Genomic DNA, 461,373 nt, shown 5'->3' on the forward strand with positions numbered 1-461,373 from the left:
AATTAAATGACTGCCTGCCGATCCTTACAGGCAAAAGAATAGCGGTGCTGGGACTGGCATTCAAACCGAATACTGACGACATGCGGGAATCAGCATCCATTCGGGTTACTGAAGAATTGATCAAACAAGGTGCGCATGTAATTGCTTATGATCCGATTGCCATGGGAAATGCGAAGTCCATCCTGAACCCACTTGTTGAATATGCTGATTCAATTGAAGAAGCGATTGCCGATAGTGAAGCTGCACTGATATTGACCGATTGGGATGAAATCAAAAATATTGAGCTGGCTCTATTCAAGACCATGAAAAAGCCACTCGTTATTGATGGAAGAAATTGTTTCTCATTGGAAGCTGTGGAGAGCAATGGAATCGAATATCATTCAATCGGCAGACCTGTTGCTACAAAGGTGATTGAAGCAGCGCCCATCTGATTGATAAGGTGAATTTAAGATGAAAGTGGTGATTCAAATGTCAGTGTCCGCTCCTGAAAAAGAAGAAATGGATATGAATACTAGATACAGTGACATGGTGTTTGAGAGCGTCAAAACAAATACCAGCAATGGCTATTTATATACAAAACGCTTTTTGGATATCGCTGGTTCGCTGATGGGGCTGATTATCCTGATTCCCCTATTCCTGATCGTGAGCTTGATGATTAAAATAGAGGACCCTAAAGGCCCTGTATTCTTCAAGCAGAAACGAGTCGGAAAACATGGCAAGACCTTCAATATGTACAAATTCCGTTCGATGGTCTGCAATGCAGAAGATTTGAAAGCCTCGTTGCTCAAGCAAAATGAGGCGTCAGGACCGGTATTTAAAATCAAAAGCGATCCGAGAATCACTAAAATTGGAAAGTTCATCAGAAAGACCAGCATCGATGAATTGCCGCAATTGGTTAACGTATTGAATGGAGATATGACCATCGTCGGCCCAAGACCCGCTCTCCCTGATGAAGTAGCACAATACACAAACTACGAAAAACAGCGCATCAGCGTGACACCTGGATTGACTTGTTTTTGGCAAGTGAATGGAAGAAGCAATATCAGCTTCCAGGAGTGGGTTGAGATGGATCTGGATTATATCCGAAACCGCAATACGGTGATGGACATCAAGTTGATTTTAAAGACCATTCTCGTATTGTTCGGTTCGAAAGATGCATATTGACGGAGCGAGCGATGATTGCATAAACCATGGGCTATCCGGCACATGGGCATTACATATTTTGATTGTCGTTACCCATTCACAATAAGCCGGTCCTGGGACATCAAACATTCAAATTGATGTCCCATAGCTGGGTAATCAGCGAAAAACCGATTCGCCATTTAAATGGCCCGGTTTGGTATATAAACAGCGACAATAGATCCCTTGTCCCCGTGATTAAGATTTCTCTTCATTGAAAGGAGGGGTGGCGAAATGATGGAAACCATCAGTCTGCGTGAAATTTACGGAATTTTGAAGAATCGAATTCGATTGATCCTGACCATCATGATTGCATTTATGGTCTTAACCGCATTAGTGTCTTATTACATGATCACCCCTATTTACCAAACATCTACACAACTCCTGATCAGCCAGCAGCAAGCTGGAGCAGCCCTGGACAATCTGAGCATCGAGACTGATCTTCAATTGATGGGTACATACAGTGAAATCATTGAAAGTCCGGTCATACTCGAACAGGTCATCAGCCAATTGGGGCTGAATATGTCTTATGAAGAGTTAGCAGAAAAAGTGACAGTGGAAATTGCGGAAAGCTCCCAGCTCCTTAATATACAGGTGCACGATGCTGATTTGGCTGCAGCAGTAGAAATAGCGAATCGGACGGCTGAAATATTTGAAGTGGAAGTTACTGAATTAATGGGTGTAGACAATGTTTTTATTTTGTCGCAGGCCGTCGTGATGGATAATCAGACACCAGTGTCTCCGAATCCGCCATTGAATATTTTATTGGCAGCAGTTGTAGGGCTTCTCGTTGGAGCAGCTGTCGCCTTTATTCTCCAATATTTGGATACAACTCTCCGAGGTGAACAAGACATTCATGATGTATTGGGCATCCCGGTTTTGGGGGCCATCTCACCGATGAATGAAGAAGAAGACATCCCGGCAAACGAGCCGATAGCTTTTAAACGCAGGGAGGCTTAACTGAATGGTGAAAAAGAAGAGCAAGCCTGAAGTAGAAAATAGAAAGCTGATTGCATTCACCAATCCTCGGTCGCGCGTATCTGAACAATTTAGAACGCTGCGGACGAATATCCATTTCACTTCACCTGATGGAGACATCCGTTCGTTGGTCATTACGTCGGCTTCCCATTCAGAAGGCAAGTCGACCACAGCTTCAAATTTAGCGATTGTCTTTGCACAGGAAGGCAAACGCGTGTTGTTTATTGATGCCGACATGAGGAAGCCGACTATGCACTACACATTCAAAATCAATAATTCCAGAGGGCTGTCGAATGTGCTGGCACGTCAAATTGCATTAAAAGTGGCAATCCAGCCAGCTGAAATTGAAAACTTGGATCTTTTGCCGTGTGGTCCGATTCCGCCGAACCCGGCAGAGTTGCTGAGCTCCCAAAATATGGACCTGCTGTTCGAACAGGCATTGGACGTCTATGATTTGTTGATTTTTGATACGCCTCCTGTCTTATCCGTCACAGACAGCGTCATCCTCGCGAATAAATGCGAAGGCACCATTCTGGTGATCAATTCAGGAAAGACTGAGAGAGACCACGCCATCAAAGCAAAAGAAGCCATTACGGCTTCCACGAAAACCCGGTTGCTTGGAGCGGTCATCAATAACGTGAAGGTCCAGAAAGATACTGCTTATGCACAGTATTATGGAGCAGACGGATAAAGAAGATTTGAAAGCAAAAAAAGTTCAATCAGAAGGCTGATTGAACTTTTTTCATGCATTTATTCTGTGCGTTCCCGCAAGTCGATGGGGCGGATGGTTCCCCAACTGGAGACGTCGATGGTCACTTGCAAGTCACGGGCCGATTCGAGACCCGGACCGGTACCTTGTTCTACATAGAACTGTTCCAATTGTGGGGCGGTGACGCTGCCATCATAGACAGATCCGGTGATGGCTCCGAAGAAGGGCTCGTTTTCGATGCGGTCTATGACGGCGTATCCATCCTCCGCTCTTTTCAGTGTGAAATAGATGGAACTGTCGTTTGTGATTTCGCTCGATTTAAGATCTGGATATTGCAGCATGACGTATTCGCCGTAAAATGGATCAAACGGGTCAAACGGTTCGGCCCGCAGAACATATTGTTCGCCAAACCAGGATGCGGCGTAATAACTCACGAGCAGCAAGACGACGATGAGTGTTTGGGCAATCGGGAATATCCAGGATTTCATCGCTCTACACCTTCTTTCCGGCGATTGATCCACCAGGCGATAGCTGATAATAAGAACAACAGCAGGGCTCCAATCAAGAAGAACAGCGACATATCGAGCCGTTCCCAAGCGTAAATAATGTAGATGACAAACTGTACAACGATAAAGTATACAAAGCCGAGTCCGAGTGGTTCATTTTGCCGCTGGGCGATAATCAGGTATCCAAGAGCGGACAATTCAGCAACTACTGCGAGGCCGATCGCGGTTTCGTCGAACAGCAACAGGCCGATGAGACCAGGGACGGCAATCCATAAGAGTGAGCGGAATTTGAAAAAACTCAATACCAACACACCGAAAGCAGCAGCTGCTAAAGCGATAGCTTCTGCCATATGGCTTTTATCCACCAAACTGATGAACGTCTGTCCGCGAACAGCCAAATAAACGACTAGCAACATGCCAGCTGTCAACAGATAAAATGGACGAATCTGTCGTTGTTTGTTCTCTGGGACGATCAATAGCAGGAGCACGAGTGCAAACAAAGTCCAAATTGGCCATAACAGGCTGTCGTATTCCACTAGCCCCCACAACATGAATCCCGATGCGAACAGCAGAAGCCAACTGAAGGCTACTGGGGCGAAAGTTTTACTGAAGTAAAACCAGGTGACGGCCACGGCGATGAAGAGGACCCATTCGACCCAGCCGATATCGGGAAGAAATGACAGCAAAACGGTTGCGCCGAAGAAAAATCCAATGACGGAATAGATGAGATTCCGCCAATAAAAATAATGGGCAAGCGCAGCCAAGAACATGATCCATGGAAGCAAGGAATTTGCCAGCGGAAAGTGGAATGTCTGAGCAGCTACGAGTAATGTAGCTCCGAACATCGCAAGGCCGATCACCCTAAAGAGAAGCGGAGAGCCAAACGCTTTCTTTTCAGAGAAATAAGCGATGGTATAGAAAAGCCACATCAATGCAAGCATCACCAGCACTTTTGCCAAATCCGGTATGGCCTGCCAGTTGGCAGCGATAAAACTGAAAATCGCCAGGGAAAAGAAAATCAAGCCGATCATCAAAAGAAGCGGCAGCTTTTTAGGGACAGGCTGGCGTTTTTCAAATACTGAAATTCGTTCGGCAGTTTCGGAATCAAGTAATCCCGCTTCCTGCCATTGTTTCAGTTTTTGTTCGGTGTCCACGTTAATCCCCCCATTCTATTTGCTTCTATTATAGCCCTAAATAATCAGGCTAGATAGGTAAATGATACGAGATTGAAAAAACCGAACGACGGATGATTCTACCCGTGTTCGGCTCGTGTCATTATTGAAGCTTTACGACAACCACGTCGTCAATTACGCGGACTGCATTCGGAGATGGCCATGCCTCCATCTCTGCAAACCATTGCGAAGCAGCAATTTCCTGGCGTTCCTGTTCAGAAATAAATTTGTACGTGACGCCGAAATGGCCTTTCATCATGGCGTTGTAATGGTAAGGGAGCGGAAGGATGCTGTCTCCTAAAGAACCCATTACTCTTGGGATACTTTTGGGAATAATCTCTTTGCTCAGAGGGGATCCCAATTGCACTCTGCCGATCAACGCCAGTTTCGATTCCGGCGTCACTCCTTCGGTTTGTTCAACTCTGCTGATCAGCCGGTTTACAAATGCAGTGGACTTTTCATATCTTAATTCCATGTTGAGGTAGGAAATGTTCGAGATGACGGCAAAATTGAATACGACAACGAATGCACTCACTACAGCTAGCCAAGAGAACCCTTTGGCGGCTACGGTCGGAATGGTGAGATGTTCATAAAAAAGCACAGGCAGCAGATAGAAACCGACAAGCGGCAGCACCATCAGCATATGGTACACCACGTCAGGAGAAACAAAATACAGGATATAAGAGCTTAACGGCATCAACAGCAGCAACCCCAATGAAATTATGGCCATGGGAACATTGGTGAATATGCGATTTTGAATGAGCAGCAGGACAAATCCGATAGCAATCAGCAAGAAGACGGCGGCGTTCAACCATTCAAACAGCTGGACCGGGAAGTCTGTCATGAATCCGCGGAAAAAGAAAAACGTGAAAGCCTCATGGATCTGTTCAAAACCGTCAAAAAAGGAGCCGCTGCTTTCGCCGACCGAATCCAACCCTTGATAACTGGTGATCGTTCCAGCAAATAGACTCGAATAGAGTTTGAAGTTGGTGGCATATAAAGCCATGCCGAGGGCTCCCATTCCAAAGATGCGAAGGATGTAGCTTTTGAATTGCTGGAATGAGATGTTTTTTCCCAGGATTTCACTGATCAAAAAGACAATCACAATCGTTAACAAAAACGGCAGGTTGGCTTGGTAAACGCCTACGGCTATGTAAAAAACGATGGAACCTGCAATGAATCCGTAGGTGTATTTGATGGTGATGAGCAAAGCCAGCACGGTCAGCAACGAAGCGAGCATATAGCCGTCTGCCGTAAACATATACGAGAAGGTGGAAGCGATGGTCGGAAATGTAACGATCAGACCGCTGACTGCCACAATGGAAAAGGTCTTTTTCAATTGGAACAACTCAGCTAAAACCACGGCGGTCAATGCCAAATAAAAAACAGAAAGTGTCCCGTTGATCCAAGGCAAATCGAAATAAGAGCTGATGCCACTGACAGGCGACAGGAAAAAGCGTCCAGACTCTCCTTTTAGTTGAGGGCTGTGCATATTGACCAAGCTATCATGGTTTGGAAGGGTATTTGTGAACACAAACATATGGCACAAAAAGCCGATGATGGCCGCAGATAGAAAGGCGGTTTTCCATTGCGGTTTGATTGCAGATTTCCACTTCGACATGAATTCTTCAGGCATTTCAATCGGCTCCTAATCTCTTACAAATTTCTACGTGCATTTGGTTAATAAATTCCATTTCCAATCATAGCAAACTTTGTATGTGTAAAACAGAGTATTTCTTAATTCCGGAAGAGTGCGCCAGTGAAATCAAGAGATCTAGAAAAATTGAAAGGCAAATACCTTTTGAAATGGTAAATAGACTAATCTTGTAAATAACAAGTTGAAAACCTGAAACGACGGGGGTTTCTGCCTTTTTATTTTCCATATTTCCAAAACTAGACAGGGATACAATCAGCTAGTATCGAATAAACGAAAGACAGCTGATTGGTGGGATGTGAAAGGTGATTTTCGCATTGAAAGCAGGTTCGGCATGGTCCGAAAAGGGAAAAGAATAACAATAGAGATTGTTAAAGGGGGAAACGGCAATGATCATCGATCCGCTGAATATGACGGCCAAGCAAAACTATAAATTATTGATCGGCAGTGTGGTGCCTCGGCCGATTGCCTGGGTGTCGACATTGTCCCCAGAAGGCATTGCCAATTTAGCGCCTTTCAGCTTCTTTACAGTGGTATCGCGAAATCCGCCGATGCTGGCATTTTCTGTAGGGGAAGGGGTGGAGGAACGCGCGGGCACGGTCAAAGATACTTTGCAGAACATCCGGGACAACCAGGAGTTTGTCATCAATATTGTCACAGCATCGCTGGCCAACGAAATGGCCAAAAGCGGGGAACATGTACCGAGTGAAGTCGATGAATTTGCGTACGCGGGATTGACGGCGACGGAATCGCTTGCTGTATCGGTACCGCGCGTATTGGAAGCGCCCATCAATATGGAATGCAAACTGCATGACATCATCCAGTTGGGGGACGACCATCTCGTGATTGGCCGACTGGTCAAGTTCCATGTGAAAGACGAGCTGTATCAAAATGGCCGCATCAATTTGGAGAAACTTGCGCCGATTGGCCGGTTAGCCGGAAATTATGCGCCGGTGGAAACCATTTTTTCATTGCCGACTGAAAATCTGGAAGACATCTTGAAGACGCCTGTGGACAAATCAATGAAACCGTGAGTTTTTGTTTGTAGCATAGAATAAAGCACAGCAGTTTTTCTTTCTAGAAAAACAGAAAGGGGTGTTGGGATGGGCTTGGATATACGGAAAGTCAGTTTTCGTCGATTGCGGCGTGAACATTTGCCGCAGCTCTATGATTGGATTACTAAAGAACCACCAACAAATCGCTTCTGGGGTTATGTACAAGGCCATACGTATGGCCAATTTCTGCAGGAATTCACAGCCAGCATCAAGGGCAAGGATTCGACCAAGCCCTATATCATCTATTACGAAGAGACGCCCATCGGCTATATTCAGACATATCACTGGAGTGATTATCCAGGCAATGAAAAATACGAGGAATTGCAAAAAGCTGCCGGTCTGGATATATTGATCGGCGCAAAAAGCTATCGGAACAAAGGGCTCGGTTCCAAAGTACTTCAAAAATTCCTGAAAGAAATCATTTTTACAGATCCAAAAATCCAGTTCTGCGTCACTGATCCGGACATCCGGAATACAGTTGCCATCCGTGCTTACGAAAAAACAGGATTTGAAAAGACGCGGCAAGTTGATGAAGTACTGGATGAACCAAGGCCCGTGATGCTGATGCGTGTGAGCCGCAAAAAGTCATTTGACTAAAACCGTTTGCCCGGAGAATTGCCGGGCAAACGGTTTTAGTTTGTGTAAATAGCTGTTGTGCATCAGCAACTAGGATTGCAGGCTTTTCTCGCTTTCCATGATGGCTAAATCGATGGCATCAAGCGGTTTGTCGATCATCTTGCCATGTCCTACAGCCAATAGCTGTGGATTTAATTGCCGGATTTTCTTGGCACTTTCCAATGCGGTTTGTTTGTTCCATGTGGCAAAGGCCGGAAACGGAAACAACGGTTTAAATGTACCGGAAACAGCTATGCCGCCGCGTGTTTGGAAAGCGTCTCCAGCGATCAGGAAATGAGAGCGTGTGTGCAGCAACGAAATGGAACCCGGCGTGTGGCCAGGTGTATTGACCACTTGCAGGGAGCCGGCGGAATCTCCTTCTTCAAGCAAGCGGTCGGGCTGTGTTTTGACGTTTCTGGGAACGCCGCCTTTGATCGGCGAATCAGGTTCGCCAGGCAGCAAGCTCATGTCGCCTGCAAGCAGACGCGCATCACGTGGCGACATGAAGACGACGGCATCGGGCCATTCACGTTTAATGGCATCAAGTGCGCCGATATGGTCGCTGTGGGCATGGGTGATGATGATGCGGGTCAACGGCTTTTCCATAACCTTGATGGACAATAAAATCTGTTTTGCGTTGAATCCCAGCGCAGCATCCACAAGCGTCAATTCCGTTTCTTCGTCGACGATATAGCAATTAACCGGGAAAAATCGGGGCATGAATGTCAATTGATAGACAGGTCCTTTTTTCGTCATCTGCACAGCCAACCAGCTCCTTAACGATTAATGTATAGTAGTTCCAGTTTACCCGTTTTGTGAGTTTGAAATCGGTGTTCATCCGATGTTTAGGCTGTTGGAATGAGTTTTATTCGTCGTGGACAGTATTTTTTGAGTTTGGACAGTGTGGTAATGGAATTGGACGGTATTTCATCAATCTGGATTGTATTTGAATGAAGCCGGACTGTATATCCAATTAACTGGAATTCCACGCGGATTTCCATAGAAATGATGGCAATGAAAGACTTTTTCGGGCGTGCTCCTTATAATAGGAGAAAGGGGGCATGATCATGAAATATTTCGCCGTGTTATTGCCGATGAAAGAGGCAGACAAGAGCCGGGATTTTCGGCCGCAGCATCTGGCGTTTCTCGAGAAAATGCGCAATAGCGGACACGTGGCAGCCAATGGCAAGTTTGCAGACGGTTCGGGCGGATTGGTCATCTACAAAGCTCCATCGTTTGAAGCCTGTGAAGCGCTGGTCATTACAGATCCGTATATTGTGGAAGGCGCCAGGCGATATGAAATTTTTGAATGGGAAGCCGTTTGGGCGGAGGAAGCTCCGTAAGGATTCTGTAATTTGATTGAGGGGGAAACTCGGTGCATGAGTTAAAAGGCGTTTTGCCGGTTTTGCGTAATATGAAAGAATTTGAACGCTTGTTGAAGAGCGATCACGAATACATCATCTTTTTGGAAATCCGCTTGGCGCAGCTTAAGCAATTGGTGCAAGTCGCGAAAAAAGCCAAAAAGAAAGTCATCCTTCATGTCGATTTGATTCAGGGACTGAAGACAGATTCTTATGGCTTTGAATACCTTGTGAGGGAAGTCAAACCGGATGGCATCGTTTCGACACGCAGCAATGTCATCGCATTGGCCAAGAAAAATAACTTGATGACAATTCAGCGGCTATTCTTGCTGGACAGCCAGGCGCTGGAACACAATATCAACTTGATCAATCAAGTGAAGCCGGACTATATTGAAATCTTGCCTGGAATCATTCCATCCGTTATCAAGGAAGTTTTCGATAAAACCGGCATTCCGGTAATTGCCGGCGGGTTGATCCGCACAAAAGAAGATATTTTATTGGCTTATGATGGTGGAGCCAAAGCAATTTCAACTTCTCAGCCCGAACTTTGGGAGTTATAAAACGTTGACAGCGTTTTCATGAACTGGTAACTTAGTATTTACAAGTTAAGAACTGTGTAGGAGAAATGGAGACCCACACTGGAACGAGCGCTTCTTATGGAGAAGTCGCTTGGTTCAGCGTGGGTCTTTTTATGTTTTCCTGATAATGGTTCAAAAAATACAAAGGGGTTTGTGACAATGACGGAATTTTTAGCAGAATTGATCGGCACGATGATTTTAATTATTTTCGGTGCGGGTGTGGTAGCAGGCGTGGCATTAAAAGATTCCAAAGCTGAAAATGGCGGCTGGATCGTCGTTACGATTGCTTGGGGATTGGCAGTAACGATGGGCGTTTATGCAGTCGGCAGTTTTTCAGGAGCACACTTAAATCCGGCCGTAACGCTTGGATTTGCAGCTGTAGGCGATTTTCCTTGGTCGCAAGTGCCCGTTTACATAGCCGCACAGATTTTGGGGGCGATCATCGGGGCAACGATTGTCTTTTTAAACTACTTGCCGCATTGGGAACGCACCAAAGATGCAGAAACGAAGCTTGGGGTATTCGCGACAATTCCAGCGGTCCGCCGGCCATTTTCAAATATGGTCAGCGAAATCATCGGCACAGCCGTATTGGTCATGGGCTTGCTGTTTATCGGTGCCAATGAATTCACGGAAGGCTTGAATCCGTTGATTGTTGGTGCATTGATTCTAGCAATCGGGCTGTCGCTCGGCGGAACGACGGGTTATGCCATCAACCCGGCACGTGACCTCGGACCGCGTATCGCGCACGCATTGCTGCCGATTCCTGGCAAAGGAAAATCGGACTGGTCATACGCTTGGGTACCGGTTATCGGACCCATCTTCGGCGGCGTTTACGGAGCGTTGTTCTATAAAGCATTGTTCACTGGTGCATACGGGTTGCCGTTTTGGATCATGAGCGCAATCTTGTTCCTGGTTTTATTCGGTGCAGCAAGTGTAGAATTGAAAAAAGAGCGGACCACCGCTGATAAATTAGAAGAGAAAATTGTTTCATAACCATTGGAGGAGATCGTTTTGAGTAAAGATTATATTTTATCCATAGACCAGGGCACAACCAGTTCGCGTGCCGTATTACTGAACCACAAAGGTGAAATTTTTGAAACGGCCCAACAGGAATTTCAACAGTTTTTTCCGAAACCGGGCTGGGTAGAGCACGATGCCAATGAAATCTGGACGTCTGTTTTAGCTTGTATTGCAGAAGTATTGCGCAAATCGGACATCGACCCGAGCCAAATTGCCGGCATCGGAATTACGAATCAGCGCGAAACGACAGTCGTCTGGGACCGCAACACAGGCAAACCGATCTACAAAGCAATCGTCTGGCAGTCACGCCAAACAGACGGCATCTGCAACGACTTGAAAGAGCAGGGCTTAAACGAATTGTTCCGCAAAAAGACAGGCTTGCTGATTGATGCCTATTTCTCCGGGACGAAAGTGAAATGGATTCTGGACAATGTGGAAGGCGCACGCGAAAAAGCGGACAACGGCGATTTGATGTTCGGAACGATCGATTCGTGGCTTGTCTATAAACTGTCAGGCGGAAAAGCGCACGTCACGGATTACAGCAATGCATCCCGTACATTGATGTACAATATCTACGACTTGGAATGGGACCAGGAGCTTTTGGATATCCTGACAGTGCCGAAGAGCATGCTGCCGGAAGTCCGCCAGTCTTCTGAGGTCTATGCCAACACTGTTGATTATCATTTCTTCGGCCACCAAGTGCCGATCGCCGGCATCGCCGGTGACCAGCAGGCTGCACTTTTCGGCCAGGCATGCTTTGAAAAAGGCATGGCAAAAAACACATACGGTACAGGATGCTTTATGCTGATGAACACCGGTGAAGAAGGCGTCGTATCGGAGCACGGTTTATTGACGACATTGGCATGGGGTGTTGACGGCAAAGTGGAATACGCATTGGAAGGCAGTATTTTTGTTGCCGGTTCAGCGATTCAATGGCTGCGTGACGGATTGCAGGTCATCGAAAATGCGCCGGAAAGCGAAGACTACGCCATGCAAGTCGATTCAACAGAAGGTGTCTATATGGTTCCAGCCTTTGTGGGCCTTGGAACACCCTACTGGGATACCGATGCACGCGGCGCCGTTTTTGGCTTGACACGCGGCACGACGAAAGCACATTTCATCCGTGCGACGCTTGAAGCACTCGCATACCAGACAAAAGACGTCGTAGATGTTATGATAGAAGATGCAGGGATCGAATTGAAGACCTTGCGCGTTGATGGCGGAGCGGTCGGCAATGATTTGCTGATGCAATTCCAAAGTGATATTCTGGATGTTCCAGTAGAACGTCCGGTGATCCAGGAAACGACAGCACTGGGTGCAGCTTACCTGGCAGGACTCGCAGTCGGATTCTGGAAAGACAAAGAAGAAATCGCCCAGCAATGGCAGATCGATAAGACCTTTACACGCGACATGCCGACTGAACAAAGCGGAACGCTTTACGAAGGCTGGAAAAACGCGGTAACTGCAACACGTACTTTTAAACCAGTGAACTAACCTACAAGTTAATAAATGAGAGATATACGGCCGGAGACTATGAGAGACCAAGCCAGTTTTGCAGAAGAAATTCTGCAGCTGTGCCTTGATCTCTCTTTTTATATGGGGAAATGGTGGTTCAAGCCGAGTGAGAACTTATTTTTCGCACCGCTTTGAGTCACGCGAATCAGCTTAGCACTTTACAAAATAGGGTAGTGATGCAGTATCAGAAAGAATGAGATTTCACTATCAAGCATCAACATATTTTCTTTAACCTACACACAAAAAAGGAGCAGATCAACTTATGAAATTTTCAAGCTTGAATAGAAACGAACGTTATGAACAAATGAAACAAGCACAATTGGACGTCCTGGTTATTGGCGGCGGAATCACGGGTGCGGGCATCGCGCTTGATGCGGCTGTACGCGGCATGGACGTAGCGGTTGTGGAGATGCAGGATTTTGCAGCAGGAACAAGCAGCCGGTCCACTAAATTGGTTCACGGGGGCTTGCGTTACTTGAAGCAATTCGAAGTGAAGATGGTTGCTGAAGTCGGCAAAGAACGTGAAATCGTTTATGAAAATGGACCACACGTGACGACTCCAGAATGGATGCTGTTGCCGTTCTATAAAGGCGGGACATTTGGGCCTTTGAGCACCAACGTCGGCCTGCGCGTCTATGACTTTTTGGCAGGCGTGAAAAAAGGCGAACGCCGCAAAATGTTGAGCAAGGAAGAAACCTTGCGCCGCGAGCCTTTATTGAAGAAAAAAGGCATTAAAGGCGGCGGCTATTACGTAGAATACAAAACCGACGATGCACGCCTGACAATGGAAGTCATGAAGAAGGCTGTTGAAAAAGGCGCGTTGGCGATGAACTATGCGAAAGTGAAAAGCTTCATCTACGATAATGGCAAAACAGTCGGCATCCAAGTGGAAGACCAAATTGATGGCACTATCCACGAATTGTACGCGAAGAAAATTGTCAATGCAGCAGGGCCATGGGTTGATACGCTGCGCGACAAAGACCATTCGAAATTCGGTAAAACACTTCAACTGACGAAAGGGATTCATTTGGTCTTTGACGGCCGTCGCTTCCCATTGAAACAGGCGATTTATTTTGACATGCCGGATGGCCGTATGGCGTTTGCGATTCCTCGCCAAGGCAAAGTCTATGTAGGGACAACAGATACGGTCTACAAACAGGATATTGCGCATCCAACGATGACGTTGGAAGACCGCAATTATGTTTTGAAAGCAATCGACTTCATGTTCCCGGAAGTGAATATTACAGAAACGGATATTGAATCCAGCTGGGCTGGATTGCGTCCGTTGATCCACGAAGAAGGCAAAGATCCTTCCGAGATTTCACGGAAGGATGAAATTTTCGTATCGGATTCAGGGTTGATTTCGATTGCAGGCGGCAAATTGACCGGCTACCGCAAAATGGGGGAAAGCATCGTCGACCTGGTTGCCGAACAATTGAAAAAAGAAGAAGGATCGAAGTATCCGAAGAGCTCGACTAAACACCTGCCGATTTCCGGCGGTGAAGTAGGCGGCTCAAAAGGATTTGAAACCTTTATGGCGGATCGTGTCCATCAAGCTGCAGACATGGGATTGACTCCTGACGCGATGCGGATGCTCGTAAACCGCTATGGTGCAAATGTCGATAAAGTACTGCGTTTCTATACGACTGGATTAGACGAGGCGGCACATGCTGGACTTGATCCGCTGGTCTACGCAATGCTGCGCTATTCCATGGAATACGAAGCCGCCTACAAGCCAATCGATTTCTTTATTCGCCGTACAGGTGCCTTGTACTTTAACATCCACTGGGTGCATGCGCATAAAGAAGCCGTTATCGCTTATATGGGCAAGACACTTGCCTGGACCGACGAACAAACGGCGGATTACCGCGCTGAATTGGAAGGCTTGCTTTACGAAGCCGTCCATCCGGTTGAAGTATCTTCTCAAAGCTTAAGCTAATGTTTATAAAATCCCATCTGCCCTCATTAAATTGAGAGCAGATGGGATTTTTTTCATATAAGCTTGGAAAATAAATCTTTAGGGTTTATAATTAATAAAAATATCTTATTATACATAATATTCAGACTATAAAACAATGGGATGGGGAATAGTCATGAAAAAAATTATCTGCCTTTTTACAATTTTGCTGTTGATGTTCACCGCGTCCATAGGTAATAGCACTAAAGCTTTTGCAGAAGCAGATCCGCAGCGGGTGATTGTAAAGTTTAAAGAAGGTGCGCAAACAGGAATCGCAGCGGCGAATGTGGCAGCTAGTGATGAAAATGGAGAAGTGGAGACCGCAGCATTTGAAGTGCCGGAAGGTGAATCCATGGAGAACTACATGGAAGAACTGGAAGAACGGGACGACGTCGAATTTGTCGAGCCGGATTACCAGATTGAACTTGCCTATAAACGGAAGGACCCGGAACTGGCTACCCGGCAATACCATCATACACAAATTCAGACAGCTGCTGCATGGAAGCAAACCAAAGGCTCAAAAAAAGTGGTCGTAGCGGTGATCGATGACGGCATGGATGTGGCGCATCCGGAACTGAAAAAACAATTTGTCGCTCCTTACGATGCACTCAATAAGAAAAAAGGAACCGTCACTGCTGGGAAGCATGGCACACACGTAGCGGGCTTGATTGCCGCTTCAGCAGGCAATGGAATGTGGGGAGCGGGAGTAGCGCCTTCGACGAAGATCATGCCGATTGATGTTATTGACCAAAATGGCTATGGCTATACTTCCACCTTGATTCATGGCATCGAACATGCCATCAAAGCGAATGTCGACATCATCAATATGAGCTTGGGCTCGTATTATTACAGTGAAGCTTTGGATCAAGTAATCCAAAAAGCACATAAACGGGGCATCGTCATTGTGGCCGCCGCAGGAAATGAAGGAACGCGTAACGCCCATTATCCTTCTTCTTTAAATAATGTTATCTCAGTCGGTGCAGTGACCCGTACAGACGTCAGCGCTTTGTTTTCCAATAAAGGGCCGACCATCGATCTAACGGCGCCAGGAGTGGATGTCTATTCCACATTGCCTTCCAATCAATTCGGTCCATTAAGCGGAACTTCCATGGCAACGCCGATTGTTTCGGGTGTGGCAGCATTGATCAAAGCCAATCAACCATCCCTCAGCAATAAGGAAATCGAAAAGCGGTTGTTTTCTTCTTCGGATGATTTAGGGAAGGCAGGCAGAGATGATGTTTACGGGCATGGACGCGTCAATGCCAATAAAGCGTTAAAGAAATAAAATGCAGCTGCATGAGTCTTTCTTGAGGAAAGCCCCATGCAGCTTTTTTCTGTCAAACTTTAAAATGATGCTTTGGAAATGGGAAAGTCTGTTCCAAAAAGTGTATAATGATAGAATATTCAGAAATAAATTTGGCGGTGAAAATATGAAATTCGGAACACAAAAAAACTACTGGCAATTCATTGCTTTAAGCGGCGCAATTGCTGCGCTCGTTTATATTTCCCACGTGGTCATGGGCGGCGTATTATGGGTTGGCTATAGCCATGTAAAACAGACAATCAGCGAACTGACAGGAAACGGTGCACCCGATGCAGAAATGTTAAGGATCTTTACACTGGGCTATGGCATTCTGGCAGTTCTTTTCTCAATTGCGCTTTATGTGCTTTTCCGTAAATACAAAGTGGACGCAATCGCCCGATTTGGCGCCCTTCTGCTGCTGACTATGCATACGGCTTCGCTGGTGGGTTATGGTTTATTTCCGTTGGAGCAAGGAGGGGAAGTACTGACCTTCGGGAATTTTATGCATTTGGCCATTACAGCCATCGTTGTGATTGCGACGGTGGGTGCATTGTTTGCCATCGGCTACGGCCTCTGGCTCACTAAGAATTTCAAGGGGATCGGGGTATTTACACTGGTCTGTGCCGTCGTAATTGTTTTAGCGGGAATTGCGACTCCGATTGTGTTGAACTATGATCTGCCCTATGCCGGGCTGGTCGAGCGTGTGACCGTGTTTACACTTCAGCTATGGACTTTCGTGCTGTCGCTTTATCTTTACAGGCTGCCGAAGATCATCGATATGGAAGTGAAGAGGATGGGGCTCGTGGAAGTTTACAAAGAGCCATAAAAATGCCGGATCAGGAAATATCCTGTCCGGCATTTTGAGGCTTATTGAACTTTTTCCGCTGCTGGAGCTGAACGGTCTTTAAAGATGAATTTCTTGCTGAAGATGTAATTCGCGACCAATACAATCACATTGGCCAGGATTTTTGATATGGTGCCATTGATGCTCAACAACCCGACTAAAACCATCATGGTGCCCAGATCCATAAAAAACGACAAGACACGGAACCCGAAAAACGAACCCATTTCAGCAAAGCGGTCGCGCCAAGTGTTAGTGACGCTTTTGAAGACAAAACGCTTGTTGACGACGTAAGCGAAAACGACGGCGAATACCCAGGCAATCGTTGTTGAAATGCGGTAATCGAGGTGGAACAGCTCTTCACAAATCCAATAGACGACGATATTGACGACAGTGGTCCAGCCACCCATGATGAGGTACATAAGGATGCTGCGCCAATCTTTGGTTAAAATTTTTTTCATTGAAATCTCCGTTCTTTCTACTGATGTGATGAAGGTTCAACAACCCACGGAAGTTTTTATTAGCTGAATCTTAGTTTGCGGATCTGCAGGAAAACGGCTCCGAGAAAACTGATGATGGAAATGAATAAACCAGCCGTGAATCCTTCCGGTTTATATCTTAACGCAATTGCGTGCTCACCGGAAGGGGCAAGTATGCCGGTATAGGCTGAATGGACAGGGAACGTATCGACCGGTTGCCCATCGATGGAAGCTTTCCAGCCTGGTGAATAGGGAATGGATAAAAATAAAACCGCATCCAGCTCTGCCGAATAACGGCCATTGACGTAATTATTGCCGTAATCGATGTCCTGCAAGCTGCTGTTCTGATAATCCCGTATGATTTCTTCATAAGTTTCATAATCGGCAGCAGTCACCTGGATATCCTTGATTAAAAATTCGCCAGGTTGGATGGTCAATGAAATGGCTTCCGTTTCCGAGTCCATTCCGAAACGGAACAGCACTTGATTTTTTGCATCTGTATACGTGTATTGGTCAACTTCGTAGCGGTTGTTCCGCATATTCTTTTGGAGAACATAACTGGCGCCAAGGTTGCTGGCAGCCCTGATTGTTAATCCTTCATTTTCTGTATAAGGAAGGACATCCGCATAAACAGTCAGTTCGGAAAGCGTGTGGTCTTGGATAGGGATGGTTAGTTCAATGGGGGTGTCAGACTCCACCCAGACGCCATCGGCCCGGGTCTCCACCTGCGTCTCATCGTCAAAAACAGCGTCTGCCAAAGATCCGATAGTCTGAGAAGCGGTAGAGTCGTCTGAGTCCAGTTCCGAGGCATTGAAAACATCATCCGGCAGTACGCCATTTCTCAGCAGCCGTTCATCGAGCAGGGGATCCCTTGTGTCATCCACTGCAGAAATCGGCATAGCTGTTTTGTATAAAAAACCGATAGGCAAGGAGAACCGGTTTTCCTCGATGACAATATTTTCATTTTCGTAAATGGTTTCGTAGCCGTAAAGATTATAGGGTTCAGCAAAAGAAATCGTGTATTTATTAGTTAGCAGGGTGTTCAGGAACGTGTTGGTTGGAAAGCCGTTGACCACATTCAATCTTCGCGTTCCTGCAGCTGCCAAATAGTCCATCTCGAACTTCTGCAAGTTCCATTTGGCTAGGGATTGATAGGTAAGGTATGACCTGTACCCATAGCTCATGGAGGCGTTATAGCCGGATACGCCGGGATAATTGATGTTGATTCGATAAAAGTCTTTGTCCTGTTCAAGTTGTGCAAGCCCCTCTTTGATGGCTTCGTTATCAAAATGAGTTTTGTAATCGTCTTTGCTCATGAGCGACAACACGCCCCAAACCCCTTTATGTGTTTCTTCAAGTTCCTCACCTTCGGATTTCATGATCAGATCGTTCACCAAACTGAAGGGCAGCAACAAACTATAGAGCAGGATCGCCAGCGCTGAAAATGAAAAAACGGGTGCTTTTAGCCGTCTATTCGAAACGAATTGCCCTGCTATAAATAGGATTGCGAAAGCTAAGGGCATGAATTTGATGACATTACCGTAATGGGTAAACGGATTTTTATCAAGCCAAAGGTAGATTAATAGTGAAAAAAAAATGAGCACGATGCTGTTTTTAGCTTGTTTAAAGTTCATTTCATTTAAAGCGACGGCTGAAAGCATGATGAAAAAAAGGTTGAAGACAAACAATGCCCTGAATTCGTCCGGTGTACTGAAACCGCCCAGCAGCGAATTGAGTTGCTGGACCATCAACATGAAAATGAGCAGAACCCCTGCAAATCCCAAAATCAGAAAACGTTTTTTGAAGCCGTTGATGAAAAAAAGAGGGAGTGCCAGAAGAACGACAAAATTGATGCCGCCTTGCCACAGTAGTTTTTGGATCACTTCATTGAAAGTCAATAAAGCATCTTCGATTGGCTGTCCTGCCCGGTAGAAGGCGTTGGACTGAAATAAGCTGTATACAGATGGCAACAGAATGACCATAGCGGTTCCGAGTGCCAGTAAATAGAGCGTAGCTAATCGAAAGTGGAAAAAAAGAAATGCCTTTACGGTCTTTTCGGAATGGCTGGCAACAAAATAACGGACCCCGCTGTAGAAAAAAAGGCCAAGCGTAATCATGAAGAGAAAATAGAAATTGCTGATGCTCGCCAAGAACAAAGCAACAAAGAGCACTGCCGGTTTGTTGGCGGATAAAAATCGCTCGAATCCCAAAAGAATGAACGGAAAGTAAACCGTCGCATTCAAGAAAAAATAATGGGTATAGAAGTGATCGAAGTTGAACAATGCAAAACTATTCGCAATCCCTCCTATCAAAGCGATGTTTTTATTGACGCCCAATTTCTTCAGTAAAAGATAGGTTCCTAAACTGATGAGGAAAATTTTGAAGATAGCCATAGGAATAAAGGATAAGGGGAACCAGGCTTTAGGAAGCAACAGGAGGGGCCAGATGAAAATATCGCCCAGCATGTAATAGCCGAAGTCATTCCAAAAGCTGCCGCCCGGACCGTAATTCCAGGACCAAAAAGGCATTTCTCCGCTTCTGGCAAGGTCGTGGAACAAGTTGAAGAAGTGGATATATTGATTGAAAGGGTCGCCGCCTAATGAAATATAGAGAAAGCCATTGACAGGAATCCGAAAAAAAATAAGGGTGCCCATGAACAGGACCAGGAGTGTTAAAATAATCACTTGATAGTCAATTTTTTTTGCCATTCTTAGAACACCTCGATTAAAAATATAGCGGGTACAAAGTGCCATCAGGCATTTCTTCCAATATACAGGAGTCTGATTAATTTATCGATAAAGTTTATTGAAAATTCAATATATTTATCCAGAAAGAGTGAATTTATGGTATTGGACAGGCTTAAGAAATAAACTTGAAATTATATAGGCCTCTCTTTACATATTCTGCTGCGATAATGGGTAAAGAAGTATATTGAACGGCAACTGTGTGGTTGCCAAGCTGAAACTGGAGGATGAGCAGATGAGAAAAATGAACCGGGGAATGATAACCTCATTAGGAGCAATCGGAGTGGCGCAGGCTTTAAAGATCGTCACGCATAAATCGGTGACAGGACAATGGGATTGGAAGCAGGCCTTTACAACAGGCGGCATGCCAAGTTCCCACTCAGCCGGTGTATCGGCACTGGCTTCGTACGTAGCTGCCAATAAAGGAGCGCGTCATACAGAAACGGCATTGGCCATCGTATTCGGCGTTATCGTCATGTACGATGCACAAGGCATCCGCCGCCATACCGGCGAGATTGCGCGTTTGGTCAATGACTTGGAAGACAGCTTCGTGAAATTTTCTGGAGAGTTCCCAAGCTTTGAGTTTGTGGAACGTGAAAAGGAATTGAAGGAATTGCTTGGCCATCAGCCAGTTGAAGTATTAGCAGGCGCTGCTTTTGGGACCGTCCTGGGACTGGTTTCCGCAGCGATTGAAAACCGTGAACGTGAAATCGAAGAACAAGAAGAACGTTCCAAAAAACGTCTGCCCCACAACGGACGCAGCCGCCGATTGACACGATCCCATTAAAAAATGCAGCCATTCCTTTGGGAAATGGCTGTTTTTTTGTTTATTCGAGCAGAAAAATCGACAAGCGCACCTCAAACGCCCAACACCTTTCCTCGTCAACGAACGCCACAATTGTTAAGCACAGATTAAGAGTTTCTAAAGACTCTGGATAAAGGATTGCGCTGCGTGGCATATGGTATAAGCTAAGTGTAGCGCCTAATCATTTTGAAGGAGGAAGATCATTTGAAAACTTCGTTTTTGAAAATGTCTGTTCCTGTATTCGCCCTTGGATTTGTTTTGACGACGCAAGTGGACACGCAAGCATACGTGGCAACAAACGCGCCAGCATCTGAAAAACAAAAACTGGCCTACGAACCGGGTGCAGGAGTTTTGGAAAGGTTAGGCCCCTACGAACAACAGCTAGCAGAATTGGAAGCAGACCTTCAGTCATTGATTGAAGAACTGGATGGCGAAGAAACCATCAGCTTCGAACAATATCAAGACTACCAGTCCACATTGGACGGGCTGATCCATCAATTAAACACGGTGTCTCATGAAATTGAGGAAATGTCTCCGGCTGTAAACGCTAACTTCAAAGAACTATTGCTGATTCAAGAGCAGATTCACGGAATTGATGTGCAGTAGCAGATGAATCAATAAACTAGAAAAAGCGCAATTGTCATGACGGCAATTGCGCTTTCTTTTCGATTCTAATTTCCTGAAAATAGTATTTTGCTAATTCAATTATACTGTTTGGAAAAACTTAAGTGTACTCTCTATTTAAGAATATTTTACATTTCGATGGTTTTAGTGGGTGTAAATCTGCTATCTATGATAATATTACCTTCTGAATAGATAGATTTATTACAAATACGAAGACTTTATTACATCTTGCAACCCTGAGTAGTTGTTTGACGTTATAAGGTTTATAATGGAAGAAATTAAGGGGATTTTTGCTAGTCCATCAGGAGGTACAATTCATGCAAAGAAGAAACAGAAAGCAAAAAAAACGCAGCTTCATTTATGCAACCGTATTGATATTGACATTACTTGGCGTCGGAATCGGTTCAGCACAGTTCTTGGGGGATGAGCCAGAACAATCAGAGCCGCCGAAACAAGAGCAACCTGAAAAAGAGACACAACAAGCGGCACCTGAGGTAAAAGAAGAACCTAAGGAAGAACCGAAAGAAGAAGCCAAAGAAGAACCGAAAATCGAACCCGGTACAGTGGAAAAGGTAGAAGAACCTGAAGAAACCGTGCCAGCAGAAGAACCGGTTGAAGGCAAAGTCACCAAGGTGGAAAATGTTGTTCCGCCTTCTGAGCAACCTGAAAAAGTAGAACCGAAGAAAAAAGAAAAGACAGCGATCATCAAAGAATCTCAGCAAAAAGTCTATACGGTTTTGACTGAAGGCGGACAAGGATCCGGATTCTTGTTTTCAAACACAGGTATGGTTGTCACGAATGCCCATGCTGTTGCAGGATTCACTGATGTAGTGGTCCGCAATATCAATGGACAGGATCACCCGGGTACGGTTGTCGGCATTTCTGGTGAATCCGATATCGCATTGATCCACGTGGAAGCATTCGAAGGCATTGCGCCCTTGGAAGTGGAAATGGGAGCAACTGATGTGGGAACTGAAGTCATAGCACTTGGAAGCCCGGCAGGTTTAGAAAATACGGCATCCATCGGTTATTTGACTGGAGTGGACCGTGACTTCTATCAGGAATTCACTTACGAAGATATCTATCAAATTGATGCTAAAATTGCGCCTGGCAGCAGCGGCGGCCCATTAGTCGATGCGACAACAGGAAAAGTGATCGGCATCAACTCGTTGGTGATTGAAGAAGGCGACTCGATCGGTTTCTCTATTCCGATGTATTCAATGTACGACCAATTATCGCAATGGGTTGCGTCGCCAATGGCTGTAGAAGATGTTGCGGCAATGTTTAAGGCGTATGACGACTTCAGCGGCTACGAAGACGAAGATTATGAATACGATGTTGACTTGGAAATGAAATTCGATGAAACCAACTTAAGCGAGTTCATCGGCGATTTCCGTTATTATTACGAAACGGCATTGAAAGAAGAAGATTTCTTCTATGTGCAGAACCTTCTTGTCTATCAAAGTGATATCTACAATGGCATTGCCGAATACATCACCGATATTTCTGGACAGGGTAGAGAGTTCAACTTTACGAAGCTGGACATTTCAGGCATAGAAATCTTTGAAGATCATGCCCTTGTGCATACGGAAGAAGCATTCGACTTTAAAGATACAGCTGGTGTCTGGTCTGTTCAGGAACGCAGCAAAACCTACACTATTGTAATGGATGAGTTCGGATTCTATTATGTATCGGATATTGTCAACAAAGAGTAAAGCGTTATAGCCTACTCGAAAGATTTAGCCGTTTCCCTCAAAAGAATTTTGGGAAAACGGCTTTTTTTGACAAACTGACTCTTTTTTAATGAAAACTTCCGAGGCATGTAAAATCATTGATCTTATCGTATAATAGACAATGGACTTTAAAGTATAAATAACAAATGTAGCTAACAGCAAAAAATATAAATGGGTGAGGGATAACTTATATGACTATACTTATTACTGGTGGAGCAGGATTTATCGGGAGTCACGCTGCTGTCGAATTACTTGAAAGTGGTTACGAGATCGTGATTGTTGATAATTTATCAAACAGCCAGATTGAATCAATTTCCCGCGTCAAAGATTTGACCGGAAAAACGTTCCTTTTTTATCAAACAGACCTGTTGGATGATGAAGGTATGGAAAAAGTGTTCGCCGAAAATGAGATTACAGCAGTCATGCACTTTGCAGGCTTAAAAGCAGTTGGAGAATCTGTAGAGAAGCCGTTGATGTACTACCATAACAATATTACGGGAACATTAAATCTTTGTAGCATCATGGAAAAATACGGGGTAAAGAACCTCGTCTTCAGTTCTTCTGCCACTGTTTACGGAGATCCGGAGCAAGTTCCGATTGATGAGTCGTCTCCATTGTCCGCAACTAATCCATATGGCCGTACCAAGTTAATGATAGAAGAAATTTTGCAAGATCTTTATGTAGCTGATTCATCATGGCGAATCGCTATTCTGCGTTACTTCAATCCAATTGGGGCCCATATCAGCGGCAGAATCGGAGAGAATCCAACAGGTATTCCAAATAATCTGATGCCGTATATTACACAAGTAGCGATAGGCAAAAGAGAAGAACTGCAAGTCTTCGGAAACGATTATGATACTCCAGATGGTACAGGGGTTCGCGATTATATCCACGTGGTTGATTTGGTGAAAGGGCATATTAAAGCTCTTGAATATTTGGAGGAAAATGACGGGATTGAAACATTTAATCTTGGAACTGGCAAAGGCTACAGTGTGCTGGACTTGATCAACAACTTCAGCTCTGCCACAAAAAAAGAAATCCCTTATAAAGTAGTAGACAGACGCCCAGGCGACATCGGAATTTGCTATGCTAACCCAGAGAAAGCAAAAGCGAAGTTAGGTTGGACAGCAGAAAAAGATTTGCAGGAAATGTGCCAGGACTCATGGAAATGGCAAGTAGAAAATCCAAATGGATTTCAATGATTTTTTATTTCGAGGCAATTTAAAGGAGAAAACCTATGTTTGATATATATAAGGAGATGTGGAGTAGGCGGCAAATGATTTACTCGCTTTCCTTACAGGAAATGAAAAGAGAATACGCCGGTACACTTTTTGGATTTATATGGGGCCTGATCAATCCTTTAATGCGCATTGCAGTTTTTTGGTTTGTTTTCAGTATAGGTGCCCGTGCTGGGGGGCCGGTTGATGGTGCCCCTTATTTTGCTTGGCTGGCGATTGGAATGGTGGCCTGGTTCTTGCTCAATGACGGATTCCGTCTTACGCAAAAATCATTTAGGAGCAAAAGATCAATCATTAAGAATACGCCTTTTCCCATAGCCATCTTACCAGCCGTCCAAATACTGTTTTCCTACTACATCCATATCATTTTGTTGGCTGTCATATTCATTATCATGGCGGTATCATTGCAATCTGTATCAATTTACAATTTCCAATTGATTTATTACGACTTTGCTGCAATTATGCTGTTGCTGGGAATCGGTTCGGTAACAGCACCTCTAGTGGCAGTGAGCAAGGATTTCGGCCGCTTTTTAGATACAATCTTGGTGTTCCTGTTCTGGATGACTCCGATTTTTTGGTCAGCGGATAATTTAGGCATATTGGAAAAAGTCATTAAACTGAATCCCTTCCACTATATTGTCCAAGGGTACCGGGATTCATTTTTCTATGATGTCGGATTTTGGGAACAACCGGTTTACACTTTATACTTCTGGGTCTTGGTATTAGTCTTCTTCCTATTGGGTAATTACTTACACAAACGGATGAAACCGATATTCCTTGATACTTTATAACTTTCACTCGTGGAAGGCGGATTGAAATGAGCATTGCAGTAAGCGTAAAAGACATAACAAAAAAATACAGTTTATATAAAGACCCATGGGGCCCCATAAAAGAAGTGTTTATGAAAAAGAAACTCCATAAAGAATTCTATGCTCTTCGAGGAGTCACCCTCGATTTTCCAAAAGGGGAATCAATCGGAATTCTGGGTAAAAATGGATCAGGCAAGTCCACTTTGCTGAAAATCATTACAGGCATTACGGAGCCGACAACTGGAGAAGTAAACGTCAATGGTTCCATCGTCTTTTTGGATGTCAGTTCTGGAATAGATTCGGAACTAAGCGGTTATGACAATATTTTTATGAAAGGCACTTTGCTTGGATACACCAAGGAAGAGATGCTTGAAAAAGTGGATGACATCATCGAATTTTCAGAGCTGGGTGAATTTATCGGCCAGCCGGTTAAAAATTATTCTTCAGGCATGAAATCCAAGCTTGGATTTGCAATTTCTGTGAATGTTAACCCGGACATATTGATTGTTGATGAAGCATTAGCTGTTGGCGATTCCGTGTTCAGAAAAAAATGTATGAATAAAATGAATGAATTCAAGCTTCAAGGGAAGACGATTATCTTTGTAAGCCACGATAATAATGCTGTTGAATCGTTTTGTTCAAAAGCAGCATGGATTCACCAGGGAGAATTGGTGACATACGGGGATTCCAAATTTGTAGGCTCCTTGTATGATGATTTTATGAGTGGCAGAAAATCAATAGAGTCGATCCACGCTCAAATCGAGTTTAAACATGCGATTGAACAACTCACCTACCACACCTCAGAAAATGGGTTTACACTGCAGTTGGCTGGCTTTATCCGGGATCAATCCGGTGAAAATATACATGAGCAATTCGAATTATTGATTAAAGACAAACGTACCGGCGAAATAGCCGCAAAACCGATGGCATTTGGAGAAGCAGGATTTACTGTTGAAATCAATGAAAAAGAGTTTCCGCTGTTTTTCAAACCAGGCAACTTCAGTTTTGCTGCACGCTATTTGACAGCTGAAGGCCAACCTGTAGAATTTACAATATGGGCAGGCCAGACAACTATCACCGAACAGGATTCAGTGAGCAAAAATCAATTTCATTACAACTTTATCCACAAGCAGAATGCGTTGGAATTAGAGATTAAAAACATTGAAAAAGCAGAGCAGCAAGTGAATAAAATCTGGGTCAAAGAGGCATCTGCGTATATCGAAGGTGTTGCTTTTGTACGCGGATACGAAACGAAGACGGCTGATGCCGTGTCCATGACGTTTCATTTGACCAATCTGGATAATTTCGAACGCTTGGCGATTCCGGCGGTTATCAGTGAAACTGAAGAAATCACGGAGAATCCTGCTTATAACCCTCAAGGAAAAGTTTATAACTTTTCAAAATTCACTGTTATAGTGGATCTCGAGAATCTGCCGGTGGGCCGTTACGAAAGCCATCTAAGTTATCGGATGAACAATGCTCCAGGCCATGAGCTGCTTAATCTGGTGTGGGCTTCCAAAGCCAACGAATATCCCGATAAGCCGGTTTCAGTGAACGCTGGAACAGTGGAAATCAAAACTGTGAATAAATATCTCCAACTGGAAAAACAAAATCATCAAGGGCACTCACTGAAATAAACGTCCAATATGCGCAAGGAGTAATTATATGGAAAGCAAGAACATCGTTTTTGTTATCAATGAATACAATAATCACGGAGGCGCCCAAAGGGTGGCTTCTATTTTGACGGACCAATTTAGAGCAGATGGCCACAATGTCGCTATCCTGAGTATCAATGAACAAAAAAATGTACCCAGCTATTTTGATTCGGAGACACCTGTCAAAGTCCTGCATCGAGATAATTATCGACCGCCGAAGGATATTGAACTTTCATCGAACCTGAAACAAATGAAATTCATGAAAGTGTCAAAAGAACTCAAGCGTCGTCGCCGATTAGTGCAACAGCGTAAGGAAGTAAAAGAGTTTTTCGAAGCCTATGGAGATGAGGAAGTTTTTGTCATTGTGATTCAAGTGTATGGCATGCAATGGCTGTTGCCGATTCTTTATAAGCCGAACATTAAAATTATCGGGCAAAGCCATGAAAGCGTGAAAGCAGCTCAAAGTTCCAGACGCTATAAACGGATTTTGAGCCAGTATCGCCAAGTGTCCAAGTTTTTGCTGCTCACACATAACGATGCAGAGCATTTCGAACAACAAGGTTTCATGAATACGGGAGTGATGTATAATCCTTCGCCTTTCCGTCAATTGCCGAACTCTGTTGATCTGTATCGCAAGAAAAAGATCATTTCCTCAGGAAGGTTGATTCCAGACAAAGGGTTTGACGTCTTAATTGAAGCCTTTGCCAAAGCAGCTGCAGACGTGCCTGATTGGACATTGCATATTTATGGTGACGGACCTGCCCAAGACGATTTGGAAAACCTCATCCGCATTTTTGAATTGGAAGACCGCGTGTTTCTGGAAGGGCAAACAGAAAACATGGAAGCTGCCTTGAAAGATTCCAGTTTTTTTGTGCTGTCTTCCAAAGCCGAAGGGTTGCCGATGTCATTGATTGAAGCTCAATCCTGCGGACTGCCTTGCATTTCTACTGATTGCGCACCAGGCATACGCGAAATTGTAGAAGAATACCAAAACGGCTTGATTGCTCCAGTCGGAGACGTTCATTTATTGGCTCGGCATATTAAAAAACTTGCCAAAGATCAGGACTTGTTTATGGCCTACAGCGAAAATGCTTATGAAAGCAGTATGAAATTTAATAAACACGTAATTACGCAAGAATGGTACGAACTTTTTGAAGAACTGGGAGGTCGTTCAATTGAGCAGTGACAAAAATTTAACCAAGCGGCCGAAACTCTCAGTAGTTGTTATCGCGTTCAATAATGAATTGTATATTGAAGAAACCTTGGAATCTTTATACGAACAAACTTTTAAGGATATGGAAGTTGTGGTCGTCAATGATTTTTCTTCTGACCGCACGGGTGAATTGATTGATCAGTATGTCAGTGATAAGCCGAATTTCAAGGCGATTCATCTTCCTGAAAACAGTGGAGGATGCAGTACACCGCGTAATACAGGAATCGCGAATACAACGGGCCAATATGTCATGTTCGTAGATGGCGATGACTGGTACACGGTCACTGCCTGCGAGAAGATGGTGGAAGCCATTGAGCGGACTCAGTCGGATTTCGTGGCGGGTCAGGTAATCCGGACAAATAACTACGAAATCTGGTACCATAAGCAACTCTATTCACGAGAACGCACTAATCTGAATATCCGTGAAATTACGGGCATGCTGTTTGACAGCCTCTCTGTCAATAAAATTTACCAACGCTCTTTTCTGGATAAACATCAATTACGTTTCCCGGAAGGCATCCATTACGAGGATATTGTGTTTACCGGAAAAGCTTACTTTTTGGCTGAATCATTCAGCATCATCCCGGAACCGGTCTATTATTGGCGAGTGGTAGAAAATGCGGATGCAAAATCCATTACGAATCGGCGGTATGAGTTCGAGAACTTTGAGAACCGGATTATCGCCCACCGGTATTTCGATCAATTCCTGAAAGAAAATAGCGGAGCTCTTTATCAAAAAGAAAAGAATAATAAGTTCTTGCGGCATGATTTGAAATTGTACACCAATGATTATCTGCTGTTCGATGAAGAATACAAAACGAAGTTTCACGTTTTGATTCATGAATACCTCCATGAAGTGATGGATGAGTATTCGTTCATCAATTTGGCGGAAAGAGACCGGATTCTCTATTACCTGTTGTATCTTGGTGACCGCGAAGCCTTTGATGACTATATCGCTTATATCAATGGCTTGCCGACTGCTGCGAATAGAGTCTATAACACGGGCAGCCAATATTACTTCAGGCCTTCCAAAGCTGGAAAGAACCATGAAAAATTCATGAAAATGGCGCGTCCAGAGATCGGTTTCACCATTTCAGATATTCACTTGGATGCCGACCGGTTTTCGTTCAAGGCAGACGTAGAAGTGAATTCCATTGATAATGCCAACGTCACTTACTTTTGGTCGTTGCGGAACCGACAGACCGGTGCAGTTCTCGTGTCCGAGAAAGCAGAAAACCAAACCATTGAGTTTCATGCGGGCAATATGACGGAAGGCAATTACTATCTGTCGTTAAACGTCAACCACATGGGCAATCTCCATAAGCTATTAGTGAAAATGTCTAATATAACGGATTTGCAGAATATCCAAGTACAGCAAGGGAAATTGACGAAAAGTATTGCGGTTAACCAAAAAAACTCGTTTTCTATCCGTGTACAGCCGACTACATTTTCAAAGCAGGTCAAATGGAAACTGCAGCAACGGAAACTTGCGCAAGCAGGGCAGAAGAAGCAGAAGACATCCAATTCTTCTTTCGAGAACTTCATTAAGCGCTGGATTCCAAAATTGCCGGTACAGCAAAACTGGGTCTTATTCGAAAGTCATATGGGCAAACAATACAGTGACAGTCCGAAATATATCTACGAAGAATTGCTAGAAGGCAATAATAAATTCAAGTATATTTGGTCTTTCCAAAACCCTGATACTGTAGAGATGCCTGGATCAGCTATCAAAGTAAAACGAAACAGCCTAAAGCATTTCTATTACTTGAATCGTGCTAAGTATTGGATTGATAACCAAGGAATGGCCAATTTAGCTGAGAAAAAAGAAAAGCAGGTCTATATTCAAACATGGCATGGAACACCATTGAAGAGAATGGGGTATGACCAGAAGACATTGCCGAGCACCCGAGAACTTGAGAATTTGAAAAAACAGACGGATGCCTGGGATTACCTGATTTCCCCGAATCCTTATACCAGCAAAATTCTGAAAAGAGGATTCCGTTATGCGGGAGAGGTTCTGGAAACCGGTTATCCACGAAATGATATTTTGATTCAGCAACCAATTGCCATTAAGCAAAAAGCGCAGATGGAGCTTGGCATTCCTTCAGACAAACGGGTCATCCTTTTTGCTCCGACTTTCAGGGATTGGGATCCGAATTCGTTCCAGAAAGTATTGGATGAAGTTCAATTGTTGAGTAAGGAAATCGATGAAGGTTCCGTTATTTTATTGCGGCTTCACTATCTGTTGTCAGATAAAATCTCTCAATTTGAACTACCGGCGAATATCGTGAATGCTTCTAATTATCAGGATATCCAAGAGCTGTATTTATTGGCAGACCTCCTGATTACGGATTACTCTTCAGTCATGTTCGATTACGCTTTGCTGAAGCGTCCGATTATTTTGTATTGCTACGATTTGGAAGAGTACACTACAAGAAGAGGCATGTATTTCAACTTTACTGAAAAAGCGCCAGGCCCTGTTTGCAAAACAATCGATGAAGTTATGTATTTCTTAAATACTCCCGACAAGCTCAACGAGTATAACGAATCCCTCGGCCGATTTGTTGAAGAATTCGGCAGTTTGGCGGATGGAAGAGCATCTTCAAAAGTGATTCAAAAAATTCTTAACAAAAAATAGAGTAAAGAGAGCTGCTGTTTTCAGCAGCTCTTTTAACTCTATCCATGAAGGAGGGAAAGTGATTGGCAGAACTTGTTTCAATTATCATCCCCGTTTATAACGCCGAGCAGTATCTGGAAGAATGCTTGGATTCCGTTGTTTCGCAGACCTATGCGAATTTGGAAGTGATCGTTGTCAATGATGGGTCAGAGGACAATTGCGAAGCTATTGCCAAGCGATATGCAGCATCTTTTGCAGCTATTCAGTATTATAGCCACGAAAACCGCGGGTTGGGCTTTACACGCAACAAAGGAATAAGCCTAAGCAAAGGGAAGTATCTCTTTTTCTTAGATGCTGATGATACCATCCCGCAAAACGCAATTAACTTATTAGTGAAAGCAGCAGTAAAGAACGAAGCGGATTATGCTGTGGGGAAAGTGGTTCGTTTCAATGAAGAGCGGAAATACATTCCGATTCGTCATGTGGATTTTAATTTGTATAAAGAAAAGAAAATAACTTCGCTTAAAGAAAATCCAGAATTGCTGCAAGACAGTATCGCATGCAACAAGTTATGGCTGAAAAACTTTTTGATCAGCAATCAGCTTTTCTTCAAAGAAGGGAAAAATTACGAGGATTTATCTTTCACTATGAAAGCGGCTGTATTGGCTAAAAAAATACTGGTCGTGGATCAAGTCGTTTATCATTGGCGTGTGAGAGATGATGAAGATAAACCATCCATTACTCAACAACAGATGAAATTAGCTAATACTGTAGACCGTTTGGAAGCATTGAATGAAAACAGGCAGTGGTTAGAGGATCAGAACAAAAATGCCCGTATCATTGAGGAACATGACGTTAAAAGTTTATTGGATGTCTTGCGTCTGCATGTCTTAAAGTATGCACTGACTAGCGAACAGGACAGAGCGCAATGGGAGAGTGCCATTTTCTCATTCCTAGATAGAATACCTTCATCCGCCGTAGAAAGGTTGCCAGCAAAGGAAAGATTGTTGTATAAGGTAGCAATAGACAAGAACTTTGAGGATTTGCTGCTATTGTCTCAAGTTTTGACTCATACGGAGCTACAGCCGCTAGTAAGACAAGAAGAAAAACGCTTGGTTCTTCAAGGGGAAAATCAGCTGTATGATGTGACGCTCTTCTATAAGCCAGTATTAGTGTTTGATAACATCGAGAAACTACAAGACGGACGATGTAAATTGACGGGGCAGCTATGGATTCCTAAGGCTTCTCAACCCAGCAAAGGCCGAGTTTATGCTGAAAATCGAGTAACAAAAGAGAAACTTACAGTTGCGGAATTGCAATTGGATCAGCTAAATAAAGAAAAGAATTATCCATATGAGTACCAAAATGTTCAAGTCTTTCTAGTTTTAAAAGCTATCATAGACAAAACTAAAGAAGCTATCTATGATTTTTATTTTGAATCGAGCATTTATCCAGGCTCTCGTCCGACTAGAGCAAGGCTCTCTCCAACTGCGGATAACTCCGGTCATATCTCAACCCAAAAATATAATCTATCTTTTTACTCCACCAATTACAGTAACTTAAGCTTAAAAGTGGAGCAGTCAGGCAAACTAAAGCCATTGCTGAAGAACGTATTGCGCCGGTTAAAGAAATGAGCGAAAAAGCACTTCCTCATGAATTGCGCTATCCAGTAATGAAAGTGCAGTTCAGTTTAGGAAGTGCTTTTTACTCACTGGAAATCAAATCAGCAACTAAGATATAGCGTTCCGGTGCATATCCCACATAATCGAATGGGTAACAGGTCGAAACCGTCAAAACGGCTTTAGGCTTCGGCACAATGACGGTCCGGTCGTCTTCGTCTACAATCCGGACTTGGCGTACTTTGTAAGTAAAAGTTCCGGAGAAAGTTTTGACAATCAGTAGATCTCCTTTGCCGACTTCACCAAGTTCGCGGAATACCGTGTCCCGGTGGCCAGATAGGACCGAATTATCATTTTCCCCAGGCAGGACGCTTTCGGCAAAATGGCCAACGCCTTTTTCCAATTCGTCTTCATTTGTGCCGTGGATAATCGGCAAGGAAGCTTCCAATTTCGGAATGATCAGTTCACCCATAAGGTCGCCGATTTCAGGAGTTTCCGGATAAATGGAGTCCCTTACTGGTTCTTCAACAGGTTCTTCATTTTCATCTTCTTTTTCAATCGGAGCTTCTGCCATTTCGAGTGGCTGCGGTTTGTTGCTGAAGTTTTTCGCTTCAAGATTCCCCGTTTTATAAAGCATATAGCCTTTGGCGAAAGTAGCGGCATTTGTGGTGCTGAACCACAAACCGAGAACAATCAGAATGATGGATAGAGAAAGAAGAAGCGGTTTCTTGCTTCTTCTTTTTTCAGTTCTGCCTTTCATAATTAAACCCCTTCAGTTCTAAAGCGGCGGAATAAAACAATCCCTGCGAAAATTAAAGCCAGGCCAACCAATGCATTGACTGCAAAATCAGTGGATGTAGCAGGCAGTTTGCCGCCTTTTACCGTTTGAGTAGTTGTGGGCGCCACAACAGCCGGTTTTTGAACCGCGGGCGGTGTTGAAATGATTGTTTCCACTATGCCCAGTTCTGTTCCTGTCTCCACGATTATTTCAGAGCCGAACATTTCAGCTGTCAATAAAATATCGGCTAAAAATACATCTTTCAAATTATAGATTTCGATTAACAGGTCCGCGCCTTCAGTTGATTCAAGCGTCATAAGCGTTGATAAAGATACTGAAGTTTTCTGTCCATCTTTCACAAAAAAGTAAGCTGTTTTCAATTCGAAAAGCTCGATCAAGTCATTATAAATGTCCATAAGCTCAGCGATTTGTTCTGCGGTTAATTCATCCGCAGTTTCAAATTCACCAATTGCCATCATGCGATCACTTAATTGAGTCAACTTTTCCTCGAAAGCTGGATTCTGATAATCCAATGTTTCCAAGTGAGCGATTAATCTTTCCAGTTCTTCTTCAGTCAATCCAAGCTCAGTGAAAAGCCCGTCAAGTTCCAAGTCGTATTCATCCAGTTCTTGATAGTAAAAAAGCGACTCCTCCAGATCTTCAATAAACTCGTAGTTTTCAATGGAATCGGAATAACCTTCCAAGTAATCTTCAAGTGCTTTTTCTGATGTGAATCCGTGTTCTGTCATCAATTCCTGAAGATTAGTAGGAGTGATGGGCGTTCCCAAATTATCCTCCAAATAAAATTCAACATAGTATTCAAGATCTTCGATGAAAATCAAAAGAGTTCCGTCAAGTACATCTTCACCATACTCAATGTCTCCAAATTCATAAAGCACTTCGTTCAGCTCGGTGCGAGTCAATTCAAGCTTTGACAATAACGCCTGAATGCCCTGTTCAGTCATCGGCGTTCCTAATTCATCTACTGTATCGTATTCGTCCAATGACCAGCCTTTACCCTCAAGGTACTCAAGATAGGCTTTCTTTTCCCAGTTGATTTCGATTAAAAACTGATCAAACTTGGTATCATCCGCCTTGATTGCAAAGACTGATAAAGGCATGCTGCTAAAAAGAAACCCTAAAACTACTAAAAACACTGCTAAACGCTTCATTTTCTTCCCCCTGTGTATAATAAATGGAATATCTAGAATATTATAGTCACAGTTCGGAATGATTAATATAGGTATATTGAATTATAAGTATGGAATTTAAAAAAGAAAAGATGTTGTTAGAGAACATTTAATTTTTATAGCGGTCCAAAGAGAATACTGAATGTAAACTATTGGGTTCTGAAAATTCCGATTATGTTATGATAGAAAGAAATAGAACCCATGGGAAACAGGAGGTCTTTCCGATGTCCATCAGAAAAGCCATCATTCCAGCCGCCGGTCTTGGAACACGTTTCTTACCCGCTACAAAAGCCATGCCGAAAGAAATGCTGCCCATTGTCGACAAACCGACCATTCAATATATCGTAGAAGAAGCCGTGGCTTCAGGAATCGACAGCATCATTATCGTCACTGGGAAAGGAAAGCGGGCGATTGAAGACCATTTTGATCACGCCTTTGAACTGGAAGCCAATTTACTGGAAAAAGGGAAATTGGATATGCTGGATGCGATTCTTCAAACATCGAAATTGGAAATCCACTACATCCGTCAAAAACAGCCACTTGGATTGGGGCATGCCATTTGGTCAGCCCGTAATTTTATTGGGGATGAAGCATTCGCCGTGTTATTAGGGGATGATATTGTAGAAAATGAAGAGCCGTGCCTGGCTCAACTGATGAAACAGTTCGAAAAGACCGGAAACTCGATCATTGGTGTACAACAGGTTCCGCTGGAAGAGACTTATCGTTATGGAATAATCGATCCGATTTCAATGGATGGCCCATTGATGAAAGTCAGAAGCTTTGTGGAAAAACCGGTACTTGGAACAGCACCATCCAATTACGCAATTATGGGCCGCTATATTCTGACTCCTGAAATTTTCGGGTTTTTGGGCGAGCATCAATTAGGAGCAGGAGGCGAGATACAGCTCACGGACTCCATCCAAAAGTTAAATAAAATCCAAAATGTCTATGCTTATGAGTTTGAAGGGCGAAGATATGACGTCGGCGAGAAGTTTGGTTTTATTGAGACCACGATTGATTTTGCGTTAAAACGGGAAGAGTTGAAAGAACCTTTACTGAAGTTGTTCAAGAAAATCTTAAGTGAGGAAAAAGAACGCCAAAACCCTTGAAGAGTGCAAGGGGGGATGAGAATCGGTATCCCTTTGCTTTATCCATTCGGTATCGGAGAGCCTCAAGCTCCTGTATAGTGAAAAGAAAATGAAGACGATGGAGGTCACGGTCATGGAAACCATTCTTGCAATATGCATCGGGTTGGCATTAAGTGCAACTGTGGGGTTTAGAATCTTTACTCCTTTGTTGATCACAGGTATATTCGTGCATGTAGATTGGCTGACACTTTCAGAAGGGTTCAGCTGGATCGGCAGCACTCCCGCAATTATCGCTTTTGGGGTAGCGACCCTTTTTGAAGTGGCCGTCAATTATATTCCGGCTGTGGGCTCGTTTATGAAAATGATTTCCACACCGATCGCTGCATTGGCGGGCATTCTGCTGACGGCGTCGTTTATTGGAGACATGAGCCCCTTTTTGGAATGGAGCATCGCAATCATCGGCGGTGGGGGCGCAGCCACTGCCTCCCATGCAACCATTACAGCCGTTAAAGGAGTCAGTGAAACGGCTTTGATGAGTCCGGCTGTTTCCTTGGCAGAAGATGCTACGGCTACGCTGGCACCGATTCTGATATTCATAGCGCCAATTCTGGCGGTTTTTTTCCTGATTGTCATGGCGTTCATGATTTATAAATTATATCGCCGGTTTCTCTACAAACCGAAGACCATATGAAAAGGAGCTGGAATTTACTTTTCCAGCTCCTTTTCTATCAAGCTTTTCTGCTATCTCGGAATTACCAGCACCTGTCCTACACGGATCGCATTGACATTGGTTATTTTATTGGCTGCTGCAATCTTGGCAACGGTCGTTTTATAGGTGCGCGCGATGCTGTAAAGGGTATCACCGGACTTAACCGTGTATTTTACTGAAGTGGCAGGGGGCGGAGTGGCTTTTCCAGAAATCGTTAATACCTGGCCCACGCGGATCAAATTATAATTGGTGATGTTATTGGCTTTAGCTAGCGCTGCAACAGTTACGTTGTATTTTTTCGCAATGCTATAGAGAGTATCACCGGCTTTGACTGTGTATTTGGTTCCACTTACTGGAGCAGAAGGCAATTTCAATAATTCAGAGACGGTCACAAATTTATAGCCCTGGGCTTTCAGTTTGCTGATCATGCCCGGTAAAGCACCCGGAGTCCCAGAGGCACCTGCACCGGTATGCATCAAAATGATTGATCCCGGTACAATATTGTTCATGACCTTATTGGTAATCTGTGTGGATGAAACGCCTTTCCAGTCGACGGTATCGATATTCCACTGAATCGTGTGGGTATATCCAGCTTCACCTACCGTTTTAAGGATAGTTGAATTGGATGCACCAAAAGGGGCTCTGAAAATCGGTTTAGTCGATTTTCCTGTTATCCCTTTAATGGTCGTTTCGGTGGTGGCCAACTCACTTTTTATCTTAGCGGCGGTGAGTTTCGTGAAATCAGGATGTGAATAAGAGTGGTTGCCGAGCTGATGGCCTTTGGCTGAGATATTCTTAATCCAAGTCGGATGATTTTTTGCTCCGGATCCTGTCAAAAAGAACGTGGCTTTGACGTTATTGGCAGATAGTACATCCAGAATTTTGTTGATGTTTGTGCCATCTGAACCGTCATCGAAAGTAAGAGCGACAACTTTGCTGGTAGTGCTGCCTTTTGAGACATAAGTGGAGCTTGCTGCTTGTGGCTGGCTGGAGAAGGAGAACACAGTAAACAGGATCAGTAACATGGCTGCTGCAACTTTAATCCATTTAGAAAGCACCTTTCTCACCCCTTTATTTAGTGCGCTGAGCCGAGCCAGCATATGTATAGGAGAGATTAGGCCGGTAACTATGGTGAAAGATTGAGGAGGGATTTTTGCAGATTCTCTAATCATATTATACCACATGGATAAGCAATAGGGGCTAATTAAAACTGAATATTTAGAAAATTAATTGGTGTATCCGAAAAGAAAAAATCCAGTTGTCCGCAGATTGGGCAGCTGGATTTTTCTTTATAAATCTTTTGTATCGTAAATGGCGGTAATGAGCTGACAAGTGCTGTGGCCAGTCGAATATGTATTCCAATGGTTGCGGAACAAATCAATTTTTTCATGGTCCACAGAAGAATCTTGAATATGCGCAAGCACTTCTGTAGTGGTCTTAGCGATCGGACCAGGGAAATAAAGATTGCTTTCCGCCCATATTCCTTGTGTCTTGCCGTAATCTTCCAAGTCATACGCATAGAAAATCATCTTTTTCCCGAGCAGCGAGAACTCCACTGGGATAGACGAATAATCGGTGATCAAGATGTCGCTGACGATCAGCAGATCGCTGAGGTGGGGATAGTCAGTGGCCAACAGGACCCGTGGATGATCCACTATGTTGGTTACTTCTTGGACAGATGGATGCAGCCGGATCATGAGCACATAATCCCCATCCATTTTTTCCAGAAACTCTGATACCTCTAATTGAACTTTCATGCTGTGCAACGAATTTTTCCGGAAAGTAGGGGCATACAATACCACTTTTTTTCCTGCAATGATTGGATATCTCTCGATTAATTTGGCGTAAGCACTTTCTTTTGCAGCTTTATCGAAATAGAAATCAGTCTGAGGAACCCCCGTATAGATAAAATGGCTTTGATCCACATGGAAGGATTCAGAAAAGATATCCGCCATTTGCTGGGAGCCGACAGGAATGTATTGAAACCGGTCGTATACTTGCTGAAAGCGCTGCTTGGCCCGTTCGCTTCTGGCGGATGTTTCAGGATCGCTCCAACCAAATTTCTTGATGGCTCCAGCCGCATGCCACAATTGAATGCATTTTACTTCTTGGCGGAAGCGAATAACAGAGAGGACACCCGCATAATTATCGACAAAAACGTATTTTGCAGTTGCTAAATGATAGATTGATAAGAACGTGTCCAAAATATTGGACGTTTCAAAGCTGTATATCTTTTTATTGGTTGTAGGGACAGTGGTAAAGTCGATTTTGCATCTGGATTGGTTAATAAAGATAATTTGATGCTTTTCCGACTTCGCTAATTCTTTTGCAATGAAAAAAGCATTATCACCAAAAGAAGAAAGAAAGACCGTTTTATTTTTCATGGGGAAAAGATTGAACAGGGAAAAGAAAACTTTAAAGAAAAATAGATAGATGGAAATTCCAAACTCTTTAATCATTGGTTGTTCAGAAGGTCTGCTTTAATTTTTGAAGTGGAAATTCCTTCAGTTCTTGGCAAATACAGAACTTCGCAATATTCCTTGAGTTCATCGAATTTGCCTTCCCAGTCAGATCCCATAACAAATAAGTTTACGTTGTTTTTTTGAATGTCTTGGATTTTTTGTCCCCAATTGTGTTCGGGAATGACTTCGTCCACATATTTAATCGCTTCCAGGATAAGTTTGCGTTCCTCATAAGAATGATAGGCAGCTTTGCCTTTGATTTCATTAAATTCGTCAGAAGAAAGGCCGACAATTAAGTAGTCGCCATTCGCTTTAGCACGTTTCAATATGTTTATATGGCCGTGATGAATCAAATCAAAGGTGCCATAGGTAATTACTTTCTTCATATATGCTCACTCCATAAATGCTTATTTTCGGTATATTTAACAATATGCTATGATACCATCTTATATGTTATCATGTGTAATAGCTATTGAAAATATTGGTTGAATACAAGGTATTAGACGCTTTTGTTGCGCTAAAGATGCACCGAATACTGTTTATAATTGTACCTCCTGCAAAACAGTTCTCAAAGAAAGAAATAAGGTGAAAAAATTGAGTTTCGTTCAAAAAATCAAGAATCTTAAAAATAGCAGCTATACGAGAAGAATGTTCCGAGCTGTGTTCGTGGTATTAGGAACTCTTCCAAAGAAAAAAAAGTTAATGGTATTCGAAAGCTTTCATGCCAAGCAATTCAGTGACAGCCCGCGCGCCATCTATGAATACATGAAAGAACATCACTCCGAATACAAACTCCTTTGGAGTGTGGATAAGAGTGCGGTCAGTTTATTCGAAGATTTTAAAGTGCCTTATATTCGCAGATTCACTATTCCTTGGTTCTGGACATTTCCAAGAGCTGAGTATTGGGTAAACAATGTCAGATTGCCTCGATGGATGCCAAAACCGAAAGGGACAGTTTACCTTCAAACATGGCACGGAACTCCCTTAAAAAAATTAGGGCTGGATATCGAAGAGATTCACATGCCGAATACGGATACATCGGAATACAAAAAGAATTTTGCTTTGGAATCTGAAAAATGGGATTATCTGGTTTCTCCGAATTCTTATTCAACAGAAATCTTTAAACGCGCCTTCCATTATAAAGGGAAAGTGATTGAATCCGGATATCCCCGTAATGATGTACTGAGCAGCCATTCAGATACTTTAATCAGCAACCTGAAGAAGGATTTAGGTATTGCTGAAGACAAGAAAGTCATGCTATATGCCCCAACCTGGAGAGATAATGAATTTTATCAAAAAGGGAAATACAAGTTCGAGTTCCAATTTGCTTTGGAAAACTGGATAAAGGAATTCGGGGACGAATGGGTGCTGCTGTCCCGCATGCACTATTTAGTTGCTGAAAACTTTGATTTCTCAGCCTATGAAGGCGTAGTTTATGATGTGTCGCTATATCCGGACATCCGCGATCTTTATCTCGCTTCTGATTTGCTGATTACGGATTACTCATCAGTCTTTTTCGACTATGCTATCTTAAATCGACCGATTATTTTCTTTATGTATGACTTGGAAAACTATCGCGACCAGCTTCGTGGTTTCTACATCGATATCGAAAAAGATGCGCCGGGACCGATTGTCCAGACCGAAAAAGAACTGTTTCAGGCAATCCATGCGATGTCTGATAGCAATGTCCAATTGAGTTCGACATTCAGCGAGTTTAAAAATCGTTTTTCTTCCCTGGAAGATGGGAAGGCAACGGAGCGGGTTGTTCAAACTATTCTAAAGTGATCGTATAAGGGGTATAGTATATTCCGCAACCAAGAATCAATACAGAATCTGCAGAAGTCCTTTAAGGATTGCTGCAGTTTTTTTTGTGCTCAGAATTGCTAAGAGAGGAAATTTTTTCTTAATTATTCTACAGTAGAGAAAAGGGGTGAGACAACATGAAGAATATGGTAAACAAAGAACAGTTGGTGGCGACATTTTCAATTGTCGCAGCAGATCCGGAAACCGGAGAAGTGGGCGTCGCTGTCCAATCGAAGTTTTTGGCAGTCGGCTCGGTGGTTCCATGGGCAAAAGCCAATGTAGGCGCAGTGGCAACACAGTCCTGGGCGAATACCGCTTTTGGACCTGAAGGATTAACGTTGTTGGAAAAAGGCTTATCGCCAGAAGAAGTCATTGACAAGCTCGTTGCGGACGATCCGGGCAGAAGTTTGCGCCAAGTTGCTGTCATTAATGCCGATGGTGAGGCCAGTGCCTTCACTGGCCATGAGTGCTATGACTGGGCGGGACACATAATAGGGAAGAACCATTCCTGCCAAGGCAATATTCTGGTCAGTGAAGAAACGGTCAGTGAAATGAGCCGGACATTTGAAGCGTCGGAAGGCCCATTGGCTGAACGCATGCTGAAGGCCGTCGCAGCTGCTCAACACGCAGGAGGCGACAGCAGAGGGAAACAGTCGGCTGCTGTTTATGTTGTGCAGGAAGGCGCTGGGTACGGCGGCTATAACGATGTCAAAGTGGATCTGCGGGTGGATGACCATCCGGAGCCAATCGAAGAATTGCAGCGGCTGTATGAGCTGCATAAAATGTATGCCGCCCCGTCAGAAGACAAACTGGCCATCGAAGAGGATGTGCTGAAAACGGTTGTAGAACAATTGGTGAAGCTTAGTTTATTGGAGATGGGCGACTACAACAGCTATAACGCGGAAGTGAAAGAGGCATTGAAGGCATTTGTGCTGCGGGAGAACTTCGACGATCATTGGTCAGAAGAAGCGCTTATCGATGAATCGGTATTGGCATATTTGAAAAAGCAATGAGTTTAGAGCCTGTTTAGGATAGCTGAGCAGGCTTTTTATTTGGTGAGGTGCGCTTGTGATGCTGCGAGGTGCGGTGTTGGCCGTTTGAGGTGCGCTTGTAAAGCTGCGAGGTGCGGTGTTGGACAGTTGAGGTGCGCTCACCAAAAATAAGCATGGAAAAAGGCAGCTCATGAGTGAGCTGCCTTTATTTAAAAGCTTAATCTATTTGTTTCTTACGGAACTTCGACACGACTTCATAGACGATCGGCACAATAACCAATGTCAGTAAAGTCGAGCTGATCAATCCGCCGATAACCGTGATGCCGAGGCCTTGGGAAATTAATCCGCCGCCTCCGCCTTCCACGCCAATAGCAAGCGGAATTAAAGCTCCGATAGTTGCTAAAGCAGTCATCAGGATAGGGCGTAGACGTGTCACGCCGCCTTCAAGAAGGGCTTCGCGTGTTGTCAACCCGGCTTTTTCCATGTGGATGACGCGGTCAATCAAAACGATGGCATTTGTCACAACGATGCCGATCAGCATTAAAACACCAATCAATGCGTTGACACTCAATGCTTCTCCAGTAATCCATAACGCCACAAGTACGCCGATAACCGTGAATGGCAACGAGAACAGGATAGAGAATGGAGCGAGTGCGCCTCCGAATGTAACAACCAATACAAAGTAAACGATCGCGATGGCTGCCAGCATTGCTAAGCCAAGCTGAGTGAACGATTCGTTGATCTGTTCAGTTACGCCGCCGTGGTCAGTAGTGACACCGGAAGGAAGGTCAAGCTCTGCTACCTGCTCATCGATTTCCGCAGTGATTTCCGCAGCATTGTTGCCAATAACGTCTGCAGTCAGAGATGCATACATTTGGCCATCTCTGCGGTTGATGGTATCCGGCGATTTGCCTTCTTCCACTTCCATGACTTCACCGACTGTCACAGTCGAACCAAGGGCAGTTGGAATTTCGATGGCTGTTACGTCATCAATTCCCGCGTATTCGGTTTCTTCTGTTTCGATATATACGTTCAGTTCTTTATCTTCGTTCGTAACGGTGGTCAATACAGGAGCTTCGCCAACGCTGCTTAACGCCATACCGATTTGGGCAGCAGTTAAGCCGTTTTCGCTCAAGCTTTCCTGATTAGCTACCAAAGTAAACTGATCATAAGCTTCAGTCAAGCTGGACTCTGTGTTTTCTAAACCATCGTTGTCTTCCATGAACGGCTGGATTTCATTGATGGCTGTTTGAATGTCTTCCACGCTGTCACCGTAAACGAACATTTCCAGACCGCTTGCTCCCATTGCAGCAAAGTCCAGGCTTGCCCATTCACCGGTTTCAGTAGAGCCGTTCAATTCTTCAATCAGTTTTTTGCTTTCATTTTCGAATTCGGCAAAGTTATCATCATATTCAATATAGAACAATGCGGAATTATCTCCGCCTCCGCCCATAGCTGACAACGGATTTCCGCCGCCAAGCGAGTATTGGTATGAAGTGACGCCTTCACGTCCATCAATGGAAGCTTCTGCATCAAGTGCAATGGCTTCCACGTCTTCACGTGTCTGGCCGGGTTCGGGGCTGTAAGTAGCCATGACCATTTTTTGTTCTTCTTCAGGAAGGAAACTGACGCCGATTACGGGAATCAGGAATAGGCTGGCGACAAGGACTACGGTAGCTCCTCCGAATGTGATGATTTTGTGGTTCAATGACCATTCCAAAATGCGTTTGTAGCTGGCTGCCATTTTTCCTGGCTTGTGTTCTTTTTTATTGGATTGAGGAGTATCCAGATTCTGCAATTGCTTGCGGTACATCAAATGCGCCATCATCGGAACGATGGTTACAGCAACCAGTAAAGAAGCTGATAAGGCAAAGACCACTGCGAGGGCAAATGGCAAGAACAATTCGCCAATCTGTCCGCTGACAAGGGCAAGCGGAAGGAATACCGCGATGGTGACGACGGTTGATGAGAAAATCGGAAGGAACATTTCGCTTGTTGCTTCACGAATCAATTCTTTGCCGCGCAATTTCTCACCAGGCAAGGCCATACGGCGGTAGATGTTTTCGATAACGACGATCGAGTCATCGATGACGCGGCCGATAGCTACAGTCAATGCGCCGAGTGTCATGATGTTCAAGGTAATATCCAATTGATTCAATAAGAAAATTGCCATCAATAAGGATAACGGGATCGAGATGATTGAAATCAATGTTGTCTTGAAGCTGCGAAGGAACAGCAAAATGATGACGACGGCAAATAAAATACCGAATAACGCTTTGCTGAGCATCGTTTCGACCGATTTCTCGATTGGTTCGCCTTGGTCGAATGTTGAAGAGATCGTTAATCCATATTCGTCTTCAGCATCTGCAACGATGTCTTTGACAGCATTAACCACTTCAACGGTGTTGGCATCTGGTGATTTGATGATTGAAATACCGATCGATTCTTCACCGTTCGTACGGGAAATCGATTCCGCTTCACTCACCACTTCAATGTCAGCCAATTCGCTTAAAGCGACTGTCGGAATTGTAGTTGGAGCAGCTGGAGCTTGAGCGGCAGGATCCTGTGCGCCTGCAGCGGCACCAGGAGCGGCCGGGGCTTGTGCGCCTGCAGGGGCATCAGGGCCAGTTGGTGTTTGTGCGCCGGCAGCAGCATCAGGAGCTGGGGCTGTCGGAGCAGCAGCTGCCGCTTGAGGGATAGCTGGAATCTGCAGGTTTTTCAAGTCGTCGACAGTTGTAATATCGCCATCGATGACCAAGTTTTTAAGTTCTCCGTCAAAGTCCGTCAATCCTAATGGGAAAGTCAGTTTTGAACCTTGGATCAATTGCTGGATTGTTTCTTCAGTCAAGCCGTATTGTGCCAGAGCTTCCTGGTCAAAAGCCATCGTGACTTTCTGCACACGCTGACCCGATACTTGTGCATCGGATAAACCGTCTACGCCTTCAAGAGCAGGCAGGACATTGTCTTCAACGTTTGCTGTCAGTTCTTCCAGTGAGCTTCCGGAATTGCTGATGCTCAATGTCAGAATCGGGAAGGCATCCAGGCTAAGGCGGGAAACCTCTGGTTCATTGGCTGCTTCGGGAATTGAAACTTGCGACAACGCATCTTCCAATTCGCGGGTGGCCTCGTCCATATCGACATCAAAGTCGTACTGGACTTGGATAGTGGAAGCGTTGGCTAATGATGTGGATGTCATCAGTTCGACGCCATTCATATTTTGAATCCGCTGTTCCATTGGAATCGTAACTTCTTCCATAATTTCGTCAGGCGCAGCGCCCGGGTATGTAGTGACTACAGTAACTGCAGGCAGTGTAATACTCGGAATGGATTCTTGCTTCATCGTCAAGCCTGCATAAAGGCCGGCAACGACAACCATAATGGTCAAAATCCATATCGCAAATTTGTTGTTTAAGGAAAAATCAATGATTTTTTTCAAGTTCTTAGCTCCTATTCGTTAAATGAAATATTCCAGATAGATGACTTCATTCTTAATGGAAGGATGCTGTTTCAAATAAAGCAGCAGGGCTTCAATCAAAAAATCCTGTGGTTCTGTTTGGCCGATTTGTTCTTTCAGCAAATCCAGTGAAGCCAGCAACTTATCGGGATTCGTTTCAGATGCCTTAATCTTCTCTGAGATTTGCATCAGGAGTTGCTCGATTGTTTCTGCAGGGGAATGTGCTTCAGCCAATACAGGTTCCATCGCCGCTAAATTATTTACAACGGCGTCGATAGCAGCTGTGATGAAATTGGCGAGCCTGGAGATTTGCACTTGTTTCTTGTCCATCAACAAGGTGATGATGTATTGCTGCATCAGACCTTCAAGCACCGTCACCAAATCGGGAAGGAACGGCTCGATCTCCATGCCGTATGTATCCAACAAAATGGTTTTATGCAATGTGATGGTCGACTGCCGCAATTCCCCGAATAAGGCACTCAGCTTGTCACTGTCGCTGAGCGGCATGTCCTTGAACACCATCATGAAAAATTCCTGATTGGAGAGAGTGCGTTCAATTTCAATGGCCAGTTTCTTCTTGAAGACATCCTTGGAATCTGAACCAGGTACTTGCTCGTAATTGGCGATTTCCGTCGAGATTTCTTCGTGGTGCTGTTTTAGGATTTCGATGAACATGTTTTCCTTCGAATCGAAATGTTTATAAAAAGCTCCTTTGGAAATTCCAGCGGCTTGTGCCACTTCCTGAACAGAAGTTTGATGAAAGCCTTTTGAAGAAAACAGGTGCACAGCCTGTTTCATAATCTCAGTTCTTTTGTCCATTCAAGCCCTCCTAAACCAATCGGTCACATATAGTGACCGGTCAGTCACCTGTTTCAGATTATAGTTTCCACCTATTAATGTCAATTTGAAGAGCTTCGAATGATGTGACAATTTCTTGTCTGGTGATGATGTAAATGACGACTTTATTGCGAATGAAGGTTTAAAAATTTTAGAACGTTTTTATATTGAAATTTCTGTACTGAATTAAAGGACTGTCAGGACGAATAGAGAATAATACAGTTATTGGCTCGATTCGTTCAAAGAGGAGAGGGTTGGATGGGGCAGAAGTATATCAGTGAACCATTTGTGGAAGAACGTGCAGAGCAGCCATATGTCGGAATTCCAATTGTGGCGGGGCTATCGGAATGGGACGAAGTCAACGGCCTGGTTGGTGAACTATTCGACTGGTTGAAGAAGAGAGGCATCAAACCGGCAGGAGCTCCATTTTTTCGATATTGGTGTATGGGAGATTCTGAGGGCAAGTACAAGATGGAAGTTGGAGTGCCGGTCAAGCGCATGGTGTCGGTAGATGAACGTGTAGTGGCAAGTTATATTCCGGGCGGTTCCTATGTAAGAGCTTTGCATAAAGGGCATCCCGATGAGTTGGAAAAATCTCTTGATGCCCTAGAACAATGGGCACTACTTGAAGGGTTGGACATCGATAAACGTTGGGAAGGCGAAGATGAAATATGGAACGGCCGTTTCGAATTTTACGTAACCGATCCCGAAACGGAACCCGACTTGAACAAATGGGCAATTGAAATCGCATTTCTGCTCATGCGCGACGACGCTGCATAGGCGAAATGAAAAGTACTTCTCTTTAGATTGGCATTTTTAGCCGGAATAATGAGAAGTGCTTTTTTCGATAGAGTAAAATTAGCTCATTGCAAATATACAGTAAAAGCATTTTTCCAATGTATGTAAAACAGCCTTTTTTTGGAGTAAGATAGAAAAGGAAGGTTCATTTAAAAAAGGAGAGATAAGATGTTTGTATCCTTTGGAATTATTGTTGCAATCGTAGGAGCCGTTGCTTTCGGAAGTTATTCGCAGAATCGAAAGAAGTTTAACGCGAAAAATGGAAATCGGGAATTGTTTTTGCTGACGAAAGTCGAATTGGTCAAAAAACAACAGACTTTAGAATTGGATTTTGTAAAAGAGACGGATTCTGCTGCTCGAAATCATGCGCAACAGTTGGAAGATGCTTTGCCGCTGGACTATCAAGTGAATATCTACAATCGAATGGTTCAGGAGACTAAGTATAGCCAGGAAACTATCCTGGAATTGATGTTTGAGCAGAAACGTTTTCTTCTTATGGCCTCTATTCTGAAAAAAGTGCCGATGTTCTCAAAAGCCGTAGACGAAGTGTGGCATCAGCAATTGATGTTCACCAATCAATATAAGCATTTCACAGAAAAATTTGCTGGACAATTTATTCATCATGCCCCAAACGTGGATGGTGTAGATGGAGCCGATGATAAGTTCTTGTTTGATATGATGTACAAAAAACTATTCCTTGAGAAACCTTCTTCGGTCAAATCATGGGGCACTCCATTTTATGCAAACATGCCAAGCGAAGAGTTTATTGCTGAATGGAGAGACACAGACATCGATCAACTCAAAGGGAGGTACTTTTTTGCCAGGCCTGAAACTCGGCGACTGGTTCAAGGATTGGTTCGGAGCATAAAGGAGGATATCCAGGCTGCAGGCAACAAAGGGAAATTCAAGCAGTTTCTCCAAAAGCAGACTCGCATCTCCGCAAACTCCTATCCCACACCGGGAACTGCAAATGAGCTGACGCTTCCTTACGTATTTTGGGCGGCGAATAGTGATGGCACAACGTATGCTGAATCCCTGGGGATAGCAAAAACACAAAGAAAGATCAAGCTGGATGCCGATGCGGAAAACCCAGGTTTTCTCAGCAATCTTTTGGACAGCCCTAAAAACTCAAGAGATCCTTGGTGTGCTGCTGAATCAACTGATTCTGGCGGCTCCGACAGCGGCCATTCCTGCGGAAGCAGCTGCGGCGGATCTGATTGAAAGGGATAATGTTTTCTGGAAGAAAGACACCTCTCTCTGCATTGGCATATCCCAATGCAGAGAGAAGTGTCTTGTTTCTTTCAGCGCTTGTTTCTTTCACGGACGTTTGAATAATAGTAAATCATCTCGTACATACGGCTGCGCTGTTTTTGCAGGATGCCGATGGAGACATTGACTTCTGTTGAAACATTGAATTCATCGAAAATGATGCGGGTTCTGGTTGGGGCTATAGTTTCAAGGCGGTAATGGTGGTTGAAAATCCAAACGCAGTCAGGGTGATCCGGAGACTTTGTGGGATAGGCGGCCAAACCATCTTCTGAGATGAGAAGTGTTGTTTTTTTATGCTGTTTAAGATTATGCCGTGTGGCTTTTACGCGGCCTTCGTATGTAGAAGCAAACATCATACAGGCCTGATCAATCAAGGTCAAAACAGAATCGCGGGAATAAAAAATGCCGTCTTTAGTGACGATTTTAGACTTTCTTTCTGTTTCGAAATAACTTTCCACAAACAACACTGATCGATCAATTAAGTTCTCATCATATTTCTTCACTGGCACAAGCTCCCCTTTCTCAACACATGAAAATTCTACCATTCGCTACTTTATCAGGCAATCTATTTTTTGAAAATAAAAACTCTTTTGATAATTGTTGCGCACAAACGGTTTGTTTCCTCGAGACAAACCGTATTTTTGAACGCCAAAAGATAGGAAACAGCGATTGGCTGCTTCGTTTAATCTGGACTATTCTGGATTCACCCGGGAATCGACGAACGTTCAGAAGGATAAGACGATGAAAGATTTTGAAGAAGTAGCGGTACAATATGCTCCAATGATTTCTGCTTTGATCCGAAAGCTCCATATTTACCGCGATTACGACACTTTTCGCCAAATCGGCAATATCGCCTTATGGCAGGCATGGCAGCGTTTCGAAGATTCAAAAGGAAACTTCACTCCTTTTGCTTATCGCAGCATTCAAGGAGCGATGCTGGATGAACTGAAACGGGAGGCCAAAAGAAACGATCGCGGAAGCTGTACAGACAATGGTGTTAGAGAAAAAGCAGAAGAAACAGTGATAGAGGAATTACCGGAATGGCTGGAAGTAAATCAATTGACTGCACATGAAAAGTGGCTCCTCGATGCTCTTTTCGTAAAAGGGTTCAGCCTTCCGGAATTGGCCGAACTTGAAAAGATTTCGCTGGCCGGAATGAAAAAGAGGCGCGAGCGGCTATTGAAAAAACTGAAGGTTACAACGCCACATCCGTTCAAAAAATAGAAGACATCAGCCGGCTTCCGGATTCATGCAGAAAGGGGTGGTAGGGAGGAACGGCGAATTGTATAATGAAGGACGCAGCAAAAAAGAAAAGGAGATGACATACATGGAAGAAATGATGACGGGCATGATCAATAACATCTTTTTCATCATCTTTCCGATTGTCGTCTATCAGATGTTCGCTACAGCAGGCCAGCGAAACTTTTTCGTCAGCCACCGTGTGACCATGACCATTCTTTTCTCGATTTCCATCATATTATGCATGGTGTTCCCTTATCAGTTTCTGACAGACCAATACATTTTTGATTTAAGGCAAGTACCTATGATCGTAGGAGCTTTGTATGGTGGACCTGTAGTTTCGGGCATCTTGTTTTTGGTTTCTTCAATTGGCCGGATAATCATTGGTGGAGATGGGATGTACATTGCCATCCTGAATCAATTCGTTATTGCGGCTGGAGTGCCGTTTCTGCGTCCTCTGTATATGCGGATAAGTCGCCTCGGCAAAATTGCATTAGTGTTCTGCATTTCAATTGCTTCGCTCTTGTTCAATATGTTTGCGGGCGCGTTCTTTTTTGGGGATCCGCTAGATGACATTATTGGAATTTGGGTGATGCTGATGCTCAATCAAGGAACCATCATTGTCTTGACGGCTTTGTTGATTGAGCATATGCAACGGCAGGAATACATGTACAATGCTATGCTGAAACATGAAAAAATGGAGACAGTCAGCCATTTTGCCGCGGCCGTATCCCATGAATTGCGAAACCCTTTGCAGAGCATCAAAGGCTTTATCCAGTTGATGCATGAATATGAATACAGCCGTGAAAAACAACTGGAGTTTCATCAGACCATATTAGAAGAAATCATTACGGCAGAAGATTTGATCGATGATTATTTGGTCTATGCGAAACCAACCTACGGACAACTAGAGCCGATTACGGTTTCTCCAGAAGTCCATCATGTACTGAAAATCATGGCGCCTTATGCTAATGGAAAAGATGTCATCATGCAGATGATAGAGATGGATGAACATGCAAGGATACTGGTCGATCGGCAGAAATTCCAGCAGGCTTTGGTTAATATCATCCGAAACGGCATTGAGGCGATGCCTGAAGGAGGAACCTTGGCCGTATCCGTCAAATCGTCTCCTGCCAAAGTGTGGATCGAAGTGGCTGACGAGGGCGTCGGTATGACAAAAGAAGAAGTGAAACGCTTAGGAGAACCTTATTTTTCGAATAAAATCAAAGGAACAGGACTTGGAATGATGGTTACCTACAGCATTGTCAGCCAAATGAATGGAGAAGTTCTGGTGGATTCCGAAAAAGGAAAAGGCACTGAATTCACGCTGGAGTTTCCGAATATAGCATCGGTGAGCAAATAAAAAGGAGCTGTCTGGAAAGTAAGTTTTAGGTAGTGATCCTTTAAAGTTAGAGTTTTACTTATGCAGCTAATTTTTGTTTAATACGTTCGTTGTTGCAGTAGGTTATGTATTGTTCGATCTGCTGTTTTAATTCTTCGTATGATGCCAATGCTTCTCCATAATACATTTCCTGCTTCAGGAGGCCGAAGAGGTTTTCCGTGGCCGCGTTATGGGCACAGGTCTCTTTTCGGGACATGCTTTGGAAAGCAGTGAATCGAATGAAACACATGGAATCTTTTAAAAAAAGCTGCCCTTTTGTCATGAAAAAATGACTTTTGGGACAGCCTTTTTTATTTATTCATTAACTGCCGGACAAAAGGCAGGACGGATTGTTCTTTCAGTTTGGCTTCGAACATGATGTCCGCATCGGTTCCGCGGAGCAATGCCATTAATTCATTAAAGTCCGTCTCGGAAACGAGATCATGATGGCGCAGATCCGTGAATCCTTCTTTTCCTGTGCTGATATGGATTTTAGGCGTACCGTAACCTTTCCAGGTCTCAAGGATTTCAGCATAGTCAACGGGATTCCCGTCATTATTGCAGTTATGGTGATGAATATCAAAGCAAATCGGTACTCCGCATATCTTATTGACATCCAGGACGTCTCTCACTGTAAAAGTTTTATCGTCATTTTCTAGACGTAAACGCTGGCGGATGCTTGGAGACAGCGCCAGATAGGCTTCCGCGAATCGTTGTTTTGCCGCTTCTTTGTCTCCATAAGCTCCTCCGGTATGGAGAATGATGTCGGAGCCCCCGAGCAATTGAATCAGTTTATCATGGTATTCGAGATCCTCGATTGATTTCCGGACCACTTCGGGCTTCGGCGAATTGAGAACCGTGTATTGTCCGGGATGAACCGATACCCTCATGGTATTTTCTTCTACAATTGTACGGATTTCATCTGTGATCGCCAGAACATCCGAATCTTCCCACCAAATCCAATCGTTTATCGGATGGGTAGAGAGTGGAACGATTGAACTGGAAGCCCGGTAAAAGAAAATATCGTGCTCCAGATTCCACCGGAGGATTTCTAAGGTAGTCTCCAGATTTTTCATGGTCAATTCTTTTATTTTTCCTGTCCCTTCCGCTTCCGCAGTTGCGACACGCAAAGTTCTGAAGATGGTTTTCAATTCAGTGTTCATACAGGCATAACCTAATCTCATTTAAATTCAACTCCTTGCTTTTCTATACCCTTCCAGCACCGATTGCATTCCTTCCTTTCGGGTATATTAATAGAAATGATCCAATAGGAGGAATTGAAATGACTGCAGAAATCACCCGCACAGAAAAAGGTTATCTTGCCACATTTGACAGGAAGCTGTCGCATGACATCGAAAAAGTTTGGCAGATGCTGACGGATAATGAAAAGATTCATCAATGGTTCGCCGGATTGCAGATAGAAGAGCCGGGAAAAGGGGGACACCTCTCGTTTGATATGGGAAACGGTCATTTTGAAAAAATGTCGATTACGGATTTTGAGGCGGAAAGCCAATTGGGTTTTGAGTGGGGTGAAGACCATGTCCGGTTTGAGCTTACGCCGGCAGATGGGGAAACCCACCTGCGTATGTTGGAGAGCATTCCAGCTTTAACAGACCATACACCAAGGGATTTGGCTGGCTGGCATGTTTGTTTGGATGTTCTCGAGGCACTGCTTAACAAAGAAAGTATTGAACGGACTTTGGAGTGGGAGCATTGGTATCCCGAATACAAGCGATTGATTGACAGCATGAGTATTTAACGAAGATTGATCGCAGCTTCTAAAGATAATATATGATGCATGAGGCAGATAGCTTTCTAAAAGCCAGCTATCTGTCTTTTATCTTTGGAATTATTGATAACCTACCAGTTTAACAAAAATATTCTTGTTAAAATAGATAAATTCTTACTGAATTATTCCTGTACTCTACCAGTTATCCTTGTTGTTTTTACTCATTGCCGCTTGTATATTTTGTTGAAGCAGTTTCATATTCCGGTGGCGGTCAATTAAAAATCCGAAGACAATGAGTTCAGTAAAATGAGGAGGTATTCAGCACATGAAAAAAAGAGGATGGGCAATTATGGCATTGCTTGTGGTTTTCCTGGTAGCAGCCGGTTTTGCAGGCACAAAAGCAGCCGACGACAAGAAGTCTGTACCAAAAGGGGAACGACATGACATTTCTGAGATCATTCCATCTAAAGCTAAATGGGAAAAGGTGGTTACAGGAGATGGCGGGTTTATGGAAGGCATCAACTTTGACCGTGACGGCAAGATTTGGATGGTCAGCCCCATGTCAGGAGAACTTTTGGCAGTGGAAAATGGAGAAGTCGAATTCGTTAAAGAATATCCAGGTCCGGTAGGAGCGAAGTTCCATAAAGACGGCCGCCTGTTCATTACCGATATCAGTGGAGTGATCCACGCATACGATCCGGAAACAGGAGACAGTAAAGTGGTCATCAGCACATATCAAGGAGAACCGTTAAACGGCTTGAATGACTTGGTATTTGATCAAGATGGTGGCTTGTATTTTACGGAACCCATGGGCTCAAGTGCCACCCATCCAGTCGGACGCGTCTTTTATGTTCCAGCGGACAGTAAAGAACCTGAATTATTCGCTGAAAAAATCGCCTATCCGAATGGCGTCGCAATTTCAGCGGATGGATTGCGTGTCTACATATCAGAATTCGCCAAAAATAGAGTACTTGCTATTCCGGCCAAAAATGCACCACCATCACCTGAAACTCCGTTTATTTTCGGACAGTACGAAGGAGGAATCGGTCCCGATGGTTTAGCGGTTGATGACAAAGGGAATTTGTATATCGCACATTTCCAGGCTGGTGAAATTGTCGTTCAAGATGCAAGCGGATTTAGTTATGGCACAATTCGTCTTCCGGAAGGCGCAGGAACCTTCACAACGAATCTGACATTCCAGGACGGTTATCTGTATGTCACTGAATCCTCCAAAAATGAAGTATGGCGAATTCAAGTGAAAGAAAACGGATTGCCATTGTACGGAGCGCAATAAAGAATTTCAACCAACGGTGAGTTGCTAATTCTTATCAAAACCGATCAGTAGCTGATTCAGAAATGCGTATAACGTAAAGCCGAATAGAAACTGCTGAACAAATTTACGAACCAGAAAAGTAAAAGAAACCCGGCATCCTTTCAAAATAAGGTTGCCGGGTTTCTGTATATTTCAACCGAAATCTGTTACTGGGTTTTCTGCTCAATTTTGAATTCAAAAAAACTGTCTTCCTGAAATTTGCCTTTTTCGTAATTTCGTTCTGCAAAGGTAAGCGTGCCATCATGCGAAAACAAGACTACAGTTGCAGCGCGTGTTCCGTAATCAGGTGTTTGAATGAACATAGGAGACAGCATACGTTCCAAATCCAAACCAACTCCAGTGTCTGGAAGATGCGTATCGGGTGCATGTTCCGTATCAGATAGAATGGCGAAAAGCTCTTCCAAATCCGCTTCTTTGGATTGTGCCATATAAGAAGACAGCTTTTCCTTTCCTTTTGTCACTTTTGGCCAAGGCGTATTAAGAAAATGGTTGCTGAGTCCATGAGTTCCAGGAGGAATTTCGTAAGACTCATGCTGAATATTGTTGTAATAAAGCAATCGGTCAGAATCGCCCAAAATAATATTGAACCCAGCGTATTGTGTTGGATCGATGGACGTTACATAATCTTTAGGAGAATCGGTACTGGCTAAAAAGTTTTTGACTACTGCGCCTCTCGATATGGCGCCTGCTTCGAGATTGGTTGGATCCCGAAAATTTGTCAAAGCTGCAAAACGTCCATGTTTGGTAACTCCCAGCCATGTGCCCATTCCAGTCAAGTCGCGGCCAGCTAAAATATGGGGCTCGTCATCCCAGAACCGGGCAGATGCAGCGGGACGGCCGTAAAACTCGTCTCGATTTGCAGCAACAATCAGTTTGTATTTTGGATGGTTCCGAAACTGTAGGTTGATCAGGCACATAACTTATCCCCTTTGTTATTTTTATCCGTTAGTAAAGCTTCCGCTGTCCAAAAAGTTCACCAGCCTTAAAAGTCCGATTGGAACAACTTTACTCAATGGCCAGTGACTGCTGTGTAAAGTTTCTCTCATTATATACAATGAACGGTTGCGTTAACAGAAAGAGGTACCGGCATTTAAAATTATTCTATCAAGAAAATGGGATGGGTAGAAATTGAAATGAACATTCATCATCTGCAAAATCTATAACGCAGAATGACCTATTTTTTAAGAATGAAATTAGTTCTAAAGTTTTAAATGGAAGTATTTTCTGCTACACTGTTAAAAGAGTTTTTACTATAGTTGGAGAGCTTAAAGAGGATCAGGAGGATGGACATAATGAACGAAGCGGCTTCATTGTCTTTTGCACAGGTATTGATGGAAGGCATTAAAGAAATGGTGTTTGTCATAAAAGTGATTGAGCAGGATTCTTTCATTTACGAATTTTTTAATACGGCAGTGATGGAAAAAACCTCTTTGACTTCTCTTTCGATTGGCAGGACATTTCATGAAGTCCATTCTTCAAAGCTGGCGAGTTTTTTACAGGAAAAGTATAGGGGAGCAGTCCAAAACAGACAATGTGTGGTCTATGAAGATTCTTTCTATTCTGCTGGGAAGCAACTATTTTATTCAAAAACCCACCTGACTCCGCTTTTCGATGAGACAGGAAAATGTACTCATGTTGTAAGTTTAGTAAAAGATGTAACAGATGAAAAAGCAACTGAATTGAAAAACAATGGAATACGTGAACGCTTGGAAGAAAATAGTGCCCGATACAGGGCTTTATACGAAAGCAATGCAGGTGCAATTTTTACAGTGGATTTAAAAGGCGATATTACCGGTGGGAATCCGACAGCCCAACAGTTAAGTGGCTACTTGATGAAGGAGATAGTTGGAAGAAACTTTGTTGATTTTGTTTTTTCAGAAGACCGACTACTTGCAGAACAGCATTTTCTGGCTGCTGTCGAGGGTAAATTTAAAGACGCGCGCCTGAACTTCACTTCGAAATCTTCGGAAATTATGGGTTGTTTGATTAAATTTATTCCAATTAGTCCGAAAGGTAAAATTACTGGCTTTTATATGGTTGTCAAAGATATGACAGAATTGGATAAAGTGGCAAGCCTTTATGAAGCTGGGGAAAAGAACTTTCAGATCATTGCGGAAAACGTTCATGATGTCATTGTATTGATGGATCATCAAAAAGCTTATCTATATTTGTCTCCTTCTATTGAAAGCATATATGGCTATCAGGCAAGCCACATTATCGGCCAAAAGCCATTTTATAATGTCCATCCGGAAGATGTGCCGGCCATAACACTGGCCTTTGATGAAGCCGCAAAGAGCGGTACTACTTATCTGCTGCAGCTTCGCCTTTTGCATAAAGACAGAGGATGGGTGTGGTCGGAACTAAACGGTACTCCTGTATATGATGAGAAAAAGAGGTTCAAGCACATGGTAATGGTTGCGCGGGATATCTCCCTGCAAAAAGAATATGAGAATCAACTGATGCATTTTGCTTATTTCGATTCTTTGACTGAACTGCCCAATCGCCGTTTTTTTCAGGAATATGCAGCAGAGCAAATGGAAATCCATGATAAAACGCAAAAAAGTTTAGCAGTGATGATTCTGGACATTGATGATTTTAAAGAAATCAACGATCAATGGGGCCATGAAATTGGTGATGCAGTTATCCAGGAATTTGGTTATCGGTTGAGCACCTGCATCCATAGAGCGAATATGGCTGCCCGTCTGGGTGGGGATGAGTTTGTGGTTTTAGTAGCAAATGCAGAAGGACAGGAACAAGTGGCTAATGTGGCTGCCAGCATTTATCAAACAATGGAAAAACCTTTTAATGTGAAGGATTTATCCTTACAGGTTTCCATCAGTATGGGAATCGCCTTTTCATTGGATGAAAAAATAACAATTTCAGCCATGATGAAACGGGCGGACATGGCCATGTATAAAGCTAAAAACCAGGAAAAAAATTCATTTCAAGTAAGCCCAACATGAGCAGCCTTTGCTCATGTTTTTTTATGATGAAATAATAAAGTAAATTAAGTAAAATTATTGGTAAAATTAGTAGATGATAGACAATGTTTGAATTTTCGGAATTAAAATGAGTTTTCTTTTTCTAAGGAAAATGTTATGATTCTGTTAAATCATACATCCTATTAAAAATCCATAAATTGGTTTCTATACTAATTAAATTTACCTTAAGAGATGATACAAACGTGCATAATTAACTATAGATTTGCTGGAGTCGGCAATGGTCAAGGAATTTATTGATTTATCTCTCTTCTCTGTCCACTGGCCGTAAAAGCCCGATTGGATGGACTAACACTCAATGGGGAAAAAACTTCCACTGAGTGAAGTTTCTCTTTACCCCGCATTAACGGTCAGTAAGACTTCCGCTTCGCGAAAGGTCTACTGGCCGTAAAAGCCCGATTGGATGGACTAACACTCAGTGGGGAAAAACTTCCACTGAGTGAAGTTTCTCTTTACTGAATAACTGAGGTGAAAAAGATGAAAGAGTCCTTAATGAAAATTTTTATGGTCATCAGCCTGATCTGCATATTGGGAATCTCTTTCTTTTTTTACAGCAGTCAATATACAATCGCAGTTGACAGTGAAACAGAAACGATCTATTTGAGTTCTGATGTGGATGAACTTTTATTGACGGATGAACTTCGGATTTTAAAAGACTTGGAAGGCGATTTGCGGATTGATGATCTAGTGGTGCCCCCTTACAGTTGGAAGTTTATTTCAAATGAAGAAGAAGTGCCGAATGGCGGGTTGGCTAAAGATGTGTATTGGTTGAGCTTTACGGTGAAAAGCCAGTCAGAGGATCGGGACTGGTTGCTGGAATTGGCAAATCCATCTATTGATGAAGCCATTCTTTACTCGCCGGTTCCGACGGGTGAATACACTAGTGAAAAAATTGAAAAAGGCATTTCAAGATCAACAGAAACACATCCTCATCATCATTTAATTTTCGACTTGAATTTGTCGGAGGCGGAAGCAAGTACATACTTTTTGCGTGTGGAGTCAAAAGGTGCTAAGTATATGCCATTGACGATTTGGGAACACGGTGCATTTGAAGAGCATTCCCGACAAATCACTGCCTGGATCGGGCTATTCAGCGGAGTAAGCCTCATCTTTTTTTGGTGCTGCATCCAGTGGTTTCTCAAATATAGACAAAAAAACTTTCTGTATCTCCTGTTGTTGTCTGTGTCATTTATTTTAGTATCTTCAACCTGGTCCAATTTCAGTTTTGCCTACATATGGTCAAACTTGGAATGGTGGAACAGACAAACTGTCTCCGTATTGATTGGAGCAGCCAGTATTCTGTTATTGGTTGTTACGCGTGAACTGTTTGCAGAAAGGCTCAAAGCCTCTCGCTATTTCACTATTATTAAAGCAATGATAGTTTTAGCCTTGTCTTCAATAGTGCTTTCATTCTTTTTCTATCCCATCGCTGCATTGCTGCTGTATGTAGTGGCTCTTCTGTCTGCCGGTGTTTCTTTTTCAATCGCTTTTTATGCTTGGAACGAAGGGGAACGATATGCCGGCCAGTATGCGGTTGCTCAATCTTTTTTGGCAGTGGCTGTTTCAACGGCCTTTTTAACTGCCGCTGCGATTATTCCTTATTTGAATATCCTCCATTATGCAATTTATTTCTTTAGTGGAATGGGTCTCTTATATGCAGCTAAGGCATTGCTCGAGAAAGAACATATTGGTTTTAAAAATTTAGGGGAACTGGAGCGCCAGAAAAATGATCGGCAACAGTTAGAAGCGGAAACGCTGAAACATGCTAATAAGCAAAAAGATGAGCCGTTGGCATATACATCGGCAGGCCTGAAAATACCTCTTGAGGACAGGGATGGAATTGCACGATCCCTTCAAGAAACGACGGAAGGGACAAAGTCTTTTGCAACGGCGAGTCAATTGAATGAATGGGTGACAAGTGGAGAAAATATGGCACATTTGGTCAATAGCGTTGAGGATCTTTCCAAAAAGAAGAGAGATTCTGAAACGGGGCAAGTTGAAGCAGGTATTAGAGAGCTTTCTGTTTCCAAATTGGCGGCTTCCATATTGAAACAGCAAGAAACAAAACAGACGTTGAATATCCTTGTTATTGATTCGAAAGAGACCAACCGGTTGGCACTTTTGCAGCAATTGGGTTCAGGTGGTTACCGAGGAATTGGCGCAGAAGATGGCCAAACTGCTTTGCGCATATTGGCAGAAAGTGCAGTCGATCTGATTGTAATGGATGGCAATCTGGACGATGTAACAAGTGACGAGTTATGCCGACAGATCCGCAGCGACTTTACATTGACGGAGTTGCCGATTTTGATGTTATCGGATGAAGATGGACTAGGTAAGAAAAAGGATGCTTTCAAAGCGGGTGCCAACGATTTTCTGGTGAAGCCTTGTGACAAAGAAGAGTTTATGCTGCGTGTTGAGACATTGGCGAATATGCGCAGACTGACACAGGAAATGGCCAACTTGAATCATTTTCTGGAACGCAATGTCCAGGAAAGGTCAATGGCATTGGAAGTCACCAATAAAAATTTACTGACAGTCAATGATGAAATTCAGGAAATTGAGAAATCCAGAAACGAAATGCTGTCTGCAATTTCACATGAACTGGGTACACCCATTACACTGATCCACAGTTATATCCAAGCGGTTAAGGAAAGTTTGATTGAAGAAAACAATCCGCGCTATTTGGATATGATCCATAAAAAACTATTGCTTCTGGAACGCCTGACAGAAGATCTTGTAGAGCTGACGAAATACAAGTCTGGCAATATGACCTTGCGATTCGAGCAACATGAACTGCAGCCATGGACAGAACGGCTCGTCGATTCGTTGGAATCTGATGTCATTCAAAGCGGACGGGAATTCAAATTCCGCGGCACAGAAAATCCGGATGGAATTAATCAAGCTTATCTTGCGATCGACTTGGACCGGATTGATCAGGTCATTTCCAATATTCTCTGGAATGCCGTTAAGCATACGTCTTCAGAAGAAGGGCGGATTGAGCTGTCTCTGGAGCTGCTTGCCCAAAACAATAATCATGCTTTATTGGCTGAAGAGGATTTTGATGGAGAACTTGTTATTCGGATTTCTGATAACGGTCGGGGCATCAAGAAAGAGGCATTGCCGCATATATTTGACCGGTTTTACAAAATCGATAGTTCCACGAGCTATAAGGGGAGCGGGCTTGGGCTCGCAATTGCTAAAGAAATCATTTTGGCCCATAAAGGGCAGATATGGGCGGACAGCAAAGAAGGCAAAGGGAGTGTTCTGATTATTGTATTGCCGCTGGTTCTGCATTAACGAACAGGAGGAAAACAGATGACTGCTGCTACAGTGTTGATTGTCGAGGATGATGAAGGAATACGCGAATTGATGCGATTGTTCTTGCTGAAGAAAGGGTATGGCGTCATTCAGGCTGAAAATGGTCTACAGGCTTTGGATATGCTGGAAAGCGAGAGGCCGGACCTGATTTTACTGGACGTGGAAATGCCGGGCATGAATGGTTTGGAAGTATGTGAGAAAATCCGCTTGAAAACGACTTTGCCGATTTTGTTCGTCAGCTATCGTAAAGAGCTGGTCTATAAAATTCAGGGATTGGAAGCGGGCGGCGACGATTACATCACCAAGCCGTTTGATTTCAACGAACTGGAAGCCCGTATACGTGCCATTCTGCGAAGAAACGGCTGGAAGAACGATGAGGAAGACGGGCTGACAATCCTGAAATATAAAGATCTGCATATTCATGTGGATGCGCGCGAATTGTATATAGAAGGGGCTCAGGTAAAGCTCTACCATAAAGAATTTCAATTGCTGCTGCTATTGGCCCAAACGCCAAACCGTGTATGGACGGCAGAGCAGTTATATGACCAGGTATGGGGCTATTATTCAGAAGGTGATGTGCAGACAGTCAAAGTCCATATCAGCAACTTGAGGAGAAAGATTGAGAAAGATCCTGCTAACCCGGTTTATATCCAGACGGTTAGAGGGTTCGGCTACAAATTCATATGGGAATGAAAAGCATTCGGCTGTTACTGGCTGAATGCTTTTTATTTTGCCGTTTAAGTGGCAGGGGCAAAGAGCGTTAATTTGTTGGCTGCAACAGTACAATGGCTTTTAAGTTATTTTATAGTCTTTTAAGCCTTATTTAAAATAGTGCCCTGTGATTAATAACCTGGTTTATTCCCTTATTTATTATTTTACTGATTATTGATTATCTGAATTGGTTCTTAATGCCTTTATTTTTTAAAGTTTTCTCTTTTATTAGAATTTTTAGATTACTTAACTTGTTTTTAACCTTCGAGTTTTACGATGAAAATAACAAAGGATAAACCTTAGGAGGATTTGATTATGGAAAGCACATTCAATTTGAATAAATTCCTGAAAGCAATGGCAAAAAGAAAAATGTTGATCATCCTAGTAACACTGGCTTTTATTGTTATTAGTGCGGTTGCCAGTTATACCGTGATGAAACCGGTCTATCAGGCGACAACGCAGATTTTAATCAACCAAAACACAGCAAGCAGCCAGGATTTCGATAGTCTGGATATCGACACCAATCTTCAATTGATCGGAACCTATAATGTCATTATCAAAAGCCCGGCGATTCTAGCCAATGTCATCGAGGAGTTACAGTTGAAAGATACGATTTCCTCCTTAACGGAACGCATTACGGTCAATAACATCGAAAGCTCACAAGTCGTTACCTTATCAGTGGAAGATTCTTCGATGGAACAGGCTGTGTTGATTGCGAATACAACAGCACAGGTCTTCCAAAAGGAAATCCAAACGATGATGAATGTGGACAACGTCAGTGTTCTTGCTGCAGCAGAAGCTGCTGCAAACCCAAAACCGATTCGCCCGGACCCTGTTTTTAACATGGCAATCGGAGCGGTGGCCGGACTGGTTTTCGGTATGGCCATCACGCTGATCCTGGATCAATTGAATACAACGGTCCGAACAGAAGAAGATATTGAAGAAATCCAGGGGCTTCAAGTTTTGGGGATTGTCAGTCCTGTAGACAGCAATTTGAAAATGGAAAAACCATTAAATCTATCAGAGAGATTGGAGAAGGATATACATGCGGGCAATGAACAAGACAAAAAGGTTAATGCCGCGAAAATTGGTGGCTCGTACTAATCCACAATCGATTACTGCTGAACAATACCGAACGATTCGGACCAATATCAATTTCTCGACACCTGGTTTGGATTCGAAAGTCATCTTGTTCACGTCTGCTTCAAAAGAAGAAGGGAAATCGACGACAGCGGCAAATATGGCAATTGTATTTGCCGAAACCGGCAAAAGAGTTTTGTTGATCGATGCCGATATGCGGCGGCCGACTTTGTACCGGACGTTCCAATTAGGGAACAACACCGGCCTGTCTAACCTCTTGCTGAGAAAAGGGCAGTTGAAACATTCGGTAAAAGCGAGTGGGGTTCCAAACTTGGATTTGCTGATGAGCGGACAAATACCCCCAAACCCGGCGGAATTGCTGGAGTCCGATGCTTTGGAGGAATTGCTGGAAGAAATGCGCGGTCAGTACGATTACATCCTTTTTGATTCACCGCCGATCCTATCAGTAACCGACTCCAAGATTTTAGCGAATAAATGCGATGGCACAGTTTTGGTAGTGAATACAGGGAAATCAGAGAAAGTCAGCGTTGAAAAAGCACGTGACTCTTTGGCTACAGCGAAAGCATTCATTCTCGGAGTTGTCCTGAACAATTATCCGCTCAACAAGGAAAACTATTATTACCATAATTACAACGACTAAGCTGTTGATCCGAAAAGAAAGGGCGAGCGTAAATGGAGATGTACAAACACCGTGCACTTGAAATTCTTCATCGTTCACTGATCCCTTTCCTTGTTGTTTTTCGCCAATTTCGTATCTTTGTTTCGAATGGATTTGAAAGTATAGAAGAAAAGCTGGAACTGGTAGCTTTGCCGACAGCTCCACATCTGACTGGAAAAAACGTTTTGGTTACTGGAGCAGGGGGGTTTGTCGGTTCCCAAATTGCCCGTCAGCTGATTCAATATCAGCCTTCCTGCATTCTGCTGCTCGGACATGGACCGCAATCCATCTATTCAGTTGAATATGAGCTAAGAAAGCTGATGGTAGGGAATACTGAAATCATACCGATTGTTCTGGATGTTCAAGATAAAAAAAAGATCTATTCCATTATTGGGCGCTACAAGCCGGACATCATCTACCATACAGATGGGCACCGGCAACTAGATATAACAGAAGAAGATTCATCTATCACTCTACATGGGGCTGTCTTTGCTGCCAGTAACATTGCGGAAGCTGCCAACCGTTACCAAATTAAGCGTTTTGTATTGATTTCTACTGAGTTGGCTGAAAAGCCGCGAAATCTCATGGAAGCTGAAAAACGCTTGTCTGAAATGGTTGTTGAGAGTATTTCATTGACCAGTTTGACTCGGTACATCATTGTGCGTTTGCCGGAAGCTGGAATGTCTGCTAAGTCGAAGAAGCTTTATAGTCCGAGTGACACAAAAATAGCAGATGCTCAGCTGGTGCAGCGTATTCTGCAAACGGACAGCCAAGCGCCAGCATCTGATTTATACGGCTTGAAGAAGGCCGATTCAAGCCCATCTAGAGGGCTTAGCCAAATTGAAATGGCCAGACTCCTGAAACAGTTGAAAACAGCCACGGAGAATGAAGCGCGTCAGTTGGTCATATCTTTTCTGAAGCGTTAAACACGAAAGGGTGGAATTAATGGAGCCAGAAAAACATCACAATGAATTTCATTTTGAAGAAGAGTTGCGTGAATTAGGTAGGGATCTGACGTTTCAAAATGACGATATGATCAAGCAGCATCCTTTTTTGAATAAGATTTATCCGTATGCACTGAATACCATCCACTTGGTCACGTATTGTGAAAACAATACAATTTCATTGTTGTCGGCCAGTCTGGAAATCGGCACGGTTGAAAGCGTCAGTGGATTTGCCGATGAAATTGGCGGCATTTCATGCGGAGTGGACCATCAGGGGAATTTAAAGCCATATGCTTATAATCTGAATACATTGGAGAAGATTTATAAGCATCCACAAACACGTTTTGTGTTTGCGGGCAGCCAAATCCCTCATTTTGACAGGCTAAAGTCTTTTGCCATCAATTTGCATATCGACAACAAAGCCGATGACGTAATTTCTTGGAAGCTGGCCTTAAATGCTAAAGGTCATCCAATTTTAATCACTTCTCTAAAAGAAAAAGAAAACTTGCTCTAACTGCCTAATAAACAGAACTGATTTCAGTCAGGAATAAGAAGCGAGTGAAGGGGGATAGTCGTCAGCATGTTACATAATCTGAAAATAGCTGTAGTCGGATTGGGGTATGTCGGCTTGCCTGTAGCAGCCGCCTTTAACCGGAAATATCCTGTCACTGGTTATGACATCGATGAAAAAAGAATTCAAGCACTGACCATCGGATTGGATAAAACGAATGAAATAAGCCGTGAGGAGTTTCTGGACTCCACTCTTGTTTTTACAGCCGATCCAGCGGATTTGAAAGATGCCGGGTTTATTATCATCGCTGTGCCCACTTCTTTCGACAGGCACAAGCTGCCCGATTTAACGGCTTTGCAGGAAGCCAGCAAATGTGTCGGGCAGCATATGAAAAAAGGAGCGGTTGTGGTTTATGAATCGACTGTGCCGCCGGGAGTGACAGAGGAAGTCTGCATTCCGATACTGGAGAAATACTCGGGCTACGAAAGCGGTAAAGAATTTTTTGTCGGTTATTCTCCGGCACGGGTTCTGGCTGGGAATAAAAAGTATAGTTTTACAAAAATGAAAAAAGTAGTGGCGGGACAAAACGAGGAAGTAACGGAATTTTTGGCGCAAGTTTATGGCAGTGTGGTTACAGGCGGTATTTATCAGGCACCCTCAATCCGTGTGGCTGAAACTGCCAAGTTAATTGAAAATATCCAGCTTGATGTCAATGTGGCATTGATGAACGAACTTGCTTTGATTTGCGGTCGCTTAAATATTGATACGCAAGAAGTGCTTGAAACTGCGGGCAGCAGAATTGGTTTTGTGAAAGCTGCTCCGGATTTGGTCGGAGGACAGGGAATCGAGTTGGCTTCTTTATACTTGGCGAACAAAGCAGAATCTGTCGGCCACAGTTCCGAAGTCATTTTATCCGGCCGCAATATCAACGAAGGCATGGGGCGGTACATTGCCCAAACATTGATCAAAAAAATGATTCAGGACAATATCAGCATAGCTGATGGCCGCGTGACAATACTGGGGCTTTCATCTAAAGAAGATGTGCCCGATCTCCGCAATTCCAAAGTTGCTGATATCGTAGAGGAACTCAGGGAATACGGCATTGAAATACAAGTGGCTGACCCCTACGCTTCCACTGAAGATACAGCAAGCCATTATCAACTGGAACTCCTCACCCACCGGCAGTTGAAGCCCGCCCACGCAGTTATTTTGGCAGTTCCGCATAAACCCTATAAAGAAGCTGGTTGGAAACAGTTTGAAGGATTATTGATTGGTCAGCAAGGCATTGTCTTCGATGTCAAAAGTATACTTGATCCTAAAAGGAAACCGGAAAAAGTCCAGCTATGGCGTTTATGAAGTTTTAAGAAAGAATTCTAGTTTGTCCGAATGGATATAGCAACCACCTGTAGCGTGCAGGTGGTTTTTTGCATGGAAATATACATGATGTCAATAATGCATTTTATGATTTGGGATTAGCTGAAACGGCGGGGATGAAAAGTAAAAAAATCCATTAAATACTCAGTAGATTTTAATAAACGTCTCATGATGTTCACAGAAACAAACCGTACACTTAGTTTGTGGAGTTATTATTAGAATATTAAGGAAAAAAGGAGGTGAAAGTTTTGGCTATCGAGATATTTTGCAGAAAAGAACAGAAATACCTCATCAGCAGGCTACAGTACAAGCGGCTAATTGAAGAATTGAGTGATTGCATGCGAAATGACAGAAATGGAGATGATGGAAAATACTCAGTCAACAGCCTGTACTTTGAGAACAAGGAAAAACAGATTTACTTTGAAACGAAGAATAAATTACAGTATCGCCAAAAACTTCGTTTGCGTGTGTACGGAGAAACAGATTCTGCCGGAACAGCCTTTTTTGAAGTAAAACAAAAACATAAGAATGTTGTCAACAAACGCAGATTGACGTTGCCTCTTGCAGAAGCTTATCGTTATTTGGAAAAAAACGGCGAACAAGAATTAGATCAATTCAACGTATCCAATCCACAGGTGCTGAAAGAAATCGACTACTTCCGGAAATATTATCAGTTGCAGCCAGAAATGATTGTCAGCTACGATCGCCATGCCTTGCATGGAATTGATGATCCTGATTTGCGTCTCACCTTCGATTTTAATCTCAGATGCCGCAATGAGGATCTGCGGCTGGAGAATGGGGGATATGGGGATTATTTTATCGATCCGAACCTGGTGGTGCTTGAAGTAAAGGTGGACCACAGTGTGCCCTTATGGTTGGCTCGAATTCTGCAGCGGCTTGATTGTGAGCAGCGCAGCGCTTCAAAGTTTTGCACAAGTACAGAATTGCTGGGGGATGAGAAATTTTCCTTGGAAACCGAATTCAAAATGTAAATAGGAGGAGATCAATATGGCAACTATTACAGAACTTTTTCAATTCAACCCCGAAACCGGTGAGTCCACCATTTGGATGAGCTTTGCAGCAATGGCGATTGCATTGATTCTGAGCTTGATCATCACGACAGTCTATCAGCACACGTTTAATGGAGAAAGTTATTCACAGGATTTTGTACACACAATTATTATGATGAGTGTGGTCGTTTCAGTAGTCATGAACGTAGTGAGCGGCAATGCAGGCGTTGCATTCGGATTATTTGCAGTCTTCTCCCTTATCCGTTTCCGCAGTGCTGTTACGAACGCCAAGGACATCGCATATATCTTCTTCGGCCTTTGTGTGGGAATGACATGCGGGCTGTTTCAATTCCAACTGGCTATTCTCTTGACGTTATTTGCTTCAGCGGTCTTTTATTTCCTATTTAAAACCAATTACGCAAAAGGGCGCGATACACAAATTTTGAAAGTTACAGTTCCTGAAAACTTGAATCATGAAAAGCTGCTCGATGATATTCTGAAAGACAAGACGGTCGATCATCAATTGCGCCAGGTGGAAACAACCAACTTGGGCACAATGATTCTGTATACGTTTTCCATCCGCAGCAAGCCCGATACCAAAGACCATGAACTGCTCGATCTGATTCGGGAGCGCAATGCCAACTTGAAAGTTTCCTTGTCTTATCTGCAGCCGAAGGAAATGTAGGGTCTATTCCGGGGATACTTCTCCGGACTGTTTTTATGGAGCGGGGGAAGGGTATGGAACAGTATAGAACTGAAGGAGGGCGTAGCTATGGAAATTGTGGCGAAAAGAGACTTGCTGAAGGACCGTTATGGGAATTATTATATGGTGTCTTATGCTTCCAAAAAGTCGTTGACAATTGTCAATGCCGCTATGTACCATGCGTTCAATCAAATGCTGAACGAAGAACTGGTTGCCAAGGTGAAAGCGAAGTATCCGAATGATGTGGCTTGTGGGAAATATTTTGCCGACCTTGTCCATGAGCAAGTAGAAGAGATGAACCGTCCTGGGAACCCTGGAAACATTTACGACATTGAAGATGTAAAAAAAGAATATGATCTGCATATGAAACCGCTCTATGACGATTCATTTCATTTATCGTAAAGCTTCATATTTTTGACTGCCTGCCCTGAGAAAGGGCAGGCTTTTTTTGCGCAAAAACGGGTAGGTTAAAGTTGAGGATTGAAAAGGCCCTGCAAATGATGTATTTGTCTCCTGATTGGGACAGGGTTGGAGAAAATCATCAAAAAGGCTAAGTACTTTTCTGCTATAGGGTATTGGAAATCCGAGCAGTTGCTGCTACTGGAGTGTTAGCGCTTACAGAGAGATAAGAATACTATTGAAAAAGGAAATAGGGCTTTATTGCTTTATCCGCCTAAAGTCTGAAAAATATACGAATTGTCCGAAAACTCTTTCAATTATTCAAATACTCTTTATAATAAACAATTATGAACAAAGGGAGATGAGGCATATGTCTAAACTGAAAAACGACTCGTTGCAATTGCATCGGACGCATCAAGGGAAATTGGAGATTCGGTCGAAAGTGGCAGTGGAAAACGAAAGGGACCTGAGCCTCGCTTATTCTCCAGGAGTTGCTGAACCTTGTCGGGAGATCGCGGCAGATCCAGCAAAAGTTCATGACTATACCATGAAAAGCAATATGGTCGCAGTGGTTACAGACGGCACAGCAGTTCTGGGACTTGGCAATATAGGGCCGCTTGCAGCATTGCCTGTCATGGAAGGGAAAGCTATATTGTTCAAAGAGTTTGCCGGTGTGGACGCATTTCCGATCTGTCTGGATACAACAGATGCAGAAACCATCATCCAGACAGTGAAGTTGCTTGAACCAGGTTTCGGCGGCGTCAATCTTGAAGATATTTCAGCCCCTACTTGTTTTGTAGTGGAAGAGCGCTTGAAAAAGGAAATGGGCATTCCTGTGTTTCATGATGATCAGCACGGTACCGCGATCGTCACCTTGGCTGGCTTGATCAATGCATTGAAATTGGTCGGCAAAGACGTTCCGGAAACCCGAATTGTGGTGAACGGTGCAGGAGCGGCTGGAATTGCGATCGTGAAATTGCTGAGCAAATTCGGTTTCGGGCATGTGATCATGTGCGACACAAAAGGTGCCATTTTTAAAGGGCGCAAAAACGGCATGAATCCATTTAAAGAAGAAGTGGCTGAAATGAGCAATTACGAGCGCAAAGAAGGCTTATTGGCAGATGTCATTCACGGAGCAGACGTCTTTATCGGCGTTTCAGCAGAAGGCGCATTGACTGAAGAGATGGTCAAAACCATGAACAGCGAGGCCATCATCTTTGCAATGGCCAATCCGAATCCTGAAATCCTTCCGCACTTAGCGAAGCAGGCGGGAGCGAGAGTTGTTGGAACAGGGCGTTCCGACTTCCCGAACCAGGTCAATAACGTATTAGCCTTCCCAGGGCTCTTTAGAGGGGCGTTGGATGTTTTGGCTACGGATATCAACGATGCAATGAAAATCGCTGCTGTAGAAGCAATAGCCGGCTTGTTGGAGACGCACGAGCTGCATGAAGAGTATGTCATACCGAAACCATTTGATTTGCGTGTGGCTTCAGCGGTTGCAGCCGCGGTTGCTAAAGCGGCAATCGAAACAGGCGTTGCCCGGAAAACAATTGAAACGGATGATCTGCAGCAAAAGACAGCAAGCTTATCGGCAGCCGGAGAATAATGCACTATATAATAGAAGAAACTCATTCGCTTTTATTCCAGCGAATGAGTTTTTTTGTGCAGAATTTGGATGAACGACTACAAATTCATTTGAACGTTCACAACCCGTAACGCGTTTATTAGAAGACAGAAAAAAGCCCTTTGCAGCGCGGCAAAGGGCTGCTTCATAAGATCTTATCCGAAAATCTCTTCAGATACTTCCACGATGTATTTCAATTTGTCCCATTGCTGTTGTTCTGTCAATTCGTTGCCGTGGTGTGTAGAAGCGAAACCGCATTGCGGGCTGATGCACAATTGCTCAAGCGGCACAAACTCGGCAGCCTCTGCAACACGGGCTTTGATGGATTCTTTGTCTTCCAGTTCGCCGTTTTTTGAGGTAAAGACGCCCAGAACGACTTTTGCGCCACCGGCAGGAATGTGTTCAAGCGGCTTAAAGGAGCCGGAACGGTCATCGTCGTATTCGAGGAAGAATCCGTCCACATTTTCATTTGCGAAAATTGTCGGAGCAATCAAAGCATAGCTGCCTTCAAAAGCCCACTTCGATTTGTAATTTCCGCGGCATAGATGAGTCGTCACTGTCAGATCTTCAGGTTTTCCTTCCAACGCTCCATTGGTTACGCGCAATGCCAGATCGATCAAGTAATCGCGGGAGTGGTCACCTTCACTGAAAGGGATTTCCGGTGAAGAAAGGCCGGCAATATAAACGTCGTCAATTTGCAGGTAACGGACACCTGCTTTGTAGAAGGCCTGAAACGCATCGCGGTAAACTTGAATAATGGCTTGTGCGTATTCTTCAATGTCCGGATAAATTGCAGCATTGCGAATTCCCGCATTAAAGAATTGGTTGGGGCTCGGAATCGTTAATTTTGGAACAGCTCTGCCGTCAACAATGTCTTTCAATTCAAGGAAATCCTGGATGAACGGGTGATCAGGATCAAATGAAATCTCCCCGATATTCCGGACATCATAGCGCTCTGTTTCTTCACCGGCAAACTGGTAACCTGATTCCGGCACATAGCCTTCAAAGCCATTGATATGTTCCATGAAATCCAGATGCCACCAAGTACGTCTAAACTCGCCGTCTGTAACGGCTTTTAATCCGACCTCGATTTGTTTCTCGACAATATGTTGGATTTCTTTCGTTTCGATTTCTCGAAGCTCTTGTGCCGAAATCGTCCCGGCTTTGAAATCTTCTCTTGCTTTATGTAAGGAAGCCGGACGCAGCAGGCTTCCTACGTGATCGGCCTTGAATGGGGCAGTAATCGTTTGAGTCGTTGTCATGTCTGTATTCCTTCTTTCTCTAATAGTATTTTTTCAGTTAGCAATGCTTAACCCGTTGCGGCGTGCTACTTGAGCCAATGCTTGGCTAAGATCCTGTACCAAATCATCCGGATGTTCCAAGCCGACGGAATAGCGCAGCAAGCCGTCAGTGATTCCGCGTTTTTCACGTTCCTCTGCAGGCATAGAGCCGTGTGACATCGTTGCAGGGTACGATAAAATCGACTCGACAGCGCCAAGGCTGACGGCAAACACTGGAATACGCAGATGCTCCACAAAGACGCGTGCTGACTTTTTATCAGCTAGGCGGAAAGAGAGCACAGCTCCCGCGCTTTTTGCCTGGCGTTCGTGAATCGGATTGCCCGGATGGAATGAAAACCCTGGATAGTATACTTCTTCGATCAATGGATGGTTGTGCAGGTATTCGGCAATTGTCCGTGCTGATTCCGATGACTGGCCAAGGCGTGCTCCTAAAGTTTTGATTCCTTGGATCAACAGGTAAGAATCCTGTGCCCCCAAGACCGAACCGAAGGTATTTTGAATAAAACCTAGGCGATTGCCGAGTTCTTCATCTTTTGTAACCGCAAGGCCCGCAACCACATCGCTGTGCCCGGAAAGGAATTTTGTTGCGCTGTGAAGAACGATGTCTGCGCCAAGTTCCAACGGATTTTGATAGAGCGGCGTCATGAAGGTATTGTCGACGAATGTCAGACAGCCATTGGCTTTCGCCAGTTTTGCTGCGATTTCGATATCCGTAATATTCATAGTCGGATTGGATGGTGTTTCCAAGTAGACGACTTTTGTATTCGGCTGAATGGCATTAGCCATTTCATTCAAATCGGTCATGTTGACGAATGTGTATTCGATATTGAATTTATCCAGCACTTCTGTGATGAAGCGGTAAGTTCCGCCGTAGACATCTTCTGATACCAGGACATGGTCGCCAGAAGACAAGAGCATAAATGCGGAAGAGATAGCAGCCATCCCGGAAGAAAAGGCAAAGCCGCGCTTGCCGCCTTCCAATTTTGCGATGGTTTCCTCTAATGCCAGACGTGTCGGATTCCCGGAACGGCTGTAATCAAATGGGCCAAATGAATCCAGGCTTTTCTGATGGAATGTGGAAGATAAATAAATCGGTACGTTGACAGCTCCGGTTAATGGGTCAACTCCGGTAGAATGAATAAACTTGGTTTCGATGCGATCAGTCATATTCAACAACCTCCTTCTTCAATTTCGAAAATGCCTGTGTCAAATCGGCAATTAAATCTTCAGCGAGTTCGACGCCAACTGAGAAGCGCAATAGCCGGTTGCAAACGCCGCGCCGGGTACGTTCTTCAAATGGAATATCTGCATGGGTTTGGGTAGCCGGATAAGTGATGAAGCTTTCGACGCCGCCTAAACTCTCGGCAAATGTAATGAGTTTAATGTTTTCAAGAAAAGGGCCAACCCCTTCTTCGTCCTGCAGGCGGAAGGATAACATGCCGCCTTTTCCCGGGTAGAGCACATCAGAAACAACTGATTGCTGCAACAGGAATTCCGCAATGGTTTTGGCATTGGCTTCATGTTGGCGCATGCGTAATGGCAAAGTCTTCAATCCGCGTATCAACAACCAGGAATCGAAAGGCGACAGTACGGCGCCGACCGAGTTATGGAATGTTGAAAGCCTTTCACAAATGCTTTCGCCTTTTGCGACAACCAAACCAGCGAGTACATCGTTGTGGCCGCCGATGTACTTTGTGGCGCTGTGGATGACTATATCCGCTCCGAGTGCAATCGGCTGCTGGAGATAGGGGGTCAAGAACGTGTTGTCGACAATCAGCAGCAGGTCATGCTTTTTCGCTAAAGCTGCATAGGCAACAAGATCAATTTCCTGCATGAGTGGATTGGTCGGCGTTTCAATGAACAATGCCCGTGTATTCGATGTTATTTTTTCTTCTGTATCTTCAACGTTCTTAAATTCGGCATAGGTGGGATGAATGTTATAGGCGGAAGCAAAGTGGTCAAGCAGGCGGTATGTTCCACCATATATATCTTCCGGAACCAACAATTCGTCGCCAGGACGGAAGAGGGACAAGACCAATTGGATAGCCGCCATTCCCGAGCTGCAGGCAAATCCGGCATCGGCGCCTTCGAGTTCCGCAAAGCCTTCTTCAAGGACAGCGCGTGTCGGGTTTTTGGTTCGTGTGTAATCATAGCCCGTCGATTTGCCAAGTCCTTCATGTTCATAAGCCGTCGATAAATATATGGGCGGATTCACAGCTCCTGTAGTTGAATCGCTGCGATTGCCTAATTGAACCAATAAAGTTTCCAAGCTGTTTTTTGTCATTCCACTCATCCTCCCAACAATAAAACAGGGGCTTTTCTTCAATGAAAGAAGAAAGCCCCTGTCTAGAAACGCATTCTTCTCATCTTTTAGGCGCAGCCTATTGGAATTAGCACCGTGTCTTCGTCAGACTGGTTGCTGAGACTTCACAGGGCCAAATCCCTCCGTCTCTCTAGATAAGAAATATCTTATTAAGTTTATGTTGTATCTATTACGATGTTTCTAATCTTAAATCATTTAGCCATGGAAAGCAAGGGCGAATTTTAAATAGTTAAAATAGAAAGAAAACAGTAAGCGGAAATTGTAGATAGAGCCTTGTACATCCATGTCAGATCGGATGTCGCATCAGTAAGTAGAATAATTTGCTATCAGTTAAAGAATCAGGGCTCATCACTACAGAACCGCGGTATTCTTTTAATTCGTATATCGAAGTGTTATAATTTATGGAGGAAATTTTGTGTATAAAGGAGAAAGCAAATGTATATTGTCACTTCGACGGTAGTTGTTCCGCCTGAAAAAACCGAGGAAGTTATCGGGATTTACCAAAAGCGTTCACGCCGCGTCGATCGGGCGGAAGGCTTTCATTTATTTAGATTGATCCAAAACACCAAAAAGAAAAATGAATTGACGGTCCATATGGAATGGCATACGAAAGCATCTTATATGGCGTGGGTGAGAAGCCAGGAATTCAAGGAGATTCATGATCTTGAGAAAAATTACCCGGACCAGGAATTAGCGGGAATTATCCCCGTTGTTCGGCAGTACGAAGTGGTGGCAGAATGAAGAACGACGTAAAAAATAAAATTGCTTCTGAAACGGCAAAAAGCATATATGCTGCATACCCGACACTTTGGGAGCGTTTTGGAGAGCGCGGTTTTGAGCATACAGAAAAAGATAACCATCACCACCTGGATCATTTGGAGACTGCGTTTTCCCTCAAGGATGAACAGGTATTTATTGATTACGCCATTTGGCTGGAAACTGTTTTGACAAGCCGGAATGTTGAAAGAGCCTTGATCATCGATAATTTTGACCGCTTACTGCAGATCCTTCCGGGGAATACAGAACAAGAGGAAGAAGTCTTTATGTCAGGTTGTTTGCAAAGTGCCATTGCGGTGTTGAAACCTTCATAGAGTAAAGGAGGCTGACATGAATAATCAATCTAAAGAGTTGGCCGAGTTATTTTTGGCCGGCAATGAAAAGCAGGCTTTGCATACAGTTCAAGCCTATTTGCAAAACCATACAAAAAATGAGCTTTACCAGCATATATTGACGCCTGCCATGTATTGGATAGGGGAATTATGGGAAAAGAATATCATTACAGTGGCTGATGAGCATTTAGCAACGGCCATTTGCGATTATGTGGTGTCAGTGACAGAAATGCGTAAAGGGGAACAAACTCCTGAGCAAAAGAAAGTGATGGTCCTCGGACCTGAAGGGGAAGACCATTATATCGGCTTGAAAATGGTGGCTTCGTTATTCAAAGAAAACGGTTGGGAAGTTCGATACCTCGGACCGAATTTGCCGCTCGGTGCCGCCATCGAAACAGCTAACCGCTGGAAACCGGATGCCATCGCATTGTCAGCGGCTTTGGTATACCGTCTGCCTGTATTGAAGAAATACACAGAAGCTTTCAGAGCGCTTGATTTCAAACCATCAGTCATCCTTGGAGGACGGGCGGTGGCCATGGCGAATTGGCCAGCTTCAGAATCTGAAGGCGTCTTGATTGTAAAAGAGTTGGATCAGCTGAAAAATTGGATCCAAACCGGAAAGGAACCTGACAATGAATTCGATATCTCATTTGGATGAATGGCCGCTGCCTGCTTTTAAATTGAATAATAAACTGGCAATCGTGGAGTCATCTGAAGAGGCAGAGAAATTAGTCGGCAGCTGTTCCGATTTTCTAGATTTTGTCGATGAAGGAAGCCGGCAAAAAGCATTAAGTTTTTTGCTGAGTAGTGAATCGGCGAGACCACTTGAGTTGAATTTCATTTCAAAAACCGGCGAACTGTTCCTTGGAGATGTCTACAGCAAATGGATCAGTGATTTTAGTTTGAACATCGTCCTTGTGCCGAAAGATAACCGGCTCATGGAGATCACCAACCAGTTGTTGAGCCTTCGCCGGCGCCTGCAGGAAACCGACTATGACCTGCTTCTTGAAAAGGAACGGACGGAGGAGCTGCTTCAACAGGTTCGGGAGTTGTCTGCCCCTTGTATCGACCTCGGCAAAAAGCACGTGCTGATTCCGCTATTCGGCGATTTGGATCCCCACAAGATTGAAGTGATCCGTTTTCATATCCTGAATCAAGTTTATGAAAATGGCGCCGAAACCGTCATCATGGATTTGACTGCTATGGAGAAGTTGGAACAGGATGGCGCCGATTATTTGAAGTCGTTAATGCAGACCTTTAAAGTGATGGGCATTGAGGGCATCATCACCGGAATCAACCCACAGCATGCCCAACAGCTCCATCATCTCCAAACGGGGCTGGACCTGCATTTTGTTTCTTCTTTGCAGATGGTCTTGGCTTCACGGAATTTACTTATATAGAATATGTTGTGAAAAGCGAAGCGGATAGCTTCGCTTTTTTGTTTTTTAAAATTAACGCTTCCGCTTTTCTAGTGTCCAGCTTCAGCGCCCAGCTCTTTGGGTCATAAGCCAGCCCAACTGCGTGGCAAAGAGCGCCACACTGCCGGTCTGTCTTATGCCCGGCAGAGCTACACGGGCGCTTTAGCTTTTCTTCGTGTCCAGACTCCAACGGCCAACTCCTCGGGTCATAAGCCACTCTGGCTGTGCGGCCGTTTCCGCTTTTCTTCTTGTTCAGCTTCAGCAGCCAGCCCCTCGAGTCGCTTCAGCCTTACCAGCAATGGCAAGAACGCCATTACCAGTAAGGCTTCCAGCGCTTGTCAGGGCTTAGCGGCTGCTTCCGCTTTTCTAGTGTCCAGCTTCAGCGCCCAGGTCCTAGGGTCATAAGCCCATCTGACTATGCGGCAAAAACACGCCGCTTCGCCAGCTTGTCTTATGCCCGTCGGAGGCCCGCAGGAAGCGGGTCAGCTAACCGTTGCGACAGGAAGTCGCGCACTTAGCTTAGCTTCATCTTTTGATCGCTTGCGCTTTTCTCTCCTGAGCAGGAAAAAGGAAGTTTTTGTGAAACATCGATACAATAGAATGGATAGGAGTGGAGATAGAATGGGAATTAAGAAATTCGAAAATATACCGTTGGCTGTGCTTGATTTGGCACCGATCAACGAAGGTGCTGAAACTGCACAAGCGTTCAAGAACAGTGTGGAATTGGCGCAGCATGTGGAGAAGTTGGGATTCAATCGTTATTGGCTGGCGGAGCACCATAATATGCCAGGCATCGGAAGTTCTGCGACGTCGGTTCTTATTGGCCACATCGCTGGGGCAACGGAATCCATTCGAGTGGGCTCAGGCGGCATCATGCTGCCAAACCATGCGCCACTTGTTATTGCAGAACAGTTTGGTACATTGGAAACTCTTTATCCAGGGCGCATTGACTTGGGTCTGGGCCGTGCACCGGGGAGTGACCAGGCGACTGCCTATGCGCTGCGACGTACTTTGCAGAGCAGCGGGGATGATTTTCCTCAACAGGTTGCGGAGTTGGAAAATTACTTCTCGGAAAATCCGGTTGGCCGTGTTCGGGCTTATCCGGGCACCAATTTGAAAATACCGCTTTGGCTATTGGGATCGAGCGGATTCAGTGCACAACTTGCAGCACTTAAAGGCTTGCCGTTTTCTTTCGCCAGCCATTTTGCGCCGGACTATATGATGCAGGCTTTGCAGTTGTATCATCAAAATTTCAAGCCTTCTCCTGCTTTGGCATCGCCTTATGCAATGCTGGGCGTCAATGTTATTGCTGCAGAGACACAGGAGCGCGCTGAATGGCTCGCAACTTCTTCCCAGCAGCAAATGTTCTCACTGATGAGAGGGGAACCGACGACGTTCCAGGCACCGATTGATGATTTGGAAGAAGTTTGGACAGATCGGGAAATTGCTATTTTCCGTGAGAAATTGGATTCTGAATCGATGATTGTCGGTACACCGGATGTCGTCAAACAAAAACTGAAAAATTTCATCCAAAAAACAAGAGCTAACGAAGTGATCGTCAACTCACCGATTTTCCATCAGGAAGATCGCCTGCGTTCTTACGATTACTTGGCAGAAATGATGAACTAAAGAAAATCCCGTTCCTATGAACGGGATTTTTTGCATGAAAAAGCATCTCTCCAGATTGGAGAGATGCTGAGCCGGCGTCAGTGAAGTTCTTTCGCCTTGTCTTCTTCACGCTGCCGTTCTTTTGGAAACTCCTCTTCATCATAGGCTGCATAATCAGGTGCACCTTCGCCAATCATATTCAGAACCGCATTGAAATCCTCATCTAACCGAAGTTCAACTTCTCGTGGATCAAGTACTTTGCGTTCCATTATGATCAACCTCCTTCTTTACTATTCAGCAGCCTTATCGTCATGAAGGTGGATTCCTATCTCACTTCTATTATACAGACTATTCCGTTTAATTGGAAGGGAACTGTTTGCAAGCCTTAGCAAAAAGGGTCCGGAAAATAAAAACCGTTAAAGCAAGGGCTTTAACGGTTTTTGGCTATTATTGTTGATTGATTTCTGCATTTAAGATCAATGATTCAAAGAACAGGGAAGGTGCAGTTTCATTCCACTCAAGAGAAGTCAAATCGGCTGTGCGTTTAGGCAGATTGCCATATGCGAGTTCTGTTCGCGGATCATCCGTCAATTCGAGTTTGACGTAAGGGCCTTCCGGCGTCAGCCAATTCAACTGGGACAGGCGGTTCTCCAGAGAAAACTCGATCCATTCGTCTTCTGCTTCATCCGTTTCGAATAACGGTTCCTGAGCAGCCATCAGCCATGTTTGGCTTGAATGCTGAGGCGGCAACCAGAGATTTTTTGACAGTTTGCCTTCTTCAACTGTAAACTCTGCAATTTCGTGGCGCAGTTCCTGTACCCAGTCGCCGTTGCCTAATTGCAGTCTGCGGGAAACATAGACATTGCCGATTAGAATTTCGCTGCTTCCGTTTGTGAAGACGCCATAAGGATTGGACGTTGGATCTGGACCATATATTGTTTCGTCAAGCCGTGTAGTGGATTTGGGATTCCAAGATTTAAAATCGGCATCCTCCAAATTATTGACATTCATCGATACTGTATAAGGGACCCACCCGGTATTTTTGATTTCTTCGAAAATGATGGAAGAGCCATTATTAAGCGACCGGTCGACCAATGTATACGTGCCGACGTTCAGGCCGAGCAAGGTCATCTGGTAGACCTGTGTAAGGTCAGTGCCGCTTTCAGTTACTTCGGGTTCGCTCAGCGTAATAAAAGTCGGTTTTTCAATAGTGACCGATACATTGTTTTCAGAATGAATTTCGACTTCATTTTTTAAGAACATGACGGCTGTAAAGACGATCAGCGACATGAAAAATACTACACCCATTAAAATAATGATCTTTCTAAACACAATCTTCACCTCGGTTTTCTGCAAGTTTGCCAGTTTTGATTATAACATGTGGCAACAGCAAGAAAACCGGTGATATTTGAGCATCGCATGAACAAACAAGGATACTCAGATGTATGGGAATCAAAAAAAGACGCCCCAGGGGACGCCTCTTACAATACCTTATCGAGGAAATCTTTGGCACGTTCCGTTTTTGGATGGCTGAAGAACTCATTAGGCTGGCCTTCTTCAACCAGTACGCCATGATCCAAAAACAGGACACGGTCTGCCACTTCACGTGCAAAACCCATTTCATGTGTCACGACGACCATCGTCATGCCGGATTTCGCTAAATCTTTCATAACATCCAAAACTTCTTTGACCATTTCCGGATCAAGTGCTGAAGTCGGTTCATCAAACAGCATCAGTTCAGGTTCCATTGCCAAAGCCCGCGCAATCGCAACACGCTGTTTCTGCCCCCCTGATAAGCTGTTCGGATAGGCTGTCTCTTTTTCCGATAGTCCAACACGTTCCAATAGAAGACGGGCTTTCATTTCAGCTTCTGCTTTTTTAATGCCTTTGGCTTTCATCGGTGCGTACGTCAGGTTTTCAAGAACCGTCAAATGAGGGAATAAATGAAAGTGCTGAAACACCATGCCGATTTGCTGGCGGATTTTATGGATGTTCTTTTTAGAAGATGTCAGGTTCTTGCCATTGATGTCGATGGACCCGGAAGTGGGAACTTCAAGCAGGTTCAGACAGCGCAGGAACGTCGACTTTCCTGAACCGGAAGGGCCGATGATCGATACGACTTCACCTTTGCTTATAGTAGTGGAAATATCGCTTAGCACTTCATTGGTGCCAAATTTCTTATACAGATTCTGGACGTTAATCACTTTGTTTCAGCCTCCGTTCGAAAACTCTGCCGATCATCGTCAAGCCCATGACCATACACCAGTAAATGAGGCCGACGAATAACAGCGGTTCAAAGTTGCGAAACAAATCAGATCCAACAACTTGTGCGCGTCTCATGAGATCGAGATAACCGATGGTCGAGACGATAGCGGATTCTTTTGTTAAAGTAATGAATTCGTTCATCAGAGCCGGCAGAATATTTTTGAGTGCCTGCGGCAAAATGATGTCTTTCATCATGGCCCGGTAGGGAACGCCTAACGCTTGTGCTGCTTCCATCTGACCTTTGTCGACCGCCTGGATTCCAGCACGAATGATTTCGGAAATGTAAGCAGATGAATTTAGTCCGAACGCCAGTATGGCGGACAGGAATGCGGAAATATCATAGCCCGTCAACTGGGGAGTGGAATAATAGATGATCATCAATTGCAGAATCAGCGGTGTCCCGCGAAATATAGATGTATAAGCATCAGCAAACCATCTTAAGGGGATGATGCTGCCAATTTTGAACAATGCCAATATGGTTCCGAGGATTGACCCCAGAATGATGGCGAAAAATACGAATTTTAAGGTAGCCCATATCCCTTCCAGCATAAACGGGATATAAGGAACTATTTGTGAGAAATCCAGGTTCATCTATTACAACTCATTTCTAAAGGAAAGTTTACTCTTCGTCAGTCAGCCATTCTTTCTTCAGTTCATCCAACTCGCCGCTTTCTTCCATTTCAGCAAGAACACTATTCACTTCTTCAACCAGGTCACTGCCTTTCGGAAAAGCAACAGCCATACCCGGTGAAGCTGTTGTCGGGTCGTCGAAAGCCCCTAAATCCTGTGCTTCGATATAGCCGAGTGCAACTTGTTTGTCCATGTATGCAGCGTCAATTCGGCCAGATAGAATTTCTTGGATCAATGCGCCAGAATCATCAAGTGCTTTTAATTCGAAATTGATGTCTTCGTCTGCGATGATGCTTTTCGCACCTTCTTCTTGGATCGTTCCAAGCTGGACGCCTACATTTTTGCCTTCCAAAGATTCAAGTGTGGTCAATTCTGAACCTTTGAGCGTGACGAACATTTCGCCCGAATGATTATATTCTGTAGAGAAATCAACATTTTCTCTGCGTGATTCTGTTGCGGACATGCCGGCAATCACCATGTCGACGCGGTCGTTCTGCAAAGCACCGATAAGGCCATCGAATTTCATGTCCGTAATTTTAAGTTCATAGCCAAGTTCATCAGCGATGTGGTTAGCCAGGTCAATATCAAATCCGACAATCTCACCTTCCGGATTGCGTGATTCAAAAGGTGCAAATTCAGCGGATGTGCCCATTTCCAATACTTTTTTTTCTTCTGATGCGCCTTCGCTCGAACTATCACTGCCACATGCTCCTAGCAATAATGCGGACGTTGCAAATAAAGCAATCAATGGTTTTTTCTTAATCATGTATGTTTCCCCCTAAGTAATGTATGTTTATTCATTAAAATGAATTTTAACACACCTTTCTGTTTTTGAGAAGTTTTTTTATGAGAGTGGAAAAAGTTTATTTTTTCAGAAATTTAAAAGGGCGAAAGACTGGCTCACTAGAATTCTTCAGTGGGCACTCGTGGGAAAAGGGAAATGGGTTGCGTATAATAACAGGGAGGAGGCGATAAAATGAGGAAATTGCTTTTGACCGGGTTCGAACCATTTCTGGATTTTACGGTCAATCCAACGATGAAAATAGTAGAAGAGCTGGACGGTGAGTTAATTGGGGGCTATGAAATTATCGGGAAGATCATGCCGGTGGACTTCAGTGCGTCTGGAGAAATGCTGCTTGATTTCATTGCGGAGGAAAATCCGGATGCGGTAATTTCTCTTGGTCTTGCAGCGGGGCGCTATAAGATTACGCCGGAACGGATTGCGATCAACGTCAAAGACGGGGCTGCTGATAACGAAGGCAATAAACCTGTCGATGAACCGATTCGCGAAGAAGGGGAGCCGGCATATCTATCCGCTTTGCCTATCCGGAAAATGGTCGACAGCCTGCTTGCTAATGGTTTGCCTGCAACGATCTCCAATACGGCGGGTGCATATCTATGCAATAATGTCATGTATGAAGGATTGCATTATGCGAAAACTACTAAACCAGAGATGAAAACAGGATTTATCCATATACCGGCTTCGCATGAATTGGCAATTCAGCATGGCCGCATTCCGAGCTGGTCACATGAGGATTTATTGAGAGGCGTTCGGATTTGTATCGAAGCGTTGGAAGAAGCATAAAAAGGGGCTGTCCCAAAAGACCCGGCTGATGTCCAGTGCGGCGGACGCGTTCCGAGGGCACGGCTTCTGCCGCTTCCCTCGCTGCGCTCAGTCCAGTGGCTCCAGCTCGCGCTGTTCCCGCTGGAGTCGCCGCCTTCATTCCCATCAGCCAGCTGTTCTCAGAAAACGTATTCCCTCATCAAAAAACAGCCGGAGAAAAAGGCTTTCTTTCTCTCCGGCTGTTTTATTTTAGAGACTTATGGAACAGCCCCTTCTTCTGATTAGATGATTTCCCAATTGCGCTTGGCAGCAACTGTCCGCAGTCTTTCTTCGGGTTGGACGGCTACCGGATGGCCGACCAGTTCAAGCACGGGCAAGTCTGAATGACTGTCGCCGTATGCGTAGCTATTGGCCCAATCAATGTCCTGGCCTTCGAGTGCTTCTTTGATTTTGGCTGTCTTTAGAGGGCCCTGGATATGTGAAATGGGTGTCCGGTGATCCAGGACGTTGTCTTTATAAAGGATTTCTGTTCCAATGATGGTCTTGATCGGCAATTGTTTTGTGACCGCATGCAGAAGCGGTGTAAAGGCTCCCGATACCAGCATGACGTAATCGTTGTTGGCTACATGGTTTTTCAAACGCTCAACGACGTTCGGATTCATATCGCCGTGCATTCGGTCTGCAATTTCGCCGAAATACTGTTCCAGCTCAACTTTCGTGAAAGTTTCGAGCGCAGACAGATAGGCCTGGACAGAGCGTTCGCGCATTTTCCGTTCGGGATAGATTTTCAGTTTATGGCCGATATAGGGAGGCATGATGGCCCGGTAAAATTGGCGGTAGCGTTTGCTGTGCTCAGGATGATTTTTCAAATGGTCCATCATCAGCTGGAAAGTTTCCTTCGAATACAAAGTTCCGTCAAAATCAAATATGGCTACACGCAAGGTGATCAACTCCGGTTTCTCAATTTTTTTCTATTGCTATTATCATAGCGGAAAAACAGAGCCTCTTCCAGCGGATGGCTGCTGCAGGTTTAGGCATTTTCTTCTTAAGGGTATGGAAGGTTAAACGAATAATTACGCCACAGGAGGTTTTACGATGGAAAAGCAGCGCATCACAGTCGGTTACGTCGAATTGACTCAGGAAGAGTCGGACCGGCTGTTTCAAGAAGTGAAAAAAGATAAAGATATCGAAAACTATAGCGAACTTCAAGGATTGATGGAAGATTTTGATTCTGTCATCATCGAACCCGATGCACGGCCCCTCGCTGATATTCTTGATGGGGATGAAGCGCCCACAGAAACAGAACAGGGCGGCACCCGCTATATTGAAGTCTTTAATAAACTCGAAGAAGATACCCGTTATCGTTTCGAATCGTCAGATCAAAACTAAAACCAGCCGCCCATTTTCTGTGTTGGGCGGTTTTGTTATGGCAGATTCATTGGCAGAAGGCTTTCGTAAACGGAAAAAACAATTTTAGAGGAATTCACGGGAGTCTTGGCCTGATTATTCCTGATTGTCCTCACTTTAAAAAAGGATGACCCATTTTTGGGTCATCCTCTTTTTTAAGTTTCTTCTATTCTTCTATTTTTCCGATGCAGCGTTCACATTCGTAGATGATCGATTCACGTTGTTCCTTGATTTCGCATCCACATTCCCGGCATTCCTTTTTCGAGCGAGTTTCATAAGTCTGTGTGTTTTTCATCATGATCTCCTCCAATGGTTTAGTTTAGTATGTCGTACCCAGGCAGTGTCAGGAATTCAGCAAAATCACTTTGCAGCGTGAGGCTTGTAAACAATTCGCGGGCTTCCGCGTAGTTTCCAGTTGAATATTTCGCTTCGCCGACGGCTTGTTTGATTTTGGCGGCTTCTTCTTCGGTAACTTCATGGAATAACGAAACATCGATAGTACGGCCGTCTTCCAAAATCCCTTTCGGGTGGCGAATCCATTGCCATACTTGAGAGCGTGAAATTTCAGCTGTTGCGGCATCTTCCATCAAGTTATTGATAGGTGCTGCGCCGTTTCCTGACAACCAGGAAGCGATGTATTGGATACCGACTGAAATATTGGAGCGAAGGCCATCTTCTGTAATCGTGCCCTCGGGAACTTCAACTAGTTGCGCAGCCGTCACTTGGACATCTTCCCGTTTCTTATCGATCTGGTTAGGAGTGGGCATGTGTTCGTTGAATTGTTCCATCGCGATTGCGACCATCCCGGGATGGGCAACCCATGTGCCGTCGTGGCCGTCCACCGCTTCACGGCGTTTGTCTTCTGCTACTTTTTGGAATGCAGCTGCGTTGGCTTCATCATTTCCTTTAACAGGAATCTGAGCGGCCATCCCGCCGAGTGCCGGTGCATTGCGTTTATGGCAAGTCTTGATGCAAAGCTGTGTATAGGCTCGCATGAACGGGACGGTCATCGTCACTTGTGAACGATCCGGGAAAATGTATTCCGGAAGGTTGCGCATCCGTTTGATGACGCTGAAGATGTAATCCCAGCGCCCGCAGTTTAAGCCAGCAGAGTGATCGCGTAATTCGTAGAGGATTTCATCCATTTCAAATGCAGCCAAAATGGTTTCAATCAATACAGTTGCTCGAATGGTGCCTTGCGGAATCCCCAGTTCATCTTGTGCGAAAACGAAAACGTCGTTCCACAGGCGAGCTTCTAAATGGCTTTCCATTTTTGGAAGATAGAAATAAGGGCCGCTTCCACGCTCAATTAATTCTTTAGCGTTGTGGAAAAAGTATAATCCGAAATCGACCAGGCTGCCGGAAATCGGCTGTCCGTTAATATGGATATTTTTCTCCATTAAATGCCAGCCGCGAGGACGAACCATCAACACTGCTGTTTGTTCATTCAAAGCATACTTCTTTCCGGTTTCAGGAGCTTTAAAATCAATTTGGCGTCGAACCGCATCACGTAAATTTATTTGTCCATCAATGACGTTGAACCAATTTGGTGCAGTAGCGTCTTCCAAATCCGCCATGAACATCTTGGCGCCGGAGTTCAATGCGTTGATCAGCATTTTCCGGTTGGTCGGACCTGTGATTTCGACACGTCGGTCCTTCATGTCTTCTGGGAGTGGGGCAATGGTCCAATTATTATTTCGGATATGTTTGGTTTCAGGAAGAAAGTCGAGTTTCTTGCCGGCATCAATTTCTTTTTGGCGAACTTGTCGTTTTTCGAGAAGTTTAACTCGCTGTTTATCAAAATTTGTATGAAGCTTTTCAATAAATTCTAAAGCTTCAGGTGTTAAAATTGTCTCCATTCCCGGAACTTTTTCACCTTTTATAGTCACAGTCGATTTAGTCAACAAACAAATCATCCCTTTCTGAGAAAAAATTTAGAACATCTGTATTAATACAGTTTGTTTTGATGTATATTAATATATAACAGAAAATTCTAACTGTCTTGCAAACAGGACGAAAAGGAGTATTCAGCGATAAAAGCAGTTATAAGGGGATAAACACATTTGGAAGGGGAGTCAGGGGATGGAAAACAGTATGTTGGAACAAATGGGGTTTATTATGGGAGACTGGATTCCGAAAGAAGCATCGATTGCGATTGCGGTAGAGGATAGCTACATCTACTATAAAGCAGGTATTCATGACTTGAAGATCCGGGAAGGCGAACCCGTACTGCCAGGCAGTATTGCTGCACGTGCAAAAACCGATGGGAAGCGGATTGAGATGTATGTAGAGGAATCGATTTTGGGAACAGCTTATTATGGCATCGGTTACCCAATCAGGTTTGGCGGCATTGAAGGTGTGTTGGTGATCATCCTGCCGCCTGATTACTTAGTCCGCAAAAAACAGCCGATCCGATTTTTAACTGGGAAAATCGACGAAACGTGGAAGCCGGTTCCAATCGATCAAGTTTCCCATATTGAAAGCAGCCAAAAGAAAACCTGGTTTTACACGGAGCAGGAAACCTATTGTTCTATCCATACCCTGAAAAACTTGAAGCATCAATTGCCGGATACCTTCTTGCCGATTCACCGCTCTTATATCGTGAATATCAATTATATAGAAGAAATCTCCCGGGATATTGCATCAAATTATCAATTGACCCTTAGAAACGGCTCAGTTTTGCCGGTAAGCCAAAATTACACTGCAAGTGTAAGGGAACGGCTGGGGTTTTAATCGAATACAGAGAAACTTCACTCGGCAGGGTTCTTCATGGCAACTGACCCTTAAAGCAGGGAAAACGAAAAGCCAGCTGAGGATTTTTACTCCTCAGCTGGCTTTTATGCAAACATTTTTCCTGGGTTCAGTAGATTATCAGGATCCAGCATGCGCTTCATATTCTTCATGACAGCAATAGCTGCTCCGTGTTCGGCATCCTGATATTTCATTTTGCCAAGCCCGACACCATGTTCACCTGTGCACGTGCCTTCCAATTCAATGGCACGGAAGGCGAGCTTTTCGTTGATTTTTTCAGCTTCCAGTTTTTGAAAAGGATCTTTGGCATCGTATGAAATCGTCGTATGGAAATTCCCGTCGCCGATATGTCCCAAGGCTCCGCCTTCCAATCCGCTTTCTGCAATGAGTTCCAGAGCGTAATCGATGAGTTCCGGAAGTTTGGAAATCGGTACGCAGACATCACCGCCCGTGACAGTCATTCCGGACTGATGCCTGAAGGCGTAAGCCATTTCATGGCGGGCTTTCCAAATCATCGCCCGTTCTTCTGAATCTGCCGCAACACGCCAATTTTCAGCGTTCATGTCATGCATCAGTTCTTGTGCCAAAGCCGCTTCTTCTTCAACAGCATTTTTCATGCCGGCAAACTCAAAAAAGAGGGAATGCTTTTCAGGCAGTCCATAGTTTCCGTAAGCATTCACTTTTCCAATGCTATAGGCGTCGACGAATTCCATGCGCTGGACAGGAATGCCGCTCAGCAAAATCATATGTGCGGCTTCTGCACATTGGTGGGGAGTTTCGAAAGTACAACTGGCAGCAATGGTGTGCTCAGGAATTCCGTGTAGCTTTAATGTGATTTCCGTAATGATGCCAAGCGTGCCTTCTGAACCGGTGAACAGCCCGGTCAAATGGTAGCCGGAAGATGATTTTTTGGCTTTTGTGCCGGTATGGAGCAATGTGCCGTCTGCCAATACCACTTCCAAATCGACAATTTGATCACGCATGACGCCATAGCGCACTGCTGTGGTTCCGCTGGCGTTGTTGGCCGCCATGCCGCCGATGGATGCATCTGCACCAGGGTCCACCGGAAACTGCAGGCCATGCCGATTGATGATGTTGTTCAATTGCAGGCGCGTGATGCCGGGCTGAACGGTGACCAATAAGTCTTCGGGTGAAAATTTCACGATTTGGTTCATGCGTTCGAAATTAAGCGAAATCCCGCCATTCAAAGGAATGGCTTGTCCTTCCAAGCCTGAACCGATGCCGAATGGAGTAATAGGAATGGAAGCATCACGGGCAATTTTCATGATGGCGATCACATCCTCTGTGGATTCCGGGAAGCAGACAAGTTCAGGTTCGACAGGTGGATGCTCGGATTCATCATGGCTATGCCTGTATAATTCGCTGATGCTTTTTGAATATTGATCTGTTTTTAAGATGCTTTCTATTTGCGTGATCCAATGATTTGTCATGCGGGTGACTCTCCTTTTATTTTATTAATAATTGATGAATGACAAAGGTTTAGTACAAATTCAAATCAGGGTAAAGAGTCTAAAAATCACTGAGGAGGAGCTATGAAAAAACTCATCGGATTTGCACTGATTTTACTGGTGTTGCTTGCTGCTTGCGGACGGCCTGCTGATCAATCCACTTCAACAGAACAAGAAGGAGAACAAGAAACCTATACAATCCGAATAGCTTATCTGGTGCCCGAAGAACATTCTGCCCATATCCAATCTTTGAAATTCAAAGAAAAACTGGAAGAAGAGTCTGATGGGCGGCTTATTGTAGAATTGTATCCGAATGGCCAATTATATGGATCGGACCGTGAAGCGATTGAAGCGGTACAGCTGGGCAATCTGGAAATGACCATTCCGGCGGTAGCCCCATTAGCTTCATTCAATGAGAAGTTTCTGGTTTTCGATTTGCCGTTTCTTTTTAATGATTACGATGCCGCCTATACAGCATTGGACGGAGAGCTGGGCCAGGAACTGCTGGACAGTCTGGAGCAAAACGATTTAAAGGGACTGGTATTCGGTGAAAATGGCTTCCGGCATGTTTCCAATAACGACAAGCCGATCCAATCCCCTGAAGACATGGAAGGGCTGAAACTGCGGACCCTGGAGAATCCATTGCATACAGATACTTTTAAGGCGTTCGGAGCCAATGCCTCTCCATTTGCGTTTGGAGAACTTTATACGGCCTTGCAGCAAGGAACGTATGATGCGATGGAGTGCCCGATTTCCCTGTACTACACGAATAAATTCTATGAAGTCCAGGATTATTTAACTTTGACGGGACATGTCTATGCAGCTGCCATTCTTCTGGCCAACAACGATTTCTACACTAGCTTGCCTGAAGATCTGCAGCAACTGGTCATGGAAGCGTCTGAGGAATTCAAGGATGAACAGCGTGCACTCGCCCAGCAGCAGGATGTTGAATTCCTGGAACAACTGAAAGCGGAAGGCATGCAAGTCAACGATTTGATAGCTGAACAACGCGATGAATTTCGTCAAGCAGCGCAGTCTGTCTATGAGAAATACGAAAGCCAAATCGGCAAAGATCTGATCGATCGGGCATTGGCGGCGAATGAATAGAAAAGAGTGGCAACCAGGGAGCGTTCCCTGGTTTTTTTGATTTCAAGCAAACCGGTAAAGAGAGAAAGTTATTAGAAAATTGTAATTCTTACTATACAAACGAATCTGTCTATTCTATACTTTCTGTATACAGTATACACTGTACAAGATTTTTATGTAGAGGGGAGGAATTATGGAGAAAATCGTGAAACAAGCCACATTGGCGGATCAAGCATACGAGTATATCAAGAAAATGATCATTACTGGAAAGTTGAAACCGGGCCAGGAATTGCCGGAAGAAAAACTGGCATTGGAACTCGGCATCAGCCGGACGCCTTTAAGAGAAGCTCTAAAAAGACTGGCTGTTGATGCGCTTATCGAGTTAAGAAAAACACGGCCTGCCATAGTAGCAGCCTTTACATTCCAGGATGTCCAGGAAATCATGGAGCTGCGCAGGCTATTGGAAATCTATGGTCTTGAAAATCTTTCGAAGGCAGATCAACAGCCTGTCATGAATGAACTGAGAAAAAATGTGGAACGCCAATTTCAGGCCGTGCAAGCTGAGAGGGTGGTGGAATTTATGGATTTGGACCAGGAGTTCCACTCCTTCCTCTACCAGAATCATGCCAACAATCGCTTGAAGGAAATGATAAAAGGCATTAACAGTGGCGGCAGCCGGGCATTTTTGCTGCTGTCAGACACTGCAGCCGATAGTTCCAAAAAGGCATATGGGGAACACTTGTCCATCCTCAAGGCAATTGAAGATGGTGATATCGACAAAGCCAAACAGCAGTTGGCCATCCATTTGGACAATATCGAAAGCCGGCTGCTGAAATACATTTCACAGGAGGAACTATGAAAAAACTACTTGGACTATTTCTTATTGCACTATTTATCTTATCAGCCTGCGGAAGACCGGATAGCGGTACGACGTCGACAGAAGACGGCGGGGCCGGGGAAGACACGTATACAATTCGTTTGGCTCACTTAGTGCCGGAAGAACAATCTTCGCATGTGGCAGCAGTGGCATTCAAAGAAAAATTGGAAGCGGAATCAGATGGCCGTCTGACAGTGGAATTGTATCCGAATGGCCAACTTTACGGTTCAGACCGTGAAGCGATTGAAGCAGTTCAGCTCGGCAATGTTGAAATGACGATTCCGGCTGTCGCAGCAATGGCTTCATTCAACGAGAAATTCCAGGTATTTGACCTGCCGTTCCTGTTTAATAATAACGAAGCGGCTTACCGCGCATTGGACGGCGAGCTTGGCCAGGAACTATTGGCTGATCTGGAAAACAACGGCATGAAAGGCTTGGTCTTCGGTGAGAACGGATTCCGCCATGTTTCCAATAACGATGCGCCGATTGAAGCGCCGGAAGATATGGAAGGCCTGAAAATGCGGACGTTGGAAAGCCCATTGCATACGGATACCTTTAATGCTTTTGGAGCAAACGCTTCTCCATTTGCTTTTGGAGAGCTTTATACAGCACTTCAGCAAGGCACATACGATGCCATGGATTGCCCAATTTCCCTTTACTATACAAATAAATTCTACGAGGTACAGGATTACCTGACATTGACTGGCCACGTGTATGCAGCAACGGCCTTGTTGGTGAACAATGATTTCTACAATACCCTTCCAGCGGATCTGCAGGATCTGATCACGGAAGCGTCGGAAGAATTCCGGACGGAACAGCGTGAACTGGCACAGCAGCAGGATGGAGAATTCCTGGAGCAGCTGGAAGCGGAAGGCATGCAGATCAACGATTTGACAGATGAACAGCGCAACCAATTCCGTGAAGCGGCAGAATCCGTTTACACGAAATACGAAGATCAGATCGGCAAAGATGTCATAGATCGCGCGTTGGCAGCAAATGAAGGATAAGTGAAAAGGACAGTTGAAGAATCAAGGAAGAAATTCCTTGATTTTTCATTTTTTCTGCACTAATGGACGCTGTTCTGCCGGTTGAAGGTTTTTAAGAAAGGAAGTGTAAAAATGATTAAAAAATTTGAGAAGGCAGAAGAGGCCTTTCTGGTTTTTACATTAGTCGTTATGGTGGCTTTAATCTTTGGGCAAGTCGTTGGACGCTACGTTTTTTCCAATGCACCCAGTTGGACAGAAGAGATGGCTCGCTATATACATATTTTTCAAGTATGGATAGGAGCGAGTTATGCAGTGAAATTGCGTGAACATATACGGGTGGAAGCCTTCATTACACGCTTTAAAGGCCTGCCAAGAAAGATTCTGGAAACGATCTCATTGATCATTTGGTTCGCGATGGCTTTATTCCTGGCTTATTTTGGAACCGATCTTGTGTTGAGCAGCATCGCCAATGGACAGGTCACGCCAGCGATGCAATTGCCGATGTGGATTCCATTTTTGGCTATCCCACTGGGCGGCATCGGAATGTGTATCCGATTGATCCAGCAATTGATCAAAATTTGGCAGGGCGATTACGAGATGCATAAAGGAGGGGACCTTCCGGCATGACAATAGCTCTGTTATTCGGCACCTTATTCATTTGTTTGCTGATCGGCGTACCGATTGCGATTGCGTTGGGCGTTTCAGCGTTGACAGCGATTTATTTCGGCACAACTTTACCGCTCAGCATCATCACTCAAAAAGCATTCACTTCACTCGACTCGTTTCCTTTGCTGGCGATTCCGTTCTTTATGCTGGCAGGAATTCTTATGGGAAAAGGCGGCGTTTCCAAGAGGCTATTGGCGTTTGCGTCAGCTTTGGTCGGCTGGATGACAGGCGGATTGAGCATGGTGACCATCGTGGCCTGTATGTTTTTTGCGGCTATTTCCGGATCAGGTCCAGCAACAGTTGCAGCAATCGGCGGCTTTATGATCCCGGCAATGATTGCGCGTAAATACGACGGGGGCTTTGCTTCAGCTGTTGCAGCTTCTGCAGGATCTATCGGTGTCATCATTCCGCCGAGTATTCCATTTGTCTTGTATGGGGTTATCGGGGGAGTTTCAGTCGGCAGCATGTTCCTGGCAGGCATTATTCCAGGGTTGATCATCGGTGCTGGCCTGCTGTTGACTGCATATCTTATTTCCAAGAAGCGTGGCTATAAGCCGGAACCTGGCGAAGCATCGTCCTTTGAATTTAAGGACGTGCTGAAAACCTTCTGGGACGCCAAATGGGCTTTGTTGATTCCTGTCATTATCCTGGGCGGAATATACGGCGGTATCTTTTCTCCAACTGAAGCGGCCGTAGTTGCTGTAGTATATGCTATAATAATCGGCAAATTCGTTTATAAAGAATTATCCTGGCACGGACTTTATGAAAGCTTCAGAGAAGCCATTGTCATCAATGCCACCACGATGATCATCATTGGTTTATCGGTATCGTTTGCTTACTTTATGACCATCGAACAAATTCCTGGAGAAATCTCTGACTACTTAACAGCATTGTCGACGAATCCATTGGTCATTCTTTTAGCCATCAATTTATTGTTGCTGGTGGTTGGAATGTTCATTGATACCATTTCGGCATTGGTCGTCCTGACTCCGATTCTGTTGCCGATTGTTGTTTCTGTCGGAGTGGATCCGATCCATTTCGGTGTCATTCTTGTAGCCAACTTGGCAATCGGTTTTGTCACACCACCGCTTGGAGTCAACTTGTTTGTGGCTTCAAGTGTCGGAGGGGTTCGCTTCGAACGCATTGCTTTGGCCGTTGTGCCATTCCTGTTATCGATGATTGTATGTCTGTTGATCATCACATTCATCCCTGCTCTATCTCTGTGGCTGCCAGGACTTTATGAATAACGAAGATTTTTAATGAGAGAAAGGTTGTCACGTATGAGCATTTCTATTAATAGCCGGATCAAGTCGATTGAAATTTCAGGCATCCGGCAGTTTTCCAATCAACTGATCGATTTTCCGGAAGCCATTAACTTAACGATTGGACAACCCGATTTCCCGACACCTGAAGCTGTAAAACTGGCCGCGATCGAGGCGATCCACAACGATCAGACCAGTTATACGCATAACGCAGGCTTGCTTGAGCTGCGTGCGGAAATTGCGTCTTTTTTCCAGGACAAATATGGGTTGAACTATGACCATAAAACAGAAGTCATCGTTACCAACGGCGCCAGTGAAGGATTGGATTCCCTTTTTCGAACGATTCTTGAAGAAGGCGATGAAGTTATTTTGCCTGCACCTGCTTATCCGGGATACCAGCCGATCATCGAACTATGTGGCGGGAAAGCGGTTTATTTGGACACTTCAGATACCGGTTTCCAACCCGATCCGCAGCGCCTGGAAGGTTTGATTACTGAACGGACCAAAGCCGTGCTAATGAATTTTCCATCCAATCCGACAGGAATCACCATGGAGTCGGAGCAGCTTGAAAAAGTAGCTGCGGTACTGGAAAAACATGAGCTCTTTATCGTTACCGACGAAATATACAGCGAAAATTCATATGGTGAAAAACATTCTACATTTGCCCGTTTTGAAAGTTTACGAAACCGGACATTTTTGGTGCACGGTCTATCAAAATCACATTCCATGACTGGCTGGAGAATCGGTTTTGTGCTTGGGCCGGAAATGTATATGAAGCATGTACTGAAAGTTCATCAGTATAATGCCATTTGTGCAGCTGTACCAAGCCAATTTGCAGCGCTTGAAGCGATGAAAAACCAACGCCACGTACCTGCAGAAATGAATAAGGAGTATCTTCAGAGAAGAGATTTCGTCTATGGCCGTTTAACTGGAATGGGTATTGATGTCATCCTGCCGAATGGAGCGTTTTATATTTTTCCGTCAATTGAGAAATTCGGAATGTCATCTTTTGAGTTCGCTACGCGATTGCTGAAAGAAGGCGGAGTAGCAGCAGTACCAGGCTCGGCCTTCACAATATATGGCGAAGGTTTTGTGCGGATTTCCTATGCCTATAGCATGGCAGTGCTCGAAGAAGGCATGGACCGATTGGAGAAATTCATCGATACATTAAACTGATTCGAGGACTCTGCGATTACTATGCTTCTATCGGGGTAAAGTTCCATAAAGAAAGGAGCTGATAGGCATGGGAAATTTTAGGTTTTATCGATTTGAAGACGATGGGGTTATCCCTAACAACCCAACGCTTGAAGTGATAGTTTATCCGGCTGCCTTCAAGGAGAACAAGCAAGAAATAGAAGAAGTGTTCAACCGCCATGAGTGGACGAACAGCTGGACAGGCGGTGTATTTGAATATCACCATTACCACAGCAATACACACGAAGTATTGGGGGTACTCAGTGGAACTGCCACGCTGCAGCTGGGCGGTGAGCAAGGTGAAATTTTGGATATTGCAGCAGGGGATGCAGTCTTGCTTCCGGCAGGAACCGGCCATAAAAAATTGGATGCCAGCAGTGATTTTGAAATTGTCGGAGCTTATCCGGGAGGTGTCTCTTATAACCTCAAGACCGGTGAACCCGGAGAGCGCCCTTATGTGCTGGAAGATATCCAAAACACGCCGTTGCCGAAAATGGATCCCGTTTTCGGCGACAGCGGACCCGTTAATGAAAACTGGTCATGAAACTCACAAAAGCCCCTTGCCGGATTTTTCAGGCAAGGGGCTTTTGCATGTTAAAGGCGTCTAAGGTGCAACTCTGTTACTCATAGTAGCCTTCCGTCGATTTACGGAACGTTTTGAACTGGTTCGCATCATGGCCAAACCAGACATCGGAATTGGTTTCTTTTGCGATTCTGCGTATTTTTTCAACTGCAGTCGTATAGCCCACTGAATCATATAAGATGCCCGGCGGCTTGATTGGCGGGCCGTAACTCTCTGCCGTATAGATGGCATCCGAGGCCAAGATGATGCCGCCTGTTTCCGGCATTTGTATCTGAAGGCCGAGCATGCCCCACGCATGCCCGCTTCCGAAGTTCAGGATTTTGATGCCTTCAGCCAGTTGCAGCCCGTCCTCTGTCCGTTTGACGGTCTGCCATTGCAGGTTGTTCTTGATCCAGGCGTCGATGTCGCCCCAGATATAGGCACCTTCCTTCATGTTGCGGGCATAGGTCTGCAAAGCGCCATTCAGTTCATCTTCGTGAACGATGATGGTCGCATTGGTGAACAGCTCAAGGCAGCCGGCGTGATCCAAATGCAGATGGGAAGCCACTACATATTTGATGTCTTCAGGCCGGACATTCAATTCCTCCAAGCGGTGATGGAGGTAGCACTCTTCCGGCATATCAATCGGAAACAGTGATTGCGTCACTTTCCCCCAACGTCCTTCGGCACCCATTGAATTCGGATTGCAGGCGGTGTCGAACAGGATTTTGCCTTCAGGATGATCGATCAATACGGTGTAGACTGGAAATGTCACCATTTCACTCGGTGGATTTGGATTTTCTGCACTTGCGGGATTATGCATGGAAATCAGGTAGTTCTTATCCATGCTCAATGTGCCATTGTCCATTACGTACAGTTTCGGGTTTGCCTTGATAATACCAGTCATCAAATGTCCCCCTCTCAGAATAATTACATAATATCATAATATTCAGTTTACTGTGAAGGGATATAAAAACTCCTGAACCAATAAGTTCAGGAGTTAAAAGGGAGTGAGGTTAATGAACCAATGCAGGCTCAAAGAATTCTTTGTATAATTCGTTCAATATCTTTTGTTCATCTTCTTTTAGAATGCCGAAGACTAAACTTACTTCAGAAGAACCCTGGTTGATCATTTCGATGTTGACGCCGGTTCTGGCAAAAGCGTTTGCTGCACGTGCAGTAAGTCCTTTTGTATTGTTCATGCCTTCACCAACCAAAACAATCATGGAAAAATCATTGCGGATATGGACGTCATCAGCCTGCAGTTCAGATTTGACCCGATCGACAATCCGCTGTTCTTTATCAGCAGTCAATTGATGGCTGCGCAAAATGACGGATAAGTTATCGATGCCGGATGGAATATGTTCATAGGAAATGCACTCATCTTCCAAAATCTGCAGCAGTTTTCGGCCAAACCCGATTTCACGGTTCATCAAGTATTTGCTGACATAAAGCGTCGAGAAACCGCTATCTGCCGAAATTCCTGTAACCGGGCGCAGGGAAGTGTCGCGTTCTGCAACAATCATCGTACCAGGGGCAGATGGATTATTGGTATTGCGGATGCATAAAGGAACCGCTGCTTTAAAAACAGGCATTAAAGCTTCATCGTGCAAGACGGCAAATCCCGCATACGAAAGCTCGCGCATTTCACGGTAAGTCATCTGTTCGATTTCGACCGGATTAGCGACGACGCGTGGATTGGCGACAAACACACAATCGACGTCAGTAAAGTTTTCATACAGCTCAGCTTTGACGGAAGCTGCAAGAATCGATCCGGTGATATCCGAGCCGCCACGCTCGAATGTCCGAAGAACGCCTTCTTTTGTATAACCAAAAAAGCCGGGGAAAACAGTGATGGTTTCTTTATTGCGCAGTTCTGCTAATCGGTCATAGGCTTCTGGAAGTGCCTGTGCCCGTTCAGGCAAGCCGTTTACAAATAGACCGGCATCAAACGGGTTGACATATTCGGCATTCAAGCCGATTGAAGTCAGGTAAGCAGCGATTAATTTTGCAGAGTTGTCTTCACCGCTTGCTTTGATCGAGTCAGCAAAAAGTGGGGGAGAGCTTTTATCTGCCTGAAGGCGGTTCAGAAGGTCTGTTTTGATGACTTGCTTAATGTCATTGCCCAGCTCCAACTCGTCAGCAATTTCCGCATAGCGTTCAACGACCTTTTCCAAGGCAGTATCCGTCGGTTCCTCGCGTAGCGCAGCTGCCGATAAATTAATTAACAAATCTGTCACTTTTACATCTCCATCAAATCGCTTGCCTGGAGCAGATACCACAATGATCTTACGAGAAGGCTCTGCTTTAACGATTGCTGCCACTTTTTTGATCTGTTGTGCACTAGCTACTGAAGTACCGCCAAATTTGCTTACTTTCATCCAATCAAGTCCCATCTTTTTTAATAGTCTGTAAAAGGGTTGTTTTAACTAAGATATAATACTATAATGTCCCTATGACAAAAACAGCTGTTTTTTCACAGTGTACACACCATGGGAGGAATCGTCAATGAAAAATGAAATTTCAATCGGATTATTAGGCCTTGGAACGGTGGGCAGCGGAGTTGCTAAAATCATTCAGCAGCATCAGCAGGATTTGCATCATAAATTAGGTGCCCAAGTTTCAGTAAAGAAAGTACTGGTCAGAGACACCAATAAAGACCGGCTTTCCAGTTTAGATCCGAGTGTATTCACGACGGATATAGAAGATATATTGAATGATTCTTCTCTCGATATTATTGTTGAAGTGATGGGCGGCATCGATGGTGCGAAGTCAGCTATTGAACAAGCGCTTAAAAATGGGAAACAGGTCGTAACGGCCAATAAAGATGTGATGGCTGAATATGGCCACGATCTATTAAAACTGGCAGACGCTGAAAAGTGTGACCTGTTCTATGAGGCCAGTGTTGCAGGCGGTGTGCCGATCATCCGCACATTGGAAGATGGACTCGCTTCAGACCGGATTTCGAGCCTGATGGGAATCGTCAATGGCACGACCAACTTCATCATGACGAAAATGAAAAAAGAAAACATGACTTATGACGACGCATTAGCTGAAGCTACTGCATTAGGTTATGCCGAAGCCGATCCTTCTGCTGACGTCGATGGCATCGATGCGGCAAGGAAAATGGTGATCTTGTCTTCGCTGGCCTTCTCAACCGAAGTCCATTTGGATGATGTCCTGGTAAGAGGCATGAAAGAAATCCGTGACGGTGACCTGGAACTCGCGAATAAGTTTGGTTATACCATGAAAATGGTCGGTTCTTCAACTAAAGACGAAGATGGAATCGAAGTTTCAGTAGAGCCGATCTTCCTGGCGAACTCACATCCGCTTGCTTCGGTCAACAATGAATTCAACGCAGTTTACATATACGGCGATGCAGTAGGTGAAACGATGCTTTATGGACCAGGTGCCGGTTCATTGCCGACGGCTACATCTGTGGTCTCTGATATCATTGCAGCTTGCCGCAACCTGCAGTTGGGCGTCAACGGAAAACGCGCACACGCAGCTCAGCATGAACGCGTTATAAAACCAGAATCGAAATGCTTTTCGAAGTATTGCCACCGTCTGCTTGTAAATGATGAAGTGGGCGTGTTGTCGAAAATGACTGCAGTCTACAGCAGGCATGGGGCGAGCATCCAGTCGGTTATACAGTCTCCGGCAAACGAAGACGGCAAAGCCGAACTGGTGCTGCTGACGCATCAGATTTCACGCCAGCAGCATTTGGATGTATTGAAGGAATTACAAGGAACGGCGAGCGTCATTAGCCATTACCGCATAGAAGGAGAGGAAACAGCATGAGATGGCAAGGACTGATTGAAGAACATAAAGAGTGGCTTCCCGTTACAGAACATACACCTTCACTGACGTTACAGGAAGGCAATACGCCGTTGGTGCATTTGGAGAAACTATCAAAAAAATGGGGAATTGACCTCTATGTAAAACTGGAAGGGGCAAATCCGACCGGTTCCTTCAAAGACCGCGGCATGGTGATGGCTGTCGCGAAAGCCAAAGAAGAAGGCAAGACGGTATTGATTTGCGCTTCAACCGGCAATACATCCGCCTCTGCAGCTGCATATGGAGCAAGAGCGGGTATGCGCACCATTGTTGTTATTCCTGAAGGGCGCATTGCGCTTGGGAAACTGGCGCAAGCCAAAATGTACGGAGCGGAGATTCTTGAAATCAAAGGCAATTTTGATGAAGCGCTGCAAATGGTTCGTGAGGTTGGCCAGGAGGCAGGCATTGCCCTCGTCAATTCCGTCAATCCTTACCGTTTGGAAGGACAAAAAACCATTGCGTTTGAAGTTATTGACCAATTAGGCCAAGTACCCGATATTTTCGCGTTGCCTGTCGGCAATGCCGGCAATATCTCTGCTTCTTGGAAAGGGTTCACGGAGTACGCAGAACGTACTGGCGAAAAACGCCCGACACTCTTAGGGGTGCAAGCAGCTGGAGCGGCACCGATCGTCAATAATAAAGTTGTGGAAAATCCCGAAACAGTGGCAACAGCCATTCGAATCGGAAATCCCGCGAGCTGGCAGCTGGCACTTGATGCCTTGGACCAGTCAAACGGAACGATTCTCGCAGCTACCGATGAAGAGATTCTGGAAGCCTATCAGTTGTTGGCTTCAACCGAAGGGGTATTTGCAGAACCGGCATCGTGTGCTTCCATCGCAGGCATCAAAAAGCAAGTGGAGAGCGGCCAATTGCCGAAAGGTTCAAAAGTTGTAGCTGTTCTGACAGGCAATGGATTGAAAGATCCGGAAACAGCGATTTCGGTCAATCAGCATAAAGCGCTTTTGGTTCCAGAAGACATGGAACGCTTTTGGGAGGATTTGAAAAAAGGAGTGAAAATATGAGCTGGAAAGAATTTTCTGTAACCGTTCCGGCTTCAACAGCCAATCTGGGTCCAGGATTTGATTCGATCGGGTTGGCATTGGATCTTCATATGTTTGTTCATGCCTCACCAGCAGCAGAGTGGCTGGTCGAATATAAAGATTCAGGCTATCAAGGGATTGCGAGCGGTGCCGACAACTTGATTGTCGCTACTGCCCAAGCTGTTGCGGATAAATATGGACAGCCATTGCCAAGCGCGAAATTGGTGGTCGAGACGGAAATCCCGTTGAGCAGAGGTTTGGGCAGCAGCGCATCCGCAATTGCGGCTGGCATTGAAATTGCTGACAGATTAGCGGGATTAAAACTGCCGATGAAAGATAAATTGAGAATAGGAACGGAAATGGAGGGGCATCCCGACAATATTTCCGCTTCACTTCTCGGTGGGCTGACGATTTCCTATTTCGACGATGATGATTTGGAAATTGTCCATGTTCCTGAAGTGGAGATTGGCGTGGTCATCCTGGTTCCGCCGACTGAATTTCTGACTTCGGAATCCCGCAATTTATTGCCGGAAACGCTGTCCCATAAAACAGCGACGCGCGGCGGTGCTGCAGGCAACGTCATGGCGGCTGCTTTGGCGAGAGGGGATTGGCAAACTGCTGGCCGGATGATGCAGAAAGACGTTTTTCATGAACCTTACCGCAAAGAGCGGTTCCGGGATTTCGATGCTATCCAGCAAGGATGCCGGGATCTTGGCGTCTACGGCTCTGCAATCAGCGGAGCTGGTCCATCTTTGTTCATCGCTGTGGAAAAAGGCCGTGAAAAAACGGTGGCAGCCCAATTGGAAGAGAAATTTCCACATTACGAATGCCTAGTCACCAGACCATCCTCACACGGAATCAAAATATGTGAAACAGTGATTTAAACGCAAAGAAGCTGCCCGGAATTCCGGGCAGCTTCTTTTTTTTCGAGCAGTATTTGCTGTTCTCTATTTATATTTTAATGGACACATACTTGGTTTCCAAGAAGGCTTCCAATCCTTCTTGTCCGCCTTCACGGCCAACGCCGCTTTCCTTCATTCCGCCGAATGGAGCTTGAGCAGTAGAAGGGGCACCGTCGTTCCAGCCGACAATTCCGTAATCAAGGTTTTCGGATAGATAAGTGCCGCGTGACATGCTTTCGGTAAAGAAATAAGCCGCCAAGCCAAAGCGCGTATCATTCGCCAGTTTGACTGCTTCTTCATCTGTTTCAAAAGACATGATTGGCGCTACAGGACCAAACGTTTCTTCATTCATGACCAGCATATCTGAAGTGGCATCGACCAGTACCGTTGGATTAAAGAAGTACGCGTTGTTTTCTGTACGGCCATCTCCGCCTACCAATACTTTGGCGCCTTTTTCGACGGCATCATTAACATGCTTCTCAACTTTTTCATAGCCGTCTTTGTCGACTAACGGACCGATTTGTACGCCTTCATCCAGACCATTGCCGACTTTCAGATTGCCTGCAGCTTGTTGGAGTTTCTGTGAAAACTCCTCGACGATACTTTTCTGAACGTAGATCCGATTGCCGCAGACGCAAGTCTGTCCGGCATTACGGAATTTCGAAGCCATGACGCCTTCAACAGCGAGGTCCATGTCCGCATCTTCCAAAACGATGATAGGTGCATGGCCTCCAAGCTCAAGTGAAAGGTTCAACATAGTTTCTGAAGCCTGTTTCATCAATTCCTTGCCAATTTCTGTAGACCCTGTGAACGTCAGTTTGCGGACATCCGGATGGCTGGTGAACACTTTGCCGATCTTGCCGGCGCTGCCCGTCACTAGATTAATGACACCTTTAGGGAAGCCTGCCTCAATAGCCAGCTCGTACATTTTAACAGCAGTTAATGGTGTCATTTTCGCTGGCTTCGCTACAAAGGTGCATCCAGCAGCTAAAGCAGGTGCCATTTTTCTGGCCATCATCGCTGCAGGGAAATTCCATGGGGTAATGGATACAACAACGCCGACCGGCTGCTTGTTGATTTGAATCCGTTTGCCTTCTTTGCTTGCCGGAATAGTGCGTCCATACATGCGCTTGCCTTCTTCAGCAAACCAGGAAACGAAAGAAGCCGAGTACTCAATTTCACCGATAGCTTCAGCTAAAGGTTTGCCCATTTCCTTCGTTAAAATTTCACCGATTTCTTCTTTATGCTCAAGTAGCAAATCATGCCATTTCATCAGCAGTTCAGCACGATGGTAGGCTGTTGTCTTCGACCATTCCGGAAAAGCCGCTGCTGCAGCTTCAATTGCAGCTGTGGCTTCTTCTTCGCCTCCGTTGGGTACTGAGCCAACAATCTCGCCAGTTGCTGGATTCATGACCTCTATTTTTCCATCTCCTGTTTCAGTCCATTCACCATTGATATAATGTCTGCCATTCATTTGTTCGAATCCTCCTTTTGAATTTTGCCTATCCTAATAAATACCTCTAAACGCGAGGAGGTAAACGTTTGGAGTGAAGCAGCAAGAATGCCGTTCGCAAAATATACACATTTATAAAACGGGAAAGGGATATGCAATATATAGCTATTGGAATCGGTTACATTAAAAATGAATGGCCACTCAATTTAATATTATTTCAAAATAGTCGTTTTATTCTATTTATTCCCTGCTGTTTGTGTGCTACTATTGCATCATTATAAAAGTTATCTTTAGAAAGCTTTGAGTTCAATAGCTTATTAAGAGAAAGAGGAGGAAATGGATATGGCCCAGATGCTCGCATTACCGATTTTGATTTTTGTTTTATTTATTGGCGAAGTAATCTCAACTCGCACAAAAGCGTGGATCCCTTCAATATTTGTCAGTGGGGTATTGTTTCTGCTGGGATATTGGACGTTCTTTCCTCCTGAAATTGTTGCCATTGCAGGGATACCGCCTGCAGTAGCTGTTATGCTGATTTATCTGTTGATCACCAATATGGGGACTTTACTGTCTCTGGAAGAATTAAAAAACCAATGGAAAACCATCCTGATCGCTATAGCCGGAATTTTAGGGATTATTGCGGCATTGTTCAGTATCGGAATTCTGCTGTTCGATTTTGAAACAGTGGTGGTGGCGATTCCGCCATTGGTGGGTGGACTGGTTTCCGCGTTGATCATGTCAGAAGGTGCAGCAGCTGCTGGACTTCCGACGCTAGCAGTATTCGCCATCGTCATTTATGTTGTTCAAGGGTTTGCAGGCTATCCGCTGACTTCAATTATGTTGAAAAAAGAAGGCCAGAACTTATTGAATAGATACAGAAATAATGAATTGACTGCAAAGCAGCTGCCTGGTGAACAAACAGGGGCATCGGGCAAAGCGGTCAAGGAACCGCGTATGTTTGCCAATATGCCGGATAAATACAATACGGATTTCTTTAAATTTTTCAGGTTGGCATTGGTTGGTTACCTGGCGTATCTGACTTCAACTCTTGCAGCTCCAATCGTGGAAATAAGCCCGTTCGTCCTGTGTCTGCTGTTCGGAGTTATCGGACGCAGCATCGGTTTCCTTGAGCGCCATCCACTGCAAAAAGCAAATGGCTTCGGATTCGCTATCATGGGCTTATTGCTTTATATTTTCGACGGATTGAAAAATGCTACACCGAGCATGATGCTTGAAATCCTGTATCCGCTTATTGGTTGTATCGTTATCGGTGTAATTGGGATGTACATCTTTTCATTCATCATCGGGAAACTTCTTAAAGTCAGCAAGGAAATGGCATTTGCGGTTTCATTGACAGCCCTTTATGGATTCCCGGCAGATTATATCATCACGGTGGAAGTCATCAATTCACTGACGAAAGACGAAGAAGAACGGAAAGTACTGACCAGCCATATGCTGCCGCCGATGCTTGTGGCAGGATTCATCACCGTTACAATCGTTTCTGTAATATTGGCCGGTATATTTGTCGGCTTCCTATAAGAACTGGAGGAAATTCATCATGATCAATCAAACCATCAAAAATGCCATAAAAGAAAACAGCAACGAAATGATTCAAATACGGCGCAAGCTTCACAGCGAACCTGAACTGTCGTGGGAAGAGTACCAAACTTCCCAATTTGTCTTTGACTATCTAACGGAGCTCGGGATTGAAGCGCGAAAAACTGAGCCAACCGGTGTTGTTGGGGAGCTGAAAGGCGGAAAAGCAGGCAAAACTGTTGCCCTGCGTGCCGATATGGACGCTTTGTCTGTGGAAGAATTGAATGCGGATTTGTCTTATAAATCAAAAGAACTCGGGAAGATGCATGCATGTGGCCATGATGCCCATACTTCGATGCTGCTGGCTGCTGCAAAAGCATTGGCCAGCGTGAAAGATGACATTCCAGGGAATGTGCGGTTTATTTTCCAACCGGCAGAAGAAGTGGCGACCGGTGCAAAAGCAATGGTTGAGCAAGGTGCAGTAGCGGGTGTCGATGATGTGTTCGGCATTCATATTTGGTCCCAAAGCCCAACAAAGACTGTCGCTTGCAATCCTGGAGCCTCATTTGCATCGGCTGATATTTTCAAAGTTCATTTGAAAGGGCAAGGAGGACACGGAGCAATCCCGGAAGCCTGTATTGATGCGGCTGTCATCGCTTCTTCTTTTGTCATGAATTTGCAGTCCATAGTATCGAGGACCATTGATCCTCAACAGGCAGCAGTCGTAACTGTCGGGAAGATGGTTGTTGGAACGCGTTTCAACATCATTGCTGAAAATGCAGAAATCGAAGGAACAGTGAGGTGCTTCGATCCTGCGACACGGGACCACATCGAACAACAGCTTCAAGTCTACGCTGAAAACACAGCGGCTATCTACGGAGGAACTGCTGAAGTCGAGTATATCAGAGGAACACAAGCCGTCATCAATGGCAAAGAAAGTGCCGATTTGGTCCAGAAAGTGGCACGGGAAGCATTCGGTGAAGAGTCCATCTATGATGAAAAACCGACGATGGGCGGAGAAGATTTTTCATTCTATTTAGATGAAGTACCAGGCAGCTTCGCATTAGTAGGAAGCGGTAATCCAGAAAAAGATACCGAATGGGCTCACCATCACGGCAAGTTCAATATCGATGAAGAGGCAATGGAAACAGGCGCTGAGCTCTATGCACAATATGCCTGGGCGTTCTTAACTAAATGATCCAACGGATTTCACCAATCAAAAACAAGGAGGAAGTTATGCCAGCAAATAATGATAATCCTTTATATGAAGAGCTGCTGAATGACTACGATGATCGCCTTGACCACTCAGGCATCCGTGGCGAACGGATTGCGAGACGGTTGTTTGAATTATCTCAGATTGGATTTGTGCAAGTGGGTGGCGTAAAGCGGCCCGGTTACTCGAATGAAGAAAAAGAAGCAAAAGAACTCGTCAAAAAGTGGCTGTCCGAAGCAGGACTAGCGACTCGAGAAGACGGTGCCGGCAATCTCATGGCACGGCTGGAAGGGAAAACGGAAGGAGCGGCAATTGCTTCAGGTTCCCATCTGGACAGCGTACCTAGCGGCGGGAATTTTGATGGGCCACTTGGCGTCCTGTCTGCATTGGAAGTGGCGGAGTCCTGGAAAGAAAGTGGCTATGTCCCCGACAAGCCATATGAAGTGATTATTTTTTCCGATGAAGAAGGATCTCGTTTCAACAGTGGATTAACAGGAAGCCGGGCAATGACGGGAGCCATCTCAAGACAGGAAATGGAACAGCTTCGGGATTACAATGGAGAAACTCTTGAACAAGTGCTGCAACAGTATGGCAGTACACTTGATGCTTATGAAGAAGCTAAAAGAGATCTATCAGACCTGGAATTGTTTGTAGAAGTGCATATAGAGCAAGGCAAGAAGCTTGAAAAAGCCGCACAGCCGGTAGGTATCGTCAATGGCATAGCTGGTCCTGCCTGGCTCGAAATGGAGTTTATCGGAGAAGCGGGCCATGCTGGAAACACTCCGATGATTGGCAGGAGAGATTCTCTCGTAACGGCGGCTGAATTTCTGCAGTCCATTCCGGATTTTCCGAAAACAGTCAGTGATACAGCAGTGGCCACAGTCGGAAAATTAGAGGTCTTTCCAAATGGGGCGAATGTTATCCCGGAAAAAGTGAAGTTGCTTGTCGACATTCGGGATATCATCGAAGAAACTAGAGACCGACTGATTGATTTGCTGATTGAACAGGCAGAAAAGGTTGCTGCAAAGAACGATATTCTGCTGAATATTAAGCTGAATACAAAAATCCAACCGGTACCGATTGCTGAAGACTTGCAGAAACAGCTGGCAGCCTCTTTAGAAAAATACGGAATTACGCCACAGTATATCCCCAGTGGAGCAGGACACGATGCCATGAATCTTGGACGTTACTTGCCGGTGGCCATGTTGTTTGTCAGAAGCAAAGATGGCATCAGCCATAATCCAAAAGAATGGTCATCCTTAAATGACTGCGTAATGGGAATTCATGTATTGAAAGACTTTATTGAAAACAAAATGAAACAATAATAGAGAAAAACTGTTCTAAGGAACGGTTTTTTTGATTTGTTTATCCACATAATGGAAAATTAAAATTTTTTTTGGAATTATCAGTATTTATTAAAAATGTGTGTATAATTTTAACAAGACAGGGTATAGAAATAATAAGGACATGCCAAGTGGCTGATACTTTTTGGAGGTGGTTAGATGAAAGTAATGGAAAATCAGTATTCCAGTAGAACCAAGCTTTTTTCAGAAGACAAGCTTCTCAATGAATGCCGGTCGTATTTTTCATCAGAAACTGAAAAAACGGCAGAAATTGGAGAGAAATTTATTCACTACTTTCTGAAGAATGCTTCACCTGAAGGAGTTCTCTTTAAAACAATCAAAGACATTACAACAGACATTAATATTTCCCACCAAACATTGACTAAAGTTCTAAAAACACTTGAGTCAAAAGAAATTATATACCGAAGAAACGGCATCATCGGTCTATGGAAAGAATAATGAAAGCATCTCTCTATTGAAGGAGAGGTGCTTTTTTTTTTGCTGAATTAATTAGCTATAGAGGAACCGTTTTAACAGGGAAATATAAAGTGAAGACAGGCTCCAACTTCACAGCTTTTTTACCTTGATTGATAATAAGCATATGAAAAACCGATGGTGGTTAATTATACCTAATATATAGGAATTAACTTTAAAATAAAATATTATGAAAGACTAAATACTTATAATATCCTTGAGAATTTTAAAAAATATCCTTATAGGTGTAGATTGAGTCAATAAAATATGATATAAATGAACTATAATAATCTGAATTTTTAGAAATAAATTCAAATTAATTGTCTTCTTATATCAAAGAAAGGGGACTGCAAGGAGTTGTTTTAAGAGGGTGATTCATTTTATGGAGAAATTGAAAAATCATACTCAGATCCTATCCATTTTTGTCGCTCTCTTTCTGTTGGCGGTTTGGCTCTTTCTATCTTTTATTATGGATCCGAAGTACCAAGCATCAAGTCAATTGCTTATAGAAGAAAAAGGGAGAGCTTTACAAGAGGTGGCATCACATAGTAATCGCCTGGATCCTCAAGCCATCGAAGCATTTGCTGCTTTTGTTAAAAGCCCGGAAGTGTTGGAGGAACTAAGAGCGGATCTGAAATTGGAAATATCCCTTTCTGACCTTCAAAAGCAGATTACAGTAAATCATTCGAGTGATTCTCCGGTCCTTACAATCACTGCCTTTTCTGATAGCGGTCAGCAATCTGTAGAAATTGCAAATAGCTTATCTTCTATATTCCAAGATAACGTGAGCAAAAATTTGGACACCGCTACTATTCGGATTATTTTACAGGCTGTGGAAGCCCGAAAAGCAAATATCGTAACCGAGAATTGGGTTCTGGGCTTAGTAGCAGCGACAATACTGGGTTTTATCTTTAAGTTGCTTGCCGGATACATAAGCATATCAGCGAAAGCATGGGCTGAAATAAGAAAAGATGCAAGAAAAAAAGAGAATCAATTGCAGACAGTGTTCAAGTGATTTTCTAGGTGAAGCAGGGGTGGAATTTATGTTTGAGCTAATATCGATACAACAGCACAGTCGCTGGCAAAAGATTCTCGACAGTCTGCAAATAACGGATATTTATTATACCAGCCAATATTTTTTTAGTGCATTGAAATTGGATCCAGGAGAAGCTTTGCTTTTTTATTATAAAGATGAAGAAGGAGAAGTAGCTTACCCTTACATTAAAAGGCATATAAACAATAATCGCGGCAATACGTATTTTGACATCACAACCCCTTTTGGATATGGAGGGCCAGTGGTTAAAGCCGAAAATGACTATGCAAAGTTGATTGCGAATTTCAGGGGAACTTTTACGGAGTACTGCCATAAGGAAAAGATCGTTGCCGAGTACATCCGTTTTCATCCTTTGAAAGGAAATGCTCTTTTTTTCAAAGAACACTTGAAGTTATCTGCGCTGTACGAAACCTTTACAATCAGCCTGAGAGATTACTTCGCTTCTGGAGCAGCTACTCAGCTTTCCAGTGGCAGTTTTGGGAAGAATTCTGACTTGGTAATCAAAAAGTTGGGAACTGTACGCCATATGTTCGAGTTTTTGGTATTGTATTATTCGGCTGCCAGAAGAAGAGAAGAGTCAGACAGCTATTATTTTTTCACCAATGATTACTTTGAAACGCTTATCAGTTCTATGGGGCCGAACCTTCATTTATTCGGTGCCTATCACGACAATAAACTGGTTTCTGCCTGTTATGTCCTATCTATGGGGGATACAATCTACTTCCACTTGGAAGGCAGTTTGTCGAATGCAGATAACGAAATAACGATGCAGCAGCTGCTGCTGAAAGTTGCTGAATGGGGAGAAGAGAATTATTACGCTTATTTCCATTTGGGCGGAGACTTCCAAGGGGACGTATACAGTGGAAAGCCGATGAAAAAAGAAATGGCAAATTGCGAACCAGAGGTTTTCTACATTGGCCAGAAAGTATACGATCAGGAAGTTTATAACCAATTGGTGGCATTGGAAGATCATGATATCGTTCGAAGATACAGAAACGTCTAAACGACAGACGGAATAAAACGCATAAAGATCAACATTATACCGGGGAGGCATAATAATGAGATACATGCAATATAAGGGCGTCGTAGAAAGAGAATATAAGAAGTCGTTAAGAAAGATTATGTATGAAATATGTGTGGTGGAGGGGTTAAATGCTTCTCTTGGCGCGAAAAAATTAGGTGTTGCAAAGGAGATTTTCATCTTTTGGAGACATTTTTATCGTCTGGATAAGAATCAGCAAGTGTTTGATCAGGCAGTCAGTGACTTGGACCAGATGAAATTCCTGTATCTGAATGAAGTGAAAGAAATAGATGCGTCACGGCCACTGCAGCATGAGGCGGAAGAGTCGCTTCAGGGGCTTGAAGAATTGATTGATCGGATGGTAGAGTATTATAAATGTCTACATGCTGAGAGCGGGGGGCTGGCGACGGAAACAGGAAAACTTCCGTTGTACGAGTTTGCTAAGGAACTTCTGACAGATTATCGAAATGGAGATTTGCTGAAGGAAGTAAAGGCTCAATCAGACAAGGCATCTTCATAAAACAAATTGGAATGGATGGAAGAAATGCATACTTTCACAGAAAAAGCTGTAGCTGTCATCAAAGAGATTCCTCCGGGAAAAATTATGACCTATGGACAAGTTGCTGCTGTTGCTGGAAGCCCGCGTGCTGCTCGGCAAGTAACGCGTATTCTCCATAGCATGAGTGCCAAGCATAACTTGCCTTGGCATAGAATTGTTAATGCACAGGGACGAATCATGTTGCGCGATGAAGAGTCGCGGTTTTTTCAACGGAAATCGCTGCAGGAAGAAGGGGTAGAAGTGGACCAGGATGATTGCATCGATTTAAGCCGTTACCGCTTTACTCCTTTCGCGGATGATAAAGAGTAGTATCTGATCAGGCCCTGAAAAGGGTTTTTTTATTGAGCTGGATTAGGGTTTATACAAAGTATGCATAAGACAGAATATCCTTGGGTATAGAAATAGTGAGTTCTTGGTAGAAAGCTAAATGTTTATCATTTTAATGAATAAGGGTATATAGAACAATGGACAATTTGAATAAGTGGAAAAGAGGAAGTTAAATGTCAAATGAAAACAAACCGGTTATCGGGATTACAGCACGAGTTGAAGAAGATCAAACCTACTCATTGGATCCAGTATACGGAAGAGCGATTTTGCAGGCTGGGGGTTTGCCGCTGATAGTACCGATTGTGGATAAAGAAGACATCCCTTTGTTATGCGAGCGCTTGGACGGCTTGATTGTCACTGGAGGTGGGGATATCAATCCTACTTTGTACGGGGAAGAGCCACATTTACGCTTGGGCGCCGTATACCCTGGCAGTGATGAGTATGAAAAAGAACTGATTTTGAAGTTTCTTGAACTCGATAAACCGTTTATCGGAATGTGCCGTGGGTTGCAGATGTTAAATATTTCATTAGGCGGCACAAATTATCAGGATTTAGAGGCTCAATTTGAAGGCAATTTGCATCAGCACAAACAAATGGCTATGCGGACACATCGTACCCATTCGGTAACTTTGGAAGACGAAAGCCTACTGTATGAGATTATGAAAGAGAAAAAATTCAATGTGAACTCTTTCCACCATCAAGGCGTCAAAGACGTTTCGGATCAATTGACGGTAGCCGCTTATGCTGCTGATGGTCTGGTGGAAGCATTGGAAAGCAAGCACCATCAATTCGCTATGGGCATCCAATGGCATCCAGAAGAATTCGCTCTTCAAGGCGATGATGCTTCCATGAACATATTTAAGCGTTTTGTTGACGAATGCCTGGTAGACAAAAAGCAAAATCAATAAATACAGAAAAAAGATTCAGGGATCTCTTATCCCTGAATCTTTTTTATTGCCTTCAGGAGTAAATAGAGCGGTTGCTTTTCCGTTGTCCTGAAATAGTGTGTCTGCCGGCGAGGTTAATGCGATATAAGCCTGTATATAATCTCCGGCAGAACCTGCAAAGTTTACGATCATTAAAATATAAACACTTAGAAACAAGGGGTTCGTAACGAGGGCCAATAGGGAAATCAATGCTGCTCCCCATATCGTTACAGGTGCCAAAGCGATGATGATAAAACTTCTTCGATTAAAATAAGCTTCACTGCCAACTGAAAGGAACGGAAACCGAATTCGATAGGCAGGGCGGCTGCGGGAAAAGATCTTTATGAAGACTGCGTGCATGGTTTCATGAAGAGCCATATAAACTAAAACCAAAACAACGGTAATAAAAAAAGACAAGAAAGGATTCAAAGTGCTAGATAAAGGCAAGCCTGTCCATAAAGCTAAGCCAATCAAAATGCCAGTGATCAAGACAAAGCAGGACTGGATCAAAACATTAAGATGTTTATCCTGAGCTAAATCGATTGTGCGCTCTATATTATAATGAGGTGGCAAACTAAGAGTATTTTCATTCATCTTCTTCCCCATGCATATTCCTCCTTGTAGATAGAAGTAGGAACGAACTTTAAAAGTAAAAAGACTGTCGCCAAGTGAATAAGCGACAGTCTGGGTAGGAGTAGAAAGAATACTAAGCCTGTTGATTTTTAACGGACCAAGGTTCAGGAACACGGGCTTGAGCAGCAACTTCTTTGCCGACGGACCAAGGTTCAGGAACGCGGGCTTGAGCAGCAACTTCTTTGCCGATAGACCAAGGTTCAGGGACGCGGGCCTGAGCAGCAACTTCTTTGCCGATAGACCAAGGTTCAGGGACGCGGGCCTGAGCAGCAACCTCTTTGCCGACAGACCAAGGTTCAGGGACGCGGGCTTGAGCAGCAACCTCTTTGCCGACGGACCAAGGTTCAGGAACGCGGGCTTGAGCAGCAACTTCAGTGCCGACGGACCAAGGTTCAGGCACACGAGCCTGAGCAGCAAAGTCAGTACTTGAGGCATTATCTAAAGAGAAAATATTTAACGCGAGAATTGAGAAAAATAATATTGTAACTCCTTTTTTCATTATGTCCACTCCCTAAAATAAGATAGTTGTACTTTTGTATGCTTTTCTTGCTTTATTCATAATTTCAGCTGCTTCTTTATATCTTTTTTGTTCATAAAAAACTTCACCCAAATGTCCGTAAAAGTATCCTATTTCAAAGAAATTCTCATTGCTTTCTAAACTTGGAACAAGTTGATTCAAAACATAGTTTTCAAAGCCTTCATGATTTCTATTCACTAAGTGATCGAGGCAAAGAAATTCAATGTAAGCTTCTTTAAAGGCTCGGTTTGTAGGGGAGTGGATACTTATTTTTTTGTTTTCTACTATATCAAAGCCTTTTTTTAACCAACTCTTAGCAATTTCATGATTACCAAGCTCATAATTACATTTAATTAAAACACAATAACTAATTAAAATATCGGCGGGGTATTCAGGATGAATATAGTCTAGAGAGCGTTCAGTATGTTTGATGGCTGGTTCATAATTTTGAAATAGAAAGTAAGCATATCCTATATTGTACTCAGTGGTAAAACGCAGAATATCAATTTCTAGCTTATTGCCAATAGTTAGTGCGTTCTTATAATGTTCCATTGACATTCTGAAGTTGCCAAAGTGCTGATGAGAGATGGCTATATTCAAATGGCATTCAACGATGCGTTTTGGAATGAATTCCTGTTGGTAAATCTTCAGGGCCATCTCCGTGTACTTATAAGCCATTTCGGTTTCTCTGCATTTTGTACTGGAAATCCCGATTGAATAATACAAATCACCGATCTCAGAAGCAGAAATCGTGTTGGGAGCAATTTTTTCAGCGACGAGATAAGTCTTCAAGGCTTTTTCAAAATCATTCAAGATGTAATTATAGTTTCCGTTGTACTTATGGAATAAATAAAACTGTTCTTGATTCATAAATTCCCTGAATCGATCGATTTCCTTGATTTTTTCTTCGGCGCTATCCAAATCCCCTGTAATGATGAAGTATCTAATTTGTTGAATGCTGTATTCCAGTTCCACATCTTCATCAGCATGCAATAAAGGATGATCTTGAATATCAGCATACTGTTCCATGATCTTTGCCTTGTTCTGCGGATGCAATAATGAGTTTTTAAAATTTTTCACAAGTACTTTTCCAATGGGATTGTCTTTAGGTGCCAAAGGGATGGCTAATTTTTTGCATAAAGCTTCAAGTTCCTTCAATGCTGGATCTTTGAGGCCGGTTTCAATTTTTTTCAGTTCTCTGGGAGTCAGTATGCCAGAGGCTAATTCTTCTAAACTAATTTTCTTTTTTAAACGATGGTATTTCAAGCGCATTCCCGTGTCCATTACTGCTCTCCTTTCCTTTTGCAAGGGCAGTACTTCTGTCATCCATGTAGGAGAGTTGTTTTCCGCCTTTTTCGGATCGTCCGAGAAGTAAGAAGAAAATAGATCGCTAAGTACGATAATTGCCGCCTCCACATCCCATAGTTGCTTTGTTTTTACATCTTTTATACATGATATCATCAATTTTCGAAATAAACTGCTTTTTTATTTTAGATTTCGATAAAAAGAGAAAAAAGGGAATAAAAGCCTACTCCGGTAATTGTTGAGTAACTGAATACTCATAAAAGTTATTTTTATGGGTATATTTATCCAATATTTATTAAAGCGCTAATAACTCTTATTTGAACTTTTCATTTTTGAAAAAATAGTTACACAAGCAAAGTACGCTGATTTCCTGTGTTTTATACCTGATCATAGTATATTCATGAGGGATTTTTTTATTCTGCTCCTAAAGAATGTTATGGATGTTTCCATCGAGGGTAAAGAAAGAATAGGAAATTTTATAATGTTATGGAGGTTTTTATATGGATACGGATAAAAAAGTATTGGCAGTGGTATTTTCGGAAAGTGATCTGCAAAGAAAAGTGGAAGATTTAAAGAATGCGGGGTATGAGGAACGCGATCTTCATATCATCGCCAAAGACGTAAAGCATTTTGATAACTACGCTTTCGATAAAACAGAAGTCGATTCATTTGCTGATAAGTTTAAAGGATTTATTTCAGGTGAGAGTGGTGTCCGTGAAGGAGTGAAATCATTAGGCCTTTCGGATTCGGAAACAGAACGCTATACGGCTGATCTCGCAAAAGGTGGAATCTTAATATACAAAGATGAAGAAAATAAAACCATTATAGACGTGATTTCAAATAAAAATGTAGCAGCGGGACAGGAAAATCCGAATGATCTGCAAAGACAGCAGTATATCAATTCGGTTGACAATAACTTTGATGAACAGGAAGATCGTTTTGCCCGTGGAGAAACATTCATGCAGGATCCGACCTTAGTGAAAGATGAAAAACATAATTCATTCACTACCCAAGAAAATCCGGATGTCGAGAAAGCTAGAGGCGGCTCCAGTGAAGCTGAAAAGCATAGCCAAAGCGATCGGAAGTACAAATAAAGGGGCTGTCCCATGAGTCTCTAAAATAAAACAGCGGGAGAGAAAGAAAGCCTTTTTCTCCGGCTGTTTTTTGATGGGGGAATACGTTTTCTGAGAGCAGCTGGCTGATGGAATGGAAGCCGCAGAAGCCGTGCCCACGGAACGCGTCCGCCGCAATGGACATCTGCCGAGTCTTTCGGGAACAACAAAAGGGCTGTCACCAAAAGTCATTTTTCATGACCTTTTGGGACACCCCCTTTTTACAGGCATCAATATTGCCTGAACTCCCGGTTCCAGGTTTTAGGTATCCATCTGAATGGGTAAACAAAAGTAACACAGTACACAGGAGGTTTTATAATGAGATCGGGAAATCGTGAGTTTGAAATCGTCTACAGCAAAGCAGAAATGGAAACAGCCATACAGGCATTAAAAGCGAAAGGCTATCATGAAGGAGATATTCATTTGTTGGCGAATGATAGAGGAGTTGTTGAATCGGCCGGAAAAGAAGGCGTTCAGGCAGACCAAGCGAACTCCATCTCTAATCGCTTTAAATCTTTTCTTAGTGGAAAAGATATCGTCAGAAAAGAGCTTGACCGGTTTAACTTGAACAAGGACCGGGCAGACGACTACGAACGTGAAATCGAAAAAGGCGCCGTCCTTCTTTATACAGATGGGCAAGCGATATCCGGTGAAGATGAACATTTCTCATCATTAGATGATTCCAACGATCCGATGGATATGGAAGGCAGCAGCGGACAAAGATCTGGCGACAAAGTTATTCCTCGCTACGATGACAAACCCCATAACCCTGATGAAATCTATGCGCGCGAAGTTTCCAGAGAAGACCAGCATGCCCGCGCAGGGAAGAGTGATCGATTGCAGGACTCTCGCTTAAAAGGGGATGAAATCCATCCAACTGCTGGATTGAACAAAGATGAAGGTTCTGCTCGTGAGAAGGAATTGGACCATGAGCCCGGTTTACAGACTAAAGAAGGAGAAGACAATCTATTGCGTGAAGACGGTGTCAACCGCCGTCAAGATGAACCTTCTCCTGGAGTGGATCCGAATTTAGGGCCTGCACCTTTTGGGCGTGATTCAGAAGAAGAGCATCTGCTGAATGACGAGCGCAGAGATGATTTGGATAAACCAAGAAACAAGCGCGAACACTACAATGAACACGAAGAAAAAAGCAAAAACAATGATACTCCGCCATCGCCAAGATTGTTTTAAAGAAAAAAGGAGCCTCCCGATACACCGGGAAGGCTCCTTTAATTCGTACGATGGGATAAGCGCGCAATGATGACGCCGATTAAAGTCCCGACAAAAGCTGGGGCTATCCAGCCGATGCCTTGTTCAAAAAACAACAGGTGGCTTAACAAAGCATCTATTGGTTCAAACATAATTCCAGTGGAACGAAGTGCATCGAAAATACTGACAATTGCGGTCGCTCCAAGTGCCAATATATACACATAAGGCTTCCGATAGAACATGAGATCAAAGAACGACAAAATGACTAAGACAATCGCTATCGGATAAATTGCTAATAACACCGGAAGCGAGATAGCGATTAATTGCGTTAAGCCCACATTGGCGATAACGGCGGAGAACCCTGCAAAAAATAATACATAAACGATATAGGAAATCTTCGGAAATATCTTATAAAAAAATTGTGCTGTTGCAGAAACCAGGCCGATTGAAGTCGTCAAACACGCGAAGGTGATCGCGGCAGACAAAATGATTCCACCGATATCTCCGTACAAAACACGTGAAGCCATGGCGATAACGATGCCGCCATTGTCCTGTAGGCCAATGGAATCAACACTCGTCGCGCCAATATAACTTAACGATATGTAAACGGCAGACATGCCGATGGCTGCTATAAAACCGGCATACGCAGTCGATTTCAATATTGTCCGGGTATCCGTGACTCCCTTATGTTGTATAGATTGAATGATGACAATTCCAAAAACAAGCGCAGCAATGGCATCCATTGTCAGATAGCCTTGCAGAAAGCTTTCGAAAAACGCTTCCGTATCATAATTTCCAATCGGAGAATTGATGGAGCCCATTGGAGTCAAAAAGCTTTTTACAGCCAACAGTCCAATGACCAAGATCAGCAAAGGAGTCAAAATTTTGCCGATTCTGTCCACCAACTTTGTTGGATTCATTGCAAACAGCACCGTAATGATAAAGAAGACAAGAGTGAAGATAAATAAAGACCAGAATGATTCTGCAAAATCAGCTGGAAGAAAAGGGGCGGTCCCGATTTCAAAAGCTACTGTAGCTGTACGAGGGATTCCAAAGAAAGGCCCGATTGCCAGGTAAACAATCAAGGTGAAGACGATACCGAAAACTGGATTGACACGTCCCGCTATAGATTGAAGGTCTCCTCCGGCTTTGGCGATCGCTAAAATTCCAAGTAGAGGCAGACCTACCCCTGTCAACAAGAAACCAGTTACAGCGATCGCCAACTCATCCCCGGCAAGCTGTCCTAGATAAGGAGGGAATATAATATTTCCTGCTCCGAGGAACAAGGCGAAAAGCATAAGTCCCAATGTAAAAATCTCTGTATTTGTAAGCGCCTTCTTTTCCATAAAAAACTCCTTAATAAATAACATGGATGCACGAATTTTCATTATAACCGAATTCTTGCACTTTTGAAAACATTAATCTTGCCATAAGAAAAACCCGGTTAGAAAACCGGGTTTCGGATTACTTATTATCTTTTTTGAAATCGCCGATCTTATCTTGGACGTTTCCTTTGGCTTTATCGATTTTACCTTCAGCCTGTTTGTTGGGATCGTTTGTAGCATTTCCGATTTGATCCTTCACTTCGCCTTTGCCTTTGTTTACTGCACCTTTTAATTTATCAGAGAATCCGTTGTTGTCGCTCATCAATAACTCCTCCTTCAAATTTATAACTACTTATATAATATCCTTCTGAAGAAGAATCTAAACATTATCGGGCAGATTCGGATTTGGCAGAAAGATTCCATAAAGTTTTTGAGGCGGTTTCTTTAACCGTAATGCATAAATCTTCCTCGCTAAGCCTCGTTAATGTTTGAAGAGGCGTATGGCCGTTTTGTGCGACGCCGAACCTTACTTCAGCATGCTGGTCCATCGATAGGTCTACAAGCAATCCTTCACAATTAATGATGCTAGCCAGCTCTGCGCGGGACTGGTAGTCCATTTTCAAAACAGCGGCTTCATCCCAAGGCGTCCACACTGTCTTCAGTGAATAAAATTGTATTGCATCATCCATCTAGTTTGCACCCCTAAAAAATATTTGAAAATTCGTGCTATTTTATTCAATATATCATATTATGATTGATATAGTAAGCAAAATTACTTATAAAGGAGCATTCATATGAAAATATTAGTTATTGGAGGCACATCTTTTGTAGGGCGTCATATAGTAGAGGCACTGTTGGAAAAAGAACATGAGGTAGTTTTGTTCAATCGGGGCAAAAGCAATCCGCACCTTTTTCCGCAACTGCAGAAAATACTGGGGGACCGAAGGAAAGATGCAGAAAAACTGGCAATAGAAAAATGGGATGCCGTTATTGATTCGTCAGCTTACACGCCAGCTGATTTAAAACCAGTTCTTAAGAATCTTAAAACAAACCATTATATCTTTATCTCGACCATTTCCGTATACGATGATTTTAAAAATGGCCCTGTCCGAGAAAGTGGAACCCTCTTTAAAACGGAGGTGACAGAAGATGAGGTTACTGGAAGTACATATGGGCCGTTAAAAGTGATGTGTGAAAATTATATAGAAAAGAATTTATCGGACAAGGCGTTGATTCTTCGACCGGGTATTGTGGTAGGTCCGTATGACCCGACAGACCGTTTTACATATTGGATGATGAAATTAAACGGCAAAGGCCCTGTCCTCGTTCCCGGCAGTAAAGAAAGAAAAATTCAGTGGGTTGACGCGAGAGACTTAGCTGAGTTCACAGTACTTCAAATGGAAAATAAAACAACGGGTGTCTATAATGTGGCGGCTGATGCTGTGTCTATGGAAGAACTTGTCCAAACTTTAAATGGTGGCGAAGCGGATTGTGTTTGGGCGGATGATCATTTTTTGTTGGAACAAGGGTTGAAAGCATTCGAATTGCCGTTTTGGATTCCATTTTCTGCAGAATTTCCGGAAGGCTTCCTGCTGGTGGACAATGAAAAAGCGAAAGGTGCAGGGCTGGGCATGCGTTCTGTGAAGCAGTCTGCCCAAGATACTTTGGAGTGGGCTCAGAAAGAGGGCTTGTCACGATTAAAAACAGGAATTAGTGAAAATAGGGAACGTGAATTATTGAATAAAATAATGAAGTGATTTGAAAAAGAATCCATTCTTCCAACACGGTTGTACACATCGTTTAACCAAAATATGTACAGCTGAAACTTTGTGAAAGAGGGAGCGTCCTATACTATATAGAGGGAATGAAGAGACAGGTTTTTCTTTATTTCTGTTCCAGTCATGCTATAATGACAATGGATATGTATGTATAGAAGATGTTTTAAGGAGGAAAGATATGCTATACCTTACCATGGTCTTGGCATTTATCGCTTCGATTTTGCTGACTCCGATTGTTAAACGCATTGCTTTTCGCGTAGGAGCAGTTGACCGACCAAATTACCGAAAAGTTCATGCGAGAATTATGCCGCGTTTAGGCGGGTTGGCCATTTTTGGTTCATTTTTGATAGCATATTTTATATTAAAACCTCAAGATCCGATTTCCAATGCAATTGAAGCATCGTTTATTCCGATTGAAACAGCTATAATCATAGGCGCTTTATTGATTATCATCACCGGTGTACTGGATGATATGTATGAAATCAGCGCAAAAGCGAAACTACTGGGTCAATTGGTAGCTGCAGGAATTGTCGTAGTCGGCGGGGGACTTGAAATTTCTTTCATCAACCTGCCATTCGGTGGTGTTTTGGATTTTGGTTATTTGAGTATTCCATTGACGATTCTGTGGATAGTCGGAATCACCAACGCCATCAATTTAATTGATGGACTTGATGGATTGGCAGCTGGCGTTTCGACAGTCGCTCTATTGACACTGGCAGCAATGGCTTTCATTATGGGCGATGTTTATGTTATGTCGATGGCTGCACTTTTGGCAGCGAGCACATCAGGATTTCTGGTCTATAATTTCCACCCTGCAAAAATTTTCATGGGTGATACCGGAGCATTGTTCCTAGGTTTCATGATTTCAGTCTTGGCCTTGATGGGATTCAAGAATGTCACAGTTGTGGCATTGATCATTCCGATCATCATGCTCGGCGTACCGATTTCAGATACGTTTTTTGCCATCGTTCGGAGAGTGCGTGAAAAGAAATCGATCTCAGAAGCAGACAAGTCCCATTTGCATCATTGTTTACTGAACATCGGCTTTTCACATAGCCAAACCGTGCTGATCATTTATGGAATTGCTGCTTTGTTTGGGCTTGCAGCGCTATTGTTTTCTCAGGCGACCTTATGGGGAGGAATCCTGTTGATCAGCGTCATGCTGGTGGCAATTGAATTGTTCGTTGAGGTTGTTGGGTTGGCAGGGAAGAATTACCGGCCATTATTGAATCTTGTTAAATTTATAGGCAAATAAAAAAAGATTGAACTTGAAGCGCATTGCTTTGATTTCAATCTTTTTTTCTTTTGTGTAAAAGATACGGGGAATGCTTTAGAAAGCTCCAGTGACAATTGAACAAAAAAACACCACAGTTTTCACTGTGATGTGTCGTCTTCTACTAGGTCTCTTGCTACGTTTTGTTCTATCTCATTGGTGGTTAAGTTGGACGTATCCGGTTTTAAACCGAGGTGGCTTTGCAGAACATCTTGTATTTCCATCAGGGATTCTTCTTTCAATTTCCAATAGTAAATCCCGGTGGACATATCATCATAACCGTCAAGCGTAATGGTTTCCACGTCTGGTTTACCGTTTTTAGCGTATTCGAACAATGCACGCATATCCTCGAATCTCATGTTCGTTTTCATGTTGTCTCCAACTGCTTCGAAAACATCACCGTATTTGGTGATTGAACCGACTGATAAGGCGCGGTTCATAATGGATTCAAGAATCATTTGCTGGCGTTTGCCCCGTTCAATGTCATTATCGTAATGGCGTGTTCTCGCAAGTGCCAGCGCTTCGCTGCCATTCAGGAACTGGATGCCTTCTTTTAGTTCAATGGCATCCTGCGAATCATTTTCATCTTGTTCCGTGATGTCATAAGGCACTTCTACTTTAATGCCGCCGAGGGCATCGATCACATCGATGAAGGCGTCAAAGTTCATCCGCAGGTAATAATTTACCGGTACTTCCAAAAGTCCTTCTACACTTTCGATGGTTGAACTCGGCCCATTCAAAGCATAAGCATGAGTGATTTTATCTTCTTTTCCGCTATCCGGAATATAGGTATACGTATCACGAGGGATACTGACCAGTTTAATGGACTTGTCTTGGTTGTTCAATGTTGCCAGGACGAGTGCATCTGAACGGATATTGTCGTCACTTTGGTTGCGTTCTTGGCTGTCATCCACGCCAATGAACAGGATGGAGATGTTGTCCGTAAGCGGTTCAACCGGTTCATCTACGTTTCCTGTAGACTCATAAGCGCTGTTGACGGCCAATTCCGCTTGTTTGACCAGGTAAATCCCGTAAGCTGAAACGCAGATCAACAATGAAACAACTAAAGTGAGAATCACTTTTATAATTGTTCGTTTCCTGTCCGACTTGGTTTTCCGATAATGTTTTCGGTTCATATTTATTTGCTCCTCTATAGGTAATGGGCCAACCGAGTTATCTGTTCGGATAAATCCATTTTCTTAATTAGCGACAGGCTTTTTGCTCTTGAAAAAAATTTTTGTATGTGCCGACAATCTGTTTTTTTCTGTGCTGTTGACATTATACAGTGATTTTTAACAGCCGTAAATGAAAAGAATCATGACTTTGAAAATTCGAGGAATTCACTGCTCGTGATGCTGACGTCTGCTTGTCCATTCGTCATTTCATTTATCCAATCGATGAATTCCTGCTCTTTTTCAACAGGAACGTAAATATAGATGTCTACACCTTCCATATATTCTAAGCGGTCAAGCGGATACGGGGACTGACGAATTTCGTTTTCAAGTTTACCGAGCCATGTGTAGTCTATAGAAGCTTTCATCAAATGATGAAGTTTTCTTTCTACAACGCCTGCAGCAGCAATAGCTGCGGAAGCCGATTTGCCATATGCCCGAATTAAACCGCCACTGCCCAATTTTATGCCGCCATAATATCGGGTGACCACCAGTACAGTATCTTTCAAGCCTTGTTTTTTCAAGACTTCAAGCATGGGGAACCCGGCAGTGCCACTTGGTTCTCCATCGTCATTTGCCTTTTGGATAGAATCGTGTTCTCCAATAAGGTAAGCTGAGCAATTGTGGGTGGCTGTCCGGTGCAAGAGTTTAATCGAATCAATAAAGTTAAGCGCCTGCTGTTCTGTTTCAGCGCGTGCTGCATGTCCGATGAACCTGGATTTTTGGATAAGTATTTCTGCATTGGCAGAATCGCCTACAGTTGTGTAATTTTCTCGCAATTTAGCGCCTCCTGTTGTAAAATGAAATCAGATAATTTGTAACGTATATTTAATATGGTCTTGCTTATAAAGTGATATACTTAATACAGCCGACAAGGTATAAAGAATTAAGGTTTTTACCTGATACAGTCAGTATAGCTAAGGCGGTTTTAGAATGGCAAAGAAAATCGGTGCAAAAACACCTGATTCTATTTTTAATGAAATGCTTGCTGGAATAGAACAGGCTAAACAAGATATTTTCGTCATTAGTGAAGAAAGTCGCCAAAGTTATGAAAAGATGAAAGACGAATTGGAAGATGTCCGCATCAATATTGCTCGAGTGATTGAAGATGGAGATGTTTTGGAAGAAAAGACACGTGCAGCTCGACGGCGGTTGGCTGAGGTTTCGCAATTTTTCAACTCTTTTACAGAGAGTCAGGTTCGCCAAGTTTACGAGCAGGCAAATAATCTTCAAGTACAATTATCACTCAACCGGAACGAAGAAAAAAAGTATCGGCAAAAGCGTGATAAATTGCAGCGCAGACTTCAAGTTTTACTGCAGACAATAGAGCGGGCGGAAAGCTTGGTCAATCAAATCAATGTCGCCGGCAGCTATTTGACTTCAGATTTCGAGAATGCTGATGAAGCCGTCGGCAAGAATAAGTCAAGTCAAGATTATAGCCTCCGCATCATTGAAGCGCAAGAGGAAGAAAGAAAACGTCTCTCAAGGGAAATCCATGATGGACCTGCCCAAATGATGGCTAACGTATTGCTTCGTTCCGATTTAATTGAGAAGACATATCGTGAAAAAGGCCCTGAACCCGCTTTTCAAGAGATTACGTCATTAAAGGATATGGTGAGGCAGGCGCTTACGGAGGTCAGGAGAATCATATACGATTTACGGCCTATGGCATTGGATGATTTAGGACTTGTGCCTACGCTGAAGAAATACATGGACACCATCGAAGAGTACAACAAAGGCATCAGGATGGATTTCCAATCGATTGGAAAAGAAGTGCGGTTGCCGAACAAATACGAAACCGCTATTTTCCGTCTGGTGCAAGAAGGTATTTCAAATGCGATACGCCATGGGAAATCTTCTGAAATTACAGTTGAAATGGACTGGTTGAAAGACCAGGTGAAAATTACAGTAACAGATAACGGAACTGGTTTTGACCAAGGAATTGTCAAACACCAATCATTCGGATTAGCAGGTATGAGAGAAAGAATTGAATTGGTCGAAGGAGAGTTTTTCATTAATTCTTCGCCAGGGAACGGTACAGTCTTAATGTTTCATATACCTTTTGAAAAGGGTATATAAGATAGGGTATTCGAGGAGGACGACATAATGACAAAAATAATTATTATTGACGATCACCAACTTTTCCGTGAAGGTGTAAAGAGAATTTTAGATTTTGAAAGTTCATTTGAAGTCGTTGCTGAAGGCGGAGACGGCAACGAAGTCATCAAATTATATGAAGAAAATCAACCGGATGTGGTATTGATGGATATCAATATGCCACAAAAAAATGGTGTAGAAGCTACTGGGGAATTGATTGAAAAGTTCCCGGATGCAAAAGTCATTATGCTGTCCATTCACGATGATGAATCTTATGTGACCCATGCTTTGAAAACTGGTGCTTTAGGTTATATGCTTAAAGAAATGGATGCAGATGCGATTATTCAAGCAATTAAAGTTGTAGCGAAAGGCGGTTCTTATTTACATCCAAAAGTTACACGCAACTTAGTGATGGAATTCCGCCGTCTAAGCGAACGTGAAAATAAAGGTTCTTTCCATCAAACGGAAATCCGTCGTCCTTATCATTTATTGACGAAACGCGAAAGTGAAGTTCTTCAATTATTGACGGATGGCCAAAGCAATCGCGTCATCGGGGAAACTCTGTTCATCTCTGAGAAAACAGTCAAAAACCACGTGTCGAGCATTTTACAGAAAATGCAGGTCAATGATCGGACGCAAGCAGTTGTAACGGCTATTAAAAACGGTTGGGTAGAAGTAAGATAACTGCCAAATAGTGAAGACGGTGTACCTGCCTTTTGGCAGGTACACCGTTTTTTTTATTAGCCAACTTAACTGTGCATTGAGCATCATTATTTGCAGATGCCAGCTTCTTTCTTTAAAGCCGGTCGTAGCAGTATTGATAGATGGCCGCTGTTGCCAGGCAGTCGCCTAATGCATCGTGGGCGTCATGCTCAAGCTTTAGAAAAGCGGTCAAGGTAGTTAGTTTGTGGTTAGGTGTCTGAGTGATCGCTTTTCTCGCCAATTTGACTGTATCAATAACCGTGTATTCAGGAATGGGCGTGATTTCTTCCAAAGCGTAAAGGAAGCCCATATCAAAAGGTGCATTATGTGCAATGAGTGGCAAACCGCCGATAAAAGCGATCAGTTCATGTGCAATTTCTTCGATGGTGGGGGCGTTTTCTACATCTTTATTGGTGATGCCGGTAATTCGGGTGATGGTGCTCGAAATGAAGCATTCGGGATTGACCATAAGATACATTGTTTCCTTGCGTTCATGGTTAATGTATTTGACAGCACCGATTTGAATGATTTTATCACTTCCTGCACGTAAGCCGGTCGTTTCGAAATCGAGGACAACGTAGTCTTCAACCTTCTGCATGCTCGATTTATACTTCTTTGGCCGGGCCGGCTGTTTACGGCTCCATTGAGGGCGCGTTTCCTTCATTTTCTGTTCCAGTATCTGCCGTGCATCTCTTTTTTCCATACGATGCCTCCTTTTTTACTTTCTAGTGTACCGCAAAACTGAAAAAAATTCCGTTTTGGCAGATGACACAGTTTCTTCATTGTATTCGCCATCTGCCTATGGCAAAATGAAGCGCAGGAGGAATGCATGATGAAAAAAATGATTATTGCGGTTGGGCTGATTTTGACGCTAGCTGCCTGTTCGAATTCAGAAGAACCTTCAGTCAATGGAAATACGGTCGAAGACGGCAATGCCTCTAATGAAAATAATGCTGTTGACCATGGCATTAAAGAAAATAAGGATGAAAAAGTCGGCTTTACAGTAGATGATGAAGGAAATGTCATTGAAGCAGATGTGCCTGAAGAAAAGGCAAGTGAACTTCTTGCTGCCTATGATGAATATATTGCTGCTTTCAATTCTGAAGATATTGATCGGTATATGGAAACCATTGCACAAGAACCGGACGGTTTCGATCGCGAAGAAGACAAAGCAGCATTGGCTCAGGCTTTTGAAGCTTTTGACAGCAAATATGAAACCAATGACGAAACAATTGTCAAATATGAAGAAAGCCGTGCGGAAGTTTTTGCAACACTGAATGTTAAGATGAAAGATGCAAAGTCATCTGACGCCATCGAGCAGTCAGGACGCCAAGTGGTCGTATTCAAAAAAGAGAATGATGAATGGAAAGTAACTAGCGTTCACTTTATCGGTAATCAATAAAAGATATCCCGCTATGTGCGGGATTTTTTTTATTGTGACTTTTCACATTATGTCTTTTCTATGTCTTTTTTTGGTAAACTAGCAAGGGGGGCTTGATCGAGTAATGAAAACAGCAATTGTAACAGATAGCACATCTTATTTGCCTATAAAAACACGTGAAGCATTAAAGATCCATACAGTTTCACTAGAAGTGACGTTTGGGAACCAGTCATTTAAAGAAATAGATTTAACAGAAGAAGTATTTTATCAGAAAGCTAAAGAAGAATTCCCGAAAACTTCACAGCCGCCTCTGGGAGAATTCGTTGCGCTGTATGAAGATCTTTCAGCCGACCACGCTGAAGTTGTATCCATCCATTTGTCGAGCGGCATCAGTGGCACCTACGCAGGTTCCAAACAGGCTGCTGAAATGGTTGATGGCGTCAAAGTTTATTCTTTTGATACAGAACTTACTTGTGGCCTACAGGGGTTTTATGCAATTAAGGCCGCCAAAATGGCTGAAGATGGAGCAGATGCCCAAACGATTTTAACCGAATTAAACGAAATGAAAAAAACCTTGCGTGCTTACTTCATGGTGGAAGACCTGAAACACCTGCAGCGTGGCGGACGATTGTCGACTGCACAGGCGCTGGTTGGCGGTATGCTGCAAATCAAACCGATTTTGCATTTCCAGGAAAAAGTCATTGTTCCGTTTGAAAAAATACGGACACGCAAAAAAGCGATGAATCGGATTGTTGATTTATTGAAAGCAGACGTCAACGAGGGTTTGGGATTCCAGGCAACAATTATCCATGCGAACCGGCCGGAAGAAGCTGAACGATGGAAAAAAGAATTGGAGGTTGCCTGTCCTGAAGTGGATTTTGAAATTTCCTATTTTGGGCCAGTCATCGGAACACATTTAGGAGAAGGAGCAATGGGTCTTGGTTGGGTGAAGAAATAAACCTGCTGAGGCTTTTTCTCTATCGAAAGGTGGTAGTCCATGAAAGATATAGAAGAGTTTTTGACTGGGCGGGTGTGGCTTAGAAATTTCACGCCCTTTCCAAAAGAGCAGATTGACCAGGCTATTTTAAACGGGAAAATCAGCATCAGCCGAGGCATTACGGATGAGCTTCAGTGTGCCCGTTGCCTCGAAAAGTCACCACAAAAAATTATTTCTTTTTTCTGCAGTGCATGTGTCGGCATCTGTTATTATTGCAGACATTGCATTAGAATGGGACGCGTCAGTTCCTGTACAGAATTGATCACCTGGTCATCTCCTTCAACGATTACTCCTCAGAGCCATTCTTTTCACTGGAATGGCAACCTCACACCTTTGCAGGAAAGAGCTTCCCAGGAAGTTCAAAAAAGCCTCTTTCAACAAAATGACCATCTTGTTTACGCCGTCTGCGGAGCAGGAAAAACGGAGTTGTTGTTTCCGCCGATTTTCGCTGCGTTGCAAAAAGGGCAACGCGTTTGTGTCGCTGCACCCAGAACGGATGTCGTATTGGAACTTTCACCGCGCTTGCGTGCCGTCTTTCCGGATACGATCATCCACAGCCTGTACGGGAATTCTCCCGAAGAATCGGGTTTTGCGTCGCTGGTCATTGCAACGACCCATCAATTATACCGATTTCAAAATGCCTTCGATGTCATGATTGTCGATGAAGCAGATGCATTTCCCTATTCTTATGACCTTGCTTTGAAAAATGCAGTGATAAAAGCGCGGAAGAAAGACGCACCTATTGTTTATGTATCTGCTACTCCTTCGGATCAATTGCAGAAGCAAGTGCCGGAGATATCTCAAATTTTTAATCGCTTTCATGGGCATCCTTTGCCGGTTCCTGAATTTCGGTCATTATGGGGATACGACAAAGCTTTTGCAAAAGGGAAGATTCCTAAAAAGCTGATTGCCTGGGTAGATGAAAAAATAGAAAAAGAAGAGCCGTTTCTTGTGTTTTTTCCGACAATCGAAATGATTGAGCAGGCCATCCCTTTATTGCAAGAGCGCCATCCGGAAATTGCGGCGGTGCATTCAAAAGATCCGGATAGAAAAGAAAAAGTGATGAAGTTGCGCCAAAGGCAAATCCCAGGAGTTCTGACATCGACCATCCTTGAGCGCGGAATCACGATTCCTAATGTGCAAGTGGCAGTAGTGGGCGCTGATCAGCCTGTTTTCAATGCGGCTGCTTTGATTCAGATTGCCGGACGGGCTGGAAGATCAGCGGATTATCCCGATGGAGAAGTTGTGTTTTTCCATAATGGCATCGTTCGCCAAATGGATAAAGCCAAGCAGTTAATCATTTCCTATAATGGAGGGAGCCGCCGATGAACTGTTATTTATGCGAGCGGGATATGCCTCTCCAAGCAAATTGGCGAAGCCTTTTTTTAAACGACTTGGAAGAAGTAATCTGCAGCCGGTGCCGCAGCAGTTTCGAACGGCTGGAAAAAGGCTGCCGTATTTGCGGGGGGTTAGGAACAGACATCTGCTCCGACTGCAGCAAATGGGAAACGACAGCCTACGCCGGAGTGATTGACTCCGGCAAAAGTTTATTCCGCTACAACCCTGCAATGAAAGAATACTTGCATCAATATAAGTTTTTAAAAGATATCGTGTTGGCAGAAGTGTTCGCACCAGTCCTGCGGGAAGAGCTGCGCAGCCAAAAAGCAGTGATCGTTCCAATTCCAATGAATGAAAACAAATTGAAGGAGCGTACGTTTCCACAAGTCGATCGGCTGTTGGATGCGGCCTCTCTGCCTTATGTCTACTATCTCGGGAAAAACGAAGTAAGACTGGGAGGGAAATCAAAAGCTGATCGAATTGCTTCGGAAGATGTCTTTTGGTGGAATGGAAAACCGGTCCCTGAAAAAGTGCTATTGTTCGATGATCTGTACACCACAGGAAGCACGATGAGAATGGCTGCTAAAGCCTTAAAAGCGGAAGGCGTCAAAGAAATTACCATTCTGGCGCTCATCCGTGCCTAATAGGTAAAGTTATAATACAGGATAACGAGGAGGGACATGAATGTTTTATAAAAGGTCAGAAAGTTTTCGTTACACCTTCGGCACGCCGCCAGAAATCCATATGCACGTATCGGGGGCAGTAGAAAGTCCATCCAAGACGACTAAAATATATGGCTTACTGCTTGATATCTCTCCAAAAGGAGCCAAATTGTTTTCAGAAAGGAAATTGCAGCCGGGAGAAGAAAATGTCAGACTGGAATTTGTCTTAAACCACGAAACAATCCGGTCGGGCGCAACCATTGTCTGGAAACAGCAATACGAGGAAGGCTGGATCTACGGTGCAGATTTCGAACGCAATTCAATCAAGGAAATGCTTATTTTAAATGAAATCAGAGAACTGAAAGAAATAGAAATGAAATAAAACCGGCCTTGGCCGGTTCAGACTGTAGACAAAGTCTTTACAAAATGAATAGCGGTGCATACCCCCAACCGGTCCGGCCACTTCGCGTTCCGTGGGCTCAGCTTCAGCCTCCTCGTCACTGCGTTCCTACGGGGTCTTCAGCTTTCGCTGTCCCACAGGAGTCTCCGTGGCCAGCCCGGTCGGGGGCGTGTAGCTCTAATCAAAGAAAAGGGCTTGCTAGTCAGAATCCCGAAGACATCGTCCAAACAAACTTGGTAAATCCATCAAAGGATCCGTAGCGCAAGGCGGCGACTCCAGCGGGATAGTGAAGTGCCGAAATCCACTCGGGCGTCAGTCCGAGTTAGTTCGGCGCGAGCCCGCAGGAAAGCGTCCGCCTGGAGCGCAGGATCTAGTGTAAATAAGATAAAATGAATAATTATTCTTTAAAGGATATAACTATTCTTTTGTCTACAAGCTGAACCGGCCTTGGCCGGTTTTTTAGTGCTCGTATATCATTTTTCTTGTCATGCCGCCGTCGATATTCAGGCATTCGCCCGTGATGAATGAGTTTTGTGGATTGCTCAGAAACAGGCAAGCCCGTGCGATGTCGTCGGGATTTCCGACGCGTCCGCTCCAATGCTGCTTGTGGTCCACATCGCGCAATTCGGCAGTGTCCCCAGTATGGATCCAGCCTGGAGCGATTGAGTTGACGCGGATTCCTTGTTCGCTGAAAGTGGCGGCGAGTGAATGGGTCAATGCGAAAATGCCGCCTTTTGATGCCGAATAGGTTTCTGTATTGGGTTCCGACATGAAAGCCCGTGTCGAGGCCATGTTAATGATGGAACGGATATCGTCTTTCATATAGCGAGCTGCTTCACGGCTGCAGATGAAGACACTTTTTAAGTTAGTGTCCAGAACCTGATCCCATTCCTGTTCATCCACTTCCCAGATGGATTTGAACGTTGAAATCCCGGCATTGTTGATCAATGCATGGATAGCACCGTAATCCTCATGGATTTTTTTGAATACAGCCATTACTTCCGTGAAATCTCCCACATCGCATTTTCGGTATTCCACGTTCTCCAATTCGACCGGTTGGATATCTAACCCGATAACACGCGCATTTTCAGCTGCGAAATGTGTGGCAATGCTGCGGCCAATTCCTTGCGATGCTCCTGTAACGACAATGGTTTTATTAGTGAACATGAACTTCATCTCCTTGTCATAATGTTTACCTGTAATCCATGTTCTTAAAACTTTTTTGGTTTTAAGAAGGAAAGACTAGGGAAGATGTAGAATTGTACAAGTAGCACAATAGAAGGAGGAGTTAACATGTTGCAATTTAACATCAGAGGCGAAAATATTGAGGTAACTCCCGCAATACGCGACCACATCGAAAAGAAAGTGGAAAAAATTGAACGCTATTTTACCGACGGAGCAAATGCTACCGCGATGGTCAACTTAAAATCCTACAATCATAGCCAAACAAAAGTGGAAGTCACAATACCAATGAAAAATTTAACATTACGTGCTGAAGAACGGCATGATGATATGTATGCTGCAATTGATTTGATCGTCAGCAAACTAGAGCGCCAAATCCGTAAGTACAAAACTAAAGTCAACCGCAAATTCCGTGAGCGGGATGGCATTGGGCTTGCTTTTGCAACAGCAGAAAATGATACACGTGCACAGAATGAAATTGAGGAAGAAGAAGAAGATTTGACAATCGTTCGCACTAAACAGTTCGACTTGAAACCGATGGATGAAGAAGAAGCGGTTTTACAGATGAACATGCTTGGGCATAACTTCTTCGTCTTCACGGATGCAGAATCCAATGAAACGAATATTGTCTATAAACGAAAAGACGGAAGCTACGGACTGATCGAGACTTCTGCACAATAAAGGCATCTCCAATAGGATGTTAAAGCCTCTCCTTGCGAGAGGCTTTTTTAGTTGCTTTTTTCGATAGGAAACATTTTTCATATTAGGCTTTAGAGACAATAGATGGCGGATTCAGGCGCTTTAACGACAAAGAAAGAGAATCCATAATTTGCACGCATTTCAGCGCAGTGTTAAAATGAATAGTGAGATTTTTTTTGAAACAACCGATGATGATTTGGGTAAATATGTTCTTATAGGTATTACTTAAAAGAACACTATAAAAGCTAAAGCGATCATCCGGCATGACAGGTGCCGGCGGACACTTACGCAGGGAGCGGTATAATTATGCTAGGAGTATTGAATAAGGTATTTGATCCGAATAAACGGGATTTGAAGCGATTAGAAAAAACGGCAGATCGGGTAGAAGCGTTGGCTTCTGAGTTTGCAGCTTTGTCCGATGATGCATTAAAGGCGAAAACCGAAGAATTTATCGCACGCCATGCAAAAGGCGAATCATTGGATGACTTGCTGCCTGAAGCATTCGCGACTATTCGTGAAGCGTCGAAACGTGTACTTGGCCTGTACCCATTCCGCGTACAGATCATGGGGGCTGTTTCTCTTCATGAAGGGAATATTTCTGAGATGAAGACAGGTGAAGGTAAAACTTTGACCTCTACTTTAGCCGTCTACTTGAACGCTATCAGCAAAAAAGGTGTGCATGTCGTGACGGTCAACGAATATTTGGCTAGCCGAGATGCTATGGAGATGGGCCAACTTTACGAATGGCTTGGACTATCTGTTGGATTGAACTTGAACAATTTGACCAAAGACGAAAAACGGGCGGCGTATCAGGCTGACGTAACATATAGCACCAACAACGAATTGGGCTTTGATTACCTGCGGGATAATATGGTCCTTTACAAAGAAGATATGGTTCAGCGGCCATTGAATTACGCTGTAATTGATGAAGTCGATTCAATTTTGATCGATGAAGCGCGGACTCCGCTGATCATTTCCGGACAGGCAGCCAAAGCGGCGCAATTGTATCAGCAGTCTAATGCGTTTGCACGCCTTCTGACAAAAGACCAGGATTATACTTACGATGAAACGACCAAAGGTGTGGTGTTGACGGAAGAAGGCATCGAAAAGGTTGAGAAAGCCTTTGGAATCGATAATCTTTTTGATATCAAACACGTGCGGCTGAACCACACGATCAACCAATCATTAAAGGCATATGTCACCATGCACAAAGACGTTGATTACGTGGTACAGGAAGGCGAAGTCGTCATTGTCGACCAATTTACGGGCCGTCTAATGAAAGGGCGCCGTTATTCGGATGGGCTTCACCAGGCAATTGAGGCGAAAGAAGGCCTGGAAATCCAAAACGAATCTATGACGATGGCTACCATTACATTCCAGAACTATTTCCGTATGTATGATAAGTTGTCCGGTATGACAGGGACAGCGAAGACGGAGGAAGAAGAGTTCCGCAATATCTACAATATGTACGTTGTGGTCATTCCGACGAATAAACCGATCATCCGTGAAGACCGTGTAGATTTGATTTATTCTACAACTGCCGGTAAATACAAAGCGGTAGGCGACGATATCGCTGAACGAAACGCAAAAGGACAACCTGTATTGGTGGGTACTGTAGCGATCGAGACTTCTGAAATCATTTCAGAGTACTTGACGAAAAAAGGCATCAAGCATTCGGTATTGAATGCCAAAAACCACGCCCATGAAGCAGAAATCATTTTGAACGCAGGCCAAAAAGGTTCTGTTACGATTGCCACCAACATGGCTGGACGCGGTACAGATATCAAGCTTGGCGAAGGTGTCATCGAGGCAGGCGGACTGGCTGTTATCGGGACAGAGCGCCATGAATCACGCCGTATCGATAATCAGCTGCGCGGACGTTCAGGACGCCAAGGCGATCCGGGTGTCACTCAATTCTACCTGTCTCTTGAAGATGACTTGATGCGCCGCTTTGGATCAGATGCGATGCGCAACATGATGGGCAAATTAGGCATGGACGATTCACAGCCATTGCAATCAAAAATGGTGACACGTTCTGTGGAATCAGCACAAAAACGGGTTGAAGGCAATAACTTTGATGCACGGAAACGCTTGCTCCAATACGATGATGTGCTTCGCCAGCAACGCGAAATCATCTACAAAGAGCGTATGGAAGTTTTGGACACTGACAATATGCGTACATTGGTTGAAAATATGATCAATAGCTCTATTGAACGCATGGTTTATACGCATACTGTTGAGGAAAAACAGGAAGACTGGCACCTGAAGACACTTTCTGAAACAATAGCTGCCAACCTGCTTCCCGAAGATACAGTCACTGAAGCTGATCTGCAAGGAAAAACCCAGGAAGAATTGATCGACTTCATCAAGGCAGCTGTCGCTGTGCGTTACGATGAAAAGGAAGTTGAGATGACGCCTGAACGGATGCGTGAATTCGAGAAAGTTGTCTTGCTTCGTTCGATTGATACGAAATGGATTGACCACATTGATGCAATGGATCAGTTGCGCCAGGGAATTCATTTGCGTGCTTATGGACAAAATGATCCGCTTCGCGAATACCAAAGTGAAGGATTCGCCATGTTCGAGGCAATGGTTGAAGCCATCGAAGAAGATGTCGCGAAGTATTCCATGAAAGCTGAAATCCGCAATAATCTTGAACGTGAAGAAGTTGCAAAAGGGCAGGCCGTCAACCCGAAAGAAGACGGACCGGCACCGAAAAAGAAAAAGGCTCCTGTCCGCAAAGACATGGAAGTTGGGCGCAATGAACTTTGCCCATGCGGCAGCGGCAAGAAATTTAAGAATTGCCATGGCACAGCTTCATAAGAGTGTGTGAAAATACCGAAGAGCATATGCTCTTCGGTGTTATTTTGAGGAGGAACATATAATGATGGAATTAGCAGACATCCGTAACGAGCTCGACAAATCAGCCAGTAAATTGGCGGACTTTAGGGGGTCTCTTTGACTTAGAAAACAAAGAAGCCCGCATACAGGAATTGGATGAAATGATGCTCGATCCGGATTTTTGGAATAACCAAGAATCGGCGCAGACAGTCATATCGGAATTGAATGGGTTGAAGGAAATCGTTAATGCTTATTACGGTTTCGTAGAAACCCAGGAAAACATGGAAATGTCTTTAGAGCTATTAAGAGAAGAAGACGATGAAGAGTTGCATGAAGATGTTAACACTGAAATGAAGGAATTCATTTCTAAGCTGGCAGATTACGAATTGACGATGCTGCTCAGCGAACCGTATGACAAAAACAATGCCATATTAGAATTGCATCCAGGGGCAGGCGGAACTGAGTCTCAGGATTGGTGTTCAATGCTTTTGCGTATGTACACACGCTGGGCTGAAAAACGCGGATTCAAAGTAGAGACACTGGATTACTTGGCTGGAGATGAAGCAGGTGTTAAATCGGTGACTTTAGGGATTCGTGGACACAATGCCTATGGCTACTTGAAAGCTGAAAAAGGTGTTCATCGCCTGGTTCGGATATCGCCTTTTGATTCATCAGGCCGCCGTCATACTTCTTTTGTTTCCTGCGAAGTCATGCCGGAATTTACAGGTGAAATTGAAATCGATATTCGTACAGAAGACTTGAAAATCGATACGTATCGGGCAAGCGGCGCCGGTGGACAGCATATCAATACAACGGATTCCGCTGTCCGTATCACTCACCTTCCGACGGGGGCTGTTGTGACGTGCCAACAGGAACGTTCACAGATCAAAAACCGGGAAAAAGCCATGCAAATGTTGAAAGCGAAATTGTATGCGCTGAAAATCGAAGAAGAAGAAGCCCGTCTTCTTGAAATTCGTGGAGAACAAAAAGAAATCGGATGGGGAAGCCAAATCCGTTCTTATGTGTTCCATCCCTATTCGATGGTCAAAGATCACCGGACGAATTATGAAACAGGCAATTTGAGTGCTGTCATGGACGGCGATATTGATGGATTCATCAATTCCTTATTGCGTTCTAAAATGGAATAGAATTATGTAGTGGATTGTGAAAAATTGCTGCAGTTCTAGACGAACGCCGCGAAAGCCAATGAGCTTTCGCGGCGTTTTGTCTTTGGGTGTCTGGCGAATGCCCTGCTTTACTTGAATGAAGTTCACAAAGTTCCATGCGTTTGGTATACTCTGACAGGGTTTAACCGAACATAACAGAGAAGAGGAAGAAACAGATGGCTAAAAAAAATAGACGTATCCGTAAAGATCCACATCCACTGCTAACGGTTTTCATAGATTATGCCAGTGTCATAATCGGTTCAGCGATTGTGGCCATTTCCTTTAACGTATTTTTGCTGCCTAACGAAGTAGCTTCGGGCGGAGTAAGTGGCATCAGTACTTTATTGAAAGGGTTATTTGAATGGAAACCAGCATTTGTGCAATGGGCATTCAATATCCCTTTGTTTATTGCAGGCTTGATTTTATTAGGGAAAAATTTTGGCGTTAAAACGGCTGTAGGGACCGTATTCCTTCCGTTTGTCGTCTTCCTGACAGAATCATGGGAACCATGGACACGTGATCCCTTGCTTGGGGCTTTGTTCGGAGGGATCATGGTTGGTCTTGGATTAGGAATCGTATTCCGAGGGAAAGCATCTACAGGCGGGACGGATCTGGCCGCCCAGATCATTACCAAATTTACTGGGCTGACGCTCGGGACAAGTGTTGCCATGATTGATGGATTTATCGTATTGGCTGCGGCATTGGTATTTGATATCGAGAAAGGCCTTTATGCATTGATCGGCCTTTACGTGACGACCAAAACCATCGACCTTGTCCAGGTAGGGTTTGGCCAATCCAAATTGGTTTATATTATTACTACAAAACAAATGGAGATCCGTGATGCCATTTATGAAGAAGTGGACCGGGGGGTTACAGAATTGGCTGCAACCGGAGGTTATTCGGGAACAGAAAAACCTTTATTGATGGTGGTTATTCCTCAAACGGAATTTACGAAACTGAAACAATTGGTGAAATTTATCGATCCTTCCGCATTTGTTATTGTCTCGGATGCCTCAGAAGTTTTAGGTGAAGGTTTTAAACGGGCGTAACTTTGGTATACTCTAATAGGAAGAGATAATACATCTGAGGAGGTCACCAAATGAAAAAACAGTTGATGGCTATATTATTCGGATCAGCACTTATCCTTGGTGCGTGCGGCGGCGGAGATACGACTGAACCGGAAGAGGCACCTGCTGACAGTGGCGGTGAAGAAGCAGCAGCGGTGGATGCGGAACAAGTGGTTCAGCAAAATTGCATTTCCTGCCATGGTGAAAACCTGGAAGGTGCAGGGAATTTCCCGGCTTTGAACAATGTTGGTTCGCGTTTATCGCAAGATGAAATTCGCTCAGTAATCGAAAATGGTAAAGGTGCAATGCCAGCAAACATCATTGAAGGTGAAGAAGCCGATGCTGTTGCAGAGTACTTAGCAAGCATGAAATAAATCTGCTAATTAGCAGGTTTATTTTTTTTTGCCAAAAAATAGGTCCGAATAGCATATTTATGTTTAGAAAAAGGATAAAAATGGTTTTTAAAAGGTCTATAATTACGCCAAGAAGTATTTTTTCATATAGTTCTGATTATTCAGATTGAATTTTAAATGATACAGAAATGTAATAAAAATATATGTTTAAGGTGTTATAATGAGTTTGCTGCAAAATTCTATGGAAATAATTTTGGCATTTAGCCAATTAATAATAGGTGGGTAATAAAATGATTCAAATGAAAAATGTCTACAAGAAATATCCGAATGGCATTGTCGCCTTGAACGGTCTGAACGTTGAAATCGAACAAGGAGAATTCGTATATATTGTAGGTCCGAGTGGAGCAGGGAAATCAACATTCATCAAAATGATGTATCGCGAAGAACGTCCATCTTCAGGCCAGATGTTTGTGGATGATATCGATATAGCAACATTGAAGAACAGAAAAGTTCCGATGCTGCGCCGTCAGATCGGAGTCGTGTTCCAGGATTTCAAATTACTGACGAAGTTGAATGTTTATGAAAATGTAGCATTTGCCTTGGAAGTAATTGAAGAAAAACCACAAGCAATCAAAAAGCGTGTCATGGAAGTATTGGATCTGGTTGGCTTGAAGCACAAAGCCAAAATGTTTCCGACTGAATTATCCGGTGGCGAACAGCAACGTGTTTCAATTGCGCGTTCGATCGTCAACATGCCGAAAGTAATGATAGCGGATGAACCGACTGGAAACCTGGATCCGGAGACAGCATGGGACATCATGAATTTGTTCGAGCGGATCAACAAAGCAGGAACAACGGTAATTATGGCAACGCATAATCAACAAATCGTCAATACGCTCAGACATCGCGTTATTGCAATAGAAGGCGGATTAATTGTCCGTGATGTAGCTGGAGGTGATTACGGCTATGAAGGGTAGAACATTGGTACGCCATTTCAAAGAAAGTTTCAAAAGCATCGGAAGAAACAGCTGGATGACATTTGCATCTGTAAGTGCTGTAACAGTAACGTTATTGTTGGTCGGGGTATTTGTTCTTATCATGATGAACTTGAACAAAGTGGCCGATGATCTTGAAAACGATGTTGAAATTAAAGTATTCGTTTCCTTGGACGCTTCGGAAGAGACGGTCCAGAACCTGGAATCGAAAATAACTGAAATGCCTGGTGTTGAATCGACCAACTTCTCGACAAAAGAAGAAGAGTTGACTGACTTGGTTCTTGATTTTGGGGACGAGTTAAGCTTATTCGAACAAAGCAATCCATTGTTCGATGTTTTTTATGTAAAAGCACTTGACCCGCAGCAAACTGAAAAAGTGGCCACAGATATAGCGGCTTTTGAACATATAGAAGATGTGAAGTACGGAGAAGGCAAAATAGAAAAACTCTTTAATTTCTTGAATGCCGGAAGAAATGTCGGGTTGATTTTAATCCTTGCATTGCTGTTTACAGCCATGTTCTTGATTTCCAATACGATTCGAATCACAATTGTTGCGAGACGACGTGAAATTGAAATCATGAAATTGGTGGGTGCAACAAACTGGTTTGTCCGAATTCCATTTATTTTGGAGGGTATGTGGCTTGGCCTGTTAGGTTCCATCATTCCAATTGGTCTTGTAGCATTGCTTTACAGCAAAATCACCGAATTTGCACAGCCCCGCTTGAGTGGCGAACTGTTCCAGCTATTGGAGTTTACACCATTCATTTACCAGGTAAGCGCCTTGATCTTGCTGATGGGTGTATTTATCGGGATTTGGGGAAGCTTCATGTCCATCAGAAAATTCTTGCGTGTGTAACATAGATTTAGAAACGGCCTGCATGTAGGCCGTTTACATAGAAAAAACGGAAATAGATAGAAAAAGAGCGTAAAGCCGAAAGGGGATCACGAACTTGAATTCGAAGTCGAAATGGATGTTGACTGGTGTTTCATCGGTATTAGCACTTACCTTGTTGATTCCAACAGCAAATGCAGATACATTGAGTGAATTACAGCAAGAACAACAAAAAGTAGAACAAAAACAAAATGAATTAAATTCTGGAATCAGTGAAAAATCCAACGAAATGAATCAAAACCAATCTACACTGGAGAGCATCATGGCTAAAATCCAGGAGTTGGAGAACCAAATGCAAGAAACCCAGTCAAAAATTAATGGAGTTCAAGGCGAAATTGATCAAACAATCGTTGAGATTGAAGAGCTGCAGAAATCAATTGAAGAACTGGAACGAAAAATTGCTGAACGTACAGAGCTTCTTCAGGAACGTGCACGTGCTATCCAATTGAGCGGCGGCTCTGTGGATTACATAGATGTATTACTGGGTGCCAATAGTTTTGTTGATTTTATTGACCGTTTTTCAGCAGTCAATACATTGATTGATGCAGATCGCGAAATCATGACAGAACAGGCGGAAGATAAAAAGCTATTGGGCGAACAGAAGGCTTTAGTTGAAACAAAACTTGCAGAGCAGGAAGAACGCCGTGCAGAACTTGTTAATTTGAAGGAATCACTGGAAGGCCAAAAAGCGCAGCAAGCAGGCCTCGTGAAAGATTTGAAAGCTGAGCAGGAGCGCTTGGCAAAAGAGAAAACTTCACTCGTGCAACAACGTGATGAAGCAATTGATATAAGTGCTGATCTTGAAACAAAAATCGTTAATGAACAAGCGCGTCTGGCAGAATTGGCGAGAAAAGCTGAAGAAGAACGCCAACGTAAGCTAGCGGCAGAGCGTGCAGCAGCAGAAAAAGCAGCAGCAGAAAAAGCGGCAGCAGAACGCGCTGTAGCAGAACGTGCAGCAGCTGAAAGAGCGGCAGCAGAAAAAGCAGCCAGCAAATCTCAAGCAGCCAAAGCACCGGCAGCAGCAAGTGCACCGGCTTCAACGCCGGCTCCAGCTTACAGTGCTCCTGAACCAGCAGTGTCAGTAAGCGCAAGCTCAGGATTTATTCGTCCAGCAGCTGGACGCTTCACTTCTAAATTCGGCTGGCGTGATATCGGTTCTGGTCCGGAATTCCACCAGGGCGTAGATATTGCCAACAGCAAAGGCACTACGATTGTAGCTGCAGCGAACGGATTCGTTTCTTATGCAGGATCGATGGGCGGCTACGGCAATGTAGTTATCATTACTCACTCGATCAACGGACAAACGCATGCGACTGTTTATGCACACTTGAATTCGATTAGCGTGTCAGTCGGACAGCAAGTTTCACAGGGACAAAAAGTTGGCGGAATGGGGAACACTGGACGTTCATTCGGTGATCACCTGCATTTCGAAATCCATGTTGGACCTTGGAATGGCGGACGGACAAACGCAGTGAATCCAGCAAGCTATATTTCTTTATAAGTACAAACAGCCGGCCTCGTGATGCCGGCTGTTTTTCTATTCTGCGATTCTGTCACATTTCGCAATAAACATAGTGGAACAAGTCACCTGATTTATCGTATGATAAAGAGAAACTTCAATTTATGTGGGTTTCTTCATCCCCCATTGATTGTTAGTTGATCCAATCGGACTTTTACGGCCAGTGGGATCACCTGCTTGTTAAAGCGGGATGAAAGTTGAATGGAGTGAATAACAGATGCCTAAAAAGATAATTGGCTTATTAGTGTTGGCTGTTATGATAGCCATTGTTGTAATAGGGGCTGTGAAGAATAACATGGCGGATTCTGATGCATTGGATGGCATGGCACTCGGCAGCGATGTGGATTTTTTGCCGACAGATGAAGGCCTCGCCAAAGGAGAAAAAGCACCGGATTTTCTGCTGACTACATTGGATGGCGAGGAAGTCAAACTTTCGGATTATCAGGGAAAGAAAGTGCTGCTGAATTTCTGGGCTACCTGGTGTCCCCCTTGCAGAGCCGAAATGCCGCATATGCAAACCTATTATGATGAACAGGCAAAAGACGAAAATGTCGTGATTCTGGCAGTCAATTTAACGACTGAAGACAAGGGACTCGGGAAGATCGAAGATTTCGTTGAAGAATTTGGATTGGAGTTCCCGATTCCGATGGATGAAAACGGGGATGTGGGAGCTTTATATCAGGCGGTATCAATTCCGACTTCGTATGCCATCGATACAGAAGGACGTATTCAAAATAAAGTGGTGGGCCCGATGGATGAAACGATGATGGAGCAATTGATTGAAGAATTGGAATAGGAGATGGACTCATGACCTCGCTTGAAACGAAATCCGTACACACTGCAACAATGAAAGAACGTACCATCCAATCAAAAGTTATGCCGCTATACCAGACTTCCGCTTTTTCGTTTTCCTCTTTGGAAGAGCTTGAAGGTTATTATGAAGGCAATGGCACCTATCTGTACTCGCGTACAGCCAATCCGAATACCGATGCACTCGGCCAGACTGTAGCGGATCTGGAAGGGGCTCCAAAAGGCGTTTCGGCATCTTCCGGCACTTCGGCTATACTGGCGGGGATCTTGTCGGTGGTGAAAACCGGAGACCATATCCTGGCAGCTCAGGATGTATACGGGGGAACTTTTCATCTATTGAAAGAAGAATTGGTGTTGATGGGAATTCAGGTTCATTTTGCCGATTTTTCGAACGTCAGCGAAATCGAACAGATTTTAATCGATTTTCCTGAAGTCAAGCTGATTTTCAGTGAATCGATTACCAATCCATTTTTGCGCCTGGAAGATATCGAAGCGCTAAACCAACTGAAACGGCATTACGGTGTCCGGCTAATGATTGACAACACCTTCGCTACGCCTTATACAATGACGCCTTATGCCCTTGGTGCTGATTTGGTCGCTCACAGTGCGACAAAGTATCTCGGAGGCCACAGTGATGTCACAGCGGGCGTTTTGGTAGGGGATGCCGATCTGATTGGCATCGCTGAAAAACGTGTGGTGAATTTAGGTTTGAACTTAAGCCCTTTTGAAGCCTGGTTGACAATCCGGGGAATCAAAACGCTGGCGTTGCGAATGAAGACGCAAACCGAAAATGCCATAGCAATTGCAGCTTTTCTGGAAGACAAGGCACGTGTCTGGCATCCAGGAGTAGGCGCCATTGTATCCTTCGAATTGCCTGAAACTGTCGATGTGTCGAAATTCTTTTCTTCACTCGGCTGGATAAAAATCGTGCCGACTTTGGCAGGCGTAGAAACGACAGTGTCATATCCTTACGGAACATCGCACCGCGCGTTGTCTGCAGAAGAAAAAGAGAAAATTGGTGTGACTCGCCAAGTGATTCGGCTGTCTGCTGGAATTGAAGGCACCGACGATATATTGGAACAATTGGGTGCGGCTTTTGTTTAACTGAAAAAGAAGTGCAGAAAGCCGGTTTTCTTTGGTACAATAATAACTAAAGTCAATTGCCGGTGATAGGATGGTGTAAGAACAGTGATAATGGATTTAATAGTAGCTATTGGCAGATTTTTTGTGAATCCGGTTTTTTACATAGCATTGCTTGCTGCAGTGTTATTGGGATATTACAGAGTTAAAAAAGAAAGAAAAATTTTCAGGATCCGTATCGTATATGGCCTGACAGAATTTAAACGGCTCATTAAAGATGGTTGGCTGTACGCTTTAGTCTTTTCTGTGCTGTTTGCAGGAATCGGGCTGGTTGTACCGATGGATTGGCTGATCGCCTTGAGCATCGTCTCCATTGTGTTGATGGCTACGACTTTTTACCAAGCAGGCTCATTCATTTATTTGGCTGCGGCAGCTGTAGGTTTAAGTTGGTTGTTCAGCGCGAATGAGTGGACTTTGAATTTCGGGTTTTTTAAATTTGAAGGAGTGGCTTTTTCCTACGAATGGCTCGTTCCGGTTGCGTTGATTGCAGGTGCATTAGTATTTGCAGAAGGCAAAATGATCGGCAAAGCGGCAGCGGACGCCGCTTCTCCACGTTTGCATAAATCTGGGCGTGGCCTCAAGGCTGCTGCTTACATTTCGAAACGTTTGTGGCTGCTGCCGATCTTATTGGTGGTGCCCGGGTCATTGATCGAATCATACGCCCCTTACTGGCCTCAATTGCCGATCGGGGAATCCAGTTTTTCGCTGATTTTGTTCCCGTTCATCTTTGGATTCCAAGGGCGGTCGCAGCGCACCTTGCCGGTGTATCTATATCCACAGGTCGCTAAAGCGGTATCCACTTTGGGGATCGGCATTGTAATTGTCGGATTAGCTGCCTTGTTGTGGCAGCCGCTGGCAGTTGTCGCATTGGCAGCTGGAGTAATCGGCCGCATCGCCATTGCTGTCCGTTTTGCAATGAAAGAACGCAGCGGAAATTACGCTGTAACTCCCCAATCCCAAGGCGTCATGATCGTCGATGTTTTGCCGGATTCTCCCGCTGACAAAATGGGCTTGCTGCGCGGCGAAGTGATCCGCAAAGTAAACGGTATCGCTATTGCGAATGAATCAGAGCTCTATGAAGCAATTCAAGTCAACGCGGCGCATTGCCGTCTGGAAGTGCTGGACCATAACCTGGAAGTCCGTTTGCGCCAGCATGTCATTTTCCGGCACGACCATCATCGCCTGGGGTTATTAGTGGTCAATTAAGGAGCTAATCTAATGGAATCAATGGTAACGAAATTTATTTTGTCTCTGCTGGTGCCTGGGCTGCTCGTCATTTTGTTTACGAGAGTCACGTTCAACCACATTGTTGCATTGATTTTGACTGTGGCGCTTATGGCAGCAGCTGTTTATGCGGGTTATACCCATACATGGCTGTTGTTCATTGCCAATGCGGCTTCTTTAACCGCAGGATTCTGGTATTCCACAAATATGTTCAACCGCAGAAAAAAAGCCGAAGCTCATGAAAATGAGTGACGGCTTTTTTGTTATATAGATTTAAATGATTAAACTTAAAACTGCCAGTACGGCAATCGAACCGAGGACCACAATCATGACGTTAGCTCCGGTGAAAGCGATGCCGAATGCGGCGATAGCGCCGATTACGCCATACCAAATATTTTCCTGGATAAAAAAGATCGCCGGGAAAATCAAAGCACCTAAAACAGCATAAGGGATATTGCGCAAGACATTCTGAAGGGTTTGAGGCAGTTCCTTGCCTTCCAAAAAAGCAAGTGGAATGGCGCGTGGGATATAGGTCACCACTGCCATGCCAAGTATCATCCACCAGTACCATGAACCCATTAGTGTGCCACTCCTTTCCGGGAGATCCATTCAATGAAAATGGCGGACGCCAAAGTCGAGACCATGATAGCCCAGCCGGTGGACAGCCATTCTGTAAAATAAAATAAGGAATTGACTGCCCCGGCAATAAGGGCAAGGCTGACCACTTTTCGATTGCCGCGCATTGAAGGCACTAAAAGGCCGACAAACATGGCGTACAGCGCAATCGACATGGAAGCTTGGAGAAATTGAGGCAGGTTGGCTCCGATCAAATGCCCGATTGCTGTGAAAATGACCCAGCTCCCGTAAGCGATGACAATGACACCTACAGCAAAAGCCGTGCTTAATTTATTGCCTTTTTGTGTAGCCAGTACTGAAAAGGATTCGTCTGTAATTCCAAAAGCATAAAGTGCTTTTTTCCAGCGGTCATCCGGCTGCATCTTTTCATTGAGTGCAGCCGTCATAAGAAAGTGGCGTATATTGACGATGAACGTATTTAAAACAATGACTGCTGGTGCTACTCCCGCAGTGATGAGTGACAGGGATATGTATTGTGCAGCACCTGCATAAACGAAAATGCTCATCGCTACAGCTTCAATCAGTGATAGTCCAGTGGTTTTTGCCAATAAACCAAAGGTTAATGCTATCGGAAAATAACCGACGGCTATGCTCGTTCCAGCCTTCAGCCCGGACGAGAACTCACGACCATTCATTTTTCTCGCTCCTTGTGATTAAGTATTTCCTTTTCCAAACCTCTTGAAAGAGTGTAAAGTAATTATAATAGCATATCATATAATCTTTAAAATTTTGCAGACCATTTCTAAAAAATAGGTAGTTTAAAGGACTGAGCTTATGTCGGATTTTTTTTCCATGGAGAATATTGTTGAACTGACACAATCCTACCGGGCTTTCGGTCCAATCATTGGTTTTTTATTGCCGTTCTTTGAAGCCTTTCTGCCCTTTTTGCCATTGTTCGTTTTCGTCTTTGCGAATGCTACGGCTTATGGACTGTGGGTCGGCTTTTTGCTGTCCTGGAGCGGCTCTGTAGTAGGAGCATATGCAGTATTTTTAGTAATCCGCAAGTATGGCCGTGCCCGGTTTATGAATTTTATGACAAGGCATGAAAAAGTGCAGAAATTGATCCACTGGGTGGAGCGAAATGGGTTCGGCCCGCTGTTCCTGCTGTTGTGCCTGCCTTTTACACCTTCAGCATTGGTCAATCTCGTAGCGGGTTTGTCCAATATCCGCAAGCATTATTATTTATTGACGGTCATGGCAGGCAAGTTCGTCATGGTCTTTACGATTTCATATGTCGGTTATGACCTGCGGGCTTTGTTTACACAACCCATTCGAACGGCCATTGTCATCTTGGTGATCGTCCTCCTTTACATCATCGGAAAAATTCTTGAGAAAAGGCTGCACAAAAAAGTCGAAGCGGATTTCCGTTTGGCAAGCGAAGAACGTAAAAAGCGCCAACCATAAAAGCTTTTCTATAATTGGCAATCAAATTCAGTTAGTCGTATAATTAGAACAAACGTTCTTAATTGAGGAGTGATCATGTGTCTTTACGCATTGTATACGGCCGAGCAGGAGCGGGGAAAACTCGTTATCTACAGGAAGAAATTGTGGAAGAACTGCAGCGCCAAGCCGATGGAGAACCGATTTTTCTCATCGTGCCTGACCAGATGTCGTTTTCTACCGAGTATCGCCTTTCTGCCGCCTATGGCATGAATGGCATGATCCGTGCCCAGGCAGTCACTTTTAAACGGCTGGCCTGGCGCGTGCTGCAGGAAGTCGGCGGCATCAGCAGAAAAGAAGTTGATACCTTTGGTTACCGGATGCTGATCCGAAGCTTGCTGGAAGAACATCGGGACGACTTTCAATTATTCCGTAGAGCGGCTGGAAAACGGGGCTTTACGGATCAAATCGAGCAGTTGGTGAAAGAATTCGCCCGCTATTGTGTGGACTGTGGAGAATTGAGTTCCATTCGTTCATCCCTAACAGAAGCAGGGGCGCCCAGAACCTTGCTCGACAAGGCCGAAGACCTGGAGCTGATTTTAACTGAAATCGAAAGCCGCCTGGGCAAAGTCTTTGTGGATTCTGAAGGGCACCTGGCTTTGCTGAGCGAAAAAATCCCTTATTCCGAGCTGATTAAATCAGCGACCGTCTATATCGATGGATTTGTCACATTCACTGCAAGAGAATATGAAATTCTGTTTGAATTGATGAGGCATGCCAAATCGGTGACGATTGCCTTGCCGATGGATGACCGGACAGATCCCAACGACGAGCAGGCCCTTTTTTATCAGTCTGCCAACACGGCACGCCGGCTCAGTGAACAAGCTGCAAAAGACGGCATCGAAATTGACCAGCCGGTGCATTTGGATGCTCCGCGCAGATTTACGCATCCGGAACTGGAGCATATCGAACGCCATTTTGATGATTACCCGATTCAGACAATGCAAGGGCAAGGCCATGTGTCTTTGGTGGAGTCCTCAAACAGAAGAGCAGAAATTCATGCCGTGGCACGGAATATCAGAGACCAAGCCAGAAAAGGGATGCGCTATAACGAAATCGCCATTCTGTACCGCCAGCCGGAAATCTATGATGAATTGATCAATACGATTTTTCCGCAATATGATATTCCCTATTTCATCAGCCAGAAAAAGTCGATGCTGCATCATCCCTTGATTGAGTTCAGCCGCTCGGTCCTTGAATCGGCTGTCTCCAATTACTCCTATGAGTCGGTTTTCCGTGCGGTCAAAACGGATTTATTCTTTCCGCGTGGTCCTGCAACGAAATGGCGGGAGCGAAGCGATCTGCTGGAGAACTTCGTTATCGCCAACGGCATTTACGGGGATCGCTGGTTTGAAGAAAAGCGTTGGTTCTTTAAAAAATACAGAGGACTGGAATTTCATACGTCCATCCAAACAGACGAAGAATTGGCAGCTCAAATGGAACTGCATGCAGTCCGTGACTTGATTCGGGATCCGTTGGCACAATTAAAAGAGCAGCTGAAAGAAGGCAAAACTGGCAGAGACATGGCGGAAGCATTATTTCTTTTCATAGAAAAGATGGACGTTTATGCGAAAATCCAGGACTTGAAAGAACGCGAAGAAAATGAGCATCGCTTATTGGCTGCGACAGAACATGAACAGGCCTGGAATCAATGGGTGGGGGTTCTTGATCAGTTTGTGCTGATGTTCGGAGACAAAGAAATCGATTTGGCGACAGCTGTCAAAATTCTGGATGAAGGATTTGAAACGCTGGAGTTTTCCCGTATCCCGCCATCTTTGGATCAAGTGACAGTGTCCAAAATCGATTTGGCGCGCCTGATGGATATCAAGTCGGTATTCGTCATCGGAGCCAATGACGGCGTATTGCCGAAACGCATCGAACAGGAAGGGATTTTGACCGATACGGACCGTGAATGGTTTGCCCAGATCGGTTTCGAGCTGGCACCTACTTCGAAAATGCGTCTGATGGATGAAACGTATATGGTCTACCGGGCATTCACGTCAGCTTCGGATGTATTGACAGTTTCCTATCCGATTGCAGATGAAGAAGGAAAAGCGCTGTTGCCATCGCTTTATATCCAGAAACTGAAGGATATGCTGTCGATCGACACGGTGCCTGCGGTCATCGATCCGGAAGAACTGTTGGACGTGTCCCCAATGGCTTATATTTCGCATCCGCGTGCAAGCCTGGCTTATTTGACTTCGCAGATCCGCAGCGGTGACTTAACTGCCGAATGGCGCGCTGTTTTGAACTATTACGAAGACGATCCGTTTTGGTCTTCGGTCATCAAACGCATTTTAGCACCGATCAAACCGAATATTGCAGATCCGCTGCGGCAAGATATTGCTGAACCGTTGTACGGCACGCCGATTTCTTCCAGTGTTTCACGTGTGGAAACCTATTATAGCTGTCCGTTTGCGCATTATGTTGCTTACGGCCTGCGTCTGGAAGAGCGCAGCCAGTACAAATTGGCAGCGCCGGCGATGGGGGACCTTTTCCATGCAGCGATCAAGTGGATATCTGATGAAGTCATGAGGCTCGGCGTATCTTGGTCATCACTGACTCGGAAACAATGCCAGGACTTGGCAAAAGAAGCGATTGAACAGCTTTCGCCTTATTTCGTCAACCACATCCTGATCAGTTCCCACCGCTATCGGTATATCCAATATAAATTGGAAGGAATTATCCGCCAGACAGCGTTCATGCTCAGCAAGCATGCCAAAGTTTCAGGATTCGTGCCGGTTGCCCTGGAAGTTGGGTTCGGTCCGAAAGAAACGATTCCGCCGCTGGATATTCCGTTGAAAAATGGCCGGAAAATGAATGTGCGCGGCCGTATCGATCGGATTGATTCGACTGAAATTCATGGCAAACCTTATTTGCGCGTGGTTGATTACAAATCATCGAAGCAAGGACTTGACCTCGGAAATGTCTATCATGGCTTGTCCCTTCAGACGTTTACCTATCTGGATGTGGCATTGACACATTCAGACCGTTGGCTAGGGGAAGAGGCAGAACCTGCCGGAGTGCTTTATTTCCATATGCACAACCCCATGTTGAAGTTGACGAAGCTGATGACAGAGGAGGAGCTGGAAGAAGAGATGGCTAAGTCCTTTAAGATGAATGGGTTGGTCGTCGAAGATCCGGAAGTGATCCAGGCAATGGATGAAGCGATTGACGGTTATTCGAATGTCATACCGGTAAGGCTCAATAAGAGCGGCACTGTGTCTGCTTCCCAATCGAAAACCGTAATGAAAGAAGACATGCAGGCAATTCGCCGTTATGTCCGCGGCAAGCACCAGAGCGCGGGCAATGGCATATTGGATGGAAATACAAGCATTACACCATATAAAGTGAAGGAAGATACACCTTGCCAATTCTGTTCTTACCGTTCAGTCTGCCAATTCGATCCGGCGGACCCGGCGCAAACTTACCGGAAACTGCCGGCATTGTCTCCGGACAAGGCAGTAGAATTGATCAGAAAGGAGACCGCTGAAGATGATACCGAAGAAACCGACTGATGCCACATGGACCGATGAACAATGGCAGGCGATATGGGCCAAGGGCCAGGATATGCTTGTTTCAGCTGCAGCTGGATCGGGTAAAACAGCCGTCCTGATCAATCGGATGATTGAAAAAGTGTTGGCTGAAGAAGAACCGATATCAGTGGATGAATTGCTTGTCGTAACTTTCACTAACGCATCAGCTGCGGAAATGCGCCATCGTATGTCCAAAGCCTTGGAAAAAGCGGTGGCTGAAAACCCGGAATCGGCCCATTTGAGAAAGCAATTGCGCCTGATCAATAAAGCGCAGATTTCGACTCTGCACTCTTTTTGCCTGCAGGTGGTGAAACAGTATGCCTATCTGCTGGAAATCGATCCCGGCTTCCGGATTGCAGGAGATACTGAAGCTGCCCTGTTGCGGGACGATGTCCTTGAGTCGGTTCTGGAGGAATCCTACGAAGGAGAAGGGGCTGACGCGGTTTACCGGCTGGCAGACAGCTTTACTTCGGATCGCAGTGACCAGGCGATGGAAGTCCTGTTGAGCAAGCTTTACGACTATTCCCGGGTGCATCCTGATCCGGAAGAGTGGCTTCAGCAGGTTCCGGCTTTATATGCGGTTCCGGAAACTGCCACTATCGATGAACTGCCTTTTATCGGCGACTTAAAGCTGACCATACGTCATGCACTAGAGGAAGCGCTGCAGTTGACGCAACAAGGTCAGCAATTGGCATTGCAGCCGGATGGACCTGCTTTGTTGGAAGAAACATTCAAAACGGATGCAGAAGTAATCAAAGCGGCAATTGCCGCTTTGGAGATATCCTGGGACAGCCTATATAATTTTTCAAAGTCGTTTAAATTTGAGAAAGCAGCAAGCATCAAAAAGGATTCCTGCGACCCTGCAGTTGCTGAAGAAGCGAAAGGCATGCGCAACGATGTGAAGAAAATCGTTACGGGGCTGTTTGATTCGTATTTTACACGGACGCCTAAGCGCCTGCTTGACGAGATGCGTGAAATGGCACCGATGATGGCTACATTGGTGGAACTGACACAGCTTTTCGCCGATCGCTATAAAGCATTGAAAATCGACCGGGCATTGGTTGACTTCTCGGATTTGGAACATTATGCGCTGGAAATCCTGTCAGATGAGGGGAAACCGTCTGCAATTGCGAAAGAGTACCAAAATCGCTTTAAAGAGGTGCTTGTCGATGAATACCAGGACACCAATATGCTTCAGGAAACCATTTTGAACTTAGTGAAGTCCGGAAATGAACAGGATGGAAACCTCTTCATGGTAGGCGACGTCAAACAATCGATTTACCGGTTCCGCCTTGCAGAACCCATGCTTTTTTTAGGGAAGTATTCCAGGTTCAGCCATGATGCGGAAGGCACGGGACTGCGCATCGACTTGAATGCGAATTTCAGAAGCCGCAAAGAGATACTGGATGGCACCAATTACATCTTCTCGCAGATCATGGGACAACGTGTAGGGGAAATTGACTACGATGAAGCAGCAGCTTTAAAAGCAAAAGCACCTTATCCGGAGCAGCAGGTTCCGATTGAATTGGCGTTGATTCATGAACCTGAAACCGAAGAGGAAGCGCCGGATGAAGACTTGGCGAAATCCCAATGGGAAGCACGTTTCATTGCAAAGAAAATCAAAGAGATGATGGATCAGGAAATGCTCGTCCATGACCCGTGGACACAGCAGCAGCGGAAATTGGAGTATCGGGACATCGTCGTCCTCATGCGTTCTATGACGTGGTCGGGAGATTTTGTGGATGAGTTCAAAATGGCTGGCATTCCTTTGTATGCCGAACTGAACGGCGGTTATTTTGATGCGTTGGAAGTGATGATCATGCTCAATACATTGCGCGTCATCGACAATCCGTATCAAGATATTCCGTTGGCATCCGTTTTGCGGGCACCGTTTATCGGCTTAAAAGAAAATGAATTGGCCGAAATCCGTTTGGCTGCGCCAAACGCCTCGTTTTATGAAGCAGTAAAAACCTTTATGCGCGCAGGGACCGGAATCGACCGGGCTGCGGCTGATAAACTGCAGCGCTTTGTTCTTCAACTGGAAGGATGGCGCAACCAGGCACGCAGGGGTTCGCTTGCGGAGTTGATCTGGCAGGTTTACCTGGATACGAATTATTATGAAATGGCAGGGGCCATGACCAACGGCAAGCAGCGGCAGGCAAACTTGCGTGCGCTGCATGACCGGGCACTGGAATATGAAAAAACTTCTTTCCGCGGGTTATTCCGCTTCTTGCGCTTCATTGATCGGATGCGCGAGCGGGGCGATGATCTGGGAACCGCCAAATCACTCAGTGAAAAAGAAAATGTTGTTCGGCTCATGACGGTCCATAAATCAAAAGGACTTGAGTTTCCGGTGGTCTTTTTTGCCGGTACTGGACGGTCGTTCAATGAAATGGATTTTAGAAAATCGTATCTGTTCGATCAGGATTATGGATTGGCCGTCAAAGCGGTCAATCCCGACACAAGAATCGAATACACTTCCTTGCCGTTCCTGGCAGTCAAGGAAATGAAGCAGCTGCAGATGAAAGCAGAAGAGATGCGGGTGTTATACGTAGCGATGACACGAGCCAAAGAACGGCTGTTTCTGACGGCTTCTGTCAAAGAAATCGACAAGCTCTTTGAAAAATGGAAAGTCGGCGGCAATGATGTCCGTCTGCCGGATTTCATGCGTTCACGTGCCAAAGGCTATTTGGACTGGATTGGTCCGGCCGTGGCCAGACATCCCGATGCTGCAGAGCTATTGAGTATCAATGGCAATGTGCTGCCGCATTCTTCCCGCTTCCACATCGAAATCATCGAGTCCCAGTCATTGCTTCCAGGAGAAATCAATTTAGAAGAATTGCTGAAAGGCGATGACGTAAATGAAGATTATCAGCAGCTTGTCAACGAACGTTTCGATTTTCGTTATCCACATCAACGGGCGGTTGAAAAGCGTTCCAAACAATCAGTCACTGAAATGAAACGGCTGCAGATGCTTCAGCGTCTGGATGAACCTGAATCCTTTATCCAAACCGCAAAACCTGAACGAACGATGCTCTTGCACCGTCCGGATTTTATGATGGACAAACGCTTATCGGCCGCGGATATCGGTACTGCCGTCCATGCAGTCATGCAGCACATTCCATTGGACCGCACAATGGATTCTGCGGAAATCAAGGAGTTCATCGACAATTTGGTCGGCATGGAAATATTGTCGCCCGATGAAGGAAAAGCCGTGAAGGTTGAAGAAATCGAACGGTTTTATGCCAGCGACACTGCTGAACGTCTCCGTTCGGCGAAACATGTTAAACGGGAAGTCCCTTTTACGTATGCCAAAGCGGACGCTGATGGAGACCACCAAATTATACAAGGGATTGTCGATTGCCTTTTCGAGGAACAGGATGGCTGGGTTTTGCTTGATTACAAAACAGACAGGCTAGCACATTTAAATGATGTTAAAATGGAAATGGCTGAGCGATATGGCGTCCAGCTGACTGTCTATCAGGAAGCGGTAGAAGCGATTCTCCGCATCCCGGTCAAAGAAAGGTTGCTGTATTTGTTTGCAGCGAGCCAAGAAGTGAATATTTAGGGGGATTATTTTGGACTTACAGCCCGTTTCAATAAATGAACGAGTAAAAGCGATTGACTTGATGAGAGGCTTCGCGCTTTTGGGAATTTTAATCATCAACATGTTGGCCTTCCATTCACCTTTGTCGTATATTGATCCGTACAAATGGTTTAATGGGAGTTTGAACGAAGGAATATACATGGTTATTGATATATTTATTCAAGCCAGTTTTTATCCTCTGTTTGCGATGCTATTTGGTTATGGCCTTGCGATGCAATTCATGCGTGCAGAAGCGCGGAACCGGCCATTCATGCCACTTGCGGTCAAACGGTTATTGATTCTTCTGCTGATCGGCATCATTCATGCGTTTTTGATTTGGTACGGCGATATACTGATCACCTATGCCATCATGGGTCTTCTGCTGATCAGTATGATCCGCCTGCCATCCGCCTGGCTGATGGCCTTTGCAGCGGTCATCTATACGGTACCGCACCTGTTGCTGCTCGGCATCATGTTTTTGGCAGTGGCAGTGGATCCGAACACGTATGTCGGATATATGGAAATTGAAAGTTCCATCCAATCCTATCAGTCTGGCAGTTTTGCAGAAATCTTCAGCCAGCGCCTGGCGGATTGGACTTACAGCAATAACCTGGTCAACTACATTGTCCTGATCGCCACGATTCTGCCATTTTTGATGGTCGGAGCAGCTGCAGCAAAATGGCGGCTGATTGAGCGGACACAGGAAAAACGCAAATTATGGTTGGTGTTGGCTATTGTGCCGCTGACAGTCGGCTTATTATTAAAGTCTGCACCTTTCCTTTTCGAATCGAATTATGCCTTTGTCTATCTGCAGGATATTTTCGGCGGGCCGCTTGTAGCCATCGGTTATGCAGCGCTGATCGCTTTGCTTGCACAAAATGCCTTCATGCAAAAATTGCTTTCTCCGTTGGCGAAAGTCGGACGCATGTCGCTGACAACTTATATTACACAATCTGTCCTGGCAACATTGATTTTCTATTCCTATGGATTCGGTCTTTATGGACAAGTGGATTTGCTGACAGGAACCTTGATCGCTCTTGGAATATTCATCGGGCAAGTGATTTTTGCGGAGCTCTGGTTCGAAAAATTCCAGCGAGGACCACTTGAAATTATCTGGAGAAATTGGACATATGGAAATAAATTCGAAAAAACTAACAATTCAAAACTCTGAATGTGTATAATGGATTCAATCAAAGAAAAGGAGTGTTTGACGAATGAAGCTGTTATCATTTCGCTATGCAGGGGAAGAAAGATTCGGACCGAAAGTTAAAAAGGAAGAAGCTGTTTGGGACCTGATTGCCATTCAACAGCAATTGGAGGTTCTGCCTGCGTTTCCTGCCTCACTGATTGAAGGAATTCCGCAAGGCATGGAATTTGTGGAAGCAATTCGAAAACTGACCGAAGCCGCAGTCCAATCTGACCGCTCTGAAGAATTCAAACACTCTTTTTCAGAAATTGAATGGTTGCCGCCAATTTCGAAAACACCAAAAAATATCCTTTGCGTCGGCAAAAACTATGCCGATCATGCAAAAGAAATGGGAGCGGAAGCGCCTGTGGATTTAGTGGTTTTCACTAAAGCGCCTGCAACCATCTCAGCGGATGGGGCAACTGTCTCTGTGCATAGTGATTTAACCGATTCCTATGATTATGAAGGGGAACTGGCTGTCGTCATCGGCAAAGCCGGGCATAAGATACCGAAGCAAATGGCTTATGACTACGTATTTGGCTACACAATCGCCAATGACTTGACCGCGCGGGATCTGCAGGATAAGCACCAGCAGTATTTTCTTGGGAAAAGTTTGCCGGATTCCTGTCCGCTTGGGCCATATATTGTCACTAAGGATGAAATTCCGCAAGCGCAGAATTTATCAATTGTAACAAAAGTAAATGATGAAGTGCGCCAAAACGGCAATACGGAAAAAATGATCCGCCGCGTGGATGAGTTGGTAGCTGAAATTTCGAAGTACGTGGCATTGGAACCGGGCGATGTATTATTGACGGGTACGCCCGCCGGAGTCGGCAAAGGCTTTAATCCGCCGAAGTTCCTAAAAGCGGGGGATACCATCAAGGTGTCAATCGAATCAATCGGTACCCTCGTCACACATTTGTCATAAGATCAGAGCTCTTTTCATCGTCCGCTTTGTGATAAACTGAAGAGGACATTATTGGAAGAGGTGAGCTTTTGAGTATTTTTACAGACACTACACATTTACACATCACGACATGGGTCATTGCAATCGTTTTATTCCTGATTGCCGCATTCATGCAGCGTGACAGCAAAGGCCGCAAGATTTTACACATGGTATTGAGATTGTTTTATATCTTGATCATCATCACCGGACTTACTTTATTCATTGAATGGTCTTCTTCTGATCCGATGGTATACGGCATCAAGTTCCTATTGGGCATTTTGACAATCGGAATGATGGAGATGGTATTGGTCCGTTCGAAGAAACAAAAACCGGTTACGATGTTCTGGGCATTATTTGCATTATTCCTATTTGCAACGATGTTTATCGGCTTCATGTTGCCGGTCGGTATGGATTTCTTTTAATGAAAGTAAGGCGGGTGCATCCAGCACCTGCCTTTTTCTTTTGTTTCAGCTGCAAGTGTTCAGCTTTTCTGCTCATATCTTCCATTCCTTCAGTTGGGCGCTTCCGCTTTTCTAAAGCGATTTTCACAGTTTAGACGAAACTCGGACAAGTCACTGAGGAAACCTTAACTTAACATGGCGGCAGTAGCTGGAGTTTGATAAAATAAACCGGGTGGAACATAAGTACGACCTCATTGAAGGAGGATTTTAGAGTGAAGAAAAAATGGATTTCAGGCATTTTAACAAGTGTGCTGCTGCTGACTTTGGTTAGTCCGGTATCTGCTCAAGATGAGCTGGAGCTTAAAGACGAGTTCATATACGATACACTGGTCGACCGGTATTTCAACAAAAAGATCGACAACGACTATGAAGTGAATGCAGTTGACCCTGCTGCTTTTAACGGAGGCGATTTCGATGGCATGGCCAGTGAAATCCTGTTTGTTAAAGAAATGGGCTTTACTGCTCTTTCAATAGGACCTGTATTCTCTACAGCTACATATGATGGGAAAAGCGTATTGGATTATACTGAATTTGAACGCCATTTCGGTACCGATGAAGAATTTAAAGAGCTGGTTACCGAAGTCCACGACCAGGAAATGAAAGTGATTGTGGATATTCCAACGCAACAAGTCAATGAAAACCATGTATGGGCAATTGAAAATCCAGAGTGGTTTACAGAAAATGAAGATGGCAGCCTGGCACTGGATACAGCGAATTCAGAAGTTCAAGAAGCCTTGATCTCAGTATTCGAGGAATTCACGGAAACCTACGAAGTTGATGGGTATCGTCTTCAGAATGCCGATCAATTGGACCCTGCATTTATTCTCGATTTTTCTGAAGCTATGAAAGGCGCGGGGAGCAGCTATTTGCTGAGCGATCGTGAAATGGAAGAAACTCCTGGGTTTGACGCAGTGGTCTTGCCGGGAGTGGAAGAAACCCTGCGCGCCGCGTATAAGAATTTTGATCAGGACATGACCGGGATTTCCACTATCATGGAACAAAGCGAAGGCAAGCTGATTCAAGTCGATTCCCTATTGGGGTCGCGCTTTACGGCCGATATTGTCGATGTGAACGGCTTTCCGCCCACACGCTGGACTTTATTGCTGACTCAATTATTGACGATGCCTGGAATTCCAGTCATTCAATACGGCTCTGAAGCTGCTATGAATGGCGTTGAAGCAACGGAATCGCATCAAATTTTGGACATGGCAGTAGATAAAGAACTGGTTGACCATATTACTGACCTAACGTCCTTGCGCAATGCCTCTGCCGCTTTGCGGACAGGAGACTTGGAAGTGCTCCATGACGAGGATGGGTGGCTGGTATACAAACGTTCAAATGATGAAGAGACATGGATTGTCGCCATCAACAATTCCTCTTCGACTCAGAACTTCAATTTGTCGACTGACGTAATTGGAGAAGGCAAGGAGCTTCGTGGTTTGTTTGAAAGTGACATCATTCGCCAAGGAGAAAATGGCGAGTACCGTGTGACACAAGATCGTGAAATTGCGGAAGTTTTCCACGTTACTGAAGAAACCAGCCTCAATACGGCCTATATTGCAACACTTGCTATCATGTATGTCGTGTTCATGCTGTTCCTTTGGTTCGTCTGGCGCAAAGGCAAACAGCGCAAAGCAGATGCTGCAAAACAAAAAGAAAATGAAAAAGCGGTACAGTAGTTTCAAAAACTAAAACAGGACGGAAAAGCGATATGCTTTTCCGTCCTGTTTTTGATTCTGCTTTTATTTAGTGATGGCTTTATAGCCAATCATATTGATCGGGTCTTTCGGAGACGAGTAGGGAGGCGCGTAGCAAAGCTCAAGTGCCTGCAGATCATCAACCGTTAAACCGGCATAGATGGCTGTAACAATCACGTCAATGCGTTTGTCGACTCCTTTGCCGCCGATGCATTGCGCGCCTAAAATCTTACGAGTTTCCGGATTGTAATGGACCTTTAACGTGATTTGAGCGTGGTCCGGATAATAGCCGGCGTTCGAGTTGCCGGTATGAGTGACTGTAGCGGACTGGAGATTCTTATCCTTTATGGAACGTTCGTTCAATCCGGTCATAGCTGCAGTCAGTGAAAAAACTTTCAAAACAGAAGTCCCGAGCAACCCTTTTTTTGCGAGTTTGTTCCCTGTCAGGTGCTGGGCTACAATGAACGCCTGGCGATGGGCAGGGGACGCAAGAGGAACCCTTTTAGGATCTCCGGTCACCATGTCGGAATTCTCTGAAGCATCTCCGATTGCATAAATCGAAGGGTCATTGGTTTGCATAAACTCATTGGTTTGGATGCCGCCGGTTTCGCCGATATTCAACCCTGCTTTTTCAGCAAGCTCAGTATTGGGCTTCAATCCGATGCTCATGATAATGAAATCAGCCTGCAGGTCAATTCCGTTCCCCAATTTAATCGTTTTGCCTTCGGTTTTCTCAATCGTAGTTCCTGTCAAAAGCTTCACGCCTTGAAGCGCTAATTCTTTTTCGATGAGCAAGGAGATGTCCGTGTCTAAAATGGACATGATGGTTGGGGACTTATGGACGAGTGTGACATCCAACCCAAGATGCTTCAAGTTTTCAGCCATTTCAAGGCCGATAAAACCTCCCCCTGAGACGATGGCATTTTTAGGCTGCTGTGTCTTGATAAATTGGTCAATGCGCTGCATGTCCTCATAATTGCGCAAAGTGAAAACTTTCGAAGACTCGATGCCTTCCACATCAGGCATCACAGCAGAACCGCCAGGAGACAAGATTAACGTGTCATAGGACTCTTGGAATTGCTCACCTGTTACTAAGTTTTGAACGTGTACCTTTTTGCCCTCACGATCGATTTCCAACACTTCATGCTGCAACTTAACATTGACATCGCGTTTCTTTTTGAATTTTTCCGGATCTGTCATGATGATGGAGCGTTCATCTTCGATGACACCACCAATGACGTAGGGAGTGCCGCAGGCAGCGTAGGACATCGTCGAATCACGGTCGAATACTACGATGTGTGCATCCGGATCATAAAAACGAATTTGGCCGGCTACTGTTGCTCCACCGCCGACTGCACCGACAATGACTATTTTTTTCATAAGAAAGTCAGCCCTTTCCTTATTCAATTTTGTTGAAGAAGAATAAAGCCAATGTGCCGGGGCCCGTATGTGCAGCAATAACCGAACCGATCATATGGATTTCGACTTTTTTGGGATGGAAGTTTTCTTCAATTTCTTCTTTTAAAGTATTGGCGAATTCTTCATCATCTCCATGGCTGATGGCAATTGTTTGCTGGTCTAATTGGCTTCCGCGTTCTTTCATCAATTCAATCATTCGCTTGATGACTTTTTTGCGTCCGCGCAATTTTTCAATCGGCACCAATTTGCCGTCTTCTACGTGGAGCAATGGTTTGATGTTCAATAACCCGCCTACAAAGGCGCTGCCTTTAGAGATGCGTCCGCCTTTGGCCATATAATCCAAATCCTCCACAGTAAACAGGCTTTCCAGATGGTCAGCCATAAAACGGGTTTTTTCTATAATTTTGTTTAACGGTTGGCCTTCATCCCGCATTTTTGCAGCTTCTTTCACCATAAGCCCGTAGCCGAGGGATGCTGCTTTAGAATCAAGAATGGTGAGTTTCATTTCCGGGTATTCCTCGCGCACTTGATCTGAGACCATTACGGCTGTACTGTAAGTGCCTGATAGTTCAGACGAAAAGGCGATGTAATAACCTTCATCGCCATCTTTTGCTAACTTCTCAAAAGCGGACAGCATTTCTTCAGGTGATACTTGTGATGTTTTGGGATGATTGCCTGAACGGATATCATCAAATACTTTAATGGATTGAATGCCTCTTACATCTTCATAATCCTGATTTCCGATATGGACACGAAGCGGAAATAAAACGACGTTTTCATTTTCAAAGAAATCTTTCGGCAAATCAGATGCGCTGTCAGCAAATAGTCTCATGTAAATCCCCCTTTTCCTTTACAATTTCAATCGATCGATCAGCAATTCAGCGATGCCGTCTTCATTATTGGTTAAAGTTATTTCGTTAGCTATATTCTTAAGTGGATCAATGGCGTTGCCCATTGCAACTCCGACGCCTGCAAAATCTATCATTTCCAGGTCATTGTCTTCGTCGCCGAATGCAATGATATTTTCCCGTGAAATCCCGAGTGATTTAGAGACGCGGTCAAGTCCGACAGCTTTGCTCATTCCGCTTTTGACAATTTCAATGACGTGCCAAGGAGCTCCCCAGCGACGGTGATCGATGACTTGCGCATGCACAGAAGAGAGATGATCGTGAATTTCCTGTACACGTTCATAAGGTGCATGAATCAGAATAGAAGTTGGATCTGTTTTTAAGTAATTTCGCAAGTCACCCGTGGTGATGGTCGGATCACCAAACCGGAAGATATCCATTAGTTTTTCATCATGGTGATGGACATAGACATCATCCAATACTTCAGCGACGATATTGTGGAATTCATAGTTGTGCATGGATTCGACCACTTCATGGACAACGTCGAGCCCGATCGGGTTATGGTGCATGCCCCAATGCTGATTGGCTGGATGGTGCACAAAAGCTCCATTGAAGTTGACGATTGGTGTCGTCAACCCCAATTCTTTGTAATACGGTTCGCTTGAACGGTATGGACGCCCAGTGGCAATCATAACTTGATGTCCTGCTTCAAGTGCTTTATTTAAAGTCAGTTTCGTTTTGGGTGAAATGACTTTTTGATCGGTTAATAAGGTTCCATCTAAATCTAGAACAATCAAATGTTGCTTCATAAATAGCCGACTCCTTTCTCTATACTACTAGTGTAGCGATAATACGAGGGTTTCGTCAAAAAATCTTGAGAAAATCGACAGGGTTTTTTGGGAGGCAGATTGACATTTGCTGGATAAGGTTAAGATTGGTAGGATTACTAATGAAGGAAGTGATTTGAGATGAGAGTTGAACGACAAGTCTGGGGACATATCCCATTGCTGAACATAACGCCGGATCAGGATGGAAAAGAGTTGCCGACCGTTATTTTTTTTCATGGGCATACGAGTGCTAAAGAGCATAATCTGCATTATGCATACCAATTGGCTGATAAAGGAATTCGTGTGATTTTACCTGATTCCCATCTTCACGGAGAACGAAGTGAAGGATTGGATGGAGTCCAGATAAGCTTACGATTTTGGGAAATCGTTTTGACATCAATTGAAGAATTGGCATTTCTGCGGGACGAATTACATAAACGCGGATTGATGGCCGGTGAACCAGCAGTAGGCGGTACGTCAATGGGCGGCATTACGACACTGGGCGCAATGACGGTCTATCCGTGGATCAAAGCGGCCGCAGTGATGATGGGTGCCGGAAACTATGTGGAATTGGCACAGGCACAGATGGCCCAATACGAAAAGAGAGGTTTCCAGTTGCCGATCAGTGAAGAAGAACGCGAAAAGATGCTGTCGACTTTAGCTATTTTTGACAGCCGCCGCCATTTGGAGAAATTCAATGGACGCCCGATTTATTTCTGGCATGGGGAACAGGATGTCACGGTTCCATTTGAACCGACCTATCGCTTGTATAAAGAATTGAAACAACAATATGAAGCGATCCCTGAGAAGATCGAGTTCAAGCGTGAACGCGAAGCGGGACATGCGGTGAGCCGGACCGGCATGCTTGAAGCGACAAACTGGCTGGCTAAGTATTTGCTGGAATAAGCGTGTGAATTTCATTTCCGGTGAAAGTTTGTTAAGATGGTACTAACAGTAAAGGGAGGGATTCTGAATGGATCAAGATATGAAAGACAGCATGATGGGTGCCTTAGAAACAGTAATCGATCCTGAATTGGGTGTCGATATTGTCAATTTGGGCCTTGTATATGATGTAATGGTTACAGAAGACGGATTTGCAGTGGTTACCATGACATTAACGTCAATGGGTTGCCCAATGGGACCTCAAATCGTTCAAATGGTCAAAGAAGCATTATATGAGCTGCCTGAAGTGGAAGAAGTCGATGTTAAAATCGTCTGGCAGCCAGTATGGGGCAAAGAACATATGTCGCGTTACGCGAAAATGGCGCTTGGCGTCAGATAATCTATACTTGAAAGGCCGTTACGGATTTTATTCCGTAACGGCCTTTTTTTAAGACCAAAATAATTGCATATTCCTGAAAATTTGACTATAATCTAATTAGTCAAAGATAGTCAAACTAATTGAGAGGTGTGGTTGTTATGGTTCAATTCCAAAATAACACAGAACAAAAATCCCCGTTGGAGCAGTTTGGCCGCAATATGGTGGAGCAAGCCCAATCAGGGAAAATGGATCCTGTCATCGGACGAGACCAGGAAATCCGTAATGTCATCCGCATCTTGTCGCGGAAAACCAAAAACAATCCGGTATTGATCGGCGAACCGGGTGTCGGTAAAACGGCGATCGTTGAAGGATTGGCACAGCGAATTGTCCGAAATGACGTACCGGAAGGGTTGAAAAACCGGACCATCTATGAGCTTGATATGAGCGCATTGATTGCTGGAGCCAAGTACCGGGGGGAATTTGAGGAACGGTTGAAAGGTGTTTTAAAGCAGGTCAAAGACAGTGAAGGACAGATCATCCTGTTTATTGATGAAATTCATACCATCGTCGGAGCGGGTAAAACTGAAGGTGCGATGGATGCAGGAAATATGCTGAAACCGATGCTTGCCCGAGGGGAATTATATTGCATCGGAGCGACCACATTGGACGAATACCGGATGCATATTGAAAAAGATCCGGCTTTGGAACGCCGGTTCCAGCAAGTAATGGTAAGAGAGCCTTCTGTAGAAGATACGGTGTCGATTTTGCGCGGTTTAAAGGAACGTTTTGAACTGCATCATGCTGTGCGGATACATGACCGTGCCATTGTAGCTGCGGCGGCTATGTCGGATCGTTACATCACTGAACGCTTTTTGCCGGACAAAGCCATTGATTTGATCGATGAGGCTTGTGCGATGATCCGGACGGAAATCGATTCCATGCCGCAGGAATTGGATGAAGTGACGCGCCGCCTTATGCAGCTTGAAATCGAAGAGCAGGCATTGATGAAAGAAACCGATGCAGCCAGCAAAACACGCTTGGATACTTTGCGTAAAGAAATCATGGAGCTGCGCGATTCTTCTGCAGATATGAAAAACCAGTGGACAGAAGAAAAAGAGTCGTTGAAGAAAATCCAGGAAAAGCGGGAACAATTGGATCAGTTCCGCCGCCAGCTGGAAGATGCGGAAAACCGCTATGATTTAAATGCGGCAGCCGTTCTGCAGCATGGCAAGATTCCGGAACTGGAAAAGGAATTGGTAGCGCTCGAAGCCAACCTTGAAAAAGACGGCGCAGAACGGTTGTTGCGTGAAGAAGTGACGGAAGAAGAAATTGCCGGCATTGTCGCCAGATGGACTGGAATCCCGGTAACCAAATTGGTGGAAGGTGAACGTGAAAAATTGCTTCGCTTAGGCGAGACCTTAAAAGAACGTGTCATCGGACAAGAAAAGGCAGTTGAACTTGTGACGGAAGCTGTATGGAGAGCGCGGGCAGGCATCAAGGATGAGAAGAAACCGATTGGTTCATTTATTTTCCTAGGTCCGACCGGTGTCGGTAAAACCGAATTGGCCAAGTCTCTTGCTGCAAATCTGTTTGATTCGGAAGATCATTTTATCCGAATCGACATGTCCGAGTATATGGAAAAACACAGTGTATCCCGTTTGGTCGGAGCTCCGCCAGGATACATCGGCTATGAAGAGGGTGGACAGTTGACCGAAGCGGTACGCCGCAACCCTTATTCTGTCGTGTTGCTTGATGAAATTGAAAAAGCCCACCCGGATGTCGCCAATATCCTGTTGCAGATTCTGGATGACGGGCGCATAACCGACAGCCAAGGGCGCTTAGTCAACTTCTCGAACACGGTGGTGATCATGACTTCCAATATCGGATCAGCCCACATCAGCGATACGAGCAATGAACATGATATTGAAGACATTGTCATGAGCGAATTGCGCAGACATTTCAAGCCGGAGCTGTTGAACCGCATTGATGACATCGTCATTTTCCATGCGCTCAACAACACTCATTTCTACGGAATTGCTAAGAAGATGATCGCTGAATTGGCAGCCCGCATCAGTCAGCAGCAAATCAAGCTGACAGTGGATGATTCCGTCATCGACTATATCGTCGAAGCTGGAACCGATCCGGTATTCGGGGCACGGCCATTAAAACGGTTTATCCAGCGGAATATCGAAACGAATATCGCCCGTGAATTGATCAAAGGTGGAATCGTCGCAAATACAGAGTTGGAATTGACTATGGGCGACAATAAGCAAATCATCATCAACAAAAAAGAAGCGTAAACCGGCTAACCGGTTTACGCTTCTTTTTCTATTAATGCTTTTCAGGAGCTGGTTCGTTAGAAATGACAGCTGACATAACGAAGATCATGATTGAAACTCCGACTGAAATGTAAACGCCGATCATGAAGTCGAACGGTACGTTTTGTACTGCACTTACCACATAGTTGACCAATGAAATCAATAAGAATGACCATAAGAACGTTCCAATATATTGCATCTAGTTTCACCTCTACATAGAATATCTAGATTAATCATAGCACAAGCTCCGACAGACAGAAAGGAAGATTGGAGAGATTGAAGATTTTTTGTCGGAAATATGTCAGTTAGTTGAAATTAAAGGATAGATGACGTATTATTAACACCAGGTACTAATATATGATGACAAGTGAAATGAGGGATATAAAATGAATGCTGGCATAATCGGTATGGGCAGATGCTTGCCTGAAGATAAATTGACGAATTTTCAATTAGAGCAGCGGATGGATACCAGTGACGAATGGATTCGAACAATGACAGGCATAGAAGAACGCCGAATCGCGAGAGAGGAACAGGACACTTCTCATATGGCTCGTGAAGCTGCGCAAAAAGCGATTCAGGATGCTGGAATCGATCCTGCTGAAATTGGTTTGATCCTGGTGGCGACCGTAACGCCGGACCAGCCATTCCCATCGATGTCTTGTGTCATCCAGCAGGAAATTGGCGCTGTCAATGCTGCAGCCATGGATATTTCAGCAGCATGTGCCGGCTTTATGTATGGAGTTATCACAGCAAAACAATTCATCGACAATGATGTTTATAAATATATTCTGGTTGTGGGCGTCGAGAAATTATCAAAAATCACCAACTGGGAAGACCGCAATACGGCTGTCCTTTTCGGTGACGGAGCGGGAGCCGCAATCATTGGGAAAGTATCCGAAGGAAGAGGGATTCTGTCCTTTGAACTGGGGGCTGATGGGTCTGGCGGCAAGCACCTGTTCCAAGATGAAGAAGATCATCTGCAGATGAACGGCCGGGAAGTATTCAAGTTTGCAGTTCGCCAGATGGGTGAATCTGCTGTAAATGTTATTGAAAAAGCGGGATTGCAGAAAGAGGACGTCGATTTTCTGATTCCGCATCAAGCGAATATTCGAATTATGGAAGCGTCCCGAGAACGCTTGGGGCTTCCAATTGAAAAAATGTCAAAAACGATTCACAAGTATGGCAACACTTCAGCAGCTTCAATTCCGATTTCTCTTGTCGAAGACATCGAAGAAGGCCGTGTCAAAGATGACGATGTCATCGTCATGGTTGGATTCGGTGGTGGCTTGACTTGGGGAGCAATTGCAATGAAGTGGGGCAAATAATCAGCTATGCGAAAGGAAGAAGATAGAATGGATAATCGCCGTGTAGTCATTACGGGAATTGGTGCTGTAACACCTTTAGGGAATAACATCGAAACGACCTGGGAAGCTGTAAAAAGCGGGAAATCCGGTGTCGGTCCCTTAACTAGATTGGATGCAGATTTGTATTCAGCAAAAGTGGCAGCTGAAGTAGAAGGTTTTTCAATGGAAGATTATGTAGAAAAGAAAGATGCCCGGAAAATGGACCGTTTTACGCATTATGCGTTAGCAGCCTCCATTATGGCCATGAAAGATGCTGACCTTGAACTGGATGACAACACAGCTTTGCGTACGGGTGTGTGGATCGGTTCCGGCATCGGCGGAATGGAAACCATTGAAAACCAGATGAATGTGCTGAATACAAGAGGCGTCCGCCGCATCAGCCCATTCCTGATTCCAATGATTATTCCTGATATGGCTTCAGGGCAAGTATCGATTTACTTTGGCGCAAAAGCCATCAACTCCTGCTCGGTGACTGCCTGTGCGTCCGGCACCAATTCGATTGGAGATGCTTTTAAAGTCATCCAGCGCGGAGACGCAGATGTAATGATTTCGGGTGGCGCTGAAGCACCGATCACGCAATTGTCTGTAGCCGGTTTTACAGCCAATACGGCATTGACTACCAATCCCGATGCAGCTACAGCATCCCGTCCATTCGATAAAAACCGCGATGGATTCGTTATCGGTGAAGGTGCGGGGATCGTTATCCTTGAAGAATATGAACACGCAAAAGCGCGTGGCGCCAAAATCTATGCGGAAGTGGTCGGGTACGGCTCGACTGGCGATGCCCACCATATTACAGCTCCTGCTGAAGGTGGAGAAGGAGCGGCCCGTGCAATGGCACAAGCTTTGGCAGATGCCGGTGTTGAAACAACGGAAGTCGGTTATATCAATGCGCATGGAACGAGTACACCATATAATGATTTGTACGAGACCATGGCTGTGAAAACGGTATTTGGTGAGCATGCCTATAAATTAGGAATGAGTTCTACAAAATCTATGACAGGCCATTTACTTGGTGCAGCAGGTGGAGTAGAAGCGATCTTCACTGCGTTGGCTCTTCAAGAAGGCATTATGCCCCCAACAACGAATTACGAAACACCGGACGAGCAATGCGATTTGGATTATGTTCCAAATGAAGCCCGCAAAGCGGATTTGAAATTTGCTATGAGCAATTCATTAGGCTTTGGTGGACATAACGCTTCACTGGTATTCAAGAAAATTTAACCACTATCTAGATGAAACAGCTAGTTGCGCTTTGTTGACGCAGCTAGCTGTTTTTATGCTTTCCATGTAGAAATAAGGGGGTTATGACATATTTTTATAAAAATTGAAAAAGTTTTCCGATTATTGTTTAGCTTGTGTTATTCTATTTACACAGAGTATTAGTGTTTAATTATATGGATGTACAATACAAATTATATGAACAATATTTACTAGGCTCTCTCTCGTTAAAAAATGAGTGTATATTCACAATAATTTAATCTCTATCGAAACGTTGGTACGACTGGTTTTCTAAAGAGAAATTGCTATTCGGAATTACGAAATAATTCATAAAATTAATAATAATCATTGTTTTTGTAATTTTATTGTAATAAAATTAATGGTAGAAACCATTATCCGAAGAAAACATTAACGTTGATATGCTGTTCCGGGGAAACAGCTCAGCAAGTGTTAACATTTTTTTTAGGATGATATGTCTGAAAATTGAAAACTTCATTGCATGTATTAAGTCGCTCAGTTCAGCAAGAAGACAACCATAGAACGGATTCATTTTGAGGAGGATAAATGTGAATGATGTTTTGTTGAATATCAAGAATTTAAAAACGTCTTTTAGAATTAAAGATGATTATTACGCTGCAGTTGATGATGTATCGTTGACCGTTAGAAAGAACGAAGTATTGGCGATCGTAGGTGAATCAGGATCCGGCAAAAGTGCTTTTGCTTTTTCTATCATGGGTCTTCATACAAGAGCCAAAATCGAAGGGGATATTGATTACAAAGGGATCAACCTGGTAAAGGCCAGCACCAGCCAAATGAGAAAATTGCGCGGCAAAGATATGGGAATGATTTTTCAGGATGCACTTTCAGCTCTGAATCCGCTTATGGTGGTGGGAGATCAAATCGATGAAGCAATTTTCCTGCACAACCCGAAAAGTTCCAAGAGCCTGCGAAAAAAGCAGGTCATCAATTTATTGAATCAAGTGGGCATTCCCCGTCCAGAAAAAACATATCACCAGTATCCGCATGAACTGTCAGGCGGAATGCGCCAACGTATTGTAATCGCTATGGCGATTTCCAATCAGCCCGAACTGTTGATTGCAGATGAACCGACAACTGCATTAGACGTGACGATTCAGTCACAGATCCTTGATTTGATAAAAGAATTGAAAGACACCATCAATGCCGGCATTATCCTAATCACACACGATTTGGGTGTCGTAGCAGAAATGGCCGATCGGGTAGCAGTCATGTACGCGGGCCAAATTGTGGAGATTGCAGATGTTTATACATTGATGGAAAATCCACAGCACCCGTATACCCGTTCACTTTTAAATTCAATACCTACATTGAACGACGTGAAGGAAGAACTTCACGTAATACAAGGGGTAGTGCCATCGCTCCAGAAACTGCCGAGAACCGGTTGCCGGTTCGCTGCCAGAATTCCTTGGATCGAAGAATCTTCACATGAAGCTTCACCGGAACTCCATGAAATTAGTCCTGGACATTTTGTGCGCTGCACATGCTACAAGGACTTTTACTTCCCAGAACAAGCCGAGGAGGAGCGCAATTATGTCGCTAATTGAAGTTGAAAACCTGAAAGTTCATTTCCCCGTACGTGGAGGAGTCTTTCAGACAGTAAAAGATCATGTTCGCGCAGTAGATGGTGTTTCATTCTCTATTGAACAGGGCCAAACTTATGGGCTTGTCGGCGAATCTGGATCAGGAAAGACAACAACTGGACGCGCGATTATCGGTTTGAACGATATCACTTCAGGCAAGGTCATGTTTGAAGGAAGAGATTTGGCTACGATCAACAAGAAAGAGTATATTGATGTGCGAAAAGATATCCAGATGATTTTCCAAGATCCATTTTCCTCATTGAACCCTAAAAAAAGAGTAGTGGATATTGTGGCAGAACCTCTGCGCAACTATGAAAACTTATCGGCTAAAGAAGAGCGGATCCGTGTTCAGGAGCTAATGGAATTAGTTGGGCTCAGTCCAGAAGCTATCTATAAATACCCGCATGAATTCTCCGGAGGACAGCGGCAGCGGATCGGTATTGCCCGGGCAATAGCGCTCAATCCAAAATTGATCATTGCGGATGAACCGGTATCTGCCTTGGATGTTTCCGTCCAGGCGCAAGTATTGAATTTCATGCGTGAAATACAAAAAGAATTGAACTTGACGTATTTATTCATCAGCCATGATTTGGGGATTATCCGCCACATGTGCGATCACATCGGCATCATGTATAAAGGGCGATATGTTGAACATGGGACATCTGACGAAATTTTCAACAACCCGCAGCACATTTATACAAAACGGTTGATTGCGGCCATTCCGGACAGCAACCCGCGCAATCGGGAAATGCATTACGAAAATCGCAAACTGGTGAAATCTGAGTACGACAAGTTGGAGAAAGACTTTTTTGATGAAGAAGGTTTGCCTTTCTCTTTAAAATCAATTTCAGCTACCCACCAAGTAGCGTTGCCTGAGAGAGGTTGAATGGTATGTGGAAATTAATTTTACGCAGAACACTTATAACTATCCCGCAAATTATCCTCTTGAGTGTCTTGGTCTTCATCTTGGCCCAAGCAATGCCTGGAGATGCATTAACCGGACTGATTGATCCCAATATCGACCCTGCCACCATCGAAGCGATGCGAGAACGTCTTGGATTGAACAATCCATGGTATGTACAGTATATCGACTGGATCAAAGGTGTGCTTCAAGGGGATTTCGGACAGTCATTCCGCTTTAAGATGCCAGTATCTGAATTGATCGGCGAACGCATGATCAATACATTGTGGCTGTCATTGGCTACATTGATCCTGACTTACTTGATTGCCATTCCACTTGGAATCATCAGCGGCCGCTTTAACGACACATGGTTGGATCGTGCCATCACAGGATATACGTATATAGGCTTTGCAGCTCCATTATTTATTTTCGCCTTGGTTATGCTGTTTGTTTTTGGATTCCAGTTGGGCTGGTTCCCGACAAGCGGAAGTGTGACACCGGGTACTGAACCGGGAACCTTCGCATATTTCCTGAGCAAACTGAATCATTTATTATTGCCGGCATTGTCTATGGCATTAATTACAACTGTTTCAACAGTCCAGTATTTGAGAAGTGAGATCATTGATACAAAACAAAAAGATTTTATCGTAACAGCCAGAGCAAAAGGCAATTCTGAGACACGGGTCTACAATCGCCACATTTTGCGGAATTCCCTGTTGCCGATTGCCGCCTTCTTCGGCTATGAAATCACGGGCTTGATTGGCGGGACCATTTTCATCGAGAATATTTTCGGCTATCCAGGAATGGGTGAATTGTTCCTTTCTTCAATCAGTTTACGTGATTACAGCGTTATGACAGCTCTTGTCCTGTTGTTTGGACTAGCAGCGATTATCGGGGCTTTGCTATCCGATATCATCTTGAGTTTGGTTGATCCACGCATACGGATTAAATAATAAATGACAATTTTAGAGGTGTAAATATGAGAATTGATAAAGACAGTGGAGCACAAATCCCTGATGTGGATCTTGGCAAAAGCCCATCTGGATTCAGTATATTACTAAGAGAGCTGATTCGGGACAAAGTTGCATTTGGTTCTCTCTTGTTCCTGTTTTTGATCATTGCTGGCGTCTTCGGCACTTCGATCATTATGGACCAGTCTGAGATTATCAAAGTAGATCTTTTTGCACTATATGAGCCGCCATCGGCCACTTATTGGCTGGGGACGGATTACGGCGGCCGCGATATTTTCGGGCAATTGATCATCGGTACACGGAATTCATTAGCTATTGGATTTTTGGTCACATTACTGACTGGAATCATCGGCATATTGGTAGGATTGATTTCTGGTTATTACGGCGGTACTGTGGATAATATCTTCATGCGCTTTGTTGACTTCTTCATGGTTTTGCCGATTTTGATGATCGTTATCGCATTTGTTACAGCGGTACCAGGATACAGTATTGTATCTTTTTCATTGATCATGACAGCTTTCCTATGGATGGGAATTGCGCGATTGATCCGTTCAAAAGCATTGCAGGAAAAAGAACTGGATTACGTAAAAGCTTCTAAAACATTAGGGACATCCGATTTTAAAATCATGTTTTTCCAGGTCCTGCCGAATCTTAGTTCGATCATCATTGTTACGATGACGTTGAATTTGGCAGGCAATATCGGAATCGAGTCAGGCTTATCCTTTTTAGGGTTCGGCTTCCCGGAATCGACTCCGAGTTTGGGGACCTTGATCAGTTATGCAAGAAATCCGCAAACACTGGAATTACGATGGTGGATTTGGTTACCTGCATCAATCCTGATTTTTGTTTTGATGCTTAGCATAAATAATGTCGGGCAAGCGTTAAAACGCGCTACTGACGCACGACAGCGTAGAGGGTGACAAAAAGCGGGGGGAAAAGGAGGAGTAGGGTTCTCAGTACCAGAAAGAAACAACTCTATTCGAGTACAACATCTGTCAGAAATATCTTTAGTTATTAGAAAAGAGGAGGAAACAGAGAATGGCGAAAAACAAATGGTCCAGATATTTAGCATTGCCGATGTTGTCTTTTGTAATGGTCTTGGCAGCTTGTTCCGGAGACGATACGTCTAAAGAAGAAGGCGGGAAAAAAGAAGCCGACGGCGGACAGGATCTGAAGAATGGCGGCATGTACTCAATTGAAGATTTCGACAATGTAAAAACAAATGAAGGGGAAGCCATTGATGGCGGAACCGTTACCTTCGGTTTGGTGTCGGATACAGTATTTGAAGGAACATTGAACTGGAACTTCTACTCCGGTGCACCGGATGCTGAAATTTTGAACTGGTTTGATGAAGGTCTATTAACATGGGATGAAAACTATGTGTATACCAATGATGGAGCTGCAACATATGAAGTTTCAGAAGATGGCCGCACATTTACTTTCAAAATTGGCGACAATGTCAATTGGCATGACGGCGAACCTGTAACTGCAGAAGATTGGCTGTTTGCGCACGAAGTAATCGGTAACCCTGATTATGACGGCCCTCGCTACAATACTGATTTCACCAACATTGAAGGAATGGAAGAGTATAACAGCGGGAAAGCTGATACAATTTCAGGCATTGAAGTGATCGATGAAAAAACCTTGTCGATTACGTATATCGAATCAACACCTTCTCTATTAACAGGAAGTATCTGGACTTACCCATTGGCTAAGCACATCTTCGGAGACATGGCAGTTGCTGATATCTCGTCTTCACCTGAAGTGCGTGAAAAGCCAATCGGTTTTGGGCCATTCAAAGTGGACAGCATTGTACCTGGAGAGTCTGTGACTCTTTCTAAAAACGAAGACTACTGGCGCGGAGAACCAAAACTTGATGGTGTAACAATTAAAGTAATCAGCAGTTCGACAGTCGTTCAGGAATTGGAAACTGGCGGTGTTGACCTGGTAAGTGATTTCCCTGTAGATCAATTCCCGGATAACGCTGAAATGTCGAACGTAGAGTATTTGGGAACAATTGATCGTGCTTATACGTATATCGGCTTCAAGCAGGGAACATGGGATGCTGAAAACAACCGTGTTGCGTATGACCCAGAATCGAAAATGGGCGATGTAGAGCTTCGCCAAGCAATGTGGCATGCAGTGGATAACGCAGCTGTCGGCGAAAAATTCTATAACGGTTTGCGTTGGAATGCTACAACATTGATTCCGCCATCCCATCCTGAATTCCATGATGAAAACAATAAAGGCAGAGAATACGATCCTGAAGTCGCTAAACAACTTTTGGAAGAAGCTGGATATGTTGATACAGATGATGACGGTTTCCGTGAAGATCCAGAAGGCAACCCATTGGAAATCAATTTCGTTTCTATGACTGGCGGCGATACAGCTGAGCCTTTGGCACAATACTATGTTCAGTCTTGGGAAGCTGTTGGTTTGAACGTGAATTTGGAAATGGTTGAGTTTAACTCGTTCTACGATCGTGTAGGTAACGGCGGAGAAGATGATCCAAGCGTAGATGTTTACCAAGCAGCTTGGGGAGTTGGAATTGACGTAGATCCTTCAGGTCTGTACGGCGCTGACACATTGTACAACTTCGGCCGTTGGGAAAATGAAGAAAATGACCGTCTTCTAGCAGAAGGCCGTTCAGAAAAAGCATTTGACCTAGCATACCGCCAAGAAGTTTACAACGAATGGCAGCAATTGATGGTTGACGAAGTACCGGTATTCCCTACGCTATACCGTGCACTATTGGCTCCTGTCAATAAACGCGTAATGAACTATGCAATCGGTGATGGCACTGGAGTGTACTTGTCTGATCTTGCAGTAAATGCAGAATCAGCAGAAGTAGCTGAATAAAAGAACATGGAAAAGGAGCTGCGAATTCGCAGCTCCTTTTTGTATATTTTATTTTCTTTTCCGTCCAAGACCCATAGCGTTTTCCATTTTCTTCAACGTTTTATTTGCCAGATAATTGGCTTTTTCAGCACCGGCATCGAGTATCGCATCCAGCTCTTCAGAACCGAGAAGCGCAGCGTAACGTTCTTGGATCGGTGCCAAATGCTCAGTGACGGCTTTGGCAACAGAAGCTTTAAAGTCTCCGTAGCCGGAACCTTCATATTTAGCCACCAGACTATCAATGCTTTCTCCGGTCAATGCAGCTTCAATAGTCAACAAGTTCGCAACACCAGGCTTGTTGATCGGGTCGTAGCTGACTACTCCTTCAGAATCCGTGACAGCGCTCTTGATTTTTTTCTCGATCGTTTTCAGGTCATCCAATAAAGTAATGATGGCTTTTTTATTTGTATCGGATTTGCTCATCTTTTTCGACGGATCCTGCAAGGACATGATGCGTGCTCCGTTCTTGGGCACGCGAATATCAGGGATCGTAAAGATGTCGTTGTATTTGCGGTTGAAGCGTTCTGCCAAATCACGTGTCAGTTCGATATGCTGCTTTTGATCATCGCCGACAGGGACGATATCCGTCTGATACAAAAGAATATCGGCTGCCATCAATGGTGGGTAAGTCAATAATCCTGCTAGAACAGACGTGTTTTTCGCGGACTTGTCTTTGTACTGGGTCATGCGCTCAAGTTCACCGATAGTGGAGACGCATTGCAGCATCCATCCGGCTTGTGCATGGGCAGGAACTTCAGATTGGATAAACAAAGTGACTTTTTCCGGATCGATTCCGACAGCCAAATAGAGAGCTGCTAAAGCACGAATGTTATTCCGGAGCTCTAAACGATCCTGGGGCATTGTAATGGCATGTTGGTCGACGATGCAGAAGATGCAATCATACTCGTCCTGCAAATCTGTAAATTGCTTAAACGCTCCTATGTAATTTCCGAGTGTCACCGTACCAGTAGGCTGAACGCCTGAAAAAATTTTCTTCATCAATATTCCTCCTCAAAGTAAAAAACACAGCACACACCCCTAAAAGAAGGGACGAATGATGTGTTTTCCGCGGTACCACCCTAGTTGCCGTCACCGGCCACTCTTCTTCATAACGTGAAGAACACGGAACCGGCTACTCCACGTTCACCGGTTCAGCTCAAAAGCCCATTCAATGCAATCCTCCATCTGTTTCCACCAACCACAGACTCTCTTTATAGAAGGAACTGCATCTACTCTTCTTTTTCATCGCTCAATATATGTCTTATTATTATAATACATAAGCGATTTGAGGTGCAATGTTAGAAGCTGTAAATCATCAGGCAAATTCCCATGATCAGCATAGTGACTGCGCCTGTGGTCAACAGCAGAGAACTGGAAAATCCCAATGCTTCGGATGGGGGACGCATTTCATCATCATCCAGTGTGGATTTCAGCTTAAAAGCTTTTCTCATGCTGATGGTGAATATATCAAATACGCCTGTACGGACGACGAAAACCCACAAACCGAAAAACAGCAGAACGCCACCGTAAATAAATGAGTTGTTGATATAGGACAACAAGGAAAGATTTTCTGCCCGGAAAAATATTGTCACGAAAATCAATACTTGGATAATTACTAAAGAGAAACCTATTTTCTTCAAAACTTGCACCTCGATTCTTATCAATTGTAGAAGAAATCAAAAAAAAAATCAAAAATTCTTTATTTATCTTAGACGGCGAAAACGCTTACAAATCCAATATTCTGGCGCTTTTATGTAATGTTAATGTAACGCAATTGTTACAAGAGTGTAAAAATTTCCAAAAAAAGTTCTGTACAACAAAAAAAAATTATGTATAATTAGCAGTGTACCAAGTTTTCAGAAAATTCGAGGGGGTCAATTTAGTGAAGAACAGCAAGATTTTTTGGCTACTAAGCCTAGTTTTAGTACTAAGTGCTTTTCTAGCAGCATGTGGGGGCGGCGATAACGCTGACACTGGGACTGAAACTACAGACGAAAAAGAAGGTACAGAGACAGCTGGGGATTTAGACTCAGTACAAGAACTTAACTTGATGGAAAGCGCAGAAATTCCAACAATGGATTCGGCAATCGCTGAAGACACAGTAGCTTTCAATATCTTGAATAACGTAAACGAAGGACTATTTCGTTTAGATCAAGAAAACATCGCTATTCCGGCATTGGCTGAAGGCGAGCCAGAAGTAAGCGAAGACGGTTTGACATACACGTTTAAATTGCGTGATGCTAACTGGTCAGATGGTACTCCTGTAACAGCTGAAGATTTCGTGTTCTCTTGGCAGCGTGCGATTGATCCTGCAACTGGATCTCCTTATGGTCCATACATGATGAGCGGAACAATCCTTAACGCTACAGCAATTTCTGAAGGTTCTATGGATAAAGCAGAACTAGGCGTTAAAGCTATTGATGAAAAAACTCTTGAAGTAAAACTTGAACGCCCGGTTCCATATTTCATGTCATTAATGGCATTCGGAACTTTCTACCCGCAAAACGAAGCGTTTGTTACTGAAAAAGGCGATGCATATGCGTCTAACTCTGACAACCTTCTTTTCAACGGACCATTCACACTTACTGATTGGGACGGCACTGGCTTGACTTGGAAAATGCAGAAAAATCCTGAGTACTGGGATGCTGAAACAGTTAAACTTGAAACAATCAATGTTGACGTAGTTAAAGAACCTGCTACTTCAGTGAACTTGTACAACTCAGGTGAAAAAGACCAAGCAATCCTAAGTGGAGAATTTGCATTGCAGTATGGCGATAACGAAGAAGTAGTAACTGATTTGGAGCCAACTGTATTTTACTTGAAATTTAACCAAGAACGTGAAGGAGCAGCAACAGCTCTTAAAAACGTAAATATCCGTAAAGCAATTGCAACAGCTTTCAACAAACAAGATCTAGCAGATGTTGTATTGGCGAATGGTTCACTTCCTGCAAACTTCTTAGTTCCAACTGAATTCACTTTTGATGAAAGCAAAAAAGATTTCCGTGAAGTAAACGGAGACATGCTTGAATTCAACGCTGAAGAAGCTAAGAAACTTTGGGCTAAAGGCTTAGAGGAAGAAGGCTTGACTGAAGTCACTTTGGAATTGCTTGGTGGCGATACAGAAACAGCTAAGAACATGGATGCATATTTGAAAGATCAACTTGAAACAAATCTTGAAGGTTTGACAGTTAATCTGAAAGCAGTACCTTTTGCAGTTCGTCTTGAACTTGACGAAGCACAGGATTATGACATCCAAACATCTGGATGGGGCCCTGATTACCAAGATCCAATGACTTTCATTGACTTGTTCGTAACAGGATCTTCACACAACTTGATGTCTTATTCTAACGAAGAATTTGATAAATTAGTAGAATCTGCTAAAGCAGAACTTGCACAAGATCCAGCTGCACGTTGGGAAGCAATGGCTAAAGCTGAAAAAATCTTGTTAGAAGACGATGCAGCGATTGCACCAATTTACCAACGTGGTGAAAAAGCTCTTCAAAAACCTTACGTTAACGGTATCATCAAACACCCATTCGGTGGGGAATACAGCTATAAGTGGGCTTCTATTTCTGGAAAAGAATAATTTAATCCCGTTACTGTAAAAACAAAATAGAAGGAGAGTATATCGCATTGTTAGGACGATATACTCTCTTTTCTAATGTAAAGGAATTAACCGAAAATTAACGGTTTTCTGCTAACTCATGAATATAACAAGACTCTGTTTATTATGCATAGAGCTTGTCAAATAGACTTATTTTTGGAGGTGCACAATGGGTAAATATATTGGCAAACGTTTAATTTATATGGTTATCACTCTGGCTTTAATCGCTACGTTCACGTTCTTCTTGATGAATGTACTACCAGGTTCCCCAATCGCTTCCGCAGATAAATTAACTCCAGATCAAAGAGCAGTTGTAGAGGCAAGATATGGCTTGGACAAACCTCTTCCGGTTCAGTATTTTGATTACATGTTCGGGTTAGTGCAAGGAGATTTAGGGATTTCCATTAACCAATTTAAAGGCGCAGATGTAACAGATGTTATTTTAAGCCGTATGGGCCCTTCAGCTCAAATTGGTTTCCAAGGTATGCTGATCGGAACTGTGCTTGGAATTCTATTGGGCATGGTTGCCGCTTTAAGGCAAAACACATGGATGGATTACACCAGTACGTTTATCGCTATTGTTGGTATTTCAATTCCGTCCTTCGTTTTTGCATCTTTACTTCAATATTGGTTCGGATTGAAATGGGAATTGTTCCCGGTTGCATTATGGAAAGACGGCTTTATGTCCAGCGTTCTGCCATCCATCGCGTTGGCCATGTTCCCGCTTGCGACAGCTGCACGTTTTATCCGTACTGAAATGATTGAAGTACTGGGTTCGGATTACATCACCTTGGCGAAAGCCAAAGGCGCAAGCGGTTCAGAAATCGCATTCAAGCATGCATTCCGTAACGCATTGATTCCGTTGATTACAGTTCTTGGCCCAATGGCAGTATCCATCCTTACTGGATCACTCGTAGTGGAACAGATTTTCGCAATTCCGGGCATCGGGGAACAATTCGTTAAATCAATTATGGTCAGTGATTTCTCCATCATTATGGGAACCACTATCTTCTTCTCAGTATTCTTGATTGTCATCATTTTACTGGTCGATATTCTCTATGGTGTCATTGATCCTCGTATCCGTCTTTCAGGAGGTAAAAGTTAATGACTCAAAAAATCGATAAAATTCCGGAACTGCCGAAAGGCTCGTTTGAACGCATTACATTAGATGCACATCAAGCGGAACGCATCACAAAGCCGAGTGTCAGCTTCTGGCAAGATGCCTGGTACCGTATCCGCAAAAACAAAGGCGCTTTATTCAGCATTGTGTTATTTGGTCTAATCGTCATTATGGCGTTTTTAGGGCCGGTCATCAGCCCGTATGCACCAAATGCCCAAACTATTACTCACGCTAACTTGCCACCAAAGATCCCAGTCATTGAAAAATTGGGGATCCTTGATGGAGTCGGAACTTTAGGCGGCAAAGAAGTCGATTTGTATGAAATGAAAAACGTTGAAGTCAACTACTGGTTCGGAACTGATGGACTTGGCCGTGATATGTTCTCACGTGTCTGGAAAGGGACTCAAGTATCCCTATTCATTGCTTTCGTTGCAGCAGCGATTGATATGTTGATCGGCGTCATCTACGGCGGGATTTCCGGTTACTTTGGCGGACGTGTGGATGATTTCATGCAACGGGTCGTTGAAATTTTAACAGGTATTCCAAACCTTGTTGTGGTTATCCTGTTCATTCTAATCATGGATCCGGGAATATTAGCCATCATCATCGCTCTGACGATAACCGGTTGGACAGGGATGTCTCGAGTTGTCCGTGGCCAGGTGCTTAAGTACAAGAGCCAGGAATTCGTTTTGGCCGCCCGCACGTTGGGTGCCAGCGACACTCGTATAATCTGGAAGCATTTGATGCCTAACGTATTAGGCGTAATCATCATCAATACCATGTTTACAATTCCAAGCGCTATTTTCTTTGAAGCTTTCTTGAGCTTTATTGGATTGGGGCTGCAGGCACCGGATGCTTCACTCGGAACATTGATTAACGATGGCTATGCGTTAATTCAGTTCGCACCGCATATCTTAGCGTTCCCAGCTATCTTGCTAAGTTTGATCATGATTGCATTTAACTTAATCGGTGATGGACTTCGAGATGCCCTCGATCCGAAGATGAAAGATTAAGGAGGAAAGTTTAAAATGGAGAAAATTTTACAAGTGAAAAACCTTGAGCTTTCCTTTAACACCCAAGGCGGGGAAGTTAAAGCGATACGCGGGGTTAACTTTGATCTAAATAAAGGTGAAACGTTGGCAATCGTAGGGGAGTCGGGTTCAGGCAAATCTGTAACGACGAAATCGATTATGCGTTTGCTGCCTGAAAGTTCCGCTGAGTTCAAAAATGGCGAAATTCTATTTGGCGGCCGTGATTTGACGAAGTTGAGCGATAAAGAAATGCAGAAAATCCGCGGAAAAGAAATTTCGATGATTTTCCAGGATCCAATGACTTCCTTGAATCCGACAATGCCAATCGGCCGGCAGCTGACAGAACCTTTGCTGAAGCATCAAAAGATCAGCAAAAATGAAGCGAAAAAAGTAGCAATCGATTTATTGCGCATGGTCGGTATGCCGAAACCTGAATTGCGGATGAAGCAATATCCGCACCAATTCTCAGGTGGACAGCGCCAGCGTATTGTTATCGCCATCTCACTCGCCTGCAATCCGAAGATCCTGATTGCGGATGAGCCGACAACAGCACTTGATGTGACAATCCAGGCGCAGATTCTGGAATTGATGAAAGATCTGCAGAAAAAAATCGATACATCAATCATTTTCATTACCCATGACCTTGGAGTTGTGGCGAACGTAGCTGATCGTGTGGCGGTTATGTACGGCGGGAAAATCGTCGAAATCGGTACAGTCGATGAAATTTTCTATAACCCGCAGCATCCTTATACATGGGGCTTATTGAGCTCCATGCCTTCATTGGACACGGAGGATGCCAAGTTGTATGCAATTCCAGGAACGCCACCTGATTTATTGGATCCGCCAAAAGGAGATGCTTTCGCGCTTCGCAGCGAATACGCTCTGAAAATTGATATGGAGCAAAACCCTCCTTTCTTTAAAGTCAGCGATACGCATTCAGCTGCCACTTGGTTGTTGCATCCGGATGCGCCGCAGGTAGAACCGCCTTTAACTGTCATTGAACGAATGAAGAAATTCCCAGGAAGCAGATATTATGAAGGGGGCGCGGTGTAATGGCTGAAAAATTACTGGAAATCAAAAACCTGAAACAATATTTCAACATCGGCAAAGCCAATGAAGTCCGCGCAGTAGATGACATCAGCTTTGATATTTACAAAGGTGAGACCCTCGGATTGGTTGGAGAGTCAGGTTGTGGGAAATCGACGACTGGCCGTTCCATCATCCGTTTATATGATGCAACAGATGGGGATGTCTTCTATGAAGGTGAGAATGTCCATGGCAAAAAGTCCAAGCAGGACTTGAAGAAATTCAACCGTAAAATGCAGATGATTTTCCAGGATCCCTATGCTTCGTTAAATCAGCGTATGAAAGTTATGGATATCATTGCTGAAGGCATCGATATCCATGGTTTGGCGAAAAACTCGACTGAACGGAAAAAAATGGTTTACGATTTGTTGGAAACTGTTGGTTTGAACAAAGAGCACGCTAACCGTTACCCGCATGAATTCTCGGGTGGACAGCGCCAGCGTCTTGGCATAGCCCGTGCTTTGGCAGTAGATCCGGATTTCATCATTGCGGATGAGCCGATCTCTGCATTGGATGTATCCATCCAAGCTCAGGTCGTCAACTTATTGAAAGAACTTCAACAGGAAAAAGGGTTGACGTTCTTGTTTATTGCCCACGATTTATCGATGGTCAAGTACATTTCTGATCGCATTGGTGTCATGTATTTCGGAAAATTGGTGGAGTTGGCTCCTGCAGAGGAGTTGTACAATAATCCGTTGCATCCTTATACGCAATCACTGTTGTCAGCTATTCCATTGCCTGACCCCAACTATGAACGCAACCGGATCCGCAAGTCCTACGATCCGGCCATCCATAAATACACAGAAGCTGATGACGTGCGTATGAGAGAAATCAGTCCTGGCCATTTTGTTCAATGCTCAGAACGTGAATTCGAATCGATTAAATCAGCATCAGTGTCGAAGTAACAGCAAAACGATGTCCTAATGGGCATCGTTCTTTTTTTTGTGAGAACAATCTATTGGCTGGCATAGTGAAAGAGTTATCAATAGCTGCATCCAGGCGGATGATTTCTTATTTCAATTAGTCAGATAAATGTTAGAATGGAATAACACTGGATATTAAAGTTTATTCATATAAGGAGGGCTCTGAGCTAAGGAGCCGATTTAGGCGATTGATCAAATTAGAAGGCGGGTAAGCAAGTATAAATAACTTGGCGTAAAAGTGGAATAAGGGGTGCAAGAAGATGGCGAAATCATTGAAGACAGCAGTAATTCTTACAGCAGGCGTTTTATTGGCAAGTGTTGGCAACGTTTATGCAGCTGAAGAAAGCGAAACACCGGATTTTACACCGCGTACATACAATACAATAGAACTTGATTCGAGTGTTTTGGCAGCTTCCCAGTTGTTTAAATTTGATTCAGGCCTCGAATTTGCCTATCCGGATGCCGTTCGGGGGATTTTTGTAACAGCTCATTCTGCAGGCGGGGAGCGGTTTGGATCACTGGTTGAACTGGTGGAGCAAACAGAATTGAATGCCATGGTCATCGATATCAAAGAAGATTTTGGCCATTTGACATACATACCGGAAGACGGCTCAGCACTGGCGGAACTTGGATTGGGCCAGCCTTTGATTAAAAACCCAAGAGCTATGCTGGAGCAGCTGGAAGAAAAAGAAATCTATCCTATCGCTCGCGTGGTGGTATTTAAAGATACCGTACTGGCGGAACAGCAGCCTGAGCTGACATTTATGGATGGAGAACAGGTCTGGAAAAATAATCGCGGAGAATCATTCGTCAATCCATTCTTGAAAGAAGTGTGGGACTACAATGTCCAAATTGCTATCGAAGCCGCTAAGCTTGGTTTTAAGGAAATTCAATTCGACTATGTCCGTTTTCCGGAAGGATTTGAACACCGTGCTGATGATCTCAGCTATTCGCTCGGGGATTACGCAAACTCTGATGCTGATCCGATACAGCGGCGAGTAGAGGCGGTAACGGATTTTGTTGCCTATGCAAAAGAACAATTAGAACCGTATGAAGTGGATGTATCGGTCGATATTTTCGGCTATGCGGCAACACTGCCGGAAGCTCCAGGCATCGGCCAGAACTTTTCCAAGATTTCTGAGAATGTGGATGTCATCTCATCGATGATTTATCCAAGCCACTGGACCTCTTACTTTGGAATTGCCAAGCCGGATCTCGAACCTTATAATCTGGTTGCGGAATATGCCAAGGTGGAAAACCAGGTGTTGGGTGCTTTGGAAAATCCGCCAGTTTCAAGGCCTTGGCTTCAGGATTTCACCGCCAGCTATCTTGGATCAGGCAACTATCTGCGGTATGGAAAAGCAGAAGTGGAAGCTCAGATCAAGGCGTTGAACGATAATGGAATTGAAGAGTTTCTTCTTTGGAATGCAGGGAATACTTATTCTAAAGGTGTGGATTATACGCCTTAAGCTGGTTCGTGGGATTGTGAATAGGGTGTTTGGCTAAGGAAATAAAAATATCTTATAGCAATCATAAATTTAGATGGAACTATTTTCAGTTTGAAACGTAATATATACTAGAATCGATTTTCAAAAAGAAGCTGTAACTGAGAATAAAAAATTTTAGTTTGGAAGTTTACGACAAAAGAAAATGGGGTAAATTTAAATATACAAGCTTACAAGTATAAAGAATGTATAGCGAATATGTGACAAAAAGCTTGAAATTTAATTTTTTTACTGAAATACACTATTAAATTCATCCCATACATTGTATAATGAATGTAGAGCCTCTAAACTATAATGATTCTAATTTGAAAAATGAACCACACTAAATTTTCATGAATCCGAAAGGAAGTGCTCCATTATGATGGTTACATTATTCACGTCCCCGAGCTGCACATCTTGCAGAAAAGCAAAAGCTTGGCTTGAGGAACACGAAATTCCATATACAGAACGCAACATTTTCTCTGAACCTTTGACAATCAGTGAAATCAAAGAAATCTTACGTATGACTGAAGACGGTACAGATGAAATCATCTCAACCCGTTCTAAAATATTCCAAAAATTGAATGTAGATGTTGAAAGTTTACCACTTCAGCGTTTATACGAATTAATTCAGGAACATCCAGGATTGCTGCGCCGTCCGATCATCATGGATGAAAAGCGTCTGCAAGTCGGCTATAACGAAGATGAAATCCGTCGATTCCTACCGCGTAAAGTTAGAGCTTATCAACTGCTTGAAGCTCAGCGAATGGTAAACTAACAATAAGCACATCAGCTGTCCGGTCTTTATGGTATTTCATAATAGATCCTGGGGCAGCTTTTCTTTATTTTAATTAGTTGCATAAATCAGTTAAGTGATTTAAACTCTATGTACTTGTAACTTGTCTTTGGAAGATAGGCATAAACTTTTTCTTTGCCTGCAAAAGAAGTTATACTTATTAGAAGCAACACAAGCACGGCTCGGAGGAAGGTTCTCTTAGTCCAAACCGTAAAGGAGAGGTGTAAAATGGAAATAGAACGCATTAACGACAACACAGTTAAATTTTACATTTCCTATCTCGACGTTGAAGAGCGAGGGTTTAGCCGTGACGAAATCTGGTTTAACAGAGATAAGAGCGAAGAACTTTTTTGGGAAATGATGGATGAAGTTAATGAAGAAGCCGATTTCGTAATGGAAGGCCCTCTGTGGATCCAAGTCCAAGCGATGGATAAAGGACTCGAAGTCACAGTAACACGTGCTCAATTGACTAAAGATGGGCAAAAGCTTGATTTGCCTGATGACATAGAGGAACGCCGCAAAATGTTTGCAAGTGAAGATGCGGTGACTCCCGAATTTGATGAATTCGAACCGGTTTTTGATGAACCCGATATTAAGAAACTTGAATATACATTTGTCTTCTCAGAAGTGGAAGAACTATTGCCGATTGCACGGCGCTTGATGTATGTGCCGATTGAATCTGCGGTTTATCACTTTGAGAACAAATACTACCTTTACACAAGTTTTGATGAAATTCTTCATTCTGAAGAAGATATCAAAAACAATGTCAGCATCATCACAGAATATTTGCGCATATCACCTGTTACAGTTCACCGACTTGAAGAATACGGCAAGCCCATCTTCAAAGAAGACGCGCTCTCAAATGTACTGCATTACTTTGGCTAAGGCCTCCTTTACAGGAGGTCTTTTTTTATTGCCAAAATAGGCTGGATTCCATAGAATGGAAAAAAGGAGAGTGATTGATATATTAGTGGCTAAAACAGAACAACAGGAATTGTTTTATTTGACCGGACAACACGATAGGCATGAACTTCAGTACATTCGCACCCAGCGTCGATTCTTTTGCCCATCCTGCCAAGCTCCATTGCTTTTAAAAATTGGCGTAATCAACATCCCTCATTTTGCCCATCGGACTCTTTCAGGCTGCGACCATTACAGCGAACCTGAATCATCTTTACACCTTCAAGGAAAACTCCTTCTCCATCAATTCTTCAAACAGCGGAACTTTAAAGTCAATCTGGAAAACTACTTGCCTGAAATCCGGCAGCGTGCAGATCTTCTGGTAGATGGCCAATATGCCATTGAGTTCCAATGCAGCACCATATCACCTGAGGACCTCCAGCAGCGCTCGCAAGGCTATCGGCGATTAGACATCAAGGACATATGGATTAAAGGCTTACAAGAGCCCTGCAATGAAGGAATCGGCTTGTTGCGATTGAAATCCCACGAAATTGCCATGCAGCAGAAAAGGGGAGCGCTTCCTTTCATTCTTTTGTTTTTCCCTCCGGCTAATCGATTTTATTATCACTCCAATTTATTGTTCATCAGTTCAAATCGGTGGGTGGGCAAAACGAAGTCGATTTCAGCTGCTATGCAGGTCTTTCCATTTGCAGTTCCGAAGCCGCTGTCGAAAGCGGAGTTCAAAACAGTGATGGAAATTTTTAAGGCTGAAAAAAAGCGCTATATCCGAAATCAGCTGTACGCTGAAAATCGGATTAGAAACGTTTATTGCCGTCTTTGCTACGAGTTGCGAATGGATATGGCAAATGTACCAGAGTTCATCGGTATCCCAGTCAGAGGCGCCCAGTGTTTCAAAGAACCTGTAGTGTTGTGGCAATTGCATGCTGTGGCTGCACAGGAAAAAAAGATTCCGCTTCGTGACTTGATCCGTTCGGGCAAACTGACATTGAGTGCCGGTACGCAAGAAGGACAGGCAGCAGCAGTTTTGGAAGATTACCTTTCCTGTTTTCTGTCTTTTGGAGGAAGTGCCTTGACTGATAACAGTCTTTTGGATATCGTCTACCATAACTATTGCAAAACCTTGTGAAAATTGAGAAAATAAGGTGTAGTTCGATTCCCGAAAGAGTGGGACAGAGGAGGAAATTAAATGGTTGAGAAAGTATTGGCAAGAGAAGAAATACCAACAGAACTGACGTGGAGATTGGAAGATATATTTGAAACCGACGAGCTGTGGGAAAAAGAGTTTGTAGAAGTTGCAGCTCTTGGAGATAAAGCCGAATCCTATCAAGGGAAATTGCAGGAAAATGCGGAAGCGCTCTATGAGGTGCTGGTCTATAAAGATGAGTTGACTGAACGCTTAAGACGCCTTTACACGTATTCCCATATGCGCTATGACCAAGACACCACCAATTCAAAATATCAGGCGTTGGATAGCCGCGTAAAGTCTTTGTTTGCGAAAGTATCAGCGGGCTTGTCCTTCCTGACACCGGAAATTTTGGCGCTGGAGGAATCCGTCTTAAATGACTATGTTGAAAACCATGAAGGCTTGAGTTTATACAAACAAGCACTCGAAGAATTAAATTCATTGCGTCCTCATGTCTTACCGGCAGAACAGGAATCCCTGCTTGCCCAAATGTCTGAAGTAAGCCGTGCTTCTTCCGAAACGTTCGGCATGCTGAATAATGCAGATCTTGAATTCCCGGAAATTGAAGATGAATCGGGCGAAAAAGTACAGATTACACATGGCAACTATATTCGTTTCCTTGAAAGCAAAGACCGCCGTGTGCGGGAAGATGCATTTAAAGCCGTTTATGCGACATATGGCAAATTCCGCAATACGTTCGCTTCTACACTTTCAGGCAATATTAAGCGTGATAACGTCAATGCGCGGATCCGTAAATTCGAATCGGCTCGCCAGGCAGCTTTAGCTGATGACCATATTCCGGAAGCGGTTTACGATAATCTGGTGGAGACCATCAATAATAACCTTCACCTCTTGCACCGTTACGCTGCCCTGCGCAAAGAAGTGCTTGGCATCGATAAGGTTCATATGTGGGATATGCATACGCCATTGGTCAAAGAAGTGAAAATGGAGATTCCATACGAAAAAGCCACTGGCATCATGCTTAAAGGCCTTGAAGCACTTGGAGAAGAATATGTTGGCATCGTCAAAGAAGGCATCGATAATCGCTGGGTGGACGTCAAGGAAAACAAAGGCAAGCGCAGTGGAGCCTATTCTTCGGGTACTTATGGAACAAACCCGTATATCCTGATGAACTGGCAGGACAACGTCGATAACCTGTTCACATTGGCGCATGAGTTCGGCCATAGTGTCCACAGTTATTATACGCGCGCCAATCAGCCGTATATTTACGGCGATTATTCAATTTTCGTGGCAGAAGTGGCTTCTACCACCAACGAAGCCCTTTTGAATGAATACATGGTCAACGCCACTGAAGATGACCAGGAACGCATCTATCTGCTGAACCACTGGTTGGATGGATTCCGTGGGACGGTGTTCCGCCAAACCATGTTTGCTGAATTCGAGCATATGATGCACAAAATGGATCAGGATGGCGAAGCGCTGACTGCAGACCGCCTGACAGAAGTTTATTATGAACTGAATCAGAAATATTTCGGACCGGATGTAGCAGTCGATGAAGAAATCGGTTTGGAGTGGGCGAGAATCCCGCATTTCTACTATAATTACTATGTGTTCCAATATGCGACAGGCTTCAGTGCAGCAACTGCCTTGAGCAAAGGGATCCTAGAAGAAGGACAACCCGCTGTCGACCGCTATATCAATGAATTCCTGAAAGCCGGCAGCTCGGATTATCCGATTAAAGTGCTGAAAAAAGCCGGTGTCGATATGACACAATCAAAAGCCGTTGAAGAAGCCTGCAAAGTGTTCGAACAAAAACTTAATGAGCTTGAGAAACTATTGTTGAATAAATAAGAAGGAAGAGAAACTAACGATATTAGTTAGTTTCTCTTTTCTATTTGTTATTACACAATAGTTAAGTTCAAACAGACATTGGATAATACACAGCTCGTTTATGACAAATTTGTGAAAGTCTTTGTGAATTATTGCATTAACTATTATGCCGTGCTAAGATTAGGTTGTGAAATAAATCACATACAAACATACACCCCTTTGTTTGAGCGTGAACATTTCTCCCATCCCCTTTGTGTAATATAGAAAGGCGCCTTCCGGACGTGGAAGGCGCCTTTCGCTTTTTCGCATCTTTATTGGGCAGACTTTCGATTCGATTCAGATACTTTCTAATTCAACCCAAATACTTTCCAATAAATACGGAATACTTTCCGTTTCAGCACAAATACTTTCTATTACAGAATATATACTTTCCATAGCCATCTTGACGCCAAAAAAATAGCCTGTCTCCCCCAAAAGGGGAGGCAGGCTATTTTACTTTCCATATGGTTTCTTTTGCCATGCAGATGCGTTCCAGTTTTTGTTGGAGCACTTGTTTTTTCAGTTCGCATTCGGCTGTTTGTTCGGAAATATTATAAATAGAAGCAATTTCTCTAGTGGCCATTGTCGAGTATTTAGTAAAAAGATCATCCAAGGGTGGCGGGGACTGACGATTTAAGCTTTCTTCACCCATCATCTCTTGCAAAATTGTCTGGTAGACATCGTATGAATAAAGTCCGGATACTTTAACACCTTCATCTTCAATGCATTCATTGAAAAATACGATGCTTGGCACTTCGTTGATTTCCATTTCACGTGTAATCTGTAAGTCGCATTGGAAAGCTTTTGCGGTATGTACAGAGTGGAAGTCCAATTTGAACTCTTCTTGATCCAATTCTGCTTCTTCCGCAATTTCCAGTAAAACATTATATGAAGAAACATCTTTTGATTGAAGGAACAAGTGCTCCTGCAATTTGTGCAGGAATCGGTTTCCAGAACGTTTTCCCTGAAGCTCTGCTGCTTTAATCGCCACAGACGGCAAAACAGGATGGGTTAAGTTGTTCGTGTCGATGTTTGATGAAAGTGTTCCTTTATTTAAATTGAGCAGCTGTGTACTCAATACAATACGCATAGAAAAGTAATGGCCGTATTCGATCTGGAGTTTCCGTATAACTGCTTGAAGCTCCCAACATTCTGGGTTCAAGGGGTCTACGAAAACATACAACTCCATTGGTTTAAAAGAATTCGCAGGTTCACGAATTTCCTGGACCAAATCTAGATTGCTCACTCCAACTCCTCCTCACTGTCAGACTCATTGATCATGTGATGTGCAGTTAAAACAAGTCGATTGTATAAGGTTTCACGGAATTTTCCGCTCAATCCCACCTCGTCCATTGCTTCACTCATGCACTCAAGCCAAGCCTGAGCTCTAGCAGGCGTTATTGCGAATGGATTATGTCTTGCTTTTAGTCTCGGATGCCCATGTTCTTCTGAATACAAATTCGGTCCACCTAAATATTGGGTTAAGAATTGTTTTTGTTTACGGGCGGTCTCGGAAAGGTCATCTGGAAAAATAGGCTGCAGCTTTGGATGTGCCGCTACGCGAGCATAAAATGCATCGACTAACTGTGATAATGTTTCCGCACCAATCTCTTCGTACGGAATAATCGGTTTTCCAGTCATCATCGTGTCTCCTTTGCTTTAGCTGTAAACTCATTCTAACAACGCAGCACAAATATCTCAAACAAATCGATTGAACAGTTGGAAAAATTAGGCAATAAAATTTATTTGTCAACAGAACGGACAGAAGCAGAATTCATGAAGCGGGCGATTTTCTTGTCGGCGGGACGCTGTGGAATGTCTTGCTGCTGCAGGAAATCCAAGAAGCGTTTTTGGCCATTTTCAGCATCAGCTACTTCGAATTCCAATTCAAAATCTTCATGGCCGTTGTACTCGGAATGGTCAATCACCAGAAGCCCATCCAGATAGTCGAACTCTGCACGATGAGTGGTCAATGTGCCGATCGATTCTAATTGCGTCAATGGAATATCGAGCTCCTGCAGGGCAAGCGAAACTTCAGGTGCTTCAAAAGTCTTTAATTCCAGCATGCGGCGCGCTTGTTCTCTGGTCAATTTATCAGTGATTTCGTAATGTCCGACTGGCGCCGGAATCTTTAACGTACATTCGAAGCGCCCCTGTTTATTGCGGATGCGAAGAGCGCCGAGCTTGTTCTTCAATTGAAAGTCGGGCGTGTCAAAATAATGGTTGTGCTGGGTTTTAGGCCCGTTGTGGAAAGCAGAAAAATCCTTCAGTAAACGCATGTATTCTTCTTTAGTGAGCATGTTTTTAAATTCGATTTCAAGTTCTTTTGTCATAAGATGCACCTCTCTAGTAACTTCATTATCGGATAGTTTAGCGCAAACTGCAACGAATGGCAGAGCTGTGTTAAAATATCATTATCAGGAAGCCAGAGAGGATGTATGAATTTGCATAAATTAGTAGCTGTATCTAGGACTGAAATTAACGACAATGAAATAGAATTCATTATTGAAGAAACAGAACCTGTCGAAGCAATTGAAGCTTCTGGCCAAATGCTGACAGATTCCGACAACCAGGCGTTTGTCTACTTGTTGGATACGGGTACTGACTATATATACGTTCAATTTGATATACATACATGGCCGGCGTTGACTAAAGCGCTTCAGTTTAAAAACGTCCCCCTTTTAACGTGGGGCAAGCAAGTTATGCCTTTGGCAAATTTCCACGACGAACTATGGATGCTGGTGGAGAATATAGAAGGCAATGACAATTATGGTGAAGCGTTCCGCATCGCTGTTGAACAGGCATTTCATGAGGCACTTGCTTCAAGATCTTAAAGAGAAGTGAGGAGGACCGGAAATGGGTCAATGGAATCGATTTTTAGCACCATATAAACAAGCCGTAGATGAATTGAAAGTGAAATTTAAAGGAATGCGCAGCCAATTTGAAAATGGCAATACAAATTCCCCAATCGAGTTTGTTACAGGCCGAGTCAAGCCTCTAGCGAGTATCTATGACAAGACGCTGGAAAAAGGCATCCCGTTCGAGCCTTCTGAACAATTGGCCCACCAGTTGCAGGACATTGCCGGAATCCGGATGATGTGCCAATTTGTCGGTGACATCGAAACGGTAGTCAGTCTGCTCAGACAACGCAAGGATCTGCGCATTGTTGAAGAAAAAGATTATATTTCCAATGAAAAGCAAAGCGGTTACCGGTCTTATCATGTCATCGTAGAATATCCGGTCCAGACCATTGATGGGGAACAGCTGATTTTGGCTGAAATCCAAATACGTACTTTAGCGATGAATTTCTGGGCCTCGATTGAGCATTCCTTGAATTACAAATATAAAGGTGTTTTTCCGGAAGAGATAAAGAATCGCCTGCAGCGAGCGGCGGAAGCCGCGTTTCAATTGGACGAGGAAATGTCGCAAATCCGGGATGAAATTCAGGAAGCCCAAGCTTATTTTACTGAATTTAAGGAATCGCCTGGAACCCATTTCCGAACCGACAGAGAAGGAGGTCGATCTGAAAGATGAAGTTTTATATTATATCGAGAACGGACAAATTATCCAATGAATTGATGGCCACTGCAAAGAATTACCTGGAGGACTTTGGGATGGAATGGAACGAAGAGGCACCGGATGTTGTCTTATCGATTGGTGGAGACGGCACGCTTCTTCACGCCTTCCATAAATACAGTGAAAAACTGGCGGATGTAGCTTTTGTCGGGATACATACGGGCCATCTTGGTTTTTATGCCGACTGGAAGCCGATCGAAATCGAAAAATTGGTTTTATCGATTGCCAAAAAAGATTATGAAGTGATCGAATATCCATTGCTTGAGGTTAGCATCCACTATCAGAACCTCGATGAGCCGGCTGTTTATCTGGCGTTGAATGAGTCAACTGTGAAATCTCCGGATGTCACATTGGTGATGGATGTCTTTTTGAATGAAAGCCATTTTGAGCGTTTCAGAGGAGACGGCCTGTGCATGTCGACGCCTTCTGGCAGTACGGCCTACAACAAAGCGCTTGGCGGGGCGATCATCCATCCGTCCTTGCAGGCGATGCAATTGACGGAGATGGCCTCCATCAATAACCGGGTTTTCCGCACAGTCGGTTCACCATTGGTTTTGCCTGCGCATCACAGATGTGCGTTACGCCCGGTCAAGGCGCCGGATTTCATGGTGACAGTTGACCATCTGCAATTGCTTCATAAAGATGTAAAATCAATCGAATACAAAGTGGCCAGCGAAAAAGTCCGTTTTGCCAGATTCCGTTCATTCCCGTTCTGGCAGCGTGTCCACGACTCCTTCATTGACAGCGAGCTTTCAGATTGAACGCCATGAAACCTTTTCAACTGACGTATACTGCTGAAAGCCAAAGCCTGCTGCGTGAAGCATTGGGAGAATGGGGCATCTCCAAACGAACGTTGGCTTCCGTCAAGTATGGCGGCGGACAAATTTTAGTGAATGGTGCAGAGGTAACGGTCAGGCATCCCCTTGAAAAAGGCGATGCGGTGACCGTTATTTTTCCGAACGAAGAACATGGCAAGGGCCTGCTGGCAGAAGACGGGAACCTGGATATTGTCTACGAGGATGATGCTTTGCTGATTGTCGAGAAACCCCCTTTGCAGAACACGATTCCTTCTCGCGAGCATCCCTTTGGAAGCCTGGCCAATATTGTAGCCAAGCACTTTAATGACCACGGAATCCCTTCGACTTTGCACATTGCCACACGGTTGGACCGCGATACGTCCGGCCTTGTCTGTATTGCAAAAAACCGCCACATCCATCATATGATCTCCATGCAGCAGCAGGAGAAGAAGATGAAGCGGCGGTATGAGGCCTTGGTTCATGGGCTTGTAGAAAAGGACGAATTTACAATAACGGCTCCGATTGGACGGAAAAATACAAGCATCATTGAACGGGAAGTCCGTGAAGACGGGCAATTTGCGGAAACCGAAGTACGGGTGATTAAAAGGCTTCCCGATTATTCGCATATCAGCCTCCAGTTGAATACTGGAAGGACCCATCAGATCCGTGTGCATTTAGCCCATATCGGCCACCCTTTAGTTGGAGATGATTTGTACGGCGGCAAAAGGGAACGGTTGGACCGCCAGGCGCTTCACTGTACGGAATTGGAATTGATCCATCCGGTTTCCGGAGAGAAATTGTTTTTCAGTTCTTCGTTGAATGAGGACATGCAGGCATTGGTTTAATTGTAGATGTGAAAACGGTCGGGTTGGTAGGGCTGCTGAGATGGAACAGAGACGATTTCTTTTTCGGGATAGCGAAATGCCGTCAAGGCACCGCCGAACACACAGCCGGTATCGATATTAACGGTCCGGTTGATGACATAAGGTTCAGCGGTCGGCGTATGGCCATAGACCACCCACTTCGTTCCTTTGTATGTTTTAGCCCAGTCGCGCCGCATAGGGCGCCCGTCGGCATGGAATCTGCCTGTGATGTCACCATACAGCACAAAAACCGCGATGCCTTTGCTCAGCGGCTTGCCGATCATTTCAGCCTTTAAACCCGCGTGGGCGACAATCAAATCATGTTCAAGCTGCTGATAATGAGGAAGCTGCTCATAGAAATGGATATAGCGTTTCCGGAACTGCTGCCTTTCCTGTTTGGGCAACTGTTCCCATTCGGCGACAGTCATTTCCAGTCCATGGGCAAGCTGAACATTATGCCCTTTGAAAAAACGGAAAAGTTTATTGCAATGATTTCCAGGGGAATAGTAAAGGATGCCTTCATCCTGCATGGCGAACAGTAGGCGCAGGACGTTCAACGACTCTGGTCCACGGTCCATCGCATCACCGACAAACGCCAGCTTTCTGTTTTCAGGATGGATGAATACATCGCCCTGTTTCTGGTAACCTAAGCGTTCGACGAGCTGCAATAGTTCTTGGTAGCAGCCATGGATGTCGCCGATGATATCGTATTTCAAGTAAACCACCTCTTTAATGAAAAATTTACTATACAGTTCTATAGTGAAGCGTATAGAATACTATAGCAAGCAGACACAATCCTCGAAAGGAGGGAGTATACATGATGGAAGAAAAAGTTATACGTGATGAGGAAATGAACGACGCATTGTTCAATGAATTGCTTATCCGCGGAGATGTTAAAGAATTCCGTGATGAGTTTTTATCGCACCATCCATACGACCAGGCAAGTTTTTATGAAAAGGCGGATTCCGCCACTAGGCAAGTGCTGTATCAGTATCTCTCTCCTAAAGAGATGGCAGATCTCTTTGAAGCAATCGAAGTGGACGATGATGATTACGAAGATTTGTTCCGCGAGATGGATGCTAGTTATGCCGCTGATCTCTTGTCCTATATGTACACGGATGACGCGGTTGATGTCTTAAACGAATTGAATAAAGAACAAGTCGCCAGTTATTTGACGATTATGGACAAAGACTCGGCGCAGCAAATTAAAGACTTGCTGCATTATGAGGAATATACTGCAGGTTCCATTATGACGACGGAGTTTGTGGCTATCCCGAAAAACTCCACTGTCCGTTCCGCGATGAACATTCTTCGCAATGCCGCTCCGAATGCGGAAACCATCTATTATGTGTTTGTGGTAGATGATGATCAAAAACTTTCAGGCATCGTGACGTTGCGTGATTTGATTCTGGCGGAAGAAGATACTCTGATCAGCTCCATCATGAATGACCGGGTCGTCAGTGTCTCTGTCAGCGAAGACCAGGAAGAAGTGGCACGGATGATCAAAGATTATGATTTCCTGGCCATGCCGGTTGTCGATTATCAGCACCATCTGCTCGGCATCATCACCGTCGATGACATCATTGACGTGCTGGAAGAAGAAGCATCAGATGACTACTCCAAACTGGCCGCTGTCTCGGATATGGACACGTTTGACAAAGGATCCTTTACCGCGGCTAAAAAACGGCTGCCTTGGTTGATTTTATTGACGTTCCTTGGAATGCTGACGGCTAACCTCATGGGTATGTTCGAAGCGACATTGGATCAGGTAGCGTTGCTTGCTGTCTTTATTCCGCTTATTGCGGGAATGGCAGGGAACAGCGGAACTCAAGCTTTGGCCGTAGCAGTCCGTGGGATTGCGACAGGAGACATCGAAGAAGAAAGCAAGATCAAGCTGTTGTTCCGGGAAGCCGGCACAGGTCTGATTACAGGCGTGGTCTGTGGCATCGTAGTGGTAGGCTTAGTGTACTTCTGGAAAGGTGAATTGCTGATCGGTGTATTGGTCGGAACCGCTGTTTCCAGCTCTATTTTTGTGGCGACTCTTGCGGGTTCGTTCATTCCATTATTGATTCACCGGATGAAGATTGATCCGGCTGTCGCTTCAGGACCCTTTATCACTACTTTAAATGACATCATTTCCATTTTGATTTATTTAGGTTTAGCGACAACGTTCCTAGGCAGCCTTTAGAAAAGTGCGAATTGCACTTTTCTTTTTTGTGATGTATTATTAGTACCAGGTAATAATAACAGATGCAGGAGGAATGGACATGTCAATATCATTAGAAGGAAAGACTTTTGTCATTATGGGAGTAGCCAACAAGCGGAGCATCGCTTGGGGAATCGCACGTTCGTTGGATCAATCGGGAGCTAACCTGATTTTCACTTATGCAGGTGAGCGCTTTGAAAAATCTGTGCGTGATTTGGTGGCTACGTTGGATGGCAACCACGAACTGATTTTGCCATGTGACGTGACAAATGACGAAGCTGTAGCAGAATGCTTTACGGCCATTAAGGAACAGGTGGGCACCATCCACGGTCTTGCGCATTGCATCGCTTTCGCGAAGAACGAGGAACTGGCAGGAGATTTTTCGGATACGTCAAGAGACGGATTCTTGCTGGCACAAAACATCAGTGCATACTCATTGACCAATATTGCCAAAAACGCCAAGCCATTGATGGCTGAAGGCGGAAGCATTGTAGCTTTGACATACATCGGCGGCGAGCGCGTTATGCCGAATTACAATGTCATGGGCGTTGCAAAAGCTTCTCTTGAAATGTCGGTGCGTTATTTAGCAGCAGATCTGGGGCGTCATGGCATTCGTGTCAATGCGATTTCTTCGGGTCCGATTCGTACACTTTCTTCTAAAGGAGTCAGTGATTTCAATTCGATTTTGCATGAAATCGAAGAAAAAGCGCCACTGCGCCGCAACACTACACCGGAAGAAGTGGGCGATACAGCAGCATTCCTCTTCAGCGACATGTCTCGCGGGATTACAGGGGAAACCATCCATGTAGACAGCGGATACCATATCCTTTAAAGAACACAAAAAACAGGGCGACCAGATTAACGGTCGTCCTGTTTTTTCATGTCTGCAAAACCATCAGTTAACGACTTTTTCCATCGATTTGTGGGGGATTCCCGCATCCATGAATTCTTCTGATGTCACTTCATAGCCAATATTTTCATAAAAGGAGATAGCGTGGGTCTGGGCATTCAATTTAAGTCTGAAAATCCCGTTTGTCCGTGCATACTCTTCCATCTCGTTCATCATCATGACACCGATATGCTGTCCACGGTACTCGGGGAGCACGCATACCCGTTCGACTTTGCCGAGGCCTGCTTCTACTTCCCGCATCCGTCCGGCAGCAATCGGCTGTTCAAGCTGATAGCCGACAAAATGAATAGCACTGTCATCGTATTCATCCATTTCAAGATGAACCGGAACTTTCTGCTCTTCCACAAAAACTTTTCTGCGGATATCAAAGGCCTGTTCTTTTTCCAATTGGTTTTCGGTTATTTTTACTTTCAGCACTTATTGATCATCTCCAGTTAATCGGAATGTCTCGTAGACCGTCCATGAACCATCTTCCAATTGATAAAGTAAATGAATGCGGTCAATAATTTCATCGTGGTCGATGCCTGCCATCTTCAATTGAGCAAAAACATCGGCATGTTCGGTATCAGACAATTTCTGTCCAATCGTAACATGCGGTACGAAAGAATGCTTCGGCATACCGCCAAAGAAATCGGAATGTAAGTCTTCATGCAACGCTGAGATATCAGCATTCGGTTCCACTTTGAAATACAAAGTATTGGTGACCGGAGAAAATGTGCTGACACGCGTCGCGTGCAATTTAAACGGTTTATGGCGTTTGGCGATGTTCTGCATTTCTGCCGCAACGTCTTTTATTTTTGATGCGTCCGCCTCAAATGGATCTTTTAATGTCATGTGAGGGGTGATCAGTTCATAATGCGGATCATAGCGTTTTCTGTATGAGTTTGCGATATCCTGCAATTTTTTTGAAGGAAAAGCTGCTACTCCATATTTCATCCTAATGACCTCCTTGTCTGTAATGACCATTTCTCTGAATGCCCCCAGTTAGTCGTGGTGCCTCATCAGCTTCTACATACCGAAGTTCTGAATCAATGCACGCCGCAAATCTGGCTGCCAATGCTTCCAAGTATGGTCTCCATCAAATTCTTCATAAAAGATCGAAAACCCTTTATTTTTCATTAAATTATTTAATTTCCGGTTAGGTTCAACAAAATCTTCCGTTCCGCCAGTGCTCAGTTTGACTGCTGTTTCTTCTTTTCCGATGACGTGGTAAACGGTGAAAGAATTGGCTGAATTAAAGGCTTCGACTGCTTTCAGCATGTCTTCGCCGACTTTTGGCGACTGCAGAATGACGCGGCCGAATATATTCGGGTATTTCAAAGCTGCCATCAGCGATACTGTTGCAGCCAGCGAATCCCCAATCAATGCACGGCCCATGCCGACCTGATAGGTCGGGTATTTTTCATCCAGGAAAGGCACCAGCTCATGTGCTAAAAAGCGCACGTATGCACCATGCTGTTCACCGGTCGGTTCGTATTTTTTATTGCGGTCGGACACGCTCTTATAAGGCACGCCGACCACGATGATATTTTCGATTTCCTGATTCGCCAATAACTCATCTACGACACGCGGAATCCGCCCTAATTGAAAATAATCCTTGCCATCTGAAGCGATGACCAGTGTGTATTTGTACAAGGGTGAAAAATTGGAAGGAAGGTAGACAAGCAATTGCATGTCTTCTTGAAGTTCCTTGCTGTAAATGGATAAATCTTCTACCTTTCCAGTAGTCATTTATATGCCTCCTCTAGTGGTTTGTAAGAAAATTGTACCATACTGGATGGACAAGGTATAATGGGAAAAGAACACCAAGACTATAGAAGGAAGGGGTTTTTGATTATGGATGGCGGAAGATTTCGAGTACATTCGGACGAAGTGACGAAAGCGACGCACGAGGCGTTGGAGCGAAGAGGCGTCACCAATGAAGACATAGCTAAAATCGTTTTGGATATGCAATTGCCTTTCAATGAAGGACTGACAATTGAACATTGCATGGAATCCGTTGAAAGTGTTTTGCGCAAACGTGAAATGCAGCACGCCCTGCTTGTGGGAATTGAGTTGGATGAATTGGCAGAACAAGGGAAGTTATCCCGTCCACTCCAGCAGATCGTAGGAGCAGACGAAGGGCTTTTCGGGGTCGATGAAATGATCGGTTTAGGTGCAGTATTGACTTATGGAAGCATCGCTGTAACCACATTCGGCCATTTGGACAAAAACAAAACTGGAATTATCCATAAGCTTGATACGAAATACGGCGGCCAAGTCCACACATTCCTGGATGACCTGGTAGCTAGTGTTGCGGCATGTGCATCGGCACGGATTGCCCACCGGACGCGTGACCTTGAAGAACAGGGGCGGACTTTTGAAGATCTGGCGCCGGGAGAAACAACTCCTGAAACTCATGTAGAAGGTGCTGAAACTTGATTCGAGTTTTCTAAATGTTCTCTATGTAAGCGGTTGTATTTCCTGAAATGCATTGAAAGTAGTAAGAAAGACATGCTATTATGAAAAGGAAACACAAAATACGAATTGAGCAAAGGGGAGGTCACTTTATGTTGAAGAAGAAATTTGGTTTATTTGCTGCAGTAACTCTTGCAGGATCTGTATTTTTGGCAGGCTGTGGAGATGACGCAGCAACAGAACCCGAAGGAGAAGGCGGTGGCGGGGCTTCTGATCCCGAATTCCTCAGCATCTTGACGGGCGGAACAACAGGAACATACTATCCGCTTGGCGGCGCGATGGCTACGATCGTTGAAAATGAAACGGGCTTGGACACCACTGCTGAAGTTTCCCAGGCTTCCGCTGCAAACATGACTGCACTTGCTGATGGAGCGGCGCAGATTGCGTTTGTTCAAACGGATACAGCCTTCTACGCAGCTGAAGGATCGAACATGTTCGAAGGGGAAAAGATTGATACCGTTTCCGCTATCGGTGCGCTTTACCCGGAAACCATCCAATTGGTCACAACTTCAAATTCAGGAATTGCTTCTTTTGATGACTTGGCTGGGAAGAAAATCTCTGTAGGTGCCCCTGGATCTGGGACTTATATTAATGCTGAACAATTACTGGAAATCCATGGCATGACGATGGAAGACATCGATGCTCAAAATCTTGATTTTGGGGAATCACAAGAAAGCCTGCAGTCAGGACAAATTGATGCGGCATTCATCACTGCCGGGACACCGACAGGCGCTGTTGAAAGCCTTAGCGCAACTTCAGACGTAGTGATTGTACCTGTCGAACAGGATAAAGCGGATGCATTGATCGAAAAATATCCTTACTATGCAAATGATGTTGTACCATCCGGCACCTACGGATTGGCTGAAGAAGTTCCGACTGTTTCTGTATTGGCTATGTTAGTGGTACAGAACGAACTTTCAGAAGACTTGGTGTACGACATCACTAAAGCGATCTATGAAAACACAGATCAAATCCAGCACGCTAAAGCGGAATTGATCAAAGCTGAAACGGCTCTTGATGGAATCGGAATCGATATCCACCCTGGAGCACAGAAGTATTTCGACGAAGTAAAGTAATTGAATGAGCGAACAACTGACGGTAAAGCGAAAGCTCTGCCGTCAGTTCTTTGTTTTCAAGATGGAGGAGAATGGACGATGCAGTTCCCCCGGATACAGAAGTTTCTTCCGTTAATGATTGCCCTCATCTTAATCAGCTCCTTAATCGCATTCACCCCATTCCAGAAGAATTATGTGTTTATCGATAACGAGACTGAAAAAATAACGGCTTATGTGCCGGTCAAAAGCCGGTTTTTCCAATTGATCTATACCCATTCGATCCATTTGTCAGAAGTCATTGAAAGTTATAAAGTGATCGAGGATAACGCTTTAATGATGATAGAGCTTGAATATGAAGATTTTAATATCGGCATGCCCTCAAATGCAGGAGAAGGCGAGACCTTTGTCGAAAAGGACGGTAAATACTTTATCAAGAATATGACAAGGGAACTGCCCGAATTTCGGCTGTTCGTCGGAGATGTGGATGCCGGTTTATCATTCAGTACAAAAGGACAGAAGATGGATTTGAAAAAAACGCTTGAAAGAGGGAAGTCGTATACTTTTAGGGTAGAACGCTTATCCCTTTTTCAACTAAGACAAGGAGTGAGAATTGATGAGCGATAAATTGTCTCCAGAAGAACGCGAACAGCAAAAGCTTCCGCCGGAAGATGAATCTTACATCTCGGAAGAAAAACAGAAGGAAATTCTACAGAAATACGATCCTGAATCCAATACGCGGGATTTAAGCGGAATCATTAAGCATGTGGTCTTTTTCGGGTTATTAGCTTTTTCTTTATTCCAGCTTTATACCGCTATTTTCGGCCAATATACTGCTTATATTCAGCGGTCTGTCCACTTAGGGTTTGCATTATCTTTGATCTTCATATTATTCCCAGCCAGAAAACGCAAAGGAATCCGGCATAAAGTGGCCTGGTATGATTATATTCTGGCGCTGCTTTCAATTGGCGTAGCTGCCTACTGGCCGATCATGTACGACGATTTGGTGTTCCGTCTCGGACGGGTCACTGAACTGGATTTGATTGTCGGGATTTTAGCGATCCTGCTGACGCTTGAAGCAACTCGGCGAGCCGTGGGTATGCCGATTACCGTCATTGCCAGTTTATTTTTGGCCTATGCCTTTTTCGGGCCTTACTTCCCGAGCTTCCTGCGCCATAGAGGACAGGATCTGGATTCAATCGTCCAGCTCATGTTCTATACCACAGATGGAATACTGGGAACGCCAATCAGCGTTTCAGCCACCTTTATCTTTACGTTCCTGTTGTTCGGGTCGTTCCTGGTGAAGACCGGAGTCGGACAGTATTTCAATGATTTGGCTGTATCCTTGGCCGGTCATTTGACTGGGGGGCCTGCGAAAGTGGCCATCTTCTCCAGTGCGTTGCAGGGGACCATTTCCGGGAGTTCTGTAGCCAACGTAGTAACTTCAGGTTCCTATACTATTCCGATGATGAAAAAACTGGGATATAAGAAGGAATTTGCCGGAGGCGTAGAGGCAGCAGCTTCGACAGGCGGACAATTGATGCCGCCGATCATGGGTGCTGCAGCCTTCCTGATGGTGGAGTTTATCGGAGGAGTTACCTACTGGGAAATTGCGAAAGCTGCTGCAATACCGGCTCTTTTGTATTTCACAGGAGTTTGGATCATGACTCATTTTGAAGCCAAGCGGATTGGACTGAAAGGCCTTTCGCCTGAAGAAATGCCAAACCGCAAGGAAGTTTTGAAAAAGATTTATCTCTTGCTGCCGATTATCGCCATCATCGTTTTCTTGTTGATCGGCATTCCAACCATGCAGGCAGCACTTTACGGGATTCTGTTGACGATTTTCGTCAGTGCTTTTAATAAAGAAACACGCTTGAACTTCAAAGATATCATTTTAGCGCTTGTTGATGGGGCACGAACGGCTTTAGCTGTTGCAGCGGCAACAGCCGCCGCCGGAATCATCGTCGGTGTCGTTGTGAAGACCGGCCTTGGCCTGAGTCTGGCAAATGGTCTGGTTTCAGCTTCAGGTGGAAATATCCTGCTGACCTTGTTCTTCACCATGCTGGCAGCGATTGTTCTCGGAATGGGGTCACCGACAACTGCCAATTATGTCATCACCTCTACGATAGCGGCACCAGCCATTATCACGTTATTGATGATGGATGAGCCGGTTGGAGCGGCAGTACCGCTGGTGGTCGCTTTATCTGCCCATCTATTCGTGTTCTACTTTGGGATCATTGCCGATATTACACCGCCTGTTGCGCTTGCAGCATTTGCAGCTTCAGGGATTTCAGGTGGCGAACCGATCAAGACTGGTTTTATTGCAGCCAAATTGGCGGCCGCCGCGTTTATCATTCCGTATATGTTTGTGTTGTCACCCGCTCTGCTGATGATCGATACCACTTGGCCTGAGCTGATCTGGGTACTGATTACAGCATTGACAGGGATGATTGCCATCGGAGCAGGATTGATCGGTTATTGGTACCGCAAGCTGAACTGGCTTGAACGCATCCTGGCATTTGCAACCGGATTAGCTTTGATTTATCCGGAGGGCTTGTCTGATACGATTGGTGCCATTGCCTTTGTTATTCTATTTGGAATCCAGTGGCTGGCGCGCGATAAAAAGCCTGCCAAAACTGTAGAAGCATAATAAACTATGAAAAAACCGGTCGGGCTGATGCCTGGCCGGTTTTCTTTTGGCTAAAAAACGAAAAAAGCCATCACCCGAAGGCGATGACTTTTTCAAAGCAAACTTTGTTCCTAAAGCTTGCAGTGGGTTTGGCACCCATTGATTCCTGCGAATCCGGAACAGCAATTTCCAACTGTTTTCCGGTGCGCTGATAAGAATGGTGGATGTCAAATCTTTTACTGCACTTATCATAATACGCATACCGGCAAATGTAAAGTTGTTAGAAAATTGAATGATCCATAAGGCGGGGCATTCAATTTTTTTAAATCTTTTTTATAGTTGAAGCATAGAAACGGTTGGATTTTTTTAGAATATCGCTTTTGCTATGCAGTTCAGATCCAGTGAACCGCATGGCAGAAGTTTATTTTTTTAAAAAGGATTGCCGTTACGATCATCGTGGTATAGAATAAGAACATACGTTCCCTTTCGAGAGGTGAGAGTGATGAAAGCACTTGAATTGCCAGAACGTCATATCTTTTGTATTGATATGTGCAGTTTCTATGCCAGCGTCTCGGCGGTAGAACTGGGACTCGATCCGTTGGAAGTTTGTCTTGCAGTGGTGGGAAACCAGGAACGGAAAGGAAGTGTGGTTTTAGCGGCATCGCCTATGATGAAAAAGCGTTTTAGTGTGAGAACTGGCACACGGCTTTTTGAAATTCCGAACCATCCGGATATTTTGCTGATTGAGCCTAAAATGAAGCTTTATTTGGAAAAATCGATGGCCATTACTGAGCTGTTGGGCAGCTACGTGCCAAAAGAATCGATTCATGTTTACAGTGTAGACGAGAGTTTTATTGAACTGACAGGGACAGAGAAGTTGTGGGGGCCTCCTGAACAGACAATGCGCCGCATCCAACAGGAATTGCTGGACTGTTTCAAACTGCCTTCTTCGGTGGGGGGAGGGCCAAATATGCTGCTGGCAAAGTTGGCTCTCGATTTGGAGGCGAAAGAAACGGGTTTTGCCAATTGGACATATGCCGATGTGCCGAAAAAGTTATGGCCAGTGGCGCCTCTCAGTAAAATGTGGGGCATTGGCTCTCGGATGGAAAAAACCTTAAACAGCATGGGGATTTTCTGTATTGGAGATTTGGCCTGTACAGACGTCTCTCTTTTGGAGGAGCGCTTTGGGATTATGGGCAATCAACTCCACCAACACGCCAATGGCATCGACTTGTCGGATTTAGGTGCGCCTTTGGTGGAGGGACAGGTCAGTTACGGAAAAGGACAGATTTTATATCGCGATTACATAGAAGAAAAAGACATCATGACGATTATTCTGGAAATGTGTGAAGATGTTGCGATGCGTACGCGTAAAGCTCACCGCATGGGGCGGACAATTCACTTGAGTGTTGTTTACAGCAAGTCCGTATTCGGCGGCGGATTCTCCCGTTCGCGCTCTATTGACGAAGCAACGAATGATACGCTGAAAATTTATCGCGTCTGCCAGGAGATTTTTCATGAGCATTTCCAACATAAACCGGTTCGCCAGATTTCGTTGTCCATCAGCAATCTGGAAGAAGAGTCGTCGATGCAGTTAAGTCTGTTCGATGAAAGGAAGTTTGAAAACAGGCGCTTGGGGAGTGCCATGGATGCCATCCGGAAAAAGTATGGCTATTCGGCTATCTATCGGGGCATCTCGGGCACACAGGCGGGCACCGCCATAGCGCGGACAAAATTGATCGGCGGACACAACAAAGAATAGGGGTGGTCCGATGAAACGCAATAAGTATTTAAAGACAGTCGGCGATATTAAAGATCGCGGGAACATTAAATGGACAGCCTTGATGCTGCCGGAACATGTCGAAATGATCCGGGAATGGTACGAGAAAGACGAACAAGTGCCAAAACCCGAGTTGAACGGAGACGACTTGCAGTTGATTCAGGAAGAGATGGAGATTGCGCTGAAGCGGCAATGCGAAGTTCTCATCCGCTGCTGGAAAGATGGTGCCATCGAGGCACACAGGGGGACGATTAAAAGCATTGATGGGAAAACTCGAATGTTGATTTATGAGGATCCATTCAAGCAGCGCAGACTGCCCGTGGATGAAATCGTGTCGATTGTGATGGTGGATTAAACCGGCAGGCATGGCCTAAAAAAGTGACAAAAAAGGATGATAAAATGAAACGGATGAATTTGTATTTTTTTGGTGAAGAGCACATAAGTTTTCAAGATGGCTTTTATTTTTACGGGATGAACTTACTGGGGATCGCCTTGCTGTTTTTGATGCAGTTTTGATGTTGAAGATAAAGATGAATAGGATTTCAAATTTGGTGCGGGAGCTTTATGCATCCCGTTTTTTGTGATACAAAAAAACCGCGCAGCCTAAATGGCTGTGCGGTTCTTCATCGTACTATATGATTCCTACTGGGCTCGAACCAGCGACCTCTACCCTGTCAAGGTAGCGCTCTCCCAGCTGAGCTAAGGAATCTCAATTTCCAGGACAAATATAAGTATAGCTTGTCCACGGAAAAAGTCAATAGTTTTTGGAAAAGAAAAATAAGCGCTGTATTTCCCTTTATCCGTCCCGCCCGGAGCACTGTCAGGGCATGCGAAAATACGCTGCATTTCATCGACGACACAGCCCGAAGAAGGCCCCATAAAGAACTGTTGTCCTACTGTCCAACCCCTCTGAAACCGGCGTCTTGCGCTTCTTGTTCTGTACAGAACCATTCTTCGGGATTGGTTTGTTCATAAGAAGAATCACTCGGCATGTGATAGATTTTATTGCCGTTGCGGTTGATATTTCCTTTGATTTCACAATCACCGTCTATTGGCTCTTCAGTGGAAGGACGGGCATTTCCGGAAGATTCCTGTCCAAATGCTTCTGAATTGAAGCCCCGGTCGGTGGAATAGTTTTCGTATTGCCAAATTCCTGCTTCCTCATCTTTGGCGATTTGCTCCGCTTTTTCAAAATCATCCAGGTAACGGGTATTTGGAGGGAAGACATAGGCAACCCGGGCCAGTCCAGACTCCAGCATCTGTTCCTGAACACTTTCGCCATCGACGTAGATATAAGCCAGCAAGCGGTCATAATCGTCAAAACGGTCGCCGACGTCAAACTCGATCGAGACATCGCCTGATTCGATCAGCCGTTTGTTTTCTTCTGTCGCTTCTTTGCCAAGAGGCTGTTCACCCAAGCGCGGGTGATTGGTTTCCGGCGTATCCATCAACAAGTAGCGGACAGTGACTTCTTCGCCTTCATAAATGATTTTTATGGTATCGCCATCAATGACCTGCGTCACTTCCACATCGATCCGGTCGGTTGTGCCGGATGTATCAGTCGATTCCAGCATGCCGCATCCTGAAAGAAAGAATAAGGCCAGCAGCATAAGTTTTAGTTTCATAGGATCCCTGCTTTCGTTTCCATTATTATATGGATAATTAGGCTTTCTGGCAATGCGACAGCGGTTTGCGGATTTGGGTTCAGCTATAACTGTCCGGGAAATTTGCATAATAAAACGCCTCGATCAATTGTAAATTGAACAAGGCGTTTTCTATGTATTGCAGCGGCAAAAGTCGTGTGTAAGTTTCAGCAATTAAAAAGCTGACTCCGTCTGATTTGAAGTTTCTTCATAGTATAAAATGGATTCTTCCGTAACGCTTTCTAACTTTTCTTTATTGACGCCTACTTCTAATTGTCCTGTGAAAATAGGCTCCCACCAATTCGTTTGTTCATTCATGTTGTTTCCTCCTCAGGATGTAATGGTATTGTTTGACTATTCTATACCCCTAAAGGTTACACTGATAAACACAGAGCATAAAAAAGCCGAAAGGCCATAAAAGGGGAGATTTTTTATGATTTCAATTGGCATCATTGGAACAGGAATTGTTGGTGAACGCATCATCAAACAGCTTCAGCAGGAAAAACAAGTGGAAATAAAAATGGTCTATGACCAGCAGGCAGAACGCCTCGAAGAAATCAGCGAAGCCTATGGAATCCCTGCAGCAAAATCAGTAGAGGACGTGTTGCATTCAGATATCAATTGGGTATATATTGCGACACCGCCCGCCTTTCATTCGGAAATCGCTGAACTGGCAGCCAGTGCGGGCATCAATATCCTCTGCGAAAAACCGTTGGCTCATGACGTGGAAGATGGCGAAGCAATGGTCAAGTCTGTTGCAGACAATCGTGTGCAGACGGCCATGCATTTCCCGCTGATGTATAAACCGGAAATCCGCGAAATGGCCAAGCGCATCAAGAACGGACAGATTGGAAAAGTGGTACGGATCGAGCTCCAGACATTTTTCCCGGATTGGCCGAGGTTGTGGCAACAAAATCCATGGATTGCTTCAAGAAGCCAAGGAGGCTTTGTCCGTGAAGTCTTTCCCCATTATTTTCAATTGATGAACCGTCTTTTCGGTGAGTTGTCGTTTACTTCCCATCACATCACCTATCCGGAAGACGCAGAAAAATGCGAAACGGGATTGATTGCGCATGGCTTGACTCAAGAACAAATTCCGTTCTTGTTGACGGGAATCAGCGGCATCGGCCAACAAGAGAACTTGCAGTTTAAAATATACGGCGAAACTGGAGTTCTGACATTGGAGAATTGGTCGGATCTTTATGAATCAGAAAAAGGCCAAGAGCGGCGATTGATCAGTGGATTTGAAAATGTACCATCACTTTTCACAGAAATGGATAGCCAATCGACTCTTTTGGTTAATTTTGAAGAAGGCCTGGTCATCCAACGCTATATCGATTATTTATTGACTGAATAAGTGTTCATTTTTTGAATTCAAGAACTCCATTGGTATAATGAAAACACTTGAGGGAGGTTGGAAAATGAATTTTACAGCAAATGACGTAGAACAGATGATTGAAGAACAACGTGATTATTACTATACGGGTGCCACAAAATCAACGGACTTTCGGATTGAACAATTGCATCGCTTGAAAAGCGTAATCCAATCCCATGAAACCGACGTAATTGAAGCTTTGAAGAAAGACCTGGGCAAAAGTGAATTTGAAGCCTATGCAACCGAAGTAGGCTTTGTGCTCGACAGCATCGGCAGCATGGCGAAAAATTTGGAAGACTGGATGAAGCCTGAACAAGTCAAGACGCCGATTCATCTTCAGCCGTCGAAAAGCTTTGTTATCCGTGAACCATACGGCTCTGTCCTGATCATCGGTCCTTTCAACTATCCGTTCCAATTGGTGATGGAGCCATTGATCGGGGCTATTATCGGCGGAAACTGTGCAATGGTCAAGCCATCTGAAGCAACGCCTCATGTGGCGAAAATCATCCGCACCATTATTGAAGAAACGTTTCCTGCCTATTACATTCGTGTGGTTGAAGGTGAACGTGAAGAAGTGACGGCGTTGATCCATGCTTCATTCGATTATATTTTCTTCACGGGCAGCGTCAATGTCGGGAAAGTCATCATGAAAGCGGCATCGGAACGTTTGACCCCTATAACTTTGGAGCTTGGCGGCAAAAGCCCGGCAATTGTAGACCAGACGGCGAACTTGGACCTGGCTGCCAAACGGATTGCCTGGGGCAAACTGATGAATACCGGCCAGACCTGTGTAGCGCCTGATTACATTTGTGTGCATGAATCGGTTAAAGAAGAATTCCTGAAAAAATTAACGAAGACGATACAGAAGTTTTACGGAAAAGATGCGCAGCAAAGCAAAGATTACGGGCGCATTGTCAATACCCAACATTTTGACCGCTTAGCGGAAATTGTGAATAAGGAAGCTGATCACGTCATTTACGGCGGCAAAATGGACCGTGATGATTTGTATATCGAACCGGTTCTTTTGGACAATGTCAATTGGGACAGCCCATCGATGGAAGATGAAATTTTCGGACCGGTTTTGCCGATCATCACATATACGGATCTTCCATTGCTGTTGCGCCAAATCCGTAAATTGCCGAAGCCTTTGTCGGCGTACTTGTTCTCTGAAAACGACCGTGCTGTCCGGTTCTTCCTGGATCAATTGCCATTTGGCGGCGGCTGCATCAACGATACGGTATCGCATGTGGGCAGCTCGTATTTGCCATTCGGCGGCATCGGTACATCGGGAGTTAATTCCTACCACGGAAAATCCAGTTTTGAAACTTTTACACATGCCAAATCGATTCTCAAGAAATCAACTAAATTATCAACGAACCTGGTCTTCCCGCCTTATAAAAACAAAGCGAAGTGGATCAAAACAGTATTGAAATAAGCGGCCTTCGGGTCGCTTATTTCTTTTTTGTCTACTTGGTTGCGCTTTTCGTAGTGTCCAGACTCCAACAGCCAGCCCCTCGAGTCGCTTCAGCCTTCCCGACAATGGCAAAGAACGCCATTACCAGGAAGGCTTCCAGCGCTTGTCGGAGCTAAACGGCTGCTTGCGCTTTTCGTGATATCCAGACTCCAACAGCCAGCCCCTCGAGTCGCTTCAGCCTTCCCGACAATGGCAAAGAACGCCATTACCGGGAAGACTTCCAGCGCTTGTCGGGGCTAAACGGCTGCTTGCGCTTTTCTTAAATCTGCTATTATAAGTATCAAGAGGTGATTGTAGTGGTAGAACGCATTTTAATTGTGGAAGATGAGAAAAGCATTGCACGTGTATTGGAATTGGAATTGAAATTTGAAGGATATGAAACAGGGGTTGCCCATACAGGATCAGAAGGATTGATTCAATTTCGGGAAGAGGACTGGGATTTGGTGCTGCTCGATTTGATGCTGCCGGAAATTCATGGACTGGATGTCTTAAAACGAATCCGTTCTTCTGATGCAGCGATTCCGGTTATTTTATTGACGGCTAAAAACGATGTGAAAGATAAAGTGGCCGGATTGGATTTAGGGGCAAATGATTATGTCACCAAACCTTTTGAAATAGAAGAATTGTTGGCCCGGATCCGTGCTTGCTTGCGCTTGGTGAATGGCAATGGCAATTCTTCACTGCATCGTTTTCATGAGCTGGAGATGAATGAAAGCACGCGTGACGTAACACGTAACGGCCGTGCCATCGAATTGACGCCGCGTGAATTTGATCTTTTGCTGTATCTGATTAAAAATCCACAGCAGGTGCTCAGCCGCGAACAAGTGTTGAATGCAGTGTGGGGCTATGATTATTACGGCGACACCAATGTCATCGATGTCTATATCCGTTACTTGCGGAAGAAAGTGGACGCTGGTGAAAGCTCGACTTACATCCAGACGGTTCGCGGAGTCGGCTATGTCTTGAAGGAGCAAGGCCATGAAGCTGAAAAATAAAATTCACATTTCCTCCACTTTACTGATGTTGGTTATTTTGCTTGTACTGGCTTTTGTCATTTATTTTTCATTCAGCCAATTGACGTATTCATCGGAAGTCAATCAACTGCAGTCAGAAACAAACGCTCTTGTGGCTAAATTCAATGAAACTGAAACTTCAGATCCAAGCAATGTACTGCGAGCGTATGTGCCTGTCAACGGACTTGTGAAGGTCACAGTTCCAGAAGGCAAGCAGCCTTCACCTATCCAATCTCCGACAGTGACTGTGAAACTTCCTGCAGAGTTGGAAGGCCAGTCGGGAACAGTGAAAGTGGATGACGAGCGCTTTGCGTATGTAAAAGCACCGATTATCTGGACAGATGGCCAAGTGGCGGAAGTGACGGTCGCGCAGTCATTGCGGGAAACGACCAATAACTTGAATACGCTTCGTTTAGTTTTGATTGCGGGAACTTTGCTCGCGATGATTCCAGTTGTCATTTCCAGTGTCGTTCTGGGGAAAATCGTGACACAGCCGATCACCAACTTAACGAATACCATGACACGCATCCAGCGCAATGGCCAGTTTGAAAGACTTCCGATAGAAGGGAAGTCTCAGGATGAATTGACGCAGATGGGCAACACCTTCAATGAAATGATGAGTCTATTGGAAGAAAACTATTCCAAGCAGGAAGAGTTTGTTTCGAATGCATCGCATGAACTGAAGACACCGCTGACAGTCATCGGAAGTTACGCCAAGCTGCTGCAGCGGCAAGGCATGCAGGATGAAAAAATTGCGGAAGAAAGTGTGGCCGCCATTCGTGCAGAAACCGATCGCATGAAAGCGTTGATCGAGCAATTGCTGCACATTGCGCGCCGAAGCGAATCCCAGGTGGAGTGGACACAGGTGGATGCACTTGACCTATTGGAGCAGACTGTGACAGCCATGAACACTTCCTATGACCGTGAATTCAAACTGATCACAAGTGAGCAGTCTCTGCCAGTCGTCACCGATATTGCAAAATTCAAGCAATTGCTGTATATCCTGTTGGACAATGCCCGAAAATACAGCTCGGAAAAAGTAGAAGTGGTGGCCAGAAAGAATGGCGACACCATCATCCAGGTTCGCGACACGGGAATCGGCATTCCAAAAGAAGCTGTGCCCTATGTCTTTGAACGTTTTTACCGGGTGGATAAAGCCAGAAACCGTGAAACTGGCGGGTTTGGTTTAGGGCTCTCGTTAGCGAAGCAACTAGCCGATTCCTTGAAAGTCCGAATCGAGCTGGAAAGCATTGAACAGCTTGGTACGACAGTATCCATCATTTTCTCAGAGAATTTTAATGTTGATGAAGTACACTCGAAGCAGGAGGGATTGTGATGCGAAAATGGATTTTGATGGCGTCAGCGACAATCTTGTTTGGAGTGGGGGTTTTGGCTTTTCTTCTGTTTCCTCGTTCTGGACCTGATATTTCAGCAAAGCAGGCCAATGAAACCGTAATCAGCCTGTACGGGGGGGAAGTAGAACAGACTATAGAAGAAGGTGATGCTTACCGGGTCGAATTCGTGCGGCCGGATGGACGTTATCTAGCTTTGGTCAACCGTCAGAACGGGCAAGTGGAGACCATGGAATTGCTTCATAAAACAGAAGCGGTCAAGGAATTGACGGAACAGCAAGCACGGGAAATGGCGTTGAAGAATGCTTCGGGTACGATTGACGGCATCAACTATAACAAAGAGCGCAATGAATACGAGGTCAGGGTAAAGGAAGAAACCCAAGTTTCGACGGTCATCTTATCTGCGGAAACAGGAGAGGTACGGAAAATCAGCCAGGAGCCGATTAAAGCGGCACCGCCTGCAGAAGAACCGGAAGCCGAACCTGAAAGGATCATTACAAGAGACGCCGCGATCAAACTGGCTAAAAAAACATTGACCGGCGAAGTGCAAGAAGCTGAGTTTGTAGAAACTGGAGACGGCGGGTATTACTTGGTTGAAATTGAGAATGAACAGACTGACCAGGAAGCAACAATCCAGATTCATGCGATCCGAGGGGATACCATGACCGTTGAGTGGGACGATTGACTCTGTGAACACTATCATGGATTTCTCATCAAATTCTCATAAACCCTTAATCTTCTGCTCAGAACAGAAGGTTATTGTAAGAGTAACAACAAATGAGGAGGAGAAATTACATGAAGAAATTAATTTACATTCCAGTCGCAGCAGGGGTTTTAGCTTTTGGGGGCATCGTTTTGGCTAACTCGGAAACGCCGGCAGCCAATCCGGCAGCCAAAACCGGAACGGTGACCAACGAAGTACAGAAATCATCAACACCTGAAGAAATGCTCAGCTTTGAAGAAATCTCAGCAAAAGCATTGGAGTTGGCAAGTGGACGCATTACTGATATCGAGTTGGACAAAGATGACCGTAGAGCTCATTACGAAGTGGATGTCGACTTTGAAGGGTATGAATATGATTTTGAATTCGACGCCTACACAGGAGAAGTGCTGGAACATAAACGCGAAAAAGACAGAAATGATGATGTAAAGCAATCCAGCACAGCAGTTTCACCGGCAAGCACAAAGACAGCAGACAGCAAATCAGGAAATCAGGCAGTTTCAAACAAAGACTTGATCGGTTCGGATAAAGCAATTGAAGCGGCTTTGGCGGTCGTAAGTGGGACTGTGGAAGGATTTGAACTCGAAATGGATGACGGATTTGCTTATTACGAAATTGAAATCAAAGATGGACGCTCAGAACATGATGTCGACGTCAATGCAAAAGACGGTTCTATCTTGAAAGTCGATTCGGATTTTGATGATGATGACAGCGATGACGACTGGGATTGATTACAGCATGCATCTGAATAACAGGCTGAAATAGAAAAGACAGGAAGGGAAATCGATCCCTTCCTGTTTTTGTTTAGGTCGTTTTTATAGGCAAAAGAATTGTGGCGGTTGTTCCGACGCCTTCTTTACTCGATATCGTCAAGGAACCTTTGTGTTCTTGGATAATCTTTTGGGAAACAATCAATCCGAGGCCAGTACCACTGGCTTTAGTGGTGTAAAAAGGTTCGAAAACTTCTTCCAGATCCTGTTCAGCAATCCCAATCCCCGAATCTTTGAACCTGATGGATAACATGGAATCAGCTTCGGCTTGCAGTGAAATCTCGATTTCGCCAGGCTGTTCCATCGATTCCACAGCATTTTTCAATAAATTGATAAAGACCTGCTTTAAATGATGTTCTTCCCCATTGATTTGGAAATCCTTGTCCCATTCCGTCTTCAAAATGATGCCGTTCAGATTGAGCTCTGAACTGAAGAGCAGCAAAATATCATTCAGTGTTTGCTGAACGCTGAAAATCTTCAATGTGGCAGCTTGAGGTTTAGCGAGAACTAAAAATTCACTGATGATCAAATTGATCCTGTCTATTTCAGATAGAATCAATGCTGTATATTCAGGAAAGAGATGCTTGGGATCCTGATGCATCATTTGGACAAATCCGGAGACGACGGTCATGGGATTCCTGATTTCATGAGCCACCCCTGCAGCAATTTCTCCAGCAAGCTTGAGTTTTTCAGATTGCAATATCAGCTTTTCAGATTCCTTTTGGTAGCTGATGTCACGGGAAATGATCGAAGTAGCAATCACCTCATTGGAATCATCAAAGATAGGCGACAGCGTGACCTGTGCATGAAAGCGGCTGCCGTCTTTTCGGACATCTATCGTTTCCAATAAAGAATAGCTTTGGCCCTGCTGGACTTCCCTGGTACGGATTTCCGCTTCTTTTTTCATATCCGCTGGGTAAAGCGGCAAGGTTTTGCCGATGCATTCTTCCGAAGGCCATCCGTATAGTTCTTCAAAAGCGGGATTGACAGCAATGATTTTATTAGTTGAATCAAAAACAGCAATCGCATCTTTGGCATTCTCGAAAAACAAATGCAGGTAGCCTTCTTTTGACAACAGCGCCTTTTCCATCGATGCATTTTTTGATTCCAACTGTTTTAGGTAATGGCTGAAATAGATGCTGTCGAGCAAAGTAATCGACAGAATTGCGATGAAGAACATGATCATCGATAGTTGGTTGTAGGGCAGCGGAGCTCTTACGGCAAAGCGGTCAAAAACAGTCAAAAGCAGCATGAATTCTGCAGATGTGAGCAGTGCCAAGATAACGATCGGCTTTGTGTCGTTATATAAGGCGGAGGCAATGATTGGCACCACAAAAAAAATAAGGGTGATGGAAGACAAAGATTCGAAGTTCAAGATGAATACATATAAGTTCATAGCTAAAAGAACCATGAATTGAAGCGTACGATCGTTTACTTGGGCAACAGCCAGGCTTAACAATACGGAATATGAAATAATTCCGAATATGGGGGAGACGGTGGCTGTGTTCATTTCCACTAATTGGTTAAGCAGAAAATGGAAAATACTCGCAAATCCGTACAAGTGGATAAATAACTGGTTTCTTCTGTGTTTGATGACATTGCTTTCCATTGGACACCTCGAGGTTTATGCTTATAAACTATAGTATGTTGAACTATTCTTTCCGGTTTTCCGGCAAACAAACCGGAAGCGGAAAATGGCAGGCAAAAGTTCATTTTTTTGATTCAACTTATACCATGATACTATAAGACAGGACTGTCCGAACAACTTTGATTTTGATATGATTAAAAGATCGAGGAGTGATGAAGGTGACTTATCAATGGAACCAAAACGAAACGATCAATTTATTAAAAGAGTTAGTGGAAATTCCAAGTCCATCCGGCTATACCATGGACGTCATGGCAAAAATCCGAACGTTATTTGAACAATGGAATGTCGAGTACAAGACCACCCATAAAGGTGCGGTAATCGCGACGATCCAAGGAGAAAATAATCAGCAACATCGGTTGCTGACGGCGCATGTCGATACACTCGGTGCGATGGTGAAGGAAATCAAACCCAGTGGCCGCCTGAAGCTGTCATTGGTGGGCGGATTTAAATTCAATGCGATTGAAGGCGAAAATTGCCTGGTACATAAAGCGGACGGTTCAACCGTATCCGGAACGATCCTGCTGCATCAGACGACGGTCCATGTCTACAAGGACGCGGGATCAGCTGAGCGGAATGCAGACAACATGGAAGTGCGCTTGGATGAAAAAGCTTTTTCACAGGAGCAGGTCAGGAACCTTGGAATTGAAGTGGGAGATTTTGTTTCTTTCCAGCCAAGGTTTGAAGCGACTGCTTCTGGCTACATCAAATCCCGTCATTTGGATGACAAGGCAAGCACGGCTTTGCTGCTTCAATTGGTGAAACATTTCAGTGAAACGCAAGAAAAGCTGCCTTATACGACCCATTTTTATATTTCAAACAATGAAGAAATCGGCTACGGCGGAAATTCCAGCATTCCTGAAGAAACACAGGAGTATATTGCAGTTGATATGGGTGCTATTGGAGACGGACAGGAATCAGATGAATACACTGTATCGATCTGTGCGAAAGATTCAAGCGGCCCGTATCATTACGGATTGACCCGCCACTTGATTTCCTTGGCGAAAGAGCAGAGCATTGATTACAAAGTCGACATCTACCCTTATTATGGATCGGATGCATCGGCGGCCATCAGTGCCGGCCACGACGTGAAGCATGCTTTGTTCGGTCCTGGGATCGAAGCTTCCCATTCATATGAGCGCACCCATACAGATTCATTAAAAGCGGCGGCAGCATTGCTTCACGCATATGTCTTGTCACCATTGGTTTCATAAGAGTTAGGAGAGGATTTACATGAACAGCAAAGAATTACTTGCGGCAATCCCATATAAGCAGATTAAAGGTGAGTTGCCTGAAAAAATTAAGTATTTAACCATCGATTCACGGGATATCCAACCGGATTCCTTGTTCATTTGTATAGCAGGATATACGGTGGACGGCCATGATTTTGCACAACGGGCTGCCGACCAAGGGGCAACCGTGATTATTGCTGAAAAGCCATTGACGATCGATAATGCGACAGTGATCACAGTGGCCAGTACTTCGCGGATATTGGGGCTATTAGCCGCTAAGTTTTACGACTATCCCTCTAAGCTTTTGCATATGATCGGCGTCACTGGCACTAACGGCAAAACCAGTGTGGCAGGCATTCTGCATTCCATGTTGATGGAGCTGGGCGAAAAGTCAGCATTGACCGGGACAATCGGCTTCAATTTAAATGGCCAACTGCATCCATCAGCCAATACGACAAACGATGTCTTGACGACCCAGCAGATGATTGCACGCGCACGCGATGAAGATTGTTCACACATGACGATGGAAGTTTCTTCGCATGGATTGATACTCGGCCGATTGGCTGGCGTGGAATTCGACACGGCCATTTTCACCAACTTGACACATGATCACTTGGATTTCCACGGCACGATGGAAGCATACGGCCACGCCAAAGCGCTATTGTTTTCTCAGCTTGGCCAGGACCTTGCCAACCGGAAGCAGGCCATCTTAAATGCAGATGATCCATGGTCTTATGAAATCGCCAAAATGACACCGCATCCTGTCTATACATTCGGCATTAAGAACGAAGCGCAATTCCGGGCAACAGATATTGAATTGACGCATGAAGGGACCCGCTTCACTCTTGAATGTTCTGAAGGGAAGTTCCCGGTCCAGATGAAATTGCTGGGAGAGTTCAACGTTTCCAATGCGCTGGCAGCAATTGCTGCATTATACGCTGAAGGCTATAAGTTGGATGAAATCCTTAAAGCTTTGGCGGCAATTGCGCCTGTCGAAGGACGTATGCAGAAAGTGGAACTGGAAGCACCGATTTCAGTCTTCATTGATTATGCGCATACACCGGATGCCATCGAAAAAGCGATTGATGCTGTTCAAGACTTCAAAAAGAACCGCATCATCTTCCTGGTCGGAACCGGAGGCAACCGGGATAAGACAAAACGTCCTATTATGGCTGAAAAAGCATCGGTTGCCGATTATGTCGTCTTGACGACAGACGATCCTCGCGATGAGGCATATGACAGCATTTTGGGCGACTTGGAAACCGGTATGACGCACAGCAATTTTGCTTGCATCGGCGACAGAGAACAAGCTGTCCGCCATGCTGTGCAACAAGCTGAGCCAGGCGACATCATTATTTTTGCCGGCAAAGGACATGAAGATTACCAAATTATCGGCAATACCAAATATCCACATAGCGATAAAGAAATTGCGATACAGGAAGCAATGAAAAAGTTTCAATGAAAAAGGAGCCTCTTCAGGCTTCTTTTTTCTATGTACAGTAAAATTCCTTGTTTTTTTCAGTCGCGTTCTCTAATATGAAGAGAGTAGATTAAAGGAGCGTATAAACATGCCAGACCAATTAAAGAATGAAATTCAAAATAGAAGAACCTTCGCCATCATTTCCCACCCGGATGCCGGAAAAACGACTTTAACGGAAAAACTGCTGTTATTCGGCGGTGCGATCCGTGATGCAGGAACCGTTAAAGGAAAGAAAAGCGGCAAGTTCGCTACATCCGACTGGATGGAAATTGAAAAACAACGGGGGATTTCTGTAACATCTTCCGTGATGCAATTCGATTATGCCGGACACCGTGTCAATATTCTGGATACTCCTGGACACCAGGATTTCAGTGAAGATACGTATCGCACATTGATGGCCGTCGACAGTGCCGTCATGATCATCGATGTGGCCAAAGGGATTGAAGCCCAGACCGTCAAATTGTTCAAAGTCTGCAAAATGCGCGGTATTCCCATTTTCACCTTCATCAACAAAATGGACCGCCAAGGGAAAGAACCGCTCGAACTGATGGAAGAGCTGGAAGAAGTACTTGGTATCCAATCCTATGCGATGAACTGGCCGATCGGTATGGGGAAAGAATTCCTCGGGATTTATGATCGCTACAATAAGCGCATCGAGCCGTTCCGTTCTGAAGGAGAGCGTTTCCTGAAGCTGGATGAAGAAGGCAAATTGATGGAAGAACATGAAATGACCAAAACGTCTTATTACACTCAAGCGATGGAAGACATCGAATTACTGGATGAAGCGGGCAATGACTTTTCGATTGACCGAGTGAAAAAAGGTGAATTGACGCCAGTATTCTTCGGCAGTGCTTTAGGAAACTTCGGGGTGCAGACTTTCCTGGAAACGTATCTGCAGTTTGCCCCTTCACCACAGCCGCGTGAAACGCGAGATAACGAAGAAATCAATCCGGTCGATATGCCGTTTTCTGGATTTATCTTTAAAATCCAAGCCAATATGAATCCAGCTCACCGTGACCGTATCGCTTTCGTGCGCATCGTGTCCGGTAAATTCGAACGGGGAATGAACGTTACGCTGGCACGGACAGGAAAAAGCATCAAATTATCACAAACCACTCAATTCCTGGCGGATGATCGGGAAATGGTCAACGAAGCCGTTGCAGGAGACATTATCGGTCTTCACGATGTCGGGAATTACCAGATTGGGGATACCATTACGAGCGGCAAGAAGTTCCAATTCGAAAGCTTGCCACAGTTTACACCGGAACTGTTCATGAAAGTAACCGCCAAAAACGTCATGAAACAAAAGCATTTCCATAAAGGGATTCTTCAGCTTGTACAAGAAGGAGCCATTCAATATTACAAAACCCTTCACTTGGAGGAAGTTATTCTTGGGGCAGTCGGACAGCTTCAGTTCGAAGTGTTTGAACATCGGATGAAAAACGAATACAACGTGGATGTACGGATGGAACCGGTCGGTTCGAAAATCGCACGTTGGATCGAAAATGAAGAAGATGTTAAAGAATCGATGTCCAGTGGACGTTCGATGCTGGTTCGCGACCGTTTCGATAATTATGTTTTCTTATTCGAGAATGAGTTCGCAACACGTTGGTTCCAAGACAAAAATCCGGGAATTCGATTGTACAGCCTTCTGTAAAAATGAAACCTGCTTCGGCAGGTTTTTTTATTTTTATTGTTAAAAGTGGCAGATAAGTGAACACTATCTTTATAATTTGCGGTTGTAAGCGTTTTTTCTTATGATTAAGAAACACGGATAAGAGAGGGTTTGAAGAAATGAAACTAAGCGATTTTTCGATTAAAAGACCTGTTTTCACCTTAGTCATTATGTTTTTGATCATTATTCTGGGAGTGGTATCTTTTACCCGGATTCCAATTACTTTAATACCTGAACTTAATCCGCCGATTGGCGTGGTAGTGACTAATTACCCAGGGGCAAGCCCTACAGAAGTAAGTGAAAAAGTCACAAAGCCATTAGAGGCGAATTTATCGACTTTGCCAGGCATCAAATCAATTCAATCAAATAGCCAGGAAGGATCTAATTTTATCCTGTTGGAATTTGATTGGTCCACCAATATCGATGATGTCCAAACAGATATCATGCAGCGAATCGATCAAACGCCGATTCCAGACGATTCAAACGATCCGCGTTTTTTGAAGTTCGACCCTTCTCAATTCCCGATCCTTCAATTGTCTTTGCGTTCGAGCGATCCGGATGCTGATGTGCGAGTAGTTGCGGAAGAGCTGGAAACAGAGCTTCGCCAGACGGACGGCGTAGCCAGCGTCAACATTTCAGGTTCTTTAATAGAAGAAATTCAAATCGAATTGGATCAGGCAGAGCTTGAAGAACGAGGTCTGCAGCAATCGGATGTTGTCCAGCTGATTCAGGCAAACAATATTTCGTTGCCAGGAGAACCGATTGAAACTGAAGACGGCCGTAATTTGACTACACGCATCATCAGTACGTTGACCAGTGTTGAGGAAATACGTGACCTGATTTTAACTATTGATCCAATTGACGGCAACAATGTCACCATTGCGGATGTTGCTGAAGTGAATGTCAGCGAACGTGAGAGCAATAGTGAAACGCGCGCGAATGAAGAGCCGGCTGTCCTATTGTCTGCTTTGCAGGAATCGCAGGCGAATACGGCGGAGGTATCAGATGCCTTCCAGGAAAGATTGGACGAATTGCTGAGTGAAGAGCGTTTTGAAGGCGTTCAGGCAGATGTACTGTTTGATCAGGGCGACTATGTCAAATTGGCCATTGGAAATATTGGCCAGACACTGATTCTGGGCGGAATATTTGCCATGCTGGTACTGTTCTTTTTCCTTCGTGGCATCAAGAGTCCAATTATTATTGGTGTCGCAATCCCGTACTCAGTTATCGTAACTTTTGTTTTAATGTTTTTTGCGGATTTTGCTTTGAACATTTTGACTCTGGGTGCGTTGGCTCTCGGAATTGGGATGTTAGTGGATAATGCCATTGTTGTGATCGAAAATATTGAACGGCATTTAGCGATGGGCAAGAACTCCAAAAAGGCTGCTTCTGAAGGCGCCAGAGAAGTTTCAGGTGCGATCATTGCTTCTACTCTGACGACAGTGGCAGTATTTATTCCAGTCATATTCATTTCAGGTTTGATTGGGGAAATTTTCTTTGAATTTGCTTTAACGATTTCTTTCAGTCTTTTTGCTTCTTTAGCTGTTGCGTTAACAGTCATTCCGATGATGGCTTCAAGAATGCTTGGGAAACCAGGCGATAAGCCGAAAGTACAAAAAGACACATCCAAAAGCGTCAAAGCATTCGAAGGTTCGGTTATTTGGGCTCTTCGCCATAGAATCATCGTACTGCTTACAGCGCTGGTCTTGTTGGTAGTTGGTGCTTTCGGAATTATGCAAGTTGGCACCGAATTTATTCCAGCAACGGATGAAGGTTTTGTCAGTGTCTCTGTTGAGCTGGAGAATGGTTCTTCCAGAACGGCGACCGACGAAGTCGTCAATCTGATAGAAGAAGAATTGAAAGATGAAGAGGATGTCGAAGTATACGTCAGTTTGATCGGCTCGACACAGCAAGGACAGGCCCAAGGTTCAGCAGAATCGAATACAGCTGAAATTTATGTGAAGCTGGTGGACTTGGCGGATCGTGACCGTTCTGTCTTTGAATTTGTGGATGAAGTGCAGCCGCGGGTTCTCGAGGCTGTAGGAGAACGGGCACTGGTCAACTTTAATCTGCAGACAGCTGCAGGTTCTTCACCGAATACATTGTCGTTTACAGTGACGGATACAGAACGGCCTCGCTTGGATGATGCAGTGGCTGATATTGAAGCTGCTTTACTGGATTTGCCGGAAATTACGGAGTTGACAAATGACCGTCAGGAAACCATCGATGAAATCCAGATGACCATCGACCGTGATGCCGCGACTGAATATGGATTGCCGCCGGCTCAAATCGCTCAATCCGTCAATAACATCACGCGTGGCGTTTTAGCTACACAAGTACTGACGGAAAATGATGAAGTGCTGAGTGTATATGTCGCTTTTGATGAAGAGGAAAGAAACAGCCTTGAAAAGCTGCGGACTTTATCCCTACGGACACCTTCAGGCGAATTTGTCGAGCTGCAGGAATTGGCTGATATTGAAGTTGCTCAAGGTCCGGTCAGCATTCAACGAGTGGATCAAGCAGACAGCGTAACTTTTACATTGCAACATCAATCGAGCATTACTTTAGGGGATATGTCCGATAAAGTGGATGCCGCCATTGAAGAATTGAATCTGGAAGAAAATACGATGATTTCGTTTGGTGGAGACCGGGAGCTGCTGGACAACTCCATCAATGACATGATGCTTGCTGTCGTGCTTGCCATTGTGCTGGTCTACATTGTGATGGCTGCGCAATTTGAGTCCTTTAAGTACCCGCTGGTCATCATGTTCACTGTTCCACTCATGGCAATTGGTGTGGCAATTGCGCTCTTTGTCACACAAACGCCGATCAGTATAACAGCTGTTATCGGGATACTGGTTCTGGTAGGGATCGTGGTCAACAACGGGATTGTCCTGGTTGACTACATCAATCAACGCAAAGCGGCAGGCATGCAGTCTTACGAGGCTATCGTAACTTCTGTCCATGATCGCCGCCGTCCGATTCTAATGACTGCTTTGACCACCATTCTAGGGTTATTGCCTTTAGCTATCGGAATTGGTGAAGGAACTGAAATCAATCAACCGATGGGAATTACGGTTATCGGGGGGCTTATCAGTTCAACTTTGCTGTCGCTCTACATCGTGCCAATCGTTTATAGCTTGTTTGACAGACAAACAAGAAGAATGAATAAAAAGTAAGCCTTCGGGTTTACTTTTTCTTTTTAATGAAAATTATTGGAAAATTTAGTATGATTATTAAAAAAGGGGTATGAAGCTATGAATGAAGTGGTCTTTACAGGATTTCCAGGATTTATTGCCAGCCAGTTGATACAAAAGCATGCACAGCAAAACGAGGCGATTTCTGCCATTATTCTTCCATCCGAACGCAACAAAGCTGAAAAAGAAGCCAGCCGAATTGAAAAAGAAACACAGTGCCGGCCGATCAAACTGATTGAAGGAGATATCACTCAACCCGATTTGGGAATTGCTGACGAGGATCGGGCATATCTCAAGGCGAAAGAAGTCACTTTCTGGCATCTTGCTGCTATTTACGATTTGGCGGTGCCGCGAGACCTGGCATGGAAAGTCAATGTGGAAGGAACACGCCAAGTCAACGAGTTCGTTGCTGAATTGCCACATCTGAAGCGATATGTCTACTTTAGTACGGCCTATGTGGCAGGAAATCGGGAAGGGACAATTTATGAAAATGAATTGCTCCGTCCGGAAGCTTTCAAAAACTTCTATGAAGAAACAAAATTTGAAGCGGAAGTGCTGGTCGAAAAAATGAAGGCTTTAATGCCGATTACCACTATCCGGCCAGGAATTGTGCGTGGCCATTCAGTTACGGGAGAAACCATTAAATTTGATGGCCCTTATTTTTTCCTGAATTTGATTGATCGGGTTAAGTTCCTTCCTGCTATTCCATTCGTTGGTCGTTCTAAATCCTATATTAATGTAGTACCGGTTGATTACATATTGGATGCCTCAATTTATTTAAGCAAGCTAGATGCGGCTTCGGGCCAAACTGTCCACCTGACAGATCCAAATCCACATCCGGTGGAAGAAGTTTACCGCGGAATGGTCCATTTGATGACAGGGAAAAATCCGAAAGGGCGTTTGCCGCATAAGCTTGCAGAAATATCTTTATCCATAGCACCCGTAAGAAAAGGGCTGGGCGTCGAAATTGAAACCTTGGATTACTTGACATGGACCGCTGACTTCGACACCCAAAATGCAGAACTTCTGTTAAAAGGAAGCAGCATCAGATGTGCCGATTTTTTGGAAACAATGCCGGCAATGGTGGAGTTTTACAATATGCATAAAAATGACAAAAAGTTTCAGATCCCTATTCATTAAACTTTCCCTTGGTTTGAAAAGATGCTATACTGACATTACAACTTCATACACTTTGACTTTCAGTCAAGGGGGAGTAGCTATAGGGTAACCTATTTCACAGTCGTCAATACATGGTTAGTAGCCATCGGTTGTGATAGCAGATAATTTTGCTTAGCGAGACCTTTGCCTTTATTTAGGCAAGGGTCTTTTTTGTGGGCAAAAATAGGAGGAGAAAGCAGAATGGAAGCAATTTTATTGGAGTATGCCTGGGTCCTATTGGTACTAGTTGGACTTGAAGGGCTACTAGCTGCAGATAATGCAGTGGTAATGGCGGTAATGGTAAAACATTTACCAAAAGCGCAACAGAAAAAAGCGTTATTTTACGGATTGGTAGGAGCTTTTGTTTTCCGTTTTGCAGCGTTGTTCATGATTACGCTATTGGTTAATATCTGGCAGATTCAAGCACTTGGAGCGGCTTATCTATTGTTCATTTCGATTAAGAGCATATACGATCAGCGCAAGGGAGATACAGATGAAATCCTTGAAGGCGTTGATGGAAAACCTGAGAAAAAAGGTTCTGGTTTCTGGATGACGGTATTAAAAGTCGAATTAGCAGATATTGCTTTCGCAATCGATTCGATGTTGGCAGCGGTCGCTTTAGCTGTAACCTTGCCGCATTTGAATGTTTTGGGAATGGATGACATTGGCGGCATCAACTCAGGGCAATTTATGGTCATGCTTGCTGGTGGATTGATCGGCGTTATCATCATGCGATTTGCCGCACATAAATTCGTGCAATTGCTTGAAAAATATCCACAGCTTGAAACAGCCGCATTCGTTATTGTTGGATGGGTTGGAGTAAAGTTACTGGTTATGACACTCGCTCACGAAAATGTCGGTATTCTGCCGCATGATTTCCCGCACTCCACACCTTGGACACTGATCTTCTGGACGGTATTGATTGGTATTGTAGTGGTAGGTGGAATTCTCGGAGTCAGACAAGCTAAAGAACAAGAAGTTAAATAAATTTCAAGTTTATCAGAATAGAATACAAAAAAAAGGTGTATTGAATCCAATTCAATACACCTTTTTCTATGATTTGGAAATCAGTAGACGAAAAAATGATTCACTACCGACAAAAGGAACGATTAAAAAGCGAATAATGGTAGGAACAGAAGAAACTGCCTCTTTCAAATTAGTTCCTTCAAAGCTACAATCGAGTAAGCAGTGACTTTGAAAAGAGGTGAATGAAGTGCTTTTGTCTACATTAAGCGGGATTTTTGGGCGCGACGAAAAAACTGATCTTGAAGCAATGGTGTTTCAAGCGCAGAACGGAAACGAACAGGCATTGCACGATTTACTTTTTTCTTATTCACCTTTTATGAAAAAAACGGCTTCTCAAGTGTGCAAACGGTTCATCGATGATCACGACGATGAGTACAGTGTCGCACTTTCCGCATTTAATGAAGCTGTACAAAAGTTTGATCAAACCAATAACGCTTCATTTCTGACATTCGCCCATATGGTCATCCGCAGGCGCATCATCGATTTTATACGCAAGGAGAGCCGGCGAGACGAATTCAGTCATGACTTCATGCCGGCAGCTGAACCGGAAACGCATAATAAGATAGCCGACCATGCGGCATCTCTTGCCTATGATACCAAACAGGAAAATCAGAAAAGACGTGAGGAAATTGCTTTATATGAAAACATACTCCAGCAATATGGCCTATCTTTCCAAGTTTTGGTGAAAGTGTCGCCATCTCATCAGGATGCACGCCTCACGGCTATCCAAATCGCGCAGTTGGTTGCTGAAACAGATGAATACAAACATTATTTATTGGAAAAGAAAAAATTGCCGATTAAGGAAATTGAAAAACTGGTTAAAGTGTCACGGAAAACGATTGAACGCAATCGGAAATACATAATGGCAATTGCGCTCTTACAGATGAGCGATTTATATTTCTTAAAAGATTATTTGAGGGGAAGGTTAATTTGATGCAGAGACAATCGGGAATATGTATTGAACTGAATCAAGACCGCTCAATTTTTCTGATGAAAGATGGACAGTTTGTAACTGGAACTCCTGTAGGCAAGACTTCTATCGGAGAAGAAGCCAAATTTTATCCTTTTGAAAAAAAATCGCTGATTCGTCGGCAGCCCATTATCGCCCCTGTGGCAGCGGCGATAGCTGCTTTGGCATTGTTTATGTCTGTGCTCGTGTCTCCGGCTGAGGAGGCCTTTGGTTACGTTCAAATACAAATCAATCCAGGCATCGAGCTGGGAGTCAACGAGCAGCATGAAGTCGTATCTATCCGTGAATTGAACAGCGATGGAGAAAAGCTGATTCATCAACTTGGCGACTGGAAAGACAGTTCCCTTCCTGAAATTTTAAACCGAGTGATCGGTTTGGCTGTAACAGAAAAAACCGAAGACATCACTATCACGGCAGTAGAAGAGGAAGGCAAAGAGATTGGGGATTCCATCAAGAAAGTAGCAGCGGAAGTTTCGTCCGGCACAGACAACGAAAATATGGCCATTCATTTGAAGGCAGCCACTAAGAAACAATGGCGGCAGTCGAAAGAAAAGCATGTGCCTGTTGGAAAACTGATAGAAGAGTCGGAAACCCTGAAAAAAGAAAAACAGCCAGACGTCAAAAAGAAGGAACATGAGTCTGACAAGAAACCCATTCATAAAGAGGATACAAACGGCAATAAACAAGGGAAATCGGATCAAAACAAGAAAACCGATAACAGGGAAATAGATGAAAGCAGCACTTCAAAAGATAAGAAACAGCCAAATGCAAAAAAGGCAACTCCCCCTGCAGTAGAGAAGAAAAGAGAAGTAAAGGAACATCAAAAAAATTCGAAGCAAAATAATGAGTCTGAAAAATCTTCCGCTCAACCGAAGAACATTCTTCCCGAAAAGAAACAGCAAAAAGTAAATCCACAGCCTAAAGCTGAGCCAAAACCAGAACCACAACCAGAACCAAAAGTTATGCCGAAAGAAAAACCGGAACCTAAGCCGAAAGAAAAACACGAGCCTAAGCAAAAACCGAAAGAAAAAATTGAAAAACGCGGTCCGGAAAATAAAGGGCAAGGAAATAGCAAAGCTCCAGGCCAACAAAAGAAGAATCATTCTCCTGGCAACAGCGATAAACGACAAAACAATAAAGATAATCATGCTCCGCCTGGACAAAGCGAAAAGAATAATAAGAATCCCGATAAAAAACAAAAAAACACCCATGAGGCAAATGGCAAAGAAAACTCGGCAAAAGGAAAAGGCAAAGAAAATCAAGAAAAAGAGTAGAAGATTGACTTCTGCTCTTTTCATTTTTTCGGAACCCGGAATGCTGACTCGCTAGCTGTGTATTGAGACTAAAAACCTGGACTAAGTGCTTTTTGTCGATACTTTGCCCAATCACCACTTAGTACCTAAAAGCGGGACTTTCAATTCGCAATCATTAGATTTTCGATTTCTCTTTCCTTTTGCCTATTCTTTTCATAGAATGGGGAGAGAGAAAAACGCTGAAGGGAATCAATGTCCTATGAATAAATCATTTCAAAAAGTACGGAATCTTACACCTGCACAGGCGATTGTTTCGTATTACTTTGTGGCAATTGCCATTTCCTTCTTATTATTGAGGTTACCGAATGTCCACAAACCAGGCATGACCATCCCAATGATTGATAGTCTTTTCACGGCAGTAAGTGCGGTGAGCGTAACAGGTTTAACGGCAATCAATGTAGTGGAGACCTATACAGTCTTTGGCATCATCGTATTAATGGTTATTTTGCAGTTAGGCGGTATTGGCATCATGTCCATCGGTACGTTTTTCTGGCTGCTGGTCGGTAAACGAATCGGCTTGCGGGAGCGCCAATTGATCATGGTTGACCATAACCAGTCGAGTATGGCTGGCGTAGTTAAATTGATTCGTGAAATAGTTAAAATCCTCCTTCTGATAGAAGCGGTGGGAGCACTCATTTTGACTATTTATTTTACGCAGTATTTCCCGACGTTCCAGGAAGCTTTGCTTCATGGTGTGTTTGGTGCTGTAACCGCAACGACGAACGGCGGTTTTGATATTACAGGAGAGTCATTGGTCCCTTACTTCAATGATTATTTTGTGCAGATCATCAATATGATCCTGATTATTTTGGGGGCCATCGGTTTTCCTGTACTGATTGAAATAAAAGAATTTTTGTCGAATAAAGAAAAACATTTCCGTTTCTCTCTTTTTACTAAAATTACCACAAGCATTTTTGCGATTTTATTGGCGGTTGGAGCAGCCGGCATCTTACTGCTCGAATCATTCCGGGCATTTAAAGGAATGAGTTGGCATGAAGCGGCATTTGCGGCGATGTTCCATTCGGTCTCCTCACGCTCTGGTGGAATGGTTACCGTCGACATCACCCAATTTAATGAAGCCACAAATGTCTTTATGAGTGCGCTGATGTTCATCGGAGCTTCACCGAGTTCGGCAGGAGGCGGAATACGGACTACCACTTTCGCCATCGCGTTTTTGTTCCTGATCAATTTTGCGAGAGGGAAAAACACCATCCAGATATTCAAGCGTGAAATTGAATTGATTGATGTTTTTCGTTCGTTCGCTGTTATTTTTCTGGCGGTTTTCATGGTGCTTGCTGCAACCATCACATTGCTCATCACGGAACCCCAGGCAACGCTCGTGGAAATCGTCTTTGAGATCACTTCGGCATTTGGAACCTGCGGCATGTCAATTGGCCTAACGGATGACCTGTCGGTGATCGGCAAAATCATCATCATGGCTTTAATGTTTGTGGGACGTGTCGGTTTGATATCCTTCCTCTTCACTATTGGCGGAAAAACCGATCCAACGAAATTTCATTATCCAAAAGAGCGTGTTATCATTGGCTAACTCCCAAAGGTGTTATTTTAGCGGAAAAAGACTATAATTAGTGTAATGCAGCTTAAACAGTAGAAAGAGTGAACCTAATGAATGAAGATATTAAACAATCGTTAAAATTATTTATTGTGCTGTCACGTGCGCACAAAGCCATATCGGAACAAACTAACCAGTTTTTCCAGGCGAGTGGGGTAAACCCGACAGAATTTGCTGTGCTTGAACTTTTATACCATAAAGGCAAGCAGCCGCTCCAGAAAATAGGCGGGAAAATTCTATTGGCGAGCGGTTCGATTACATACGTAATCGATAAGCTTGAAAAAAGAGGTTATATTAACCGTGTCAATTGTCCGAGCGACCGGCGCGTGACATATGCGGAGATATCTGAGCAAGGAAAAGAATTTATGGCTCAGGTTTTTCCGGAACACGAAAAGAAATTGCATGAATTGACGAACGTGCTGTCAAACGAAGAAAAAGAACAAGCCATCGAATTGATGAAAAAATTAGGCTTGTCGATCAAAGACCTGTCATATTGAGCACGTTAAAAGGCCATCCGGAATTTTCCGGATGGCCTTTTTGTGGACTTGCAGAACAATGGTTTATTGCGCTTTTGCTTTAATGGTTTTTCCCATAGCGAGAAATTCTTCAGTGGCGTTGACAGTGCTATCGTCAAAAATAGTTAAACGGACCAGCAAATCATCTTTTTCATAGACAAGTCCTGTCACGCTGCCTTCTGAACTTGGAACTTTCCATGCAGTCGACTGAGTATAGCCGGATCCGTCAAAATCCGTAACTTCAACAGCTTCCTCATCTGGGCTTACAGCCTGAAGAGTTTGGATCATGGTTTCTTCTGCAGTAGCGAAATCGGTTTCTTCGGGTGTGAATGTTTCAATTCGCATAAAGACAGCTGGATGATCCTTTACATAAAGAGAATCTTTTTTCGGCTCTTCTGCTGTCAGTTCATACCCTTCAAGGACGTGCATTTCAAAATTCTGTCCATCACTCTGAGTCAGTGTTCCTTCAGGTTCGGCCGCATCAGTTGCCGGAGTACTGTCGTCCGTTTCTTCCTGAACGACTTCTTCTGCTGCATCCTCCGGTGTCGGTTCCGTTTCTTGATCTGTTGTATTCGTCGATCCACAAGCAGCTAACAATAATCCGGTGGTGAGAATGGATGACAGGATGAATAGATTCTTCTTCATAAAAAAACCTCCCTATCGGTTCGTCTAAGTAGACGTTCGACAAGAAGGAATGTTTCGTTTAAACAGGCAATGGCAACACCAGGAATAATAGGACAATCATGACCAGGTGAGCGATAATGATGACTGGCAGGCTCTTTTTCCATTCATAGAGCAGACCGAGAACCAAGCCGGCAGCAATTCCAGCCCAAACCCCAGGCCAAAAATTACCTAAGGCAAGTGCAGAACCGAACAGAATCGAACTGACGAGAATTGACCAGGAGGTGGAGAGGTATTGTTTCAGCTTTTGCTGAACGAGGCCTCTCCAAAAAATCTCTTCTCCGGGGACGATGATGAACATCAGCAGCAAGTAATGCCAAATTGAGAAGGGGGAGAAGTCGGACAGGAAAGATTTAACTGGTCCCGCAACATCGATGGGTGTCAGGAGAAGCAATTGGAAACCAATAGCAATAAGCCCATACAGAAGTGTCCCGTACCCCAATCCGTAAATTAACGATTTCCACGTAACAAGCTCATCATAGATTTTAACGAATATGATAGCGGGGGACATTAAAGTCAACATCGCAAATGTGTACATATACCAGAAAATAGAAGTGTTTTCGAAAGCTAAGTTGTATAAAAAGAAAGCCAATGGCAGCATGAAAATCAAGGTATGCTGCTTGAAAAAATTAATCATGTAAATCCTCCTAAAAATCAAAGCCATGCTTAATTACACAAATGGTGGAATGGACAAAGATGTCCGGTTTGTATTGTTGCTGTATACTGTTTACTGGAACAGAGTTTTATAATCTGTCTGGAGATAACCCGAAAAATGCCGGATATATACGATTTATATCATCCGTCTAGTATTATAACAGAAGGGGTTACTAAAACTATGGCAAAAGGAGAACAATTCATGACTGACTATAACCAGCTGCTTGAAGACTTGAAGAACGGTGAAATTGAATCGATCACTATTCAAAAGGAAGATTTTCTTGATTTCCGGACTGTGCTGATCGCACGTGAAGATTTTAAGCATTTCAGAGGCACAGCTTACCATCTTGGACTGACTGTCTATACTTATACAGAAGAACCCTCTAAGTGAGTTTTTTCCGCAGCCATCAAGTATTTTAAAGGAACAAAGCAGCCTAGCTATTCTTGAAAGCCATAAGGTTGATTAAATAAAAATAAAAAAAGGTAAATATTTTAAATGAATATGTTTAAAGTGTTTGTGGGAAGGGGATAGTATACTTGAACACAGCAACATTCTCATTTCCCCCTTTTGTGGTCGGTCCGTTATGCGGATCGGCTTCTTTTTTTTTGCAAAAAAACAGCTGTATCCGCTTTTCTATTGTCCAGCTGCAGCGGCCAACTCCTCGGGCTGCAAGCCACTCTGGCAATGCGGCTGAAAAAACGCCGCTTCGCCAGATCGTCTTACCCCTGTCGGAGGTCCACAGGATGTGGATCAGGTAACCGCTGCGACAGGAAGTCGCGTACTTAGGTTTCCTTCCTTAAACGGCCGCTTCCACTTTTCTATTGTCCAGCTACAGCGATCAGCTCCTCGGGGTCATAAGTCCCTCCGGCTATGCGGCTGAAGAGATGCCGCACAGCCGAAGTGCTTTATGCCTGTCGGACCTACCCGATCGCTTCCACTTTTCTTTAGTTTACGGAAGATTTTTGCTAAACTGAGAACATCAACAAAAGGAGGAACTACATATGAAGCTCGGATTTATTGGAACTGGTGTTATGGGCAATAGCCTGGTCAAACATTTATTGGATCACAAACATGAGGTCTCCATTTACACTCGAACAGCTAAAAAAGCCGAGAATCTAGTAGAAGCTGGAGCTGTTTTGCTGGCATCACCGCAGGAAGTAGCTGAAAAAAGCGAAGTTATTTTCACAATGGTCGGCTATCCCTCCGATGTGGAACAAGTTTATTTTGGGGAACAAGGATTGTTGAAAAACGCGAAAGCAGGAACCGTGCTTGTAGATATGACCACTTCCCAGCCTTTGTTGGCACAACGCATTTTCGAAGCCGCTGCTGCAAATGGGCTCCATGCATTGGATGCTCCGGTATCCGGCGGGGATATCGGTGCTAAAAATGGAGTATTGTCCATTATGGTCGGTGGTGAGAAAGAGATTTTCAAACAAATATCCCCGATACTGGATCTATTTGGTGAAAATATCGTCTTCCAAGGACCGGCGGGTTCTGGCCAGCATACCAAAATGTGCAACCAAATTACAATTGCCAGCAACATGATCGGCGTCTGCGAATCGCTTATCTATGCCAAAAAAGCAGGGCTTGATCCAGAACGTGTCTTGAGATCTATTTCTACAGGTGCAGCTGGCTCCTGGTCGTTGGCAAACTTGGCACCGAAAATGATCAATGAAGATTTTCGTCCCGGGTTCTACATCAAGCATTTCATCAAAGACATGAAAATCGCTGCAGAAGAAGCGGAGAATCTGGGATTGCAACTTCCTGGCCTCCGTTTGTCATTGAGTATGTATGAAGAATTGGCGGCTCAGGGCTATCAGGATAAAGGCACCCAAGCACTCATCAAGCATTATGAAGCATAAAAAAGCCGGAAACCTTTGGAGGTTTCCGGCTGATAACCGTCATCAATCAAAATAAGATTTTTTTGGTGAATAAAATCGATCAACTTGCCGAGGCTGATAGGATTTGGTGAAATTGGAAACGGTTGTTTCTTTTTTCTGTGGTTCCAATCCTGTCAATACGCGCAAGGTTTCCTTCGCCACTTTTAAATTCATCCGGCTTGGAGGATTGCGGTACGTATCGTCTAAATGGCCTAAATGCTCGAGTGAGGCGAAATCTTCCTTTTTCGGGAGCATATGAAAATAATAATTGCCACATTTTACGAGGACTGAAGATTGTTGTTGGCTTTTCTGGGGGTTTTTGCTGAAGTGCAAACCGATTTTTTGTGCGCGCTGCTGTTCAATCATCAAATTTAAAGCTTCTTTTTTCAAGGCATACAAGTATTGATTGTCAGGAGCAGTTTTTGCGTGCCGGTTTACAGTGAAAATGGCTTGTGCGATATCTGAATCTGATTTAGAAGAGGTCATGGACTCATTCCTTTCATCCGAAATTACGTGTGGTTCGACTTTATCATATCAAAATTTCCAAGCACTGTATACCGAAGGGCATGGTCAATAAAAGGGAAAAGCACATCTTGCATCGAACTCTATTAATCAAGTCGAATTAAATAAATCCCGATTGAGTTTCAAAGGGCTTGTGACTATCATAAGAGGGACTCGTCAATTCGGCATATAAAGCATAATCAAAAGGGGGATGTTTGAATGTTCACGGACAAAACAATGATTGTTACAGGTGGGTCAAGCGGTATGGGATTGCACATGGCAAAAAAGTTCGCTTCGGAAGGGGCCAATGTCGTCATTACTGGACGGGATATGGAAAAACTGAACGAAGCTGTGAAAGCGATTACAGGAGAGCGGGGATCAGTCGAAGTTTTTCAAATGGATGTCCGTGAACCTGAGCACGCCAAAGCAATGGTCAAATTTGCACACGATAAGTTTGGGAGAGTGGATGGACTTGTAAACAATGCCGCCGGCAATTTTATTGTCCACGCAGAAAAGTTGTCGCCTAATGGGTGGAAATCGGTGATCGACATTGTCTTGAACGGAACTTTCTTTTGTTCCCATGCAGTCGGCAATTACTGGATTGAGAACGGCACAAAAGGAAATATCCTGAATATGCTTGCCACCTACGCCTGGAACGCTGGGGCGGGCGTAGCACATTCAGCTGCTGCAAAAGCAGGTGTCATGTCATTGACCCGCACATTGGCTGTAGAATGGGGCACGCAGTTTGGCATACGCGTCAATGGCATTGCGCCTGGACCGATCGAACGCACCGGCGGAGCCGATAAACTTTGGGAATCCGAAAAGGCGGCGAAACGGACAATAGAATCTATTCCTCTTGGCAGGCTCGGAAAACCGGAGGAAGTTGCAGAACTTGCAGCCTTTATCATGTCGGAAAAAGCGTCTTATATGAATGGAGAAATTGTTACTTTGGACGGGGGACAATGGCTGAATAAGTTTCCTTTTTAAGGGATTCTGCGCAGCAATTCAATAGTGTCCATAAACACGATGTGTTATGATAAAACCTGAATGGTCGGTATCCAATACAGGCGCAGCAAAAGGAGTAGAGCACATGATTTCATTACCAAGCAGAGATTTTCTAGATACACCAATCGAAGACTATATCATTTCTTCCGAGAAAGTTGCTCATGTACAGATGGGAAACAGTGCTGAACATGCATTGCTCGTACTCACCAAGACGGGCTATTCCGCAATTCCGGTTTTGGATTCAAAATACCGCTTTCGGGGTTTGATCAATGCACAACGGATTACTGATGCGATTCTTGGATTGGATCATATAGAATACGAACGGCTTCCAGACATCCGTGTGGAAGATATCATGGAAACAGATCTGCCCTTGATCCACGTCAATGAACGTTTTCAAAAAGCGCTTGATATGGTCATCAACCAGAACTTTCTTTGCGTAGTTGATAATGAAGGAATGTTCATGGGGATTTTGACGCGGCGTGTTGTATTGAAACAATTGAAAAAACAAATTTATCAGCTGAAGAATTGAATAAGGCAATAATGGAGAAGGTCTCGTTTTGAGGCCTTTTTTATGCTTAAAAAAGGATGGGATATTTCCCATACGAGAGATATTATGAGCGCAGGCCACCACTCAAACGTGTAGGGAACTGCACTAGACCAACCCCGGTTGGTGCTGCTAATTGGAGATAGTCGAAAAGAGGTCTGTTCAATGGAAAATTCAAAAAGGCCGCTGATTTTGGCTTCTGTCATGCTGGCCATGTTCGTCAGTGCGGTTGAAGCCACAATCGTCTCGACCGCAATGCCCAGCATTGCTTCTGAGCTGGGCGGCTTTTCAAAATACAGTTGGGTGTTCTCAGCTTATTTACTGATGAGTACCGTAACGGTTTTAATCTACGGGAAATTATCCGATATTTTTGGGCGAAAGCGGGTATTCGCTTTTGGCATGCTGCTCTTTTTAGTCGGTTCGCTTTTATGCGGATTAGCCAATTCTATCGAAGAATTGATATTTTATCGCTTTATTCAAGGCATGGGGGCAGGGGCAGTCATGCCGATTGCCACGACTATTGTCGGTGATATTTACTCCAGGGAAGAACGCGCAAAAATACAAGGGTATTTATCGAGTGTCTGGGGAATTTCAGCAGTCACTGGACCGGCAATCGGCGGGATTCTTGTGGCGACCATCGGGTGGGAATATGTCTTCTGGCTGAATCTTCCTCTTGGCATCGTCTCTCTTCTTGGTGTAGTGCTGTTTTTAAAGGAACCCGCAAATACGAAGAAACCGGCAATTGACTATAAAGGGGCATTCTTATTAACGGCCGCTTTATCAAGCTTGCTGTATTTATTGGTTGAAGGCGGCGTATCGTTTGATTGGTTGTCCAGGCAATCGCTCATTTTAGCGGCAGCTAGCTTAGTGCTTATCGCATTGTTTGTCTGGGCAGAACAGAAAGCAGCCGATCCAATGATGCCTTTTGAAATCTGGAAGAATAAGACCATTCTGTATGCCAATCTCGTATCTTTGGCGACCGGTGTCATTTTAATCAGCATATCCAGTTATTTGCCGACCTATGTGACCGGGGTGATGGAACAGCCTGCAGCTATTGCAGGCTTCACTCTGACCGCGATGTCGATTGGCTGGCCACTGGCAGCTTTCTTCTCGGGAAGGTTGCTGCTGAAGATCGGCTATTTCAAAACATCTTTAGCTGGCGGAATATTCCTGGTAGCGGGAACATTGTTGTTTGTCTTGATGCAGCCAGGGTTCGGTCCTTTATGGGCAGCCATGTCGAGTTTTTGCATCGGAATTGGAATGGGGCTGACCAGCACGGCCTTTATTGTTTCGATACAGGCTGCCGTTTCCTACGAACAGCGTGGATCGGCGACGGCCTCGAATATGTTCATGCGAAATTTAGGCAGCACGATAGGCGTGGCATTGCTCGGCAGCATACTTAATAGTTCTCTGCTGCGTTATTTTGCTGACAATGGTGAGAATTATTCGTTAAGCTCAATCAATGATTTATTGAGCGTGGACAGCCGTGCCGGAATTTCAACCCAGACACTGGATTTTCTCCAGCAGGCATTGGCTGGTGCGCTCCAGAATGTGTACGTGGTTACTGCATTTTTTGCGCTGCTCAGTTTCATCCTGATCTTTGGGCTTCGCGGACAGAAAGGAGTGAAGAGCAGTGTCAAATGAAGAATTGATCATTAAAGTGCTTGCGGAAGAAGGGAATATGAGAAAAGCGGCAGAGCGGCTGTTTTTATCCCAGCCGGCTTTATCCCAACGCCTTCAAACAATCGAGAAGGATTGGGGACAGCAATTGTTCATCCGTTCTCAAAAAGGGTTATCTCCTACACCAGCGGGAGAATTGGTGATTCAATACGCCAATGAAACCATCCAGCGCAAAGAAGAAGTTTTCGAAGTGCTGCACACGTTGACATCTAAAGTTCACGGCACTTTGAAAATTGCATGCGCGACAATCATCGGCCAGAACTGGCTGCCCAAAGTGCTGAAGGATTTCGTCACGCTTTACCCGGAAGCCAAAATTCAATTGATTACCGGCTGGAGTTCTGAAATCGTCCGTTCGCTGTACGAAGGAGAAGCACATATCGGAATTGTACGGGGCCATACAGATTGGAAAGGGCCGAAACTCCATTTATTCAAAGATACGTTGTATCTTGTAGATAAGGAAATTCGATCATTGGAAGAGTTGCTTCAGACGGACCGGCCTTTTATTCAGTTTAAAAGCGACTCGACTTATTACGAAGAGATCCAGCAATGGTGGCAGAAGCATTTTGCCTCCAATCCGAAACGGCAGATTACAGTAGACCAGATTGAGACTTGTAAGCAGATGGCCGTCAATGGCATCGGCTATGCCATCCTGCCTTCCATTACATTGACCGGCACTGAAGATGTCCATATGATGCCTTTGACAAACAATAAAGAAGAACTTGAATTGACGCGGGATACATGGCTGATTGGCTATGAATCAGCATTCCAGCTTCGCCAAGTAGAGGCATTTGTCAATATAGTCAAAAAACATGCCGCTTTATTAAGGTGAAGCGGGTGAATTATTATGCAATATCAGATATAATAACAGCATCACATAATAGAAAGAGGTTATATTGATGAAACAGATGGATGCAAATGAAATTATCTCGTACATACAGAATGCCAAAAAATCTACACCCGTTAAAGTATACATAAAAGGACAGGGCGTCGCTGATTTGGATTATGGAACAGATTCCAAAGTATTCGGAGAAGGCAGTTCAGTTACTGTATTTGGTGAATGGGCAGATATTCAAAAGGCATTGGAAGCGAATGCTTCTGTCATCGAAGATTCGGTTGTAGAGAACGACCGCAGAAATTCAGCCATTCCATTATTGGATATGAAAAACATCAACAGCCGCATTGAACCGGGTGCGTTTATCCGTGAAAACGTGGAAATCGGCAATAATTGTGTCATCATGATGGGCGCTGTCATCAATATCGGCTCTGTTATCGGAGATGGAACAATGATCGATATGGGCGTTATATTAGGCGGCCGTGCAACTGTCGGCAAAAACTGCCATATCGGAGCCGGCGCTGTACTGGCCGGCGTGATCGAGCCGGCATCAGCTACCCCTGTCATCGTCGAAGATAATGTAATGATCGGAGCCAATGCAGTAGTTCTTGAAGGGGTTCGCATCGGCAAAGGCGCCGTAGTTGCTGCAGGGGCTATCGTGATTGAAGACGTTCCTGAAAACTCGGTAGTAGGTGGAACTCCAGCTCGCGTATTGAAATTGATGGATGAGAAAACACGTTCGAAAACTGAAATCAAACAAGAACTAAGACAGCTGTAATTGGTGAATCCAATGGAATTAGTGAAAATCAGAAGAGATCTGCATCAAATTCCGGAAATTGGTTTTCAGGAAGTTAAAACACAGGCTTATCTATTGGAAGCCATTTCGCGATTGCCTCAAGAGCGGCTGGAAGTGGTGGAATGGCGTACCGGCATCGCGGTTAAAGTGCGGGGCAGCCATCCCAAGAAGCGGATTGGCTGGCGTACGGACATCGATGCTCTGCCGATTACAGAAGAGACCGGATTCGATTTCAAATCGACTCATCCCGGATATATGCATGCCTGTGGACATGATGTCCATATGGCGGTAGCACTCGGGTTGCTTGAAAAGCTGATTGACAAACCCATCAAGGATGATGCCGTGATTTTGTTTCAGCCTGCAGAAGAAGGTCCAGGAGGAGCATTGCCATTTCGTGAATGGCTGAAAAATGACAAACCGGATTTTCTTCCGGACGTGATTTGTGCGCTGCATATTGCGCCTGAGCTGCCGGTCGGTACAGTCGGCACCCGGCCAGGTTTGCTGTTTGCCAATACGTCCGAGCTGTTTATCGACCTCCGGGGCAAAGGCGGCCATGCAGCCTATCCACATTTGACGGAAGATATGGCCGTTGCTGCTGCTTCGTTATTGATTCAGCTGCAGACCATCGTCAGCCGAACTGTTAATCCGATGGACTCTGCCGTTCTGACGGTCGGCAAAATGACTGCCGGAACGGTGCAAAATATTATTGCTGAGCATGCACGTTTGGAAGGGACAATCCGTACGCTGAACAGTGAATCCATGGTTCATATGAAGCGACGGATTGAAGCTATCTGCCGGGCTGTCGAAGAAGCCAATCATTGCAAGGTCACCATCGATTACGGTTCAGGGTATTTGGAAGTCAATAATAACGAGGCACTGGCGGAGAAGTTTCTCCGTTATGCCAGCGAATCTGAAGGCGTTCAAGCCATTCGCAGCGAAGCGGCTATGACAGGCGAAGATTTTGGTTACTTTACCGAACAGCTGCCAGGACTGATGTTTTGGGCAGGAGTTTCTTCACCTTATGGATTGCATCACGCGAAACTGGATCCGGATGAAAAAATTCTGGACTTAATGCCAGGGTTTATCCATGGATTCATGTCAGAATTGTAGGGCGGACAGCTTAGGCTGCCGTTCTTTTTTTATGGAGAAAAATAGGAAGGGAGAGAGGATGGACGTTTAACCGCCAGCCCAGGAAAAAAGGCGTTACAACGAGATGCCTGTCTTCCTATTTTACGGGTACTGCAACAAGCACTTCTTCGTTAAAAATAACTGAAAAATTGTTATGAGAAAATGGAACTATTTAACTTAGCCAGCGTACTAATAAAGAGACAAGAAAAAGGGGGATCAACATGCACAAACGCTTGCTGGCATTTTTGGTTTTTGCATTATTTATCAGTTTGTTTATTGTGCCGCAGGTAACATTGGCAGCACCGCAAATCACGGTGGATTCCAGCGCCGGTTTTCAAAATAAGGTCAAGTACGAAAAAGGGCTGCCGCTGCAATTTACAGTGACCAATCAAGGCTCTGCATTTTCCGGAGACCTCGTGCTGAGCTATTCTGAAACCTACAATCTTGGGGCCGGTCTGGCGATGCCGATCGAGCTGGCTGAAGGCGAAAGCAAGACCTTGCAGATTGCCTCATCCGGATTGTCGGATATGTATTACACAGGAGGTCCAGGAGACCAGAACATCTTTGTATTTGAAGGTGGCTGGGAAGACGGAAAATCCATTGCCTTCAAAGGTGCAAAGATGGTCCAGCCTTCCTATTATTCGCCCATGACGTTATTTGTAGCCACCTTGACGGATAATCCGGACCGTCTGTTGCCGTTGAAGCAACTGGCGGTTCCGGCAAGCGAAGGAGTGGAAGTGTTTCATCTGAATCAATTAAAAAACTTCTCATTGCCGACCGAAGCACAGGCTTGGGACATGATCGATTACTTGGTCATTGATGAGTTTGCCTTTAGTGATTTGCCGGATCCGGCACAACAGGCAATTCTGCAATGGATGCAGCAAGGCGGCAACATGATCGTCGGTTCATCCAGCAGCGCAGAAGCTGAACTTGGCAGTTTAAGTGAATACTTGCCATTGGAACTGGGGAATTCGATTGAAGCAGCCGTTCCAGGGTTGGAGAAGCCAGTACCTGCATACGAAGCGGTTGCTAGAGAAGGAGCCGCTGTCAAGCTGCAGAAAGATGGGCAGGTTTTTGCTGCGACCCAGCCAGTGGGTACCGGAAGTTTGACGCAGCTGAGCTTTTCTCTTGGAGATGAAACGGTTTCTGCCCAAAAGGGCTATAGCAAGATGATGTCGAACTTCTTTCCGACGTCGTTGAATGCATACAATTCTATGGGCGGCCAATCGATCCTTGATTACATGAGCTATGAGGTGGGGGATGTCAACGAGCTATTCGACAGCTTTGCTGTGTCACGTCCGTTTATCCTTGCTGTCATTTTGCTTTATATCCTCTTGATTGTGCCTGTTCTTTACATTGTCTTGAAGAAAAAAGACAAACGGGAATATGCCTGGTTCATCATTCCAGGAGTCGCTTTACTGACCTCGATCGGGCTCTTCGCATATGGTGCCAAAGATCGGATAGGCAATCCGCAGATTCAGCAGACCGGTTTTTTTGAAGTGGACGTGGACAGCGGATTGAACGGTTATTATGTCAATTCTTTGTTGTCAAACCGCGGCGGTAATTATCAATTCACTGCACCTTCATCGACCACCATGACTTATCGCATGGCCAGTGAATTTTCAGGCACACAGCCTTACCTTTCTGCAATGATGGAGAAAGGGGCTGCCAACAACCAAATGACTTTGCGTGATATGCGCTATTGGTCTGTAGAGTCCATCATGGGCCAGTCGTATATTGAAAACAGTGGGGATTTCACCATCGACTTGGAAGTGGCTGAAGAAAAAATTTCAGGAACAATCCGTAATAATTTTCCATTCGCTGTCGAAGACGTCTCAATTTGGACAGGGACACGCCTTTTGGATCTGGGCGATTTGAACCCAGAACAGGAACTAGCAGTGGACGAGAAAATCCAGTCAGCTATTTTGTCGCCTGCCGCTGCTATCGGCCAATCCTATGGCTATATGCCGATAGCGGATCTGAAAGAACTGGAAAAAGCCCGACGCCAGACTTTGCTCTCGACGTCCTATGAACAGATGTCACAGAACGGCAAAACGCCTTATGTGATTGCTTATACAAAAGATGCCATCGTTCCAATTACTCTTGAAAACCAGCGTGCTTCAGTGGATTCCATTCATTTGATTGCGCAAAGCTTTAAACCGAAATTGTCCTTAAGTGGAGAAATCACGCTAAATGCTGATGCTTTTGGGATGGGAATCACCGGGACCACCACTAATGCCTATTCTGAAAACGTCTCAACCGACCCCTACCTGTATTATTTGGAAGAAGGCGAGTATGACATGATCTACACGCTGCCTGAGGATATCGAGAAGGACAAATCTGCCTGGGATGAGCTGTCTGTCATTACTTCAGGGCAAAGCTTGAGCGTTTCCATTTTGAATGCCGATACCGGGAATTATGAAGAAATTACGGATTCCAATAAAAAATTCACCGATACGGCTAAAAATTATGTGGGGCCGGAAGGGACGATTAAATTGAAGCTGAAAATGTCCATGAATTCGGGGAATCCTGAAGTAGTCGTACCGAAAGTTAAATTGAAAGGAGTGATTACCCCGTGATTGAAACCATCGGATTAACTAAAAAATATGGTTCTTTTTATGCGCTGCAGGACTTGAATCTGATAGTTGAAGACAGTACCGTATTTGGATTCGTCGGTGCGAACGGCGCTGGGAAATCAACCACCTTTTCGATTTTGGCGACTCTTTTGCAGCCGACATCGGGTGACGCATTCATCAATGGAATAAGCGTCACGAAAAATCCTCAGGAAGTCAGAAAACAGATCGGCTATATGCCGGATTTCTTCGGTGTCTACGATCAGCTGAAAACTGAAGAGTACTTGGATTTTTATGGGGCGAGCTATGGCATCAAGCCGAAAGAAAGGGCTGCATTGATTCCGAAGCTTTTGGAATTGGTAAATTTGGAGCACAAGCGGTATGACTATGTCGATTTGTTGTCGAGAGGAATGAAGCAACGGCTATGTTTGGCCCGTGCCTTGATCCATGATCCAAAAATCCTGATTCTTGATGAACCGGCTTCCGGTCTTGACCCGCGTGCCCGTGTAGAAATGCGGGATATTTTAAGAGAGCTGAAAGCGATGGGCAAAACTATCCTGATTTCTTCCCATATCCTTCCCGAGCTTGCAGAAATGTGCGACAGCATCGGCGTTATCGATAATGGCAGATTGATTGCACAAGGCTCTGTCCATGATATTCAAGCGCAACTGCAAAGCGAAAAAGTGCTGCGCGTTAAAGTAATGGGAGATACACAGCCGGTTGTTCCATTTTTTGAAATGGATCCCTTCGTTTCTCAGATTGAAGAACAGCGTGACAAAAACACGATTCAGTTTTTCTACCGGGGAGCAGAAGAAGACCAAATGCGGATGCTGCAACAGGCAATTGAACAAAAAATTCCGATCCTGTCATTTTCAGAAGAAGAAACCGATCTGGAAGATGTCTTTATGGCGATCACAAAAGGAGTGGAAATTGGATGAAAACTCTTTCTGCCAATCCAGTATTAATTAAGGAACTTAAATTGCGTTTCCGTAATTTGAAAAGTTTTACGGGCATCCTGTTCTATTTGATAGCCATGAGCGTTTTTGTTTTCGGTTTCATCTTTTTGGCCACCTCGCTGACGGGAAGCGGATTCTTCCGTCCTGATGAAAGCTTTATGCTGTTCAGCAGCATGACCTATATCCAGCTAGGGCTGATTTTATTCATCACTCCCGCATTGACTGCAGGAACCATCAGTTCGGAACGTGAAAAACAGACCTTGAATATTCTGCTGACAACATCTCAAACATCTTTCCAAATCATTTTTGGAAAGATGACATCATCCATCGCTTTTCTGCTGCTGATGATTGTATCTGGGCTGCCTATATACAGTCTGGTATTCTTGTACGGAGGGGTTTCTCCCAGCCAATTGCTTTTCATTTTCCTGTTTTATCTGCTGACACTGTTGGCATTAGCCAGCATCGGCGTCATGTTTTCCACATTAATCCGTAAAACGATTGTCGCGATCATTGCGACCTATGGGGCAATGATCTTCTTTGCCGGCGTCACTGCATTTTTCCTGCTGATTTCGGTCCAAGTATCTCAAATGGGCACTGCGGCACCGTCTATGTCGCCGATGGCTCATTTCTGGGCCACCATCAACCCGCCGGCGGTGCTGCTGACTTTGCTGCAGCCGACGATGGAAGGGCAGTTGCAGAGCTTGACGATGATTCCGGTTCCACTATGGATCGGCTATACGATTTTTTATATTCTGCTGACTGTTTTCTGCATTTTCATGGCGGTCAAAAAGCTTCGCGTTAATATGAATAAATACAAATAAGGAGGGATTCCCATGAACAATCGCGACATCCATAAGTATGTCAAAAAGACAGACAAGCTATTGAAAATGCTCCATTTTAGCCGCACTCTGCAGTCCGCTTTAGTTGCAGGCCTTGTTTTGGCAGTGGCTCTGCTGTTGGTGTCGCGCTTGTTTGTGCTTCCTTATTATGAATTTTATGCATATGCTGCGGGATTTTTTGCTGTAGGAAGTTGGCTATTACTGTCGTTCAAAAACTTGCCGAACCTTCAGCAGGCAGTTCAGGAGTTGGACCGGTTCACACCACATAATCAGCTGCTGACGGTGTGGAGGCTGACCGAAAAAAATCCTTTAGCGGAAGAGTTGACTAAAAAGACTGCACAAACCGTTCCTTTCAGCTATCAGTTGTTCCGTAAAGAACGCAAAGCCTGGCTGCGGCCCAAGTGGTTGATTGGGGCTGTCGTCAGTGCGACTTTAATGGTGCTGCTCCTGATCTTTCCGAGCAATTTGCAAAACCAGGCGAATGACGTAGAAAAAGAGCTCGAATTGGTGGAAGACATAAAAAAAGAAGTCGATGAAATGAATAAACAGGCAGAAACAGAAATTGTGAAAAAAGAATTGGATACATTAAAAACAACGATTGAAGATGAAAAAGACCCTGAAGCGGTATTGAGAGAAGTGGTGAAAAAGCAAAAAGAACTGGACTTGAAGGAACGGCAACTGGCTGAAAAAAAGGATGCAAGTGCCGAAGCAATATCCAAAGACATTGGGAAAGCTGCTGATCAATTAGCTGGACAAGCCGGAAAAACCCAAACAGCTTTGAGCAATATGGGGAAACCGGTAGCATTTCCTCTGCAGCAGACCATCGCTAACCGTGAACAATCAACACAAGAAAATCCAAGTGAATCTGAAACCGGCAAATCATCTGAGGGAACAGGTGACGCCGGCAGTTCCGATGCAAACGGCCAATCATCCGATAATGAAGAAAGAAAAGAAGGCGAAGGTGAGAGTAAGGGCCAAGGCCAGGCACAAGGCCAAGGACAAGGACAAGGACAAGGACAAGGACAAGGACAAGGACAAGGTCAGGGACAAGGCCAGGGACAAGGCCAGGGTCAAGGACAAGGCCAGGGGGCCGGGAAGGGCAAAGGCAGTCGGGATTTATTGACCGTCCCATCCAGAATTGGCGGTCAAGGAGAAACGGCAGTGGACAGTGGCGAAATTGGCGAAGGCAAGGCAGCGGGAGAGCAGCAAGGAGCCGTTCCTGCCACCAAAGGCACAATCCAGCCATATGAAGAGGTCGTGGGCGATTATTCGGATGCCTATTTTTCAAGCGCGGACCGTCTACAATTGCCGCCTGATCTGCAGACCATTGTAGAGCAATACTTTACGGATATTGAAACCGACAAATAGAAAAGAGGGTTCTCATGACATACACAACGGATCAATTTACAGAAATGAGCCAATTGCTTCAGGAAGTCAAAGAAGAAATTGGACGCTTTATCGTCGGCCAGGAACGGGCTGTCGAGTTTTCTTTATACGCGATTCTAGCGGATGGCCATGCCTTGCTAGAAGGGCTTCCCGGGCTTGGCAAGACGATGCTGATCCGGACCATTTCGGACGTACTCGATTTGTCGTTTTCAAGAATCCAGTTTACTCCTGATTTGATGCCATCGGATATTACAGGGACCAGTCTGATTGAGCGGGATGCAGAAGGGCGCCAGCAGTTTACGTTCCGGGAAGGGCCAATATTCCACCAAATGGTATTGGCTGATGAAATTAACCGGGCTACTCCTAAAACACAAAGTGCATTGCTTGAGGCGATGGGAGAAAAAACAGTGACGATTCTTGGCGATACGAAAAAGATGGCACGCCCATTTTTTGTATTGGCAACACAGAATCCGATTGAAATGGAAGGAACCTATCCGTTGCCGGAAGCACAAATGGACCGCTTCCTATGCAAAATACTGGTTTCTTATCCGACACGCAACGAATTGGCTGAAATCAGCCGCCGAACGACAGGAGCCCAAACGATCAGCCTCAGCAAAAAGATGAATACAGAAGGGTTGGTCGAGGCGCAACAGATGGTAAAAGAAGTGCTGATGGCAGATGATATTTTAATGGTGGCTGTGGATATTATACAAAATACCCATCCTGAGCATTCAGAGCACGAAGCAATCCAGCAATATGTCCAGTATGGAAGTGGACCACGCGGCTTGCAGAGCCTGATTCGATTGGCTAAGGCGCGTGCCTTGATGGAAGGACGCTATCATGTATCGATCGGTGATTTGAAGTATGTGGCCAAACCGGTACTTCGGCATCGCATGCTGTTGAATTACGAAGCTGAAGCGATGGGCAAAGAAGCGGACGAGTTGATTGACTTGGTGCTCAGCAATGCTGGAAAAGGCGTTGTCAAATGATGTTGTTGAATCTGCCTGCCGATTGGGGTTCACGTGTGAGCCGTTATGCCATTGGAACAAAGGCAAAAATCAGGGGCCACCATAAAGGGTCACATCGTTCTATGCGGTTTGGCAGTTCGCTGGATTTCTCCGATTTTCGGGAATACCATCCAGGAGATGATGTCCGCCACATTGACTGGAATGTATACGCACGGACTGAAAAGGTCTATATCAAACGGTTTTTGGATGAACAGGAAATGCGTATCCACATCTTGTTAGACAGCTCCAAGTCAATGGACAGCAAATGGCTGTTTGCCAAACAGCTGGCCTTTTCTTTGGGTCTGATGGCGTTGTCGAACGATGACCGCCTGACGGTTTCGGCTGGACAAAAAGAGACGATTCCTTTTCGGAAAAAAGGGAAGTCGGCCAGAAAGTTATTCGAGCATTTTATGGCTTCTATGCCGGATCCCGAAAATCTGTCATTCGCAAAACAGGCAAGTTTTCATGCAGCAAAAGACTCGACGGTATTGTTCATCCTATCGGATGGATTGGAACCGCTGGAAGACTGGCAGGTATTCTTCAAACAGGCTCCTGCTTATGCGCATGATATCCGCTTTATCCATATTACGACGGAAGACGAACGGTCACCTTCGTATAAAGGAGATCTTCGTTTTATCGATGATGAAACCCAGCAGGTATTGAACGTCACGGTTACAGAAGAAGCGCTTCGCGCATACCGGAAGCAAAGTGAGCTTCACACCAAAGGGCTGGAATCGCTTTGCCGAACATATGGAATCGCTTATTTGCCGTTGCAGACAGAAGAAGGAATCGAGCAGGTGCTGTTTCAGCAGATGGTTCGGAAAAATTGGATTAAATGAGGTGAAACGGCATGGGGGCATCGAATTGGGGAATGATCTGGACAGCAGTTATGCCGTTGGCCGTGATCCTCTATTATTTCTTCAGGAAAAAATACAAGGACCAGCGCGTGTCATCAACAATGTTCTGGCAGGAACGGATGAAAGAGCTGAAAGCTTCACCGTACCTGAAAAAATTGCAGCATCATTTATTGTTTTATTTGCAGCTGGCGGCTCTCCTGTTTTGTGTACTGGGATTATTGGGGCCGTTCAGCGAGTCGGAAACGCTGGCAGGCAATAACTTTATCTTTGTCGTCGACACATCGGCGACGATGCTTGCGGGTTCCCCCACACATTTTGAAAAGCAGCAGGAGGAAATGAAAAAGTTGGCAGCCCAAGCTGGAGGGAAACCCGTCACTATCGTCACGACAGGAGCCAGTCCAGAAGTAGTGGTCCGCAATGAACAGGACCAAAGAGTTTTGGAGCGGGCGATTGACCAACTGGAAGTAAGGTATGAAAAGGCTGAAATGGAACAGACAATTTTGTTTGCTGATACGCTTGCAGCCAACGAATCAACGGTCATTCATATTTTTACGGATTCATTGGACCGTGCTGTACTGGCCAACAAAACCGGCCAACGTTATCAAGTCCACGGATTTAATGAATCACTGCGCAATGTTTCCATTGAGCAGTTCGGTCTATCAGAGACTGAAGCGGGTGCACGGGGCATCGTCCAGCTGGTAAACAACAGTGAAGATCCCCTGCAGGCGACAGTCCGTCTATCGGCAGGCAACATAGAGAAGACAGCGGAAGTAGAGCTGGAGCCTTCAATGGAATTGCTTGTTCCTTTCGAAGAGCTGCCCAATGAAAAGTTGTGGCAGGCGACTGTAGAAGTGGAAGATGATTATGCGGCTGATAACACAATGGCGACTTATCTGGCGCCGCCAGGAAATGCGGTCGTGATTGACTCATCATTGCATGAACTGATCGCCAGCGGGTTCCGTTCAACGGATTTGGAAGTTCACCTGGCAGAGTCGGTCCAGTTAGAACCGGATTCAGCACTGCCGCTGGTTACCAACCAAAGCGAATTATTGGATGGAACAGCGCCGGTTCTACTGATTGGCCGTAATGATGAAAAAGCTTTCGAAGTAGCCGGAGAAATTGAAGCACAAGCGCATCCGCTCTTTACTTACGCTTCTTTGGAAGATGTCTATGTATCCCAGCTGTATCCACCTTTTGAAGGGTTCGAAACAATTGCGTCGATTGATGGGCATCCTTTCATTCAAGTGTCTCCTGAAGGCGATATTGCCGTGCTGACGGATATTCAGTTGACCGACTGGCCGCTGTATCCGTCATTTCCGTTATTTCTTTGGAGCGCGATGGATAGTTTATCTGGAGATGCAGCGTTTCTCGGATTTTTTCAGCCCAACGAACATCGCTCGGTTTCTCTCGCTTCCGATACAGGAGAATGGGAAATCTTTAAAGATGGCACTTACCTCTATTCTTATATAGAAGGCAGCGGCCCGTTTATTTCACCGTCTGAACCAGGAGTTTATGAAGTGATTGGTGAACAAGAGACCAGGAACATGATTGTTCAGCTGGCAAATGAAGAGAAGACGTTGGGAGCCGGTTCTTCCTATGCGATGGGGCTGGCGACAACCGCCCAGGACACAGTCCGTTTTTCTTTCGTGCCGTATATTATTGTGTTGATTTTGCTGCTGGTTGCTGTGGAATGGGAGGTGTACCGCCGTGGAATTGCAACTCGATGAACCGCTTTGGCTGATTTTGCTCCTTCCTGCCGCCCTCTACTTTGGCTGGTTTGGTTTAAAGAATTTTCCTGCCAGTTCCAAAATGGCGAAAACAGTTTTTATTCTTCGTGTATTCGTGGTGGCTTTATTGATCTTCGCCTTGGCGGGGCCATCGCTGTTCAGTCCGGTAAAAGAAGAACAAGTGATTTTCCTGTTGGACCGATCGGCGTCTCTTGAAGGAATGGAGACCGAAATGGCGGCAGCAGTGGAAAAAGCTTTAAACGCTCAAAAAGATCATCAGTCGGTTGCCGTCTATACATTCGCCGAGGATTTCCTGAGCCTTCTGCCGATGACAGCAGAACCTCAGACTTTGCCTGCGGAACTGGCGATCGGCCAGAACGGCCATACCAATATCGCCCGGGCACTGGAGCTGGCTTCAAATAGTGGAGACACAGACCTTGCGACACGGTTGGTGGTTTTGACTGATGGCAATGAAACACAATCTTCTGCCATCGAAAGCTTGAATCGCCTAGAATCGGACCGTTTGCAAGTGGATGTTTGGCCCATCGAACAATCTGCAGTGAACGATATGGCCGTCAGCCGCTTTGAAACGCCTTCACGGGCATTTTTGGGAGAGGCACAGGCATTTTCTGTCTCCATTGATTCAGATGCAGAAGCTCAGGCAAAATTGATCTTTTCGGTTAACGACCGCGATTTGGATGCAAAAGAGATCTCCTTGGCAGAAGGCCAAAATGTCTTCAATTATACCTATCCGGCCAGTTCGGAAGGCTTGCTGAAGTATGAAGTGCGTTTGGAGGCTGCTGAAGATGCTTTTCTCGAGAACAATTCATTGGCGAGCATTACGGAAGTTTCCGGCAATCCGGAAGTACTGGTGGTCAATGGCGGAGAGCCGAGTCCGATTGCCGCTTTATTGGACACAAATAATTTGCGTGTAACCGAACTCTCTGGCGCTGAACTGCCGAGCAGCTTATCCGCTATTCTTCGTTATGACTCCATTATTTTCGACAACGTATCAGGAACTTCTGTCGGTGAACAGCAGATGGCCATTATTGAACAAGCTGTCCAGCAATTCGGTGTCGGTTTTATGATGGTCGGCGGCGATCAAAGTTTTGGGTTGGGAGGTTATTTCAAGACGCCGATTGAACGCCTGTTGCCGGTGGAAATGGAAGTCCAAGGCAAACATGAATTGCCTTCACTAGGCCTCATGATTGTGATGGACCGTTCAGGAAGCATGATGGGAATGAAGTTGGAGCTCGCCAAAGAAGCGGCAGCCCGCTCTATCGAATTGCTGCGTCCGGATGATACCTTGGGCGTCATCGCATTTGATGACCAGCCATGGGAAATTTTGCCGACTGCCAAAATGGCCGATCCGCAGGCCGCGGTGGATAAGGTCTTGGGAATTACGCCAGGAGGCGGGACTGAAATCTATCGTTCTTTGCAAAAGGCTTATATGGAATTGGAAGATTTGAAACTGCAGCGGAAACACATCATTCTATTGACGGATGGCCAATCTGCTACATCAAATGACTATGACGCGTTGATTGAAAATGGCAAAGACAATAACATCACCTTGTCGACAGTGTCGATCGGACAAGATGCTGACCGCAATCTGCTGGAACAGTTGGCGGACACAGGAAGTGGGCGTTTCTATGATGTGACGGATGCTACTACGATTCCTGCCATCCTGTCGCGTGAAACTATCATGATGTCGCGGACTTACATTGTCGATCAACCGTTTTACCCGATCGTTTACAGCAGCAAATGGGATGATTTATTTGCAGAAGGTGTTCCGCAACTCAATGCCTATATTGCAACTACAGCCAAGAGTACCGCAACCGTTGCACTGGAGAGTGAAGAAGGCGATCCTGTGCTGGCGAGCTGGAATTACGGCCTTGGAAAAACGGTTGCTTTCACTTCCGGCAGTGGTGCATGGAGTGGGGACTTCCAAAGCTGGGCTCAGTGGCCGGATTTCTGGAACCGCAGCGTGGCTGAATTGCAGCCTACATTTGAAGAGATTCCTTATTCGGTCATTCGGAAAGAACAAGGAGTCTACACGGTAGAAGATCCTACACAGAGTTCTGCGATCTTGACGGTGGCGGCAGTTGACGAAGAAGGCAATGACATTCCACTGCAGACAGAGCCGGTGGCACCTGGAAAAGTTGAAGTCAAGTTGGATGCCGATCCGGGACTGGTCTTTTTCAGCGTCAGCAATGAAAACGGAGCGGCCTTTAAAACAGGGCTGACTATTCCATACGGCGATGAATACCGAACGGCATCAGCCAATATGCCTCTTTTGACAGCCTTGGCTGAACGGACAGGAGGGCAAGTATTGGGTACACTGGATGAAGCGTTCCGTGACATGCCTTATACCAGCGGTACGGTCCGCCCGATTCAATTGTGGCTGCTGTTGGCGGGGATGCTTCTGTTCTTCACAGACATCACACTCCGACGCTTTGGTCTGCCGAAACTCATAAAAAAAAGAAAAGCCGCTAAAGAAGAGGACTCTTCTCCTGCGGCAATTGATCAATTAATAAAAGCGAAAAAGAGGAATTGACTCTTTTTCGCTTTTTGATTTAAGGAAGTAAAATATTTTGCTCTTAATTTAATGTTTCAGCTCCGGCTGGTAGCCAAGAGCTGCTGTTTCCGCATCGACCATGTATTGGCAATGAAAAAACAAGTGATCAAGATGGCGGTCCCTAATATATACGGATAGCTCATGTTGATGTCGAAAAGGATGCCGGCGAGTGCCGGACCGATCATATTGCCGAGGCTCATGTAGGCATTGTTCATACCGGCTGCAAATCCTTGTTCATCGCCAGCCAGTTTGGAGATGAGCGTATTGATGGCCGGCCGCAACAGGGAGGCGGCAGTGAAAAAGACCGCAGCCACCAGAAGGATGGCCCAGAACGAGCTGACAAACAAAATGCCGATCATGGCTCCTGCAGAAACCAGCAAGTTGACAAGGATAACTTTCATTTCACCAAAACGTTTGAAGAGCTTATCAATGACAAAAGTTTGGACCACTACACCGACAAATCCGCCGATTGTAATCAGAATAGCAATTTCTTTCGGTGTGAAACCAAACTTCTTATCTGCATATAATGCGATGGTCGATTGGAAATTAGCCAAACCGAAAGCGAAAATGAACATGACCAGCAGCATGACGAAGTAAGGGGTGTAAGTAGAACGCTTGAGCTGCTGGAGCAGGTTTTCGGATTTTTGATCTGCAGCCTGTACAGTAGGTGCGACATTCGGCAACACGACAAAAGAAATAAATGCAGCAATGAGTGCCACTGCCGTTGCAACGTAGAAAGGAAACTGGATGCTGACTTCGGCGAGAAACCCACCGATTCCCGGCCCGATCATAAAGCCGAGCGACATGGAAGCTCCGAGCAGCCCCATTCCTTTTCCACGTTCTTCAAACGTTGTGATATCAGCAACAAAGGCCATCATCGGGGGGATCAGGAATGCAGCACCGAGTCCGCTGAAGAAACGGGCAAGGTACAAAATCCACAGATGGGAAGCGAGCCCGAATGCCAGTTGGGATAGACCGAAAACGATCAATCCAAAGATGATCAACTTTTTTCGCCCGTATTTATCGGAAAGTTGACCGGACAAAGGCGAAAACAGGAACTGGGCTAAAGCGAATGTAGCGATTAGGGTGCCGAGAGCTTGGCCAGCCACGCCGAAAGTGTCCAGATAAGCTGGCATAATCGGAATGATCAAACCGATGCCGCTCATGGCAATGAACATATTGAACATCAGCACATAAAGTGCGAATTTATTTGATTTTACGGCCATAAAGAGACCTTCTTTCATTGTTATTTCGTATTACTAAACTTTAGTCTATAGAATCTACATACTATACCCCAATTCCCACAAAAAAAACAGGCAAAAGTTCTGCCTGTCAGTTTTCCATATCCATTTTAAATTCCAGGAATAGTTCGTTGTAGATTCCCAGCATTTCAAGTCCCAGATTTTCGTAGACTTCAAGGCGCTCCCGAAGTTCTTCCGGGGGATAGAATCGTTCATCTCCGGTAACTTCCGGGTCCATCAACGCAATCGCTTCTTCGTTCGGAGTGGAGTATCCGACGTAATCCGCATTTTGCGCTGCCACTTCCGCATCCAGCATAAAGTTGATGAATGCGTGGGCGCCTTCCACATTTCCGGCTGTCTTTGGAATGACCATATTGTCAAACCATAAGTTCGAGCCTTCCTCAGGGACCACGTAATCGATGTCTTCATTGATCCACATCATATCGGCAGCTTGTCCGGACCAAGTAACCGCTACTGCAGCTTCTTCCCGGCGCATCATTTCAACAATTTCATCACCGATGATGGCTTTGACGTTCGGGCCCATCGTTTTCAATTTATCCGTGGCTTCACGCAATTCACCCATGTCGGTCGAATTCAGTGAATAGCCTAAACTGTTCAGCCCCATGCCGATGACTTCACGCGCACTGTCGACAAGGATCACTTCCTGTTCGAGTGTAGGATTCCATAAATCATCCCAACTTTCGAACGTCTGTCCTTCCAACAAGGTCGGATTGAATGCAATCCCGACTGTTCCCCAGAAATAAGGAATCGAGTATTCGTTGCCTGGATCAAAAGGCAAGTCGAGGAAATACGGATCGATGTTCTCAAGATTCGGCAATAGCTCATGGTCCATTGGGTGCAGCAGGTCGTTTTCCTTCATTTTTTCGATGGCGTATTCAGAAGGCATCGCAACATCGTAAGTTGTGCCGCCCTGTTCAATTTTGGTCATCATCGATTCATTTGAATCAAATGTTTCATAAACCACCGAAATATTGGTTTCTTCTTCAAATTGGTCGATCAGTTCGGGATCGATGTATTCACCCCAGTTGTAGACGGAAATGGAGCCTCCGCCAATAGTTGCCGAACTTTTTTCCATGGCGTTGACCACATATAAGAGAATGGCCGATACCAGCAGGATGGCTATAGCGGCTCTGACGATTTCTTTCATAGTTTGGCGCCTCCTGTTCCAGGGGTTTGTCCGGCCCGTTGATTAAAGAAGTAGTAGCCGAGGACCAGTCCAAGCGTTACTACAAAAATCAACGCGGAAAGTGCATTGATGGTCAAAGTGATCCCTGCACGGGCCATTGAATAGATCTCAATGGATAAGGTCGAGAAACCGTTTCCTGTAACGAAAAACGTAACTGCAAAATCATCAAGCGAATAAGTCAAGGCGAGGAAAAATCCAGCGAAAATACCCGGCTTGATATAAGGAATGATAACGCGTGTCAAAATATCCCGTTTCGATGCGCCAAGGTCGGTCGCAGCGTCTATCAGCGACCCGCTCATTTCCTGCAGCTTTGGCAATACCATGATCACCACAATCGGAATACTGAAGGCGATGTGTGAAATCAAGACAGAAGCAAAGCCGAGTTTGACGCCGATCATCGTGAACAAAATCAGGAACGATGCCCCGATGATGACGTCCGGACTGACGATCAAAATGGTGTTCAAAGACAGAACGGCGTTGCGCGTTTTGCGGTTTCGCAAAAAGACGATGCCAATTGCGCCAAGAACGCCGATTGCTGTTGAGATAAGTGAAGACAACAAAGCGATAATGATAGTATTCATTAAAATGATCAGCAGCCGCGTATCGTTGAATACAGCGCCGTAATGCTCCAAAGTGAATCCTTCAAAGCTCGACATGGTGCCTCCGCTGTTGAAGGAGTAAAAGATCAGATAAAAGATCGGCGCATAGAGAATGGCAAAAACGACTACCAAATACAGTTTTGCGGACTTACTTAGTTTTGCCATTATATGCACCTCCTTTTTCTTTGTGGCCAGTCAGCATCATGATGATGATCATGAACAAGATCAAGAACACGGCAATGGTCGAACCCATTCCCCAGTTCTGTGTCACAAGAAATTGCTGTTCGATTGCTGTACCCAGTGTAATGACTTTGTTTCCAGCAATCAGGCGAGTGATGACAAAAAGCGACAAGGCAGGGATAAACACAGCCTGTACACCTGATTTCACTCCATTGATGGCCATAGGGAAAATAACGCGTCTGAAAGTCGTGAAAGAGGAAGCTCCCAGATCGCGTGAAGCATCGATCAATGCCGGATTGATTTTATCCAGCGAATTGAAAATCGGCAAGACCATAAACGGAATGAAAATATAAACCGATACAAAGATAAAGCTGAAATCTGTAAACAATATCTGCCACGGGCCTGCTCCGAGTGTCTGAAGCAGTTTGTTGGCAGGGCCGTACAATCCGAAAATCCCGATAAAGGCATAAGCCTTCAACAATAAGTTGATCCATGAAGGAATGATGATCAACAACAGCCACAGCTGCTTATGCTTGGTCTTAGTCAACCAATAAGCTGTTGGATAGGCAATCAGGATTGTGATAACGGTAATCAGGAAAGCGTACCAGAACGAGCTTAATGTCATCCGCAGGTAAACGGAAGAAAAGAAGTTCTGGTAGTTTTCCAATGTAAAGGCACCAGTCAAATCCAAGAACGAGAAATAGAAGATCAAGGCAATCGGTGCAATAACGAATAAGGCAATCCATATATAATAAGGGACAAGGTATAACGGGCGCGATGGGTTATCTTTCATTGACAGCCGCTCCGTAGGATTCCAACCGTGCATCGAATGCTTCTTCCGATTCGTTCAAACGCATAACGTGAATCGCTTCTGGTGAGAAATCCAGGCCGATCTGTGAACCGACCTCAACTTTTTTCGTAGAATGGACGAGCCATTCGTTGCCTACTTCGTCAATTGTGGAAATTTCGAAATGCACCCCTCTGAACAATTGGGTATCAACAGTGACGGCCATTTTGCCGGTACCTGCCGTAGTGATTTCGAGATCTTCAGGACGGATGACGATTTCCACCTGTTCATTCGGATTCAATCCCGCATCCACACATTCAAAGTCTTTATTGGCAAAACGAACTTGATAATCGGCAATCATGACGCCGCTGACGATATTCGATTCACCGATAAAGTCGGCGACAAAACGGTTGATAGGCTCATCATAGATATCCATCGGGGTTCCGCTTTGTTGAATTTGGCCAGCGTTCATGACGAAAATTTCATCAGACATGGCAAGTGCCTCTTCCTGGTCATGGGTAACAAAGACGAAGGTTTTCCCAAGGCGTTGCTGAAGTTCCCGCAATTCATACTGCATTTCTGTCCGCAGTTTCAAATCCAAGGCAGAAAGGGGCTCATCGAGCAAGATGACTTCAGGATCGTTGACAATTGCACGTGCGATGGCAACGCGCTGGCGCTGGCCGCCGGACATCTCTGCGATTTCACGTTGTTCATAGCCCTGCAGATTGACGAAAGCCAAAGCCTCTCTTACGCGGCGCTCCACTTCCGGGCCTTTCACTTTCTTGATGCGCAATCCGAATGCGATGTTTTCAAATACGTTCAAATGAGGAAACAAAGCATAGTCCTGGAACACCGTATTGACTTGGCGCTGGTTTGCAGGAATCGTGTTCATTTTTTTGCCTTCTATATAGATATCGCCGCTGGTCGGTGTTGCAAAACCGGCTATCAGGCGCAAAATGGTTGTTTTCCCGCAGCCTGATGGACCAAGCAGCGTATAGAATTTTCCTTTTTCCAGTTCAAAGCTGACATTGTTCAATACATTGCCGGCACCTTCATAGGTCTGCGTGACATTTTCAAAACGTATAATTGATTTTTCGGACATAAGATCCCTCCTGAATTATAAATAAGATTGTGTGGTAACGATGATCATTTCAGAGATGCCATCAAAATCATTGATCAATTGATGGTGATTGGAAGCTTCAAAATAGATGGAATCGCCGGCAGCTGCCGAATATTGGTGATCACCGATTCTGAGCAGAACCCGTCCTTCGAGAACGTAGATGAATGTTTCTGCAGAAGAGGGTTCAAATTCTTTAAAATGCCCATTTGTCTGGAAAGTTAAATAGACAGGCTCCATTTCCTTTTCATTGGATGTGGGAATAAGCCATTCCACTTCATATCCGGCTTCTTCGTCAACGTGTGCAGTGTGGTCGGCGGTGGAGTATACAACTTTGACGTCCCGTTCATCGGAAAAAAATTCTTTGGGAGTGGTCCCCAGCACTTCAAGCAACGTGAAAAAGGTTTCTATAGAAGGGGAATTCATGTCACGTTCCAACTGAGAAATAAAGCCTTTGCTCAAGTCGGTCCGTTTTCCCAATTCTTCCTGTGTCAATCCGTTCTTTAATCGAAGACGTTTGATTTTTGTTCCGATTTCCAACAGAATTCTCCTCGATTCCTATTAAGTGAAAATTTCATAAAGTTTAGTTAAAATATACTTTTAGTTTACTAATAGCATATATTCATTATACGAGAAGAGCGATAATTTTCAAGTAAGAATTTATTTTCAATAAAGGATTGTTATCTATTGCAATTTGGCATGGGTTTTTACTATCATAGAGAAAGTGTGAAATTAAAAATAGTACATTTAACTTATAACAGGCTACTGGAAGCTTTCCGATGAATGAAACTAACATATAAAAATGATGGCTGGACGGAACAATAAGCCTCTGCGCGATTTCAGCCGATGTCCCGTTGTCACCGGCATTGGGAGTAGAGCAGCTGTCCGGATACAGCTGATGAATCCAAGTACTATAGCACGACCAAACTCTAGGAGTGATCAATGTGAACGGCAAAATGAATTTTTTTCTTGATCCTAAAAACCGGGTCATTCAAAAACCTTCGATTATGAATTACAAGCAGGACCAGCAAGGATTGTACCTTGTAGCAGACAAGCGTTTTATCAATTGGATGGATGTCCATACCTATTGCCACACTTGTTTGTCGGCACTGACGTTTGACGATGAATTTGATGCAAGCTACTGCGCCGACTGCAATGAATGGCGGGAAGAACCTTGCACAGACATCAGTTGCGAGTATTGTGAAAATCGTCCAAAACGACCTTTGGATCCCCGCCGATAAGCGGGGTTTTTTTATTTTACCGAAAGTTGTTCGGCATATTGAGATTTTTAGTTTGCATTATGTATGCTAGAATAGAAGCAATTGAAAATGTGGAGGATGGATATGAAAAAGGAATTTGTAGTCATTGGGCTTGGCCGGTTTGGCGGAAGCATTGTGCGTGAGTTGATCGAACAGGATGCGGACGTTATGGCAATCGATAAGGATTCGGAACGGGTAGATGAATTTTCGTCCATCGCGACACAAGCGGTTGTAGCGGATACGACCGATGAAGCGGTTCTGAAATCATTGGGAATCCGAAATTTTGAACACGTCATCGTGGCAATTGGGGAAAATATCCAAGCCAGTATATTGACGACGCTGATGTTGAAGGAAATAGGCGTAAAAAAAATTACGGTAAAAGCGCAAAATGATTACCATGCTAAAGTGCTGGATAAAATTGGCGCCGATAAAGTGGTTCACCCGGAACGGGATATGGGAATCCGGATTGCCCATAACATCCTGTCCAATAACGTGCTGGATTATCTCGAACTGTCCGACGAACATTCCATTATGGAAATCAAAGCCAATCACAAATTGGCAGGCTATACATTAATTGGGCTTGATATCCGGGCAAGGTACGGCATCAACATCGTAGCCATTAAACGGAAAGACGACATTATCGTTTCTCCGCAGGCCGATATGGAGATTGAACAGGAAGATGTCCTGATCATCATTGGATCAGACGCGGACATCAATCGTTTCGAGAAAAAAATGATGAATTGATTGCTGCAAAACAAGAAAAAGACCGGAAAAGGGAGTGCATCCTTTTCCGGTCTTTGTTTCCCTGTATTATATGAAAATAAAGAAAGGTGCATCGGAATGATTATCCGGTGCACCTTTTTTTATTTGCTTAATTAAACTTCCATAATTACCGGCAAAATCATTGGACGGCGTTTTGTTTTTTCATACAAATACGGTCCGAGAACGTCAGAAATATCATTTTTTAATTCTGCCCATTCTGTGTTTTTGCTGTGTATTTTTTTATTGAGATGGCGATTCAGCATTTGCTGAGCCTCATAGATCATTGTGCCAGACTCACGCATGTAAACGAATCCGCGTGAGATGATGTCGGGACCTGAAACCATCTTGTTCTTTTTCATGTCAACGCTGACGACAACAATGACCAATCCTTCTTCGGAAAGGACACGGCGGTCACGCAAAACGATATTGCCGATATCTCCGATGCCGCTGCCGTCGATATAGACATCACCAGAAGGGATGCGTCCTGCAACAGAAGCTTCGTCTTGCCCTAAAGCAAGAACTTCGCCATTTTCCATGATGAATGTGTTTTCCAAAGGAACATCACATTCAACGGCCAATCCTGCATGCGTTTTTAACATCCGGAATTCACCATGAATCGGCATGAAGTATTTTGGTTTGATTAAACGAAGCATCAATTTGTTTTCGGGCTCTGAGCCGTGGCCTGATGTATGGATATTGTTAAGTGATCCATGAATCACGTCTGCTCCAGCGCGGAACAACAAGTTGATTGTACGGTTGACGCTGCTCGTATTGCCCGGAATCGGAGAAGACGAGAAGACAACCGTGTCGTTTGGCTGAATCTGGATTTGGCGATGAGTGCCGTTGGCGATTCTTGAAAGGGCAGCCATCGGTTCGCCCTGTGAACCGGTGCAAAGAATCAATACTTCGTTTGCAGGTAAACGGTTTAAGGTTTGTGTATCTACAAATGCATCCTCAGGTGCATTGATATAGCCCAGCTCACGGCCGATTGTCATGGCGTTGTCCATGCTGCGTCCGAAGACGGCAATCTTACGGCCTTGTGCGACCGCTTCATCCGTTACTTGCTGAAGACGGTAGATGTTTGACGCAAAAGTCGCAAAGATCAGGCGTCCATCAATTTTTCTCATGATGTCTTTGATGGAATCGCCGACTTTTCGTTCTGACATGGTAAAGTCAGGAACTTCAGCATTGGTACTGTCGGACAATAAGCATAAAACGCCTTCACTGCCGATTTGGGCCATTTTCAATAAGTTGGCAGGTTCGCCTACCGGTGTGAAATCGAATTTGAAATCTCCTGTGTGGACAATATTGCCGGGTGGCGTTTTTACCACGACACCAAAAGCATCAGGGATACTGTGGGTAGTACGGAAAAAGCTAACAGCCGTTTTACGGAACTTGATGACGTCATCTTCTTCGATTTCCGTCATCTTCGTTTGGCGCAACAAGCCATGTTCTTCCAGCTTTTTGCGCAATAGGCCTAGAGCCAGTTTTCCGCCGTATACAGGAATGTTGATTTTCTTAAGAAGGTAAGGGATACCGCCGATGTGATCTTCATGGCCATGCGTAATGAAAAGGCCTTTAATTTTGTCGACATTCTTTACTAAGTATGTGTAATCCGGAATAACGTAATCGATTCCGAGCAAATCGTCTTCCGGGAATTTAATGCCTGCATCAATCAGAATGATTTCATCCTGGAATTGGACACCATACGTATTTTTACCGATTTCGCCTAGTCCGCCAAGTGCGAAAACAGCTGTCTGATCGTTTTTAACGAATTTCATCGTTATTCTACGCTCTCGACTTCGTAATTTTGGCTGGCTTGTTCATACTCGAGATGATTGCCTTCAAGTAATTGAACAAGTTCAATATTGTAGTTACGGTCTTTTAAGTGGTTTCGGACTTCGCGCTCGGATGCTGCTTCCACATAAAGACTTTGGGTATTTTCACGAACTGGTACTTCAAAACGGTTTTCTTGGTAGTATACTTTAAAAATCATTGTTTGCTCTCCTTTTTCCACGCTCAAATAAATGCACTTCCTTTATATTATCATGTCGTTGTACTAAAATAAAGAATAGCCCTCCTTATTTATAAAGAAGGGCTAAATCGTTTATGCAATTTTCTTTTTGTTCATGATGCCATTGAGCTGTCTGAGAAGTTTTCGTTTCAAACGTTTCAACATGGCTTACCACTCCTTAAGGCGAGTATACTGCGTTTTCTGACAATTGTAAAGAATGCGGGCTTTATTTTAAGGGCCCAATCACATGGAATGGAGACGAGAAAATGTCTAAATTATTATTGCTCGATATTGATGGGACTTTATTGGATTCCCATAAAAAATTACCGGCTTCTGCTAAAGAAGCCTTGCAGCAAGCGCGTTTGAACGGCCATGATTTAGCCATTGCAACAGGGCGCGGCCCATTTATGATCACTAATGTCCTAAAAGAGCTGGATATCGACACTTATATTACGTTTAACGGCCAGTACATAGCCCATAAAGGCGAGGCTATCCATAAGCAGGCAATTGATGCAGATGTTCTGAACGATATCTTTGAATTTGCGGATCAGCGTGACCATCCTCTGGTATTTATGAATGAAAATAAAATGGTGTCTTCGATCGACTTCCATCCGGACATTGACGAAAGCATCAAAACCTTGAAAATGGCACATCCTGAAGTGGATAAAGAATTTTACCTGAATAATGATGTCTATCAAGCTTTGGTATTTTGTGAAGAAGAAGAAGAGCAGCAATACCATGACACATTCAAACAAGTGGATTTTGTCCGCTGGCACCGGGTATCATGCGATATTACGCCAAAAGGAGGAACCAAGGCCAGTGGTATCAAACATTTGATTAAAGCTACTGGACACTCTATAGAAGAAACCATCGCATTCGGCGATGGGTTGAATGATCTGCAGATGATGGATATTGCAGGATACAGTGTAGCAATGGAAAATGGCCATGAAGAAACAAAGAAACGTGCTTCTTATGTAACGGATCATGTAGACAATGACGGATTGGCAAAAGCGTTCAAGCATTTGAAGTTGATTTGATAAAGAAAAGCGCAAGCGCCCGTTTGAGGAACGTAAGCTAAAGGCGCGACTTCCTGTCGCAACGCTTACGTGATCCGCCTCCTGCGGACCTCTGCCGGGTATAAGACAGACCAGCAGAGTGGCGATTTTGCCGCGGCGCTGGGTTGGCTTATGACCCAAAGCTAAAAAGTGAATCAGACAAAAAAGAGACTCGGCTTACTCAGCCGAGTCTCTTTCAATTGCGATGGCGTTTTCAATTTCAGCGAACGGGTTTTTTGAGTCGATATGGTCAAAGAACATGACGCCGTTCAAGTGATCAAGTTCATGTTGGAATGCGATGGCAGGAAGTCCTTTTAAGCGCATTTTGAACTCTTCTCCATCCAAATTGAAGGCTTTGATGGTGACGCGGGCGTATCTTGGCACATAGCCGGGGATTGCACGATCAACAGACAGGCAACCTTCTCCAGCTGCTAAGTAAGCTTTTTCTACAGAATGGCTGACGATTTTGGGGTTAACAGCAATCATGCTGAGGTTTTCGCCAGAGCTTTCGTCAAAATGCAGGGCAAAAATTCGTTTCGCTTCATTTACTTGCGGTGCTGCGATTCCAACGCCTGGGCGCAGGTCGTATTTTTCAGCCAGCTCATCGTCTTGGCTGTTTACTACATATTCCAGAAGGTCTTCACCCAGTTTCCGGTCTTCTTCAGAAAGTGGGAATTTCACTTCTTCTGAGCGTTTTCTGAGTGTAGGATGACCTTCACGTATAATGTCTTTCATTCGTATCAAGTGATTTCATCCTTTCAATTGGCTTGCTATACATATCAGTATAACGTAAAGCGGCTGTTTTGAAAAAAGAAAAAGCTGCTGGCCGGTGTTGTATTTTACTTAATGGCATACTATAGTTAATTCATGGAAATAAGGGGTGAAAAGGATGAGGAAATTAGGGGTACTGTGTGCTTTCATCATTCTTCTTTTAGTGGCTGGCTGTTCAGGTTCGGGAACTCGTGAAGAATTGGATCAAGTCCTGAATGATACTTTCGATGCCGAAGAAGAATATCGGGATGTCCAGGATGACCTGGAAAAACGCGAGAAAAAAGAGCAGCAATTGTTTGAAGAAATTATGGCGTTAACACAGGAGCAGCAAGAAGATGTTGAAAAACAGGCTCAATCAGCAATTGATTCTGCAGATGAACGCCTTGATTTCCTTCAAACTGAAAAGGAATCGATGCAGGCAGCCAAAGAAAATTTCACAGAGATTGATGGAGTGATTGAAGATGCCGAAGAAGCAGCTGTTAAAACTGACCTCGAAGCATTGAAAGCAAAAATGCACGAGCGCTTTGCTGCTCATAATGAATTTACGCAAGCGTATGAGGGGCTGATCGGACTTCAAAAAGAATTATATGAAATGTTGAAGGATGAAGAAAATAATCTGCAGATGCTTCAAGAAAAAGCTGGAGAAGTTAATAAACAAAATGAGCAAGTGCAAAATGCTGTGACAGCGTTTAATGATTTAACCCAACAGGTAAATGAGTTGAAAGATGCCACAATGGAAAAATTAAATGAAAACGAAGAGTAAGCGGCCCCTACGGCCGCTTTTTCTGTGCTATAAAAGATAGTGTATTTGTTCTCTGTATTATAATACAGGTGAAAAAAACAACTGATACAGTTTTAAATATCTAAATTATTTCATTATTACTATTATGCAAAAATGTTAGGTTCTATATGATTGACCGAGCTATTCGAGTAACGTATACTGAAGTGGAATGTGAAATTGTATCATAAATTGTATGTAATTATTTTAATACAGATAAAAAGGAGAGTTGCTTTTATGGCTGCGAAAAAATCACAGCAGTTCGATCCAGTGGAAACGCTTAACACAATCGAAGAAAAGTTTGAAATGGTCCAGATTTTAAATGAAGAAGGCGAAATCATCAACGAAGAGGCAGACCCGAAATTATCGGATGAAGACCTTCAGGAATTGATGAGCCGGATGGTTTATACACGTATTCTCGATCAGCGTTCAATTTCGTTGAACCGCCAAGGCCGTCTAGGATTCTACGCTCCGACAGCAGGGCAGGAAGCTTCTCAATTGGCTTCGCATTTTGCTTTGTCAAAAGAAGATTTCATTTTGCCGGGCTATCGTGATGTTCCGCAATTGATCTGGCACGGTTGGCCGTTGCACCAGGCATTCCTTTTCTCTCGTGGACATTTCATGGGGAACCAAATGGCTGAAGGTTTGAATATTTTGCCTCCGCAAATCATTATCGGTGCGCAAATCATCCAGGCAGCCGGAGTGGCACTTGGCATGCAAAAACGCAAGAAAGAAGCAGTGGCGGTTACTTATACAGGAGACGGCGGTTCTTCACAAGGTGACTTCTATGAAGGAATCAACTTTGCAGGCGCATTCCGCGCACCGGCTATTTTCATTGTTCAAAATAACCAGTATGCGATTTCTACGCCTCGCGAACTTCAGACTTCAGCGAAAACCATTGCACAAAAAGCGGTTGCAGCCGGAATTCCAGGCGTCCTTGTAGACGGTATGGATCCGTTAGCGGTGTACGCGGTAACACGTGACGCTCGTGAACGTGCAGTTAAAGGCGACGGACCTACATTGATTGAGACACTTTGCTACCGTTACGGACCGCACACAATGGCTGGTGACGATCCAACCCGATACCGTACTTCAGATATCGACAGCGAATGGGAAAAGAAAGATCCACTTGTCCGTTTCCGTAAATACCTGGAAGCAAAAGGCATCTGGAATGAAGCAAAAGAAAACGAAGTAATTGAAAAAGCTAAAGAAGAAATCAAAGCAGCAATCAAAAAAGCTGACGGCGCTCCGAAACAAAAAGTATCCGATCTATTAGAGATCATGTACGAAGACGTGCCGTTTAATGTTCAGGAACAGTTGGATATTTATAAAGCAAAGGAGTCGAAGTAAGCCATGGCACAATTAACGATGATCCAAGCGATTACCGACGCTCTGAAAACAGAGATGAAGAACGATGAAAACGTTCTTGTTTTCGGTGAAGACGTAGGAAATAACGGCGGTGTTTTCCGCGCAACAGAAGGTTTGCAAAAAGAATTTGGCGAAGATCGCGTGTTCGACACGCCTTTAGCTGAGTCAGGGATTGGTGGTCTAGCAATCGGTTTAGCATTGCAAGGATACCGTCCAGTACCGGAAATCCAGTTTTTCGGATTTGTTTTTGAAGTAATGGATTCCATCAGTGGACAAATGGCGCGTATGCGTTTCCGCAGCGGCGGCAGCTTGAATTCTCCTGTAACCATCCGTTCTCCATTCGGCGGCGGTGTTCACACACCTGAAATGCACGCTGATTCGTTGGAAGGGTTAATGGCGGCTCAGCCTGGTTTGAAAGTGGTCATCCCTTCTACACCTTACGATGCAAAAGGTTTGTTGATCTCAGCAATCCGCGATAACGATCCTGTCATTTTCCTTGAGCATATGAAGCTATACCGTTCATTCCGCCAGGAAGTGCCGGAAGAAGAATACACGATTCCACTTGGCAAAGCTGAAGTGAAACGTGAAGGCAAAGATTTGACGATCATCGCTTATGGCGCAATGGTGCAGGAAAGCATCAAAGCGGCAGAAGAGCTTGAAAAAGAAAATTATTCGGTTGAAGTGGTCGATCTTCGTACCATCCAGCCGCTTGATATTGAAACAATCATTGCTTCAGTAGAAAAAACTGGACGAGCTATGGTCGTCCAAGAAGCGCAAAAACAAGCTGGAATCGCAGCGAGTGTCGTGGCTGAAATCACGGACCGCGCTATTTTAAGCCTGGAAGCACCAGTTCTTCGTGTTACTGCGCCTGACTCTGTATTCCCATTCTCACAAGCAGAACAAGTTTGGCTTCCGAACTCGAAGGATATAGTAGAGACAGCGAAGAAAGTACTTACTTTCTAATTAGACAGAACCGAAAGGGTGATATAGATGGCTTTTGAATTTCGTTTGCCGGATATCGGTGAAGGTATCCATGAAGGTGAAATCGTAAAATGGTTTGTAAAAGCAGGAGATACAATTGAAGAAGACGATATTCTTGTTGAAGTGCAAAATGACAAGGCCGTTGTCGAGATTCCCTCACCGGTTTCAGGAACAGTTGAAGAAGTATTGGTTGAAGAGGGAACGGTTGCAGTAGTTGGCGATATCTTGGTCCGTATTGACGCGCCTGACGCTGAAGAAATGAACTTTAAAGGAGACCACGGCGATAAAGAAGAAGCTGCTCCTGAAGTGAAAGAAGAAACAGAAGAACAAGTCCAGTCCGGCACTGCTGAATCAGGCCAGGAAGTCGATAAGGCTCCTGCCAAAGAAGAAGAGCCGAAAGAACAGACTGGCGCAGGAGCTCAGCCGCAAGCTGACTCTACAGAAGAAGCAGATCCGAATGCGCGTGTCATTTCCATGCCGTCTGTCCGCAAATTTGCACGCGACAACGATGTTGACATTAAACAAGTCACCGGATCCGGCAATAACGGCCGCATTCTAAGAGAAGATGTAGAAGCCTTCATGAATGGTGACCAGAAAGCAGCTGCGCCAGCAGCTTCTGAAGCGCCACAAGAAACAACGCAGGAAGCGGCAGCAGAAAGCACTGACAAAGCGGCAGCAGTACCTAAAGCAGCAGCAGCTCCTGAAGGGGAGTTCCCGGAAACGCGTGAGAAGATGTCTGGTATACGTAAGGCGATCGCCAAAGCGATGGTCCACTCGAAACATACTGCTCCTCATGTAACGTTGATGGATGAAGTGGATGTCACTGAATTGGTAGCACACCGCAAAAAATTCAAGGACATTGCAGCAGAAAAAGAAATCAAACTGACTTACTTGCCTTACGTGGTAAAAGCGTTGGTCAGCACATTGCGTGAATTCCCAGCATTGAACACATCGTTTGATGATGAAACAAGCGAAGTCATCCAAAAGCATTATTTCAATATCGGCATTGCTGCTGATACGGAAAAAGGCTTGATGGTTCCAGTCATCAAAAACGCAGACCGCAAATCCATATTTGCGATTTCTGATGAAATCAACGGGTTGGCGACAAAAGCGCGTGATGGTAAATTAACTGCTGCTGAAATGAAAGGCGCTTCATGCTCAATCACCAATATTGGCTCTGCTGGTGGGCAATGGTTCACTCCAGTCATTAACCATCCTGAAGTGGCAATTCTCGGAATTGGCCGCATTGCAGAAAAACCTGTAATTAAAAATGGTGAAATTGTAGCAGCACCTGTGTTAGCATTGTCATTGAGCTTCGATCACCGAATGATCGATGGTGCAACAGCGCAACACGCATTAAATCATATTAAACGTTTATTAAGTCAACCTGAATTATTATTAATGGAGGCGTAAAACTTATGGTAGTAGGAGATTTTCCAATTGAAACAGACACGCTCGTCATCGGCTCGGGCCCTGGCGGTTATGTGGCGGCTATTCGCGCAGCACAAACTGGCCAAAAAGTAACAATCGTTGAAAAAGAATATATTGGCGGCGTTTGTTTGAATGTCGGCTGTATCCCTTCAAAAGCAATGATTTCAGTTGGACACCGTTTTGAAGAAGCTCAACACTCAGAAGATATGGGTATTGTAGCCAAAGAAGTTTCACTCAACTTTGAAAAAGCGCAAGCGTTCAAAGATGGCGTCGTTAAGAAATTGACTGGCGGCGTTGAATCGCTTCTTAAAGGCAACAAAGTTGAAATCCTGCGCGGCGAAGCTTATTTCGTTGATGAAAATACAGTACGTGTTATGGATGAAAATTCAGCGCAAACGTATAAATTCAAAAACGCGATTATTGCTACCGGATCACGTCCTGTGGAAATCCCGACTTTTAAATTTACAAAACGTGTAATTAATTCAACAGGAGCTTTGGCATTAACTGAGCTTCCTAAAAAACTCATCGTTATTGGCGGCGGCTATATCGGTACAGAGCTTGGTACTGCATTCTCAAACATGGGTTCTGAAGTAACGATCCTTGAAGGCGCACCGGATATCCTTGCTGGATTTGAAAAGCAAATGACAGCTATCGTCAAAAAAGGATTGAAGAAAAAAGGCGTTGAAGTCATCACTAAAGCATCTGCCAAAGGTGTAGAAGAAACTGATTCAGGCGTTAAAGTAACATATGAGGCAGGCGGAGAAGAAAAAACCGTTGAAGCTGATTACGTTCTTGTAACTGTAGGCCGTCGTCCAAACACAGACGAAATGGGTCTAGAAGAGTTGAATCTGAACATGTCTGACCGCGGCTTGATCGAAGTCGACAAGCAATGCCGTACAAACATTTCCAACATCTATGCAATCGGTGATGTGGTAGCTGGTCTTCAATTGGCGCATAAAGCTTCATATGAAGGTAAAGTTGCTGCAGAAGCAATTGCAGGCGAGAAGTCTGAAGTTGATTATATGGCTATTCCGGCGGTCTGCTTTACAGATCCGGAACTTGCAAGCGTAGGTTTGTCTGAAGAACAGGCGAAAGAAGAAGGATTCGAAGCTGCGGCTGCGAAATTCCCATTCGCTGCAAACGGCCGTGCTCTTTCATTAAACGCAACTGAAGGATTTGTGAAACTTGTTTCACGTAAATCTGACGGCTTGCTGTTAGGTGCTCAAATTGTCGGAGCTGGCGCATCAGATATGATCGCTGAGCTTGGTCTTGCTATCGAAGCTGGAATGACAGTAGAAGATATTGCAATGACAATCCATGCTCATCCAACACTTGCGGAAATCACAATGGAAGCTGCGGAAGTAGCTCTTGGAACACCAATTCACATCATCAAGTAAGAAACAGGGAGCCGCTTATGCGGCTTCTTTTTTTTGGAAACAATGGATGAGGCGTGGTAAGATTTGTTTAGTAAAGGGGTGTTTAGTTTGATACACAAAAAATGGCCTGTTCTTGCAGTGTCTTTGCTCGTGTTGGCAGGTTGCGGAGAAGAACAGGGTGCTCCACCTGAAGAAAAAAATCCGCCTGCTGAAGAAGTGGGAAATGAAAAAGAAGAGACCGATAAAGTTGAAAAAACAATTGAATCGAAAGAACAGCAAGTGAATGAAGAAGAGAAAGAAGAACAAAAAATTGCTGATGAGCCCCAGTACCGCATTAATCCGGCGAACTGGTCTGTACAGCCCATAGCAGCAGCCGATGAAAAAGTTGTACTGGTAACCATCGATGATGCTCCGGACAAACACGCGTTGGAAATGGCAGAGCTGTTGAAAAAGCAAGGCATTCCAGCAATCTTTTTCGTCAATGGCCATTTTTTGGATACCGATGAAGAAAAACAACAGTTAAAGCAACTTCATGACATGGGCTTTGCCATCGGCAACCATACCAATAGCCACCCCAATTTAAGGGATTTGCCAGAGCAGCAACAGGAAGAAGAAATCCTCCTATTGAACAAAACGGTGGAAGACATCATTGGAGAAAAGCCAAAATTTTTCCGGGCGCCGCACGGGGCAAACACCGACTTCAGCAAACAGCTGGTCGAGCAGGAAGGAATGGTCCTCATGAATTGGACCTATGGCTATGATTGGGAGCAGCAATACCGGGATGCTCAATCTTTGACGGATATCATGGTCAACAGCGAGTTCTTAAACAATGGCGCCAACCTATTGATGCATGACCGGGAATGGACGTCTGAGGCCCTTCCAGGGATCATTCAAGGCCTGAAGGACAAAGGATACGGCTTTGTAGATCCTGAAGACATAGAAGGCAGATAAAAAGATCCAAGAGCGTCCTGCTCTTGGATCTTTTTTATCTGATAGCCTGCTGCTCTTTTATTACGCGCAGCATTTGCAATGTGTCGTCTTCCGGACCTTGGACAGGCAACCCGGCTGCGACATTCATATGGATGTAGTTGATATTTTCTTCCGTAATGATTTCTCCGGGGATGAAAATAGGAATGCCCGGTGGATAAACCATGATGAATTCTGCGGAAATGCGTCCGACTGCTTCATTGATTGATATGACTTCCGTCGTAGCGTAGAAAGCATCGCGCGGCGTCATGGCAAGCCGGGGAATATCCGGAAGCAGCACAACCGGTTCAACAATGGCAGCATCGCTGTCTAAAGACTCGCTCATGCGCTGCAAAGCGTTGATCAGCAGATTCAATTCTTTCCGCGTGTCGCCGATGGTCACCAGGCATAGGATGTTATAAAGATCGGAAAGTTCAATTTCGATATTGGCGTTTTCTCTTAGCCATTCTTCAGCCTGATGCCCCGTGATGCCAAGATTTTTGACGCTGATCAATAATTTGGTCGGATCCATATCAAAAGTTGCGGAAGAATTCAGCACTTCTTTGCCTACGCAATGCAAGTGCGGAATTTTATTGATGCGCTTGCGTGCATCCTGTGCAAGTCTGATTGCCTGATCAATCAGGTCATAGCCATGAATGGCAAGCTGACGGCGTGCCGTATCAAGAGACGCCAAAATCGGATAGGAAGTCGAAGTTGTCGTCAGCATGGACAGAGTGGACTGGACACGTTTGGGTGATACCAGCCCTTCTTTGACATTTAATACGGAACTTTGCGTCATGGACCCGCCAAGTTTATGGACAGACGTTGCCGCCATATCTGCGCCTGCAGCCATAGCAGAAACAGGCAATGATTTATGGAAATGGATATGGACGCCATGCGCTTCATCGACCAGGACTGGGATGTCATGGCCATGCGCGATGTCGACAATGCGTTTTAAATCAGCGGCTACACCGAAATAAGTCGGGTTGATGACCAACACGGCTTTGGCGTCCGGATATTCAAGAATCGCTTTCTCCACCGCTTCTGCAGAAATTCCGTGGGAGATTCCGAGCTCCGGATCGACTTCGGGATGAATGAAGATCGGGATGGCGCCAGCAAATACGATAGCGGACATAATGGATTTATGGACGTTCCTTGGCACAAGAATCTTGTCGTTGGGGCCGACCACACTTAAGATCATGGTCATGATGGCACCGCTTGTTCCTTGTACGGAAAAGAATGTATGGTCTGCGCCAAAGGCTTTTGCAGCTAATTCCTGCGCGTCTTTAATGGCGCCTTTTGGTGAATGTAAATCGTCCAAAGGGGCGATATTGATCAAGTCGATCGATAAAATATTGTCGCCGACAAATTCCCGGAATGCGGGATCGACGCCCTGGCCTTTTTTATGGCCTGGAATGTGAAATTGGATCGGGTGCCGGTTTCGATGCTTTAACAGCGCATCAAATAACGGAGTTTCTAATTGAGACAATGATAAGCCCACCTCACTATATATAAAATGAAAACAAGGAGAATTATAGCATGATGCAAGTTGCTATACTATAAAAATAAAAGGATTTCCTCGTGTGGCAGCGAATACAAAATAAGCAAGGGAAAAGGAGTGAGTCCATGGAATTCAAAACAAGGGTGACAGAACTATTGGGCATTCAGTACCCCATTATACAAGGAGGATTAGCTTATCTGGCTTATGCAGAACTGGCAGCCGCAGTTTCAAATGCAGGAGGCCTTGGGCAAATTACAGCAATGAGCCTTTCTACACCTGAACAATTGCGGGAAGAAATCAGGAAAGTCAGGGAATTGACGGACAAGCCATTCGGTGTTAATTTTGCAATTGGCGAACACGGCCGTGCATTTTCTCATATGCTGGATGTGGCAATCGAAGAAAACGTACCAGTCGTCTCCATGACAGGCGGCAATCCAACACCGATTTTTGAACAGCTGAAAGGGACGGATATCAAGAAGCTGGTTCTCGTCGCTGCCACAAGACAAGCTGAAAAAGCGGAAAGCCTGGGAGCTGACGCTGTAATGGTTGTCGGCCATGAAGGCGGCGGACATTTGGGACGAGACGATATCGGTACGATGGTATTGATTCCTCAAGTGGTCGATGCGGTGGATATACCGGTCATCGCCTCAGGCGGGATCGGGGACGGCCGCGGTTGGATGGCTGCTCATGCCTTAGGGGCAGAAGGCATAGAAATGGGCACGCGCTTTATTGCCACTAAAGAATGTGTCCATGCTTCAGCAGCCTATAAGGAACAATTGATTAATAGCTCCGAGAACGATACGGTCATCATTAAACGCAGCATTGGAGCTCCTGCCAGAACACTGCGCAACAGCTGGACCGACAAAATCCTTGAAATCGAACAACAGACGCCAAGCTACGAAGCCTTAAAAGAATTCATTAGCGGTGAAGCCAATAAACGCTTCATTTATAATGGGGAAAAGGACCAGGGCTTTGGCTGGGCAGGGCAAGTTACAGGCCTGATCAAAGATGTTCCGTCAGTCCGGCAATTGATTGATGGCATGGTCAAACAAGCTGGAGAAATACGAAAGAAATGGTCAATCACTGAATGAAAAGAGGGATTAACTATGGATTATTCCTATCCATTTTCAATTGAATGGTCAACCGAAGAAATCATTGATGTCGTTAGCTTTTTTGAAGGAATCGAAATGGCTTATGAAAAAGGCATCAACAGGCAGGAGCTGCTGACGCGTTACCGCAAATTCAAGCAGGTGGTTCCTGCGATTTCGGAAGAAAAGACATACTTCCGTGAATTTGAAGAAGAAAGCGGCTATGCCAGTTTCCCTGTCATCAAGGAGATGAAAGCAGGAAGCGGCGATGGAGTCATCAAAATTAAAACGAAATAAAATGAAAAAAAGAACCTTCAGCTTTAACGGCTGACAGGTTCTTTTGATTTTTGTAGCAGGGTATTGTAAACCGGAAGCAATGCCTCGAAAGTTTCTTCGGCAAATTGGAAAAACTGCTGTTTGTTCATGGAATCCGCCTGTTTTCGAGTTAAATGGCGGCCAATCACAAATTCGCCTTTTTTGACATCGCGAAGTCGGGTCAGTAATTTCTCAATGCCTTCTTCACCTAATTCGATCAGCGCATCGGATTGGGGTTTCATATGGTCGCCAGAGGCTACAAAGTCATCCGATAGCTGTGCAAGGGCATCAGAATGCAATAGGTTTTCAGCCATGATCGCTTTATTGGGCGCTTCATAGATGACCGCCAGAATGACGAACACATGGCTTTCCCACATGCCGATCTGGAAATGCGGGACCGCTTTGTAGCCTCTTTTATAAGGAGCGAACGCAACCCAGCTGTCATTTGGCGGATTTACGGTTCTTCTCATATGCTTTGCCACGTGCGGGAAAAACTCATTTCCTGTTTTTCCAGAGAAGAAAGAAGAAAATTCAGTTCCTAGTTCCTCGAACTTCGGACGGACATATTCAGTTAATGCAGACATCCTGGCATCCAGGCCAGGAGTAGTGAAAACATCGAAATCTTGCTCATTCCAATAAGACGTCAAGTAAATATCCTCCTTAAAATTAGGTAATCAGGTTTCATTTTAACGAAGTTTGGGAAAAAAGAATATAAATACGTTTCTGCCAATGGATTTCATTAGAAGAAAGTGGTATTATAATAATTGTAACAAGATTAGTCAGAATTTTCGGAGTATGATGAGAAAGGGGTGCTCATTATGAAACAGATGATTCAGATAATCCGCAAAGCGGATGTAGAGAAGGAATACGTACATGTGCTGAAACTGGAACTTGATTATGAACTTGCTTCTTTATACGATGCGATGCAGCAAAAAGACGATCAACAAATGTCGAAAAGCAAGCAGCGGCTTCAAGAGATTCACGTGGAACTGGAGGCCCTTCATGCGCTCTAATACGTCTATACATTAAAGGCATCTGCTGAAGTAAGACAGCAGATGCCTTTTTCGTTATACTGAAACAAAGAGGAAAGGGGATACACATATGGATTTGCATGCAATGGATTTGTACATAAAGTCATTGATCAAAGAGGCGGGGCATCGCATCCGCAATTCTTTCTTAACGGATATCACCATTGAATCAAAATCGAATGCCAATGATTTGGTGACGAACATCGATAAAGAAATTGAACAATTTTTCATAGCCCGCATCCGGCGAGATTTTCCGGGCCACCGAATTTTTGGGGAAGAAGGCTTTGGAGATGATATTCAAAGCTCAGAAGGGGTTATCTGGATGTTGGACCCAATTGACGGGACGATGAATTTTGTGCATCAAAAACGCAACTTTGCTATTTCGTTGGGAATCTTCAAAGATGGAGTTGGCCAATTAGGTTATATCTATGATGTTGTCAATGATGATTTATACCACGGAGTTAAAGGAAGAGGAGCCTATTATAATGATGAACAGATGCGGCCGCTTATGGAGACGGTGATTGCTGAATCGATTGTTGCTATGAATGCAACATGGGCAGTGCCGAACCGTTATCTTGACCATGAAGGAACTCTTCAATTGATCCGTGACGTACGGGGCATGCGTTCTTATGGCTCCGCGGCTCTAGAGCTTGCTTATTTGGCAAGCGGACGGGTTGATGCTTATATCTCGATGAGGCTATCGCCGTGGGACATCGCCGGTGGCATGGTCATAGCCCAGGAAGTTGGGGCGGTAACGACGAACTTTAAAGGGGAACCTGCAAATCTATTGAAGCAAGATACATTTATTGCAGCTAATCCAGCCATCCATCAGGAGCTGTTGAAAAAATACATCCGACTCAAGTAAAAAAAGATGCGGAATTCCGCATCTTTTTTTATAATTACAGTAATCCGGCTTCCCGCATCTCTTTCTTTTTCTTAAAGCCCATGCCCATAATCAGGCAAAGCACCAAAATTGCTGCGAAAATACCCAAAACGCTGCGCAGGCCTACAGCTAAGCCGATTCCTGCCATCGCCAGCAATGCTGCAATAGAATAAAAGACAAATATCCATTTTACGTTTTTCAATAAGCCAATCAAGCGATTTTCCTCCTGTAGCATATAGCCTGAAATAAAATCTTAGGGTTTTACACCTATATGTGCTATACTAGCACAGTTATAGGCATGAAAAAAGAATATTGGAGTGAAATTATGACTAAATTACGTAACGACCTAAGAAACATTGCTATTATTGCCCACGTTGACCATGGTAAAACAACTCTAGTGGATCAACTTCTACAACAATCCGGAACTTTCCGTTCAAACGAACACGTTGAAGAACGTGCGATGGATTCTGGCGATATCGAAAGAGAACGCGGAATTACGATTCTTGCGAAAAATACTGCAATCCAATACAAAGATTCTAAAATCAACATTTTGGATACTCCTGGACACGCTGATTTCGGCGGAGAAGTTGAACGTATCATGAAAATGGTTGATGGTGTTCTATTAGTAGTAGACGCGTACGAAGGCTGTATGCCACAGACACGCTTCGTTCTGAAAAAAGCATTGGAACAAAACTTGAAGCCAATCGTTGTTGTAAACAAAATTGACCGTGACTTTGCACGTCCTGAAGAAGTGGTTGACGAAGTCATCGAATTGTTCATTGAACTTGAAGCGAATGACGATCAATTGGAATTCCCGGTTATCTTTGCATCAGGCATGAACGGCACAGCAAGTCTTTCTTCAGATCCTGCTGATCAGGAAGAAAACATGCAGGTCATTTATGATGCGATCCTGGAACACGTCCCAGCGCCAATCGATAACAGAGATGAGCCACTTCAATTCCAGGTAGCTCTTCTTGATTACAGCGATTATGTTGGACGTATCGGAATCGGCCGCGTATTCCGCGGAACAATCGAAGTTGGCCAATCGGTTTCTTTAATGAAACTTGACGGGTCATTCAAAAACTTCCGTGTGACGAAAATGCACGGTTTCATGGGCCTTAAACGGGTGGAAATCGAAAAAGCGGAAGCTGGAGATTTGATTGCCATTTCTGGTATGGAAGACATCAACGTTGGGGAAACAGTTTGTCCACAGGATCATCAAGAAGCATTGCCGATCCTGCGCATCGACGAGCCTACTTTGCAAATGACTTTCCTAGTAAACAACAGCCCGTTTGCAGGTAAAGAAGGTAAGTGGATTACGTCAAGAAAAATCCAGGAACGTTTGGATGCACAATTGCAGACTGATGTATCATTGCGTGTAGAACCTACAGATTCACCGGATGCATGGATTGTATCTGGACGCGGAGAGCTGCATTTGTCGATCTTGATCGAAAACATGCGCCGTGAAGGATTTGAACTTCAAGTTTCAAAACCAGAAGTTATCGTCCGCATGGTAGACGGAGTTCGCTGCGAACCTGTTGAACGCGTTCAAGTGGATGTTCCTGAAGAATATACAGGCGCAATCATTGAATCATTAGGCGAACGTAAAGGCGAAATGCTGGATATGGTCAATAACGGAAGCGGACAAGTCCGTTTGGTGTTTAACGTACCGGCTCGTGGATTGATCGGTTACACAACTGAATTCCTTACACAGACTCGCGGATACGGAATCATCAACCATACATTCGACAGCTACCAGCCAGTTGCTTCTGGCCGTGTTGGTGGACGTCGCCAAGGTGTATTGGTATCTATGGAGCACGGTAAAGTTTCGACTTACGGCTTGATGGGCATCGAAGACCGCGGTACTGCATTTGTTGAAGTCGGTGCTGAAATCTATGAAGGCATGATCGTTGGAGAACATAACCGTGATAGTGACTTGACAGTGAACATTGTAAAAATCAAAGCTGCAACGAACATCCGCTCAGCCAACAAAGACCAAACGACTACGATGAAAAAAGCACGTTTGATGAGTCTTGAAGAAGCACTTGAATACTTGAATGATGATGAGTTATGTGAAATTACACCACAAACGATTCGTTTGCGCAAAAAAATTCTTGATAAAGCTGAACGTGAGCGTATGGCTAAGAAGAAAAAAGTTGCCATCGAAGAATAAGTGGAATGGAAGGATGTATAATCCGTGGACGATCAAGCTTTTGTCTATGACAATATGTATCCGGTAGCCCGAATTCTATACCAAAGTATGCCAAGTTTCGAAGCTGCAGGATATGCACTTTTTGCAGTCATCTTCCTGCTTTCGGCATTTGTTTATAAATTGGGGTTTGCTAAAAAGCTATCAATTGGGAAAAACGTAGTAATCGGCCTGTTTCTTGCGGTCGGAGGATTGGGGCTAACTTTCTTAGCCTTCTTCCTGCCGATTGTGGAGGGGCTAGTCATTGCGGCGCTTATTCTGATCCTTTATAAAATCCGCCTATGGCGCGAAAAACGCGAAAACGCTGTATCTCATTGAGATACAGCGTTTTTGCGTTCAAAGGTTTTGTAAAGGATCGGCAATAATAAAGCATAAGTAAGATGTCCGAATAGCCAATAAAGAAACGCTCCCCAATCAGTGGCTGCAGGCACATCAGCTTCGACTGCCAGCCAGGATAACAAGAAATAGAGAAACGGAAAAGGCACGGACAGGAACAGGCTGATCAGCACTAGTTGGCCGAATGGATACTTGCGTCTTTTGGCCAAATAGACATAAACAACGCCAATGATAAGTGAAATGAGCAAGTGGAAAATGAATTCGGTTATCTCAGACCATTGCACATCGCCGATCAACGGGATAAAATCGACATTCAGCAACAGGGTATATACTTGTTCGCCAGTGACAGATTGAATCCATTTCAGCAGAAGCCCCAATATCAACCCGCTCCAAAAACCGATCCAGAGACCTTTTAAGAGCTTCATCAGAAGTCATCCTCAATACTGCGGGAGCTGCGGTAAAAACGGAAGGAACCGGTCGCCAGGCGTTCTTTGGTCCTTTCGGTGATACGGTCATGGCATTCATTGCACATATGAGTGTGGATGGGCCGGTTGCGCAAGCGCTTGGCCTGTAAGGTATCATCCACTAATTCTTCAATTTTATCGCAGATTACGCATTGGACACGCATGGTCTATCACTCCTATTCGAATCGGATGGCTTGGATATCGGTAATCGGATTATCCTGATTGGAGCCATCCGGAAGCAACACATGGACAGGGCCATTTTCTCTTAGAGGCTGTCCTTTTTCACTGAATTTGAAAATCAGCTGTTGGGCATGTTCAATCGGGAATTCGAACTCTCCATTCGCCGTTTCGAAAACAACGCGCTTAGTGTGTTCAAATGGTTCTGCATTTAATAGGAATGGCTTGAATGCGATACCGAACGTACCTGTCAGCATCTCTTTCTTTTCTTTGCTCTTATACGTTTTTTCTGAATTCAAGGTAGGCGGAACGGTATTGCCTTCCATGATTTCACGGGACCAATGCTCGCCCATTCCGCGTTTATACTCTTCAAGTTCGTCTTTCTCTATCCGCTCTTCCTGGAAATACGTCTCCAGATTCAATTTACGGTCATCAAAAATCCAGACAGTGGGATCTAATACTAGTTTGAACTTCACTTCACCTTTAAAAGGTACGATAAATTCCATGGGTAAACCCTCCATTAAAATATTCATTCTCTTAACAGTATACCTTTTTGTGTCAAGTTGCCAAAGGGATTCATCTCTTTCTTTATAGAGGCTTGCATTTTCCCTCCTTAAAAGATACACTTTAAACAGGAAAATAGAGAAGAAAACTCATAAAATGGGGGAGTCCTCATGGAACATACAGAAGAACAAACATACCATCTGAAGGCTTTAGAACTCCTCAAAGCTGATGCAGAAAAAATCGAGCAGCTGATTAAGGTGCAAATGGACCATTTGACATTGCCATCTTGTCCTTTATACGAAGAGGTGCTTGACACCCAAATGTTCGGTCTTTCACGCGAAATTGATTTTGCGGTAAAGCTGGGGCTCATTGAACGTGAGGCTGGAAAAAATTTAATGGATACGCTGGAGAAGAAACTTTCCATTCTGCATGAAGCGTATACAAATAAATGATCTAAAACTCAAACGAACGCTGTTTGAGTTTTTTACAATTTAAGAAGTATAATCATTCAGCACTGCGAAAGCCGCAAGCGAAGCGAGTGTAGGCCGCTTGCGCTTTTGCCATTAAAACTATCAAATTAAAAGAGGTATAAAAATGAAATCTTACATCAAGAAATACGCAAAATTCTTCGACTACCCATTATTTTTCGCATACTTAGCACTGACCTTATTCGGATTGATCATGATCTACAGTTCAAGTATGGCCTGGTCGGTCAACTATTACGGTTCAGCGCCCGATCGTTTTTACATACAGCAATTAATCAACTTAGCCATCGCATTCCCGGTCTTTGTAGTGGCCGCAATCTTTCCATACAAGCATTTTAAAAAACGCTGGATGATGGTGACGATTTTAACTGTTGTTTTTGCCGGATTGATAGCTGTTCATTTTATTGGATTTGCAGCAGGTGGGGCAAAAAGTTGGATCAGCCTCGGATTTGCCAATATCCAGCCGTCTGAAGTGGCGAAAGTCGGCATCATCTTGTACTTGGCTGGTGTTTTTTCAAACAAATACAATAAAGGAACCATCAACAAGCTGAATGAATCCATCATTCCACCGGTTATTATTTTGACGCTCGTCTTATTTTTGGTATTTCTTGAACCGGATCTTGGTTCGATGTTGATTATCGGGTCAGTTGGTTTAGCAGTCATGTCGGCAAGTGGGGTTCGGTTAAAACCCTTTATCCGTCTGGCTGGTGTTTTTATCGCTGCAGCATCAATCATTATTGTGCCTTTCATGCTATTTGCTGGAGACATGATTTTTACCGAGAAACGCCTTGGCCGTTTAGATGCATTCTTTAATCCGTTTTCCGATGAGCTGGGCTTTGGCTTTCAAATAGTCAATGGGTATCTGGCTATCGGATCCGGTGGATTAAGCGGGCTGGGACTCGGCCAATCCATACAGAAGCTTGGCTATCTTCCGGAACCGCATACGGATTTCATCATGTCTGTCATTGCTGAAGAACTGGGAGTCCTGGGTGTCGTTTTCGTTTTAGGCGGACTGGCTTTCATTGTTTTGCGGGGGCTTTGGATTGCCATGACCACGCATGATCCGTTGGCAAGAATGCTTGCAGCGGGTGTTGCCAGCATGATCGGAATTCAATCTTTCGTTAATTTAGGTGGCTTGACGGGCATAATTCCGTTAACTGGAGTCACACTTCCTTTTATAAGCTATGGCGGAACCTCGGTAATTTTGTTATCTTTAGCTATGGGAGTATTAATGAATGTTTCCATGTTCAATAAATACGAAAAAACGAAAAAGTAAAGGGTGTGCTGTGGTGTGAAGGAGATTAACAAGATCTTGGTAGCAAACCGCGGAGAAATCGCTATTCGGGTTTTCCGCGCTTGTACAGAACTGAAAATTCAAACTGTTGCGATTTACTCACAGGAAGACAGCGGTTCGTATCATCGCTACAAAGCAGATGAATCCTATTTAGTGGGTAAAGGCAAAAAGCCGATTGATGCTTACTTGGATATTGAAGATATCATTCGCATCGCAAAAGATTCCGGCGTGGATGCAATTCACCCAGGATATGGCTTCTTGTCGGAAAACGTCCATTTTGCAAGACGCTGTGAAGAAGAAGGAATTGTCTTTATTGGCCCGAGCTCCAAACATTTAGACATGTTCGGTGACAAAGTGAAAGCGCGTACTCAGGCGATCGCTGCAGGCATTCCCGTAATTCCAGGAACAGATGGTCCTGTAGAGTCATTACAGGAAGTTGAAGAATTCAGTAAAACAGCTGGGTTTCCGTTAATGATCAAAGCTTCTCTTGGCGGTGGAGGACGCGGAATGCGCATCGTCAGAACGCAGGAAGAGCTGGCATCTTCATATGAACGCGCAAAGTCCGAAGCGAAAGCGGCTTTTGGATCGGATGAAATGTACGTTGAAAAGTTCGTTGAGAAGCCAAAACATATCGAAGTTCAAATATTAGGCGATACAGAAGGCAATGTCGTTCATTTGTATGAAAGAGATTGTTCAATTCAGCGCCGCCACCAAAAAGTCGTAGAAATCGCGCCTTCCAATTCAATCAGCAACGAATTGCGTAATGAGATTTGTGATGCTGCAGTTAAATTGATGAAAAACATTGACTACATAAATGCGGGAACTGTCGAATTCCTTGTAGCAAACGATGAATTTTACTTTATTGAAGTGAATCCGCGCATTCAGGTGGAACATACCATTACAGAAATGATCACAGGAATCGACATTGTCCATGCACAGATCCATATTGCCAGAGGGCATATGATCCATAGTGAAGAAGTGGGCATTCCACAGCAAAAGGATATTCCGTTATTCGGTTACGCGATCCAATCCCGTGTAACAACAGAAGATCCATTAAACGATTTTATGCCCGATGCCGGGAAATTGATGGTTTATCGTTCTGGTGGAGGATTCGGTGTCCGTCTGGATGCAGGAAATGGCTTCCAGGGTGCTGTAATTTCACCTTATTACGATTCGCTTTTGGTGAAAGTATCTACATGGGCCGTAACGTTCAAGGAAGCTGCCGGTAAAATGGACCGCAACCTTCAGGAATTCCGTATCCGGGGAATCAAAACGAACATCCCGTTCCTGGAAAATGTCGTCAAGCATAAAAATTTCATCAAAGGTGACTTTGATACAAGCTTTATCGACAGCACACCGGAATTGTTCATCTTCCCGGTAAGACAGGATCGCGGTACGAAGTTATTGAGCTATATCGGCAATGTGACCGTCAACGGTTTCCCAGGGATCGAGAAGAACAACAAACCGATTCATGCAGCGCCGCGCAAACCGGAAGTGGATCTATTAGCTCCGGCACCAAGCGGGACAAAGCAGATTTTCGATCAGCAGGGTGCTGACGGATTGACGAAATGGATACATGAGCAAAAAGATGTCTTGTTGACGGATACAACATTCCGTGATGCCCACCAATCGTTATTGGCAACGCGCGTCCGTTCACATGATTTATTTGAAATCGCCAAAGAAACTTCTCAGTTGCAGAATGACCTGTTTTCACTGGAAATGTGGGGAGGCGCCACTTTTGACGTATCCTACAGATTCCTCAAAGAAGATCCATGGGCTCGCCTGATTAAACTGCGCCAGGAAATTCCGAATGTGTTGTTCCAGATGCTGTTCCGCGGCGCCAATGCCGTCGGATACAAAAACTATCCGGATAATGTCATTCGCGAATTTGTCCGCAAGTCCGGTGATGCAGGAATCGATGTATTCCGCATCTTCGATAGCTTGAACTGGATCAAAGGAATGGAAGTGGCGATTGATGAAGTCCGCCAATCCGGCAAGATCGCTGAAGCAGCGATTTGCTACACAGGAGACATCCTGGATCCAAGCCGTGACAAGTACACGGTTCAATACTACAAGGATATGGCCAAGGAGCTGGAAGCAGCGGGCGCCCATATTCTGGCCATTAAAGATATGGCGGGTCTTTTGAAACCGGAAGCAGCGTATCGCTTGGTATCCGAATTAAAAGATACGGTTTCATTGCCGATCCATCTTCACACACATGATACAAGCGGCAACGGCATCTATTTGTACTCAAAAGCCATCGAAGCAGGCGTGGACATCGTAGATACCGCACTTGGATCGATGGCAGGGCTGACGTCACAGCCAAGCGCCAATTCACTTTATTACGCAACAAGCGGCAGCGGGCGTGAAGTCAGAGCAGATATTAAAGGAATCGAAAAATTGTCCCATTACTGGGAAGATGTCCGCAAGTACTATGTTGACTTTGAAAGTGGCATGAACAGTCCGCATGCAGAAGTCTATGAGCATGAAATGCCAGGCGGACAGTACAGCAATCTCCAGCAGCAAGCAAAAGCAGTTGGGCTTGGATTGCGCTGGGAAGAAGTCAAAACCATGTACTCACGCGTCAACCTGCTGTTTGGGGATGTCGTAAAAGTAACGCCTTCTTCTAAAGTGGTGGGAGACATGGCTTTGTTCATGGTTCAAAACGAGTTGGATGAAGAGACTGTCATCTCAAAAGGGCAAACAATCGATTTCCCTGAATCAGTCATCGAATTCTTTGAAGGTTATATTGGACAGCCTCATGGCGGATTCCCTGAAGAGCTTCAGAAAGTTATTTTGAAAGAGCGCCAACCGATTACAGTTCGCCCTGGCGAATTGCTGGATCCTGCTGATTTCGATGAAATCAAAAGAACTCTTTACGACAAGTTGGAGCGTCCGGTTACAAGCCATGAGGTTTTGGCTTACGCGCTTTATCCGAAGGTATTTGAGGAGTATACAGCTACCAATATTCAGTTCGGAAATGTTTCTGTTCTCGACACCCTGACATTCTTGTATGGGATGAGATTAGGGGAAGAAATTGAAGTGGAAATTGAAAAAGGCAAGACATTGATGATCAAGATGGTATCAATTGGCGAACCGCAAAAAGATGGAACGCGCATCATCTATTTCGAATTGAACGGCCAACCACGTGAAGTCAGCATTCAGGACATGACGGTGGAAACGGACAGTACCGCTAAACCGAAAGCAGACCCGACCAATGAAAGCCATATTGCGGCGACTATGCCGGGGACAGTATTAAAAGTCCTAACGGAAAAAGGCACTAAGGTGAAACGTGGAGATCACTTGCTGGTAACTGAAGCAATGAAGATGGAAACGACTGTTCAGGCTCCGTTTGATGGAACCATTCAAGATATCCATGTAGTGGCAAGTGATGGCATTTCTACAGGCGACCTATTGATTGAAATGGAGAAAAAATAAAAAATGGCTGGCGCCAAAGCGCCAGCCATTTTTGTTTTTACTTTTTAATTCGGCTGCGTGAAACGAGCAGCACCATATAGCACAATAAACCGAAAAGCATAGAGATGAGCAGCGAGTGAAGAAGTGCCACAAACAAATTCAGCTTTGTCAAAACAACGAGCATGCCGGTGGTCGCTTGAAGAAGGACGATGATGAAAGCGATGATCCAACCCCAATAGATGACACGCTGGTCTTTGTATTGCTTGAATGCGTGCCAGGCAATGTAACCGAGCCAGATGACGATTAAGCCGGCTGCAGCGCGATGGCCCATTTGGACCCATTCGTACATATTGCTGGGCAATGCAAAGTCATCGTTTCGGCATAGTGGCCAATCCGCGCAGATCAAACTGGATTCGGTATGGCGTACTAAAGCGCCCGTATAGACTACGATGTAGGAGTATAACGTAACGCCTATTGTATGGAAGCGCAATTTTTTGCCGATCTGCAAACGATCAGCGTCAAACTTCCGATCCACTTCAAAGATCAGCAGCGTCAATAATAAGATGGAAGCAAACGATAGCAGGGAGATGCCAAAGTGAAGAGCTAAGATGAAATCACCTTGTCCCCAAAGAACTTGTGCTGCACCAATCAATGCCTGCAGAACTAAAAAGAAAACGGCCATAATTGCCAAAAATTTTGTTTCTCGTACATGGCCGAATTTTCTCCAGGCCCATACTGCTAAAATGACTATCAGGATACCGACGACCCCGGTAACAAGGCGGTGCGAAAATTCAATCAATACTTCAGCTGTAATATTATCCGGGATCAGCTTGCCATTACAGTCTGGCCAGTTTCGTCCGCAGCCTAAACCACTATCAGTCTTAGTGACCAGGGCGCCGCCCAGAAGAATAAACAGCATGCCTATGGTAGCCGCAACGGCAAACCATTTAATATATCTATTTTGCTGCAAAATACCACCTACTTTTTTCTATAGAAAACTTTTCAAGATTCATTTACCTGCATACTCGATAATAGCGAAAGTTTCTTTAAAACACAACGAGAAATCAGCAATAGTAGAAACTTTCAAGATTTGGACATAATAATTGGAGCTTCACAAACTGTTCAAAAACTATTATTTTTCTATCTTAAAATAGTGAGGCCGTTCATGTATGATAGGAGATGGATATTTGTGAGACCATTTGCGTGAAAATCATCTCTTTTATCAGGAAATTTCAGTTATATGTAGAAAAACAACTGGAATTTAGATATAGTTATGGTTAGCGGAATATGCTTACAACTTTGAAAGGAGGGGAATTATATGTCAAACGGCCGGGCAATGTCTGCAGAGGCGAACGAAGCTCCGGAAGCGTCCACATTTCTGAAAGACTTCTTGGCACTTATAAAAATTGGAATTGTGAATTCTAATTTAATTACTGTTTTTACAGGATTGTGGCTCGCCTTCCAGTTCTCTGACAGACATTTTCTGAGTGAGCTGAATATCCTCGTCTATACAATAGTCGGTTCTGCACTGATCATTGCGGGTTCTGCAGCCATGAACAACTACATCGATACGGATATAGACCCGTTAATGGAAAGTAAGAAAGCACGTCCGACAGTGACAGGAAGATTTAAGCCATCTGCTGTATTGGCACTCGCTGTTTCTTTCATCGTTATAGGCGAAATATTTTTGTTTTCCGCTTCTGTATCAGCTGGTGTATTGGGAATTGCCGGAGTTTTAGCGTATGTCGTCTTATATTCCATGTGGTCAAAAAGACGGCATGTCAGCAACACGATCGTGGGGAGTATCTCTGGTGCGATTCCGCCACTTATCGGATGGGCAGCTGTAGAACCATCACTGGGCGCAGGCGCTTGGGCGTTATTCCTAATCATGTTCATTTGGCAGCCACCGCATTTTTATGCACTGGCTATGAAACGGACAGAAGAGTATCGGGCAGCGAATATTCCTATGCTACCGGTAGTTAAGGGTTTTCACCGAACAAAAAAATCGATGCTTGCATGGGTTGTAATGCTTTTCCCTCTGCCATTCCTATTAATGGAACTCGGGACAGGCTTCATCATCTTAGCTACACTTTTGAATATCGGCTGGCTTGTATTGGCTATTCGCGGTTTTAAAGTGACTGATGATTTGAAATGGGCGAAGACAATGTTTATCTATTCATTGAACTATATGACCATTTTATTTGTTTCAATGATTATTTTCGCTGTCTTTGTCTGATCAATATTTCTAAAGAGAAATTATTTAAATGAGAGAGGGGTATGAAAAGCTATGATGAAAGGGATTAAAAAATGGCGCCTTTTCGCATTGATGACCACATTACTGGTTTTTCTTGCGGGATGCGGACGTGAAGAGATTTCAACTTTAATACCAGCAGGCAAAGTTGCTCAAGATCAATTTAATTTATTGATTTTATCATCTATCGTTATGTTGTTTGTCATTATTGTTGTGTCGATTATCTTCGTATTGGCAATTGTTAAGTTCCGCCGTTCTAAAATGGGAGAAGACATGATCCCAGAGCAAGTCGAAGGAAGCGCGAGATTAGAATTTATCTGGACAGCTGTTCCGATTGTTCTTCTTTTGATCCTTGCTGTTCCGACAGTGTACTCGACATTCGATTTGGCTGACGTTACATCTATGGACGTTCAGGCAGAGGATGGCAATTCGACTCATTTAACAGTCAACGTAACCGGTAAACTTTACTGGTGGGAATTTGAATACCCAGAACAAGGCATTACAACTGCACAAGAGTTAGTTGTACCGACTGATGAGCGTGTTTATTTCAACTTGATTTCTGCGGATATCAAACACTCATTCTGGATTCCATCCATTGGCGGTAAATTGGATGTTAACCCTGAAAACGTAAACACTTTCTACCTTGAATTTGACCAGGAATCTTCAGAACTTGAAGATGGCGTATTCTATGGTAAATGTGCTGAGCTTTGCGGACCTTCTCACGCATTGATGGATTTCAAAGTGAAATCTGTAGATCGCGAAGAGTTTGACCAATGGGTAACGGCAATGCAGGCTGAACCAACTCCTGCCGAAGGCGCTCTTGCTCAGCAAGGTGAAGAATTGTTCGGACAAGACGGATTAGCTTGTATTTCTTGTCACGCAACTTCAGGTGCAGTCACTGCTTCTGGAGTAGGCCCTAACATGGCGACATTCGGCGACCGCAACCGTGTTGCAGGATACTTAGAACACAATGAAGAAAACCTTAAAAACTGGATTGCAGATCCACAAGAATACAAGCCGGGCAACTTGATGCCGGATGCCGCTTCTTTAAACGGGGGCAACGAATTGACAGACCAAGAACTTGATGCTCTTGCAGCCTATTTGATGGGCTTATCAGTCGAAGAGTAGAAATAAAGCTTAAAAAAGGGAGGTATACAGTGTGAGTTCTATTGCTCAAAAAAAGGGCTTCGGCGCTACGATTTGGGACTTCATGACAACGGTCGACCATAAGAAGATCGCAATCCTTTATCTCATCTCAGGTGGTATTTTCTTCCTGATCGGTGGATTGGAAGCGATGTTGATCCGTGTCCAGTTGGCTAAAGCAGGGAATGATTTCCTAAGTGCTGGAACATATAACGAAATTATAACAATGCACGGTACTACCATGATTTTCTTGGCAGCAATGCCGATTTTACTGGCTTTCATGAACGCTATTATGCCTTTGCAAATCGGCGCGCGTGATGTAGCTTTCCCATTCTTGAATTCACTAGGTTTCTGGCTTTTCTTCTTTGGTGGTATTTTCCTTAACCTTTCATGGTTTATGGGAGGAGCACCAGATGCAGGTTGGACGAACTATGCTTCTCTAGCCCTTGCATCCGAAGGAAAAGGCATTGACTTCTATTCACTGGGATTAACGATTTCCGGTTTTGGTACGCTGATCGCAGGGATTAACTTCTTGGTAACGATCATCAACATGCGTGCTCCGGGTATGACTTACATGAGAATGCCTTTGTTCACATGGACAACTTTCGTTGCTTCTGCGTTGATCTTATTGGCATTCCCGCCACTTACTGTTGGACTTTTCTTCATGGTCTTCGACCGTATGTTCGACGCTAACTTCTTTGCAGTTGAAATGGGCGGTAACACGATCATCTGGGAGCATTTATTCTGGATCTTCGGTCACCCTGAAGTTTACATCTTGATTTTGCCGGCTTTCGGTATTTTCTCCGAAATCTTTGCGATCTTCTCACGTAAACGCCTATTCGGTTACACTGCACTTGTTTTCGCAACAATCCTTATCGGTTTCTACGGATTCATGGTTTGGGCTCACCACATGTTCACAGTCGGTTTAGGGCCAACAGCCAACGCTGTCTTCGCACTTGCGACTATGATCATTGCAGTCCCAACCGGTATTAAGATCTTCAACTGGCTCTTAACGATATGGGGAGGGAATATTTCCTTCTCAGTACCAATGATCTACGCTGTAGCATTCATTCCGTCATTCGTTGCGGGTGGGGTTACAGGGGTAATGCAGGCAATCGCTCCTTTGGATTACCAGTTGCATGACTCTTACTTTATCGTAGCTCACTTCCACTACGTAATTGTAGGTGGGGTGGTTCTGGCAATTTTGGCAGGTACACATTTATACTGGCCGAAAATGTTCGGAACGATGCTAAGTGAAAAATTAGGCAAATGGACGTTCTGGTTCTTCTTCATCGGATTCCATTTAACATTCTTCATTCAGCATTTCCTAGGCTTGATGGGTATGCCACGCCGTGTTTACACGTTCGGAGCAGACCAGGGCTGGGATCTATTCAACGCAATCAGTTCTGTTGGTGCATTATTCATGGCTATCGGTGTAATTATCCTTTTAGTCAACGTCGTATTGACATCTATTAAAAACGAGCGCGTCGGCAATGACCCATGGGGTGATGGCCGTACATTGGAATGGGCAATTGCATCTCCACCGCCGTTCTATAACTTTGCTCAAACTCCATTAGTTCGTGGTCTTGATTCAGTGTGGATCGAAAAAATGGATGGCAACAAAAAAGGTATGATTTTCGCTGAACCTCTTGGCGATATCCATATGCCGAATGGCTCGATCATTCCATTTGTAATTTCACTTGGTATGTTCATCGCTTCATTCGGAGCATTGTACTTCCTCGATGGCGACAAGCCATGGGCGTTGGCAGTGTTGATTATTGGTCTGGGAATCACTTTCGGTTCAATGCTATTGCGTTCATTGAAAGATGATCTGGGCTTCCATATTACTAAAGCAGAATTACTTGAAGACGCGAAGGGAGGCAACACCGATGGACATTAATCAAAAATATACTCCTCAATCATGGCCGGAACATCCTGAAACGGCTACGATGGAGGGGAAAAATAAGTTTATTGGTTTCTGGTTGCTTCTTGCTGCGGAGACAGTAACGTTTGCATCACTTTTCGCAACTTACCTTGCTTTAAAAGATAAAGGGCCAAGCGGCATGGAATTCTCTGCCGCTGGACTTTATGAACTGCCGCTAGTTTTTGCAATGACAATGATTCTTTTGACATCATCTTTGACAAGTGTTTACGCAATGTACCATATGAAAAACCATAATTTTAAAGCAATGCAGGCTTGGCTTGGAATTACCGTTTTGCTTGGTGCAACTTTCCTAGGGTTGGAAATCTATGAGTTTAACCATTATGTCCATCTAGGCTTCGGCTATACGAATAGTGCTTTCAGTTCAGCGTTTTATACATTAGTTGGAACGCACGGAGCTCACGTACTGTTCGGTCTTAGCTGGTTTATCGCATTGATGCTACGCAACGCAAAACGTGGATTGAATATGTACAACGCACCAAAATTCTATTTAGCTTCGTTATACTGGCATTTTATTGACGTCGTATGGGTATTCATCTTTACTGTCGTCTATTTGATGGGAGTGATCGGATAATGGCACACGATACACATATTCATGTAAGATCGCAGGCAGAATTCGAATACACGAAGAAAAAGAGAGCAGAAGAAATGCGTGGCCATTTAGCGACATTTGCAATCATGATTTTCTTGACATTGATTGCTTTTACAATGGTTACTGCTGGATTCTCCGCTTACTTGATTGTTCCAATCGTTCTGTTGCTTGCAGCAATCCAAGTTGTTCTTCAGCTTTACTACTTCATGCACATGAGCGGAAAAGGACACGGCATGGTCGCGTTCTTCATGTTCTGTGGAATGTTCGTAGCTTTCATCACCATTCTTGCATTAGTTACAATTGTTTGGTGGTAGAATTTCTTAAACCCCCTTTACCTTTCGAGGTAAGGGGGGTTTTTGTCTTTCGGGTCAAGTTACAGCTCAGCACATGAAGCTGCGTTAAAACGGGCCTGGAGAAGAATAAAGGCTATGCCCACGGATATAGAAAAAAGTAGATGCCCGGTTTGTTGGTGCAAGAAGAAATGGCAATCGGCCCTCTGATCATCTCTCCACAAAAGAAGGGGCTTGCGCATTTGGGATTGTTCATAGTTCGTTCATTGATATAGTTTGAAGAGCACTATATAATGAGGGTACTTGAGGAAAAGGAGGTCCCATTACAATGCCAATCAGTATTTTCGGGTTTCAGGCTTTATGGAGTCCGTATTACTTAGCAGTCCTCGTTCTGGTGACGATTCTCTATTTTTTGGTCACTGTAAAGTGGCGTGGGAAATTTAAAGGAAATCAACCGCTTAGTGTAAAACAAGCTGCGCTTTTTAGTTCAGGCATCGCTTTACTTTATATTATTAAAGGTTCACCAGTGGATTTATACGGACATATTTTGTTTACTATGCACATGGTCCAGATGGCGTTATTGCTGCTGTTGGTTCCACCGCTTTTGATCATGGGAATTCCGAGTTATATTTGGAAGGCTTTCACTGAGCTGCCTGTCATCAAACCAGTATTTAACCTTTTAACAAAACCGATGCTTGCGTTGATCCTGTTTGGAATGGCCTTTTCTTTTTATCACATTCCGATGGTATTCGATTTTGTTAAACAGGATGTTCTTCTCCACGGCGCTGTCAATATCGTATTATTCACGTCAGCGCTTTTGTATTGGTGGCCAGTGGTCAACAATTTGGAGGGCGTGCATAAATTCCACGGCTTGAAGAAATTGGCGTACTTATTCGGACTTAGTGTATTGGTAACTCCGGCGTGTGCGTTGATCATCTTCAGTGATACACCTTTCTATGCGACGTATACGAATGGAGAAGCCTGGCTTCAGGCAATGGCTCTATGTGTGCCTGCAGGAACTCTTTCTCAGTTGAACCTTTCAGGGCCTGAGTTATTCTCTACGATGTCGACGATTGAGGACCAGCGGACGGGCGGAATTACAATGAAAATAATTCAAGAGCTCGTTTTCACAGTCTTTATCTGGTTGGTATTCTATGAATGGCTGCGCAATGAAAACGATAACGCTGACGAAATCACTGCAAAAGTTTTACAGGATCGAAAAGACATGGCTTACCACAGACACAATGCTTAAAGGAGAATAACTTAAATGAATTTGCCGCTACTGCCGACTATCAGTACATTTTTTATCGTATTAAGCGCAATTTTGGTGGCGATCGGCTGGAATCTGGTTCGTCGCCGCAAAATTGAAGCTCACAAGAAAGTGATGGTGGGAGCAGGTGCTGCGGCATTGACTTTCTTCATCATCTATATGTCTCGAACAATTTTTGTCGGAAACACCGCATTTGGCGGCCCTGACGAGTTGAAAATCTTTTACACTGTCTTTTTGATTTTCCATATCACCTTGGCTACGACAGGCGGAGTTATGGGCTTGATCACAATCTATTGGGGTTGGAAAAACCAACTGTCGAAACACCGTAAAATCGGACCGATCACCAGTGTGGTCTGGTTCTCCACTGCGATAACAGGGGTTATGGTCTATCTGCTGCTTTATGTTTTCTATGAAGGCGGCCACACAACTTCTGTATTTAAAGCGATATTAGGTGGATAAAAAAGGAACCCCTGGGGGTTCCTTTTTTTATACTTTAAAATCAATTTTAATCATGCCTGCTTCGCGAGCTGAAGTAAAGAGAATGACAATCAGCGGTCCGACGAAGAATCCGAGGAAGCCGATAAGCTGCAGCCCGATAAACATGGCTATTAATGTCGCTAAAGGAGACAGGCCGATTTGAGTTCCCATTACTTTCGGTTCCACAGTTCGGCGGATGATCAGAAGTACCAAAGCCAGAATAGCCAATTGGGTTCCTTGGACGATGTCACCGGTGATGAACTCGTAAGCAAACCAAGGCGTCAGGACGATGATCGAACCTAAAATAGGAATGAAATCAATCAGCCAAATCAGCAGGGACATCACAATCGCATATTCCGGTGCGATAAATGCCAGAGCTGCCAGTGAAACGATAAAGATAATGCAACTGACCAGGAATTGTGCTTTTAAGAAACCGAAAATAACTTTGTTCAAACGTGCAAACATAAAACGGACTTTTTCCGCTGTTGAATCTTTCAGTCGGTTGAAAAGCATGACTTTCAAATCCGGCAAGTCCAACATGAACAAAAAGAGCGCGATCAGGAAGACGATAAAGCTGACGAGAAAAGAAGGGATGCCTGTCAGCAGATTTGAAATGGTATCGTAATTGACGATGGTCAAAATCCAATTGCGGATTTCTTCCATGATGCCCGCAAGTTCAGTTTCAAACGAAGAGACCACTTCAACGGGCATATCTCTAGTTGAACGGAAAAAGAACCCTTGAAACTCATCCCACATAGCAGATAGGGAGTTGATGTATTCGGGTACCATTTTCGTAAATTGAATAATTTGGCCAACCAATTGCGTGATGGTCCAATAAAGCAAAGCGGAAACAATAACAAGAAATAGAATGAAAACAGAAATCACAGAGGTTTTTCTACGCCATTTAAACCTTTTTTGTATAAAATTAACAAGTGGTTCCAAAAAAATAGCCGTAATTAAGGCGATAATTAATGGTATGGAAATAGGCAGTATGTATATGGAAATTAAAATTAAGACCGCAATGACGATGGCGGTCGTTAATGTTCTCTTCGTCAACCACTTCACTGATCAAGTCCTCCTTATGAAATTAGGATATTCATGAATCGGTTTAAAAAACCGCAGTTCAATAGTGAACTGCGGAATTTTTATACATTGATTTCGAAAGATTGAACATCCTTTTTGATGGAGTCTAATAATCCGATACAAGTTTTAACCAAGTGTTCTGGGAACTCTTCGTCTTCACCATATTCAACACCATGCGGATAATAATGTTTACCGAGTACCGGCTTCAAGACGCGCATAGTGGCATCGTTTGAATCAACATCTCCGTCAGTAGCATAAGCGAATACGCGCAGATAATATGTGCCTTCGCGTACGATGAATTTGCGGTCATAAGTGACACGCTCGTAATCCCATTGTCCTTCTTTTGTCAGACCATGTTTGTTCATGATGCTTTCAAGTAATGCAATATCTACGTGAATGTTTTCAAGTCCTGTATTTTCAAAATACATAGGATCTCTCCTCCTCTATAACAAAAAAGACTAAATGCTCCTTTAATAATAGATCATAATTTGAGTTGTTGCAATGGCTAGATTGTGTCAGTGTAAAGGCGGCTGTTATAATAGTGTTGATATAATAGCAAAGGGGCTGTTCGGTTGAAAGACTTGCTGCGCATTATGATTTTTCTATCGATCGTTCTAATCGGCTTATTTTATTTCGATCCTGCTATAAACGAAAATGACGTTCTAGAAGCACCGCGGACGGTAGAGCCTTTGCCGAACGAAGATATTGTGGATGAATCACTGGATATCGACCGGCCGGCCACAGGCATCTCCACCTATATCGGGGAGTCCAGCGACAAATGGGTTGAGCGATACGGAGAACCCGAACGGATTGAGCCATCTGCCTTTGGATACGACTGGTGGATATATAACGCATCATACGCCCATTTTACGATGATCGGCGTGAAAGAAGGGGAAATCGTCCAAGTCTATACCGCTGGAGCGGCAGCAGATGCAGCTCCCTATAAAATTGGACAAAGCCTGGATGATTTGTACCGTTTCACTATTATAGAAAATGAAGTCACCATCAAGTATGAAACCAATACCTATACCTTCAATATTGCAGCGGAAGACTTGGACAAACGGCTGCTGGTCAAATTTGACGGGCTTTATGCCCAATTGTATATCGACTCTATCGACCGCTCATTGGAGGCCGTCCGTTTTATGGACGCGGAAACTTTAATACGCCACCAGCCTTATGACATGATGTATTCAGGTGAATTATTGCCGATCCAAACACCCTCTTCAACGCTTCAGCAATCCATCAATGAAGGGAATGCTAAACAGATTGTCGATTTAGTCAATGTTTACCGGTTGCATCATCAAACCAAGCCATTGGCCGTCAATCCTGTAGCCAACAAGGTCGCTGAAGCGAATAGCGAAGACATGGCTAAGCAGAATTTTTCCTCCGAGGAAATGGAAATCAAAGATCTGCATGCCCGCTTACAAGAAGCAGATATCGTGTTTAAGCAAGCGGCTGTCAACACGGCAACACGCTATTACGATGCAGCGGAGACAGTGCATGGCTGGACCAATTCGGACAGCCATCGTAAAACTTTGCTCAGCCAACAATACAACCAAACGGGAGTCGGTGTTTTCGGCAAGTACTATACCCAGACCTTCCTTGAAAAAGAGCCTGCTACTGCTGAGAAGCAATAGCAGGTTTTTCCTTTTTGGGAATGATGAAAAACGAACCGGTTGCTGTCGCAATATGTTTTCCATCCTCCTGAAAGATATTTCCTTCCAGTACCATCGTATGTCTGCCGCTGCGAATCACACGTGCCTGTGCACTTATTTTCTTTTCATCAGCCACTGTGAGATAGTTGATCGTCAGCGTCGTGGTTACAGCTGCAAATCCGGGATCGCATTTGCTGTTTGCCAGTGTGCCCATCGCAGTATCGAGCAGCACTGCCAGAATCCCACCATGGGGAATCCCTACGTTATTATGGATGTGGGGAGTATTTGGAATAGACACCATAGAAGCTTGGTCGTCTGTAATACGGGTCATGTCCAAACTTGCACTTAAATAGGTAGCAAATTCACCTTGCTGTTTTTTTTCGAAATTTGTCAGGTAATCAGTCAGAATTTCTAAATCTTCAGCGCTGCTATTTTCGAGAATGCGCTCCAATTGATGAGTTATCGGGTTCATGATGACAATCCTTTCAAGTCTGTAGTGAAATTCAAAAATATCTGCTATGATTAAAGCGTAAAGGAGGAAAATGCTATGATTATGACCTATGAATGGGCTGAAATAACTGACTTTGCAGATGAGTTAGGCCAAATGATCTTACAATCAGAGCAAGCTGACCTTTACCGGGCTGCTTATGCCTCTGTCTATAATGATAAAAATCTTGCGGATGAAATCCAGGCTTTCGCCAGATTAAAAGACCAATATGAAGAAGTACAGCGTTTTGGGAAATATCATCCGGAGTACTCACGGGTGATGAAGCAGATCCGAGTCGATAAACGACGCTTGGACCTGAATGAAAAAGTGGCCAATCTGCGCTTGGCTGAAAATGAGCTTCAGGACCTGATGGACCAAGTGAGTTTTATCCTTGGAAGATCTGTTTCAGAGGCAGTAAAAATCCCTTCTTCCAATCCATTTTTCTCATCCGAATCTTCCTGTGGAGGAAGTTGCGGTACAGGCGGCGGCTGTTCTTGTTCGGCATGATCGCCTTCTAGAACCAAAGTCCATAAAAAAAGTGCAACGCTTGCGTTGCACTTTTTTTATGCGGTTTCTTATTCCATGTCGGAAATGATTTCCACGGCTAGATCCGGTCGTCCGGTGATAATGCCTTTGGCTCCTGCGCCTATTAAAGCACGCATTACATCCTGTTCATCAATGACCCAGTAATGCACGGGAATATTCAAACTCTCCAAGAACGCAATAAAGCGGGGAGAATCCAACCGGAACACAGAGGATTTGACAGGAATCTGGAAAACGTCTGCCCGCGGCTGATACAAATGGCCAAACTGGCTATTGTAGGCCGTATATGCTTTTCTGACTTCATTCTCGCCTGCGCCGATGGCTACACGGTTTTGTGCATATAAATTAAATCGGTCAATTTGTTCATCGAAGAAAGAAGTCACGACCACGCGGTCTTGAGCTCCGAGTGAATCGATCAGACGCCATAGTTTCGAAGGGACTAAACTGCCTTCATAGGTTGCAGGATCGTCCTTTATATCGATATTGATAAACATTTGAGGGAATTTTTCAATCAGTTCGCGCAACAGTACAACCCGTTCGTTTTTCCCGCGGTAAGAATGGTTGCCATCGGTATCGATAAAATGATAGCCGAGATCGAAAGCCTTCAACTGGTCAAGCGACATGTCTGCAACTCTGCCAGCCCCATCCGTAGTCCGGTCGATGAATTCATCATGGAAAACCAGGATTTCTTCATCATTGGTCATACGGATATCGATTTCGAAACCATGGACTCCAAGATCAGCTGAGCGATTGAATGCAGCCATAGTGTTTTCAGGCGCCAATTTGCTGCCGCCCCGATGTGCCAGGACGATTGGACGTTCGTAATTCAAAACTTCTTTTGCGGGCCGTTGCTGGGGGTTAGCCAATGCTTTAGAGCCTGCCCACGCAGCAGCTCCGACAGCCGCAGCTGCTAAGCCGATTTTTGTCTTTTTACCCATACTTGTTGTTACCTCCCTGAAATACCGTAATAAAAACAGTATAGCGAATTGAATGGTGCACTGTCATTTTATCCCTCTTTAACAACCGGAAAAATTTCAGCGTCTGCAAGTGAAAAAATCAGCTGTCTGCAAAAGTCTATTAACAAGCTTGGACAATCAGCTGCGGATCAACACTTCTGAAGCAATGGAAGTTTCTCGCTATTCGGTTGCGGCTTTTTTCTTTCCTATGGTATTCTAGAAGCTAAGAAAAGAGGGATACTTATGCATGATCGCCAAGGCCTCATTGTCTATGTGCATCATTTGAAACAAGCTAAATCGCTGCGGAAATTTGGGCATGTCCATTATATTTCCCGCAGATTGAAATACGTCGTCCTGTATATGGACCAGGATGTCATAGAAGCGACCAAAACGAAATTAAATAAATTGCCTTATGTAAAACAAGTGCTCGAATCATACCGTCCATTCCTGAAAACGGAATATGAAAATGCCAAGCCTGATAAAGCAAAAGAATATGATTACAAGATTGGCTTGTGATTATTGCATCGGCGGAATGTAATGGTTTAATCTTAAAACGGAAATCAAGTGGTTGTGGAAAAATTTTCTGTCTGCATAAATGGAAGAGTGCTTAACTTCCATTTTGATCGGCGTATGTCCGAGTGCAGCAACCGCTTGTTCAAATACGTCCAACCGCTTGGAATTGACTGGAATTCCTTCGCGGCAAATATAGATCGGCATGAAGTTTCCTTCAGCAGCCGGTTTGAATGCAGCAGCAATTGATAGTACATCCTGTCCCTGCGGATTGGTGGAGAGAAAAACAAATCCATGCATGAAACGCTGTTGATTGCTTGTGATGAGTTCGCGGAGCTCATAGATATCTCCGTACCCTTCTCCGAGTTCGATAAAACGTTGTATCATCATTTCACGTCCTTTCCAGTCTTCATTTTACCATTATGCATGTAAAATGCATCAAGAAAATCATTTAAGTTAGAGGCGATAGTATGCGTGTTGTAGCAGGCTCGGTTAAAGGGATCCCATTAAAGGCGGTGCCTGGCAATTCCACCAGACCGACGACAGATAAAGTGAAAGAATCCATTTTCAATATGATCGGCCCATTTTTTGATGGAGGGGTTGCGTTGGACCTGTTTGCCGGAAGCGGCGGACTGGGCATTGAAGCGCTTAGCCGCGGCATTGACCATGTCATTTTTACAGACAAGGACCGCCGAGCGGTTGAAACGATCCAAAGCAATTTGGAGAAGACACGCCTTACGGACCAGGCAGAAGTATTTCGGGCCGATGCGGAACGGGCAGTCAAGGCCATAAAGAAGAACGGTGTACAGGCGAGGTTGTTGTTCCTGGATCCTCCATATCATTTGAAAAAATCCTATGATTTGATGGACAAAGCGGGAGAATTGGAAATCGTGACGAAAGATGCGATTATAGTTTGTGAGCACGACAAGGAAGTGGAGCTTCCGGATCGCACTAAATATTTTGAACGCTATAAAAAAGAACTTTACGGGAGCACCATCATTTCAATTTACCGTTACCAGGGGGAAGAGGGAGAACGCATTGACTAAAATTGCTGTAGTTCCAGGGAGTTTTGACCCGATAACAATGGGGCATCTGGATATCATTAAACGCGCATCCACTATTTTTGATGAAGTGAAAGTCGTGGTTATGAATAATTCTTCAAAAAATCCTTTATTTGACGTCAACGAGCGTATGGATCTGATTTCGCAAGTGACGCAATCGATTCCGAATGTCAAAGTGGATTCTTTTTCAGGATTGCTGATTGATTACTCAGTTGAAGTAAAAGCAAACGCTATCATTCGCGGCCTTCGAGCTGTCAGTGATTTTGAATACGAAATGCAAATCACATCCATGAACCGGTTCTTAAATGAAAATATCGAAACTTTGTTCATGGTATCCAACAACCAATATTCGTTCCTCAGTTCGAGTATTGTTAAAGAAGTGGCAAAATACAAAGGCAGCATTACCGGTCTTGTACCCGAAGCGGTTGAAAAGGCTCTTCATTCAAAATTTCAGTGAGTCACGAATTTCGTGGCTTTTTCTTATGCAACGCTTAAGGCAGCAACGATTTCAGCCAATGAAAGGAAGAACTGGATGAAAAATAAACGATTACTCATTTTCGTCGCGGTCGTGGCTCTGGTGGTCTTTCTGTCTTCATATCGTTTGGATGCCTATATTACAAGACCCGGAGGCGCATACGAGCTGTCACCGCTTGTAGAAGTCGCAGGAGGCGATGAAGACGATGAAGGGAGCCTCAGCCTAATGACGGTTTCCATGCTGACGGCGACTCCCGCTTTGTATGTCTGGGCAAAATTCCAGGATGGCTACAAAGTCATGCCGCCGGAGCAGGTCAGAAGCCCTCATGAAAGCGATGAAGAATACAATGTGCGTCAGTTGAAGCTCATGTCCGATTCACAGGTGAATGCGTTGCAGATTGCATTTGAGCAGGCGGAGTTGCCGTACGAAGTCATCAACGATGGCGTCTTTGTCCTGAACGTATTAGATGGGGGGGCCGCAGATGGCATTTTAGCGCCTGGAGATCGTGTTCTTGAAGTGGATGGCAATAACTTCAGTGAAATGCAGGAATTCATCGATTATTTAAGCGACAAAAAAGCCGGGGAACAGGTGGAAGTGCTCTATGAGCGGGATGATCGCGAAATCAGTACAGACATCGGATTGGCGCCGTTGCCGACGGATCCAGAACGGGTCGGTCTCGGGATATCATTTGTCGAAGATAAAAGGATTGAAACAACGCCCGAAGTAAAAATCGATTCCGATACCATCGGCGGCCCTTCCGCCGGCTTGATGTTCACACTCGAGATCCTGAACCAGCTGGTGGATAAAGATATTACTAAAGGCTATGATATCGCCGGCACTGGTACCATGGAAAGCGATGGTTCTGTAGGCAGAATAGGCGGCATCGATCAAAAAATCATGGCTGCTGATTCTGCAGGCATTGACATTTTCTTTGCACCGAACGCAGCAGTGGAAGGCGGCGGTGACAGCAACTATACCATCGCTGTGGAAACGGCCGAAAAAATCGGGACAGCGATGGAAATCGTTCCCGTCGATACAGTGGAAGATGCCTTGGCATTTTTGGAAGAACTTCAGCCCCGGTAAATCGGCGGTGTTGTGAATTCTTTTTTTAACTCAGTGGAGCCCATACCTTGCAAGTACATCGCAGTAGCATGAATATCAAGTTTCCCCATTGGATCGTTCAGCTCAGCTGCACGGCTCACTACAGGAAGCTTGATATTCTTTTTTTGCAGATTTAGATAGCTTCTCCCGGCTTCTGACATGCCGAGGAGCCGGATATAAGCCGGAGCTTCAAATGAGCGCAGGAGCTGCCATGTAAAGCCTGTGTAGATATGCGTCAGCATCCGTTGGATCCGTGTCCGTGTAAACCGTTTTGATTTAATCAGTGAAATGAACGCTTCAAAGCTGTCTGCTGTTTTGGCGGACTGGTAGATTAAATTTTCGATGCCTTCAGTCACTTCGGCATACAGTTTCAACCTTTCAGGCCCTTCCCGCAAAACTGTAAAGCGCAACAAAGGATAGAACTGTTCCCAGCTGCCGAAGGAACCGTATTCTTTTTCCGCTTTCTTTAATGACGCAATCGAAGTTTTTGGCATATAAGCCGATAATTCCTCGACGGAGTCTCCTTTAAAGAATGCATCGCGAATTCCGGTGGCACTGGCAATCGGCAGTCCTGCTTGGATCGGGTCATGATAATTGGCGCCTATACGCTGGATGGTCAGGGGGGTTATGGAAGAGCCGAGTTTTTGAGCGGCTTCCAGATAATGAAAACCTAAAATATTATTCGGCTGCGTCAAATCGGCAAAGTCCGTGCCATTGCCAACCAAAGACAAGTAGGCGTTATTCAGTGCTTTGGGGTAGCTGATGCCGGTCTGGACAGCTTCATGGATAAGCTGCTGGTATGCCATCGCATGTTCAGTCAGCAATTGGTGTGAATTCAAGAATGGCTCAATAGCCCCCTGTTCACTGCCGAAGCAAAAAGAAGAGCAGCCGATGGCATCGAGCAGCGCGATGCCGCCTTTTGCGAAATCTGCGGCCTGAGCCGTTGCATACACATAGGGAAGTTCTATTACCAGATCGATGCCGGCATCCAATGCCATCTCTGTGCGTGCCCATTTATCGGCGAATGCCGGTTCCCCGCGCTGCAGGAACTGTCCGCTCATCGCTGCGATGACGATGTCGGCGCCTGACTCTTTACGGGCTTGCTGGGCGTGATGGAGGTGTCCGTTATGAAAAGGGTTGTATTCAACAATAATTCCTACAGCTTCCAATCTGCTCACCTCTTTGGTAGAATTAACAATAGTATACCGATGTTTGAAATAGTGTGACAAGATTTTTTCTTGACATCTTTTTCTGTGCATTATATAATCAACTTTGTTGTCTTGAGGTGATTACTTATGAAAATAGCGATTCAACAGCTTCAAAAGCATCGCAAAGACGGACTGCCAATTGACCAAATGGTTCATTTGGATGCAGTGAAATCACGGAATAGCGATATTCGGGAAATTTCGCCTGTACATGTTACAGGACATTGCACAATTGGTTCGCAACAATTAACGTGCCAAATCCATCTCGAAGGTATGCTTACGCTGCCTTGTGCCAGAACTTGGGAGGATGTTGAGTTTCCGATAAACGTTGATTCGGTTGAAGTCTTCGATTGGTCTGAAAATGCCAAAGAGGATAAGCTAAGCGATGTTCACCCTGTAGAAACTGAGATCATTGATCTTCAGCCGATACTGGAAGAATTAGTTTTGCTGGAAATACCGATTCAGGTGTTTAAGGAAGACGCTGATCAGGCCGTCATCAAAGGCGGGAATGATTGGTCGTATTCAACAGACGAAGAGTACGAAGCTGAGAAAGAAGCGGCACCACCAAAACCGGATCCAAGACTTGCTGATTTAGCAAAGTATTTTGATCAGTCAGATGAATAGAATTAGTGTAAGGAGGTGTCACCAATGGCTGTACCAGCTAGAAGAACGTCCAAAACCGCTAAAAGAAAACGCCGTACACATTTTAAATTGTCAGTGCCGGGCATGGTAATTTGCCCAAGCTGTGGCGAAAGTAAATTGGCTCACCACGTCTGCAAAGCATGTGGATCATACAAAGGGAAAGAAGTAGTAGCAAGCAAATAAAACAGTATTTGCTGCTGAAAGGCTATTGAGAGGCCATGGCTCTCGATAGCCTTTTTCTCTATACATAAGCAAGTGGCGGATTTAACCGCCAACAGAAAAATTGGCAGAAGAGAGGGATTCTATTGTCTTATACAATCAACCTTACAGAGGGAATTATGACATTTACGATTGACCGGCCCCATATCCGCAACGCCATCAACGATGAAGTCACAATGGGACTGGAGGAATTGGTGGAAAAGGCACAGCATCCTTCTGTCCGGGCCGTTATCATCACAGCTGCCGGCAAGCAGGCCTTTTGTTCAGGCGGCGACCTGTCGGTATTCCATGCCCTTCGAACGGAAGAACAGGCATACGGCATGCTGAAGCGCATGAGCGAAGTGCTCTATTCAATCAAAACACTGCCTGTACCGGTTGTGGCAGTTGTTAATGGTGCAGCAGTCGGCGGCGGCTGTGAAATCGCCACAGCGTGCGATTACAGGCTTGTATGGGATCATGCCAAGTGCGGCTTTATCCAAGGCACGCTAGCCATCACCAGCGGCTGGGGAGGCGGAACATATCTTCTGGAAACCTTGCAGCATGACAAAGCGTTGCAAATGCTCAGTGAAGCTAAGGTATATACAGCGTCTGAATTAAAAGAGTCCGGTTGGGCATCAGCTATTATTCGCAGTGACCAAGATATCATTGACTTTTTCAAATCGATGAAGAAAGTCCATCCCGACGTTCACCGCGCCTATAAGGAAATGGCCATCCGCAAATGGCAGAAGACCGATTTGAAAGAACGTGTGGAACAGGAAGTTAGAAGATGCGCTATTTTATGGGAGAAAGACGCCCATCATGATGCAGTCGATGGCTTCCTCAATAAAACAAAAAAATGAAATCCCTTTTCGAAGGGGTTTCTTTTTTTATGGAATTCTTCAGAAAGTCCGGGTGTGGCGCGCTTGAAGAGTAGACTGGGTCATAGCTCCACACAACATGGGCTTGGCGATTTGAGAGAATAATTTTATGTTTCATTCTACTTAAAAAGAAATATTTTAATGAATAGTTGAAATCGCTTACAAAATTCGTATATGCTATAGAAGGGAGAAAACATAGGGGGTATTTCTAATATGAAAAAAATCCTGATCGCGAACCGGGGAGAAATCGCACGCCGAATCATTCGGACTTGCGAACGACTCGGTATCGAGACGGTTGCTATTCATTCTGAGGCAGATGGGGATCTGCCTTACGTCAGTGAAGCGACCCAAGCTGTACTGATCGGTCCAAATCCGGTCGTACAGTCTTACCTGCAAATCGATAAAATTATTGAAGAAGCTAAAAAACACGGTGTGGATGCCATCCATCCGGGATATGGCCTGCTGTCGGAAAATGCCGGTTTTGCCCGTCGCGTGGCAGAAGCCGGGATGGTCTTTATCGGACCTTCAAGCGATATCATCGAAAAGATGGGGGATAAAATTGAATCCCGCAGAACGATGATCAAGGCTTCTGTACCTGTCGTCCCTGGTACAGAAGAAGGTGTGACGACACTTGAAGAAGCTTTGCAGGAAGCTGAAGCTATCGGTTATCCATTGATGCTGAAAGCCAGTGCAGGCGGCGGTGGAATCGGTATGGTGCGCTGTGAAAGTGAGCAAGCGCTCACTCAACAGTTTGTCTCTGTTAAAAACCGCGCGAAGGCCTATTTTGGAGACGATGTGGTTTATTTGGAGAAATTTATTGCTGACGCCCGCCATATTGAAGTTCAGATTTTCGGCGACCACCATGGCAATCTTGTTCATTTATACGAACGGAATTGTTCAGTCCAGCGCCGCAACCAGAAAGTGATTGAAGAATCGCCTTCGCCGAATTTGCCGCAAGATGTCCGCGAACGGCTTTGCGAAGCTGCGCTGCAGGCTGGAAAAGCGGTTAACTACACCAATGCGGGAACCGTCGAATTTATCGTCGACCCGGATAATAACTTTTATTTCCTGGAGATGAATACGCGTCTGCAAGTCGAGCATCCTGTCACCGAAGAAGTGACAGGGCTGGATCTTGTTGAATGGCAGCTGACTGTAGCTGATGGAGGAGAATTGCCTTCTCAGGACAGCATACAGACAAAAGGCCACGCCATTGAGTACCGCGTGTATGCTGAAGACCCAAAAACATTTTTCCCATCTCCAGGTAAGCTCGAAAAGCTTCAATGGGGAGAAGGCGCACGTATTGAAACGGGTTACGAAGAAGGCAACCAAGTGACGCCTTTCTACGATCCGATGATTTCAAAAATTATCATCCGCGGAACCGACCGGATTGATGCTTTGTCAAAATCACAGACTTTTTTCAATCATGTTACAATTACTGGTGTAAAAACCAATATTCCTTTATTTAAGGAATTTATTAGGTCAGAGGAATTTATTTCAGGTGATTACGCAACTGCGGTATTGCCGCAATGGATGGAAAAAATAAAGGAGGAACACACATTATGAAAGAATTGAAAGCATCTATGGCAGGAACGGTATTAAACGTATTGGCGGCTGAAGGAGAAGCGGTAACGGCTGGACAAGCTGTTTTGACAATCGAGTCCATGAAAATGGAAATTCCAGTGGAAGCTGAATTTGGCGGAAAAGTCGAGAAAGTTCATGTCGAAGTTGGCGGCTTTGTCAACGAAGGCGATTTGCTGTTGACTGTCGGCGAATAAAGAGAAACTTCAATCAGTGGGGGGGGTTCTTCATCCCCCACTGATAAAAAGCAGAACATAGGCATTGCCGCTTCCTGCGGCAATGCCTATGTAACCGGCATCCTGTCGGCCCGATCCAATCGGACTTTTATGGTCAGTGGATCTCCCGCTTGCAGAAGCGGGAGTCTTACTGCCCGTTAAAGCGGGATAATCGATTTTATTGCAAAGGGGACAGTGAGATGACGAAAACGACTGAAACAACAGGGTATAACGAACGCTTGGAACAAAAACTGTCGAAAATTTTTGCTGGGGGGCAGCAAAAATACCACGACAAACTGAAAGAAAGCAATAAATTATTTGTCCGTGATCGTTTGAAGTTATTGTTTGATGACGAGAACTATGCGGAAGATGGACGTTTTGCCAATGTCGAAGCAGAAGATCTTCCGGCGGATGGCGTTATTACAGCCATTGGGAAAGTCAACGGGGAAACCGTTTGTGTAATGGCCAACGATTCAACGGTCAAAGCCGGGTCATGGGGTTCGCGTACAGTAGAAAAAATCATCCGCATCCAGGAAACAGCTGAAAAAATGCAAGTGCCGATGCTCTATTTGGTGGATTCTGCGGGAGCCCGGATCACAGATCAGCTGGATATGTTCCCAAATCGCCGGGGAGCAGGCAAAATTTTTCATAATCAGGTGAGAATGTCCGGAATGGTTCCGCAAGTGTGCTTATTGTTCGGTCCATCTGCTGCAGGAGGTGCCTATATTCCGGCTTTCTGTGATATCGTCATCATGGTTGAGGGCAATGCCTCGATGTATTTGGGGTCGCCTCGTATGGCGGAAAAAGTCATCGGAGAAAAAGTGACGCTAGAAGAGATGGGTGGAGCCCGCATGCACTGCACCGTCAGTGGCGTCGGCGATGTCTTAGTGGCGACGGAAGAAGAAGCAATTTCTGAAGCGCGCCGCTATTTGACGAATTTCCCGTCTAATTTTGCCGTCAAGCCTGAAAAGATTGAGGCAAAAGCAGCCAAAGCAGGGCGTTCGCTGGAAGCAATTATCCCGGAAAACCAAAATGCGCCGTTTGACATGTATGAACTGATTGATCAATTAGTCGATGAAGGCAGCTTTTTTGATATCAAAAAGCTGTTCGCTGGGGAATTGATTACCGGAATTGCACGTATCGACGGCCAGGTGGTCGGCATTCTTGCCAACCAGCCAAAGGTTAAAGGGGGAGTCCTATTCGGTGATTCAGCCGACAAAGGAGCAAAATTCATCAACCTTTGCGATGCATTTTCAATTCCGTTGTTGTTCCTGGCAGACGTTCCAGGCTTTATGATCGGCACAAAAGTCGAACGTGCCGGCATCATCCGCCATGGTGCCAAGTTCATCGCCGCAATGAGTTCAGCGACAGTGCCGAAAATCTCTGTCATTGTCCGCAAAGCCTACGGAGCCGGTCTCTATGCGATGGCAGGCCCAGCCTTCGAACCGGATGTCTGCATCGCGTTGCCGACAGCGCAAATTGCAGTGATGGGTCCTGAAGCGGCGGTAAATGCCGTTTACTCGAATAAAATTGAAGCCATCGAAGATCCGAAAGAACGCCTTCAGTACGTACAGCAAAAACATCAAGAATACAAAGAGGAGATCGATATTTATCGTCTGGCATCTGAATTGATCATTGATGAAATTGTCGCGCCGCATCAATTGCGTTCGGTTCTTTCTCAACGCCTGTCTTTTTATGAAACAAAAGATTTGCCATTGCCATATCGAAAACATCCGATTTATCCTGTATAATAAAGTTTATTATTGGAAGTCTGCCTAATATGGGCAGGCTTCTTTTTTAAGAAACTGTGGCACTGTAAGGAGTGATTCTATGAAATATGCAATTATTGGAGCTGGGGCCAACGGAATGCTGCCAGCCTATCTATTGAAAAAAGCGGGCCATGATGTACAAGTGGTCACGGAGCATGAAGAACAAGCTGCGTCGATCAACGAGCAGGGAATCATACATGGCAAGGACCGGCAGTATATAAAAGCCTACACGGATATTGAGCAGATCGATCCGGACGCTTTTATTCTTCTGACGGTGAAGTACGAAGATCTTCAGCCGATTTTAAGGCTTCTGAAAATCCGCTGTCCAAGCAACCGGATTGTTTTCCTTCAGCAAGGGATGCTGTTTTTGGAAAAAGCCAGAACTTTGTCGCATCGCCATATTGCAGCAGCTGTTTTGGAAACAGATTGCGTCAAGTTGAGCAATACGGAAATTAGTTTCAACAAAACTGCACACGTCACCTATGGTTTGGTAAAAGGCCATATGGAAGAGTTTCAGCCGCTTCTTGAATCTTCTGCCTGGCAGACAAATTGGGTGGAGACGATTGAAGAGCAGCTTTTTGAAAGCTTGCTGTTCAGCAGCTTGATCGATCCATTGACAGCGTTGATGAAAATCCGCAACGGTGAATTGATCACCAATCCACATGCATATGAATTGTTCAGAAACCTGTACAACGAACTTTATTTGGCATTTCCTGAAATTGAATCGCTGCAGCCGATTGAGAAAGTGGCTGCATTCTGTGCAGCAGAGCCAGAACGAGCATCGGCAATGTTGACAGATCGCTTGGCAGGCGATCCGATGGAAGTTGAAGGATTGATGCTGTATGTATTGAATCGTTCCAAATTGGAATTGCCTTTATTCAAGGCTTTCTATCACCTATTAAAAACTGTTGAGGTAGAAAAATGACGCTATTACATACAATTGGAACGATTTTTCTTTATATTCCCTTTCTTCTTTTCATCTTTGTTTATTTTTTGTTTTTAAGAAAGAAAAAACGGAAAGCGCTTGGTGTGGCATCTGATATCACCACTTTCTTGCTATTTTTTTCCGTACCTGCGTCGGTAGACTTCCTATGGGGCTATTCTGTATCTGCGATTGTTTATTTCGTGGCACTTGTATTGGCGATCGTCTTGCTGGTCATCGAATGGAGAACCGCCAAAGAAATTGAAATCATCCCGTTTTTCCGGAAATTATGGAGAACCTGCTTTCTGCTATTGGCTTTCGCTTATGCGTTTGTATGGCTGGCCGGACTGGTAATGATCATCATTGAATCAGTTTAGCAGGCGTATTTTTTTTCTTTAGGAGATGCGTTTGATATAGTAGATTTTAAATGTAAAGGGAAAAGGGGACTTTTTTTCATGAAGGTAGAGGAACAATATATAGAACCGGCCAGTAAATTGATGAGTGATTATGTAAATGGCAGACCGGCCATCCGCCAGTATTTTTCATATGATCCGCAAATGCAGTCACTTGAAGGGCGATTGAAGGAGCTTCAAAGCCATTCTGTCGATCGCATCAAACTGTCAGGCGTTTTGCGTCAATACATGGGACGGAATGGATTGTCCGAATCAGCAGAACGGCATTTGAAGAGTTTCGAAGAAGGTGCGCCGGTGGTTGTGACAGGCCAACAGGCAGGCCTCTTAACAGGTCCCTTATATACGGTACATAAAGCAATATCGGTTATTGTTCTGGCCAAACAGGCTTCTGCGCAGCTGAACACCAAAGTGGTGCCGGTATTTTGGATTGCCGGAGAAGACCACGATTTGGCTGAAATCAGCCATCTGTACAGAGAAGTCAATGGACGAGTGGATAAATTAAACATTCCGCACGCTGAATATGGAAAGCATTCCGCTTCTTCTGCCACGCTGAATAAACCGAAGATCGCTTCTTTTCTGGAAGAGTATTTCCGCAGTCTTCCCGAAACCGAACATACCAAAGAAATCCATGGCCTGGTTTTCGGTTTGTTGGAACAATCTGTATCCTTCACCGATTTCTTCGCATGCCTGCTCGATCATTTTTTCAAGGAAGAAGGACTATTGTATATCGATGCGGCAGATGAAAATCTTCGCAACTATGAGTCTCCTTATTTCAAACAGATGATTGAACGATCCGCCGAAATTGCGGAAACGGTTGCAGCCGCTGAGCGATCATTGGCGAAGGACGGCTATAGTGCCGTCATCGGAGCCGAAGAAAACGCAGCCCATTTGTTTATTACAGTGAAGGGGGAACGCTTGCTGCTAGAGCGCCAAGACGGGGAGTTTGTTGCGAACAACGGTGCCATCCGCTTTACAAAGCAACAGCTTTTGGATATAGCTGAAAAGACTCCTGAACTGCTGAGCAATAATGTGGTGACACGACCGCTGATGCAGGAAATGGTCTTCCCGGTGCTGGCTTTTGTAGGCGGCCCTGGAGAAATCGCTTATTGGGCAGCTTTCAAAGGCGCTTTCGAATTGTTCGGCATAGAACTGCCGGTTGTTATGCCGCGCTTAAGCCTGACTTTAGTGAACCGCCAGACGCAGCGTCTTTTAGAAAAGTACAATTTGGATTTTGCTGCAGTGGTCAACGAGCGGCAAGTGGCCATCAAAAGAAATGAGTTGATGGAATCGATCCGTGAAAAGGAAGCCGAGGCCCTGATTGCGGAGCTGCAGAACCAGGTCGAAAAAGCATACAAAGAGATCCATAAAAAGTTCTCTACCATCAGCACGGGATTAACGCCGATTGTGGAAAAAAATCTGCAATTGCACGTTAAGCAATTAAGTTTTTTGAAGAATAAACTGGAAGATGAAGTGGTGCTTCAAAATAGCATTGAGTTTGGCCATTATGCTGCCATTGAAAACGAGTTGCTGCCGAATGGTGGGTTCCAAGAACGAATCTATAGTCCGTTTATTTATATGAATCAATACGGAAGTGGACTCGTAAAAGATCTTCTGGCATTGCCATTGAAGTATGATAAAAATCATAAAATTATTTGGTTATAATTGGCAAAAAGTCTGCATTCGCAGGCTTTTTTTATGTCAAAATAACTTGTTGAGACATTTTAATGTAACAAACGTGAAATATTTCAAAAACAAGTGGTGACAAGTGGGGGATTGTGGTACATTTAGTACAATAAGTGGGGTGAAGGGTATGTTCATGGGCGAATATCAACATAGCGTTGATGCGAAGGGACGGTTAATCGTTCCAGCAAAGTTTCGTGAGCAGCTGGGTGACCAATTTGTCATTACCCGAGGCCTAGATCAATGCTTATTTGGCTACACTATGGACGAATGGCAGAAAATTGAAGAAAAGCTGAAAGAGCTGCCGGTCACCAAAAAAGACGCTCGTGCTTTTACACGTTTCTTTTTTTCAGGAGCTACAGAAGTGGAACTTGATAAGCAAGGACGCGTCAATATACCGACGACATTAATTTCTTATGCGAAACTTGAAAAAGAATGCATCATCTTAGGTGTGTCCAACCGTTTTGAAATATGGGCAAAAGATTCATGGGAAAGCTATTTTGCAGCTTCTGAAGATTCCTTTAACGAAATCGCGGAAAATTTAACTGATTTTGACTTTTAAAAATGAACGGGGGAAATGGATTGTTCAACCACACCACGGTTTTACTGCATGAAACTGTCGATGGTCTGAACGTTCGTCCTGACGGCATATATGTGGATTGTACGCTGGGCGGCGCAGGCCACAGCGAATATTTGGTTCAGCAATTATCTGACCAAGGTCATTTGTATTGCTTTGATCAAGACGCGACGGCACTGGCTCATGCAAAAGAAAAACTGCAAGATTACTTACATAGAATTACATTCATCCATGCCAACTTTAAGTTTTTAAAAGAAGAGCTGGAAATGCGTGGAGTGGAAAAAGTCGATGGCATTCTTTATGACCTCGGCGTTTCTTCCCCGCAATTAGATACTCCAGAACGCGGTTTCAGCTACCATAACGACGCGCCACTGGATATGAGAATGGACCAAAGCGCTGAATTGAGCGCCTATCACGTCGTCAACGAATGGTCTTTTGAAGACTTGGTAAGAATTTTCTACCGCTACGGTGAAGAAAAATTCTCTAAACAGATAGCCCGCAAAATCGAGGCTGCACGAGAAAAGCAACCCATTGAAACAACGGGGCAACTAGTCGAATGCATCAAAGACGGTATTCCTGCTTTTGCCCGCCGCAAAGGCGGACATCCTGCGAAACGGGTATTTCAAGCGATTCGAATTGCAGTAAACGATGAACTTGGCGCTGCTGAGACATCGCTGCAGGATGCAATTGATCTATTGGCCATCGGGGGAAGAATCAGTGTCATCACCTTCCATTCCCTTGAAGACCGGCTTTGCAAAGCGATTTTCAAAGAAGCCTCGTCCCTCCCGGAACTGCCGCCGAATTTGCCGGTGATTCCAGACGGGATGGAGCCGATACTGAAGCTGATTACAAGAAAACCGATTCTGCCAACAGAAGAAGAGCTTGCACACAATAACCGGTCAAGATCCGCAAAATTGCGGATTGCAGAAAAAATAAACGAGTAAGGACGTGTTCAAATGGCGTTGAATGCAAGAACTGAAACCTACATCCAACAGCCGGCCGTTCCTCAAAATCCGAGTCGGCAGCCGGTAAGAAGAAAGAGTTTAATCACTAAAGGTGAAAAAATACTGTATGTAACTTTCGTAGCAGTCTGTATCCTGTGCGCCTTGGTGATTTTGCAGAATCAATCAAAGATTCAGGCATCCACACAAGAAATCCAAACAATTGAACAATCAGTCAGTGAAATGACGAAGCAAAATTCAGATTTGTCCGTACAGGTGAAAGAACTGTCTTCATACGAGCGCATTTGGGCAAAAGCGAAAGACCTTGGCCTTAAATTAAATGAGCACAATGTAAAGGTAGTGCCTGGACAATGAAAAAAAAGTTTCGATTTCAAGGAGGAGCCTTTCTGCTATTTTTGTTATTTGCAGGGCTCTTTTTCCTTTTATTGACCAGAATTGTGACGATTCAAGCAACGGGAGAAGTGGAAGGGCAGGAACTTGCTGCCAGAGCAGCAGCGAAATACAGCCAGGAAGAAGTATTGACTGCTGAACGGGGCCGCATCATTGACCGGAGCGGAGAAGTGATTGCTGAAGACACACTCACTTACAAACTTGTCGCGGTACTGGACGAATCAGCAACGCAAAAAGCCAGTGATCCACGGCATGTCGTAGACGTGGAAGAAACAGCCGAAAAATTGGCTGGATACCTGGATGCTTCTGAAGAAAGTATTTTAGAGACATTGAAACAAGGCGTGGAAAAAGATCGCTACCAAGTGGAATTCGGTTCAGCAGGACGCGAAATCAGCCACACAAAGATGCTTGAAATGAAAGAAGCCAATATTCCGGGATTATTGTTTGTCCGGGATTTGAAAAGGCTATACCCGAACGGTGTCTTTGCGTCTCACCTGATTGGCTATGCCATGAAAGAAGAGCTGAAGGATGGCGAAACCAAGACTACTGGGAGGATGGGACTGGAATCCATTCACAATGAAGTGTTGACCGGCAAGAACGGAAAAATGGAATTCGATACGGATAAATGGGGCTTCCTATTGCCTAATAGTGAATCGGCAGTCACTCCAGCCGAAGACGGTTCAGACGTTCAGCTGACTTTAGACAGAACCTTGCAGAATTTCCTGGAAGACGCCATGTCTGGAGTTCAAGAAGAATACGATCCGACGCGAATGATCGCCGTAGTTGCAGATCCGAAAACTGGTGAAATTCTGGCTATGTCACAGCGTCCAACGTTCAACCCGAATACACGCGAAGGGCTTTCGGACAATTGGCTGAACGAAAGCATCGAACTGACGATTGAACCAGGATCGCCAATGAAGATGTTTACATTGGCAGCTGCAATAGAAGAAGGCAAATGGGATCCGAACGCTGTCTATAACTCTGGAACCTATAATTTATTAGGCACTACCATCGGTGACCATAACGGTGGGCGCGGTTGGGGAACCATCTCCTTCCTTGAAGGGATTCAACGCTCTTCTAACGTATCGATGGCCTATTTATTGGAGCGCATGGGAGCAGACACGTTTATGAAATACGTGGATGCATTTGGATTTGGCAAACAGACCGGCATCGATCTGCCGAAAGAGGCAGCCGGTAAAATACTGGATCAATACCCAATCAATAAATTGACGACAGCATATGGACAGGGATCGACAGTAACGCCGATTCAGATGATTCAAGCCGCCTCTGCTATTGCAAATGACGGCGTCATGATGAAACCGTACGTCATCGATCAAATCAAGAACAAGGATACTGGAAAAGTCACGGTTAAAAGTGAGCCGGAAGAAGCCGGGAAGCCTGTGTCAGCAGAAACTGCTGAAAAAGTACGGGAAGTTCTTGCGTCAACCGTGACTTCCGAAGTCGGTTCAGCAAGAGGATTTGCATTGCAGGATTACACGATTGCCGGGAAGACGGGTACAGCGCAAGTTCCGAAAGAAGGCGGCGGCTATTTGAAAGGCAGAAACAATTATTTGTTCTCGTTCCTTGGAATGGCGCCTGCAGATGATCCGGAACTGCTTATCTATATCGGTGTCCAGCAGCCGAATGTGCCTGCTGATGAATATGGTTCTGTACCGGTAGCGAAAATCTTTACTTCTGTTATGGAAAATAGCTTGAAGTATTTGAACATTGAGCCGGAAAATATGGCGGAAGCTACGACGATGCCTGTGGAAGAATATACAGGCAAATCTGTGGCAGAGGCTACTGAAGAGTTGACTGAGCTTGGTGTCGAAGTCGTAGTTACTGGTGACCAGTCAGAAGTCGTGGCTCAGTACCCGGAAAATGAGGAGACTGTACTGAAAGGCGGCAAAGTTATTCTGAAGACAGCGGGTAAAACGGCGTTGCCTGATTTTACTGGCTGGTCAAAACGTGAACTGCTTGCCTATCAGTCCTTAAGCGGCTTAGCATTGGAAATTGCGGGCCAAGGATATGTTTTGACGCAAAGCATTGCGGAAGGCGAAATTGTAGAGGATAATGAGCCTGTAGTAATCGAGCTTCATCCTCCGGAAATTTATTATCCAGCGCAGGCACAAGAAGACGCGGCCGCCGAAGACGATGGCGAGCAGCTGCTTGAAGAAGAGGCTGCAAAAGGTTTTGAAGCTGAAAGTGAACAGCAGGAACCACAAACGGACACTGAAGCTACGGAAACAGAAGCACAAACTTCTGAAACAGCAACAGTTGAAACAGAAGAAGTAGAAGCAACAACAGAAGAAGCAACAACAGAAGAAGCCGAAGCCACGGAAACAGATACAGAAGAAACAACCGAGTAATCTCGTGTTTAAAGGAGCTCTCTAAATGAACGCTTATACAATAATGGGTCTTGGACTTGCTTTAATCCTAACGGTCGTGCTTATGCCGATTTTCATTCCGTTGCTGAAACGGATGAAATTCGGGCAAAGCATCCGTGAAGAAGGACCTGAATCACATATGAAGAAAACAGGAACGCCGACTATGGGCGGACTGGTTTTCTTAATTTCAATCATCATCACTGTGCTATTGGTTGCCTGGTTTGCCGAACTCCTGAATGCCAAAGTACTGATTCTATTGCTTGTACTTTTCGGATATGGATTGATCGGATTCCTGGATGACTTTATCAAAGTAGTCTTAAAAAGAAATCTCGGATTGACTTCATTGCAGAAGTTAATTGCACAAATCGTCATCGCAGTCATTTCGTTCTTGGTATTGAACGGCATCGATTTTGAGACTGGCGTAACAATTCCATTTACAGATATCGCACTGGAATTATCCTGGTTCTATGTATTCTTCATTGTCTTTTGGCTGGTCGGATTTTCCAATGCAGTCAATTTGACAGATGGGCTTGACGGCTTAGTGGCCGGCACAGCTTCAATTGCATTTGCCGCATTTGGCCTATTGGCGATTTATCAGGACCAAATCGGCATTGCCATCTTTACTTTTTCCGTCACAGGCGGTTTGCTTGGATTTTTGATTTTCAATAAATATCCGGCTAAAGTCTTTATGGGAGATACGGGTTCATTGGCTTTGGGTGGCGCATTGGCCATGGTGTCTATTTTGTTGAAACAGGAATTGCTGCTATTGCTGATTGGGCTTGTTTTCGTTATCGAAACAGCTTCAGTTATTCTGCAGGTCGGCAGTTTCAAATTGCGCCAGAAACGAATCTTTAAAATGAGCCCGATCCACCATCATTTTGAATTAAGCGGATGGTCAGAATGGAAAGTAGTCATCGTATTCTGGTCAGTCGGTCTTATCAGCGCGGCAATCGCAGTCTTTTTGGAGGTAATGTAAATGAAAGAGGTGCCACAATTACACCATAAAAAAATCTTGGTTCTGGGTCTTGCGAAAAGCGGATTTACCGCTGCACGCATCCTTCACAAACTGGGAGCATTTGTTACAGTCAACGACTCCAAGCCTTTTGAAGAAAATCCGGAAGCGCAAGAGTTATTGAATATGGGCGTCACCGTTATTTGTGGGAGACATCCTGAAGATTTACTGGAAGAGGGATTTGAACTGGTTGTCAAAAATCCGGGTATCCCTTATACCAATGTATTGATTGAATCTGCACTGGAGAAGAACATTCCGGTTTGGACTGAAATTGAGTTGGCTTATCTGATCAGTGAAGCGCCATTTATCGGCATCACTGGATCTAACGGCAAAACGACAACGACCACTTTGTTGTTCCATATGCTCAACCAAGACAATAAAAAGCCATTGATTGCCGGGAATATCGGCACAGTTGCAAGCGGGGTTGCTGAAAAAGCGAAGCCTGAAAATGTGGTGGTGACCGAATTGTCTTCTTTCCAACTAAAAGGAACTGAGTCTTTCCGCCCGAATATCGCAATTATCACGAATATTTACGAAGCGCATCTGGATTATCATGGGACGATTGAAGACTATCGAGCTTCAAAAATGAAGCTTACTGAAAATCAGACAGCTGAGGATTATTTCATATATAATGCCGATCAGCCTTTGTTGGTGAACCATGCCAAAAACTGCAAAGCGCAGTTGGTGCCGTTCACTTTAAAAGGACGGACGCCGACAAGTATCAGTGCTGACAGTGATTTCATATACTGGAAAGGCGAAAAGCTGATTGAACGTTCAAAAATTATACTTGGCGGACAGCATAACCTGGAGAACATTTTGGCGGCAACCGCTGCAGCTATGTTGTGGGGTGGAACGAAGGAGACCATCATACGTGTTTTGACTTCTTTCACGGGCGTTAAGCATCGTTCCCAGTTTATTGTGGAGTGGCAAGGACGCAAATTCTACAACGATTCGAAGGCGACCAATGCCTTAGCGACGAAAAGTGCATTGGAAGCTTTCCCGGAAAATATCATCTTATTGGCTGGAGGGTTGGAGCGAAACCATTCACTCGAAGAAATCCGTCCTTATATGAATCGGGTCAAAGCTTTGATTACGTTTGGGGAGACGGCACAGCGCTTTACAGCTTTTGCAGAAGACTGTGGTGTAGCACATATCGTACAAGCAGGGAAAATGGATGACGCGGTCGAGAAAGCGATCAATCATTCCGCCAGCGGCGACACGATCCTCTTATCTCCTGCATGCGCAAGCTGGGACCAATACGACAGTTTTGAAATTCGAGGCGATGCTTTCATTACCGCAGTCCAGCAGATGACGGAAGCCAACGAATAAAAGATAAGGGGCAGCAATTATGGACAAAGTGATTGACATCGAAGAACGCATCCCGACGCTCCGCGAGCGCCGGAAAAGAAGAACCAATCGCAAGTTCGTGGCGCTGCTGTTCATTTTCCTCACTTTGCTTGCCGTACTTTTATACAGCCAGTCGAAGTACAGTGAAATCCAGACGATTACCATTGAAGGCGCTGTGCTCTTTGACAAGGAAAGCTACCAGGCTGCAAGTGGATTAGCCGTCGGAGATTCGATGTGGTCTTTCGATGCAGGAGCGGTAGCGAAAGAATTGGAAAAACTCGAGTGGATTGAAGACGCCTCTGTCGAGAAAAAATGGCTGACAGGCGTGGAAATCAAGCTGACTGAATATGTTCAAATGGGTTACTTAGACCGTGGCAACAGCTACCAGATTGTGCTATCCAATAATTTGGCTCTGGATCAGCCGGTCACTGTCGTAGACGGTCCGATCTATTCGAATTTTGAAGACGATAAGAAACGGCAGAAACTGGTAGATCAATTATTGGAAATCGATGCTGAGGTTCTTCAACTAGTTTCACAAGTGATACTGGATCCTGATCAGGAAGACGCAGACTACGTAACTTTATATATGAACGATGGAAATGAGATCCACGGCATTTTGAGTACCTTGGCTGAAAAAATTAATTATTATCCTTCTGTCATTGCTCAATTGGAAGAAGGGCAGAAAGGCATTATCGATATGGAAGTCGGGATTTTCTTCCGTTCTTATGCAGATGTCTTTGGCCTCGAGAAGGAAGGTGCCGACGATGAAGAACCCGAAGAAGAGTAACCGCAAAAACTTCAGTAAATCGATAGTTTTTTCACTGGTCTTTTTGGTTCTTGGTTTTATCATGGCTTATTCCTACAGCTTGTCGAATGCCAATAAAGAAACAGAAGGATTTACCGGTGGCGCCTTTTTCGAACAGGAAGAACGATACCGGAAAGACCTGATCGAACAGCAGGAGCACAATAAGGAATTGCGTGAAGAATTGCAGGAAAAACAAAGCAAAGTGCAAGAATATGAAAAGTCATTTGCAGATGGAGAAAATCGGTATACAGAATATGCAGCAGAAGCAGAAGAACTGCGGAGGTATCTTGGGCTGGTGCCAGTTCAAGGGAGCGGCTTGAAAGTAACATTGCAAGATGGCGATTACAATCCCAATTCAGTGAATCCGAACGATTACATTGTTCACGAAAGCCATGTTTTCCAAGTGATCAATGAATTGTATATTTCCGGAGCTGAAGCCATTTCCATCAATGGCCAACGCATCCATGGAAACTCCTATATCGTCTGTACAGGTCCAGTCATCACCGTTGACGGCGTGCAATATCCAGCGCCGTTTGTTATAGAAGCCATCGGTGAACCTGGCGTATTGACTTCTTCGATGGAATTGACGGGCGGCATCATGGATCAATTGCTGAATGATAATATCATTGTGACGTTGGATGAGGGGCAATTGATCGAAATGCCTGCTCTTCTGGCGGAATCATGAGTCAGGGGGGAATTGCGTGAAGAAAAGGATTCTTACCCGATTTACGGTGATTATGTTTATAATCGGTCTGATGACAGCCATTCAGTACAATACGATCAATGAACCGGACATCCGTGATACACGGGATGCCTGGGAAATCAGACAGGAATTGGCAAGAGAGAATCAGCTTCAATCAGAGCTGTTATCTGAAATCAGCTCACTCGATGATACTTTAGGCAAATACGAAGCTGCTTCAGATGCGAGCCCGGAGCAAGCGCTGCGGGAAACAGCAGGTGAACTTAGAAAAGCCGCTGGCCTGGCAGAAACTGTTGGACCCGGCATCGAAGTCCTGATTGAACCTTCCCTGGAAGCGGTTGCGATGGGGCTGGACATTGAAGGGATTTCACCAGATTTGCTTATTCGCCTGGTAAATGAAATCAACCGTTTCAATGGCTTATATGTATCGATTGATGGCAAACGAATCATCAACACGACAGCGATCCGGGATATAAACGGCCAAACGACCGTCAATACGAAACCGGTCGATACACCGCCGTTTTCCATCAAAATCATCTCGAAGTCGTTGGAAGACTCGGAAAAGCTGTATAATCATTTATTGGCGTCGCGTATTCTGGACGACTTCTATATCGATAACTTGACATTGACAGTCTCTGAGCCTCAAACTGACCTTGTCATCGAGGCATACGACGGTGCTATCGACACCAAATATTTACAGGCATCAGAGGGGGAATAGCGATGTGGCTGTCCATATTAGGTTTAATACTCGGAATATCGCTCGGGCTTTTGACGGATATTCAAATCCCTCCGGAATATGCCAACTACCTGTCCATAGCCGTGTTGGCGTCACTCGATACGCTTTTTGGCGGAATTCGTGCACATCTTCAGCAGGTTTATGATGACAAGGTATTTGTATCCGGTTTTTTCTTTAATATCGCCCTTGCAGCAGGTCTTGCTTTTCTGGGTGTCCATTTAGGGGTAGATTTATACTTAGCGGCAATCTTTGCGTTCGGCGTTCGGCTATTCCAAAATATCGCAGTCATTCGACGCATCATTTTAGCGAAATGGGCAGAAAAGAAAGAAGTTAGAGAAATAAATTGAACAATTGAAGGAAATTTTTCTAAGTTTTGCGATTTTCTTAGACAAGGTGCATGATTTGCAATAGAATATAAGTACAGCAGTTTATAAGGAGGTGCCACGAATTGAGTCAATCAGAATTATACGTTAGTCTAGATATCGGTTCGTCATCCGTTAAAGTTTTAATCGGGGAAATGGCCAACAAGTCGCTGAATGTAATCGGCGTCGGAAATGTAAAATCTAATGGAATCAGAAAAGGTGCGATTGTTGACATAGATGCAACTGTGCAGTCCATTAAAAAAGCAGTCGATCAGGCAGAACGCATGATCGGAAAATCCATCCACGAGGTCGTATTGGGAATTCCGGCAAACAAAGCGGTGCTTCAACCTGTTAAAGGGATTGTGGCAGTCAACAGTGAAAACCGGGAAATTACAGACGATGATTTGGATCGCGTATTGGAAGCGGCACAAGTTATGTCGATTCCGCCAGAACGCGAATTGGTCAACATCATTCCTGAACAGTATGTGGTCGATCATTTGGGTGAAATCAAAGATCCACGGGGCATGATTGGTATCCGCCTTGAAATGGATGGTACAATGGTGACGACTTCAAAGACCATTTTACACAACGTACTTCGCTGTGTGGAAAGAGCAGGCCTGGAAATTCGTGATATTTACGTACAACCGCTTGCTGCAGGAAGCTACGCATTAACTGAAGATGAAAAAAATCATGGTACAGCGTGTATCGATATCGGTGGAGGTTCTACTTCTATTGCCATCTTCCAAGAAGGCCACTTGACCGCTTCTTCTGTTATTCCAGTTGGAGGCGACCACGTTACAAAAGATTTGTCCATCATTCTAAAGACACCGACGGATCAAGCTGAAAAAATCAAACTCGAGCATGGCCATGCATTTTTTGAAGATGCTTCAGAAGATGAAGTGTTTGAAGTTCCGGTCATCGGATCAGATTCCACAGAACAATATAATCAAAAATACATATCTGAAATAATCGGAGTTCGCCTGGAAGAACTTTTCGAACTGATTTTGGATGAGTTTTACCGCTTAGGTGTACAAGACCTGCCAGGAGGAGTCGTTTTAACCGGTGGTATGGCTAAATTAGATGGCTTGCCTGAACTTGCACGGAACATCCTGCAAACGCGTGTCCGTCTGTTCACTCCGGAGTTTATCGGTGTACGCGAACCTCAGTACACAACAGCAGTTGGCCTGATCCAATACGCATACATGGAAGATGTCTTCTATGGCCGAGTTGGAACTGGAACAGCTGCCGCAAGCGCTGTGAAAGTTGAGCACCAAGAAGTACAACAGCCTAAGAAACAAAAACAGCCAAAACAAAATTCCGAAGGTGTCGTAACTAAAGCCAAGAAGATGTTTGATCGATTCTTTGAATAAAATCAACATTGTATCTAGCTTGCAAGTAAAAAAGCTGAGCAATTTTAGGAGGAAAAAGAATGTTGGAATTTGATACAAATATTGATGCAATGGCCATAATTAAAGTCATCGGTGTAGGCGGCGGCGGGAACAACGCTGTCAACCGGATGATCGAGCATGGAGTCCAAGGTGTAGAATTTATTGCAGTAAATACAGACGCACAGGCATTGAACTTGTCAAAAGCGGAAGTACGCCTACAAATCGGCGGTAAATTAACGCGCGGCCTTGGTGCTGGAGCAAACCCTGACGTAGGGAAAAAAGCTGCAGAAGAAAGCAAGGAACAGATTGAAGAAGCATTGCGCGGAGCGGATATGGTATTCGTAACTGCAGGAATGGGCGGCGGTACAGGTACTGGCGCAGCACCGGTTATTGCCGGAATCGCTAAAGAACTTGGCGCTTTGACTGTTGGTGTCGTAACTCGTCCTTTCACATTTGAAGGCCGCAAGCGTTCAACACAGGCAATCGGCGGAATTTCCATTATGAAGGAATCTGTTGATACACTGATCGTTATTCCAAACGACCGTTTGCTTGAAATCGTAGACAAAAACACACCGATGCTTGAAGCATTCCGTGAAGCGGATAATGTGTTGCGCCAAGGTGTATCGGGTATCTCAGATTTGATCGCCGTCCCTGGATTGATCAACCTGGATTTTGCCGATGTTAAAACAATCATGTCCAACAAAGGTTCTGCATTGATGGGAATCGGTGTCTCTTCAGGAGAAAACCGTGCCTCTGAAGCTGCTAAAAAAGCAGTTTCGAGCCCGTTGCTTGAAGTATCCGTTGATGGGGCAAAAGGCGTCTTGATGAACATTACAGGCGGCTCTAACCTTAGCCTTTATGAAGTACAGGAAGCAGCGGATATCGTAGCTTCAGCGTCTGATGAAGAAGTGAACATGATTTTTGGATCGGTTATCAACGATAACTTAAAAGACGAAATCATCGTTACTGTAATTGCTACTGGATTTAATGAAGAACAGTTGCAGCCAAGAACTCCTAGAGGTTCTGGATTGAACTCGAGCCGTGTCCAGTCGATCCAACAGCAGACTCCTGCACCTTCAATCCGTGATGCACGCCGTGAAGAACAACGCCGCGACGAGCAGCGCCGTGAAGAACAACAGCCTTACTACAATCAGGAACCACAAAGACAAGAAAAACATAACGAAGATGCATTGGACATCCCGACGTTCTTGCGTAATCGTCAAAAGAGACGTTAATCCGAACAGCTGCCGGTTGGGCAGCTGTTTTTTTTAGGAAATGGCTTAATTGATAAATCAGCCGAATCTTGTTACAATATACTGGACTTCTATAGAAAAGTTGTGAAAGCATGGAACCTATCAAACCAGTTTTTGAAGAAATTACTGAACAGTTAAATTCGATAAGAGAACATATCCAAGTGATTGCTGTCACCAAACAAGTAGGTGTGGAACGCACCAAAGAAGCCATACAGTCGGGGATCCGCCATTTAGGTGAAAACCGTCCTGAAGGATTGGCCCAAAAACTTGAGGCAATCGACGAAGATGTTTGCTGGCATTATATCGGCAATCTTCAAACCAGAAAAGTAAAAGACGTCATCGACGAGATTGATTACCTGCATTCCCTGGACCGTTTAAGCTTGGCAAAAGAAATTCAAAAACGTGCGACCCGCCAAGTAAAATGTTTTGTACAGGTAAATGTATCGGGTGAAGAGTCAAAGAGTGGAATTGCTCCGGAAGAGGCAATTGATTTTATACAATCCTTGGAAGCCTTCGACAAAATCCAGGTAGTCGGATTGATGACGATGGCACCGAATACAACGGATGACCAAGTGATTCGTAAAGCATTTAAAGGATTAAAATTACTCCAACTCCAAGTATCAGAGAAACAGTGGGCGCATGCTCCATGCACAGAATGCTCCATGGGCATGTCCAATGATTACTTAATCGCTGCAGAAGAAGGGGCAAGTTTCGTCCGGATCGGAACAGCATTAGTCGGGTCGGAAAGTGAGGCAAAACAATGAGCATGAAAAATAAATTTAAAAACTTTTTCTACTTAGATGAATACGAAGAAGAACAAGTTCGTGAACAGCCTGTTCGTGAACAACCAGCAACTCAACAAAAGCCAGCTCCGCGGTATGAAAAACCGGCAGTCATGCAAGAGCCGAAAAAAACACCAAAAGAACGGCGCCAGAAAGTGGAGGAGACCATTGTGCCTAATTTAGTTAGTTTGCAGAGTGCTTCAAAATCTTCAAAAGTCAGCTTGGCAGAACCACGGGTTTATGCAGAAGCGCAGGATATTGCAGAAAGCCTGAAAAGCAAGCAGGCCGTTGTCGTAAATCTTCAACGTATTGAAAAAGATCAAGGTCTTCGGATCATCGATTTTTTGAGTGGAACAGTTTACGCCCTAGGTGGAGATATTCAACGCATCGGAACTGACATCTTCCTATGTGTACCAGACACTGTTGAAGTGGATGGCGCCATTTCAGGATATTATTACGATGATCAAGAATAAGAGGGGTGCCATAAAATAATATGATAGTTCTTGTAAATTTATTGCTCTCGGCCATTAATATCTATTTTTACATTTTAATTGTCAGCGTCTTTATGAGCTGGGTGCCGAGCATCAAGGAATCAGGATTCGGCCAAATGATTTCTAAAATCACCGATCCCTATTTGGATATTTTCAGGCGTTTTATCCCGCCGATCGGAATGATTGATATTTCACCGATTGTTGCGATTTTCACGTTAAGCCTGGCTAGCCAGGGGATTGTTGTATTAGCGAATTACTTCATTTAACTCAAAACCTCACGTGATGTGAGGTTTTTTTCTTGAACACATGACCATAGGTAAAGGAGCATCCATATGGAAGAGATATTTCAGCATTTCAGAAAAGAAGAACAGCAATTTATTGAGCAGGTATCAGGCTGGCTGCGTGAAGTGGAAGACCGCTATTCACCGAAATTGACTGATTTTCTGGATCCGCGCCAGCGTTTTATCGTTGAGGCGGTCGTTGGCTCGAGTGATGTGCAGATAATGGCTTCGGGACGCTTTAAAGATGCGGAAAGACAGCGTGTGCTGTTGTATCCTTCCTATTTTGAACCACAGCAGGAGGATTTCAACATCACAGTCTTCGAGTTGAAATACCCTTCGAAGTTCGTGAACCTGCGCCATCCTGATATTCTGGGTTCGTTGATGTCGTTAGGTTTGGACCGCAGTAAATTTGGTGACATCCGGATAGAAAATGAGCGCGTACAGCTGGCTGTCATGGATGAAATCAGCCCTTATCTGCAGAGCAATTTCGTCAGTGCGGCTAAAGTGAAGGTGCATTTGAATGAAGTGACCGTTGCTGAAGAGCTGATTGAGACGCATGAGGAATGGTTCGAAGAATCGTACACAGTCAGTTCGATGAGATTGGATACTGTCATGAGCTCGGTCTATAACATTTCACGGCAGAAAGCGTCTGCTTTAATTCATGGCGGAAAAGTGAAGGTCAATTGGACGCTGCAGGAGCAGCCATCTTTTGAACTGCACGAATCGGACATGATTTCTTCAAGAGGCTACGGACGTGTTCGTTTGATCATGATTGAAGGGCGCACGAAAAAAGACAAGGTCCGTCTGCAAGTCGGCCGCCTGGAAGCGAAAAACTAGGCGGCTTTTAAAAAAAACGAAATAATACTGAAATTTTGGGCCGTGGACTGTATAATAGGAAGATAAGATGACAAGTTAAGGAGAGGTTTACTCAATGCCATTATCCCCGTTAGATATACATAACAAAGAATTCAGCCGAGCATTCCGAGGATATCAGGAAGATGAAGTAAATGAATTCCTGGAACAGATCATGAGAGATTATGAAATCCTTTTGAAAGAAAAGGCGGCACTTGAAGATCGTTTGAAAACGACCGACGAGCGTGTGGGCCATTTCAATACAATCGAGTCGACCTTGCAGAAATCGATTTTTGTAGCTCAGGAAGCTTCAGAAGAGGTTCGCCGGAATTCACAGAAAGAAGCGGAATTGATCATTAAGGAAGCTGAGAAAAATGCTGACCGGATCGTCAATGAGTCATTGACGAAAGCACGTCGCATCGCTTCAGAGATCGAAGAATTGAAAAAGCAGTCGCGCATTTTCAAAAACCGTTTCAAAATGTTGGTTGAAGCCCAATTGGATTTGATCGATACAGATGATTGGGAAACGTTGTTGGAATACGATATTGATACACAGAACTTAGAAAAGATTGAGAAGGATAAAGAAGAGTCGAACTCTTGACTCTGAGACTTTCTGCTTCTATAATTACGACATACAAAAAAACGCGCTGATAGAGACAGTACGCCATGCAGGAAGGCAAAGCGAACCAGGGACAGTGAAAGCCTGGCACGGATGCATGGAAGAAAATCACTCTTGAGCAGGATTGGTGAACGACAGTATCCAATTCCGTCTACGCCACGTTACGGTGATCGAGTGGCAGCTATCTAGCTGCAACAAGGGTGGTACCGCGAGTCTAAGCTTCTCGTCCCTTTCCAGGGATGGGGGCTTTTTATTATGCCTACAGGAGGAATAGAGATGGAATACAAAGATACCTTATTGATGCCGAAAACAGATTTTCCGATGCGCGGCAATTTGCCGAACCGGGAACCGGAAATGCAAAAGAAATGGGAAGAGATGGACATTTACAAAAAAGTATTGGACCGGACAAAAGGCCGTCCTTTCTTCGTCCTTCATGACGGACCGCCTTATGCAAACGGCGATTTGCATATGGGCCATGCCTTAAACAAAGTTTTGAAAGATATGATCGTCCGTTCCCGTTCAATGATGGGCTTCCATGCACCATATGTTCCAGGCTGGGATACACACGGCTTGCCGATTGAACAGGCCTTGACGAATAAAGGCGTGAACCGCAAAGAAATGTCTTTAGCCGAGTTCCGCAAACTCTGTGAAGAATATGCTTACCAGCAAATCGACAGCCAGCGTTCGCAATTCAAACGCATTGGTGTGCGTGGGGATTGGGAAAATCCTTATGTGACATTAAAACCGGCATATGAAGCACGCCAAATTGAAGTATTCGGCAAAATGGCCAATAAAGGCTATATCTATAAAGGCTTGAAACCTGTCTATTGGTCCCCATCAAGTGAATCGTCACTTGCTGAAGCGGAAATCGAGTATCATGACAAAAAATCTCCGTCCATTTATGTCTCTTTCCCTGTCACTGACGGAAAAGGCGTATTGGCTGAAGGCACGAACTTAGTGATCTGGACGACGACTCCTTGGACAATCCCGGCAAACCTTGGGATTTCTGTACATGCCAAATTGGATTACGCAGAAGTTTCCGTAAACGGATCGCTGTACATCATTGCACAGGAACTGTTGAAGGAAGTTGCTGAAGAATTGGGCTGGACGGATTATGAAGTTGTCCGTCTGTTGCAGGGGGCTGAGTTGGAACATATTCTGGCGAAGCATCCATTGTATGACCGCACATCACTAGTGATGCTTGGTGACCACGTAACGACCGATTCCGGTACAGGCTGCGTTCATACAGCACCTGGACACGGTGAAGATGACTTCTTGATCGGCAAAAAATACGGACTGGATGTTCTGTGTCCAGTGGACGAACGTGGAGTCATGACAGACGAAGCGCCTGGATTCGAAGGCGAATTCTATGACAAAGCCAATAAATCCATTACAGAAGCACTGGATAATGCAGGTGCTCTTGAAAAACTTTCATTCATCACACACTCGTATCCGCATGATTGGCGGACGAAAAAACCGGTCATCTACCGTGCAACGGCTCAATGGTTTGTTTCGATCGATGCTTTCCGTGATCAGATCCTGAAAGCAATCAAAGAAACGTCCTTCACACCGGCATGGGGCGAAACACGCCTGTTCAACATGCTGCGTGACCGCGGCGATTGGAATATTTCACGCCAGCGCGTATGGGGCGTTCCGATTCCGGTCTTCTACGCTGAAAACGGTGATCCGGTCATCACAGAAGAAACCATTGCCCACATTGCGGATCTGTTCCGCGAGAACGGATCAAATATCTGGTTTGAACGTCCAGCGGCAGAGTTGTTGCCATCAGGATTCACTCATCCGAGCAGCCCGAACGGCTTGTTCACAAAAGAAATGGACATCATGGATGTCTGGTTCGATTCAGGATCATCTCACCAAGGTGTACTGGTTGAGCGTGAAGATCTGCAATATCCGGCTGACCTTTACCTTGAAGGATCTGACCAATACCGTGGCTGGTTCAACTCATCGTTGACGACAAGCGTAGCCATCAACGGCATCGCACCTTATAAAGGCATCCTGAGCCATGGCTTTACGCTTGACGGCAATGGCCGCAAGATGAGTAAATCATTGGGCAACGTCATCGTGCCGGCTAAAGTGATGAATCAAATGGGAGCGGATATCCTGCGTTTATGGGTGGCTTCTGTAGATTACACAGCGGACGTCCGTGTGTCTGACGAGAACTTCAAGCAAGTATCGGAAGTTTACCGCAAAATCCGTAATACGCTGAAGTTCCTTCACGGAAACTTGGCTGATTTCAATGAAAAAGAGCATCGCGTCGCATTCGAAGATATGCGCGAAATGGATCAATACATGGCGATGAAATTGCAGAAGATGGTGGAAACTGTACGCAAAGCGTATGAAACTTACGAGTTCTCATCCATCTATCATGCATTGAATAATTATTGTGCAAATGACTTGAGCTCATTCTACTTGGATGTTGCAAAAGACGTTGTTTACATCGAAAGCCAAGATCATCCGCATCGCCGTGCTATGCAGACAGTGATGTTCGATTCACTGATGGCAATCCTTAAGCTGTCAGCACCGATCATCCCGCACACAGCAGATGAATTATGGTCATACTTGAGCTTTGTTGAAGAAGAAAGTGTTCAATTGACCGACTTCCCAGAAGCAGTTTCCAATCCGGCATTTGAAGGCCTGGATGAAAAATGGAGCCGTTTCATGGATGTTCGCGATGACGTGCTGAAAGCACTTGAAGAAGCGCGTGCAGCTAAAACGATCGGTAAATCACTGGAAGCGAAAGTGACAGTTTACGGCAATGAAGAATTGGCCGCATTGCTCGCTTCAACAGACGACAACCTGGCCCAATTGTTCATCGTATCCAAATACGAATACGGTGGTGCACAAGACCAGGCACCGGCTCACGCAGTGAAACTGAACGAAGTTTCGGTAACAGTCGAAAAAGCTGAAGGCGAAAAATGCGAACGCTGCTGGACGATTTCAGAAGAAATTGGCCAAAGTGAAGCGCATCCGGCATTATGCCCGCGCTGTGCAAGTGTCGTAGAAACACAATATGCTTAATTCCAGCAATGGATAAAGCCGATAGTAGAGGTCTGGAAAACCGGAAAGCCGGTTTTTCAGACCTTTACTTTTTTTGCTGACATTGTGTTAAAATAGATTGACTGCTGAATTGACGGAGGATACGGATGTTTATTTATTATGGAATCGCATTGTTGATAATTGCATTGGATCAATGGACAAAATGGCTGGTCCTGAAGAATATGGAATTGGGTGAACGGATTTCAGTGATCGACCCTTATCTCGGGTGGCTTTCACACCGCAACCGTGGCGCTGCCTGGGGGATGCTGGAAGGGCAGATGTGGCTGTTTGCAATCATCACGGTAGCGGTCATCATCGGAATTCTATACTATTTTCATAAACATGCAAATGGACAGCCTTTATTCCAGCTGAGCCTGATGGTTCTTTTAGGCGGAGCAGTCGGCAATTTTATTGATCGCATGCTGCGTGGGGAAGTCGTCGATTTTGTTGATGTGCTGATTCCAGTGATCAATTATGATTTTCCGATATTTAATGTTGCGGATGCCGCTTTAACGATCGGTGTCGTATTGATGATCATCTATATTATTTATGACGAAAAACAACAAAAGAAAAAGGTGTCTTAATGGAAGATTTAACGATTGAAATCACAGAAGAAATGGCCGGCGAACGAGTAGATAAAGCCGTGTCATCGATAGATGAAGACTGGTCGCGTTCACAGATCGCGAACTGGGTTAAAGAAGGTGCGGTAAAAGTGAACGGCATTACCGTGAAGCCGAATTACAAAGTGCGTTTGCAGGATGTCATCATCGTCACACCTCCAGAGCTTGAAGAACTGGATGTCGTGCCCGAAGACCTTAACTTGGAAATCGTTTACGAAGACGAGGATGTGCTGGTCGTCAACAAACCGAAAGGCATGGTTGTTCACCCGGCTCCCGGACATGCCAAAGGGACATTGGTCAATGGCCTTATGCATCACTGCACAGACCTTTCAGGAATCAACGGCGTCGTACGCCCAGGAATTGTCCATAGAATCGATAAAGATACATCTGGTTTGCTGATGGTGGCGAAAAATGACGTTGCCCACACCTCATTGGTTGATCAATTGGTGAAAAAAACTGTAACACGCAAATACGTGGCATTGGTCCATGGCCATATTCCGCATGATAAAGGAACAATCCAGGCGCCGATTGCCCGTGATCCGAAAGAACGCCAGAACATGGCAATCGTCGATAAAGGCAAGCATGCCGTGACACATTTCCGTGTCTTAGAGCGTTTCGGCAATTTCACGCTGGTGGAATGCCGCTTGGAAACCGGAAGAACCCATCAAATCCGTGTTCATATGAAGTATATCGGCTATCCGCTTGTGGGCGACCCGAAATACGGACCGAAAAAAACGATGGATATTGGCGGACAAGCATTACACGCTGAAGTAATCGGATTTGTTCACCCGAAAACGAATGAATACATGGAGTTTTCTGCAGAGCCGCCGGCTGAATTTGCAGAACTTCTTGAATCTCTTCGAGACAAGGATTGACAAACCACATCATCTATATTTATACTTGAAAAAACGAATCGAATATTGAACACCTTTAATAACAGTCCAGAGAGGCTGAGAAGGTATTTACGCAAGCCGGAAGTCTGTCTTCCGTGCTGAGTTTTTCTGCGCATCTATCCTCTTGCCTCTCGGGCAAGAGGTTTTTTATTTGCAAAAAAGGAGCGGATCTCATGGTTGAAAAAGCGGATATTTTGGATGAGCAGGCGATTAGCCGCGCCATCACACGCATTGCACACGAAATTATCGAGCGGAACAAAGGCATCGATGAATGCATACTGGTCGGCATCAAAACGCGGGGAGCTTTCATTGCGAAGCGGCTGGCAGAAAAGATTGAAAAGATCGAAGGGCGTCCCATAATGGAAGGGGAACTCGATATCACCCTTTACAGAGACGATTTGAGCGTCAAAACAAAAAATCAGGAGCCGCTAGTCCAACAAGTCGATATCAAGCACAGCATTCTCGATAAAAAAGTGATTCTGGTGGACGATGTGCTTTACACAGGGCGGACAGTCCGGGCTGCGATGGACGCAGTTATGGATTTGGGGAGGCCCTCACAAATCCAACTGGCAGTGCTGATTGACCGGGGCCATCGTGAATTGCCGATCCGTGCGGATTTTGTCGGAAAAAACATTCCGACTTCAAGCGATGAACGGATTGTCGTCCAAATGATTGAAAGCGATCAGGTTGACCGGGTAGCCATTCACGAATAAAGAGTTAGAGACAGGGGAGAACGGAAATTGAGCGAAGCCATTTTAGATGTACACGATAAACCGAAAGCCGGGCAATGGATTTCATTAAGCCTGCAGCATATGTTCGCGATGTTCGGCGCGACCATCCTGGTTCCACAGTTGGTCGGCTTGAGCCCGGCCATCGCCTTATTGACAAGCGGCATTGCCACGATCATCTTCATCATCATCACCCAATTCAAAGTGCCGGCCTATCTGGGATCTTCATTCGCCTTTATCGTGCCGATTACCATCGCCACTGAAACCGGCGGAATCGGGTCGGCCATGATCGGTGCCATGTTCGTGTCACTGGTTTACGCCATCGTCGCGCTGATCATCTGGAAGACAGGCTATCAATGGCTGATGAAACTGCTGCCTCCGATTGTGGTGGGGCCGGTCATCATCGTCATCGGACTCGCTTTATCCGGAACAGCGGTGGATATGGCAATGACTATTCCAGTCGGCGACGCTTCGGAATACAGCCTGCTGCATTTCTCAGCCGCGCTCGTCACATTGATGACCGCGATCATCTGCAACATCTACTTCAAGAACATCATTTCCTTGATGCCCATCCTGATCGGCATCATCGTGGGCTACGCCTACTCAGCCGCGATTGGCATCATTGATTACACGGCAATCAGTTCAGCGAAATGGTTCGCGGTGCCGGAATTCCTGATTCCGGGAGTGGATTATTCATTCCAAGTGACACCCACCTTGCTGTTTGTCATGGTCCCGATTGCCATCGTCACGATTTCTGAACATATCGGACATCAGCTGGTACTCGGCAAAATCGTAGGCCGCAATTACATAAAAGATCCGGGCTTGCACCGCTCAATCTTGGGCGACGGAATCGGAACGTTCATCTCTTCACTGGTCGGCGGTCCACCAAAGACCACATACGGTGAAAACATCGGTGTATTGGCCATCACGAAAGTGTTCTCGGTCTATGTCATCCTCGGTGCTGCCGTATTCGCCATCATCTTTTCTTTCTTCGGCAAACTGATGGCAGTCATCGAGACGATTCCGACAGCAGTTCTTGGCGGAATTTCCATCCTGCTGTTCGGCATCATCGCTTCTTCCGGATTGCGCATGCTGGTGGACAATAACATCGATTTCGGCAATAACCGTAACTTGGTGATCTCCTCGGTTATCCTGGTCATCGGCATCGGAGGAGCCAAGCTGGAGTTCAGTGAAACCTTCTCGATTGAAGGAATGGCGCTCGCAGCAATTGTCGGCGTAATTCTGAATTTGATACTGCCGGGTCTGGACAAAAACGAATTAGATGACGGAACTGAATAATCACCTTTTAATGAATGTCCAGAGAGGCATGGAAAGGGTCGAAGAATGGGGAGTACTCTGCCCTTTTTTCCTCACACCTTCCTGCCCCTGGGAAGGTGTTTTTTTGTAGGATGGATGAAAGGATGAGAAGACTATGCCGAACTTACTATCCATGAACAACTTGGAAAATGAAACGATCATGCGTTTGCTGGAACGTGCAGAACAATTCCGGCAGGGAGAAAAGGCTCCAATCGATGGGACGGTCGTCAATCTGTTTTTTGAACCGAGCACGCGGACGAAGATGAGCTTTGAAATGGCCGAGCACAAAATGGGGTTGGCGGTGCTGCCCTTTGAAACAGCTTTTTCCAGCATCTTGAAAGGGGAAACGCTGTACGACACAGTCAAGACGATGGAATCGATCGGCGTGGACGCAGTCATCATTCGCCATGAAGAAGAAGAATATTACCAGCAGCTTGAAGGCTGCCAGGTAGCGGTCATCAACGGAGGAGATGGATCGGGCCAGCATCCGACACAGTCCTTGCTGGACTTGCTGACGATTTATCAAGAGTTTGGCCGCATCGAAGGCGTACACGTGACGATTGTCGGAGATATCGCACACAGCCGTGTGGCAAAATCGAATGCAGCTGCACTTCAGCAGTTGGGTGCAGAAGTGAACTTCATCTGTCCGGCTGAGTGGAGCGGTGAGTACGATTCATCGGAACACTTGGATGACTTTATTGAAAAGACGGATGTCGTGATGATGCTTCGGGTTCAGCATGAACGCCATGCCGTATCCGCTCTCTTTTCGAAAGATAATTACCATGAGCAGTACGGCTTGACGGTTGAACGGGAGAAAAGAATGAAAGACGGCGCTATTATCATGCATCCGGCGCCCATCAACCGCGGGGTGGAGATTGCAGATTGCCTCGTTGAATGTGAACGTTCACGGATCTTCAAACAGATGGCTAACGGAGTATTTGTCCGGATGGCAGTACTTGAATACGCATTGAAAGGGAGAGATTGAATTGAATTTATTCATTAAAAACGTAAACATGCTGCAAAATGGAGAATTGGCACCAACGAATGTCCGCATCACAGATGGCAAGATTGATGAAATCGGCCAAGAGTTATCAGCGGAAAACGAGAAAGAAATTGACGGCAAAGGCCGGATGATCGCACCAGGATTTGTTGATGTCCACGTGCATTTGCGTGAACCGGGCGGTGAGCAGAAAGAAACGATCGAAAGCGGGACGAAGTCAGCAGCTAAAGGCGGATTCACAACCATTTGCGCCATGCCGAATACACGCCCTGTACCCGATACGAAAGAAAATCTGCAGCTGGTCAACGGATTGATCGAGAAAAATGCGCTTATCCGGGTTTTGCCGTACGCCTCAATCACGATCAGGGAAGCCGGAAAAGAACGCACGAACTTGCAGGAACTCAAGGAAAACGGCGCATTCGCTTTCACTGATGACGGCGTCGGCATACAGCAGGCAGGAATGATGTATGAAACGATGCAGGATGCAGCGAAAATCGATATGGCAGTCGTGGCCCATTGTGAAGACAATAGCCTGATTTACGACGGTGTCATGCACGAAGGCAAGCGCAGCAAAGAGTTGGGGTTGAAGGGCATACCGTCGATTGCGGAATCGGTGCATATCGCACGCGACATCCTTCTTGCGGAAGCAGCAGGCGCACATTATCATGTCTGCCACGTCAGTACGAAAGAATCGGTCCGCGTCATCCGTGATGCCAAACGGGCAGGGGTCCGCGTCACAGCTGAAGTGACACCGCACCACTTGTTGTTGACAGAAGATGACATTCCTTCAGACGACGCGAATTACAAGATGAACCCACCGCTCCGCGCGAAGGAAGATTGGCAGGCATTGCACGAAGGCTTGCTTGACGGGACGCTCGACTTTATTGCGACAGACCATGCACCGCATACAACCGCAGAGAAAACCAATGGCATGAACGGATCGATGTTCGGCATCGTGGGATTTGAAACGGCATTTCCATTGCTCTACAGCAAGTTTGTCAAAACAGGCACATGGACGCTGCAGCAATTGATCGACTGGCTGACCATCAAGCCGAGTGAAACTTTCCAGTTGCCGTATGGCAGCATGGAACCCGGACAAACGGCAGACTTGGTACTGCTGGATTTGGAAAAAGAGCAGGCGATTCAGGCAGATGCCTTTCTATCAAAAGGCAGAAATACACCATTTGACGGCTGGAATTGTACAGGCTGGCCGGTAATGACCATTTTTGGCGGAGAAATCGTATGGCAGGAGGAGACAAATTGATGAAACGTTATTTGATCTTAGAAGACGGTACGGTATTTGAAGGAACAGCATTCGGGGGCGAGGGCGCTTCAGTAGGGGAAATCGTTTTTAATACCAGCATGACCGGCTATCAGGAAATCTTGTCAGATCCTTCTTATTGCGGACAAATCGTCACTATGACTTACCCGCTGATCGGCAATTACGGCATCAACAGCGATGATTTCGAATCGATCGAACCGGCAGTCAAAGGAATGGTTGTCCGTGAAATCGCTGAGTTCCCATCCAATTTCAGAAATAACGCAACGCTGGATGAATTATTCAAAATTAAAGACATTCCCGGAATTTCAGGAATTGATACACGGAAATTGACGCGTCTGATCCGCTCGAAAGGTTCCATTAAAGGCGTATTGACTGCAGCAGGTGAAGACGTTCAAGTTGAAGAAGTGGTCAAGACCCTTCAAGCGACCGTTTTGCCAAGCAATCAAGTGTCACAAGTTTCAACAGCACGCCCTTATCCAAGCCCGGGACGCGGCAAACGAGTGGTGCTGATCGATTATGGCATGAAGCATGGCATCCTGCGCGAGCTTAACAACCGTGACTGCGACGTCATCGTCGTGCCGTACAATACTTCCTCAAAAGAAATTCTGGCATGGGGACCGGACGGCGTCATGCTGTCGAATGGCCCGGGAGATCCAAAAGACGTGGAAGAATGCGTAGAAGTGGTGCGCGAGCTGCTTGGAGAAGTTCCGATTTTCGGCATTTGCCTGGGGCATCAATTGTTCGCGAGAGCCTGCGGAGCGGATACGTTTAAACTGAAGTTCGGCCACCGGGGAGGCAACCATCCGGTACGCGATCTGGTCACCGGTAAAATTGAAATCACTTCCCAAAACCATGGTTACGCTGTGAATGAAGAAACGCTGCAAGGCACACGGTTGAAAGTGACGCACAGCGCATTGAACGACGGAACGAATGAAGGGCTGGCACATCTGGACTATCCCGCATTCACTGTCCAGTACCATCCGGAATCCTCACCGGGACCGGAAGACTCGAACTACTTATTCGACCGCTTTATTGATGTTATGAACGCAACTCGAAAGGAGCAACAACATGCCTAAAAGACAAGATATTCAAAGTATACTCGTAATCGGATCCGGACCAATCGTCATCGGACAAGCAGCAGAGTTCGACTATGCAGGAACACAGGCTTGCCTAGCTTTGAAAGAAGAAGGCTACCGCGTCATCCTGATCAACTCGAATCCGGCGACCATCATGACGGATACCGAAATTGCAGATAAAGTCTATATCGAACCGATCACCCTGGAGTTCGTCAGCCGCATTCTGCGCAAAGAGCGCCCTGATGCCTTGCTTCCGACACTGGGCGGCCAGACGGGGCTGAACATGGCGATTGAGCTCGACGAGTCAGGAATTTTGGACGAATTGAATATCGAAATCTTGGGCACTAAGCTCGAAGCGATCCATAAAGCGGAAGACCGCGATTTGTTCAGAACTTTGATGAACGAACTTGGTGAACCGGTTCCGGATTCAGACATCATCCACAACATGGCAGAAGCTGAAAACTTTGTCGCACGTGTCGGTTACCCGGTCATCGTCCGTCCGGCCTTCACATTAGGCGGTACTGGCGGAGGCATTTGCCACGATTACGAACAGCTTCAGGAAATCGTCGCCAGCGGTTTGAAATACAGTCCGGTTACGCAATGTTTGCTGGAAAAATCAATCGCCGGCTTCAAGGAAATTGAATATGAAGTGATGCGGGATAAAAACGATACGGCGATAGTTGTCTGCAACATGGAGAACATCGATCCAGTCGGAATCCATACAGGCGATTCGATTGTGGTGGCACCAAGCCAGACTTTATCGGACCGCGAATACCAGATGCTGCGCAACGTGTCGCTGAAGATTATCCGCGCGTTGAAAATCGAAGGCGGCTGCAACGTGCAGCTGGCACTCGACCCATTCAGCTTTAATTACTACATCATTGAAGTAAACCCGCGTGTCAGCCGGTCTTCAGCTCTGGCTTCAAAAGCGACCGGTTACCCGATCGCCAAACTGGCTGCCAAAATCGCAGTCGGCCTGACCTTGGATGAAATGATGAACCCGGTCACGGGCCGGACCTATGCTGCATTCGAACCTGCACTGGATTACGTCGTAACAAAGATTCCGCGCTGGCCTTTCGATAAGTTCGAAGCAGCAAAACGCAATCTGGGTACACAGATGAAAGCGACAGGCGAAGTGATGGCGATGGGCCGCACTTTTGAAGAGTCCATCTTGAAAGCGGTCCGGTCATTGGAGACAGGGCAATTCCATCTGGAGCTGAAAAATGCGGATGCCATGAGCGATGAGTGGATACAAAAACGCATCTGCCGTGCGGGAGATGAGCGTTTGTTCTTTATCGGAGAAGCGCTGCGCCGAGGCGTGACGATTGAAACCATCAACGAATGGAGCCAAATCGATCTATTCTTCTTGAAAAAGTTCGAGAACATCGTCAAATACGAAAATGTACTGAAAAACGCCGCTTTCGACTACGATACTGCCAAGCGTGCGAAACGCCTTGGCTTTGCTGACCGGACAATCGCCAAACTATGGAATACGACGGAACAGCAAGTGTACAACTGGCGCAAAGAAAATAACTTAATGCCGGTCTATAAGATGGTCGATACATGCGCGGCAGAGTTCGAATCCGAAACGCCTTATTTCTACGGCACGTATGAAGATGAAAACGAATCAGTGAAAACGGACAAAGAATCGGTCATTGTTCTCGGTTCAGGACCGATCCGCATCGGACAAGGAGTCGAATTCGACTACGCAACCGTGCATTCTGTCTGGGCAATTAAAGAAGCAGGCTATGAAGCGATCATCGTCAACAACAACCCGGAAACCGTTTCAACGGATTTCTCGATTTCAGACAAACTCTATTTCGAACCGTTGACGATCGAAGATGTCATGCACATCGTCGACTTGGAGCAGCCGAAAGGCGTCGTCGTCCAATTCGGCGGACAGACAGCTATCAACTTGGCCGAGAAGCTGGAACAGAATGGTGTTACCATTTTGGGTACATCACTGGAAGATACAGACCGTGCAGAAAACCGCAATAAATTCGAAGCGGCCCTTCACGAAATCGGCATTCCACAGCCATTAGGCAAAACGGCTGTCAACGCAGAAGAAGCGATCATCATTGCAGCAGACATCGGCTATCCGGTCTTGGTCCGCCCATCGTATGTACTCGGCGGACGCGCAATGGAAATCGTCTACAACGAGGAAGACCTGAAGCATTATATGGAACATGCCGTAGAAGCAAGCCCGGAACATCCGGTCTTGGTCGACCGTTACCTGACAGGTATTGAAATCGAAGTGGATGCCATCTCGGATGGAGAAAACGTCCTGATTCCAGGCATCATGGAGCATATCGAACGTGCAGGCGTCCATTCAGGGGACTCGATTGCGGTTTATCCAACTCAAAACATTTCAGCAGAATTATTGGACACGCTGGTCGACTATACGACGCGCCTTGCAAAAGGGCTGAACATCGTCGGGTTGCTGAATATTCAATATGTCATTTCCAAAGGTGAAGTGTACGTAATCGAAGTCAACCCGCGCTCAAGCCGGACGGTTCCGTTCATGAGCAAAATCACATCGATCCCGATGGCCAATATCGCGACAAAAGCGATTTTAGGGCAAAGCATCGTCGATCAAGGCTTTACGCCTGGGCTTGCACCGATTTCAAAAGGCGTCTTCGTCAAAGTCCCTGTCTTCTCATTTGCCAAGCTCCGCCGTGTCGACATCACACTTGGGCCGGAAATGAAATCGACAGGAGAAGTCATGGGCAAAGACATAACCCTTGAAAAAGCCTTGTACAAAGGCTTGGCAGCAGCCGGCATGGAAGTCAAAGACCATGGCACTGTGCTGTTGACGGTGGCAGATAAAGACAAAGAAGAAGCGGTTGGGTTGGCAAAACGCTTTAAAGCGATCGGCTACCAGATCATGGCGACCGGCGGCACAGCGAAAGCTTTCGAAGAAGCAGGCATTGTTGTTGCGCCTATCGGAAAAATCGGATCAGAAGGCAAGACCTTACTGGACGTCATCCAAAACGGCGACACGCAAATTGTCATCAACACGTTGACAAAAGGCAAACAGCCCCAGCGTGACGGTTTCCGCATCCGCCGCGAATCTGTCGAAAACGGCATTCCGTGCCTGACTTCGCTGGATACAGCAGAAGCGATGCTGCGTGTCATCGAATCAATGACTTTCTCTGCGGAGGAAATGGGTGCAGGCGTATGATCAAACAAGAGCGCATGCAGGTCGTCAAACAGCAGGAAATCGCCAAGCATATCTTTGAATTGACGGTACAAGGCGAGCTGGCCAATGAAATGGCAGAGCCTGGACAATTTGTCCATATCCGTGTTGCAGACAGCTTTGAACCGCTGCTGCGCCGGCCGATTTCTGTAGCGTCGATTGATATGGAAGCTTCCCAATTCACCATGATTTATCGGGCTGAAGGCCGCGGCACAGGGTTGCTTTCGGAAAAGAAGGCGGGGGATCTATTGGATATCCTAGGTCCGCTTGGACACGGATTTCCAGTGGAAGAAGCACAGAAAAAAGCATATTTGATTGGCGGGGGCATTGGTGTGCCTCCTTTATATGAACTCGCTAAGCAATTAAATGAACGGGGCATTGAAACTGTCCATATTCTCGGATTCGAAAGCAAGCAGGCTGTGTTTTACGAAGACAAGTTCCGCGAACTTGGCGACACGCATATTGCTACAGTCGACGGCTCTCATGGCACCCAAGGGTTTGTTACGCATATTCTCAATGAACTCCCAAGTGATTTTGATACGTATTACAGCTGCGGACCGACGGCAATGTTAGAAGCGGTGCAATGGGCGTATCCGCAGAAAAAAGGCTTCTTGTCTTATGAACAGCGAATGGGCTGCGGCATCGGGGCATGTTTTGCCTGCGTCTGCCGCACAACGAAAAGCGAAACGGATTACATCAAAGTATGTTCAGATGGACCGGTATTTCCAGCAGGAGTGGTGATTTCATGACAGACTTAACAGTTGAACTTCCAGGACTCGATTTAAAAAATCCGATCATGCCGGCATCCGGCTGCTTCGGTTTCGGTAAAGAATATGCTCAGCTGTATGACTTGTCACAGCTTGGCGCCATCATGATCAAAGCGACGACAGTTGAAACGCGGCTGGGAAATCCGACGCCGCGCGTTGCGGAAACGGCATCCGGCATGTTGAATGCCATCGGACTGCAAAATCCCGGACTTGAAAAAGTAGCGGGCCAGGAACTGCCTTGGTTAGAACAATACGATGTGCCGATCATCGCGAACGTGGCTGGCACGACGACTGAAGATTATGTGGAAGTCGCGAAAGCCATTTCGGAGGCGCCGAATGTCCATGCACTGGAAATCAATATTTCCTGCCCGAACGTCAAACTCGGCGGCATCACTTTTGGAACAGACCCGGATGTAGCCCGCGAACTGACGCGTGCAGTGAAAGAAGTTTCTTCCGTGCCTGTCTATATCAAATTATCGCCGAATGTCACGGATATCGTGTCGATCGCCAAAGCGGTCGAAGAAGGTGGAGCGGATGGCATCACCATGATCAATACCTTGCTCGGCATGCGCATGGACACCAAAACGGGACGCCCGATCATCGCCAACATCACGGGTGGCTTATCGGGTCCTGCCATCAAGCCGGTAGCGCTGCGGATGGTCTACGAAGTCAGCAAGCATACCAAGCTGCCGATCATCGGCATGGGAGGCGTCACCAATGTGGATGATGTCATCGACTTCTTGTCGGCTGGTGCCAGTGCAGTGGCTGTAGGAACAGCCAACTTCGTCAATCCTTTTGTGTGTCCCGAAATCATCGGGCAGTTGCCGGAACGCTTGCATGAACTTGGATTTGATTCAGTAAAAGAACTTGTCGGAAGGAGCCACCGTCTGTGAATAAACCCATCATCGCTTTAGACTTTGCATCGAAGGAACAAGTAGAGGAACTGCTGTCGCAGTTTTCCGAGCCGCTTTTTGTGAAAGTGGGCATGGAGCTTTATTTCCAGGAAGGACCGGATCTCATTCGTTACATCAAGTCACAGGGCCATGACATTTTTCTGGACCTGAAACTGCACGATATTCCGAATACCGTGGAATCCGCTATGCGGGGCTTGGCCAAACTGGGTGTGGACATGGTCAATGTCCATGCAGCAGGTGGGCTGGAAATGATGAAGGCAGCGAAACGCGGATTAGCAGGCAGCAGCACAAAACTCATTGCCGTCACGCAATTGACTTCGACGAGCGAAGAAGAGATGCATGAAGATCAGCTTGTCTATGTCAGTCTCGAAGAATCGGTGCTGCATTATGCAAAGCGGGCGCTGCAGGCAGAATTGGATGGAGTGGTTTGTTCTGTACTTGAAGCAGAAGCCATTACAAAAGTCTGCGGCCCGGATTTCCTCCTGGTGACACCGGGAATACGGCCGGCATCGGTTTCAGCCGATGATCAAAAACGGGTGGCGACACCTGCTGAGGCTCGTATAAAAGGCTCTACTCACATTGTGGTGGGAAGAGCCATCACGAAGTCGGAAAATCCGGCGAAAAGCTATGGACAAATTGTAGCAGAATGGAGTGGACGATCTTGAAAAACGAAATTGCAAACCATTTATTATCCATCGGAGCGGTTGAATTGCGTCCGCAAGATCCTTTTACATGGGCATCAGGCGTTAAATCACCGATTTATTGTGACAACCGTTTGACCATGTCATACCCGGCTGTGCGCAAAGACATTGCGGCTGGATTAGCGGAGACCATCAAACAGTATTATCCGGAATGCCAAGTGGTTGCCGGAACAGCGACAGCGGGCATTCCACATGCAGCCTGGGTCAGCGATCTGCTTGAACTTCCGATGGTTTATGTCCGTTCTAAAGCAAAAGAGCATGGCCAAACGAACATGATCGAAGGCAAAGTCGAACCCGGACAAAAAGTGGTGGTTGTGGAAGATCTCATCTCCAAAGGCGGTTCAGTACTTCAGGCAGCGCAGGCATTGGAAGCAGCAGGCTTTGAAGTGCTTGGCATCGTGGCCATCTTCACTTATGATTTGCCGCAGTCAATCGAAGCAATCACCGGCGCAGGCTATACGTTCCATACGCTGACGGATTTCTCTGCACTGGTCGAACAGGCGTTAAATACAGGCGCCATTCGCGAAGAAGACATGCCGATGCTTGCCGATTGGCACGAGAAATTAAAAACAGGTACATTATAGAGTCGGCCATTTGGCCGACTTTTTCTATTACTCTCTATAAAGAGGTTGACAAGAAAGAATTGATTGAATACAATGAAAACAACTAATTGGTAATGCAAGGTAGTTATTTTTTTGGCTAGCTATCTTGTATCACCAAGTACCTTGAGGGGGAACAGACATGGCTCTCAGAAGCCAATTGTTGAAAGGGGTATTGGACGCTTGTGTCATGGCGGTTGTGGAAGAGCAACCCGTTTATGGCTATGAGCTGTCACAGAAACTTCAAGCAATCGGTCTGCCGGATATCAGTGATGGCACCATATACCCAGTGTTGCTGAGGCTTCAGAAAAATGGTTTTATCCGCGGGGAGATGAGGCCATCTGCATCAGGGCCTAACCGCAAGTATTATTTTTTGACCGATCAAGGACAAGCAGAGCTGGAACAGATTGCTGCTGAATGGCTGGAAATCGCCAAACCGGTCAGCCAATTATTGAAAAGGGGTGGAGGATATGAGAAAGACAGATGAACTGATCGAAGAAAACAATCACAAAAGGGAATTGCTGAACGTTGAAAACGAAAAAGTATACGAAGATTTACTTTTGTATTTAAGAACCGATCTTCGGATTGATGAACACGCAGGGGAAGAGATACTTATGGATCTGCTGGACCATTTGGTGGAAGCACAAGAAGATGGCAAGTCTGCAAAAGAGTTGTTCGGAGAATCGCCTCAGAAATATGCGGACGAACTGATTGAAAATTTACCAAGCCAAAAGAGAAGGAATGTTTTTTTGTTCAGCGCTTCACAGGTTCTCGGCTTAACGGGTTGGTTTGCAGCTAGCTTTGGGATGATTAGCCTGATCGTGTCGTTTTTCCGTCCGGTGGATAACAGCATTGCCCTTGGCAGCTTATTGCTCATGCTGCTGTCTGTGATGCTAGTGGCATTCGTGGGTGTTTCGGTGATATTTAAAATTATCCGTTCCTCGGTATTTCAAGCAGAGAAAAAGAAGTGGCAAGCTTATGTAAAAGCCGGATTATATGGCGCTGCGGCTTTCGCGTGTGTAGTCTTGATAGCATGGCTATTCCAGGATTTTGGACCAGTCATCAAATTAGAATGGTGGCTTTTCCTACTGATCGGTTTAGTTTTTCTGGCGTTCAGCAAACTGATGTACAAGTGGTCTGAATAGAATTTTCTCCAGGGAAACTGAAATTTTCATGTTCGTCCTGTATGATGAAACTAACAGAAAGAATGACTGAGGGGAGATTTGTAAGATGGACATGGAACAACAGGAATTAAACTGCTGGATCGAAAAGTATCCATTGCTGAAGAATATCATCAATTTGCAACCGGTCGTCTGGCAAAATCCGAAAATGAAAAAAATCGGTGAAATGACGCTTCCAATCGGCCTTCGGGAGATGGAACAGGCAGAACAGCTGTGGCAGCGTTTTGCTCCATATTTGTCAGCAGAATTTCAGGATACCTCAGCAGCAGGCGGGATTGTGGAATCGCCTCTGCGCGAAATTCCATCCATGAAAGAGCGGCTCAGTGTACATTACGATGGAGATATAGGAGGCAAGCTGTTTCTTAAATGTGATAACGAATTGCCGATAGCGGGATCGATTAAAGCGCGCGGCGGTGTTTATGAAGTGCTGCATCATGCAGAAAAATTGGCCATGGATGCCGGCTTGCTGAACGTCGACGAATCTTACGGACAATTCTCATCCGAACGGTTCAAACAGTTTTTCAGCCAGTACTCCATTGGCGTAGGTTCGACGGGAAATCTTGGCCTAAGCATAGGCATCATCAGTGCCAAACTCGGTTTTCAGGTATCTGTTTATATGTCTTCAGACGCGAAACAATGGAAAAAAGACCTGCTGCGTGAAAAAGGGGCAACAGTAGTGGAATTTGAAGGAGATTTCAGCGAAGCGATATTGGCTGGCCGAAAGCAGACACTGGCTAAGCCGGATGCTTATTTTGTCGATGACGAAAAATCTAAACATTTGTTTCTGGGCTATAGCGTCGCTGCTTTCCGCCTCAAAAAGCAATTGGAAGACTTAGGCATACCAGTGGATGCCGAGCATCCGCTGTTTGTCTATCTGCCGTGCGGAGTGGGAGGCGCTCCTGGAGGCATTGCATTCGGACTGAAGCAGGTGTTTGGCGATGCGGTCCATTGCTTCTTTGTGGAACCGACGCATTCGCCTGCAGTGCTGATCGGTTTGATGACCGGTGAAAAAGACAAAGTCAGCGTCCAGGATTTCGGCATCGACAACGTGACTGAAGGGGACGGATTGGCTGTTGGCAGACCGTCAAGTTTCGCTTCAGGAATCAGTGAACAAACAGTCAGTGGCATCTATACAATTGAAGATCCGGAACTGTTTAAATTATTGGCGCTGTTGGCCGATAGCGAAACGATTTTTGTTGAGCCATCGGCCACAGCCGGATTGCTGGGGCCGGTGAAAATACAGGCAACCGATTATGCCGAAACAAATCAGCTGCAGATGGCTGCGGCTAGTCATATCGTCTGGTCGACTGGAGGCGCCTTGGTGCCGAAAGAAGAAATGGAAGGGTTTTACCAACGCGGAAAAACCTATTTGGGAGGTGCTGAATAAATGGATTTGTCATGGATTATGATTATTATTGGGGCTGTTCTTGTATTGGTCTATATCTTTTATAATGCCACGGAACAGCGGATTAAAGCCTTGGAAACCAGAGTCAGGCATATGGAGAAACTTCTCCAGAAATCCTCGCAAGGTGAAACGTTTACAGAACCTGAAATCAATAAAGAACTCCGGCGACTGCTGCAGCAAGGGAAAAAAGTCGAAGCCGTCAAACGAACCAGACAGGAATTCGGCTGGTCACTGTTGGAAGCGAAACAATATGTAGATGGGCTGAAGGGTGGAGAATGATGCAGCGATGTGAAATCTGCCAGACTTCATTTACTTGGAAACAAGTCAGCAAGTCTCTTTGGCTGGCCTATAAACCGATTGCCTGCCCGGCTTGCGGCAAGCTCTATAAAGTCCAATTCCTTTCAAGGATTTTGGCATCGGTTTTGCTAGTTGGACCAATCTTCGCTTTCAGCTCCTTTGCCTATCCAATTAGCACATATGCATTAATTTTTAGCGTCTTGGTCTTGTTTCCGGTTATTTCTCTCTTGCTGCCTTATATATTGCGATACCGCCTGGCTTAAAAGATCCTTTTAAAGGATCTTTTTTTTATTGGGCAGGAGATTTTGTTCTAACAGAGAATAATGCAGATAACAAAAAAACAGGAAAGGAGGGGAGAAAAATGAGTGTCCAATCCAAGCATATTTTTGTCAACTTGCCGGTAAAAAATTTAGATCGGTCCAAAGCATTTTTCGAAGAAATGGGCTTTGGGTTTGATGAAGAGATGACAGATGAAAAAGGAGCCTGCATGATTATCGGGCCATCGATTTACGGGATGCTGCTGACTGAAGAGTTTTTCAAGAGTTTTTCAAAAAGAGAAATTGCGGATACCTCGAACAGTGCGGAAGTGATCACAGCTATTTCTGCAACCAGCAAAGATGAAGTGGATAGCCTGGTCAATGCTGCTTTCGCAGCAGGAGCTCAACGAGCCGGTGAAAAAATGGATGATGAATATATGTATCTCAAGAGTTTCAAGGACCTGGACGGGCATATGTGGGAAGTCCTCTATATGACTGAGGAAGAAACAAAATAAAGTAAAAAAAAGCATCTCGGAGAAAAATCTCCGGATGCTTTTAAAGGTAGTCCGCATAACGCTTTTCAAGGTAGTTCTGCAAAATGGTCATCGCTGAACAGATCGCCCAGTAGATCAACGCCACCAAAATCAACATGGTCAATAAATCATATTCACGGGCGCCGACGATCCGCGCTTTCTGAAAAATCTCCGGAACGGTAATCATGGCAGCCAATGAAGAGGCTTTGATCAAATCCAAGTAGACATTCGATAAAGGCGGGACCGCAATCCGCACTGATTGCGGCAAAATGATCCGGCGCATCGATTGCCAATAGGTCAAGCCGAGTGCAGTGGATGATTCCCATTGCCCTTTATCGACTGAGGCAAGAGATGAACGGAATACTTCAGCGATATAAGCGGCACTGTTGATGGTGAATCCGATCAAGGCGGCCTGTACGGCTGAAAATTCAATGCCGATGACCGGCAGGGCGAAATACAGCAAGAACAGGATCACCAGAATTGGAACACCTCGCATAAAGGAAATATACAGGCGTGCAGGAAATTGCAGAATCTGTAACCGCGATGTACGGGCGAGTGCCAGGAAAAAGCCGATGAATATGCCAAGAACCATACTGACTACGGAAATCAATAAGGTATAGCCGATTCCTTCCAGTACGTAGGGAAGGGATTCGATCGCCAATGCCGGGTCAAACAGCAATCCCCATTCGATATCATTCATCAGACAACCTCCTGCTTAATTTTCTTCAATGTCCGGTTTGACAGAGACATCCGCACCGCCGAAAAATTCTGCAGAGATTTCAGTGATCGTGCCGTCTGCAAGCATCTCTTCCAATGCTTTATTGACGTTATCGGCCAATTCGGTATTGTCTTTGTTCATAACGAGCCCAACTTCTGACGGAGCATATTTGATGTCAGGGTGAATGGTGATATTCAAGTCAGGAAAAGCTGCGACACCGAATGTGGATAGATAATAATCGTTCAGGATAACATCGGTACGGCCGATTGAAACATCGCGCAAATACACTTCGTTTGTGGCGTTGTCATAAGTTACTTCTTCTGCGCCGTATTCACGTGCAATTTCCATATAGATTGACGTAGAAGCACCTGCTGCTTTTTTCCCAGGAAGGTCTTCCAAACTTGCGATGCCGGACAAATCATCTTTTCTCACAACCGCAGTCCCATAGGAATGCTTGATCGGAGTCGAGAAGATAAACTCTTCCGCACGGTCTTCAGTGATTTCAATATCATTGGCTGCAATGTCAATTTGCCCTGTATTGACACTTGTCAGCATTTCATCAAATCCGATTTCAGTGAACTCAATATCAAGATCCAAACGTTCCCCAAGTTCCCGGACAACTTCCACTTCAAAACCCGTCAGTTCATCCGTCTCCGCGTCATGAAAAGATGTGGCCAATAGCGTCCCGGAAGTCGCAACAGTCAATGTTCCTTGTTCCTGAATTTCATCCCACGCGGTTTTCTTTTCTTCAGTTTGTGTTTCGTCATTGCCACAGCCTGTCAGCATAGCTACAGCAATGGCACTTGCAGCAAAAAATAAATTTCTCTTAGTTGAGTATGTATACACGTGTAAAGCCCCCTTAAATTTTCAATCCTTTATGAACATAGCATTTAAGTCTGGCCAGGGCAACGGGTTATGCTTAATATGTGTGAAAACTCTTTCGGTTTAACATATTAATGTTATGTAAACTAAATGAGTGCAGTCATTACGCTTTCAATTTCGCAGTAAATAAACTTGTTAACATGATGTCTAAGAGTGATGAAGGAGTAAACAGACTGCTTGGATAAATAGGTCAATTCTCTCCAATAAACTGTGGAATTCCATGTTAATTGCAGTTCACTGATTAACTTCAATAAAAAACCGGAAAGCATAAAGCTTTCCGGCATCCTAACTTATTTTTTCAATTTAATGACCAGTTCTTCATCTGGCGTGACGAATACGGTTTTCTGTTCAAAATAAATGACGAATCCAGGTTTTGAGCCATTCGGCTTTTTCACTTGGCGGACTTCAGTGTAATCGACCGGTACAGAAGAAGATTCACGTGCTTTGCTGAAGTAAGCAGCAATCGTAGCAGCTTCGAGTATAGTCGTTTCATCGGGATTGCTGTCATGGATGATGACGTGTGAACCCGGAATGTCTTTTGTATGAAGCCATGTATCGGATTTGGAAGCTACTTTGAATGTCACGTAATCGTTTTGCTTGTTGTTTTTGCCGACAGAGATTGGCGTTCCGCTAGAAGAAACATAGGCTTCTACAGAAGGCTTGGTCGGTTTTTTCTTTTTCTTTGATTTTTGAGCCTTCATAAACCCTTGCTCAGCGAGTTCTTCACGGATTTCTTCGATATCGGAAATGCCGGCTTGTTGGACTTGAGACATCAAGGTCTCGAAATACTCGATATCCTCTGTCGTTTTGTCGATTTGTTCCTGGGTTTTGACGACGGCTGTTTTCGCTTTCTGGTAGCGTGAATAATAACGCTGGGAATTGTCGATCGGCGTTTTCCGCGGATCCAACGTGATGGTGACTTTTTCATCGTTGTAATAATTGTCGACTTCGATTTCCTTCATGCCTTTGGTGATGCGGTGAAGGTTGGCCATGATCAATTCGCCATTTAATTGAAGCGTTTCACGTTTTTCAGCTTGGTCCTGTTCTTTTTTCAATTTCTTCAGCTTCAGTTTCAACTTGGAAATTTCATTTTGCAGCCATCTTTCCAGATCCCCGGCCTGCTGTTTAACACGGTCGCGTTCGGCTTTTGCGTAATACATCCGGTCAAGCAGTTCACCAAGTGTCGGGAATTCCAGTCCTTCTTCTTGGATATGGGTCAACGGAGTGGCAGAGAAAAAGCTTTTGCCGCCATGTTCGACATAATAGCCTTGTGGCTGCTGTTTCAGGAAATCTGCCAGAAATGCTTCAGCAATTGCCGCCTTCTTGTCGGAAGTTTCCAGACGAAATGCAAGTTCACGCGCATTTAATGGAGAAAATCCGGAAAATTGGCTGACGATTTCTGTTGGCTCTGTAACCGCCAATTCCTCGGCTGCTTCGAACGGATCTTTTTTCTCCTGGGATGGAGGGAAGATATAAGGCTGGCCGGGAAGAATGGTGCGAAAAGAGTTGACGCTTGGCGGCAAATGTTTCAAGCTGTCGAGAATCATCGTACGCTCCGCATCGATCAGGATGACGTTCGAATGCCGACCCATCATTTCGACGTGGAGTTCACGTTCGATGTCATCGCCGATTTCATTTTTTGCTTTGATCTTCAGCATGATCAGGCGGTCCATCCCGTATTGGGAGATTTCGGTGATGACGCCGCCTTCGATGTGCTTGCGAAGCAGCATGCAGAACATCGGCGGTTCAGAAGGGTTGATGTTTGCTGCGGCCGTCAAGTGAATCCGTGAATAGGACGGATGGATGGAAATCAACAATTTATGGTTCTTTCCTTGGGCACGTATATGTAGAAGCAGTTCAAGCTGGTTGGGCTGATGAACTTTTGAAATTCTGCCGGTGACGAGCTGTTGAAGTTCGCTTGTCATCGATTTTGTAAATAATCCATCAAATGCCATTAAATATCCCTCTTTCAAATCGTTTTGTTCCATCTTATCATTTTCTCGGTGTATTATGATATAATAAGACAGTTAGTTAGAAAACGAAGAATAAGGTTCAGCAGAAAATGTCCGTGAAACAATCTGTGAAAAGCAGGAGAATTCAGTTCGATTTGCTGGACGCGAAAATGGAACGGCACATCGGGTGATCCGGTAACGGCAGAGCAGGAACCTGTAGTTCTGGCGTTTGAAAGAAAATGATGACGAGGCAAGTGAGGGATAAAATGAGAAACCAACGTGGACTGCTGATAGTCCTATCAGGGCCTTCGGGTGTTGGAAAAGGCACCGTAAGAAAAGAGCTGTTCTCACAGCCGGATACAAATTATGAATACTCCATCTCGATGACGACCAGAGCGCCACGGGAAGGGGAAGTTGATGAAGTCGATTATTTCTTTAAAACACGCAGTGAGTTTGAGGAATTGATCGAGCAGGATCAACTGCTCGAATATGCAGAGTTTGTCGGAAATTACTATGGGACACCGCTTGAGTACGTCAACAAGATGCGCGATGCGGGCCGTGATGTATTTCTGGAAATCGAAGTACAGGGTGCTGCCCAGGTCCGTTCGAAAGTTCCGGATGGCCTGTTTATCTTTTTGGCGCCGCCGAGCCTGTCGGAACTTGAAGAACGGCTGGTCGGGCGTGGCACCGAATCGGATGACGTGATCGCTTCCCGCCTGCAAGCCGCGAGGCAAGAGTTGGAAATGATGAACTTGTACGATTATGTAGTCGAAAATGATGAAGTTGAAAATGCCTGTGACCGAATCAATGCCATCATTATTGCGGAGCATTGCAAACGTGAACGTGTTGAAAAACGATATTTTGATATGCTAAAGGAGAATGTCTGATGTTATACCCATCCGTTGATAAACTGAAAAGCCGAATTGATTCAAAATACTCGCTGGTTGCGCTTGCTTCTAAACGTGCACGCCAATTGCACGAACACGGTGATGAAAAATTGGATTCATATGTTTCTACTAAATCGGTCGGAAAAGCACTTGAAGAAGTAGCCGCCGGCGCTTTGACACAGGAAAAACAAGATGAATTTGCAGTATACGAAGACGAAATTTAACCATTAATCGCAACAGACGACTCCCAGAGCAAACTTGTTCTTTGGGAGTTTGTTGTTTAGAAAGGGTGTTTGAGTTGTTGGAGAATCGTAAAATCCTACTATGTGTCAGCGGAGGAATTGCCGTCTATAAAGCTGTGGCGCTTGTCAGCAAGCTTTCTCAGGCGGGAGCTTCCGTTAAAGTCATCATGACCCGTTCAGCACAGCAATTTGTGCAGCCGCTGACGTTCCAGGTCATGTCCAGAAACGATGTCTATACCGATACATTTGATGAGAAGGATTCTTCCGTCATCGCGCATATCGATCTTGCGGATTGGGCAGACCTGATCATTGTTGCGCCGGGCACAGCCAATGTCATCGGCAAATTGGCCGGCGGCATTGGTGACGATATGGTCACGACTACTTTGTTGGCAGCAACCGCTCCTATCTGGATTGCTCCGGCAATGAATGTCCATATGTACGACCATCCGGCAGTGAAACGCAACATCCAGCAGCTTCATGCAGACGGCATCCGTTTTATCGAACCTTCCGAAGGCTTTTTGGCCTGTGGCTATGTCGGCAAAGGACGCCTTGAAGAGCCGGAGAAAATCACAGAGCTCGTCAAAGGTTATTTTACGCGCGAGCATAAACTTGCTGGAAAAAAAGTCATTGTTACCGCTGGGCCGACACGTGAACGCATCGATCCTGTTCGGTTTCTGACCAATTTTTCAAGCGGCAAGATGGGCTATGCCATGGCAGGTGCTGCTGCGGAGATGGGAGCCGAAACCATTTTAATCAGCGGTCCCGTGTCATTGCCGGTGCCAAGCGGCGTTACCCGGATACTGGTGGAAAGTGCTGAAGATATGCTGCAGGCAGTCGAAGCGCATTACGACAGTTCAGATTACGTCATCAAAACGGCTGCTGTGGCTGATTACCGACCAAAAACAGTAGCTGATCGAAAAATGAAGAAACAAGAAGGCGGCTCGACCATCGTTCTTGAACGGACAGTCGATATCCTTCAACAGTTAGGCGAAAACAAGAAAAACCAGGTGTTGATCGGTTTCGCGGCCGAGACCAATGATGTTGGACAATACGCCAAAGATAAATTGGAACGTAAAAATGCAGATTATATTATTGCCAATGATGTAACAGAAGCACAGGCGGGCTTTGAATCGGATACCAATCGGGTGACAGTCTACGGGAAAAACGGCTTTGAACAAGCATTTGACATGATGTCCAAGCAGCAATTGGCCCGCCAATTGCTTGACTTGATTACGGAAAAGGAAAAACTGCATGATAGCTGAAGTCATTGTGGACGTAGCTGCCCATCCGATCGACCGCCCTTTTGATTATGCCATTCCAAAAGAAGTGGCAGTACTGGCAGAGCCGGGAATGCGTGTCAAAGTGCCTTTTGGCAACCGCAAAGTACTGGGGTTCATCACTAAGCTCAAAGAGACTTCAGAATTTGACCCGAAACGCCTGAAACCGATTCATGAGCTGATGGACGTGGTGCCGGTTTTAAATGAAGAACTGCTGAAGATGGCCCAATGGATGAAAGAGCAAACGGTTTGTTTTGAAATTGACGCGCTGCAGGTCATGGTGCCAGCAGCTTTGCGGGCAAAATACGAGAAGCGTTTTGTACTGAATGCACCGCTTGAAGAAATTGCAGCGCCTTTGCGCATTTATTTCGAAAAACGGCCTTTTATCCGGCTGCAGGACGCAGTGGACATATACAGTCTGCTGAAAAAAGAGATGGAAAAAGGCACAATCATTGCGGATACCGATATTCAACAGCAAACCGCTGTTAAAAAAGTCCGTATGATTCATATCTCTGACAGCATTGAAAAGCTGGAAGCCATTGAAATTCGTGCCAATGCCAAGCAACAGCTCAAGTTGATGGACTTTTTCCTGAGAAATGCAGGCCGCTCGATCGAATCTTCCCAACTTCAGAAAGAAGCGGAGGTTTCGCTGCCGACAATCTACAGCTTAGTGGAAAAAGAAGCCGCTCAGATTTCCAATATGGAATCGTACCGGGATCCGAAGCTGCTGACTGAAATCGAGCAAAAATCGTCGCTGCAATTGACCGGAGCCCAACAAATTGCTTTTGATTCGATTGAAAATGCATTGAATACACCGAAGACCTTTCTGCTGCATGGCATTACTGGCAGTGGGAAGACCGAAATCTATCTGCAGACCATCGACCAGGTGCTGAAGCAAGGAAAAGAAGCGATCATGCTGGTGCCGGAAATTTCGCTGACCCCTCAAATGACCATTCGCTTTAAAGAGCGTTTCGGAGACCAGGTCGCTGTTTTGCACAGTGGATTGTCGGCTGGCGAAAAATACGATGAATGGCGAAAAATCCAGCGGGCTGAAGTGAAAGTGGTAGTAGGGGCACGTTCGGCTATTTTTGCGCCTTTTCAGAATCTGGGTCTGATCATTCTGGATGAAGAGCATGAATCCAGCTATAAGCAGGACGATTCCCCACGCTATCATGCACGCGACATGGCCATTTGGCGCAGTGAATACCATAATTGTCCGGTTATTCTTGGCAGCGCAACGCCTTCATTGGAATCATATGCACGTGCACAAAAAGGCGTCTATGAATTGCTGGTACTGGAAAAACGGGCAAAAAACCAACCATTGCCCGATGTCCATATTGTGGATATGCGGGAAGAACTGCGCAACGGCAACCGGTCCATGTTTTCGGTGCAATTAGCGGATGCTATCCGCGACCGTCTGGAGAAAAAGCAGCAGACCGTATTGTTCCTCAATAAACGCGGCTATTCATCATTTGTGTTATGCCGGGATTGCGGAACGGTCATGCAATGCCCCAATTGTGATATTTCGCTGACTTACCACCGCTCAAGCGAAACGATGAAATGCCATTATTGCGGCTATGATGAACGCGTACCAAAAACCTGTCCGGAATGTGAAAGCGAGCATATTCGGTTTTTCGGAACCGGCACGCAGAAAGTCGAAGAAGAGCTGGCGAAAGTGGTGCCGGAAGCACGCGTTCTTCGAATGGATGTCGACACGACGCGCAATAAAGGTGCGCATGAGAAAATCCTGTCCGCTTTTGGCGAAGGCAAAGCAGACATCCTGCTGGGTACCCAAATGATCGCCAAAGGCTTGGATTTTCCGAATATCACATTAGTAGGTGTGTTGTCGGCGGATACTACTTTGCATCTGCCTGACTTCCGGGCGGCGGAAAAGACCTATCAATTGCTGACGCAGGTCAGCGGCCGCGCAGGGCGGGATATTCTGCCGGGGACGGTTTTTGTCCAATCCTATACGCCGGAACATTACGCCATCACATTGGCGAAAGACCAATTGTATGAGCCGTTTTATGAACAGGAAATGGCCATGCGCAGAGCGAGCGGTTATCCGCCGTATTACTATGTCGTCAACATCCAGTTTACGCATGAAGATTTAATGACAGTGGCTGAATATGCCGATCAAACGGTCCGTTATTTGAAGAGCCACTTGTCTCCCAATACCTTGATCATCGGGCCCTCAGCTTCCCTGATCGCCCGTGTCAACAATAGATATCGCTATCAATGTTTGATAAAATACAAAAAAGAACCGAAACTGACCGATACGATGCAGCAACTGATCAAAATCCATCGTACGGAATGGCTGAAAAAAGGCGCCACGCTGTCGATTGACATGAATCCGACATCGGTCATGTAAAAGAAAAGAGGAAATGAATATGTCTATTCGAATGGTAGTAAAACACCCGAACGAAGTATTGGAAACGAAATGTCAGCCGGTGACGGCTTTTGATAAAAAACTGGCGGCTCTTTTGGATGATATGCATGAAACGATGGTGGAATCGGATGGCGTCGGCATTGCCGCCCCTCAAGTAGGCGTAGCAATTCGTGCCGCGATCGTTGATTTCCGTGAAGGGCAGGATCCGATTGAAATGATCAATCCGGAACTGGTGCTATTTGAAGGTGCTGAAACCGATATTGAAGGCTGTCTCAGCTTCCCAGGGATTTTTGGGGAAGTGGAGCGCTATGATCACATCAAGATTAAGGCACAGGAACGCGACGGTTCCTGGTATGAGCTGGAAGCAGAAGGTTATGAAGCCCGCGCGATCCAGCATGAAATGGACCATTTGGACGGCGTCTTGTTTACCAGCAAAATAACAAAATATGTGACACAGGAAGAATTGGATGAAATGATCCGCCAGCAGGAAGAAGAGGAGGAACAGGTTTGACCAAAATCGTATTTATGGGAACCCCTGCCTTTTCCGCACCGATCTTGCGGATGCTCGTCGAAGAAGGCTATGAAGTCATTTCCGTCGTTACGCAGCCGGATCGGCCAGTCGGTCGCAAAAAAATTATGACGGCAACACCGGTTAAAGAAGAAGCGATGCGCCTTGGATTGCCGGTCTATCAGCCGGAAAAACTGAAAAATCCGGAAGAGCTTCAACATGTGTTGGATCTTGAAGCTGATTTAATTGTTACTGCAGCTTTTGGGCAGATTTTGCCAAGTGAGATTTTGGAAGCACCGAAACTTGGAGCCATCAATGTCCATGCGTCGTTGTTGCCGGCATACCGCGGAGGCGCGCCGATCCATCAAGCCATCATGGATGGCCAGAAAGAAACAGGCGTTACAATCATGTACATGGTGGACCGGTTGGACGCTGGCGATATCATCTCGCAGGTGGTCGTACCGATTGAAGAACGCGACCATACCGGCAGCATGTTCGACAAGCTGAGCATTGCTGGTCGTGATTTGTTGAAGAGAACGCTGCCGCCGATTATTGCGGGAACAAACGAACGCATACCTCAGGACGAACAGGCGGTTACTTATGCCCGCAATATTTCGCGTGAGCAGGAACGCATCGACTGGTCGAAGCCAGCTGCGGCCATCTATAACCAAGTTCGGGGATTGCATCCATGGCCAGTTGCTTACACAACGTTCAATGGAGCGAATATGAAAATCTGGTGGGCTGAAAAAACGTCATCAAATGCCAGCGGCCAAGCCGGCAAAGTTGTCGGCTTGACCGAAGACTCGATTTTGGTCCAGACCGGAGAAGGCGTTTTGGCCATCACCGAATTGCAGCCGGCAGGAAAAAAACGCATGACGGCAAAAGAGTATTTAAAAGGACCTAAAATCCAGGCAGGAGATTTATTCGAATGAAAAATAAAAAACTTCAAGGCAACGTCCGCGATGCCGCATTCTCAATCCTATGGGCAGTGGAGAACAAGCAGGCTTACAGCAACTTATTGCTTCACCAGACGATTGAAAGCTATGGCATTGCAGCTAAAAACAGGGGCTTGCTGACGGAAATCACATATGGCACTCTCCAGCATCAAATGACACTGGATTATTACCTGGAACCTTACCTGAAAGGGAAAATCGAACCTTGGGTTAAAACCTTGCTGAGATTATCCTTGTACCAGATTGTCTACTTGGATCGGATTCCTGCACACGCAGTGGTCCATGAGGCGGTTGAAATCGCAAAACGCCGTGGACATGGCGGAGTGGCTTCTGTGGTCAATGGCGTTCTGCGTTCAGTTCAGCGCAATGGCGTCCGTTCGTTCAACACCATCAGTGACCCATACGAAAAGATTTCCATCGAAACGAGCCACCCAATCTGGATGATCAGACGTTGGGCAGAACAATTCGGTTTGGAAAAAACACGTGAAATGGCATTGGAAAACAACAAAACGCCATTGCAGACTGTCCGTGTCAACACCACCCGTGCCACAGTCGAAGAAGTGATTGAAATGCTTGAATCAGAAGAACTGGAGGCAGTGCCGAGTAAATTCATCCCGGAATGCCTGATTGTCACAAATGGCCAACCTGCCCGCACGGCTACATTCGAAAAAGGTTTTATCACCATCCAAGATGAAAGTTCCATGCTGCCGGCTTATGCCCTGCAGGTTGAACCGGACATGACCGTGCTTGATATGTGCGCAGCACCTGGCGGCAAAACCACCCACATTGCGGAAAAGATGAACAATAGCGGAACTTTGTATGCGCTTGACCTGCACGCACATAAAGTAAAGCTGATTGACGAAACAGCCAAGCGATTGGGCCACACGGTCATTGAAACAGAAGTGGGCGACGGCAAGAAAAGCGTTGAACGTTTCGGTGAAGAAAAATTCGACCGCATCCTGGTGGATGCTCCGTGCAGCGGTTTGGGTGTCATCAAACGTAAACCTGATATTAAGTATACGAAAAAAGAAGAGGACTTCGCCCGTCTGCAGAAAATCCAACTCGAGCTGCTGGACCAGGCAGCCCGCCTATTGAAAGAAGGCGGCATACTGGTCTACAGCACCTGTACAGTGGATGCCATGGAAAACAGAGGGACAGCTGAACAGTTTTTGAAAGAACATCCTGAAATGGAGAAAATCCAGGCAGCCTTGCCTGCAGCCATGGGAATCAAGCATACAGGCTTTGTTCAGGTATTTCCGCAGGATTATGGAAGCGATGGTTTTTTCATCGCGGCTTTTCAAAAGACCCAGAAAACAGCAACAGCTTAAAGCAGGATAAGATTAGAATCGGGGTGTCATGATTTGTTTCGGTATGTGGTAGAAAGTGATACAGGTAGGATCCGTGAAGTAAATGAGGACAGTGTGGCGGTATTAAAACGCCCCGACGGCCTCCTATTGGCAGTCGTGGCGGATGGAATGGGCGGACATAAAGCCGGCGATGTTGCCAGCAAAATGACCGTCGATCAGCTCAGCCAGTATTTTCTGGAAGATGAGGCAATGTCGTTCCTGACGCTTGACAGCAAAAGAAAATGGCTTTCGGAACGGATTCAAACAGTCAACCGGCTGGTTTTTGAACATTCGTTGGCCAATCCGGAATGCAAAGGGATGGGCACGACGTTGATTGCGGCGCTGATTGATGACAAAGAAGGCATTCTATGCCATATCGGCGACAGCCGTGCTTACTTGATCAATGGCGGCATCAATCAGATTACACGAGACCATTCGTATGTCAATGTGCTGGTCGACAGCGGGGAAATCAGCCAGGAAGAAGCTGAAGAACATCCGAAGAAAAATTGGATTGTCCGGGCACTAGGGACCGAGGCTGAGATTGAAAGGGAAATGATCAATTTCTCTTTTGATGAAGCCTCCTATCTATTGATTTGTTCAGATGGTCTCAGCAATAAAGTTTCGAAAGAGGAATTGGCTTCCATCGTCAGATCAACAGCTCCGCTTTCCCAGAAAGGGCAGGAGCTGGTCACTTTGGCCAATGATCTTGGAGGAGAAGATAATATTTCCTTGATTCTTCTGTCCTCTGTGGATGAGGAGGTATAAGTATGTTGATAGGCAAAAGCGTCAACGGCCGCTATAAAATCAAGGAATTGATTGGCGGCGGTGGAATGTCCAATGTGTATTTGGCACATGACATGATTTTGGACCGTGACATCGCGATCAAAATCCTCCGTTACGATTTTTCAAATGAAGAAGAACTGCGCAGACGTTTCCAACGGGAAGCGTTGTCCACCACCAGTCTGGCACATCCGAACATCGTCAATATTTTTGACGTGGGCGAAGATGGATCTGTCCATTACCTGGTGATGGAATACGTTCCAGGAAAAACCTTGAAAGAGTACATAATCGAACATTCACCAGTATCGCCTGAGCGGGCTGTTGAGATTATGAAACAATTGACATCGGCTTTGGCACATGCCCATCACAATCAAATCGTCCACCGGGACATTAAACCTCAAAACATTTTGATGGATGCAGAAGGCAATGTGAAGATTTCCGATTTCGGTATTGCCATGGCGTTGAGTGCAACGTCCTACACCCAGACCAATTCTGTGCTGGGGACCGTCCATTACTTGTCTCCTGAACAGGCACGCGGGGGCACAGCAAATAAAAAATCCGATATTTACTCACTCGGTATTGTCATGTACGAATTGATCACGGGCAAGCTGCCGTTTTCCGGTGAATCGGCTGTATCGATTGCCTTAAAGCATCTGCAGACCGAAACACCTTCTTTGCGTGATACAGTTCCGGCACTTCCTCAAAGTTTGGAAAATATCGTTTTAAAAGCCACGGCAAAAAACATGCAACACCGTTATCAGTCGGCTGATGAAATGGAAGAAGATCTGGCTACAGCTTTATTGCCGGAACGTCTGAATGAACCCAAATTCATGGTTCCTGAGGATCAGGATGAAACGCGTGCCATGCCAGCAATCAAAGACGCCGCTGCTTATACGACTGTGACGGATACGAAAACGATGCCATTGCCGGTCAATGAAGTGAAAAATGAACAGCAAGTTCCACCCAAGAAGAAAAAGAAAAAATGGCCATGGATTTTAGGGATTCTAGCTTTTCTGCTGATCAGCGGATTGGTTCTCGCTATTGCTTTTCCGGGTTTATTCGAACCAAGACAAGTAGCTGTTCCGGATATAACCGGCATGGAGCGCAACGAAGCACTTGAAGAACTGCAGGCCGCAGGGTTTATTGCGGGTGAAGAAACAGATGAATACTCGGAACAGATAGCAGCTGGTCATGTGGTTCGAACGATACCGGAAGCCGGAAAAATGAGGGATCGCGAAACCCAAATTCAATTATTTGTCAGTATGGGCAAAGAAGTTGCTGAAATGGATGATTTTGTCGGCAATACCCTCGAAGAGGCAGAAGAAGCACTGGAAGAACAGAAATTTGCGCCAGCTGAGTCCAGTGAAGAATTTTCCGATCAGCCGGTGGGCACCATTCTGACTCAAGAACCCGCAGCTGGTGAAGAAGTCATCATCAGTGAGACCACTGTAGAGTTTATTGTCAGCAAAGGTCCGGATCTTCGCAATGTGGAGAATTTGGCAGGATTTACAGAAGAGAACCTCAATGAATACGCCCGTTCTTCCGGATTTAATATCCGCATAATATCGGAACAAGCATCTGATGAAGTCGAAGCGGGGAAAGTCATGTCCCAGACTCCTGCTGCTGGAGAACAGTTGGAAGCTGGCAGTACAATTGAAGTCGTTATCTCAGCAGGCCAACCGGAAAAACCGATGAAAACCTATATCCATACTGTAGAAATTCCATATGAACCTGCTGAACCCGCCGCAGAAGGCGAAGAGCCTGTGGAGCAGACCGTCCAGATCTATGTCCAGGACAATTCACAGACGATGGTAGAGCCTGTCGAGGAGTTTGCCATTACAGAAGACAAGCAGCATCGCATCGAAATGCAGATTGCCGAAGGAGAAAGGGCTTCTTACAGGATCGTCCGGGATTCTACGGTCATCCAAGAAGAAACTTTTGAATATTCAAGCGTAGACTAAACAGCAACTAAAGGAGTGGAAAGATGCCGAAAGGTCAAATCAGAAAAGCATTGAGCGGATTTTACTACGTATTGGATGAAGACGGACAGCGTTACATCCAATGCCGTGGCCGTGGGGTATTTCGCAATCGCCAAATAACGCCGCTCGTCGGGGATTATGTCGACTACAAAGCGGAAAACAACGATTTGGAAGGGACGATCCTGCATGTTTATGAGCGGAAAAACGAATTGGTGAGGCCCCCAATTTCAAACGTCGATCAAGCCATCCTTGTTTTTTCAGCCAAACAGCCGGACTTCCATCCGTTGTTATTGGACCGTTTTTTAACCGCTATTGAGTCGCATTCGATTCAGCCGATCATTTGCCTGACAAAAATGGATCTGCTGAAAGAGGCAGAGAAAGACAAAATCCAACGCTATGTAGCTGATTACGAAAAGATTGGTTATGAAGTAATTCCGACTTTCATTGATGATCCTGCGTTAAAAGATCGTTTGATGCCCGTCCTGGAAGGGAAGATCAGCGTTCTGGCAGGGCAGTCGGGAGTGGGGAAATCAACTTTGTTGAACACCATCTTGCCATCTTTGGAGTTGAAGACGGACGATATTTCCAAAGCGCTGAACCGCGGAAAGCATACCACGCGCCATGTTGAACTGATTGCTGTCAATAATGGTTTATTGGCGGATACGCCTGGCTTCAGTTCATTCGATTTTGAAACCATCGAACGGGAAGAGTTGTCTGCCTGTTTCCCGGAATTCGCAGCGCGTTCCAATGACTGCAAATTCCGTGAATGTTTGCACATGAATGAACCTAAATGTGCGATTAAAGCGGCCGTAGAGGCTAATGAAATTCCTGATTACCGTTATAAGCATTACCTGAAATTCCTGGAAGAAATAATGAGCCGAAAGCCGAGGTATTCAAATGATTAAAATTGCACCGTCTATTCTAGCAGCCGATTTTGCAAAACTTGGAGAAGAAGTATTGGAAGTGGAAAAAGCAGGAGCAGATTGGATCCATGTGGATGTTATGGATGGCCATTTTGTACCGAATATTTCATTTGGGCCGATTGTCTTGAATGCTATCCGCCCGTTGACGGAATTACCGATGGATGTCCATTTGATGATTGAAAATCCGGATCTTTATATTGAAGAGTTTGCGAAAGCAGGTGCTGACTTTATCACTGTTCATGTAGAGGCATGCCCGCACCTTCACCGGACTATTCAATTGATCCGTTCGTTTGGCGTCAAACCGGGTGTCGTTTTGAACCCGCATACACCGATTGAAACGATACAGCATGTGTTGGAAGATATCGATTTGGTCCTGTTCATGACTGTAAACCCTGGTTTTGGTGGACAGAAATTCATTCATTCTGTCGTTCCAAAAGTCAAGCAGCTGTCGGATATCATTAAGGAAAAAGGCCTTTCCATCGAAATTGAAATAGATGGCGGCATCAACGAAGAAACCATCAAACCTTGTGCAGAAGCTGGCGCGACTGTCTTTGTGGCAGGATCAGCCATCTACAGCAAGAAAGACCGGACGCAGGCTCTTCAAGCGATCAGGAAAGCGGGAGAAGAGGCGATTTCGTGAAACTCATCCTGATTGCAGGAGGTCCGGCAGGTGAACTGCCGGACTTTTCTTTTTTTCCGGAAGCTTCTTATATCGGCGTCGATTCGGGTACGTTGACGCTTCTCGAAAAAGGCATTCGGCCATTAGCGGCCATAGGCGATTTTGATTCGGTTACTGCTGAAGAATATGAAAAAATACTTGCAGTCATGCCGGAATTGACACGGGCTCCATCTGAAAAAGAACAGTCCGATACCGAGTTGGGGCTGGAGAAGGCGATGACCTATCATCCGGATCAAGTCATCTTGACAGGGGTAACAGGCGGGCGGCTCGATCATTATATGAGTGCTTTGCATATCATGTTCAGTTACCAGCAGAAATTCCCGGAAACCCACTTTCTCCTATTGAATAACCAAAACCGCATTCGCTTCCTAAGTCCAGGCACGCACGCCGTGGAAAAGGATGAACGCTACCGTTATGTTTCGTTTTATCCATTTGCAGAGGAAGTGGAGGGGTTGACTTTGTCAGGATTTAAATACCCAGTGACCGATGAAGCTGTACCTTACGGGACCACGCGCTTTGTCAGCAATGAACTGCTTGGGCATGGCAGTGTCATTATACAAAGCGGAAGCTGTCTGATGGTGGAAAGTTCCGACGCTTAAACATTCAAAGCGACACAAAACAGGCAGCGAGAAGGAGACTCCTTCTCGTTGCCTGTTTTACAGTTTTATATTACGTTGAAGCGATTATGTAAGCATACTTTTTCAACGAAAAAATGCCGGGCTGATTAGATCAGCACCGGCATTATCCATGAGCGATTATACGCGCTCAACTTTTCCTGATTTCATGGCTCTTGCAGAAACCCATACACGTTTCGGTTTACCGTCTACAAGGATGCGAACTTTTTGAAGGTTTGCTCCCCATGTACGTTTCGTCGAATTCATTGCGTGCGAACGGGCATTTCCGGCGCGAGCTTTACGTCCACTAATTGCACATACTTTAGGCATGTAAGTCCCTCCTCACAAGTGAAGCTGAAAATTATTATAGAATTTCAGTTCGTTTTTCGTTTCACATACTTTAATAATTTACCACAGACATATCGGGTTTGCAACTATATTTCGAGGTCTTTAAAGAAAAAAACCTTTACACCCTAAAACGCCTCCTTTTCTTCTATAAGGGTTTAAGGTAGAATGAAAAGAGTGAAATAGGACTCAAGGAGGAATTTCAATGTCGATTGAATTGAAGAACGAATATGGTCAAATCGATATTTCCAATGATGTAATTGCTCAAATAGCAGGCGGCGCCGCTATCGAATGCTATGGTATTGTAGGCATGGCAACGAAACACCAGATACGTGACGGCTTGACAGATATCCTTCGCAAAGAAAATTTTGCTAAAGGAGTGCTTGTGCGCCAGGAAGATGACGATTTGGTCATTGATATGTATGTCATCATCAGTTATGGTACAAAAATTTCTGAAGTGGCTTATCAAGTCCAGTCCAAAGTGAAATACACAGTAAACCAAACATTAGGAATGTCAGTAAAAGCAGTAAACATTTTTGTCCAAGGAGTTCGTGTAACGAACCCGTAGGAGGAGGAAGAGTCAGTTATGAAGTCATTAAACGGATTAAAGTTCGCTGAAATGGTGCAGATGGGATCACACCATCTTTTTCAAAATGCGGATTATGTTGATGCATTAAACGTGTTCCCGGTGCCTGATGGCGATACAGGAACGAATATGAATTTATCGATGACTTCTGGAGCGAAGGAAACGACTGCCCAAGCAGAAGAACACATCGGCAAAACAGCAAACGCTTTATCAAAAGGCTTGTTGATGGGTGCCCGAGGAAATTCGGGTGTTATTCTTTCTCAGCTTTTCAGAGGTTTCAGCAAATACATTGCAGCCGAAACGGAATTGTCCGCACTTAAGTTTGCTGAAGCTCTTCAGCATGGCGTAGAGACGGCGTATAAAGCTGTAATGAAACCGGTTGAAGGAACAATTTTGACGGTCGCAAAAGATGCGGCTGCCAAAGGCATGGAAACAGCGAAGACAGAAGAAGATATCATTGTATGGTTCGAAACGGTTTTGGCGGAAGCACAGGCTTCTTTAGAGCGGACTCCGGATCTTTTGCCCGTTTTGAAAGAAGTGGGTGTCGTTGACAGTGGCGGACAAGGTCTTGTATATGTCTACGAAGGTTTCTTGGCTTCATTGAAAGGCGAAGAATTACCGGAAAAACATGCGCATAACTCAATGACGGACTTGGTCAGCGCAGAACATCATAAAAATATTGCCAGCTTCATGGATACAGCTGATATTGAATTTGGCTACTGCACGGAGTTTATGGTGAAATTTGAAAAAGGCAAGAAAGAGTTTAACGAAGCTTTATTCCGTTCTGATTTGAGTGAGTATGGAGATTCTTTGCTGGTCATCGCTGATGATGAAATCGCAAAAATTCATATCCATTCGGAAGAACCAGGAAAAGTGCTTACATATGGGCAGGACTACGGAAGCCTGATCAGCATGAAAATAGAAAATATGCGCCAGCAGCATATTGATATTGTCGGCGAAGACTTCCAGAAAAATGCGCCAAAACAGCAGACAGTACAGCCATACGCGGTGGTGACGGTTGCAATGGGCGAAGGTATCGCAGACTTGCTTCGCAGCATCGGCGCTTCCTATGTTATTGAAGGCGGCCAGACGATGAACCCATCGACAGAAGATATCGTCAACGCGGTCAAGTCGATCGGCGCAGAGCGCGTGCTGATCTTGCCGAACAACAAGAACATTATTATGGCTGCAGAACAGGCAGCTGAGCTTTTGGATATAGAAGCAGCAGTCGTACCGACAAAAGATGTACCTCAAGGGATGTCTGCTTTGCTGGCCTTTAATCCAGATGCTTCGGTGGAAGATAACCAGGCTGCCATGGCGAGCGCTTCCAAACATGTGAAGTCAGGATCTGTGACATTTGCGGTCCGCGATACTTCAATCGATGGCATCGAAATTAAAAAAGATGACTTCATGGGGATTTCTGAAGGCAAAATCGTTGTCTCTGACAGCAACCTGGATTCGGTAACCGAAAAACTGGCTAAACAGCTGGTGGACAGTGAAGCGGAAATTGTCACCATTCTTTTCGGTGAAGATGTGACAGCGGCTGATGCTGAAAAGTTGGGTCAATTCATTGAAACGCTGAACAGCGACGTCGAAGTTGAAATTCATGAAGGCAAACAACCTCTTTATCCGTTTATAATTGCTGTAGAATAATATTATTTTTTAGATTTTCCAATAAAATTAAGATTTGAGCGCATACCCTGTATGCGCTTTTATTTTTGTTAAATATGTCGAAATAGTGTAAACTATTGATATACGTAAATTGAAAGAAAGGGGTTTGAGCCATGAAGTTCAAATCTGTTTTTGATATAATCGGCCCAGTCATGATTGGGCCATCCTCTTCGCATACTGCGGGAGCAGCACGCATCGGAAGAGTAGCGAGGGATTTATTCGGCAGACAGCCGGACTGGGCAAAAGTGCATCTTTATGGCTCGTTTGCAGAAACCTATAAAGGACATAGCACGGATGTTGCAATCATTGGTGGATTATTGGATTATGACACGTTTGATGAACGCATTAAGACTTCATTCGAGGAAGCTGAGAAAGTGGGAATGTCGTTTGAGTTTATTCCGGAGATCGGCCATGTAGACCATCCGAACACAGCGCGCATCGTCATCGGTGATAAAGATTCTGAAATGTCGATGATGGGCATTTCAATCGGCGGCGGAAAAATTGAAATTACGGAATTGAACGGCTTTCCACTTCGCCTGTCAGGCAATCACCCGGCGATTCTGGTAGTTCATGAAGACCGTTCAGGCTGCATTGCGAATGTGGCAAACTGCTTGTATAAATACGACATCAATATTGGCCACATGGAAGTATCCCGGAAAGAAAAAGGGCATATGGCATTAATGGTCATTGAAGTCGATCAAAATGTGGATCGAGAAGTAATGGATGAGTTGAGAAAACTTCCGAATATCACGCAGGTGACGAGAATCGCCGATTAAATTGGAGGGCATAAAAATGGAAGCTTTATTCCGTAATGTACGAGAATTGGTTGAACGGGCTGAAAAAGAGCAGAAATTGATTTCTGAAATCATGATTGAACAGGAGATGCTCATGACAGACCGTTCACGTGAAGATATTATGACGCAGATGGACCGCAATTTAACGGTCATGGAAGAAGCCGTGGAAAAAGGGCTGAAAGGCGTTCATTCCGTGTCAGGATTGACTGGCGGAGACGCTGTCCTGTTGCAGGCTTATCGTGCGAAAGGCAATACGCTCTCTGGGGACCTTTTGCTTGATGCAGTCAGCAAAGCAGTTGCGACTAATGAAGTAAACGCTGCCATGGGAACTATTTGTGCGACACCGACAGCAGGATCGGCTGGCGTGGTGCCGGGAACTTTATTTGCGGTACAGAATAAATTGAATCCGACCAGAGAGCAGATGATCCGCTATTTGTTTACGGCAGGGGCTTTCGGATTTGTCGTAGCCAATAATGCCTCGATTTCTGGAGCAGCAGGCGGATGCCAGGCAGAAGTAGGATCGGCAGCCGGAATGGCATCGGCGGCGATAATCGAAATGGCGGGCGGAACACCTCAGCAAAGTTCGGAAGCATTTGCGATCACGATGAAAAACATGCTTGGCTTGGTCTGCGATCCAGTGGCGGGATTAGTGGAAGTGCCGTGTGTGAAGCGTAATGCAATGGGAGCTGCCAACGCAGTTGTAGCAGCAGATATGGCCCTGGCCGGCGTCACCAGCCGCATTCCATGCGATGAAGTGATCGGTGCAATGTTCGAAATCGGCCAATCCATGCCGAGCGCATTGCGGGAAACTGCAAAAGGCGGACTTGCTGCAACTCCTACCGGAAAGTGGCTTGAGTCCAAGATCTTTGGAGGAGCAGTTGTTGGCAGTGGGCAGTAAAGATTCAGTCGCCACATTAAAAGGGGTCGGCAAACAAGCCGCTGAAACCCTGCAGGAAATGAAAATTGAGACCATACATGACTTGATCATGACATTTCCATATCGCCATGAAGATTTTCAATTGAAGGATTTGGCGGATACACCGCATAATGAACGGGTGACGGTGGAAGGACGGGTGGAGAGCGAAGCTTCCATCCTTTTTTTGGGTAAGAAAAAATCACGCACACAAGTACGGGTGCTGGTTGGCCGTCACTTGGTTAAGGCTATTTTCTTTAATCAGCCTTATGTTAAAGCGAAATTGCATTTAGGCGAAATCATCACGCTTACCGGAAAATGGGACCGTGGCCGTCAAGTGATTACGGTCTCGAGCCATTCCATCGGTCCGCGTACCGAGGGCGCGGATTTTGAACCTGTCTATAGCTTGAAAGGCAGCATCCACCAAAAAACATTCCGTAAACTGATGAGGCAGGCGTTGGATCTGGCGAAAGAAGACATTGAAGAATGTCTGCCCAAGCGCTTTCTTGACACTTACCAGTTGGCTTCAATTCAGGATGCCTTGGAATGGGTTCACTTTCCGCCAGACGGGGAAGCGGTCAAACAGGCGCGCAGGCGCTTTGTCTATGAAGAGTTATTGATGTTTCAATTGAAGATGCAGGCCCTCCGCAAAAAGAACCGTGAAGAAGAAGGCGGTTCGTTTATCGACTACGACCTGGAGCGCTTGAAGGTCTTTATTGACGCCTTGCCTTTCGATTTGACTGCGGCGCAAAAACGCGTAGTCAATGAAATTTGTAAGGACATGAAAGAGCCGTTCCGCATGAACCGCCTGTTGCAGGGGGATGTAGGTTCCGGTAAGACAGTTGTCGCGGCCATTGCGTTGTATGCAGCCCATACGGCTGGGTTACAGGGCGCTTTGATGGCGCCGACTGAAATCCTCGCTGAGCAGCATGCCAATACACTGGCAGAATGGTTCCAGCCATTTTCTTTGAATATTGCTTTGCTGACAGGATCGGTAAAAGGCAAGAAGCGCCAATTGATCCTCCAGCAGCTGGCAGCAGGAGAAATCGATTTGCTGATCGGTACCCACGCGTTAATTCAGCCGGAAGTACAGTTCCATAAACTGGGGCTCGTCATAACTGATGAGCAGCATCGTTTCGGTGTAGACCAGCGGCGTGTCCTGAAAGACAAAGGTTATAAGCCGGACGTGCTGTTCATGACTGCTACTCCAATTCCACGGACCTTGGCCATTTCTGCTTTCGGGGAAATGGACGTGTCCATTATTGATGAAATGCCAGTTGGCCGAAAAGAAATTGAAACCTACTGGATGAAAAAAGAGATGTTCGGCAAAATTGTTGGGCGAATGGAAAAAGAGTTGTCGGCTGGACGACAAGCTTATGTCATCTGTCCATTAATTGAGGAATCCGATAAATTGGATTACCAAAATGCAGTCGATCTGTTTCAGCAGTTGGCGATGTATTTCAAAGACCGTTTTACGGTCGGATTGATGCACGGCCGCCTGCACTCTGAAGAAAAAGAACAGACCATGCGCGAGTTCACAGAAGGCAAAATCGATGTCTTGGTATCGACAACTGTAGTGGAAGTCGGAGTCAACGTACCGAATGCGTCCTTTATGCTCATTTATGATGCTGAACGTTTTGGGTTGTCACAGCTGCATCAATTGCGCGGCCGTGTCGGACGCGGCAGTGAGCAATCCTATTGCGTCCTATTGGCGGATCCGAAAACGGAAATCGGCAAAGAACGTATGGCGACGATGACTGAAACCAATGACGGGTTTGTGCTTGCAGAAAAAGATCTGCAGCTGAGGGGTCCTGGAGACTTTTTCGGCCGTAAGCAAAGCGGTATTCCCGAATTTAAAATGGCAGATCTCGTGCACGATTATCGGGCATTGGAAACAGCCAGAAAAGATGCAGAACAATTGATCAACAGTGAAGAATTTTGGCAGGCGGATGACATGCGCTGTCTGCGCCGCCAAATAGAACAGTCCGGTGTATTATCAGGTGGAAGATTGGATTAAGAATGCAGGGGGGCATAATTTCCCTTGCATTCTTTTTTTGTTATTTATATACTGATGTTAGTACCAAGTGCTAATAGCGGGCGGTGACATAGTGAGAAGACCAAAAAAAGAGCGGCAACAAGCATTGAAGGATACGATCAGGGATAATCCATTTGTAACGGACGAAGAGCTGTCGGTTGAATTTGATGTCAGCGTGCAGACGATCCGTTTGGACCGGATGGAACTTGCCATACCGGAATTGCGGGAGCGCATTAAGCACGTAGCCGTAAAAACCTTTGAAGACGAAGTGAAATCCCTCCCGATTGATGAAGTCATTGGGGAGATTATTGATATTGAATTGGATAAAAAAGCAATTTCGATTTTTGATGTAAAACCGGAGCATGTTTTTCAGCGAAATCAGATTGCCAGGGGACATCACCTGTTCGCGCAGGCCAATTCTCTGGCAGTTGCGGTGATGAACGAAGAGTTGGCATTGACCGTGAAATCGGAACTGCAGTTTTTGCGTCCGGTAACAGCGGGTCAGCGTGTCGTTGCGAAAGCGGAAGTGATCGACAGCCATCCTGAAAAAAATCGGGCGTTCGTGAAAGTCGTTTCGGCAGTCGATCAGGTGACGGTTTTCATCGGCACATTTGAAATGTATCGAATGACAGAGCAAAGTGAAGGTGACGAGAAATGAAAATAGCGGTTGACGCAATGGGTGGAGATAATGCCCCAAAAGAAATTATCGCAGGAGTATACAAAGCATTGGATGAATTCAGTGATATTGAAATCCAACTATACGGCCATCAGGAAAAAATGCAGGAATTTCTTAAGGAACATGAACGCCTGACAATCGTCCATTGTGAAGAGGTCATCGAGTCGGAAGATGATCCGGTCCGTTCAGTCAGACGCAAGAAAGACGCTTCTATGGTCCGTATGGCTCAAGCTGTAAAAGACGGCCAGGCAGACGCATGCGTATCAGCGGGAAATACAGGAGCACTCATGTCAGCAGGCTTGTTTGTTGTAGGCCGAATTGACGGTGTGGACCGGCCTGCATTGGCACCAACCTTGCCGACTATTGATGGAAAAGGGTTTGTTATGCTGGACATGGGCGCCAATGCAGAAGCCCGGCCGGAGCACCTTGTGCAATACGCCATCATGGGAAGCATCTATGCGGAAAAAGTCCGGGGTATTAAAAATCCGACGGTCGGATTACTGAATATCGGAACGGAAGAGAAAAAAGGCAATGATTTGACCAAAGCAGCTTTTCCTTTATTGAAAGAAGCGCCTGTCAATTTTATCGGCAACGTGGAATCGCGTGATCTGTTGAATGGTGTTGCGGATGTTGTGGTCACCGATGGGTTTACAGGCAATATGGTGTTGAAAACAATAGAAGGTACGGCAATGAATGTCTTTTCCATGATTAAAGATGTGTTCATGAGTTCTGCTAAAACAAAAGTTGCCGCTTTCTTGGTGAAAGACAATATCAAAGGCTTGAAAGGCATGCTGGATTACAGCGAATACGGCGGTGCTGGCCTGTTTGGTTTGAAGGCGCCGGTCATCAAAGCTCATGGTTCGTCGAACGCTACAGCATTGTTCAATGCGATACGCCAGACACGCACGATGGTGGAATACGATGTAACCGGCACAATTTACAGTACGCTGAAAAAGGAGACTGTCCATGAAGACTAAAATTGCATTTATCTATCCAGGCCAAGGATCTCAGGCGGTCGGAATGGGCGAAAGCTTTTTAACAGATGATACAAGCCGGAAGTTTTTTGAAAACGCGGATCAGTCTTTAGGCCTGAACTTATCCAAACTGATGCTTGAAGGGCCGCAGGAAGAATTGACACTGACTTATCATGCTCAACCTGCTTTGCTGACAGTCAGTTCAATGATTACAGAACGGTTGATCCGTGCTGGTATCCGGCCTGACTATACAGCTGGCCATAGCCTTGGTGAATACAGCGCACTGGTTACTTCCAATGTGATGGAATTTCCGACAGCTGTCGACATCGTACATAAACGCGGTTTGTTCATGAATACCGCTTTCCCGGCAGGAGAAGGCACCATGGCGGCTATTCTGGGTATGGACAGTGCAGAGCTGGAAAAAGTGACGAATGAAGTCACTGATACTACAGGTGTTGTTCAATTGGCCAACTTAAATTGCCCAGGACAAATCGTCATCTCCGGAACAAAAGCAGGGGTGGAGCAGGCTTGTCTGCTGGCCAAAGAACGCGGTGCCAAAAGAGCGATTCCGCTTGATGTCAGCGGACCCTTCCATTCGGAATTGATGCGTTCGGCATCGCAGGACCTGGCAAAAGAATTGAGTGCTGCTTTCCTATTGGATGCTAAAGTACCGGTGGTTTCGAATGTTACGGCCAAATCGGAAACGAATGCTGCCCAAATACAGGATCTATTGGTACGCCAATTGTATTCACCGGTGCTATGGGAGCAATCTGTGCGTGAAATGATCGATTTGGACGTTACAGTCTTCATCGAAATCGGCCCAGGAAAAGTATTGAGCGGACTTGTGAAAAAAATTGACCGCTCGGTTAAAACCTTGCCGGTCTATGACCTGGAGTCATTTGAAAAAGCGGTAGAGGAGTTGGCGAAATGAGCAAATTAGCTGGGAAAACAGCAATCATTACCGGAGCGTCCCGCGGGATCGGAGCGGAAATCGCTCGGCAATTCGCGGCAAACGGAGCTAAAGTGGTTGTCAATTACAGCGGCAGCCAAGAAAAAGCAGAAGCGGTTGTAGCAGATATCCAAGCGAACGGCGGAGAAGCGATTGCAGTCAAAGCCAATGTTTCGGATTCAGAATCAGTCAAGGCGATGGTGGATGGAGCCATGAAAACTTTCGGGTCTGTGGATATTTTAGTCAATAACGCCGGAATTACCCGTGATAACCTGATGATGCGCATGAAAGACGATGAATGGGATGACGTCATCAACACCAATTTAAAAGGCGTCTTTGTTTGCACCAAAGCAGTGACCCGCCAAATGATGAAACAACGTGCTGGCCGGATCATCAACATCGCTTCAATCGTGGGTGTCATGGGCAATGCGGGACAGGCAAACTATGTCGCATCAAAAGCGGGTGTCATCGGACTGACTAAAACAACAGCCCGTGAATTGGCAAGCCGTGGCATCACAGCCAATGCTGTAGCGCCCGGATTCATCACGACCGATATGACCGATCAATTGACCGAAGATGTCCAAAAAGCAATGTTGGGACAAATTCCGTTGGGCCGGTTCGGTGCGCCTGAAGATGTCGCGAAAGCTGCGCTTTTCCTGGCTTCTGATGATGCTTCCTATATGACGGGCCAAACGCTTCACCTTGATGGCGGAATGGTCATGTAAGAAAGTTTTTTGTATACTGATTTGAGGGGAGGTGACGACATTGTCAACAGTATTAGAGAGAGTAACTAAAGTAATCGTGGATCGTCTAGGTGTAGAAGAAAGCGAAGTGAAACTTGAAGCTTCATTTACCGGTGACCTAGGTGCAGATTCATTGGACGTAGTGGAATTGGTTATGGAACTTGAAGATGAATTCGATATGGAAATTTCTGACGAAGATGCTGAAAGCATGGCTACAGTAGGCGACGCAGTAACGTACATCGAGAAGAAGCAAGCTTAAGGCCGAAATGCTGAAGCGATCGTTAAGACCCGACAGGCATAAGGCGCGTTGACGAAGCGGCGTGTTTTTGCCGCACAGTCGACGTGACTTATGACCCCGAGGGTCTGATCGCTGAAGCTGGACACCAAGAAATGCAGAAGCGACCAAGCGGTCCTTTCGAAAAAGATACTTAAACACCCATTGACGCACAATTGCTGTTATACTAAGCAGTTGTGCGTCAATTCTCTTTTTGCACAATAGCTGAAAAAAAGGTAAAATTGATGGAAGTCTACAAAGGAAGGCAGATAAAAAATGGCAATGAATAGAAAAGCGAATCATCAAAAGCCAGGCGTTATAAAAGAAAGTGCCAAAGTGGCGTTTGAACAACTGCAAAAAGAGCTGAACGTTTCATTTAATAAACCCGCCCTGCTGTATCAGGCATTTACGCATTCATCTTATGTGAATGAGCATCGGAGAAAACAATTTACCGATAACGAACGATTGGAGTTTTTGGGAGATGCAGTGCTGGAACTATCGGTTTCGCATTACCTCTATATGAAATATCCTGAAATGAGCGAAGGCGAATTGACGAAGCTGCGTGCAGCCATCGTTTGTGAACCGTCACTTGTTTTATTTGCCAATGAACTTGGGTTCGGCAAATACATCCTGTTAGGAAAAGGGGAAGAGCTGACAGGGGGCCGGACGCGTCCAGCTTTGCTTGCAGATGTATTTGAATCCTATATCGGCGCTCTGTACCTGGATCAGGGAATGGACCCAGTTGTCGCGTTTTTGGAGAAGATATTGTTTCCGAAAGTAGAAATCGGTGCTTTTTCGCATGTGATGGATTATAAAAGCCAATTGCAGGAATTAATACAGCAGAAGAATAATGGGGCATTGAGTTATGAAATTATCGATGAAACCGGACCTGCACACAGCCGTGTGTTCGTGACGCGAGTGTCTCTGGCAGACCAGGAGCTCGGAGTCGGCAACGGCCGGTCCAAAAAAGAGGCGGAACAGCAGGCAGCTCAGCTGGCAATCCGTAAATTGCAAGAAGCAGCGGAGGATTAACGATGTTTTTGAAGAGATTGGAAGTCATGGGGTTCAAATCATTTGCTGATCGCATTGGCATTGATTTCGTGCCCGGAGTAACAGCTGTCGTCGGACCGAACGGCAGCGGCAAAAGCAATGTCACCGATGCCATCCGTTGGGTGCTCGGTGAACAATCCGCGAAATCACTGCGCGGAGCCAAAATGGAAGATGTGATCTTTTCAGGAAGCGATTCCCGAAAACCGCTGAATTTTGCGGAAGTCACGTTAATTTTAGATAATGCAGATGGCCGCGTCCCTCTCGATTACAGCGAAGTCAGCGTAACGAGAAGGGTTTTTCGCAGTGGCGAAAGTGCCTATTTGCTGAACAAGCAAAATTGCCGGCTAAAGGATATCACCGACCTGTTTATGGATTCAGGGCTTGGAAAAGAAGCCTTTTCCATCATTTCACAGGGGCGTGTAGACGAGATCCTGAATTCCAAAGCAGAAGAGCGCCGATCGATTTTTGAAGAAGCCGCCGGTGTCCTGAAATACAAACAGCGCAAGAAAAAAGCTGAAGTGAAATTAAACGAAACCGATGAAAACTTGAATCGGGTGCTGGATATCCTGCATGAATTGGATGGCCGGATGGAACCGCTTCAGATCCAAGCTTCTACAGCGCGTGATTATTTGGATATGAACGAACAACTGAAAGATGCCGATATCGCTTTATTGGCATTTGATGCGGGCAACTTGGAGCGGGAATTGGAACAGGTGACGTTCGATGCTGCAGCACATACAGAAAAAGAACAGCAATTATCAGCTGATATCCAACTGAAAGAACGTGCAGTTGCAAAAATCCGCCGTACTTTGGCTGATCTGGATAATAAAATAGATCAGGCGCAGAATTCTCTTGTGGAAGCGAGTGCCGAGACCGAAAAATGGCAAGGGCGCAAATTGCTCATGTCCGAAAAAAAGAGCAATGCCCATCGGCAAGCCAAGCAATTGCAGGAAAATGTGGATGCTGAAAAATTAGAAAATGATTTTTTGGAAAAGAAGCATACCGAGCAATTAGTTTTGCTGGAAGAGCGCAAAGTGGAGCTGCAGACAATTAGAGCGGCAATCAAACAACTTGAAGAGCAATTGAACCGCAGCCCGGCTGACATCGAAAATGAAATTGAAAACTGCAAGTCTATTTATATTGAATTGATGAATGAACAGGCAACAGTTAAAAACGAATTGAAGAATATCGGTTTGCAGGCACAGCAATTATCCGAGTCGACAGGACGCATCGAATCACAGCGCACGGACTTTACGGCAGAGTTGTCCAAGCTGGAAAGTGAAAAAACGAAAGCGGAGCAGAACGCTCAAGAAATCCGAACGTTATTGGATGACAAACGCCAGCAATACAAAGACAGCGAAGCTGCCTACCAACAGCAGAAGCAAAACTTCGAACAAAAACAGTCGATGCTGTTCCAGGCGTATCAATCGCAGAAGCAATTAGCTGCACGGATTGGCACACTTCAAGAACTGGAAGCTGATTTTTCGGGGTTTTTCCAAGGGGTACGTGAAGTGTTGGTAGCGCGTGAAAAAGGTCATCTAGCAGGAATTAGAGGGGCTGTCGCTGAGCTTGCGCAAGTGGAGAAAACCCACGCCAAAGCCATCGAAACGGCTTTGGGCGCTTCCAGCCAGCACATTGTCACGGAAAATGAACAGCATGCCCGTGAAGCCATCGATTTTCTTCGGAAGAAAAGAGCAGGCCGTTCCACGTTCCTGCCGATGACTGTCATGAAGGCCAGAAAGATTCCAGAACATACACTGGCCACGGTCCGTGAACATCCTTCCTATATCAGCATGGCTTTTGAATTGGTCAGCTACGATCCACAATACAGCATGATCATTGAAAACTTATTGGGCAATGTCATCATTGCGACTGATTTAAAAGGTGCCACGGCTATTGCAAGAGCAACCGGCAACCGTTTCCGTGTTGTGACACTAGAAGGCGATATCGTCAATGCCGGTGGATCGATGACAGGCGGAGCCAGCAAAATGCAAGCCTCTTTCTTTACGCGAAAAGCGGAGCTTGAACAATTGCTGGTACAGGCTTCGGAATTGAAAGAAACGATCCTGAATGCAGAGAAAACCGTTCAGAAAGAGCAGGCGGATGTCAAAGCAGCTGAAGAATCGATTCAAATTCTGCGGGCCGAAGGTGAAAAATACCGCGATATGGAAGCCGAAAGTGCCATTATCCTGCGTGAAATTGAGGCGGTACTAAAAACCACCATTGAACGTTTCCGCCTTTTCGAAGCGCAACAGAAAAACAGGGAATACGATTTGACGGCCATTACCGGGCGTCAGGAAACAGCCGCCAGCCGCCTTGAGAGCATCGTTAAAGAATTGCACGCCATTACTGTGAAAATCGACGAATTGACGCTGTTCAAGCAGCAAAATGAATCAGCACGCGATCAGGTTCTGGAGAAATTAGCTGAACAGAAGTCCTTATATGCGGTGACAAAAGAACGTGTCACGCAATTGACTGCCAGCGAAGCTGAACTTTCTGAACGCTTGGAGAAAAGTAACCGCAAGCTGCAGGAACATCAAAAAGAACTGCAGTGGATCCAGTCGGAAGAAGCGGCAAAAGTCTATTCGGATGAGGAAATCCTTCGTGAAATCGAGTCTTGGTCAGCGAAGAAAGTGCAGATTCAGCAAACTGTCAACCAGACGAAAGAACAGCGGGCAGAGCAGCAAAATGGCCTGAATGAGCTTGAAGAAAACCTAAGGGAACAACAGCGCATCTACAAAGGCTATGTAGAGGCCATCCGAATCTGTGAAGTCAAATCGACGCGATTGGATGTCCAGATCCAAAGCCTTATTGCGCAGCTTGAAGCCAGTTACCAGCTGACACTGGAGCAGGCGAAACAATTTGAAATGATGGACGAAGAAACAGTTGTCCGCAGAAAGGTCAAGTTGCTGAAGCAGTCGATTGAGGAACTCGGGCCGGTGCATCTTGGCGCCATTGAGGAATTCGATCATGTTTCTGACCGCCATGCATTTTTGACGGAGCAGCGCAATGACTTGAATGAAGCAAAAGATACTTTGCGTACATTGATTCGTGAAATGGATGGGGAAATGACCAGCCGTTTCGATGAAACCTTCCACGCAATCCGCAAACAGTTCCAACGTGTCTTCAAAGAGCTTTTTGGTGGAGGTTCGGCGGATCTCGTACTGACCGATCCGCAGGACTTGCTTATGACCGGTGTGGAAATAATCGCTCAGCCGCCAGGCAAAAAACTGCAGAACCTGACCCTTTTATCGGGAGGGGAACGTGCACTGACTGCCATCGCTTTATTGTTTGCGATTTTGAATGTGCGCCCTGTGCCATTCTGTGTCCTTGACGAAGTAGAAGCGGCGCTTGATGAATCGAATGTCGTGCGTTACAGTCAATACCTGAAGAAATTCAGCGAAGACACACAGTTCATCGTCATTACGCATCGTAAAGGAACGATGGAAGGCGCGGATGTTTTGTATGGCATAACCATGCAGGAATCTGGAATTTCGAAATTGGTTTCCGTTAAACTTGAAGAGAAAATTTAAAAGAGGAGTGGTCACGTGAGTTTCTTTAAAAAATTAAAAGAAAAATTTGCTGGGAACGCCGAGGCTGAAGAATCAACTGAAAAATACAAAGAAGGCTTAGCCAAAACCCGTACAGGCTTTACTTCAAAAATCAACGATTTAGTGGCGAAATACCGCAAAGTCGACGAAGACTTTTTTGAGGAACTGGAAGAAATCCTTTTGCAGGCGGACGTTGGATTTGAAACAGTCCTTGAGTTGATGGACGACTTGCGTTTTGAAGTGCAGCGGAAAAACGTCAAGGACACATCAAACGTTCAATCTGTCATCTCTGAAAAATTGGTTGAAATCTATCAGGCTGGCGAAGCCGAAATCAACGAAATCAATTTCGTTGAGGGTCTGACGGTTATTTTAATGGTCGGCGTCAATGGGGTCGGAAAAACTACCACAATCGGTAAATTAGCGCATCGTTTCAAAAACGAAGGCAAAACCGTCATGTTGGCCGCAGGTGATACATTCCGTGCGGGAGCAATCGAACAATTGGATGTTTGGGGCCAGCGTGTAGGCGTTGACGTCATCAAGCAAAGCGAAGGTTCAGATCCTGCGGCCGTCATGTATGACGCTGTCCGTTCGGCTAAATCCCGCGGAGTGGATGTTTTGATCTGTGATACGGCTGGCCGTCTCCAGAACAAAGTCAATCTGATGAATGAACTGCAGAAAGTGCACCGTGTCATATCACGTGAAGTTCCAGGCGCGCCCCATGAAGTGCTGCTGGCACTTGATGCTACAACCGGACAAAATGCCATGATCCAAGCGCAGACGTTCAAGGAAGTAACGGATGTTACAGGCATTGTCCTGACCAAATTGGATGGAACGGCAAAAGGCGGTATTGTCTTGGCGATTCGCAACAAGCTGAAGATTCCTGTGAAATACGTAGGCTTGGGTGAAAAATTAGATGATCTCCAACCGTTTGACGCCCAAAAATATGTCTATGGTTTATTTGCTGAAGGCTTGGATAAAGAGCAGCAATTGGAAGATGCACAGACAGACAAGTAAAATTACTTGACAGCACTATTAAAATTCAGTATTCTAAGCAGTAGAATGAGTGGGGTGAGCGTCAATGATGGGATTGGAAAAAACAACACGCATGAACTATTTGTTTGATTTCTATCAGGAGCTCCTGACGCCTAAACAGCGCAGCTATATGATGCTGTATTATTTAGATGACCATTCACTGGGCGAAATTGCGGAAGAATACGACATCACCCGCCAGGCAGTTTATGATAATATCCGCCGAACGGAAGCGATGCTCGAAGAATATGAACGCAAATTGCAGCTGTTCGAGAAATTTCAGAAACGGCAGCAATTGGTTTCGTCATTTGAAAAACAGCCATTCACAGAAGAACACGTCCAGCAATTTCTGGACGAACTGAAGGAATGGGACTAGGAGGCGGAAAGAATGGCATTTGAAGGATTATCCGAACGCCTGCAAGGCACCATGACAAAGATCAAAGGCAAAGGAAAAGTCAACGAAGCAGACGTTAAGGAAATGATGCGGGAAGTCCGTTTCGCCTTAATCGAAGCGGATGTCAACTTGAAGGTCGTCAAAGAATTCGTCAAGAAAGTCAGCGAACGCGCGGTTGGTGAGGATGTAATGGAAAGCCTGACTCCTGGCCAGCAAGTCGTCAAAATCGTTAAAGATGAACTGACTGAATTGATGGGCGGCGAAGAACGGAAAATCGAATTTTCCACAAAACAGCCAACCGTCATTATGATGGTCGGGCTGCAAGGAGCCGGTAAAACGACCACTACCGGAAAACTCGCCAATCTGTTGCGCAGAAAACACAACCGTAAACCGCTGCTGGTAGCAGCCGATGTTTACCGTCCGGCTGCAATTCAGCAGCTTGAGACAATCGGTAAACAACTGTCTCTTCCAGTCTTTTCGAAAGGGACAGAACTGTCTCCTGTTGAAATTGCCCGTCAGGCGATTGAACATGCAAAAACAGAACATTTGGATACAGTCATCATCGATACGGCAGGCCGTCTGCATGTCGATGAAGCCTTGATGCAGGAATTGAAGGATATTCGTGCCCTTAAAGAGCCGGATGAGATTTTCCTGGTCGTTGATGCTATGACTGGTCAGGATGCCGTAAACGTGGCGCAGAACTTCGATGAAGCTGTTGGCATTTCAGGTGTCGTCTTAACGAAACTGGATGGCGATACGCGAGGCGGTGCAGCTCTGTCAATCCGTTCTGTTACCCAGAAACCGATCAAGTTTGTCGGGATGGGTGAAAAAATGGATGCGCTGGAAGCTTTCCATCCGGAACGTATGGCATCGCGTATCCTTGGGATGGGCGATATGTTGTCGCTGATCGAAAAGGCGCAGTCAAGCGTGGATGAAACAAAAGCCAAAGAACTGGAAGAGAAGTTCAGAACTTCCACGTTCACTTTTGATGATTTCCTTGAACAAATGTCTCAGGTCAAGCAAATGGGGCCATTGGATGAAATTCTGAAGATGCTTCCAGGGGCCAATAAAATTAAAGGCCTTGAAAACGCTAAAGTTGATGAAAGCCAAATGGATCGTGTGGAAGCCATCATCTATTCGATGACGACGAAGGAAAAAACCACACCCGAAATCATCAACGCAAACCGAAAAAAACGAATTGCCAAAGGTTCAGGAACGAGCATTCAAGATGTCAACCGGCTCTTGAAACAGTTTGAAGACATGAAGAAAATGATGAAACAAATGTCTGGCATGACCAATAAAAAAGGCAAAAAGAAAATGGGAATGCCAGGCCTGGACTCACTTTTCAAGTAAAAATTTAAGGTGTTAAGAAAAAATACTTTACAAACTATTTAAAGCTTGCTAATATAATATCTTGTGTGAAACTATTCGGAGGTGCTTTAAGAAATGGCAGTAAAAATTCGCTTGAAACGTATGGGAGCTAAGAAATCTCCTTTTTACCGTATTGTAGTAGCTGACTCACGTGCTCCACGTGACGGCCGTCAAATCCAGACAGTAGGTACTTACAACCCGCTGACAGTTCCAGCTGAAGTTAAGATCGACGAAGAACTAGTGTTGAAATGGCTTCATGATGGTGCTAAACCATCTGACACTGTGCGCAACTTGTTTTCTCAAAAAGGCATTATGGAGAAATTCCATAACGAAAAATTAAGCAAGTAAGGGAGATTTTCTTATGAAGCAGCTGATTGAGACCATTGTGAAACCGTTAGTTGATTATCCGGAACATGTTCATGTCGAAACCGACGAAAACGCAAGCCGAATCGTCTACAAGCTTTCTGTGCATCCTGAGGATACAGGGAAAGTGATCGGGAAACAGGGACGAGTAGCGAAAGCTGTCCGTTCAATTGTGTACTCAGCAGCAGGTGGTTATCATAAGAAGAAAACTTACCTCGATATTGTGGATTAAGAAGAAGGAAGGAGCCCTGGTTCCTTCCTTTTTTTTCAGAAAAAACGAAAGGATGTCTGCTTGTGCAATGGTTTAATGTAGGGAAAATTGTCAATACCCATGGAATCCGTGGCGAAGTACGCGTTTTGTCGCGCACCGATTTTCCGGAAGAACGATTTGCGGTTGGCACGAAGTTGGGGCTTTTCACGCCGGATGCAAAAAAACCGATCATGGTGAAAATCGCCAGCCATCGCCAGCATAAGAATTTTGAATTGGTGACGTTTGAAGGCTACCCAAACATCAATGATGTAGAACCGTTTAAAGAATCCTATTTAAAGATCGCTGAACACGATTTGTCGGAGCTTGAAGACAATGCGTTCTACCATCATGAAATTTTAGGCTGTACAGTTTTTTCAACTGATGGAGAGGAAATCGGAACCATCAGTGAAATTTTGGAGACAGGCGCCAATGATGTTTGGGAAGTGACCCCGAAAACAGGGAAAAAACACTACATTCCTTATATTGAAGATATTGTCAAAGAAGTGGATGTAGATGAAAAGAAAGTGATCATCGAAGTGATAGAAGGTTTGTTGTCTTGATGAACATTAACGTCCTATCGCTGTTTCCTCCGATGTTTGAAGGCGTCTTTCAACATTCGATCATGAAAAAAGCGCAGGAAAAAAATGCGGTCAGCTTGAATGTTGTGGATATCCGTGAATTTGCCGATAACAAGCGGCAAGTTGATGACTATCCATTCGGCGGAGGTGCTGGCATGGTATTGAAACCTGAGCCCATTTTCAATGCCGTTGAAAATCTGACTCAAGAAAGCACGCCAAGGGTCATTTTGATGTGTCCACAAGGCGAGCGTTTTACGCAGCAAAAAGCAGAAGAGCTGGCGGCTGAGAAGGAACTGGTATTCATCTGCGGCCATTATGAAGGCTATGATGAACGCATCCGCGAACACTTGGTTACGGATGAGATTTCGATTGGGGATTTTGTGTTGACTGGTGGAGAACTGGCAGCCATGACGGTCATCGACAGTGTCGTCAGACTGCTTCCAGGGGTATTAGGGAACGCAGACTCTCCTGTTCGTGACTCATTCTCTACAGGGCTCTTAGAACACCCTCAATACACGCGTCCAGCCGAATTCAGAGGGTGGAAGGTGCCGGAGGTCTTGACTTCCGGGAATCATGGCAAAGTCGATCAGTGGCGTGAAGAACAAACCTTGAAACGGACGTTGGAGCGCCGGCCGGATTTGCTTGAAAAAATCGAATTGAACGACAAGCAACAGAAAATAATCGCTCAGCTGAAAAAACAAAAATAGATCGCAGTATGCTCTTGCACTGGAATATGTTTAGTGGTAGTATGGATACTGTACTTTTATGTGAAGTACAGGATCACGATGTTCCGCTGCAACAGTCCATTTGGGTGTAAGAGCATCTGTAGAAGGAGAGAAAAATAATGCAAAACATTATTACAGAAATCACTAAAGAACAGCTTCGTACGGATCTTCCAACGTTCCGTCCTGGAGATACTGTCCGCGTCCACGTTAAAGTTGTAGAGGGTACACGCGAACGTATTCAGGTATACGAAGGAGTAGTTATCGGTCGTCGTGGAGGCGGAATCAGTGAATCATTCACTGTTCGCAAAATCTCATACGGTGTTGGTGTTGAGCGTACATTCCCTGTACACACACCAAAAATTGCACAGCTTGAAGTTACCCGTCGTGGTAAAGTACGTCGTGCGAAATTGTACTACTTGCGTGATCTACGCGGTAAAGCAGCTCGTATCAAAGAAATTCGATAAGATTGCATTAATGAAAGAGGGCGCTTGCGCCCTCTTTCTTTTTGCTAAAAAGTTTATTTCCTTGTACAATTAAAGCAGTACGCATGGGGAGGAACACGCATGGAGACTGAAGTGAAGAAGAAGAATGAACTGTGGGAATGGTCCAAAGCTCTGTTGATCGCCTTCGGTTTGGCAGCAATTATCCGTTTCTTTTTATTCACGCCGATTGTAGTGGATGGAGAATCGATGATGCCGACTCTAGAACATGGAGATCGGATGATCGTCAACAAGATCGGTTATTCTGTCGGAGAACCTGACCGTTTCGATATCATCGTTTTTCATGCACCGGAACAAAAAGATTATATCAAGCGTATAATCGGATTGCCGGGAGATCATGTCGCCTATGAAAACGATCAGTTATATATAAATGGTGAAGCAGTTGAAGAGCCCTATCTGGATATCTACAAGCAAGGAATAACCGGTACATTGACAGAAGATTTTGCTCTGGAGGATGTAACGGGAGAAAGCACCATACCCGAAGGATCTGTTTTTGTGATGGGCGATAATCGCCGCCAAAGCAAAGACAGCCGCCATATCGGATTGGTCCCGACCGACGAAGTGATCGGGGATACAAGTTTCGTTTTTTGGCCGTTGGCTGAAGCGGGAGTTGTCAAATAAGGAGTGGTTTTATGACGATACAATGGTTTCCTGGACATATGGCAAAAGCACGGAGACAAGTTACTGAAAAATTAAAGTTGGTTGATATCATTTTTGAACTTGTGGATGCCAGGTTACCTTTATCTTCACGAAATCCGATGATCGATCAAGTGATTCAGCAAAAACCCCGTCTCATTATCTTGAATAAAATGGACATGGCAGATGAAGTTGAAACGAAAAAGTGGATTCGTTATTTTGAGGATCAAGGTACCCGGGCGGTAGCCATCAATTCCCTTGAGGGAAGAGGGCTCCAGCTCGTGACAAAAGCGTCGAAAGAAATACTGTCAGACAAATGGGATCGCATGATTGCCAAAGGCATCAAGCCCCGTGCCATTCGTGCGATGATTGTCGGCATTCCAAACGTCGGAAAATCGACGCTCATTAACCGTTTGTCGAAGAAGAGTCTTGCGAAGACCGGTAATATGCCGGGGGTGACAAAAGCACAGCAATGGATTAAAGTCGGCAAGGAAATTGAGTTGTTGGATACCCCTGGTATTTTATGGCCGAAGTTTGAGGATCCGGAGACCGGCTTGAAATTAGCGGTAACGGGTGCCATCAAAGATTCAGTCATCCAAATGCAGGAATTGGCGATTTACTCTTTGAAATTCCTGGAAGAGCGCTATCCGGAACGCATGATGGAGCGCTATGGCATTGACCATGTTGACGAGGAAATCGTCAATACCTTTGATCACATCGGCAAAAAACGCGGTTGTTACGACCAACATGGCGATATCGATTATGAAACGACGGCAGAAGTAGTGGTTCGGGATATCCGCAACCAGCATTTAGGTAAAGTGACGTTCGATTACAGAGATGAAATGATTGAAGAAGAGTGAGGATTCGCTCCATTCGGTAACTGGCTGTTCCTCAGGTTTGAGGAACAGCTTTTTATGTTGAAGCGAAGAATAATGGGCTTTTAGATCTTGGCAAGGTATGCGGCAAACGAGAAAAATTGCAAAAGAAAGAAGTTGGAGAAATGCAAAAAACAAATGAAATAAAAATCAGGCTGAACGCGACCACAGAATGGCAGCTGTGGATGGATGAACTCCAAGATGATCCACGCAAAAGCGTACAGGCTTTATTGGCCTCGTGGAACAAGAAACAGATGCAGAGAAAAAAATTGCTGGAAAACCACAATGCCAAACTGTATTTTGACAATCTGTACAGAAAAGAAGATTCCGACTTAGTGGCAGGCATTGATGAAGCAGGCAGAGGCCCGCTTGCTGGTCCGGTTGTCACAGCTGCTGTCATCCTGCCTGAGGATTGTTCCAGCCTTGTGGGACTGGATGATTCCAAACAATTAAGCAAATTCAAACGTGATCAGTTTGCCGAAATCATCAAACAGATTGCTGTCAGCTACTCAGTGCACGTTCAACCGCCGGAAGAAATCGATCGGGTGAACATTTACCAGGCGACCAGGAATTCCATGGCCAAAGCAGCTCTGGCACTTTCTCCTGCGCCTTCTGTAGTGCTGGCAGATGCCATGATGCTGGATTTGCCGATGCCTTGTGAATCCATCATGAAAGGCGATGCCAAGAGTTTGAGCATTGCAGCAGCCTCGATTTTGGCAAAGACCGGAAGAGACGCCATCATGGAAAAGTATGCAGTTCAATATCCACAATATGGTTTTGAGAAACATGCCGGATACGGCACCAAAGATCATGTTGCTGCACTTGAAATGCATGGTCCATGTGAGATCCATCGCAGCACGTTTGAGCCTGTTAAATCTCTTTTAACGCAAAGTTCTCTGTTTTAAGCATAGGAAGTTTCATCCATACAGCTAACTTCGGTGGACATTTTGTGTCAACTTTAATACAATGGTAAAGGTAGTGAAATAACGATACAGATGTTTGATTGGAGGATGACAGATGAATATCCATGAATATCAGGGAAAACAAATCCTAAAGCAATATGGAGTAGCAGTTCCTGAAGGTTATGTAGCTTTTTCTCCTGAAGAAGCCGTAAAAGCCGCTAAAGAACTTGGTACAGATGTTGTTGTGGTGAAAGCCCAAATCCATGCAGGTGGCCGAGGTAAAGCTGGCGGAGTAAAACTTGCAAAAAATTTAGACGAAGTGCGTACATATGCTAAAGAGCTTCTTGGCAAAGTGCTTGTTACGCATCAGACAGGTCCAGAAGGTAAAGAAGTGAAACGCTTGTACATTGAAGCGGGTAGCGACATTCAAAAAGAATATTACCTTGGATTGGTTCTAGACCGCGAAACTTCACGTGTAACTCTTATGGGTTCTGAAGAAGGCGGAATGGACATTGAAGAAGTAGCGGCAAACACACCGGAACGCCTTTTCTATGAAGAAATCGATCCGGTTGTCGGATTGACTGGCTTCCAGGCACGCCGTATGGCTTTCAACATGAACATTCCTGCAAAATTGGTCAATAAAGCAGCTAAATTGATGCTTGGCTTGTATCAAGCTTATGTTGACAAAGATGCAGCGATCGTTGAAATCAACCCATTGGTTGTCACTGGAGATGGACAAGTTGTAGCGTTGGATGCGAAGTTCAATTTTGACGCCAACTCTCTTTACCGTCACCAAGACATTATGGAGATGCGCGACTATGACGAAGAAGATCCAAAAGAAATTGAAGCTTCCAAGTACGACTTGAGCTACGTTTCTTTAGATGGGAATATCGGCTGTATGGTTAACGGCGCCGGACTTGCTATGGCAACGATGGACACGATCAACTATTACGGCGGAACACCCGCTAACTTCCTTGACGTTGGGGGCGGTGCCACTGCTGAGAAAGTAACAGAAGCTTTCAAAATCATTCTGTCTGATAAGAATGTAAAAGGAATCTTCGTTAACATTTTCGGTGGTATCATGAAGTGTGACATCATTGCGGAAGGTGTTATTCAAGCTGCTAAAGAAGTAAGTTTGGAAGTGCCGTTAGTTGTCCGTCTTGAAGGAACTAATGTTGATTTAGGTAAAAAACTGCTAAACGAATCAGGTCTTAATATTATCGCTGCTGGCACAATGGCAGATGGCGCTAAACAGATCGTAGAACTTGTAGGCTAAAGAAGGGCAGGGACAAAAATGAGTGTATACATTAACAAAGACACAAAAGTGTTAGTACAGGGAATTACAGGGTCAACTGCCCTTTTCCATACGAAGCAAATGCTTGAATACGGAACGAAAATCGTTGCGGGTGTAACACCGGGTAAAGGCGGAACTGAAGCTGAAGGCGTGCCTGTTTTCAACACAGTTGAAGACGCAGTTAAAGCTACAGGTGCCAATGTATCTGTAATTTATGTGCCAGCTCCTTTTGCAGCTGACGCAATTCTTGAAGCTGTTGATGCTGATCTTGATATGGCCATCTGCATCACTGAACATATTCCTGTATTGGATATGGTCAAAGTGAAGCGTTACATGGAAGGCAAGAAAACACGTCTTGTCGGACCAAACTGCCCGGGCGTAATTACTCCGGACGAATGTAAAATCGGCATCATGCCGGGCTACATTCACAAAAAAGGACATGTTGGCGTTGTTTCGCGTTCAGGTACTTTGACGTATGAAGCGACTCACCAATTGTCAGAAGAGGGAATTGGCCAGTCGACAGCTGTCGGCATCGGTGGTGACCCTGTCAATGGCACGAACTTTATCGACGTATTGAAGGAATTCAATGAAGATGAAGATACTTACGCAGTCGTAATGATCGGTGAGATTGGCGGAACAGCTGAAGAAGAAGCTGCTGCGTGGATTAAAGCGAACATGACGAAACCTGTAGTAGGATTTATCGGTGGACAAACTGCACCTGAAGGAAAACGTATGGGCCATGCCGGTGCGATCATTTCTGGCGGTAAAGGAACAGCTGCCGATAAAATCAAAGCGATGAACGAAGCAGGCATCGAAGTTGCAGACACTCCATCCGTTATCGGAGAAACTTTGATCAAAGTCATCAGAGAAAAAGGGTTGTACGACAAGTGTAAAACCCATTAATACAAAAACAAGGCTCAAAACGTTGCTACAACAGCGTTTTGAGCCTTTTCTTTTTGTCTTTTTTCCGCTACTCGCACAAAACTCGCACACTAGCTCCCAGAATAGGCTTTGAAAATTTCACCGTAGCGATTTTCGAGCAGATCCGCGGCTTCCTTTTTCTTGTGACTGGAGATGTGGGTATAGATGTTTCGAGTGGTCTGCGCATTTACATGGCCAACCCGTTCCATGATGACATGAAGTTCGACGCCGGCTTCGGTCAACATTGTTACATGGGTATGCCGCAAGATGTGGGGACCTTCAATTTTGGTAAGGCCGGCTTTCTCGCAAAGGCGTATACACCGTTTGTATAGCACTCGCGGAGAATAGGGGTAGCCGTTTTTCGGACGCGTAAAGAGATAGTTTTGATCGTGGTACTCATCGGCCTGCAGCTGGTACTTCATTTTGTTTTCTGCCTGTTTCCGTTTCACCTGTTTCAACGTGGCGACAATGTTGTCATCAATATCAATGGTTCGAATGGAATCCGTCGTTTTCGGCGGTGTCACTTGATACGACCGATAGCCCTTGATGCTCTCCATGGTTTTCGTGATTCGTATCTTCTTCTCTTCAAACGACACATCACTCCACCTAAGCGCACACAGTTCCCCCACGCGCATTCCCGTGAAAGCCAGCAGCAAGAACCACTCCTGGTCATGAATGAGACCGTGCGTCCGTGTGGCAGCTAAAAACTGCTCCAATTCCTGCTGCTCGAAGAACTTCTCCTTCAGCTCTGTACTTTCAATTTCTTCTACTGTCTGCCGTTTTTTCGGCACGATGGTATTTCTGACGGGATTGTCCAGCCGTAAATTGAGTTTGCAGGCATGTTGAAAGATAAAGTTTGCTGTTACTTTTGCATGGACAATCGTTGATTTCGATTTTTCTTGGCGGAAGAGATCCGTCAAAACGTCCTGGATGGTTTGATGAGAGATCCGGCCGATGGTCAAGTTCCCTAAATACTTGTTGAGTAGATTGATAGACGAGGTACGGCTCACCAAGGTATTGTTTTTTACACCTGTTAATTGATAGGCTGCAAACCAGTCTTTAGCAAAATCACTAAATAAAATGCCGTTCGCTGTTTTTTCATCTATTCCGGACTCCAGCTCTTTCAACGCAGCCTTAACTTTTTGCATGGCCACCGTCTTTTTATCCGATTGCTTTCGCACGGGATTTCGTTTGTTTGTAATCGGGTGTCTTGGACCCTCCGCATAACATTCCCATTTGCCATTGGGCAATTTCCTACATTTCATGGCACACACTCCTCCGGTTCACCATAGCATCCAAAAAGGGGGAAGGGCGGTCTTGTTTCGCGTGTCTTTCGGTTTGGATGGTCTGATTTTTTCCTTGCCAAGCGGTCAATGGTCGTATTTCGCCACAGGCTCCTCTACAGGCAGCGGATTTCCGAAAGCGTCGCTATACCCCTGAACTTCACCGATCATCTGGCCATCGACGCGGTGGATTTTCTTGCAGACGGGGAAGGTGCCGGGACGTTCTTTCTGTTGGTCTCCTAACTCGTTAATGAAAATGTATTCCTCTTTCTTCATCGTGATTCCTCCCATCCAAAGATTAAATTTCGCAGGTATTGTTGCAGCCGTTTCTCTGCAAACCATCTTTCGACGCCGAACGTCTCCATGATCATCCAGATTGCTTCGTTTTCATTGTTGGGTAGTCTCATCTTATTTAACATTAAGGAGGGGATACAGAAGTGCTGTGAGAAGTTCTCCGCCTTCCATTCTTGGTATTCGCGCATCGATAAGGGAAGTATAGCCTGATCGCCAGCGTGCCAAAGCGCGTGGCATAACTCGTGCCCAAAGTCTTGCCATTGAGCCTCTTCATTTTTCCGATTGTCTAAAAATAAATTGCCGGCAATGGCCATTGAATCATGTGGAATGTAGTGCACCGTCAAACCGAGTCGGGGATAGATATTTCCGATAGAAAGTTCATGCGGGTGGAAAATGTCGATGCGATTCAGTAGTTGCGCTATGTACTCTTCTAAGTTATTGTATGTATTATTCATTTCTCCACTCCTGAAGTAGAACTTATGTTCTATTTTAGTATAAAAGAAAACCCCAACAGAAGAAAGGGTCAATTGTTGCTCAATTTATTCAAAGCGAATTTATACTTAAAAGTTTAAAACGTATCTGTCCAGCAGCTAAAATCTGTGAGATGATAATAAAAACAAAAACACTAGAAAGGAGAGAGAGCAAATGATCAAATATATACAATTACTATTTGGATATCTCTCTATTTTTTCCCTTTTGTTTTTGTTTGCAGCTCTAACTTGTTCGCTCTTCCAAAATGGTTCTATAGGGATGATTTTTGGCATTCTGATAATGGTATTTTTTCTTTTCTTCAGGATTCGTCCTCATTCTGAAGATTTTCGTTATCCGTTTGCATTTGAATTGGAATTACCGTTCCGGGATTAAAAGGGCTTATGTTTAATTCCTCAGTTAAAGAAGTATTGAGGTTTTCAGAAACGCCAGTATTCGCGGTATCTCCTGTACTTCCACTATTTCCTATAGTAATTTTAGATTTCTTCACTTCTAAGTCGACTTTCTTTAAATCATTTTCGATTTTCAAACTCTCATTTTCAAGTTTCATACGTTCTCTTTGTAACTTTCCTTCGTGAAAAAAGTATGGAATAATTCCCATAACCTCTATGCCAGGTAACTTTACTTTTCCTGTAATTAAAGCCGCTCCTAATATAGCTCCTGAAGCTTTTAGTACAGTCGGTATCTCAACGGCTGCAGCTACAATTTCTATATAACCAGGACTCCGAACATTACTCTTGACAGTTATCTCATCTGATTTTTCTCCGGTTTTTTCTTTAATGATTTTATATAATTCAAACCATTGATCGACTGAAACTCCTTCTTCAGTGCCAATTCGGATAGAAGAAAAGCATTGTTCACCCTTTATATAAATAGGAGAAAGCAAATTATCGATATGCTCAGCATAAGGGCTTAATTTAAAAATTGTTTGATGGGCGGATAGAATCCATCTCATTTCTGCAGAAATAAAACTTCTATTTACAATTTTAATCCATGTAACATCTCTTCTTTTTAGATATGGTGAACGTGTTAGTTTTCCATCTATCTCTAGATTCTCTTCATCTGAGGTTATCTCATATGGCTTACTTGAAATAACTCCAATCAAAAACTCTTCTGATTGTTTAGATGGAACGATTACAATGTCATTCACATTCATATCTTCTATAAAATTCATAGTTCTTCCGGCTGAATGAGCTATTTGTTGATTATTAGAAGTCGTATATACTTTTCGAAATAAATTTTTGTAACCCTCAATGGTTCTGCCCAAAGCAGTATTTAATTGAGTATCTTCATTAATCATGGGAAGGGTTATTTCATTATTACCGATTCCGACGTATTGATTAAGAAAAAAATCATCAAAATATTTTCCTCCATCGGCTCTTAAAAGCCAATACTTAATGTTAGAAGGAATTTCTAATATTTTACCTTGCTTTATAAGTTCTAAGTTTTTCTCCAAATCCAAACCCACCCCATAGAAAATTCTTTATCTTCACCACAAAACTTTAAACTTGTAAGTTATATATCGTGTATGGATTTTACTTCCCCTGTGTCTTCAGTATCTCCCAGACAGCCAATAAAGCCTTCTTACGCTCTTCTGGACTCTCTTTAAACTCTTTATAAAATTTATGAACAGATGGATCATTGACCCATGCCTCGAATTCAGCTTCGTCTCCCCAGGAAGGGTAGTCTTTGCTGTCTTTTTTGTTGTTCGATGAATCGGGATTGTCTGTGCGGCCGAGGAGGTAATCGGTTGAGACATGTAAAGCGTCAGCTAAAGCTGAAAGCATATCGTTAGATGGCGTACTATGGCCATTTTCATAATTACTTATAGTAGCCTTTGTAGTATTTACTCGTTTAGCTAACCCTTCTTGAGTAAGCTTGGCTAGTTTCCGAGCAGCTTTTAGGCGTTGAGTTAACATAAACTTCCCTCCTATTTCAGAGTACAACTATATTGTACATGAATTTATAATAGAAAATAAAATGTACAAGAAATTTGTATTTTATTGTTTACATATGAATATCTTGTACATATACTGAAGGTACAAGTTAGTTATACTTTGGAGGTGAGGAAATGAAGAACGCAAACTTGATCAAGGCAAGAGAAAAGAAAAATCTTACTCAAGAGCAATTAGCAAAGATGCTTGGCAAGGCAGGGAAACAGTCTGTATCAAATTGGGAGAACGGGCATAGTAAACCACCCTTATCAATTGCTTTTCAGCTGGCAGAAATACTCGAAGAAGATATTGGCTTTTTATTTAGCTTTAAAGTACAAGAATCTCATACTTTAAGGGCGTCTAGTAAAAAGCGAGTCGCAGTATAAGAAGGGAGAGGGTTAGATGAAGAACATGTTGACGAAAGATACCACGGATAAAGTCAATGAGGTCATCGAGATTTCTTTAGAAAAAGGTTGGAGTGAAGAAGACCTCTACTACGTAGCAAAGATACTTCTCGCACTGTTTAAAGATGATTAATTTTTATTTTAAGAAAGGAAGGATTAAATGAAGCATTCAGAATTGTTGGAGAAAATCGAGGCTTTAGAAGTACGCGTTGAAGTTTTAGAAAAGAAGGCCGCCGCTGGAACGACGACCATTGAGAAAAAAATTTTCACCAGTACTCTTCGAGCAGATTTCGTTTCAGGTCAAAAAAAGTAAACGCGAAGTCTTACTCATTTAGTTTCTGCGCTTCTGATGTATCGAAGAAAAGATTTAGCTGACCGCACTTGCTACAGTTCTCAACCTTTACAGGCATGAAACTATCAAGATTTACAGTTACGACTGAATTTTTTCTTTCCCAAGTAGATAGCGCGAAGTTAGCAGGGTTTTCATTAAATTCATTTCCGCCGCAATTTGTGCAAGTTTTCATAATATCACCTCCCATCAACTACATTTTAACAGTTGTTCCGGGAGAGTGACTGAAAAGCAGGAAAAATTAAACAAGCAAAACTTTCGTTATCAGTTTTTAATTAGAAAATTTTGAATAAAAACTAGGAGGAATTGGAATGAACCTTTCAATCATTGAAAAAAGCGGACAACGTGTTTTAACAACTACACAACTAGCTGATTCTTTTGGAACAGATAGCAAAACGATTAATCGGAACTTCCAACGCAATTCAGAGAGATTCGTTGAATCCAAACATTATTTTGCACTGACAGGAAATGACCTTCGGGATTTCAAAGGGTCACGTCAAATTGACCCCAGCCTTAAATATGCCTCAGTACTTTACTTGTGGACTGAAAAAGGTGCTTGGCTGTTAGCGAAATCAATTAACTCTGATCAAGCTTGGGATGCTTACGAAATGCTGGTAGATGAATACTACAAAATGCAAAACCAAGGAAAGGTTCTTTCCGAAAAAGAACAATTGATGGCTTCCATGAAATTGAGTTTGAAAACGGCAGAAGAAATTCAAGATGTAAAAAGGGAAATTGCTGAGGTGCGAGACATCGCGGAGAACCAAGTCACTTTGGATCATGGAGAGCAACGCAGATTACAAAAAGCGGTTGCAATTAAGGTGTATGAAATTGAAGCAGATCCAGCGGGCCAACGCCGGATGTTCAAAGAGTTGTATCGAGAAATCAAAGATCGTTTCGCTGTTGCTTCTTATAAGGATGTAAAGCGCAAGGATTTACAGAATGCCATTCGCTATGTCGATGCTTGGCTGCCAAGAAAGGTTTCATAAAAAAAGAAAAGGGCGCGAGGAACGCCTTGGAGGAGGAATGAACATGGAACAAACAGTGCTTATTACGATGTCGGCTGAGGACTTCCGAACAATCGTGAGAGAAGAGGTTGCATTAGCCACTAAGCATCTGGAGCCGAGGAAAGAACTGCCACACTTCTTGACTAGACAGGAAATGATGGAGGTTTTGAGGATAAGCGACAGCAAGTCTTTTGAATTGCTGGGCCGGCCAGACTTTCCGGTTTGTAGAGAATTCGGAGTGAAGATCTACACTGACAAGCTGTTCCAGTGGATTGATCGCCATACCACTTGGGTCGAGGAAAACACCAAGTACTATCGCTCTACAAGTTAATTATAGCAAGCCCGTTAATTAGTGAAGGTAAACAACAAGTCAACTTGCAATTGAAATGTGAAAAGAAATCAGAAGGGGAGAATGAAATATGAAAAAGTCACAGTTAACACATGCGATGCGCGAAGTAAGGAACGGCCAAACACAGGAGCAGCTGGCGATGGAATTGAATGTCTCGCGTGAATTGGTCTCGAAAATAGAAAACGGGCGGGTCGAAATGGCCCCCGATATTTCCAGAAAGCTGATGAAGCGAAAAGGCAGTCCGAGATTGGCAATGGCGCTTCGGTATGAATACACCGGAACCGGAACAACCTTATTGAATGGCCCGAATGTGGACCTGCACCGGTCGAGCGTCAGAGAAAAGACCATTGAAGAAGCCGAAGAATTTCTGGCAGCACTGAAAGCATTCAGCTTCGCTAAACCATTGAGCAACCTCTCGAACTGGGAACGGCCGGAGCTGGAGAAGACATTAGAAGAAGGCGTGGAATTGATCACAGCTATTGAACACTTGCTGTTGATCGTGTGCGAAGAGACAGGCATCAATTTTACAGACGTTTGGCAGAACCATCACACACAGCTCATGGCGAAAGGCTATGTCCAATAAGAAAGGGTGATTCACATGATGGAATTCGGAGATCCGGTACACATGGCAGGAATTACAATTTTCATCACTTTTATCAGCTTGATGGTGGGCTCACAAATTTTCGCCCCTGAAAAAGAGCATGAAAAAAACCGCTGACTGGGTAGGTCATGCGGCAATTGAATCACTGTGGTAACTCGATTATAACACATCGAAAAGTAATTTTCTACGAGGGCCTTGGCTCTCGTCAATAAGCTCAGGAGCGTTATTCCCCTTTCGTTCCTGGTCTTATTGATGGGACTCACTCCATCAGAAAGAAGGTGAAGAAATGAAAATTGATCCTGCAAGAAAGTATGTTTTGCTATCGGTTAAGTGGACGAAAAACACTCTTGTTTTTTGGGGAAGCTTAACAGACGACAATGAAAAATGTTCTTACGGCGGCTACACAGACGATATTGATTCCTGCGAGAGATACACTCTCGAAGAAATTAAAAATGAAAGCTCTTATTTTTACGAATACGGCGGCGAACCATTCTACAAGCTTAAGAAGATGGAGCAAGATGGCACTTGGGCAATTCGTGTTGATGAACTAGATAAGTTAGGCAGAAAGAGCACATGTTATTTGCTCAATTAATCAATTAAGAAAGCAGGTGAACACATGACAGCGCACGGACAAGCAGCAATCAGCTTAGATCAGTTTGACCGTTCAACGAAGATGCAGCAGGTTCTGCAACTGCTGAAGGCTTCAAAAGAAGCGGGCAAGGAACAAACGCTCTTCTCTTTCGATGAACTTGGCACATCCAGAGAAGCGATCTTCATTATCACGTTGCTTCGGATTAAAGGCTATACGGTGGATTTGGGAAACAGCGAAATTATTGTGAAGGAGGAAAAATAAATGACTATAAATGTAGAAGACTTACAGGAATATAAAGATGCAAAAGATTTGGAGGCTCGGATGTATAAGCTCCCAAGCGAAGCGCAAACGGTCATCATCCAGAACATCATCAGCCAAACAAGCTGGCACGGTCCGGTTGACCTCAAATGGATGGAAAACGAAATCGCCTCTCAAGAAAAGCTGGAGAGAATGTTCGGCAAACCTGTTGACGATCATCCAGTTGAAGATATGTTCGGTTTGGAAATTCGCACAGGCGACAAATGGTTTGAAGATGGAGCCGGCCGTGTGGTGTTAGAAGAAAACGAAGAAAATTATTTGATTGAAGTGGCTAAAGTCCAGTTTTATCGGGCAATAAAATAAACCGGCTGCAGAAGCAACCGGCTCACCGTCCCATGTGGCGTGGGATGTCGAAAAACTCTTTACAACAAATCATGTGCTCATTATAGCACGAATCCCAGGAGGAGACCATATGAAACAAGTACGCATCAACCGACTTACCTTAACCAATTTCAAGGGCGTCAAAAGCTTCTCAATTGAAATGAACGGCTCGAACGCATTGATCTACGGCGATAACGCTACTGGAAAGACTACGCTGTTCGATTCATTCTTGTGGCTGCTGTTCGATAAGGACAGCCAGAACAAAAAGGACTTTGAAATCAAGACACTGAAAGATGGCCAGGCAATCCCAATGCTGGACCACGAAGTCGAATGCGAATTGACGGTCGATCAGCAGGATTTAACACTTCGGAAAGTCTACCGCGAAAAGTACACCAAGACACGCGGAGCTGCTAAGGAAGAGTTCTCGGGGCATGAAACCAATTACTTCATTGATGGAACGCCGTTGAAGAAAGCGGAATACCACAAACGGATTCAGTTGCTGATGGAAGAAGAAATCTTCAAGCTGCTGACTTCACCTACTTATTTCAACGAACAAGTGAAATGGCAGGACCGCCGGAAGATTCTTCTGGAGGTTTGCGGTGATGTATCAGAAGAAGATGTCTTTGCATCAAATAACGAGTTGCAGGGGCTGAAATTGATTCTGAGAGGCAAGACACTCGATGACTTCAAAGCCACGGTAAATAGCCGCCGCAAGACAATCAACGAAGAGCTGAAACGGATTCCCATTCGCATCAATGAAATTCAGAAATCGATTCCGGAAGATGAAGGGAACTTTACAGAACTTCAAGCGGAAGTCGACAAGCTGGATGCGGAAATTGAAGAGCTGCAAGCGCAGGTCAGTTCCATCAAGAGCGGGAACGCCATCCTGACAAAAGAAGGCGAGTTGCAGAAGATTGAAATGAATCTCCACAACATGAAGCGGGATTTGGAAAGCGGTTCGAAGGATGAAATCTATCGTTTACGGGCGAAACTTCAGGAAGAACAATCCAATCTGCAGACGTTCCAGTCACGCAAACGATCCGCGGAAAGTCAATTGCAGTTTAATCGCGACAATGCGCAGCGGCTCGAGCTGGCTCTGATGGAGTTGCGGAACCGCTGGACCGAACGCAACAAGGAAGCATTCGTTCATGAAGTGGAATGTGAGTGCCCTACGTGTGGTCAGGAACTGCCGGAAGAAAAAGTGAAGGCTGCAGGTGAAAAGGCATTGGCGCAATTCAATGCTTGGAAGTCAGAAGACCTTCGCATGTTCAAACGAGAAGGCGAACAGCGCGGGACTGAACAAAGGAAATACAAAAATGAAATCGAACGGCTGCAGAAGGAACTCGATGATTTAGAAGGACCAATTGCAGAAAAGCAGAAGGCACTGGCCAAACTCCAAGATGAACTGCAGAAAGTCGAAAGCAACATACAAAGTGTCGAGAGTAATCAAGAGTATACGGATCTGCAGTTTGAAGCAGGCCAGTTTCGCTCTGACATCGCCGGATTGAAAGAAGGCGCAGAAGAAGCAGTCGCCGGCATCCAAGAAGACATCGCTGAATTGAAAGCGAAGCGTTCGGCCGTCAATGCAGAAATTGCTCGGTATGCGAATGTCGACGCTTTGCAGGAGCGGATTCAAGACTTGATGGAGCAGGAAGAGCAGCTGGCAGCGGAATACGAAAAGCTGGAGCACCATCTGTTCTTGTCGGAAGAATTTATCCGCGTAAAGGTCAAAATAATGGAAGAGAAAATCAATGCCAAATTCAAATACGCACGCTTCAAGCTGTTTGAAACACAAATCAACGGCGGGCTGCAGGAAGTCTGCGAAACGACGTTTGACGGCGTTCCTTATGGTTCGGGCTTGAACAATGCAGCCAAGATTAACATCGGATTGGACATCATCAACACCTTGTCCGAGTTCCATGGCATCCAGGCGCCGATATTCGTCGATAACGCAGAAGCAGTCACGCAGCTGGGCCAAACGGATTCACAACTGATCAGCTTGATTGTATCGGAAAAAGACAAGGCACTTCGTATTGAAACACCAAACTTAGAGGAGGCAATTTAATATGACAACTCAAAATCAATTAGCAATGGTGAAAAAAGACACGGTGGACATCGTAGCAGCAAAAGTGAAGCAGTTCCAGGAAGCTGGAGAGTTACACTTTCCTGCTAACTACAGCCCAGAAAATGCAATGAAATCAGCATGGTTGATGCTGCAGGATATCAAGACCGGTAAAAACCAAGGCTATAAATTAGCTTTGGAAGTCTGCTCCAAGAACAGTATCGCCAATAGCTTGCTGGACATGGTTGTTCAGGGACTAAATCCAGCTAAAAAACAAGGATACTTCATTGTTTATGGTACGACATTAACTTTCCAACGCTCTTACTTCGGCACGATGGCCGTAACGAAACGTTTAACAGGAGCTAAGAGTATCGATGCGTTTACGATCCACGAAGGTGACGATGTGGATTATGAAATTAAGAATGGACGAATTACAAACCTTATTCATAAACAAAAGTTCGGCAGCCAAGATAAAGACATTATTGGTGCGTACTGCACGATCATTGAGCAAGACGACTCGGTTTATACGGAACTTATGACCATTGCTGAAATCAAAAAATCATGGGGACAATCGAAAATGAATCCAGATGGTGCAGATTCGACACATAAAAAGTTCCCACAAGAAATGGCGAAGAAAACAGTCATTAACCGAGCGTGTAAGAAGTTCCTAAACTCTTCTGACGACAACTCGCTCGTGATGAAGCATTTCCAAGAAAGCGATAATGTGCGCGATGAAGCGGAATTGCAAGAGGAAATCGATAACAATGCAAATGGAGAAATTATTGATGTAGAAGGTTTTGAAATTGTGGAAGATCCAAATGAAGACCAAACAACTGGCGAGATCCTGTCAGAGAAAGAACCAGAGCCAGCCGGAACTGCCACTGCAGAAGACGACGCTCCACCGTTCTAATGATTGAAATCACGACACTTGCGACCGGTTCGAAGGGGAACTGCTATTACATCACGGATGGCCATACGCCCCTTCTCCTGGAAGCAGGAATCAAGTTTCGAGACATTCAACGGAAGTTGAACTTCCAGACACGGGATATTAAAGGCTGTTTGATCACACACGAACACAAAGATCACTGTAGCGGCGTTCCTGAGGTTCTGAAAGCCGGCATCACCTGTTACCTATCCAATGGCACAAAAGACGCCCTGGGCATCGAGCATCACCGAATCAAGGCGGTCGAGAACAAGAAACAGTTTCAAATCGGCACATGGACCATATTACCGTTCGATGTACAGCACGATGTCTCTGAACCATTCGGATTCCTGCTGGTTAATACAGCCGGCGAAAAGCTGCTGTTTGCGACAGACACCTATTACATCAAATACCGCTTTAGCGGATTGACGCACTTGATGGTGGAGTGCAATTACTCACAAAAGATATTGGACGAAAACATATTATCCGGGAGAACACCAAAAGTCTTGAGGAAGCGATTGATGCGATCCCACTTCTCGTTAGAGAACATGAAAGAGTTTTTGAAGGCAAATGATTTATCGGAGCTGCAGGAAATATGGCTACTTCACTTATCAGATTCCAACAGTAATGAGGAACAGTTTCGCCAAGAGGTGGCAGAGCTGACCGGCAAGATGATTTATATTCCGTAAGGCGGTGAACACATGAACTACATTAAGTTGCTTAACTCGTTCTATGATCGGCTCGAAACGAATCCCTTAAGTACATCGGCAATTGCTTTATGGCACGCACTTGTACACGTAAACAATAAGGCTGGATGGTGTAAGGAATTCTCAGTAGCAATATCGGTGCTACGCGTTAAGTCAGGCTTATCTGAAAAAAGTGTGACAAACGCCAGGAATGAGCTAAAGCAAAAAGGCTATTTAGACTTTAGATCACGTAAAGGAAATCAGTCAGCATTGTATCAGCTAATTGATTTGTCGGTAACTGTTACCTACAAACTAGCCGACAGTACTTCCGACAAAGGTTCCGACAATGCTTCTGGTAATGGTTCTGCATTACTAAATGAAAAGAAACCAAATGAAATGAAACAAGATGATAAAGAGCCCGCACCTTTAAATGCCTTTCAATTTTTTGAACAAGAAGGATTTGGAACTCTCAGTTCTTTCATTGCTGACCAACTAGGTGATCTTATTGATTCCTATGGAGAAGAGAAATTACTGGCAGCCATGAAAGAAACTGTCTTGAATGGAGCTCGAAATCTCAAGTATGTAAAAGCCGTATTGAATAACCCGAAAGCCTCTAAACCGAAAGGAGTGACTCGTATTGGAACCAATCAGCCAAGTAATCAAAGATCTAATGAACAACAATCCCGAATTCGCGAAGCGAATGAGCGCCGTAAACGAATCGCTGGCATCTGATCCGATAGAAGTCCTGACAAAACCTTCAAAACAGTGTCCTGTAATGAAATGTGATGGCGCAGGTTGGATTTGGATGAAGGATTGGTCGAAGCGTCATTTGCGAAACGTGAGCGATGAATGGAAAGAGCCCTGTGAGTGCTATGAGCAAATGATGAAACAACGAGTCATTGACAAGAAACTGGATTTGTCTGGCATACCACCTATCTTCCAGGACGCCACAGTCGCTTCATTCAATCCGAATAAGTATTTGGAGGCAGACAGTAGGGAAACGGCTATCGTCGCTAAAAAGGCTGCTGAGAACTTGGTAAAGAACTATCAAGCCATGAAGAACATCGGCAAAGGATTGTACCTGTACAGCAGCATTAAAGGTTCTGGGAAAACAAGGCTGGCATCCAGTATTGCGAATGCACTGGTGAAGGTCCATGGAGTCGATCTCATATTCATCAAAGCCAATGACTTACTGAGTCAGGTTAAGAAAACATATGGCAAAGAGTCGCTTCAGACAGAAGATCAAGTGATTCGGATGTTCCGAGAAGTCGAAGTCTTGGTGATTGATGATGTATCGGTCGAAAAAACAAAAGAAACATCCATGACTTTTGCTGAGAAAATCCTTTATGACGTGACGGATTATCGACTTGAACACCGGAAAGTCACCATCTTCACATCCAACCGAACAATCGAAGATTTAGCAAAAGTATATACAGAGGGCCGTGTGAAAAGCCGCATTAACAAAATGTCGCTGGAAGTCTACATGCCGGAAGAATCCATTCGGGACCAGGAAGCAGAATCTGAGAACGCGGAACTGGAGCGAATGATTTTCGGATAAAAACTGAGGAGGAATCCCAATGGAGAAATTACTAAATCAACTCATCCTAATCGCCGGGGCCTGGCAGAAGAATGAAGATCCTGTCATCGCGCAGCAGTTTAGCGTTTTGTTTGAAGAGTTGAAGCAGATAACCAAGCTGGATCATGAGGCCGCGGTAGAGCTAATTAATAATCATCGGATGGGGAGTGTGGCAGCGTGAGGGAGATTAAATTCAACTTTTACAACACGCACACAAAACAATACACGCGCTGGGAAGAATCGAATGCTGGCATGAATATGTGCTCATTCCAAACGCATGAACATTTAAAGTTCTTGCAGTACACCGGACTTGAAGATGAAGATGGCACGGAAATCTTCGAAGGTGACATTATCGATTTTGGCGGAGGTCCTTATAAAGTCGTTTATGAAAAGGGATGCTTTTACGCTTGGACGCCACATGATTCTGAATTTCTGCACCTGATAAATCACCTTTCAGAAGTTGTCGGAAATGCGTATGAAAACCCAGAGTTTCTTGAGGAGGAAAAGGCATGAAAACAATGTCATTAATCGGCGGCATCGACACATACGCATTTAACAAACGCTTTAAGTCTGAGGAAAGCCCTGCTGGAAGATCTGTTGTCTTCTTATCGAAAAACGGACGGGGAATAGAGCTGGAACACGCGAAAACATTAATTGCTGAAAATCGAATTTTAACTGTCAAAGAAATCTATGTTGGACGCTCGTCTTCAACCGTCGAGTTCGAAGAGTTCCCAGGTAGAAAATTCAACACAGTTATGTTCGCTGACTTGGACGATCCAGAAGAAGATATGGACGACTTGGATATGCCTTTTTAAAAACAAAGAGAGAGGGGGTTTTTTTACCCTCTCCCTACCAATTTTTGCTTGAAAGTTAGGATTTAGAGGCAAGGGATTGGAAAACACTTGAAGGAGGTCGGGATTTGAAGTATTGGCATAAACACATGGAATTTTGGGTGGAGGAACTGAAGGGGTACGGGCTCAATTACGGGCAGAATGGCGAGGTGCTCGAGGATATGGATTATCACGTTAAAAAGTAAATTGTATGATGGTCAATCAATAGTTTTATAAAAAGTATGGAGCTTAGAAATAAAAAATATCAAAAATTAAAAAAGAAGCCGCATAGGCTTCAGATTAATTACTTAATAGTACTCTCGATATATTTCGGATGCTTTCCCAATGAAAGCTTTAACCATCTGAACGCTTTCTTCTTTTAAATGAGGTAATTTAGTGTTTTCGGCAAATTCATAGCCAACTTTAGTAAGGGATTCTAAAGCTTGACCATATTTATTGTATGAAATATGTCTGTTAAAGATAAATTCTAAAGCTTCATCAGCCGTTTTATTAAATAAATCTTGTTTAACATATTCAATAATCTCAGTAAATTCATTACGGTCTTTAATATAAAGATTTGCAATGCTTAAAGTCGCCCATAATCTTAATGCCTTTACTTCGGTGAAGAATAATAATTGCTCAAAATTATCTTTATCATTGTTAAATGATTCGAAATGATAGTAAAAAACAGGAAGCATTTCATCAGAATGAATAAAATCCATTAATTGATATTTTACATTAGTAGACATAAGTACCCTCTTTCTTTAATTAAAGTGGTCATTTCTACTCAAATAATATCATTATAATGGCTGATTGGATATAGTTTGAAAAAAATATTAATCATTCAAGTATAAAACTAATTAAAAGAGGAGGACCGTTATGCTAAATATTTTGATTGCTGCAGTCATCAGTTCGTGGATCTGCTTTCCGGTTTTGTTCCTATATGCCTATTGTGTGTTCCTGAAAGATGAAAAAGCTCAAGTTGTTGAAGTTCCGAGAAAAGAATAGGGGGAATCATTGATGAATCTTACAGCATTATTTGAGACACAAAAGCTACTCGACGCGGAAATTGAGAAAAAGCATCCTGCACCAACTGGAGAAAATCGACTGCGCAAAAAGATTCTTGCCACTTTAACGGAAGTGGCTGAATGTGCAAATGAATTTCCTGAGATTTTTAAGTTTTGGTCAAACAAGAAAACCAACCCTCAAAAAGGGTTGGTTGAACTGGTCGACATTCTTCACTTCTTGCTATCTATAGGCAATCAACACAGAAAAGTAATTGTTCCTGTAGAAGATATGAGAAAAAGTGGCGACACTGAAGATTGCATGATTGATTTGTCTTTCAATATTTCCTGCATCGAATTTGTAGAAGAAGCATACTCATCGGCTTTCTTCCGATATGTGGAATTAACTCAATTACTCGGCTTTAGTTGGGAAGAGATTGAGCAAAGCTATATGGAGAAAAATCAAATCAATTACCAGCGCCAAGAAGCTGGGTATTGATATGATTCCAGGCGATAAACTTTCACACGTAACCATAGTCAAAGTGAAGAACGATAAGCCGACACTGATCAAGCATGGAGATAATTGCTACCGGTTGGATATTGCTGCAACAGAAAAGGAAAAGAAGCGGCACGATTTAACGGTAGAGCAAAGGCGGCATCGATTAAAACAGATGGGACGGATTTGAATGACGGAAGAAACGCGGCAAGACATGATTCAAACCATGTCCATTATGCTCTGCAAAGACGAGGCATATTATCAAGACATGGATGACCGGCGCATTATTGAGGAATATGACCGGTTCATGAAAGTGAATGAGGGGTGAGCCATTGGAGACAATCAGTTTTGAAATCATGGGGGAAGCACAAGCCCAGGGGAGACCGAGAGCCGGAAAGAGTTATTCCGGCAAGACGGTTCTCTACGATCCAGCAACATCCAGAGACTTCAAACAATACGTGAAGCTCGTAGCATCTCAGCATAAGCCACAGGAGCTCATTACAGGACCGGCACACTTGGAACTGACCTTCTATCAGCCGACGCCCAAGAAATATCATACGAAGCCCAAGCAGGCGTTAATTGAAGCAGGGTTATTGCTGCCGGTTAGTCGTCCAGATTTGGACAACCTAGCGAAGGGTGTCAAGGATTCACTTTCTAAGATTATTTGGCAGGACGATAGCCAAGTGGTTAGCATGATGGTCCGGAAGTTTTATAGCATGACGCCGAGGGTGGAAGTGGAAATTCGATATGAGGAGGAATGAAAGATGATCATGAAATATAAGCTGCTTTATAAAAGTGGAGTAAAAGAAGAATTTACTCAAGAAGGATCCCGTGAAAGTTTGGCTGGAGTTCACAATATTTTTTATGAAGCTTTCGCTAAAGACTTAAATGCAGTTGTTACTTTTGGAGATGGTGAAGATAGCGGGAGATACATCAGAGTTTCAGATGTCAGCCAATTTGAAATGGAAATACTGCCCGACGGTGGAACGGAAATCATTAACTCGAATTAAGGAGGAATATTGATGGATAAAGCTGCAGATTTTAACTTCAAAATAACAACAACTCATGGTGAAGTACCAAATGGTCTAATCCCTGAATTCAATGGCATCATTTACTATATTCAAACTAACTTTGCTCAGACTAAGGAAGAGCATGAAGCTGCTGTTCAGCCGGTTGTGGATCAGCTGTTATCCGTAAACGAAGAAAAGTACACTTCCTGGGAAGAAACTAAGCGAGAAATACTTATCTTCTCTCGCATTAGCCAAGTAACCGTGGTTTCGTTCAGGGTTCGGGATGCGTATTAAGGAGGAATTAAGCAATGAAATGTATAACCGAAATCCACGACCGTAGCGAAACCATATCTGTTTTAGAAAATTTATCTAAAACAGGTTATCGATATGTTGTTCGTGATAAAGAATCAGAATGGTTATCTTGCTACAGTTTAAAGCCGAAGAAATATCAAGATACTGAATCTTGGGGATATGTGAATCCTGATGTTGAAGGTGTGAAAATGGCCTATCCGTTTAAAAATCACGATGTAACCGAAATTAATTGGTCCAATAGATCAGCAAAATTGATTACGGATTTTTTGGACAAGCAGTAAGGCGAAGGAGGATCGCCATGAACTACTATCTTTTTGAAGCTGATAACTTTGAACTGAATCTAATATTTTCAGAAGAGGAACTGGAAGTGTTTCGTGATTTATGGCAGCAGAACGTCAGCTTGAGAAACATAGCATCGAATATGGGGCGCAAAACGTCAGAGATTGCGCTCCTGGTGTTTGATCACGCTGAACGGGGATTGATTAAGCAAAGAGACAGAAGCTTACACAGGCTTTGAGGAGGGGTAAAATTGAGGATGCAGTTGGTTGATATTTCCGAGACAGGGGAACTAAAGTTGGATATAATGGAGTTACCACTTTCTTGCGTTCTGATTATCTCAGAGGGCAAGGTAAAAATAGGTGAGCTTCCTCCACACGCAGAAACGCGCATCAAGACGCATGATGGGAAAGTGAAGCGTGTGAATTTTGATGAGGGGGAAGAGTTTTGAATTGGCTTGATAAATCATTAAATATTACAATCTTAGATTTGACTATAATAGCGACGGTTGGAGGAATCGTGGTATATGTACTAAGCAAGATGCTCGATTACCTTTTCGGTATCATTAGCGATAAATATTCAAAACCACTAAGGAAATTTAGAAGATTTTTGAAATATAAAAATATAAAAGAAGCTTTCGCGAGAAGAAAAATACTAAAGTTAGGTTACGATCAAGCTTTATATATTTTAGTTTCTAACGATGAATTTATGAGATTTCTTTATCCTAACGAACGTAAATATCTCAAAAGACACAAAGCGGAGCACGAAGAACATATAAACAAAAGCAGAAGAGTCTTTGAGAGAGTTTATGGGAGTAATTCTACTCCCTGGAAATAGTCTGAGCTAGACAAGCAGAAGACGTCATCAGATTATATTCGATATAATTAAATGAAAAATAAATTAGTCCCACCAGTCAACTGGAGGACACATTACAGCTTAACCGCTGTTTTGTGTCCTCTTTTTTTATTTCTCAAAAAGGAGACGGAGACATGAGAACAATCCAGCAACAGTTAAAAGAAAAAGGGCTTTCAGAGGGCGCAGGAACGACAGAAGCCTTTCCGAAGAATAAGGCCAGCTTTAAATCAAAGGAAAATCTTTCCCGCAAAGAATGGGAAGAATTAATGGGCTTAAATCGTCCGACGTATCAAAAACAAGGCGGCACCGTCCGGAGAAAACGATAGGGGGAATTTCCATGAACAAATGGCAGATTGAGGACTTGTTGAAGGATTATCAGTGGAAATTGCAAAGCGTCAAGATTATGCGTGAGTCTATGAATGAAATCAATGTTAATATGACAGCTCAATACGGGTTGCAAGCTGCCATGCCCAAAGCCAGTGGAAATCCGAGTGATCCTATCTTGAGGGAAGTCGAGCGACGGGATGAACGTTGGAAAAAGATTCACGATTATGAAAAGGACATTCAATTAATTCAATCGAAAATCCAAAAAGTAAACAATGAACGTGAAGTGGAAGTACTTTATTGGCTGCTGGATGGAAAAAGCATGAGGTGGATCGGCTTGCACATGGGATTATCGCATACCCATATTCAACGGATTAAAGATGCGGTCATTGAAAACATGATTGCGTAATGTGCCAAATGTGCCATTAGTTCTTTTTTTCTTATTGTTGTTTACTTTCGTTACACTTAAAGGCAGGTTCGGGGAGGCAGGTTGTTCGAGTAATACACCTGAGTATATAACCCCCTATTTACGGGATTTAGCTCAGTCGATAGACTGGTTGGCTTCCTTTTTTTCACATTGTTAGCACATCTTATTTCCTGTATATTAAATGTATAATATATACAGGAGGATTTTAAAAAATGTTTTATTTATTTGTCGCAATTCTTGCTGGTGCTTTATTATCAGCAATTGGTTTTATTTATTTTCTTATTCGCAAAAAGAAATATGGGATGAAGCCACTACTTATCTCGGCTCTTGTTTGTGTAATTCTTGTAGGTATAGCAATCCCAATGGGAAAACAGCCTTCGGTATCATTTAATGAATATAAAGAACAATCTAGCACATTCAGCTATGATAGTTATTTAAATGATCAAGTAGATGTTGATACGTTTGTCAAAATTAAAGGTGAAGTTGTTACACTGGATGCAAGTATAGAAGGTGAAGAAAATATGTTTTTCTTAGTGACTGAAGCTGGCCAGTACTATGCGAAGAATAATTCTGGAGAAGAAATAAAAGATGGTGAAATCCTTACTTTCTATGGAAAATATGCAGGGAAAAGAGATGCTGTTACTCCAGCAATAAGAGCACAGTATTTCGAGAGATAAAGAATATCAATATAAGTCTGTACCTTAATCGGTGTAGGCTTTTTATTATGTCTAAAAAAGCAAATAGCATGTAAGGAGGGATATATGGTGAAATTTACAGAGAAGCAACAACGATTCATTGATGAGTACCTGGTGGACTTGAATGCTACTCAGGCAGCTATTCGAGCAGGGTACAGTGAAAGGACTGCAAGTGCTCAAGCGAGCCGATTGTTAACGAATGTTAATATCCGCGCGCGAATAGAGGAATTAAAGAAAACGCGTGCAGATCGCTTAAATCTGGATGCATACTGGGTACTGAAACGCTTGATGGACATATCAGACAGAGCCATGCAAGCTGAACCAGTTATGGAGTGGGATCATAGTGAACAGCAGCTGGTTCCTTCCGGTGAATATCAATTTGACAGTAGCGGTGCGAATAGATCTACTGAGTTAATCGGCAAGCATCTGGGCATGTTCAAAGAAACCGTTAAGCATGAAGGTGAAGTGAACGTGACATTTATTGATGATATTGGTGGTGGAAAGGATGGCCCGTAAACTATCAGAGTTCATTCCTACAGCCTTTCATCCTGTCTGGAAAGCCGCTCTTGCTGAAGAGATATTAAACGTTGTCTGCAAGGGTGGACGTGGTTCTGGTAAGTCTACGGATATTGGCCATATCATTGTGCAGCTGCTCATGCGGTTTGCTGTCAATGCGGTTGGCATCCGGAAAGTCGACAATACCCTGGAGCTTTCCATATTTGAGCAGATGAAATGGGCCATCGAGGAACAGGGCGTTTCGCATTTGTTCAAAGTCAATAAGTCGCCGATGCGAATTACGTATATGCCGCGTGGAAACTATATGGTATTCCGAGGCGCACAGGATCCAGAGAGGATTAAAGGCTTGAAGTCAGCGAACTTTCCTTTTGCTCTTGCATGGGTGGAAGAATTAGCGGAGTTCAAAGATGAAGAGGAAGTAACGACCATCACCAACTCCTTATTACGTGGAGAGTTGCCGGATGGTCTTTTCTATAAGTTCTTTTTCAGCTACAACCCGCCGAAGCGCAAACAGTCCTGGGTGAATAAGAAATATGAATCATCGTTTCAGCCCGCCAATACTTTTGTACATCATTCAACGTACTTGGATAACCCGTTCATCTCCAAGCAGTTTATTGCTGAAGCAGAAGCGACGAAAGCGCGGAATAAGCGGCGTCATGAATGGGAGTATGAAGGTAAAGCGGTTGGCTCTGGTGTAGTACCGTTTGATAACCTACAGATTGCAGCAGGAAATATTACAGATGAGATGGTCCGTAGCTTTGACAACATCCGTCAGGCGGTCGATTTTGGTTATGGTCCGGACCCGCTCGCTTTTGTGCGCTGGCACTATGACAAAAAGAGAAACGGCATCTATGCACTGGATGAATACTATGGCCAAAAAATCAGTAACCGAGAGTTTGCGAAATGGGTTAAGGCGAAGGGTTACGAGCGGCATGACATTGTTGCTGATAGTTCAGAGCCGAAATCAATTGATGAATTGAAAATGGAGCACGGCATCAAGAGAATGAAGGGTGCCAAGAAAGGCCCGGACTCGGTGGAGTATGGAGAAGAGTGGCTGAATGATTTGGATTTTATTTGCATTGACCCGCTCCGTACACCGCATACCGCCAGTGAATTCGAGAATATCGATTATCAAACAGATCGTGATGGCAATCCGAAAGCGCGTCTTGAAGATAAAAACAATCACTCGATTGACGCCACACGTTATGCGTTTGAAGCGGATATGCCGAAAGAACATGAAGATAAGAAATACGTATTACCGCCAATGATTGGCGGCATTAAGAGGGGGTGAGTGATTGGGATTCTGGGACTGGATTAAACCCAAGAAGGAAGAAGCATCCGAAGAAGAAATCAAACGCCAAGTAAGAGCGGCTGCTACTCTCGGTAGTGTTGCTCGAACCAAACAAACAGCACACAAGTGGGAACAGCAGTGGGGCCTTTACGAAAAGGTATTAGGCCGCAAATCCTACAGCTCGAAGGAAGTCATTGAAAGCTTGAGAGTGATTCGGGATTTAAACCCGGATGCAAGTATGGCTATCTGGAACCTGCAGCGTTTAGTGAACAGCGGCTTTGAAGTAGAGGCGATTCGACCAGATGGAACAGTCGATGATGCAATGACCGAGAAGCTGGAAGAGTTGGCCAAACGTGTCGGACCGTTATACGGCGGCGGTATGGATCAATTGGTTGGCGTTTGGACACTCGCAGGTTATACGAGCGGTGCCTTTGCTGCAGAAGTGGAACTGAATGAGCAGCTGAATGATGTGGTGGACATCCATGTAGTCGAAGCCACGTCCATCGATTTCATGAGCAACAAAGAAAACAAAGTGGATATGGTGCAACGACAGTCTAACGGATCACTTAAAGTGATGAATCCGGAGACTGTTTTTTATTATCCTCTAGATCCCGATATCGGAGATCCATATGGCCGGTCGCCGCTCCTGCCGATTCTGCAGATTGTCTTTTTCCAGACGCAAGTTCTGAAGGACCTGCAGCGGGTGATTCATCACCAAGGCTACGAGCGGTTCGATATCTCCATTGTGGAAGAGAGTGTCATGCAGGCTTTACCGGATGAAATCAAACATGAACCCGAGAAGGTAGCGGCATTTGTGCATCAGTTTGTTGGGGATATGGAGAAGCACTTCAATGAATTAGAGCCGGACTCTGATTTTGTTCATACCGATTCTGTAAAGATTACTACGACAGGCGGAGCGGGTGGCAAATCCATGGACGCGACCAAGGTTATTGAAGTGATCAATCAGCAAATCGTTTCCGCTTTGAAGATGCTGCCGATTCTATTAGGCCGCAATGAAGGTACAACTGAAACACATGGGACCGTCCAATGGCAAATCTTCGTAGCCGGTGTGAAAAGCATCCAGCGAACGATCAAGCGCCTCATGGAGCGGTCTTTTAACGTTTACTTGCAGATTAAAGGCTTCCAAGGACGTGCGAAGGTGACGTTCAATGATTTGCCTGTCAGAAATGAGATGCAAGAGGCCCAGGCTGAACAGACGCGCACAGCTACCAAGCTCACGCAAGTTCAGAATGGTTGGATTGACAACAATGAAGCTGCGAATGCCATTGTTGGCCATGATGCAGTCGGTCCCGCTCCAGTTGCCGGCAATCCGATACTCAATTCATTCCGGCCGCCGACAAACGCCGCTCGAATGATGGGAAAGAACCGAGCCGGTGATGAAATCGAAGAAGGCGCAGAGGCATTCATCGGCGAAACGGTAGAGCCCTGGGTCGAACCGGTAGCAGAATTGACGGATAAAGCGGAAGAAGCTTTTGGCCGTTTCTTGGAATATCAGCGCGAACTGTACATTGAACGAATGAGGGAAGCCGGTACACCATTAAGTACCGCCCAGGAAGCCATTGAACAGTTTCAAGACTGGGTGGAGGCAAACATCCTCTACGACAGTTCGGAGCAGCTGTCTTTGTGGAATGAGCTTGGATTTGAATGGACGGCCACTGCTGCCATCACTGCAGGAGAGATAAACGCCTTCGACTTTGATGTCGATATCTCATTCAACCCGCAAGATGAAGTGCTTCTGCGTTCGCTCAGTGACCGCTCCAGACGTTCAGCCGAATTGATTCAAGACGCCACTGATCAGCAAGTCATTATGTCCTTGTGGGATGTGGTTGCGGATGGCCAGTACAGCATCGACAAAGCGACGAAGGTCTTGCAGGAGGACAACAACTTCAGCAAAGCCAGAGCACGCGTCATTGCCCGTACGGAAATGCTCGGAGCGGCTCGGACTGGTCAGAATGATTCGGACCGTCAGAGCGGGATTGTCATCGGCAAGATTTGGCGTTCTGCTGTACAAGACCGGACGAGAGCCGGGCATAAAAAAGCGGATGGCCAAGTCGTGGCTTTTGATAAACCATTCAAGGTTCAAAATGGCAAAGGGGAAACAGAAGAGCTGATGTATCCAGGGGATTCTTCTCTCGGTGCATCGGCTTCTAACGTGATTCAATGTCGCTGCTGGTATAAGCGGATTCTTGAAGGTGAAGCAATGTAAAAAGCCACTAGAATATCTAGTGGCTTTATTTTATGCTTTTAAACCCTTACTGCTCAACCATGTCCACAAATCATTGGATGCATTTCCATAATAACCAGAACTTACTTTCGTGATAAATACATTATCGTTATTATCCATTGCTGGTCGGATTTTATAATAGATATCTTCAGGGTGAAGATGTGTATCGACGAACCAAATAGATTCTAAATCATGTCTATAGTCGCCAAGAGCCTTTATTGCTTTGTGTAAAGCAGAGTAATCTTGTCCAGGGGATTTTAAATCATAAGTAATTGAGTATACTGCCATATTTTCACCTCACTTTCTTAATATAAATTCCACAAATAATAAGTATATCCTTTGAAAGGAGGTGAATAAATTTGGGGGAAAGCACAGTATTGCATTTGCCGGCACGTATTATCCTATCGCCTGATGCTGCTCCAAGTACCGATGCAGATCTTGAAAAGATTAATCGGCACACATTGGAACCGGTAGCAGCTGCTGATATTTTTACGTTTAGCGGGAACTGCTCAAACGACCGCACGGATTCACATTTTACTCGCATGGATCCGATGACCACACTCCGGAACTATGCTGAGGACTTGAAGAGCGGCGTGAGCCTGCAGGAAGGTCATAATATTTACGTTAATCCTTACGGCCGCTCCTATGACGGCGAAGTCACCACTTTAGGCGATGAAAATGGCGTGTCGAATGCAGTTCGCGGCAGCTGGTACATCATGCGAAACATTTCAGTGAATGGCAATAAGACGGACGACACCATCCGGCAGATCAAAGCGGGAATCATTCGCGATATGTCAGTTGGGTTCTCGGGTGGTTCTTATCGTTGCGGCAGTTGCGGCAAGGACCTATACAATTCGGATTGCCCGCACATTCCAGGGCTCGAAGACGAGAACGGCCGTATGTCATTTGCATGGATTGTGGATGCACGTTTGCGGGAAGTCTCGACGGTCTACAAAGGCTCGACACCTGATGCCTATATCGATAAAGCCAGAGAGTATATGCAGCAAGGTCAAATGGAATTAGACAAAGTACACAAATTGGAGCAGCAATTCAACGTTCGTTTGGACGATGGAAGCCGCTCCTTTTATATTGCCAACAAGAAGGGAGCAAGATCAACTATGGATTTGTTAGAACAAATGAGAACGGCGATTGCCGAAAACAAAATTGAGAAGCGTTCGATTTACGAATTGCTGGGGACGGAGGGCGAGAAGTTCCGACAGCCCGATGACATTGCTATCCGTAATGAACTTGGAGATGCAGCAAGCGTGGATGGCGTAAAGAAAATGAAAGAAGAAGCGGAGCAGGGGCGCCAGTATGTTACCGATCTAGTCGACAAGGCGGTTGAGGCTCGCGTACGTGCGCAGGGTGAAGGCTTTAAAGCAGAGCCATACAAAAACATGTTGTCCCGCTCTGCAGATATCCAATACATCAAGGATGAAATTGAATCGTGGGACGGAATGACGGAGCAACGCTTTACGCCAGGTCGCCAAACTGAAGCAGAAAAACTGCAAGCCCGTCAGCAAAAGAACACCGATGAAGATGGCGTCATCGTATCAGAAACATATAAAGGAGTTGGGAAGTAATGTTGAATAAACGCGGTGGAATTGTACCTGATAGCTATGGTTTATCACTCACAGTATTTGCGCAAGATGCAACTGCAGCTGCTCCAGTAAAAGCAGGAACGCCATTGAAACTGGCAACAACCGGTGCTTATCACGCAGTTAAGGCTGCTGATGGAGATGCGGTTCAATTGGTAGCAAAACACACAGTCACGGATGCTGACGCGCCACTTGGCGTACACGCATATAACTTTTCTCGTAATGCAGAGTTTCCATTTACTGGAGCGGTTGCGGTTGGGGATTCGATTGTAGCAAATGGCACGGGCGGCGTTAAAGTGGCTGCAGCACCAAACGGTTCATACGTAGCGTTAGTAAATACAGCGAAAGGCACAGTAGAAGTACTGTTGCCATAATGGAGGGGAAATAATGGAATTCAAACACAAGATCAAAAACAGTCGTGGAGACGTTATTCAATTAGCAAACGGTTCGGAACTAAAATCAGCAATTAAAGAAGCAGCAGGAGCGGATGGCCGTATTGCCGGACAAGCCACTGATCTAATGAGCAAAAACAGTTCTGCTACGTTCCGCGCTTACCTGGACCATCAAGGTATTTCGGTGAAAGACGCAGTTCGTTCATTAGGGTTTGCAGATGTCGGTCCGATGCAAGTTCGTGCTCTATATGAGAACGACAATACAAAGCCGCTCTTTAACGCAGTATTGGAAGATGGGTTCCGTGAAGGGTATTTGGCTGCAGGTCGTGCGAACGAATTGGTGGCTCAAACAATCTCAATGGATCAGATGGCGTATCAGTACTACGAAATCGAGAACAAAGACAATGATGATTTAGATCTTAGCCTTATCGGTCAAGGTGCGCCGATTCCGGTCGTTACAATCAAGCTGGATACGAATCACACTATCTTTGTTTACAAACGCGGTGGCGGTATTGAAATCACTGACGAAGCCAAGTCAATGCGTTTCGATATGCTGGCATTGCACCTTCGCAAGCGAGGATTGCAGATGGGCCGCACAGATGAAAAACTGGCGATTCATCGTTTGCTAAACGGCTACTTCAAAGATGGTACGGATGCTGCTCCAACAATTGGCGTGAAAACAGCGAATGACTGGAAGATGTCCGATATTTGGTATGCCGCTCAACACGCAGAACAAGAATACGGATTCACTTATAACCGCGCAGTCATGAACTTAAAAACAGCTGAGAAGTGGGCAACCATGAAAGAAGACAATGGTCAAATGATCTTCTTGAACGAGCTGAAGAATGGCGATATGCCGGATATGCTTCGCATGGCGCCGTTTATCTCTAAAGACATTCCGGACGACCGTGTCATGGTAATGGATACGCGCTTTGCTCTTGCGAAATATGAATACAAACCATTCTCTGTTGAGAACGAACGGAATGTGAAAACACAAGTTGAGGGTTCATATGCAACCGTCACTTCAGATTACGTACCGTTTGATAAGAACGCTCGAATGATCATTAAACTTGATTCAATCCGCTAAGGAGGGAAGCCTAATGGCTAAAATCGATACAGCAATAGAAATCGTGGAAGAGTTCCCAGACAAGGGCTACGAGGCACATAAACTTGCTGCTGACAATACTCAAACTGAATTGGAAAAGCTGCAGGCCGAGTTGAGAGCGGAAGAACCCGCTCCAGCTACTCCGCCTGAAGAACCCGAAGAACCGGAACCAACAGCCCAAAAGAAATACCGCCTTAAAGATCCAAAGACTTCATATCAAGAAGTTGGTTTCACATTAGCTGATGATCAGGAGAAAGAGCTGCCAGAGAATCCATCGTCATTCCTGACAGGCCGCATTAAGTCCGGATTTATCGTTGAGGTGAAGTGATATGGCATTTGCAACTGTTGCTGAAGTAAAAGAGCGGGTTGCCTTTGATGAAATCAATGAAATGGCTGAGGTTAAGGTAGCGGATTTGATTGAGCGTGCGGAACGGTGGATTCGAATATTCGCCGGCCGCAACTTTGCCGAAGAGACAGATCCAATCACACTGGGAGATCTTCGGAGAGCCGTTGTGCTGCTCGTTGAGTACCTGTGGTTCCAAGACCAGCCGGATATGAAAGAGGAAGCGTTTGACAATGTGCAGTCAGAGAAAATCGGCTCGTATTCCTACACAAAGAACGCAAAGCCGGGTGAATCAACGGGCGTAGCGGAATTGGACCAGATCCTTTATTCGCTACGTCCTTCTGCTGCGCTCAAACCGCTCTTCTTCTCCACATTCGGAGCGGGTGGTGGGACTCGATGAGTCTTCGCCGCTTATTGATTCACCTTTGTACGACCGTAACGCCTGGTCAACAGGTAGGCGAAACCGAATACGGCAAACCGATCTATGGAAATGTCACGAAAGAGAATGTACCTTGCCGCTCCGATTTAGTTCGGCAGTTCAAGTCTTCGGATATGTACGGCACGGATGCCATGACGACAAATATGCTGTTTCTGAAACCGGATGAAACCTTTTCGGAGGAGACGCGGTTCTCAAACATCCGTGACAAGCAAGGCAACATTCTTCTGGAGGGCACCTATTCGGTGGAGGATAGCAAGCCGGCTTATGGTCGCAAGCTGCTCCATCACCATGAAGTCTCTTTGAAGAAGGAGAGTGATTCAAATGGCTAGTGGTGCATTGAACTTCCACTTTCAAATGGATCAAAACATTCTAAGGAATTTCGATGATACGCAAATGAAAGCTGCTCGGGAAAGAGCGGTTGAAGCAGCGGGCCTGGCCTGGGCGGATGAAACGAAAGAGATTGTTCGAGAGGATAATCACATTGATACCGGTTTATTCGTTAATTCCATTGGCTACGTGACGACTGGCGGGACAGTGCCTGCAACAGCAAGTGATGTCGTCAATGAGATGACTTCTGAGCGGGACAAAACGACATTGAAAATCGGTTCGTCCGTCGTCTATGCCGCTCCGTTAGAAAAGAAATACAACATCATGGCACGTGGACTGGATCGAGCTCAAGAGCGGATGCAGCGCGTGGCTGATACGCAACTCAAAAGAGACTTGAGACTATGAGGAGGGGTTAAATGATTGATTACAAGGATCCAATTCCTCCAGTCTATCGATTCTTTAAAAACAATACCGATGTACACGTGGACGCGAACACCTTTCAATCCAATATCACAGAGGGCCTGCTCGTCCGCTCTGCGGGCGGTGTAGGCTTTTCTCGTATCCAAATGATCTATCGTTCCAAGGATGAAGGAGCGGCCATGGCAGGGCTGATTGCTTGTATGAATTTACTGGAGCGAAATGCTTCAAGTATCTCTGAATTAAAAGGCAGTTGGGCTGAACGGGACGGGAATCCGATTCCCTCAAAGGATGAGGAGACCGACGCTTTTGAAGCGTGGGTGTACATGAGATTAGAACACATCGAAGCATAGGAGGAATTGACAATGGCAGAAGCAAAGTTGGAAAAGAAAGCACCGGAGCAGCGCAAAATCGTTTGCAAAGGACCGAAAGATAAAGGTAACGGGGCATCCGCTCTTCGTTTACCACATTTAAGCAAAAAGGATAAGCCGTTTGATATTAGCCAAGGTCAAACGCTTGTGGTCCCTCGGGACATATCCGAAAAAGATGCAGATAAATTGTTGCAGATGGATTCTTGGAAATTTGAGGAGGTTAAATAATTATGACTGATATTTTTAATGTAAATTCAAAGAACTTTGTAGGTGGTCCCGGACGTTTAGTGGTGGCGGATATGAGCATTGAAGCACCAGAAGCAATCTCAGATGTCATGTCGACTACCGCTCCATATAACTTGACGAGTGGATGGCGTGATCTTGGTGCTACTAGTGAGGGCATTGCTATTTCTCGTGGATTCGAAACAGAAGATTTCATGGTTGACCAGGTAATGGGAGCGGCTGACACGGATGTGACTGGCTATAACCATACGCTATCGACAAACTTGGCTGAAAACACAGTAGAAAACCGCAAGTTGGCTTTGGTAGGTGGTCAAATTATCGAAACAGCAGCTGCAGTAGGTACGGAGCAGGCACTTGCCGGTGCACTGGCAGCAGGCGCACTTAAAGTGACACTGACGACTGAAGATCCTCAATTCAAAGTGGGCGGATGGATTCAACTTGCTGGTGGCGAACTGAAGAAAATCGCTTCTGTAAACGGTGCAAGCATCGGACTGGAAGTAGGAGTCGAGAAAGCTTATACAGTTGGCGATACCGTGGCTCCAGTCATTTCACTACCGACCAAACGAATTGGTTACGGTACGGATGGCAACATTCCGGAAAAACGTTATGCGTTGATCAGCCGTCGCAAAGACGGAACTCTTTATATGGCCGTTATCCGCAAAGCGAAAGTAACCGGCGATGATAAAGAGCAAAGCTTCAGCAAAGAGAAACGTCTATTGCCGCTCTCGCTTGCTGCATACCCAGAAGACGGGGCACCACAAAGCGAAAACGTTTATTACGAAATCGAAGAATCCATTTAATCATAAGAAACGGGAGGCTATACAGCTATGGCAAAGAACAACCTAAAATCATTGGATATTACTGAAACGATCGGCAGCATCACTTTAACAGATGGGGAGACGTCAATTGACGTCCCTCGTTTATCTATGAGCAAGATCATCCAAATTGTGAAATTCATCGGCACCGACGGAATTCGCATTTATAAGCAAATGCGCGAGCTGCTCATGAACGACGAGCTTTCCACTTTTGACCGACTGATCTCTGTTGTAGATGAATTGAAGGAAGAGCAAGTCATTCGCATTATGGCCATCATCTTGGGCGTTGAAGACAAAGAAGCATTGAAGTTGGATCTTAACGAAGTATTGGACGTACTTATTATTCTTTCTGAAAACACCAACCTTGATAAAACTTTTACTCAAGTCCGGACTCTGGCGAAAGTAATGTTCAAAGTGGAAATTCCGGACTTCCAGACACTGATCCAAGAAAGATTCCCAGCGGCGACGGAAGAGGAAACAGTAGCGGCGGAAGTGAGCGCTTAACGTATGACGGGTTCATTGATGAGCTCATTAAGCAAATCGGCTTCGTTTCTTCTCATTACCGCTATACGGAAGAATACGTCTTAGAGCACACTCCTGAGTGGCTGAAGCGTAAATACGAACAGGCACTTGAGGAGAAGTATTCGACGAGCAGGGAGCGGTCGCTGGAAAGCTACAAGGGGCTGATGCTGCTTGCTGATACGTTATTCAATCAAGGCAAAGGATTCGATGAAATTGTTCCTTCCTTTGGAAAACTAACTAAAAAAGAAGTGGAAACCAAGCAAGAAGAATTTGTTGGTGGAAATTGGTGGGAGTCGGAGTAAGTTATCCGGCTTTTTTTAATTCCCCAAAGAAAGGAGGAACCAAATGGCAACTGTAGGAAGAAGCAATATCGAAATCACAGCGGATACGAGCCGAGCCCGTAGGTCGCTTGGTGATTTCTTCCGGGAAGCTGAAAACGGCGGTAGAAATCTAGCCCGCATGTTCAATACGTTGGATCCCTTCTCCCGCATTGAACGGGATGCCCGAAACGCTTCCGGCGGATTCAACAATGTTCGCGATGCTGCAGGGCGTTTAAACTCCGATTTGAACAACTTGGGCGGTCGCAATAACTTGGATGAGTTGAATGGTGACTTGTCCGATGCCGAACGGAATATGGATGATCTGCACCGGAGTACGGATGATGTGGGCGATGGATTAGACGATGCGTCGCGGGATATGCGCGATTTTGGAAACACTGCTGAACGCGAGACCAGTAATGCAGAAGGATCTTTCGGCAAGATGGCTGATACTGCGAAGAAAATCGGTGGTGTTTTGGTCGCTGCTTTTGCGGTTGATAAGGTAGTTGAATTTGGAACGGAATTAGCGGCAACTGCCGGAGCAGCGGAGGCATCGAGAGCGCAATTTTCAACGGTCTTTGGAGATATGGAAGGCGAAGCAGCCAAACGTCTTAGTGCAATCGGCGGGGAAGCAACCATCTTAGAAAATCGTATGAAAGACAGCTTCACGAAAATCGCAGCATTCGCTAAAACTGGCGGCATGGACACGGCTGACTCTTTGGATTTGGCTGACCGCTCCATGCGTGCTGTAGCCGATTCTGCTGCCTTCTATGACAGAAGTTTAGAAGATACGACGGAATCTTTGCAGTCATTTCTTAAAGGGAACTACGAAAACGATGCTGCTCTAGGGCTTTCCGCTACTGAAACGACACGAAATAGCGCAGCTATGGATCTGTATGGGAAGAAGTTCAAAGATTTAAGCGAAGCACAGAAGCAGTTAACGCTACTTCAAATGGTCGAGGACGCCAACAAATTAACGGGCGCACTTGGTCAAGCTTCGCGGGAATCAGATGGCTGGGAAAACGTCGTCGGGAACATGACACAAGCCTGGACAGACTTTAAAGGGGAAATCGGTGCGCCAGTCCTGAAAGTAGCAGTCGCTGGAATAAAAGGCGTCACAACAGCTGTTCAAGCATTGAACACGGAAGCCATCGGAAACGGTATTGGAAAAGCATTCGATTATGTCTCCGGATCCATCAAGAAGGCAAAAGATGCACTTGCACCATTTATTGATGGCGTCAAAGGGATTGCCGGCGCGATTAAAGGGTTAATGACCGACGATGGACAAGCCGGCCGCGACATTCTGAAAGGCATGGGCTTCTCGGAAGAGACCATCATGATGCTCGATGGCTATGCTGCAAAGATTGCCGAATTCAGACACAAACTGAGTGACTTCCTCGCAGGCATTGGAGGGTTATTCAAGGATGATGGGCAAGCCGGGAGGGACTTCCTTGCCAGTTTAGGGCTCTCAGATGATGCGATTGCAAAGATTGACGCATTCGCTGCCAATTTCTCTGCAGTCAGAGGAAGATTAAAAGAAACAATCGGTGGGTTCAAAGAGCTGCTCCAAGGCGACGGAGCCAAAGGCCGAAGCATCCTGGACGGTTTAGGGTTTACCGATGGGTTTATTCAGACAGCTGATGACATCGCGCTCAAACTGGTTTCGGTGAAAAATACGGCTTTGGATGTATTCGGAGCGATAGCGAAAGTTGTGGAATCTCGTGGTCAAGTTATTCGTGAGGTTATTACTGCAGCACTGATTTTAATTTGGCCACCCGTTAAATCTGCGCTATCAACAGTACTTGGATTTTTAGGGGAAACGATCGGGAAAATAGTTGATTTCTTTAAATCGGATGGTGCTCAAATTGTTCAGGCGGTAATGAATTTAGGGAAAATTATAGGCGTAATTTTTCTAGGAATTTTTAATGTCATTCAATTTATCATGCCTGCGGTGCTGGCCATAATCCGCTCAATTTGGAAAAATATAGAAGGTGTTATATCTGGAGCGCTAGATATTATAATGGGCGCCGTAAAGATTTTTTCTGGCCTTTTTACTGGAGACTTCTCGAAAATGTGGGAAGGGCTCAAGCGGATGTTCCTTGGAGCGGTTACGTTCTTATGGAATTTCGTGCAGTTGACGTTCTTCGGGAAAATACTTGGTGGAGCAAAATTATTCATTCTTTCTTTCCGCGGATTCTTTGTGAGTTTATGGCAGGGGATAATTTCGCTCTTCAAGGGAAACACAACGGCTGCTTTAACTACAATTTCGACAGCCTGGCAAAGTATACTCCGTCTAACACGTGAAGTTTTTTCGAATCTGTCTGGATTTTTAGTGAATACCTGGAATTCCATCCGCTCAATAACGACGGGATTCATAAATGGGATCAAGGTCATTTTTACTTCGGGCTGGTCAATTATCCGAAATACAACGACTACAATTTTTCGTGGAATTTGGAATTTCTTGAATGGATTATTTGTCATTATTCGAACGGGAATCCAAGCCTACATTAATTTTTATGTTCGTTTTATAACAACAGGATGGCGTGCAATAGCTACGACAACAACAAATATTTTCCGAGGAATCTGGACATTTTTATCTGGAATTTTTACCACTATAAGAAATTTTATTTCTTCAAGCGTATCAGGAATTCTTTCAAAAGTGCGCGATACCTGGTCGGCTTTACGAAACAGCACATCAAATACATTCCGGGATATTTATAACGGAATCAAGTCGCGATTCACCAATATTGTTGACTTGGCCAAATCTTTACCTGGCCGAATCGGTGACGGAATCGGTTCGATGGCATCGAAAGTGACTTCTGGAGTCACCAAAGTCATCAATAAACTGGCTACGACTCTAGGAAAAGGTGTTAATGGCGTTATCGGCGGCATAAACTGGGTGCTAGGCAAAATCGGTGTAGACAAGGATATTCCAAAATGGGAAGTTCCTCAGTATGCCAAAGGAACGAAAGGCAATGGCAAGCATCCAGGAGGCCCTATGGTCGTTGGAGACGGAACAGGCACCAATGCTGGTCCCGAACTAATTAGAATGCCAGATGGCCGACAGATGCTTTCTCCTTCTAAACCCACGCTGATGCACGGAGATAAAGGTACGGAAGTTTGGTCTGCAACCGAAACTCGCAAGATCTTAGAAGCAATTCCTCATTATGCTTTGGGTGACAAAGTGCGTAAGGCTAAAGATTGGCTTGGCGAAAACGTGTTAGAACCAGCTAAAAGCGTAGGGAGTAAAGTGGTTTCGGGTGCTAAGAAAGTTGGCGGTACAGCGAAAGACTGGGCGGTTGATATTTTTGATTACGTCAAGAAGCCAGGCAAGCTGCTCGACTTAGCGCTTAGTGCCATGGGCATTAAAGAGCCTGAAGGCGGCAGCTTCATCGGAAACATTGCCCGCGGTGGTTGGGGCAAAGTTAAAGAAGCCGGGATTGATTTCTTAAAAGGAAAGCTCAATGACTTTGGTGCAAGCCAGAGCGGTATTTCTTTAACTGGCGGCAACGGAGGCGGATTCGGTCCTCCATTCCGTTTCACTAGTGGACCTGGGCCGCGTAACACGGGTATCCCAGGTGCTTCGTCGAATCACAAAGGCTGGGACTGGGCCGCGCCGATTGGAACGCCGATTCCTTCCGTAACGGATGGCGTGGGGCACAGAACAGGATGGCATCCGTTAAGCGGTAACTTTGTCGAAGTGCGAGACTCTTCCGGCAAGATTCACCGGTACCAGCACAATAGCCGCAACATCATGAAAGTCGGTCAGCCTGTACGTAAAGGTCAGACAGTCGGTTTGGTTGGAAACACCGGTGTAGGTTCGGGAGCTCATGTTCATTACGAAGTGAAAAGAGGATATGCAAAAGGCGGCATCATAAAAGCGAAGCAACTCGCTTGGCTTGCGGAAGAAGGAATGGAAGCCGTGATCCCACTTGTCACAAACCGCGATAGAGGTATTGACTTGTGGAGAAAGGTTGGCCAACACTTCGGATTTGATATGGATGCTATTTTCAATCAAGGTCAAAACCAAATCGACTACACAGGTTCTGCAGTATCGAGCATCGTCAACAAGGTGCCAGGTACGAATGGATCACCAGTAGCTGCTGGCTCTGGCCTTACCTTGAACGTAGAGGTTAAACCGTCTCCGGTGTATCTGGATGGGCAACATTTGACAGATATCATATTTGACCATGTGGATTCTCGTTTCGTTCGACAATCGGAAATTGACGACATATTTAAGGGGAGAGAATAATGAATCTAATCAGCCTATTTGATGCAGCTGGCAATAAAATAGATGTTTCGAAATACGGTCTGACCGGTTCGGGATTGGTCATTCCTTCTCCTTCTTATCGAGAGGAGCGGGATTCCACTCCTGGACGACCAGGAGACATTCTATTGGGCAGAGACTTGGAGCCGCGGCAGCTACGAGCGCCGTTCCGAGTGAAGGCCTATGACTATGAGAGTGCACTGCTGGTCCGTGACGAGCTATATGCGCTGTTCTCTAAGGCAATGTATGTCGGGGAAACCAAACAGCCAGGGAAGTGGTGGAAGGTGCGAATGGTTGAAGGATTTACGCCGGTACGTGTCAGCCCTACAGTCTTCAAGATTGATGTTCCATTGCATTGCGAATCCGGTATGGCCGAGTCATTCGGGACTACAGGCGACGCTTTAACATGGGATGTCGACAAGTGGCAATGGGGAATGGGCTTATCGCCCGATGAATTTGGCTATGAGAAATCAGCGAGCCGGTTTATCATTCACAATCCTGGAACTGAAACGGTGAATCCGCGGTTCATGCCGTTGATCATATCGCTGAAGGGAGTAGCTGCTTCATTTGTGGAAATCATCAATCACACGACTGGTGAAACCTTTTGCTTCAATGGCGCATTGAATGCTTCAAACACGTTATCACTGAATGGCGTCCGACCTCTCTTGGACGGACTGTCAGAACTGCGAAGAACCAATAAAAAACTAATTACGCTCGCACCGGGCGCCAATGACATTGAAGTCAAAGGCGTTGCGGTGGAGCGTATTTTCTTTGATTTTAGATTTTATTATGTATAAGGATGGTGGTGAGAAACATGCAACTTAATCGAACGCCTAGTGCCTTAACCAAGACCGATCGAGATAATTTGAACAAGAACTGGGATTTGATAGAAGAGGAAGTCAATAGAATTGGCCCTGCTCGCGCACTTGCTGAATTAGCAAAGATTTCAGCAGAGCAAGCACATTCGGGATTAACTGCAGCAAATAAACGGATTGATACCGTAGCTAGCGAGGCAGCAAATATTGCTTATGAGCAAGTGGTAGACGCTTCCAAACTAATTTGGAAAGAACCAGTGGGAGCATTCTCCAATCTTGCTACTGCATATCCGCAACCGCAAATTGGATGGGCAGCACAAACCACCTCAGACGGCGCTGTTTATCGATATGACGGATACACGTGGAAGAAAATTCAGCAAGTTGATGCTGGCCCAGTGAACGCTTTGGATACTCGGCTTACCGTACAGGTGGAAAACACAGGGAAAGAAATTTACAAAAGCAAAGAACGTTTGCGGAATAACTTCACCGTTGCCTCCGAAAAGAAAATACCTGTTGTGACGTTTCTTGATGATGACTCAAGAACGGGAGTTTATACTAGGTTAAAAGAAATCTTCATGAGTAGAGGCGTGCCTTTTTCAATTGCGGCGATCACAGGGCGACTTAATGATGCTCACCATCTTACACCGGAACAAATGCACGAATTGGTGGATTTATTAGGATGCGAGATAATGGGTCATACTTTCACTCACCCTACAGGGAATAACGGACTACAGGAATTCATGAATGACTATTCTCGACTTGAATATGAAATTGGCAACGGTTGTAAGGATGTGTTAATCGCAAAAGGATTCGATGTTGATGGATTTGTATATCCACAGGGAGGTCATAGTTACGATATTCGGGAAGTGACTAAGAAATACTATTCCTACGCCTTCGCGGGGGTGGGGATTAACGATACGGATTTAATGGATTCAATGGCGATTAAACGAATTGCGTTCGGCTTTTCTGCTGAGTTTAACCCAACCATTAATGGAAACAGCGAAAAAAATACATTAGCTTATTATAAGGCTTGCGTAGATTACGCTGTTGCTAATAACGGATGGTTGGTGTTCATGACTCACGTAAACGCGCACAGTCTTGAAGAGGATGTAATTTTAGGCCAATTGATTGATTATATTAAATCTATTAATGTGCCTGTTTTAACTGCCAGAGACGGTTACAAAATTCACGGAAATAGATATTTCGCTGGAGATGTTGAAACAAACAATTATTTTATCATCAACAAGGACAACAAAGTTTTGAACAGTGAAAGCGGATTGAAAATAACTGAAATCCAGTTCAACAGCAAAACTTTGGCGGATCCGATTGACTCGTATGAGAAAGGAAGCATCACCTTCATGCGAGTCACCAATGCTCATGCTTCCGCGAACGGTTTTCCTTCCGGGGTCGGTGGTTATTTGGTGACGTATAAGATGCACGAATCCAATTCCCTGTATAACCGACAGGAGTATTGGCCATTGACGAATCCAGACACATATACCCGGCATCTGAATGGCTCCAACAATACCTGGAGTGAGTTTTTCGTGACGATTAATTCGCGAAACATCGCCGGTTTCAATCCAACAAAGAAGGCAAGGCTTGCGGTTCCGGCAATTACCGTGCCGCCTAATTCAACCGCAGATATCACTGTACCTCTTGCTGGGATTACAGCCACGAATACGCAAATAAACGTTAGTCCATCCTGGGGATTGGATCCAGGACTGCTGAGCGATGCGTTGATTATGGCAAACGACCAAGCGACAATCCGCGTACTAAACATCACCAGTACTGAAAAAACCGTGACTGCTCGGAATTGGGTTTTCACTTATATGACATAAGTTCCAAAACTCAGGAAAACATTGCCTAATACATTATAGATATATATAATTACACGTATATCTCTATAAGAAGGCTGTGAACATTTTTGAAAATAGTATTTGTTTCGTTGTTGCTGGTTTTGTTTTTCTTTAGTTCTTATCGAATGGTCGGAGAAAATGTTGCTGTAGGAGCTTATGGCGCCTATGCAACATATCTGTTAATAATAACCGCCCTTCTGCTTTTTAAGGTGAAAAAGGTGGAGTTCAATAAATCATTGCTGATACTAGCTGGTTTATTCTCTTTTACCGCCATGATGTCTGCTTTTTTTAATTCCGAAATCGGATTATTAGTTCAATCAGTCATCTTCTTCTGCTTGTTTTTATCAACAACTGTATTGCTTCAAACCTATTTTAAGGGGACTCTCGGTAAGATGATTGTGCTTACACTTGTAATCGCGCATGTTCCATTAGTTTTAATACCTTTATTGACAGGTGGAATGGTGATGTTTCCATACAGAGGGATTTTCGATAACCCCAATTCTTTCGGAATGGTTACTGCTACTGTTTTTTCTGTTTTGCTAGGTGCTTTGCTATCGAAAATTGATAGAGTTGTATTCTATAAAGAAAAACCTTCTAAGTTAAATATACTCATCTTTTTCGCTTTGGCGGTATCTAGTTTTTCATTAATTGTTATCTCTGCAAGCAGAACGAGTTTCACAACTGCGATAATATCTACTTTCGCAGGGTTGGCAGTTATGTTTTTGTTTTCTATAAAACATAGAAGAGTTCTAAAAATGACTTACAAGTTGGTTCTCAGCTTACCTTTCGTAGCTGTTTTTTATTTCTTGATAAACAAAGTAATACCAGTAAACCTTTATGTTCAAGCTGTTATTTTCAGCAAGTTCGAACGAAAAAGTGGAGATTTGTTAGATGGAAGAACTAGGGTGTGGATAGAAACAATTAGAGATGCCAATCCATTTGGTCACGGTGAACAATACTTTGAAAGGCAAATAGGCTTAGGTGCTCACAATACTTTCATCTATATCATTGGAGTCTATGGTTGGATTCCCTCTATTTTATTCATTTCTTTCTTTATTGCGGCTTTGTATTATTGTATACGTTTCGTATTAAATTCTGATTATGAATATAAATATCTGCCGTTAATAACATTGATAACGTTCTTAGGGTTATCGATGGCAGAAAATCAAATGTTTAAAATAGCGATGATCGTGGCTTTTGCCTGTTTAGGGCTTGCAGCTAACAACAAAAAAATAATTTTAACTAAGAGTGCTAAGGACCATACTGTCCGGTAACAAAAGCTAAATAACCAAACCAAAGAGTGTCCAATCGGGCGCTCTTTTTTCTATGCAGAAAAAGAGGTGAAAACATGCTGTCAGTCCGGAATCTAGCAGGACAGGAAGAATTATTAACCGACTTTAAAGCGCTTAACCGGAGTAAGAAAGTCAATGGAGAGAAGATGCTTACGCTTTCTGCATTCCCAACAGAAAATAACGTTCATGCTTATCCGTTGATAGAGGAAGAATCAATCATCACCTTCAAAGACGAGGAATACGTCATCAAAAAGTATGGCGGACGTAGCATAGGCAATACGTTCATGAAGCAGGTAGACGCTATCCATAAATTCTTTCCGGACATGATGGACAACCGGCAGCGGAAAGTTCATAACGGATCCATGACGTTTGCAGCTGCCTGTCAGTTTGTCTTTGAAGACTCAGGCTATACCTTCGCAATCATCGACACCTTTAATGCTAAGGAGTTCGAAAACTTCGGTGGCAACAATCGACTGGCTTTGCTGCAGACGCTTCTAGATCGCTTCCAAGCAGAAATGGAGATTGTCGGGAAACAAGTTCGATTCAAGAAGAAAATCGGCGTGGATACAGACTTCCAGTTCCGTTATGGCCATAACATCAAAACATTCAGTCGGGATGTTGATACGTCCAATCTATCCACCTATATTAAAGGATACGGGAAGAAGAAAGAAGAAACCGACGTCATCAGCGGCGTCAGTATTCCTTATGGCAGCCGCGCTGGAACATACTTCACAGAACCCGGATTAAATGTCCTGGCAACAAATAAGGAAGGCGCCATTTTCAGATTTTCCTTCACAGGTACTGGATTTGATTTTGATGCCATATTGACCAAGCTTGGGGGCGTATGGGAGTTTTCTATTGATGGCTCTCAAGCCGTTAAGGTTTCGACCTATAAAGATCTATCACGCGAAGACAAGGTGATGCCGGTCATTCGTGGTCTTGAGCATAAACTGCATAACGTGGTGGCCACATTTGTGGGGGCTGATACGAAGAATCCTTATACGAAAGGAAAAGGAGCTCCGGCGCCGATTGCTTACCTGAAGAGCGGGAACATCATCAAGCTCTATCGGGAACTGGTAGGGGACGAGCAGTATATGGCCGTTGCTGAATACACCAGTCCCAACGCAGAGCTTTACGGGATACGGGATGCAGGTGACTTTGAGGATGAACGATTTACTACTAACGCAACCTTATTAGCCGAGATTAAGAAGCAGCTGCAGGACACGCCAGAGCTTTCTTACACCATTGACTTTGTGGATTTACGAGCTGCCGGTTATCCTAATCCGTCACCGAATGAAGGGGACCGAGTCTTCACCATTTATGAGCCGATGGATGATTTGGAAGTTGAGACTCGCTTGATGGAAGTGAACGAGGAATTTGTTCCCGATTGGGATACGCCAGGGGAAGTAAAGCCGATCCGCAGCAAAGTGACATTGGCCAACTACACCAAGACGTTCTCCGGCACTATGTACAGCAACGTCCAGAAGACGCTCAAGGGAATCGTGAACGATGATGGCATCATCAAATACAACGTCTTGGACGAAGCAGTCCGCTTGGCTACGGAGGCGATTAAGTCTGCTCAGACTGAGTTGGAATTCATCAATGGCATCACAGGCCGCGATAAGGAAGACCCTAATCTTCTTACTCGTTTCACCAGTCGAGGTGTGGGTGTTTCCAGTGATGGAGGAAATACGTTCCCTGATGCCATTACAGGGCTTGGTGTAAATACAACCCTATTGACTGCCGGAGCCATTCACACGAATAACATCGCCATTATCGGAGACAGTTTATTCTTCTGGGATGGTAGTGGGTTCCATTGTATCGATCCGAACGATTTGAATAAGTACGTGAAAATTACGGGTGGCCATGTTGACATCAAACGAGGTGCGCTAACGGTGGAACGGCCCGATGGATACAAAATAATCAATAACGGCATGAGCGTATATGACGTTAATATCCAATCAGCTACACCGGCATTTAAAAGCGGGTCTGTTGGGATTGAAGGCTATTATCTGAGAACTGCTATGGAGTCTCCGCAGGATTGCGATTTCTACACGTATGAACACAAGGCGCGCTATTTAAAGGTACGGGTAAATTTAGTCGCCACTGCCGGCGGAACTGCAACTGTCTCGATTGAAAAAGGATCTTATGCTCTCGGGAATATTGAGGTGCTCGCGAGTTATTCAACACAAAGTGACAATAGAGAGACCTCGCATACTTTCACCGTCGATTTAGGCGTTCCTCAAGGTGGTGAGGGAAGTTTTTATATTCGCTTAAAAACATCAAACAGCGCTTATCCGGCACTGGTCCGGGTGAGTAGAATGTGGCTGGAGGGCTGAGAATATGGAGACGGAAGATTGGCAGATTTATTTAAACGTAAATGAAACCGGCAATGTGGTTGATGCCGAGTATGGGGAGAAAATTATTCCTGCGATTGAGTATCATTATTTCTTTTTAAGAAGTGAAGAGGTCGCGGCAAACATTTTTGATTACCGAGTAGAGATTGTAGGGAATATCCCGACATTGGTTAAGAAAATACCAGAGACCATAGAGGAAGAAATCAGCGCTGAATAGGCGTTTTTTATTTTGGAGAAAAACAGAGAGAAAGGGGGATTGGGATGCCAGGAGGGGATGGATCCATGTTTAAAACAGTTGAGGAACACGGGCTTTTAATTAATGAAAATATCTTACCCCGTTTAGAGAAAGTGGAAAACATTCAAAATGAGACCAAAAGTGAACTAAAAGATGTGAAAACAGAGATTCAAGGAGTGAAGACGGAAGTAACCGCTGTTCGTAATGCACAGAGCAGCATGGAGCTCACCGTTCTAAAAGACGGACAACACACCAGGGATCTTCTGAATCAATTTGTAAACCATTATTTTGCCACGGATGGCAAGGTCCTGGAGAGCCAAGAGAAGATGATGGAGAGCAAGGAAAAAGTAACCTTACGCAAATTAAGTAAGAGCGAAAAGATATCGATCGCTTTTATCGGCATGTTAAGTGGCGGCGGGTTAGTAGCTGTTTCACCAGTAATTATTCACTTTTTAGATGCTGTATATAAATAAAAGGAGGAATTACATTGAACATCAACTGGAAAGTACGATTTCAACATGGGCCATTCTTAGTGGCTCTTTTTTCATTGGTTTTGATTTTAGCGCAACAAGTGGCAGCTGCATTTGGATACGGAATCACAGAAGCATTTTCGGAACAAGCCACAGGGATTTTTAACACCGTATTAAGCATCCTTGTATTGCTGGGTGTAGTATCTGATCCAGTGACTGAAGGATTTTCTGATTCAAAACAAGCTTTAGGTTACGACGAACCTAAGAAAGCGGGGCGTAAATAATGGCAGTAAATAAAACCGTATTCCTAAAAGCTCAAAAGGTTCTAATCGCCATCGACTGGGGACACGGACCGGGAACGCCAGGGAAAGAAACGCCATACATTCAATCTCTGGGCCGCAAGATCCAGGAAGAAGAGTTTAATATCCCGGCAGCCAAAGCATTAGCAGCTGCATTGCAGGCACAAGGCTTCAAGACGATGTTCACTGCAGATGAAAGCTATGACACGCCACTGGCCACACGGGTTAAGCGAGCGAACGCTGCTGGTGCAGATATCTTTATTTCCATTCACTTTAATGCCATGGGCCATACATTTGGCTATTCAACAGCGAAAGGCTTCTCAGCTCACATTCAGCAGGGCATGAGCAAGACCAGCAGCGCTTATAAACTCGCTTCGCTAATGGTGCAGGAGTTGGCTGCAGGTACGCCGCAAGTCAATCGTGGGGTAGTTTTCCAGCCACTTTACGTGACGCGCTGGACGAACATGCCAGCAGTTTTGGTGGAGCTTGGGTTTATGGATGATCCATTCGAAGCGGGGTTAATGCTGCAGAAATCGTTCCATCAAGAAGTGGCGATGGAGCTGACAAAAGCCGTGAACCGTTATACGGGCCTTCCATACAGTGGTGGCGCCGTCCAAGCCGCCAAGCCTGTTGCACGGGAATATTTGATGTTGGACGATCAAGGCGCTGGCGTTCGTGCCATGCAGGACTATTACAAAAAGGCCGGTTATAAGATTACAGTCGACAGTATTTTTGGGAAAGATACGAAAGCGGTCGTTGTAGCATTCCAAACTAAGTACGGCCTGAAACCGGATGGCGTTCACGGCACCGCAACTGCTGCAAAACTGGCCGAAGTGATTGCGACTTTAGGAAATCCGAAGCCGAAACCAGTAGTAACGCCAGCTAAACCAAACCCAGTTACAAAACCAAAGGAGGAAAAACCAATGGCAAAATCAAACGAACCATCGAAATGGGCTAAAGAAACTATCGACAAGGCTAAAGAAATCGGTGTAACAGACGGCACGAATTTACATGGTACGCCGACACGAGAAGAAACAATCGTTATCGCCATGCGAGCTGCAGGATTGGCGCCGCGTTTAAAGTAAGAGTAGAATAAAGATCGAATAAGAGTGAGATACTAAATAGTATTAATTCAGAAGAAAGCCTAATGACTGCCGGGAGTCGGTCATTAGGCTTTTTTTATTTTTCAAATCTAGTAGAAATTTATCTGATTAGATAGTAAAATTAGTGGAGTTCATAATACTGAGTAGCAATACATAATGACTATAGACTTGACATGCAGAGTGAAACTCTTCATTCATTTATTTTAAGGGGGGATTTGATATGGATAAATACGATGTTACAAAAGCGGTTGAGCGAGGTATTCGGAATGCGAGAGATAAGGAAGAACGTGAACCTTTAACTTGGAATTTCATGTCAGGTGTTTGTTATCTTGGATCCTCAATTATCATCGGTATTGTCTATCAATCATGGCTGGCTTTTTTCGTTTTAGCAGCACTCGGGTTTGTTAGTACAATCTTTTTACCGTATATTGTAACTGTGATTTTCGCGGGAGTGAATGCTCACATCTTTTATATCTTCTTCAGTTGGGTAAATGCTGATAAACAAATCTCTACAGAGCTTTTTTGGGCAAGCATCGGAGCTTTCGTTGTATTCTTAGTTCTTGGTCTTGCTTTTACTAGGTCTTTAAGAAAAGGAAAAGTAAATAGTTTCTAACGCAAAAATAGATTTATTTAATGAAGCATTCCAAATTGAAAACAAAATCCAAAAGTCTCAAACAGAAATTTTAATTCTTCAACATAAAGCTATTTATATTGAACTAAGTTCTCGCTTATCTACGCGAGGCTTTTTTATTTGCCGAAATAGGATTGTTCACCTAAATCTAGTGGTATTATAAGAACGTATGTTCTTATTTAAACTAGGAGGTGGTCACTATGAAAGTAAATAAACACTTTAAACAGGCAGGGGATATCAAGGACCGCGGAGCGATCAAGTGGCAAGGAATGATGTTGACGGAGCATGTTGAACTGATTCGCGCGTGGTATGAAGAGGACAAACATGATGCGAAGCCAGATTTGGATGAATACGACCTGCAGCTGCTACAGGAAGAATTGGTCTTGGCCGCACAACGCCAATGCCAGGTGAAGATGAAATCATGGAAGGATAAGAAGTTTCACTATCACATAGGAATTATCAAGCAATTGAACGCTCATAGTCGTATAATAGTATATGAAGATCCAACAGGAGTTCATCAGCTGCCAATGAATGAACTAATCGGCGTCTGGATGATCGACTAAATTCAAACTCGCACACAAACTCGCACATGAGTAAAACATAAGTACGGATATTTGCGGACGATAAAAATCCCTATTATATAGTAGAAACTCGATTTTCAGACATTTAAAAATCATTTCGCATAATGGTGGATTTAGTAAAACTTACGACAAGTGTAAAACCCATTAATAATAAAGGCTCAAAACGCTGCTTATATAGCGTTTTGAGCCTTTTTCTTTGTATGTATATTGATGAAGCGGAAAAGTCTTGCGCAGCTTCCAGTGGGCGTTTTTTGAAGGCAATGAAACTTTATGAAACCTTCGATAATTTTCCGTACATTCATTACTTTTTGCTTGTAAAAGCCCCGGAACTGCCAAAAGCAATTCCAATCCCTATGCCAAGTGCGATGCCAATAGCCAGATTATCCATAGCCACCCCGATAGCGGATCCAATAGATACCCCAAGTGCAATGCCGACGCCCATGTTGGCGGCGTTGTCTTTGTTTCGTTTTTCTTCTTGAACATCTTTATTTTCACCCATACTGGCACCTCCATCATTTTATTCCGGAGAAGTTCGAATATCTATGTATACGGACAAAGTTAAACATGGTTCCAAGAATTCAACAAATGATTTTCCGGATGAGCCTTTTTAAACTGCAAATCGAAAAGGGATAAGTGTTCATCTAGCATATTTCTATTATTATATAGAAGAAAAACGGATTTTTGTGGATGGAATTTAGAGATGGCGGCAATGCCATCCCCTTGTCGGTCTACCTAAATGTCCCTGTTAAAGCTAAAAACAGATCTGCAGTAAACCAAATGGCGAATCCGATATAGAAAATGAAAATAAATAAATTCAATTTGTTGAAGCCCACCCGACTTATAAAGACAATAAAACATAAAAACAAGCTGACATACAACGGATTTTTCCAATACCCCGCATTCAAATAATAAATATAGACAAGGTAAGCAGCAGAGAAAGACCAGAGGACTGCCGCTAAGCAATGAATGATGATTTTGATCTGCACTATATGGACCCCTTCCTATAATCAGCTCATAAAAAGCGGGAGATTGTGTCTGATGGATAGCTATTCGTTTTCAATGTAGGTGTATGAGGAATGCTGGAAAACCAATTTTAAAAATCAAAAGGCAAGCCCACAAGCAATAAAAATATTTTCCGGTTTACGGTTAGCCTAAAACCCATTAGTATGGAGACAAGGTGCTCTTTTGCTGAAGCAGTTTATTTTCATCCAAACTAGAACAGGAGGAACAAAATGGACAAAAAATTTACGAAGCGCTTATTGGCGTTGCATTATGTATTTCCGAAAAGCTTGCAGAAATTACTGCCGCTTTTGGCACAGGATCCGGATTTGACGAAGCTTGAACAAATGTCTCCATACGAGCTGATGCTGTTATTGAACATAAAACTGGAACAGGCGACTAAGCTGAAAGCCTCTTACCGACAATCTTTGACATTCCCCTTGATTGAAACCTACGAAAAGTATAAGATAATCCCCGTATCTTATCAACATCCCCTGTATCCTCAAAACCTGTTTGAATTGATCGATCCACCTGCTGTGCTCTATGCTAAGGGAGACCTTACTTTATTGGCTGAACCGAAAAAGATAGCGATCATTGGTTCGCGAAAAGCATCCCCCTACTCACGGGCAGCGTTGCAGAAGATTGTGCCGCCACTCGTTGAAAACGGCTTTATCATAGTCAGTGGACTGGCAAGAGGCGCAGATGCGATGGCCCACCAAAAAACGATCGATCTTGGTGGCCGGACGATTGCTGTGACCGGCAGCGGCTTTCTTCACCCTTATCCAAAAGAGAATGCGTCATTGAATAATATAATAGAAGAAAAACATTTGGTTATAACGGAATATCCACCGTATATGGAACCGAGAAAATGGAATTTTCCGATGAGGAACCGCATTATCAGTGGATTGTCTAAGGGCGTTGTTGTCACAGAAGCCTACGTGAAAAGTGGAACTTTGAGTACAATTGAACATGCCCTAGATCATGGCAGGGATATTTTTGCAGTGCCAGGGGACATTAGCTCTCCATTATCCGAAGGGCCGCATAAATTAATTTTAGAGGGTGCAAAACCAGTTTGGAATGGCTGGCAAGTGCTTGAAGAGTACCAACAAATGACAGCTGAAAAAGAATGAGGAAATGAAAAGCCTTGCATTAAGCGAAAATCTGTTATACATTTTGCAACAGGTAATTCTTTAAGCAGTTCTGAGAAACCTCTATGAGGAGGAAAATATTATGGCGGATTTTTTAGTGATTGTTGAGTCGCCTGCAAAGGCGAAAACAATCGAACGGTATTTGGGCAAGAAATATAAAGTCCGTGCATCACTAGGACATTTACGTGATTTGCCCCGCAGCCAAATGGCTGTGGATGTTGAAAACAATTATGAACCTCGTTACATTACAATCAGAGGCAAAGGGCCGATCTTGCAGGATCTTAAAAAAGAAGCGAAAAAAGCGAAGAAAGTCTTTCTCGCGGCTGACCCCGACAGAGAAGGGGAAGCGATTGCATGGCATTTGGCGACAGCGCTCGGCATTGATCAAACCTCGGATTGCCGAGTGGTATTCAACGAAATCACCAAGGATGCCATCAAGGAATCATTCAAGCATCCCCGCAAAATCGATATGGATTTAGTCGATGCGCAACAGGCGCGCCGAATATTGGATCGTCTCGTGGGCTACAGTATCAGCCCATTGTTGTGGAAAAAAGTAAAAAAAGGCCTATCGGCTGGACGCGTGCAATCCGTTGCACTTCGACTCGTCATTGACCGTGAAAACGAAATCAAAAACTTTGAACCAGAAGAATACTGGTCCATCACTGGTGATTTCGAGAAGGACAAGAAGAAATTTGAAGCGCAGTTCTACGGCAATGCAAAAGAAAAAATGAAATTACAGAATGAAGCTGACGTTAACGCCGTTATGGCCACCATGTCCGGCAAAGACTTTACGGTAAACCGCGTGGTGAAAAAAGAGAGAAAGAGAAACCCATCCCCCTCTTTTACAACCTCTTCACTCCAGCAGGAAGCTGCCCGCAAATTAAACTTCCGTGCTAAAAAAACAATGATGCTCGCGCAGCAATTGTATGAAGGTATTGCAGTGGGTAAAGAAGGCATCACCGGTTTGATTACGTATATGCGGACAGATTCCACACGGATCTCCGATACAGCGAAAAAAGATACAATCGATTTCATCGTTGATAATTACGGTGAACAATACGTCACGCAAAAAGCTGCTGCCAAGCAATCAGCGAAATCTCAGGATGCCCACGAAGCGGTGCGTCCGACAAGTGTGATGCGGACACCGGAATCGATGAAGAGCATTCTATCAAGAGATTTATATCGTTTGTATAAATTGATTTGGGATCGTTTCGTAGCGAGCCAGATGTCACCGGCAGTCCTGGACACGGTTATGGCTGAATTGCAGAACGGAGAAGCGGTATTCCGTGCGAATGGTTCCCAGGTCAAATTTCCGGGCTTCATGAAACTTTATATTGAAGGCACGGATGACCAAAAAGAAGAAAAAGACAATATTCTGCCGGAAATGGATGAAGGGGATATCGTGACAGCGCTTGAAGTTACGCCGAATCAGCATTTTACGCAGCCGCCTCCACGCTTTACGGAGGCCCGCTTAGTGCGGACACTCGAAGAACTGGGGATAGGGCGTCCGTCCACGTACGCGCCTACACTGGATACCATCCAAAAACGCGGCTATGTGACATTGGATGCCAAACGGTTTATCCCGACCGAATTGGGTGAGATTGTCCATCAGCTGGTGCTCGAATTTTTCCCGGACATTTTGAATATCGAGTTTACTGCCAAAATGGAACACGATCTGGATACCGTTGAAGATGGCGAAGTCGATTGGCGCGCTATTATTGACGCATTTTATCAAGACTTTGAAAAAAGTGTTGAAGTCGCGGAAAGTGAAATGGAAAAAGTCCAGATCAAAGATGAGCCTGTGGGAGAGGATTGTGAGTTATGCGGTTCGCCGATGGTCTATAAATTGGGGCGTTACGGCAAATTCATGGCTTGCAGCAATTTCCCGGAATGCCGGAATACAAAAGCGATCGTCAAACACATCGATGTCAAATGCCCGACCTGTAAAGAAGGCGAGATCGTTGAAAGAAAGAGTAAGAAGCGCCGGATATTCTACGGTTGCGAACGGTATCCGGAATGCGAATTCGTTTCATGGGATAAACCGATTGAACGGCCGTGTCCGAAGTGCAACGAATTGCTGGTAGAGAAAAAAGTGAAAAAAGGCGTTCAAATCAATTGCACGAGCTGTGATTACAAAGAAGAAGTTCAATAATAATTATAGAGGTGTTCGAAAATGACGAAATATGTAAACGTAATTGGCGCAGGACTGGCGGGCAGTGAAGCTGCTTGGCAAATCGCGAAACGGGGAGTAAACGTCCGTCTATACGAAATGCGTCCGGTAAAGCAGACAGCAGCCCATCATACGGACAAGTTTGCGGAACTGGTATGCAGCAATTCATTGCGCGCCAATTCCCTGACAAATGCAGTTGGTGTCATCAAAGAAGAAATGCGCAAATTGGATTCGGTGATCATTGAATCTGCAGACCGGGCATCTGTGCCAGCTGGTGGAGCACTTGCTGTGGATCGCCATGAGTTTGCCGGAGCTGTGACCGACAAAGTAAAAAATCACCCATTGGTGGAAGTGATCAACGAAGAAGTGACTGAAATTCCGGAAGGCATCACAATCATTGCCACTGGTCCATTGACTTCTCCGGCACTTGCGGAAAAAATTCGCGTTTTGACAGGCGAAGAATATTTGTATTTTTATGATGCAGCAGCGCCGATCGTCGAAAAAGACAGCATTGATATGGACAAAGTCTATCTGAAATCCCGTTATGACAAAGGGGAAGCAGCTTATCTGAACTGCCCGATGACAGAAGAAGAGTTCAAGCGTTTCCATACAGCTCTTGTCGAAGCAGAAGTGGTGCCATTGAAAGAATTCGAAAAAGAGATTTATTTTGAAGGCTGTATGCCAGTCGAAGTAATGGCAGCCAGAGGCGAGAAGACCTTGACGTTTGGACCGATGAAACCAGTTGGACTGGAAGATCCGAAAACGGGCAAAATCCCTTATGCAGTCGTTCAGCTTCGCCAGGATGATGCGGCTGGAACACTTTACAATATTGTGGGTTTCCAAACGCATTTGAAATGGGGACCTCAAAAAGAAGTGCTTAAATTGATTCCAGGACTTGAAAACGTTGAAATCGTCCGTTATGGCGTGATGCACCGCAATACATTCATCAACTCACCGCGCGTTCTGAAGCCGACATACCAATTGAAGGCTGATGAAAACATTTTCTTCGCGGGTCAAATGACTGGAGTCGAAGGCTATGTTGAATCAGCGGGAAGCGGATTGCTGGCTGGAATCAACGCAGCTAAAATGGCTTTAGGTGAAGAATTGCTGGTATTCCCGGCTGAAACAGCCCTGGGCAGCATGGCGCGTTACATTACGGAAGCCGACAGCAAGAACTTCCAGCCGATGAACGTCAACTTCGGACTGTTCCCGGACTTGGGTGAACGCATCCGTTCGAAGCAGGAACGAGCTGAGAAGCATGCCGATCGTGCATTGGCGGCAATTCAAAATTATATGAATACAGTGACTGTTTAATTGATAAAAGCCTCTAAATTTTGGTATAATTTAGAGGCTTTTGTATTTGGTGAAAGGTGGAGCATATATGGAAAAAGAAAAGATGCTTGAATCTTTTATGACCTATATTCAACTGGAGAAGAACTATTCTGAACACACCGTCCACCATTATGAACATGATTTGATGGATTTTTTTCTGTTTTTGAATGCCGAGGGCGTACCTGATATCAAAGAAGTCGAATATATACATGCACGAAATTACGTGACGAAATTATATGATGCCAAATTATCCAGAACGACGGTTTCCCGGAAGATTTCAGCAATCCGCTCATTTTTCCGTTATGGAAACCGTGAATTTGGATTGAATGAAGCAGCATTCAGGTCATTGTACCATCCGAAAAAAGAAGAGCGGCTGCCGCAATTCTTTTATGAAGAAGAGCTGGCTCAGCTGTTCAAATCGGTTGTGGGAGAAGATAAATTATCGATCCGCAACACCGCGTTATTGGAATTGCTGTATGCTACGGGCATGCGTGTCAGTGAATGCGTTTCGATTCGAATGGGAGATTTGGATCAAACGATGCAGATTGTCAAAGTGATGGGGAAAGGCCGGAAAGAGCGCTATATCCCATACGGACAGTTTGCCCAGGATGCCCTGGAACATTACATTGAGGATTCGCGTCCTAAGTTGATGAAGAATCAAAAACACGATCATCTGTTTGTTAACAGCCGGGGTGAAGCTTTGACAGACCGGGGTGTTCGCCATATTCTAAGTGAATGCATGAAGAAGGCATCTGTCAATTCATCGATTTATCCGCATATGATCCGCCACACATTCGCTACTCACCTGATCAATAATGGTGCTGATATCCGGACTGTACAGGAACTGCTGGGGCATTCCCATTTAAGTTCAACACAGGTATACACCCATGTCACCAAAGAGCATTTACGGAATACCTATTTAAATTCACACCCAAGAGCTTAGAGAGGAGATTTTATCATGCAAGAATTCCATGCCACCACGATATTCGCGGTTCAGCATAACGGCAAATGCGCCATGTCAGGCGATGGCCAGGTAACATTCGGCAACGCCGTAGTCATGAAACATACAGCCAGAAAAGTACGGAAATTATACAACGGGCAAGTGCTGACCGGATTTGCAGGATCGGTTGCAGATGCTTTTACCTTGTTCGAGATGTTCGAAGGGAAGCTGACGGAGTACAACGGCAATCTTCAACGCGCTGCAGTTGAACTGGCTAAACAATGGCGCGGGGACAAAATGCTTCGCCAATTGGAAGCTATGCTCATCATCATGAACAAAGACGAATTGCTGCTGGTATCCGGAACAGGTGAAGTCATCGAACCGGATGATGGCATTTTGGCAATCGGTTCAGGCGGAAACTATGCATTGGCAGCAGGCCGTGCCTTGAAAAAATACGCAGGCGATAATCTGACCGCTGCGCAAATCGCACAATCCGCTTTGGAAACAGCCGCGGATATCTGTGTCTACACCAATCATCAAATCGTTGTGGAGGAATTGTCCTAATGAAAAATCAATCTGATTTAACGCCAAGACAAATCACTGACCATTTGGATCGCTACATCGTCGGCCAAAAAGAAGCGAAACGTTCTATTGCCATCGCATTGCGCAACCGGTATCGCCGAAGCCGGCTGGATGAAGAAATGCGTGGGGAAGTCATTCCGAAAAACATCTTGATGATCGGGCCGACAGGTGTGGGCAAGACGGAAATCGCCCGCCGTATCGCTAAACTGACGGGAGCGCCTTTCATCAAAGTGGAAGCGACGAAGTTTACGGAAGTCGGCTATGTCGGCCGTGACGTCGAATCGATGGTACGCGACCTGGTTGAAGCCGCTGTAAGAATCGTCAAAGAAGAAAAATTCGAAGCTGTGAAGTTCCAGGCGGAAACCGCTGCCAATGAGCGGATCGTCAAGTTGCTGGCACCGTCCATGCGCAAGAAACAAACGAACCAAAATCCGCTGGAAATGCTTTTTGGCCAGAAATTCGAGCAGGAAGAGGAAGAACCGACAGCGGAAGTGGAAGTTCGGGTGAAGAGAAGAGAAATTGCTGCAGACCTGAAAGCTGGAAAGCTGGAAGATGAATGGGTAACAGTGGAAGTGCTTGAAAATACATTGTCCATGTTTGATGCCATGCAAGGCTCGGGAATGGAACAAATGGGTGCGAACATGCAGGATGCGTTATCATCGCTGATGCCGAAGAAAAAGAAAAAACGGCGTTTGCAGGTAAAAGAAGCCCGCCGCATTTTAACGACTGAAGAAGCCGCTAAATTGGTGGATGATGAAGAAATTTCGCAGGAAGCGATTGACCGCGCTGAGCAGCACGGCATCATCTTCATCGACGAAATGGATAAAATCGCCAGCAAGAGCAATTCTTCATCTGCTGATGTTTCGCGTGAAGGTGTCCAGCGTGACATTTTGCCGATCGTTGAAGGTTCCACGGTTTCGACTAAGTACGGTGCAGTCCAAACGGATTATATGTTGTTTGTTGCTGCCGGGGCATTCCACATGTCGAAACCATCCGATCTGATCCCTGAGCTGCAAGGCCGATTCCCGATCCGTGTGGAATTGCAGAAGCTTGAAGTTGAAGATTTTGTCAAAATCTTGACGGAACCGAAACATTCTTTGATAAATCAGTATAAAGCCCTTCTCGAAACTGAGGGGATTGTGGTACACTTCAATGATGCCTCAATAGTCAGACTTGCAGAAATTGCATATGAAGTAAATCAGGACACAGATAACATCGGTGCTCGTAGGCTGCACACTATACTCGAGCGCCTGTTAGAGGATTTGTCTTTCGAAGCTTCCGAGATTTCACCAGCGCAAATTGACATTACCCCCCAATATGTGAATGAAAAGCTCGAAAATGTGGCGAAAAATAAAGACTTGTCACAATTTATTCTGTAAATCAAGGCGAATTAGTTTCAATAAAGAGTAAAAACCTTTAGAATATTGAATAAACAGGGTACGAATTATGTAGGAGGTTCATTTAAATGAATTTATTAGGAAAAACAAGACGAATTAACTCTATGCTGGAAGCAGCAGGCGGTAAAAAAGTAAACTTTAAAGACATGGCTGAGACATTGAGCGAAGTAATTGAATGTAACGCTTTCGTAGTTAGCCGCAAAGGTAAAGTATTAGGTTATGCAATTAACCAACAAATCGAAAACGAGCGTATGAAAGGGATGTTGGAAGAACGCCAATTTCCGATTGAATACACTCAAAAGCTTTCGAACATCACTGAAACAACTGAGAACTTGGATGTTAACAGTGAACACACGATCTTCCCGGTGGAAGAACGTGAATTGTTCAAAAACGGCTTAACAACAATCGTTCCGATCAATGGCGGCGGAGAACGTTTAGGAACACTTCTTCTTGGACGTGTAGATGCAGAATTCCATGACGACGATTTAATTCTTGGAGAATACGGCGCTACTGTAGTAGGGATGGAAATCCTTCGTGAAAAAGGCGACCGCATCGAAGAGGAAGCACGCAGCAAAGCTGTTGTGCAGATGGCGATTTCTTCACTTTCATACAGTGAGCTTGAAGCAATCGAACATATTTTCGAAGAACTTGACGGCAACGAAGGCTTGCTGGTAGCTTCGAAAATTGCTGACCGCGTGGGTATTACACGTTCAGTTATCGTAAACGCACTTCGCAAGCTTGAAAGTGCAGGCGTTATCGAATCACGCTCTCTAGGAATGAAAGGGACATACATCAAAGTATTGAACACGAAATTCCTTGCTGAACTTGAACAATTGAAAATGAACTAAGTAAACAAGAAACGATGCGGGGATCTGCCTGGCATCGTTTTTTTAATGGATTAAAACCGGTTTTTCTGTACTTAACGGATTGAAGCATACAAGTTCTTCCTTAAGAGCTCGGATGACTTGAATGTATGGAGGGCGCTTCTGCGAGAGTATTCCCGTAAAACTGCCAAAGTGATGAAAGAAAAGGCATTTGATCATTTTAAATTTGTTTTAGTTTTTATGAGAGAAACTTGTTGCGGTCTTCGCGTAAAGCGTGGTATAATTTCAAATGGTGTTAAATACACACGCATTTCGATTTGAGTCGTAGGTGCCCATGCGGGTAACGGTTCAGAGAAGAAAAATGCGGAGGGAAAAAATAACCTATCAGGAGGAAACAAATCATGGCAGTAATCTCAATGAAACAATTGTTAGAAGCTGGTGTACACTTCGGTCACCAAACTCGTCGTTGGAACCCGAAAATGAAAAAATATATTTTCGTGGAACGTAACGGTATCTACATCATCGATCTTCAAAAAACAGTCCGCAAATTGGAGGAAGCTTATAGCTTCATGAAACAAGTGGGCGAAGAAGGCGGTAAAGTACTTTTCGTTGGTACGAAAAAACAAGCTCAGGACGCAATCAAAGAAGAAGCAGAACGTTCTGGCAACTACTACATCAACCAACGTTGGTTGGGTGGAACACTTACTAACTTCGGTACAATCCAAAAACGTGTGAACCGTTTGAAACAAATCGAGCGCATGGAAGAAGATGGAACTTTCGAAGTTCTGCCGAAAAAAGAAGTTGTTCAATTGAAGAAACAACACGAACGCCTTGTTAAATTCCTTGGCGGTATCCGTGATATGAGTTCACTACCGGACGTTATGTTCGTAGTTGACCCACGCAAAGAACGCATTGCAGTTGCAGAAGCAATGAAATTGAACATTCCAATCGTTGGTATCGTTGATACGAACTGTGATCCGGATGAAATCGATTATGTTATTCCTGCAAACGATGATGCTATTCGCGCAGTTAAATTGTTGACTGGTAAAATGGCGGATGCTTTGCTTGAATCAAAACCGGAAGAAGAAGAAGAAACTCAAGCTGAATCTGCTGAGTAATTCGTAATTTACACAGGTGATAAGCGGCCAACCCCTCTTATCACCTTTTTTTGAGAAAATGATAGCAAGCAAATACAGAGGAGGAATTTAATCATGGCAGTTACAGCACAAATGGTAAAAGAATTGCGTGCAAAAACAGGCGCAGGTATGATGGATTGCAAAAAAGCATTAGTAGAAACAGACGGTAATATGGAAGCAGCTCTTGATTTCCTACGCGAAAAAGGCCTTTCAAGCGCTTCTAAAAAAGCAGACCGTATCGCAGCTGAAGGAACAACTTCTATTCTTGTAAAAGATAACGAAGCAGTAATCTTCGAAGTGAATGCGGAAACTGACTTTGTTGCGAAAAACGAAGGGTTCCAAACATTAGTAAAAGAATTAGGCGAGCACTTGATCACAACTAAACCAGCTACAGTAGAAGAAGCTAACGCTTCAACTATGTCTAATGGTTTGACAGTTGCTGACCACATTTCTAACGCTATCGCTAAAATCGGTGAAAAAATTACTTTGCGCCGCTTTGAAGTACGCACAAAATCAGATGCAGATGCTTTCGGTCCTTACCTGCACATGGGCGGAAGAATTTCAGTACTAGTTGTTCTTGAAAACTCTACTGATTCAGATGCTGCACGCGATATCGCTATGCACATTGCTGCATTGAACCCTAAATATGTATCACGCGATGAAGTTTCTGCTGAAGAAGTAGAACACGAGCGCAAAATCTTGACTGAGCAAGCATTGAATGAAGGCAAACCTGAAAAAATCGTTGCTAAAATGGTCGAAGGCCGCCTTGGCAAATATTTCGAAGACATCTGCTTGCTTGACCAAGCATTCGTTAAGAACTCAGATCAAAAAGTTCGTGATTTTGCAGCTTCAACAGGTGGATCTGTTAAAGAATTCATCCGTTACGAAGTTGGAGAAGGCATCGAAAAACGCGAAGATAACTTTGCTGATGAAGTTATGAGCCAAGTTAACAAAAAATAAGATCATTTATCATATGATTCATTTCGGGGAACACGAGAATGTGTTCCCTATTTTTCAATAAATTATGTAATGGAGGGTACCGATGAGTGTTCAGCAATATAAACGCATTGTATTAAAACTAAGTGGTGAAGCAATGGCAGGAGGGCAAGGTTTCGGATTGTCCCCTGAAATTATCAAATCAGTAGCAAGCCAAGTTAAAGAAGTGGTTGAACTCGGAGTGGAAGTGGCAGTCGTTGTAGGCGGTGGCAATATCTGGAGAGGCAAAGTCGGTTCTGAAATGGGAATGGACCGTGCGACAGCTGATTACATGGGCATGCTGGCAACAGTTATGAACTCATTGGCTTTACAGGATTCATTGGAAAAGCAGGATGTGGAAACCCGCGTATTGTCCTCCATTGAAATGCGCCAAGTAGCTGAACCTTATATCCGCAGAAGAGCGATTCGCCATTTGGAGAAAAAGCGTGTCGTCATTTTTGCAGCCGGTACCGGAAATCCTTATTTCTCAACTGATACAACAGCAGCATTGCGTGCGGCAGAAATTGAAGCCGATGTCATCTTGATGGCGAAAAACAATGTTGATGGTGTTTATTCAGCTGATCCGAAGACGGATTCAGAAGCTGTGAAATACGAAGAGCTTTCTTATTTCGATGTGATCCAACAAGGCTTGCAAGTGATGGATTCTACAGCTTCCACACTTTGTATGGACAATGATATCCCACTCGTAGTATTCTCAATTATGGAAAACGGAAATATAAAACGGGCTGTTCTCGGAGAGAAAATCGGGACAGTAGTGAGGAGAACAATATAATGCCGAAAACAGTGATGAGTGAAACTAAATCTAAAATGACTAATGCAATTCAGGCTTTCTCGCGCGATTTGTCTTCAATCCGTGCCGGCCGTGCAACGCCGTCGATTTTGGATAAATTGACGATCGATTATTACGGTTCTCCAACACCGGTTAACCAGGTTGCTGGAATCTCGATTCCAGAAGCGCGTCTAATCATGATTCAGCCATACGACAAATCAGTTCTGGGCGATATTGAAAAAGCGATTCTTAAATCTGATCTGGGATTAAGCCCATCAAATGATGGTTCAGTGATTCGCTTGGCAGTTCCTGCTTTAACGGAAGAGCGCCGCAAAGACCTTGTGAAGCAAGTGAAAAAAGAAGCAGAAGAAGCGAAAGTCGGAATCCGTAATATTCGCCGTGATGCGAATGACGAGTTCAAGAAGCTGGAGAAGAAAAGTGAAATTACAGTGGATGACTTGCGTGGCTATACCGATGATGTCCAGAAATTGACGGATGACAACATCGCCAAGATCGACGAAATGGCTAAGGATAAAGAAAAAGAGATTATGGAAGTTTAAATCGAACTTCATTTCATGTCAGGCGTCCTGTTAAGCAGGACGCTTTTTCATGCCAAAAATAAATGCTGTATTGGGAAAGAAGCGCACAATGCCGTTTTTTTTGATATGATAAGCAATAGACATGCCGATTTGTAATAGGTGGAGGACTAACTATGTTTAATAAACTACTAAAGCGAAATACTGATTTGGTCTTGGAAAGTGGAGATCGCTCAGTTTTGATTTCGAATGAAGCCGTTCCGGCCCATATAGCAATTATTATGGACGGTAATGGACGCTGGGCAAAAAAACGTTCGTTGCCAAGAGTCGCTGGACATCACGAAGGAATGAAAACGGTCCGAAAAGTGACCAAACTGGCCAATGAACTTGGGGTTGGCGTATTGACCTTATATGCATTTTCCACTGAAAACTGGAAACGCCCAAAAATCGAAGTGGATTTTTTGATGCGTTTGCCTGAAGAGTTTTTGACAACTTTCCTTCCAGAACTCATTGAAGAAAATGTTCGTGTGGAAATGATGGGGTATCATCATAATTTGCCTTTGCATACATTGAGAGCCATCAAAAAGGCAAAAGAGGCGACCAAGGAAAATACGGGGCTTGTTTTGAACTTTGCTTTGAACTACGGCAGCCGCGCAGAAATAGTCGATGCCGTCAAAGACATTGCTGCACAGGTTGCTGCGGGAACGTTGGATGTCAGTGATATCAACGAAGACCTTATTTCGGGGGGCTTAATGACAAAAGGGCTGCCTGAGCCGGATTTATTGATCCGCACAAGTGGTGAAGTTCGTTTAAGCAATTTTATGCTTTGGCAATTAGCCTATACCGAGTTTTGGTTCACGGAAACTTTATGGCCCGATTTTAATGAAGATTCCTTACTGGAAGCGATTGAGAATTACCAAAAACGCAATCGCCGGTACGGAGGGTTGAAAGGAGACGAAGTGAAATGAAACAGCGTATTATAACAGGGGCTATTGCGGCTGCGCTTTTTATCCCTTTTGTCATTTATGGAGGAGTGCCATTTATCCTCTTGGTCTATTTGCTGGGGACAATCGCATTGCAAGAGCTTTTGAAAATGAAAGGCCGGAGTTTATGGAGTATTCCCGGCCTTATTTCTTTGTTGGCGCTATACGCGTTTATGCTGCCCGATCAATGGGCAGACAATGTGCTTGAATGGACAGGCTATGAAAAAGTCGAATTTGCCTTTTTAGCTGTTATTCTTTTATTGATACATACGGTTATTGTGAAAAACAGCTTCACCTTTGATGATGCGGCTTTCGCTATTATGGGTACTTTATATGTCGGCATCGGATTCTTTTATTTTATTGAGACACGTGAAGCCAGTTTAAGCTTTTTGATTTTTGCATTGTTGGTTGTATGGTTCACAGATTCAGGTGCTTATTTTACAGGCCGAAAAATCGGCAAGCGGAAGCTATGGCCGGAAATTTCCCCAAACAAAACAATAGAAGGTTTTGTGGGTGGCATCATCTGGGCGATTGGAATTGCTTTGATCTTCAATTATTTTATTCCTTTAAACCATTCAATATTCCTGATTATCATTGTGACGATCATCGCCTCGATTTTTGGGCAAATGGGTGATTTGGTGGAATCTGCATTAAAACGCCACTTCAATGTGAAGGATTCAGGTTCGATTTTGCCGGGGCACGGCGGAATTCTGGATCGTTTTGACAGTATTTTATTTGTAATGCCTTTGCTTCATTTTTTACATTTCATCTAAGAGAGGAAATTGCTGAATGGTTAAGAAAATTACGTTGCTGGGTGCTACGGGTTCAATTGGTGTGCAGACAGCTGACATCATCCGTGAACATCCACATGAATTTAAATTGGTCGGTTTTTCTGCCGGAAAAAATATGGACATCACACGTAACCTGATTGCTGAATTCAAACCTGAAATCGTCTGTGTGCAGCGGAAAGAAGACGCTAAGGATTTAGCGGCTGAATATCCGGCTGTGGCAATCGTATCAGGCGCTGAAGGGCTTATCGACATTGCTGTTTATGAGGCTGACATTTTGGTTAATGCAGTTCTTGGCAGTGTGGGACTGGAACCGACCCTTGAAGCCATCAAACTTGGACGAACCATTGCGATTGCCAATAAAGAAACCTTGGTGACAGCAGGACATCTTGTGATGGAAAGCGCCAAACAATTCGGTGCGGCCATCCTGCCTGTTGACAGTGAGCACTCAGCTTTATTCCAAGCCTTGAATGGAGAAAAGAAAGACCAGGCAAGCCGTTTGATTCTAACGGCTTCAGGCGGCAGTTTCCGTGACTTGACGCGTGAACAGTTGAAAAACGTCACCGTCCAAGATGCGTTAAACCATCCGAATTGGTCAATGGGATCGAAAATCACCATTGATTCAGCCACTATGGTCAATAAAGGGCTTGAAGTGATCGAAGCACACATTTTGTTTGATTTCGCATATGCGGATATAGATGTGGTACTTCACCGCGAAAGCATCATCCATTCCATGGTCGAGTTCCAGGACACCAGTGTTATGGCACAGCTCGGCACACCCGATATGCGTGTCCCGATTCAATATGCCTTATCGTATCCTGACCGCCTTCCACGTGAGCAGGCGAAACGGTTGAATTTGGCTGAAATCGGAAAACTGAATTTCCAAGAGATGGACTACACGCGGTTTCGGGCATTGCAGCTGGCATTTGATGCCGGTGTTGCAGGAGGCACGATGACCACTGTCCTCAATGCCGCAAACGAACAGGCTGTTGCGCTATTCCTGAATGAGGAAATTAAATTCCTTGAGATTGAGGAAATGATCGAGCGGGCGATGGATCAGCACGAAGTTATTGCAACACCTGACTTGGAAACGATCTTGCATGTCGATGCTGAAACGAGAAAATCTGTAAAAAACATGCTAAAATAGCTAAAGATCAAAACCGAATAACTTTATAAGGATGGGTTCAAAATGGAGACAGTTATCTCGTTTATAATAATTTTCGGTGCTTTAGTGTTTTTCCATGAATTTGGCCATTTCCTGTTTGCCAAACGCTCCGGCATTTTAGTGCGCGAATTTGCAATCGGAATGGGCCCGAAAATTTTAGGGATCACCAAAGGGGAAACGCTTTATACACTGCGTTTATTGCCGATTGGTGGATATGTACGCATGGCCGGGGAAGATATGGATACCATTCATCTTCAAGCAGGCCATCGCATCGGCGTTCTGTTGAACAAAGAAGGCCAGGCTAAAAAGATCATCATGAACCAAAAGCATGTTTATCCGGAGATCTTGTTTCTTGAAGTAGAAGAAGCGGACCTGGAAAAAGAATTGTGGATCAAAGGATATGATGAAGAGGAAAAGCTGATCCGCATCGAAGTGGCACGAGATGCAGTTGTAGAGGAAAATGGCAGAGAAACCATTTTGGCTCCTTACGACCGTCAGTTTGATTCGAAGTCAGTCGGAAAACGGTTTATGACGATTTTCGCAGGTCCGTTATTCAACTTCATCCTGGCGTTTCTGATTTTCACGGCGCTTGGCATGATGCAAGGAATTCCTACCTTTGAACCTGTCATTACCGAAGTGACAGAAGACAGTCCGGCAGCAGAAGCCGGGATGCAAAACGGCGATTTGGTGACTGAAATTGAAGGGAATCCGATTGGCACTTGGGATGAACTGGTTGAATCAGTTCAGAACAATGCCGGCAATGCTCTTGAGTTCGAAGTTGAACGTAACGGAGAGCCATTGAATTTCACCATCACTCCTGAGGTATCCGAACAATCGCCTGAAGAAATCGGCGTAATCGGCGTACTGTATCAAAGTCCTGTCGAAAAAGACTTTTTTGGATCTTTTGTGTACGGTGCTGAACAAACCGTCTTCTGGTTCAAAGAGATCTTCCGTTTGCTAGGAATGCTTGTAACCGGCCAATTTACGATTGATGCTTTATCAGGTCCGGTTGGAATTTACAAGACGACTGAAGAAGTAGCCAAATACGGTTTCTTCACATTGATGAGCTGGGCAGGTATGCTCAGCATCAACTTGGGAATCATGAACCTGCTTCCGCTTCCGGCATTGGACGGCGGACGTCTCATGTTCTTCATTCTTGAAGCGGTGCGCGGCAAGCCGGTTGATCGGCAAAAAGAAGGAATGGTTCATTTTGTCGGGATCATGCTTCTCATGCTGTTGATGATCGTCGTCACGTGGAACGATATCCAAAAATATTTCTTTTAATAATTGATTGAGCATTACCGGACAGGCGATTATTATTGCCTGTCCTGAACTTTTAATCCCTTTATAAAAATTCTATAGTCAGTTGAGGTGTATTCTGGAATGAAACAAACAGCAACTTTTATCCCAACATTACGTGAAACTCCAGCCGATGCCGAAGTAAAATCGCATCAGCTTTTATTGCGCGCAGGCTTTATCCGCCAAAACACAAGCGGCATTTACTCATTCCTGCCGCTCGGCAAACGTGTACTGCAAAAAGTGGAAACCGTTATCCGAGAAGAAATGGAAGCCGCTAACAGTGTTGAAATCTTTATGCCAGCACTTCAGCAAGCTGAATTGTGGCAGGAATCAGGGCGTTGGTATTCTTACGGTGACGAATTAATGCGTTTGAAGGACCGGAATGATCGTGAATTCGCTCTAGGTGCGACACACGAAGAAGTCATCACCAGCTTGCTGCGGGATGAAATCAAATCCTATAAGAAGCTGCCTTTAAATCTGTTCCAAATACAGTCAAAGTTCAGAGACGAAAAACGTCCGCGTTTCGGATTATTGCGTGGCCGTGAATTCCTGATGAAAGATGCTTATTCGTTCCATGCCACTCCTGAAAGCCTGGATGAAACTTATGACGTCATGATGCAGGCTTACACCAATATCTTCACACGCCTGGGACTTGATTTCCGTGCTGTTATTGCGGATTCAGGTGCTATCGGAGGAAAAGATAACCACGAATTCATGGTGCTGTCGGAAATCGGTGAAGATACGATTGCGTATTCCGATAGTTCTTCTTATGCAGCGAACATCGAAATGGCAGCAGTCAATGTTTCATATCCGGTTTCAGACGAAACACCAGGAGAAATGGAAAAAGTGGCAACCCCAGGCAAGAATACCATTGCTGAGGTAGCAGAATTCATGGGGACGACTGCTGAAAAATGCATCAAAACCCTGGTTTTTAAAGCGGATGACGAATTGGTAATCGTTTTGGCGAGAGGCGATCATGATATTAATGACGTCAAAGTCAAACATGCAACAGGTGCTAAAGTTGTTGAGATGGCAACACCTGAAGAAGTACAGCAATTACTGGCGTGTGACATCGGCTCTCTTGGACCGATTAATCTTCCTGCTGAAGTCCGCTTGTTTGCTGATCACGCGGTGGAAAACATGGTCAATGGTGTAGCTGGCGCGAACGAAAGCGGCTATCACTACAAAAATGTTACGCCCGGAAAAGACTTTAAGGTCGCTGCTTACCACGACCTTCGTTTTATCCAGGAAGGGGATGCATCGCCGGACGGCCAAGGCACAATTCAATTTGCCAAAGGCATTGAAGTCGGACATATCTTTAAATTGGGCACGACTTACAGCATTCCGCTTAAAGGCACATTCCTGAACGATCAAGGAAAAGCGATGCCTTATATCATGGGATGCTACGGAATCGGTGTATCACGTGTGATGGCTGCCGTTGCTGAACAATTCCAGGACGACAATGGCTTTACATGGCCGGACATCGTTGCTCCTTACGAAGTCCATCTCGTACCTGTAAACGTCAAAGACGATGCACAGCGCGAGCTGGGTGAAGAGTTGTATTCCCTGTTGAAATCAAATCGCTACGAAGTGCTGCTTGATGACCGCAAAGAACGGGCAGGCGTGAAATTCACAGACGCTGACCTGATTGGGTTGCCGGTTCGCATCACCATCGGCAAAAAAGCGGCTGAAGGAATTCTGGAAGTCAAAATACGTCGGACAGGTGAAACATTCGAATGGACACGTGACGAATTGCTTGATCAATTGCAGCAGTTTTTTAAAAAATAACAGCAAAATCTGATATGATGAAAGGAAAGTACAAATTGTACTTTCCTTTCTTTTTCTGCTTGTTCGAGAAAATTGTAAATGTGAGTTTGCACTTTTTTAAGGTGAACGAAAGAAATGGTTTTAGCAAAATAGTTAAATGTGTAAAGTGTAAAGGAATCGTTGCGGGAAAGCAGATCAGTGATACAGCTCTCATTTTGTATCAGAGCTATCTCAGCTGTGCAGATGCTAAAGCTTGGGGTTTAGTGGAACTGGATGGCGAAAAATCCATACCAGCAAATGTTTAGTATGTTCAAATGTTAAATTGCCCTAATCCAACGCCGCCAGACAAAATGCACGTACGCTTTCTTAAATCACTACTACGAAGGGGATAATTATGACAAACCAGCAAGATCCTAAGATGCGGTTTAAAATGCTGCTTCAGCATCTCGACTTAACGGACGATGTACATATGCCCTTTTTCGAAGAGGCTGAACTGACACGGATGACTGTCCATAAAAAAGAACGATCGTGGAAATTCCTTGTAAAAGTAAAGAATATCCTGCCGATCGATTTGTACCTATTACTTAAAGAACGACTATATAGCACATTTTCTCCAATTGCTTCGGTTCAATTGAACATCGAATCTGCACAGGAGACAGCACAGGAAAACCTCGTCTTATCCTACTGGAGATACGCGGTTGAAGAATTGGCTGACATGGCGCCGCCGCTGCGTGAACGATTGCTGTCACAGGCGCCGGTTTGGAACGGCAACAAGCTTCTGCTGCAATGCAATCATGAACACGAAATGATGGCATTAAAGTCAAAATACAGCGATAAACTGGCTGGGGTATACCGCCAGTTTGGATTCCCGCATGTCTCCATCGATTTTCAGCTGTCGAACGAAGACCAGGAAGCGGCGCATGCGGCTTTCATGGCAGAACGTCTGCGTGAAGAAGAGGAGATGGCGAATAAAGCCTTGTCCGATATGAAAAAGCGGGAGACGAACCGAAAAGAGAACGGTACGCCTTCTGGGCCTTTCCAGATGGGTACGGCTATCAAACCGGATGAAAATATTGTGGAAATCCAATCGATTGTTGATGAGGAACGTCGAGTGACCATTGAAGGCTACGTCTTTGATGCAGAAGTCAGAGAACTTCGGAGCGGCCGTTCATTATTGACCGTCAAGATTACAGACTATACCGATTCGATTCTTGTGAAGATGTTCTCACGTGACAAAGAAGATGCTGAATTGATGGCCAATGCTAAAAAAGGCATGTGGTTAAGAGCTCGCGGTTCGATTCAGACGGATACCTTTGTGCGGGATCTGGTGATGATGGCACAGGATATGGTTGAGATCAAACCGGTTCTTCGCCAAGATACAGCTGAAGAAAAACGCGTCGAGTTGCATCTGCACACACCGATGAGCCAAATGGACGCCGTTTCGTCTGTTGAATCATTGGTCAGCCAAGCTGCCAGATGGGGCCATCCGGCGATTGCCATTACGGATCATGCCGGCGTACAGTCATTCCCGGATGCATATGCAGCCAGCAAAAAACATGGTATTAAAGCGATTTTTGGCCTGGAAGCGAATTTAGTGGATGACGGTGTACCGATCGCTTATGAAGAGCGCCATGCTTTATTGGAAGATGAAACGTTCGTTGTGTTTGACTTAGAGACCACGGGCTTGTCCGCTGTTTACGATACCATCATTGAATTAGCTGCTGTTAAAATCAAAGGCGGCCAGATCATCGATAAATTCGAGAGCTTTGCGAATCCTCATCATGAGCTTTCATCGACAACGATTGATTTGACTGGCATCACCGATGATATGGTCAAAAACGCACCGGAAGTGGAAGAAGTGATCCGCAAATACCACGAATGGGCAGGCGACCACATCATGGTTGCCCATAACGCTTCATTCGACATGGGCTTCCTGTATGTCTGCTATAAGAAATACGGTATTGAAACAAAGCATGCCACGATCGATACACTGGAATTGGCGCGTATGCTTCATCCTGAACTGAAAAACCACCGATTGAACACGTTGGCCAAAAAGTTCGGAATCGAGCTGACACAGCATCACCGGGCCATTTACGATACGGAAGCGACATCTTATTTATTGACGCATCTCTTAAAAGAAGCAGATCAAAAAGGCATTCTTTATCATGACCAATTAAACGATTATGTGGGCAGCGGAGACGCTTATAAACGTTCACGGCCGACCCATTGCACACTGTTGGCGCAGAACGATGAGGGGCTGAAAAATCTCTTCAAACTGGTGTCTGCATCTCACATCGATTATTTCTACCGGGTGCCTCGCATTCCGCGTTCATTGCTCCAACGACATCGGAAAGGCCTGCTGGTCGGTTCCGGTTGTGACAAAGGCGAAGTTTTCGAAGCGGTCATGCAAAAATCAATGGAAGAAGTTGAACAGACTGCGCAATTCTACGATTATCTGGAAGTTCATCCAAAAGAGGTTTATTCCCATTTGATTGAGCGGGAAATGATCCGCGATGAATGGAACTTGGAAGACATTATCCGGAAATTGGTGAAAATCAGCCGTAAGTTGGAAATACCTTTGGTTGCGACGGGCAATGTCCATTACTTGGATGAGACAGATGCCATTTTCAGACAGGTACTTATCGGATCCCAAGGCGGGGCGAATCCGTTGAATCGCCACAAGCTGCCGAAAGTGCATTTTAGAACAACCAACGAAATGCTCGATGCATTTGATTTCCTCGGTGCTGAAACAGCCCATGAACTGGTTGTGGAAAACTCGGTTAAAATCTCCGAGATGATCGATGTTGTCAAACCAATTAAAGATGAATTGTATACACCGAAAATTGAAGGCGCTGATGAAGAGGTTCGGGAATTGAGTTACAACATGGCCCGACAAATTTACGGAGATACTTTGCCTGAAATCGTGGAAGCGCGGATTGAGAAAGAATTGAAATCCATCATTGGACATGGTTTTGCGGTCATCTATCTGATCTCCCATAAGCTGGTTAAAAAATCATTGGATGACGGTTATTTGGTTGGTTCCCGTGGATCGGTCGGTTCTTCGCTTGTAGCGACGCTGACTGAAATAACGGAAGTCAATCCGTTGCCGCCGCATTATATTTGCCGGAAATGCAAGAAATCGGAGTTTTTTGATGACGGTTCTGTCAGTTCAGGATTCGATTTAAAAGACAAGAATTGCCCGGATTGTGATGTTCCTTATCAAAAAGAAGGCCAGGATATTCCGTTCGAAACGTTCTTAGGATTTAAAGGGGATAAAGTTCCGGATATCGATTTGAACTTCAGTGGAGAATACCAGGCAGTTGCCCATAACTATACGAAGGAACTGTTTGGAGAAGACAATGTTTTCCGTGCAGGCACCATCGGCACAGTAGCGGAAAAGACGGCTTATGGCTATGTCCGCGGCTATGCCAATGATCGAGACATGACATTGCGCGGGGCGGAAATCGACCGGCTTGTACAAGGATGTTCGGGCGTTAAGCGCAGTACCGGACAGCATCCGGGGGGGATCATCGTTGTTCCGGACTATATGGACATCTATGATTTCTCGCCAATCCAATTCCCGGCAGATGCGCAGGATTCAGAATGGAAGACTACACATTTTGACTTCCACTCTATCCACGATAATCTATTGAAGCTCGATATACTTGGTCACGATGATCCGACAGTGATCCGCATGCTCCAGGATTTGTCCGGCATCGATCCGAAGACCATCCCAACTGACGATCCGGAAGTCATGAAAATCTTCGCCGGACCTGAATCACTCGGTGTGACGAAGGAGCAGATTGGCTGTAAAACAGGAACGCTCGGCATTCCTGAATTCGGTACGCGTTTTGTGCGCCAGATGTTGGAAGAAACAAAACCGAACACGTTCTCGGAACTTGTCCAGATTTCCGGATTGTCCCACGGGACGGATGTATGGTTGAGCAATGCGCAGGAATTGATCCAAAATGGAACCTGCCAGCTGTCCGACGTAATCGGCTGCCGTGATGACATCATGGTCTATTTGATTTACCAGGGACTTGAATCTTCCTTGGCATTTAAAATCATGGAGTCTGTCCGTAAAGGTAAAGGATTGACGCCAGAATTTGAAGAAGCCATGAAAAAAGAAGGCGTGCCGAACTGGTACATCGAGTCCTGCAAAAAAATCAAGTACATGTTCCCGAAAGCGCACGCCGCTGCCTATGTTTTGATGGCTGTCCGCATCGCCTACTTTAAAGTGCATTTCCCTGTTCTTTACTATGCGGCTTATTTTACAGTGCGCGCAGAAGATTTTGATGTCAACGCTATGGCCAAAGGATCACATTCGATTCGTGCTGTGATTGATGAAATCAACAGCAAAGGCCTGGAAGCATCGACAAAAGAGAAGAACTTGCTGACGGTTATGGAATTGACGCTGGAAATGGTGGAGCGGGGCTACAGCTTCCAAAAGGTTGATTTATACAAATCATCTGCTGATCAGTTCATCATAGATGGCAACAGCCTGATTCCGCCATTCAATGCCATTCCTGGATTAGGGACCAACGCCGCAAAATCCATCGTGGCTGCACGCGAACATGGGGAATTCCTATCCAAGGAAGACCTTCAGCAACGTGGCCGCGTTTCAAAAACGATCATCGAATACATGGATGATCATGGCTGTTTAGAAGGGATGCCTGAAGCCAACCAGCTGTCTCTCTTCTAGCCAGTTGCACCACAGCGCGATTTGTGGTATTATTGTAGTAACATTTACTGATAGCTCTGTCGCAGAAGAGTGGGTTCTCCCGCTCTTTTCTGTTTGTTATGGCATAAAATTGGCGGGAGGCATGTATGAGCAAAATTACAGAACAAATCGAGAAGATAGCACAACCCATCACCAGTGAACTAGCCCTGGAACTTGTAGATGTGGAATTCCTTAAGGAAGGCCGCAACTGGTTTTTACGAGTGTATGTGGACAATCCGGAAGCACCGATTGATATTGATCAATGTGCTTTAGTAAGTGAAAAGCTCAGTGAGATTTTGGATCAACTCGATCCGATTGAACAAAATTATTTCCTGGAAGTTTCATCTCCGGGTGCAGAACGTCCGTTGAAGAAGGAAAAAGATTTCGAGAAAGCTATCGGTAAATTTATTTACATCAAAACTTATGAGCCGGTTGAAGATGCAAAAGAGTTTGAAGGCTATTTAAAGTCCTATGACGATGAACAAGTGGAAATTGAAATTAAAATCAAAACACGCAGAAAAATAATCAACATTCCGAAAGATAAGATTGCGATAATCCGTTTGGCCATTGATTTTTCTGTTAAACCTGATTGAAGAACCTGGGAGTGAATAAAATGAGCAGTGAGTTATTGGATGCTTTTGAAGTACTAGAGAAACAAAAAGGGATTTCCCGTGAAGTCCTGATCGAGGCAATTGAAGCTGCATTGGTAACGGCATACAAACGGAATTTCAACCAGGCACAAAATGTCCGTGTGGATTTGAACTTGGACACCGGCACGATGCTGGTCTATTCCCGCAAGGATGTTGTAGAAGAAGTGGAAGACGAACGTCTTCACATTTCATTGGAAGATGCTAAAGTCATCAACCCTGCTTACGAGCTTGGAGATGTGGTGGAAGAAGAAGTGACGCCGCGTAATTTCGGACGTATTGCTGCACAGACAGCGAAACAAGTTGTAACTCAACGTGTTCGTGAAGCTGAGCGCGGCCTAATCTTCGAAGAGTTTGTTGATCGTGCTGACGATATCGTCAACGGCATCGTTGAACGCATGGACGCACGCAACTTGTACGTAGGACTTGGCAAAGTTGAAGCAGTGCTTCCACAGACTGAGCAAATGCCGAATGAGCATTACAAGCCTCATGACCGCATCAAAGTGTATATCACAAAAGTGGAGCGCACAACTCGCGGGCCACAGGTATTTGTGTCGCGCACCCATCCGGGATTGCTTCGCCGTCTGTTTGAAAACGAAGTGCCTGAAATTTATGACGGCATCGTTGAAATCAAGTCGATTGCACGCGAAGCAGGAGACCGTTCTAAAATTTCCGTATTCGCACACCGCGATGACATTGATCCAGTAGGGTCATGCGTCGGATCTAAAGGCGGACGTGTCCAAACGATCGTCAATGAGTTGAGTGGAGAAAAAATCGATATTGTTGAATGGTCTGAAGAGCCGGTAGTCTTTGTAGCCAATGCACTTAGCCCATCCAAAGTATTGGATGTGCAAGTCAATGAAGAAGCAAAATCAACGACGGTTGTTGTTCCTGACTATCAATTATCTCTTGCGATCGGCAAACGTGGGCAAAATGCCCGTTTGGCAGCAAAATTGACTGGATGGAAAATTGACATTAAAAGCGAGACTGACGCTCGGGAAATGGGCATCTACCCGAACCCGAATGCTGATATCGAATTAGTGGAATCCGGTGAAGAACTGGACGATTTTGATTTTTACGAAGAAAAAGAATAATGTAGAAAAGGTGATGTCCGTTGGCTCTGCAAAAGAAAATTCCATTACGGAAGTGTGTAGCTACAGGCGAGATGCATCCTAAAAAGGAAATGATCCGCGTTGTCCGTTCAAAAGAAGGCGAAGTAGCCGTCGATTTGACTGGCAAAAAATCAGGACGCGGCGCATACCTTTCGAAATCGGAAGATGCCATCGCGACTGCCCGCAAAAAGAAAGTGCTGGACAAGCAATTGGAAGTCAAGATTCCAGACGAAATCTATGATGAGTTAATTCGCGTCGTTCTCAGAGAGCAGTTGAAATAATGACGAAACAAAAAATTCTTCAATTACTTGGATTGGCGACACGTGCAAGAATGACCATTTCCGGTGAAGAAATGACCGTGAACGAAGTTCGAAAAGGAAAAGCGAAATTAGTAATAATTTCAGAAGACGCTTCGGACAATACCAAAAAGAAATTGCAGGACAAATGCAAATCATTTGGAGTGGATCTGCATGTTTTAGGATCGCGGTTCGATTTGGGACATGCGATAGGCAAAGAAGAGCGGGTAGTGATTGCAATCACCGATAAAGGTTTTGCAAAAAAAATAACCAGCTTATTCGAAGAAATTAATCGGGGGCGAGCAGATGACCAAAATTCGAGTACATGAATACGCTAAGAAGGTAGACAAGCCAAGCAAAGAAATCATCAATGAATTGTCTAAACACAATATTAACGTGCAAAACCATATGGCTACATTAGAGGACAATGCTGTTTCGAAATTAGACAGCATCTACAAAAATGCGTCTGCAGGACAGCGTCCAGCAGCACAATCGCGTCCATCAGGACAAAGCCAATCCCGTCCGTCACAAGGCGGCCAGTCCCGTCCATCAGGACAAGGGCAATCACGTCCATCACAAGGCGGCCAGTCCCGTCCATCAGGACAAGGGCAATCGCGTCCATCACAAGGCGGCCAGTCCCGTCCATCAGGGCAAAGCCAATCACGTCCGGCAGCAGCTCCAAGCCAAGGGCAATCCCGTTCGCAAGGAAACGGCCAGCGTCCGACTACACCAGCAAAAACTGGTTCGAACTTCACACCAAAAGCAGCTAAACCGACGGCAGGCCCAGGCCAACGTTCTTCAGGACGTCCAGGAGGCGGAAACCGCAATGGCTTCCAAAACCGCAACCGTAAAGGGAAGCAGCAGCAACCGGTAAATCCGTTGCCGCCAATGCCTAAAAAAGAGAAAGAATTGCCGGCTAAAATTACATTCAGCGAGTCATTGACTGTAGCTGAGCTGGCGAAAAAATTAGGGCGCGAGCCTTCTGAAATCATCAAAAAATTATTCATGCTTGGTGTAATGGCTACCATTAACCAAGAGTTGGATAAAGATGCAATTGAATTGATCTGTGCTGAATATGAGGTTGAAGTGGAAGAAGAGATTCTTGTTGATAAAACAGATCTTGAAGTTTACTTTGAACCTGAAGACGAAAGCCTGAACGAAGAACGTCCACCGGTTGTGACAATCATGGGGCACGTTGACCATGGTAAAACAACATTGCTTGATTCAATTCGCCACACGAAAGTGACGGCAGGAGAAGCCGGCGGAATTACGCAGCATATCGGTGCTTACCAAGTTGTAGACAACGGCAAAAAAATCACATTCCTTGATACTCCTGGACACGCAGCATTTACAACCATGCGGGCACGCGGAGCGAAAGTGACAGACCTTGCCATTATTGTTGTTGCTGCAGACGACGGCGTTATGCCACAAACAGTTGAAGCCATCAATCATGCTAAAGCTGCAGAAGTTCCGATCATCATCGCAGTCAACAAAATGGATAAGCCAAGCGCAAATCCAGACCGTGTTATGCAAGAACTGACTGAGCATGGCTTAGTTCCTGAAGCATGGGGCGGAGACACGATTTTCGTACCGATTTCCGCATTGACTGGAGACGGCATTGATTCGTTGCTTGAAATGATCTTGCTTGTTTCTGAAGTAGGGGAATTGAAAGCTAACCCGGCACGCCGTGCAATTGGAACGGTTATTGAAGCAGAGCTTGATAAAGGCCGTGGTTCAGTAGCTACACTTCTAGTACAGGACGGTACGTTAAATGTTGGAGATCCGATCGTTGTCGGCAACACATTTGGACGCGTCCGTGCAATGGTTTCGGATGTAGGCCGTCGCGTAAAAGAAGCGGGCCCATCAACTCCAGTTGAAATCACTGGGTTGAATGATGTACCACAAGCAGGAGATCGTTTTGTTGTCTTTGAAGATGAAAAAACAGCTCGTCAAGTGGGCGAAACACGTGCAACATCTGCGCTTCAAGTTCAGCGTTCAGAAAAAACACGCGTAACACTTGATAACTTGTTTGATCAGTTGAAACAAGGCGAAATGAAAGAATTGAACCTGATCGTCAAAGCAGACGTTCAAGGAGCAGTTGAAGCTATGGCAGCATCACTTCTTAAAATCGATGTAGAAGGCGTCAACGTGAAAATCATCCACACAGGCGCTGGTGCGATTACAGAATCTGATATTTCATTGGCAGCTGCATCAAATGCCATCGTTATCGGCTTTAACGTTCGTCCGGATGCAAACGCGAAACGCGCTGCTGAAGCAGAAGGCGTAGATATCCGTTTGCACCGCATCATCTATAAAGTAATCGAAGAAATTGAATTCGCAATGAAAGGGTTGCTTGACCCGGAATTCGAAGAAAAAATCATCGGCCAAGCTGAAATCCGCAGCACATTCAAAGTATCTAAAGTCGGAACGATTGCCGGAAGCTATGTAACCGAAGGCAAAATTACACGTGACAGCGGCGTTCGCGTCATCCGTGAAGGCATCGTAGTATTCGAAGGTGAAATTGACACATTGAAACGTTTCAAAGACGATGCAAAAGAAGTGGCTAAAGGTTATGAATGCGGTATTACAATCAAAAACTTCAACGATGTGAAGGAAATGGATATCATTGAAGCGTATATTATGGAAGAAATCGTACGCAAATGATCCTGTACATGGAATGCGAATTTTTCATTCCAACGGCACATTCGTTAAAAGATAAGCGGGCAGTCGTGAAAAGCATGCTGACCCGCAGCAGACAAAAATTCAATGTTTCCGCAGCGGAAATTGACCACCAAAATGTTTGGCAGCGGACCCGCATCGCTTTTGTTATCGTCTCTTCCTCAAAAGAAATGGCTGATAAGGAAATGGCGCAGGTTCTCTACTACTTGGAAAGCAACCCCGCTTGGGAATGTTTGGAGATTGAGAAAGAATATTTGTAAGAACGAGGTGGATTAGCAATGACAATGCGCGCGAATCGTGTAGCCGAGCAGATGAAAAAAGAGCTCAGCGATATCATCAGCCGAAAACTGAAAGATCCACGTATCGGATTTGTCACTGTAACAGATGTTGAAGTTACAGGAGATCTCCAGCAGGCAACTGTATATATCAGCGTGTTAGGTGAAGACCATGCAAAAGAACAGACATTGCTTGGGTTAACGAAGTCGAAAGGATTTATCCGCACCGAAATCGGACAGCGGATCCGTCTTCGCAAAACTCCTGAATTGTCTTTTGAAATCGATTCATCGGTTGCTTACGGCAATCGAATCGATACATTACTGCGTGATATTCAAGAACCAAAAGAAGATTAAAAAAAGCCTGCTGTCTATTTCAGATAGCAGGCTTTTTTTGCATCAAGCAAAGGAGTTAAGGCATATGGCGCTGAACGGAATTCTACCATTGTGGAAAGAAAAAGGGATGACCTCCCATGATTGTGTCTTCAAGTTAAGAAAGATCCTGCAAACAAAAAAAGTTGGGCATACGGGGACGCTGGATCCTGAAGTGGACGGTGTCCTGCCAATCTGCATCGGCAATACGACCAAAGTGGCAGAATATATCACTGACCAAGGTAAGACTTATGAAGCGGAAGTGACCATCGGCTATTCAACTGAAACAGAAGATGCAACAGGCGAAACGGTGGATACGGACCTCTCAGAAAAGCTCATTACCCGACAGCAAGTAGCTGAAGTCTTTTTGCAGCTTACCGGAAATATTAAACAGATTCCCCCAATGTATTCAGCCGTCAAAGTGAACGGCAAAAAGCTATATGAATATGCACGCCAAGGAATCGCCGTTGAACGGCCTGAGCGGACAGTCCGCATCGAATCGATTGAGTTATTGAATGATGATCTTCAATGGACTGGCCAGCAAATCAAATTCAATATCCGTATCCGCTGCGGCAAAGGAACTTATATCCGGACATTGGCTGTGCAAATCGGAGAAGCATTAGGCTTTCCTGCGCATATGTCCCGGCTGACTCGGACAGAATCCGGTAAATTCGCCAAAAAAGATTGCGTAACACTTGCCGAAGTGGCTGAACTTGCTCAAAATGGAGTTATCGGCGACATTTTGAAACCGCTCAGCTATGGTCTAGAGGCGTTTCCATTCATGGAAATCGAACCGAAACAGATATTTGCTGTAAAAAACGGGCAAGTACTGGCGCGTCATGCCATACTTGATCAAATGGGATTTGTAGTTTTGACCTATCAGGGACAACCCGTGGCACTCTATAAAAACCATCCTGAAAAAGCGGATAAGATGAAGCCTGAAAAAATGTTCGGTTTTCCGACAGCGGACGAGGTGTAGTATGGAAATTATTCATTTAAGTTATCCGATTCACGTTAAACCCGATAGTGAGACGGGACCATTGTCCTTGGCCCTCGGCTTTTTCGACGGTGTACATAAAGGACATCAGCGCGTGATAGGCGACGCCATCAAACAAGCTGAAAGCAAAGGCATTAAATCAGCGGTTATGACGTTCGATCCACATCCTTCATTGGTTTTAGGCGGCAGAAAAGAAGAAGTCTTTTATATTACGCCTATGCAGCAGAAGATGGAAATCCTTGAAGGAATGGGCGTCGATTATTGCTTTATCGTGCGCTTTACTTCAGAGTTTGCCAAATTGACGCCGCAACAGTTTATCGAGATATTCATTAAGGAACTGAATGTCAGCCATGTCACAGCCGGGTTCGATTTTTCGTTCGGCAGCAAAGGGAAAGGCGATATGACCTTGATGAAAGAGCTGGGTGACGGGCAGTATGGCGTCACTGTCATAGAAAAACAGGAAGATGGCAATGAAAAAATCAGTTCGACACGCATCCGTGAGCTATTGAAAAACGGTGCAGTCGAGCAGGTTTGCCATTTGTTGGGCCGGCCATTCCGTGTTTTAGGAACCGTGGTCAATGGTGATAAACGGGGACGCACCATCGGATTTCCGACGGCCAATATAGAGCCGGAACTGGGTGCTGTCGTGCCAAGCCGCGGCGTTTACGCGGTGAAAATTCAAGTGCAGGGGCAGACTTACAATGGTGTCTGCAATATTGGCTTCAAGCCGACGTTTAATAATCCCGATGTAAAAAAGCAAGTCATCGAAGTGCATATTCTTGATTTTGACAAGTCGATCTACGGGGAAATGGTGGAAGTCGAATGGCATGAACGGATCCGGGATGAGCAGAAGTTCTCCGGCATTGATGAGTTGAAAGCGCAAATTCAGCGTGACAAGATGACGGCTGAGCAGTTTTTCGCTGGCATTAATTAATCAGTGTGGTTGATTTCGGAAATGGCTTATGCTATTATTTATGAGTACTGAATGTACAAACCGTTGCTTGGCAAATCGAATCACCAACGTTTGCTCGGTAATTGGGGATATCAGAAATTAGGAGGTGGAAACAGTATGGCAATCACACAAGAACGTAAAAATGAATTGATCAATGAATACAAAGTGCATGACACTGATACTGGGTCTGCAGAAATTCAAATCGCCATTCTTACAGAAGACATCAACAACTTGAATGAGCACTTACGTACTCACAAAAAAGATCATCACTCACGTCGTGGTCTATTCAAAATGGTTGGACGCCGTCGTAACTTGCTAAAATACTTACGTGAAAACGAAGTTGCTCGCTACCGCGAGTTAATCGCAAGACTTGGCCTACGCCGTTAATAGCAAAAAGTAAAAGCGGGATTCGTCCCGCTTTTTCTTTATGGATAAAACTTTAAATTATCGCATCGCATACCGGATGCTTTTTTGATACACTACTATTGGATACATATAGTATAGAGAAACAAGGTAAGAGAGAGGAGCTCGATATTATGGGGCAAACAAAAAAAGTCTACACACTTGATTGGGCTGGCCGCGAATTACAGGTTGAGGTCGGCCAATTGGCAAAACAAGCAAACGGAGCAGCATTGATCCGTTATGGTGATACAGCAGTTCTTTCAACTGCAACCGCTTCAAAAACTCCGAAACCTTTGGATTTCTTCCCATTGACGGTCAACTACGAAGAGCGTCTTTACGCTGTCGGTAAAATCCCAGGCGGATTCATCAAACGTGAAGGACGCCCTTCTGAAAAAGCGACTTTGACAAGCCGTTTGATCGATCGCCCAATCCGCCCGTTATTCCCGGATGGTTTCCGCAACGAAGTTCAAGTCATCTCCATGGTTATGTCTGTAGATCAGGATTGTCCATCAGAAATGGCTGCAATGTTCGGTTCTTCTCTAGCCTTGATGATATCGGATATTCCTTTCGGCGGTCCGATCGCTGGAGTAATCGTCGGTTTGATCGACGGACAATTTATCATCAATCCGACAAACGATCAGCTTGAGCAAAGCTCGATCAACTTGACGGTTGCCGGTACTAAAGAAGCCATCAACATGGTGGAAGCCGGAGCGAAAGAAGTTTCTGAAGAAGTGATTTTGGAAGCCATCATGTTCGGACACGAAGAAATCAAGAAATTGATTGCCTTCCAAGAACAGATTGCTGCAGAAGTCGGCAAAGAAAAAACGGCAATCCAGCTTTACGAATTGGATGCAGAATTGACGGCGACACTTAAAGAAGCAGTAGAAGCTGAATTGAATGCAGCTGTCCAAATCAATGAAAAACAAGCACGCAATGAAGCGATTGACGAAGTCAAAGCCCGTGCAATGGCGGCATACGAAGAATCGGATGACGCTGTGAAAAAACAGGCTGGCCAGATCCTTGATAAAATGGTCAAAGACGAAGTACGCCGCTTGATCACAGATGAAAAAATCCGTCCGGACGGCCGTGGACCTTCTGAAATCCGTCCATTGTCATCAGAAGTCGGCATTCTTAACCGCACACACGGTTCAGGCTTGTTCACTCGCGGTCAAACGCAGGCGATGAGCATCTGTACGCTAGGCGCTTTAGGTGATGTTCAAATCATCGACGGCCTTGGCATCGAAGACACAAAACGTTTTATGCACCATTACAACTTCCCGTTGTTCTCAGTAGGTGAAACCGGATTCCTTCGTGGGCCTGGACGCCGCGAAATCGGACACGGAGCACTTGGTGAGCGCGCTCTTGAAGCAGTCATTCCAAATGAGAAAGATTTCCCTTACACGATCCGCCTTGTTGCAGAAGTATTGGAATCTAACGGTTCGACTTCACAGGCGAGTATCTGTGCTTCCACACTTGCGATGATGGATGCCGGTGTTCCGTTGACAGCTCCAGTTGCAGGCATTGCGATGGGCCTTGTCAAAAAAGGCGAAAACTACACAGTACTTTCTGATATCCAAGGCATGGAAGATCACCTTGGCGATATGGACTTTAAAGTAGCCGGTACTGCAAAAGGCATTACCGCTCTTCAAATGGACATCAAGATAGATGGCCTGTCACGTGAAATCTTGGAAGAAGCGTTGACGCAAGCTCAAATCGGACGTATCCACATCCTTGAATCGATGCTGGCGACGATTGCTGAACCAAGAACGACACTTTCCAAGTATGCACCGAAAATCATCATGGTGAAGATCAATCCTGACAAGATCCGTGATGTTATCGGACCTGGCGGAAAAGTGATCAACAAAATCATCGATGAAACAGGCGTTAAGATCGATACGGAGCAAGACGGTACGATCTTCATTTCTTCAGTAGACGAAGAAATGAATGCGAAAGCGAAAGCGATGATCGAAAATATCGTGCGTGAAGCGAAAGTCGGCGAATATTACGAAGGCAAAGTCAAACGCATTGAAAAGTTCGGCGCATTCGTTGAATTGTTCCCGGGCAAAGACGGACTCCTTCACATTTCGGAAATCCAGGAAGAACGGACGAAAGAAGTGGAAGATGTTCTGAAGATGGACCAGATCGTCCAAGTCAAAGTAATTGAAATTGACCGCCAAGGACGTGTAAACTTATCACGTAAGGTTGTTTTGAAAGAACAAAAAGAAGCAGCTGAAAAACAAAACCAAGAATAATCATCTATTCAAATTGCCGACTTTGTCGGCAATTTTTTACTATGAGGAGGAACATGCACATGGTGACTACACAGACTTGCAAAAATGGATTGCGCATTGTTTCCGAACACATTCCCCATTTTCATTCCGTAGCAGTTGGGGTTTTTGTCAATAACGGTTCACGGGATGAGTTGCCGGAAGAAAACGGCATTACGCATTTTATTGAACACATGCTGTTCAAAGGAACGGATTCGCGCACTGCGAAAGAAATCGCCCGGGAATTCGACCGCATCGGCGGCGATATCAATGCCTATACATCAAAAGAATATACCTGTTACTACGCAAAGGTTTTGGACCATCATGCGGAACATGCTGTAACGGTACTCGCGGATATGCTGTTCAATTCGCAGATGGATCCGGTGGAATTCGACAAGGAACGCCAAGTCATCCTTGAAGAAATCAGCATGACTGAAGACATGCCGGACGACGATGTGCATGAGCAATTATGGCGCGTCATGTATCCGCAGAACTCGATCGGCGCACCGATTCTTGGGACCGCTGAAACCTTGGCAAGCTTTACGCCTGAGAAAATCCGCGACTATATGGATCGCCATTATACACCTGCAAATACGGTCGTTTCGGTGGCAGGCAACATCACTCCAGCTTTACTGGAAAAGATTGAAGCGTTATTCGGCTCATTCGAGAAAAAAGAAAGTCCGAAAAAGTACGAACTTCCTGTTTTCACATCCGGCTATTCACTGAAAAATAAAGAAACGGAACAAGGGCATCTATGCCTTGGCTTTCCCGGCCTGTCTTTAAATGATCCGGATATCTACAGCTTCACGGTTCTGAACAACATCATCGGCGGCTCCATGTCTTCAAGGCTGTTCCAGGAAATTCGTGAGCAACGTGGATTGGCCTACTCGATTTTCTCCTATCATTCTGCTTATTCCGATCATGGAACATTGGCGATCTACGGTGGAACATCAGATGAACAAATGGCTGAAATGCAGCAAGTCATTATGACCTTGTTAAAGGAATTGAAAAATGGCGGCATTACGGAAGAGGAAGTGACCGACTCCAAAGAACAGCTGAAAGGCAGTTTGATGCTGGGTCTTGAAAGCACAAGTGCGCGTATGAGCCGTAACGGCCGTCACGAACTATTGCTGGGCAAACACCAGACTTACGATGAAGTGCTTTCTCAAATCGACCAGGTAACATTAGAAAAAGTTTATTCCTTATTGGAGATCCTGGTGGAATCGCCAGCGGTTTCCATCATACGTCCGAAAGAAGCTTCCTTAGTATAAAGGGAGCTTTTTTGCTGTTTTGCTCCTTTAGCAGGGTAAATTATGTTACAATAATTCAAATCAACATTGAAGGAGCGAATATTGTGAAAACATTCAACGTAGCGATAATGGGAGCAACAGGTGCAGTCGGCCAGCAAATGACAGAGCAATTGGAGAAACGGAATTTTCCTATAAAAGACATTGTCTTTTTGTCTTCAAGCCGATCTGCCGGAAAAGAGATTACATTCAATGGCCAGACTTTCACCGTTCAGGAAGCCAAACCTGAATCATTTGAAGGCATTGATATTGCCTTATTCAGCGCAGGAGGAAGTGTTTCAGAAAAATTCGCCCCTGAAGCGGTTAAACGTGGTGCCGTTGTTATAGACAATACCAGCGCGTTCCGTATGGACAAGGAAGTGCCTTTAGTTGTTCCTGAAGTGAATAAAAGCGATCTTTCTCTCCATAAAGGAATAATTGCCAATCCAAACTGTTCTACAATCCAGATGGTCTGTGCATTGCAGCCATTAAAAGAACTGTTTGGCATGACGAAAGTGGTGGTTTCCACTTATCAGGCAGTATCGGGAGCGGGAATTGATGCCATCAATGAATTGAAAGAACAAGCTGGCGACTTTGACAACGCAAAAACAGCTGATGCAAAAATGCTGCCGGTCAAATCGGCTGAACGCCATTACCCGATCGCTTTCAATGTAATTCCGCAAATTGATCAATTCACCGACAACGGTTATACATTCGAAGAAATGAAAATGATCAACGAAACGAAAAAAATCATGCACGATGATTCCCTGGCAGTCGCAGCGACATGCGTACGCTTGCCGGTGGTCACAGGGCATTCTGAATCGGTTTACGTGGAACTCAAAGAAGCGGCAACTGTTGGGCAGGTCAAGCAGGCAATTGCACAGGCACCAGGCGTGGAGCTGATGGACGACCCATCAAACCAACTGTACCCGATGCCTTTGATGACTGCAGGACTTGATGAAGTGTTTGTCGGCCGTATCCGCCAGGACTTGGACAACCCGAATGGCTTCCACCTGTGGGTCGTTTCAGATAACCTGGTAAAAGGCGCAGCACTGAACTCGGTTCAGATTGCAGAAGCCCTGATTGAAGAAAATATCATTTAATCCCGAACGGCAATCGAAAAAATGAACCGGCCTATGAGCCGGTTTATTTTTTTCTTTGGACTGTTTCCGGTGATTCCCGTATAATGAATTCTATGGATGTGTACGGGTGAATTTTAGGAGGAAATAAATTGAGTAAAATTAAAAATGAAGTAATAAGAGTTATCCCTTTAGGCGGAGTCGGCGAAATCGGCAAAGCAATGTACGTAATAGAAATTGATGAAGATCTTTTCGTTGTGGACAGCGGTTTGATGTTCCCGGAAGATGAAATGCTGGGTGTCGACATCGTCATTCCGGATATGACTTTCCTGGAAGAAAACAAAGACCGTGTCAAAGGAATCTTTTTGACTCACGGCCACGAAGATGCGATTGGTTCAATCGCTTATTTACTGAAGAAGATCCAAGCGCCGGTCTACGGATCGAAATTGACAATTGCGTTAGCCAAAGAACATATTAAAGAACAAGGTTCTTTAAAACATGTCAAGTTCTTTGAAGTAACCAATAAGAGCCGCATGAACTTCGACAAAACACATGTGACGTTCTTCCATACGACACATAGTATTCCTGACGCATTTGGGATCGTCTTCCACACATCTGAAGGCGCAATCGTGCATACAGGCGAATTTAAATTTGATCAGTCAGCTAAAGGCAGTTACAAGCCCGATATCGCAAAAATGGCGAAATTAGGGGAAGACGGCGTATTGATGCTGCTGTCCGACTCTACTGAAGCTGAACGCCCAGGATATACAACTTCGGAAATTGTGGTTGCAGACCATATCCTGTCGGCATTCCTTGCTGCTGAAGGCCGTGTACTGGTATCCCTTTATTCATCAAACTTTATTCGTATCCAACAGGTATTCGATATCGCGGCAGCGACAGGCAAAAAAGTCGCTGTAGCCGGAAGAAGTCTGGAGAGCAGCTATGAAGTCGGCCTGCGCCTAGGCTACTTGACAGTCGACGAAGATACAGTCATTTCCCTGAAAGACCTGGAAAACTACCGTGATGACGAAGTGGTCATCATTGTTACCGGTAACCAAGGGGAGCCGCTTGAAGCTTTGGACAAAATGGTCCGCAAGCAGCACAAAGACGTAAAAATCAAAGAAACAGATACAGTATTAATTACATTCACACCATCACCCGGTATGGAAGTTCCAATGTTCCAAACAATGAATAAGTTGGCGAAAGCCGGCGCAAATGTTTTGACCGCCAGCAAAAAAGTCCACGTATCAGGACACGGCAGCCAAGAAGATCTTAAAATGATGCTGAACATGATGAAGCCGAAATATTTCATTCCGATCCAGGGCGAATACAAAATGCTGATTGCGCATTCTAAATTGGCACAGCAGGTCGGCTTGCATAAGTCTGAAATCTTTATCGCCGATAAAGGCGATATCGTGGAATACAAAGAAGGCAAAGTCCGGATGAGCGGGCGCGTTACTGCCGGCAATGTACTTATTGATGGAATCGGCATCGGCGACGTAGGCAATATCGTTCTGCGTGACCGTAAGCTATTGTCCCAGGATGGGATTTTCATCGTTGTGGTTACGCTGAACCGCAAAGAGAAGAAAATCGCTTCCGGCCCTGAAATGATTTCACGCGGTTTTGTCTATGTCCGTGAATCAGAAGAGCTGATGGATGAATCTACAAGACTTGTACGCAAGGTCGTTGAAAAATATGTCACCAGAGACGCATTCGAATGGAATAACATCAAGCAGGAAATTCGCGATACATTGAATTCCTACCTATTCCAGCAAACGAAGCGCCGTCCGATGATCATCCCGATAATTATGGAATACTAAGAAAAAAGCAAAAGGATTTCCATACCGATCTAATCGGAGGGAATCCTTTTTCGATTATGGAAGAAAAGAGGGATCGCTATGACCAGGGCTCGTACAACTACGAAAGCAAAACCAAAAGCGAGAGCAAAAGCAAAACCGCGGCAAAAGCCGAAAAATAAAAAAAAGCAGCCGATGCCGATGATCGCTTATGAAGTGATCGGTTTGGTACTGCTGGGAATCGCCGTGTTGATGGTGTTCCAGTTGGGCGTCATCGGCAAGATGTTCTACAATTTAGCCGAGTTTATCGGTGGCTATATGGCCTTCCTGATTCCACTGGCACTTGTCTATGTCGCGATCTATGTAATGGTTAAGCGGAAATGGCCAAAGCCAAGATTGAAAGTGGCAACAGGAGCCGGCTTTATCCTGATCGGCATTTTGTTGATTTGCCATTTAATCTGGGCGGCCGGGTCCATCCTGCCGATTACATCAGCCAATGTCATTTCTGAAACCATTCGCCATACGCAAATGACCGGCACAATCTGGACTACGTATTTGGCGACGGGCGGCGGAATCGTCGGTGCCTTTTTATATGCGCTATTGCATGTATTGTTTGATACAGCGGGAACTTGGATCGTCGCGATTATCCTGATGTCGATTGGCGCCATCATCTTGACAGGAAAAGCGGCCGCACCGTTTATTGCCGAAAAAATTCCAAGTGCACGTCCGGCAATCGATTCGCTGATGAATCGTTTCCAGCGGAATGAGCCGAAAAAACTGCGCGCTCCGCGCAAGAAATCAGCACCTGAACAAGTGCTGGAAATCAATGAATCCCTGGCTTATGAAGAAGAGGAAGAAGAAGACCTTCTGTACCGCCCACAGCCTGAAGAACCGATCATATCGGCATTTACTGAAAACGTGAAACCGAAACAGCCGGAAGTGCGGAACGTGCCTGCTGCGGAAACTGCTGCAGAACCGGACACCGGTGATATCCAGTTGATGTCGACTGCAGAAGAACTGGAAAACGAAGAATACCAGCTGCCGCCTCTGAGCTTGCTGACACTGCCGCCGCACCACGACCAAAGCGGCGAGTATTCGGGCATCCAGAAAAACGCTAAGAAACTTGAGAAAACGTTCCAGAGCTTCGGCGTCCGTGCGAAAGTGACGCAGGTCCATTTAGGGCCAGCTGTCACTAAATACGAAGTGCTGCCGGATACCGGCGTCAAAGTCAGCAAAATCGTCAGCCTGCACGACGATTTGGCATTGGCATTGGCTGCGCGCGATATCCGTATTGAAGCGCCGATTCCGGGAAAATCCGCAATCGGCATTGAAGTGCCAAACACGGAAGTCTCGATTGTCAGTCTTCGTGAAGTGCTGGAATCGGAAGAAAACAACCGGCCTGATGCCAAATTGCTGTTTGCCTTAGGCAGAGATGTTACAGGCCAAGCAGTGATGACAGAATTGAATAAAATGCCGCATCTGCTCGTTGCAGGGTCAACAGGAAGCGGAAAGTCGGTGTGCATCAACGGCATCATCACCAGCATCATCATGCGGGCAAAACCGCATGAAGTGAAAATGATGATGATCGATCCGAAAATGGTGGAATTGAATGTCTATAATGGCATTCCGCATTTGTTGGCACCGGTTGTCACAGATCCGCGGAAAGCAGCACAAGCATTAAAGAAAATCGTTTCGG

At 44.7% G+C, this 461,373-nt stretch carries 466 protein-coding genes, 1 tRNA gene, 1 pseudogene, 1 riboswitch and 2 other annotated features (2 of these 471 running past the window's edge); of the genes and pseudogenes, 368 read left to right on the plus strand and 100 right to left on the minus strand.

All coding sequences use genetic code 11. The annotated features are described in order from the left end of the window. The 4 genes from H9630_RS01505 to H9630_RS01520 all read left to right on the plus strand — a co-directional run. On the plus strand, window positions 1-431 hold the final stretch of the coding sequence (locus H9630_RS01505) for a UDP-glucose dehydrogenase family protein (RefSeq protein WP_191713722.1). 895 nt of this gene lie to the left of the window's left edge; the window shows 431 of its 1,326 coding nt (coding positions 896-1,326); its start codon lies off the left edge, out of view; its stop codon occupies window positions 429-431. Between the two features lie 19 nt (window positions 432-450). After that, on the plus strand, window positions 451-1,164 hold the full coding sequence (locus H9630_RS01510; protein WP_191713723.1) for a sugar transferase: 714 nt from the start codon (window positions 451-453) through the stop codon (window positions 1,162-1,164). Between the two features lie 249 nt (window positions 1,165-1,413). Then, on the plus strand, window positions 1,414-2,139 hold the full coding sequence (locus tag H9630_RS01515; protein WP_191713724.1) for a YveK family protein: 726 nt from the start codon (window positions 1,414-1,416) through the stop codon (window positions 2,137-2,139). 4 nt (window positions 2,140-2,143) lie between these two features. Beyond that, window positions 2,144-2,848, plus strand: a complete 705-nt coding sequence (locus H9630_RS01520; RefSeq protein WP_191713725.1) for a CpsD/CapB family tyrosine-protein kinase — start codon at window positions 2,144-2,146, stop codon at window positions 2,846-2,848. Window positions 2,849-2,907: 59 nt separating this feature from the next. Here H9630_RS01520 and H9630_RS01525 read toward each other — a convergent pair whose 3' ends face one another. The 3 genes from H9630_RS01525 to H9630_RS01535 form a co-directional block, all read right to left on the minus strand. Further along, entirely contained in the window at window positions 2,908-3,354 is a 447-nt protein-coding gene (locus H9630_RS01525; protein ID WP_191713726.1) for a GDYXXLXY domain-containing protein, read from the minus strand. Beyond that, complete coding sequence (locus H9630_RS01530) at window positions 3,351-4,526, minus strand: DUF2157 domain-containing protein (RefSeq protein ID WP_191713727.1); 1,176 nt, start codon at window positions 4,524-4,526, stop codon at window positions 3,351-3,353. The genes H9630_RS01525 and H9630_RS01530 overlap by 4 nt, the downstream gene beginning before the upstream one ends. Window positions 4,527-4,647: 121 nt before the next feature. Further along, window positions 4,648-6,180 carry a glucosyltransferase domain-containing protein gene (locus H9630_RS01535; RefSeq protein ID WP_191713728.1) on the minus strand — a complete coding sequence of 511 codons (1,533 nt, stop codon included), beginning with the start codon at window positions 6,178-6,180 and terminating at the stop codon, window positions 4,648-4,650. 407 nt (window positions 6,181-6,587) lie between these two features. Between H9630_RS01535 and H9630_RS01540 the strand changes: the two genes are divergently transcribed. Further along, a complete protein-coding gene (locus H9630_RS01540) occupies window positions 6,588-7,232 on the plus strand; it encodes a flavin reductase family protein (protein WP_191713729.1) in 645 nt (214 codons plus the stop codon). Window positions 7,233-7,301: 69 nt separating this feature from the next. Beyond that, window positions 7,302-7,850 (plus strand): GNAT family N-acetyltransferase, encoded by a 549-nt coding sequence (locus tag H9630_RS01545; RefSeq protein WP_191713730.1) that lies wholly within the window; start codon window positions 7,302-7,304, stop codon window positions 7,848-7,850. A gap of 69 nt (window positions 7,851-7,919) precedes the next feature. On the opposite strand, the gene H9630_RS01550 is transcribed toward H9630_RS01545, so the two are convergent. After that, window positions 7,920-8,630: an MBL fold metallo-hydrolase gene (locus H9630_RS01550; protein WP_191713731.1), complete on the minus strand. Its 711-nt coding sequence runs from the start codon at window positions 8,628-8,630 to the stop codon at window positions 7,920-7,922. A gap of 305 nt (window positions 8,631-8,935) precedes the next feature. On the opposite strand from H9630_RS01550, the gene H9630_RS01555 reads away from it, so the two are divergent. From H9630_RS01555 to H9630_RS01585, 7 genes are all read left to right on the plus strand, one after another. Further along, window positions 8,936-9,211 (plus strand): YciI family protein, encoded by a 276-nt coding sequence (locus H9630_RS01555; protein WP_191714473.1) that lies wholly within the window; start codon window positions 8,936-8,938, stop codon window positions 9,209-9,211. A 32-nt stretch (window positions 9,212-9,243) separates the two neighbouring features. Next, window positions 9,244-9,789, plus strand: coding sequence for a glycerol-3-phosphate responsive antiterminator (locus H9630_RS01560; RefSeq protein WP_191713732.1), 546 nt, complete (start codon window positions 9,244-9,246; stop codon window positions 9,787-9,789). A 177-nt stretch (window positions 9,790-9,966) separates the two neighbouring features. After that, window positions 9,967-10,800, plus strand: a complete 834-nt coding sequence (locus H9630_RS01565; RefSeq protein WP_191713733.1) for an MIP/aquaporin family protein — start codon at window positions 9,967-9,969, stop codon at window positions 10,798-10,800. Window positions 10,801-10,818: 18 nt separating this feature from the next. Then, window positions 10,819-12,321: a glycerol kinase GlpK gene (gene glpK / locus H9630_RS01570; protein WP_191713734.1), complete on the plus strand. Its 1,503-nt coding sequence runs from the start codon at window positions 10,819-10,821 to the stop codon at window positions 12,319-12,321. Window positions 12,322-12,604: 283 nt separating this feature from the next. Beyond that, on the plus strand, window positions 12,605-14,281 hold the full coding sequence (locus tag H9630_RS01575; RefSeq protein ID WP_191713735.1) for a glycerol-3-phosphate dehydrogenase/oxidase: 1,677 nt from the start codon (window positions 12,605-12,607) through the stop codon (window positions 14,279-14,281). A gap of 154 nt (window positions 14,282-14,435) precedes the next feature. Further along, on the plus strand, window positions 14,436-15,584 hold the full coding sequence (locus H9630_RS01580; RefSeq protein WP_191713736.1) for a S8 family peptidase: 1,149 nt from the start codon (window positions 14,436-14,438) through the stop codon (window positions 15,582-15,584). 145 nt (window positions 15,585-15,729) lie between these two features. Beyond that, window positions 15,730-16,428, plus strand: a complete 699-nt coding sequence (locus H9630_RS01585) for a DUF998 domain-containing protein (RefSeq protein ID WP_191713737.1) — start codon at window positions 15,730-15,732, stop codon at window positions 16,426-16,428. A 41-nt stretch (window positions 16,429-16,469) separates the two neighbouring features. Here H9630_RS01585 and H9630_RS01590 read toward each other — a convergent pair whose 3' ends face one another. Together H9630_RS01590 and H9630_RS01595 are read right to left on the minus strand one after the other, a co-directional pair. Then, window positions 16,470-16,904: a GtrA family protein gene (locus H9630_RS01590; protein ID WP_191713738.1), complete on the minus strand. Its 435-nt coding sequence runs from the start codon at window positions 16,902-16,904 to the stop codon at window positions 16,470-16,472. A gap of 59 nt (window positions 16,905-16,963) precedes the next feature. Further along, window positions 16,964-19,630 (minus strand): YfhO family protein, encoded by a 2,667-nt coding sequence (locus H9630_RS01595; RefSeq protein ID WP_191713739.1) that lies wholly within the window; start codon window positions 19,628-19,630, stop codon window positions 16,964-16,966. A 271-nt stretch (window positions 19,631-19,901) separates the two neighbouring features. Between H9630_RS01595 and H9630_RS01600 the strand changes: the two genes are divergently transcribed. The 9 genes from H9630_RS01600 to H9630_RS01640 all read left to right on the plus strand — a co-directional run bounded on the left by H9630_RS01600 (window position 19,902) and on the right by H9630_RS01640 (window position 31,994). Continuing rightward, the gene (locus H9630_RS01600; RefSeq protein WP_191713740.1) at window positions 19,902-20,453 is read left to right on the plus strand and encodes a divergent PAP2 family protein; all 552 of its coding nucleotides are present in this window, start codon (window positions 19,902-19,904) and stop codon (window positions 20,451-20,453) included. A gap of 222 nt (window positions 20,454-20,675) precedes the next feature. After that, a complete protein-coding gene (locus tag H9630_RS01605; protein ID WP_191713741.1) occupies window positions 20,676-21,077 on the plus strand; it encodes a hypothetical protein in 402 nt (133 codons plus the stop codon). A gap of 335 nt (window positions 21,078-21,412) precedes the next feature. Next, the gene (locus H9630_RS01610; protein ID WP_191713742.1) at window positions 21,413-22,810 is read left to right on the plus strand and encodes a S1C family serine protease; all 1,398 of its coding nucleotides are present in this window, start codon (window positions 21,413-21,415) and stop codon (window positions 22,808-22,810) included. A 209-nt stretch (window positions 22,811-23,019) separates the two neighbouring features. After that, on the plus strand, window positions 23,020-24,030 hold the full coding sequence (gene galE / locus H9630_RS01615; RefSeq protein ID WP_191713743.1) for a UDP-glucose 4-epimerase GalE: 1,011 nt from the start codon (window positions 23,020-23,022) through the stop codon (window positions 24,028-24,030). 74 nt (window positions 24,031-24,104) lie between these two features. Further along, complete coding sequence (locus H9630_RS01620) at window positions 24,105-24,857, plus strand: ABC transporter permease (protein ID WP_191713744.1); 753 nt, start codon at window positions 24,105-24,107, stop codon at window positions 24,855-24,857. Between the two features lie 26 nt (window positions 24,858-24,883). Further along, window positions 24,884-26,512 carry an ABC transporter ATP-binding protein gene (locus H9630_RS01625; RefSeq protein ID WP_191713745.1) on the plus strand — a complete coding sequence of 543 codons (1,629 nt, stop codon included), beginning with the start codon at window positions 24,884-24,886 and terminating at the stop codon, window positions 26,510-26,512. A gap of 28 nt (window positions 26,513-26,540) precedes the next feature. Next, entirely contained in the window at window positions 26,541-27,716 is a 1,176-nt protein-coding gene (locus H9630_RS01630; RefSeq protein WP_191713746.1) for a glycosyltransferase, read from the plus strand. After that, window positions 27,706-30,381 (plus strand): bifunctional glycosyltransferase/CDP-glycerol:glycerophosphate glycerophosphotransferase, encoded by a 2,676-nt coding sequence (locus H9630_RS01635; RefSeq protein ID WP_191713747.1) that lies wholly within the window; start codon window positions 27,706-27,708, stop codon window positions 30,379-30,381. The genes H9630_RS01630 and H9630_RS01635 overlap by 11 nt, the downstream gene beginning before the upstream one ends. A gap of 62 nt (window positions 30,382-30,443) precedes the next feature. Next, the gene (locus H9630_RS01640) at window positions 30,444-31,994 is read left to right on the plus strand and encodes a glycosyltransferase family 2 protein (RefSeq protein WP_191713748.1); all 1,551 of its coding nucleotides are present in this window, start codon (window positions 30,444-30,446) and stop codon (window positions 31,992-31,994) included. 70 nt (window positions 31,995-32,064) lie between these two features. Here H9630_RS01640 and H9630_RS01645 read toward each other — a convergent pair whose 3' ends face one another. Continuing rightward, a complete protein-coding gene (locus H9630_RS01645) occupies window positions 32,065-32,739 on the minus strand; it encodes a class D sortase (RefSeq protein WP_191713749.1) in 675 nt (224 codons plus the stop codon). 2 nt (window positions 32,740-32,741) lie between these two features. Then, window positions 32,742-33,929, minus strand: a complete 1,188-nt coding sequence (locus H9630_RS01650) for a processed acidic surface protein (RefSeq protein WP_191713750.1) — start codon at window positions 33,927-33,929, stop codon at window positions 32,742-32,744. 242 nt (window positions 33,930-34,171) lie between these two features. Here H9630_RS01650 and galU point away from each other — a divergent pair, with 242 nt between their 5' ends. Together galU and H9630_RS01660 are read left to right on the plus strand one after the other, a co-directional pair. After that, on the plus strand, window positions 34,172-35,056 hold the full coding sequence (gene galU, locus H9630_RS01655) for a UTP--glucose-1-phosphate uridylyltransferase GalU (protein ID WP_191713751.1): 885 nt from the start codon (window positions 34,172-34,174) through the stop codon (window positions 35,054-35,056). A gap of 112 nt (window positions 35,057-35,168) precedes the next feature. After that, window positions 35,169-35,726 carry a DUF4126 domain-containing protein gene (locus H9630_RS01660; protein WP_191713752.1) on the plus strand — a complete coding sequence of 186 codons (558 nt, stop codon included), beginning with the start codon at window positions 35,169-35,171 and terminating at the stop codon, window positions 35,724-35,726. Window positions 35,727-35,776: 50 nt separating this feature from the next. Here the strand turns inward: H9630_RS01660 and H9630_RS01665 are convergent, their stop codons facing one another. The 3 genes from H9630_RS01665 to tagD all read right to left on the minus strand — a co-directional run bounded on the left by H9630_RS01665 (window position 35,777) and on the right by tagD (window position 38,592). Further along, entirely contained in the window at window positions 35,777-36,802 is a 1,026-nt protein-coding gene (locus H9630_RS01665; RefSeq protein WP_318247973.1) for a LysM peptidoglycan-binding domain-containing protein, read from the minus strand. Between the two features lie 231 nt (window positions 36,803-37,033). Beyond that, entirely contained in the window at window positions 37,034-38,203 is a 1,170-nt protein-coding gene (locus H9630_RS01670) for a CDP-glycerol glycerophosphotransferase family protein (protein WP_191713753.1), read from the minus strand. Further along, a complete protein-coding gene (tagD, locus tag H9630_RS01675; RefSeq protein WP_191713754.1) occupies window positions 38,200-38,592 on the minus strand; it encodes a glycerol-3-phosphate cytidylyltransferase in 393 nt (130 codons plus the stop codon). Before tagD ends, H9630_RS01670 begins: the two co-directional genes overlap by 4 nt. Window positions 38,593-38,854: 262 nt before the next feature. Here tagD and H9630_RS01680 point away from each other — a divergent pair, with 262 nt between their 5' ends. Beyond that, window positions 38,855-39,991: a CDP-glycerol glycerophosphotransferase family protein gene (locus H9630_RS01680; protein ID WP_191714475.1), complete on the plus strand. Its 1,137-nt coding sequence runs from the start codon at window positions 38,855-38,857 to the stop codon at window positions 39,989-39,991. Between the two features lie 155 nt (window positions 39,992-40,146). After that, window positions 40,147-41,022 (plus strand): DUF1028 domain-containing protein, encoded by an 876-nt coding sequence (locus H9630_RS01685; protein WP_191713755.1) that lies wholly within the window; start codon window positions 40,147-40,149, stop codon window positions 41,020-41,022. A gap of 196 nt (window positions 41,023-41,218) precedes the next feature. On the opposite strand, the gene H9630_RS01690 is transcribed toward H9630_RS01685, so the two are convergent. Together H9630_RS01690 and H9630_RS01695 are read right to left on the minus strand one after the other, a co-directional pair. Next, window positions 41,219-44,437: an efflux RND transporter permease subunit gene (locus H9630_RS01690; protein WP_191713756.1), complete on the minus strand. Its 3,219-nt coding sequence runs from the start codon at window positions 44,435-44,437 to the stop codon at window positions 41,219-41,221. 18 nt (window positions 44,438-44,455) lie between these two features. Continuing rightward, complete coding sequence (locus H9630_RS01695; protein ID WP_191713757.1) at window positions 44,456-45,274, minus strand: TetR/AcrR family transcriptional regulator; 819 nt, start codon at window positions 45,272-45,274, stop codon at window positions 44,456-44,458. 276 nt (window positions 45,275-45,550) lie between these two features. On the opposite strand from H9630_RS01695, the gene H9630_RS01700 reads away from it, so the two are divergent. Both H9630_RS01700 and H9630_RS01705 read left to right on the plus strand, forming a co-directional pair. After that, window positions 45,551-46,072, plus strand: a complete 522-nt coding sequence (locus H9630_RS01700; protein WP_191713758.1) for a GyrI-like domain-containing protein — start codon at window positions 45,551-45,553, stop codon at window positions 46,070-46,072. 186 nt (window positions 46,073-46,258) lie between these two features. Next, window positions 46,259-47,311, plus strand: coding sequence for a glycine-rich domain-containing protein (locus H9630_RS01705; RefSeq protein ID WP_191713759.1), 1,053 nt, complete (start codon window positions 46,259-46,261; stop codon window positions 47,309-47,311). A gap of 80 nt (window positions 47,312-47,391) precedes the next feature. Here H9630_RS01705 and H9630_RS01710 read toward each other — a convergent pair whose 3' ends face one another. After that, a complete protein-coding gene (locus H9630_RS01710; protein WP_191713760.1) occupies window positions 47,392-47,862 on the minus strand; it encodes a competence protein ComK in 471 nt (156 codons plus the stop codon). A gap of 238 nt (window positions 47,863-48,100) precedes the next feature. On the opposite strand from H9630_RS01710, the gene H9630_RS01715 reads away from it, so the two are divergent. Then, the gene (locus H9630_RS01715; protein WP_191713761.1) at window positions 48,101-48,583 is read left to right on the plus strand and encodes a sigma-70 family RNA polymerase sigma factor; all 483 of its coding nucleotides are present in this window, start codon (window positions 48,101-48,103) and stop codon (window positions 48,581-48,583) included. Between the two features lie 58 nt (window positions 48,584-48,641). After that, complete coding sequence (locus tag H9630_RS01720) at window positions 48,642-49,961, plus strand: ATP-binding protein (RefSeq protein WP_225218314.1); 1,320 nt, start codon at window positions 48,642-48,644, stop codon at window positions 49,959-49,961. 58 nt (window positions 49,962-50,019) lie between these two features. Here the strand turns inward: H9630_RS01720 and H9630_RS01725 are convergent. Further along, window positions 50,020-50,202, minus strand: a pseudogene (locus tag H9630_RS01725) (IS3 family transposase); the annotation flags it as partial. 88 nt (window positions 50,203-50,290) lie between these two features. Continuing rightward, entirely contained in the window at window positions 50,291-51,163 is an 873-nt protein-coding gene (gene uvsE / locus H9630_RS01730) for a UV DNA damage repair endonuclease UvsE (protein ID WP_191713763.1), read from the minus strand. A gap of 98 nt (window positions 51,164-51,261) precedes the next feature. On the opposite strand from uvsE, the gene H9630_RS01735 reads away from it, so the two are divergent. Further along, on the plus strand, window positions 51,262-51,738 hold the full coding sequence (locus tag H9630_RS01735) for an SRPBCC family protein (RefSeq protein WP_191713764.1): 477 nt from the start codon (window positions 51,262-51,264) through the stop codon (window positions 51,736-51,738). Between the two features lie 295 nt (window positions 51,739-52,033). Beyond that, window positions 52,034-53,002, plus strand: a complete 969-nt coding sequence (locus tag H9630_RS01740) for an SMP-30/gluconolactonase/LRE family protein (protein ID WP_191713765.1) — start codon at window positions 52,034-52,036, stop codon at window positions 53,000-53,002. Between the two features lie 185 nt (window positions 53,003-53,187). Here H9630_RS01740 and H9630_RS01745 read toward each other — a convergent pair whose 3' ends face one another. Next, window positions 53,188-53,958 (minus strand): NRDE family protein, encoded by a 771-nt coding sequence (locus tag H9630_RS01745; protein ID WP_191713766.1) that lies wholly within the window; start codon window positions 53,956-53,958, stop codon window positions 53,188-53,190. 414 nt (window positions 53,959-54,372) lie between these two features. Here H9630_RS01745 and H9630_RS01750 point away from each other — a divergent pair, with 414 nt between their 5' ends. The 12 genes from H9630_RS01750 to H9630_RS01805 all read left to right on the plus strand — a co-directional run bounded on the left by H9630_RS01750 (window position 54,373) and on the right by H9630_RS01805 (window position 68,375). Beyond that, window positions 54,373-56,004 carry a sensor domain-containing protein gene (locus H9630_RS01750; RefSeq protein ID WP_225218315.1) on the plus strand — a complete coding sequence of 544 codons (1,632 nt, stop codon included), beginning with the start codon at window positions 54,373-54,375 and terminating at the stop codon, window positions 56,002-56,004. 528 nt (window positions 56,005-56,532) lie between these two features. Continuing rightward, a complete protein-coding gene (locus tag H9630_RS01755; RefSeq protein WP_225218316.1) occupies window positions 56,533-59,337 on the plus strand; it encodes an ATP-binding protein in 2,805 nt (934 codons plus the stop codon). Between the two features lie 18 nt (window positions 59,338-59,355). Then, complete coding sequence (locus H9630_RS01760) at window positions 59,356-60,051, plus strand: response regulator transcription factor (RefSeq protein ID WP_191713768.1); 696 nt, start codon at window positions 59,356-59,358, stop codon at window positions 60,049-60,051. Window positions 60,052-60,384: 333 nt separating this feature from the next. Continuing rightward, the gene (locus H9630_RS01765) at window positions 60,385-61,173 is read left to right on the plus strand and encodes a YveK family protein (RefSeq protein WP_191713769.1); all 789 of its coding nucleotides are present in this window, start codon (window positions 60,385-60,387) and stop codon (window positions 61,171-61,173) included. Beyond that, a complete protein-coding gene (locus tag H9630_RS01770) occupies window positions 61,115-61,810 on the plus strand; it encodes a CpsD/CapB family tyrosine-protein kinase (protein WP_191713770.1) in 696 nt (231 codons plus the stop codon). The genes H9630_RS01765 and H9630_RS01770 overlap by 59 nt, the downstream gene beginning before the upstream one ends. Before the next feature lie 32 nt (window positions 61,811-61,842). Next, complete coding sequence (locus tag H9630_RS01775; RefSeq protein WP_191713771.1) at window positions 61,843-62,754, plus strand: polysaccharide biosynthesis protein; 912 nt, start codon at window positions 61,843-61,845, stop codon at window positions 62,752-62,754. Between the two features lie 19 nt (window positions 62,755-62,773). Continuing rightward, window positions 62,774-63,286 (plus strand): sugar-transfer associated ATP-grasp domain-containing protein, encoded by a 513-nt coding sequence (locus tag H9630_RS01780; protein WP_191713772.1) that lies wholly within the window; start codon window positions 62,774-62,776, stop codon window positions 63,284-63,286. 66 nt (window positions 63,287-63,352) lie between these two features. Further along, window positions 63,353-64,639: a nucleotide sugar dehydrogenase gene (locus H9630_RS01785; protein WP_191713773.1), complete on the plus strand. Its 1,287-nt coding sequence runs from the start codon at window positions 63,353-63,355 to the stop codon at window positions 64,637-64,639. 266 nt (window positions 64,640-64,905) lie between these two features. Beyond that, window positions 64,906-65,649: a polyphosphate polymerase domain-containing protein gene (locus tag H9630_RS01790; protein WP_191713774.1), complete on the plus strand. Its 744-nt coding sequence runs from the start codon at window positions 64,906-64,908 to the stop codon at window positions 65,647-65,649. 16 nt (window positions 65,650-65,665) lie between these two features. Further along, entirely contained in the window at window positions 65,666-66,352 is a 687-nt protein-coding gene (locus H9630_RS01795) for a DUF4956 domain-containing protein (protein WP_191713775.1), read from the plus strand. A gap of 87 nt (window positions 66,353-66,439) precedes the next feature. Continuing rightward, window positions 66,440-66,772, plus strand: coding sequence for a hypothetical protein (locus H9630_RS01800; RefSeq protein WP_191713776.1), 333 nt, complete (start codon window positions 66,440-66,442; stop codon window positions 66,770-66,772). Between the two features lie 367 nt (window positions 66,773-67,139). Beyond that, window positions 67,140-68,375 (plus strand): NAD(P)-dependent malic enzyme, encoded by a 1,236-nt coding sequence (locus H9630_RS01805; RefSeq protein WP_191713777.1) that lies wholly within the window; start codon window positions 67,140-67,142, stop codon window positions 68,373-68,375. A 173-nt stretch (window positions 68,376-68,548) separates the two neighbouring features. Here H9630_RS01805 and H9630_RS01810 read toward each other — a convergent pair whose 3' ends face one another. Genes H9630_RS01810 through H9630_RS01820 form a run of 3 tightly spaced genes read right to left on the minus strand, consistent with a single transcriptional unit; the run spans window position 68,549 to window position 71,978 of the window. Further along, window positions 68,549-69,655: a 5-methyltetrahydropteroyltriglutamate--homocysteine S-methyltransferase gene (locus tag H9630_RS01810; RefSeq protein WP_191713778.1), complete on the minus strand. Its 1,107-nt coding sequence runs from the start codon at window positions 69,653-69,655 to the stop codon at window positions 68,549-68,551. A 33-nt stretch (window positions 69,656-69,688) separates the two neighbouring features. After that, window positions 69,689-70,861, minus strand: coding sequence for a cystathionine beta-lyase (gene metC, locus H9630_RS01815; RefSeq protein ID WP_191713779.1), 1,173 nt, complete (start codon window positions 70,859-70,861; stop codon window positions 69,689-69,691). After that, the gene (locus H9630_RS01820) at window positions 70,854-71,978 is read right to left on the minus strand and encodes a methionine biosynthesis PLP-dependent protein (RefSeq protein WP_191713780.1); all 1,125 of its coding nucleotides are present in this window, start codon (window positions 71,976-71,978) and stop codon (window positions 70,854-70,856) included. The genes metC and H9630_RS01820 overlap by 8 nt, the downstream gene beginning before the upstream one ends. 76 nt (window positions 71,979-72,054) lie before the next feature. Continuing rightward, a riboswitch (SAM riboswitch) is annotated at window positions 72,055-72,158 on the minus strand. Window positions 72,159-72,452: 294 nt separating this feature from the next. Here H9630_RS01820 and H9630_RS01825 point away from each other — a divergent pair. The 5 genes from H9630_RS01825 to H9630_RS01845 all read left to right on the plus strand — a co-directional run bounded on the left by H9630_RS01825 (window position 72,453) and on the right by H9630_RS01845 (window position 76,173). Beyond that, the gene (locus tag H9630_RS01825) at window positions 72,453-72,758 is read left to right on the plus strand and encodes an antibiotic biosynthesis monooxygenase family protein (protein ID WP_191713781.1); all 306 of its coding nucleotides are present in this window, start codon (window positions 72,453-72,455) and stop codon (window positions 72,756-72,758) included. Continuing rightward, window positions 72,755-73,108, plus strand: a complete 354-nt coding sequence (locus H9630_RS01830) for a hypothetical protein (protein WP_191713782.1) — start codon at window positions 72,755-72,757, stop codon at window positions 73,106-73,108. Before H9630_RS01825 ends, H9630_RS01830 begins: the two co-directional genes overlap by 4 nt. 16 nt (window positions 73,109-73,124) lie before the next feature. Further along, a complete protein-coding gene (locus H9630_RS01835; protein ID WP_191713783.1) occupies window positions 73,125-73,784 on the plus strand; it encodes a cobalamin B12-binding domain-containing protein in 660 nt (219 codons plus the stop codon). After that, complete coding sequence (locus tag H9630_RS01840; RefSeq protein WP_191713784.1) at window positions 73,759-74,526, plus strand: STAS domain-containing protein; 768 nt, start codon at window positions 73,759-73,761, stop codon at window positions 74,524-74,526. Before H9630_RS01835 ends, H9630_RS01840 begins: the two co-directional genes overlap by 26 nt. A gap of 639 nt (window positions 74,527-75,165) precedes the next feature. Next, window positions 75,166-76,173, plus strand: a complete 1,008-nt coding sequence (locus H9630_RS01845) for an LLM class flavin-dependent oxidoreductase (RefSeq protein WP_191713785.1) — start codon at window positions 75,166-75,168, stop codon at window positions 76,171-76,173. 77 nt (window positions 76,174-76,250) lie between these two features. On the opposite strand, the gene H9630_RS01850 is transcribed toward H9630_RS01845, so the two are convergent. The 5 genes from H9630_RS01850 to H9630_RS01870 all read right to left on the minus strand — a co-directional run bounded on the left by H9630_RS01850 (window position 76,251) and on the right by H9630_RS01870 (window position 79,813). Beyond that, on the minus strand, window positions 76,251-76,421 hold the full coding sequence (locus H9630_RS01850) for a hypothetical protein (protein ID WP_191713786.1): 171 nt from the start codon (window positions 76,419-76,421) through the stop codon (window positions 76,251-76,253). 178 nt (window positions 76,422-76,599) lie between these two features. Next, window positions 76,600-77,484, minus strand: a complete 885-nt coding sequence (locus H9630_RS01855) for a hypothetical protein (protein ID WP_290184323.1) — start codon at window positions 77,482-77,484, stop codon at window positions 76,600-76,602. Window positions 77,485-77,633: 149 nt separating this feature from the next. Continuing rightward, the gene (locus tag H9630_RS01860; protein ID WP_191713787.1) at window positions 77,634-78,356 is read right to left on the minus strand and encodes an amino acid ABC transporter ATP-binding protein; all 723 of its coding nucleotides are present in this window, start codon (window positions 78,354-78,356) and stop codon (window positions 77,634-77,636) included. After that, window positions 78,349-79,008 (minus strand): amino acid ABC transporter permease, encoded by a 660-nt coding sequence (locus H9630_RS01865; protein ID WP_191713788.1) that lies wholly within the window; start codon window positions 79,006-79,008, stop codon window positions 78,349-78,351. The genes H9630_RS01860 and H9630_RS01865 overlap by 8 nt, the downstream gene beginning before the upstream one ends. 28 nt (window positions 79,009-79,036) lie before the next feature. Continuing rightward, window positions 79,037-79,813 carry an ABC transporter substrate-binding protein gene (locus H9630_RS01870; RefSeq protein ID WP_191713789.1) on the minus strand — a complete coding sequence of 259 codons (777 nt, stop codon included), beginning with the start codon at window positions 79,811-79,813 and terminating at the stop codon, window positions 79,037-79,039. Between the two features lie 210 nt (window positions 79,814-80,023). Between H9630_RS01870 and pcp the strand changes: the two genes are divergently transcribed. Then, window positions 80,024-80,632, plus strand: a complete 609-nt coding sequence (gene pcp / locus H9630_RS01875) for a pyroglutamyl-peptidase I (RefSeq protein ID WP_191713790.1) — start codon at window positions 80,024-80,026, stop codon at window positions 80,630-80,632. Window positions 80,633-80,892: 260 nt separating this feature from the next. Here the strand turns inward: pcp and H9630_RS01880 are convergent, their stop codons facing one another. Further along, entirely contained in the window at window positions 80,893-81,552 is a 660-nt protein-coding gene (locus tag H9630_RS01880) for an HAD family hydrolase (protein WP_191713791.1), read from the minus strand. 154 nt (window positions 81,553-81,706) lie between these two features. Between H9630_RS01880 and H9630_RS01885 the strand changes: the two genes are divergently transcribed. After that, window positions 81,707-82,000 carry a hypothetical protein gene (locus tag H9630_RS01885; protein ID WP_191713792.1) on the plus strand — a complete coding sequence of 98 codons (294 nt, stop codon included), beginning with the start codon at window positions 81,707-81,709 and terminating at the stop codon, window positions 81,998-82,000. A 184-nt stretch (window positions 82,001-82,184) separates the two neighbouring features. On the opposite strand, the gene H9630_RS01890 is transcribed toward H9630_RS01885, so the two are convergent. Continuing rightward, window positions 82,185-82,316, minus strand: coding sequence for a YhfH family protein (locus H9630_RS01890; RefSeq protein WP_225218317.1), 132 nt, complete (start codon window positions 82,314-82,316; stop codon window positions 82,185-82,187). Between the two features lie 16 nt (window positions 82,317-82,332). Continuing rightward, the gene (gene aceB / locus H9630_RS01895; RefSeq protein ID WP_191713793.1) at window positions 82,333-83,934 is read right to left on the minus strand and encodes a malate synthase A; all 1,602 of its coding nucleotides are present in this window, start codon (window positions 83,932-83,934) and stop codon (window positions 82,333-82,335) included. Between the two features lie 166 nt (window positions 83,935-84,100). Here aceB and H9630_RS01900 point away from each other — a divergent pair, with 166 nt between their 5' ends. Further along, window positions 84,101-84,751 (plus strand): LytR/AlgR family response regulator transcription factor, encoded by a 651-nt coding sequence (locus H9630_RS01900; RefSeq protein ID WP_191713794.1) that lies wholly within the window; start codon window positions 84,101-84,103, stop codon window positions 84,749-84,751. Between the two features lie 104 nt (window positions 84,752-84,855). Here the strand turns inward: H9630_RS01900 and H9630_RS01905 are convergent, their stop codons facing one another. After that, window positions 84,856-86,220, minus strand: coding sequence for an FAD-binding oxidoreductase (locus H9630_RS01905; protein WP_191713795.1), 1,365 nt, complete (start codon window positions 86,218-86,220; stop codon window positions 84,856-84,858). Window positions 86,221-86,322: 102 nt separating this feature from the next. Between H9630_RS01905 and H9630_RS01910 the strand changes: the two genes are divergently transcribed. The 7 genes from H9630_RS01910 to H9630_RS01940 all read left to right on the plus strand — a co-directional run bounded on the left by H9630_RS01910 (window position 86,323) and on the right by H9630_RS01940 (window position 92,853). Beyond that, window positions 86,323-87,345, plus strand: coding sequence for a TRAP transporter substrate-binding protein (locus tag H9630_RS01910; protein ID WP_191713796.1), 1,023 nt, complete (start codon window positions 86,323-86,325; stop codon window positions 87,343-87,345). Between the two features lie 172 nt (window positions 87,346-87,517). Further along, complete coding sequence (locus tag H9630_RS01915) at window positions 87,518-88,183, plus strand: GntR family transcriptional regulator (RefSeq protein WP_191713797.1); 666 nt, start codon at window positions 87,518-87,520, stop codon at window positions 88,181-88,183. Next, window positions 88,180-89,208 (plus strand): TRAP transporter substrate-binding protein, encoded by a 1,029-nt coding sequence (locus tag H9630_RS01920; protein ID WP_191713798.1) that lies wholly within the window; start codon window positions 88,180-88,182, stop codon window positions 89,206-89,208. The genes H9630_RS01915 and H9630_RS01920 overlap by 4 nt, the downstream gene beginning before the upstream one ends. A 111-nt stretch (window positions 89,209-89,319) precedes the next feature. Continuing rightward, a complete protein-coding gene (locus tag H9630_RS01925) occupies window positions 89,320-89,814 on the plus strand; it encodes a TRAP transporter small permease (RefSeq protein WP_191713799.1) in 495 nt (164 codons plus the stop codon). Beyond that, window positions 89,811-91,100 (plus strand): TRAP transporter large permease, encoded by a 1,290-nt coding sequence (locus H9630_RS01930; protein WP_191713800.1) that lies wholly within the window; start codon window positions 89,811-89,813, stop codon window positions 91,098-91,100. The genes H9630_RS01925 and H9630_RS01930 overlap by 4 nt, the downstream gene beginning before the upstream one ends. A gap of 33 nt (window positions 91,101-91,133) precedes the next feature. Next, a complete protein-coding gene (locus tag H9630_RS01935) occupies window positions 91,134-92,291 on the plus strand; it encodes an aminotransferase class I/II-fold pyridoxal phosphate-dependent enzyme (protein ID WP_191713801.1) in 1,158 nt (385 codons plus the stop codon). 67 nt (window positions 92,292-92,358) lie between these two features. Beyond that, window positions 92,359-92,853 (plus strand): cupin domain-containing protein, encoded by a 495-nt coding sequence (locus H9630_RS01940; protein WP_191713802.1) that lies wholly within the window; start codon window positions 92,359-92,361, stop codon window positions 92,851-92,853. A gap of 76 nt (window positions 92,854-92,929) precedes the next feature. On the opposite strand, the gene ahlS is transcribed toward H9630_RS01940, so the two are convergent. Continuing rightward, window positions 92,930-93,778: an AhlS family quorum-quenching N-acyl homoserine lactonase gene (gene ahlS / locus H9630_RS01945; RefSeq protein ID WP_191713803.1), complete on the minus strand. Its 849-nt coding sequence runs from the start codon at window positions 93,776-93,778 to the stop codon at window positions 92,930-92,932. A 109-nt stretch (window positions 93,779-93,887) separates the two neighbouring features. Continuing rightward, the gene (locus H9630_RS01950; RefSeq protein ID WP_191713804.1) at window positions 93,888-95,252 is read right to left on the minus strand and encodes an aspartate kinase; all 1,365 of its coding nucleotides are present in this window, start codon (window positions 95,250-95,252) and stop codon (window positions 93,888-93,890) included. 127 nt (window positions 95,253-95,379) lie between these two features. Here H9630_RS01950 and H9630_RS01955 point away from each other — a divergent pair, with 127 nt between their 5' ends. From H9630_RS01955 to thrB, 3 genes are read left to right on the plus strand one after another with little or no spacing between them, the layout of a single operon-like run. Then, window positions 95,380-96,672 carry a homoserine dehydrogenase gene (locus H9630_RS01955; protein WP_191713805.1) on the plus strand — a complete coding sequence of 431 codons (1,293 nt, stop codon included), beginning with the start codon at window positions 95,380-95,382 and terminating at the stop codon, window positions 96,670-96,672. Further along, window positions 96,669-97,730 (plus strand): threonine synthase, encoded by a 1,062-nt coding sequence (thrC, locus tag H9630_RS01960; protein ID WP_191713806.1) that lies wholly within the window; start codon window positions 96,669-96,671, stop codon window positions 97,728-97,730. Before H9630_RS01955 ends, thrC begins: the two co-directional genes overlap by 4 nt. After that, on the plus strand, window positions 97,727-98,632 hold the full coding sequence (gene thrB / locus H9630_RS01965; protein ID WP_191713807.1) for a homoserine kinase: 906 nt from the start codon (window positions 97,727-97,729) through the stop codon (window positions 98,630-98,632). Before thrC ends, thrB begins: the two co-directional genes overlap by 4 nt. 67 nt (window positions 98,633-98,699) lie before the next feature. Here the strand turns inward: thrB and H9630_RS01970 are convergent, their stop codons facing one another. Beyond that, on the minus strand, window positions 98,700-100,124 hold the full coding sequence (locus tag H9630_RS01970; protein WP_191713808.1) for an NAD-dependent succinate-semialdehyde dehydrogenase: 1,425 nt from the start codon (window positions 100,122-100,124) through the stop codon (window positions 98,700-98,702). Window positions 100,125-100,445: 321 nt separating this feature from the next. Between H9630_RS01970 and H9630_RS01975 the strand changes: the two genes are divergently transcribed. The 9 genes from H9630_RS01975 to H9630_RS02015 all read left to right on the plus strand — a co-directional run bounded on the left by H9630_RS01975 (window position 100,446) and on the right by H9630_RS02015 (window position 108,538). Beyond that, window positions 100,446-101,642: a hypothetical protein gene (locus H9630_RS01975; RefSeq protein ID WP_191713809.1), complete on the plus strand. Its 1,197-nt coding sequence runs from the start codon at window positions 100,446-100,448 to the stop codon at window positions 101,640-101,642. 19 nt (window positions 101,643-101,661) lie between these two features. Continuing rightward, window positions 101,662-102,837, plus strand: a complete 1,176-nt coding sequence (locus H9630_RS01980; RefSeq protein ID WP_191713810.1) for an amidohydrolase — start codon at window positions 101,662-101,664, stop codon at window positions 102,835-102,837. 38 nt (window positions 102,838-102,875) lie between these two features. Then, the gene (locus H9630_RS01985) at window positions 102,876-104,177 is read left to right on the plus strand and encodes a M20 family metallo-hydrolase (protein ID WP_191713811.1); all 1,302 of its coding nucleotides are present in this window, start codon (window positions 102,876-102,878) and stop codon (window positions 104,175-104,177) included. Between the two features lie 177 nt (window positions 104,178-104,354). Beyond that, a complete protein-coding gene (locus H9630_RS01990) occupies window positions 104,355-104,654 on the plus strand; it encodes a replication/maintenance protein RepL (protein WP_191713812.1) in 300 nt (99 codons plus the stop codon). Window positions 104,655-105,051: 397 nt separating this feature from the next. Then, on the plus strand, window positions 105,052-105,684 hold the full coding sequence (locus tag H9630_RS01995) for a YveK family protein (protein WP_191713813.1): 633 nt from the start codon (window positions 105,052-105,054) through the stop codon (window positions 105,682-105,684). A 28-nt stretch (window positions 105,685-105,712) separates the two neighbouring features. After that, entirely contained in the window at window positions 105,713-106,726 is a 1,014-nt protein-coding gene (locus tag H9630_RS02000; protein WP_191713814.1) for a GNAT family N-acetyltransferase, read from the plus strand. A 55-nt stretch (window positions 106,727-106,781) separates the two neighbouring features. Further along, the gene (locus tag H9630_RS02005) at window positions 106,782-107,264 is read left to right on the plus strand and encodes a hypothetical protein (protein ID WP_191713815.1); all 483 of its coding nucleotides are present in this window, start codon (window positions 106,782-106,784) and stop codon (window positions 107,262-107,264) included. Between the two features lie 24 nt (window positions 107,265-107,288). Beyond that, complete coding sequence (locus tag H9630_RS02010) at window positions 107,289-107,612, plus strand: MGMT family protein (protein WP_191713816.1); 324 nt, start codon at window positions 107,289-107,291, stop codon at window positions 107,610-107,612. A 191-nt stretch (window positions 107,613-107,803) separates the two neighbouring features. Beyond that, window positions 107,804-108,538 (plus strand): gamma-glutamyl-gamma-aminobutyrate hydrolase family protein, encoded by a 735-nt coding sequence (locus H9630_RS02015; protein ID WP_191713817.1) that lies wholly within the window; start codon window positions 107,804-107,806, stop codon window positions 108,536-108,538. 15 nt (window positions 108,539-108,553) lie between these two features. Here H9630_RS02015 and H9630_RS02020 read toward each other — a convergent pair whose 3' ends face one another. From H9630_RS02020 to H9630_RS02030, 3 genes are all read right to left on the minus strand, one after another. Further along, complete coding sequence (locus tag H9630_RS02020) at window positions 108,554-109,162, minus strand: DUF3267 domain-containing protein (RefSeq protein ID WP_191713818.1); 609 nt, start codon at window positions 109,160-109,162, stop codon at window positions 108,554-108,556. A gap of 100 nt (window positions 109,163-109,262) precedes the next feature. Next, on the minus strand, window positions 109,263-109,688 hold the full coding sequence (locus H9630_RS02025) for a hypothetical protein (RefSeq protein ID WP_191713819.1): 426 nt from the start codon (window positions 109,686-109,688) through the stop codon (window positions 109,263-109,265). A gap of 12 nt (window positions 109,689-109,700) precedes the next feature. Further along, window positions 109,701-110,990, minus strand: coding sequence for a helix-turn-helix domain-containing protein (locus H9630_RS02030; RefSeq protein ID WP_191714480.1), 1,290 nt, complete (start codon window positions 110,988-110,990; stop codon window positions 109,701-109,703). A gap of 521 nt (window positions 110,991-111,511) precedes the next feature. On the opposite strand from H9630_RS02030, the gene H9630_RS02035 reads away from it, so the two are divergent. The 3 genes from H9630_RS02035 (at window position 111,512) to H9630_RS02045 (ending at window position 113,314) form a co-directional block, all read left to right on the plus strand. Next, window positions 111,512-112,105 carry a general stress protein gene (locus H9630_RS02035; protein WP_191713820.1) on the plus strand — a complete coding sequence of 198 codons (594 nt, stop codon included), beginning with the start codon at window positions 111,512-111,514 and terminating at the stop codon, window positions 112,103-112,105. Window positions 112,106-112,217: 112 nt separating this feature from the next. Further along, window positions 112,218-112,367 carry a hypothetical protein gene (locus H9630_RS02040; RefSeq protein ID WP_191713821.1) on the plus strand — a complete coding sequence of 50 codons (150 nt, stop codon included), beginning with the start codon at window positions 112,218-112,220 and terminating at the stop codon, window positions 112,365-112,367. A 74-nt stretch (window positions 112,368-112,441) separates the two neighbouring features. Further along, the gene (locus H9630_RS02045; RefSeq protein ID WP_191713822.1) at window positions 112,442-113,314 is read left to right on the plus strand and encodes a general stress protein; all 873 of its coding nucleotides are present in this window, start codon (window positions 112,442-112,444) and stop codon (window positions 113,312-113,314) included. A gap of 38 nt (window positions 113,315-113,352) precedes the next feature. Here H9630_RS02045 and brnQ read toward each other — a convergent pair whose 3' ends face one another. The 3 genes from brnQ to H9630_RS02060 all read right to left on the minus strand — a co-directional run bounded on the left by brnQ (window position 113,353) and on the right by H9630_RS02060 (window position 115,346). After that, window positions 113,353-114,678, minus strand: coding sequence for a branched-chain amino acid transport system II carrier protein (brnQ, locus tag H9630_RS02050; RefSeq protein WP_191713823.1), 1,326 nt, complete (start codon window positions 114,676-114,678; stop codon window positions 113,353-113,355). Window positions 114,679-114,796: 118 nt separating this feature from the next. Further along, window positions 114,797-114,979, minus strand: a complete 183-nt coding sequence (locus tag H9630_RS02055) for a CsbD family protein (protein WP_191713824.1) — start codon at window positions 114,977-114,979, stop codon at window positions 114,797-114,799. Window positions 114,980-115,043: 64 nt separating this feature from the next. Then, window positions 115,044-115,346 carry a hypothetical protein gene (locus H9630_RS02060; protein WP_191713825.1) on the minus strand — a complete coding sequence of 101 codons (303 nt, stop codon included), beginning with the start codon at window positions 115,344-115,346 and terminating at the stop codon, window positions 115,044-115,046. Between the two features lie 105 nt (window positions 115,347-115,451). On the opposite strand from H9630_RS02060, the gene H9630_RS02065 reads away from it, so the two are divergent. After that, entirely contained in the window at window positions 115,452-116,414 is a 963-nt protein-coding gene (locus H9630_RS02065) for an NAD-dependent epimerase/dehydratase family protein (RefSeq protein ID WP_191713826.1), read from the plus strand. A 199-nt stretch (window positions 116,415-116,613) separates the two neighbouring features. Next, a complete protein-coding gene (locus H9630_RS02070; RefSeq protein WP_191713827.1) occupies window positions 116,614-117,690 on the plus strand; it encodes a glycosyltransferase family 4 protein in 1,077 nt (358 codons plus the stop codon). A 119-nt stretch (window positions 117,691-117,809) separates the two neighbouring features. Here the strand turns inward: H9630_RS02070 and H9630_RS02075 are convergent, their stop codons facing one another. Together H9630_RS02075 and H9630_RS02080 are read right to left on the minus strand one after the other, a co-directional pair. Next, window positions 117,810-118,844, minus strand: a complete 1,035-nt coding sequence (locus H9630_RS02075) for an LCP family protein (RefSeq protein WP_191713828.1) — start codon at window positions 118,842-118,844, stop codon at window positions 117,810-117,812. 179 nt (window positions 118,845-119,023) lie between these two features. Then, window positions 119,024-119,659 carry a YigZ family protein gene (locus tag H9630_RS02080; protein ID WP_191713829.1) on the minus strand — a complete coding sequence of 212 codons (636 nt, stop codon included), beginning with the start codon at window positions 119,657-119,659 and terminating at the stop codon, window positions 119,024-119,026. A 154-nt stretch (window positions 119,660-119,813) separates the two neighbouring features. On the opposite strand from H9630_RS02080, the gene H9630_RS02085 reads away from it, so the two are divergent. Continuing rightward, window positions 119,814-120,959 (plus strand): sensor histidine kinase, encoded by a 1,146-nt coding sequence (locus H9630_RS02085; protein ID WP_191713830.1) that lies wholly within the window; start codon window positions 119,814-119,816, stop codon window positions 120,957-120,959. A 27-nt stretch (window positions 120,960-120,986) separates the two neighbouring features. Then, window positions 120,987-121,661: a response regulator gene (locus H9630_RS02090; RefSeq protein ID WP_191713831.1), complete on the plus strand. Its 675-nt coding sequence runs from the start codon at window positions 120,987-120,989 to the stop codon at window positions 121,659-121,661. A gap of 112 nt (window positions 121,662-121,773) precedes the next feature. Here the strand turns inward: H9630_RS02090 and H9630_RS02095 are convergent, their stop codons facing one another. Continuing rightward, the gene (locus tag H9630_RS02095; protein WP_191713832.1) at window positions 121,774-122,382 is read right to left on the minus strand and encodes a 3'-5' exonuclease; all 609 of its coding nucleotides are present in this window, start codon (window positions 122,380-122,382) and stop codon (window positions 121,774-121,776) included. Between the two features lie 126 nt (window positions 122,383-122,508). Between H9630_RS02095 and H9630_RS02100 the strand changes: the two genes are divergently transcribed. From H9630_RS02100 to H9630_RS02120, 5 genes are all read left to right on the plus strand, one after another. After that, complete coding sequence (locus tag H9630_RS02100) at window positions 122,509-123,081, plus strand: DUF4440 domain-containing protein (RefSeq protein WP_225218318.1); 573 nt, start codon at window positions 122,509-122,511, stop codon at window positions 123,079-123,081. 103 nt (window positions 123,082-123,184) lie between these two features. Continuing rightward, window positions 123,185-124,018 carry a DegV family protein gene (locus H9630_RS02105; RefSeq protein WP_191713833.1) on the plus strand — a complete coding sequence of 278 codons (834 nt, stop codon included), beginning with the start codon at window positions 123,185-123,187 and terminating at the stop codon, window positions 124,016-124,018. A 39-nt stretch (window positions 124,019-124,057) separates the two neighbouring features. Further along, the gene (locus H9630_RS02110; RefSeq protein ID WP_191713834.1) at window positions 124,058-125,386 is read left to right on the plus strand and encodes a DEAD/DEAH box helicase; all 1,329 of its coding nucleotides are present in this window, start codon (window positions 124,058-124,060) and stop codon (window positions 125,384-125,386) included. After that, complete coding sequence (locus tag H9630_RS18790; protein WP_225218319.1) at window positions 125,383-126,039, plus strand: ComF family protein; 657 nt, start codon at window positions 125,383-125,385, stop codon at window positions 126,037-126,039. Before H9630_RS02110 ends, H9630_RS18790 begins: the two co-directional genes overlap by 4 nt. 40 nt (window positions 126,040-126,079) lie before the next feature. Then, window positions 126,080-126,439 carry a PilZ domain-containing protein gene (locus tag H9630_RS02120; RefSeq protein ID WP_191713835.1) on the plus strand — a complete coding sequence of 120 codons (360 nt, stop codon included), beginning with the start codon at window positions 126,080-126,082 and terminating at the stop codon, window positions 126,437-126,439. Window positions 126,440-126,916: 477 nt separating this feature from the next. On the opposite strand, the gene H9630_RS02125 is transcribed toward H9630_RS02120, so the two are convergent. Further along, window positions 126,917-127,624, minus strand: a complete 708-nt coding sequence (locus H9630_RS02125; protein WP_191713836.1) for an SDR family NAD(P)-dependent oxidoreductase — start codon at window positions 127,622-127,624, stop codon at window positions 126,917-126,919. 126 nt (window positions 127,625-127,750) lie between these two features. On the opposite strand from H9630_RS02125, the gene hpf reads away from it, so the two are divergent. The 12 genes from hpf (at window position 127,751) to H9630_RS02185 (ending at window position 140,597) form a co-directional block, all read left to right on the plus strand. Beyond that, the gene (gene hpf, locus H9630_RS02130) at window positions 127,751-128,320 is read left to right on the plus strand and encodes a ribosome hibernation-promoting factor, HPF/YfiA family (RefSeq protein WP_284700299.1); all 570 of its coding nucleotides are present in this window, start codon (window positions 127,751-127,753) and stop codon (window positions 128,318-128,320) included. 324 nt (window positions 128,321-128,644) lie between these two features. After that, window positions 128,645-131,161: a preprotein translocase subunit SecA gene (gene secA / locus H9630_RS02135; RefSeq protein ID WP_191713837.1), complete on the plus strand. Its 2,517-nt coding sequence runs from the start codon at window positions 128,645-128,647 to the stop codon at window positions 131,159-131,161. A gap of 64 nt (window positions 131,162-131,225) precedes the next feature. Beyond that, window positions 131,226-132,327 (plus strand): peptide chain release factor 2 gene (gene prfB, locus H9630_RS02140; protein WP_191714484.1). Its coding sequence is split into 2 segments (ribosomal slippage): window positions 131,226-131,297 and window positions 131,299-132,327, totalling 1,101 coding nucleotides; the frame shifts between segments, so codons are not numbered across the junction. A 194-nt stretch (window positions 132,328-132,521) separates the two neighbouring features. Next, entirely contained in the window at window positions 132,522-133,394 is an 873-nt protein-coding gene (locus H9630_RS02145) for a YitT family protein (protein ID WP_191713838.1), read from the plus strand. A 50-nt stretch (window positions 133,395-133,444) separates the two neighbouring features. Beyond that, the gene (cccB, locus tag H9630_RS02150; RefSeq protein WP_191713839.1) at window positions 133,445-133,786 is read left to right on the plus strand and encodes a cytochrome c551; all 342 of its coding nucleotides are present in this window, start codon (window positions 133,445-133,447) and stop codon (window positions 133,784-133,786) included. A 269-nt stretch (window positions 133,787-134,055) separates the two neighbouring features. Then, the gene (gene ftsE, locus H9630_RS02155) at window positions 134,056-134,742 is read left to right on the plus strand and encodes a cell division ATP-binding protein FtsE (protein ID WP_191713840.1); all 687 of its coding nucleotides are present in this window, start codon (window positions 134,056-134,058) and stop codon (window positions 134,740-134,742) included. Beyond that, a complete protein-coding gene (gene ftsX / locus H9630_RS02160; protein WP_191713841.1) occupies window positions 134,732-135,616 on the plus strand; it encodes a permease-like cell division protein FtsX in 885 nt (294 codons plus the stop codon). Before ftsE ends, ftsX begins: the two co-directional genes overlap by 11 nt. A gap of 94 nt (window positions 135,617-135,710) precedes the next feature. Next, window positions 135,711-137,153 (plus strand): murein hydrolase activator EnvC family protein, encoded by a 1,443-nt coding sequence (locus H9630_RS02165; RefSeq protein WP_191713842.1) that lies wholly within the window; start codon window positions 135,711-135,713, stop codon window positions 137,151-137,153. A 235-nt stretch (window positions 137,154-137,388) separates the two neighbouring features. Further along, window positions 137,389-137,967 (plus strand): peroxiredoxin family protein, encoded by a 579-nt coding sequence (locus H9630_RS02170; RefSeq protein WP_191713843.1) that lies wholly within the window; start codon window positions 137,389-137,391, stop codon window positions 137,965-137,967. A gap of 11 nt (window positions 137,968-137,978) precedes the next feature. After that, window positions 137,979-139,085, plus strand: coding sequence for a trans-sulfuration enzyme family protein (locus H9630_RS02175; RefSeq protein WP_191713844.1), 1,107 nt, complete (start codon window positions 137,979-137,981; stop codon window positions 139,083-139,085). A gap of 90 nt (window positions 139,086-139,175) precedes the next feature. Next, complete coding sequence (locus H9630_RS02180) at window positions 139,176-140,327, plus strand: PDZ domain-containing protein (protein ID WP_191713845.1); 1,152 nt, start codon at window positions 139,176-139,178, stop codon at window positions 140,325-140,327. Window positions 140,328-140,339: 12 nt separating this feature from the next. Beyond that, window positions 140,340-140,597 carry a CsbA family protein gene (locus tag H9630_RS02185; protein ID WP_191713846.1) on the plus strand — a complete coding sequence of 86 codons (258 nt, stop codon included), beginning with the start codon at window positions 140,340-140,342 and terminating at the stop codon, window positions 140,595-140,597. A 21-nt stretch (window positions 140,598-140,618) separates the two neighbouring features. Here the strand turns inward: H9630_RS02185 and H9630_RS02190 are convergent, their stop codons facing one another. Next, entirely contained in the window at window positions 140,619-140,924 is a 306-nt protein-coding gene (locus tag H9630_RS02190; protein WP_191713847.1) for an AzlD domain-containing protein, read from the minus strand. Then, complete coding sequence (locus H9630_RS02195) at window positions 140,924-141,616, minus strand: AzlC family ABC transporter permease (protein WP_191713848.1); 693 nt, start codon at window positions 141,614-141,616, stop codon at window positions 140,924-140,926. The genes H9630_RS02190 and H9630_RS02195 overlap by 1 nt, the downstream gene beginning before the upstream one ends. A gap of 139 nt (window positions 141,617-141,755) precedes the next feature. Here H9630_RS02195 and H9630_RS02200 point away from each other — a divergent pair, with 139 nt between their 5' ends. The 7 genes from H9630_RS02200 to H9630_RS02230 all read left to right on the plus strand — a co-directional run bounded on the left by H9630_RS02200 (window position 141,756) and on the right by H9630_RS02230 (window position 153,815). After that, entirely contained in the window at window positions 141,756-142,385 is a 630-nt protein-coding gene (locus tag H9630_RS02200; RefSeq protein ID WP_191713849.1) for a TVP38/TMEM64 family protein, read from the plus strand. A gap of 77 nt (window positions 142,386-142,462) precedes the next feature. Further along, window positions 142,463-145,939 carry a helicase-exonuclease AddAB subunit AddB gene (addB, locus tag H9630_RS02205; protein WP_191713850.1) on the plus strand — a complete coding sequence of 1,159 codons (3,477 nt, stop codon included), beginning with the start codon at window positions 142,463-142,465 and terminating at the stop codon, window positions 145,937-145,939. Then, window positions 145,917-149,525 (plus strand): helicase-exonuclease AddAB subunit AddA, encoded by a 3,609-nt coding sequence (addA, locus tag H9630_RS02210; RefSeq protein ID WP_191713851.1) that lies wholly within the window; start codon window positions 145,917-145,919, stop codon window positions 149,523-149,525. Before addB ends, addA begins: the two co-directional genes overlap by 23 nt. Window positions 149,526-149,535: 10 nt before the next feature. Beyond that, a complete protein-coding gene (locus H9630_RS02215) occupies window positions 149,536-150,714 on the plus strand; it encodes a DUF418 domain-containing protein (protein ID WP_191713852.1) in 1,179 nt (392 codons plus the stop codon). A 43-nt stretch (window positions 150,715-150,757) separates the two neighbouring features. Further along, the gene (locus H9630_RS02220) at window positions 150,758-151,657 is read left to right on the plus strand and encodes a fumarylacetoacetate hydrolase family protein (RefSeq protein WP_191713853.1); all 900 of its coding nucleotides are present in this window, start codon (window positions 150,758-150,760) and stop codon (window positions 151,655-151,657) included. Window positions 151,658-151,725: 68 nt separating this feature from the next. Further along, window positions 151,726-152,097 carry a YisL family protein gene (locus H9630_RS02225; RefSeq protein WP_191713854.1) on the plus strand — a complete coding sequence of 124 codons (372 nt, stop codon included), beginning with the start codon at window positions 151,726-151,728 and terminating at the stop codon, window positions 152,095-152,097. 251 nt (window positions 152,098-152,348) lie between these two features. Next, entirely contained in the window at window positions 152,349-153,815 is a 1,467-nt protein-coding gene (locus H9630_RS02230) for an alpha-amylase family glycosyl hydrolase (RefSeq protein WP_191713855.1), read from the plus strand. Between the two features lie 63 nt (window positions 153,816-153,878). On the opposite strand, the gene H9630_RS02235 is transcribed toward H9630_RS02230, so the two are convergent. The 3 genes from H9630_RS02235 to H9630_RS02245 are packed head-to-tail and all read right to left on the minus strand — an operon-like array spanning window position 153,879 to window position 156,909. Next, entirely contained in the window at window positions 153,879-155,213 is a 1,335-nt protein-coding gene (locus tag H9630_RS02235; protein ID WP_191713856.1) for a CoA-disulfide reductase, read from the minus strand. A gap of 19 nt (window positions 155,214-155,232) precedes the next feature. After that, entirely contained in the window at window positions 155,233-156,084 is an 852-nt protein-coding gene (locus H9630_RS02240) for a DegV family protein (protein WP_191713857.1), read from the minus strand. Between the two features lie 18 nt (window positions 156,085-156,102). Next, window positions 156,103-156,909: a Cof-type HAD-IIB family hydrolase gene (locus tag H9630_RS02245; RefSeq protein WP_191713858.1), complete on the minus strand. Its 807-nt coding sequence runs from the start codon at window positions 156,907-156,909 to the stop codon at window positions 156,103-156,105. Between the two features lie 159 nt (window positions 156,910-157,068). Here H9630_RS02245 and H9630_RS02250 point away from each other — a divergent pair, with 159 nt between their 5' ends. The 3 genes from H9630_RS02250 to H9630_RS02260 all read left to right on the plus strand — a co-directional run bounded on the left by H9630_RS02250 (window position 157,069) and on the right by H9630_RS02260 (window position 160,488). Beyond that, window positions 157,069-157,833 carry a prolyl oligopeptidase family serine peptidase gene (locus H9630_RS02250; protein ID WP_191713859.1) on the plus strand — a complete coding sequence of 255 codons (765 nt, stop codon included), beginning with the start codon at window positions 157,069-157,071 and terminating at the stop codon, window positions 157,831-157,833. A 67-nt stretch (window positions 157,834-157,900) separates the two neighbouring features. Beyond that, window positions 157,901-158,209 (plus strand): metal-sulfur cluster assembly factor, encoded by a 309-nt coding sequence (locus tag H9630_RS02255; protein WP_191713860.1) that lies wholly within the window; start codon window positions 157,901-157,903, stop codon window positions 158,207-158,209. Between the two features lie 137 nt (window positions 158,210-158,346). After that, window positions 158,347-160,488 carry an ATP-dependent Clp protease ATP-binding subunit gene (locus tag H9630_RS02260; protein ID WP_191713861.1) on the plus strand — a complete coding sequence of 714 codons (2,142 nt, stop codon included), beginning with the start codon at window positions 158,347-158,349 and terminating at the stop codon, window positions 160,486-160,488. A gap of 31 nt (window positions 160,489-160,519) precedes the next feature. Here the strand turns inward: H9630_RS02260 and H9630_RS02265 are convergent, their stop codons facing one another. Continuing rightward, window positions 160,520-160,705, minus strand: coding sequence for a DUF2929 family protein (locus H9630_RS02265; protein ID WP_191713862.1), 186 nt, complete (start codon window positions 160,703-160,705; stop codon window positions 160,520-160,522). 187 nt (window positions 160,706-160,892) lie between these two features. Between H9630_RS02265 and H9630_RS02270 the strand changes: the two genes are divergently transcribed. The 7 genes from H9630_RS02270 to opp4A all read left to right on the plus strand — a co-directional run bounded on the left by H9630_RS02270 (window position 160,893) and on the right by opp4A (window position 169,441). Further along, window positions 160,893-161,831 (plus strand): beta-ketoacyl-ACP synthase III, encoded by a 939-nt coding sequence (locus H9630_RS02270; protein WP_191713863.1) that lies wholly within the window; start codon window positions 160,893-160,895, stop codon window positions 161,829-161,831. A gap of 27 nt (window positions 161,832-161,858) precedes the next feature. Beyond that, window positions 161,859-163,094, plus strand: coding sequence for a beta-ketoacyl-ACP synthase II (fabF, locus tag H9630_RS02275; protein ID WP_191713864.1), 1,236 nt, complete (start codon window positions 161,859-161,861; stop codon window positions 163,092-163,094). 563 nt (window positions 163,095-163,657) lie between these two features. Beyond that, a complete protein-coding gene (locus tag H9630_RS02280) occupies window positions 163,658-164,674 on the plus strand; it encodes an ABC transporter ATP-binding protein (RefSeq protein WP_191713865.1) in 1,017 nt (338 codons plus the stop codon). Beyond that, entirely contained in the window at window positions 164,661-165,596 is a 936-nt protein-coding gene (locus H9630_RS02285; protein ID WP_225218322.1) for an ABC transporter ATP-binding protein, read from the plus strand. The genes H9630_RS02280 and H9630_RS02285 overlap by 14 nt, the downstream gene beginning before the upstream one ends. A 5-nt stretch (window positions 165,597-165,601) precedes the next feature. Next, window positions 165,602-166,564, plus strand: a complete 963-nt coding sequence (gene opp4B / locus H9630_RS02290) for an oligopeptide ABC transporter permease (protein WP_191713866.1) — start codon at window positions 165,602-165,604, stop codon at window positions 166,562-166,564. 26 nt (window positions 166,565-166,590) lie between these two features. Next, the gene (locus H9630_RS02295; protein WP_191713867.1) at window positions 166,591-167,502 is read left to right on the plus strand and encodes an ABC transporter permease; all 912 of its coding nucleotides are present in this window, start codon (window positions 166,591-166,593) and stop codon (window positions 167,500-167,502) included. A 118-nt stretch (window positions 167,503-167,620) separates the two neighbouring features. After that, a complete protein-coding gene (opp4A, locus tag H9630_RS02300) occupies window positions 167,621-169,441 on the plus strand; it encodes an oligopeptide ABC transporter substrate-binding protein (protein ID WP_191713868.1) in 1,821 nt (606 codons plus the stop codon). A gap of 48 nt (window positions 169,442-169,489) precedes the next feature. On the opposite strand, the gene trpS is transcribed toward opp4A, so the two are convergent. Beyond that, window positions 169,490-170,479, minus strand: a complete 990-nt coding sequence (gene trpS, locus H9630_RS02305) for a tryptophan--tRNA ligase (RefSeq protein ID WP_191713869.1) — start codon at window positions 170,477-170,479, stop codon at window positions 169,490-169,492. A 44-nt stretch (window positions 170,480-170,523) separates the two neighbouring features. Continuing rightward, window positions 170,524-170,735: a binding site (T-box leader), on the minus strand. 43 nt (window positions 170,736-170,778) lie between these two features. Further along, window positions 170,779-171,120, minus strand: a complete 342-nt coding sequence (locus tag H9630_RS02310; RefSeq protein WP_191713870.1) for a DUF3899 domain-containing protein — start codon at window positions 171,118-171,120, stop codon at window positions 170,779-170,781. Window positions 171,121-171,362: 242 nt separating this feature from the next. On the opposite strand from H9630_RS02310, the gene H9630_RS02315 reads away from it, so the two are divergent. From H9630_RS02315 to pepF, 10 genes are all read left to right on the plus strand, one after another. Continuing rightward, window positions 171,363-173,066: a peptide ABC transporter substrate-binding protein gene (locus tag H9630_RS02315; protein WP_191713871.1), complete on the plus strand. Its 1,704-nt coding sequence runs from the start codon at window positions 171,363-171,365 to the stop codon at window positions 173,064-173,066. Window positions 173,067-173,253: 187 nt separating this feature from the next. Next, a complete protein-coding gene (gene opp3b, locus H9630_RS02320) occupies window positions 173,254-174,189 on the plus strand; it encodes an oligopeptide ABC transporter permease (protein ID WP_191713872.1) in 936 nt (311 codons plus the stop codon). Continuing rightward, window positions 174,189-175,217 (plus strand): oligopeptide ABC transporter permease, encoded by a 1,029-nt coding sequence (gene opp3C / locus H9630_RS02325; RefSeq protein WP_191713873.1) that lies wholly within the window; start codon window positions 174,189-174,191, stop codon window positions 175,215-175,217. Before opp3b ends, opp3C begins: the two co-directional genes overlap by 1 nt. A gap of 15 nt (window positions 175,218-175,232) precedes the next feature. Beyond that, the gene (locus tag H9630_RS02330) at window positions 175,233-176,288 is read left to right on the plus strand and encodes an ABC transporter ATP-binding protein (RefSeq protein WP_191713874.1); all 1,056 of its coding nucleotides are present in this window, start codon (window positions 175,233-175,235) and stop codon (window positions 176,286-176,288) included. Then, window positions 176,288-177,226 (plus strand): ABC transporter ATP-binding protein, encoded by a 939-nt coding sequence (locus H9630_RS02335; RefSeq protein WP_191713875.1) that lies wholly within the window; start codon window positions 176,288-176,290, stop codon window positions 177,224-177,226. The genes H9630_RS02330 and H9630_RS02335 overlap by 1 nt, the downstream gene beginning before the upstream one ends. Window positions 177,227-177,504: 278 nt before the next feature. Then, window positions 177,505-178,713: a putative glycoside hydrolase gene (locus tag H9630_RS02340; RefSeq protein WP_191713876.1), complete on the plus strand. Its 1,209-nt coding sequence runs from the start codon at window positions 177,505-177,507 to the stop codon at window positions 178,711-178,713. 397 nt (window positions 178,714-179,110) lie between these two features. Next, complete coding sequence (gene spxA, locus H9630_RS02345; protein ID WP_006829729.1) at window positions 179,111-179,506, plus strand: transcriptional regulator SpxA; 396 nt, start codon at window positions 179,111-179,113, stop codon at window positions 179,504-179,506. A gap of 246 nt (window positions 179,507-179,752) precedes the next feature. Beyond that, window positions 179,753-180,409 (plus strand): adaptor protein MecA, encoded by a 657-nt coding sequence (gene mecA, locus H9630_RS02350; RefSeq protein ID WP_191713877.1) that lies wholly within the window; start codon window positions 179,753-179,755, stop codon window positions 180,407-180,409. Between the two features lie 55 nt (window positions 180,410-180,464). After that, entirely contained in the window at window positions 180,465-181,571 is a 1,107-nt protein-coding gene (locus tag H9630_RS02355) for a competence protein CoiA (RefSeq protein WP_225218323.1), read from the plus strand. A 60-nt stretch (window positions 181,572-181,631) separates the two neighbouring features. After that, complete coding sequence (gene pepF, locus H9630_RS02360) at window positions 181,632-183,440, plus strand: oligoendopeptidase F (RefSeq protein ID WP_191713878.1); 1,809 nt, start codon at window positions 181,632-181,634, stop codon at window positions 183,438-183,440. 466 nt (window positions 183,441-183,906) lie between these two features. Here pepF and H9630_RS02365 read toward each other — a convergent pair whose 3' ends face one another. The 3 genes from H9630_RS02365 to H9630_RS02375 all read right to left on the minus strand — a co-directional run bounded on the left by H9630_RS02365 (window position 183,907) and on the right by H9630_RS02375 (window position 185,791). Further along, window positions 183,907-184,704, minus strand: a complete 798-nt coding sequence (locus tag H9630_RS02365; protein WP_191713879.1) for a ClpXP adapter SpxH family protein — start codon at window positions 184,702-184,704, stop codon at window positions 183,907-183,909. Further along, window positions 184,701-185,099 carry a globin domain-containing protein gene (locus tag H9630_RS02370; protein ID WP_191714486.1) on the minus strand — a complete coding sequence of 133 codons (399 nt, stop codon included), beginning with the start codon at window positions 185,097-185,099 and terminating at the stop codon, window positions 184,701-184,703. The genes H9630_RS02365 and H9630_RS02370 overlap by 4 nt, the downstream gene beginning before the upstream one ends. A 101-nt stretch (window positions 185,100-185,200) precedes the next feature. Beyond that, entirely contained in the window at window positions 185,201-185,791 is a 591-nt protein-coding gene (locus H9630_RS02375; protein WP_191713880.1) for a CYTH domain-containing protein, read from the minus strand. Window positions 185,792-185,896: 105 nt separating this feature from the next. Here H9630_RS02375 and H9630_RS02380 point away from each other — a divergent pair, with 105 nt between their 5' ends. From H9630_RS02380 to H9630_RS02395, 4 genes are read left to right on the plus strand one after another with little or no spacing between them, the layout of a single operon-like run. Beyond that, window positions 185,897-186,292: a UPF0738 family protein gene (locus H9630_RS02380; RefSeq protein ID WP_225218324.1), complete on the plus strand. Its 396-nt coding sequence runs from the start codon at window positions 185,897-185,899 to the stop codon at window positions 186,290-186,292. A gap of 22 nt (window positions 186,293-186,314) precedes the next feature. After that, complete coding sequence (locus H9630_RS02385) at window positions 186,315-186,992, plus strand: GTP pyrophosphokinase (protein ID WP_191713882.1); 678 nt, start codon at window positions 186,315-186,317, stop codon at window positions 186,990-186,992. Beyond that, complete coding sequence (locus H9630_RS02390; protein ID WP_191713883.1) at window positions 186,989-187,795, plus strand: NAD kinase; 807 nt, start codon at window positions 186,989-186,991, stop codon at window positions 187,793-187,795. Before H9630_RS02385 ends, H9630_RS02390 begins: the two co-directional genes overlap by 4 nt. 5 nt (window positions 187,796-187,800) lie before the next feature. After that, on the plus strand, window positions 187,801-188,676 hold the full coding sequence (locus H9630_RS02395; RefSeq protein ID WP_191714487.1) for an RluA family pseudouridine synthase: 876 nt from the start codon (window positions 187,801-187,803) through the stop codon (window positions 188,674-188,676). On the opposite strand, the gene prpE is transcribed toward H9630_RS02395, so the two are convergent. Next, window positions 188,673-189,410, minus strand: a complete 738-nt coding sequence (gene prpE / locus H9630_RS02400) for a bis(5'-nucleosyl)-tetraphosphatase PrpE (protein ID WP_191713884.1) — start codon at window positions 189,408-189,410, stop codon at window positions 188,673-188,675. The two genes, H9630_RS02395 and prpE, sit on opposite strands and share 4 nt — an antisense overlap. A gap of 101 nt (window positions 189,411-189,511) precedes the next feature. On the opposite strand from prpE, the gene mgtE reads away from it, so the two are divergent. After that, on the plus strand, window positions 189,512-190,882 hold the full coding sequence (gene mgtE, locus H9630_RS02405; protein ID WP_191713885.1) for a magnesium transporter: 1,371 nt from the start codon (window positions 189,512-189,514) through the stop codon (window positions 190,880-190,882). Between the two features lie 79 nt (window positions 190,883-190,961). Continuing rightward, window positions 190,962-191,732, plus strand: coding sequence for an enoyl-ACP reductase FabI (gene fabI, locus H9630_RS02410; protein WP_191713886.1), 771 nt, complete (start codon window positions 190,962-190,964; stop codon window positions 191,730-191,732). A 63-nt stretch (window positions 191,733-191,795) separates the two neighbouring features. Here fabI and H9630_RS02415 read toward each other — a convergent pair whose 3' ends face one another. The 3 genes from H9630_RS02415 to H9630_RS02425 form a co-directional block, all read right to left on the minus strand. After that, complete coding sequence (locus H9630_RS02415) at window positions 191,796-192,227, minus strand: GNAT family N-acetyltransferase (protein ID WP_191713887.1); 432 nt, start codon at window positions 192,225-192,227, stop codon at window positions 191,796-191,798. Further along, window positions 192,228-192,746 carry a YjcG family protein gene (locus tag H9630_RS02420; protein WP_191713888.1) on the minus strand — a complete coding sequence of 173 codons (519 nt, stop codon included), beginning with the start codon at window positions 192,744-192,746 and terminating at the stop codon, window positions 192,228-192,230. A 72-nt stretch (window positions 192,747-192,818) separates the two neighbouring features. Next, the gene (locus tag H9630_RS02425; protein WP_191713889.1) at window positions 192,819-193,541 is read right to left on the minus strand and encodes an alpha/beta hydrolase; all 723 of its coding nucleotides are present in this window, start codon (window positions 193,539-193,541) and stop codon (window positions 192,819-192,821) included. A gap of 105 nt (window positions 193,542-193,646) precedes the next feature. Here H9630_RS02425 and H9630_RS02430 point away from each other — a divergent pair, with 105 nt between their 5' ends. The 6 genes from H9630_RS02430 to H9630_RS02455 all read left to right on the plus strand — a co-directional run bounded on the left by H9630_RS02430 (window position 193,647) and on the right by H9630_RS02455 (window position 200,083). Continuing rightward, window positions 193,647-194,231 carry a phosphatidylglycerophosphatase A family protein gene (locus H9630_RS02430; RefSeq protein ID WP_191713890.1) on the plus strand — a complete coding sequence of 195 codons (585 nt, stop codon included), beginning with the start codon at window positions 193,647-193,649 and terminating at the stop codon, window positions 194,229-194,231. A 128-nt stretch (window positions 194,232-194,359) separates the two neighbouring features. Then, window positions 194,360-195,343 (plus strand): TAXI family TRAP transporter solute-binding subunit, encoded by a 984-nt coding sequence (locus tag H9630_RS02435; RefSeq protein ID WP_191713891.1) that lies wholly within the window; start codon window positions 194,360-194,362, stop codon window positions 195,341-195,343. A gap of 78 nt (window positions 195,344-195,421) precedes the next feature. Further along, window positions 195,422-195,946 (plus strand): DUF1850 domain-containing protein, encoded by a 525-nt coding sequence (locus H9630_RS02440; protein WP_191713892.1) that lies wholly within the window; start codon window positions 195,422-195,424, stop codon window positions 195,944-195,946. After that, window positions 195,936-197,969 carry a TRAP transporter permease gene (locus tag H9630_RS02445; RefSeq protein WP_191713893.1) on the plus strand — a complete coding sequence of 678 codons (2,034 nt, stop codon included), beginning with the start codon at window positions 195,936-195,938 and terminating at the stop codon, window positions 197,967-197,969. The genes H9630_RS02440 and H9630_RS02445 overlap by 11 nt, the downstream gene beginning before the upstream one ends. Before the next feature lie 481 nt (window positions 197,970-198,450). Next, window positions 198,451-199,710 (plus strand): Y-family DNA polymerase, encoded by a 1,260-nt coding sequence (locus H9630_RS02450; protein WP_191713894.1) that lies wholly within the window; start codon window positions 198,451-198,453, stop codon window positions 199,708-199,710. 10 nt (window positions 199,711-199,720) lie between these two features. After that, window positions 199,721-200,083, plus strand: coding sequence for a YolD-like family protein (locus tag H9630_RS02455; protein ID WP_191713895.1), 363 nt, complete (start codon window positions 199,721-199,723; stop codon window positions 200,081-200,083). Window positions 200,084-200,364: 281 nt separating this feature from the next. Here H9630_RS02455 and H9630_RS02460 read toward each other — a convergent pair. From H9630_RS02460 to H9630_RS02470, 3 genes are all read right to left on the minus strand, one after another. Then, window positions 200,365-200,437 (minus strand) — tRNA-Val (locus H9630_RS02460). A 184-nt stretch (window positions 200,438-200,621) separates the two neighbouring features. Continuing rightward, a complete protein-coding gene (locus H9630_RS02465) occupies window positions 200,622-201,353 on the minus strand; it encodes a thermonuclease family protein (protein ID WP_191713896.1) in 732 nt (243 codons plus the stop codon). A 192-nt stretch (window positions 201,354-201,545) separates the two neighbouring features. Then, window positions 201,546-201,689, minus strand: coding sequence for a hypothetical protein (locus H9630_RS02470; RefSeq protein WP_191713897.1), 144 nt, complete (start codon window positions 201,687-201,689; stop codon window positions 201,546-201,548). 115 nt (window positions 201,690-201,804) lie between these two features. Here H9630_RS02470 and H9630_RS02475 point away from each other — a divergent pair, with 115 nt between their 5' ends. The 6 genes from H9630_RS02475 (at window position 201,805) to H9630_RS02500 (ending at window position 208,037) form a co-directional block, all read left to right on the plus strand. Next, window positions 201,805-202,728, plus strand: a complete 924-nt coding sequence (locus H9630_RS02475) for a Gfo/Idh/MocA family protein (protein ID WP_191713898.1) — start codon at window positions 201,805-201,807, stop codon at window positions 202,726-202,728. Window positions 202,729-202,792: 64 nt separating this feature from the next. Beyond that, window positions 202,793-204,181: an aldehyde dehydrogenase gene (locus H9630_RS02480; protein ID WP_191713899.1), complete on the plus strand. Its 1,389-nt coding sequence runs from the start codon at window positions 202,793-202,795 to the stop codon at window positions 204,179-204,181. A 335-nt stretch (window positions 204,182-204,516) separates the two neighbouring features. Then, window positions 204,517-205,215 (plus strand): response regulator transcription factor, encoded by a 699-nt coding sequence (locus H9630_RS02485; RefSeq protein WP_191713900.1) that lies wholly within the window; start codon window positions 204,517-204,519, stop codon window positions 205,213-205,215. Beyond that, window positions 205,199-206,569, plus strand: coding sequence for a sensor histidine kinase (locus H9630_RS02490; protein WP_191713901.1), 1,371 nt, complete (start codon window positions 205,199-205,201; stop codon window positions 206,567-206,569). The genes H9630_RS02485 and H9630_RS02490 overlap by 17 nt, the downstream gene beginning before the upstream one ends. Then, window positions 206,569-207,270 carry a PepSY domain-containing protein gene (locus H9630_RS02495; RefSeq protein WP_191713902.1) on the plus strand — a complete coding sequence of 234 codons (702 nt, stop codon included), beginning with the start codon at window positions 206,569-206,571 and terminating at the stop codon, window positions 207,268-207,270. Before H9630_RS02490 ends, H9630_RS02495 begins: the two co-directional genes overlap by 1 nt. Before the next feature lie 110 nt (window positions 207,271-207,380). After that, window positions 207,381-208,037, plus strand: a complete 657-nt coding sequence (locus H9630_RS02500) for a PepSY domain-containing protein (protein ID WP_191713903.1) — start codon at window positions 207,381-207,383, stop codon at window positions 208,035-208,037. Between the two features lie 73 nt (window positions 208,038-208,110). On the opposite strand, the gene H9630_RS02505 is transcribed toward H9630_RS02500, so the two are convergent. Then, entirely contained in the window at window positions 208,111-209,685 is a 1,575-nt protein-coding gene (locus tag H9630_RS02505) for an ATP-binding protein (protein ID WP_191713904.1), read from the minus strand. 191 nt (window positions 209,686-209,876) lie between these two features. On the opposite strand from H9630_RS02505, the gene H9630_RS02510 reads away from it, so the two are divergent. From H9630_RS02510 to H9630_RS02555, 10 genes are all read left to right on the plus strand, one after another. After that, the gene (locus tag H9630_RS02510; protein WP_191713905.1) at window positions 209,877-210,935 is read left to right on the plus strand and encodes a M42 family metallopeptidase; all 1,059 of its coding nucleotides are present in this window, start codon (window positions 209,877-209,879) and stop codon (window positions 210,933-210,935) included. Between the two features lie 19 nt (window positions 210,936-210,954). After that, on the plus strand, window positions 210,955-212,415 hold the full coding sequence (locus tag H9630_RS02515; protein ID WP_191713906.1) for a UDP-N-acetylmuramoyl-L-alanyl-D-glutamate--2,6-diaminopimelate ligase: 1,461 nt from the start codon (window positions 210,955-210,957) through the stop codon (window positions 212,413-212,415). A gap of 106 nt (window positions 212,416-212,521) precedes the next feature. Further along, window positions 212,522-214,090 (plus strand): peptide chain release factor 3, encoded by a 1,569-nt coding sequence (locus H9630_RS02520; RefSeq protein WP_191713907.1) that lies wholly within the window; start codon window positions 212,522-212,524, stop codon window positions 214,088-214,090. Window positions 214,091-214,227: 137 nt separating this feature from the next. Then, window positions 214,228-217,287 (plus strand): efflux RND transporter permease subunit, encoded by a 3,060-nt coding sequence (locus H9630_RS02525; RefSeq protein ID WP_191713908.1) that lies wholly within the window; start codon window positions 214,228-214,230, stop codon window positions 217,285-217,287. A gap of 78 nt (window positions 217,288-217,365) precedes the next feature. Next, window positions 217,366-218,445, plus strand: coding sequence for an SDR family oxidoreductase (locus H9630_RS02530; protein WP_191713909.1), 1,080 nt, complete (start codon window positions 217,366-217,368; stop codon window positions 218,443-218,445). 219 nt (window positions 218,446-218,664) lie between these two features. Then, the gene (locus H9630_RS02535; RefSeq protein ID WP_191713910.1) at window positions 218,665-219,450 is read left to right on the plus strand and encodes a TerC family protein; all 786 of its coding nucleotides are present in this window, start codon (window positions 218,665-218,667) and stop codon (window positions 219,448-219,450) included. Between the two features lie 226 nt (window positions 219,451-219,676). Then, complete coding sequence (sigI, locus tag H9630_RS02540; protein ID WP_191713911.1) at window positions 219,677-220,423, plus strand: RNA polymerase sigma-I factor; 747 nt, start codon at window positions 219,677-219,679, stop codon at window positions 220,421-220,423. Next, window positions 220,423-221,733 (plus strand): anti-sigma-I factor RsgI family protein, encoded by a 1,311-nt coding sequence (locus tag H9630_RS02545; protein WP_191713912.1) that lies wholly within the window; start codon window positions 220,423-220,425, stop codon window positions 221,731-221,733. The genes sigI and H9630_RS02545 overlap by 1 nt, the downstream gene beginning before the upstream one ends. A gap of 238 nt (window positions 221,734-221,971) precedes the next feature. Continuing rightward, window positions 221,972-223,321: a TrkH family potassium uptake protein gene (locus tag H9630_RS02550; protein WP_191713913.1), complete on the plus strand. Its 1,350-nt coding sequence runs from the start codon at window positions 221,972-221,974 to the stop codon at window positions 223,319-223,321. Between the two features lie 77 nt (window positions 223,322-223,398). Continuing rightward, entirely contained in the window at window positions 223,399-223,842 is a 444-nt protein-coding gene (locus tag H9630_RS02555) for a MarR family winged helix-turn-helix transcriptional regulator (protein WP_191713914.1), read from the plus strand. Window positions 223,843-223,905: 63 nt separating this feature from the next. Here the strand turns inward: H9630_RS02555 and H9630_RS02560 are convergent, their stop codons facing one another. Both H9630_RS02560 and H9630_RS02565 read right to left on the minus strand, forming a co-directional pair. Next, window positions 223,906-224,505, minus strand: coding sequence for a hypothetical protein (locus H9630_RS02560; RefSeq protein WP_191713915.1), 600 nt, complete (start codon window positions 224,503-224,505; stop codon window positions 223,906-223,908). Between the two features lie 58 nt (window positions 224,506-224,563). Further along, a complete protein-coding gene (locus tag H9630_RS02565) occupies window positions 224,564-225,178 on the minus strand; it encodes a CPBP family intramembrane glutamic endopeptidase (protein ID WP_191713916.1) in 615 nt (204 codons plus the stop codon). A 219-nt stretch (window positions 225,179-225,397) separates the two neighbouring features. On the opposite strand from H9630_RS02565, the gene H9630_RS02570 reads away from it, so the two are divergent. Both H9630_RS02570 and H9630_RS02575 read left to right on the plus strand, forming a co-directional pair. Further along, window positions 225,398-225,586, plus strand: coding sequence for a hypothetical protein (locus tag H9630_RS02570; RefSeq protein ID WP_191714488.1), 189 nt, complete (start codon window positions 225,398-225,400; stop codon window positions 225,584-225,586). Window positions 225,587-226,197: 611 nt separating this feature from the next. Next, window positions 226,198-227,058, plus strand: coding sequence for an NAD(P)-dependent oxidoreductase (locus H9630_RS02575; RefSeq protein ID WP_191713917.1), 861 nt, complete (start codon window positions 226,198-226,200; stop codon window positions 227,056-227,058). 42 nt (window positions 227,059-227,100) lie between these two features. On the opposite strand, the gene H9630_RS02580 is transcribed toward H9630_RS02575, so the two are convergent. Beyond that, complete coding sequence (locus H9630_RS02580) at window positions 227,101-227,562, minus strand: YkyB family protein (protein ID WP_191713918.1); 462 nt, start codon at window positions 227,560-227,562, stop codon at window positions 227,101-227,103. Between the two features lie 234 nt (window positions 227,563-227,796). Between H9630_RS02580 and fadH the strand changes: the two genes are divergently transcribed. The 14 genes from fadH (at window position 227,797) to H9630_RS02650 (ending at window position 245,461) form a co-directional block, all read left to right on the plus strand. Beyond that, window positions 227,797-228,564, plus strand: coding sequence for a 2,4-dienoyl-CoA reductase (gene fadH / locus H9630_RS02585; protein WP_191713919.1), 768 nt, complete (start codon window positions 227,797-227,799; stop codon window positions 228,562-228,564). A 103-nt stretch (window positions 228,565-228,667) separates the two neighbouring features. Next, a complete protein-coding gene (gene cbpB, locus H9630_RS02590) occupies window positions 228,668-229,111 on the plus strand; it encodes a cyclic-di-AMP-binding protein CbpB (RefSeq protein ID WP_191713920.1) in 444 nt (147 codons plus the stop codon). 180 nt (window positions 229,112-229,291) lie between these two features. After that, complete coding sequence (locus H9630_RS02595; RefSeq protein WP_191713921.1) at window positions 229,292-230,770, plus strand: MDR family MFS transporter; 1,479 nt, start codon at window positions 229,292-229,294, stop codon at window positions 230,768-230,770. After that, window positions 230,760-231,635 (plus strand): LysR family transcriptional regulator, encoded by an 876-nt coding sequence (locus H9630_RS02600; protein WP_191713922.1) that lies wholly within the window; start codon window positions 230,760-230,762, stop codon window positions 231,633-231,635. Before H9630_RS02595 ends, H9630_RS02600 begins: the two co-directional genes overlap by 11 nt. A gap of 67 nt (window positions 231,636-231,702) precedes the next feature. Continuing rightward, on the plus strand, window positions 231,703-232,416 hold the full coding sequence (dapD, locus tag H9630_RS02605; RefSeq protein ID WP_191713923.1) for a 2,3,4,5-tetrahydropyridine-2,6-dicarboxylate N-acetyltransferase: 714 nt from the start codon (window positions 231,703-231,705) through the stop codon (window positions 232,414-232,416). 12 nt (window positions 232,417-232,428) lie between these two features. Further along, window positions 232,429-233,544: an N-acetyldiaminopimelate deacetylase gene (locus H9630_RS02610; protein ID WP_191713924.1), complete on the plus strand. Its 1,116-nt coding sequence runs from the start codon at window positions 232,429-232,431 to the stop codon at window positions 233,542-233,544. Window positions 233,545-233,783: 239 nt separating this feature from the next. Continuing rightward, on the plus strand, window positions 233,784-236,141 hold the full coding sequence (locus H9630_RS02615) for a hypothetical protein (protein WP_191713925.1): 2,358 nt from the start codon (window positions 233,784-233,786) through the stop codon (window positions 236,139-236,141). Continuing rightward, window positions 236,138-237,073, plus strand: a complete 936-nt coding sequence (locus tag H9630_RS02620; RefSeq protein ID WP_191713926.1) for an ABC transporter ATP-binding protein — start codon at window positions 236,138-236,140, stop codon at window positions 237,071-237,073. The genes H9630_RS02615 and H9630_RS02620 overlap by 4 nt, the downstream gene beginning before the upstream one ends. Beyond that, entirely contained in the window at window positions 237,070-237,912 is an 843-nt protein-coding gene (locus H9630_RS02625; protein ID WP_191713927.1) for an ABC transporter permease, read from the plus strand. Before H9630_RS02620 ends, H9630_RS02625 begins: the two co-directional genes overlap by 4 nt. Before the next feature lie 12 nt (window positions 237,913-237,924). After that, window positions 237,925-239,298, plus strand: coding sequence for a hypothetical protein (locus H9630_RS02630; protein WP_191713928.1), 1,374 nt, complete (start codon window positions 237,925-237,927; stop codon window positions 239,296-239,298). Between the two features lie 14 nt (window positions 239,299-239,312). Next, on the plus strand, window positions 239,313-240,305 hold the full coding sequence (locus tag H9630_RS02635) for an AAA family ATPase (RefSeq protein ID WP_191713929.1): 993 nt from the start codon (window positions 239,313-239,315) through the stop codon (window positions 240,303-240,305). Beyond that, complete coding sequence (locus tag H9630_RS02640) at window positions 240,302-241,162, plus strand: DUF58 domain-containing protein (RefSeq protein WP_225218325.1); 861 nt, start codon at window positions 240,302-240,304, stop codon at window positions 241,160-241,162. Before H9630_RS02635 ends, H9630_RS02640 begins: the two co-directional genes overlap by 4 nt. An 11-nt stretch (window positions 241,163-241,173) precedes the next feature. Continuing rightward, window positions 241,174-242,907: a vWA domain-containing protein gene (locus H9630_RS02645; protein WP_191713930.1), complete on the plus strand. Its 1,734-nt coding sequence runs from the start codon at window positions 241,174-241,176 to the stop codon at window positions 242,905-242,907. After that, on the plus strand, window positions 242,888-245,461 hold the full coding sequence (locus tag H9630_RS02650) for a VWA domain-containing protein (RefSeq protein ID WP_191713931.1): 2,574 nt from the start codon (window positions 242,888-242,890) through the stop codon (window positions 245,459-245,461). Before H9630_RS02645 ends, H9630_RS02650 begins: the two co-directional genes overlap by 20 nt. A 56-nt stretch (window positions 245,462-245,517) precedes the next feature. Here H9630_RS02650 and H9630_RS02655 read toward each other — a convergent pair whose 3' ends face one another. The 6 genes from H9630_RS02655 to H9630_RS02680 form a co-directional block, all read right to left on the minus strand. Continuing rightward, window positions 245,518-246,708: an MFS transporter gene (locus H9630_RS02655; protein WP_191713932.1), complete on the minus strand. Its 1,191-nt coding sequence runs from the start codon at window positions 246,706-246,708 to the stop codon at window positions 245,518-245,520. Between the two features lie 106 nt (window positions 246,709-246,814). Then, window positions 246,815-247,891 carry an ABC transporter substrate-binding protein gene (locus H9630_RS02660; protein ID WP_191713933.1) on the minus strand — a complete coding sequence of 359 codons (1,077 nt, stop codon included), beginning with the start codon at window positions 247,889-247,891 and terminating at the stop codon, window positions 246,815-246,817. Continuing rightward, a complete protein-coding gene (locus tag H9630_RS02665) occupies window positions 247,888-248,694 on the minus strand; it encodes an ABC transporter permease (RefSeq protein WP_191713934.1) in 807 nt (268 codons plus the stop codon). Before H9630_RS02665 ends, H9630_RS02660 begins: the two co-directional genes overlap by 4 nt. After that, window positions 248,678-249,502, minus strand: a complete 825-nt coding sequence (locus tag H9630_RS02670; RefSeq protein ID WP_191713935.1) for an ABC transporter permease — start codon at window positions 249,500-249,502, stop codon at window positions 248,678-248,680. Before H9630_RS02670 ends, H9630_RS02665 begins: the two co-directional genes overlap by 17 nt. Continuing rightward, entirely contained in the window at window positions 249,492-250,598 is a 1,107-nt protein-coding gene (locus H9630_RS02675) for an ABC transporter ATP-binding protein (RefSeq protein ID WP_191713936.1), read from the minus strand. The genes H9630_RS02670 and H9630_RS02675 overlap by 11 nt, the downstream gene beginning before the upstream one ends. 15 nt (window positions 250,599-250,613) lie before the next feature. After that, complete coding sequence (locus tag H9630_RS02680) at window positions 250,614-251,153, minus strand: helix-turn-helix domain-containing protein (protein WP_191713937.1); 540 nt, start codon at window positions 251,151-251,153, stop codon at window positions 250,614-250,616. A gap of 404 nt (window positions 251,154-251,557) precedes the next feature. On the opposite strand from H9630_RS02680, the gene H9630_RS02685 reads away from it, so the two are divergent. Further along, the gene (locus tag H9630_RS02685) at window positions 251,558-251,854 is read left to right on the plus strand and encodes a hypothetical protein (protein WP_191713938.1); all 297 of its coding nucleotides are present in this window, start codon (window positions 251,558-251,560) and stop codon (window positions 251,852-251,854) included. Between the two features lie 102 nt (window positions 251,855-251,956). Beyond that, window positions 251,957-252,616 (plus strand): potassium channel family protein, encoded by a 660-nt coding sequence (locus H9630_RS02690; RefSeq protein ID WP_191713939.1) that lies wholly within the window; start codon window positions 251,957-251,959, stop codon window positions 252,614-252,616. A gap of 131 nt (window positions 252,617-252,747) precedes the next feature. On the opposite strand, the gene rnjA is transcribed toward H9630_RS02690, so the two are convergent. Next, a complete protein-coding gene (rnjA, locus tag H9630_RS02695) occupies window positions 252,748-254,415 on the minus strand; it encodes a ribonuclease J1 (protein WP_191713940.1) in 1,668 nt (555 codons plus the stop codon). Window positions 254,416-254,417: 2 nt separating this feature from the next. After that, window positions 254,418-254,630: a DNA-dependent RNA polymerase subunit epsilon gene (locus tag H9630_RS02700; RefSeq protein WP_191713941.1), complete on the minus strand. Its 213-nt coding sequence runs from the start codon at window positions 254,628-254,630 to the stop codon at window positions 254,418-254,420. Window positions 254,631-254,914: 284 nt separating this feature from the next. On the opposite strand from H9630_RS02700, the gene H9630_RS02705 reads away from it, so the two are divergent. Further along, window positions 254,915-255,685, plus strand: a complete 771-nt coding sequence (locus H9630_RS02705; protein ID WP_191713942.1) for a Cof-type HAD-IIB family hydrolase — start codon at window positions 254,915-254,917, stop codon at window positions 255,683-255,685. 195 nt (window positions 255,686-255,880) lie between these two features. Here the strand turns inward: H9630_RS02705 and def (H9630_RS02710) are convergent, their stop codons facing one another. After that, window positions 255,881-256,447: a peptide deformylase gene (def, locus tag H9630_RS02710; protein ID WP_191713943.1), complete on the minus strand. Its 567-nt coding sequence runs from the start codon at window positions 256,445-256,447 to the stop codon at window positions 255,881-255,883. Between the two features lie 145 nt (window positions 256,448-256,592). On the opposite strand from def (H9630_RS02710), the gene H9630_RS02715 reads away from it, so the two are divergent. From H9630_RS02715 to H9630_RS02740, 6 genes are all read left to right on the plus strand, one after another. Continuing rightward, window positions 256,593-257,237: a YkyA family protein gene (locus H9630_RS02715; RefSeq protein ID WP_191713944.1), complete on the plus strand. Its 645-nt coding sequence runs from the start codon at window positions 256,593-256,595 to the stop codon at window positions 257,235-257,237. A 252-nt stretch (window positions 257,238-257,489) separates the two neighbouring features. After that, on the plus strand, window positions 257,490-258,602 hold the full coding sequence (gene pdhA, locus H9630_RS02720) for a pyruvate dehydrogenase (acetyl-transferring) E1 component subunit alpha (RefSeq protein WP_191713945.1): 1,113 nt from the start codon (window positions 257,490-257,492) through the stop codon (window positions 258,600-258,602). 3 nt (window positions 258,603-258,605) lie between these two features. Next, a complete protein-coding gene (locus tag H9630_RS02725; protein ID WP_191713946.1) occupies window positions 258,606-259,583 on the plus strand; it encodes an alpha-ketoacid dehydrogenase subunit beta in 978 nt (325 codons plus the stop codon). A gap of 27 nt (window positions 259,584-259,610) precedes the next feature. Then, window positions 259,611-261,014 (plus strand): dihydrolipoamide acetyltransferase family protein, encoded by a 1,404-nt coding sequence (locus H9630_RS02730; RefSeq protein WP_191713947.1) that lies wholly within the window; start codon window positions 259,611-259,613, stop codon window positions 261,012-261,014. Between the two features lie 5 nt (window positions 261,015-261,019). Continuing rightward, window positions 261,020-262,429: a dihydrolipoyl dehydrogenase gene (gene lpdA, locus H9630_RS02735; RefSeq protein ID WP_191713948.1), complete on the plus strand. Its 1,410-nt coding sequence runs from the start codon at window positions 261,020-261,022 to the stop codon at window positions 262,427-262,429. Window positions 262,430-262,516: 87 nt separating this feature from the next. Then, entirely contained in the window at window positions 262,517-263,359 is an 843-nt protein-coding gene (locus H9630_RS02740; protein ID WP_191713949.1) for a polysaccharide deacetylase family protein, read from the plus strand. Window positions 263,360-263,393: 34 nt separating this feature from the next. On the opposite strand, the gene H9630_RS02745 is transcribed toward H9630_RS02740, so the two are convergent. Then, window positions 263,394-264,863 carry an aminotransferase class I/II-fold pyridoxal phosphate-dependent enzyme gene (locus H9630_RS02745; protein ID WP_191713950.1) on the minus strand — a complete coding sequence of 490 codons (1,470 nt, stop codon included), beginning with the start codon at window positions 264,861-264,863 and terminating at the stop codon, window positions 263,394-263,396. 137 nt (window positions 264,864-265,000) lie between these two features. Here H9630_RS02745 and H9630_RS02750 point away from each other — a divergent pair, with 137 nt between their 5' ends. Beyond that, window positions 265,001-265,966 (plus strand): NAD(P)H-dependent flavin oxidoreductase, encoded by a 966-nt coding sequence (locus H9630_RS02750; protein WP_191713951.1) that lies wholly within the window; start codon window positions 265,001-265,003, stop codon window positions 265,964-265,966. A gap of 15 nt (window positions 265,967-265,981) precedes the next feature. After that, window positions 265,982-266,260, plus strand: a complete 279-nt coding sequence (locus tag H9630_RS02755; protein WP_191713952.1) for a UPF0223 family protein — start codon at window positions 265,982-265,984, stop codon at window positions 266,258-266,260. A 23-nt stretch (window positions 266,261-266,283) separates the two neighbouring features. On the opposite strand, the gene H9630_RS02760 is transcribed toward H9630_RS02755, so the two are convergent. Then, window positions 266,284-266,925, minus strand: a complete 642-nt coding sequence (locus H9630_RS02760; protein ID WP_191713953.1) for a YktB family protein — start codon at window positions 266,923-266,925, stop codon at window positions 266,284-266,286. A 171-nt stretch (window positions 266,926-267,096) separates the two neighbouring features. Between H9630_RS02760 and H9630_RS02765 the strand changes: the two genes are divergently transcribed. Continuing rightward, on the plus strand, window positions 267,097-267,291 hold the full coding sequence (locus H9630_RS02765) for a hypothetical protein (protein WP_191713954.1): 195 nt from the start codon (window positions 267,097-267,099) through the stop codon (window positions 267,289-267,291). Window positions 267,292-267,379: 88 nt separating this feature from the next. Then, the gene (locus H9630_RS02770) at window positions 267,380-268,171 is read left to right on the plus strand and encodes an inositol monophosphatase family protein (protein ID WP_191713955.1); all 792 of its coding nucleotides are present in this window, start codon (window positions 267,380-267,382) and stop codon (window positions 268,169-268,171) included. 34 nt (window positions 268,172-268,205) lie between these two features. On the opposite strand, the gene H9630_RS02775 is transcribed toward H9630_RS02770, so the two are convergent. Next, window positions 268,206-268,403, minus strand: a complete 198-nt coding sequence (locus tag H9630_RS02775; protein WP_301610274.1) for a YlaF family protein — start codon at window positions 268,401-268,403, stop codon at window positions 268,206-268,208. 111 nt (window positions 268,404-268,514) lie between these two features. On the opposite strand from H9630_RS02775, the gene typA reads away from it, so the two are divergent. Together typA and H9630_RS02785 are read left to right on the plus strand one after the other, a co-directional pair. Further along, window positions 268,515-270,362, plus strand: coding sequence for a translational GTPase TypA (typA, locus tag H9630_RS02780; RefSeq protein ID WP_191713956.1), 1,848 nt, complete (start codon window positions 268,515-268,517; stop codon window positions 270,360-270,362). 24 nt (window positions 270,363-270,386) lie between these two features. After that, window positions 270,387-270,716, plus strand: coding sequence for a YlaH-like family protein (locus tag H9630_RS02785; RefSeq protein WP_191713957.1), 330 nt, complete (start codon window positions 270,387-270,389; stop codon window positions 270,714-270,716). Here H9630_RS02785 and H9630_RS02790 read toward each other — a convergent pair. Genes H9630_RS02790 through H9630_RS02800 form a run of 3 tightly spaced genes read right to left on the minus strand, consistent with a single transcriptional unit; the run spans window position 270,710 to window position 271,881 of the window. Beyond that, window positions 270,710-271,159: a hypothetical protein gene (locus H9630_RS02790; RefSeq protein WP_191713958.1), complete on the minus strand. Its 450-nt coding sequence runs from the start codon at window positions 271,157-271,159 to the stop codon at window positions 270,710-270,712. The two genes, H9630_RS02785 and H9630_RS02790, sit on opposite strands and share 7 nt — an antisense overlap. Next, the gene (locus H9630_RS02795) at window positions 271,159-271,362 is read right to left on the minus strand and encodes a YlaI family protein (RefSeq protein WP_146556486.1); all 204 of its coding nucleotides are present in this window, start codon (window positions 271,360-271,362) and stop codon (window positions 271,159-271,161) included. Before H9630_RS02795 ends, H9630_RS02790 begins: the two co-directional genes overlap by 1 nt. 12 nt (window positions 271,363-271,374) lie before the next feature. Then, window positions 271,375-271,881, minus strand: a complete 507-nt coding sequence (locus H9630_RS02800) for a peptidyl-prolyl cis-trans isomerase (RefSeq protein ID WP_191713959.1) — start codon at window positions 271,879-271,881, stop codon at window positions 271,375-271,377. A 168-nt stretch (window positions 271,882-272,049) separates the two neighbouring features. Between H9630_RS02800 and H9630_RS02805 the strand changes: the two genes are divergently transcribed. The 3 genes from H9630_RS02805 to pyc all read left to right on the plus strand — a co-directional run bounded on the left by H9630_RS02805 (window position 272,050) and on the right by pyc (window position 277,096). Beyond that, complete coding sequence (locus H9630_RS02805) at window positions 272,050-272,331, plus strand: YlaN family protein (RefSeq protein WP_058384833.1); 282 nt, start codon at window positions 272,050-272,052, stop codon at window positions 272,329-272,331. 142 nt (window positions 272,332-272,473) lie between these two features. Beyond that, entirely contained in the window at window positions 272,474-273,640 is a 1,167-nt protein-coding gene (locus H9630_RS02810; protein ID WP_191713960.1) for an FtsW/RodA/SpoVE family cell cycle protein, read from the plus strand. A gap of 15 nt (window positions 273,641-273,655) precedes the next feature. Then, window positions 273,656-277,096: a pyruvate carboxylase gene (gene pyc, locus H9630_RS02815; protein ID WP_191713961.1), complete on the plus strand. Its 3,441-nt coding sequence runs from the start codon at window positions 273,656-273,658 to the stop codon at window positions 277,094-277,096. A 37-nt stretch (window positions 277,097-277,133) separates the two neighbouring features. Here pyc and H9630_RS02820 read toward each other — a convergent pair whose 3' ends face one another. After that, window positions 277,134-278,045, minus strand: a complete 912-nt coding sequence (locus H9630_RS02820; RefSeq protein WP_191713962.1) for a COX15/CtaA family protein — start codon at window positions 278,043-278,045, stop codon at window positions 277,134-277,136. A 348-nt stretch (window positions 278,046-278,393) separates the two neighbouring features. Between H9630_RS02820 and cyoE the strand changes: the two genes are divergently transcribed. From cyoE to H9630_RS02855, 7 genes are all read left to right on the plus strand, one after another. After that, window positions 278,394-279,311, plus strand: a complete 918-nt coding sequence (cyoE, locus tag H9630_RS02825) for a heme o synthase (protein WP_191713963.1) — start codon at window positions 278,394-278,396, stop codon at window positions 279,309-279,311. Window positions 279,312-279,362: 51 nt separating this feature from the next. Further along, complete coding sequence (gene coxB, locus H9630_RS02830; RefSeq protein ID WP_191713964.1) at window positions 279,363-280,454, plus strand: cytochrome c oxidase subunit II; 1,092 nt, start codon at window positions 279,363-279,365, stop codon at window positions 280,452-280,454. A 31-nt stretch (window positions 280,455-280,485) separates the two neighbouring features. Then, window positions 280,486-282,369, plus strand: coding sequence for a cytochrome c oxidase subunit I (locus H9630_RS02835; RefSeq protein WP_191713965.1), 1,884 nt, complete (start codon window positions 280,486-280,488; stop codon window positions 282,367-282,369). Beyond that, the gene (locus tag H9630_RS02840; RefSeq protein WP_191713966.1) at window positions 282,359-282,985 is read left to right on the plus strand and encodes a cytochrome (ubi)quinol oxidase subunit III; all 627 of its coding nucleotides are present in this window, start codon (window positions 282,359-282,361) and stop codon (window positions 282,983-282,985) included. The genes H9630_RS02835 and H9630_RS02840 overlap by 11 nt, the downstream gene beginning before the upstream one ends. Then, window positions 282,985-283,317: a cytochrome c oxidase subunit IVB gene (gene ctaF / locus H9630_RS02845; RefSeq protein ID WP_191713967.1), complete on the plus strand. Its 333-nt coding sequence runs from the start codon at window positions 282,985-282,987 to the stop codon at window positions 283,315-283,317. The genes H9630_RS02840 and ctaF overlap by 1 nt, the downstream gene beginning before the upstream one ends. A 304-nt stretch (window positions 283,318-283,621) precedes the next feature. Beyond that, window positions 283,622-284,545 (plus strand): cytochrome c oxidase assembly factor CtaG, encoded by a 924-nt coding sequence (gene ctaG / locus H9630_RS02850; RefSeq protein WP_191713968.1) that lies wholly within the window; start codon window positions 283,622-283,624, stop codon window positions 284,543-284,545. A 15-nt stretch (window positions 284,546-284,560) separates the two neighbouring features. Further along, window positions 284,561-285,022 carry a DUF420 domain-containing protein gene (locus tag H9630_RS02855; RefSeq protein ID WP_191713969.1) on the plus strand — a complete coding sequence of 154 codons (462 nt, stop codon included), beginning with the start codon at window positions 284,561-284,563 and terminating at the stop codon, window positions 285,020-285,022. Window positions 285,023-285,049: 27 nt separating this feature from the next. Here the strand turns inward: H9630_RS02855 and ytvI are convergent, their stop codons facing one another. Continuing rightward, window positions 285,050-286,105 (minus strand): sporulation integral membrane protein YtvI, encoded by a 1,056-nt coding sequence (gene ytvI / locus H9630_RS02860; RefSeq protein ID WP_191713970.1) that lies wholly within the window; start codon window positions 286,103-286,105, stop codon window positions 285,050-285,052. Window positions 286,106-286,185: 80 nt separating this feature from the next. Beyond that, the gene (locus H9630_RS02865; RefSeq protein ID WP_191713971.1) at window positions 286,186-286,551 is read right to left on the minus strand and encodes a YugN family protein; all 366 of its coding nucleotides are present in this window, start codon (window positions 286,549-286,551) and stop codon (window positions 286,186-286,188) included. 144 nt (window positions 286,552-286,695) lie between these two features. On the opposite strand from H9630_RS02865, the gene H9630_RS02870 reads away from it, so the two are divergent. Continuing rightward, complete coding sequence (locus tag H9630_RS02870) at window positions 286,696-287,760, plus strand: CAP domain-containing protein (RefSeq protein ID WP_191713972.1); 1,065 nt, start codon at window positions 286,696-286,698, stop codon at window positions 287,758-287,760. On the opposite strand, the gene H9630_RS02875 is transcribed toward H9630_RS02870, so the two are convergent. After that, window positions 287,741-288,250 carry a PaaI family thioesterase gene (locus H9630_RS02875; RefSeq protein WP_191713973.1) on the minus strand — a complete coding sequence of 170 codons (510 nt, stop codon included), beginning with the start codon at window positions 288,248-288,250 and terminating at the stop codon, window positions 287,741-287,743. The two genes, H9630_RS02870 and H9630_RS02875, sit on opposite strands and share 20 nt — an antisense overlap. A gap of 75 nt (window positions 288,251-288,325) precedes the next feature. Here H9630_RS02875 and H9630_RS02880 point away from each other — a divergent pair, with 75 nt between their 5' ends. After that, window positions 288,326-288,772 (plus strand): YlbF family regulator, encoded by a 447-nt coding sequence (locus H9630_RS02880; RefSeq protein WP_191713974.1) that lies wholly within the window; start codon window positions 288,326-288,328, stop codon window positions 288,770-288,772. 68 nt (window positions 288,773-288,840) lie between these two features. On the opposite strand, the gene H9630_RS02885 is transcribed toward H9630_RS02880, so the two are convergent. Continuing rightward, window positions 288,841-289,746, minus strand: a complete 906-nt coding sequence (locus tag H9630_RS02885; protein ID WP_191713975.1) for a glycerophosphodiester phosphodiesterase — start codon at window positions 289,744-289,746, stop codon at window positions 288,841-288,843. 261 nt (window positions 289,747-290,007) lie between these two features. Here H9630_RS02885 and H9630_RS02890 point away from each other — a divergent pair, with 261 nt between their 5' ends. After that, on the plus strand, window positions 290,008-290,280 hold the full coding sequence (locus H9630_RS02890) for a YlbG family protein (protein WP_191713976.1): 273 nt from the start codon (window positions 290,008-290,010) through the stop codon (window positions 290,278-290,280). Here H9630_RS02890 and H9630_RS02895 read toward each other — a convergent pair whose 3' ends face one another. Beyond that, complete coding sequence (locus H9630_RS02895) at window positions 290,281-290,661, minus strand: DUF7147 family protein (protein ID WP_191714491.1); 381 nt, start codon at window positions 290,659-290,661, stop codon at window positions 290,281-290,283. A gap of 83 nt (window positions 290,662-290,744) precedes the next feature. Between H9630_RS02895 and rsmD the strand changes: the two genes are divergently transcribed. The 3 genes from rsmD to H9630_RS02910 all read left to right on the plus strand — a co-directional run bounded on the left by rsmD (window position 290,745) and on the right by H9630_RS02910 (window position 292,893). Next, complete coding sequence (rsmD, locus tag H9630_RS02900; protein ID WP_191713977.1) at window positions 290,745-291,320, plus strand: 16S rRNA (guanine(966)-N(2))-methyltransferase RsmD; 576 nt, start codon at window positions 290,745-290,747, stop codon at window positions 291,318-291,320. Continuing rightward, the gene (gene coaD / locus H9630_RS02905) at window positions 291,313-291,792 is read left to right on the plus strand and encodes a pantetheine-phosphate adenylyltransferase (RefSeq protein ID WP_191713978.1); all 480 of its coding nucleotides are present in this window, start codon (window positions 291,313-291,315) and stop codon (window positions 291,790-291,792) included. The genes rsmD and coaD overlap by 8 nt, the downstream gene beginning before the upstream one ends. 75 nt (window positions 291,793-291,867) lie before the next feature. Continuing rightward, entirely contained in the window at window positions 291,868-292,893 is a 1,026-nt protein-coding gene (locus H9630_RS02910) for a SepM family pheromone-processing serine protease (RefSeq protein ID WP_191713979.1), read from the plus strand. Here the strand turns inward: H9630_RS02910 and H9630_RS02915 are convergent. After that, complete coding sequence (locus H9630_RS02915; protein WP_191713980.1) at window positions 292,881-294,080, minus strand: nucleotidyltransferase; 1,200 nt, start codon at window positions 294,078-294,080, stop codon at window positions 292,881-292,883. The genes H9630_RS02910 and H9630_RS02915 overlap by 13 nt on opposite strands. Before the next feature lie 126 nt (window positions 294,081-294,206). On the opposite strand from H9630_RS02915, the gene H9630_RS02920 reads away from it, so the two are divergent. From H9630_RS02920 to H9630_RS03140, 45 genes are all read left to right on the plus strand, one after another. After that, complete coding sequence (locus H9630_RS02920; protein WP_191713981.1) at window positions 294,207-294,740, plus strand: YceD family protein; 534 nt, start codon at window positions 294,207-294,209, stop codon at window positions 294,738-294,740. Window positions 294,741-294,764: 24 nt separating this feature from the next. Beyond that, entirely contained in the window at window positions 294,765-294,941 is a 177-nt protein-coding gene (gene rpmF / locus H9630_RS02925; protein WP_006828847.1) for a 50S ribosomal protein L32, read from the plus strand. A 122-nt stretch (window positions 294,942-295,063) separates the two neighbouring features. Next, window positions 295,064-295,816 (plus strand): enoyl-CoA hydratase/isomerase family protein, encoded by a 753-nt coding sequence (locus H9630_RS02930; protein ID WP_191713982.1) that lies wholly within the window; start codon window positions 295,064-295,066, stop codon window positions 295,814-295,816. A gap of 231 nt (window positions 295,817-296,047) precedes the next feature. Then, window positions 296,048-297,397: an acetyl-CoA carboxylase biotin carboxylase subunit gene (locus H9630_RS02935; RefSeq protein ID WP_191713983.1), complete on the plus strand. Its 1,350-nt coding sequence runs from the start codon at window positions 296,048-296,050 to the stop codon at window positions 297,395-297,397. Then, window positions 297,394-297,609, plus strand: coding sequence for a biotin/lipoyl-containing protein (locus H9630_RS02940; protein ID WP_191713984.1), 216 nt, complete (start codon window positions 297,394-297,396; stop codon window positions 297,607-297,609). Before H9630_RS02935 ends, H9630_RS02940 begins: the two co-directional genes overlap by 4 nt. 218 nt (window positions 297,610-297,827) lie before the next feature. Continuing rightward, window positions 297,828-299,378, plus strand: coding sequence for an acyl-CoA carboxylase subunit beta (locus tag H9630_RS02945; RefSeq protein WP_191713985.1), 1,551 nt, complete (start codon window positions 297,828-297,830; stop codon window positions 299,376-299,378). A gap of 79 nt (window positions 299,379-299,457) precedes the next feature. Next, window positions 299,458-300,321, plus strand: a complete 864-nt coding sequence (locus H9630_RS02950) for a ketopantoate reductase family protein (protein ID WP_191713986.1) — start codon at window positions 299,458-299,460, stop codon at window positions 300,319-300,321. After that, window positions 300,318-300,695: a DUF3397 family protein gene (locus tag H9630_RS02955; RefSeq protein ID WP_191713987.1), complete on the plus strand. Its 378-nt coding sequence runs from the start codon at window positions 300,318-300,320 to the stop codon at window positions 300,693-300,695. Before H9630_RS02950 ends, H9630_RS02955 begins: the two co-directional genes overlap by 4 nt. A gap of 78 nt (window positions 300,696-300,773) precedes the next feature. Next, window positions 300,774-302,393, plus strand: a complete 1,620-nt coding sequence (gene bshC / locus H9630_RS02960) for a bacillithiol biosynthesis cysteine-adding enzyme BshC (RefSeq protein WP_191713988.1) — start codon at window positions 300,774-300,776, stop codon at window positions 302,391-302,393. Between the two features lie 148 nt (window positions 302,394-302,541). Continuing rightward, on the plus strand, window positions 302,542-302,973 hold the full coding sequence (mraZ, locus tag H9630_RS02965; protein ID WP_191714492.1) for a division/cell wall cluster transcriptional repressor MraZ: 432 nt from the start codon (window positions 302,542-302,544) through the stop codon (window positions 302,971-302,973). Between the two features lie 20 nt (window positions 302,974-302,993). Beyond that, window positions 302,994-303,932 carry a 16S rRNA (cytosine(1402)-N(4))-methyltransferase RsmH gene (gene rsmH, locus H9630_RS02970; RefSeq protein ID WP_191713989.1) on the plus strand — a complete coding sequence of 313 codons (939 nt, stop codon included), beginning with the start codon at window positions 302,994-302,996 and terminating at the stop codon, window positions 303,930-303,932. Between the two features lie 12 nt (window positions 303,933-303,944). Next, a complete protein-coding gene (gene ftsL / locus H9630_RS02975; RefSeq protein WP_191713990.1) occupies window positions 303,945-304,304 on the plus strand; it encodes a cell division protein FtsL in 360 nt (119 codons plus the stop codon). After that, entirely contained in the window at window positions 304,301-306,709 is a 2,409-nt protein-coding gene (locus tag H9630_RS02980; RefSeq protein ID WP_191713991.1) for a penicillin-binding protein, read from the plus strand. Before ftsL ends, H9630_RS02980 begins: the two co-directional genes overlap by 4 nt. Window positions 306,710-306,734: 25 nt before the next feature. Further along, window positions 306,735-307,703: a phospho-N-acetylmuramoyl-pentapeptide-transferase gene (mraY, locus tag H9630_RS02985; RefSeq protein ID WP_191713992.1), complete on the plus strand. Its 969-nt coding sequence runs from the start codon at window positions 306,735-306,737 to the stop codon at window positions 307,701-307,703. After that, window positions 307,704-309,068 carry a UDP-N-acetylmuramoyl-L-alanine--D-glutamate ligase gene (gene murD / locus H9630_RS02990; RefSeq protein ID WP_191713993.1) on the plus strand — a complete coding sequence of 455 codons (1,365 nt, stop codon included), beginning with the start codon at window positions 307,704-307,706 and terminating at the stop codon, window positions 309,066-309,068. A 19-nt stretch (window positions 309,069-309,087) separates the two neighbouring features. After that, a complete protein-coding gene (locus H9630_RS02995; protein ID WP_191713994.1) occupies window positions 309,088-309,873 on the plus strand; it encodes a cell division protein FtsQ/DivIB in 786 nt (261 codons plus the stop codon). Next, window positions 309,851-310,576 carry a DUF881 domain-containing protein gene (locus H9630_RS03000; RefSeq protein WP_191713995.1) on the plus strand — a complete coding sequence of 242 codons (726 nt, stop codon included), beginning with the start codon at window positions 309,851-309,853 and terminating at the stop codon, window positions 310,574-310,576. Before H9630_RS02995 ends, H9630_RS03000 begins: the two co-directional genes overlap by 23 nt. Window positions 310,577-310,592: 16 nt before the next feature. Then, complete coding sequence (locus H9630_RS03005) at window positions 310,593-311,309, plus strand: DUF881 domain-containing protein (protein ID WP_191713996.1); 717 nt, start codon at window positions 310,593-310,595, stop codon at window positions 311,307-311,309. 2 nt (window positions 311,310-311,311) lie between these two features. Next, the gene (locus H9630_RS03010; protein WP_191713997.1) at window positions 311,312-311,674 is read left to right on the plus strand and encodes a small basic family protein; all 363 of its coding nucleotides are present in this window, start codon (window positions 311,312-311,314) and stop codon (window positions 311,672-311,674) included. Window positions 311,675-311,775: 101 nt separating this feature from the next. Further along, window positions 311,776-313,059 carry a cell division protein FtsA gene (gene ftsA / locus H9630_RS03015; RefSeq protein WP_191713998.1) on the plus strand — a complete coding sequence of 428 codons (1,284 nt, stop codon included), beginning with the start codon at window positions 311,776-311,778 and terminating at the stop codon, window positions 313,057-313,059. Window positions 313,060-313,118: 59 nt separating this feature from the next. Next, a complete protein-coding gene (ftsZ, locus tag H9630_RS03020; RefSeq protein ID WP_191713999.1) occupies window positions 313,119-314,312 on the plus strand; it encodes a cell division protein FtsZ in 1,194 nt (397 codons plus the stop codon). A 110-nt stretch (window positions 314,313-314,422) separates the two neighbouring features. After that, window positions 314,423-315,094: a YggS family pyridoxal phosphate-dependent enzyme gene (locus tag H9630_RS03025; RefSeq protein ID WP_191714000.1), complete on the plus strand. Its 672-nt coding sequence runs from the start codon at window positions 314,423-314,425 to the stop codon at window positions 315,092-315,094. Then, window positions 315,091-315,585: a cell division protein SepF gene (locus tag H9630_RS03030; protein WP_191714001.1), complete on the plus strand. Its 495-nt coding sequence runs from the start codon at window positions 315,091-315,093 to the stop codon at window positions 315,583-315,585. The genes H9630_RS03025 and H9630_RS03030 overlap by 4 nt, the downstream gene beginning before the upstream one ends. A gap of 20 nt (window positions 315,586-315,605) precedes the next feature. Beyond that, the gene (locus tag H9630_RS03035; RefSeq protein WP_191714002.1) at window positions 315,606-315,869 is read left to right on the plus strand and encodes a YggT family protein; all 264 of its coding nucleotides are present in this window, start codon (window positions 315,606-315,608) and stop codon (window positions 315,867-315,869) included. 66 nt (window positions 315,870-315,935) lie between these two features. Then, window positions 315,936-316,721, plus strand: a complete 786-nt coding sequence (locus H9630_RS03040) for a YlmH family RNA-binding protein (RefSeq protein ID WP_191714003.1) — start codon at window positions 315,936-315,938, stop codon at window positions 316,719-316,721. A gap of 94 nt (window positions 316,722-316,815) precedes the next feature. Further along, window positions 316,816-317,337 carry a DivIVA domain-containing protein gene (locus H9630_RS03045; protein ID WP_191714004.1) on the plus strand — a complete coding sequence of 174 codons (522 nt, stop codon included), beginning with the start codon at window positions 316,816-316,818 and terminating at the stop codon, window positions 317,335-317,337. Between the two features lie 37 nt (window positions 317,338-317,374). Then, window positions 317,375-317,589, plus strand: a binding site (T-box leader). A 42-nt stretch (window positions 317,590-317,631) separates the two neighbouring features. Further along, complete coding sequence (gene ileS / locus H9630_RS03050) at window positions 317,632-320,394, plus strand: isoleucine--tRNA ligase (RefSeq protein WP_191714005.1); 2,763 nt, start codon at window positions 317,632-317,634, stop codon at window positions 320,392-320,394. Between the two features lie 125 nt (window positions 320,395-320,519). Then, a complete protein-coding gene (lspA, locus tag H9630_RS03055; RefSeq protein ID WP_191714006.1) occupies window positions 320,520-320,996 on the plus strand; it encodes a signal peptidase II in 477 nt (158 codons plus the stop codon). Beyond that, the gene (locus H9630_RS03060) at window positions 320,996-321,907 is read left to right on the plus strand and encodes an RluA family pseudouridine synthase (protein WP_191714007.1); all 912 of its coding nucleotides are present in this window, start codon (window positions 320,996-320,998) and stop codon (window positions 321,905-321,907) included. Before lspA ends, H9630_RS03060 begins: the two co-directional genes overlap by 1 nt. 191 nt (window positions 321,908-322,098) lie before the next feature. Then, window positions 322,099-322,638 (plus strand): bifunctional pyr operon transcriptional regulator/uracil phosphoribosyltransferase PyrR, encoded by a 540-nt coding sequence (gene pyrR, locus H9630_RS03065; RefSeq protein ID WP_191714008.1) that lies wholly within the window; start codon window positions 322,099-322,101, stop codon window positions 322,636-322,638. Between the two features lie 27 nt (window positions 322,639-322,665). Then, a complete protein-coding gene (locus H9630_RS03070) occupies window positions 322,666-323,952 on the plus strand; it encodes a solute carrier family 23 protein (RefSeq protein ID WP_191714009.1) in 1,287 nt (428 codons plus the stop codon). A gap of 133 nt (window positions 323,953-324,085) precedes the next feature. After that, entirely contained in the window at window positions 324,086-324,955 is an 870-nt protein-coding gene (locus tag H9630_RS03075; RefSeq protein WP_191714010.1) for an aspartate carbamoyltransferase catalytic subunit, read from the plus strand. 1 nt (window position 324,956) lies between these two features. Beyond that, a complete protein-coding gene (locus H9630_RS03080) occupies window positions 324,957-326,234 on the plus strand; it encodes a dihydroorotase (RefSeq protein WP_191714011.1) in 1,278 nt (425 codons plus the stop codon). Continuing rightward, window positions 326,231-327,328: a carbamoyl phosphate synthase small subunit gene (locus H9630_RS03085; protein WP_191714012.1), complete on the plus strand. Its 1,098-nt coding sequence runs from the start codon at window positions 326,231-326,233 to the stop codon at window positions 327,326-327,328. Before H9630_RS03080 ends, H9630_RS03085 begins: the two co-directional genes overlap by 4 nt. Continuing rightward, window positions 327,321-330,509 carry a carbamoyl-phosphate synthase large subunit gene (gene carB, locus H9630_RS03090; protein WP_191714013.1) on the plus strand — a complete coding sequence of 1,063 codons (3,189 nt, stop codon included), beginning with the start codon at window positions 327,321-327,323 and terminating at the stop codon, window positions 330,507-330,509. The genes H9630_RS03085 and carB overlap by 8 nt, the downstream gene beginning before the upstream one ends. Beyond that, complete coding sequence (locus tag H9630_RS03095) at window positions 330,506-331,273, plus strand: dihydroorotate dehydrogenase electron transfer subunit (RefSeq protein WP_191714014.1); 768 nt, start codon at window positions 330,506-330,508, stop codon at window positions 331,271-331,273. The genes carB and H9630_RS03095 overlap by 4 nt, the downstream gene beginning before the upstream one ends. Next, window positions 331,270-332,184, plus strand: a complete 915-nt coding sequence (locus tag H9630_RS03100) for a dihydroorotate dehydrogenase (RefSeq protein ID WP_191714015.1) — start codon at window positions 331,270-331,272, stop codon at window positions 332,182-332,184. The genes H9630_RS03095 and H9630_RS03100 overlap by 4 nt, the downstream gene beginning before the upstream one ends. Then, window positions 332,181-332,870 (plus strand): orotidine-5'-phosphate decarboxylase, encoded by a 690-nt coding sequence (pyrF, locus tag H9630_RS03105; protein ID WP_191714016.1) that lies wholly within the window; start codon window positions 332,181-332,183, stop codon window positions 332,868-332,870. Before H9630_RS03100 ends, pyrF begins: the two co-directional genes overlap by 4 nt. Continuing rightward, complete coding sequence (pyrE, locus tag H9630_RS03110; protein WP_225218326.1) at window positions 332,867-333,490, plus strand: orotate phosphoribosyltransferase; 624 nt, start codon at window positions 332,867-332,869, stop codon at window positions 333,488-333,490. The genes pyrF and pyrE overlap by 4 nt, the downstream gene beginning before the upstream one ends. A 157-nt stretch (window positions 333,491-333,647) precedes the next feature. After that, a complete protein-coding gene (locus H9630_RS03115) occupies window positions 333,648-333,992 on the plus strand; it encodes a PadR family transcriptional regulator (RefSeq protein WP_191714018.1) in 345 nt (114 codons plus the stop codon). Next, window positions 333,976-334,650: a DUF1129 family protein gene (locus H9630_RS03120; protein ID WP_191714019.1), complete on the plus strand. Its 675-nt coding sequence runs from the start codon at window positions 333,976-333,978 to the stop codon at window positions 334,648-334,650. The genes H9630_RS03115 and H9630_RS03120 overlap by 17 nt, the downstream gene beginning before the upstream one ends. Window positions 334,651-334,735: 85 nt before the next feature. Then, complete coding sequence (locus H9630_RS03125; protein WP_191714020.1) at window positions 334,736-336,073, plus strand: D-serine ammonia-lyase; 1,338 nt, start codon at window positions 334,736-334,738, stop codon at window positions 336,071-336,073. 6 nt (window positions 336,074-336,079) lie between these two features. After that, entirely contained in the window at window positions 336,080-336,370 is a 291-nt protein-coding gene (locus tag H9630_RS03130; RefSeq protein WP_191714493.1) for a hypothetical protein, read from the plus strand. Beyond that, window positions 336,367-336,651: a TIGR04104 family putative zinc finger protein gene (locus H9630_RS03135; protein ID WP_225218328.1), complete on the plus strand. Its 285-nt coding sequence runs from the start codon at window positions 336,367-336,369 to the stop codon at window positions 336,649-336,651. The genes H9630_RS03130 and H9630_RS03135 overlap by 4 nt, the downstream gene beginning before the upstream one ends. A gap of 98 nt (window positions 336,652-336,749) precedes the next feature. Beyond that, window positions 336,750-337,160, plus strand: coding sequence for a VOC family protein (locus tag H9630_RS03140; protein WP_191714021.1), 411 nt, complete (start codon window positions 336,750-336,752; stop codon window positions 337,158-337,160). Window positions 337,161-337,200: 40 nt separating this feature from the next. Here the strand turns inward: H9630_RS03140 and H9630_RS03145 are convergent, their stop codons facing one another. The 3 genes from H9630_RS03145 to H9630_RS03155 form a co-directional block, all read right to left on the minus strand. Then, on the minus strand, window positions 337,201-337,881 hold the full coding sequence (locus H9630_RS03145; RefSeq protein WP_225218383.1) for an amino acid ABC transporter permease: 681 nt from the start codon (window positions 337,879-337,881) through the stop codon (window positions 337,201-337,203). Between the two features lie 12 nt (window positions 337,882-337,893). After that, window positions 337,894-338,682 carry a transporter substrate-binding domain-containing protein gene (locus H9630_RS03150; RefSeq protein ID WP_191714495.1) on the minus strand — a complete coding sequence of 263 codons (789 nt, stop codon included), beginning with the start codon at window positions 338,680-338,682 and terminating at the stop codon, window positions 337,894-337,896. Between the two features lie 386 nt (window positions 338,683-339,068). Continuing rightward, window positions 339,069-340,733: an Rqc2 family fibronectin-binding protein gene (locus H9630_RS03155; protein WP_191714023.1), complete on the minus strand. Its 1,665-nt coding sequence runs from the start codon at window positions 340,731-340,733 to the stop codon at window positions 339,069-339,071. A gap of 263 nt (window positions 340,734-340,996) precedes the next feature. Here H9630_RS03155 and gmk point away from each other — a divergent pair, with 263 nt between their 5' ends. From gmk to H9630_RS03215, 12 genes are all read left to right on the plus strand, one after another. Next, entirely contained in the window at window positions 340,997-341,617 is a 621-nt protein-coding gene (gene gmk, locus H9630_RS03160) for a guanylate kinase (RefSeq protein WP_191714024.1), read from the plus strand. Continuing rightward, window positions 341,617-341,841: a DNA-directed RNA polymerase subunit omega gene (rpoZ, locus tag H9630_RS03165; protein ID WP_142826599.1), complete on the plus strand. Its 225-nt coding sequence runs from the start codon at window positions 341,617-341,619 to the stop codon at window positions 341,839-341,841. The genes gmk and rpoZ overlap by 1 nt, the downstream gene beginning before the upstream one ends. A 74-nt stretch (window positions 341,842-341,915) precedes the next feature. Then, the gene (coaBC, locus tag H9630_RS03170; protein WP_191714025.1) at window positions 341,916-343,121 is read left to right on the plus strand and encodes a bifunctional phosphopantothenoylcysteine decarboxylase/phosphopantothenate--cysteine ligase CoaBC; all 1,206 of its coding nucleotides are present in this window, start codon (window positions 341,916-341,918) and stop codon (window positions 343,119-343,121) included. Then, window positions 343,111-345,507: a primosomal protein N' gene (gene priA / locus H9630_RS03175; RefSeq protein ID WP_191714026.1), complete on the plus strand. Its 2,397-nt coding sequence runs from the start codon at window positions 343,111-343,113 to the stop codon at window positions 345,505-345,507. Before coaBC ends, priA begins: the two co-directional genes overlap by 11 nt. Window positions 345,508-345,526: 19 nt before the next feature. Next, the gene (gene def, locus H9630_RS03180) at window positions 345,527-346,036 is read left to right on the plus strand and encodes a peptide deformylase (protein ID WP_191714027.1); all 510 of its coding nucleotides are present in this window, start codon (window positions 345,527-345,529) and stop codon (window positions 346,034-346,036) included. Beyond that, complete coding sequence (gene fmt / locus H9630_RS03185; protein ID WP_191714028.1) at window positions 346,033-346,965, plus strand: methionyl-tRNA formyltransferase; 933 nt, start codon at window positions 346,033-346,035, stop codon at window positions 346,963-346,965. The genes def (H9630_RS03180) and fmt overlap by 4 nt, the downstream gene beginning before the upstream one ends. Then, window positions 346,962-348,314: a 16S rRNA (cytosine(967)-C(5))-methyltransferase RsmB gene (gene rsmB, locus H9630_RS03190; RefSeq protein ID WP_191714029.1), complete on the plus strand. Its 1,353-nt coding sequence runs from the start codon at window positions 346,962-346,964 to the stop codon at window positions 348,312-348,314. Before fmt ends, rsmB begins: the two co-directional genes overlap by 4 nt. A 33-nt stretch (window positions 348,315-348,347) precedes the next feature. After that, window positions 348,348-349,097 carry a Stp1/IreP family PP2C-type Ser/Thr phosphatase gene (locus H9630_RS03195; protein WP_191714030.1) on the plus strand — a complete coding sequence of 250 codons (750 nt, stop codon included), beginning with the start codon at window positions 348,348-348,350 and terminating at the stop codon, window positions 349,095-349,097. A 2-nt stretch (window positions 349,098-349,099) separates the two neighbouring features. Then, on the plus strand, window positions 349,100-351,073 hold the full coding sequence (gene pknB, locus H9630_RS03200; protein WP_191714031.1) for a Stk1 family PASTA domain-containing Ser/Thr kinase: 1,974 nt from the start codon (window positions 349,100-349,102) through the stop codon (window positions 351,071-351,073). Between the two features lie 23 nt (window positions 351,074-351,096). Next, window positions 351,097-351,996: a ribosome small subunit-dependent GTPase A gene (rsgA, locus tag H9630_RS03205; RefSeq protein ID WP_191714032.1), complete on the plus strand. Its 900-nt coding sequence runs from the start codon at window positions 351,097-351,099 to the stop codon at window positions 351,994-351,996. After that, the gene (rpe, locus tag H9630_RS03210; protein ID WP_191714033.1) at window positions 351,989-352,654 is read left to right on the plus strand and encodes a ribulose-phosphate 3-epimerase; all 666 of its coding nucleotides are present in this window, start codon (window positions 351,989-351,991) and stop codon (window positions 352,652-352,654) included. Before rsgA ends, rpe begins: the two co-directional genes overlap by 8 nt. Continuing rightward, complete coding sequence (locus tag H9630_RS03215; protein WP_191714034.1) at window positions 352,651-353,292, plus strand: thiamine diphosphokinase; 642 nt, start codon at window positions 352,651-352,653, stop codon at window positions 353,290-353,292. The genes rpe and H9630_RS03215 overlap by 4 nt, the downstream gene beginning before the upstream one ends. 156 nt (window positions 353,293-353,448) lie before the next feature. Here the strand turns inward: H9630_RS03215 and rpmB are convergent, their stop codons facing one another. Beyond that, entirely contained in the window at window positions 353,449-353,637 is a 189-nt protein-coding gene (gene rpmB, locus H9630_RS03220) for a 50S ribosomal protein L28 (RefSeq protein WP_049693306.1), read from the minus strand. A 220-nt stretch (window positions 353,638-353,857) separates the two neighbouring features. Here rpmB and H9630_RS03225 point away from each other — a divergent pair, with 220 nt between their 5' ends. The 25 genes from H9630_RS03225 (at window position 353,858) to sucD (ending at window position 377,688) form a co-directional block, all read left to right on the plus strand. Next, entirely contained in the window at window positions 353,858-354,220 is a 363-nt protein-coding gene (locus tag H9630_RS03225; RefSeq protein WP_191714035.1) for an Asp23/Gls24 family envelope stress response protein, read from the plus strand. Window positions 354,221-354,238: 18 nt separating this feature from the next. Continuing rightward, entirely contained in the window at window positions 354,239-355,891 is a 1,653-nt protein-coding gene (locus H9630_RS03230; RefSeq protein WP_191714036.1) for a DAK2 domain-containing protein, read from the plus strand. 131 nt (window positions 355,892-356,022) lie between these two features. Continuing rightward, window positions 356,023-356,685: an L-serine ammonia-lyase, iron-sulfur-dependent subunit beta gene (gene sdaAB, locus H9630_RS03235; RefSeq protein WP_191714037.1), complete on the plus strand. Its 663-nt coding sequence runs from the start codon at window positions 356,023-356,025 to the stop codon at window positions 356,683-356,685. A gap of 16 nt (window positions 356,686-356,701) precedes the next feature. Next, the gene (sdaAA, locus tag H9630_RS03240; protein WP_191714038.1) at window positions 356,702-357,601 is read left to right on the plus strand and encodes an L-serine ammonia-lyase, iron-sulfur-dependent, subunit alpha; all 900 of its coding nucleotides are present in this window, start codon (window positions 356,702-356,704) and stop codon (window positions 357,599-357,601) included. Further along, window positions 357,591-359,633, plus strand: a complete 2,043-nt coding sequence (recG, locus tag H9630_RS03245; protein ID WP_191714496.1) for an ATP-dependent DNA helicase RecG — start codon at window positions 357,591-357,593, stop codon at window positions 359,631-359,633. The genes sdaAA and recG overlap by 11 nt, the downstream gene beginning before the upstream one ends. A 91-nt stretch (window positions 359,634-359,724) precedes the next feature. Continuing rightward, window positions 359,725-360,309, plus strand: a complete 585-nt coding sequence (fapR, locus tag H9630_RS03250; protein ID WP_191714039.1) for a transcription factor FapR — start codon at window positions 359,725-359,727, stop codon at window positions 360,307-360,309. After that, complete coding sequence (gene plsX / locus H9630_RS03255) at window positions 360,306-361,304, plus strand: phosphate acyltransferase PlsX (protein ID WP_191714040.1); 999 nt, start codon at window positions 360,306-360,308, stop codon at window positions 361,302-361,304. The genes fapR and plsX overlap by 4 nt, the downstream gene beginning before the upstream one ends. Next, on the plus strand, window positions 361,294-362,232 hold the full coding sequence (gene fabD / locus H9630_RS03260; RefSeq protein WP_191714041.1) for an ACP S-malonyltransferase: 939 nt from the start codon (window positions 361,294-361,296) through the stop codon (window positions 362,230-362,232). Before plsX ends, fabD begins: the two co-directional genes overlap by 11 nt. Next, window positions 362,229-362,975 (plus strand): 3-oxoacyl-[acyl-carrier-protein] reductase, encoded by a 747-nt coding sequence (fabG, locus tag H9630_RS03265; protein ID WP_191714042.1) that lies wholly within the window; start codon window positions 362,229-362,231, stop codon window positions 362,973-362,975. The genes fabD and fabG overlap by 4 nt, the downstream gene beginning before the upstream one ends. A gap of 40 nt (window positions 362,976-363,015) precedes the next feature. Next, window positions 363,016-363,252: an acyl carrier protein gene (locus H9630_RS03270; protein ID WP_146556574.1), complete on the plus strand. Its 237-nt coding sequence runs from the start codon at window positions 363,016-363,018 to the stop codon at window positions 363,250-363,252. Window positions 363,253-363,543: 291 nt separating this feature from the next. Next, window positions 363,544-364,299: a ribonuclease III gene (rnc, locus tag H9630_RS03275; RefSeq protein ID WP_284700300.1), complete on the plus strand. Its 756-nt coding sequence runs from the start codon at window positions 363,544-363,546 to the stop codon at window positions 364,297-364,299. A gap of 2 nt (window positions 364,300-364,301) precedes the next feature. Continuing rightward, a complete protein-coding gene (gene smc, locus H9630_RS03280; protein WP_191714043.1) occupies window positions 364,302-367,850 on the plus strand; it encodes a chromosome segregation protein SMC in 3,549 nt (1,182 codons plus the stop codon). A 15-nt stretch (window positions 367,851-367,865) separates the two neighbouring features. After that, window positions 367,866-368,882 (plus strand): signal recognition particle-docking protein FtsY, encoded by a 1,017-nt coding sequence (gene ftsY / locus H9630_RS03285; RefSeq protein WP_191714044.1) that lies wholly within the window; start codon window positions 367,866-367,868, stop codon window positions 368,880-368,882. 67 nt (window positions 368,883-368,949) lie between these two features. Beyond that, on the plus strand, window positions 368,950-369,273 hold the full coding sequence (locus H9630_RS03290) for a putative DNA-binding protein (protein WP_191714498.1): 324 nt from the start codon (window positions 368,950-368,952) through the stop codon (window positions 369,271-369,273). Window positions 369,274-369,285: 12 nt separating this feature from the next. Beyond that, window positions 369,286-370,644 carry a signal recognition particle protein gene (ffh, locus tag H9630_RS03295; RefSeq protein ID WP_191714045.1) on the plus strand — a complete coding sequence of 453 codons (1,359 nt, stop codon included), beginning with the start codon at window positions 369,286-369,288 and terminating at the stop codon, window positions 370,642-370,644. Between the two features lie 93 nt (window positions 370,645-370,737). After that, complete coding sequence (rpsP, locus tag H9630_RS03300) at window positions 370,738-371,010, plus strand: 30S ribosomal protein S16 (protein WP_191714046.1); 273 nt, start codon at window positions 370,738-370,740, stop codon at window positions 371,008-371,010. A 13-nt stretch (window positions 371,011-371,023) separates the two neighbouring features. Further along, window positions 371,024-371,257: a KH domain-containing protein gene (locus H9630_RS03305; protein WP_191714047.1), complete on the plus strand. Its 234-nt coding sequence runs from the start codon at window positions 371,024-371,026 to the stop codon at window positions 371,255-371,257. 62 nt (window positions 371,258-371,319) lie between these two features. Then, complete coding sequence (gene rimM / locus H9630_RS03310; protein WP_191714048.1) at window positions 371,320-371,835, plus strand: ribosome maturation factor RimM; 516 nt, start codon at window positions 371,320-371,322, stop codon at window positions 371,833-371,835. Continuing rightward, on the plus strand, window positions 371,835-372,560 hold the full coding sequence (gene trmD, locus H9630_RS03315; protein WP_191714499.1) for a tRNA (guanosine(37)-N1)-methyltransferase TrmD: 726 nt from the start codon (window positions 371,835-371,837) through the stop codon (window positions 372,558-372,560). The genes rimM and trmD overlap by 1 nt, the downstream gene beginning before the upstream one ends. Before the next feature lie 137 nt (window positions 372,561-372,697). Next, entirely contained in the window at window positions 372,698-373,042 is a 345-nt protein-coding gene (gene rplS / locus H9630_RS03320; RefSeq protein WP_191714049.1) for a 50S ribosomal protein L19, read from the plus strand. A 99-nt stretch (window positions 373,043-373,141) separates the two neighbouring features. Then, complete coding sequence (gene lepB, locus H9630_RS03325) at window positions 373,142-373,699, plus strand: signal peptidase I (RefSeq protein ID WP_191714050.1); 558 nt, start codon at window positions 373,142-373,144, stop codon at window positions 373,697-373,699. An 11-nt stretch (window positions 373,700-373,710) separates the two neighbouring features. Continuing rightward, window positions 373,711-374,574: a ribosome biogenesis GTPase YlqF gene (gene ylqF / locus H9630_RS03330; RefSeq protein WP_191714051.1), complete on the plus strand. Its 864-nt coding sequence runs from the start codon at window positions 373,711-373,713 to the stop codon at window positions 374,572-374,574. Window positions 374,575-374,714: 140 nt separating this feature from the next. After that, window positions 374,715-375,494, plus strand: coding sequence for a ribonuclease HII (locus H9630_RS03335; RefSeq protein WP_191714052.1), 780 nt, complete (start codon window positions 374,715-374,717; stop codon window positions 375,492-375,494). Between the two features lie 112 nt (window positions 375,495-375,606). Beyond that, entirely contained in the window at window positions 375,607-376,767 is a 1,161-nt protein-coding gene (sucC, locus tag H9630_RS03340) for an ADP-forming succinate--CoA ligase subunit beta (protein ID WP_191714053.1), read from the plus strand. 18 nt (window positions 376,768-376,785) lie between these two features. Beyond that, entirely contained in the window at window positions 376,786-377,688 is a 903-nt protein-coding gene (gene sucD, locus H9630_RS03345; RefSeq protein ID WP_191714054.1) for a succinate--CoA ligase subunit alpha, read from the plus strand. 89 nt (window positions 377,689-377,777) lie between these two features. Here the strand turns inward: sucD and H9630_RS03350 are convergent, their stop codons facing one another. The 5 genes from H9630_RS03350 to H9630_RS03370 all read right to left on the minus strand — a co-directional run bounded on the left by H9630_RS03350 (window position 377,778) and on the right by H9630_RS03370 (window position 381,691). Next, entirely contained in the window at window positions 377,778-378,971 is a 1,194-nt protein-coding gene (locus tag H9630_RS03350) for a tyrosine-type recombinase/integrase (RefSeq protein ID WP_191714055.1), read from the minus strand. A 105-nt stretch (window positions 378,972-379,076) separates the two neighbouring features. Further along, entirely contained in the window at window positions 379,077-379,265 is a 189-nt protein-coding gene (locus H9630_RS03355) for a hypothetical protein (protein ID WP_191714056.1), read from the minus strand. Continuing rightward, a complete protein-coding gene (locus H9630_RS03360) occupies window positions 379,262-379,738 on the minus strand; it encodes an ImmA/IrrE family metallo-endopeptidase (protein ID WP_191714057.1) in 477 nt (158 codons plus the stop codon). Before H9630_RS03360 ends, H9630_RS03355 begins: the two co-directional genes overlap by 4 nt. Before the next feature lie 335 nt (window positions 379,739-380,073). Further along, on the minus strand, window positions 380,074-381,228 hold the full coding sequence (locus H9630_RS03365; RefSeq protein WP_191714058.1) for a hypothetical protein: 1,155 nt from the start codon (window positions 381,226-381,228) through the stop codon (window positions 380,074-380,076). A gap of 79 nt (window positions 381,229-381,307) precedes the next feature. Continuing rightward, on the minus strand, window positions 381,308-381,691 hold the full coding sequence (locus tag H9630_RS03370; protein WP_191714059.1) for a helix-turn-helix domain-containing protein: 384 nt from the start codon (window positions 381,689-381,691) through the stop codon (window positions 381,308-381,310). Between the two features lie 152 nt (window positions 381,692-381,843). On the opposite strand from H9630_RS03370, the gene H9630_RS03375 reads away from it, so the two are divergent. From H9630_RS03375 to H9630_RS03380, 3 genes are read left to right on the plus strand one after another with little or no spacing between them, the layout of a single operon-like run. Further along, window positions 381,844-382,092 carry a helix-turn-helix transcriptional regulator gene (locus tag H9630_RS03375; RefSeq protein WP_191714060.1) on the plus strand — a complete coding sequence of 83 codons (249 nt, stop codon included), beginning with the start codon at window positions 381,844-381,846 and terminating at the stop codon, window positions 382,090-382,092. A 16-nt stretch (window positions 382,093-382,108) separates the two neighbouring features. After that, window positions 382,109-382,243: a hypothetical protein gene (locus H9630_RS18850; protein ID WP_263615922.1), complete on the plus strand. Its 135-nt coding sequence runs from the start codon at window positions 382,109-382,111 to the stop codon at window positions 382,241-382,243. A 27-nt stretch (window positions 382,244-382,270) separates the two neighbouring features. Further along, on the plus strand, window positions 382,271-382,423 hold the full coding sequence (locus H9630_RS03380) for a hypothetical protein (protein WP_191714061.1): 153 nt from the start codon (window positions 382,271-382,273) through the stop codon (window positions 382,421-382,423). A 10-nt stretch (window positions 382,424-382,433) separates the two neighbouring features. Here H9630_RS03380 and H9630_RS03385 read toward each other — a convergent pair whose 3' ends face one another. Further along, window positions 382,434-382,634 (minus strand): hypothetical protein, encoded by a 201-nt coding sequence (locus tag H9630_RS03385; RefSeq protein WP_191714062.1) that lies wholly within the window; start codon window positions 382,632-382,634, stop codon window positions 382,434-382,436. Between the two features lie 136 nt (window positions 382,635-382,770). Here H9630_RS03385 and H9630_RS03390 point away from each other — a divergent pair, with 136 nt between their 5' ends. From H9630_RS03390 to H9630_RS03455, 14 genes are all read left to right on the plus strand, one after another. Next, window positions 382,771-383,448 (plus strand): ORF6N domain-containing protein, encoded by a 678-nt coding sequence (locus H9630_RS03390; RefSeq protein WP_191714063.1) that lies wholly within the window; start codon window positions 382,771-382,773, stop codon window positions 383,446-383,448. Between the two features lie 43 nt (window positions 383,449-383,491). Next, on the plus strand, window positions 383,492-383,797 hold the full coding sequence (locus H9630_RS03395) for a DNA-binding protein (protein WP_225218330.1): 306 nt from the start codon (window positions 383,492-383,494) through the stop codon (window positions 383,795-383,797). A gap of 88 nt (window positions 383,798-383,885) precedes the next feature. Beyond that, entirely contained in the window at window positions 383,886-384,398 is a 513-nt protein-coding gene (locus tag H9630_RS03400; protein ID WP_191714064.1) for a helix-turn-helix domain-containing protein, read from the plus strand. A gap of 304 nt (window positions 384,399-384,702) precedes the next feature. Beyond that, window positions 384,703-385,008, plus strand: a complete 306-nt coding sequence (locus tag H9630_RS03405) for a hypothetical protein (RefSeq protein WP_191714065.1) — start codon at window positions 384,703-384,705, stop codon at window positions 385,006-385,008. A gap of 24 nt (window positions 385,009-385,032) precedes the next feature. Continuing rightward, window positions 385,033-385,269, plus strand: a complete 237-nt coding sequence (locus H9630_RS03410; RefSeq protein ID WP_191714066.1) for a hypothetical protein — start codon at window positions 385,033-385,035, stop codon at window positions 385,267-385,269. Then, on the plus strand, window positions 385,270-385,629 hold the full coding sequence (locus tag H9630_RS03415; RefSeq protein WP_191714522.1) for a hypothetical protein: 360 nt from the start codon (window positions 385,270-385,272) through the stop codon (window positions 385,627-385,629). A 109-nt stretch (window positions 385,630-385,738) separates the two neighbouring features. Continuing rightward, a complete protein-coding gene (locus H9630_RS03420) occupies window positions 385,739-387,712 on the plus strand; it encodes an AAA family ATPase (protein ID WP_191714067.1) in 1,974 nt (657 codons plus the stop codon). A 1-nt stretch (window position 387,713) separates the two neighbouring features. Beyond that, window positions 387,714-388,619: a recombinase RecT gene (locus H9630_RS03425; RefSeq protein WP_191714068.1), complete on the plus strand. Its 906-nt coding sequence runs from the start codon at window positions 387,714-387,716 to the stop codon at window positions 388,617-388,619. Beyond that, window positions 388,619-389,320, plus strand: a complete 702-nt coding sequence (locus tag H9630_RS03430; protein ID WP_191714069.1) for an MBL fold metallo-hydrolase — start codon at window positions 388,619-388,621, stop codon at window positions 389,318-389,320. The genes H9630_RS03425 and H9630_RS03430 overlap by 1 nt, the downstream gene beginning before the upstream one ends. A 12-nt stretch (window positions 389,321-389,332) precedes the next feature. After that, complete coding sequence (locus H9630_RS03435) at window positions 389,333-390,049, plus strand: DnaD domain protein (RefSeq protein ID WP_191714070.1); 717 nt, start codon at window positions 389,333-389,335, stop codon at window positions 390,047-390,049. Continuing rightward, window positions 389,955-390,875 (plus strand): ATP-binding protein, encoded by a 921-nt coding sequence (locus H9630_RS03440; protein ID WP_191714071.1) that lies wholly within the window; start codon window positions 389,955-389,957, stop codon window positions 390,873-390,875. The genes H9630_RS03435 and H9630_RS03440 overlap by 95 nt, the downstream gene beginning before the upstream one ends. A 19-nt stretch (window positions 390,876-390,894) precedes the next feature. Then, window positions 390,895-391,074: a hypothetical protein gene (locus tag H9630_RS03445; protein WP_191714072.1), complete on the plus strand. Its 180-nt coding sequence runs from the start codon at window positions 390,895-390,897 to the stop codon at window positions 391,072-391,074. Continuing rightward, window positions 391,071-391,406 (plus strand): YopX family protein, encoded by a 336-nt coding sequence (locus H9630_RS03450; protein ID WP_191714073.1) that lies wholly within the window; start codon window positions 391,071-391,073, stop codon window positions 391,404-391,406. Before H9630_RS03445 ends, H9630_RS03450 begins: the two co-directional genes overlap by 4 nt. Beyond that, complete coding sequence (locus tag H9630_RS03455; RefSeq protein ID WP_225218331.1) at window positions 391,403-391,708, plus strand: hypothetical protein; 306 nt, start codon at window positions 391,403-391,405, stop codon at window positions 391,706-391,708. Before H9630_RS03450 ends, H9630_RS03455 begins: the two co-directional genes overlap by 4 nt. A 323-nt stretch (window positions 391,709-392,031) precedes the next feature. Here H9630_RS03455 and H9630_RS03460 read toward each other — a convergent pair whose 3' ends face one another. After that, window positions 392,032-392,472, minus strand: coding sequence for a hypothetical protein (locus H9630_RS03460; RefSeq protein ID WP_191714074.1), 441 nt, complete (start codon window positions 392,470-392,472; stop codon window positions 392,032-392,034). A 130-nt stretch (window positions 392,473-392,602) separates the two neighbouring features. On the opposite strand from H9630_RS03460, the gene H9630_RS18855 reads away from it, so the two are divergent. The 17 genes from H9630_RS18855 to H9630_RS03540 all read left to right on the plus strand — a co-directional run bounded on the left by H9630_RS18855 (window position 392,603) and on the right by H9630_RS03540 (window position 401,156). Continuing rightward, window positions 392,603-392,731 carry a hypothetical protein gene (locus H9630_RS18855; RefSeq protein WP_263615923.1) on the plus strand — a complete coding sequence of 43 codons (129 nt, stop codon included), beginning with the start codon at window positions 392,603-392,605 and terminating at the stop codon, window positions 392,729-392,731. A gap of 12 nt (window positions 392,732-392,743) precedes the next feature. Further along, window positions 392,744-393,226: a dUTP diphosphatase gene (locus tag H9630_RS03465; protein WP_191714075.1), complete on the plus strand. Its 483-nt coding sequence runs from the start codon at window positions 392,744-392,746 to the stop codon at window positions 393,224-393,226. A 1-nt stretch (window position 393,227) separates the two neighbouring features. Beyond that, complete coding sequence (locus tag H9630_RS03470) at window positions 393,228-393,413, plus strand: hypothetical protein (RefSeq protein WP_191714076.1); 186 nt, start codon at window positions 393,228-393,230, stop codon at window positions 393,411-393,413. Then, a complete protein-coding gene (locus tag H9630_RS03475; RefSeq protein WP_191714077.1) occupies window positions 393,414-393,551 on the plus strand; it encodes a hypothetical protein in 138 nt (45 codons plus the stop codon). Window positions 393,552-393,555: 4 nt separating this feature from the next. Then, window positions 393,556-393,984 (plus strand): RusA family crossover junction endodeoxyribonuclease, encoded by a 429-nt coding sequence (locus tag H9630_RS03480; protein WP_225218332.1) that lies wholly within the window; start codon window positions 393,556-393,558, stop codon window positions 393,982-393,984. A gap of 3 nt (window positions 393,985-393,987) precedes the next feature. After that, window positions 393,988-394,233, plus strand: coding sequence for a hypothetical protein (locus H9630_RS03485; protein WP_191714079.1), 246 nt, complete (start codon window positions 393,988-393,990; stop codon window positions 394,231-394,233). Window positions 394,234-394,245: 12 nt separating this feature from the next. Continuing rightward, window positions 394,246-394,527: a hypothetical protein gene (locus H9630_RS03490; protein ID WP_191714080.1), complete on the plus strand. Its 282-nt coding sequence runs from the start codon at window positions 394,246-394,248 to the stop codon at window positions 394,525-394,527. A gap of 14 nt (window positions 394,528-394,541) precedes the next feature. After that, a complete protein-coding gene (locus H9630_RS03495) occupies window positions 394,542-394,826 on the plus strand; it encodes a hypothetical protein (protein ID WP_191714081.1) in 285 nt (94 codons plus the stop codon). Between the two features lie 17 nt (window positions 394,827-394,843). Beyond that, window positions 394,844-395,062, plus strand: coding sequence for a hypothetical protein (locus H9630_RS03500; RefSeq protein WP_191714082.1), 219 nt, complete (start codon window positions 394,844-394,846; stop codon window positions 395,060-395,062). A gap of 18 nt (window positions 395,063-395,080) precedes the next feature. Next, window positions 395,081-395,272, plus strand: a complete 192-nt coding sequence (locus H9630_RS03505; RefSeq protein ID WP_191714502.1) for an XtrA/YqaO family protein — start codon at window positions 395,081-395,083, stop codon at window positions 395,270-395,272. Then, window positions 395,269-395,658 (plus strand): hypothetical protein, encoded by a 390-nt coding sequence (locus H9630_RS03510; RefSeq protein WP_191714083.1) that lies wholly within the window; start codon window positions 395,269-395,271, stop codon window positions 395,656-395,658. Before H9630_RS03505 ends, H9630_RS03510 begins: the two co-directional genes overlap by 4 nt. 152 nt (window positions 395,659-395,810) lie before the next feature. Continuing rightward, window positions 395,811-396,002: a hypothetical protein gene (locus H9630_RS03515; RefSeq protein ID WP_191714084.1), complete on the plus strand. Its 192-nt coding sequence runs from the start codon at window positions 395,811-395,813 to the stop codon at window positions 396,000-396,002. Window positions 396,003-396,013: 11 nt separating this feature from the next. Next, complete coding sequence (locus H9630_RS03520) at window positions 396,014-396,409, plus strand: helix-turn-helix transcriptional regulator (protein ID WP_191714085.1); 396 nt, start codon at window positions 396,014-396,016, stop codon at window positions 396,407-396,409. A 230-nt stretch (window positions 396,410-396,639) separates the two neighbouring features. Beyond that, window positions 396,640-397,104: a hypothetical protein gene (locus H9630_RS03525; RefSeq protein ID WP_191714086.1), complete on the plus strand. Its 465-nt coding sequence runs from the start codon at window positions 396,640-396,642 to the stop codon at window positions 397,102-397,104. A gap of 84 nt (window positions 397,105-397,188) precedes the next feature. Continuing rightward, the gene (locus H9630_RS03530; RefSeq protein WP_191714087.1) at window positions 397,189-397,638 is read left to right on the plus strand and encodes a terminase small subunit; all 450 of its coding nucleotides are present in this window, start codon (window positions 397,189-397,191) and stop codon (window positions 397,636-397,638) included. Continuing rightward, window positions 397,628-398,929, plus strand: coding sequence for a PBSX family phage terminase large subunit (locus tag H9630_RS03535; protein ID WP_191714088.1), 1,302 nt, complete (start codon window positions 397,628-397,630; stop codon window positions 398,927-398,929). The genes H9630_RS03530 and H9630_RS03535 overlap by 11 nt, the downstream gene beginning before the upstream one ends. A 4-nt stretch (window positions 398,930-398,933) precedes the next feature. Next, the gene (locus H9630_RS03540; protein ID WP_191714089.1) at window positions 398,934-401,156 is read left to right on the plus strand and encodes a phage minor head protein; all 2,223 of its coding nucleotides are present in this window, start codon (window positions 398,934-398,936) and stop codon (window positions 401,154-401,156) included. Between the two features lie 30 nt (window positions 401,157-401,186). Here H9630_RS03540 and H9630_RS03545 read toward each other — a convergent pair whose 3' ends face one another. Then, window positions 401,187-401,462: a hypothetical protein gene (locus H9630_RS03545; protein WP_191714090.1), complete on the minus strand. Its 276-nt coding sequence runs from the start codon at window positions 401,460-401,462 to the stop codon at window positions 401,187-401,189. 71 nt (window positions 401,463-401,533) lie between these two features. Between H9630_RS03545 and H9630_RS03550 the strand changes: the two genes are divergently transcribed. The 23 genes from H9630_RS03550 to H9630_RS03660 all read left to right on the plus strand — a co-directional run bounded on the left by H9630_RS03550 (window position 401,534) and on the right by H9630_RS03660 (window position 421,951). Continuing rightward, entirely contained in the window at window positions 401,534-402,757 is a 1,224-nt protein-coding gene (locus tag H9630_RS03550) for a hypothetical protein (RefSeq protein WP_191714091.1), read from the plus strand. Beyond that, window positions 402,757-403,146, plus strand: a complete 390-nt coding sequence (locus tag H9630_RS03555; RefSeq protein ID WP_191714092.1) for a hypothetical protein — start codon at window positions 402,757-402,759, stop codon at window positions 403,144-403,146. Before H9630_RS03550 ends, H9630_RS03555 begins: the two co-directional genes overlap by 1 nt. A gap of 13 nt (window positions 403,147-403,159) precedes the next feature. Then, complete coding sequence (locus tag H9630_RS03560; protein ID WP_191714093.1) at window positions 403,160-404,251, plus strand: phage major capsid protein; 1,092 nt, start codon at window positions 403,160-403,162, stop codon at window positions 404,249-404,251. 13 nt (window positions 404,252-404,264) lie between these two features. Beyond that, window positions 404,265-404,597: a hypothetical protein gene (locus H9630_RS03565; RefSeq protein ID WP_191714094.1), complete on the plus strand. Its 333-nt coding sequence runs from the start codon at window positions 404,265-404,267 to the stop codon at window positions 404,595-404,597. 1 nt (window position 404,598) lies between these two features. After that, window positions 404,599-405,012, plus strand: a complete 414-nt coding sequence (locus H9630_RS03570; RefSeq protein WP_191714095.1) for a head-tail connector protein — start codon at window positions 404,599-404,601, stop codon at window positions 405,010-405,012. After that, the gene (locus H9630_RS03575; protein ID WP_191714096.1) at window positions 405,009-405,380 is read left to right on the plus strand and encodes a hypothetical protein; all 372 of its coding nucleotides are present in this window, start codon (window positions 405,009-405,011) and stop codon (window positions 405,378-405,380) included. Before H9630_RS03570 ends, H9630_RS03575 begins: the two co-directional genes overlap by 4 nt. Next, the gene (locus H9630_RS03580) at window positions 405,373-405,783 is read left to right on the plus strand and encodes a hypothetical protein (RefSeq protein ID WP_191714097.1); all 411 of its coding nucleotides are present in this window, start codon (window positions 405,373-405,375) and stop codon (window positions 405,781-405,783) included. Before H9630_RS03575 ends, H9630_RS03580 begins: the two co-directional genes overlap by 8 nt. An 11-nt stretch (window positions 405,784-405,794) precedes the next feature. After that, the gene (locus tag H9630_RS03585) at window positions 405,795-406,148 is read left to right on the plus strand and encodes a hypothetical protein (protein WP_191714098.1); all 354 of its coding nucleotides are present in this window, start codon (window positions 405,795-405,797) and stop codon (window positions 406,146-406,148) included. Window positions 406,149-406,160: 12 nt separating this feature from the next. Further along, window positions 406,161-406,394, plus strand: a complete 234-nt coding sequence (locus H9630_RS03590; RefSeq protein ID WP_191714099.1) for a hypothetical protein — start codon at window positions 406,161-406,163, stop codon at window positions 406,392-406,394. A gap of 2 nt (window positions 406,395-406,396) precedes the next feature. Further along, complete coding sequence (locus H9630_RS03595; RefSeq protein WP_191714100.1) at window positions 406,397-407,209, plus strand: hypothetical protein; 813 nt, start codon at window positions 406,397-406,399, stop codon at window positions 407,207-407,209. 27 nt (window positions 407,210-407,236) lie between these two features. Beyond that, window positions 407,237-407,728, plus strand: coding sequence for a hypothetical protein (locus H9630_RS03600; RefSeq protein ID WP_191714101.1), 492 nt, complete (start codon window positions 407,237-407,239; stop codon window positions 407,726-407,728). A gap of 182 nt (window positions 407,729-407,910) precedes the next feature. Next, a complete protein-coding gene (locus H9630_RS03605; RefSeq protein WP_191714102.1) occupies window positions 407,911-408,048 on the plus strand; it encodes a hypothetical protein in 138 nt (45 codons plus the stop codon). Window positions 408,049-408,091: 43 nt separating this feature from the next. Then, complete coding sequence (locus tag H9630_RS03610) at window positions 408,092-412,315, plus strand: peptidoglycan DD-metalloendopeptidase family protein (protein ID WP_191714103.1); 4,224 nt, start codon at window positions 408,092-408,094, stop codon at window positions 412,313-412,315. Then, a complete protein-coding gene (locus tag H9630_RS03615; RefSeq protein ID WP_191714104.1) occupies window positions 412,315-413,127 on the plus strand; it encodes a phage tail family protein in 813 nt (270 codons plus the stop codon). The genes H9630_RS03610 and H9630_RS03615 overlap by 1 nt, the downstream gene beginning before the upstream one ends. 17 nt (window positions 413,128-413,144) lie before the next feature. Continuing rightward, window positions 413,145-414,983: a hypothetical protein gene (locus H9630_RS03620; protein ID WP_191714105.1), complete on the plus strand. Its 1,839-nt coding sequence runs from the start codon at window positions 413,145-413,147 to the stop codon at window positions 414,981-414,983. 86 nt (window positions 414,984-415,069) lie between these two features. After that, window positions 415,070-416,275, plus strand: coding sequence for an O-antigen ligase family protein (locus H9630_RS03625; protein WP_191714106.1), 1,206 nt, complete (start codon window positions 415,070-415,072; stop codon window positions 416,273-416,275). A gap of 74 nt (window positions 416,276-416,349) precedes the next feature. Next, window positions 416,350-418,632, plus strand: a complete 2,283-nt coding sequence (locus H9630_RS03630) for a prophage endopeptidase tail family protein (RefSeq protein WP_191714107.1) — start codon at window positions 416,350-416,352, stop codon at window positions 418,630-418,632. Window positions 418,633-418,636: 4 nt separating this feature from the next. Continuing rightward, window positions 418,637-418,867, plus strand: a complete 231-nt coding sequence (locus H9630_RS03635) for a hypothetical protein (RefSeq protein ID WP_191714108.1) — start codon at window positions 418,637-418,639, stop codon at window positions 418,865-418,867. Window positions 418,868-418,932: 65 nt separating this feature from the next. Beyond that, the gene (locus tag H9630_RS03640; protein ID WP_191714109.1) at window positions 418,933-419,358 is read left to right on the plus strand and encodes a hypothetical protein; all 426 of its coding nucleotides are present in this window, start codon (window positions 418,933-418,935) and stop codon (window positions 419,356-419,358) included. 14 nt (window positions 419,359-419,372) lie between these two features. Then, window positions 419,373-419,639 (plus strand): phage holin, encoded by a 267-nt coding sequence (locus tag H9630_RS03645; RefSeq protein ID WP_191714110.1) that lies wholly within the window; start codon window positions 419,373-419,375, stop codon window positions 419,637-419,639. Next, on the plus strand, window positions 419,639-420,739 hold the full coding sequence (locus H9630_RS03650) for an N-acetylmuramoyl-L-alanine amidase (RefSeq protein ID WP_191714111.1): 1,101 nt from the start codon (window positions 419,639-419,641) through the stop codon (window positions 420,737-420,739). Before H9630_RS03645 ends, H9630_RS03650 begins: the two co-directional genes overlap by 1 nt. Before the next feature lie 238 nt (window positions 420,740-420,977). After that, window positions 420,978-421,370: a hypothetical protein gene (locus H9630_RS03655; RefSeq protein ID WP_191714112.1), complete on the plus strand. Its 393-nt coding sequence runs from the start codon at window positions 420,978-420,980 to the stop codon at window positions 421,368-421,370. Window positions 421,371-421,588: 218 nt separating this feature from the next. Continuing rightward, window positions 421,589-421,951, plus strand: coding sequence for a YolD-like family protein (locus tag H9630_RS03660; protein WP_191714113.1), 363 nt, complete (start codon window positions 421,589-421,591; stop codon window positions 421,949-421,951). Window positions 421,952-422,270: 319 nt separating this feature from the next. Here the strand turns inward: H9630_RS03660 and H9630_RS03665 are convergent, their stop codons facing one another. Together H9630_RS03665 and H9630_RS03670 are read right to left on the minus strand one after the other, a co-directional pair. After that, the gene (locus H9630_RS03665; RefSeq protein WP_191714114.1) at window positions 422,271-422,468 is read right to left on the minus strand and encodes a glycine zipper family protein; all 198 of its coding nucleotides are present in this window, start codon (window positions 422,466-422,468) and stop codon (window positions 422,271-422,273) included. A gap of 229 nt (window positions 422,469-422,697) precedes the next feature. After that, window positions 422,698-422,955 (minus strand): hypothetical protein, encoded by a 258-nt coding sequence (locus tag H9630_RS03670; RefSeq protein WP_191714115.1) that lies wholly within the window; start codon window positions 422,953-422,955, stop codon window positions 422,698-422,700. Between the two features lie 246 nt (window positions 422,956-423,201). Between H9630_RS03670 and dprA the strand changes: the two genes are divergently transcribed. From dprA to H9630_RS03830, 32 genes are all read left to right on the plus strand, one after another. Continuing rightward, complete coding sequence (gene dprA / locus H9630_RS03675; RefSeq protein ID WP_191714116.1) at window positions 423,202-424,098, plus strand: DNA-processing protein DprA; 897 nt, start codon at window positions 423,202-423,204, stop codon at window positions 424,096-424,098. A 100-nt stretch (window positions 424,099-424,198) separates the two neighbouring features. Then, complete coding sequence (topA, locus tag H9630_RS03680; RefSeq protein ID WP_191714117.1) at window positions 424,199-426,268, plus strand: type I DNA topoisomerase; 2,070 nt, start codon at window positions 424,199-424,201, stop codon at window positions 426,266-426,268. A gap of 21 nt (window positions 426,269-426,289) precedes the next feature. After that, window positions 426,290-427,600 carry an FADH(2)-oxidizing methylenetetrahydrofolate--tRNA-(uracil(54)-C(5))-methyltransferase TrmFO gene (trmFO, locus tag H9630_RS03685; protein WP_191714118.1) on the plus strand — a complete coding sequence of 437 codons (1,311 nt, stop codon included), beginning with the start codon at window positions 426,290-426,292 and terminating at the stop codon, window positions 427,598-427,600. 67 nt (window positions 427,601-427,667) lie between these two features. Then, complete coding sequence (xerC, locus tag H9630_RS03690) at window positions 427,668-428,561, plus strand: tyrosine recombinase XerC (protein WP_191714119.1); 894 nt, start codon at window positions 427,668-427,670, stop codon at window positions 428,559-428,561. Window positions 428,562-428,576: 15 nt separating this feature from the next. Further along, window positions 428,577-429,122 (plus strand): ATP-dependent protease subunit HslV, encoded by a 546-nt coding sequence (gene hslV, locus H9630_RS03695; RefSeq protein ID WP_146556600.1) that lies wholly within the window; start codon window positions 428,577-428,579, stop codon window positions 429,120-429,122. Next, window positions 429,122-430,519, plus strand: coding sequence for an HslU--HslV peptidase ATPase subunit (hslU, locus tag H9630_RS03700; protein WP_191714120.1), 1,398 nt, complete (start codon window positions 429,122-429,124; stop codon window positions 430,517-430,519). The genes hslV and hslU overlap by 1 nt, the downstream gene beginning before the upstream one ends. A gap of 86 nt (window positions 430,520-430,605) precedes the next feature. After that, window positions 430,606-431,385, plus strand: coding sequence for a GTP-sensing pleiotropic transcriptional regulator CodY (codY, locus tag H9630_RS03705; RefSeq protein WP_191714121.1), 780 nt, complete (start codon window positions 430,606-430,608; stop codon window positions 431,383-431,385). A gap of 377 nt (window positions 431,386-431,762) precedes the next feature. Beyond that, entirely contained in the window at window positions 431,763-432,479 is a 717-nt protein-coding gene (gene rpsB, locus H9630_RS03710; RefSeq protein WP_142826560.1) for a 30S ribosomal protein S2, read from the plus strand. Window positions 432,480-432,572: 93 nt separating this feature from the next. Then, window positions 432,573-433,457, plus strand: coding sequence for a translation elongation factor Ts (gene tsf, locus H9630_RS03715; RefSeq protein WP_191714122.1), 885 nt, complete (start codon window positions 432,573-432,575; stop codon window positions 433,455-433,457). Between the two features lie 82 nt (window positions 433,458-433,539). After that, the gene (gene pyrH, locus H9630_RS03720) at window positions 433,540-434,265 is read left to right on the plus strand and encodes a UMP kinase (protein ID WP_191714123.1); all 726 of its coding nucleotides are present in this window, start codon (window positions 433,540-433,542) and stop codon (window positions 434,263-434,265) included. After that, entirely contained in the window at window positions 434,265-434,822 is a 558-nt protein-coding gene (frr, locus tag H9630_RS03725; protein ID WP_191714124.1) for a ribosome recycling factor, read from the plus strand. Before pyrH ends, frr begins: the two co-directional genes overlap by 1 nt. Before the next feature lie 152 nt (window positions 434,823-434,974). After that, window positions 434,975-435,766 carry an isoprenyl transferase gene (locus H9630_RS03730; protein ID WP_191714125.1) on the plus strand — a complete coding sequence of 264 codons (792 nt, stop codon included), beginning with the start codon at window positions 434,975-434,977 and terminating at the stop codon, window positions 435,764-435,766. Next, a complete protein-coding gene (locus H9630_RS03735; protein ID WP_191714126.1) occupies window positions 435,763-436,554 on the plus strand; it encodes a phosphatidate cytidylyltransferase in 792 nt (263 codons plus the stop codon). The genes H9630_RS03730 and H9630_RS03735 overlap by 4 nt, the downstream gene beginning before the upstream one ends. 16 nt (window positions 436,555-436,570) lie before the next feature. Continuing rightward, on the plus strand, window positions 436,571-437,716 hold the full coding sequence (dxr, locus tag H9630_RS03740; RefSeq protein ID WP_191714127.1) for a 1-deoxy-D-xylulose-5-phosphate reductoisomerase: 1,146 nt from the start codon (window positions 436,571-436,573) through the stop codon (window positions 437,714-437,716). Window positions 437,717-437,758: 42 nt separating this feature from the next. Beyond that, the gene (gene rseP / locus H9630_RS03745) at window positions 437,759-439,018 is read left to right on the plus strand and encodes an RIP metalloprotease RseP (RefSeq protein ID WP_191714128.1); all 1,260 of its coding nucleotides are present in this window, start codon (window positions 437,759-437,761) and stop codon (window positions 439,016-439,018) included. A 99-nt stretch (window positions 439,019-439,117) separates the two neighbouring features. After that, the gene (locus H9630_RS03750; protein ID WP_191714129.1) at window positions 439,118-440,821 is read left to right on the plus strand and encodes a proline--tRNA ligase; all 1,704 of its coding nucleotides are present in this window, start codon (window positions 439,118-439,120) and stop codon (window positions 440,819-440,821) included. Between the two features lie 373 nt (window positions 440,822-441,194). Further along, window positions 441,195-445,502 (plus strand): PolC-type DNA polymerase III, encoded by a 4,308-nt coding sequence (locus H9630_RS03755; RefSeq protein WP_191714130.1) that lies wholly within the window; start codon window positions 441,195-441,197, stop codon window positions 445,500-445,502. A gap of 125 nt (window positions 445,503-445,627) precedes the next feature. Then, on the plus strand, window positions 445,628-446,113 hold the full coding sequence (gene rimP / locus H9630_RS03760; protein ID WP_191714131.1) for a ribosome maturation factor RimP: 486 nt from the start codon (window positions 445,628-445,630) through the stop codon (window positions 446,111-446,113). Between the two features lie 20 nt (window positions 446,114-446,133). Further along, complete coding sequence (nusA, locus tag H9630_RS03765) at window positions 446,134-447,261, plus strand: transcription termination factor NusA (RefSeq protein ID WP_191714132.1); 1,128 nt, start codon at window positions 446,134-446,136, stop codon at window positions 447,259-447,261. Window positions 447,262-447,281: 20 nt separating this feature from the next. Then, the gene (gene rnpM / locus H9630_RS03770; protein ID WP_191714133.1) at window positions 447,282-447,560 is read left to right on the plus strand and encodes an RNase P modulator RnpM; all 279 of its coding nucleotides are present in this window, start codon (window positions 447,282-447,284) and stop codon (window positions 447,558-447,560) included. Beyond that, the gene (locus H9630_RS03775) at window positions 447,560-447,904 is read left to right on the plus strand and encodes a YlxQ family RNA-binding protein (RefSeq protein ID WP_191714134.1); all 345 of its coding nucleotides are present in this window, start codon (window positions 447,560-447,562) and stop codon (window positions 447,902-447,904) included. The genes rnpM and H9630_RS03775 overlap by 1 nt, the downstream gene beginning before the upstream one ends. Next, on the plus strand, window positions 447,882-450,239 hold the full coding sequence (gene infB, locus H9630_RS03780; RefSeq protein ID WP_191714135.1) for a translation initiation factor IF-2: 2,358 nt from the start codon (window positions 447,882-447,884) through the stop codon (window positions 450,237-450,239). The genes H9630_RS03775 and infB overlap by 23 nt, the downstream gene beginning before the upstream one ends. After that, window positions 450,236-450,514 carry a DUF503 domain-containing protein gene (locus tag H9630_RS03785; protein WP_191714136.1) on the plus strand — a complete coding sequence of 93 codons (279 nt, stop codon included), beginning with the start codon at window positions 450,236-450,238 and terminating at the stop codon, window positions 450,512-450,514. Before infB ends, H9630_RS03785 begins: the two co-directional genes overlap by 4 nt. Before the next feature lie 18 nt (window positions 450,515-450,532). After that, entirely contained in the window at window positions 450,533-450,883 is a 351-nt protein-coding gene (gene rbfA, locus H9630_RS03790) for a 30S ribosome-binding factor RbfA (protein WP_191714137.1), read from the plus strand. A gap of 64 nt (window positions 450,884-450,947) precedes the next feature. Then, window positions 450,948-451,877 (plus strand): tRNA pseudouridine(55) synthase TruB, encoded by a 930-nt coding sequence (gene truB / locus H9630_RS03795; protein ID WP_318247974.1) that lies wholly within the window; start codon window positions 450,948-450,950, stop codon window positions 451,875-451,877. Between the two features lies 1 nt (window position 451,878). Then, window positions 451,879-452,829, plus strand: a complete 951-nt coding sequence (ribF, locus tag H9630_RS03800; RefSeq protein WP_191714138.1) for a riboflavin biosynthesis protein RibF — start codon at window positions 451,879-451,881, stop codon at window positions 452,827-452,829. 135 nt (window positions 452,830-452,964) lie between these two features. Then, window positions 452,965-453,234 carry a 30S ribosomal protein S15 gene (gene rpsO, locus H9630_RS03805; RefSeq protein ID WP_142826542.1) on the plus strand — a complete coding sequence of 90 codons (270 nt, stop codon included), beginning with the start codon at window positions 452,965-452,967 and terminating at the stop codon, window positions 453,232-453,234. Between the two features lie 149 nt (window positions 453,235-453,383). Continuing rightward, window positions 453,384-455,501: a polyribonucleotide nucleotidyltransferase gene (pnp, locus tag H9630_RS03810; protein WP_191714139.1), complete on the plus strand. Its 2,118-nt coding sequence runs from the start codon at window positions 453,384-453,386 to the stop codon at window positions 455,499-455,501. 59 nt (window positions 455,502-455,560) lie between these two features. After that, window positions 455,561-456,787 (plus strand): M16 family metallopeptidase, encoded by a 1,227-nt coding sequence (locus tag H9630_RS03815; protein ID WP_191714140.1) that lies wholly within the window; start codon window positions 455,561-455,563, stop codon window positions 456,785-456,787. 80 nt (window positions 456,788-456,867) lie between these two features. After that, the gene (locus H9630_RS03820; protein ID WP_191714504.1) at window positions 456,868-457,905 is read left to right on the plus strand and encodes an aspartate-semialdehyde dehydrogenase; all 1,038 of its coding nucleotides are present in this window, start codon (window positions 456,868-456,870) and stop codon (window positions 457,903-457,905) included. A gap of 128 nt (window positions 457,906-458,033) precedes the next feature. After that, entirely contained in the window at window positions 458,034-459,701 is a 1,668-nt protein-coding gene (locus tag H9630_RS03825; RefSeq protein ID WP_191714141.1) for a ribonuclease J, read from the plus strand. Between the two features lie 78 nt (window positions 459,702-459,779). Further along, window positions 459,780-461,373 carry the 5' portion of an FtsK/SpoIIIE family DNA translocase gene (locus tag H9630_RS03830; protein ID WP_191714142.1) on the plus strand. 752 nt of this gene lie beyond the right edge of the window, so 1,594 of the gene's 2,346 nt are visible here — the first part of the coding sequence; the start codon lies at window positions 459,780-459,782; the stop codon falls past the right edge of the window.

Source organism: Planococcus wigleyi (assembly GCF_014836985.1).
Classification (GTDB): domain Bacteria; phylum Bacillota; class Bacilli; order Bacillales_A; family Planococcaceae; genus Planococcus; species Planococcus notacanthi.

Excerpts from the sequence above, each read along its gene's own strand:
- H9630_RS01745 (WP_191713766.1), bottom strand. The coding sequence starts at position 53,958 with ATGTGCCTGATCAACCTACAGTTTCGGAACCATCCAAAATACAAACTG.
- lpdA (WP_191713948.1), top strand. The coding sequence starts at position 261,020 with ATGGTAGTAGGAGATTTTCCAATTGAAACAGACACGCTCGTCATCGGC.
- H9630_RS02220 (WP_191713853.1), top strand. The coding sequence starts at position 150,758 with ATGAAGCTGTTATCATTTCGCTATGCAGGGGAAGAAAGATTCGGACCG.
- H9630_RS02110 (WP_191713834.1), top strand. The coding sequence starts at position 124,058 with ATGAAAGATATAGAAGAGTTTTTGACTGGGCGGGTGTGGCTTAGAAAT.
- xerC (WP_191714119.1), top strand. The coding sequence starts at position 427,668 with ATGGAAAAAGAAAAGATGCTTGAATCTTTTATGACCTATATTCAACTG.
- H9630_RS03025 (WP_191714000.1), top strand. The coding sequence starts at position 314,423 with ATGGAACCTATCAAACCAGTTTTTGAAGAAATTACTGAACAGTTAAAT.
- H9630_RS03620 (WP_191714105.1), top strand. The coding sequence starts at position 413,145 with ATGCAACTTAATCGAACGCCTAGTGCCTTAACCAAGACCGATCGAGAT.
- ftsE (WP_191713840.1), top strand. The coding sequence starts at position 134,056 with ATGATTCAAATGAAAAATGTCTACAAGAAATATCCGAATGGCATTGTC.
- H9630_RS02010 (WP_191713816.1), top strand. The coding sequence starts at position 107,289 with ATGCATACTTTCACAGAAAAAGCTGTAGCTGTCATCAAAGAGATTCCT.
- H9630_RS02655 (WP_191713932.1), bottom strand. The coding sequence starts at position 246,708 with ATGGCCGTAAAATCAAATAAATTCGCACTTTATGTGCTGATGTTCAAT.
- H9630_RS01515 (WP_191713724.1), top strand. The coding sequence starts at position 1,414 with ATGATGGAAACCATCAGTCTGCGTGAAATTTACGGAATTTTGAAGAAT.
- ribF (WP_191714138.1), top strand. The coding sequence starts at position 451,879 with ATGGAAATTATTCATTTAAGTTATCCGATTCACGTTAAACCCGATAGT.
- H9630_RS01920 (WP_191713798.1), top strand. The coding sequence starts at position 88,180 with ATGAAAAAACTACTTGGACTATTTCTTATTGCACTATTTATCTTATCA.
- ftsX (WP_191713841.1), top strand. The coding sequence starts at position 134,732 with ATGAAGGGTAGAACATTGGTACGCCATTTCAAAGAAAGTTTCAAAAGC.
- lepB (WP_191714050.1), top strand. The coding sequence starts at position 373,142 with ATGGAGACTGAAGTGAAGAAGAAGAATGAACTGTGGGAATGGTCCAAA.
- H9630_RS02005 (WP_191713815.1), top strand. The coding sequence starts at position 106,782 with ATGAGATACATGCAATATAAGGGCGTCGTAGAAAGAGAATATAAGAAG.
- H9630_RS01590 (WP_191713738.1), bottom strand. The coding sequence starts at position 16,904 with ATGAAAAAAATTTTAACCAAAGATTGGCGCAGCATCCTTATGTACCTC.
- H9630_RS01835 (WP_191713783.1), top strand. The coding sequence starts at position 73,125 with ATGAATAATCAATCTAAAGAGTTGGCCGAGTTATTTTTGGCCGGCAAT.
- H9630_RS02770 (WP_191713955.1), top strand. The coding sequence starts at position 267,380 with ATGGATTTGCATGCAATGGATTTGTACATAAAGTCATTGATCAAAGAG.
- pknB (WP_191714031.1), top strand. The coding sequence starts at position 349,100 with ATGTTGATAGGCAAAAGCGTCAACGGCCGCTATAAAATCAAGGAATTG.
- galE (WP_191713743.1), top strand. The coding sequence starts at position 23,020 with ATGACTATACTTATTACTGGTGGAGCAGGATTTATCGGGAGTCACGCT.
- dprA (WP_191714116.1), top strand. The coding sequence starts at position 423,202 with ATGGACAAAAAATTTACGAAGCGCTTATTGGCGTTGCATTATGTATTT.
- H9630_RS02725 (WP_191713946.1), top strand. The coding sequence starts at position 258,606 with ATGGCACAATTAACGATGATCCAAGCGATTACCGACGCTCTGAAAACA.
- H9630_RS01700 (WP_191713758.1), top strand. The coding sequence starts at position 45,551 with ATGGGGCAGAAGTATATCAGTGAACCATTTGTGGAAGAACGTGCAGAG.
- H9630_RS03665 (WP_191714114.1), bottom strand. The coding sequence starts at position 422,468 with ATGGGTGAAAATAAAGATGTTCAAGAAGAAAAACGAAACAAAGACAAC.
- H9630_RS02800 (WP_191713959.1), bottom strand. The coding sequence starts at position 271,881 with ATGGAATTTATCGTACCTTTTAAAGGTGAAGTGAAGTTCAAACTAGTA.
- H9630_RS03575 (WP_191714096.1), top strand. The coding sequence starts at position 405,009 with ATGAGTCTTCGCCGCTTATTGATTCACCTTTGTACGACCGTAACGCCT.
- H9630_RS02670 (WP_191713935.1), bottom strand. The coding sequence starts at position 249,502 with ATGAAAGATAACCCATCGCGCCCGTTATACCTTGTCCCTTATTATATA.
- rsmD (WP_191713977.1), top strand. The coding sequence starts at position 290,745 with ATGCGTGTTGTAGCAGGCTCGGTTAAAGGGATCCCATTAAAGGCGGTG.
- H9630_RS02260 (WP_191713861.1), top strand. The coding sequence starts at position 158,347 with ATGGTTCAATTCCAAAATAACACAGAACAAAAATCCCCGTTGGAGCAG.
- H9630_RS01630 (WP_191713746.1), top strand. The coding sequence starts at position 26,541 with ATGGAAAGCAAGAACATCGTTTTTGTTATCAATGAATACAATAATCAC.
- trmFO (WP_191714118.1), top strand. The coding sequence starts at position 426,290 with ATGACGAAATATGTAAACGTAATTGGCGCAGGACTGGCGGGCAGTGAA.
- H9630_RS03495 (WP_191714081.1), top strand. The coding sequence starts at position 394,542 with ATGAAATGTATAACCGAAATCCACGACCGTAGCGAAACCATATCTGTT.
- H9630_RS01935 (WP_191713801.1), top strand. The coding sequence starts at position 91,134 with ATGAGCATTTCTATTAATAGCCGGATCAAGTCGATTGAAATTTCAGGC.
- H9630_RS02595 (WP_191713921.1), top strand. The coding sequence starts at position 229,292 with ATGGAAAATTCAAAAAGGCCGCTGATTTTGGCTTCTGTCATGCTGGCC.
- H9630_RS01695 (WP_191713757.1), bottom strand. The coding sequence starts at position 45,274 with ATGGACAAAAGAACTGAGATTATGAAACAGGCTGTGCACCTGTTTTCT.
- H9630_RS02790 (WP_191713958.1), bottom strand. The coding sequence starts at position 271,159 with ATGAAGCTCTTAAAAGGTCTCTGGATCGGTTTTTGGAGCGGGTTGATA.
- H9630_RS02920 (WP_191713981.1), top strand. The coding sequence starts at position 294,207 with ATGAAAATAGCGATTCAACAGCTTCAAAAGCATCGCAAAGACGGACTG.
- H9630_RS03490 (WP_191714080.1), top strand. The coding sequence starts at position 394,246 with ATGGATAAAGCTGCAGATTTTAACTTCAAAATAACAACAACTCATGGT.
- mgtE (WP_191713885.1), top strand. The coding sequence starts at position 189,512 with ATGATGGAAGAAAAAGTTATACGTGATGAGGAAATGAACGACGCATTG.
- galU (WP_191713751.1), top strand. The coding sequence starts at position 34,172 with ATGTCCATCAGAAAAGCCATCATTCCAGCCGCCGGTCTTGGAACACGT.
- H9630_RS03785 (WP_191714136.1), top strand. The coding sequence starts at position 450,236 with ATGATCCTGTACATGGAATGCGAATTTTTCATTCCAACGGCACATTCG.
- H9630_RS01820 (WP_191713780.1), bottom strand. The coding sequence starts at position 71,978 with ATGACAAAAAACAGCTTGGAAACTTTATTGGTTCAATTAGGCAATCGC.
- H9630_RS03115 (WP_191714018.1), top strand. The coding sequence starts at position 333,648 with ATGGCTCTCAGAAGCCAATTGTTGAAAGGGGTATTGGACGCTTGTGTC.
- H9630_RS01805 (WP_191713777.1), top strand. The coding sequence starts at position 67,140 with ATGTCTAAACTGAAAAACGACTCGTTGCAATTGCATCGGACGCATCAA.
- H9630_RS02635 (WP_191713929.1), top strand. The coding sequence starts at position 239,313 with ATGACATACACAACGGATCAATTTACAGAAATGAGCCAATTGCTTCAG.
- H9630_RS02125 (WP_191713836.1), bottom strand. The coding sequence starts at position 127,624 with ATGTTCACTAATAAAACCATTGTCGTTACAGGAGCATCGCAAGGAATT.
- rpsO (WP_142826542.1), top strand. The coding sequence starts at position 452,965 with ATGGCAATCACACAAGAACGTAAAAATGAATTGATCAATGAATACAAA.
- opp3C (WP_191713873.1), top strand. The coding sequence starts at position 174,189 with ATGACTCAAAAAATCGATAAAATTCCGGAACTGCCGAAAGGCTCGTTT.
- H9630_RS02895 (WP_191714491.1), bottom strand. The coding sequence starts at position 290,661 with ATGATACAACGTTTTATCGAACTCGGAGAAGGGTACGGAGATATCTAT.
- pyrH (WP_191714123.1), top strand. The coding sequence starts at position 433,540 with ATGAGTGTTCAGCAATATAAACGCATTGTATTAAAACTAAGTGGTGAA.
- H9630_RS02750 (WP_191713951.1), top strand. The coding sequence starts at position 265,001 with ATGGAATTCAAAACAAGGGTGACAGAACTATTGGGCATTCAGTACCCC.
- H9630_RS02250 (WP_191713859.1), top strand. The coding sequence starts at position 157,069 with ATGAGAGTTGAACGACAAGTCTGGGGACATATCCCATTGCTGAACATA.
- H9630_RS03035 (WP_191714002.1), top strand. The coding sequence starts at position 315,606 with ATGATAGTTCTTGTAAATTTATTGCTCTCGGCCATTAATATCTATTTT.
- H9630_RS03415 (WP_191714522.1), top strand. The coding sequence starts at position 385,270 with ATGACTATAAATGTAGAAGACTTACAGGAATATAAAGATGCAAAAGAT.
- H9630_RS01705 (WP_191713759.1), top strand. The coding sequence starts at position 46,259 with ATGTTTGTATCCTTTGGAATTATTGTTGCAATCGTAGGAGCCGTTGCT.
- H9630_RS03120 (WP_191714019.1), top strand. The coding sequence starts at position 333,976 with ATGAGAAAGACAGATGAACTGATCGAAGAAAACAATCACAAAAGGGAA.
- H9630_RS01995 (WP_191713813.1), top strand. The coding sequence starts at position 105,052 with ATGGAGAAATTGAAAAATCATACTCAGATCCTATCCATTTTTGTCGCT.
- H9630_RS01985 (WP_191713811.1), top strand. The coding sequence starts at position 102,876 with ATGCCAGCAAATAATGATAATCCTTTATATGAAGAGCTGCTGAATGAC.
- pdhA (WP_191713945.1), top strand. The coding sequence starts at position 257,490 with ATGGCTGCGAAAAAATCACAGCAGTTCGATCCAGTGGAAACGCTTAAC.
- H9630_RS02085 (WP_191713830.1), top strand. The coding sequence starts at position 119,814 with ATGGCAAAGAAAATCGGTGCAAAAACACCTGATTCTATTTTTAATGAA.
- H9630_RS02380 (WP_225218324.1), top strand. The coding sequence starts at position 185,897 with ATGAATTTGCATAAATTAGTAGCTGTATCTAGGACTGAAATTAACGAC.
- H9630_RS03400 (WP_191714064.1), top strand. The coding sequence starts at position 383,886 with ATGAAAAAGTCACAGTTAACACATGCGATGCGCGAAGTAAGGAACGGC.
- H9630_RS02095 (WP_191713832.1), bottom strand. The coding sequence starts at position 122,382 with ATGGAAAAAAGAGATGCACGGCAGATACTGGAACAGAAAATGAAGGAA.
- H9630_RS02020 (WP_191713818.1), bottom strand. The coding sequence starts at position 109,162 with ATGGGGAAGAAGATGAATGAAAATACTCTTAGTTTGCCACCTCATTAT.
- secA (WP_191713837.1), top strand. The coding sequence starts at position 128,645 with ATGCTAGGAGTATTGAATAAGGTATTTGATCCGAATAAACGGGATTTG.
- H9630_RS02190 (WP_191713847.1), bottom strand. The coding sequence starts at position 140,924 with ATGGGTTCATGGTACTGGTGGATGATACTTGGCATGGCAGTGGTGACC.
- H9630_RS02435 (WP_191713891.1), top strand. The coding sequence starts at position 194,360 with ATGTTGAAGAAGAAATTTGGTTTATTTGCTGCAGTAACTCTTGCAGGA.
- fabG (WP_191714042.1), top strand. The coding sequence starts at position 362,229 with ATGAGCAAATTAGCTGGGAAAACAGCAATCATTACCGGAGCGTCCCGC.
- H9630_RS03600 (WP_191714101.1), top strand. The coding sequence starts at position 407,237 with ATGGCAAAGAACAACCTAAAATCATTGGATATTACTGAAACGATCGGC.
- H9630_RS01865 (WP_191713788.1), bottom strand. The coding sequence starts at position 79,008 with ATGAACCTGGATTTCTCACAAATAGTTCCTTATATCCCGTTTATGCTG.
- H9630_RS01645 (WP_191713749.1), bottom strand. The coding sequence starts at position 32,739 with ATGAAAGGCAGAACTGAAAAAAGAAGAAGCAAGAAACCGCTTCTTCTT.
- H9630_RS02265 (WP_191713862.1), bottom strand. The coding sequence starts at position 160,705 with ATGCAATATATTGGAACGTTCTTATGGTCATTCTTATTGATTTCATTG.
- fabI (WP_191713886.1), top strand. The coding sequence starts at position 190,962 with ATGTCAATATCATTAGAAGGAAAGACTTTTGTCATTATGGGAGTAGCC.
- H9630_RS03335 (WP_191714052.1), top strand. The coding sequence starts at position 374,715 with ATGCAAAAAACAAATGAAATAAAAATCAGGCTGAACGCGACCACAGAA.
- H9630_RS03435 (WP_191714070.1), top strand. The coding sequence starts at position 389,333 with ATGAACTACATTAAGTTGCTTAACTCGTTCTATGATCGGCTCGAAACG.
- H9630_RS03155 (WP_191714023.1), bottom strand. The coding sequence starts at position 340,733 with ATGGCATTTGATGGATTATTTACAAAATCGATGACAAGCGAACTTCAA.
- H9630_RS02060 (WP_191713825.1), bottom strand. The coding sequence starts at position 115,346 with ATGGATGATGCAATACAATTTTATTCACTGAAGACAGTGTGGACGCCT.
- coxB (WP_191713964.1), top strand. The coding sequence starts at position 279,363 with ATGATGAAAGGGATTAAAAAATGGCGCCTTTTCGCATTGATGACCACA.
- H9630_RS01870 (WP_191713789.1), bottom strand. The coding sequence starts at position 79,813 with ATGATTAAGAAAAAACCATTGATTGCTTTATTTGCAACGTCCGCATTA.
- H9630_RS03350 (WP_191714055.1), bottom strand. The coding sequence starts at position 378,971 with ATGAAATGTAGGAAATTGCCCAATGGCAAATGGGAATGTTATGCGGAG.
- H9630_RS01585 (WP_191713737.1), top strand. The coding sequence starts at position 15,730 with ATGAAATTCGGAACACAAAAAAACTACTGGCAATTCATTGCTTTAAGC.
- H9630_RS02235 (WP_191713856.1), bottom strand. The coding sequence starts at position 155,213 with ATGAAAAAAATAGTCATTGTCGGTGCAGTCGGCGGTGGAGCAACAGTA.
- thrB (WP_191713807.1), top strand. The coding sequence starts at position 97,727 with ATGAGCTGGAAAGAATTTTCTGTAACCGTTCCGGCTTCAACAGCCAAT.
- rimP (WP_191714131.1), top strand. The coding sequence starts at position 445,628 with ATGAGCAAAATTACAGAACAAATCGAGAAGATAGCACAACCCATCACC.
- ylqF (WP_191714051.1), top strand. The coding sequence starts at position 373,711 with ATGACGATACAATGGTTTCCTGGACATATGGCAAAAGCACGGAGACAA.
- priA (WP_191714026.1), top strand. The coding sequence starts at position 343,111 with ATGATAGCTGAAGTCATTGTGGACGTAGCTGCCCATCCGATCGACCGC.
- H9630_RS01810 (WP_191713778.1), bottom strand. The coding sequence starts at position 69,655 with ATGACAACGACTCAAACGATTACTGCCCCATTCAAGGCCGATCACGTA.
- H9630_RS03370 (WP_191714059.1), bottom strand. The coding sequence starts at position 381,691 with ATGTTAACTCAACGCCTAAAAGCTGCTCGGAAACTAGCCAAGCTTACT.
- H9630_RS03030 (WP_191714001.1), top strand. The coding sequence starts at position 315,091 with ATGAGCATGAAAAATAAATTTAAAAACTTTTTCTACTTAGATGAATAC.
- H9630_RS03520 (WP_191714085.1), top strand. The coding sequence starts at position 396,014 with ATGAACAAATGGCAGATTGAGGACTTGTTGAAGGATTATCAGTGGAAA.
- H9630_RS01525 (WP_191713726.1), bottom strand. The coding sequence starts at position 3,354 with ATGAAATCCTGGATATTCCCGATTGCCCAAACACTCATCGTCGTCTTG.
- opp4B (WP_191713866.1), top strand. The coding sequence starts at position 165,602 with ATGTGGAAATTAATTTTACGCAGAACACTTATAACTATCCCGCAAATT.
- H9630_RS02035 (WP_191713820.1), top strand. The coding sequence starts at position 111,512 with ATGGATACGGATAAAAAAGTATTGGCAGTGGTATTTTCGGAAAGTGAT.
- def (WP_191714027.1), top strand. The coding sequence starts at position 345,527 with ATGTCTATTCGAATGGTAGTAAAACACCCGAACGAAGTATTGGAAACG.
- H9630_RS01510 (WP_191713723.1), top strand. The coding sequence starts at position 451 with ATGAAAGTGGTGATTCAAATGTCAGTGTCCGCTCCTGAAAAAGAAGAA.
- H9630_RS02955 (WP_191713987.1), top strand. The coding sequence starts at position 300,318 with ATGACGCTATTACATACAATTGGAACGATTTTTCTTTATATTCCCTTT.
- carB (WP_191714013.1), top strand. The coding sequence starts at position 327,321 with ATGCCTAAAAGACAAGATATTCAAAGTATACTCGTAATCGGATCCGGA.
- H9630_RS01610 (WP_191713742.1), top strand. The coding sequence starts at position 21,413 with ATGCAAAGAAGAAACAGAAAGCAAAAAAAACGCAGCTTCATTTATGCA.
- H9630_RS02440 (WP_191713892.1), top strand. The coding sequence starts at position 195,422 with ATGCAGTTCCCCCGGATACAGAAGTTTCTTCCGTTAATGATTGCCCTC.
- aceB (WP_191713793.1), bottom strand. The coding sequence starts at position 83,934 with ATGATTTGTTTGTTGACTAAATCGACTGTGACTATAAAAGGTGAAAAA.
- H9630_RS02555 (WP_191713914.1), top strand. The coding sequence starts at position 223,399 with ATGAATGAAGATATTAAACAATCGTTAAAATTATTTATTGTGCTGTCA.
- truB (WP_318247974.1), top strand. The coding sequence starts at position 450,948 with ATGGCGCTGAACGGAATTCTACCATTGTGGAAAGAAAAAGGGATGACC.
- H9630_RS03460 (WP_191714074.1), bottom strand. The coding sequence starts at position 392,472 with ATGTCTACTAATGTAAAATATCAATTAATGGATTTTATTCATTCTGAT.
- H9630_RS03605 (WP_191714102.1), top strand. The coding sequence starts at position 407,911 with ATGCTGCTTGCTGATACGTTATTCAATCAAGGCAAAGGATTCGATGAA.
- H9630_RS01830 (WP_191713782.1), top strand. The coding sequence starts at position 72,755 with ATGAAGAACGACGTAAAAAATAAAATTGCTTCTGAAACGGCAAAAAGC.
- H9630_RS02560 (WP_191713915.1), bottom strand. The coding sequence starts at position 224,505 with ATGAAGAAGAATCTATTCATCCTGTCATCCATTCTCACCACCGGATTA.
- H9630_RS01685 (WP_191713755.1), top strand. The coding sequence starts at position 40,147 with ATGAAGAATATGGTAAACAAAGAACAGTTGGTGGCGACATTTTCAATT.
- H9630_RS03150 (WP_191714495.1), bottom strand. The coding sequence starts at position 338,682 with ATGCTGACAGGCTGTGGCAATGACGAAACACAAACTGAAGAAAAGAAA.
- H9630_RS01650 (WP_191713750.1), bottom strand. The coding sequence starts at position 33,929 with ATGAAGCGTTTAGCAGTGTTTTTAGTAGTTTTAGGGTTTCTTTTTAGC.
- mecA (WP_191713877.1), top strand. The coding sequence starts at position 179,753 with ATGGAAATAGAACGCATTAACGACAACACAGTTAAATTTTACATTTCC.
- H9630_RS01950 (WP_191713804.1), bottom strand. The coding sequence starts at position 95,252 with ATGAAAGTAAGCAAATTTGGCGGTACTTCAGTAGCTAGTGCACAACAG.
- hpf (WP_284700299.1), top strand. The coding sequence starts at position 127,751 with ATGTTGCAATTTAACATCAGAGGCGAAAATATTGAGGTAACTCCCGCA.
- H9630_RS02795 (WP_146556486.1), bottom strand. The coding sequence starts at position 271,362 with ATGCGTGTCCAATGCGTAATCTGCGATAAAATTGAAGAATTAGTGGAT.
- mraY (WP_191713992.1), top strand. The coding sequence starts at position 306,735 with ATGAACGCTTATACAATAATGGGTCTTGGACTTGCTTTAATCCTAACG.
- H9630_RS02625 (WP_191713927.1), top strand. The coding sequence starts at position 237,070 with ATGAAAACTCTTTCTGCCAATCCAGTATTAATTAAGGAACTTAAATTG.
- plsX (WP_191714040.1), top strand. The coding sequence starts at position 360,306 with ATGAAAATAGCGGTTGACGCAATGGGTGGAGATAATGCCCCAAAAGAA.
- H9630_RS01970 (WP_191713808.1), bottom strand. The coding sequence starts at position 100,124 with ATGAATGGCAGACATTATATCAATGGTGAATGGACTGAAACAGGAGAT.
- H9630_RS03655 (WP_191714112.1), top strand. The coding sequence starts at position 420,978 with ATGGATAAATACGATGTTACAAAAGCGGTTGAGCGAGGTATTCGGAAT.
- H9630_RS03570 (WP_191714095.1), top strand. The coding sequence starts at position 404,599 with ATGGCATTTGCAACTGTTGCTGAAGTAAAAGAGCGGGTTGCCTTTGAT.
- H9630_RS02715 (WP_191713944.1), top strand. The coding sequence starts at position 256,593 with ATGAGGAAATTAGGGGTACTGTGTGCTTTCATCATTCTTCTTTTAGTG.
- H9630_RS02090 (WP_191713831.1), top strand. The coding sequence starts at position 120,987 with ATGACAAAAATAATTATTATTGACGATCACCAACTTTTCCGTGAAGGT.
- H9630_RS02525 (WP_191713908.1), top strand. The coding sequence starts at position 214,228 with ATGAAACTAAGCGATTTTTCGATTAAAAGACCTGTTTTCACCTTAGTC.
- metC (WP_191713779.1), bottom strand. The coding sequence starts at position 70,861 with ATGACTGATCGCATCGAAACCAAGTTTATTCATTCTACCGGAGTTGAC.
- H9630_RS03290 (WP_191714498.1), top strand. The coding sequence starts at position 368,950 with ATGGGATTGGAAAAAACAACACGCATGAACTATTTGTTTGATTTCTAT.
- H9630_RS01930 (WP_191713800.1), top strand. The coding sequence starts at position 89,811 with ATGACAATAGCTCTGTTATTCGGCACCTTATTCATTTGTTTGCTGATC.
- H9630_RS01565 (WP_191713733.1), top strand. The coding sequence starts at position 9,967 with ATGACGGAATTTTTAGCAGAATTGATCGGCACGATGATTTTAATTATT.
- H9630_RS03420 (WP_191714067.1), top strand. The coding sequence starts at position 385,739 with ATGAAACAAGTACGCATCAACCGACTTACCTTAACCAATTTCAAGGGC.
- H9630_RS02100 (WP_225218318.1), top strand. The coding sequence starts at position 122,509 with ATGATGAAAAAAATGATTATTGCGGTTGGGCTGATTTTGACGCTAGCT.
- H9630_RS03525 (WP_191714086.1), top strand. The coding sequence starts at position 396,640 with ATGTTTTATTTATTTGTCGCAATTCTTGCTGGTGCTTTATTATCAGCA.
- rpmF (WP_006828847.1), top strand. The coding sequence starts at position 294,765 with ATGGCTGTACCAGCTAGAAGAACGTCCAAAACCGCTAAAAGAAAACGC.
- gmk (WP_191714024.1), top strand. The coding sequence starts at position 340,997 with ATGAGAAACCAACGTGGACTGCTGATAGTCCTATCAGGGCCTTCGGGT.
- H9630_RS02995 (WP_191713994.1), top strand. The coding sequence starts at position 309,088 with ATGGACAAAGTGATTGACATCGAAGAACGCATCCCGACGCTCCGCGAG.
- H9630_RS01955 (WP_191713805.1), top strand. The coding sequence starts at position 95,380 with ATGAAAAATGAAATTTCAATCGGATTATTAGGCCTTGGAACGGTGGGC.
- dxr (WP_191714127.1), top strand. The coding sequence starts at position 436,571 with ATGGTTAAGAAAATTACGTTGCTGGGTGCTACGGGTTCAATTGGTGTG.
- H9630_RS03560 (WP_191714093.1), top strand. The coding sequence starts at position 403,160 with ATGGAATTCAAACACAAGATCAAAAACAGTCGTGGAGACGTTATTCAA.
- rnc (WP_284700300.1), top strand. The coding sequence starts at position 363,544 with ATGGCAATGAATAGAAAAGCGAATCATCAAAAGCCAGGCGTTATAAAA.
- H9630_RS02375 (WP_191713880.1), bottom strand. The coding sequence starts at position 185,791 with ATGACAAAAGAACTTGAAATCGAATTTAAAAACATGCTCACTAAAGAA.
- H9630_RS02465 (WP_191713896.1), bottom strand. The coding sequence starts at position 201,353 with ATGAAACTAAAACTTATGCTGCTGGCCTTATTCTTTCTTTCAGGATGC.
- H9630_RS02520 (WP_191713907.1), top strand. The coding sequence starts at position 212,522 with ATGCCAGACCAATTAAAGAATGAAATTCAAAATAGAAGAACCTTCGCC.
- H9630_RS18790 (WP_225218319.1), top strand. The coding sequence starts at position 125,383 with ATGAACTGTTATTTATGCGAGCGGGATATGCCTCTCCAAGCAAATTGG.
- H9630_RS01795 (WP_191713775.1), top strand. The coding sequence starts at position 65,666 with ATGGCAACTATTACAGAACTTTTTCAATTCAACCCCGAAACCGGTGAG.
- rpsP (WP_191714046.1), top strand. The coding sequence starts at position 370,738 with ATGGCAGTAAAAATTCGCTTGAAACGTATGGGAGCTAAGAAATCTCCT.
- H9630_RS03515 (WP_191714084.1), top strand. The coding sequence starts at position 395,811 with ATGAGAACAATCCAGCAACAGTTAAAAGAAAAAGGGCTTTCAGAGGGC.
- H9630_RS02515 (WP_191713906.1), top strand. The coding sequence starts at position 210,955 with ATGAACAGCAAAGAATTACTTGCGGCAATCCCATATAAGCAGATTAAA.
- H9630_RS03390 (WP_191714063.1), top strand. The coding sequence starts at position 382,771 with ATGAACCTTTCAATCATTGAAAAAAGCGGACAACGTGTTTTAACAACT.
- infB (WP_191714135.1), top strand. The coding sequence starts at position 447,882 with ATGACCAAAATTCGAGTACATGAATACGCTAAGAAGGTAGACAAGCCA.
- codY (WP_191714121.1), top strand. The coding sequence starts at position 430,606 with ATGAATTTATTAGGAAAAACAAGACGAATTAACTCTATGCTGGAAGCA.
- H9630_RS03360 (WP_191714057.1), bottom strand. The coding sequence starts at position 379,738 with ATGAATAATACATACAATAACTTAGAAGAGTACATAGCGCAACTACTG.
- H9630_RS02070 (WP_191713827.1), top strand. The coding sequence starts at position 116,614 with ATGCTATACCTTACCATGGTCTTGGCATTTATCGCTTCGATTTTGCTG.
- H9630_RS03735 (WP_191714126.1), top strand. The coding sequence starts at position 435,763 with ATGAAACAGCGTATTATAACAGGGGCTATTGCGGCTGCGCTTTTTATC.
- H9630_RS03750 (WP_191714129.1), top strand. The coding sequence starts at position 439,118 with ATGAAACAAACAGCAACTTTTATCCCAACATTACGTGAAACTCCAGCC.
- H9630_RS01840 (WP_191713784.1), top strand. The coding sequence starts at position 73,759 with ATGAATTCGATATCTCATTTGGATGAATGGCCGCTGCCTGCTTTTAAA.
- smc (WP_191714043.1), top strand. The coding sequence starts at position 364,302 with ATGTTTTTGAAGAGATTGGAAGTCATGGGGTTCAAATCATTTGCTGAT.
- H9630_RS02875 (WP_191713973.1), bottom strand. The coding sequence starts at position 288,250 with ATGAACCCGATAACTCATCAATTGGAGCGCATTCTCGAAAATAGCAGC.
- H9630_RS01625 (WP_191713745.1), top strand. The coding sequence starts at position 24,884 with ATGAGCATTGCAGTAAGCGTAAAAGACATAACAAAAAAATACAGTTTA.
- H9630_RS02445 (WP_191713893.1), top strand. The coding sequence starts at position 195,936 with ATGAGCGATAAATTGTCTCCAGAAGAACGCGAACAGCAAAAGCTTCCG.
- H9630_RS02640 (WP_225218325.1), top strand. The coding sequence starts at position 240,302 with ATGATGTTGTTGAATCTGCCTGCCGATTGGGGTTCACGTGTGAGCCGT.
- H9630_RS01620 (WP_191713744.1), top strand. The coding sequence starts at position 24,105 with ATGATTTACTCGCTTTCCTTACAGGAAATGAAAAGAGAATACGCCGGT.
- H9630_RS01575 (WP_191713735.1), top strand. The coding sequence starts at position 12,605 with ATGAAATTTTCAAGCTTGAATAGAAACGAACGTTATGAACAAATGAAA.
- H9630_RS02185 (WP_191713846.1), top strand. The coding sequence starts at position 140,340 with ATGGAATCAATGGTAACGAAATTTATTTTGTCTCTGCTGGTGCCTGGG.
- H9630_RS03135 (WP_225218328.1), top strand. The coding sequence starts at position 336,367 with ATGATGCAGCGATGTGAAATCTGCCAGACTTCATTTACTTGGAAACAA.
- H9630_RS02195 (WP_191713848.1), bottom strand. The coding sequence starts at position 141,616 with ATGAATGGTCGTGAGTTCTCGTCCGGGCTGAAGGCTGGAACGAGCATA.
- H9630_RS02355 (WP_225218323.1), top strand. The coding sequence starts at position 180,465 with ATGGAAAAAAGGAGAGTGATTGATATATTAGTGGCTAAAACAGAACAA.
- H9630_RS03140 (WP_191714021.1), top strand. The coding sequence starts at position 336,750 with ATGAGTGTCCAATCCAAGCATATTTTTGTCAACTTGCCGGTAAAAAAT.
- H9630_RS01715 (WP_191713761.1), top strand. The coding sequence starts at position 48,101 with ATGAAAGATTTTGAAGAAGTAGCGGTACAATATGCTCCAATGATTTCT.
- H9630_RS02270 (WP_191713863.1), top strand. The coding sequence starts at position 160,893 with ATGAATGCTGGCATAATCGGTATGGGCAGATGCTTGCCTGAAGATAAA.
- H9630_RS03500 (WP_191714082.1), top strand. The coding sequence starts at position 394,844 with ATGAACTACTATCTTTTTGAAGCTGATAACTTTGAACTGAATCTAATA.
- H9630_RS03465 (WP_191714075.1), top strand. The coding sequence starts at position 392,744 with ATGAATCTTACAGCATTATTTGAGACACAAAAGCTACTCGACGCGGAA.
- H9630_RS03585 (WP_191714098.1), top strand. The coding sequence starts at position 405,795 with ATGATTGATTACAAGGATCCAATTCCTCCAGTCTATCGATTCTTTAAA.
- H9630_RS01535 (WP_191713728.1), bottom strand. The coding sequence starts at position 6,180 with ATGCCTGAAGAATTCATGTCGAAGTGGAAATCTGCAATCAAACCGCAA.
- lspA (WP_191714006.1), top strand. The coding sequence starts at position 320,520 with ATGTTTATTTATTATGGAATCGCATTGTTGATAATTGCATTGGATCAA.
- H9630_RS03355 (WP_191714056.1), bottom strand. The coding sequence starts at position 379,265 with ATGAAGAAAGAGGAATACATTTTCATTAACGAGTTAGGAGACCAACAG.
- H9630_RS02450 (WP_191713894.1), top strand. The coding sequence starts at position 198,451 with ATGAAAGCACTTGAATTGCCAGAACGTCATATCTTTTGTATTGATATG.
- H9630_RS18850 (WP_263615922.1), top strand. The coding sequence starts at position 382,109 with ATGAAGAACATGTTGACGAAAGATACCACGGATAAAGTCAATGAGGTC.
- H9630_RS01670 (WP_191713753.1), bottom strand. The coding sequence starts at position 38,203 with ATGATTAAAGAGTTTGGAATTTCCATCTATCTATTTTTCTTTAAAGTT.
- H9630_RS01520 (WP_191713725.1), top strand. The coding sequence starts at position 2,144 with ATGGTGAAAAAGAAGAGCAAGCCTGAAGTAGAAAATAGAAAGCTGATT.
- H9630_RS03580 (WP_191714097.1), top strand. The coding sequence starts at position 405,373 with ATGGCTAGTGGTGCATTGAACTTCCACTTTCAAATGGATCAAAACATT.
- spxA (WP_006829729.1), top strand. The coding sequence starts at position 179,111 with ATGGTTACATTATTCACGTCCCCGAGCTGCACATCTTGCAGAAAAGCA.
- H9630_RS01990 (WP_191713812.1), top strand. The coding sequence starts at position 104,355 with ATGAAAGTAATGGAAAATCAGTATTCCAGTAGAACCAAGCTTTTTTCA.
- H9630_RS02120 (WP_191713835.1), top strand. The coding sequence starts at position 126,080 with ATGTTTTATAAAAGGTCAGAAAGTTTTCGTTACACCTTCGGCACGCCG.
- H9630_RS02370 (WP_191714486.1), bottom strand. The coding sequence starts at position 185,099 with ATGACTGGAAAACCGATTATTCCGTACGAAGAGATTGGTGCGGAAACA.
- thrC (WP_191713806.1), top strand. The coding sequence starts at position 96,669 with ATGAGATGGCAAGGACTGATTGAAGAACATAAAGAGTGGCTTCCCGTT.
- tagD (WP_191713754.1), bottom strand. The coding sequence starts at position 38,592 with ATGAAGAAAGTAATTACCTATGGCACCTTTGATTTGATTCATCACGGC.
- H9630_RS02030 (WP_191714480.1), bottom strand. The coding sequence starts at position 110,990 with ATGGACACGGGAATGCGCTTGAAATACCATCGTTTAAAAAAGAAAATT.
- H9630_RS03445 (WP_191714072.1), top strand. The coding sequence starts at position 390,895 with ATGGAGAAATTACTAAATCAACTCATCCTAATCGCCGGGGCCTGGCAG.
- H9630_RS03040 (WP_191714003.1), top strand. The coding sequence starts at position 315,936 with ATGGAAGAGATATTTCAGCATTTCAGAAAAGAAGAACAGCAATTTATT.
- trmD (WP_191714499.1), top strand. The coding sequence starts at position 371,835 with ATGAACATTAACGTCCTATCGCTGTTTCCTCCGATGTTTGAAGGCGTC.
- H9630_RS02015 (WP_191713817.1), top strand. The coding sequence starts at position 107,804 with ATGTCAAATGAAAACAAACCGGTTATCGGGATTACAGCACGAGTTGAA.
- H9630_RS03405 (WP_191714065.1), top strand. The coding sequence starts at position 384,703 with ATGAAAATTGATCCTGCAAGAAAGTATGTTTTGCTATCGGTTAAGTGG.
- topA (WP_191714117.1), top strand. The coding sequence starts at position 424,199 with ATGGCGGATTTTTTAGTGATTGTTGAGTCGCCTGCAAAGGCGAAAACA.
- H9630_RS01800 (WP_191713776.1), top strand. The coding sequence starts at position 66,440 with ATGGAAATTGTGGCGAAAAGAGACTTGCTGAAGGACCGTTATGGGAAT.
- H9630_RS02675 (WP_191713936.1), bottom strand. The coding sequence starts at position 250,598 with ATGTCCGAAAAATCAATTATACGTTTTGAAAATGTCACGCAGACCTAT.
- H9630_RS02455 (WP_191713895.1), top strand. The coding sequence starts at position 199,721 with ATGAAACGCAATAAGTATTTAAAGACAGTCGGCGATATTAAAGATCGC.
- H9630_RS02705 (WP_191713942.1), top strand. The coding sequence starts at position 254,915 with ATGTCTAAATTATTATTGCTCGATATTGATGGGACTTTATTGGATTCC.
- H9630_RS03555 (WP_191714092.1), top strand. The coding sequence starts at position 402,757 with ATGTTGAATAAACGCGGTGGAATTGTACCTGATAGCTATGGTTTATCA.
- H9630_RS03640 (WP_191714109.1), top strand. The coding sequence starts at position 418,933 with ATGTTTAAAACAGTTGAGGAACACGGGCTTTTAATTAATGAAAATATC.
- H9630_RS02175 (WP_191713844.1), top strand. The coding sequence starts at position 137,979 with ATGACCTCGCTTGAAACGAAATCCGTACACACTGCAACAATGAAAGAA.
- H9630_RS01740 (WP_191713765.1), top strand. The coding sequence starts at position 52,034 with ATGAAAAAAAGAGGATGGGCAATTATGGCATTGCTTGTGGTTTTCCTG.
- H9630_RS02730 (WP_191713947.1), top strand. The coding sequence starts at position 259,611 with ATGGCTTTTGAATTTCGTTTGCCGGATATCGGTGAAGGTATCCATGAA.
- H9630_RS02575 (WP_191713917.1), top strand. The coding sequence starts at position 226,198 with ATGAAGCTCGGATTTATTGGAACTGGTGTTATGGGCAATAGCCTGGTC.
- H9630_RS02390 (WP_191713883.1), top strand. The coding sequence starts at position 186,989 with ATGAAGTTTTATATTATATCGAGAACGGACAAATTATCCAATGAATTG.
- H9630_RS02000 (WP_191713814.1), top strand. The coding sequence starts at position 105,713 with ATGTTTGAGCTAATATCGATACAACAGCACAGTCGCTGGCAAAAGATT.
- H9630_RS03730 (WP_191714125.1), top strand. The coding sequence starts at position 434,975 with ATGTTTAATAAACTACTAAAGCGAAATACTGATTTGGTCTTGGAAAGT.
- H9630_RS03530 (WP_191714087.1), top strand. The coding sequence starts at position 397,189 with ATGGTGAAATTTACAGAGAAGCAACAACGATTCATTGATGAGTACCTG.
- H9630_RS02565 (WP_191713916.1), bottom strand. The coding sequence starts at position 225,178 with ATGATTAATTTTTTCAAGCAGCATACCTTGATTTTCATGCTGCCATTG.
- H9630_RS02495 (WP_191713902.1), top strand. The coding sequence starts at position 206,569 with ATGCGAAAATGGATTTTGATGGCGTCAGCGACAATCTTGTTTGGAGTG.
- H9630_RS03545 (WP_191714090.1), bottom strand. The coding sequence starts at position 401,462 with ATGGCAGTATACTCAATTACTTATGATTTAAAATCCCCTGGACAAGAT.
- H9630_RS02935 (WP_191713983.1), top strand. The coding sequence starts at position 296,048 with ATGAAAAAAATCCTGATCGCGAACCGGGGAGAAATCGCACGCCGAATC.
- H9630_RS02075 (WP_191713828.1), bottom strand. The coding sequence starts at position 118,844 with ATGAACCGAAAACATTATCGGAAAACCAAGTCGGACAGGAAACGAACA.
- H9630_RS02420 (WP_191713888.1), bottom strand. The coding sequence starts at position 192,746 with ATGAAATATGGAGTAGCAGCTTTTCCTTCAAAAAAATTGCAGGATATC.
- pyrR (WP_191714008.1), top strand. The coding sequence starts at position 322,099 with ATGGTTGAAAAAGCGGATATTTTGGATGAGCAGGCGATTAGCCGCGCC.
- H9630_RS03385 (WP_191714062.1), bottom strand. The coding sequence starts at position 382,634 with ATGAAAACTTGCACAAATTGCGGCGGAAATGAATTTAATGAAAACCCT.
- pepF (WP_191713878.1), top strand. The coding sequence starts at position 181,632 with ATGGTTGAGAAAGTATTGGCAAGAGAAGAAATACCAACAGAACTGACG.
- H9630_RS02910 (WP_191713979.1), top strand. The coding sequence starts at position 291,868 with ATGAAAAATAAACGATTACTCATTTTCGTCGCGGTCGTGGCTCTGGTG.
- H9630_RS02430 (WP_191713890.1), top strand. The coding sequence starts at position 193,647 with ATGGATGGCGGAAGATTTCGAGTACATTCGGACGAAGTGACGAAAGCG.
- H9630_RS03630 (WP_191714107.1), top strand. The coding sequence starts at position 416,350 with ATGCTGTCAGTCCGGAATCTAGCAGGACAGGAAGAATTATTAACCGAC.
- ftsZ (WP_191713999.1), top strand. The coding sequence starts at position 313,119 with ATGTTGGAATTTGATACAAATATTGATGCAATGGCCATAATTAAAGTC.
- addA (WP_191713851.1), top strand. The coding sequence starts at position 145,917 with ATGATACCGAAGAAACCGACTGATGCCACATGGACCGATGAACAATGG.
- typA (WP_191713956.1), top strand. The coding sequence starts at position 268,515 with ATGACTAAATTACGTAACGACCTAAGAAACATTGCTATTATTGCCCAC.
- H9630_RS02940 (WP_191713984.1), top strand. The coding sequence starts at position 297,394 with ATGAAAGAATTGAAAGCATCTATGGCAGGAACGGTATTAAACGTATTG.
- H9630_RS01940 (WP_191713802.1), top strand. The coding sequence starts at position 92,359 with ATGGGAAATTTTAGGTTTTATCGATTTGAAGACGATGGGGTTATCCCT.
- H9630_RS02660 (WP_191713933.1), bottom strand. The coding sequence starts at position 247,891 with ATGAAAGAAATCGTCAGAGCCGCTATAGCCATCCTGCTGGTATCGGCC.
- H9630_RS02200 (WP_191713849.1), top strand. The coding sequence starts at position 141,756 with ATGTCGGATTTTTTTTCCATGGAGAATATTGTTGAACTGACACAATCC.
- H9630_RS02065 (WP_191713826.1), top strand. The coding sequence starts at position 115,452 with ATGAAAATATTAGTTATTGGAGGCACATCTTTTGTAGGGCGTCATATA.
- H9630_RS01680 (WP_191714475.1), top strand. The coding sequence starts at position 38,855 with ATGTTCCGAGCTGTGTTCGTGGTATTAGGAACTCTTCCAAAGAAAAAA.
- sdaAA (WP_191714038.1), top strand. The coding sequence starts at position 356,702 with ATGGAAGCTTTATTCCGTAATGTACGAGAATTGGTTGAACGGGCTGAA.
- H9630_RS01750 (WP_225218315.1), top strand. The coding sequence starts at position 54,373 with ATGGAAGGCATTAAAGAAATGGTGTTTGTCATAAAAGTGATTGAGCAG.
- H9630_RS02855 (WP_191713969.1), top strand. The coding sequence starts at position 284,561 with ATGAATTTGCCGCTACTGCCGACTATCAGTACATTTTTTATCGTATTA.
- cbpB (WP_191713920.1), top strand. The coding sequence starts at position 228,668 with ATGATTTCATTACCAAGCAGAGATTTTCTAGATACACCAATCGAAGAC.
- H9630_RS01660 (WP_191713752.1), top strand. The coding sequence starts at position 35,169 with ATGGAAACCATTCTTGCAATATGCATCGGGTTGGCATTAAGTGCAACT.
- cyoE (WP_191713963.1), top strand. The coding sequence starts at position 278,394 with ATGTCAAACGGCCGGGCAATGTCTGCAGAGGCGAACGAAGCTCCGGAA.
- sucD (WP_191714054.1), top strand. The coding sequence starts at position 376,786 with ATGAGTGTATACATTAACAAAGACACAAAAGTGTTAGTACAGGGAATT.
- H9630_RS03230 (WP_191714036.1), top strand. The coding sequence starts at position 354,239 with ATGAAGTCATTAAACGGATTAAAGTTCGCTGAAATGGTGCAGATGGGA.
- H9630_RS03565 (WP_191714094.1), top strand. The coding sequence starts at position 404,265 with ATGGCTAAAATCGATACAGCAATAGAAATCGTGGAAGAGTTCCCAGAC.
- opp3b (WP_191713872.1), top strand. The coding sequence starts at position 173,254 with ATGGGTAAATATATTGGCAAACGTTTAATTTATATGGTTATCACTCTG.
- H9630_RS03505 (WP_191714502.1), top strand. The coding sequence starts at position 395,081 with ATGCAGTTGGTTGATATTTCCGAGACAGGGGAACTAAAGTTGGATATA.
- H9630_RS03410 (WP_191714066.1), top strand. The coding sequence starts at position 385,033 with ATGACAGCGCACGGACAAGCAGCAATCAGCTTAGATCAGTTTGACCGT.
- H9630_RS03535 (WP_191714088.1), top strand. The coding sequence starts at position 397,628 with ATGGCCCGTAAACTATCAGAGTTCATTCCTACAGCCTTTCATCCTGTC.
- H9630_RS02890 (WP_191713976.1), top strand. The coding sequence starts at position 290,008 with ATGCATGATCGCCAAGGCCTCATTGTCTATGTGCATCATTTGAAACAA.
- H9630_RS02510 (WP_191713905.1), top strand. The coding sequence starts at position 209,877 with ATGAAGGTGACTTATCAATGGAACCAAAACGAAACGATCAATTTATTA.
- H9630_RS01760 (WP_191713768.1), top strand. The coding sequence starts at position 59,356 with ATGACTGCTGCTACAGTGTTGATTGTCGAGGATGATGAAGGAATACGC.
- ftsL (WP_191713990.1), top strand. The coding sequence starts at position 303,945 with ATGGCGTTGAATGCAAGAACTGAAACCTACATCCAACAGCCGGCCGTT.
- H9630_RS03375 (WP_191714060.1), top strand. The coding sequence starts at position 381,844 with ATGAAGAACGCAAACTTGATCAAGGCAAGAGAAAAGAAAAATCTTACT.
- H9630_RS02475 (WP_191713898.1), top strand. The coding sequence starts at position 201,805 with ATGATTTCAATTGGCATCATTGGAACAGGAATTGTTGGTGAACGCATC.
- H9630_RS01770 (WP_191713770.1), top strand. The coding sequence starts at position 61,115 with ATGCGGGCAATGAACAAGACAAAAAGGTTAATGCCGCGAAAATTGGTG.
- H9630_RS02335 (WP_191713875.1), top strand. The coding sequence starts at position 176,288 with ATGGCTGAAAAATTACTGGAAATCAAAAACCTGAAACAATATTTCAAC.
- H9630_RS01735 (WP_191713764.1), top strand. The coding sequence starts at position 51,262 with ATGACTGCAGAAATCACCCGCACAGAAAAAGGTTATCTTGCCACATTT.
- H9630_RS02550 (WP_191713913.1), top strand. The coding sequence starts at position 221,972 with ATGAATAAATCATTTCAAAAAGTACGGAATCTTACACCTGCACAGGCG.
- H9630_RS02500 (WP_191713903.1), top strand. The coding sequence starts at position 207,381 with ATGAAGAAATTAATTTACATTCCAGTCGCAGCAGGGGTTTTAGCTTTT.
- murD (WP_191713993.1), top strand. The coding sequence starts at position 307,704 with ATGAAAGAGGTGCCACAATTACACCATAAAAAAATCTTGGTTCTGGGT.
- rpsB (WP_142826560.1), top strand. The coding sequence starts at position 431,763 with ATGGCAGTAATCTCAATGAAACAATTGTTAGAAGCTGGTGTACACTTC.
- H9630_RS01980 (WP_191713810.1), top strand. The coding sequence starts at position 101,662 with ATGATCAATCAAACCATCAAAAATGCCATAAAAGAAAACAGCAACGAA.
- pcp (WP_191713790.1), top strand. The coding sequence starts at position 80,024 with ATGAGGAAATTGCTTTTGACCGGGTTCGAACCATTTCTGGATTTTACG.
- nusA (WP_191714132.1), top strand. The coding sequence starts at position 446,134 with ATGAGCAGTGAGTTATTGGATGCTTTTGAAGTACTAGAGAAACAAAAA.
- H9630_RS01845 (WP_191713785.1), top strand. The coding sequence starts at position 75,166 with ATGGGAATTAAGAAATTCGAAAATATACCGTTGGCTGTGCTTGATTTG.
- H9630_RS03775 (WP_191714134.1), top strand. The coding sequence starts at position 447,560 with ATGACGAAACAAAAAATTCTTCAATTACTTGGATTGGCGACACGTGCA.
- H9630_RS02645 (WP_191713930.1), top strand. The coding sequence starts at position 241,174 with ATGGGGGCATCGAATTGGGGAATGATCTGGACAGCAGTTATGCCGTTG.
- brnQ (WP_191713823.1), bottom strand. The coding sequence starts at position 114,678 with ATGGAAAAGAAGGCGCTTACAAATACAGAGATTTTTACATTGGGACTT.
- rpmB (WP_049693306.1), bottom strand. The coding sequence starts at position 353,637 with ATGCCTAAAGTATGTGCAATTAGTGGACGTAAAGCTCGCGCCGGAAAT.
- cccB (WP_191713839.1), top strand. The coding sequence starts at position 133,445 with ATGAAAAAACAGTTGATGGCTATATTATTCGGATCAGCACTTATCCTT.
- H9630_RS03610 (WP_191714103.1), top strand. The coding sequence starts at position 408,092 with ATGGCAACTGTAGGAAGAAGCAATATCGAAATCACAGCGGATACGAGC.
- H9630_RS02700 (WP_191713941.1), bottom strand. The coding sequence starts at position 254,630 with ATGATTTTTAAAGTATACTACCAAGAAAACCGTTTTGAAGTACCAGTT.
- H9630_RS02950 (WP_191713986.1), top strand. The coding sequence starts at position 299,458 with ATGAAATATGCAATTATTGGAGCTGGGGCCAACGGAATGCTGCCAGCC.
- uvsE (WP_191713763.1), bottom strand. The coding sequence starts at position 51,163 with ATGAGATTAGGTTATGCCTGTATGAACACTGAATTGAAAACCATCTTC.
- trpS (WP_191713869.1), bottom strand. The coding sequence starts at position 170,479 with ATGAAGAAAATTTTTTCAGGCGTTCAGCCTACTGGTACGGTGACACTC.
- rbfA (WP_191714137.1), top strand. The coding sequence starts at position 450,533 with ATGACAATGCGCGCGAATCGTGTAGCCGAGCAGATGAAAAAAGAGCTC.
- H9630_RS03595 (WP_191714100.1), top strand. The coding sequence starts at position 406,397 with ATGACTGATATTTTTAATGTAAATTCAAAGAACTTTGTAGGTGGTCCC.
- H9630_RS01925 (WP_191713799.1), top strand. The coding sequence starts at position 89,320 with ATGATTAAAAAATTTGAGAAGGCAGAAGAGGCCTTTCTGGTTTTTACA.
- ctaG (WP_191713968.1), top strand. The coding sequence starts at position 283,622 with ATGCCAATCAGTATTTTCGGGTTTCAGGCTTTATGGAGTCCGTATTAC.
- H9630_RS01780 (WP_191713772.1), top strand. The coding sequence starts at position 62,774 with ATGGAGCCAGAAAAACATCACAATGAATTTCATTTTGAAGAAGAGTTG.
- H9630_RS03045 (WP_191714004.1), top strand. The coding sequence starts at position 316,816 with ATGCCATTATCCCCGTTAGATATACATAACAAAGAATTCAGCCGAGCA.
- H9630_RS03590 (WP_191714099.1), top strand. The coding sequence starts at position 406,161 with ATGGCAGAAGCAAAGTTGGAAAAGAAAGCACCGGAGCAGCGCAAAATC.
- H9630_RS02285 (WP_225218322.1), top strand. The coding sequence starts at position 164,661 with ATGTCGCTAATTGAAGTTGAAAACCTGAAAGTTCATTTCCCCGTACGT.
- H9630_RS03485 (WP_191714079.1), top strand. The coding sequence starts at position 393,988 with ATGATCATGAAATATAAGCTGCTTTATAAAAGTGGAGTAAAAGAAGAA.
- H9630_RS01580 (WP_191713736.1), top strand. The coding sequence starts at position 14,436 with ATGAAAAAAATTATCTGCCTTTTTACAATTTTGCTGTTGATGTTCACC.
- H9630_RS02805 (WP_058384833.1), top strand. The coding sequence starts at position 272,050 with ATGGAACATACAGAAGAACAAACATACCATCTGAAGGCTTTAGAACTC.
- H9630_RS02630 (WP_191713928.1), top strand. The coding sequence starts at position 237,925 with ATGAACAATCGCGACATCCATAAGTATGTCAAAAAGACAGACAAGCTA.
- H9630_RS03305 (WP_191714047.1), top strand. The coding sequence starts at position 371,024 with ATGAAGCAGCTGATTGAGACCATTGTGAAACCGTTAGTTGATTATCCG.
- H9630_RS02025 (WP_191713819.1), bottom strand. The coding sequence starts at position 109,688 with ATGAAAAAAGGAGTTACAATATTATTTTTCTCAATTCTCGCGTTAAAT.
- H9630_RS02395 (WP_191714487.1), top strand. The coding sequence starts at position 187,801 with ATGAAACCTTTTCAACTGACGTATACTGCTGAAAGCCAAAGCCTGCTG.
- H9630_RS02810 (WP_191713960.1), top strand. The coding sequence starts at position 272,474 with ATGAAATCTTACATCAAGAAATACGCAAAATTCTTCGACTACCCATTA.
- rplS (WP_191714049.1), top strand. The coding sequence starts at position 372,698 with ATGCAAAACATTATTACAGAAATCACTAAAGAACAGCTTCGTACGGAT.
- H9630_RS02665 (WP_191713934.1), bottom strand. The coding sequence starts at position 248,694 with ATGGCAAAACTAAGTAAGTCCGCAAAACTGTATTTGGTAGTCGTTTTT.
- H9630_RS02255 (WP_191713860.1), top strand. The coding sequence starts at position 157,901 with ATGGATCAAGATATGAAAGACAGCATGATGGGTGCCTTAGAAACAGTA.
- H9630_RS02535 (WP_191713910.1), top strand. The coding sequence starts at position 218,665 with ATGGAAGCAATTTTATTGGAGTATGCCTGGGTCCTATTGGTACTAGTT.
- H9630_RS02530 (WP_191713909.1), top strand. The coding sequence starts at position 217,366 with ATGAATGAAGTGGTCTTTACAGGATTTCCAGGATTTATTGCCAGCCAG.
- rseP (WP_191714128.1), top strand. The coding sequence starts at position 437,759 with ATGGAGACAGTTATCTCGTTTATAATAATTTTCGGTGCTTTAGTGTTT.
- H9630_RS02570 (WP_191714488.1), top strand. The coding sequence starts at position 225,398 with ATGACTGACTATAACCAGCTGCTTGAAGACTTGAAGAACGGTGAAATT.
- H9630_RS01755 (WP_225218316.1), top strand. The coding sequence starts at position 56,533 with ATGAAAATTTTTATGGTCATCAGCCTGATCTGCATATTGGGAATCTCT.
- H9630_RS01785 (WP_191713773.1), top strand. The coding sequence starts at position 63,353 with ATGTTACATAATCTGAAAATAGCTGTAGTCGGATTGGGGTATGTCGGC.
- H9630_RS02840 (WP_191713966.1), top strand. The coding sequence starts at position 282,359 with ATGGACATTAATCAAAAATATACTCCTCAATCATGGCCGGAACATCCT.
- H9630_RS03075 (WP_191714010.1), top strand. The coding sequence starts at position 324,086 with ATGCCGAACTTACTATCCATGAACAACTTGGAAAATGAAACGATCATG.
- H9630_RS01545 (WP_191713730.1), top strand. The coding sequence starts at position 7,302 with ATGGGCTTGGATATACGGAAAGTCAGTTTTCGTCGATTGCGGCGTGAA.
- frr (WP_191714124.1), top strand. The coding sequence starts at position 434,265 with ATGCCGAAAACAGTGATGAGTGAAACTAAATCTAAAATGACTAATGCA.
- fadH (WP_191713919.1), top strand. The coding sequence starts at position 227,797 with ATGTTCACGGACAAAACAATGATTGTTACAGGTGGGTCAAGCGGTATG.
- H9630_RS03650 (WP_191714111.1), top strand. The coding sequence starts at position 419,639 with ATGGCAGTAAATAAAACCGTATTCCTAAAAGCTCAAAAGGTTCTAATC.
- dapD (WP_191713923.1), top strand. The coding sequence starts at position 231,703 with ATGAAACAGATGGATGCAAATGAAATTATCTCGTACATACAGAATGCC.
- H9630_RS02040 (WP_191713821.1), top strand. The coding sequence starts at position 112,218 with ATGGAAGCCGCAGAAGCCGTGCCCACGGAACGCGTCCGCCGCAATGGA.
- tsf (WP_191714122.1), top strand. The coding sequence starts at position 432,573 with ATGGCAGTTACAGCACAAATGGTAAAAGAATTGCGTGCAAAAACAGGC.
- H9630_RS01890 (WP_225218317.1), bottom strand. The coding sequence starts at position 82,316 with ATGATGAAAAACACACAGACTTATGAAACTCGCTCGAAAAAGGAATGC.
- H9630_RS03815 (WP_191714140.1), top strand. The coding sequence starts at position 455,561 with ATGGTGACTACACAGACTTGCAAAAATGGATTGCGCATTGTTTCCGAA.
- H9630_RS02240 (WP_191713857.1), bottom strand. The coding sequence starts at position 156,084 with ATGAGACTATTTGCTGACAGCGCATCTGATTTGCCGAAAGATTTCTTT.
- fabD (WP_191714041.1), top strand. The coding sequence starts at position 361,294 with ATGAAGACTAAAATTGCATTTATCTATCCAGGCCAAGGATCTCAGGCG.
- H9630_RS02180 (WP_191713845.1), top strand. The coding sequence starts at position 139,176 with ATGGATTTAATAGTAGCTATTGGCAGATTTTTTGTGAATCCGGTTTTT.
- H9630_RS02055 (WP_191713824.1), bottom strand. The coding sequence starts at position 114,979 with ATGAGCGACAACAACGGATTCTCTGATAAATTAAAAGGTGCAGTAAAC.
- ahlS (WP_191713803.1), bottom strand. The coding sequence starts at position 93,778 with ATGACTGGTATTATCAAGGCAAACCCGAAACTGTACGTAATGGACAAT.
- H9630_RS03395 (WP_225218330.1), top strand. The coding sequence starts at position 383,492 with ATGGAACAAACAGTGCTTATTACGATGTCGGCTGAGGACTTCCGAACA.
- H9630_RS01765 (WP_191713769.1), top strand. The coding sequence starts at position 60,385 with ATGGAAAGCACATTCAATTTGAATAAATTCCTGAAAGCAATGGCAAAA.
- rnjA (WP_191713940.1), bottom strand. The coding sequence starts at position 254,415 with ATGAAATTCGTTAAAAACGATCAGACAGCTGTTTTCGCACTTGGCGGA.
- H9630_RS02295 (WP_191713867.1), top strand. The coding sequence starts at position 166,591 with ATGAGAATTGATAAAGACAGTGGAGCACAAATCCCTGATGTGGATCTT.
- H9630_RS03060 (WP_191714007.1), top strand. The coding sequence starts at position 320,996 with ATGGAAGATTTAACGATTGAAATCACAGAAGAAATGGCCGGCGAACGA.
- hslV (WP_146556600.1), top strand. The coding sequence starts at position 428,577 with ATGCAAGAATTCCATGCCACCACGATATTCGCGGTTCAGCATAACGGC.
- H9630_RS02885 (WP_191713975.1), bottom strand. The coding sequence starts at position 289,746 with ATGGGTAAAAAGACAAAAATCGGCTTAGCAGCTGCGGCTGTCGGAGCT.
- H9630_RS18855 (WP_263615923.1), top strand. The coding sequence starts at position 392,603 with ATGCTAAATATTTTGATTGCTGCAGTCATCAGTTCGTGGATCTGCTTT.
- H9630_RS02980 (WP_191713991.1), top strand. The coding sequence starts at position 304,301 with ATGAAAAAAAAGTTTCGATTTCAAGGAGGAGCCTTTCTGCTATTTTTG.
- H9630_RS03455 (WP_225218331.1), top strand. The coding sequence starts at position 391,403 with ATGAAAACAATGTCATTAATCGGCGGCATCGACACATACGCATTTAAC.
- ileS (WP_191714005.1), top strand. The coding sequence starts at position 317,632 with ATGGAATACAAAGATACCTTATTGATGCCGAAAACAGATTTTCCGATG.
- H9630_RS03125 (WP_191714020.1), top strand. The coding sequence starts at position 334,736 with ATGGACATGGAACAACAGGAATTAAACTGCTGGATCGAAAAGTATCCA.
- H9630_RS01595 (WP_191713739.1), bottom strand. The coding sequence starts at position 19,630 with ATGGCAAAAAAAATTGACTATCAAGTGATTATTTTAACACTCCTGGTC.
- H9630_RS01905 (WP_191713795.1), bottom strand. The coding sequence starts at position 86,220 with ATGACAAATCATTGGATCACGCAAATAGAAAGCATCTTAAAAACAGAT.
- H9630_RS02470 (WP_191713897.1), bottom strand. The coding sequence starts at position 201,689 with ATGAATGAACAAACGAATTGGTGGGAGCCTATTTTCACAGGACAATTA.
- H9630_RS02105 (WP_191713833.1), top strand. The coding sequence starts at position 123,185 with ATGAAAACAGCAATTGTAACAGATAGCACATCTTATTTGCCTATAAAA.
- H9630_RS02330 (WP_191713874.1), top strand. The coding sequence starts at position 175,233 with ATGGAGAAAATTTTACAAGTGAAAAACCTTGAGCTTTCCTTTAACACC.
- H9630_RS02690 (WP_191713939.1), top strand. The coding sequence starts at position 251,957 with ATGAAAAAGGAATTTGTAGTCATTGGGCTTGGCCGGTTTGGCGGAAGC.
- rpoZ (WP_142826599.1), top strand. The coding sequence starts at position 341,617 with ATGTTATACCCATCCGTTGATAAACTGAAAAGCCGAATTGATTCAAAA.
- H9630_RS03635 (WP_191714108.1), top strand. The coding sequence starts at position 418,637 with ATGGAGACGGAAGATTGGCAGATTTATTTAAACGTAAATGAAACCGGC.
- H9630_RS02245 (WP_191713858.1), bottom strand. The coding sequence starts at position 156,909 with ATGAAGCAACATTTGATTGTTCTAGATTTAGATGGAACCTTATTAACC.
- H9630_RS01540 (WP_191713729.1), top strand. The coding sequence starts at position 6,588 with ATGATCATCGATCCGCTGAATATGACGGCCAAGCAAAACTATAAATTA.
- H9630_RS02385 (WP_191713882.1), top strand. The coding sequence starts at position 186,315 with ATGGGTCAATGGAATCGATTTTTAGCACCATATAAACAAGCCGTAGAT.
- H9630_RS01885 (WP_191713792.1), top strand. The coding sequence starts at position 81,707 with ATGGAAAAGCAGCGCATCACAGTCGGTTACGTCGAATTGACTCAGGAA.
- H9630_RS02945 (WP_191713985.1), top strand. The coding sequence starts at position 297,828 with ATGACGAAAACGACTGAAACAACAGGGTATAACGAACGCTTGGAACAA.
- H9630_RS02755 (WP_191713952.1), top strand. The coding sequence starts at position 265,982 with ATGGATTATTCCTATCCATTTTCAATTGAATGGTCAACCGAAGAAATC.
- H9630_RS03225 (WP_191714035.1), top strand. The coding sequence starts at position 353,858 with ATGTCGATTGAATTGAAGAACGAATATGGTCAAATCGATATTTCCAAT.
- H9630_RS02545 (WP_191713912.1), top strand. The coding sequence starts at position 220,423 with ATGCAGAGACAATCGGGAATATGTATTGAACTGAATCAAGACCGCTCA.
- H9630_RS01910 (WP_191713796.1), top strand. The coding sequence starts at position 86,323 with ATGAAAAAACTCATCGGATTTGCACTGATTTTACTGGTGTTGCTTGCT.
- H9630_RS01915 (WP_191713797.1), top strand. The coding sequence starts at position 87,518 with ATGGAGAAAATCGTGAAACAAGCCACATTGGCGGATCAAGCATACGAG.
- H9630_RS01850 (WP_191713786.1), bottom strand. The coding sequence starts at position 76,421 with ATGGAACGCAAAGTACTTGATCCACGAGAAGTTGAACTTCGGTTAGAT.
- sdaAB (WP_191714037.1), top strand. The coding sequence starts at position 356,023 with ATGAAGTTCAAATCTGTTTTTGATATAATCGGCCCAGTCATGATTGGG.
- H9630_RS02615 (WP_191713925.1), top strand. The coding sequence starts at position 233,784 with ATGCACAAACGCTTGCTGGCATTTTTGGTTTTTGCATTATTTATCAGT.
- bshC (WP_191713988.1), top strand. The coding sequence starts at position 300,774 with ATGAAGGTAGAGGAACAATATATAGAACCGGCCAGTAAATTGATGAGT.
- H9630_RS02045 (WP_191713822.1), top strand. The coding sequence starts at position 112,442 with ATGAGATCGGGAAATCGTGAGTTTGAAATCGTCTACAGCAAAGCAGAA.
- H9630_RS03755 (WP_191714130.1), top strand. The coding sequence starts at position 441,195 with ATGACAAACCAGCAAGATCCTAAGATGCGGTTTAAAATGCTGCTTCAG.
- H9630_RS01775 (WP_191713771.1), top strand. The coding sequence starts at position 61,843 with ATGGAGATGTACAAACACCGTGCACTTGAAATTCTTCATCGTTCACTG.
- H9630_RS03000 (WP_191713995.1), top strand. The coding sequence starts at position 309,851 with ATGAAGAACCCGAAGAAGAGTAACCGCAAAAACTTCAGTAAATCGATA.
- H9630_RS03100 (WP_191714015.1), top strand. The coding sequence starts at position 331,270 with ATGACAGACTTAACAGTTGAACTTCCAGGACTCGATTTAAAAAATCCG.
- H9630_RS01975 (WP_191713809.1), top strand. The coding sequence starts at position 100,446 with ATGGCCCAGATGCTCGCATTACCGATTTTGATTTTTGTTTTATTTATT.
- H9630_RS03380 (WP_191714061.1), top strand. The coding sequence starts at position 382,271 with ATGAAGCATTCAGAATTGTTGGAGAAAATCGAGGCTTTAGAAGTACGC.
- H9630_RS02610 (WP_191713924.1), top strand. The coding sequence starts at position 232,429 with ATGGAATTAGTGAAAATCAGAAGAGATCTGCATCAAATTCCGGAAATT.
- H9630_RS02880 (WP_191713974.1), top strand. The coding sequence starts at position 288,326 with ATGATTATGACCTATGAATGGGCTGAAATAACTGACTTTGCAGATGAG.
- H9630_RS03095 (WP_191714014.1), top strand. The coding sequence starts at position 330,506 with ATGATCAAACAAGAGCGCATGCAGGTCGTCAAACAGCAGGAAATCGCC.
- mraZ (WP_191714492.1), top strand. The coding sequence starts at position 302,542 with ATGTTCATGGGCGAATATCAACATAGCGTTGATGCGAAGGGACGGTTA.
- H9630_RS01600 (WP_191713740.1), top strand. The coding sequence starts at position 19,902 with ATGAGAAAAATGAACCGGGGAATGATAACCTCATTAGGAGCAATCGGA.
- H9630_RS02490 (WP_191713901.1), top strand. The coding sequence starts at position 205,199 with ATGAAGCTGAAAAATAAAATTCACATTTCCTCCACTTTACTGATGTTG.
- H9630_RS03010 (WP_191713997.1), top strand. The coding sequence starts at position 311,312 with ATGTGGCTGTCCATATTAGGTTTAATACTCGGAATATCGCTCGGGCTT.
- H9630_RS03425 (WP_191714068.1), top strand. The coding sequence starts at position 387,714 with ATGACAACTCAAAATCAATTAGCAATGGTGAAAAAAGACACGGTGGAC.
- H9630_RS02145 (WP_191713838.1), top strand. The coding sequence starts at position 132,522 with ATGGCTAAAAAAAATAGACGTATCCGTAAAGATCCACATCCACTGCTA.
- H9630_RS01555 (WP_191714473.1), top strand. The coding sequence starts at position 8,936 with ATGAAATATTTCGCCGTGTTATTGCCGATGAAAGAGGCAGACAAGAGC.
- fabF (WP_191713864.1), top strand. The coding sequence starts at position 161,859 with ATGGATAATCGCCGTGTAGTCATTACGGGAATTGGTGCTGTAACACCT.
- H9630_RS01900 (WP_191713794.1), top strand. The coding sequence starts at position 84,101 with ATGGAAAACAGTATGTTGGAACAAATGGGGTTTATTATGGGAGACTGG.
- rpe (WP_191714033.1), top strand. The coding sequence starts at position 351,989 with ATGATTAAAATTGCACCGTCTATTCTAGCAGCCGATTTTGCAAAACTT.
- H9630_RS03430 (WP_191714069.1), top strand. The coding sequence starts at position 388,619 with ATGATTGAAATCACGACACTTGCGACCGGTTCGAAGGGGAACTGCTAT.
- rsmB (WP_191714029.1), top strand. The coding sequence starts at position 346,962 with ATGAAAAATAAAAAACTTCAAGGCAACGTCCGCGATGCCGCATTCTCA.
- H9630_RS02505 (WP_191713904.1), bottom strand. The coding sequence starts at position 209,685 with ATGGAAAGCAATGTCATCAAACACAGAAGAAACCAGTTATTTATCCAC.
- ctaF (WP_191713967.1), top strand. The coding sequence starts at position 282,985 with ATGGCACACGATACACATATTCATGTAAGATCGCAGGCAGAATTCGAA.
- H9630_RS02765 (WP_191713954.1), top strand. The coding sequence starts at position 267,097 with ATGAAACAGATGATTCAGATAATCCGCAAAGCGGATGTAGAGAAGGAA.
- opp4A (WP_191713868.1), top strand. The coding sequence starts at position 167,621 with ATGGCGAAAAACAAATGGTCCAGATATTTAGCATTGCCGATGTTGTCT.
- H9630_RS02865 (WP_191713971.1), bottom strand. The coding sequence starts at position 286,551 with ATGTATTTTGAAAATACAGGACTTGAAAACATTCACGTAGATATTGCA.
- H9630_RS03615 (WP_191714104.1), top strand. The coding sequence starts at position 412,315 with ATGAATCTAATCAGCCTATTTGATGCAGCTGGCAATAAAATAGATGTT.
- H9630_RS02580 (WP_191713918.1), bottom strand. The coding sequence starts at position 227,562 with ATGACCTCTTCTAAATCAGATTCAGATATCGCACAAGCCATTTTCACT.
- H9630_RS02340 (WP_191713876.1), top strand. The coding sequence starts at position 177,505 with ATGGCGAAATCATTGAAGACAGCAGTAATTCTTACAGCAGGCGTTTTA.
- ffh (WP_191714045.1), top strand. The coding sequence starts at position 369,286 with ATGGCATTTGAAGGATTATCCGAACGCCTGCAAGGCACCATGACAAAG.
- H9630_RS03660 (WP_191714113.1), top strand. The coding sequence starts at position 421,589 with ATGAAAGTAAATAAACACTTTAAACAGGCAGGGGATATCAAGGACCGC.
- H9630_RS02170 (WP_191713843.1), top strand. The coding sequence starts at position 137,389 with ATGCCTAAAAAGATAATTGGCTTATTAGTGTTGGCTGTTATGATAGCC.
- rsgA (WP_191714032.1), top strand. The coding sequence starts at position 351,097 with ATGCCGAAAGGTCAAATCAGAAAAGCATTGAGCGGATTTTACTACGTA.
- H9630_RS01825 (WP_191713781.1), top strand. The coding sequence starts at position 72,453 with ATGTATATTGTCACTTCGACGGTAGTTGTTCCGCCTGAAAAAACCGAG.
- H9630_RS02425 (WP_191713889.1), bottom strand. The coding sequence starts at position 193,541 with ATGACTACTGGAAAGGTAGAAGATTTATCCATTTACAGCAAGGAACTT.
- H9630_RS03475 (WP_191714077.1), top strand. The coding sequence starts at position 393,414 with ATGACGGAAGAAACGCGGCAAGACATGATTCAAACCATGTCCATTATG.
- pnp (WP_191714139.1), top strand. The coding sequence starts at position 453,384 with ATGGGGCAAACAAAAAAAGTCTACACACTTGATTGGGCTGGCCGCGAA.
- H9630_RS02480 (WP_191713899.1), top strand. The coding sequence starts at position 202,793 with ATGAATTTTACAGCAAATGACGTAGAACAGATGATTGAAGAACAACGT.
- H9630_RS03470 (WP_191714076.1), top strand. The coding sequence starts at position 393,228 with ATGATTCCAGGCGATAAACTTTCACACGTAACCATAGTCAAAGTGAAG.
- hslU (WP_191714120.1), top strand. The coding sequence starts at position 429,122 with ATGAAAAATCAATCTGATTTAACGCCAAGACAAATCACTGACCATTTG.
- sucC (WP_191714053.1), top strand. The coding sequence starts at position 375,607 with ATGAATATCCATGAATATCAGGGAAAACAAATCCTAAAGCAATATGGA.